Below are 461373 nucleotides of genomic sequence, written 5' to 3'. Positions count from 1 at the left end.
CGCGCGATGGTCGTGCTCGCGAGCGTCGGGTCGTCCAGCGCCCCCTCGACAAAGCCGAGTTCGGCCTGCCCCGCGCGCACCGCGTCGGCGGCGTCGGTGGTGTTGCCCACCGCCAGCCGGATAGCGATCTCGGGGTAGGCCCGGCGAAAGGCAACGAGATGGCGCGGCAGCCAGTCGCTGGCGATGGTCTGGCTGGCGTAAAGCGCCAACGTCCCTCGTCGCATGCCGCTGAGGTCTGCGAGCACCAGTTCGGCGGCCTCCGCCCGGGCGAGCACGGCACGGGCCTCGACAAGGAACGTGCGCCCCGCCTCGGTCAGCTCGATCCCGCGGCCGACCCGGTGGAACAACTTGGTGGCGTGACGCCCCTCGATATTGGCGATCGCCGTGCTGACCGCCGATTGGACGAGGTTCAGCGCCTCGGCGGCTCGGGTCACGTGCTGCCGCTCGGCCACCGCCACGAAGATGCGAAGCTGGTCGAGGGTCACGGCTGCAGCCTATCCGGCGCGAGGCCGCGGACCTGCGCATCAACCGCCTGCGCGACGGTCAACAGCCGGGCCTCGTCGGTCCGACCGGTGACGACGTAGGACATGCCGCCATCGACCCAGGAGAAAGCGGCGACGTCGCCCTCGCGGGCGAAGCGGAACACTGTGCGGCCATCCGCATCGCCCACGCGGCTGTAGAGCGTCAGCCGGGTGCCGTGGTCGTCGTCGTACATCAGCATCGCTGCGGATTCGGACCCAGCGGGCAACAACCGCCCGCCCATCAGGCGGAAGCCGTAGGCCGTGAGGTCGGGGGTGGTCACCGCCCGGCCGAGGCGCTTCGAGAGCCACGTCACAAGGTGCGGCTTCTCGTCGGCGCGCACCTCCACAGGATGCACCGCCTCGACCACGTAGGTGCGGAAGGCCGCCACTGCGTCGTCGGTCGCCGGCTCGGTTCGCGCGAGCGTGACCGTGGGTACCTGCCGCGCGGCATGGCCGAACCAGCCGGCGGCACCGCCGACCGCGAGGCAGAACACGGCCGCAGCCGCGACCGGAAGCCAGCGCCCGGTTATTGGGCTATGTCGCGAGCGGATGTTGGCCACCCGGAGCCGCGCCGGGATCGCCTCCTCGGCAATCGGCGCGAGGCGGGTACGCAAGCGCTCGCGCAGGGCGCGATCCGCCGAGACCTCGGCCGCCCGCGCGGGGTTTCCCCTGAGCCATGCCTCGACCAGCGCCTGCCGCTCCGGTTCAAGATGACCGTCGATCAGGCCGTGCAGGTCGTCCTCGCCGACCGGGCGCGGATCCCCGCTCATTTCACCCTCCTCAACAAGCCGGTTCGGCCCGTTTCCAGAAAACTTCGCATCCGCTCCCGCGCTCGGCTTAACCGCGACATCACCGTGCCCAGCGGTACTCCGAGCACCTGCGCCGCTTCCGCATAAGACAGATCCTCGACCGCGACGAGCAGTAGCACTGAGCGCTGCTCCTCGGGCAGGGCGTCGAGTCCGGCGAGCACGTCGCGTGCCCCCATAACGGCCTCGGGGTCGGCACCCGGATCGGGCACCTGCTCCAAAGCCTCAGCGCCGACATCGATGCCGCGCCGGCCCCGGCGTCGAACAGTGCCGAGGAACAGGTTGCGCTCGATCGTGAACAGCCAGGCTCGCAGGTCGCCGTCGCGGCGACGTCCGGACCAGCCGGACAACGCCCGCTCCAGGGTGTCCTGGACGAGGTCATCCGCCGCTTCGCGGTCCCGCAACAGTGCGACTGCGTAGCGCCGCAACGCTGGGATCTGCGGTTCGATGAGGGCGGCGATCTCGTCCACGAGGCTTTACCGATCAGGGCTTGGCGATGTGCCACGCGCCGTTGAGGAATCCGTCGCCGGTGATGTCGCCGGGCTTCGTATCCTTGGCGAAGGTGTAGAGCGGCTTGCCCTTGTAGGCCCACTGCATCGTCCCGTCGTCCCGCGTCACCATCGTCCAGTCGCCACTAGCAGCCGAGCCGGAGGCGGCCATCAGTGCCGGCCAGTTGGCGGCGCAGGGGCCGTTGCACATCGACTTGCCGCCCATGTCCTTGTCGAAGGTGTAGAGGGTCATGCTCTTGGAATCGACGAGCGCCGGCCCCTTGGCAGTCTCGGCCGTCATCGCAGGCGCAGCGGCCTGGGCGGCGACGGCGGAGAAGGCGAAGGCCGCAAAGGCAGCGCGGATCAGCATGGTGTGCATGAGTGAGGTCTCCGGCGGTCGACCATGACCGCATCGGGAGAGATGCCGAACGGGCGCGTCTATTCCACTGACACACGAAAAAGATTGGTGACGTCAGCGTGACCGCCGACTCGTCCTCAACCACGGCATACGGCCGTCACCCAGGAGCAGTCAGAGGAATGATGCGGCGGCGTCACCACTCTGAAAGGCGGAGATCCGAGATCATGCCCTCGCACGGCGAGATCGACTGCAACGTCTGCTTTCAAGAGATACGTTGGCTTGCTCTTACGGCGTAGTTGGGTCGGAAGCAGCCCCTCGCGGCGGGTACCAAGCGTCAGATTTCGACCACTAGGAGGAGGTCGTTGAGCCCGCGGAGGTGGCTCTCGGGAGTGTTCGTCGGGCGCATCCGTTGAGTCTGACGCGCCCGCGTTTCCGAACGGTTAAGCGGATCGCGCCTATCGGACGGGATCACCCCACGGGCAGGTCGCATCGAGCTCCCGAAACAGGTCGTCGGGCAGCACGGGAAAACCGCTGACGAGGGCCTCCACGGTGTCATGATGGCTGAACCCATCCGAGGCGCGCCAGACCCATCCCTCGGCAAGCTCGTCCTCCCAGGTGCCCTCCCAGGAAACCGGCTCGACCGTGTAGCCGAGGTGGAACGCGTAGGCCGTGAGGACGGCCTGGCGAAGGGGCGAGATCGAGTCTGACATTGGATACCTCCGCCCCGGAGGATGCCACCTCGGCCGGGCCGGTGCGATCAAGTGAGTGGATGACTCCCGAAAAATTCCGGGTGGCCCGCGTGGCCTGGAACGGGACACGGGTGCGGTGGCAGGCTGGTCCCGTGATGCCCCAAGGGCCGGCTGCGAGCCGGCATCCCGCATCGCCGACCACCCCGCCGGACCCCGTCCGAGTGGGGCCTAAACACGTCATCCGGTCCCGCAATCGGTCCCGCGAATGGCTGGAAGAGGCGTTTCCCCTAGGGCGGCGTGGATGGGGCCAGACCGTTATGAGCGGTCGGCTCTAACCATTGAGCTACAGGCCCTAACCGTTTCCGATCAGATACTTGGACTTGCCTCCGGGCTCCGGCGACAGATTGCTCTACCGAAATCCCCATAGAAGCCCTGGGTGTGAGTAGCCGGGGAGAGAGCTTCCGGCAAGTCTCCCGCACGCTGCGCTGGCCGCGCTGTGCAACGCGGGATAGGCTTGCGCCATGGGCGATCCCAGCCCCTCGCCAACCCCGCGCAGTGTGCCAGGATCCAATCTGAGCAAAAGGTCTGCAACGCGATGATCAGAAAGCGATCGACCGATCTGCGGACTTCCGTAGCGGCCCGAGCGGCAGCGATCAGGCGAGGTGCGGTCGGAGCCTCGCCGTTGGTGCGCTGGGCGTCGGCGCTTTTGCGATCGGGCAGCTTTCGGTCGAGCGAGCCCGGTTTGGCCGCCTGGAGATCGGCGAACTCACGGTCGATCGGCTTCGCATCCGACGTGAGGAGTGACGCCAATCTCCGTTGGTGAATGAGCGCCCTCGAAACCTTCGGTGCCGGCATGGGCCGTACTCTGTGCGTGCAGGGCGGGTGCAGCTCTTTTCGCCTGCGATCGGCAAGGCTGAGGTAAGCAACGGAATCTATGTCGGCCGGCCCCGTCGCAGCCGGCAGCACCGATGCTCCTTCCCGAACTTGCGCCCGACCCGCTCCCGCCCCAAGCAGCCGAATGGCGCAAAGCCTTCGGCGCACTCCGTCCGACTGCACCACCCTGCCGGCATCTCGGCACCACGGCCTGGGCGAACATTCACGAGGCCTGCACCGACTTCATCGAGCGCTTCGGCGCCGAGGCCGTGCGCCTGGGCTGGACCGCGCCGCAGATTTTCGGCGTCCATCCCGAGCACGGTACGCTGCGCGTCGATTGGTGCGGGGTGATGATCACGGGAGGACACAAGGCGATCGGCATCGAGCCGAGCCGGATTCTGTTCGGCAATGTGAGCGGCTACCGCAACACGCCCGGCGTACCGACCGGCCTGCCGATCTGGGAGTTCGCGGCCCGTCGCGGGGGGAAGTGACCGACGACGCACCAGACGCTCTTGGAGGACATTCCGACGAAGTGGCCACAGGTTCGTCGAAAGAATGCGCGCGACAACAAAGACCGAGAGACGCCGGCCTGATGCCATCAGGTCGGATACGGCTCTCGTCGAGCCCGAGATCGCGACCGCCGGTGAGCACGCCGCCCCACATCAATGGAACGGCGGCCGGCTGGAGCATCATCCCGAAAGGTGGTTGCCGGCTTTCGGAAGATGAGGATGCAAAAACAAAAGGCGAGAGCATCGTCTTGGATCCGATATCCAGGACGATGCTCTATCGTGCGGGCGCTCCGGAGGATGCGGGCGGCTTCGAGGAGCGAAGCTTCGAAGGCGCACCCGGCTCGGCCGGATCGGGGCAGGCACCGGCCTGCGCTCCCGTTTCGCAGGCCGTCTTCGGTTCGGCGTGACCGAGGCGTGTCGTCGCCGCCGCACTCGACAGCACGAGAACGACCGCAACGAGCAGGCGGTACAGAGGGAGACCGATCATCGTCGTGGCTCGGGCGGGGACGAGAATGGCGGGATCAGCGCGGCTGCGGCGCGGGCATGCGAATCGTGACCATCTGGCCGCTGATCGGATCGAAGACGGTGAGAGTCATCGCGGATGCTCGTGAATGTGGCGGGATCGACGTGTCCGGCTAACGCCTTTGTCCGCGATGGTTTCCGCGCCCTGTTCGGATGTGGTTAGCTATCCGTTAAGGCTGATCCGTCGGGGAGCGCCGCCTCACCAGGGCAGGAAGCGATCGGAAGCCGGTCGCCCGGCCACCATGAATGCGATCGCGCCGACAACACCTGCAAGCACGACAAAAACCTCGGCCCCGAACATGCTTTCCCCCTCGGCCCGGCTTGGGCGAGGTGCGTCTGGAGCAAGGTTGAGGCGGCAACGCGACCCGCGAAGCGTCCTCTTCGTCGCAGCCGGGGTGGCGGGGACAAGAACCGCTCGCATCGCCTGATCCCCGAACGTAGGTTGCGGAATGCTCGCTGCCCGCTGCATCCACTACATCGGCTTCAAGGACGACCGCTACTGGAACGCCTTCCGGATCTGGGGCGGCCCCACGATGATCCATCGGCGCTGGGACCGCATTGCCAAGCACGACATCGGCTCGGACGACGTGGCGATCTTCGCCGAAGGCGATGAGCACCAGCCATTGGCGGACTACAACGCGACCGACATCGACGAGCGATGGCTATGACGAACATCATCCGCCCCAACTTCGGTGGCCGCGACCGCCAAGCTGAGCCATCCACGGCGGACGCCGTCGAGGCGTACGAGCCGATCCACGTCTACGGGAGCGCGGCGGGCTATCTCGTGGCTCTGCTGGAGGACGCACACGGGCCCGAAGGGCGATGCCTCAAGGTCGTCACCGGCTCCGTCGGCGGAAACGTGTTCGAGACCGTCGCCGCGACGCCCGCCACGGACGAAGGACGCATCGATGCCGATATGGCCGCCATGGCGGTTCTGCGCGCGCTGGAAATCGTCGAGCAAGGCAGCGGGCCGGCCTCTGCCTGAGGCGCTGCGGGGTCAACGAAAACGCCGTGTCGGCTCCGCTACGCAAGGTTCAGGGAAGCGCGGTCCCGCAGCCTTGAAGACATCCCGCGTGCTGGCCTTCGGCCCCCTCGAAGGTGGCGCCGTCGATTGCTCCCTCCATCACTGCACCGCCTCGATCGCCTTCTGGGCATCCCGATGGTCCTGCTCGGAGGCTTCGGGTGCGTCTTGTTGCGCCGGTGCCTGCGGCGCCCGGCATAGATCGACCCAGATCGGGAAATGATCGGACCCGACATCGTTCAGGCGCTGCATGTCGCTCAAGAGAAAATGCTCGCTGAAGAAGATGTGGTCGAGGGGCCAGCGTGCAAACGGATATTGCGCATGGAAGGTCGAGAACAGGCCGCGCCCCTGACGGGGATCGAGAAGGCCGCTGATGTTCTGGAACAGTCGATTCGTGTGTGACCAGGCCACGTCGTTGAGGTCGCCGGCGACGATGGTCGACCCCTTGGTTTTCGCGACCTCTCGGGCGACCACGACGAGCTCGGCATCGCGCGGCGCGCTGCTATGGCCCGGATGGGGTGGCCGTGGGTGCAGCCCGTAGAACGTGACCGGCTCGCCGCTGGGCAGAACCACCGTTGTGCGTAACGACGGAACGTCCTCCTGCAGCAGGAAGCGGATCGTCGGATCGCGCAAGGGAAGGCGGGAGTAGAACAGCAGCCCGTAGGTATTGTCCTGCGGATGTTCGACGCGATGCGGATAATGCGCGCGCAGCGGAGCCATCGCAGCGTGCCATCCCGCATCGGTTTCGAGCAACAACACCAGATCGGGCGTCTTGGCAGCGATAAGATCGAGGGCCGAACCGTACGCGCGGTTCGATTGGAGGACGTTGAGGACGAGGAGGCTGACACGGTCACCCGCGTGGCACGAACCGGCTGCCTTTGCCTGGGGCGCCGCCACGCGCGTGAACGGCAGGATGTAGCTGGCTTGCAGGGCAAGAGCTGCGACCATGGCGACGGCCAGAGTCAGAGCCGTGCCGTCCCGGGAGATCGCGAGAAGCCCGACGCTGCTGACAGCCAGCGCAACCGCGATCTGAAGCCGGGGAAAGTCCAGGCTGCGGATGATACCAAAGTTCGTCGGGATCAAGGGTAGCAACGTCGCGACAACCAGCAGTAGCGCGACAATTTTCAAGGCGATCGACAAATAAGCCAAGTCTCTTCCAATCAATCGGAGCCCAACCAGCGCCGATGCATGCCGCTATGCCGGCAGGACCACGACTTTCGTCTTCACCGGAGTTCGCGCGTAGAGGTGGATCATATCCTGACTGAGCAAGCCGACACAGCCGCTCGTGATGCCACTTCCGATCGATTCGGGGTCGCTGCTGGCGTAGATCGTGTAGAGCGTGTAGGCGCCGCCCTGATAGAGGTGCAGGGTGCGGGCACCGAGCGGGTTGTCGAGGCCGCCCGGCATCCCACGGGCGTATTGAGCGGCCTCGGGCTGGCGCCGGATCATCTCTTTAGGCGGCGTCCAAGTGGCCCATTCGGACTTGCGACCGACATACGCGTCGCCGCTCCACAAGAACCCCTCGCGTCCAACATTGGCGCCGTAGCGGGTGGCGGAACCGTCGCCCTCGACGCGGTAGACGTAGTAGTTGCGCGGGTCGACGATGATCGTCCCGGCCGCTTCCTTGGTTTCGTAGCGAACCGTCCGGCGATAATACTTCGGATTGACCTTGCTGATATCGACCGCCGGGATCGGGAATTTCTCGTCCGGCATCGGCCCGTAGACCTTCGCCGCATCGGCGAGCATCGTGCCGTCGGACGTCACGCAACCGCCGAGCCCGAATGCGCCGAGGGTGGCGGCCGAGCCGACCAGAAACGAGCGGCGGCCAAGACGGCGGGACCGGCATCCGAGCAAAGCCATCTCGTCCGAACCGCCGGCGTCGGCGGGCGCACCATCCATCGTCATGCTTTTAGGGCTTTCCATATCCTGCGGCCCGATGGGCGATGCATCGGCATACACCCGGTCATCGTAAGGCCAAGCTGAGAGTGCGGCGACTCGGGCCGCCTGGCAAGTGCGGCGCTCGCTGCCTCGGCAACGCGGCCGGCCGCTCGGCTCCGAAACGCGAACGGCCGGTAAGCGCCCGGTTCGCGCGGCTCGATGCGCGACGACTGTCGCGCGGCGCACCGGCGGCGAACCTTTGTAGCGAGCGCTGCCGGTGCGGATGTCGCCCTAAGGAAGCTTCGCGCTAGCTGTAGGCCGCGGGCCGCTTTGAGGACCGCGCGGACTCTCGTGCCTGCGAAGGACGAGAGGCTCGGGGAACGGTGAGGACACACCCTTGAACGAACAGACCAGTCAAAAAGGTCAGCCGGACGAAGATCCTCGCACCACCGCCGTCCTGATCCTCGTCGCGATACGCGAGGCCGGCACCCACCTTGGCAAGCTGCTCCGGCTGGCGCGAACGGAAGTCCGCGGCAACCTCCGTGTGCTTGCCCTGCTTGTTCTACTGTTCGGCGGGGCGCTGCTGCTGGTCCTCACCGCGCTGGTCCTGTTTCTAATCTCCCTGCGGGACGCAGTGGCCGCGCTGATCGGCAACGAGGCGCTGGCGGCGGTGATCGTGGCCATGCCGTTCGCCGCAGCCAGCGCGATTCTGACCTATCTCGGCGTTAGATGGATGAGCCTACGCGCGCCGGAGGCCTGAGCTGTCCGCCGAGGGCGGTAAACGGACCCTGGCACGCACCAAGTCTGGCAGCGCCTTCATCGTGAGATAGGCAGAAATCCCGCGGTTGCCCTCCCGGCTTCGTGCCCTGCCAGTCGACGGATGCCACGAACCTGCCCCGCCCTGGGGCAGCCTGCGGCGTCACGTCCAGGAACAGGCAGTCGGCGTTCGCCTTGCCCCTCCAACTCCCAGGGAGATCGATGTGAGACGATACGCCGTAAGAACGCTGGGCACCCTGTGCCTCATGCTGTCCGCCAACCTCGCCCATGCGGAAGGAAAGCCGCTGCCCCCGCCAGCCTCTGACGGGCAGCCCGTCATGGAACTGACGATGGAGAAAAAGGATGGCAAGATCGTCTGCTCGCCCGCCGAGCTTCGCTTGCCCGCGAATACGAATGCCGAGCTACGGGTGATCAACAAAGCCGACCAGCCCGTGACCCTGACCATGGATGGCCAGTTCGAGAACGGCCTCGTGCAGCATGTGGACGGTAACCAGGGCCACTCCGCGAGCGAGAAGGGGTACACCATCAAGCTGAACGGCAAAGCAACGCTCAAGTTCAGGACGATGGCGGCGGGCGAACATCCCTACGGATGCACGGGCGTGAACAGCCAGAGCGATCCCTTCGTGGGTCAGTACATTCTCGTTCCGCCGGCCGGCTGAGGCGCAGAGGCGATCGAACAGCCCCGGAACCGAGCCTGCCGCCGAGGTTTGGCTCGGTATCGTATCCCACCCGCAAGCGAGGAACGCCATGTCAAGCGACACCCAAAAGCATCACGAACTCCTCAGTGCCGTCAGAGCGGCTCAGGGCAGGCAGGACGGGTCCTTTGAAACGGCTGTGACACGCGCTTTCGAACACGTCTTCGAGCACTTGGAGCGGCTGAACTCCCACGTTTCGACCGGTGGTTCCGAGGGTGAAGAGCGGCCGCTCAAGCCAGACGAGTCTCCGACGCTTCGCTGACTGGCGGGGATCTCATACCGAACCCGGTTGATCCCTTCGGGATGGCGGATTTGGGCGTCAGCGGGATCCCATCGCGCCGGGGCGATTCGGGCGATGGCCTGAACGAACCGGGCAACCCCGGCGTTGATCCTGCTCAACGACGAACAGGGATGGAAACGACCATGCAGACCAAGACAATCGTGCTTGCCACAGCGCTGACACTCGCCTTTTCGGGAGCCGCTCTGGCCCAAACCCCTTCCGGCGGCGGAAGTGCGGAGGGCAACATGAACAACCCAGGCAGCGTGAAGAGCAATTCCGACAAGAGCATGGAGCGCGCAACGGGATCGACGACCGGCAGCACGACCGGGACCGGCATGGCCCCGGCGGCGCCTGGTGCCGCTGGCGGCACGTCCGGCGGCAGCATGGGCACCGGTACAGGCACCAGCGGTGCCGGTGGTGCGGCGGGCGGTCGCTGACCGATTCACGGCGAGATGAGCTTGGGAGGGTCGGCGAGATGCCGGCCCTCATTTGTCGGAATCCCTTGCTCACTTGGCCATCTTGGAGTGGCGTGGGCCCGCCCTTACCCTCCACCAAGACCGTTGCTTTGCAAGTAATGTCTTCCGATGGCAGGGTCGGGATGGCAGCCTTCAAGATAAAAGCCGTTTAACCCGTTCCTATTGTGGCACAGCATCGATCCCATCAGGAAACGTCGAGCGAGGATACGGAGAGAACGTCCGGCACAAATCGTGCGATCACAGCATTTCACGCCCTCACTTCGGCTATCCGCCTTGAGGGTTCAAAGAGAACCGAGCACAAATGACTTGCTTCCCGCGCTATGCGTGAGCCGTTGCGGACATCGACACCGCGCTAGACCCGCAGGCGTGCGTTCCGCAATCAGCGTTTCGACTTCCGGTCGTCCGGTGTCTCCGGCTTGAAATCCTTCGAGGGATCGGGGTTGTCCTCGGGCTTGAGCGTCGCCCCGGACGTGCCTTTGCCGGGGTGACCCGTCTGCTCGTCGATGTTTCCGAGTGCGCCGCCCTTGTGCGTCTTGTCGGCGTCTGCACCCGGCTTCTCCGGCTTCCTCATGACGTTCTCCCGTTCGCAGCGCGAAGCGCTTCAAGCCGGAGAACGCGCAGCAAGCCTCAAGGAACCATCTCTTCGGCACTATGGTGCAGATTTGATCGGCCGGACTCGATATACCGCTCGCCGGGCAGCGGTGATGCCCCCGACATCACGATCGCCGAAGAGGCCTCGCGAAGCCTCCGGTCCGCGACACGTTCGACTTCGGGACGGCTCGCGATCCAGGAGCGGCGGCCCTATCTTCGTGCACCGAACAGGAGAACGTCATGCGCTATACCGTTCACTGGACCGCCCCTTCGGGTCCTTCCATGGAACCGCACGCCCTCGGGGCGAGGGCCGCCGAGCGGGCCATGACCTTTGCGAGCATGGGCGCCTCGGAGGTCTACGTGGAGACCAGCGACGGACGGGTGTTTCGGGCGCCGGCGCAGATGGCCGCCCTGGTTCAGTACGCGCAGACCGCCGACGCCGAGTAGCGCCGAAGCGGAGGGCGGCAATGCCCACGGCCCACCTTCCGAGGAGAGCCGGTCAGGAGCCGACGAGCTGCCATTCGAAGACGAGTTGGCGAAGCCGTGTCTGAGCGGCGCGGCGGGCCTCGTCGAAGGTCGCGTAGCTCTGGGCGGCGTAGCGCCGTGGCTCCCCCCTCTCGACGATGGAGCAGACGAAGCGGCCCGGACGCCGCCAGCAGGGCCTCACATCGATGGAGTAGGGATGGTCGTTCCGGTCAGCCATGCGGGCATGGTGCCATGCCCTGCGGCAGCGACCAAGGCGCGACGCGGGGCAATGTTCACGTTCACAGGCTGCGGGGCGGCGACCTCAGGTCTCTTCCTGATCCTGCGCGGGACGTAAGGAGCGCTCGATCGTCTCCAGAACGGTCGTTGCGAGCACCGCATCCGGATCGTCGCGGAACAGCACGTCGCGCAGCATGGCGAGGTAGCCTTCGAGGCGCTCGTCGTAGTGATCGGAATCGATCGAACGCAGCACGCTGGCCAGGAAGCCCACCGCCATCTGGTGGGCCACCTGCTTGGCGCCGAGTTCGGCGAGCCCTTCGGCGAGGTTCGTTACCGCCGCGTCGTGCCGGGCGCTGACAGCGGCGAGCGCCGTCAGTTGCTGGGTCTGGTCCATCGGATCGGGTCCTCGGAAGCACGTCGAGAGGGAGGGTGGGACGCGCGCGGCGCGGTCAGGATCGAAGCTTACAGCTTCGCGTCGGCGAAGCGGCGGAACGCTTCCAGCGTCTCGGCGCTGACATGGTGCTCGATCCCCTCCGCGTCGCGCCGCGCCGTCTCGGCACTGACGCCCACGGCGCGCAGGAAGCGCTCGACGATGCGGTGGCGTTCCCGCGACTGCTCGGCCAAAGCCTGCCCCGCCGGGGTAAGGAACACGCCGCGATAGGGTCGCTGCTGCACGAGGCCGTCCTCGGCGAGCCGCTTGAGCATCTTGGCGACCGTCGGCTGGGCCACGCCGAGGCGGGCGGCGATATCGACCTGCCGGGCCTCGCCGCCATCGCCGATCAGGTCGGCGATCAGCTCGACGTAATCCTCGACGAGTTCGAGACGGCGCGCCTCGCGGGCCTGACGGAAGCTCTCGACATGGACCTCCGCATCGACGAGCGGCGCATCCGCCCCCGCCGGGTGCGCCTCGGGTGCCGGCTTCTGCCCCATCTCTCGCCCCATATCTCGCGATGCGTCCTGCATGAGGCGGCGGGCTCCTCCATTTCGGGCGCGGCCTGATTGGCGCACGCCTCGTAGGGTCGTCAAACGGCTTCGCGAAACACCCGGCGCACGGATCGCGCCGCGGCAGATGCGACGGCAAGCGCGATCGATCCGCCCGGTGTCTCGTAGGTACCGTGCCGACGTGTTTAACCTATGCGCCCCACGGCCGGGAACCCGGCTGGAAGGCCCTTGATCTCAGCTTCGGCACAGCTTTATAGCTGAGGCTATAAGGCTATGCCGTGCGTGCGGACACTGATGGCGCGCACGGCTCTCCTGCCGGCCCGCTCCGTCGGAGCGAGGGGCAGGGGACACAGGCCCCCGATGCGAATGGAAGCGGTGATGGATCAGGTTCGGCCGGCACCGCCCGGGCAAGCCCCTGCGGAACCGAGCCTCGGCGCGCTCAACGGCAGCGTGCCGGTGCGGGCGGGCGGCTCCTGGCTCTGGCGTCTCTTCGCCTTCATCGGGCCGGGCTACATGATCTCGGTCGGCTACATGGACCCGGGCAACTGGGCCACCGACATCGCCGGCGGCGCCCAGTTCGGCTACACGCTGCTCTCCGTCATCCTGCTCTCGAACCTGATGGCGATCGTGCTGCAGGCGCTGGCCGCGCGGCTCGGCATCGCCACCGGCCTCGACCTCGCCCAGGCCTGCCGCGAGCGGACCTCCCGGCCCGTCTCCATCGCCCTGTGGCTGATCTGCGAGGCGGCGATCATCGCCTGCGACCTCGCCGAGGTGATCGGCACGGCCATCGCCCTCAAGCTCCTGTTCGGCATCCCGCTGACGCTGGGCGCGATCATCACGGCCCTCGACGTGTTCGTGGTGCTGCTGCTGCTGCGCCGGGGCTTTCGAGCGCTGGAGGCCTTCGTGATCGGCCTCCTGACAATCATCTTCGTCTGCTTCGGCCTGCAGATCGCGATGGCCGCGCCGCCGATCCAGGCGGTGCTCGGCGGCTTCGTGCCCTCGCGGGAGATCGTGACCAACCCAGCCGCGCTCTACATCGCCATCGGCATCATCGGCGCGACCGTGATGCCGCACAACCTCTACCTCCATTCCTCGATCGTGCAGACGCGCGCCTATCCCCGCACCGATGAAGGCCGGCGCGAGGCCCTGCGCTTCGCCGTCACCGATTCGACGGTGGCGCTGATGCTCGCTTTGTTCGTCAACGCCGCGATCCTGATCATGGCCGCCTCCGTGTTCCATGCGGGCGGGCGCACCGATGTCGAGGAGATCGAGCAGGCCTACGAGCTGCTCTCGCCGCTCCTCGGCGTCGGCCTCGCCTCGACGCTGTTCGCCGTGGCGCTGCTGGCGTCCGGCCTCAACTCGACGGTGACGGCCACGCTCGCCGGCCAGATCGTGATGGAAGGCTTCCTGCGGCTGCGCCTGCCGCCCTTCGCCCGGCGGCTGGTGACGCGTGGCATCGCCATCGTTCCCGTCGTGGTCGTCACCGCGCTCTACGGCGAGCAGGGCACGGCCCGGCTCCTCGTGCTGAGCCAAGTGGTGCTGTCGATGCAACTGCCGTTCGCGGTGATCCCGCTGGTGCGCTTCGTCTCCGACCGGCGGCTGATGGGCCCTCTCGTAATCCCCGGCTGGCTGAACGGGCTGTCCTGGGTCATCGCCGGCATCATCGTGGTGCTGAATGTGAAGCTCTTGGTCGACACGCTCGCCGGCACCTGATCCGACGGCGCCTCACGCCTCGGCGGCACGCAGATGCGCCACGAAATCCTGCGCGAAGGGCGGCAGGCCTGCGAGATCCCGCAGGCAGAGCTTGAGGTCGCGCGCCGCCCAGGGATCCTCCAGCGGGACGGGCGCGATGCCCATGGTGCGCTTGGCCCGCCGCGCCGTGGTCTCCGGCACGATGCCGAGGCCGACGCCGCATTCCACGAGGCGGCAGACCGCATCGAAGCTGCGCAACTGCACCCGCAGCCGCATCGGCCGGCCGATGCGGGCGGCCTTGGCCGCGAGGAAACGGGTCAGCGCGCTCGGCCGGTCGAGGCCGACGAGGTCGTGCTCCAGCACCTCCGCGAAACCGAGGCTGTCGCGGCCCGCGAGCGGGTGGCCGGCGGCGACCACCACCACGAAGCGGTCGTGGCGGAAGGGGAAGGTCTGGAGCGTGCCGGTATCGACGGTGCCCGCGACGATGCCGAGATCGGCCGCCCCGTCGGCGACCATGCCGACGATCTCGTCGGATGTCCGCTCCTCGATATCGACGCTGACGCGGGTGTGCAGGGCGAGGTAGGCGGAAAGCGCCTCGGGCAGGAATTCGGTGAGCGCATTGGTGTTCGACAAAACCCGGATCTGGCCGACCGCGCCGCCCGCGAACACGGAGAGATCGCCTTGCAGCCGCTCGATCTGGCCCATGATCTCGCGGGCATGCGCCAGCAGGGTGCGGCCGGCGGGCGTCACCGTCACGCCCTGGCGCCCGCGCAGGAGGAGAGCCGCGCCGAGCGACGCCTCCATCGCCCGCACCCGCGCCGAGGCGGCAGCAAGCGCGAGGTTCGCCCGCTCGGCCCCATGGGTGATCGAACCGGCCTCGACGACGTGGCGGAACAGGTTCAGATCGACGAGATCGAAGCGCATCACAGGATGAATTCGACAAGGCGCTCTCAGGCCCGCATTCGCGTGGGATGGAGCGAGGAAGGGTGATGAAGCCTATCACGAGAGCGTGAGACTGGCACCCGCCTTCGCGAGCGGCGAAGGCACCCACCACGAAAGCCGAATTGCGAACGCTTCCAATTCGCGTTTGAAGCGCGCCCATGAGCGCGGCAACCGCCAGCATTTTCGGAGCACAAGGCACGGTCGTCGCGGCCGGGGACCTGCTCGTGCTGTGCATGGGGCTGTGGGCGACCGGGCTCGTGGCCGAGATCGTCACCGCGCTGATGTTCTTCGCGCTGGCGATGCTGCTCAAGCTCGCCCCGGCGCAGACGGTGTTTTCGGGCTTTGCCTCCGCCGCCTTCTGGCTGGTGACGAGCGGCATGGTGGTCGGGCTCGCCATGAACCGCACCGGGCTGGGCGACCGCCTCGCGCGGATGCTGGCGGCGCGGCTGCCGGCTTCCTATCCGGGATTCGTCGCGGGCCTCGTCGCCTTCTCCTTCGCACTGGCCTTCGTCATGCCGTCCAATCTCGGGCGCATCGCCCTGATGGTGCCGGTGGTCATCGCCCTGTGCGACGCCTTCGGGCTGGAGGCCGGGCGCCCGGGCCGGACGGGAGCGCTGCTCGCCTTCGGTGTCGCCACGCCGATGCTCTCGGCGGCGATCCTGCCGGCCAACGTGCCGAACCTCGTCATGGCCGGCACCGCCGAGACGCTGTTCGACATCCATCTGAGCTATCTGCCGTACCTGTTTCTGCACGCTCCGGTTCTCGGCCTCGTCAAGGGCGCGCTGCTCGTCGCCTGCACGATCCTGATCTTTCCCGATCGCCTCGACGAGACGCGGCCCGAACTGCCGCCGCTGCCCCCGTTATCGGCTGCGGAGCGGCGCCTCTCGGTGATCCTCTCGGTGATGCTGGCGCTTTGGTTGAGCGACGGCTGGCACGGCATCCCGCCGGCCTGGATCGGGCTCGCGGCCGCGGTGATCTGCCTGCTGCCGCGCGTCGGCGTCCTGTCGTCCCAGAGCTTCGGCGAGATCCCGCTGCGGACCTGCTTCTACGTCGCCGCCCTGTTCGGGCTGACGGCGGTGGTCAACGAGACCGGGCTCGGGGCCGATCTCGGCCACGCGCTGCTCTCGGTCGCGCCGCTGGAGCCGGGCGCGCCCGCCAAGAACTTCGCCACCCTGACCGGCCTGTCGATCGGCTTCCTGTTCACCGCCACCGCCAACGGCGCGCCCGCCCTCTACACGGCACTGGCGGAGGAGTTTTCGCGGGCCAGCGGCTTCGACCTGATGAGCGTGCTGATGGTGCAGGTGGTCGGCTACTCGACGCTGTTCCTGCCCTATCAGGCGCCGCCGATCATCATGACGATGGATCTCGGCCGCCTGTCTCTGGCCGATGCGACCAAACTCACCCTCGCCACGGGCATCGCCTCGCTGCTGATCGCGACCCCGCTCGCCTATTTCTGGTTCAGGCTGACCGGGAGACTGGCGTGAGACAGATCCGCGCGATCGTCAGCTTGACCAATGCTGCACCGCAGCACCGGCATTGCCGGCCGGAGCCGGCCGCCCTAACCCTTCCCTGGAATTTATCCAGTCTTCGACGCGAGGATCGTGAGCCGCGATGAACCCTACCGTCAGACCTACGGTCGCCCAGCCGCTCTCGCCCCATCTCCAGATCTACCGCTGGACCTGGACCATGGCGATGTCGGTGTTCCACCGCATCACCGGCACGGCGCTCTACGGCGGCACCTTCCTCGTTGCGGTCTGGCTGGTGGCGCTCGCCTCCGGTCCGCGCGCCTACGACACGGTGGCGTGGTTCTTCGGCTCGTGGGCCGGGCGCGCCATCCTGTTCGCCTATACCTGGGTGCTGCTGCACCACATGCTCGGCGGCCTCCGCCACTTCATCTGGGATGCCGGCTACGGCTTCGACCGTGACCGCCGCCTGGCGCTCGCCCGCGCCACGCTGATCGGCTCCGTCATCCTGACCGTCGTGATCTGGGCGGTCGCCCTGCTCGTTCGCTGAGGCTTGCCCATGTCCCAGGTCGACAACCGCCAGAACACCGCGCTCTCCATGCGCACGCCCCGCGCCCGAGTGAAGGGGCTGGGCGCATCGGGCCACGGCGCCGGCCATTTCTGGCTGCAGCGCCTGACCGGCGCCTCGAACGCGCTCCTGATGCTCGCCTTCGTCGTCATCATCGCGCTGATGGCCGGGCGGACCTACCCGCAGGCCGTCGCGCTGGTGTCGCACCCGCTCGTTGCGATCATCCTGATCCTGGCCGTGGTGTCGGTGACGATCCACATGCGTCTGGGCATGCAGACGGTCATCGAGGACTACGTGCACAGCCACGGCCTCAAGTTCGCGGCGCTCATCGCCAACACCTTCTACGCGGTCGCGGTGGCCGCCGCCTGCCTCTACGCGATCCTCCGCGTGAGCCTGGGCGGCCTCGCCTGATCGTCGTCCCGGAACCAAGGATTCACGCCATGGCCTCCAACGGAACCAACGGCGGCGCCCCCGCCTACGCCATCATCGACCATACCTTCGACGTGGTGATCGTCGGCGCCGGCGGCGCGGGCCTGCGCGCCACGGTCGGCTGCTCCCAGGCCGGCCTGCGCACCGCCTGCATCACCAAGGTGTTCCCGACGCGCTCGCACACCGTGGCAGCGCAGGGCGGCATCTCCGCCTCGCTCGGCAATATGGGCCCGGACGACTGGCGCTGGCACATGTACGACACCGTCAAAGGCTCGGACTGGCTCGGCGACCAGGACGCGATCGAGTACCTCGTCCGCAACGCGCCGGCCGCGGTGTATGAGCTGGAGCACTGGGGCGTCCCGTTCTCGCGGACCGACGAAGGAAAAATCTACCAGCGGCCGTTCGGCGGCATGACCACCGATTACGGCAAGGGCACCGCCCAACGCACCTGCGCCGCGGCCGACCGCACCGGCCACGCCATGCTCCACACGCTCTACGGGCAGGCGGTGAAGAACAAGACCCAGTTCTTCATCGAGTACTTCGCCCTCGACCTGATCATGGACGAGGACGGCCGCTGCCGCGGCGTGATGGCGATCGATCAGGCCACCGGCGAGATCCACCGCTTCCGCGCCCAGCAGACCATCCTCGCCACCGGCGGCTACGGCCGCGCCTACTTCTCGGCGACCTCGGCCCACACCTGCACCGGTGACGGCAACGCCATGGTGCTGCGCGCCGGCCTGCCACTGCAGGACATGGAGTTCGTGCAGTTCCACCCCACCGGCATCTACGGCGCCGGCTGCCTCATTACGGAAGGGGCGCGCGGCGAGGGCGGCTACCTCACCAACTCCGAGGGCGAGCGCTTCATGGAGCGCTACGCCCCCTCGGCCAAGGACCTCGCCTCCCGCGACGTGGTCTCGCGCTCGATGACGATGGAGATCCGCGACGGCCGCGGCGTCGGCAAGGAAGGCGACCACATCTTCCTGCACCTCGACCACCTCGACCCGAAGATCCTGCACGAGCGCCTGCCCGGCATTTCGGAGAGCGCGAAGATCTTCGCGGGCGTGGACGTGACCAAGGAGCCGATCCCGGTCCTGCCGACGGTCCACTACAACATGGGCGGCATCCCGACGAACTTCCACGGCGAGGTGCTGACCCTGAAGAACGGCAACCCCGACACGGTGGTGCCGGGCCTGATGGCGCTGGGCGAGGCGGCCTGCGTCTCGGTGCACGGCGCCAACCGCCTCGGCTCGAACTCGCTGATCGACCTCGTGGTGTTCGGGCGGGCCGCGGGTCTGCGCTGCGCCGACATCGTCGAGCCCGACGCCCGTCAGCCGGAACTGCCGAAGGGCTCGGCCGACAAGGCGCTCTCACGCCTCGACCGCTTCCGCTACGCCGACGGCGGCACCCCGACCGCGCAGTTGCGCGACCGGATGCAGCGGACGATGCAGAACAACTGCGCCGTCTTCCGTACCGGCGAGGTGCTGGAGGAGGGCAAGGGCCTGATCCACGACGTCTGGCGCGGTGTCGCCGACATCGCGATCACCGACCGTTCGCTGGTGTGGAACACCGATCTGCTCGAGACCCTGGAGTTCGACAACCTGATCGGTCAGGCGGTCGTGACCATGGAATCGGCGGTCAACCGCAAGGAAAGCCGCGGCGCGCATGCCCGCGAAGACTTCCCCGATCGCGACGACAAGGAGTGGATGAAGCACACGCTCGCGTGGCTCGACCAATCCAAGCACGGCGTCGAGATCGATTACCGCCCGGTCCACACCTACACGATGTCGAACGACATCCAGTACATCGAGCCGAAGGCGCGGGTGTACTGATGCAGCCCGCGGCGCAGTCGGTCGAACGGGAAGCGGCGGGGGCGATGATCCCGGCCTCCCGTCGCCTCGTGCAGGCCGTCCTGTCCGCCGCGGTGGGGTTGCTGCTGATCGTGTCGGCAACGGCGCGGGGACCGGACTTCGACTTCCCGGCCGAAGTCGCCGGCTTCAGTCGCGGCCCCCGCACGGATTACGAGGCCCGCGCGCCGGGTCTCGGCTACTCCGTCGTCTACACGAACGGGCGCTGGAAGGCGGACGTCTACGTCTACGATGCCGGTGTGGCGAACATCCCCGACGGGCCGTCTTCCCCTGCCGTCACCGGGCAGCTCGCGCAGGCGGCCGGCGACGTCAGGACGGCGGTGGCGCAGGGCATCTACCGCGGCAGCGAGGATCGCGGCGCGGTGCGCCTGCTGGGAGAGGCGGGCGCCAAGTTCACCTGCCGCGCCTTCACCATCGATCACCCGGCCCTCGGCCCCACCGAGAGCCTACTCTGCCTCACCGGTCTGCGCGGCCGATTCGTGAAGTTCCGCCTGTCCGGCCCGGCCGCGAAGCAGCCTCCGAAGGCGGAGGCCGAGCGGTTCATGACCGGCTGGCTCGACCGGCAATAGGATCTTCGAAACTCGGAGCGCGCCGCAAGGCCGCCGCACCCAAAGGCACAGGGACAAGGCACAGGACATGGCCCAGTTCAATCTTCCCAAGAACTCCCAGGTCACCGAAGGCCGGACCTGGCCGGCGCCGGACGGCGCCAAGAACCTCCAGACATTCCGGATCTACCGCTGGAACCCGGATGACGGGAAGAACCCGCGCATCGACACCTACAAGGTCGATCGCGATGATTGCGGGCCGATGGTCCTCGACGCCCTGCTCTGGATCAAGAACAAGGTCGATCCGACGCTGGTCTTCCGCCGTTCCTGCCGCGAGGGCATCTGCGGCTCCTGCGCCATGAACATCGAGGGCCAGAACGCGCTCGCCTGCACCATGGGCATCGACGAGTGCAAGAGCCCCGACAACGCCCTGCCGTTCCTGACCCGCAAGGACAAGGACGGGGCGGTGAAGATCTACCCGCTGCCGCACATGCCGGTCCTGAAGGACCTCGTGCCGGATCTCACCAACTTCTACGCCCAGCACGCGTCGATCGAGCCGTGGCTCCAGACCGAGACGCCCGCGCCCGAGAAGGAGTGGAAGCAGACGCCCGAGGATCGCGCCCGGCTCGACGGCCTCTACGAGTGCATCCTGTGCGCCTGCTGCACCACGAGCTGCCCGAGCTACTGGTGGAACGGCGACAAGTTCCTCGGTCCGGCCGCCCTGCTCCAGGCCTATCGCTGGCTGATCGACAGCCGAGACGAGAACACCGGTGAGCGCCTCGACGGGCTGCACGACCCGTTCCGGCTCTACCGCTGCCACACGATCATGAACTGCGCCAACACCTGCCCGAAGAACCTCAACCCGGCCAAGGCCATCGCCGAGATCAAGAAGATGATGGTCGAGCGCGAGGTCTGATTTCCTCGCCGCGGGACAACCGCCGAGATGATGTTCGAGAGCCGCGCCAGACCCCGGCGCGGCTCTCGTCGTTTCGGCCCCCGACGGGCGGCGCTCATCGACTGAGGCAGGGCCGCCACACCGCCGCAAAAACCTGGGCGTGTACGGCTTTTCCCGAGTTCGGCGTGCAGCCTGCCTTGCCGCAAGCGCATTTGGCCCTGAGGGCAAGCGCGACCGTTGCGTGTTTGGGGTGAGGGGTCTTTGATGACGCGTGGGTTCCTGTCGAAAGCCGCCTGTCTCGCGCTGGCCGCGAGCGTCAGCGCCTGCGCCTCCAATCGCTTCGAGGGGCCCCGCGAGCGTCCGCGGCCGCAGGCGGCGCTCGAACCCGCCACGCCCGCACTGCCCGCCGGCACGGTGACGAGCGAGCCGCTTGCGCCCCCGCCGGGCACCTCCGCCGCGCCGGGCGAGCCGCCGCCCCCGAGCGTCGCCGCGGCGCCCTCGCAGGCGATCGAGCCGCCGCCCCCGCCCGCTCCGCCGCCTGTTATCGCGACCGGCCGCTCCTCCGTGGTGGGCGCGTGGAACGCCACCGATGCGGCGGGAAGCTGCAAGGTGTCGCTGTCGAGCACGCCTTCGCTCGACCTCTACAAGGCCTCGGCCGCGGGCTGCGGCAACAAGGATCTCGCCAAGGTCTCGGCCTGGGATTTCCGCGACGGAGAGGTCTACCTCTACCAGCCGGGCGGCACCGTCACCGCGCGTCTGCGGCAGGCCGGCGGCGGTCTCGAAGGTGCGCTCTCGAAATCCGGCGCGCAGCTTTCGATGGCGCGCTGAGGAACACTCTCCTCAAGGGTTCACGCGCACCCCGAGCAGCACCGTGTGCGCCTCGTAGGTCGAGAGCGGGATGGTGCTGGCCAGCGTCGAGTAGATGTAGCTGCCGCGGAACGCGAGCCAGCGGTTGAAGCGGTAGTCGAGCCGGGCGGTGGCGGAATACCCCCGCTCGCGGATGCGCACGCCGTCGTAGTTGGTCGAGAGGTAGGCGCCGCCCAGCGTGATTGAGAGGTTGCGCAAGAGGTCGTGCTGCACTTCGAGGGTGGCGGCGTCGGTGAAGGCGCCGCTGGAGCCCGGCACCGCGGTCTCGATCACCCCGGTCTGCTGGTTGAACCGCACCGTGGTGAGCGGCGAGACCGACCAGACGAGCGCCGCGTTGATGACCGGCGCGTTGATGTCCTGCAGCGTGCGGTCGACGTAGGAGCGGTGCTGCAGACCGCCCGAGATCTCCGCCGTCAGCGTGCTGTTGAGCGCCACCGTCGCGCCCGCGGTGAAGGCGATGCCGTCGGAATCGCGGCGCAGGCCGAACTGATCCACCGGCGTGTCGTAGACACGGGTGTCGAGGAAAGTCTCGACGAAGGGCGTGATCGCGGGCGAGATCTCGTATCCGGCGCGCAGGCGCAGGCCGTACTGGTTGGCGTCGCGGTCGCTCTGGATGATCGTGGTGCCGTTGCCGAGCTGCGCATCCTCGAAGACCGAGCGGTCGATCGAGCCGCGCAGCGAGAGTTGCAGCCGGTTGAAGTTCTCCTGCACGCCCGCGGTCGCGCCGTAGCTGGCAAAGAGCGGCCGGCTCGTTGCCCCGCCCGCGCCGAGATCCGGGCTGCCGAGGCGCTGGCTGTCGAGCAGGAAGCGGGTCTCGAGATCGACGCGGGTGTCGCGGTCGACGTCGATGCGCATCCGCGCGGTGCCCACCGCGTTGGGGCGGCTCGCTTCCGGGTTCTGCGGATATTCGAGGTAGCTGCCGCGCATCTCGGCGGTCAGTTCGGAGGCCGACCACTCGCTGCGCAGCGCCAGCTCCGCCTCGCTGCGGAGCGTGAGGGAGGGTCGCAGGCGGGTGCCGCCGATCTGGTCCGGGTTCGAATCGTAGCCGATGCTCTGCGTGAAGGCCGGCAGCAGCGTGAAGGTGCCGAGCCGGATGCCGAGCGGCGCGTAGGCGGTGTCGGCGGGGATCGGCTGGCGCAGCGCCGTGCCGAGCAGGAGCCCGGTGGCGTTCGGCAGGCCGAGCCCGAGGATCGGCGTCGGCAGCGGCACGCCGGAGACCGGTGTCTGGATGACGGGCGAGAGGCGCAGATCCGTGATCGTCTGCTGCGTGCGCGTCTGGGTGATCTGGCGGACCGCCGAGCCGAGCCGGCGCGGGGGCGCCGCGCGCAGGCGCAAGAGAGAGGGCCGGGCCGGGGTGCCCCGCGTCGCGGCGGAGCCGGGGAGGCTCGTCGCGCTGCGGAAGCGCGGCAGGCGGGCCACCGTCGGCTCCTCGCTCTCGGAGGCGGCGGAGGGCGCTTGATTCGTGGTCGTGCCGCTGCCGAGCGGGGCGGGGGACGAGAAGGCGCCGGCGCCGCGCAAAGCCGTCGGCGCGTCGAAGCCGGAGCGGCGCGGGCGGCCCGCGGTCGCCGGTTCGGAGGCGGTGCGCGCCAGCGGGTTCGACGCCGCGCTCGGGGCAGGCTCGGCCTGCGACGGGTCGGGCGTCTCCTGCGCCAGGGCAGGGGCGCCGGGAACGGCCCCGAGCAGGGCGGGGAGCAGCGCCAGAGCGAGCGCCCCGCGGCGCCCCCCGTGCTTGTCCCCGTTCGGCCGCTCGCGTGACACCGGCAGGCTCTTTCCCTGGATACGGCCGGCGGCCCGTGGACGGGGCGGCGTTCCGTGTCCGGCCGGCGCCCCATGGTTAACGGGGCTACACCGGGCATGGTTAACGTGCCGTTGCGGGGCGCCGCGGGCCCTGTCCCGCTGTGGCCAGCCCCCTTCGCAGCCCCCTTCGCAGCCCCCTTGCGGCCACAGTCGCGGGTGAAGAGGGCGCGCAAGGAATCGCGAGAGCCCGGCGCCGGGCTTCGAGACGGAAACGACAGCGTCATGGCCCTGGCACAGCGGATCGAGGACCGGAACCGGACGGACGGGGCGGCGCGCCCGCCCGCCATCGCCTCGGCCCTGCGCACCATCGAGACCGAGCGCGAGGGCCTGGCCTGCCTGATGGCGGCGATCGACAACGGCCTCGGCGCGCCGTTCGCGCAGGCCGTCGAGCGCATCGGCGCGGCCCGCGGCCGGGTGATCTGCACCGGCATGGGCAAGTCCGGCCACGTCGCCCGCAAGATCGCGGCGACCTTCGCCTCCACCGGCACCCCGGCGCTCTACGTCCACCCGGCCGAGGCGAGCCACGGCGATCTCGGCATGATCCAGCCCGACGACGTGGTGCTGGCGCTGTCGTGGTCGGGCGAGACCACGGAACTGGCCGACATCATCGGCTACACACGGCGCTACCGCGTCGGCCTCGTGGCGATCACCTCCAACGCCGCCTCGACGCTGGGGCGCGAGGCCGACACCTGCCTCGCGCTTCCGAAGGCCAAGGAGGCCTGCCCGAACGGGCTCGCGCCGACCACCTCGACGGCGATGCAGCTCGCGCTCGGCGACGCGCTCGCCGTGGCGCTGCTGGAGGCCCGCGGCTTCTCCGCCCGCGACTTCTCCGTGTTCCATCCCGGCGGCCGGCTCGGTGCCTCGCTGCGGCAGGTGCGCGAGGTCATGCATGGCGGGGCGCACCTCCCCGTGGTCGCCATCGGCACCGCGATGCGGGCCGCCGTGGCCGAGATCGACGCCAAGGGGTTCGGCTCGGTCCTCGTGGTCGATGCCGACGGCGCGCTCGCCGGCATCCTCACCGACGGCGACGTGCGCCGCGCCGTCTTCTCCCGCGAGGGGCTGGACCGCCTGCCGGTCGAGGCGGTGATGACGAAGAACCCCCGCACGATCACCCCCGAGACCCTGCTCGCCAAGGCGCTGCAGATCCAGGAGGCGATGAAGATCACCGCCCTCGTGGTGGTGGACCAGGGCCGCCCCGTCGGCCTCGTGCACTACCACGACCTGCTGCGCACCGGCGTGGCCTGATCCGGTTTCCGCTCGATCCAAGCGGGGACCGGATCAGCCAGCCCGCGCGGCGCCTGAGGAGGGTACCCCATCGCGCGAGCGTGATGGGATCCCGCCGAAGCCCAAATCCGCCATCCCGAAGGGATCAAACGGATTGGGCATGAGACGCCGCGCTCGGCACCGTCGGCCCACCCACGCCCTCACGGGTCGAAGCGCACCCGCACAACACGTGTCCCCCCGCGGCCTCGAGGCCCGGAGGACGGCTGGCCGATCGGCCGGCGGGGTACGCATCGGTCACAAACCCCGAGGGGGACGCGGGACGCCGCGAAACCTCCGGATGATTGTTTGAGACTTTGCCGGTTTCCCGGCGTCCCGCGGAGGGGCCGCTTCCTTATCACGAGAAGCCGTCCCTCCGTTTTGGCGTCACGGTCTCTCCACCGGCATCGACCCCGGATCTAGGCGCTGTGGACCCCTCGGCCCGCCTCCCCGCGAGGGGAGAGGGTACCTCGGCAGACGGCTATGGGCGGACTCGTCCGCACCGGACCTCGTATTGGGCCCGGCTCCGGTTGTTCCTGGGCGCCAACCCGAGACCGGCCTATGGCCCCATCCCGAGACGGCGTTGTGTCGCGCACAGCGCCCGAGGCGATGGCGACCGGGCCACCGACGCGGGAACCGCCCCACCTCCCATCGAGCCTCGCCGGCCGGTCACCGGAAAAGCTCCCCCGGTTGGTCCGGGAGGCGAGTGGCAGGGGTTGTAGGATTTTTTGTCTAATCTGTCAAGGTCGTTCCTTCTATGTTCTCGCTAAAAGCGGACAGGTCAGTATATTAAAATAAAAAGCAACATATTTTGAAAAAGGCCAGACACTAAATTAAATAAAACACATAAATTAAGAATATAAATCTGCAATATACACCAAAAATTAAACGTTTATATTACCGACAATTCGCGCAAAACCACAATTAAAGGTCAAAATACGCTCGATTTTTGCATCGATCTCTGCAATTTGATCGTATAAGCTTGCAAATTTTGATTCTGGCAGATTCCATCTGACCACTCGTTGCAGAACGCGCCGCCCAGTGTAAGCTAAACGCCCGCACGCAAAGCGCAGCAATATATCATTTGATACAAAAATAGCGATCTTTATCCCTATGGCCAGCGTCGCATTCGACACATTTATTGATGAATCACTAGCAAAAATCACGACGATCTCTCAGCTTCAGAGTCTTTTGAACAAGCGCATACTAAGCCTTGCAAACGACTTCGAAGACGGAGAGTGGAGATATAAAAGATTCCAAAATTATCTTTGGGACAACATCGCTCAAACAGCTTTATCAGAACGAGAGAGAGCGGCCCTGCACGATCAAAGCCATACAAGCCTAGTAGCAGCGGCTCGAAATCTACGGCTTACAGATAAAGACGAAATTGGGCAAGGCAGCGAAATTGCGGAAGTATTCCTTTATGGACTGATGAAAAATCATTACAACGCGCTTCCAGTAGTTCCAAAAATTTTCTATAAACAAAATAATCAAGATAACGCAAAAGGCGCAGATAGTGTACATATTGTCCTCAATGCAACCCGAACCGATTTCACGCTATGGTTCGGAGAGGCTAAATTCTACAAATCGATAGCAGATGCCCGCCTGGATGCCGTCGTGCAGTCTGTATATACAAGCCTCGGTACCGACAAGTTAAAAAAGGAAAATTCTATAATAACCAACGTCTCCGACATTGACTATATAGACATACCCCCAGTTCTTCGCGGAAAAATCAAAGATGCCCTCAGCAACCAGGTATCAATAGATAAGATAAAACCAAGGATTCATGTTCCAATATTAATAATACATCAATGCACGGAGACGGCCGCCTGTTCCGATCTTTCTCCATCCTATAAAAAAGCGATAGTCGCCCAGCATATAGAAAGAGCAGGCTCATACTTTGAGAAACAAGTAACAAAGTCGTCCACTCTATATCTGTATGACAAAATAAATTTTCACATGATTTTATTCCCCGTGCCAAACAAAAAATTCATCGTCGACACTTTTCTCAATGCCGTTGAATTCTACAAAGGAGCGGCATGATGGACGTTTTCGCTACTTGCTCTGAAATAAACGACTTGATTAATGCAAAAAATGATCTCGCGGCACGAAGCATGCTCATCAAATTATTGGACTACGTTGTCAAAGAAAAAGAGCCTTACCCACAAGTGCTGAACCAACTAATCAGATCGACCGGCCTTTTTCCGTATCTACAACTTGAGACAGCAACCTGGGATCAGAAGTTCGTCCACAAAGCATTTGCTGTCGATGTTGGAGATAGATTGGCAACTCTTCACCGTGAGCAATCATCTGTTCTATCAAAATTGCTTGATGGGAACAGCATTGCAGTAAGTGCACCTACAAGTTTTGGCAAAAGCTTCATTATTGATGCTTTTATCGCAGCAAAACGTCCATCAACTGTTGTTATCATAGTTCCAACAATTGCATTAATGGACGAGACACGTCGTCGTCTTTATAAAAAATTTTCGCATGATTATAACATAATCACCTCGCCGGATGCCACTTTATCAAATCGTAATATTTTTATATTCCCTCAGGAACGAGCATTTGGATACGCGGATCGGCTATCAAAAATCGATCTCCTCGTCATAGACGAGTTTTACAAGGCAAGCATAACGCATGACAAGGAGCGGGCGCCGTCTCTCATCAAAGCAATTATGAAACTGTCTCGAATTGCCAAACAAAGATACTACCTTGCCCCAAATGTAAAGAAAATGGCTGATAATATTTTTACGAATGGAATGGAATTTATTGAATTACTTGATTTCAATACGGTTTTTCTTGAAAAATACGAACTATACAAATCCATAAAGGGCGATTCATTAAAGAAGGGCGAGGCGCTTATTGGAATAATTTCACCCAGAGCGCAAAAGACTCTCATTTATGCAGGCACATATTCGGAAATAAATACGATATCCGGCATTGCTATCAAACATATGACCAAGGTCGACAGACCGCACACAAGACATTTTGCTCACTGGTTGCGCGTTAACTATCAGCAAAACTGGTCGGTAGCTGAACTCGCAGAGCGAGGGATCGGTGTCCACAATGGGCGAATGCATCGCTGCTTAAGTCAACTTCAGGTGCACCTTTTTGAGCTTGAAAAAGGTTTCGATACTATAGTATCGACCTCATCAATTATTGAAGGCGTGAATACATGCGCCCAGAATGTTGTAGTTTGGAAAAGCAAAATTGGCCAGAACAATCTTAAGGATTTCACATACAAGAACATAATTGGGCGCGGTGGCCGTATGTTCAAGCATTTTGTTGGCCATATCTACCTTTTAGATGCACCTCCGGCGGAGGAGGAAACACAGCTTGAAATTTCACTCCCAGATAAAATTTTGGGTAGCCTTGACGAAACTCAAGATAGAGCAAGCCTAACAGACAAACAAGTCGAACGTGTTATCGAATACAAAAATCAAATGTCAAACATAATTGGGTCTGACAATTTTTCAAAATTGAAAAACAGTAATACACTGCAGGATAGCGACTCCGACTTTCTTCTGAAGTTAGCAAAAAATATGAAGGCTAATCCCCAAGATTGGCGCGGTTTTGGCTACCTTAATTCAAATAATCCGGATGACTGGAATAATATGTTGTACCAAGTAGTCCAACTCAAAGCGTCTGGCTGGGATACTACATACACGAATATTGTCCTAGTAACAAAGGCACTGTCATATAACTGGGACCGCGCCATTCCTCACATCCTTGCAAATTTATCCACGCACGGCATTGATATAGAGAAATTTTTCCAGATTGAGCGGAAAATTACCTTCAAATTAGCGGCTCTCCTTAGTGATGTTAATGAATTGCATAAAATAATCGTCAGCCCATCCGTCGATGTTGGCGGTTTTATTGGAAAACTAAGTCATGCCTTTCTTCCTTCTACTGTTTACCACCTCGAAGAGTACGGTTTACCGAGAATGATATCGAGGAAGATACATCTGTCTGGGATAATAAATCTTTCCGATAGTCGGCTCGAATTTCGCGATGTTCTAGATAAATTCAGAGCCGTAGGGTTAGGCAACTTGCTTGAAATTGAAGATTTCAGCCGATTCGACAAATACGTCGTCAAATTTTTCTTCGACGGCATAAGTGCCAATGCTCGGCTCGCAACCAAGATAGAAACATAGTTGTATCTATCAACAATATTAAACCGCACGACAACCACCGCAGCATAAAGTTAGTGGTTTCAATTTAATAATCAAAATACTCGGCAGCATTTTATCGACGCCCTGCAACAAATCCAATGCTAATTACCATCAATACCGCCCCGGCAATACAAAAAGCGCTCGCCCGGTGCAATCGAAACCCGATCCAGCCAAAGTGGTCGAGCACGAGTGAGGTGAGCACCCCCACCGTCACGATGATCCACAAAAAGGTCGCCGCGCCGATGGCGGGGGAGGCGTCGAGCTGGGCCAGGATCAGCAGAACACGCAAAAAACCGCCGAGCCACGCCCACCCCGGCACCTGCCCGAGTTGCGGGCCGGTGGGCATTGCGAGTTTGCCCAGGGCGAGGCCGCCCGCGGGCAGGGCGGCGGTGCTGAGCAGCCGGGTCAGGAGGGCCGCCGTCACCGGCAGGCCGAGCGACTTCGACAGCGGCCGCGTTCGGTCCCGGCGGGATCGCGTCGGCGAGACCGGCGCGGATCGTGAGCGCGGGGAGGGACCCCATCGCCCGCCATCCGATGCGCGGACCGCCTCAGTTTCGCGGGGGCGACACCGGGCCCGCCCGCTTCGCACCCCCCAAAAATACCGCGCCGATGGCCCCTCGACAAAGCGTCGCCGCAGGGAGAAGGGTGGGGCGGGGGCCGAAGGCTTTTCGGGACATGCCCGCCGCGCGGTCAAACGCCCGAGCGGCCCGTGCGGGAGACCGGGCGTTTCGTGAGGCACGCGGCGTCCCCCAAAGAAGCGCTCTTTCGACGAAGCGGCGGCCGGTTCGGCGAGAGACAGCGCGGTGACACAAAGACCGGGAGAGGCCGACCCGAGGCCATCGGGTCGGAGGCGGCTCTCGGGATCGACGCGGGGGGCGAGGGCGGATGAGCGAAGCCATCACCATCGAGGACGTGTCCGGCGGCGTCCGCCTGATCCGCTGGAACCGCCCGGCCAAGAAGAACGCGCTGACCGGGGCGATGTACGACGCCGCCACCGCGGCGCTCATGGGCGCCGACGACGCGTCCCAGAAGATCGGGGCGGTGGTGTTTGCCGGGGGGCCCGGCGCCTTCACCGCCGGCAACGATCTGGCCGATTTCTTCGCCGCCGGCACGGCGCCGCGCGATTCGTTTTCCGAGATGCCGGCCCTGCGCTTCATCCGGCAGCTCGCCCGCACCCGCACGCCGCTGGTCGCGGCGGTGGACGGGCTCGCCATCGGCGTCGGCACGACGCTGACCCTGCATTGCGACCTCGTCTATGTCGGGCCGCAGGCGCGCTTCCGCATGCCGTTCGTGGAACTCGGCGTGGTGCCGGAGGCCGCCGCCAGCCACCTGCTGCCGCGCCGGATCGGGCTCGCCCGCGCCTCGGCGCTGCTGCTGCTCGGCGAGCCGTTCGACGGCGCGGCCGCCGTGGCGCTCGGGCTCGCCAACGCCGAACTGCCCTCCGAGGCGCTGGAGGCGCACGCGCTGGCCCAAGCCGCGCGGCTGGCCGCCCTGCCGCGCCGGGCGGTGCAGGCGACCCGCGCGCTGATGCGCGGCGATCAGGGGCAGGTCGAGGCGGCGATCGAGGCCGAGGCGGAGGCGTTCGAGGCGGGCCTGCGCGATCCGGAGACGCAAGGGAGGCTCGCCCGCTTCCTCTCCGGCAAGGCGTGAGCGTGCCGCCGGATCTGCGGGGAAAGGTCTGCCTCGTGGCCGGGGCCTCGCGCGGGGTCGGGCGCGGGCTCGCCCGCGGGTTGGGGGAGGCGGGTGCCACGGTGATCGTCACCGCGCGCTCCTCCGAGACCGGGCGGCGCACCGAGACCCGCCCGGAAGCGATCCAGGACACCGCCCGCGAAGTCGATGCGGCGGGCGGGGAGGGGCACCATTACCTGTGCGACCACACGAGCGAGCGGGCGGTGGACGAACTCGTGCACTGGTGCTTGCGCCGGTTCGGGCGGATCGATGTCGCGGCCGCAAGCGTCTGGGGCGGCAACGAGGGCTATGACGGCGCGCGCTACCCCGACGGCGCCGCCTGGGGCACGCCGTTCTGGCGCCGCTCGGCCGAGCCGTTCTCGCACTTTCTGGGGACGGGGCCGTATCCGGGGCTGCTGCTGGCCCGCGCCGTGGCGCCGGCCATGGTCGCGGCGCGTGCCGGGCTGATCGCCTTCGTCTCGTTCGGCACCGAGACCTATCTCGGCGACATCTACTACGACATGGCCAAGGCGGCGACGAACCGGCTCGCCTTCGCCTGCGCCGCCGAGCTGCGCCCCCACGGCGTCTGCGCGCTCGGCCTCTCGCCGGGCTTCGTCGCCACCGAGCGGGTGCGCGATCTGGGGCAGGAGGCGCTCGCCACCGAGAGCCCGCTCTATGCCGGCCGGGCGCTCGCGGCGCTCGCCGCCGACCCGTCGGTGCTGGACCGGGCGGGGCGGACGGTCCATGTCGGGGATCTCGCCCGCGCCTACGGCTTCACCGATGCCGACGGCCGCCAGCCGGAGCGCTTCCGGATCGCAGAGGACGACGCATGAGCCTGGCCGGAAAGACGCTGTTCATCACCGGCGCCTCGCGGGGCATCGGGCTTGCCATCGGCCTGCGCGCCGCCCGCGACGGCGCCAACGTGGCGATCGCCGCCAAGACCGCGCAGGCGCATCCGAAGCTGGAGGGCACGATCTTCACGGCGGCCGAAGCCATCGAGCGGGCCGGGGGGCGGGCGCTGCCGCTGACGGTGGATGTGCGCGACGAGGCGGCGGTGAAGGACGCCCTCGACCAGACCGCGCAGAAATTCGGCGGGATCGACATCGTGGTCAACAACGCGAGCGCGATCTCGCTGTCGAACACGCCGAAGACCGAGATGAAGCGCTTCGACCTGATGCATCAGATCAACACGCGCGGCACCTACATGGTCAGCAAGTACGCGATTCCCCATCTGGAGCGGGCGGAGAACCCGCACATCCTGATGCTGTCGCCGCCGCTCGACATGGCGGAGCGGTGGTTCGCGCCGCATCTGGCCTACTCGATGGCCAAGTTCGGCATGTCGCTCTGCGTGCTGGGGCTCGCCGGGGAACTCCGGGGCCGGGGCATCGCCGTCAACGCCCTGTGGCCGCGCACCACCATCGCCACGGCGGCCGTGCAGAACCTGCTCGGCGGCGACGCGCTGATGCAGGCGAGCCGCCGGCCCGAGATCGTGGCGGATGCCGCGCACGCGGTGTTCCTGCGGGAGGCCAAGGGTTTTACCGGGCACTTCCTCATCGACGACACGGTTCTCGCCGAGGAAGGCGTCACGGACTTTTCAAAATACCGCGTCACAGCAGGCGTCCCGCTTGCGCCCGACTTCTTCGTGCCGGACACAAGCGTCGCCCCGCCCGGGGCCCTCGACTGAAGCCTCATCCCACAGGTCACATCCGTTGATCTTCACCCACAAGCCCGTCGCGGGCGGCTCCCAGACGGTGCTGGAGCGCCGCTACCTCGAACTGCAGGAGCCGATCTCCGAGGACACGGTCTGGCTCGACCTCGTGCGCCCGACGCGGGAGGAGGAGGTGAAGGTCGAATCCTTCCTCGGCATCACCGTGCCGAGCCGCGAGGAGATGAAGGACATCGAGCCTTCCGAGCTGCTCTACGTCGAGGCCGGCGCCCGCTACATGACGGGGCGCGTGCTCTCCCGCGTCAGCGATTCCGAGGAGCCGGGCCTGGCCGGCATCACCTTCATCCTGCGCGACAACCGGCTCATCACCGTGCGCTACGAGGAGCCGCAGGCGTTCCGGATGTACACCCAGCGCGCCGGCCGGGCGACCGGCAACGGGCCGTCGCGCTCGGTCTCGGGCGAGTCGATCCTGGCCGGGCTGATCGAGGCGGTGATCGACCGCGCGGCGGACGTGCTCCAGCTCCAGGGCGAGCGCATCGACCGCCTGTCGCGAAAGATCTTCGAGGACAAGGGCGACCCGTCCTCGCGCAACAACGCGCTGCAGGACACGCTGCGCTCGCTCGGGCGCTACGGCGACCTGATCTCGAAGCAGCGCGAGAGCCTCGTCTCGATGGAGCGCATCCTGCTCTCGCTCTCGGCGACCTACCGCACGGCGAAAGCGCCCCGCGAGCTGCGCGAGGACGTGCGCTCCACCCTGCGCGACCTGCAATCGCTGGAAGAGCACGCGACCTTCATCTCGGCCAAGATCCAGTTCCTGCTCGACGCGACGCTCGGCCTCGTGAACCTGGAGCAGAACAACATCATCAAGCTGTTCTCGGTCATGGCGGTGGTGTTCATGCCCCCCACCCTGATCGCCTCGATCTACGGCATGAACTTCAAGACCATGCCGGAACTCGACTGGCATTTCGGCTACCCCGCCGCCGTCGGCATGATGGTGGTGGCCGCCGTGCTGCCTTACGTGTTCTTCCGCTGGAAGAAGTGGCTGTAGCCCGCGCCGAGCCCTGTGCCGGGGCATGGGGCCCGGCCTTCGGACGAATCCCGGAAACCCCGTCGCCACCGGCCGCGGTTCCCGGAATTTAACGGCCTCCCCCCAAGAGAATTTTCGGACCCTGTCGCCTGAACTCACGTTCTTAAGGTGTCGGCCGACGGTGAGATCACTCCCCCGGCCCCCTCGTTCAGAAATCGGGAGACGAAACCTCATGGCCACCAAGCCAAAGACCTTGCATGATGCATTCTACGAGACGTTGAAGGACGTCTATTACGCGGAAAAGCAATCGGTGCGTGCGCTGAAGAAGTCGGCCAAGGCGGCCGAACATGACGAACTGCGCCAAGCGTTCGAGACCCATGCCGAGGAAAGCGCCAACCAGGTGGAGCGCCTGCAGCAGGTGTTCGAGATCATCGGCAAGCCGGCCCGGGCCAAGACCTGCGAGGCGATGCAGGGCCTGACCTCCGAGATGGAGGAGGATCTGGAGGATTTCGAGGACAGCCCGGCTGCCGACGCGGTGCTGGCGGCCTGCGCCCAGGCGATGGAGCATTACGAGATCGCCCGCTACGGCACGCTCAAGACCTGGGCGACCCAGCTCGGCTACGCGGACGCCGCCAAGTTGCTCGACGAGACCCTTCAGGAAGAGAAGAAGACCGACGCGCTGCTCTCGCAGATCGCCGAGCGGATCAACACCGAGGGCTCCGAGGAGGAGGCCGAGGCCAGCGAGGCGAAGGGCAAGGGACGCCGCAAGAGCGCCTGACGCCCAGGCGACGGTCACTGCAGAGGAAAGGGCGCCACAAGGCGCCCTTATCCCGTTGAGGAGCCCCGAGAACCGGGCCTCCCGCGCCCGGCCGATACCGGCGCACCAGGGCCGGAACCGAAAGGGGCGCCGAACGGCGCCCCTTTCATGCGTCAGTACCGGTCATTCCGGCCCGAATAGGCCTGCCCGCCGCCATAGCCCGCCCCGCGGGGCTGGACCCGGGAGCCGTAATCGACCTCCCGCCGCGCCCGCCGGTTCGCCAGGGCGCGTCCAGCCAGACAGCCGGCCACGGCACCGACCACGCCGCGCTCGGCCAGATAGTGCCCGGCGACACCGCCGATGATCGCGCCCTTGATGCATCCCTTGGCTTCCGCGGCTCCCGCGCCGAGCCCCGTCATGACCGTCAGCGCCAACGCCGTCGCAAGAATTCGCATGCCGTTCCTCCCAAGTGCTGGCGAGAGAAACAACGGCGGCGCGGATGGCGTTCCGCGCCGGTCTCGGCGATGGCCGGGGAACGAGCGTGCCCATAAAAGCGCGGCGCGGACCGGCCTGTCTCGCCCGGTAGAACGGGGCCGTGGGACGGACCTAGATGCGCCGGCCCGATGCAATCAGGTCGGATGCGGCTTCGGCGCCAGCCGGGCTGACGCGCGACGAAGGGATTTGAGTCGAGCCCATCGAACGGTCTGACCTGATCCAGCGTTAAGGGTCCCCAGGTCTGAGGATCCGAGGATCGAGCGATGTGGAGCTGGCGGATCATGGATCGGGCGCCCCGTGACGGCCGCTGGATCATTGCCATCAACCGACGCGAGCCGGACCGCCGAGCCGTCATTCGCTGGGATCCGGTCAGTTCCGGGGACAACGAGCCCTGGCGGGTCGCTTCGTGCGACTACGGCTACGCGTCGGACGCTTTCACAGACTGGATGCCCTTTCCGCCTTGGCCAGATCAGGGCGAAACAGCAGACGCGAGCCCAAGCGAGACACCGGCGGCGTCGGGCGGTGAGACGTTGCCGACCCGATTGTGAGGCGTCGAAGGTTTGGGTCAAAACCCAGTCAGCTGACCTTGGGAATAGCCGCTCAGGGCGGGGAGCGGGCTTTGGTGCTGCAACCGTAAGCTGACGTTCCGTCTCCGACCCATCAGAGACGCTCAGCCCTCCGTATTGGCACCCCGAAAATGGTCATAGGATCGCATCGCTCAAGACCTTCCCTCCGAACACCCTTGCTGGTCCGAGCGTAGCAAATCGCGGCAAAGATCCAATTTCCGATCAATACGAAATTTTGTCCGTGAAATCGCTCGATCGAGAGCTAGGCAGAAATTTTTCCTCAAAAATGTATTTCAAGCATCCATCCATCGATACCCATTGTCTTGCAAGAATGATCATTGCGCGAATGCGATTGGATGGCGCGCAATTTAACATATTTTACATTTTAATGGGATTAGATCTGGGGACCAACCTGGACGAGTACCATGAACTTCAAGATCAAATACGCTCTCACGAGCTTCATTTCTGTGCTCGTTTTGGCCATCCTGGCCCAAGCGGTCCTTGGACTTGTCCAGCTCCGATCGGTGAACAACAATGCGCTCGACTTGTCGGGCAATTGGATGCCGAGTGTCCGGGAGCTTGGCGAACTCAAGTACAAAATCACCCGCCTGCGCCTCGTCGACGCGCGCTTCGTCACGGCCATCGAGCCTGTCGGCGAGCTCACCAAGGTGTCGGACAAGCGGCTCGACGAGGTCGTCACCAACGCGGCCCGCTACAAACCCCTGATCTCCAGCGAGCAGGAGAAGGCGCTCTGGACCGAGTACGAACAGGCGTGGAATACCTACCTGACCTATCGCACGAAACTGATCGCGGCGGCCCACGCCAAGGATCAAGGTGCCCTGAACGAGCTCTTCACGGCGTCGCGTAAGCCCTTCGAAGGGGCCCTGGATTCGCTCAACCGCGGCACCGCTCTGAACATCGCGGGTGGAGACGACGCCACGGCCAATGCCGATCAGACCTATCAGCGGTCGACCTGGCTGACGACGATTCTCTCCGCCGTCGCGCTCGCTTTCGGTCTCGGCGCGATCCTTTACCTGATTTTCGGCGTGACCCGCCCCATCGACCGCCTCATCCGCCGGATGACGGAACTCGCCGCCGGCGACCTCCAGGCCCCGGTCCCCTACACGGATCGGCCCAATGAGATCGGTGCGATCGCCGTCGCCCTGGAGGCCTCGCGCGACGTGTCGCTCCGGACGAGCCAGCTCGAAGCCGAGACCGCCCAGGCGCGGATGGCCGCCGAGGAACAGCGCAAGGCCGGCATGCGCCAGATGGCGGACGGCTTCGAAGCGGCGGTGGGCGGAATCATCAGACTGGTTTCGTCCTCCGCCACCGAGCTGCAGGCGACCGCCCAGCAGATGACGGCGACCGCCACCGAGACCGCTTCGCAATCCACCACGGTCGCCGCCGCCGCCGAGGAGGCCGCCACCAACGTCAACACCGTCGCGGCGGCCGCCGAGGAGCTCGGGACCTCCGTGCAGGAGATCGGCCGGCAGGTCTCCGGCTCGACCCAGCTCGCTCAGTCCGCGGTGGGCGAGGCCAGCCAGACCGTGCACTTGGTGCAGGCGCTGCAGGCCACCTCGTCCCGCATCGGCGACATGGTGGGCCTGATCTCCAACATCGCCAGCCAGACCAACCTGCTCGCACTCAACGCCACCATCGAGGCGGCGCGTGCCGGCACGGCCGGCCGCGGCTTCGCGGTGGTGGCGACCGAGGTCAAGGCGCTCGCCGAGCAGACCGGCAAGGCGACCGAGGAGATCAGCCGCCAGATCGGCGAGATCCAGGGCGTGACCGGTCAGGCGGTCGCGGCGATCGGCGCCATCGCCACGCGAATCCGCGACATCAATGCGGTCTCGACGTCGATCTCTGCGGCGGTGGAGCAGCAGGGTGCGGCCACGCAGGAGATCGTGCGCAACGTCGCCCAGGCGTCCACAGGCACCAACGAGGTGACCAGCAACATCGCCGGCGTCGCCCAGGCGTCGGAGGAGACCGGGGCGGCGGCGGCCCAGGTTCTGTCGGCGGCCTCCGATCTGTCGCGCCAGTCCGAGCATCTCGGCGCGGAGGTCGCCCGCTTCCTCGCCACCGTGCGGGCGGCCTGATCTCAATCCGCTCGCGCCCGGACCCGCCCGGGCGCCCGATCACCACTCGACCGTCCGCTGAAGCACCGAGGGGTGACGGAAGCGGACGGAAAGTCCAGCTAGAGCATCGTCCCGGATATCGGATCCGGGACGATGCTCTAGCCTATTGTTTTTGCATCATCTTCTTCCGAAAGCTGGCAGCAAGCTTTCGGGATGATGCTCTAGGTTCTTGTTTTGGCGTCGTCTTGTCCGAAAGCCGGTGGTCACCTTTCGGGACGATGCTCTAGCCCGGCCGTCGGCCTGCGCCCGACCGGCCCGGCCTCGGATCGGCCCAGGGGTCGAAAGCGGCCCCTCATACGGCCGAGTTGATTGGGTCTTGACCCCGGCCCGCTCCCGCGCTGACAGCGTCAACGGCGGGGCGTTCCCGGTTCGGCTCCGGAGATGCCGCGGTTGGCTTTCGATCCGAATGGGTGCGCGGATCTGCCGAGACGCGCGAGAGGTGAGGCCGCGTGGCCGGTCAATTTGGTATAGCGCCCCCGTAAATACAGATACGTTCTTGCAGGCATCCGCTTCAGCAGGCGAGAGCGCCTTGCGAGCAGGAGCGTCAAGAAGGTGGGTGCGTTGTAGCGGATGTAGCGTGGGAGGTTCTCGAACCATTCCGCACTCAGGCGCGCATCCCGTTGCACGCGGGCGAGGGCGCGGCGGCGTCGATGGTCGTACGCGTCCAGGGCGCGGGGAAGGCTGTCGTGCTCGCTCAAGGCCGAGGCGAGCGCAGTCGCGTCGTCGATGGCGAGGCGTGTCCCCGAACCGATCGTGAAATGGGTCGTGTGTGCGGCGTCGCCGATCAGCACCACATTGTCCGCGTGCCACGTTCGGTTGGCCAACGTGCGGAAGCTCAACCATGGCAGTCTGTTGCCGTGGCCATCGCGGCTGATCAGTGCGTGGCCGTCGAGATGCTGGGCAAAGAGGCTTTCCAGCACCCGCAGCTCGGCATCCGCGGGCATCGTGCCAAGACCGAGCTCGTTCCACGTCTCGGGCGCGCATTCCACGATGAAGGTACTCATTCCCTCCTTGAAGGAATAGGCGTGAAACCAGACCCATCCGGCGCGGCTCGGAACGAATCCGAAGGTGAAGGACGGGAATCGCTGTGTCGTTGCGAGCCAGATGTACTTGTTGCGGCCGGCTTCGATCTGCGGCCGGAACTGATCCGCGCGATGCCGACGCAGCTGACTCGCGACCCCGTCTGCCGCCACGATGAGGTCGGCGTCGGCGAGCTGACCCAACTCGCTGATCTCGCTTTCGAACCGCACGTCGACGCCGAGCGCGAGCGCCCGCTCGATGAGGATCTGCAGGAGGCGACGACGGCAGATGCCGTAGCCCCCGCCTCTGGAGTGAAGCGGCGGCTGCCCCTCGACGTCGACCACCTGCCCGGACCAGGGCACCGCCTCATCCGCGATCGCCTGTGCGCTGTCCGGATCGTTGGCCCGCAGGGTGGCAAGAAGATCGTCCCAGAAGACGACGCCCCACCCATGTGTCGTTCCCGCCGGGTTTCGCTCGTGAACGACGATCTCATGGTTCGGGTCGCGCCGCTTCATCACGATCGCGAAGTACAATCCGGCAGGCCCCGCACCGACACACGAAATCCGCATCAAGACTCTCCGTTTAGTCCGACGCTTCATGCATCATGACACGAGGTTATTTAGCTCAAGCGCACTCCGACGAAGTGGCGACCGGTTCGTCGAAAGAATGCGCGTTCCATCGAAGACCGAGAGACGTCGGCCTGATGCGGCCCTGGGCCGTGATTTCATGCATAGTTTTGTTACCGCACTCGTAGAACCAGCAAGCTTTCCTGCGCACATCGCAACAAAGGCGGCTTTTGACGGATACAAGAATGCTGACGATCAGCCTGCGCGACGATGCCGCCGTGGCGGCACGACGAAGGCTGACGATGAAAGCTTGAGGCGAACCACCAACGCGCGCAACGTCGATTGCGGAGGGTGGTCGTAACCCCAACGGACTACGCTCGCCTCCAGCCGACCGCCGCACCTGCATTCATTGATCGGTCCTCGCCCCGGGGCCGGGTCGCCAGCGCTGAGTGCGCCGGCTGGTGACGATCCGTGCCTCCACGTCGCGATCGGGTCCGCACGCCCTCGACAAGTCTCGCGAAGCGGCGGTTCAGTCTCCGCCTGCCGAAGCGCCGGTTCCCACCCAGGGCGGGCCCCTCAACGACACTTCCGTGGCGACAGGCGGCCCGCAAGGAGCAGCAGGAGCGCGGCCGTTCCGGCCAGTTCGGGCGCCAAGACGGGCGCCGCCTGCATCAGGCGAGACGAGCGGGCGCAAGCCCGACGCGGCCCTCACGGCGGGAACCGCACCCCCGTCAGCGTCTCCGAGACCGCCCAGAGCCGCCCGGCCGCCGCGCGGTCGAGGGCGTGGGCGGCGATCGCGGCGGGCTTCGGGTGGCCGCGGGCCTCCCAGATGCCGTCCGGCCCGTAATAGCCCCCGCGCTCCGCCTCCGGCGCGGTGGCCGCGTAGAGGATCGGCAGGGCGCCCTGCGCCGCCGGCTGGCCGATCAGCGAGAAGATGATCCGCCCCGCCGCCTGCTGGACCGCGCCGGCCCGGTCGCCCCGGCGGAACACCTCGGTGAGGGCGAGCCCCGGATGCGCCGCGAGCGAGGCGATGCCCGATCCCGCCGCCTTCAGACGCCGGTCGAGTTCGAGGGCGAACATCAGCAGCGCGAGCTTGCTCTGCCGGTAGGCGCGTTGCGCCCCGTAGGTCTCGCGCCAGTGCAGGTCGTCGAACCGGATGCGTCCACTGCGATGGGCGAGGCTCGCCACCGACACCACCCGCGCCGCCGGGCTCAGGGCCGGCCGCAGCAGCCCGGTCAGCGCGAAATGCCCGAGATAGTTCGTGGCGAGCTGCCGCTCGAACCCGTCCACGCTGGCCTCGCGCCGGGGCACTGCGGCGATGCCGGCATTGAGCACGAGCCGGTCGATCGCCCACTCCGCCGGCCATTCCGCCGCAAAGGCGCGCACGGAGGCGAGCGAGGCGGTGTCGATGAGGCGCAGCGACAGCGCGGCGCCGGGATGCGCCCGCCGGATCGCGGCCGCGGCGCGCTCCCCCTTCTCGAGATCGCGCACCGCCAGCACCACCGCAGCCCCCGCCCCGGCCAGCGCCCGCGCCGTCTCGAACCCGAGCCCGGCGCTCGCGCCCGTCACCACGGCGCAGCGGCCGGCCTGCGAAGGGATGTCGGCGACGGTCCAGGGCTGTCTCGCCATCGGGCTGCGGTTCTCACGCTTCGGTTCGAAAAAAATTCGATCGCGCGAAACCGATCACGCGCGGGCTCCGTAATGGGCGGCGTGATCCCCGGAAGAAGACGGGGCACGGGCACAGGAGGAAACCATGTTCCGTATCCGCAATTCGGTTGCCAAATCGCTGACCAAGTCGCTGACCCTGGGCGCTGCGCTCGCCCTCGGCCTCGCCGCCGCGCCGACGGCGGCGCTCGCCAAGAACCCGATGGTCGGCGGCGCGCCGATGTACGCCTCGAAGACCATCGTCGAGAACGCGGTGAACTCGAAGGACCACACCACGCTGGTGGCGGCGGTGAAGGCGGCGGGCCTCGTCGACACGCTCTCCGGCCCCGGCCCCTTCACCGTCTTCGCGCCAACCAACGCCGCCTTCGCCAAGCTGCCGCCGGGCACGGTCGAGACCCTGGTGCAGCCGCAGAACAAGGCGACGCTGACGGGGATCCTGACCTACCACGTCGTGCCGGGCACCTACACGGCCAAGGATCTGGTGGCGCTGGCCAAGCAGGGCGGCGGCGAAGCCAGCCTGAAGACCGTCCAGGGCGAGCCGCTCACGGTGCAGGCGCGGGGCAAGAAGGTGTTCGTGACGGACGCCAAGGGCAACACCGCCACCGTCACCGTCGCCAACGTGATGCAGTCGAACGGGGTGATCCACGTCATCAACGGCGTGCTTCAGCCCTGATCCTTCGCTGAGATGCGCTGACACGCGAAGCCTCGGCCCGTCTGGGCCGGGGCTTTTTCGTTCGACCCTGATCGACGCACGGCGCCGCGCCGGCTCCGCCGGTTGGCATCCGCGTCCCCTGCAAAGTACCACTTCTGGAAACGATGGGTTTCCATCGTTTCTCATGTTCAAATCCGCGTCCCAGGATCATCCTCGCGTCGTCGAGCCACCCCCGGAGCCGAAGGCCGCTCCGGATCACCACATGGCGAGGAGAGGCGAGCATGGCGACGATCACCACCGGGGACGGCACCGAGATCTTCTACAAGGACTGGGGGCCGAAGGACGCGCAGCCGATCCTGTTCCATCACGGCTGGCCGCTCTCGTCCGACGATTGGGACGCGCAGATGCTGTTCTTCGTGGGCCAAGGCTTTCGCGTCGTGGCCCACGACCGGCGCGGCCATGGACGCTCGGCGCAGGTCTCCGAAGGCCATAACATGGACCATTACGCCGCCGACGCCGCGGCGGTGGCCGAGCATCTCGATCTCAGGAACACCGTCCATATCGGCCATTCCACCGGCGGCGGCGAGGCCGCGCGCTACGTCGCCCGGCACGGCGAGCCGCAGGGCCGCGTGGCCAAGGCGGTGCTGGTGAGCGCCGTGCCGCCGCTGATGCTGAAGACCGAGGCCAACCCGGAGGGGCTGCCGATCGCGGTCTTCGACGGGTTCCGCAAGGCGCTGGCCGACAACCGCGCCCAGTTCTTCCTCGATGTCGCCGCCGGCCCGTTCTACGGCTTCAACCGCGACGGCGCGGCGGTCCAGGAGGGCGTGATCCGCAACTGGTGGCGGCAAGGCATGATGGGTTCGGCCAAGGCGCATTACGAGGGCATCAAGGCGTTCTCGGAGACCGACCAGACCGAGGATCTGCGGGCGATCTCGGTGCCGACGCTGGTGCTCCACGGCGAGGATGACCAGATCGTGCCGATCGTCGCGGCGGCGCGCAAATCGATCACGCTCCTGCGCAACGGCACGCTGAAGACCTATCCGGGCCTTCCGCACGGCATGCTCACGGTCAACGCCGACCGGCTCAATGCCGACATCCTCGCCTTCATCCGCGGCTGAGCGGGCGCCGGCCCCGCCTCGATGGGGCGGCGCTGGCAGAAGCGGCAATGGCAGAGCGTAACCTGCAGCGGCGGCGAGCGGCTCCTGCGGCGCGGCGGCGGTGATCACCATGCCGTCGTCTCCCGGTTTTGCCCCTCGCGCGTCGCTGCGGGGAGAGGCCTCCTGTACGGATCGGCCCAAACACCCTACCCTAAGCCCATGTTAGATGAGCGCTCCCAGGCCGACCCGCATCTGATGCGGACCGCCGAGCTCATGGCCGCGACTCAGTCCTTGGAGGACGTCGTCGACGTCCTGGCTCGAACGGCCCGTCGGATCGCCGGCTCCGATGGCATCGCCGTCGTGCTGCGGCAGGATGACGCCTGCGCCTACGTGGCCGAGGACGCGATCGAGCCGCTGTGGAAGGGGTGCCGCTTCCCGCTCGACCTCTGCGTCTCCGGCTGGGCGATGCAGAACCGGGAGACGGCCGTCATCCTGGATGTCGGCAGCGATCCCCGCATCCCGGCCGCCGCCTATACCTACAAGGCGATCCGAAGCCTCGTGATGGTCCCGATCGGTGGGCCCGAGCCGGTGGCCGCACTCGGCGCGTATTGGTGCGCCATGGTCTGGCTCGACACGACGACGGTGTCCCGCCTCGAAGCGCTGGCCCACCAAGCCACGGTGGCCCTCGCCCGCCTGCGTGCCCGGCAGAGCACCGAACCGGCCGCCTCCTGAGTGCCGGCATGGGTGACCGGCCGCCCGTTCGGGGATAAGCCGCATCGATGGGGGGATGCATGCCGGTTTTCGTTCTCAGAGGCGCCTGCCGCGCACCCGACGGCCAGATCGGGCCGCCCCTGTTCGAGGAGGCGATCACGGCGGCCAGCCCGAGCGAAGCGGTTCGACTCGCCAACACGCAGGATCTCTCGACCAAGGACGAGCGGGCGAACGCGCTCTGGCTCGTCGATGCGCAGGGCGTGCTGCACTGGTCCCTGCGGCGCGCGGACCGGGATTGAACGGCGCGGGACCGAGCGGACCGGCCCCTGTCTCACGAACGGCGCGATGAGCGGGGGAAAACCGGTCCCACCCCGGCTGAATTGGTCATTGCCGGTGCTTTCGTGCTAAGTCCTGAGGAGAAATCCTCGATGGTCCTGCTCGGGGTTCTTTGCCATCCCGCGCCCGATCTCTCCCGCGTCGGGACGCCGCGCGCCGCCGCCGGGACTTCACGCGGCGCGAATTCTCGTCGAAAGACCTTTCATGAGCGACGATATCGACGCCAAGACCCGCGCCGCAGAGCGCGCGGAGCGATCCGAGCGCATGGCCCGCGAGGGGCAGCAGGCCATGGCCGAGCATCTGGCCGCGGTCAAAGCCGTGGACGAGCGCACCGTGCGCCTGCGGGCCCTGCGGCTCGCCAAGGAGGCGGAGGAGGCCGCCGAGCGGGCCGCCAACCCGCCCGCGCCCAAGCGCGGCCGCAAGAAAGCGACGGCCTGAGCCACATGGCCATCGACCGCACCCGCCGCCCGAGCGACCCGCGCCAAGCGGCCGAGGCCGCTTTCCGGGCGGTGACGACGAAGAAGGCCCCCGAGGCCGCGCCGGCCCCGCCGAAGGCGCCGCTTATTCCCGGCACGCGCGAGACGGTGTCCTTGCGCATCGACCGGGCCGTGCTGGAGCACTACCAGAAGGACGGCCCCGGCTGGCAGGACCGCATCAACGCCGCCCTCAAGGCCGCCGCCGGACTTTGAGGACGGGATCGTGAAGGTGGGGCTCGGCGGATGACCGCGCTCGTCCCTCCCGTCTCACTGGGGAGGGCGCCGTGAGCGGACCCTCGGACTGGCTCGGCCTCAGCCCCGACGAGACGACGGCCCTCCTCCTGTCCCTGCGCGTCGCCCTCGTCGCGACACTGGCGAGCCTCCCGCTCGGCTTGGCACTGGCGTGGCTGCTGGCGCGAAAACGCTTCCCCGGTCACGCCCTGCTCGACGGACTCGTCCACCTGCCGCTGATCCTGCCGCCAGTGGTGACAGGCTACCTGCTGCTGCTCGCCTTCGGCCGGCGAGGGCTTTTCGGCGCGTGGCTGGCCGAGATCGGTATCGTGTTCTCGTTCCGCTGGACCGGCGCGGCGCTCGCCTGCGCGGTGATGGGCCTGCCGCTGATGGTGCGGGCGATGCGCCTGTCGATCGAGGCGGTGGACTGCCGGCTGGAACAGGCGGCGGCGACGCTCGGCGCCGCGCCGGCCCTGGTGTTCCTCAGCGTGACTCTACCGCTCAGCCTGCCCGGCATCCTGGCGGGCGCGGTGCTCGCCTTCGCCAAGGCGATGGGCGAGTTCGGCGCGACCATCACCTTCGTCTCCAACATCCCCGGCGAGACCCAGACCCTGCCTTCGGCGATCTACACGCTCACCCAGGTGCCGGGCGGGGAGGCGGGGGCGCTGCGCCTCACCCTGATCTCGGTCGCGGTCTCGATGCTGGCGCTCGTCGCCTCCGAGGGGCTGGCGCGGCGGATGAGCCGGCGGATCGGGGCAGGGCGGTAAGCGCCCATTCCCGGATCCGGGGCGCGCCGCCCGTCACGAACGGATCTACGGTTGCCACAAGCCACGGCCCAGCAACTGCTGCAATCTTGAGTTATATATTGCAAAAACACAACTTTTGGAGCAATTTGCTCAAGCTCGGCCGTTCGCGTCCATCCAGGGGATCACGGCGGTGTCGAGCCGATCGAACCACCCCCGCGACACGACCGGTTATGCTCATCCCCCCGACACCGACAAAAGGAATGGCCGTCGCCATCATGCTTTTGGCATGGATGACGGCCCCAGCCGATGCGTATGCCAAGTCTCGCTGCCGCACAGAAGACGATCCTGGAATATCGGACTACAAAAAAGTCCTTTATCCAATTGCCGTCAGGCTCGTTCGATCGAGAGTCTATGCCCCTCACATCGACCTTGCGACTGTCGTCCGCATAACGATCGACAAGAGTGGTCGGCTGGTTTCCTCCAAAACCGAACGGCGGTCGAGGTCGCCCTGGTTCGACAGGGAAGTCCTTTTTGTCTTTCCGGTGGGACTGCGTCTTCCCCCCCTGCCAGACTGCGGACCGGAGGCGATCGAGGTCTCGATTCCCATTCGCATTCGTTGAGCGGTCCGCTTCCCGGGCTCCACCGTCCCTTCGGGACGAACCGATTCCCGCCTCACGGCCGACAGATGGGCGGCTCCCGCGCCGTCCGGCCTCCATGGCGACGGGTGGCCCTGCCGACATCGGACGAAGCGGTGACCCGCGAGACCGGCGGCCCCCTTCGGCCATCGCGCCCGCACCCCACCCGCATCGCCCGCCTCACGCATAGGCATACGGCCCGCCCCGCTCCAGCGCCCGCCGGTAGGCGGGCCGCGCGTGGATGCGGGCCAGCCAGTCCGTCAGCCGCGGGCCGGCTCCGGTCCCGCGGGCGGCAAAGGCTTCGAGGGGGAAACTCATCATGATGTCGGCGGCGGTGAAGGCGTCGCCGCAGAAATACGGGCGCTCGGCCAGCTCCGCCTCCCAGTAGGCGGCGTGGCGGCGCAGCTCCGGATCGACGAAGCCGCCGGTGACCTTCCCCGCGATGGCCCGCACCAGCGGGCGCAGCAGGGCGGGACTGCCGGGCGCGAGCCGCGAGAAGATCAGCTTCAACAGCAGCGGCGGCATCGCCGAACCTTCCGCGTAGTGCAGGAAGTAGGTGTAACGCGCCCGCTCCGGCGTGCCGGCCGGCGGCACCAGGGCGCCGTCGGCGCGGGCGGTCAGGAACTCGACGATGGCGCCGGTCTCCGCCACCACATGCCCGTCCGCGGCGATCACCGGCGACTTGCCGAGCGGATGCACGGCGCGAAGTTCGCGCGGCGCCTGCATCGTCGCGGGGTCGCGCTCATAGCGCTTCACGGTGTAGTCGAGCCCCAGCTCTTCGAGCAGCCACAGCACCCGCTGCGAGCGGCTGTTCTCCAGATGGTGGACGGTGATCATCGCCTGCCTTTGTTCGGTCCTGCGCCGACAACGCGGCAGCGCGCGCATCGGGCCACTTGTCTCCGCATCGGTTTTTCTGAGATGCCGAGGAGACCGTACGGACCGAGGCCGCATGACCATCGCCGTCGATGTTTCCCTCCGCCGCGAAGGCTTCGCGCTCGATGTCGCCTTCACCGCAGGCGCCGGCCTCACCGCGCTGTTCGGGCGCTCGGGCTCGGGCAAGACCACGGTGATCGACCTGATCGCCGGGCTCAGCCAGCCGCAGCGCGGGCGCATCGCCATCGACGGCACGGTGCTGCTCGACACGGAGCGCGGCCTCCGCGTGCCGGTGCATCGGCGGCGGATCGGCTGCGTGTTCCAGGAGGCGCGGCTGATGCCGCATCTCAGCGTACGACAGAACCTGCGCTTCGGCCGCCTCTTCTCCCGCGGGGCGGGGGGCCCGAGCCTCGATGCGGTGGCGGACCTGCTCGGCATCCGCCCGCTGCTGGAGCGGCGCCCCGCCGGCCTGTCGGGGGGCGAGCGGCAGCGGGTGGCGATCGGCCGGGCGCTGCTGGCGCGCCCGCGGCTGCTGCTGATGGACGAGCCGCTCTCGGCCCTCGACGAGGCCCGCAAGCGCGAGATCCTGCCCTATATCGAGCGGCTGCGCGACGAGGCCGGCCTGCCCATCGTCTATGTCAGCCATTCGGTGGCGGAGGTGGCGCGGCTCGCCTCGACCGTGGTGGTGCTGGAAGGGGGCCGCGTGGCGGCGAGCGGACCGGTCGATACCGTGCTGCGCCGGCCCGACCTGATCCCCGACGGCGCGGAAGCCGGCAGCGTGCTCGCCATGCGGGTCGAACGCCACGATCCGGAAGCCGGCCTGACACGGCTGAGCGGCCCCGCCGGCCCGCTCGACCTGCCACTGATCGACGCCCCCCAGGGCCGCCGCCTCAACCTGCGGGTGCCCGCCCGCGACGTGCTGCTGGCGCTCGCCCGGCCGGACGGCTTGAGTGCCCGCAACGTCCTGCCGGGCCATGTTCTGTCCCTCAGGGAAGAGGGGACGGCCTGCCTCGTCGAGGTGACCTGCGGGGAGGCGACGCTGGCCGCTCGCCTCACCCGCGCCTCCGCGCGCGACCTGGGGCTCGCGGTGGGGTGCCCGGTCTTCGCCATCGTGAAGAGCGTGGCGCTCGATGCGGGCGGTGCGCCGGGGAGCGGGCGGATCGAGATTTGAGGGGCGCGCCGAGGCGCGGGAGCCGATGCTCGTCGCATGATCAGCCTCGGAACCGGACAACCCGCCCCAGCCGAGCCGGGCGGGGCACCGATGACGATGCACACCCTCAGTCGGTCGATTTCGCCTGGTTGTCGTTCAGGGCCGGAACGTAGGATTCCGTATTGCGCTGCGCCGACTTTTCGCGCGCCGACAGAATAGCCTTGGCGGTGGCCGGCGAGCGCCGATTGATCCAGGCTTCATGACGGGCGCGCGGCTCGCGAAAGGAGCGTTGTGGGCGGGTATTCATCTTGCCTCCGCAACATACATTGTCGTTTTCTAAGAATGCGCGGAGCGACGGCAACGACAATTTTTGCGACGATTGCAACTTCGCTCGGCCCTCTTCCGCCATGGGCGTATCGCCCTGAGGTTCGGTTGGCCGCGCGCGAGGCCACGTTGGATCCGTTGAGGGGCTGGGGCTCGACGACGGTGTCGAACGAGCGCTGACGGGGCCGCGGCAGGCATCACGGATCGGAGACCGAGCGGTCCGGCCTCACGCGTCATCCAGCCCCCGCGGCGATGCGCGCCCACGGTTCCTCATCGGGGTCGCTGTGAGGCGGCGCCCACCTCTCGGCCGCTCCCCCGATCACCTCCGCGATCGGTGAAAGCGCGCTATAAGCCTGCCCATGGCCTTCGACAGACCGCTCGCCCTCACCCTCGGCGATCCTTCGGGGATCGCGCCGGCCGTGGGGCACCCGATCCCGCCTCCGCCCCGAGAGGAGCGGGTTTCTCGCGATCCGATCCGGCGCGCCGCATCGCCGCGCGCGACCGCCCCGGAATGACGGAATGCGGCGTCCCCCCGGATGACGATTGGGCACCATGGCATCCGAGCGAGGTGGCGCGGCGGCTGAGCGCGATCTCACGGCCTTGGTGCGTCGTCGGCGGCTGGGCCCTCGACCTCTGGCATGGACGCCAGACGCGCGACCACGATGACCTCGAAATCACGATCCTGCGCGAAGACTTCAGCCTCTTCCGCCAAGCCCTTGCGGACATGACGTTCTACACGGTGGACGACGGCCGCTTCGAGCGGCTGCCCCAGGATGAGGAGCCGCCGCCCCACATCGCCCAGATCTGGTGCTTCGACGCCTCCGCCGGCCGCTGGCGGGTCGATCTGATGATCGAGCCGGGCGAGCGTGACCTCTGGGTCTGCAAGCGGTGCCCGGCCATCCGGCGCCCCCGCGCGGAGATGGTGGCGGTGACGCCCGACCGTATCCCCTACCTCAGGCCCGCCGCCGTGCTCCTCTTCAAGGCGAAGCACCGGCGCGATAAGGACCAGGCGGATTTCGTGCGGGCCCTGCCACACCTCCCCCGAGCCGAACGGCTCTGGCTGCGGGACTGCCTCGACCGCTTGCATCCCGGACATGCGTGGTTGCAGGCACTGTAGAAGAAACGCTGGACATGTCCGCTATGCCCTCCGACGACAGATCGCTTGCCCTCACCCTCGGCGATCCTTCCGGGATCGGGCCGGCCGTGGAGCGAGCGGGGGCGATCGGCGTTCGAGGGCTTGCGATGAGGTTCGATACGATTGCGGCCCTCGTCGTCGCCCTTCAGGCAAATCCGGTGTTCGCGCAGCAGGAGCCGGTGGAGACAGCCTTCTCGAGCGTCCTGCGGGGTTGCGAGACCTGGGTGATGAACCCGGCGAGCTGGGTCAACGGACCGGAACCGTTCCTCGCCGCGATGGATCTCGGCCCGCGCGTCACCGCCGTGGCGACGATCCCCGAGGCGTTCCGGCCGCCGCCGGGAGAGCTTCGACGTGGCAATCGCTTCTGGCGTATCAACGCGACGGACCGGGCGGGCTTCGCGCTCACCGTCTCCGACCAGCGTCCCATGTGCCATATCGTCGGCGTGGGCTTTGCCGACTTCCGCAAGGCGACCGCAGCCCTCCTCGCTTCCGCGGCATTCACCGCCTCGTGGGAGCCGTTCGACGCGGGGGCGAAGGACACAGGGCGCTCGCTCGTCTTCCGTCACCGCACCGACCGAAAGTTCGTCCTGACGTTGAGCCAGCGGACCGAGGCGCAGGATGGGGCCGGCATCATCCACGTCATCGCCACGGCGGCCTACGCGCCCGATGCGGATTGAACCGCCGCAGCCGTGCGAGGGCCGCAACCGGGGCGATGTCGTAACCGCCCCGCTTGGCATCCTCCCGGCCCGGCCACCGCCATCCGGCCGATCCCCCCAAATCACCTCGGCGATCCAAAAAATCGCGCTATAAGCCCGCCCATGGCCTCCGACGACAGACCGCTCGCCCTCACCCTCGGCGATCCCTCCGGGATCGGGCCGGAGATCGCGCTGGCGGCGTGGCGGCTGCGGGGTGAGCGGGGGGTGCCGCCGTTCCAGCTCATCGGCGATCCCGACTTCCTGGAAGCCACCGCCTACCGGCTCGGTCTCTCGGTGCCGGTGGCCGAGGTCGAGCCCGACGACGCCTGCGAGGTGTTTGCCCGCGCCCTGCCGGTGCTGGCGCTGCCGAGCGGCGCCAAGGTGACCGCCACGCCCGGCGCGCCGGATTCGGCCAATGCCGGGGCGATCGTCGAGTCGATCACCGCCGCCGTCGATCTGGTGCGCGCCGGCACGGCCTCGGCCGTGGTGACCAACCCCATCGCCAAGTTCGTGCTGACGCGGGTGGGCTTCGCCCATCCGGGCCATACCGAGTTTCTGGCCGCGCTCGCCGCGCGAGAGGGGCGTGAGCCGCCGCTGCCGGTGATGATGATCTGGAGCGACACCCTTGCGGTGGTGCCGGTGACGATCCACGTCGCCCTGCGCCGCGTGCCCGAATTGCTGACGCAGGACTTGGTCGAGCGCACCGCCCGCATCGTCCACGCCGACCTGCGCGCCCGCTTCGGCCTCGCAACCCCCCGCCTCGTCCTCTCGGGCCTCAACCCGCATGCGGGCGAATCCGGCACCATGGGCACCGAGGATCGTGACGTGCTGGCGCCCGCCGTCGCGGCGTTGCGCAGCGAGGGCATCGACATCCGCGGGCCGCTGCCGGCCGACACCCTGTTCCACGAGCGGGCGCGGGCGACCTACGACGTGGCGCTCACCCCCACCCACGATCAGGCGCTGATCCCGGTCAAGACCCTGGCCTTCGACGAGGGCGTGAACGTGACGCTGGGGCTGCCCTTCGTGCGCACCTCGCCCGATCACGGCACCGCCTTCGACATCGCCGGCCAGGGCATCGCCAAGCCCGACAGCCTGATCGCCGCCCTGCGGCTGGCGCACCGCCTCGCCCACCGCCCGGCGGACACCGTCCTGCCTTTCCCCGTCCGCGCCTGAAGCGATCGATGACCCTTGACGCGTTGAGCACCGACGGCCTGCCGCCCCTGCGCGAGGTCGTGCGGCGGCACGGGCTGGAGCCGAAGAAGGCGCTCGGCCAGAACTTCCTGTTCGACCTCAACCTGACGGGCCGCATCGCCCGCTCGGCGGGCGCCCTCGACGGCGTGACGGTGGTGGAGGTCGGCCCCGGCCCCGGCGGGCTGACGCGGGCGCTGCTGGCGGCGGGGGCGAAACGCGTGGTGGCGATCGAGCGCGATCCCCGCGCGCTGCCGGCTTTGGCCGAGATCGCCGCGCATTACCCCGGCCGGCTCGACGTGATCGATGCCGACGCCGTCGGCTTCGACCCGCGCCCGCTCGTCGGCGACGGGCCGGTGCGGATCGTCGCGAACCTCCCCTACAACGTCGCCACCGTGCTGCTCACCGGCTGGCTCGGCGCCGACACGCGGGATGACGTCTGGCCGCCTTGGTGGGACTCGGCGACGCTGATGTTCCAGCGCGAGGTCGCCGAGCGCATCGTCGCCGACGAGTCGGACCGGGCCAATTACGGCCGGCTCGGGGTGCTCTGCGGCTGGCGCACGCAGGCGACCATCCTGTTCGATGTGGCGCCAAGCGCCTTCGTGCCGCCGCCGAAAGTCACTTCCAGCGTCGTCCACCTGCGCCCGCGGCCCGAGCCGCTGCCCTGCCGGATCGCCGACCTCGAACGGGTGACCCGCGCCGCCTTCGGCCAGCGCCGCAAGATGCTGCGCCAGAGCCTGAAGGCCGCCACCCCCGACCCCATCCGCCTGCTCACCGCCGCCGGGCTGCCGGAGACGGCGCGGGCGGAGGAGATTCCGGTCGCGGGGTTCGTGGCGCTGGCGCGGGCGCTGGAGGCGGGGGAATCCCGTGAGAGTGCCGTGTAACCGGGCTTCCGGCGCCGGGCGACGTCTTTCGACAGAGTTGGCGGCCATCCTCTGGCATGGCCATCCGTCACGACCTCTGTGCTGGCCTCTGGCCAAGTCCGCGGCCGCCTCTGGGCTCGCCTTTCATCGGGGCCCGATCATGGGCTGGTCCTTGTGCCGAACACGGATGGAAGCCAGGAGCCCCTCGGGTGCGGAACCATACGTGTGGTGCCTGACCGCCGATCGCGCTTTCAACGCGATCGGACGAGAAGCCGCTTTCGACCCACTGCCGAAGCTGGGAACGTCCGCTTGCAGGCCACTCGGTTAGGCTGAGACGTACGATCGGAATGGGTAGATTTCCGCCGTTCCCCTATTGGGCAGCAATGCATGAAAACGAACGTCGTCGCCGTGCCCGCACACGACCGACAAAGGACATCGTAGGGTTGGCCGCAGGCGATACTAGGCAGAAGAGAGTTAGAGTCCCGCTCCCCTCCGCCTGGTTCGACGGGGGTCACGCCTGCGGCAGGTCCACCGACGTCTTGAGTTCATCGGTGCAGAATGGGCCGGCGCATATCTTTGCGCCGAACCAAAGCTTTGGTCCGTCCAGCCAAACGTGGGCGGTTAGTTTGAGAGGCCCGATGTCAAATTTTTGTTCTTCATTCAGTTTGGTTTTGATATGCTGTCGAAGTTCCTGGTCGCCGCCAAGCTCATAAGACAGAACAATGTCGCCCTCTACCCATTCTCCTTGATAGGTCACGTTCTCGACTTTGAGCGATTTTATTTTCGGAAAACCGATATCAAGCGGCCCATCAAACCTAAGGGTTTCAAGTTTTTGCAGCCCAGGCATTGAAGCCTCCCTTATACACTCGGATCAAGCGCAATAAATCATTACGTACCTGCATTGATCGATCAACGTTTATTTCTGGATATTTGGCATTACTCTAGGAAAACCAACAACAAAGCATGCATTTATAGTTATTTTGACCTGAAGGCTGCTGCACATCGGGGTTGTGACATCCGACTGATCCGATAGATGCGTTGGCCGCACGTCAATTTCCGACCCAACGCAAACCTTCGCAGTGGCATAGCCCCAGGGCCTAAGCTAACGGCAAAGCAGACCAGGAAGCTTAATAGATCTATCGATCGGGTTGGGAGGCACCAAGTGAAACATTCGCGCCGGAAACTTTGCGACGCCCACTCTCAAACTTATTGACTAAGACGCAATCGAATGTCAACATCAGGAAAGCTTTAGGAATTTCGCGGATGCAATAGGAATGCAGTTCTTACGGCAAGATAGGAGTATTGAAAATGAAAAACAAAGCGGTCTATCTATTGATATGCTTGTTCCCGCTCGTGCCTTTGCAGGCTTCTGCCGCTTGCCCAACCAACAAAATAATTGCAGTAGAGGATAATGCCTGGAATGTAGAAATAGATGTAAAAGGCCGCCAGTGGAAGGCCATCGGCCCAGGAGGAGCATTAAAAACAGCCACTGTTGGCGTGATATGCTTAGACGGCAATATTCGCATACAACAGTCTAACGCCAGCGATGGAAATGAATGTAATTACAACTTGCCTTATAACAGCCATGACCAATCAATGTCTGGGTCATACGGCTGCACCAAGAATCAACCAAGAGATGGGGCATTGTTTATAGGGCAGTTTCAATAGCTCACACATCTCGCAATCGAAGGAATTCAATGTTTGCGTTCATAATATTGAAGGGATGCTAACCCCATTGCTCCAAATCCCATTTATTATCATATTTCAGTCGAGCTGCTGGACCGTCTTCATCGAGTTCTACTTTGGACGTCTAATGCCGACTGGCTGAACAGCCGTTTCCCATACTGAGTCCATGTTGCCGAACCGTCGATTCACGGCTTTGGGGAAGTGCCTTGGGCTGTCCGTACGGCTGGCTCAGGTCGGATGCGGAACGTCCGCTCCAGGGCGGGGGACGAGCGTCCGCTACCCACCGAGGCTGTGTGAGAACGCGGTTGGGTGTGTCGGCGCGGATTGGTGACGGGGTGCGAGGTGCCGCGTGCCCTCACGCCCGCAGGGCGGTGAGGAGAGGCCCGGTTCCGAGGATCGCCATGACCCGCTTCAGATTGTAGGCCAGGACCTGCAGGCTCATCTCGGTGGCCACGTTTCTCAACCGTCGCATCCGGAAGTGCGTCGCCCCCATCCAGCCTTTGAGCGTCCCGAACACGTGCTCGACCGTCTGGCGCCGCGTGCGCATCGCATGAGGATCCGCGTCGAGCCGGCGCTGTACGGCTTCCAAGACAGCCTCGTGCTCCCACCGCGTCACCCGCCGCTCCTTGGCCGGCGTGCAGCGTGCCTTGATCGCGCAGTCGTGGCAGGCCGTCGTCCAGTAGCGGCGTAGCGTCAGTCCGCCCTCCACGTTCGTGTAACGGTACGAGAGCCGCTCGCCGGCCGGACACCGGTAGGCGTCCGCCTCTGGCTCGTAGACGAAGTCTTGTTTGCCGAAGCGCCCCTCCGCCTTGGCGCCCGAGGTCAGCGGCTTGGGCAGCGTCACCGCGATGCCGGCCTGCTCGCAGGCCAGGATCTCCTCGCCCGAGAAGTAGCCCCGGTCGGCCAGCACGCTGAGCCCTTCATGCCCGGTCGCCACCTGGCCCTGGCGGCTCATGTGCGCCAGCTGGGTGCGGTCGTGCCCGACGTTGGTCACCTCATGCGCGACGATCAGATGATGCTCGGTGTCGACGACCGCCTGCACGTTATAGCCGACCATCCCCGTGCCCTTACCGCTCGTGGCCATCGCCCGCGCGTCCGGGTCTGTCAGCGAGATCTGCCGGTCGGGGGCAGCCTCGACGAGCGTCTCCATCGCCTGCAACTCGCGCATTCGCGTCCGCAGGGCGTCCAGACGCTCGGCGATGCGCACCTTGCGCACGCGCGCGACCTCGTCTTCCTGGCGGTCGGCGGTGTCGAGGGCGGCGAGATAGCGTGCGATGCTCGCCTCGACCTGCTCGATGCGGCGCCGGACCGCGGCTGGGGTGAAGTTGCGATCACGGGCGTTCACCGCTTTGAAGCGGCTGCCGTCCAGCGCCACGACACCACCGGCCAGGAGGCCGAGTTGGCGACACAGCACCACGAACTGGCGGCAGGCGGCTTGGATCGCAGGACCGTTGTCGCGCCGGAAGTCGGCGATGGTCTTGAAGTCTGGGGCGAGGCGGCCGGTCAGCCACATCAGCTCGACGTTGCGGCCGGCCTCGCGCTCCAGGCGGCGGCTGGAGGCGACTTGGTGGAGATAGCCGTAGAGGTAGATCTTCAGCAGTGTCGCGGGATGGTAGCCGGGCCGGCCCGTCGTGGCCGGCACCACGCCGTCAAAACCCAGAGCCGCGAGATCGAGTTCGTCGACGAATGCATCGACGACGCGCACCGGATTGTCCTCGGATACGTAATCGTCCAGCCGGTTCGGCAGAAGCGTGACTTGATGGCGATCAGCACCACAAACAAAACGCGCCATAGCCGCCTCCGCCGTCCCGCAGAGACTATCAGAACAGCAGCGTTTTCACACAGCCTCCACCCCACGCGAACCTCCCAGCAAGCGCGGTAACATATCCCCCTTGATGGCGGAGGCCCGATGACAGCAGGCTCCGATCGGCCTCCGTGTGGCCCTCGACGAGGACACGTCTCGATGCCCGGCGATCCGGGGCGCGGCGGTGCCGGATTCGGCCCCTGCGGGCGCAGCTATCCGAGCTTCATCACCGCGTCGATCGCGCGCTCCACCTTCAGCCGCGCGCCGTAATGGATCATGTGACCGAGGCCGGGCAGGAGCCGCAGCGTGCTTCCGGGGATCGTGGTGTGCAGCCGCACCGAGTGCTCGCCGGCCTTGACGATCGCGTCCGCGTCCCCGGCCAGGATCGACACCGGCAGCGTCAGGCCACTGTAGCGGCGCTGGAGCCCCGTGACGGCGGAATTCATCGAGGCGGCGTCCTCCGAGACCGCGCGCAGTTGCGTCGCCGCCGCCGCGATCTCGATCGGGAAGCGCGCTGTGAAGCGGGCCGGCACAGGTTGGGGCCAGAAGACCTGCCGGAACGATTGCCCGGTGAGCGACGCGCTCACCTTCGCCGGCACCATGGCCCGCATCGCGTCGCCGAAGCCCGGCACGGCGAGCGGTGCGATCAGGGCCGCGTCGGTGCGATGCCCCGGAAAATAGGAGCCCGACAAGAGCACGAGCCCGCGCAGCGGGCGCCGCCCGTCGGCGGCGAGCGCCAGGGCGACGATCGTGCCCCAGGAATGCCCGACGATGAGGGGACGCTCGACGGAGAGCTGTTCCAGCACCCGGTGCAGCAGCACGGCCTGCCCTTGAGCGGTCCAGACCCGGTGGCGGGGGCGGCCGGTGTAGCCGAAACCGGACCGGTCGATCGCGATCACCCGGTAGCGGGCCGCCAGCCGGTCGATCAGGCCGCAGATCGCGAAATCCTCGGCCATGGTGCCGTTGCCGTGGACGAGCACCACCGGCCGGCCGCGTCCGCGCACGATGACGTGCACCGGCAGGCCATCGACCGTCACGAACTGGCCGGGCGGCTTGCGGGTCGTCTCAGACCCTTTCGCGGTGAGGGCGGCCGCGACCACCTTCTCGGTGTCCCGGACCGTCCGCTTCACGGATCGGACCGTCGCCTTGCGCGTCTCCCGGATCGCCGTCTCGGTCGAGCGGGTCACGGCCTTGGTGGCGGCCTTCGTGACGGACTTGGCGGCGCTCTCGAGGGAGCGCGTAAGCTGCCCCGTCACTTTCCGTGTCGTGCGGGTGAGGATGCGGCTCGCGCGGCGCCGGGTCTGACGAGGGGGGTCGAAGGGAAACACGGCGCCTCGCAGGGCAACGGGCCGGCTCGGCCTCAGGGCGACACCACACCGCGACGCTCCGGAGGGTCGCGCGCCGACATTACCGAGTTTCGCCCGCACTGCACAACCAAGGCTGGAAACGGAACGCGCCGTGCCCCTCAATGCGCCGGCAGCGAAGCGTCCGCCTTGTCGTGCCGGCCGAAGCGCTCGACCAGGGTGGTGCTGGCCTCGTTGAGGCCCACGACCTCGACGGTCCGGCCGGCGGCGCGGGCCTTCATCACCACGCGGTCGAGGGCGCCGACCGCCGAGATGTCCCAGAAATGCGCCGCGTGCACGTCGATGACGAGCCGCTCCACCGGCTCGCGGACGTCGATGCCCTCGGCGAAGGTGCCGGCGGAGGCGAAGAACACCTGGCCCGCCACCCGGTAGGTGCGGGTGCGCCCGTCCGGCGACAGCTCGGCGGTGATCCGGCTCATCCGCGCGACCTTGTCCGCGAAGAACACGCCCGAGAGCAGAACGCCGACCAGCACGCCGATGGCGAGATCGCGGGTGGCGACCACCACCGCGACGGTGGCGAGCATCACCAGGGAGGAGGGCAGCGGGTTGGTGCGCAGCGCCAGGAGCGAGCGCCAGGAGAAGGTGTTGAGCGAGACCATGATCATCACGGCGGTCAGCGCCGCGACGGGGACGATGGCCAGCAGATCCTGCAACAGCACCAGCAGCGCGAGGAGAAAGCCCCCCGCCACCAGGGTCGAGAGCCGGCCGCGGGCGCCGGACGACACGTTGATGACCGATTGGCCGATCATGGCGCAGCCGCCCATGCCGCCGAACACCGCCGAACTCATGTTGGCGAGCCCCTGGCCCATGCATTCGCGGTTCTTGGAGCTGCCGGTGTCGGTCATGTCATCGACGATCTGCGCCGTGAGCAGGCTCTCCAGCAGGCCGACCGCGGCGAGCGTCGCCGAGTAGGGCAGGATGATGCGCAGGGTCTCTAGGTTGAGCGGCACGTCGGGCAGGGCGAAGCTCGGCAGGGCGGTCGGCAGCGCGCCGAGATGGGCGACGGTGCGCACGTCGAGCCCGAGATACGCGGTCAGCGCGGTGAGCACGGCGATGGCGACCAAGGGCGAAGGCACCGCGCGGGTGATTTTGGGAAAGCCGTAGATGATGGCGAGCCCCAGCGCGATCAGCCCGTAGGTGGCCGGCGTGACGCCGGTGAGTTCGGGGAGCTGCGCCAAAAAGATCAGGATCGCCAGCGCGTTGACGAAGCCGGTCATCACCGAGCGCGAGACGAAGCGCATCAGCCGCCCGAGCCGGGCGAGCCCCGCCAGGATCTGGAACACGCCCATCAGGATGGTGGCGGCGAAGAGATACTGGACGCCGTGGTCGCGCACGAGATCGACCATCACCACCGCCGTGGCGGCGGTCGCGGCCGAGATCATGGCCGGACGCCCGCCGGCAAAGGCGATGACGCAGGCGATCACGACGGAAGCGTAGAGGCCGACCTTCGGATCGACCCCGGCGATCACCGAGAAGCCGATCGCCTCCGGGATCAGGGCGAGCGCGACGACGATGCCGGAGAGGATGTCGGCCCAAGGGTTGGCGAACCAGTTGGCGAACCAAGCCGAGCCGAACCGCCCGCGGGCGGTTGAAACAGTCGATGACATGGCAGAAGATTCCGCAGAGGGACGCGAGGCTCCGCCAGCTGATGCGGGGAGGGAGCGAGCGTCACGAATGCGTGGTCCGGCGGATCGGCGGCCGGAAGAGCCACCCGGGCTTGCACCGGGTCCGAGCGATTGCGCCGAGGTGTACGGTGCGTTGGGCTGCGGCGCAATACGGGGCTTATCGCAAGAAACTCACCGCCACCGGCACCAGAACCGCCGTCAGGAATGCGTTCAGCCCCATGGCGATGCCGGCAAACGTGCCGGCGACCTCGCTGACCTGAAAGGCGCGGGCGGTGCCGAGGCCGTGGGCGGCCAGCCCCGCTGCGAAGCCGCGGGCGCGCATGTCCTCGACGCGCAGGGTCCGCATCAGCGGCGTGACGATCACCGCGCCGGCCATGCCGGTGAGCATCACCAGTACGGCGGCGAGCGTCGGGTCGCCCCCGAGCGCCTCGACGATGCCCATCGCGACGCCCGTGGTCACGGATTTCGGGGCCATGGCGAGGCGCACGTCGTAGGGGATGCCGGCGAGCTTGGCGAAGACCAGCGCCGAGGTCATCGCCGTGACGCAGCCGACCAACAGGGCGGCGAGCATCGGCAGGAGCGCGCGGGTCACCGTCGCCCGCCGCTCGTAGAGCGGAACGGCGAGGGCCACCGTGGCCGGTCCGAGCAGGAAGTGCACGAACTGCGCGCCCTCGAAATAGGCGCGGTAGGGCGTGCCGGTCAGCGTCAGCACGAGGCCGATCATCCAGATCGCGTGGATCACCGGATTGGCGATCGGATGGCGCCCGGCCGCCTGGAACAGGCGGTCGGCCACCGCGTATGCCAGCAGCGTCACCGCGAGCCACAGCAGCGGAGTGCGGCTCAGATAGACCCAGAGCGCGAACTCGCCGGTCATCGGCGGTCCAGAAGCTTGGAGACCGCGACGAAGGTGAGCACCGTCGCCGCCAGCGTCAGGGTCACGGAGAGGGTGAGCACCGCCGCCAGCGCGAGCCCGTGGCTCGCCAGCACGTCGAGCTTGCCGACGATGCCGACGCCCGCCGGCACGAACATGATCGAGAGGTGGGCGAGCAGCCCCTTGGCGGTGCCCTCCAGCCCGCCATCGACCAGCGGCGGCGGCAGCCAGCGGGTCGAGGCCGGCTGCGTCCGGTCGCGCAGCACGAGGAAGCCGAGGAGCAGCGCCATGCCGATCACCGGCCCCGGCACCGGCAGGCCGGCGGCGCGGGCCGCCACCTCGCCCAGAAGCTGGGCGAGCAGGATCAGGGTCAGGCTGACGATCATCGAAAGGTCCGGAGTCCCAAGGGGATCATCCCCTCGGCGGGGTGTCGGGCCAGCGCCCCGATGGTTCTCCAGGGCTCTGCTCTGGATCGGCCATCACGCACCGGCGGGCTCGCGGAAGCCGCGGTCGCGGGCGGCGGTAATCGCCGGCTCGTCGAAGCCGAGCAGCTTGCCGAGGCGCCAGACCAGGGCCTCCTCGAACTCGTGCACCTCGCCGTCGGCGCCGGCCACCGACCACGCCATGGCGAGCAACCGCCCCCGCTCTTCCGGGCTGCTGCCGTCGCTGCCGATCAGCTCGACCAAGCTCGTCATGTCGCGGGTCTGCGCCTCGAAGGTGGCGGCGCGCTCGATCAGGCTCTGCGCCTCCGCGTCGCTGGCCGCGTAACGGCGGCGCACCAGCCGCACCAGCCGCTCGCCCTCGGCCGGGTCGAGCACGCCGTCGGCGCGGGCGACGTGGACGAGGAGCGCGGTCGCCGCGAGATGCTCCTCGCTGCCGTCGGGCACCGTCTCGGCCGGGGCCGGCAGGCCGAAGGCCGAGGAAGCGTAGGAGAGAAGCCGCTGAAGGAGGGCCATGTCCGTTCCCGTCCGATTTTGCGCGCCACCGTCGGGGGCGTGCGGGACGGGGTCAAGCGCGGAGCGGGCCGAAGCCCGCCCCATCACAGGATTTCCGGCCTCGCCGTGGTGCGGCTGCACAGGGTGCAGCCGCGTCCTGGGCGCGCCGAGGCGAGCGTCGTCTTGCTGGGATCCGTCAGCGGCGTGGGATCGGCGGGTCCGTGAAACCCTCCGCCGGGGTGTCCGCGTTGGATTGGCGAGCGAACGCATCGCGCCCGTCGCCGTTCGTTGCGCTCCCGATGTCCTTTGCGGGCCATACGTGGGACGATGCCGCCGGCACCCCCAACCCGAGCGTTTCAGCCTTACCGGCTCTGCGCCGGGTAGCGCGTGCCGTCCACGATGGCGTCGAGGGGGATGCGGGTCCAGTCGAAGCCCGCCGGCTCGGCGCGCTTGCGGCACAGGATTTCGCTGTGGCCGTACATCTCGGTGATCGGCGCGAAGCGCAGGCCCGGCCGCGCCCGGTCGGTGAAGTAGCCGACGATCGGGCTGCTCATGCCCTTGTCGATCAGCTCGAAGCCGAGGGCGTCGTTGAACAGGGCGCGCAGGCCCATGTCCGAGAACTGGAAGAAGTTCCACGGCCGCTCATGCGAGCGAAACGAGAAGTGCGTCTCGACGAAGACGTGGCCGCCGACCTTCAGGAGCTTGGCGATCTCGACCGCCGCCACCCAGGGCGCGGCGAGATGCTCGAACACCGCCGAGGAGAAGATCAGGTCGAAGCGCTCGTCTTCCCCGAAATAGTGGGAAAGCCGGTGGGCATCGCCGACCACATCGACGTTCTCGCCCGCGTAGAGATCGAAGCCGACATACTCCGCCTGGGCAAAGCGGTGGCGGAAGTTGGCGCCGGTGACGTTGCGCGAACCCACCTCGAGTACGCGCAGGCCCGGCTTGTCGAAGCGCTCCGACAGGATGTCGATCCAGGCGCCGTGCGCCAGGTCCTTCGGCGGGGCGATGCGGTCTCGGCGGAACCTGAACGGGAGCGTGGCCAGGGCGCCATAGGCGCGGATCAGCGAATCGGCCGCCCCCTTCAGCATCGTTGCATTCCGGCGCAGACGACCATCTCAGCGCACCGAGGCGATGCCGTCGGCGGTGGTCGAGCTGCTGACGTTCTGGCGCAGGTCCGCCTCGCCCAGCGTCTTCAGCTCCAGGCGCAGCAGCACGGTCTGGTTGCGCTCGCGCACGCCGATCGCGGTGGCGATGGGCGAGACGATGTAGTTCAGCGAGACCGTGGTGCACTCGTCCTGATAGCCGCCGCCGAGGCTCAGGCCGGAGAGGTAGGTCAGGCCGGGGCTGCTGTAGACCGGCGCGAGGCCGACGGGGTTGGCGAGGTAGGCGGTGTAGAGGTCGGCGAAGGTGTCGCGGGTGTCGAGGTAGCGGGTGAAGTCGACGAGCGCCGAACCGGTGACGAACCAGTTCGGGGTGATGCGGTAGGTGGCCGAGGCCGTCACGCCCTCGCGGCGGTGAACGAAGCCGAGCGCCGGCTGCGCCTCGTAGTAGGAGTAGAACAGCGAGGTCTCGAGCGGCAGGAACGGCGAGAACCGCGCGGTCACGCCGGTCTCGAACCGGTTCACGGCAAAGTCGCGCTGGTCGAAGCGGGCGCGGCTGATGAAGCTGATGTTCTGGTTGGGCGAGAGCTGGAAGCGGCCCACGAAATCCGAGCGGCGGTTCTCCAGGCCGGAATCGAGGCCGACATTGGCCAGATCCCCGCGGCGGAACGAGTTCACGCCCGCGACCTGGATCGACTCGCCGAACATCAGGTTGGCGTACCAGCCCGACGGGGTCACGACGGAGTATTGCGCGCCGAGATTGGCCCGCACGCCGCCCTCGACCCGGTCGTAGCCGGAGAACTTGTCCCACTGGAACAGCGAGGTGTCGTCGAAGACGAGGCTCTGCGCATCCTCGTTGGGCAGGCGGCCGATCCGGGTCTCGGAGGGCCGGGCGATCACCTGGGCGATCGGCTCCAGGGTGTGGACGCCGAGCCCGCCGAAATCGGCGACGAAGGGATAGCGGTAGTCGAGGCCGATCGCCGGCATGATCCGGCCGGAGAAGCCGTCATCGACGGTGGTGATGTTGTTCACCAGCGCGTTTTGGAAGCCCGAGCGGCTCGGGTTCACGAAGAAGGCGTCGGTGCGCAGATAGGTGAACGGCGTGAAGACTTGGCCGAAATCGTCGATGAAGCTGCGGCGCCAGGAGACCTGGGCCGAGAGCCGCGTGTCGACGCCGCCCAAACCGCGCACGATGCAGCGGTCGCGCACGAAGGTGGTGCAGGTCTCGTAGAGCGGGTAGCTGATCCCGTTGACGCTCGGGGCGAACAGGTAGCTGCCGGTGCGCGGGATGCCCTGGAAGTCGGTCGCCTCGCGGCTGAGGCTCGTGACGTTGGCCTCGAACCGCACCTCGCCGCCGATCTTGCCCGGCCCGTCGATGCGCTTGTCGTAGTCGATCACCGGCAGGACGATCGGCTGCTCCTTCTGCCAGTCGAAGCTCGACAGGGCCTTAAAGTAGTAGCCGCGCGCCTCGAACCACGAGCGGTCGCCCTGGCCGATCAGGTAGGCGGACGAGACCGCCTCGCGGAAATAGTCGGTGGTGATGCTCTGGTTGCGGATGCGGTAGTTGTCGAGGAACCACTTGTCGGTCACGCCGACGAGATCCCAGCCCGTGCGCCAGTGCTCGTTGATGAAGAAGCGCCCGCGCGTCTCGACCGAGCCGCGGAACTCGCGGTCGGCGGCACCGAGCGGCCCCGGCAGGAAGGCCGAGGGCGTCGATTGGAAGATGCCCGACAGGCGCAGGTTGTAGCTGCCGTTGTCGAGGCGCTGGCGGAACTCGGCCTGGCCCAGCACGCCCTGGCGCGAGACGAAGGCCGGCGTCAGCGTCAGGTCGTAGCTCGGGTCGAGATTGATGAAGTACGGGGTCGCGACGCCGCTGCCGAGCGGGGTCGAGGTGATGAAGCGCGGCGTCAGGAAGCCGGTCTTGCGCTTCACCGTCGGGTCGGCGGACTCGAAATAGGGCAGGTAGGCGACCGGGATCCCACCGATCTCGAGGCTCGAATCCTCGTAGGAGATCGTGTGGGTCTCATTGTTGTGGATGATCTTGGCCGCCTTGATCTGCCAGAGCGGCGGCGTCTCCGGATGGTCCTTGCACGGCTCGCAGGCGGTGTAGGTCGCGTAGTCGAAGCTCGATTGCTCGCCCGCGATCCGCTCCGCCCGCGGGGCGGAGATGCGGGTGCGCACCGTCTCGCCCTTCATCACGACGGTCTGCTGGATGCGCAGGGCCTCGACGAAGCCGTTCTTGAAGTCGTCGGTCAGCTCCATCCGCTCACCGGTGACCAGCGCCCCGGTCTCGTCGGTGAGGCGGACATTGCCCTCGGCGAAGACGCGGCTCGTGCCGCGGTCGTAGCGCACCCGGTCGGCCTGGAGCGTGCGCGCGCCGTAATGCAGCTCGGCATTGCCGCGCGCGGTCACGGTGTTGCGGTCGTTGTCGTAGATCAGTTCGTCGGCCTCGACGAGCAGGCGCTGGCCCTTCTCGCCGGGCTTGGCGCCGGCGAGCTTCTCCAGTCCGGCCTGGGCATGGGCGCGCGGCGCGGCGAGCCCGTAGGCTGCCGTCAGCAGTGCGGCCACGGAGACCGTGATCGCGATGTCGGCGACCTTACGCAACGCGCCACCCAACTCCTGTGCAGCCCCCTGCACGACGACCCCGTCCACCCGCCCCACCCGGACAACCGTGCATCAGCCGTCCTCCTGGTAGAGAAGCGTGAGCGTACCGAGCAAGCTCCCTACCACGGCGGGGAACCACGCCGCCACTGTCGGCGCGACCATCCCCGACGCGCCGAGGCCCTCCATGACCTGCCGCGCGACGTAGAGCACGAAGCCCGCGCTCACCCCGCCGAGCACCAGTTTACCGACACCACCAAAGCGGAAGAACCTTAAGGAAACCGTTGCCGCCACGAGGACCATCGCGAGGTAGAGCAGGGGCGTTGCCAGCAGCACATCGTACTGGAGCCGGTAGCGCGTGGCATCCAGCCCGGCCCGCTCGTGGCGTGCGATGGTCTCCGGAAGTTGCCAGAAGGGCACAGATTCCGGAGGGGTGAAGCGCTGGCGGATCTGGCTCGGATCGAGCGTCGAGGCGACGAGGTAGACCTCGTGGCTCTCGGGCGGTTCATCGCGTGTGAGAACCCGCACATCGCGCAACTCCCACCAGCCGTCGTGCAGGGTCGCCCGTGCCGCCTCGAGCTGCGCGGTGAAGATGCCCGCGTCGTCGAACTGGAACACGGTGACGCCGGCCAGCGTCGTCGTGCCCTCGACCGCCGTCTCGGCGCGGATGATCGCCTGGCCGTCGATGCTGCGCTGGCGCAGCCACAGGTCCTTGCCGGTGCCGGCCTTGGTGGATTTGGCGAAGATCTTCGCCTCGATCTCGCTGGAACGCTGCTTGAGCGCCGCCGAGAGGGGATTGTAGGCGCCGATGGCGAGCGCACCGATCGCCAGCGCCACGAAGGCGCCGGGCTGGAGGAACTGCCACGCCGAGATGCCGGCGGCCCGCGCCACCACGAGTTCGAGCTTGCGCGAGAGCTGCAGCAGGGCGGCCATGGAGCCGAACAGCACCGCAAACGGCAGCACGCTCTCGGCCACGGCGGGCGTGCGGTAGAGCGCGAGCTGCGCCATCAGCCCCGGCGAAGCGCCCTCCGCATCGCCCGCGCGACGCAGCAGCTCGACGAAATCGAGGGTGTAGACCAGGGCGAAGACCGTGAGGAACACGCCGAGGATGGTGCGCACGAAGCGCCACGCGAAGTAGCGGCCGAGGGTCGCGCCGATCAGCATGCCGGTGCCCTCAGGCCCGTCCGGCGAGCGGGCGCCGCCGCAGGCTACCGGCGAGCCTCCGACCGAGCCGGCCGAACCACTCGTTCATCGCGCGGGTTCGGGCGCCGCCGAAGATCAGCAGGCAGGAGAGGGCGATCGCACCGAGCGGCGCGGCGTAGATCGCGACCACGGCGCCAGGACTGCGCACGGCCGCACTGCTCGCGGCAAAGCCCGCGATGCGCAACGCGATGACGCCGAGCACCGCGCCGGCCACGGCGAGGCCCCGGCCCTGGCGCGTGGTGCGCGGATCGCCCAGAGCGGCAAATGCGATGAAGGCCAGCGCCAGCGGGTAGAGCCAGGCCGAGAGCCGGTCATGCAACTCGGCCCGGAAGCGGCCCTTCTGCAGGCGGTAATAGCCCTCGCCCGTATCGGGGAAGAGCAGCGCCAGGGTCGAGCGCTCGCGCGGCTTGTAGACCGTCTCGGAATCCGGCGGCGTGAAGGCGGCGAGATCGACGGCGTAGCGCTCGTAGCTCACGATCGAGGAATCGCGGCTGTCCTTCTGCTGGCGGTGGATGCTGCCCTTCTCCAGCACGAGGTAGGTCTGCCCATCGACCTCGCTGACGCGCCCGCGCTCGGCGAGGTAGACCACCGCCTTGCCGGCCTCGCGCTTGTCCTGGATGAACAGCCCCTGGAGCGAGCCGTCGGCACCGCGCTCGCGGAAATGGAAGGTGATGCCGTTGTCGAGCGCCGTGAACTGGCCCTCCTTGACGACGTTGGCGACGAAATCCCCGCGCACCCGGGTCAGCACGTCGCGCAACTCCTGGAAGGAGGAGGGCATCACCTGGATCGTCAGGAAGGCGACCACGACGCTGATGGCGAGGGCCAGCGTCGCGAAGGGCCGCAGCAACTGGCGCGGCGGCATGCCGGCCGCCGACATCACGATCAGCTCGGAATCGCCGTTGAGCTTGTTGAGCGCGTAGACGCAGGCGATGAACAGGGCGACCGGGGCGATCACCGTGATCAGCGTCGGCAGCGACAGGGCGGTGATGAACAGGAAGACGAGGAGCGTCTGCCCCTTGGCCGTGACGAGGTCGAGTTCGCGCAGGGCCTGCGTCACCCAGATCGTGCCGGTGAGGCCGATCAGGCAGGTGAGGAAGGCCCCGAGCGCGATCCTGAATATGTAGCGCTCGATCTGCGTCATCCGCGCCTTCCGACCCTCGCACCCCTTCCTCGCCGCCGGTCCCGGCGCCGCGCATTCTCGCCGGTCGCGGCGTCCAGGCCAAGCTGTCCCGAATGCCGATGCCTTTGGCCTTGAGCGTCTCGGGGCGCCCGGATTGAGGCCGTTTCGCGGCGCGGGCCAGTGGTGGCGGGGGAAGGGCCGAGGGTGGTTTCAGGCGGCCTGGGGCCCGGTACGCACCGCGGCGACCGTCATCCGCGGGTAGGCCGCGGCATCCTCAGGCGTGCGGATGTCGTTCGCGCTGTCGAATGGCTTCGTCGGCCTTCCTGGCGATGCGTCGGGATTCGACATGACCTCCTTAAGGGCGTTTGCGCAGCTCGGATCCGGCAGGATACGACGGCGGATAGTCCGGTGCATGAGCAACGACGCCCAAGCGGGCATGCCGCCCTCCAAAGCGGGCTCGCGGACAGGCCGGCCGGCCATCACGTTTCGCTGGTGGAAGCCTTCCCCGGCCCCCGGTCTCCGGCAGGAACTCGGGCTGCCGGCTTGAGCGCCCCCTCTGCGGCTCGCCCACGCGTTGCGTTCTGCGTTTCAGCGGGTACACAGGTTCGCCGGTTGTCGCGGGATCCGCGGAGGAGCCGGCGGAAGACGGGTTGAGAGCGAAGAGCATCATGGCCGGTGGGATCGAAATCGCCTTTGAACCGCTGTCGTCGCGCGGTGCCGGGGGCGACCTCGTGGTGTTCGTGGGCGACGACCTCGCCGTGTCGGGGGCTGCGGCCGAGATCCTGGGGCGGCCCGGCACCGAGCTGGTCGCCCGCGCCGCGGCGAGCGAGCGCTTCAAGGGCAAGGCGCAGAGCGCGCTGGCCCTCCCGGCCCCGGCGGGCGTGGAGGCCGACCGGCTCGTGGTGATCGGGCTGGGGTCGGAGAAGGACCGGGCCAAGATCGACTGGACCGTGCTGGGCGGCTTCACCGCCGGCAAGGTCGGCGCACGCAGCGCCCGCGTCGTGCTCGACGGGCCCGGTTTCGCCGCCAGCGCCCGGGATGTCGCCGACTTCACCCTCGGCGCGCGCCTGCGCAGCTACCGCTTCGACCAGTACAAGACCAAGAAGAAGGACGAGGACGAGGCGGGTGCCGCGTTGACCCTGCTGGTCGCCGACCCGTCCGGGGCGCAAGCCGCCGCGCGGAGCGCCGAGGCGGTGGCCGAGGGCGTGATCCTCGCCCGCAACCTCGTCAACGAGCCGCCGAACGTCCTCTACCCGGAGGAATATGCCCGGCGCGTCTCCGAGCTGACGCAGCTCGGCGTCGAGGTTGAGATCCTCGACGTGGCGCGGATGAAGGAGATCGGCATGGGCGCCCTGCTGGCGGTGGCGCAGGGTTCGGCCCGCGAGCCGCGGGTGGCGATCATGCGCTGGAACGGGGCGGACGACGCCGCCGAGCCGCCGCTGGCGCTGATCGGCAAGGGCGTGGTGTTCGATTCCGGCGGCGTCTCGATCAAGTCGGCCGGCGGCATGGAGGACATGAAGGGCGACATGGGCGGCTCGGCCGCGGTCGTCGGCACCCTGCACGCGCTGGCCTCGCGCAAGGCCAAGGCGAACGTGATCGGCGCCATCGGCATCGTCGAGAACATGCCCGACGGCGCGGCCTACCGCCCCTCCGACATCGTCACCTCGCTCTCGGGGCAGACCATCGAGGTCATCAACACCGACGCGGAAGGGCGCCTCGTGCTCGCCGACGTGCTCTGGCACGTCCAGGCGACCTACAAGCCCAAGGCGATGATCGATCTGGCCACGCTCACCGGGGCGATCATCGTCGCGCTCGGCCAGGACATCGCCGGCCTGTTCTCCAACGACGACGCGCTCTCGGGCCAGATCACCGCGGCCGGCGAGGCAGCGGGCGAGCGGGTGTGGCGGATGCCGCTGATCCCGGCCTTCGACAAGGCGATCGACTCGAAGTTCGCCGACATGAAGAACACCGGCGGGCGTCACGGCGGCGCGGCGACGGCGGCCGCCTTCCTCAAGCGCTACGTCAACGACGTGCCGTGGGCCCATCTCGACATCGCCGGCGTCGGCATGTCGTCCACCCCCTCCGAGATCAACCGGAGCTGGGGCGCGGGCTGGGGCGTGCGCCTGCTCGACCGGCTCGTGCGCGAACACTACGAGCGGTGAGCCGCACCGGAGCGCTCTCCGCGGGCCTCGCGGCCGGCCCGGCGGAGACGCGTGCATCGCGATCGGAACGGGGCCGCTTGGCCATCGCCGCGGCACCGCTGCTGGCAGCACTCGCCGCCCTGTTCGCCGTCTTCCTCACCGGCTTCGATGGTCGCAGCGCGATGCCGCCGGACGTGGCGACGCGGTTCTACGGCTTCTTCCTCGACCGCTACCCGCTCTTCGCCTTCGCGCTGGTCTACGGGCTCACCCGCATCCTGGCGGTGATGCTGGTGCCGGGCCCCGCCTCGTTCGCCCGGCGGGTCGTCGGCGGGGGGATCGGCCTCGTGCTGCTGCTGGGGGTGAGCCTGCACCCGACCTTCGGCGGCCTCGTGCTGCGGGCGGGCTTCGGCACCGGCAGCGGTGCCTTCCTCAACGGCACGCCGATGGTGATCGCCTACACGATGGGGGCGGGCGCCGCTGCGGGCCTGTTCGGGCTGGCCATGGGGCTCGGGGCGCGGCTGGCCGGCCGGCCGGGTCCGGCGCTTAGCGGAGGCCGCTGGCGCAGGGCAGGGCGGGCGCTGCTGGGATGGGCCGCGGGCTTCCTGGCCCTGTGGTTCGCCGCCGCCCTGATCGGGCTCGCCCGCGATGCCGGGTTCGGCCCGTGGCCGCGCCGCCCGCTCGACGCCCGCGACCTTGTCGTCGCAGCAGGGCTGCTGACGGTCGCCGCCCTGCCGCACGGTCTGCTCGTGGCCGCCCGCCTGCGGCCGCAGCGGACAGCCCGGGCAACACCTCAAGCCGCGCGGGTGGGCACGGCTTGATCGAACGCGCCGGAAACGCTTAAGCCACGACGGGAAGCGGCGGAGCCGGCGTGAGGCCGGCCCTCATAAGCCGCATGCCACAGGGCAGGAGGGACGAGGATGGCGCAGGACCGGAGCGCGGAGCGTCCCTGGCTGGCCGCCTATCCCCCCGGCATTCCCGCCGACATCGACACCGATTCCGTCGGCACGGTGGTCGATCTGTTCGACCGCAGCGTGCTGCGCTTCGCCGAGCGCCCGGCGATCACCTGCTTCGGCGCGAGCCTGCGCTACCGCGAGGTCGGCGCCGCGGCGCAGGCGGTGGCGGCGTGGCTCGCTTCCAACGGCTACGGCAAGGCGAGCCGGGGAAGCGAGGCGGGCGTCGACGGCATCGGCGACCGCGTCGCGGTGATGATGCCCAACGTCCCGGCCTGTCCCGTCGCGCTCCTCGGCGTGCTGGTGGCGGGCTGCACCGTCGTCAACGTCAACCCGCTCTACACCCCGCGCGAACTCGCCGCGCAGATCAACGATTCCGGCGCCCGCGTCCTCTTCGTGCTGGAGAATTTCTGCCACACGGTCGAGCAGGCGCTGCCGCAGATGCCGAGCCTGGAGCGGATCGTCGTGGCGGGGCCCGGCGACGGGCTCGGGCTGAAGGGACGGATCGTCGATCTCGTCTCGCGGCGGGTGAAGCGGGCGGTTCCGCCCTACGCCCTGCCGGCCGGGCGGACCCAGCGGTTCGAGGCGGTGGTGCGGGCGGGCCGCGGCCTCAAGCGGCCCTCGGTCCTGATCGAGCCCGGCGACGTCGCCTTCCTGCAATATACCGGCGGCACCACCGGCATCGCCAAGGCGGCGATGCTGACCCACCGCAACATCATGGCCAATGTCGAGCAGAGCCGGGTCTGGTTCCGCGGCCCGTTGGGGGGCGGGGATGGGGAGAGGCAGGTGGCGGTGACGGCGCTGCCGCTCTACCACATCTTCGCGCTGACGGCCTGCTTCCTGTTCTTCTTCCGGCTCGGCGGCTGCTGCCTCCTGATCCCGAACCCGCGCGACCTCGACGGCTTCGTGAAGACGCTCAGCCGCACCCGCTTCACCAACTTCGCCGGGGTGAACACGCTGTTCAACGCGCTGAACAACCACCCGAAGATCGGCACGGTCGACTTCTCGCAGGTCGAGTACGTCGTCGGCGGCGGCATGGCGGTGCAATCGGCGGTGGCCGCCCGCTGGAAGGCGATCACCGGCCAGACCATCCTCGAAGGCTACGGCCTGTCGGAGACCTCGCCGGTGGTGAGCGTCAACCCGCTCGGGCTCGCCGAGTGGACCGGGACGATCGGCTATCCCTTGCCCTCGACCGAGGTGACGATCCGCGCCGAGGACGGCACGGTGCTGCCCTTCGGCGTACCGGGCGAACTCTGCGTGCGCGGGCCGCAGGTGATGGCCGGCTACTGGAACCGCCCGGAGGAGACGCGGGCGGCGATGACCGTCGACGGCTTCTTCCGCACCGGCGACGTGGCGGTGATGACGCCGGACGGGCAGATCCGCATCGTCGACCGGATGAAGGACATGATCCTCGTCTCCGGCTTCAACGTCTACCCGAACGAGGTCGAGGACGTGCTCGCCACTCATCCGGCGGTGCTCGAATGCGCCGTGGTCGGCGCGCCCTGCGGCGACAGCGGCGAGATGGTCGTCGCCCACGTGGTCCTGCGCGATCCGTCCGTGGAGCCGGACGCGCTCCGGGCCCATGCCCGCGCGAGCCTCACCGGCTACAAGGTGCCCCGCCGGATCGTGATCCAGGACAGCCTGCCGAAGACCAATGTCGGCAAGGTGCTACGCCGCGCGCTGCGGGAGGGTGGGCCGGCGGCCGGGTGACCGGTCCCCGGTGACGGGGACCGTCGCGTCGAAACGCGCTCCGAAGCATCGCCCCCGACCATCGGATTTGGAACGATGGTCCCGGATCTCGATTCGACTCTCTTCACCGCAGATGAGCATTTTTCACAAAGCGCCCGCTGCGCCTTCGTGCACGGAGGAAAAGCGCCCAGCGACCGGGCGTCTTGTGAGAGATACTCAGATCACGCCCTGGTCTCGGAGCGCCTGGGCGAATCCGCGCTCGACCAATGCCTCTGCTGCCCGCCCCGCCCCGAGCCCGGTCAAATGGATGTCATCATAGAACATGCCATCCAAGCCGTCGGCAAACGACTGGATGTCGATGTAATGAGCACCGAGCTGGCAGCATAGGTCTTCGATCTGCCGGTTCGCCGAGCGGCGATTGCGCACCCTGACGGAATACGCGTCCTTGCTTGTATAATGTCCTTGTACATACGCTCCCTGGAAGACAGTCTGGTGCGGGGTCGAAACGAACACGAGCGGGATCGCGAACGCTCGCGCGGCGTCGATGAGCAGTCGATTGAGGGTCGATCGACTGTTCTCGTCCATTTCCTCGCGAAAATTCTGGTCCCAGAAACCCGGCGCGTCGCCGTTGTCCATGATGCTGCGCAGATAGGCATCTTTGCTCCAGAAGCTGTCGACCTTGAACATCGCTTCCAGATCCATGATGCCGGTCATGAGGAAGACCGCATCCGGTTTCAGCGGGACGACCTTGTTGATGAAGGCATTTAGGACATGGAGCGTCGTACTCCCGCTGTAGCCGCCATTCAGTACATTGATGCTCTGACTCGTCTCCTGACGTATCCGTTTCTGGAGCTGCGCACAGAAGCGGTCATCTTCTTTGACGAACAGGCATTCCAGCACGCTGTCCCCCAATCCGATGATCGTCTTACCTGTTAAGGAATGGCCGGACAGAATGAACCCGTTCTCATCGGTACGAACGCGGCACGGGCGGTCATCGATGGCATGACCACGGGCCTCAACGTAATCTGCGGAGGGGATCGCCTCGAAATCAAGGTTGGCACCATATTCCTTCAGTCGGATTGATCTTCCGGCCACACGCCCCTCCGCAATAACTATCGCAATTTCATTTTGCCCGCGACAAGCACCTATCGATGAACTGGTTTGCGGAGCACAATGTTTCCAGCTCGCGCCGGAATGCTTCAGCGCGCCGCAGCTGCTCGTCATAGTTCTCCAAAGCCAAGTCGAGGCGAGACATGAGATTGCTGCCTAGGTCGTTGGTGAAGATGAAGGGGCAGGCCGTCATCCAGGGCGGGATCGGGATAGGCTCCGACACGACCACTGCCCCGACCGCGGCACCGATCAAGGTCCGAGGCTCGAATGACACATGATCCTCCGCATGGATGTTCAAAACGACCTTGGACCTACGAAGCAAATTGACAAGTTCTTCACCGAACAACCCGTGATCGATGCTGACCAATCTAAATTTTCGCCGCTTTAACGGTTCGAGCATTTCGTACCTACGCGGCGAGACACGCCCTATGAAAAGTACATCGATATCTTTATGGCAACTTTTTCGTTCGAAAAGTATTGGATTCAGAGGATAAGGAGGAAAATCTGCAAATTTCATTCCGACACTATCGAAAAATTCTTTTGAAGAGATGTCATAATGATAGAGCTGATCGAACCGCCGGATCGCGCTATTGTCGAAAAAATCGAATTTCCTTCTATGAACCTCTGCTCCGACGATGCGATCCCCGATTTTTTGCGGGAAGATTTCGCTTGAGAAGCCGATTTTCTCGCCGGAAAACGAGAGCAGCACGGATAGCGGCACGAGCTCGGGCCGAAACGCAAGCAGCGCGTCCGGCTTGAAAGCCTCGATTACGTTGAATGCGCGATTCTCAACACCATGATAAAATTCGAGCTTATGGATCAGCGTCTTTCCATGCGTCTCCGGCATGTGAAGTTCAAAGTAGGGTCGGTGCCCCACAACGAGGACCCTGCGCTCGTAGTTCTGGTTGATCGCCATCCCACTAGCTCCAGGCAACGAAATCATCGTTGAACATTTTTGGAAACCAGACACTGGCGTGACCGACCGATGTGTACAATTGGAGACGCTCGCGATCCCAGACGAATTTACTGTCGTCGAAATCAGCTTCGTAGTGTACGTGCCACCCTTTTTCCATTCGCTCTTTCTCGAATCGGGGGAGCCTTTCCAGCGTAATCTTACGTCGAGCGTGGCTCACGGAGCGAAGTGCATAATGCTTGCGCGGGAGGCGCAGGGGATAAGCTTTGATACCGCCGAACTGCACACAATGTCCGGCTGAACTGGCGAGATCCACAACTGTATCGGGCTGAATCCAAGCCTTTAGTTGGCTCGCATATCCAGGCTTGTCACTGAACTCGAAATAGTCGAAATGCGCTTCGATATCAGGACCGGGCTCCGATCGGTCGATCGGCCTGAAGTCGAACATGCGCATGTTGACAGCATTATACCCGAGCGAGGCTATCGCCTGCAGCGTCGATGCGCAGGTGGAATTGCCGACAAGCGAGGTGGTTATCTCGTCGCTGTCCTGATGAAGGATCCATCGGCCAGGAAATTGGCTGGCGATTACCTGCTTCCGGCTGAGGATGCCGTGCCAGTCGTACTGATCGCTCGGCCCGGCGGATGGGAATCTCTCGATTCCGTCGATATAGGGCGTCAGATCGGATGCTGAAGCCAACTCACTGATGATCTCGTAGGTCGCGTCAGTCGACCAGTTATCAATCAGCCATAGCGAGAGACCTTCTCTCACAGCGGCACGAAGCACGGCCTCGATACAGTCAGCATCGTTGTACATAGCAATAATGGCAAGTGGGCGACGCGCGTCCTTTCCTCTGTCTTCGCCGATGCGGTAGATCAGCTTATCGAGGTAGATGTAGCGGTTAAAAATCTCCTTTGTTCCGAAATAGTCGGAATAATTTACGAACTTGAACTGCAATCGATCGATCTCGTTCGCGTGGCCGGCAGGCGAATCGTTCAAGGGCATTGTCACGCGGCGCTCGCCGAGACCGTAGGCGGTGAAATGCGCCAGCGGGCTGACGTTGTTTTGAGCGACGTCGGGATATCGGGCGTTGTAGAATTTGGTGTCGAAAAGGGGGTGGGTATCGATAGCACTCCATTTTTCGTTCGAAGACATGTAATTTTTGAGAATAGGCAGGGTTTGCCCGGAATTTACGCCAAGCGCGCTGCCGATCCGGTGCATCGAGAAAAAGGGCGACGTACTATACCCGTTCTCCGAGCCAATCTGTAAAAAGTGCTCGAGAGGAGAGCCCCCTCGATCGGTGTGCTTCATGTATGTGCCGACATACCAATCGTTATCAAAATACATCGATGGAGAGATATTATCCCTCCAACCATCTTTGCAATAATGCTCGAATGGCTCGACATCGATGCAAAATCCCTTCTTTTCCGCCTCATGAATATAGTATCCGATATCGAACATGATATGAGGACACAGTCCGATCCTCCACCCTCTCTTGATGTAATGCAGGAGATAGTTGGCTGGGCGTCGGGCGTGCGCTGGAAATCGTGCTTTGTAAAATTCGAGGTCGAATACGCCATCAGTGCCGATTTTTGATTGCCGCTCAGACCGCAGGTATGAACGTGCAGCTTTTAGCCTGCCATCGTGAGGCAAGTTCTTTATCAAGCTAAATGAATTGAAGACTGCACTGCTTGCCAGCAGTCGGATATCTTCACTTTTTACAATGATGGACAACAGTCTTCTCATCGACGGTCGAGTCTCCACAAGGATGTCTTCGGCGCGAACGGTCTCCGAAAGTTGCGCCTGCGCTGCGGCGTCGCTTCGCCACCTGCTGACCGGTGACCGGGTGGGGCTACGTCAAGACTGATCTCGTTGCGGCCGAAGCGACACTCCAACGAAGCATCGATATGCATCGCTCAATCGCTCATCTCGCCATGAAGAGGATACACCCGAAAGCTCAAAGCAACAGAGCATGAGCACAAGTGATATCCTGAAATATTTGATGCCATCGGCCACTTTTATCGATGAGTGCCAGCGCTTTTCACATGACGTGAACCCGCCACCATAAATCTCGCTAAGGTTGGCTTTCTAGGCAGAAGCCGCGCAGTTAGCAACTTAAAAGAACGCTCAGGGTGTCGAACGTCTCGTGCTGCCACGCAGAAGGACCGCGTGCCGTTGTGTTGGCGCTTCAGCGCTCGCGGCTCGGGCCCGCCGGTTGCCGGCGCCGCGCCTCGGTGCCGCGGGGCATGCAATAAGGGCGGTGGCGGGAGAGTAGCTGCACCATTGTGCAGTGCGGAACCGTGCCTGGCAGCGATCATTGCCCCCTGACGAGGAGGTGATCGATGGCGGAAGTTCACGCATTCTTCGATCAGATGATCGGCTGGATCGTCCAATGGCCCTGGTGGGTGGCGAGCCCGATCCTGCTGGCCGGCTGCTGCGCGCTGGTGCTGCCCCTGCACGGGGCGGCCTACCGCTTTGCGCAGAGGGCGGTGAGCGGAAAGAGCCTGTTCTGGCGCTCGCTGGTGTCACGCACCCGAGGGCCGAGCCGGCTCGCGCTGCTGGTCATCAGCTTGGCACTAGCGGTCTCCACCGCGCCGCTGACGTGGCAGATCCGGCTCGTCCTCAATCAGGTGCTGCTCGTCGCCTTCGTGACGCTCGCGGGTTGGACCTGCGCCACGGCGATCCACATCGCCACCGTGATCTACCTGCGCCGGTTCAAGCTCGATGCGGAAGACAACCTGCTCGCCCGCAAGCATTTCACGCAGATGCGTATCTTGGAGCGGGCGGCGCTGACCTTGGTCGCCCTCGTGACCGTCGCCATCGCGCTGATGACCTTCGAGCCGGTGCGGCAATACGGGGTGAGCCTGCTCGCCTCGGCGGGCGCGGCCGGGTTGATCCTCGGGCTGGCGATGCAGCCGGTGCTTTCCAACCTCGTGGCGGGCATCCAGATCGCCATCACCCAGCCGATCCGGATCGAGGACGCGGTCATCGTCGAGAACGAGTGGGGCTGGGTCGAGGAGATCAACGCGACCTACGTCGTCGTGCGGCTATGGGACTGGCGCCGTCTCGTCCTGCCGCTGACCTACTTCATCCAGAAGCCGTTCCAGAACTGGACCCGCGACGGCGCCTCGCTGATCGGCTCGGTGTTCCTCTACGTCGATCACAGGGCGCCGATCGAGGCGATGCGCAAGGAACTGCGGCGGATCGCCGGGGCATCCCGGCTCTGGGACGGCAACGTGGTCAACCTGCAGGTCTCGGACGCGCGGGAGAGCGGGATCGAGCTGCGGATGCTGGTGAGCGCCCGCAACGCGCCCCAGACCTGGGATCTGCGCTGCGAGGTGCGCGAGAAGATGATCGGCTTCCTGCAGAAAGAGTATCCTGGCGCCCTGCCGCGCCAGCGTGCGGAATGGGTGAACCCCGATCCGCCCCCTGCCGGCGGCCAAGCCGCGCCGCAAGCCGGCAACGAGCCCGGCATCCGCGGCGAGCGCCCGCTCCGGAGCGATCCCCGCGCCGCGGCGGCCTGAACGAGAAAGGGCCCGGTGCGGATCGATCCGCACCGGGCCCTTCTTCTGTCCGCCGAGGGTGGCGGCTCAGCAGCTCGCGTGGCCGCACTGGCGGATGTCGCTGATGGTCTTGCGCATCGGCTCGACGCCGACCGCGCCGGGCAGGATCTCGTCGCCGATGACGAAGGCGGGCGTGCCCGACAGGCTGAGCTTGTCGCCGAGGCCGACATTCTCGGTGAGCGCGGCCTTCACCTCCGGCCCCTGCGCATCCTTCTTCAGGCGCTCCACGTCGGCACCGAACTCACGCGCCACCGCGATCGCCCGCTCGCCGTTGATGCGACCCTTGGTCTCAAGCAGCTTGGCGTGGAAGTCGAACATCTTTTCCGGCTTGATCTGCATCTTGGCCGCGAGCGCGATCCGGCTCGCCTCCAGCGACTCGGCGCCGAGCACGGGGAAGTCCTTGAGCACCACGCGCAGCTTCGGATCGGACTTGATCAGGGCCTGCACGTCGGTGAAGGCCTTGCGGCAATAGCCGCAATTGTAGTCGAAGAACTCGACCACGGTGACGTCGCCGTTCGGGTTGCCGGCGACGATGCCGTGGGGCGAGTTCGTCAGCGCCTCGCGCGACTCCTTCAGCGCGGCGGCCTGGGCGAGCTTCTGCGTCTCCTGGGCGCGGCGCTCGCCCTCGGCGATCGCCTCCTGCAGGACGTCGGGGTTCTTGACGAGGTAGTCCTTGACGATCCCCTCGATCGCCTTGCGCTGGGCGTCGGTGAAGGGGGCGGCGTCCTCCGCGCGGGCGCCCGCACCCGCACCGAGCGCAAGGCCGCCGGCGAGGGCGAAGACGGAAACGGAGCGGAAGAGCTTCATCGATACCTCGAAATGCGTGGCGGGGACGAAATCCCGGCGGGGACCATCGACAAGGCGCTCCAACCGGCCCCGCCGACGAAACTATGGCACAGCGCGCGCCTCGCGCCGATCCGAATCTGCCCGGACGGAAAGCCGCCCCCTGAAGGGTCTCGCGCTGTTCCTGCTCCCGGGCTGCGGCGATTTCGCGGCGCCCGCCCTCTGGCGCGGTTGCGGGATCGAAAGTCGTTCAGTCTTAGCACTTTGCTAAATGATACACTTCAAGTTCCAAGCCAGCCGCGATGCCGCCGGGATAGGCGAAACGGGGAGGGTGAGCTTGATCGTCGTGCTGAGCGACCGCCCGGATCGTAGCCAACCCCTGGTCGAGGCCGTGCGCGCGGTCGCCGAGTGCCGGGTCGTCGGCACCGACGAGACGTGGGACCGGATTGGGTTCGTCCGCGGCGTGATCGCCGACATCACCCTGACCCGTCCCGAAGCCAAGCGCTGCCTGCGCCTGCTGGCGAACCGCCCCGCGCGCACCCGCACACCCCTCATCTGCCTGACGCGCGGCAACGGGCAATCCGCCTTCACCGAGGCGCGCAACCTCGGCGCCACCCTGTGCCTGTCGGCGCTGGCCGAGCCGCGCATGGTGGTGGGCTCCCTGGTGCGCGAGGTCTGGCCCGAGAAGTCGGTGGCCGACCTCGTGGTGACCCGCGAAGCCGAGCGGGCGGGCACGCTGATGACGCGCCTGTTCGAATCGGCGCAGACCGGCCCGATCGACCTGTCAAGCGTGGAGCGGGGCATCGCACCGGTGCTCGACGCGATCCACGAGGGCGGCCTGTCGCGCTGGCTCGACGAGGTGTGGGCGCATGACGACGTGACCTTCCAGCACTGCCTGCTGGTCTCCGGCGTCGTCGCCGCCTTCGCCCAGAACCTCGGCCTCTCCGCCGCGGACAAGCAACTCATGACCCGCGCCGCGCTGGTGCACGACGTGGGCAAGTCGCGCATCCCGCTCGTCATCCTCAACAAACCCGGCCGGCTCGACGACGACGAGCGTGCCGTGATGCAGACCCACGCGCCGGTCGGCCACGAGATCCTGACGGCGTCCGGCGGCTGCGACGCGGTCACGCTCGCGGTGACGCGCCACCATCACGAGATGCTCGACGGCTCGGGCTACCCGGACAAGCTCTGCGCCGACGCGATCGGCGACCCCGTGCGGCTGCTGACGATCTGCGACATCTATGCCGCCCTGATCGAGCGGCGCCCCTACAAGGCGCCGATGTCGAGCCGCGACGCGCTCTCGATCCTGTCGGGCATGCAGGGCAAGCTGGAGGGTGGGCTGGTGCAGGCCTTCGGCCGCGCGGTGCAGACGGTGCCCTGAGGCTGCCACGCATTGCCGCGGACGGATCCATAGACACCGGGCGCCGCTCGGCGCGCAGGCGGAACCCGCCGGTTGAGCGGGGGGCCGGCAGGGTCTACCTGACCGGAGTCTTGCCTCTCCCGTGAGGAGCCCCCGCCCGTGAGCCCCGATCCCGCCCTCTCGCGCCGCGCCCAGGCCGTCGCGCCCTTCCTGGCGATGGACGTGATGGCCGCCGCCGGCGCGCGCGAGCGGCGCGGCGAGGGCGTCGTCCACATGGAGGTCGGCCAGCCCTCGGCCCCGGCGCCGCGGGCGGTGATCGCGGCGGCGCAGGCCGCGCTCGCCGACGGGCGCATCCCCTACACCGAAGCGCTCGGGCTTCCCGCTTTGCGCGCGCGCATCGCCCGGCACTACGCCGAGACCTACGGCGTCAGCCTCTCGCCGGAGCGGGTGGTGGTGACGACGGGCTCCTCGGCGGGCTTCGTGCTGGCCTTCCTCGCCCTGTTCGATGCGGGCGCCCGCATCGGCGTGCCCCGCCCCGGCTACCCGGCCTATGACGGCATCCTGCGCGCCCTCGACCTGATCCCGCAGCCGCTGACCCTGCGCGCGGAAGACCGTTATGCCCCGACCCCCGCGCTGGTGCGCGCGGTCCATGCGGCGCATCCCCTCGCCGGCCTGCTGGTGATGAGCCCGGCCAACCCGTCCGGCACGGTGATCGCGCCCGCCCGCCTCGCCGAACTCTGCGCCACGGCGCGGGCGCTCTCGCTGCCCTTCATCTCCGACGAGATCTATCACGGCCTCAGCTACGGCGTGCCCACGGCGACCGCGCTGCAGTTCGACGCGAACGCCCTCGTCATCAACTCCTTCTCGAAATTCTACTGCATGACCGGCTGGCGGATCGGCTGGATGGTGGTGCCCGAGGCGTTGGTCCGCGGAATCGAGCGGCTGGCGCAGAACCTCTACATCTCGGCGCCCTATCTCTCGCAGATCGCAGCCCTCGCCGCCTTCGACACCCTCGACGAGATCGTGGCGATCCGCGAGGGCTATGCGCAGAACCGCGCCGTGCTCCTCGACGCGCTGCCGGGGCTCGGCTTCACCGACATCCACCCGGTAGACGGGGCCTTCTACCTCTACGCGGACATCGCCCGGCACACCGACGACGCGAGTGCCTTCTGCCGACGGATGCTAGAGGAGGCGGGTGTCGCCGCAACGCCCGGCCTCGACTTCGACCCGGAACAGGGCAGCCACCACATCCGCTTCTCGTTTGCCGGCTCGAACGCGGACTGCGCCGAGGCGGTGGCGCGGCTGAAGGGATGGCTCGGATAACGGATCGAGCAACGTTCCGCGGCCGAGCGGTGGCGCGAGAGGGAGACCCCTCTCATACCAAATCCGGTCGATCCCTTCGGGATGGCGGATTTGGACGTCGCTCAGTCGCCGCGCGGGCTGGCTGATCCGGTCCCCGCTTGGATCAAGCGGAAACCGGATCGCTCCGACGCTCTCAGCGCGGCGTCTCCCCGGCGGTGGCCGGCGGGGGTGGGGTGCGCGTCGGCGTCTTCACGCCGAAATGATCGGCGAGCTGGCTCCCGTCATAGGTCTCGGAGAAGGTGTCCGGCTTCTCCGGCAACATGGTCTCGTTCCAGGCCTGCCAAGCGGCTTGGAGGCGGGAGAAATCCTCCGGCCGGCGGCTCTTCAGGTTCGCCCGCTCCATGGGATCGGCGGCGACGTCGAACAGGAAGGTGTTGTCGCGAATCTTGAGGTACTTAAGGTCGCCATCCCGCAGGGCGGCCTGCGCGTTGGCCCGGTAGCGCCAATGAAAGTGGCGGGGACGCTCGGGCGCCTGCCCGGTCAGGATCGGCAGGAGATCGATTCCGTCGGAAGGGTAGGCCGGATCGGGTGCGGCACCGGCTGCGGCGAGGAGCGTCGGCAGCCAGTCCATGGTGATCGTCGCCTGGGTCGAGATGGCGCCCTGGGGCAGGCGGCGCGGCCAGGAGAGCAGCGCCGGAATCCGCAGGCCGCCCTCCAGCAGCTCGGTCTTGCGCCCCGTGAACGGCCATGTGTCGGAGAAGCGCTCGCCGCCGTTGTCGCTCGTGAACACCACGACCGTGTCCTGCGCCACGCCCGCGGCGTCGAGGGCGTCGAGCACGCGGCCGATCTGGGTGTCCATCTCGGCGACGATGCGCCGGTAGGTCTCCTGGGTGCCTCCGTCGAAGTGACGCAGGTTGCTGCCCGCGATGCGGCGCGACTCCGCCGCGTCGTCCGGCGTCTCCCAGGGCCAGTGCGGCGCGTTGAAGTGCAGGCTGAGGAAGAACGGGCGCCCGCCGCGGGCGAGGGCCGTGACGGTCTCGACCGCGCGCTGGCCGAGGAGATGCGTGACGTAGCCGGACTGCTCGACCGGCACGTCGCCGTCCCACAGGTCCGGCTTGTCGTCGGTACCGCGGTGGCTGAAATAATCGATGGTACCGCCGCGAAAGCCCCAGAAGGTGTCGTAGCCCCGCTGGAGCGGCCCGTATTCCTGCACGCTGCCGAGGTGCCACTTGCCGACCAAGGCCGTGCGGTAGCCGGCTCGGCGCAGGAGACCGGGCAGGGTCGGGTGATCCGACGGGATGCCGCCGGTAAAACGGGTCGTCACCGGCTCCTGAAGGCCGACCGGCAGGCGGTACTGGTAGCGCCCGGTGATCAAGGCCGTGCGCGTGGCCGAGCAGACCGGCGAGTTGGCGTAGCCCTGCGTGAAGCGGATGCCCCGTGTCGCGATCCGGTCGATATGCGGGGTCGCGAGATCCGGTCGGCCGTAGCACGCGACATCGGCGTAGCCGAGGTCGTCCGCCATGATGAAGACGATGTTGGGCTGCTGCGCCGCCCGCGCCTCACGCCCCGCCGTCACCACCGCTGCCGTGCCGGCCGCGGCACTCCGCAGCACCCGCCTGCGCGTCATGTTCGCCATGTGATTCCCCGTCGTTCGGGGGATCTGTAAACCAACGCATGTTGGCTGGCAGCCGTGCGGCCTGTCAGTTCCAGCGCCTCTGTCAGCGCCCATCAGGCTCTGGCCGAAAGCCGGCCCGGCGTTGCGCGGGCTCATCCTTCAGGAGCCGGTGGAGCGCCCCGGTCGGCGAAGCGGGGCCCGGCAAACCGGGCCCCCGTCACGATTGCGCAACGTGCGCGGGATCCGCGATCCCGCGCCGCGTCTTACTCGCCCGACAGCGCCGCCTTGGTGCGCGACCACCAGCCTGCCCGCTTGGGACGGTTCGGGTCCGGCGGCGTCAGCACCACGGCGACGGGTTCCGGCGCGGGCTCGGCGGAGGCCGGAGCGGGGGCTGCCGCCTCGGTGGCGGCCTCCGCGAGGGCCTCGACCTGGATCGGCTCGACCTCCGGCGCGCGGACGACCGGCGGCTCGGCCGCGGCGCCGTTCTCGGCGGCGAGCGAAACCGTGCTCACGTCGGCCTCGCTGACCGGCTCCTCGGGGCCGACCGGCAGGGTGTTGGAGGCGGTCTCCTCGGGATGCGCTTCAGAATACCCCTCGGATTCCTCCGTGGCCCGCAGTTCGCCGGCCTCGTCCGCCTCGGCGTCCGACTCGGAATCCGAACGGCCGTTGCGCTCGGTCCGGCCGCGGCCGCGGCCGCCCCGGCGCCCGCGGCGACGGCGGCGTCCGTTGGCGTCCTCGCCGTTGGCGTCGGCCGCATCCGATGCGGTCTCGTCCGGTTCGGCCGCGGCGCCGAGAGCCGCCTCGGCGGCCTCCGGCTCGGAATCGGGCGACTCGTCGCCATCCTCCGCGCCGTCCTCGCCGTCGGTCCCGTCCTCGTCCCGCGCGCGGGCCTCGCCCTCACCGGCGGTGCGGCCACCACGGCGACGGCGGCGGCGACGGCGACGGCCACCGCCCTCCTCGGACGCGTCGGCGGCCGGGCGCTCCTCGGAGCCGCCCTCGACTTCCGCTTCGACCTCGGTCTCGACCTCTTCGATCTCCTGGCTTTCGATCGCCTCGTCCTCGAACTCCTCGGCCTCGTAGACCGGCGAGATCGCCACGGCGCGCACGCCCGTCACCGGGCCCTCGTGCTTCACCGCCGGCTCGCCGCGTTCGAGCTGGAAGGCGGAGGTCGCCACGAGCCGGTCGTCGGCGGAGACCGTGATCGTGACCGAGAAGCGCTGCTCGAGATCGAAGAGATGCGCCCGCTTCTGGTTGAGGATGTAGAGCGCCGTCTCGGTGCGGGTGCGCAGCACGACGTTGTGGCTCGCCGACTTGAGCAGCCCCTCCTCGATCGAGCGCAGGATGTGCAGCGCCACCGAGGAGGTCGCCCGCACGAAGCCCGAGCCGCCGCAATGGGCGCAGGGGATCGAGGAGGATTCGAGCACGCCGGTGCGGATGCGCTGGCGGCTCATCTCCAAGAGGCCGAAGGGCGAGATCCGCCCGACCTGGATGCGCGCCCGGTCGTTCTTGAGCGCCTCGTTCAGGCGCTTCTCCACCGCCCGATTGTTGCGCTTCTCCTCCATGTCGATGAAGTCGATCACGACGAGGCCGGCCAGATCGCGCAGGCGGACCTGGCGCGCGACCTCTTCGGCCGCCTCGAGGTTCGTCTTGAGCGCGGTGTCCTCGATGTCGTGTTCGCGGGTGGCGCGGCCGGAGTTCACGTCGATCGAGACCAGCGCCTCGGTCGGGTTGATGACGAGGTAGCCGCCCGAGCGCAGGGCCACGTGGGTCGAGAACATCGCGTCGAGCTGCTGCTCGACGCCGTAGCGGGCGAAGATCGGCGTCGTGTCGCGGTAGGGCTTCACGACCTTCGACTGGTCGGGCATCAGCATCCGCATGAAGTCCTTGGCCTCGCGGTAGGCGTCCTCGCCGGAGACCAGAACCTCGTCGAGATCCTTGTTGTAGAGGTCGCGGATCGCCCGCTTGATCAGCGAGCCCTCCTCGTAGACGAGCGCGGGTGCGGTCGAAGTCAGCGTCAGCTCGCGCACGCTCTCCCACAGGCGCATCAGGTACTCGAAGTCGCGCTTGATCTCGGGCTTGGTGCGCGAGGCGCCGGCCGTGCGCAGGATGATCCCCATCCCCTCCGGCACGTCGAGGTCGGCCACCACGTCCTTGAGGCGCTTGCGGTCGGCGGCCGAGGTGATCTTGCGGGAGATGCCGCCGCCCCGTCCGGTGTTGGGCATCAGCACCGAGTAGCGGCCGGCCAGCGACAGGTAGGTGGTGAGCGCCGCGCCCTTGGTGCCGCGCTCTTCCTTGACGACCTGGACGAGGATGATCTGGCGGCGCTTGATCACCTCCTGGATCTTGTAGTGGCGACGATAGGCGCGCGGACGCTCGGGGAGTTCGGCGAGCGCGTCGCCCGAGCCGCCGACCTGCGCGACGCGCGGCTCGCCGTCCTCGGACTCCTCGTCGTCGTCCTCGTCGTCCGAATCGTCTTCCTCGTCGTCGTCCTCATCCTCGTCGTCGGACTCGTCATCCTCCGAGTCCTCGTCGTCCGAGTCGTCGGTCTCGGCGTCCTCGTCGGAATCCGCCTCGGCTTCCTCGATCTCGGCCTGGGAGAGCGGCGCGCTGGCGGCGACGGGCTGGGGCTCGACCGTCTCTGCCTCGGCGGAATTGGCCTCGGCGGGAGCAGCCGCGGACGAGTCCGCGGTCTCCACGGGCAGGTTCGGCGCCTCGGAGAGCGCGGCGATGTCGGAGGGCTCGACCGCGCCGGCTTCGTCAACAGAGGTCTCGACGCGCGCCTCGTCGGCGGAGGTGCCGGGCTCCAGCGCCGCCTCGGGCAGGCTCGCGGAGGCATCGCCGCCGGCCTCGACGGTTGCGGACGCCGCGTCGCCCTCGCTCCGCTCGTCGGTACGTCCTTCGACGAGAGCGGACCGCACCGCCTCGATCGCCTCCGGCGCGGGCGCGTCGGCGGCCTGGCCCTCACCGGGAATCGCGGCGTCTTCGGAACCCGCCTCGGACCCGGCCTCTTGCGACTTCACCGTGTCGTCGTGGCGCGAACCGCGGGCCTCGGCCCGGCGACCGCGCGAGCGGCGGCCGCGCGGCGGACGGCGCTCCTCGCGCTCGCGGTGCTCCTCCTCCTCGCGCGCCTCGGCCTCGATCAGCGCGAGGCGGTCGGCCATCGGGATCTGGTAGTAGTCGGGGTGGATCTCGTTGAAGGCGAGGAAGCCGTGGCGGTTGCCGCCGTACTCGACGAAGGCCGCCTGGAGCGAGGGCTCCACGCGGGTGACCTTGGCGAGATAGATGTTGCCCCTCAGAGGCCGGCGGTTGGCCGCCTCGAAATCAAATTCCTCGACCCGCGAGCCTTGGACTGTGACGACCCGGGTCTCCTCCGGATGCATCGCATCGATGAGCATCTTGTTGTTGGCCATGACGTGCTTTCGACATGGCGGCCGACGTCGTTCTCCTCACGCTCGCGCCGCTTGGTCCCGGCGGCGCCGCCCCCGGCCTGCGGGCCGGAAGGAGATGGGCGCGTGCCGGCCTCGTCGCCGAGGTCGCGGTGGATGCGGGGAGGGGATTGCCGTCAACCGCCTTGACGCGCCGGGCATCGGCGCGGTGGGGGTTGAACAGGGCCGGGGCGACGGAAGGGGCGAGGCGACGCGAAAACCGCGCGCCTTCGGCACGAGCAGCGGCAACCGATGCTGTGCGTCCTCCCATCCTGATCCGGCCTCGCGAAGATGGTGGGCCGGCGAGCGGCCCGTACAGATTTCATGGGCACGACCGCCCCGGAATGATCGGGAGGCCGCGAATGCCGTGACACCCGCCCGGATGCCGGGAGGCGCCGACTGACGCTGCTGATTCGAGCGAGGTGGGCGCCGACATGCCCCGGGCGCGCCCGGGGGCCGCCGAAGCGCCAACCCGGGAATGGGGTCGGTATCATTACAGAGTGTCGCGGGAGAATTGCAAGGGTTCCGTATGACGGGCCTCGGCACTTCGTCACGGATGCGCCATCGCTGGCGCCTTTCCGTCAACCGACAGCCGCGCCAACTAAGGACATCCCATCCGCCGCCCTCGATCCTGATGGGGCCGCGCAAGCGGCCTCGACGAATCCTCCAGCTGGAAGCGCAATCCCCGGAGGATCTGTCGAAGCCGACGCTGCGCGCCGGCACCGCAGGATGTGGGGGAGGGTGGGACAGGGCGCCCCGCCACCCCTGTTGCACCGAACGATCTACAGCCTCCGCCTGCGACCCCAGGCAGTGTCGCCCTCGCACAACAGCGGCGCCGGGATCGGCGGGGGCGGAGTGAGGAACGGTTAACCATCTCGGCCGTATCTCGTATCGGAGGCTTCCCCGGACCCCCCGATGTCGCTTGGCCGCCCGATGCCGCACAGCACTCGCCTGCCCCGCACCGGACTCGTCCGCCCCATCGCCGCCCTCGGGCTGGCGGGCGGTCTAGTCCTGACCGTCGGTATCCTGGCCGCCAGCCCTGCGCCGGCTCAGGACGGCCCCGGCAGCCAGCAAGCCGGCGGCGCGGCGGTGGCGATCGCCGCCGAAACCGCGACGCGGGACGGCACGACCCGGCTCACGCTCACCCTGTCGAAGGCGATCGAGGCCCGCGCCTTCGTAATGGAGCGGCCGGACCGGGCGGTGATCGACCTGCCCGAGGTCAACTTCCAGCTCGATCAGGAGCCGGGCAAGATGAGCGGCCGCAAGCGCGACGGCGCCATCGCCTCGTTCCGCTACGGCCTGTTCGCCCCGGGCCGCTCGCGCATCGTCGTCGATCTCGCCGGCCCCGCCGTGGTCGAGGCGATCGAGACGGTCAAGACCCGCGAGGGCGCGGTGCTGGTCTCGATCCCCTTCCGCAAGGTCGATCGCGACACCTTCCGCAAGGCGGCGGTGGCGGGCGATCCGAGCCCGGCCGCCGCGGGCAAGGCCGCGCCGGTGCGCGAGACCGCCGACACGCGCCCGCTCATCGTCATCGATGCCGGCCACGGCGGCACCGATCCCGGCGCCATCGCCGCCACGGGGGTGTTCGAGAAGGACATCGTCTTCGGCTTCGCCCAATCCTTCGCCGAACGCCTGGAAGCCTCAGGCCGCTACCGCCTGTTGATGACCCGCGACCGCGACGTGTTCGTGCCGCTGGCCGAGCGGGTGCGCCTCGCCCGCGAGGCCAAGGCCGACCTGTTCGTCTCGATCCACGCCGATTCGATCTCCGCCGCGCCGCAGGTGAAGGGCGCCACGATCTATACGGGCTCGGAGAAGGCGACCGACGGCGAATCCGCCCGGCTCGCCGAGCGCGAGAACCGGGCCGACGCCGCCGCCGGCACCGAATCCGGCGAGGCGCCGGCCGATGTCGCCGACATCCTCCAGGAACTGACCCTGCGCGAGACCCGCGGCTTCTCCTCGGGCTTCGCCGGCCGGCTGATGGGCCAGCTCTCCCCGGTGATGGAGATGAGCACGAAGCCCCACCGAGAGGCCGGCTTCAAGGTGCTGCGCTCGCCCGACGTGCCCTCCGTGCTGATCGAACTCGGCTACCTGTCGAGCAAGAGCGATCTGGAGAAGCTGCAATCGGAGGAATGGCGCATGCGGGTGACGGGTTCGATGGCCAAGGCCGTTGACTTGTTCTTCTCCGGCCGGGCCACCCTCTCGCATCCCGGCCCGGTTGCGCCGCGGCGCTCGGCGGCCATCGCCCCAGTTTCACCATAGAACCGGTGTCGATACGGGGCTCGACGAGCCCCCGTCCGCTTGCAAGAAGCGCGGCCGCGCGGGGCCTCACCAGTGCCCGCGGCAGGCCCTCGCGCCCGGCCTTCATCGGCGCGCAGCGGACGAGCGACGGAACGGACCCCGGATGCGTTTCATCCTGCGATTCTTCGCCTTCCTGTTCTCGGCCGGTGCGGTGGTGTTCTGCCTCGCCGCCGCGGCCGGCGCGTTCTTCTACTGGAAGTACAGCCAGGACCTGCCCGACCACGCCGCGCTCGCCAACTACGAGCCGCCGGTGATGACCCGCGTCCACGCGGCGGACGGTTCGCTCCTGGCCGAATACGCCCACGAGCGGCGCCTCTACCTGCCGATCCAGGCGATGCCCAAGATCGTCGTCGCCGCCTTCCTCTCGGCCGAGGACAAGAACTTCTACAAGCACGGCGGCATCGACCCCGAGGGCATCGTCCGCGCGATCCTCACCAACGCCCAGTCCGGCAAGAAGCAGGGCGCCTCGACCATCACCCAGCAGGTGGCCAAGAACTTCCTGCTCTCGGCCGAGCAGACCTACGACCGCAAGATCAAGGAAGCGCTGATCGCGCTGCGGATCGAGTCAGCCTATTCGAAGGACAAGATCCTCGAACTCTACCTCAACGAGATCTTTCTCGGCACCATCGTTCCGGGCCGCAACCTGCACGGCGTCGCGGCGGCGGCCCTGGATTACTTCGGAAAATCCGTCCACGAGCTGACGATCAACGAGGCGGCCTATCTCGCCGCCCTGCCCAAGGGCCCGAACAACTACCACCCCTACCGGCGCACCCAGCAGGCGCTGGCGCGGCGCAACGAGATCATCGGCCTGATGGCCCAGAACGGCTACATCACCGCCGAGGAGGGTACCGAGGCCAAGAAGCAGTCGCTCGGCGTCAACCCACGCGTCGCCTTCCCGAACGCGGCCAACGCCAACTACTTCACCGAGGAAGTCCGCCGCGAGATCTCCGAGCGCTACGGCCAGAGTAAGCTCTACGAGGGCGGCCTGTCGGTGCGCGCCACCCTCGACCCGAAGATGCAGGCCTGGGCGCGCAAGGCGTTCATCGACGGCCTCGTGCGCTACGATCAGGGCCGCGGCTGGCGCGGGGCGGAGCATAAGGTCGATCTCACCGGCCGCGACTGGGGCCAGGCGGTGGCCGAGATGCCCGCGCTCGGCGACATCGCCCCCTGGCGGCTCGCCGTGGTGCTGAACACCAATGGCGGCGTGGCGCAGATCGGGCTTCAGCCCAAGCGCGAGGCCGGCGGCACCCTCTCGAAGGAGCGCGAGACCGGGGCGATCACCGCGGAAGGCGTGAAGTGGACCGGCCGCGCCGTCGCCACCGCGGTCAAGCCCGGCGACGTGGTCTATGTCGAGGCGATCGACCCGGCCAAGGGCACCTACCGCCTGCGCCAGAAGCCCGAAGTCTCCGGCGCCATCGTCGCGATGGACCCCTATACCGGCCGCGTCCACGCCATGGTCGGCGGCTTCTCCTACGAGGAATCCGAGTTCAACCGCGCGACCCAGGCGATGCGCCAGCCCGGCTCCTCGTTCAAGCCGATCGTCTACTCGGCGGCGCTCGACAACGGCTACACCCCGTCCTCCGTGGTGCAGGATGCGCCGATCACCATCGAGGCCGGCCCCGGCCAGGAGGCGTGGTCGCCCTCGAACTACGACGGCAAGTCCGGCGGTCCGCATACGCTGCGCTACGGCATCGAGCACTCGAAGAACCTGATGACGGTGCGGCTGGCCAAGGATATCGGCATGCCGCTGATCGCCGAGTATTCCCGCCGCTTCGGCGTCTACGACGACCTGCTGCCCGTGCTGCCGATGTCGCTGGGTGCCGGCGAGACCACGGTGATGCGCATGGTCACCGCCTACTCGATGCTCGCCAATGGCGGGCGCCGCATCCGCCCGACGCTGATCGACCGCATCCAGGACCGCACCGGCGAGACGATCTACCGCCACGACAACCGCAAATGCGTCGGCTGCGACGCGGAGAAGTGGTCGGGCCAGGATGAGCCCAAGCTCGTGGACGAGTCCGAGCAGGTGCTCGACCCGCTCACCGCCTACCAGATGGTTTCGATCATGGAAGGCGTGGTCCAGCGCGGCACCGCGACCCTGCTCAAGCAGATCGGCAAGCCGCTTGCGGGCAAGACCGGCACGACGAACGACGCCAAGGACGCGTGGTTCGTGGGCTTCTCCCCCGATCTCGCGGTCGGCGTGTATCTCGGCTTCGACAAGCCGCGCTCGCTCGGCGACCGGGCAACCGGCGGCGGGCTCGCCGCCCCCATCGTCCTCGACTTCCTGAAGGTGGCGCTCAAGGACAAGCCGCCGACCCCGTTCCGCGTGCCGGCGGGAATCAAGCTGATCCGCGTCAACGCCTCCTCCGGCACCCGCGCCGGCTCGGGCGAGGGCGGCGGCACCATCCTGGAGGCGTTCAAGCCCGGCACCGCCCCGCCGGACTCCTATGTCGCCCCGTCCGCTCCCGCCGCGGTGCCGCCCGATGCGGGCGCCGCCGCCCAGGCCGGCGGCGTCTACTGAAGCCCGTCCACCACGACCCGGTATCGACAGAGAGCCGCCCCACACGGGGCGGCTCTTTTCGTTTCGGCGTGCTCCCGATGGCGAATCGTATTCAACGACAACGATCTTCGCCCGGATGCGGTACGGCGAAGAACGAGCTTTCGCGATGAGCTGAAAATACGCCCGATCATTCCTTTGACGGCGCGTTGTTCCGCAGCAATGATCCAACACGACGAGATGACGTGACAGCAATACCTGTCATCGCCTCGAACTGTTCCAGATCAACGCTTCTCAAAGCGAGCGCCGCGCCACCATGTCCGTCCGCAACGCATCCTCCTCGCCCGAGCCGATCCGCTTCGCCTACTGGGTGCCCAACGTCTCGGGTGGCCTCGTCATCAGCAAGATCGAGCAGCGCACGAGCTGGGATGCGGATTACAATCGCAAGCTCGCGCAGATCGCGGAAGCCGCGGGCTTCGATTACGCGCTGACCCAGATCCGCTTCACCGCCGGCTACGGCGCCGAGTACCAGCACGAATCGGTGGCCTTCAGCCACGCGCTGGCCGCCGCCACGACCCGGCTGACGGTGATCGCCGCGATCCTGCCCGGCCCGTGGAACCCGACGCTCGCCGCCAAGCAGATCGCCACGATCTCCCAGCTCACGGAGGGGCGGATCGCGGTCAACATCGTCTCGGGCTGGTTCTCCGGCGAGTTCCGGGCGATCGGCGAGCCCTGGCTCGATCACGACGAGCGCTACCGCCGCTCGGAGGAGTTCATCCGCTCCCTGCGCGGGATCTGGACGCAGGACGCCTTCAGCTTCCGCGGCGATTTCTACCGCTACACGGACTACACCCTGAAGCCGAAGCCGGGGCCGAACCTGCCGGAAATCTTCCAGGGCGGCTCCTCGCGCGCGGCCCGCGACATGGCCGCCCGCGTCTCCGATTGGTACTTCACCAACGGCAACACCCCGGAGGGCGTGCGGGCGCAGGTCGCGGATCTGCAGGCCAAGGCCCAGGCGAACGGCCATTCCGTGAAGGTCGGCGTCAACGCCTTCGTCATCGCCCGCGAGACGGAGGAGGAGGCCCGCGCCGTCCTTCAGGAGATCATCGAGAACGCCGACCCGGACGCGGTGAAGGCCTTCGGTCACGAGGTGAAGAACGCCGGCAAGGCTTCGCCCGAGGGCGAGGGCAACTGGGCGAAGTCGAGCTTCGAGGATCTCGTCCAGTACAACGACGGCTTCAAGACCAACCTGATCGGCACGCCCGACCAGATCGCCGAGCGCATCCTCGCTCTCAAGGATGCCGGCGTCGATCTCGCGCTCCTGGCCTTCCTGCACTTCCAAGAGGAGGTGCAGTATTTCGGCGAGCACGTGATCCCGCGGGTCCGCGCGCTGGAAGCCGCCCGCGAGCGCCGGGCCGAGGCGGCCTGACCCTTACGCCATCAGCCGCATTTTCCCTCTCCCCGAGCGGGGAGAGGGCCGCGACGACCCTGTGGTCGGCGCGGCAAGGCGGCAGCCGAGGGTGAGGGGGCTTGGCCGGAAGGGCTCATCCGGAGCCGCCCCCTCACCGCCGCTCCGGCTTCGCCTCCGCTTCCCGCAGGCACGACAAGGTGCCTGCGGGCCTCTCCCCGCGCGCGGGGAGAGGGGGGGGCTTCCGACAGGACGCAGCCAGCCATTCTTCCCTCCATCGACGGAGACCGCTCCATGACCATCGCCGTCAATCCCACCACGGCCGAGGCCGGCAGCCGGCCGCAGGGCGTGCCGGGGCCCGCGCGCCCCGCGACCCCGGCCCACGTCATCCGCGACGACGCCGAGGCGATCCGCATCGCTCACGAGCTGGCGAAAGCTTTCCGCGAGGGCGCGTCCGAGCGCGACCGCACCAATGCCCGGCCGCTCGCCGAGCTCGACGCCTTTTCCCAGAGCGGCCTGTGGTCGATCAACGTGCCGCGGGCCCATGGCGGGCCGGAGGTCTCCTACAAGACGCTGGCGCAGGTGATCGCGATCATCGCCGCGGCCGACCCCTCCATCGCGCAGATCGCGCAGAACCATCTCGGCATCGTCGCGGCGGTCCGCACCGTCTCCGATCCGGAGCAGCAGGCGCTTCTCTTCGCCGAAGTCCTGAAGGGCACCCGCTTCGGCAACGCCTTCTCGGAGCGCGGCACCAAGCGCGCCGCCGAGTTCGAGACCCGCTTCACCGATCACGGCGACCACGTCATCGTGCGCGGCCAGAAGTTCTACTCGTCGGGCGCGCTCCTCGCCCATCTCGTGCCGATCGTCGCCCTCGATGGGGAGGGCCGCGCCTGGTACGCCATCGCCGAGCGCGATGCGCCCGGCCTCACCGTGATCGACGACTGGTCGGCCTTCGGCCAGCGGGGGACGGCCAGCGGCACCGTCATCATCGAGGACGTGCGGGTGGAAAAAAGCCACCTCGTGCCGGGCTACCGCGCTTACGAGGCGCCGCGGGCGGACGGCGCCATCTTCCAGATCATCCAGGCTGCCGTCGATGCCGGGATCGGCCGCGAGGCGCTCGACGACACCATCGACTTCGTGCGCGAGAAGGCGCGCCCCTGGATCGACAGCGGCGGGGAGCGGGCCTCCGACGACCCCTACACCATCCGCACCATCGGCGACCTGACGATCCGCCAGCACGCGGCGGAAGCCCTGCTCGACCGGGCCGGGCTGGCCATCGACGCCGCGCTGGCGAACCCGACCGCCGAGAGCGTGGCGGCGGCCCAGATCGCGGTCGCAGAGGCCAAGGTGCTCACGACCGAGACCGCGCTCGCGGCCGCCAACATCCTATTCGAACTCTCCGGCACCCGTTCGACGCTCGCCGAGCACAACCTCGACCGCCACTGGCGCAACGCCCGCACCCACACGCTTCACGATCCCGTGCGCTGGAAATATGCGATCATCGGCAACCACGCTCTCAATGGGGTGAACCCGCCGCTCCACGCCTGGAGCTGAAGCTTCCGATCCGCCGGGCAGACCGCGCCGCTGCGCCATAGGGGCGCGGGCTCGCCTCGGATCAACTTGAGCGCTGTCGCGTTCCGCCTGTCAGATTTCGATCCATTCCAGACTGGCCGCCACACGCGGCCGGTCCGGATGCGCGGGACGGCAGGCCTGATGACGGACCATTCGACGAGAGACCGACGCTTCGATCCATCGCGTCGCACGGTGATGGGAAGCTGCGCCGCGCTGGCGACACTGGGTGCTTCCCTGCGCGGCCGGGCGGAGGCGGCCCCGGTGGCGGTCGATCCGCAGCCGCAGACCATGCCGGTCTCGCTCGAGATCAACGGCACCCGGCACAATCTCACCCTCGACACCCGCACGACCCTGCTCGACGCCCTGCGCGAGCATCTCGACCTCAACGGTTCGAAGAAGGGCTGCGACCACGGCCAGTGCGGCGCCTGCACGGTGCTGGTGAACGGCCGGCGCATCAATTCGTGCCTCTCGCTCGCGGTGATGCACGAGGGCGATTCCGTCACCACCATCGAGGGGCTGGCGGACGGGGACACCCTGCACCCGCTTCAGGCCGCCTTCCTGCACCACGACGGCTACCAGTGCGGCTACTGCACGCCGGGCCAGATCTGCTCGGCCGCCGGCATGTTCTCGGAGATCGAGGCGGGCTGGCCAAGCCACGTCACCGACGACCTGACGCAGAAGGCCTCGCTCACGGACGCGGAAATCCGCGAGCGGATGAGCGGCAACATCTGCCGCTGCTCGGCCTATCCCAACATCGTCGCGGCGATCCGCGACGCCAGCACCAAGATTTGAGGAGGCGAACCCCATGAAGGCTTTCGCCTATGAGCGCCCGGCCACGATTCAGGACGCCGCGCGTCTCGCCGCCGAGCGGCCCGGCGCCCGCTTCATCGCCGGCGGCACCAACCTGCTCGACCTGATGAAACTCCAGATCGAGACGCCCGCGACCCTGATCGACGTCAACCGCCTGCCGCTGGCCGAGGTGACCGACACGGAGGAGGGCGGCCTGCGCATCGGCGCGCTGGTGCGCAATTCCGACCTCGCCGCGCATCCGCGGGTGCGCAAGGACTACGCGGTGCTGGGCAAGGCCCTGCTCGCGGGCGCTTCGGGCCAGTTGCGCAACAAGGCGACCACCGCCGGCAACCTGCTGCAGCGCACCCGCTGCTACTATTTCTATGACACGACCAAGCCCTGCAACAAGCGCGAGCCTGGCTCGGGCTGTGCGGCCATCGGCGGGTTCAACCGGATCATGGCGGTGCTGGGGGCGAGCGATGCCTGCATCGCCACCAACCCCTCCGACATGAACGTGGCGATGCGCGTCCTCGACGCCACCGTCGAGACGGTCGATCCGCAGGGCGCCAAGCGCAGCATCGCGATGGCAGACTTCCACCGCCTGCCCGGCGACACTCCGCAGATCGAGACCGACTTGAAGGCCGGCGAACTCATCACCGCCGTGACGCTCCCCAAACCCGTCGAGGGCGTGCACCTCTACCGCAAGGTCCGCGACCGGGCGTCCTATGCCTTCGCCACGGTCTCCATCGCCGCGATCATCGCCAAGGGCGAAGGCGACAAGCCGAAGCTGGCCAAGCTCGCCTTCGGTGGGCTGGCCCATAAGCCCTGGCGCGTCGAAGCGGCGGAGACTGCGCTGGTCGAGACCGGCTCGGCCGATGCCGCCGCAGACCGGGTGCTGGACGGCGCCCGCGGCCAGGGCACCAACGACTTCAAGATCCCGCTCACCCGCCGGACGCTGCGCGCCACCGTCGCCGAAGCCCTGCGCGCCTGAGGAAATCCGCCATGGACATGAACCAGCCGATCGGCGCGACGCCCCTCGACGGTAAGCCGGACGGGCTCGTCGGCCGCCCCATCGACCGCATCGAGGGGCGCCTCAAGGTGACGGGCGCTGCGCCCTACGCCTACGAGACCCGCGACCTGAAGAACCCCGCCTACGGCTTCCTCGTCGAGGCCGGCATCGCCAAAGGCCGCATCCGCAGCCTCGACGTCTCCGCGGCCAAGCGCGCGCCGGGCGTGCTCCTCGTGATGACCCACGAGAACGTGCCGGAGCAGGGGGAGAAGAAGGAACAGGTCTACCCGCAATTGCAGGGCACCGAGATCCGCTTCCACGGCCAGCCCATCGCCTTCGTGGTGGCGCAGAGCTTCGAGCAGGCCCGCGCGGCGGCTGCGCTGGTCAAGGCCGAGTACGATGTGCAGACGCCCGAGGCCTCGCTGAAGGCGGCCCGGCCTACGGCGATCGAACCGAAGCCGGCGCAGACGCAGCCGGACTCCAAGCTCGGCGACTTCGACGGCGCCTTCGCCGGCGCCCCGGTGAAGCTCGACGTCGAATACACCACGCCGGTGCAGATCCACGCACAGATGGAGCCGCACGCGACCATCGCCTCGTGGGAGGCAGGGCCGGACGGCGAGCGCGTAACCCTGTTCACCGCCAACCAGATGCTCAACCGCGGCCAGACCTCGCTCGCCTCGGTCCTGAAGCTGAAGCCGGAGAACGTGCGGCTCGTCTCGCACTATGTGGGCGGCGGCTTCGGTGCGAAGCTCCAGCCGCAGCCCGAGGCGATCCTGTCCGCGCTGGCCTCGAAGAGCCTCAAGCGCCCGGTGAAGGTTGCGCTGACCCGCCAGCAGGAATTCCACGTCGCGACCCACCGTAGCGACACAATCCAGCGCATTCGCCTGGGCGCCGACGAGAACGGGCGGCTCACTGCCATCGCCCACGAATCCTGGTCGGCCACCGCGCCGGGGGATCCGTTCTACGAGACCTCGGCCGTGGTCACCCGCTCGCTCTACGCGGCGCAGAACCGTCTGACCCGGCACCGGCTCGCCAACCTGAACGTGCCCATCGCCTCCTCCATGCGGGCACCGGGCGAGGCAGTCGGCCAGCTCGCCTTCGAATGCGCCATGGACGAGTTGGCCGAACAGCTGAAGGTCGACCCGATCGAGCTGCGCATCCGCAACGAGCCGGAGCAGGATCCGGAAAAGAAGGTGCCGTTCTCCACCCGCCAACTCGTCGCCTGCATGCGCGAGGGTGCCCAGCGCTTCGGCTGGGACAAGCGCGGCGCCACGGGCACGACGCGGGACGGGCAGTGGCTCGTCGGCATGGGCATGGCGGCGGCCTCGCGGCTCAACCCGCTGATGCCCTCGCAGGCCGGGGTGCGCCTCAACCCCGACGGCACGCTGACCGTGCGGATGGCGATGACCGATATCGGCACCGGCACCTACACCATCCTGGCGCAGATCGCGGGCGAGATGATGGGCCTGCCGGTCGAGCGCATCCATGTCGAGATCGGCGACACCACCTATCCCAAGGCGGCCGGCTCCGGCGGCTCGTTCGGCGCGGGCTCGGCCGGCTCGGCGCTCTACGTCGCCTGCGACAACCTCCGCCAGGCGCTGCTGCAATCGGCCGGCATGAGCCCGGAGGGTGCGGTGTTCTCGCAAGGGCGCGTCACGGCCGGCAACCGTTCGGAGACGCTGACGGATCTGGCCGGGGCGCAGGGCGTCGAGGCCAAGGGCGAAATCAAGCCCGGCGCGATGAAGGAGAAGTTCTCGCAGCATTCCTTCGGCGCGCATTTTGCCGAGGTCGGGGTCGATATGGACACCGGCGAGATCCGCCTGCGGCGGATGCTTGGCGTGTTCACCGGCGGGCGCATCCTCAACCAGAAGACCGCCCGCTCGCAGGCGCTCGGCGGCATGATCTTCGGCATCGGCGCCGCCCTCATGGAGGCGGCCGAGACCGACACCCGCTACGGCTACTTCGTGAACCACGATCTGGCCGAGTACCACGTTCCGGCGCATGCCGACGTGCCGGCCATCGACGCGGTGTTCCTGCCCGAACTCGACGACAAGGCGAACCCGTTGAAGAGCAAGGGGCTTGGCGAGGTCAGCATCTGCGGCGCCGGGGCGGCACTCGCCAATGCCGTCTACAACGCCACGGGTCTGCGCATCCGCGACTACCCGCTGACACTCGACAAGGTGATCGACGGCTGGAACGAGCGGGAGGGCGCGGCCCAGCGCCGGACCTGATTCCTTTCGCCCCATCCCGCGCGGACGGCACCCGGATTGCGGATCGCGATCCGGGTGCCCAGGTCGGAGTCGCCGTTCCTGCAAACATCGTCCGACCGGCTTGGGCCGGAATGTAAGTCCCCCTCCATGACCCGTTTTTCGATCCTCGCCGCGCTCGTCCTCGGCAGCATCACACCTGCCGCCACCGCGATGGCGCAGACCTTCCCGAACGACGAGGCGTCCGTGCGCTACCGGCAGCTCATCCAGCAGCTTCCGCCCTCCGAGCGCCCGCGCCCGCACGATCCGCGCTGGACCACGAACGCGCTCAGCCCCAGCGTCGGCCGCTTCGGCCTGCCCCTGTCGGGCCCGGCCTCCCGCGGCGGGATGACGGCCGTTCGCTGAGCCTTCAGACGGACACGGCGGGCTGACGCGCTTGCGGTGACTGGATTGCTTCGCGGACCCTTGCGATGACGGTGCGGAACCGATCATCCGGGAAGGGGCCGTGAGGCAATGGACACCGAGCGGGACACGTCCACCGCGCCGCCGAACCTGCTGGAGCGCCTGTTCCAGCTCCGCGCGCACGGCACCACGGTCCGCACCGAACTGCTGGCGGGGCTGACCACCTTCCTCACCATGGCCTACATCGTCTTCGTCAATCCGAGCATCCTGGCCGATGCGGGAATGCCGAAGGGCTCGGTGTTCGTCGCCACATGCCTCATCGCCGCGCTGGGCTCCCTCGTGATGGCGTTCGTCGCCAACTGGCCGGTGGCGCTGGCGCCGGGGATGGGGCTCAACGCCTACTTCGCCTACGTCGTCGTCCAGGGCATGGGCTACACATGGCAGGCGACGCTCGGCGCCGTGTTCATCTCCGGCCTGTGCTTCCTCGCCGTGACGCTGACGGGCCTGCGCGGGATCATCGTCGCGGGCATCCCGCGCTCCATGCGCATCGCGCTCACCGTCGGCATCGGGCTGTTCCTGGCGATCATCGCGCTCAAGAACGCGGGCGTGGTGGCCGCCAACCCCGCCACCTTCGTGACGCTCGGCGACCTGCGCCAGCCCGGCACGGTGCTGGCCGCCCTCGGCTTCCTGATGGTGGCGGTGCTCTCGGCGCGGCGGATCAAGGCGGCGCTGCTCCTCACCATCCTGACGGTGACGGGTCTGAGCTTCGTCTTCGCCGGCAACGCCTTCCAGGGCATCGTCTCGGCGCCGCCCTCGCTGAGCCCGACGCTGTTCGCCCTCGACATCCCCGGCGCGCTCACCGGGGGGCTTCTCAACGTCATCCTCGTGCTGTTCCTCGTCGAACTGTTCGACGCCACCGGCACGCTGATGGCGGTGGCGGGCCGCGCCGGACTCCTGCCGGAGACGGGGCGCTCGGCCGCGCTCGACCGGGCGCTGATGGCCGATTCCGCGGCGATCTTCGCCGGCTCGCTGCTCGGCACGTCGAGCACCACCGCCTATCTCGAGAGCGCCGCCGGGGTGGAGGAGGGCGGGCGCACCGGGCTCACCGCCGCGACCGTGGCCGTGCTGTTCCTGGCCTGCCTGTTCTTTGCGCCGCTCGCCGGCTCGGTGCCGGCCTACGCCACCGCGCCGGCCCTGTTCTACGTCGCCTGCCTGATGCTGCGCGATCTCACCGCGCTCGATTGGGACGACCTCACCGAGGTGATCCCGGCCTGCGTCACCGCGCTCCTGATGCCCTTCACCTATTCCATCGCCAACGGCGTCGCCTTCGGCTTCATCACCTACGCCGTGCTGAAGGCGCTGACTGGGCGCGCCCGCGAGGTGAAGCCGGTGGTGTGGGTGATCGCGGCCGTGTTCCTGTTCAAGTTCGTCGAGAGCGGCGGCGCGCACTGATCTTTCCACCGGCCGGACGACGTTTTTCAAGAACAAGTCGGTATCCGCGGGATCAGTGGCACGATCCGTCAAGGAATCCCCGCCACGATCAGGCCGTCCACGCCCGCCGGGCCCGGCCCCTGGATACCGGCCATGATCAAGCACACCGGCATCGCGATCCTTCTGGGCCTCGGCGGCTTCGCCCTAGGCAGCATCATCGCGCGGGTGACGGAGAAGGTGGGCGCCCTTCCGGCCGGGATGACGGAGGCGCCGCCGGCCCTGCGCCACATCTCGCAGCTTCCGCCGCCACCCGCCGCCGGGAAGCCCGCGGCCCGTTCAGGCCGCTGAGCGCGCGGGCGGGGCTTGCGCCGCCAGAGCGCCATGCGCCTCGGCAAGAATCGCGTAGGAGGCGAGCCGCGCCTCGTGGTCGTGGATGGCCGAGGCCACCATGACCTCGTCGGCGCCGGTCTCGGCCACCAGCGCCTCCAGCCCGGCGCGGACGGTCTCGCGCGAGCCCACCAGCGCGCGCGCCAGCATCCGCGACGCCTGCGCCTTCTCGGCCGGGTGCCAATACGCCTCGATGTCGTCGATCGGCGGGGGCAGGAGGCCGCGGGTGCCGCGCACCAGCCGGGTGAATTGCTGCTGCACCGTGGTGAACAGGCGCTGCGCCTCCGCATCGGTCTGCGCCGCGACGACGTTGACGCCCACCATGGCGTAGGGCCGCTGCAACTGCTCGGAGGGCTGGAAGCGGGCACGGTAGGCTTTGAGCGCCGGCAGCAGCGCATCGGGCGCGAAATGCGAGGCGAAGGCGTAGGGCAGGCCGAGCGTGCCGGCGAGCTCCGCCCCGAACAGGCTCGAGCCGAGGATCCACAGCGGCACCTTGAGGCCGGTGCCCGGCACCGCCTGAACCGGCTGCCCCTCCCGCGCCGGGCCGAACAGGGCCTGCAATTCGAGCACGTCCTGGGGAAAGCGCTCCGCCGACTCGTACGTGCGGCGCAACGCGCGCAGCGTCAGCCCATCGGTGCCCGGCGCCCGGCCGAGCCCGAGATCGATCCGGCCCGGATACAGCGATTCCAGCGTGCCGAACTGCTCGGCGATCACGAGCGGCGCGTGGTTAGGCAGCATGATCCCGCCCGCGCCGACGCGGATGCGGTCGGTGCCCGCCGCCACGTGGCCGATCACCACCGCCGTGGCGGCGCTGGCGATGCCGACCATGTTGTGATGCTCGGCGAGCCAGAACCGGCGGTAGCCGAGCCCCTCCGCATGCCGGGCGAGACTGACGCTGTTGGCAAGCGCCCGCCCCGGCGTGGCGCCCTCCGGGATGAAGGCGAGATCGAGGACGGAGAGGGGAGGCGGGGAGGAGGGATGGGAGGAGGACATCGGCAAGTCGCGCACCTTCGCTTCGCGCCCGTGCGGGCGGCAAAATCTGTTTCCCCTCGATGCGGACAGATCGTGTGCAGGGTGGCCCGGCGCAAGGAACACGGCCGCGCAGCAGGCCTCGGTTGCGGCGCGCGGCGCTCGAGCCAATGGCCGGTCAAGGCAGCCGCAGCCCGCGTCTGAAGAGAGGACGGACAAGTGGAAAAAAGGGGCTTGCGCGCCGTGCGCGAACCGTCCTAGCCTCTCTTCACAGGCGCTGCGGCGCCGTCCTGAGACAAGGAGGTTGGCCATGAAACATCACGGCATCACCGTCTCCCCCACGCGCACCGCCGACGCGGATCAGGACACGCCACCCAACCAGGATCGGCAGGGATAGTGGCTCCCTAAACGCTGCGACAGGTCGAGTTCCCCCGCCGGTCCGAGGGCGAGGCGGCAGCTCCCATCGCGCGAGAGAGTGTGGCCCCTGCAAAAGCCCGTCGGCGAAAGCCGGCGGGTTTTTTCATGCCGTGGTGCTCGCCAAGGTGGCGGAGCACCTGCACAATCGCTTGGCATGGAAGCGAAATTTCCACCACTTCGCGTTGTCGCCGTCATCCCGGCTCGGAGTTTGCACGCATGGCTCCGAACGTTGCCCGGAGACCGGCGCCGGATGCCTCTCTTTCATTTCGAGCTGTGCCGGAACGGCCGGGCGGTCGGCCGGACGGAGACGCGCGACTGCCCCGATTGCGGCATGGCCTTCCGCGCCGCCCGCGACATGATCCGCACCCTGCGCGAGTCGGACACCCTGCCCGACGGCGCCCGCGACCACACGCTGCGCGTCAGCTATGTCGATCACTCGACGCTGTTCGACCTGCCGTTCAACCTGGGGATCTGAGAGCGTTTTCGGTCGGCTGCCGCCTCGCTGCGCTCCCCGACGAGGGGGAGACGTAGCCCTCTCCCCGCCGGGCGGGGAGAGGGGAACACGCAGACACATCCGAAGCGATCAGCCAAAGCGGTATGAGACGCCATCCGCTCGATGGCTTCGGTGTCTTCGCCGTCACGGCGAGCGGAGCAAAGCCGTCCGGCGGCGCTGCGCCATCCGACCGCGCGAAGGGGGCGGATCAGCCCTTCCAGTTCTTCAACGCGGCGAACGGGCTGCCGGACAGGTCCGGGGGTGGGGGGTTGAGCACCGGCTCGACCTGGGCGACCGCGTCCTCGCGGGAATGCGCGCTGCCCTGGGGCAGCTTGCCGCCGGCCGCGTCGCGGTGGCCGCCGCCGCGGAAGGCGCGGGCGCCGTCGAGCGCCGTGCCGTCGATGGAGCGGAACGAGAGCGTGCCCGCCCGCTGCACGTTGACGACCCGCTTGGCCCGACCCGCCTCCATCACCTGATCGGAGACCCGCTGGAAGGTGCCGGAATCGAGGCCGAAGGAGAGCAGCGTGCCGTCCGAGAGGCGGTGGAACAGCGCGTCCGAGCGGGCGAGCGCCCGGGCGAGGCGCTGGCGCGCGGTCAGCGTCGGATCGTCGCCGGTCTCGTCGGCGAGGAGGCCGTCGACGAGGCGGGCACGCAACTCGCCCGAGCGGCGCTCCAGCTCCGCCGGGGTGGCGCCCGCGCGCAGCAGGCCGGCCGCCGCCATCAGCAGATCGGAGACGAAGCGGTCGTGCCAGGGGTGGCTCGCCGGCACCAGGGTCGAGACGCTGTCCCAGAACATCTCGTCGAGGGCGAGACCACCGGCGAAGGCGGGTTCGCCCTTCTTCCACAGGTCGAGCGCCTCGACCGACTCGATCAGCGTCGCGAGGTCGGCCGCCGCCGTCTCTCCGGGCACCTTCGCCTCGGGCGCGTAGAGGGCGCGCTGGTCATGGGTCATCCGCGTGGCGCAATGCGCCTCGTCGATGAGCACGAACACCTCCGGATCGCTCAAGTCAGCCCGCAGCAGCCCCGCGCGCTCCGGATCGGGCGCGACCTCCAGGTTCTGGCGCTTGAGCTGATCGATCGAGGAGGCGTGGTGATCGAGCACCACGAGGCGGTGATGCGCCCCCTCCGCCCGGCCGCGGTTCATCGCGGCGAAGCGGCGCAGGAAGGCGATGGTCGGCTCCTCCAGCCCGAGATCGGTCATCAGCAGCGTCTCGGCGGCGACCGCGCCGCGCAGGCGCTTCAGCTCGTCCTCCACCACCGGGCCGACATCGGAATAGCGGGCGACATGCACCACCCGCGCCACGTCCGCGAAGGCGGCGGCCACCGTCGAGGCGCCGTAGCCGTCGAGGTCGTGGTGGGTGATCTGCGTGACAATCATCGGCAGAATCATCGTCTCAAGGCTGGACAGGAGGCTCGCGGGACGCGAGACGGCGGGCACCGCTGACGCGGCGTGCGAGATCCGAGCCTCTTACGCCGGCCTGCCCCGGAAGGTCCACGGGCCTTCGTCGGCTCCGGGCTCGATGCCTTCTTTCCTGCGGCGCAGCGCCCGGCAACGGAAGCGGTGGCAGACGTGCCGCGAAGTCCGGGCAAAGCCGGCAACCTTAACGCCCGGTTCAGGCGTTAAGATCCTATCTGCGACCGTTCCTCACGCCGAGAACGCTCCGAGACGAACAATGTCTCACCAAACGCCCGGTCTTCGATCGTCTCCCCTCCGGGCCCGGCGGCGCAGCGGGCGTTTCTTGAGAAACGCGATGACTTTGTGACGATGACCGTGAGAGCCGACGAGGGAATGACGCATCCGACCGACCTTTCGACCCGCGATGCGGGTTCGGTGCCGATCGACCGCCGCCGGCTGCTCGGCGGGGTTGCGGCCGGTGCCGCCCTGGCCCTGCTGCCGGGCCAGGTGCAGGCGCAGGCCGCGCCGCCGGCCCTGCCCGCGGCGGGCTCGCCCTTCTCGGATGCCACCGTGCCCGACCTCGCCCGGGCGCTCGGCAACCGGCCCTTCGCGACCCAGGCTACGAACGACGTCCCCGACGCGCTCAAGAACCTGTCGCGGGAAGCCTACGAGGCGATCCGCATCCGGCCCGAGGCGCTGATCTGGGGCGGCGAGCCGCACGGTTTCGCGGTCGAGCCGCTGCCACGCGGCTTCTACTTCACTGATCGGGTCGCCCTGTTCCTCGTCGAGGACGGCGTGGTCCGCCCCGTCGTCTACGACCGCGCGCAGTACGACGCGGGCTCGGAGGCGGGCGCCGCAGCCCTGCCGGAATCCGGGCGCGAGCCAGGCTTTTCCGGCCTGCGCATCCGCGCGCGCTTCGGCGAGGGGCACCAGGATTTCGCGGTGTTCCAGGGCGCCTGCTTCTACCGGCTGGTGGGGCAGGGCCAGGAATTCGGCGTCGACGGGCGCGCGCTGATGCTGCGCCCGGCCGACCCGCGCGGCGAGGAATTTCCCCGCTGGCGCGCGCTGTTCGTCGAGCGCCCGAAGACGCCCGACGGCCCGCTGGTGATCCACGCCCTGATCGATTCCGACTCGCTCGCCGCGGCGCTACGCCTGGAGCTGCGCCCCGGCGAGACTTCGACCGCGGCGATCACCGCCACCCTGGTCACCCGCAAGGCGGTCGATCACCTCGGCTTAGGCGGCATGCAGGCGCCGTTCCTGTTCGGCCCGCACGACCGGCGCGGCGCGGACGACGCCCGGGCAGCGGTCTACGCCGCGGGCGGCCTGCAGATCCGCAACGGCGGCGGGGAGGCGATCTGGCGCCCGGTGCGCAACCCGGAGACGCTCCAGATCTCGGGCTTCCTCGACAACGGCCCGCAGGGCTTCGGCCTGATGCAGCGGGACCGTTCCCCGGCGACCTTCGAGGACGACGCGCACCGCTGGGAGCGCAGCCCCTCGCTCTGGGTCGAGCCGGGCGAGCCCGGGGGGGGCGCCGAGGGCCTGTGGGGGGAGGGCGCCGTGACGCTCCTCGAGATCCCGAGCGATTCGGAAGTCAACGAGAACGTCATCGCCTATTGGCGGCCGAAGGCGGCCGTGCCCGCGGGCCAGGAGGTCCGTCTCGCCTACCGGCAGAACTGGGGCCGGGCAGAAGCCCCGCCCTCGCCGCAGGGCGGCCCGCTCGCACGGGTCACGAGCACGCGCAGCGGTCGCGGCACCGCCAATCCCCGGCGCCTGTTCCTCGTCGACTTCACCGGCGACGGGCTGTTGACCGCCGAGGGCGCTCTCGTACCTCTTGAGACGGTGCTGATCGCCGGCCCCGGCCGGATCGTCGAGGGCGCGACCCGCTGGATCGCCCATCCGGAGACCCGCACCGTCCGCGTCGCCTTCGAGCTCGATCCGGGCAGCGAGCGGGCGTGCGAGCTGCGCCTTGCCCTCAAGACGGAAGGGCGACAGATCACGGAGACGTGGCTGTACCGCTGGACGCCGTAATCCCGTGTGAGCGCCGCGCCGACCCCTTGCTGACCCTTTGCCGGCCCCTTGCCGACCCCTCGCCGGAGCAACGATGCCCGACACCGCCGATAGCGCCTCGACCGTGATGGACCGCCCCGTGGCGCACCGGGCCGAGGTGCGGACCGAACCGGCCGCCATGCCGCCGCGCGCACAGCTGGCGATGCCGGTGCAGGATCTGCGCACCGGGCCCGCGACACGCCGCGACGGCGGCGGCGGGCCGCTGGCGGCGCGCCTGTTCGTGTTCGGCGGGGCCGCCGCCCTCACCGCCTACGGCGCGTGGCAGATGTACGAGGTGATCTCGGTCTCCGGCGGCGCGACCTGGCTCCAGTACGTGCTGCTGGTGCTGTTCGTCCTGAACTTCTCGTGGATCGCGCTGGCCTTCACCGGCGCGCTCCTCGGCTTCGCGACCCTGCTGCGGCGGGACAAGCCGGCGCCGCTGCCGGCGGCACTCACCACCCGCACCGCCATCGTCATGCCGGTCTACAACGAGGGCAGCGCCCGGGTCTTCGCCGGGCTCCAGGCGATGCATGAGGAAGTCGAGGCCACCGGCCTCGGGCGCCATTTCGACTGGTTCGTGCTCTCCGATTCCACCCAAGCCGACGCCTGGGTCGCCGAGGAGCGCGCATTCCTGGATCTGCGCGCCGAACTCGGCCCCGAGGCGCGGCTCTACTACCGCCACCGGGCAAAGAACCATCACCGCAAGGCCGGCAATATCGGCGATTTCGTCACAGGCTGGGGTGCTGCCTACGACCACATGCTGGTGCTCGATGCCGACAGCCTGCTCACCGGCGAGTGCATCGTGCGGCTCGCCGCCGCGATGGAGGCCGACCCGCAAGCCGGCATCATCCAGAGCCTGCCGCTCATCATCAACCGCAACACCCTGTTCGCCCGACTCCAGCAATTCGCCGCGCGCATCTACGGCCCCGTCATCGCCACCGGCCTCTCGGTCTGGTCGGGCCGCGACGGCAATTACTGGGGCCACAACGCCATCATCCGGATGCAGGCCTTCGCCGAGGCCGCCGGCCTGCCGGACCTCAAGGGCCGCCCGCCCTTCGGCGGCCACATCCTCAGCCACGATTTCGTCGAGGCGGCGCTGATCCGGCGCGCCGGCTGGGGCGTCACCATGCTGCCGCGGCTGGAGGGCTCCTACGAGGAGAGCCCGCCCTCCCTGATCGATCTCTCCGTGCGCGACCGGCGCTGGGCGCAGGGCAACCTCCAGCACGCCCGCGTCATCGGCGCGGCGGGCCTCGCCCCCGCCTCGCGCCAGCACTTCGCCACGGGCATCGCCGGCTACGTCGCCTCGCCGCTCTGGCTGGCGCAGCTCGTGATCGGCATCATCATCGTGCTGCAGACCGCCTGGGTGCGCCCGGAATACTTCTCCGCCGAGTTCGGCCTCTATCCGGTCTGGCCCCGCTTCGACCCGGTGCGCGCGCTCCAGCTCTTCGCCCTGACCATGGGTATCCTGCTCGCCCCGAAGTGTTTGGGACTGATCCTGGCGCTTCTGGACGGGAAGACCCGGCGGGCGAGCGGGGGCGCGGGACGGCTGACCTTGTCCTTCCTGATCGAGATCCTGCTCTCGGCGCTGATCGCGCCGATCGCGATGCTGGTCCAGTCGGGCTCGGTGTTCCAGATCCTGGCCGGGCGCGACACCGGCTGGAACCCGCAGCGCCGCGACGACGGCTCGATTCCCCTCTCGGACATCGTGCGCCGCCACCGCTGGCACACCGGCCTCGGCCTCGTCACCGGCGTCGCGGCCTTTGCCATCGCCACCTCCCTGTTCCTGTGGATGTCGCCGACGATCCTCGGCCTCGTGCTGGCGATCCCGCTCTCCTGGGCGAGCGGGCAACTGGCGCTCGGGCTTGCCCTGAAGCACCGCGGCCTGCTGGTGACGCCGGAGGAGCAGACCCAGCCGCCCATCGCCCGCCGCGCCGGCGAACTCGCCCGCCGCAACGAGGCCCGCGCCTTCGACGACACCGACGCGCTGGCCGCGCTCCACGCCGACCCGAGCCTCGCCCGCGCCCACGCCACGATGCTGCCCGAAGGCACGCCCCGGCCACGCGGGACCATCGACGCGGACCACACGCTCGCCCGCGCCAAGATCGTGGAGGCGGAAACCCTGACCGAGGCGCAGGCCTGGCTCACCCCGAAGGAGCGCTTCGCCCTCCTCCACGACCGCGCCCTCCTCGACCAGCTCACCCGCCTGCAGCCGGCCTGAGCCCGGCTCTCGGCCACCGCCCTGCGCGGCCGCACCGCCCCGATCCGCACATCGTACATTGACGCTGATCCCCGCGGGGCCATAGACAAGCCTGTGACGCGACGGCGCGCGTGATTGTGCGCCTTCGCGGACGGGGAAGGGTGGCCGAGTGGTTTAAGGCAGCGGTCTTGAAAACCGCCGTGGGGGCAACTCCACCGTGAGTTCGAATCTCACCCCTTCCGCCAGACCGCCTCCAAATGCCTGATCCGGCGAGACGCGTTGACGATCAGAGGGTTGGAAGGCACCTGTGCGACAGGTGACCATCGCCAATGGGCGTTGAAACCCGCCTCGTTCTGCGCCCCAACGGGCACCGGCTCGTTCCGCGCTTGGGGCCTCCCCGAGCCGCGTGAGGTGATCCCCGGCGGGTGCAGCGGGCCGAAGTGGATTGACCTCGGGTCTAACTCCGCGCGCCTTGCGATACGGGCGGTCTTGCCCACCTCATACAACCCGACGCCCTCCGACGACCTCACGGGATCATTCATGGCCGGCCTCAAGGACAAGCGCGGTTTCATCGACAAGGACCGTCTCGACCTCAGCGAGCGCAAAGCGGTCGAGTTCTGGATGAAGCGCTGGGGCGTCACGCAGGACCAACTCACCGCCGCGCACCGGAAGGTGGGCCGCATGACCAAGGACATCGCGGCTGAGCTGGGCAAGAAGCGTTAGGCAACGAGCGAGTGAGGTTTCAGCGGTGACGCAGAGGCTGCTCCGCAGGTGCCGATCGAGATAAATCCTCCCCATTGGGAACCTTGGCCTGGGACAATCACCTATCTACCCTGCCTGGGACGGCCGTAAGCTCCCAAGGAGATGGTGATGAAGAAGACCACGCTCGCGCTGGCAATCCTGCTGGGAGGCTTTGCCGCCGGCACCGCATCGGCAGCTCCGATTGCACCCGCCGGCATCCAAGCTGAAAGCAGCGTCACGCAGGCTCGCATGTCCCACCACGAGCGGCGGATGATGCACCGGCACATGATGCGCAAGCGGATGATGCATCGGCACCATCACCGGTCGATGCGCCACCGGATGTAACCGGCGCATGTGATAAAAGGGGAGGGCGTCGGAAAGGCCCTCCCGCTCGGCGCGACGCCGCACACGGCAGCGAAGCGCGACCGTCCGAGCCATCCGGCCGGATCAAGGCGTTGATATCCATGACTTGGCTGAGCGGCTCGGACTGTTTCGCCCCTTGCAGCCGATCGGAGCTTGCCCGACCGGAACGTTGAGACCACCGGCCCATCGCCGAGTCGCCGCCCCGTGAAGGCTCGATGTTCCCCGGCCTCGACAAACACTTCGTGGCACGGCATGTGCGGGCGCAAGGTGTTTCGAACAGAGACCCAAGCTCTCAGCATCAGGATCGGTATCTTGCGCAACCGCGGCCGGCGACCGTTCACCGTCGAAGCCAAGTCGAACGGCCAAACCCGCTTCGTCTCCATCCCCTCGAAGCTGCCACGAGAGGCGCAAAAGCGGGCGGGACACGCAGAAGCAGAAGCCCTGTGGCCCTCACTGGAGGCCGCTACGTTCAGCCCTCGGACACCTTCCGACGAGGCTGCCCCCGAGCATCGCCGCATCCTGCCGAGCCTCCTCGTCACGGAGGTCCAGGAGCCCGAGGCGGAACCCGCGGTCGAACCCGAGGTGCTTCCTCGCGTTCGCCGGGTTGCGCCGCCCGGCACCACGCCGGAGGGCGCCCCGCGTCGCCGCGGCAGGCCGCGGAAGGTGCCTGTCCCGGATGTCGTTCAGGTCGTCGAACCGGCGGTCCCGGAGCCTCCTCGGCCCGTGGCGGAGACAGCCCCTCTCGTTAGGCGGCGCCGCTCGGACCGACCCGGCAGCGAAACGCTGCGCCTGGGTGAGCGGTGGAAGCGGCGCTTGCCGCGGGTATGCTGGTAGAGCGGCAGCGGCCAACGCCGCGACCGCGTTCCGCCTGAGGCTCGGTCAACCCGATACGAACGGCTTCACCAGCACGCGTCGGCCGCTGAGGTCATGCACGCTGACGTGCCACTGCGACCAGTCCTCTTGGTCATCGAGGCTGCGCATCACCCCCTGAGCGACCTCGTCGGCACGCCGGACGAGGCGCGCGGGGACCCGGATGTCCTTGCCCTGAGCGTCGAACACGCATGCGTAGCCGTTCGTCGCGTGAAAGCGGTAGCGTGCCATTGGCGCCAAACCCCTCGTTCCGACTCCGATAAGACGTTCGTTCGTCTTTCGTTCCCATATGGGGACAAGCGGTGGAAAAGGGCAATGCGAGCCACGCCGTCACAGGGACTTACACCCAATTTTGAACACGCCGCGCCCTGGGGATGAGAGGGCCTGCGGGGCAGAAAGCGGCGCGCTTCGCCTGCCCCGCGGGATGGTTCAGCCGGCGCCGTAGCCGCCCTTCGCATTGTCCGTCGAACGATCGGGCGATTGCTGATCGTAGCCGCCGGAGTGAGGACCGGGTTTTTCAGCCTCGGCCGAGGCCGGGCCCGTCGGGCCGAGATCCGGCTCCGCTTCAGGCTTGCTGCGCTCACCGAGCGGGCGACCGGGCGGCTGTGTCCCGATCGCCTCCCGCTCCGTCTTCGCGTCTGTCATCGTGAACCTCCTTGGCTTGCGTCAAGGAAAGGGCTCATCCCCCTAAGAGGTTTCGCCAAGGAGGCTCCGGCCCGATGCGATCGGGCCGGTCCCGCCGCTACGGCGCGATGGCCCCGGAGGCGAGGTAGGCGCGCCAGCCGCCGTGATCGCTGATGTCGCGCGCGCCCGTGAGCCCGGCCGCTTCCGCCAGGAATCCCTTCGATGTCGTGCCGTCGGCCAGCGACAGCGTGCCGATCGCCAGCGGCGAGGAAATCCCCGCCACGAAACGTCCGAAAGCGTCCGGCGCCAGCGCCCAGACCTCGGTCTCGATCGCATGGCCCGAACCGGGCGCGACGCGGATCAGGCCGGGCCGGGCCGGCGGTCCGCCGGGCAGCGCGTGCAGACGGTAATCCGGTGTCGTGGGGATGGCGCGCAGGAAGCGGGCGCCGCGCCCCGTCAGTTCGCCGTTGAGCGGCAGGCCGGACAGGTGCGCGCCGACCACCGCGACCTCGATCTCGTCCGCTTGCGCGCGATCCCCGGGCGGGGCGGCCTCCGCCGGGATCGGCACGCCGCTCGCCCCGAGTGTGCCGCCGGCCGCCGCGTGGAGGCGGGCGCCGAGTGCGGCGATGAGGCCGTCGGCCCCGCGCGGCGCGATCAGCGTCACGCCGGACGGGAAGCCGTCGGCACGGAAGCGCCCCGGCACCGCGAGGGCGCACAGGTCGAGCAGATTGACGAAGTTGGTGTAGGTGCCGAGTTCGCTGTTGGGGCCAACCGGGTCGGCGGCGAGGTCGGCGACGCGCCGCGGGCGCGGATAGGTCGGCACCACGAGCACGTCGATCCCGCCCCAGACGGCCTCGGTCGCCCGGCGGAGTTCGGCGAGGCGGTAGAGGCCGGCGAAGGCATCCGCCGCCGAGTGGCCGGTGGCTGCGCCGATGATCGCCCGCGTGGTCGGGTGCAGAGCCTCCGGGCGCTCCTCGATGAACCCGCGGATCGCCTGATAGCGCTCGGCCACCCAGGGGCCGGCATAGAGAAGCCCCGCGACCGCGAAGAAGGGCGCCAGATCGACCATCCTCGCCGCGCCGCCGATCACGGATTGCAGGTCGGCGAGCGCCCCGTCGAAGGCCGCCGCCGAGAGCGTGTCGCCGGCAAAGATGCGACCGGCCGCGTCCGGCACGCCGACGCGCAAGCCCGGTGGCAGGCGGCCGGGGCGGGGCGGAACGGGCAGGGCGCGCGAATACGGATCCTGCGGATCGTATCCGGCCATGATCCGGTAGACCGCGTCAGCCTCCGTCACGGTGCCGGCGAAGACGGAGAGGGTGTCCAGCGTGCGGCAGGCCGGGACCACGCCGCGGCCCGAGACGCTGCCGAGGGAGGGCTTGAGCCCGACGATGTTGTTGAGGCCGGCCGGCACCCGGCCCGAACCCGCCGTGTCGGTGCCCAGCGCAAACGTAACGAGGCCGCGCGCCACCGCCACCGCCGAGCCGGACGAGGAGCCGCCCGGCACGATCGCCGGATCGATGGCGTTCTTCGGCGCCGGATAGGGCGTGCGCACGCCGACGAGCCCCGTGGCGAACTGGTCGAGATTGGTCTTGCCGACGAGGATCGCGCCGGCCGCGAGCAGACGCTCGACCGCCGGAGCGGTCGCCTGCGGCGTATAGACGAAGTCCGGGCAGGCGGCGGTGGTGGGCAGGCCCGCCACGTCGACGTTGTCCTTCACCGCGAAGGGCACGCCCCAGAGCGGTTTGCTCACGGGGTCGAAGGGGCCGAGCGCGCGGGCGGCGGCCTGCATCTGCGCCGCCGGCACCCGCGCGAGGAAGATGCCGGGATCGTCGGCAGCAGCGATCCGGCGGTCGATCTCGGCCAAAACCGCCTCGGGCGAGAGCCCATCGGCATAGGCGGCGTGGAGCGCGCTGAGGCTCAGGAAGGCGGGAACCGGCATCGATCTCTCACGTCTTTGGCAGGGCGTCGTGCGGGTGGCACGCGGCCCGAAATTCAAAGGGGAATGGCTCCGGGGCCCTGAGCCTGATGGCCCGGCGGCCGGAATGCCTATCGCGGCGTCTCCCGGCCCCGGTCGCCCTGCGGCAACCGCCCGGCGGCCCGGGCCTGGAGGCCGAGCACGACGAGACCGAGGATCGCGGTGAGGGCGCGGTGGATCTGCTGCATCATCGGCCGTCTCCGTGCAGTGAGCGAGGAGTGCGCCGGGCGCGTTCGCCCAGGCGGTAGCGGGTCCCTGCAAGATCCGGCCCGGCCTCAGATCTCGAGGATGGCGACGAGGTCGCCGCCGCGCAGGGTGCGGCCGGGCTGGGCCCGGATCTCGCGGACCCGGCCGCCGACGGGGGCGGTGACCGCCACCTCCATCTTCATCGATTCGAGGATCGCCACCGTCTGCCCCGCGGCCACGGTCTCGCCCGCGCCGACGAGAACCTTCCAGACATTGCCCGGCACGGTGGTCGGCACACCCTCGCAGCCCGGCGGGATCTCGGCGGCCTCAGTGGACACCGCCTCGTCGGCGACGAAGCTGTCGAGCCCTTCCGCCTTCCAGCGCTCGCGCTCGGCCGCGAAGGCCGCTCTCTGGCGCGCGCCCGCGTGCTCGATCTCGGCGGCGTTGCCCGCGAGCATGGCCCGGTGCTCGGCGTAGGAGAACGTGCCGGGCTCGATCCGGATCGGATAGGCGCCGTGCGGGAAGGCGGCGCGGGCCTCGGTGAGTTCGGCGTGGCTGACGGGGAAGAAGCGAATGCGGTCGAAGGGCCGCAACAGCCACGGATGGCCGGGCACGAATTCGCGGGTGGTCCGCCACGTGTTCCAGACCTGGATCGTGCGCCCGAACAGCTGGTACCCGCCCGGCCCCTCCATGCCGTAGATGCACATGTAGGCGCCGCCGATGCCGACCGCGTTCTCCGGCGTCCAGGTGCGGGCCGGGTTGTACTTGGTGGTCACGAGGCGGTGGCGCGGATCGACCGGGGTCGCGACCGGCGCGCCGAGATAGACATCGCCGAGCCCCATCACGAGGTAGCTCGCATCGAAGATGATGTTCCGCACCGCCGCCTCGTCGGGCAGGCCGTTGATGCGGCGGATGAACTCGATGTTCGAGGGGCACCAGGGCGCGTTGGGGCGCACCAGTTCCTGGTACTTGCGCATGGCCAGTTCCGCCTGCGGGTCGTTCCACGAGAGCGGCAGGTGGACGACCCGGCTCGGGACGCTCACCGCCTCCGCGGCCGGCAATCCGGCCTCGATCTCGCGCAAGTTGCCGAGCAGGCGGTGGCGCGGCAGCGCCGTGCCGTCGTAGTGGATCTGCAGCGAGCGGATGCCGGGCGTCAGGTCGGTGAGGCCGGGGAGCCGGGCGGCGCGCACCGCCTCGGCCAGGAGATGGACCCGCAGCCGCAACCCGATATCGAGGGCCATCGGGCCGTACTCGACCAGCAGGTTGTCGTCGCCCTGGCGGCGATAGGCGACGGGGACCGGGCCGGTCTCGTCGCGGGCGAGGACGGGCGAGCCGGGCCCCGCGTCCGTGCCGCCGAGCAGGGCCGGGGCGGCGAGCGCGTCCTCCGGCCGGGCCATGGGCTGGAAGCGCACGGTGTCGCCGGGCCGGAGCTGGCCCATCTTCCACAGCTCGTCGCGGGCGATGACCGCGGGGCAGACGAAGCCGCCGAGGCTCGGGCCGTCGGGGCCGAGCAGGATCGGCATGTCGCCGGTGAAGTCGATGGCCCCGACGGCGTAGGCGTTGTCGTGCAGGTTCGAGGGGTGCAAGCCCGCCTCGCCGCCGTCGGTCCGCGCCCAGCGCGGCGTCGGGCCGATCAGTCGCACGCCCGTGCGGGCCGAGTTGAAGTGGACCTCGTAGGATTCCGAGAACAGGTCGGCGATGTCGGCCTCCTGGAAGAAGTCCGGCGCGCCGTGCGGGCCGTAGACGACGCCGATCTCCCAATCACGGGTCAGCGGCGCGGGCTCGGGCGGGGCGGCAGCGACTTCCGGCGCATCGCCGAGATGGAGCACGTCGCCGGCCTTGAGCACGCCGGTGGCGTGGCCGCCGAAGGCGCCGAGCGCGAAGGTCGCGCGTGAACCGAGCACCACGGGCGCCGCGAGGCCGCCGCGCAGGGCCAGATAGGCGCGCTGGCCCGGCCCCTCGATCGCGCCGATGGCGAGCGTCTGCCCTGCGCTGACCGAAAACGCCTGCCCGTGCGGACGCGTCTCCCCGTCGAGGGTGAGCCGCATCGCGGCGCCCACGAGCGCCACGAGAGCGTCCGTGTGGAAGCGCAGCGTCGGGCCCAAGACCGTGAGTTCGAGGGCGCAGACGTCCTGCCCGTTGCCGACGAGGGTGTTGGCGTGGGCGAAGGAGCGGGCGTCCATCGGCCCGCTCGGCGGCACGCCGACTTCCCACAGGCCGAGCCGACCGGGCAGTTCCTGAAGGCTCGACTGGGCGCCCGGCAGCAGCACCTCGATGCTCCTGGGGGCATAGGCGAGATCGCGCAGGGCCGTGGTCGCGACCCGCCCGCTGGCCAGCAGGTCGGAGGCGGCGATGGTGCGCAGGTAATCGAGGTTCGTCTCGATGCCGGAGATTGCGGTGTCGGCCAGCGCCTGCCGCAGCGCCGCCAAAGCCGCCGGACGGTCGGCGCCGGTGACGATGATCTTGGCGAGCATCGGGTCGTAGAACGGGGTGACCTCGGTGCCGGTGGCGATCCAGCCGTCGATGCGGGCGTTCTCGGGGAAGCGCACCTCGGTCAGCAGGCCGGCGCTCGGCGCGAAATTCGCGTGCGGGATCTCGGCGTAGAGCCGCGCCTCGATCGCCGCGCCCCGCGGCACGAGCGGCCCGGCCGCCGTGATCGGATCCTCGCCCGCGGCCTGGCGCACCATCCATTCCACGAGGTCGATGCCGAACACGGCTTCCGTCACCGGATGCTCGACTTGGAGCCGTGTGTTCACTTCAAGGAACGAGAAATCCTCGCGCGTCGGATCGTAGATGAACTCGACGGTGCCGGCCGAGGCGTAGGCGACGCTCTCCCCCAACGCCACCGCCGCGGCGTGGAGCCGGGCGCGCACGGCGTCGGAGAGGCCGGGGGCCGGGGTCTCCTCGATCACCTTCTGGTTCCGGCGCTGGAGCGAGCAGTCGCGCTCGCCCAGGGCGACGACGCGGCCGCGCCCGTCGCCGAAAATCTGCACCTCGACATGGCGGGCCTGCGCCACGAAGCGTTCGAGATAGACGCGGGCATCGCCGAAGCTGGCCCGCGCCGTGCGCTCGACCGCGGCGAAGCGCTCGGCCAACTCTTGCGCGGAGTGGCAGAGCTGCATGCCGATGCCGCCGCCGCCCGCCGTGCTCTTGAGCATCACCGGATAGCCGATAACGTCCGCCGCACTCAGCGCCGTCTCGACATCCGGCAACAGGTCGGTGCCGGGCAGGAGCGGGACGCCGCTGGCCTTGGCGAGATCGCGGGCGGTGTGCTTGAGGCCGAAGGCGCGCAGGTGCTCCGGGCGCGGGCCGATGAAGCGGATGCCCTCCGCCGCCAGCCGCTCGGCGAAGCCGACATTCTCCGACAGGAAGCCGTAGCCGGGATGGACGGCCTCGGCGCCTGTTTCCTTGCAGGCGGCGATCACCGCCTCGACGTCGAGGTAGCTCTGCGCGGCCGGGGCGGGGCCGAGGCGCACGGCCTCGTCGGCGGCGAGCACGCCGGGCGTGAAGCGGTCGGCGTCGGAATAGACGGCGACCGAGGCGATGCCTAAGCGCCGCAACGTGCGCACGACGCGGGCGGCGATCTCGCCGCGATTGGCGACCAGAACCTTGGCGAACATTGTCAGCCCTCGCCGCGGACGGTCACGCGGATCGGCGTGGGGTTGAAGCCGTTGCAGGGGTTGTTGATCTGCGGGCAGTTCGAGATCACGCAGATCACGTCCATCTCGGCCCTGAGCTCGACATAGTCGCCGGGCGACGAGACGCCGTCGACGATGGCGAGCCCGCCGTCCTGCTCGATCGGTACATTCATGAAGAAGTTGATGTTCGGCACGATGTCGCGCTTCGACAGGCCGTACTTCGCGACTTCGAGCGCAAAATTCTCGCGGCAGGCGTGGAGATATTGGGTGGCGTGGCCAAACCGGACGGTGTTGCTCTCGCAGGAGCAGGCCCCGGCCGAGGTGTCGTGCCGCCCGCAGGAATCGGCGGTGACGGTGAGCATCACCCGGCCCTCGTTCGACATCACCCGCGTGCCGGTGGTGACGTACGCCGCGCCCTGCGCCCGCACCGTATCCTGGGACGAGTAGCGCTCGCCGAGGTCGTCGGCGCGGTAGAACAGGGTGTCGACGGCCTGGCAGCCCTGGCTGTCCTCGATGCGGAGGGTCTGGCCGGCCCGCACGAGGGTGGAGAACGGCGCCTGGGCGGGCACGACCTGATCCAGAACGGCTTGATCCAGAACGGCTTGGTCGAAGAGCGTGGTCACGGTGTCGGTCATCGGTCGTCCCCCTCAGAAGCCGGCGGCGGCGTTGTTCTCGAAGCCGCGCACGGCCTCGATCGTGGCGGTGCGGCAGAGGTCGTCCGCCGCCGGCGCCGGGGCGCGGAAGCGGGTGACGGCGACCGGGTTCGGCGCGTAATCGGGCGCCGGATCGAGGGGATGGGGGCAGTTCGAGAGGGTGACGATCAGGTCCATCTCGGCGCGCAGATCGACGAAGTCGCCCGCCGTGCGGCCGGCGGCGTTCCAGGCGAAGCGGCCCTCAGGCCCGACCACGACGGGGGCGAAGAACGAGACGCAAGGAGGAATGTCGCGCCGCTCCAGCCCGCTCTTGAGGGCCGCGAGCACGAGGTTGTCGCGGGTGTTGCGGTGGGGACCACCGGCGTAACGCGCGGCGTTCGAGGCCGCATTGGAGCCGCCGACGAGCGCGTCGTGCGCCCCGCAGGAATCCTCGATCAGAGAGAACATCACGCGGCCCATATCGGAGAACAGCACCCGCCCCTTGGTGAGGGCGGCCGTCCACTGCACCTTCACGGTGTCGGCGTAGTTCAGCCGCTCGCTGGTTTCGGCGGCCGACCACGCCACCAGGGCGACGCTCGACGGGCCATGGTCGAGGCCGAGCCGGAGCGCCTCCCCGGCCTTCAGGGCGGTGGTCCAGTACCAGCCGCCGGGGATGGTCTCGCGGTGGAGGATCGCGCCAGCGTCGAGCGGCACGCCGCCGCGTGGGCTCGGGCCGGGCAGGGCGCGCGGAGCGTGGCCCTGGCCTGCCCGCTTCAGCTCCTCGTAGCGGCGGCGGTTTTCCGCAATCACGCTCGCTTCGTCCGACATGGTCGTGTCTCCGATGGGGCCGGGTCGTCCCGGCCGGAGAGCCCTGTCGCGGCCGGGCCGTCCCGGCAGGCCAGATGACTTTGGGTTTCGATGCTTGCGTCCCACCCTCTCCCCTCATCCTGAGGTGCCGCGTCAGCGGCCTCGAAGGAGGGCTTCCCAAGGATCGCGCGGCTGGCTGGAGCCCTCTTTCGAGGCTTCGCTTCGCTGCGCACCTCAGGATGAGGGCGGGAGGGTCATGGGTGGTCAGGCGCGGATGGCACCTCGTAGAAGGCGAAGAGCTTGCGCGCCGGCTCGACGATCTCCCAGGTGCCGGTGAAGCCGGCCGGCGAGACGAAGGCGTCGCCGGCCCGGAAGGTGGTCTGCGTCCCGGCCTCGTCGGTCACGACGATCACCCCTTCGAGCAGGTGGCAGAACTCGCTCTCGGTGAAGACGACCCGCCACGTGCCCCGCTCCGCCGCCCAGGTGCCGGCGGTGAAGCGCCCGTCCGCGCTGGTGAAGTGAAGCGTCGCGGTCTGAACGGGATCACCGGCCAGGATGCGCGCGGGCGCCGGCCTATAGGTCGAGGGCTCGGCGGAAGACTTCGCGAAGCTGATAACGGTCTTCATCGCAAGCTCCCTAGAGCATCATCCCGAAAGGTGGTTGCCGGCTTTCGGAAGAAAGATGATGCAAAGGCAAAAAATTAGAGCATCGTCCTGGATCCGATATCCAGGACGATGCTCTAGAACAGGTGGCTGTAGCGCTCGATCTCCCACGGGCTCACCGTGAGATGGTAGGCGTTCCACTCCTCGCGCTTGGTGCGGATGAACTCTTCGCGCAGGCCTGCGCCGAGTGTGGCCTCGACCAGGGGGTCGGCGGCGAAGGCATCGACCGCCTCCTGCAGGGTCTGGGGCAGAAAGGCGATGCCGCGCGCCCGGCGCTCGCCATCGCTCAGCGCGTAGAGGTTGTCCTCGTTGGGTTGGCCGGGGTCGATCCGCTCGCGCACGCCCTCCAGCCCGGCCGCGAGCACCAGGGCGGCGGCGAGGTAGGGGTTGACCGCGCCGTCGGCGTTGCGGCTCTCGCAGCGCCCGCCGCCGGACGGCACGCGCACCGAGTTGGTGCGGTTGTTCGAGCCGTAGGAGTTGAACACCGGCGCCCAGGAGAAGCCTGCCATCGCGCCCTGGCGCACGAGGCGCTTGTAGCTGTTGACCGTCGGCGCGAAGGCCGCGCAGAGCGCCCGGCCGTGGCGCAGCACGCCGCCGATGAAGTGGTAGCCGGTCTCGGTGAGGCCGAGGCCCCGCGGATCCTCACCGGGCGCGCAGGCGAAGAGATTGCGGCCGGTCTTGGCGTCGGAGAGCGACATGTTGAAATGCGCGCCGTTGCCGGTGCGGTCGGCGAAGGGCTTGGGCATCATCGTGGCGATGAGCCCTTCCTCCTTCGCGTAATGCTTGGTCATCATGCGAAAGAAGGTCAGCCGGTCACACATGGTCAGCGCGTCGGCGTACTGGAAGTCGAACTCGAACTGCCCGTTCGCATCCTCATGGTCGAACGAGTACAGGTCCCAGCCGAGATCGTTGATCGTGGTCGCGACCTTGTCGAGCCACGAGAAGTTGTCGATGAAGCCGCGCACGTCGTAGCAGGGCTTCACCAGCTTATCGTCGGCCACCGGCGTGTGCAGCGAGCCGTCTTCGGCCTGGCGCAGCAGGAAGATCTCGCACTCGATGCCGAGGTTGAAGCCGAAGCCCATCGCCTCGGCCTGCGCCAGCACGGTCTTGAGGGCGACGCGGGTCGAGAGCGGGTAGGGCTTGCCCTGGAAGGTGAGGTCGGCGGGCGCCCAGGCGAGCTTGCTCTCCCAGGGGAGTTGGATGACCTGCGAGAAATCCGGGACCGAGGCGAGCTCGTCCTCGTTTGGCGCCTGGCCGAGGCCGTCGAGGGCGTAGCCGGTATAGCGCTCAGAGCCCGCCGCCATCTGCGGCAGGTGGTCGATCGGCACCACCTTGGCCTTCTGCGCACCGTGGATGTCGACATAGGCGCCGATGACGTATTTCACGCCCTTGCCCCGCAGATCCTCCTGCACGGCGCGGATCTGAGGATCGACCTCGTTCGCGTGGCCCATGGGTGTCAGGCTCCTTCGGTGACGACGGCCGGGCCGTCGTAGGAATGGGGGAGGGGCGGGGTCTCGGCGAGCCCGCGCCGGATGAGGGCGGTCAGGTCCTCGACCATCCAGGCGAACAGTTCGGCGCCCTCCGCCGCACTCGCCTGCGAGGGGAAGCCGGTGACGCCGTTTCGGCTGGTGCGGTTGACCGGATGGGCAAAGACGAGGTTTTGGGTACGGTCCGCGTCGTCGGCTTCCGCAATGCGGTTCTCGCGTACCAGGGCCGGGGCCACGGCCTGCATCAGCGCAGTCTCGGCGCGGTTGGCGTGCCAGTCCTCGGCGTCGAGGAAGTGGGCCGCGCGCACCCGCTCGCTGACGGTCGCGGTGTTGACCAGCGCCACCATCAGGTCGTCGTGGGCCGCCCGCAGCAGTTCCAGAGTGCAACGTAGCGGCGCGGCGTTGGTGACGTGGGCGTTGACGAGAAACAGGCGGCGCACGCCCGAATGGTAGGCCTGGGCCCCGATCTGCCGGACGAGTTCGGTCATCACGACAGGGTCGAGGGCGATGGTGCCGGGCCAGCGCCGGGAATGGCCGAGCGAGCAGCCATAGGGCAGGGCCGGCAGCATGGGCACGCGGGTGCGCGCCGAAACCTCGCGGCAGACGGCATCCGCCAGCACGAAATCCATGCCGCAGCCGAGATGCGGCCCGTGCTGCTCGGTGGCACCGATGGGCAGGAGCGCGGCCCCCGCGGCGCCCGCGAGGTCACCGGGGATCTCCTCCCAGGTGCGGTCGGACCAGAGCAAGGGGAGATTGGGGAGGGCGCTCATTCGACCTCGTCCCCCACGCTCGCCATCCGGGTGACCATGTCGAGGCCAGCCAGATCGGCCGGGCCGTCGACCTCCGCCTCACTGGGATGGATCAGCGCGTCGAGCCGGGCGCGGGTGGCGCGGAATTCCGGCGTCAGGCTCTGGCTCGGATGGCGCGGCCTCGGCACCGGCACCTCGATCAGTTCCTCGACCTCGCCGGGATGGGCCTTCAGGACGAGGATGCGGTCGGCGAGATGCACCGCCTCGTCGAGGTCGTGGGTGATGAAGACGATGGTGATGTCGATCTTGCGCCAGATCTCGATGAGGTAGGCCTGCATCCGGGCGCGCGACTGGGTGTCGAGCGCCGAGAACGGCTCGTCCATCAGCAGGATGCGCGGGCGCATGGCGAGCGCACGGGCAATGGCCACGCGCTGCTTCATGCCGCCGGAGAGCTGGTGCGGGTAGGCGTCGGCGAAGCGCTCCAGCCCGATCAGCGCCAGCCATTGCGCCGCCTCGCGCTCGGCGACGTGGCGCGATTCACCGTTCTCTTCGAGCCCGAAGGCGACGTTGCGCTTGACCGTGAGCCAGGGGAACAGGGTGTAGCCCTGGAACACCATGCCCCGGTCGGCGCCGGGACCGGCGACCGGACGGCCCTCGACGCTCACACTGCCTGAACTCTTGGTCTCGAGACCGGCGAGAATGCGCACGAAGGTGGACTTGCCGCAGCCCGACGGCCCGACCACGCAGAGGAACTCGCGGCGGTGGGTGACGAGGTCGATGCCGCGGAGCGCCACGGTCTCGGCGCCGTCCGCGTTGCGAAACACCTTGCCGAGGCCCTCGACCCGCAGGGCGACGTCACGGGCCTTCAGCCGGTCGAAGCGGGCGCGGACGGGCTCGCACTGGGTGCGGTAGTCGCAGGGCTCCGCGGTCAGCGGGATGGGCGCGCGGCTCATGCCTCGGCCCTCGCATAGGGGAACAGGCGGCGGCCGATCAGCGCCAGGGCGATGTCGGTGGCGATGCCGATGAGGCCGATCACGAGGATCGCCGCGTAGACGTTGTCGAAGTGCTGGTAGCGGGCCTGCTGCGTGATGAAGAAGGTGATGCCGGACGAGGTGCCGATCAACTCGGCGACGATGAGGTAGGTCCAGGCCCAGCCGAGGAGGATGCGCTGATCGCGGTAGATCTGCGGCAGCACCGCCGGCACGATCACCCGGCGGATCAGGCGAAGGTTGCGCGAACCCATGGTGAGCGCAGCCTCGATCAGCAGCGGATCGACCCGGCGCGTGGTGTTGGCGATGACGAGCACCTGCTGGAAGAAGGTGCCGATGACGATGATGGCGATCTTCGGCCCGTCGTAGATCCCGAGGATCGCGACCATCAGCGCGCCGAAGGCGGGGGCGGGCAGGTAGCGCACGAACTCGATCACGGGCTCGGTCAGCCGGGCGATCGTCGGCTGCGCTCCGCACAGGATGCCCAGCGGCACGCCGACCAGGGAGGAGAGGGTAAAACCCCAAAAAATGATCTGGATCGAGTGCCACAGGCTCGCGGGCAGCCAGATCGCGTCGCGCTGGGGCGGCGGTGCGGTCAGCGCGGTCCAGAAGGCGACGGCCACCTGATGCGGCGCCGGCAGGTAGACCGGGTTGGCGGGCCGGCCCTCGGGCATGGCCGTGCCGGCCCCTTGGGCCGCCGCGACCTCCTCGGAAAACGCCGCCCGCGGCACCCGCATGCCGGGCTCCATCCAGGTGACGTCGCCGGGATTCGTGACCTCGACCAGCGGGTGCCAGAGGAAAGGCAGGTAGGAGATCGCCGCCCACAGGCCGAGCGGCAGCAGGAAGGAGAGCAGGGTGAGCGCAGCGCGCCGACGCCGGGTCAGCGGGCGCGGCGCGCCGACCCAGGAGAGCCGCGCCCGCCCGGCGACCGGGGCGGCGCCCGCCACCGGCGGGAGCGGGGCAACCGCGACCGCCGGAACGGCGCCCCTTTCGGGATGGGGCTGAGGCAGCGGCGCGCGCATCCTCACACCCTCACTTGCCGTCGGTGAGGGCGGGATCGATGGCGGCCTTCACGTCCTGCGGGGTCTTGTAGACCTCGAACTTGACGTTGAAGGCATCGGCGTGCCGGCTCGACCCGTAGAGCGAGCCGAACCCGTCGGCATCCTTCATCACCGCGCGGCCCTCGGCGAGCGTGAGAAGCTTGGTGCCCTTGAGGAAGCGGGTGAAAACGGCCGGCTCCACGCCGACCTTGGCCGCCATGATGGCGACGGCGTCGCCTTGGGTCTTCGGGTCCGAGATGTAGCCGACGACCCGGTCCCACAGGCCGACGAGCTTGATCCATTCGGCCCGCCGCGAAGCGAGGCTCGCGGGCGTCACCGTCACCACGTCGTAGATCAGGCCGGGCCGGTCGGCGGAGCTGTAGAGCGGGCGGGCGCCGGCGGCGCCCCGCATGGCCTGGCCGGCGATCGGCTGCCACGCGCCGATGGCCGCGACGTCGCCGGAGGCGAGGATCTGCGGCGTCTCGTTGGTCTTGGCGTTGACGAGGGTGACGTCGCTCTCCTTGATCCCGGCCTTCTGCAGGCCGTCGATCAGGAGGAGATGTTCGACGAGGCCGACTTCGAGCCCGACCTTCTTGCCCTTGAGGTCGGCCAGCGACTTCACCCCCGGCTTGCCGACGATGATGTCGTTGCCGTTCGAGTAGTCGGTGAGCAGGATCATGACGTTCCGGGCGCCGTTGCCGCTCATCACGAGGGCGTCGCCGTTGGTGCAGGTCACCGCGTCGAGCTTGCCCGCCGAGAACGCGTCCATCGAGGCGGAGTAGTCGAACCACTCGAAACGGGCGTCGATGCCGGCCTCTTTGAGCCAGCCCTTCTCGATGGCGACCTGCCACGCCACCCAGCCCGGCCAGTCGCTGTAGCCGATGCGCAGCGGCTCGGCGGCCTGCGCCATCGGCGCGGCGAGGAGGCCGACGGCAAGCGTGAGGGCGGACAGGCTTCGGCGGACGCCCGTGAGACCATCGGTGATCAGACGGGGATTGATCAGACTCGGGATGCGCATGTCTCGTCTCCTGGGATGGTCGAATGGCCGGACACAGCGTGCGCTGTTCGGTTCGGCTGTCGGGCGCCCAAGGATTTCGAGCGCGCGGAGAGGCGGCGGCAGGCGGAAGAGCCCATCGTCGGGGACCCGGAGCAGGAGCGCCGGGCCGGGAACCAGTAAGGGAACCGGGAAGAGGGCGCGGGTCGCGAAGACCGCCGGCGCGCCACCTACGGGATGATGCTGGGGAAGCCTTCGCCGAGCGCGGCCGAGGCAGGCCGAAGGCCGGAGCCGGTCGGCGGCGCAGGTCGGACGGCACGCAGGCGTGCATCGGCCGGAAGCGTCGAAAAGTTTGTCTTGGAGGCTCTGCCGGGCATACGTCCCTTCCAGTATAGAAAGAGATTGTACAAGACCTTCCCTTGCCAATCTCTGGCCAGTGAGGTCTCCCGGGCTTTTATCCCGCCGTGCATCCGGGCGGATGTCTCCCGCCGCGGCAACCGCTCTCGGACCGAACACATCCAAAGAGATGCTGGAACCCTAGCGATCAACTCGACGATCTTTCTAGGCCCAGCGTTTTTCTTGGTCAAGCAAAGACCAATCTGGGGCTGCGCAAGTTTTTATCTTTCGTGCTTACGTTTTGAGCGCGCTGCAGCCGGAATTCGCATTCGGCGCCAGCGGGCGGCACGGTCTTCGACGCCCCGCACCCACGCCCGGCGCAACGATGCTCCAGGCCTTTGCCGCTGCGGCGTCTTTTACCAAGGGCCCACGACAGCTTTCGAGACGGGGCCCTCGACACGGAGCATGACGCTGCCAGGGCCGCGTATCGGCCAGCCGAGACCGACAGGCTTCATGCCCAGGCCCTGCACATATCTTGCAAATTTTTTGGACACATCTGCCCGGAATCGCGGCATGGGCCAACACAGGTTCGGTGCTGAAGCGCTAAAATTCCAGAACGTCGTCCGATGCCAATAAAGCGTCGCAATACGACAAGCCCCCTAGTAAGTCGGAGAATAGTCTTACATTGTCCTAAATAAATTTGTCAAAAAATTCCGCCGCAAGCAACACCGACTTATATCGAAAGGTTTATCCCATGGGCCGGATCAATCTTGAGGGTATCAGCAAGATATTCGGCTCGAACTCCTCCAAGGCGCTCGATCTGATCGCCCAGGGGAAAACCAAGAGCGACATCGCCGCCGCCTGCGGCGCGGTGGTCGGGTTGCGCGACATCTCGTTCGATATCGAAGAGGGCGAGATCCTCGTGCTGATGGGCCTGTCCGGCTCCGGCAAGTCGACGCTCCTGCGGTGCATGAACCGCCTCGTGGAGCCGTCCTGCGGCCGGATCGCCGTGGACGGGGTGGACGTGACCCGGCTCGGCCGGAAGGAATTGCTCGCCTTCCGCCAGAAGACCTTCGGCATGGTCTTCCAGCACTTCGCGCTGCTGCCCAACCGCACCATCCTCGGAAATGTCGGGTTCGGCCTCGAGATCAAGCAGGTCTCGGCCAAGGAGCGGATCGAGCGGTCGATGCAGGCCATCGAACTCGTCGGTCTGAAGGGCTGGGAGACGAAGTATCCCAACGAATTGTCGGGCGGCATGCAGCAGCGGGCGGGCCTCGCGCGGGCGCTCGCGGCGGATGCCGACATCCTGCTCATGGACGAAGCCTTCAGCGCGCTCGACCCCTTGATCCGCCGCGACATGCAGGCGGAGCTGCGCGACCTCCAACGCAAGCTCAAGAAGACCATCGTCTTCGTCTCGCACGATCTCGACGAAGCCATCGCGCTCGGCGGCCGCATCGTCCTGATGAAGGATGGCGAGGTGGTTCAGATCGGCCAGCCCGAGGACATCGTGGCCCGCCCCGCGACCGAGTATGTCGAGCGCTTCGTCGAGCATATCGATCTGGCCGCCGTGCTGCGCGCCGATCAGGTCGCGGATCGCTCCGCCCCCGTGCTCGCCCCCACGCAGACGGTGGCCGAGGCGCGGACCGCGCTCGGCGGCGCAGGGGGCGGGGCGAGCCGCGGAGTTTGGCTCGTCGCCGACGGGGACGGGCGGCTGGTCGGCCGCATCTTCGCCGAGCGGCTCGCCTCCGCCCGGCCGGCCGAGACCATCTCCAGCCTGCTCGATCTCGGGCAGTCCGTCGTCGAGGCGGAAAGCCGGCTGGACACCATTCTCGCGACCGTCGCCGCCCAGGAAGCGGTCGCCGTCGTGGGCCGGAACGGACGCCTGATCGGCGCCATCACGAGCCGCGACGTCGTGCAGGCGCTCGCCGCGCGGCCAGGCACGCACGATCAGCCGCATGCCGGTGCCCAGATCCTCTCAAAGCCGTCAGGAGCCCCGACATGGAGTGGAACGTCCCCAAATTCCCCCTCGACACGCTCAGCGACAACGGCCTCGACTGGCTCACCGAGCATGGCAGTTGGCTGACCCGAGCCGTCAGCCGCACCGTCTCCGACTGGATCGAAACGCTGACCACCGCCCTCGTCGCGATCCCGCCGTGGCTCTGCATCGCGGTCGCGGCCTTCGCGGCGTACCGGGTCGGGGGCCGCAAGATCGGGCTCCTGACCCTCGTCGGCCTGCTGTTCCTGTGGAACCTGCGGCTCTGGCAGGCGACGGTCGAGACCCTGGTTCTCGTCACCATCGCCACCGCGGCGGCCCTGGTGATCGGCGTTCCCGTGGGGATCTGGTTCGCGCTCAGCCGGCGGGCCTGGCGGACCTTCTCGCCGATCCTCGACATGATGCAGACGCTGCCGAGTTTCGTCTATCTGATCCCGGCGCTCCCCTTCTTCGGCCTCGGCGCGGTCTCGGCCTGCTTCGCGACGATCGTCTTCTCGGTGCCCCCGGTGATCCGGCTGACGGCGCTCGGCATCCGCAACGTGCCGGGCGAACTCGTCGAGGCCTCCGACGCCTTCGGCAGTTCGGCGACCCAGAAGCTGTTCAAGGTGCAGTTGCCGCTGGCACTCCCGACCATCATGGCCGGCGTCAACCAGACCATGATGCTGGCCCTCTCCATGGTCGTGATCGCGGCGATGATCGGTGCCGGCGGATTGGGCCGCGCGGTCTGGCAGTCGATCCAGCGGCTCGAGGCGGGCGCCGGCTTCGAGGCGGGCATCGGCATCGTGATCGTGGCGGTGATCCTCGACCGCGTGACGCAGGCCCTCGCCGCCCGGGCTCGTCCACACGGTGTGGCCTGAAGGCTACATCTTCGACCGGAGAAGCAACTTCTCCTTGCTTTTTCCAACTATCTGAATAACATAGATCATCATTTAAGTATTTCTTCTGATGGGCCTCAGCCTCCCCCGCGCGAGGCAGGCTTCAGATGAAATCAGACCTCAGATCCAGATCGGCACGATCCTCAACCCCCTCTGAAAGGTTCAATCCATGCGTGCACCGATACTTGGTGTGATCGCCTACCTCGCGCTGGCCCAGACGCCGGCCGAGGCGGCGGGCAAGCAGGTTCGGCTCGCCTACGTGGAATGGGCCGACGCCGTGGTCGCCACCAACATCCTCAAGCTTGCCCTTGAGGAAAAAGGCTACCAAGTGAAGACGATTCCGCTCGCGGCGGCGGCCATGTGGCAATCCGTTGCGACCGGTGACGCGGATGCGAGCGTCGCAGCCTGGCTCCCCGTCACGCAGGGCGCCTATTACGAAAAACTCAAGAACCGCATCGACCTGATCGGCCCGAACGTCACGGGGGCCAAGATCGGCTGGGCGGTGCCCGCCACTTCGTCCCTCAACTCGATCGAGGATCTGGCGACCAAGGCCTCCGAAGTCGATGGCAAGGTGATCGGCATCGATCCCGGCGCCGGCGTGATGAAGAGCTCCGAGGCAGCCATCAAGGCGTACGGCCTCAAGGTCAAGCTGCTCGACGGCAGCGACGCCACGATGACCAGCGCGCTGAAGGATGCGGTGCGGCAGAAGAAGGACGTGGTCGTCACGGCCTGGACCCCGCACTGGATGTTCGCGCGCTACGACCTGAAATACCTCGCCGATCCCAAGAAAAGCTTCGGTGAGGCCGAGAGCGTGAACACGCTGGCCCGCAAGGGGCTGAAAGAGGACATGCCCGAGGTCTACGCGATCCTCCAGAAGTTCAAGCTCACCATCAAGGACGAAGAAGCCGTGATGGCGGAGAACGAGGAGAAGGGCGCCAAGCCCGAGGCGACCGCCGCGAAGTGGATCGCGGCGAATCGCGCGACGGTCGATGGCTGGCTGAAGTGATCGTCCCGTCCAAGACTTAAGAAAAACGACGGGAAACAGCTCGGAAGGCGATCTGAGTCTTCATTCGAGGGGGTTGGGGGATATGACGGCGAACGGTTTGGCGGCGGCCCTCGTGGCATGTGCCGCAGGTTTCATGCTGTGCCCATCGACGGCCGCGGCGCAGTCGCAGGGCCCGGTCGAGGTCAATGCCGAGCCCAGTCAGGCCAACAGCGAGCAGCCGGTTGCCGTCGCCGATCCGCGCTTCAGCCCCGAATCCCGCAGCAATTTCGATCTGGGGCCGCCGAAGGGCAAGACCGACTCGGGCACCTTCACCTTCGGCGGCGCCATCCGCGCCCGCTACGACTGGCGCTTCGACGATGCCAGCCGTGGCGGTGTCCGCAAGGCGCGGGAGAATTTCGACTTCGACACCCTCGCGCTCAAGGCCACCTACGATTCCGACACGATCTTCGGCTCGGCGCAGTACAGGTTCTACGGCGGCAGCTCGATCTACGGCCCCCGCAGCGGCTATCAAGGCTATCCGGGCGAGGTGAGCTTCCCGATGTGGGCCTATGTCGGCTACAAGTTCACGCCGGAAGACAGCCTCACCGCCGGCATCAACCAGGCTCCCTTCGGTCTGACCCCGTATTTCGGGACGAGCTTCCTCGAAACTCTCGGCTTCACCATGGGCCTGGAGGAAGTGTACAATCTCGGCGTCAAATTCTCCCACGTCGAGCCGGACTTCAACTATCAGGTCGGTTTCTATCCGGGTTCCTCGCCCAACGCCTTCGGCCTGAGCCCGGACAGCGCGCGCTACTCCACCGCGATCGTCCGGGCCGACCCCTACGTCACGTTCGGAACCAACAACGCCGAACAGAACATGTTCATCGGCCGGGCGGAGTACTTCGTCCTCAAGAACGACACCGCCTCGCTCGCCTTCGGCGCCTCGATCTGGCACTCGGACATCTACAATTTCGACACGCGCCAGACCGGCACCAAGCAGCTCGAAGGCCTGCACGCCCTCGGCACCTACGGCCCCTGGGGCTTCAAGGCGATCTACGTCCGCCAGGACATCGATCCGCGCAACCCCTTCCGCAACGACCTCGTCACGGTCGGCGGCTTCGACTTCTCGTACAACCTCGCCGCGCGCGGGAACTTCGTCTCGGCGGAGGTGACCTACAAGGTGCCCGATCCGATCGGCCCGTTCACCGTGGTGCCTTTCGCCGGCTTCAGCGCCTTCTACAAGGACAAGGCGAATTTCCGGGCCAGCGAGCGCTTCACGCTCGGCGGGGCCTGGACCCTGACGGCCGACCCGAACCTGATCATCTACACCGAGGCCGCCATCGGCCGGAACGATCCCTATGTCGGCGTCGGCGAATTCAACAACGGCCTCGCCCAGGGCGGCGAGAACCGCTTCAAGTCGCGGTTCATCATGAATATCGGCTACTATTTCTAGAGTTGATGGTTTCGTGAGCGGTGCGCCGGCTTCCTGGGAAGCCGGCGTTTTCTTTTTCAGGCTCGCCGGCCCCGCCAAGGTCCGATCGCGATGAAATCTGCATCGGCACACAGCCACGAAAGCAGAGCGGGGCGCCGGATCATCCGGCGCCCCGCTCAAGCATTCATCAGAGTGATGGGAGACTGGTCGTTTCTGAACGGCCGGCCGCCACGGCTAGAGCATCGTCCCGAAAGGTGCCGCCGGCTTTCGGAAAAAGATGATGCAACGGCAGAAGGTTAGAGTATCGCCCTTGATCCGATATCCAGGACGATACTCTAGGCGCGCAGGCCGCCTTGCGCCTGCACCAGCTTGCGCTCCGCGCTCGGCGGCTGGCCGAAGCAGTCGAGATAGGCCTTCGAGAAGTGCGAGGCCGAGGTGAAGCCGCACTCGAACGCCACCGAAAGCAGCGGCATCGCCGTCTGGCGGATCAGGTTGCGGGCGTGTTCCAGGCGGATGCGCAGGTAGTGCTTGGCGGGTGAGCGGCCGAGATACTTCAGGAACAGCCGTTCGAGCTGGCGGGTCGAGAGTTGCACCGCGTCGGCGAGTTCCTGGCTGCCGAGCGGCTCGGCGAGCGAGGTTTCCATCAGCCCCACCACCCGCAGCAGCTTGGGATGCGACACTCCGAGGCGCATGCGCAGGTCCATCCGCTGGCGCTCGCCGGATTCGCGGATGCGGTGGTGGATGAGCTGGTCGGCGACCTCCGAGGCCACGCTCGGGCCATGGTCGCGCACGATCAGCGACAGCATCATGTCGGCCGCCGCGGTGCCGCCCGCGCAGGTGAAGCGGTTGCGGTCGATCTCGAACAGGTCCGAGCCGATCTCCAGCCCGTCATGCTCCGAGACGAGGCCCGGCAGGTTCTCCCAATGGATCGTCGCCCGGTATCCGTCGAGGAGGCCGGCCTTGGCCAGCACATAGGTGCCCGTGCACACCGCACCGATCGCCGCCCCGCGGGCGCTGCACCGGCGCAGGGCCGAATGGAGGGCGCGGTGATCCGGGTGCTGGATGTCGATGCCGCCGCACACGACCAGCATGTCGAAGTCCTGCGCCTCGCAGAAGCGGCCCGCGACCTTGACCTCGATCCCGTTCGAGGCGGTGCACTTGGTACCGTCTTCCGACCACAGCGAGAAACGGTAGAGATCGCGGCCGACCGCGCGGTTGGCGAGCCGCAGGGGCTCGATCGCCGAGGAGAAGGCAATCATCGAGAAGCGATCGACCAGCATGAAACCGACGGAGATGGCTCTCCCGGTAACGGCCTCGCTCGCCGCAACTACACTTGCCGGGCATGTCGCCCCGGCCGCAATCGTCATTTCCATCCCGACCACCGTTTGTCGGCCTGTGCCGCGGCTTGGTGGGCAATTCACGTGCCGCGCCGATGCTTGCGCCGACGCAGGAGCGATTCGGGGTCGCTCCGGTTGTATTCGGCACGGTTGATCGGACACGGCACGTCCGCCGAGGCGGCGCCCACAGTGGAACTTAATCTCCGATCGCCCGCCGAACGCAATAGAATAATTCTTGTTTGCTCCTTGGCTCACGGCCGCGTGATCGGACAAGCCGTCCGGTTTGTCAGTCAAACGGTGGCGCGAAACAGGCGGCCGAACAGGGCCGGTTGCTGCCGCGCGGCGGCATTTCGGCGGGACATGCCGGGAAATCGATCGAAGTCGGGAATCCCAAACTCGCGGTCGCCGTCGATCAAGCCCCGCCGCGGCGCGCGGACCATGATCCGTCAACACCGCGAGGTCGACCGATGCGCCGCTTCTCCCTCACGTCGCTACTCTCCGAATCCATGCGGGGCCACACGGGCTGGGGCCGCCAATGGCGCGCCCCCGAGCCCAAGCCGGCTTACGACGTCGTCATCGTCGGCGGCGGCGGACACGGCCTGGCGACCGCCTACTATCTCGCGAGCCAGCACGGCATCACCAACGTGGCGGTGCTGGAGAAGGGCTGGATCGGCGGCGGCAATACCGGCCGCAACACGACGATCATCCGCTCCAACTATCTCTACGACGAGAGCGCGGCGATGTACGAGCACGCGCTCAAGCTCTGGGAGGGGCTCTCCCAGGAGCTGAACTACAACATCATGTTCTCCCAGCGCGGCGTGCTGATGCTCGCGCACAACATCCATGACGTTCAAAGCTTCAAGCGCCACGTCTATTCCAACCGCCTCAACGGCATCGACAACGAGTGGCTCTCGAAGGAAGAGTGCAAGGAATTCTGCCCGCCGCTCGATATCTCGGGCTCCTTGCGCTACCCCGTGCTCGGCGGCGCGCTCCAGCGCCGGGCCGGCACCGCCCGCCACGACGCGGTGGCCTGGGGCTATGCCCGCGGCGCCGACGATCGCGGCGTCGACATCATCCAGAACTGTGAGGTCACCGGCATCCGCCGCGACGCCTCCGGTGCGGCGGTGGGCGTCGAGACGACCCGCGGCTTCATCGGCGCCGGCCGGATCGGCGTGGTCGCCGCCGGCCACACCTCGACCCTGATGTCGATGGCCGGCGTGTCGATGCCGCTGGAGAGCTACCCGCTCCAGGCGCTGGTCTCCGAGCCGGTCAAGCCGTGCTTCCCCTGCGTGGTGATGTCGAACGCGGTCCACGCCTACCTGTCGCAATCCGACAAGGGCGAGTTGGTGATCGGTGCGGGCACCGACCAGTACACCTCCTACAGCCAGCAGGGCGGCCTCCACATCACCACCCACACGCTTGACGCGATCTGCGAGCTGTTCCCGCAATTCACCCGGATGCGGATGCTGCGCTCCTGGGGCGGCATCGTCGACGTCACGCCGGACCGCTCGCCGATCATCGGCAAGACCCCGGTTGAGAACCTGTTCGTCAATTGCGGCTGGGGCACCGGCGGCTTCAAGGCGACCCCGGGCTCGGGCCACGTCTTCGCCCACACGCTCGCGACCGGCGCCCCGCACAAGATCAACGCGCCCTTCACCCTCGACCGGTTCCGCACCGGGCGCCTCATCGACGAAGCCGCCGCCGCGGCCGTCGCGCACTGATCCGCATCCGTCGGGAGTCCGAACCATGCTGCTGATCGCCTGTCCCCATTGCGGCCAACGGCCCGAGACCGAGTTCCGGTGCGGCGGCCAAGCCCATATCGCCCGCCCGGCCGACCCGATGAGCGTCGATGACGGCGGCTGGAGCGAGCACCTGTTCGTGCGCGCCAATCCCAAGGGCGTGCATGCCGAGCGCTGGTGCCACGTCCACGGCTGCGGGCGCTGGTTCAACGCCCTGCGCGACACGATCAGCGACCGCTTCATCGAGACCTACCCGATCGGTGAGCAGTCGAAGTCCGGCGTGAAGCCTGGAACGATTCTCGGACCCAATCCGGCCACCCAGAGCGAGACGAGGGCGTGAGATGGCACAGCCGTTCAGATTGTCCCGCGGCGGACGCGTCGACCGCACCCGCCCCATCGTCTTCGAGTTCAACGGAAAGCCGGTCCACGGATACGCCGGCGACACCGTCGCCTCGGCACTCTTGGCCAACGGCATCCACCTCGTCGGACGCTCGTTCAAGTATCACCGCCCCCGCGGCATCCTGAGCCATGGCCCCGACGAGCCGAGCGCGCTGCTCTCGGTCGATCGCGGGCCCGGCCGGATCGACCCGAACAACCGCGCCTCCGTGGTCGAGGCCCGCTCGGGACTGCGCACGACCTCGCAGAACCACTGGCCATCGCTCGAATTCGACGTCGGCGCGGTCAACGACCTGCTCTCGCCGGTCTTCGTGGCGGGCTTCTACTACAAGACCTTCATGTGGCCCCAGAAGTTCTGGGACCGGGTCTATGAGCCGTTCATCCGCGCCGCCGCGGGTCTCGGCAAGGCGCCGACGGTGGCCGATCCCGACCGCTACGCCAACCGCCACGCCCATTGCGACGTGCTCGTCGTCGGCGCCGGCCCGGCGGGTCTCGCCGCCGCCCTCGCTGCGGCGCGCACCGGCAAACGGGTCATCCTCGCCGACGAGGGCGCGGAGCCCGGCGGCTCGCTCCTCCACGACACGACCTCGCAGATCGACGGACGCCCGGCGGCGACGTGGCTCGCCGAGACGCTGGCCGAACTCGACGGCCGCGAGAACGTGATCCTGCTCTCCCGCACTACCGCCTTCGGCTACTACAACCACAACCACGTGGCGATGACCGAGCGCGTCACCGACCACTTGGCCTCCGCCGCCGGCCAAGCGCCCCGCGAACGCCTGTGGCAGGTGCGGGCGGGCGAGGTCGTGCTCGCCGGCGGTTCCCACGAGCGTCCCCTCGTCTTCGCCGACAACGACCGGCCGGGCATCCTGCTCGCCGAGAGCGTGCGGGTGTTCCTCAACCGCTACGGCGTCGCGCCGGGCGCCAAGCTCGTCTTCGCCACGAGCGGCGCCTCTGCCTACCAGGCCGCGATCGATGCGCGCGCTGCGGGCCTCGACGTCACCCTCGTCGATCTGCGCCTTGAAGCGGATTGCGGTCCGGAGCTGGCGCAACTGCGCGCGGTCGGGGCCGAAGTATTGACCGGCCACACCGTGGTCGGGTCGAAGGGCCGGAAGCGCGTCACGGGTCTCATCGTGGCGCCTGTCGGGAGCGACGGCCGGTGCGGCGGCCGTCGCATTCTCCCATGCGACTGCGTCGGCATGTCCGGCGGCTGGACGCCCGCCGTCCACCTGTTCTCGCAGTCCCGCGGCAAGCTCCGCTACGACGACGCCATCGACGCCTTCGTGCCGAGTCTCTCGGCCCAGGCCGAGCGCTCGGCGGGTGCCGCCCGCGGCACCTACGACCTCGCCGCCTGCCTCGTGGACGGCTTTGCCGCCGGCGCCGCCGCGGCGGGTTCCGACGCACGGCAGGACTTCCAGGCCTCGGAGACGCTGACCGGCTTCCAGCCGGTGCGGATCATGCCGACGGATGCCAACCCGACCAAGGTCCGCGCCTTCGTCGATTACCAGAACGACGTCACCGCCAAGGACATCAAGCTCGCGGTGCGCGAGGGCTTCCAGTCGATCGAGCACGTCAAGCGCTACACCACGACCGGCATGGCGACCGACCAGGGCAAGACCTCGAACATGAATGCGCTCGGCATCGTCGCCGGGCAGCTCGACAAGGCCCTGCCCGCCGTCGGCACCACGACCTTCCGGCCGCCCTACACCCCGGTGACCTTCGGTGCGCTGGTGGGCCCCGCCCGCCACGCTCTGTTCGACCCGATCCGCACCACGCCGATCCACGAATGGGCCGAGGCCCACGGCGCCCTGTTCGAGAACGTCGCCCTGTGGCGGCGCGCTTGGTACTTCCCGAAGAACGGCGAGGATCTGCACGCCGCGGTCGCCCGCGAGTGCAAGGCGGTGCGCGAGGGGGTCGGCATCTTCGACGCCTCGACGCTGGGCAAGATCGAGATCGTCGGCCGGGATGCGGCCGAGTTCATGAACCGCCTCTACATCAACCCCTGGACCAAGCTCGCACCGGGCCGCTGCCGCTACGGGCTGATGCTGAAGGAGGACGGCTACATCCTCGATGACGGCGTCGTCGCCCGCGTCTCGGACGAGTGCTTCCACGTCACCACCACCACGGGCGGCGCGGCGCGCGTGCTCGGCCACATGGAGGACTACCTCCAGACCGAGTGGCCGGACCTCGAAGTGTTCCTGACCTCGACCACCGAGCAATGGGCGGTGATCGCGCTCCAGGGCCCGAAGGCCCGCGCCGTGATCGCCCCGCTCGTGGACGGCATCGACCTGTCGCCGGACGCCTTCCCGCACATGGCGATGCGCACGGGAACGATCTGCGGCGTGCCGACCCGGCTGTTCCGGGTGTCGTTCACCGGTGAACTCGGCTTCGAGATCAACGTGCCCGCCGACCACGCCCGCGCGGTCTGGGAAGCGGTGTTCGAGTCGGGCCAGGCCCATGGCATCACGCCCTACGGCACCGAGACGATGCACGTGCTGCGCGCCGAGAAGGGCTACATCATCGTCGGCCAGGAGACCGACGGCACGGTGACCCCGGACGATGTCGGCATGGCCGGCATGATCCCGAAGGCCAAGGGGGACTTCGTCGGCAAGCGCTCCCTGGCACGTCCCGACGTGGTCGCCACCGGCCGCAAGCAGCTCGTCGGCCTCATGACCGACGATCCGAAATTCGTCCTCGACGAGGGCGCGCAGATCGTCGCCGACACCAACCAGCCGATCCCGATGCGCATGCTCGGCCACGTCACGTCGAGCTACTGGAGCGCCAATTGCGGGCGCTCCATCGCTCTGGCCCTGGTCGAGGGCGGACGCGAGCGGATGAACGGCCATCTCTTCGTCACCACGCCGGACGGCTTCACCCGTGTCACCGTCTGCGAACCGGTCTTCTTCGACGTCCAGGGGGAGCGCATCAATGCTTGAGACCCGCTACCGCGCCGCCCGCGCCCTGCCGCTCGGCGCTCAGACCCGCACGGCCGCCGCCGGTTCGGGCGTATCGGTCCGGCCCGCGGGCGCCGAGGCGCGCTTCTCCCTGCGGGCCCGGCTCGCCAAGGGCGCCGCGCCGAAGCTCGCCGGGCTCGTGCTCGATGCGCCGATCAACACGGTCGGCACCGACGGCGAGGTCTGGCTCGCCCGCCTCGGCCCCGACGAGTGGCTCGTCGGCGGCCCCGAGGCCGATGCCGACCTGCTGCAGGGCCGCTTCCACGAGGCGCTCGCCGGGCTGCCCCACTCCCTGGTCGACGTCTCGCACCGCAATGTCGGCATCGACGTGTCGGGCCGGCAGGCCGCGGCGGTGCTCAATGCCGGTTGCCCGCTCGATCTGTCCGAGTCCGCCTTCCCGCCGGGCAGCGCCACCCGCACCCTGCTCGGCAAGTCCGAGATCGTGCTGATCCGCGCGAGCGCCGCCCCGCTCTACCGCGTCGAGTGCTGGCGCTCGTTCTCGACCTACGTCCACGGCCTCCTCAATGAGGCCGTCTTCGGGGTCGAAGGATCCGCCACGCATTGATGCAGGCTGGCGGCGAGCCCATCTCGCGGCTATGTCCCCCCGCGCCGGCATCCTGTCGTGATGCGCGCCTTCCCCCGAACTTGCATCTGCTTGCGGGCGAGGCACCTTTTTTAGAGAGCGACGGACTCGATGATCAGCACCTTCGATCTGTTCAAGATCGGGATCGGTCCGTCGAGTTCCCACACCGTCGGGCCGATGATCGCCGGGCGCCGGTTCCGCGAAACCGTGCTCGCTCGCGGCGGCGTCGCCCGGGTGAGCGCCGAGATCTACGGCTCGCTCGCCTGGACCGGACGCGGCCACGGCACCGATGTGGCGATCCTGCTCGGGCTCATGGGCCACGCGCCCTCGACCATCGACCCGGACCGGACCGCGCCGCTCGCCGACGAACTGCGCCGCACCGGCGACCTCGGCCTTCCGGGTGTCGTCTTCGAGACTGAGCGCGATCTCGTCTTCAACTTCAAGGACATCCTGCCGCTGCACACCAACGGCATGCGCTTTTGCGCCTACGATGCCGGGGGGGCGCTGATCGAGGACCAGATCTTCTACTCGGTCGGCGGCGGCTTCGTCGTCACGGCGGCGGAGGCGGAAGCTGCCTCCGCCGGAGATGCAGGGCAGGAGCCGCCGCCGCTCGCCTTCGGCAGCGGGCGCGAACTCCTCGACCTGACCCTGCGCACCGGCCTGACGATCCCGCAGATCCAGCTCGCCAACGAGTTGACCCTGCGCCCGCGCGAAGCCATCGATGCCGGCCTCGACGCGATCCGCGACGCGATGTTCGCCTGCATCGAGCGCGGCCTGCGCATGGACGGCGAATTGCCCGGCGGCCTGCGGGTGCGGCGGCGCGCCAAGCGGCTCTACGAGTCGCTGGAGGCGACGAAGCTCTCCAACAGCCGCCCGGCCCACGAGATCATGGATTGGATCAGCCTCTACGCGCTGGCCGTCAACGAGGAGAACGCCTCGGGCGGCCGGGTGGTGACGGCGCCGACCAATGGTGCGGCCGGCATCGTCCCGGCGGTGCTGCGCTACACCCGCGACTTCTGCCCCGACTGGAGCGACGAGCGCGGACGCGACTTCCTGCTCACCGCCGCCGCCATCGGCGGGCTGATCAAGGCCCGCGCCTCGATCTCGGGGGCGGAGGTCGGCTGCCAGGGCGAGGTCGGCTCGGCCGCGGCGATGGCGGCGGCGGGGCTCACCGCAGCGCTCGGCGGCTCGGCCTTCCAGATCGAGAACGCCGCCGAGATCGCCATGGAGCACCATCTCGGCATGACCTGCGATCCGATCGCCGGCCTTGTCCAGGTGCCCTGCATCGAGCGCAACGCCTTCGGCGCCAACAAGGCCGTGGTGGCCGCCTCGCTGTCGCTGCGCGGCGACGGCCAGCACCGGGTGAGCCTCGACGAAGTGATCGAGACCATGCGCCAGACCGGCCACGACATGCAGGCCAAATACAAGGAAACCTCGCTCGGCGGGCTGGCCGTCAACGTCGCCGCCTGCTAGCCCGCCACTCGGGCGGAACCGGGTTTCCGCCCTGCGATGCGACCGATCGGACATCGGCCGGGCCCCTCCCGATCAGTTCGGCTGTTGACCGATCCCGCAACCCCTCTTCCGCCACCGGGAGAGGGGTTTTCGCGTTGAGGGCGTCGTTCGAAGGACGGCTCTCCGCGGTCGAAGATCGAAGCTCCGGCGACCCGGCTGTCCGCCCCGGCTCAAGCATAGCGACCGTCCGCACGGCAGCGCCCATGCACGATAGGTAAGCAAACTGCTAAAAGTCGGACTTTCCTGCTCATTGCATGCGCATCAAGCAGAGCTGCTCCCAAGCTTCCGCGCTCCTCCGAAGAAGGAGGAAGCCTCATATGAAATCGCAACGCGAACCGTCCTCGTCTTGATCAACGACGGTGCGATCGAGGCTCGTCTCATGTTTTCCAAATTTCTTGAAAGTGTTCGTACCCACTTCCGCGCCCGGGCCGACGAAGAGGCGCTGATGAACCTGAGCGATGCAGCTCTGGACGATATCGGCCTGACCCGCGGCGCGGTCTCTGAGTTGCTGACCGGCTCCGAGCCGGCACGTCCGGAGGTGATGGCGATCACGCCGCTCTTCGCGGCCCTTGCCTTCCCGACCGCGCTGCAGGGCGCCTGAGCCTCGCTCGCGAAACGTCCGCCGCACGTCGCGCCAGGGCGGAAGCGCTCGGCGTTCGAAAGCTCGGTGAGGCCATCTGAGCGCCGGCTCGACGGCGCGTGCGAAGGGTCGTAACGGGCCGGCAGATGGCGGCCCCGCCTTGGACCCGATCTCGGACCCGGCCCGGTCTTCGAGGTTCCCCGGACACAGCAGCGGCCCCGAACGCCCTTTCTCAGTCGCCGTGTGAGCGCTCTGGGAGGGTCTGCGGGGCCGCTGCTGTGTGTACAGGGTCGCCGGCTAGAGCCGTATCCGACCTGATTGCATCAGGCCGGCGTCTCTAGATCCTTGTTTTGACGCGCATTCTTTCGACGAACCGGTTTCCACTTCGTCGGAATGCGCTCTAGGTTGGAGAACGCCCGCGGCACGAGGTGCGGACGAGCCCCTTCAGGCCGCCGCACTCTCCGGGAGCGCGAACGGCGTGGGCTCGTGCCCCTCGGCCCGAAGGGCCTCCACGAGGTCGGCCGGAACGAGCGAGAGCGTGCGGGTGCTGACGAGCGGGTGGATATTGACCCGCGTCTCCTCCAGCAGGCTATCCTGAAGGAATACCCGCACGCTGCCCGGCGCAGCGTTGAGTGCGGCCAGCGGCGAGACGGCCCCACTCTCGACCCCGAGCTGTTCGCGCAAGGCTTCAGAGCTCGCGAAGGACAGGCCGCCGCGTGCGCCGAGCACGGCGCGGAACGCCTTCAGATCGACCTGAGCGTCATGCTGGAGCGTGAGGAGGAAGTAGGTCTTCTTCCCATCGCGCAGGAACAGGTTCTTGGTGTGGGCGCCGGCGATGTCGCCGCAGACCGCCATCATCGCCTCGACGGTGAGGACGGCTTCGTGCTCGTAGAGCTTGTAGGCGATGCCGCGCTCGCGCAGCCGCGTCAGCAGGTCGTCCGGGCTCAGGGGCATTGTTGCGTCATCCTCAAGTCTTCGGTTCCGCCAGCGGGGCGACCACGCCGATCTGCCGGAGATAGGCCAGGATCTCGCGGGCGGCGTCTTCGGGGTCGGGCTCGACCAGGAGCCGGCCGCTCGCGGCCGAGCCGCCCTCGCCGGTGGCCGCCTTGAGCCGCTCCGCCGCCGAACCGCCGGCCGGCGCGCCCTTCACGATCTTCGGCCGGCGGCGATAGGGCCGCTCCTCCACCGCCAAGGCCGCAGCCGGGAGGGCGGCGGGCGCGACGGCCAGCGCCTCGACGCGCCCGCGGCGCGCCCGGCCATAGGCATAGGCGAGGGGGGCGGGGGCGTCCGGGTGACAGGTGACGACGACGGGCCCCCGCACCACCACCCGGCGCAGGGCACCGCGCCCGAGACTCTGATCGAGGCGTAAGGCCCCCTCTGCGTCGAGCGCCGCCGCAACCACATCGGGCACCAGGGGCATCGAGAGGCTGCTGGCCAGGGCGTAGGGCACGAGGCCGCTCTCGTCGCCGCCCTGGCTGCGCCGCCCGGCCAGGACGACGTCGGGGGCGATCGCGGCGAGCCGCGCGGCGAGCGCCGGCACCGGATCGTCGCCTTCCGCGACCGCGACATGCTCGATGCGGTCGAGCCCCTGGCCCAGCGCCTCGGCCACCGCGGCGGCGTCCGGCCCGGCATGCAGGCCGACGATCTCGGCGCCCTGGCCGAGCCCGGCGGCCATGCGGATCGCCTGTGCCTCGAGCCGCGGCAGCACGGGCGCGCCGGAAACCGGATGGAGCCCGGCGGAGAGGAGGACCGCGATTCTCATGACGCCTTCCCCTCTCCGGCGGCCTCTTCCGCGAGCAGCCGCAGCAGGGCCGGCATCACGGCCTGGGCGTCCAGCACCACGGCAAGGCCCGCCCGCTCGATCATCGCTGCGTGGAGATCGGTGTTGACCGCCACCACGTGCTCGCAGCCGGCCACACCCTGGAGGTGCTGCGGCGCGCCGGAGATGCCGAGCGCAAAGTAGCAGGTCGCCGCGAGCACCGTGCCCGAGGCGCCGACCTGGGTGTGGCGCGGCATCAGCCCGGAATCGCACAGCACGCGGCTGGCGCCGGGCGTCGCGTGAAGTGCCGTCACCACCTCGCGGAAGGTGTCGAGATCGGAAAGGCCGTTGCCCGCCGACACCACGAACTCGGCGAGCGCGAGCGGCACGGTCGCGGGGTCGGCCGGGATGCGCGTCGCGGAGACGATGCTTTTGGCAACATCCGGCGCCGAGCCCTCGAAGGGCAGGGCACGAGCCTCCCGCGGCGCGCCGGCATAGTCGGCGACCGCGTCCGGCGCCACCGTGGCGAGGCGGGGCGGGGCGAGGCTCTGCTCGACCCGGCGGCCCCTGGCCGGGCGGACCAGCCCCTTGGCGGCGACCACTTCGGCGTTGGTGAACAGGGCCTCACCAAGGCCCACCGCGACGCGGCGGGCGAGGTCGCCGCCATCGAGCGATTCCGGGAACAGGACGTGGCGCGCCCCGAGGTCTGCGAGCGCGGCCTCGATGCGGGCGGCCCGAGCCGCCGGATCGTAGCCCTCCGCGCCGTCGAGCCGGAGCACCCGGTCGGCGCCCGCCGCACCCAGCCCCTCGCACTCGCCTTCCACGATGACTGCGACGGCGCCCTCGCGCCCGGCCAGCGCGCACGCCGCGCCGATCACCTGCCGGTCATGGCCCGAGAGACGGCCGCCGGGGGCATCCGGCACCACCGCGACGAGGAAGGCGGGCGTCTCGACGATGATCGTCTTCGGCGCCTTGGCCACCGGCGCGGTCCGGGGTGCGGCGGCGACCGCCTCCCCGATCGCGCGGCTGATCTGGCTGAGGTCGTAGCGCAACCGCGCAAAGCCCCCGATGCGCTGCGCCTCGCGCTCGGCCCGCGGATCGCGGCGGGGGCGGCCGGAACCGGTGGCACGGCGGGTGCGGTCGTAGCGGGGGCGGAGTCCCTCGCCGGCGAGGAAGTGGGCGGCCCACTCGGCGCGCGGGTCGCGGCGGGGGCGACTCATCGGCCCGCCTCCACCGCCTGGAGCAGCAATTCGGCCACGTCGCGAATCTCCGCCTTGCGGTCGGTCACGCCCTCCAGCATCGCCGTGCAGGAGGGGCAGGCGACGGCGACGATGCCCGCACCCGTCTCGGCGGCCTGGGCCATGCGGATGTCGGGGATGCGGCGCTCGCCCGGCACGTCGCTCACCGGCGCGCCACCGCCGCCGCCGCAGCACATCGCCCGGCGCCCGGAGCGGGTCATCTCGCTGCGGGTCACGCCGATGGCGTCGAGCACCGCCCGCGGTGCCTCGGTCTCCCCGTTGTAGCGGGCGAGGTAGCAGGGGTCGTGATAGGTCACCGAAAGGTCCGGCAGGCGGCCCGGATTGAGCTTGCCTGCCCGGATCAGCTCCAGCAGGAGGGCGGTGTGGTGCACGACCGTGTAGCGCCCGCCGAGCGCCGGATACTCGTTGCGCAGGGCATGCAGCGCGTGCGGGTCGGCGGTGACGACCCGCGTGAAGCGGTATTTAGCCAGCGTCGCGATGTTCTCCCGCGCCAGCGCCTGGAAGGTCGCCTCGTCGCCGAGCCGGCGGGCGAGGTCGCCGGTGTCGCGCTCCTCCGCGCCCAGCACCGCGAAATCGACTTGCGCCTCGCGCAGCAGCCGCACGAGGGCGCGGAGCGAGCGGCCGTAGCGCAGGTCGTAGGCGCCCTCGCCGAGCCAGAGCAGGACATCGACGGGCTCACGCTCTGCGATCCGCGGCAGGTCGAGCCCGGCGGCGAAATCGGTGCGGGAGCCAAGCGGGCGCCCGCCGGGATCGCCGGACTGGCGCAGCTCCGTCACCGGGACGACGGCCTTCTCAGGGAGAGCCCCGCGCTCCAGGGTCTCGTGCCGGCGCAACGAGACCACGGCATCGACGTGCTCGATCATCATCGGGCATTCCTCGACGCAGGCGCGGCAGGTGGTGCAGGACCATAGCGTGTCGGGATGGATGCGCGCGTCGGGCCCGATCAGCCGGGCCAAAGCCCCGCGCTCGCCTTGCCCCGCCCGGCCGCCGGGATAGGGGTTGCCGGCGTAAGCGGGCTCCGCGGGCGAGAGGCCGGCGACGAGATCCTGAATCAGCTTCTTCGGGTTCAGCGGCTGGCCGGCGGCGTATGCCGGGCAGGCGGTCTCGCAGCGCCCGCAGCTCACGCAGGCATCGTAGGACAGGAGCCGATTCCAGGTGAAGTCGGCCGGCATCTCCGAGCCGAGCCGGGGCGCGTCGAGGTCGAGGGGCTGGAGCGCGGTGTCGGGGCGGCCCTCGAACCGGCCGGGCCGGGGATGGGCGACGAGGTGAAGCGCGCCGGCCGCCGCGTGGCGCATCGGGCCGTGGCGCACCTCGTAGGCGAGGCCGAGCCCGCCCGCGGCCGCAAGCGCCAGGGCGACGGAGCCGAACACGCCCCCGCCGCCGAAGGCGAGGAGCAGCGCAGTGAGCGTGCCGCCGATGGCGTAGGCGAGGAGCAGGAAGGGCAGGATCTGGAAGTGGCCGGCGGAGAGGCGCTTCTGCTTGGCCGGATAGCGCCGGGCGCCGACGAGCAGGGAGCCGACCGCCGTCACCCCGAAGGCGAGCGCCACGAGGAACCAGTAGGGCCGGAAATCGGCCAGCGGCGGCAGGATCGCCAGCGCCGTCAGGATCGAGGACGCGAGCAGGCCACCGGCCACGACCGCGTGCATGCGCGAGGCGTAAGGATCGCGCGCCACGACGTGGTGGACATCGACGAGATAGCGCCGGGGCAGCTTGGCCAACCCGTCGAGCCACGCCACCGGCGCGGCCGCGCCGACGCGCCAGAGGGCGGCGCGGCGCGAGACCTGAACGAGAGCGAGCGCCGCCATCAGCCAGACGAGGCCGGGAAACACCGTGGTCAGGGGGATGACGCTGGTCATGACGGTGGTCTCAAGGGCCGGACTGGGGTGTGCACTTCATCGCCCCCGGATGAAGCGTTCGAAGGCCATGCATCCCCTCTCCCCGCTTGCGGGGAGAGGGCCGCGACGACCCCGTCGTCGACGCGGCGAGGCGGCAGCCGAAGGTGAGGGGGCGGTTCAGGGCGAGCCTCTCGCGGCCACGCCCCCTCACCGCCGCTCCGGCTTCGCCTCCACTTCCCGCAGGCACGACAGGGTGCCTGCGGGCCTCTCCCCGCCCAATCCCGGGCTTGCCCAGGATTGGCAAGCTATCACCGAAGTCGGGTAGACCCGGCTTCGGGCGGGGAGAGGGGGGAGCCACGGCAGGCTCCGTGCCTTCACGAGAACCCGATCACAGATCCTTGCACAGCCGCAGGGCGTCGTAGATCGCCGCGTGGATGTTGCGGCCCGAGACCGCGTCGCCGATGCGGTAGAGGGCGTAGCCCTTCGACAGGTCGTAGGGCTGCGGCTCGCCGCGGATCATCGCTTCTTGGTCGGTCTGGCCGTGATTGACCGCAGCACCCTTCAGCGAACGATAGAGCCCGTCCACGGGCAGCGTGCCGTGATCGACGACGATGCGGTCAACGAGGCGCTCCTCCTCGGCGTCGGTCATGGTGTTGCGCAAAGCCGCGACGAAGCGGTTGCCCTCCGGATAGATCTCGATCAGCTCCATGTTCGGCGTCATCACCACGCCGAGCTTGTACAATTCGCGCAGATGGATCGGCTGGTTGGTGGTGCCGACCTCTTCCGCGACCATGCGGTCGTGGGTGGCGATCTCGACGAGGCAGCCGCGCTTGGCCAGTTGCTCGGCCACCGACGCCGCGTTGTGCTGGCCCATCTCGTCGTAGAGCAGCACCGAGCCGGTGGGCTCGACCGCGCCGATCAGCACCTCGGTGGTGGTCACCGCGTGCTGCTCGGCGCCCTTGGCGTGACCGCGGAACGGCGTGCCGCCGGTGGCGACAATGACCACGTCGGGCTTCTCGGCGCGGATCGCCTCCTCGGTCGCTTCGGTGTTGAGGCGCAGATCGACGCCGAGCTTGGTCACCTGGGCGACGAGCCAGCGGGTGATGCCCGACATCGCTTCGCGCCAGCCGGCTTTCGCCGCGATGCCGATCTGGCCGCCGGCAACCGCATTCTTCTCGAACAGCACCACCGCATGGCCGCGCTCGGCGCAGACGCGGGCCGCCTCGAGGCCGCCTGGGCCGGCGCCGACCACCACGACGCGGCGGCGCACATCCGCCTTGCGGATCTCGTGCGGCATCGTCGCCTCGCGGCCGGTGGCGGCATTCTGGATGCAGAGCGCGTCGCCGCCGACATAGATCCGGTCGATGCAGTAGCCCGCGCCGACGCATTGGCGGATGTCGTCGGCCCGGCCCTCGGAGAGCTTCTTCACGAGGTGCGGGTCGGCGATGTGGGCACGCGTCATCGCCACCATGTCGACATGGCCTTCCGCGACCGCGCGGGCCGCGGTGGCGAGATCGGTGACGCGCTGGGCGTGGAACACCGGGACGTCGACCTCGCGCTTGATCGCGCTCGGCAGGAACAGGAACGGGGCGACCGGGAACGACATGTTCGGCAGCGAGATCGCGTGGGCGATGTGGTCGCGCGCCTGACCGCCGAGGATGTTAAGGAAGTCCACGAGGCCGCGCTTGGCGTATTCAGCAGCGATCGTCAGGCAATCCTCTTGGCTCAGGCCGTCGGCGATCATCTCGTCGCCGGACATGCGGATGCCGATGACGTAGTCGTCGCCGGCCGCCTCACGCATCGCCTCCAGCACCTCGATGCCGAAGCGCATCCGGTTCTCCAGGCTGCCGCCGTATTGGTCGGTGCGCTGGTTGACGGACGGCGACCAGAACTGGTCGATCAGGTGGCCGTGGGCGGCCGAGACCTCGCAACCGTCGAGTCCGCCTTCCTTGCAGCGGCGCGCGGCCTGGGCAAAGCTTTTGACGATGCGGGCGATGTCCTCCGCCTCCATCTCCTTCGGGATAGTGCGGGAGGCGGGCTCGCGCCGGGGGGAGGGCGAGACGGTGGGGAGCCAGTGCTCGGTGTCCCACTTGGTGCGCCGGCCCATATGGGTGAGCTGAATCATCAGCTTGCCGCCGTGCGCATGCACCCGGTCGGAGAATTGCTGGAAGAATGGGATCACCGAGTCGTCGGCGACGGAGATCTGGTTCCAGGGCGCGGCGGGGCTATCGACGGCGACCGAGGAGGAGCCGCCGAACATGGTGAGCCCGATGCCGCCCTTGGCCTTCTCGGCGTGGTAAAGCTGGTAGCGCTCCTGCGGCTTGCCGTCCCGGCCGTAGCCGGGGGCATGGCTCGTGGACATCACCCGGTTTCGGATGGTGAGGCCCTTGATGGTGAGCGGCTTCAGCAGCGCATCGGCATTGGCGATCACGGGACGACTCCCGAAGACATGGGGAAAGCTTGGGGACGCGAAGAGTGCCGGCCCGGCGGCCGGGATCATTCAGCGTTCGACGACGAGGTCGCTGGTCGGCTTGGAGCAGCACAGCAGCGCCATGCCGGCGTCGATCTCGCGCTGGCGGATGCCGCCGGCATGAGTCATGGCGACGGTGCCCGAGGTGAGCTTCGACTTGCAGGTGCCGCACAGGCCCTTGGCGCAGGAGGAGGGCAGGCGGATGCCGGCCTTGCGGGCGGCGTCGAGCACCGTCTCGTTCTCCGGGCATTCGAGCACGCGGCGGGTCTTGGCGAACTCCACCCGGAAGGTGCGCACGCCGCCCGCGGGTGCGGCCTCGGCATCGAGCTCCTTGCCCGCCTCGGCCGCAGCCTCCTGCTCGGCCTCCGGCAGTTCGCCGAAGTCGAAGCTCTCCTGATGGTGCCGGGCCATGTCGAAGCCGGCATCTTTCAGCATGGCCCGCACCGCGTCCATGTAGGGCTTGGGGCCGCAGACGAAGACTTCGCGCTCGGCAAAGTCCGGCACCGCCGCGCGCAGGATGTCGAGGGTGAGCCGGCCTTTCGGACCCGCCCAGGTCTCGCTCGGAGAATCGGTCTCGCAGACCGCGTGGAAGTGGAAGGCGGGATCGAGCCGGGCAATCGTCTCAAGCTCGCCCCGGAACACGATGTCGGCGGGCGAGCGGGCGGAGTGGACGAAGGCCACGTCGCGGGCCTCGCCCAGATCGTGGAAGGTCCGCGCCATCGACATCATCGGCGTGACGCCGCTGCCGCCGGACAGGAGCAGGTACTTCTTGGCCGGATGGGTGAAGCAGGAGAACTCGCCCATCGGCCCGAGGGCGCGCACGGTGTCGCCGACTTTCAGGTTGTCGTGCAGCCAGTTCGAGACCGGGCCGCCGGCCACACGCTTGACGGTGAACGCGACCGCGTTCGGCCGCGTCGGCGCCGAGGAGACCGTGTAGCAGCGGTGGATGGTCTCGCCGCCGACCTCGAACGAGAAGGTCAGGAACTGGCCCGGTGCATAGGCAAAGCGCCGGGGTTCTTTCGGGGCGAGCACGAAGGTCTTCACGTCGTGCGTCTCGTCGCGCACCGCGAGGCAGACCAGCCTGTCGTCGGCCTCCGCATCCCAGGGCGCGGAGGCCGCGAGCCGCGCGGCGGCCGGCTCGGCCGGGGCGGGGGCCGGGAGGGGAGCCGACGTCATGCTCAGCGCCCCAGATGCGCGGCCATGCGGCCGACATACCAGTTGCAGAATTTCTCGACGAGCATCTCGGTGTGCGGCGAGTAGGGGCCGGGCTCGTAGGCCGGGCTCGCGACCCCCTGCTGGCAGATGCCGACGAGCTCGCTGTCCTGATCGTTGGTGGCTTCCCAGACGCCGGTGAGGTTGGCGAGATCGTAATCGACGCCCTCGACCGCATCCTTGTGCACGAGCCACTTGGTGCGCAGCAGCGAGCGCTCGGCATCGAGCGGCAGCACCGAGAAGGTGACGATGTGGTCGCCGAGGAAGTGGTGCCAGGAATTCGGCTGCGTCCAGACCGACAGTCCGCCGGCCTTGGCGCTGGTGAGGTTGCCCAGAAGCTTCTTGCAGGCGGCCTTGGTGTCGAGGGTGTGGGACTCGCCCTCACCGTCGAGCGGCAGCCGCTCGGTGCGGAAGCCCGTGATCATGGTGTCGAGCTCGTCGATCTCCTTCGACGGCAGGCCCTCCGCCTCCCACTCGCCGTGGCGGGTGTTGAGCAGGCAGCCGTAGCGCTCGGCGTTGACGCGGTCGTGCTCGTCCATCTCTTCGGGCGCGAAGCCGAAGCCGTAGGCGAAGAGCGGCACGGTCAGCTCGGGATGGTTGGCCCCGCAATGGTAGCACTCGCGGTTGTTCTCCATCGTGAGCTTCCAGTTGCCGGGCTCGATGATGTCCTTCTGGAAGGCGACCTTGGTGTCGCGCACGTTGTGCGGCTCGATATAGGGGCCGAGGCGGGCGGCCATGTCGTCGAAATCGGCCGGGGGCTCGTTGGCGAGGCAGATGAAGAGCAGGCCGGCGAGCGAACGGACATGGACCGGCTTGAGGCCGTGGCAGCCCTTCTTGAAGTCCGGGCCCATATGCTCGGCGTGGATCAGGTTGCCGGTGAGGTCGTAGGTCCAGGAATGGTAGCGGCAGACGAGGTTGCCGACCGTGGACTTCTCGTCGTGGACGAGCCGGGCGCCGCGGTGGCGGCAGACATTGTGGAAGGCGCGGATCTCGTTGTCGTCGTCGCGCACGATCGCAACCGAGGTCTTGCCGATATCGACGACCATGACGTCGCCGGCCTCGGGCACGTCGGGCTCGACGCCGACATAGATCCAGTGGCGGCCGAAGATGATCTCCATGTCGGCCTCGAATACCTCGGGGCTGAGGTAGAACGGAGCCGCGAGGGTGTAGCCGGGGCGGCGCTCGCGCAGCAGGCGCTGAAGCGGGGTCGGCGTCACATCGAGCATGGGGACCTCCCGAGCCGTATCTGGCTTTCGGGAACTATCGTTCGTCGGGGTCCGCGTCGCTTCCATATCAGCGACATCCCCTTGGCAAACCGCGACGCGGGGAAATCGGCGGCTTCAAGTCGTCCTACGCCCGCAGGACCGCCAGCGCCTCGGCGTGCAGTTCAGGCGTCGCCGCCGCGAGCACCCGCCCGTCGGAGGCGAGGGAGAGGTCCTCGCCGCTCCAGTCGGTGATGACCCCGCCCGCCGCCCGGATCACCGGCACCAGGGCCATGTGATCATAGGGCTGAAGGCCGGTCTCGGCGATCAGGTCGCAATGGCCGGAGGCCAGCAGGCCGTAGGCGTAGCAGTCGCCGCCGAAGCGGCGCAGGGCCGTTTTCGCGATCAGGCGTCGATAAGAGGCCTCGTCCGCTCCGATGAAACCCTCGGGCGAAGTGGTGAAGAAGCGCGCCGCCGACAGGCTCCGGCAGGTGCTGGTCCGCGCGGGCTCGGCCCCGAAGCGGGCCTCCCCCGGTACGCCGGTCCAGCGCTCGCCGAGTGCGGGCATGTCGATCAGCCCGACGACCGGCGCCCCTCCGTCGAGGAAGGCGATCAGGGTGCCGAACAGCGGCAGGCCGGTGACGAAGCTCTTGGTGCCGTCGATCGGGTCGATCACCCAGACCGGGCCGCCGCCGGGCGTGGCTCCGGGCTTCACCCCCATCTCCTCGCCGAAGATGCCGTGATCGGGAAACCGCGCCTCGATCAAGCTGCGCAGGCGCACCTCGATGGCGCGGTCGGCCAGCGTCACCGGGCTCTCGTCGGCCTTCGTCACGATGTCGAGTGGGGTGCGGAAATACGCGAGCGCGATCGGGCGCGCGGCCGCGGCCAGTTCGGCCGCGAAGGCGAGGATATCGTCGGGTGCGAAGGTTTCGGACGTGGTCATCGCTCAGAGCGCCTTCAGGAAGAGCGGCCAGCGTGGGTCGTTCATGATCGAGCGGGCGCGCATGTGCTTCCAGATCCCGTACTTGTAGAAATCGAAGTCGAGGGTGGAGATGCGGTTCTGCACCATCGCCCAGGTCGACCATTTCACGTCGGCGAGCGCCTTGTGCACCATCAGGCGCGCGAACAACGCCTCGTCGTAACGGCCGAAATACTGCTCGATCAGTTCACGATCGACGCTTTCGGGGAAGAACATCTCCCCGCTCCAGATCGCGATGTCGTAGAGCCGGTCGTTGTTCGAGGCGTACTCGAAGTCGATCAGGAGGATCGAGCCGTCCTCGCCGAGGAGGAAGTTGCCCGGCATCGGATCGTTGAAGCAGGGCACGAGGTCGAGGCCGGAGGCTTCGAGCGCCGCCCGCGCCAGCCGGGTCTGGCGGGTCAGCCAGGCTTGGTCGGGCGGCAGGAGCGCGCCGAGTTCGGCGGCTTGGCGATCGTGCTCGTCGATCATGTCGAACACGGTCTTGGTCAGCGGCAGGAGCGGGGCCGCGTGGAAGCGGCGGTAGACGCGCATCGCCTCCGCCCGCAGGGCCGGGTCGGCAAAGTCGCGGTTGGTCGAGGGGCGGCGCCCATCCACGAACTCGGCGATCTCGATGCCGTGCGCGTCGAGATCGTCGAAGGTGCGGGGACCGAGGCCGATCACCTCCGCCTGCCGGCTGGCGGCGCGGGCGGCGGCGCGGTCGATGAACATCTCGGTGCCGCGGCCCGGCATCTTGACGAAGTAGGGATGCGGCTCGCCCTCGATCTCGACACGCCAGTTGACGTTGCTGATCCCGCCGAGCACCGGGCGGTAGCGCGTCGGGCGTCCCTGCCAGCGCGGGACGGCGCGCAGGGCGGCCTCGAAGGCGTGCTCGGCTTCCGTTGCGGCATGGCCCAGAGCGATCATGGTCGTCTCCTCACAAGGCTCTCAGGGTTTCCTCGAAGCCCGGACGGCCGACGCGCATCCGGCAGCGCAGGAAGCGCCACGCGGCGTACTTGCGAAATTCGAGCCCGCGGCGCGGCGAGAGCCGGTCCATGACGAGCGCGCGCAAGCCCCAATGCAGATCGTCGGCGGCGGCATAGGCGCGGGCGCGGTTGAACACGTCCGGCCGGAACGCGCCCTCCGCCATCTCGATGCCGGCCTGCATCGGTGTCTCGAAGGGGCAGGCCTCGTTGAGGAAGGCGCCGAGCTGGTAATGGGGGTCGGTGTCGCAGGCCATGTCGAAATCGACGAGTTGCAGGGCGCCTCCGGGGCCGAACATGAGGTTCGAGGCGTGCGGGTCGGCATGCACCGGGCGGAGATCGGTGCCGGCGGCGGCCAGCGCCGCCTCGATCGCCTCGGCCCAATCGAACAGGAACCACGCATCGGGCGGCAGGGCGTCGGCGCCCGGCCCGAGCAGGGCGCGAAGGTCACGGATCGCCTCGAACACGTTCCAGGGCCGGCCGAAGGGTTCGCCCGCGCCGATCCGGCGGAAGGCCTCGATCACCGTGGCCATGTTGTCGGGCCGCTGAAGCGTGTCGAGGGTGGCCGGGCGCCAGTCCGGGCCGAGACACCGGAACAGGATCGCGCCCTGCTCCGCCGCGACATGCAGCGGTTCCGGTGCGAGGCCCAGCGCCGCGATCTGTTGGGCCGCGCGGAAGGCGGCGGCGGGGTCGAGCAGCGCGGCGGCGCAGGGCTCGGAGACCTTGAGGAACAGGCTCGGCGCGACGCCCTGGGCTTGCGCGACGTAAAAGGTCGTGGATTCGACCCCGTGATAGGAGGGCGAGGCGAGGCCCGGCACCGCCACGGCGTAATGCGGTACCTTTCCGTGCAACGCCGGCAGCGCGGAAAAGGCCTGCGCCAGGGCGGCCTCGGCCAGCCGCTCGGGCGCGTCCTCGGGAACCCCCAGCGCCTTCATCGCCCCTCTCCCGCGGTCTCGATCGCGGCCATACCCTCGACCGCCAGGATCATCAGCATGTCGGCGAGCACCTGCGTGCCGAAGGCCTGGTCCTCCGGGCTCGCGAACTCGGTCGGGTGGTGCATCACGCCGCCGCGGCAGGGCACCGCCAGCACCACCGAGGGGCAGACCGCGCTGAGGCTGACGGCGTCGTGGCCGCCGATCGTGTCGAGGTGGCGGGTCGTCGTGCCGTTGGCCGTGCCCGCGCGCTCGGCGAGCCGCACGAGGCCCGGCGCCATCGGGCCGGCGGCGCGCCGGTCGATGGCGCGCACCTCGTGATCTACCTCCGCGCGGGCGGCGGCCAACTCGATGGCCGCCTTGAGCCGGAGTTCGGCCTCCTCCAGGATCGCGGGCGAGCCGGAGCGCAGCTCGATGAACAGAACCGCCTCGCTCGGGACGGTGTTGGGCGAGTTCGGCCGCACTTCGAGCCGGCCGACGGAGCTGTGCAGGTCGAGGCCGTAATCGGCCGTCATGGCCTTGAGGTCGGCGATCAGGTAGGCGGCGCCGAGAAGCGCGTCGCGCCGCTCGGCCATCGGCGTCGGGCCGGTATGGGCTTGGCGCCCGAGGAAGGCGAGGCGGTACTTGGTGGCGCCCCAGTAGCGGGTGAAGGCGCCAAAGTGCAGACCCTCGCGCTCGAGGATCGGCCCGCCCTCGATATGCAGCTCGATGAAGGCGTCCGGCACCGGCACGGCGTCGCTCCCGGCATAGCCGATCCGCGACAAGGCCTCGCCGACGGTGACGCCGTCGCCGTCGCTGCGGGCCAGCGCCCAGTCGAGCCCGGCCGCGCCGGTGAAGACGCTGCTGCCGAGCAGGCTCGGCTGGAAGCGGGCGCCCTCCTCGTTGGTCCAGTTGGCGACCGTGACGTTGCAGGCCGGCGCCACGCCCGCCGCTTCGAGCGCTTCGCGCACGGACAGGATCGCTTCGCATGCGGCGAGCACGCCGAGCGTGCCGTCGAAGCGCCCGCCATTGGGCTGGCTGTCGAGATGCGAGCCGACCATCACCGTCGGCGCGCCGGGCCCCGCGAGTTCAAGAACGCCGAACTGGTTGCCGATCGCGTCGACCTTCGACGTAAAGCCGTGCGCGGAAAACCACGCAGCGAGCCAGTCGCGCGCCTGCCCGTCCTCCGGCGACAGGGTCAGGCGGGTCAGCGCGCCGTCCGGCCCGGCGCCGAAGGCCGAGACCGCCTCCATCATCGCCTGGAGGCGGGCGGGGTCGATCCGCACGGGGCGCAGATCCGTCCTGTCGGCCGGCATGTCGGGCATGGATCTCATCGATGTCTCGAGGAAGGGCGGCATCAGGCGGCGCCCGCGAGCAGGGCGGCGGCGCCCGGCACGCGGTGGCAGGCGGCGAAGTCGTGCGCGCCGCGCACGGTGAGGAACGGGGGATGCGTCGCGCAGGCCTCAAACGCCTGCGGGCAGCGCGAGCGGAAGGCGCAGCCCTGCGGCAGGTCGATCGGGCTCGGCGGCTCGCCCTCCATCAGGCAATCCTCCGGCCGATAGCGCCGTGCCTCCAGGGCCGGCATCGCCGAGAGCAGGGCGCGGGTGTAGGGATGGCCGGGATCGAAGAACAGGCGCTCGTTGTCGGCGAGTTCCACGACCTCGCCGAGATACATCACCGCGATGCGATTACAGGCTTTGCGCACCATCGCGAGGTCGTGGCTGATGTAGATGTAGGTCAGCCCGTGCGTGCGCTGGAGTTTCTCGAACAGGGCCAGCAACTTGAACTGCTCGGTCTGGTCGAGGGCCGAGAGCGTCTCGTCCATAAGCAGGATCTGAGGCTCCAGCACCATGGCGCGGGCGACGTTGATCCGCTGGCGCTGCCCGGCCGAGAGCCCGAGCGGCAGGTCGTCGTAGAGCGCGACGGGCAGGCCGACATCGTCCATCACCGCGCGCACCCGTTCGCGGATCTTTCGCGGGTCGCGCCAGCCGTGGGTGCGAAGGGGCGCCTCCAGCATGGCGCCGATGCCGGTGCGCGGCGGCAGCGAGTTGAACGGGTCTTGGAGCACCAGTTGCAGCTTGCGGCGGAAGCCGAGGAGTTCGGCCCCCGACAAACCGGCGATGTCGCGGCCCTCGCACAGGACGCTGCCGCCGCTCGGGCGCTCCAGGCGGCTCAGCAGCCGCATCAGGGTGGACTTGCCGCAGCCGGATTCGCCCACCACCGCGAAGCTGTCGCCCTGGGCGATGTCGAAGGTGACGTTGCGGACCGCCCGCAAGGCGCTGGTGCCGGCAAAGCTCCCGCGCCGCTTCACCCGGTAGGTTTGCGACACGTCCCGCAGGCTGATGATCGCCTGGGGCGGCCGCGCGCCGGGGGCCTTCGGCATCGCGGGCAGACTGGGACGCTCACCCCAGATCACCGGGATCTGCGCGACGAGATCGCGGGTATAGGCGTGGCGTGGCGCAGCGATCAGCGCCTCGGTCGGCTGCTCCTCGACCAGCCTCCCCGCATCGATCACCAGGGTCCGGCTCGCCGCCTCGCGGGCCACGGGGAGCGAGGACGAGACGAACAGGATCGCCGTCTCGAAACGCTCGGTGAGTTCGCGCATCAGGCGGATCACCTGGGCGGCCACCGTCACGTCGAGGGGCTGGGTCACGTTGTCGGCCACCAGCAGGGCCGGGTTCGAGACCATGGCATCGACGATGAGCGCCCGCTGCATCATGCCGCCGGAGAATTGCGAGGGGTAGTCGTGGAAGCGCGCGGTGGCCGAGGGGATGCGCACGGCATTGAGCAGGGCGATCACGCGCGCCTGCGCCTCTTTCCGGCTCACCTCCGGCATCACCGCGCGCAGCTTCTCGACGATCTGGCGTCCGACCGGCAGAGTCGGGTCGAGGGCGCCCATCGGGTCGGCGCCGACATAGGCGATGTCGCGGCGCAATCCCCGCATCGCCCGCGGCGGCAGTCCGAGGAGATCCTGTCCGCGGAAGGACACGGTGCCGGAGCGGATGGCGAGCGGAGGGGTGATCCAGTTGACCACGGCGCGCGACAGCACGGTCTTGCCCGCGCCCGAGGCGCCGACCACGCCGACGATCTCGCGGGGGGCGACGTCGAAGCCGATCCCGTCGAGGATGGTCCGCTCACGGCCCGGAAGGGTGAGGGCGACGGAGAGGTCGCGGACGCAGAGCACCGGGTCCATCAGGCGCCCCCGTGGATCGTGTTGCGGGCGCGCTCGAAGGCGGCGCCGATCAGGTTGATGCTGGTGAGCGTGAGGCACAGGAACACGCCGGGCATGGTGGCGATCCACCACGCGTTGAGCAGGTATTTGCGCCCGTCGGCGATGATGGAGCCGAAGGTCGGCGTCGGCGGCTGCACGCCCAGCCCGAGGAAGCCGAGCGTCGATTCGAAGATCATCATCCGCGCCACGTCGAGCACCGAGGTGAAGAGCAGCGGCGGCACCAGCAGCGGTACGAGGAGGGTGAGAATGATGCGCGGATGCGTGGCGCCCGAGACTTGCGCGGCCCGCACGTATTCGCGCCCGCGCTCGGCCATCACCACCGAGCGCATCACGCGGGCATAGACCGGCCAGTTCGACAGGCCGAGGACGAGGATGATCGCGGGGATCGTCGGGCGGTCGGCGCCGAGCACGGCGATGGCCAGGATGATCATCGGGATCGAGAGCTGCGCGTCGGTGATCCGCATGATCACCGTGTCGGTGCGCCCGCCGAAATAGCCCGCGACCGTGCCGAGGGCGCAGCCGATGACCACGGTGACGGCGACGGACGCGATGCCGATCAGCAGCGAGTAGCGCAGGCCCACGAGGCAGCGCACCAGCATGTCGCGGCCGATCTGGTCGGTGCCGAGCGGATGCGCCCAGCTCGCCTTGTCGCCGAGGAACAGCGGCGGCAGCAGGCGGGCGCGGATGTCGCGCATCGCCGGGTCGATGCCGCTCAGTTCCGGGTAGAGGGCAGCGGCGAGCACGAGGAGAGCGAGCACGACGAAGCCCAGGCGGAACCCGCCGGAGCGGGCGGCGCGCCCGAGGATGCGCCGGCCGATGGAGCGCGACGCGATCACGTCGATGCGCGGCGGCACGAGCGCCAGGGAAGAATCCACGGCATCCATCAGTATTCGAGCCTCGGATCGATGGTGGTCGCCGCGAGATCGACGAGGATGTTGATGAGGACGAAGATCGCGCTGGTGACGATCGCGATGCCCTGGATCAGCGGGAAGTCGCGCTGGAGCACGGCGTTGATGGTGAGCAGCCCGAGGCCGGGATAGTCGAAGATGTACTCGACGATGATCACGCCCCCGAGCAGCGAGGAGAACTGCACGCCGAGCAGATTGAGCAGCGGCACCGAGGCGTTACGCAGGGCATGCGCGGCGACGATGCGTGGGCGCGACAGGCCGCGGACATGGCCGACGGCGACGTAAGATTCGCCCATCTGCGCCGCCACCGCGCTCGACAGCGTCCGGATCAGCACCGGCGACAATTCGACGGCGAGCACCAGGGCCGGCAGCACCGTGTAGGAGAAGCCGCCATAGCCGATCGCCGGCAGCCAGCCGAGCTTCACCGACAGGAGCAGGGCGAGCACGATGCCGAGCCAGAAGTTCGGGATCGAGATGAAGACCGAGGAGACCGCGAAGGCGAGCCGGTCGAAGACCCCGCCGGGGCGCAGGCCCGCGGCGATCCCGAGCAGGGCCGAGAAGGCGAGCGCGATGGCGAGCGCCAAGGCGGCGAGCTGCAGGGTCATCGGCAGGGTATCGAGGATGAGGTCGCCGACGCCGGCCCGCGCGCCGCGGGTCAGGTCGTCGAAATTCGCGCCGCCCGTCGCCGCGCCGTTGGCCGGCCGCACGAAGCTGCGGCCGAGATCGCCCTGGACCACCCCTGCCGCGTAGCGGCCGAACTGCACGATGATCGGATCGCGCAGGCCCATCGTCGTGGCGATCTGCTCCACCAGGGAATCGGGCGCCATTCCGCCCACCATCTGGCGCACGGGGTTGCCCGACATCACCCGCAGCAGGGTGAAGATCAGCAGCGAGACGAGGAAGATGATGACCGCACCCTGCGCGAGGCGCCGGGCGAGGAAGCTGAGAACGAACATCGAGGGCTACGGGTCCGGTGACGGAATCGGCAGGGCGTGGCCCGGCCGCCCGCGAAGGCGGGCCGGGTCACGCGCCGGGCGCGGGCAGTCCGGTCAGGCGGTCTTGCCGGTCAGGCGGTCTTGGAGGCGTCGATGGAGCCGTCCGGGTAGATGTAGAGGCCCTTCAGCTCCCGCTGCATCGCGTGGATCATCACCGAGGTGAACAGCGACAGCGCCGGCATCTTGGCGGCCAGCAGCGGCATGGTCTCGTTCTGGAGGATGGCCTTGCGCTCCTCCAGCGTCGGCGCCGACCGCTCACGATCCAAGCTCGCGTCGATCTCAGCGTCCGCGATGCCGGTGATGCGGTGCGAGGAGGAGTGGAAGTGGGTGCGCAGCACCAGATCCGGCTCGGGCGAGGCGGTGGACCAGCCGCAATCGACCATGTGGCCGGGCCCGCCGCCGGGGCGGTGATAGAGCCGCTCGTTCCAGGCCGCCGGCTCCAGCACCGTGAGGCTCACCGGAAAGCCCTGCTCGTTGAGCATCGCGGTGATGACTTCGCCGTACTCCTTTGTCTTCGGATAGAAGCCGACCGAGGTGATGTATTCGAGCGGCGGCAGCCCCTTGCCCTTGGGGTAACCGGCCTCGGCCAGCAGCGCCTGAGCCTTGGCCGGGTCGTAGGCCGGGTAGTTCTTGAGGTCGACGTAGCCGAACTTCACCGGCGAGATGAAGTTGGCGCAGGCATGGCCCGCCGCGCCGAGGATCTCCAGCAGCATCGCCCGGTCGATCGAGTGGCAGGCGGCCATGCGCACCCGCACGTCGTCGAAGGGCGGCTTGGAACAGCGGAACCAGAGATACTTGTTCTCGACCGAGACGACCTCGTTGATCGCGATCTTCGGGTTGTTCTTCACCGTCTCGACCTGCTCGGGCTCGAGCCGCTCGACGATCGAGGCCTGACCGTTCATCAGCGACAGCATCCGCGTGGTCGAATCGCCGGTGAAGGTGAAGTTGATGCCGGGAATGCCGGGCTTGCCGCGGAAATAGCCGTCATGGGCCTTGAGCACGGTGTCGTTGCCGCGCTGCTCGACGAAGCGGAACGGGCCGGTGCCGTTCAGGCGCCGGGTGAGGGCGCCGCCCGGCCCCTCGGCGATGTCCTTGGCCGAGAGGATGGGGAGGAACGAGGCCAGGAAGATGAAGAGGTGGGCAGGGTAGCCGCCCTTCGAGGTATCGACGATCACGGTCTCGTCGTCGGGCGTGGTGATCGTCAGCGTCTCGGTCGGGCCGGGATACCACTGCGCCGGCCGGTCCTTGCCCGCGCCGTATTCGAAGGTCGCCTTCACGTCCTCGGGCCCGAACGGCTTGCCGTCGTGGAAGTGCACGCCCTTGCGCAGCTTGATCTGCAGGCGGTGCGGATCGAGGAGTTTGATGTCGGTGGCGAGTTCGTAGACGACCTTGCCGGGGTCATCGAGGGTCATCGGCGTGCGGGTCAGGAAGCCCATCACGAAGCCCTCGATGTTCTTCTGCGAGAGCGTGGTGTGGGCGGTCGGGTCCCAGTTGCCGGTGATGTTCTCGGCCGAGAGGAAGACCAGCGGCTTGCCCGCCTGCGCGAAGGCCGAGGAGATCAGGAAGTCGGGATTGATCTGGGCAAAACCCACAGCGGCGGCGCTGCCCTGCAATACTCCCTGCAGAAACCGTCTGCGGTCCATCGTACCGGCCATGCTGAGGCTCCCGCGTTTCCACGCATCCATCAAAGTGGTCAAAAACCACATTGCAGGACCCGTGCCAGAAGCCACAAAACACACAGACCGGTCAGCTTGGCGGGAATGGCCGCCATAGATGGGGGCTGAGCAGGACGGGGAGCGTTCACCCCGGATGTCTGCCCGTTTTCAGGGCAGCGCGCGCAACAGGCAGGCGAACCTCGCTTCGACCGTCTCGCAATTCGCGAAGCGGTCGAAGCGTTCAGCATCGGGCGTGCCTACCCCTCCCTCGTCGCGACGGAGAGGCAGGCAGCGGGCGTCGGAACCTTAGAAGTCGACCGAGGCGGACACGATGAACGTCCGCGGCGCGCCGACGGCGAGGAAGCCGCGCGTGGCGGAGGACCAGTAGGAATTGTCGAACACGTTCTCGACGATGGCGCGCATCACCACCGGCTTCCCGTTCACGCCCTCGAAGGCGTAGCGCAGACCGGCGTCGAAGCGGGTCCAGTCCGGGACCGACTGCGTGTTGGCCTGATCGAAGAACACGCTGCTCGTGTACAGCGCCCGGCCGGTCAGGGTGAGGCCCGGCGCCAGCCAAGGCGGCAGGTCATATTCGCCGTAGAGGTTGAACGCCGTATCGGGGACGCCCGGTGCGGCGTTGCCGTCGAACCTGCCGCCTTCTGTCCGCGCCAGTTGCGCGTCGAAGAAAGTGACGCCACCGACGAGCCGCACCCCCGGCACGGGCTCGCCGAAGGCGGTGAGTTCGACACCGCGGTTGCGCTGGAGGCCGTTGACGGTGAAGAGCCGCCCGACGGCGAAGGCGTTCGGCTGCTCGATCTCGAACAACGAGGCGGTCACCGCGACGGTGCCGAAATCGTACTTCGCGCCAATCTCCTTCTGGGTCGTGACGACCGGCGGGAAGATCTGCCCCCGATTGTCCAACGCCGCGGTATTCGGCGCGGTCGGCCCCACCTCGAGTGCTTCGATGTAGTTGCCATAGAATGAGAGATTGTCGAACGGGCTCACCACCAGGGCGATGACGGGGCTGATCCGACTCTCGGTATAACCGGAGAGCTGATTGCCGAAGTCTGCTCCGGGGCGGGTCGCGAAACTCTTCAGGTTGATCTCCTGATAGCGCCCGCCCAGTGTCAGCAGGAAGCGGTCGCCGAGCGACAAAGTGTCGGCCACCGCCACGCTGCGCACGGAGAGATCGTTGAAGAGCGGCTGCCGGCTGGACCGCGGGAACCCGAAGTTGGCGACGGAGCCGGACGGCAGGTAGACGGGATCGTAGATGTTGGTCTGGAAGCTCGGCAGCCTCGGCGGGACGTAGCCGCGCGAGAAATTCTTGTTCACCGCCTCGACGGCCGAGACGGTGAATTGATGACCGACGATGCCGGTCTGGAAGTTGGAGCGCAAGCCGATCTCGCCCGTCAGTCCCTGCAACTCGATCGGTGCGATGGCCAGCGTGTTGGTGGCCTGGCCGGCCGGCCCCGTGATCTGATAGAAAGACGAGAGCGAGTCCTCGCGATAGCGGCTGATGCCGCCCGCGGCGTAGAGCGTCGTATCGGGCAGCAGGTCGTACTCGACTCGGCCCGCGGCCATGTCATAGCGGCTGTCATTGTATTCGAACGAACTCGCCGTGTTGATCCGACCATTGGGCGCGCGCGGAACAGTGATGTTCGGCGCAACCGCATTGAATATCGACACGGGCGCGGTGATGTTCTGGTTGGAATGGACGAGGTCGAGCGAGGCGCGGAAGCGGTCGCCGCGGTAATCGAGGCCGAGGGTCGCAACGCCGACCTCGATCTCGTTCTTGTCGAGGGGCGTGGCGCCGTTGCGGTAGGCGCCGTTGAAGCGCACGCCCCATTCCTTGAACTCGCCGAAGCGCCGACCGAGGTCGGCATGAGTCCAGATCTGCGCGTCACTGATATAGGTCGTCGTGATCCGGGCCAGCGGCTCGTCGTAGGCGCGCTTGGGGATGAGGTTGATCGTGCCGCCGACGCGGCCGATGCCGCCGCTCAGGAGCGAGGTCGGCCCCTTCAGCACCTCGACGCGCTCGATGCCCTCGATGAAGTGGCGGCGCGCGTTGGTGAGATAAAACAGGCCGTCGAAGGCAGTGTCGACGTTGGTCACCGAGAAGCCGCGGATGAAATAGGAATCCCGTTCGCTGAAGGCCGAGACGTCGACGCGCACGGAGGGGTCGTTCAGCACGACATCGGCGACCGAGCGCGCCTGCTGGTCCCGGATCAGCTTGTCCGTGAAGCCCGTGACGTTGAACGGCGTCTTCAGAACGGAGCGATTTCCGAGCGCACCGAGCCGCGCTCCGGTTGCGACCTGACCGCCGGCATAGGGGACGGGCGGCTGCCCGACGGTTCCGGAGGCGGGCGGCAGGCCGGCGGACGTGGCACGGCCCTGCGCCTGACCCTGCACGTGCAACTCGTCGAGCGCCACCGCGCCGGCCGGCTCGGCGCCGAGCTGGACGTAGCGCGGGTTGACCAGGGTGATGGTCGAGGCGCCGGCCGGGCGATAGGTGAGGCCGGTGCCGTCCAGAAGCTTGGTCAGGGCGTCGAGCGGGGCGAACTCGCCCGCGAGCCCCGGTGTCTCGAGCCGCGCCGTCAGCTCGGTCGGGTAGACCAGCTTGACCCCGGCCTGCTCGGTGAAGGCGACGAGGCCGGCCTCCAGCGAACCCTTCGGGATGGCGAGCCGGACGGGATCGCCCCCCAGCGGCGCCTCCGCCAGGATCGTGGGGCCGCGCGGGCGCCTCGCCTCGCCGGCCTGCGCAGCCGCCTGCGCCATCACCGCGACCGACACGCCGGCCAGCGCGATCCCCGCCATCCGGCCCTGTGAAAACCTGCCTGCGCGCGACGCCATACCAAAGCCCCATCGATCCGTCGGGAGGGGCGGCACGCCGTGCGTCCTCCGCGCCCTCGACGGTTAAGATCAACGGGAGCGCCATCTCCTGACGTGGGGAGAGCGATTTTTTTCGCCTCTCCTCGTCGCCCCGCTCACACGGGCGATCCGACCAGCACCAGCAGCGGCGAGAACCGCCGGATGCGGATGCCCATGGTTGTGGCGATCACGTCGAGGGCGTCGTCGGTGTTGCGGGCATCGAACGCGCCGGTCACGCGCCGTTCGCCGAGCCCACGGTCGAGCAGCACGATGCGCCCGCGGCGGTAACGGTTCAGTTCCATGAGGACCGCCGCCAGCGGCTTTCCGGAAAAGATCAGCCGGCCGTCGCGCCACGCCGTGGCGCGCTCCACATCCGCCGCGGCGACATGCAGGGCGTCGCCGCCGAGACGGACTTCCTCCCCGGCCGAGACGACGACGTGCCCGCTCTGCGCCGACACATCGACACGCCCCTCGGCCACGCCCACGGGACTGCCCGCCCCGTCCGCGCGCAGGAAGAAGCGGGTTCCGACCGCGCGCACGCTCAGGCCGCCACCGCGCACAACGAAGGGCCGGCTCCGGTCGGGCACGACATCGAAGCTCGCCTCGCCCCGCAGAAGCGTGATCTCGCGCTCTCCTTGCGTGAACCGCACCGCGATCGCCGTATCCGTGTTGAGATCGACGCGGCTGCCGTCGGGCAGCGTGGCGTGCTCGATGGTGCCGACGCCGCTCCACAGATCCGCACGCAGCCGGTCGAGGAGACCGACCTGATACGCCAGGGCTGCCCCGATCAGGGCGATGGCGGCAAGGCCAGCCAGCGTCTTCGGAGGCCCCTTGCGGCGGGGATCGGGGAGTTGCCCGAGCCGGCGCCACAGCGCATCCATCTCGGCATAGGCCGCGGCATGGGCCGGATGGGCCCCGCGCCAAGTCTCGAAAGCCCTTCGGTCAGCGTCCGTGGCATCGGAGGAGGCGAGCCGCGCGACCCAGGACGCGGCCTCGTGCTCGACCGGATCCTCACCGCCGTCGGCCTCATCGGCCTCCGTCCCGTCCCTGCCGGCCACGCCAATCCCCCGGGGTCGACCGCGGCCCGAAATGGCGCAGCGCGGGTGTCCTATCCCCTTAGATCAACGAGGTCGCGGCCTCCTGATGCGACTCGTTCAAAAAAAGATCGTCGTTCAAAAAAGATCGAGGCGGCTGCGCCGGCAATGCAGCAGGGCCTTGATGATGTGCTTCTCGACCATGTTGCGCGAGATGCCGAGGCGCTGCGCGATCTCGCCGTTCGCGAGGCCGTCGAGGCGGCTGAGCAGGAACACTTCGCGGCAGCGGGGCGGCAAGGCATCGATCGCCGCGGCGAGGCGCTTCAGCTCCTGCCGGGCGATCGTCTGCCGCTCGGGGAGGGCGTAGCCGTCGGCGATCTCGGCCAGTTCCGTCTCACATTTCGCCGCGAACAGCATCCGCTCCAGCCGGCCGCGGTTGCGCATCCGCAGGGCGACGTTGGTGGCGATGCGGAACAGCAGGGCCGAAGGGTGGTCGATGCTCGTGCGCGAGAGCGCGGCGACCATGCGCAGGTAGGTTTCCTGGCTCGCATCCGCGGCGTCGGCCGGGTTGTCGAGCAGGCGCTGAAGGAAACGCCGGAGCTTCAGCCCTTCGTGACGGTAGAGGGCATCGATCGACACCCCCGCCGCCCCTCCCGCCATGACATCGGTCCCGTCGCCCACAGATGATCCCACATTGATCGATGACTGAGGACCGACCAGAAGGAGACGCATGGATTATGCAAGCCCCAGAATAGCTTATACAACTTCCAATCTAGAGGACGATGCCGGCACAAGACGTTGTACGGACAGTCGAAATGCTTGCCCCTAAACCAAGACAAGAATTATTACAGCTAAAGACTAAAAGTCATTTCATGGCCTCGTTGCGGATCGGCAACGGATTTTCTCATCACGGCGCAACGCGCGCTTCACGCGGCGCGATCACCCGGCGGGGTCGGGATCGAAGCCCGGTTCGGAGACGGACGGCGATGCGATGACGATCCGGCGCGGCGGGATCGCGGACACAATCAGAGATGGCTTGCTCGGTGCACTCACGCCGTGACCGGCGGAGGCACGGAAACGGCCCGCACGCGATAAATTAGCGGACAAATAAAGAATATTTTCGATAGCAACCAGCTGTCGCGGCAGAGCAAACACGCAATCACCCTATATCAAGAACAATTCCAATAAATTCATCTTCTCTTGACGCGCGCCTGGAGTTTGCGCAACACGCCCTCAACCTCAAGCGATTCGAGGGAGCCCTCAGTCCAATGAGCAAGTACAACGAAGAGAATTTTTCTTATCCTTACGCTTCGATCGACGACCTTTTCTTTCTCTCGAAACCGCACGCTTCCCCACGCCCTCCGCCGCAACGGTGAGTTCGCTGCGCGCTCTGCCCCCTGCCGCGGATGACGCACGGGCTGCCCGACGACCGGACCGCCGCGGCGGTCCGATGATGCGCAGCACGGTCTAAGGCGGCGCCGCCGGCCGAAGGCCGGATCGGCGCCGGACCGGCGGATCGGGAATCCGGGCGCACGCCCCGCCGCGATGCCGCCGGCCCCCCGAGGCTCGCACCCCAAAGCTCGCACCCCAAGGCTCACACGAGGTTTCGAAGATCATGCCGCCATCGTCTCAAGCCGTGGCCGAGGCTGCCGCCTTCCGCAGCTTCGCCAACGGATATCTGCGCGAGATCGATTCCGGCATCCGCATCCGGCACGCGCTGACGGACGGGCCGCCGGCACCCTGCATCGAGTGGAACCTGCGCAGCCGCCGTCTCGCGATCCGCGCCGAGATCCTCTCTCCGTCACTGTGCGGGGCGCACGCCTTCGGCCGCCTCTGGACGCGCCACCTGCACGAGCCGCGCTGGCGGCCGGTGGCACCAATGCGCGCGCTCCAAGAGCTTCTCGGCGAGGCCTATTCGCGCACCGACGAGGGGCGGGGCGAGACCGCCCGCGAGCGCGAGCTGGAACTCCTCGGGCGCGTGCTCGACAGCTATCGCGAGACCGCGCGCCTACTCGACCTCGCGGAGCGAGAAGCGGATACGCAGACCGGCTTCATCGCCGCCGAGCGTGCCCTGGTCTTCGGCCACTGGCTGCACCCGACGCCCAAGAGCCGGCAGGGCCTCACGACCTGGCAGGCCCGTGCCTACGCGCCGGAGGAGGGCGGCTCGTTCCAGCTTGCCGTGTTCGCCGCTGAAGCGAGTCTCGTGCGCCACGATTCGGCGGTGGCCCGCACCGCGCCCGACCTTGCCCTCGACCTGCTCGGCCCCGACGCCAGCCGGCTGGGCCTGCGCGCCGACGAGATCGCCCTGCCGATGCATCCGCTCCAGGCCGAGGCCCTAATGCTGGAGCCGCACGTCGCCACATGGGTCGAGGCGGGCCGCATCCGGCGGCTCGGCGCCTTCGGCCCCCGCTTCACCGCGACCTCCTCGCTGCGCACCGTCTACGCCGCCGAGAGCCCGTGGATGGCGAAGTTCTCGCTGCCCGTGACTCTCACCAACTCGCTGCGGGTGAACCGGCTCGCCGAACTCAAGGCCGGCGTCGCCATGGCCCGGCTGCTGGCAAAGAGCCCGTTCGCCGCGCGCCATCCCAACTTCCAGATCCTCGCCGACCCCGCCTACCTCACCCTGCACGAGCCCGGCCGCGAGGAGAGCGGCTTCGAGACGGTCTTGCGCGAGAACCTGTTCCGCGACGGGGCGGAGCGGGGCATCGCCACGCTGGCGGCCCTCACCGCCGAGCCGCTGCCCGGCCGCCTCTCGCGGCTGGAGGCCCTTCTGCGGCAGGTCTGCCCGGAGGGTTCGGCCGCACGCGCCCAGGCCGCCCGCACGTGGTTCGCCCGCTATCTCGATTGCATGCTGGAGCCCGTCGTCGCGCTCTACGACGCGCATGGCATCGCGTTGGAGGCTCACCAGCAGAACGCGCTGCTCGATGTCGCCTCCGGCTGGCCGCGCCGCGGCTTCTACCGCGACAACCAGGGCTTCTACCTCTCGGAATCCGCCCGCCCGCGGTTGCTGCGCGACGCGCCCGAGACCGCTTCAATCGCCTCGCTCTATTTCCCGGACGGCGAGATCCGCCGACGGCTGGCCTATTATCTCGTGGTCAACCAGATCTTCTCCGTCATCGCCCGGATCGGCCATGACGGGCTGGCGCGCGAGGAAACGCTCCTCGACGACCTCGCCCGCCGCCTGGAGGCGATGGCACGCCGCATGACCGGCGCCGGCCGCGCCTTCGCCCGCTCGGTGCTCGACGGTCCGACGCTCTGCACCAAGGCCAACCTACGGGTGCGCCTGTCCGACCGCGACGAACTCGCCTCGGGCGACGGTACCGGCAACTACATCGACATGCCGAACCCGCTCATGCTTCGGGCGGCTCGGGGCGAGGCCGGCCGTGCCCTCGCTTCGTAAGACTATGGAGCAGCCCGAAGCGCGCGTCCTGCGCCAGCTGGCGCAAGCCGTCCTGTTCGAGGGGCTGGCCGAGCGCGAGCCCGCTTACGGCCCTGGTCGGATCGCGTGGCGCCTCGGCGCCCGCTGCTTCCGCGCGGCCGGCACCCTCGGCGCCTTCGGCCGCCCCCGCCTCGATCCCGGCTCGGTCGAGATGGCGGGCGAAGAGGGCGCCTGGATGCCGGCCGACCTCGCCGCCCTCGTCGACGCCCTTCCCGCCGCCCCCGAGCACCGGGCGCGGCTGCTGGCCGAGCTTCGGCAGACGGTCGAACTCTGCCGCTGGAATTGCCAAAACCTCTCGCTGCCGGAGCGCCGCTTTCTGCCCTTCGCCGCGCTCGATGCGGCGCTCTGGGAGGGCCACCCCTATCACCCGAGTTTCAAGGCCCGCACCGGCTTCACCCTGGAGGATCACCGCCGCTACGGGCCCGAGAGCGCCGCGCCGTTCCGCCTCGAATGGCTGGCTGTCCGCCGAGACACGATCACCCTCACTCTGCCGGGCCCGGAGGCCGCGTTCTGGCGGGCCGAACTCGGCGATGCGTGGGACGTGCTGACCCGCCGCCTCGGCGAAACCGGGCACTCCCTCGGCACGCACGCGTTGCTGCCGGTCCACCCCTGGCAGATGCGTCGGCTCGAAGGGGAGGCCTTGCGCCCATGGCTGGCGGACGGCCGCGCGGTTCCGCTCGGCACCGCCGGCCCGCGCTACGTCGCGAGCCAGTCCCTGCGCACGCTGCATAACTTCGACGATCCCTCCGCCGCGAGCGTAAAACTGGCGCTCGGTGTCGTCTCGACCTCGAGCCTGCGCATCCTGGATCCGCATTTCGTGCTGACGGGTCCGGCCCTGTCCGACTGGCTCGCCGGCATCGTCGCCGACGATCCCGCGCTGCGCGGCCGCGTGACGGTCTTACGCGAATACGCCGCCGCGCTCGCCGACCGGGACGGGCCGCTCGCCGGGCACCTCGCCGCGATCTGGCGGGAGAGCCCGCGTCTTGCCCCCGGCGAGGCGGCCTTGCCCTTCAACGCGCTGGCCGTGTGCGAGGCGGATGGCAGCCCCTTCGTCGCGCCCTGGCTCGATCGCTACGGCCGCGACGCCTGGCTCGATCGCCTCGTCGCGGTCGCGGTGCTGCCGGTCTGGCACCTGCTCGCGGCCCACGGCGTCGCCCTGGAGGCGCACGGCCAGAACATGATCCTGGTCCACCGCGACGGCTGGCCGGAACGGGTGATCCTGCGCGACTTCCACGAGAGTGCGGAATACGCCCCCGACTTCGTGACGAACCCGGAGCGCGTGCCGGATTTCGGGGCGATCGACCCCGCCCATGCCGGCCCGGCGGATGACCGCTTCCACGCCATGCGCTCGGCCGCGACGCTGGCCGAACTCGTCACCGACAGCCTGTTTGTCTTCAATCTCAGTGAGATCACCGCCCTTCTCGGGCGTCGGCACGGTCTCGACGAGGTGGCGTTCTGGCGCCGCCTCGGCCGGCAGTTGCGGCACCACGCGGCTGCGCACGGGCTGGAGGCGCGCTTCGCCCGCCTTCAAGTCGAGGCGCCGCGGCTGCGGGTCGAGGCGCTCTTGTCGCGCAAGCTCGGGCTCGGCGAGGCGCGGGGCAGCCTCCACGCGCCCAACACCCTGTTCCACTCCCCCGACACCTCTTCCGGAGACTGCATGATCGAGATCGACGGCCGCACCATCCCGGCGGACGAGATGGAGGCCGCCATCCGGCGCGTTACGGACGCGGCGGCCCTGCGGGGCGGCAGCGGCGAGCGCGTCGCCGCGCGCTTCCGCGACACCGCCCAGAGCCTCGCCTTCATCCTTGCCGCCCGCCGCAGCGGCGCGAGCCTGCTGCCGATCCATCCGGCCCTGCCCGACGAGGGCGCACGCCGGCTCGCCGCGCGTGCCGGCTGCCACCGCCTGTTCCTCGACGGACTGGAGGGCGAGGCCCTGGACGCCGCCCCGCCGGTGCCGGGGGAGGGCGAGCTGCTCCAGATGAGTTCCGGCACCACCGGCGAGCCGAAATGCATCGCCCGCCCCTGGGGCGCGGTGGAGCGCGAGATCGAGAGCTATGTCGGCGCCTTCACCGAGCCGGACGGGATGACACCCGTCATCGCCTGCCCGATCACCCATTCCTACGGGCTGATCTGCGGGTTGTTCGTGGGTCTGCGCCGCGGCCGCGTGCCCGTGATCGTGGACACCACCAACCCGAAGTATCTCCTGCGCCGTCTGCGCGAGATCGAGCGGCCGGTGCTCTACACCGCACCCGCCATGCTGCACACGCTGGCCCGGCTCCTGCCCGGGGGCGAGAGCCTCCACGCGGCGATGGTCTCGGGCACGCTCCTGCCGGCGCCGTGGTTTTCCGCCATCCGCGGGCGTGTCACCCACCTGTTCCAGCAATACGGCTGCTCGGAAGCCGGCTGCATCGCGATCAATCCGGATCTGCGCCGCGCCGACGCCATCGGCCGCCCGCTGCCGCACCACCGCGTTCGGGCCGGCACGGGCCCCGAGGCCCCGGCGGAGATCGTGGTCGAGGGGGAGGGCGGGGCGATCCGCACCGCCGATCTCGGCTACCTCCAACCCGACGCCATGCTGGTCTTCGTCGCGCGCAAGGACGACACGATCAACGTCTCGGGCCTCAACGTCTATCCCGGCGAGGTCGAGGATGTGGTGATGGCCATGCCGGGCATCACCGACGCCGTGGCCTTCGCCCGGCCCGATCCGTTCGCGGGCGAGCGGGTGACGCTGCTGTTCAGCGCGGACACCCCGGTGCCACCCCGCGCGCTTCAGGATTGGTGCCGCCGCTGGCTCGCCGGCCATCAGGTGCCGGTCGAGGCGGTGCAGGTCGGCGCGATCCCGCGCGAGGCCAACGGCAAGATTTCTCGACGCGCGGTCGCCGCGCAGTACCGGGGCGGCAGCCTGGAGGCGGTGGCGTGAGCAACGAAAGGCTGATCGCCGCCATCGGCACGGTGCTGCGCGAGGAGATGCAGCATCCCCATCTCGATCGCTTCGGGCCGGAGGCCCGGCTGAACGAGGATCTCTACCTCGATTCCGTGCAGTTGCTTCAGCTCATTCTGTCACTGGAGATGACGCACGGGGTGTCGGTGCCCGAAGAGGCGGTCAACCGGCAGGACGTCTCCACCGTGGCCGACCTCGCCCGGCTCCTGGCACCGGGCGCGGAGCCGGCCGCGCCCGAACCGGAGGCGCCCGCCGAGGGCGTCCACGGCGCGATGCCCTACGACCTGAAGATCCACTGCTTCGTCAGTTGCGTCTGCGACGGGCTTAAACGCCGCGGCATCGACCACCGTCCGTTCTACGCCCTGATCTGGGACGCCGAGTTCGCCATCACCGACGGCACGCGGCTCGCCTACCACTCGGACGCGATGGATCACGAGTCGTTCCGCTACTGGTTCGAGCGGCTCTACGGCGTGCCGCTCGTCTCCTGGTACGACCATTCCCGCTCGAAGGAGGAGAACGTCGCGACCCTGCTCGACCTGATGGAGCGGCGCGAGCCCGACACCAGCCTCATGGTGATGCTCGACATGTTCCACCTCCCCGAGCGGGAGAACAAGTTCAACCAGAACCCCTTCCCGCACTACCTGCTGGTGTCGCTCAGCGACGATCCCGACCTCTGGCAGGTGCGCGACCCCGACTTCCGCTGGGAGGGCGTGATCGAGCGTGAGCGGATGCTCAACGCCATCCGCCAACCCAGCGTCGCGGGCGGCTACCGCTTCGATCCCTCGCGCGCGCATCCGCCAACGGACACGGATCTCGCGGCCTTTTTCGAGGCCTGCTTCCGGTTCGACACCAACCCGCTGATCGATGCCGCGCGCGCCATCGTGCTCGCCCATGCCGAGGGGCGGGGTGGGCTGAAGCTGACGGATGTCGGGGAGGCCCTGCGCGAACTGCCGGTCATCACCATCCGCAAATGGGCCTACGAGCACGGCTTCGCCTTCTTCTGGCGGGCCCTGCGCTGGCCCGACCCGGAGTTCCAGCGGATCTGCGACGAGATCGAGGCCCTGGTGAACGGCCTCACCGGCCTGCACTACGCCGTGCTGAAGCTCGCGCGGACGGGGGAAACGGGGGAGCTCGGCCCCGTCCTCGCGCGTCTCGACGCGCTCGACGCGCAGGAATTCGCGATCAAGCGGCAGCTCGCTGCGGCCTACGCCGCGTGGCGGCAGACGAGCCCGGACCTCGGACAGGCGCTCCCGTCACGCGAAAGGCTCTCCGCATGAGAATTGCCCTCTGCACCATCAGCTTTCGCCACCATCTCGTGTCGATCGGCGAACTCGCCCGCTTCGCCCGCGGCCATGGCTTCGACGGGATCGAATTGTGGGGCGTGCATGCCCGCAATCTCGGCCCCGGCGACCATGCCGAATGGCTCGCCGCCTACGGCCTGCGGGTGCCGATGCTGAGCGACTACCTGCCGCTCGATGCGCCCCTCGAGACCCTGACCGAGCGGACGGCCGAACTCGCCCGGCTCGCCGGGAGTTGGGGCGCGCCGCGGCTGCGCACCTTCGCCGGCACCAAGGGCAGTGCGGCCGCCTCGGCGGACGAGCGCGCCCATGTCGCCGGGCGCCTGCGGATGGCGGCGGGCCAGCTCGCCGACCAGGGCCTGCGCCTCGTGGTGGAGACGCATCCCGGCACGCTCGCCGACACCACCGCGTCGCTCCTCGACCTGCTCGACGCGGTCGATCACCCGAACCTCAGGGTGAATTTCGACACGCTCCACGTCTGGGAGGGCGGCGACGACCCCCTCGCGGCCCATGCCCGGCTTGGCCCGCATATCGACTATTATCACCTCAAGAACGTGCGCAGCCGCGCCGACCTGTCGGTGTTCGAGCCGGCCAACGTCTACGCCGCGGCCGGACGGCGCGAGGGCATGACTGCCCTGTTCGACGGCGCGCTGGATTACGGCAGCTTCCTCAAGACGCTGCCACCGCAGGCGGAAGGCTCGCTCGAATGGTTCGGCGAAGCCTCCTTCTCGGTTCTGCCGACCGACCTTTTCGGCGTGCGGGCGGCCACCGCCGGCCACCGCACCACGAGCCCCCGCCACGCCGCACGCTGAGCGAGCACCGCACAGCCAGGAGACCGACATGCCCGAGAGCCGCGCCGTCGTCAGCACCCCGCATGCCAGCCGCTACCTCCAGCAGCTCTGCAAGCACTGGGCCCACCGGTTCGAGACCGAGTTCAGCCCGACCGATGCCCGGATCGCGCTGCCGCTCGGCGAGACGCGGCTGAGTGCCAGCGCCGAGACCCTGACGGTCGGCCTGACGGCGCCCGACGCGGCGAGCCTGCCCGACCTGCGCGACGTGGTCGTGCGCCACATCGAGCGCTTCGCCTTCCGCGAAACGCTGCGCTTCGACTGGACGTGACGAGAGCATCATCCGGAAATCTGGTTGCCGGCCTTCGGAAAAAGATGATGCGAAAACAAAAGCCTAGAGCACCATCTTGGATCCGATATCCAGGACGATGCTCTAGGATCCGACAGGACCAAGACGCGCTTCGCATTGAGGAACCATCCACAAGACGGCACGGCGGCGTTGCTTCGGCCTAGCACGCCGGAACGATCGATTTCACGGCATCGGCGGCCAGGATCAACGTCGCGGCGTACTTCGAGGCTGCCCAAGCAGCGCCTCGGCATGGGGTTCGTCATCGTTGCCAGAACGGACCGGCCGAACCGGCTCTCGACGCGATCATGCCCTCTTCACACGGAGCGAGGACCGGAATGGGTGAGACGAGGACCGGTATGGATGTGACGATACGGGCCATGCGTGAGGCGGACGCGCCGGATCTGTTCGAGATCTACAACCAACCCGCCTTCCGTTTCGGAACGCTGGCTCTCCCCTATGAGTCGTTCGAGGCCGTGAAGAAGTGGGCGGAGCCCCGCTCGCCGCGGGATCTGCACCTCGCCGCACAGGTGGACGACCACGTGGTCGGGGCAGCGGCCCTGCGCCCCTTCTACGGCCGGCGCGCCCACGCGGCGGAGTTCTGGATCGCCGTCCATGAGGATTTCGCCGGGCACGGCATCGGTTCGCGGCTTCTCGCCGCGGTGATCGATACCGCCGACAACTGGATCAATATTTCGCGGATCGAGATGACGGTCTTCACCGACAACACCCGCGCCATCGCCCTCTACGAAAAGTTCGGCTTCACCATCGAAGGGACGCACAAGGCCGCCTCGTTCCGCAACGGCATCTTCGCCGACGTGTATTGCATGGCCCGTTTGCGCCCCTCGATCGGCCCCTGAATCCCGGCGGCAAACCCGACCCGGATCGCCCAAGCGTCTTCGTTTGAAGACATCCCTGAAACAGCAGGAACATTGCTGATTTCGCGAAGGTTTCGCCCGTCAGACCCCGGCACCGCCCAAGAACATCGGCGCCCGGCTGTCGTATCCAGACCGGGAGATCCGAGACCATGCAACGGCGCGATTTTCTGACGACCGTGTTGACGGCGACGGCGGCCCTGGCCGTCACCCGTACCGCCCTGGCGCAACCGGCGCCGGCCGGTGCCATGCCGGCACCCGTCTACCTCGCCATGGCGACGAAGGGCGGCCTGTTCCTTGAAAACACGGCGCGCGAGGCCCACGCCAAGACTCGCAATCCGCGCCTCAAGGTCTTCAGCCGGGCCGAGGTGACCGAGCAGGTCAACCTCGCCCGCAAACTCGACCCGTATGTGGGTGCGGGAGCGCCGATGGCGGGTCCGCCCGCCGGTCCGGGCGGCCTCGTCGGCGGCTTGGTCGAGGCGCCGCTGGCGGTCGCGGGCGGCGTCGCGGGGGCGACCGTCGGCGCGGTCGGCGGCGTCTTGGGTGTACCCGGCGAGCGCGGTCCCGGGGGTATGACGACGGACGAGCAGAAGGCTTCGATCCTGTCGCAGCTTTCCGGGATGCAGCCCGGCCCCGAATACGACGCGATGTTCGTCAACGCCTCGCTCCAGGGCCATCAAGAGGCCTACCAGATCCACGGCTCCTACGCGCAATCCGGCGACGACCCGGCCCTGCGCCGCATCGCGGCCGGCGCGCTCCCGCTGATCCAGCGGCACATCGCTCAGCTCTCGCGGATGCAGGCGACGATGGGCGGCGGACGGGAGGGCTGACCATCGTCCCGAAAAGGGGGCAACCGGCTTTCGGACAGCGACACGACAGGAACAGGAAGCCCCAGCGGACCGCACTCACCGAAGACCGGAGCGGTTCAACGCGAGGACGCATCGAACCCTCGTCTCCCGTGTCCGCTGACCTGATGGGGGCTGAGGCAGGCCCAAGAACGCGGCACATCGCTCGAATGCCGAGCTCCGGAGCGGAGCACCTCGAAACCGTTCAGAGGCCATGCCTCCAATGGCACGCGAAATGCCTCTTCAGTGTCTCTTCCGGCAGGCGGAACGAAAGCTTTAGCCTATCGTTCCTGAAACGAGACACTGAAAAGGCGCAATCCATGAACGCCGATGCGATCAAGAGCCGTGATGAAGCCCTGGCTCTGCTTGATGCCGAGTTGATCACGATCCACGACTTCATGACCCTCTGTGACTTGAAGGGGTGGGATCGGTAAAAATCCCAAGACAAGAGTGGTGTCTCCGGCGGTTTGTCGACCCCTTCGCGGTAGCTCGACACCTCCGTGCCGAGCGATGTCGGCTGAGCCTGTTGCAGGGCGCAGCTATCGAGAGCCACGAAAGATCAGCAAGACCTTCACCGCCAGAACGGCTGCCGTGCACCCGGTTGAGCCGGATACAACAGGGCAGACGGATTTTTGCCCTCGGCCGCCAATGTGCGGACCGTTTCCCAGTACCCTTTCAACCAGCGTCGGGCTTCGAGCACACCGACGACAACCCCCAGCATCGAAGCTGTTACAGTGGCCGTAACGACCTTCGACCAATCCCAATGCAGCACATATTCCTCGGGATTAGTCCCTGGCCCGATCAACATGCCGATGTCTAAGACAATCCCCAGAAGGGAGAAGCAAAAACCTTCTCCACGACGATTGCCGCACATTTTTATGCTTCGAATGCATGGGAAAGCCATCCCACTGATACTCGCCTCAAACGAAGCATGATCGCGCGACGAACCCGTTAAGCTGGCCTTCTCAGCAAGGGTTACGCACCGACTTGAGAGTCGGTGCTTCGGATCATCGTTCCGTGATCGGGCCGGCAAACGCGCTCCGACCCTGAACCCTCCCACTCGGAATTCTGCGCTCAGATTGCCGCAGCCGGGTCGCGATCCTCGCCATCACCCGCGGGCGGTTCCGTCCGGTCGCGGCGAGGGCGGCGCTCCAGAACGGCCCGGCCGAGTGCGCGCAGGGGCGCGGTGAGGCGGCGGGCGTCGTCGGCGCGTTCCATGATGGTCTCGCCGCGGCGGATCTCGCGGTCGAGCTTGGCCATGGTACGGGCGAGCGCCGGGTCGTCGTCATCGAGCCAGACCTCGACGGTGCGGGCGAAGGCGATCACGGTGCCCTGAAGCTTGAGCCGGCCGAGCGGCCCCTCCGTGTCGATGCCGGCGGCGGCCAGCATGTAGCGGTGGGAGTTCAGAGCCACCCCGTTGAGCGCCAGCATGGACAGGACATCGCCGCGCAGCGCGAAGGCGATGCGGCGCAGGGCCGGCTTGTAGGGCGTCATCGCATCGAGCCGGCGCATCAGCACGTCGAACAGGCGCTCGCGGGCCGGCTCGTCGGCGAGGTCGGCGGTGTCGACCTCCAGCACCTTGCGGTCGATGATCCGCGACAACCCGCCGAGCACGGCGCCCTTCGAGGGGAACAGGTCGCGCAATTCCGCGAGGCTCAGGTTCGCTTCCCGAGCGATGTCGCCGACCTCGATGTCGTTCCAGGGCTGCTCGGCCGCGAGCCGCATCAACGCCTCGACCGCCGCCTCGCGCGGGTTGGGCTTGTGCGCCGTCTCGGAGTTCGACGAACCGGATGGCCCGCCGGCTTTAGGATTGCTGCCGGTCTCGGGCTTGCCGCCGGTATTGGGCTCGGGGGCCGTTTCCATGATCCGTGCTCCGCATTCGGTTCACGTCTCATGTAGGGTCGGAGCCGCGCGCTTGAAACCGCTGGGCCTCTCAGCCGGACAATTCGCCCGCCCGCCGCCGCGCCGCCTCGACCGCCTCCCGCATCAGATCGGGCAGCGCCCCCTCGCGCATCAGCACGGCGAGCGCCGCCGCGGTGGTCCCGCCGGGCGAGGTCACGTCCCGGCGCAATTGCCCGGCCTCGCGGGCCTCGGCGTCGAGCAGGGCACCGGCGCCCGCGACGGTGGCGCGGGCGAGTTGCGCCGACAGATCGGGCGGCAGGCCCGCCGCCATGCCGGCTTCCGCGAGCGCTTCCGCCAGCAGGAAGACGTAGGCCGGACCGGAGCCCGAGACCGCGGTTACGGCGTCGATCAGCGCTTCGTCGTCGAGCCACGCCACGAGGCCAGAACGGGCGAGCAGCGCCTCCGCGCCGGCCCGCGCCTGCGGCCCGACCTCCGGGCTGCCGACGGCACCGGTCGCGCCCCGCCCGATGCTGGCGGGTAGGTTGGGCATGGCGCGCACCACGGCGCGGGCGGTCGGCAGGCGGCGCTTGAGGTCGGCGACGGTCTTGCCGGCCAGGATCGAGACGACGAGGGTGTCCGGGCCGATCCAGCCCCCCAGCGCCGGAGCCGCCGCGTCGAGAACCTGCGGCTTGATGCCGAGCACCAACGCTCCGGCCGGGGCGGCGGCCTCGGGGTTGAGTCGCAAGGCCCGTTCGGCGCAGAGCATCGCGATCTCCGCGGAGGGCTGCGGATCGACCACGGTCACGGCGGCGGGGTCGAGGCCACCCGCGAGCCAGCCGCGCAGCAGCGCCGCCCCCATCTTGCCGGCGCCGGCCAGAACCAGGGGCGTGGGGAAGGCGAGCGGGGCGTGGTCCGGTGTCATCACTCTTGATCTCGCGGCGGTTATGCCTCGCCCTCGGTCTCGAACAGCACCGCGTCGAGGGCCTCGCGGGCGCTCTTGCCGGCCCAGAGCACGAACTGGAAGGCCTGATAGTAGCGTTCGCAGGCGTCGGCGGCGGTCTTCATCATCATCGCACACTGCCCCTGCGTCGGCGCGATGCCGTCGGTGAGCAGCAGCGAATGGCGGAACATCACCACGCTGTCGGACGACCACAGATCGAAATGGCCGATCCAGAGCTGCTCGTTCACGAGTGCCACGAGGCGCAGAATCTCGGCCCGGCGCCGCTCCGGCACCTTGAGGTCGAAGGCGGCGGCCACGTGCAGCGACTCGACTTCCTCGATCCAGGTGAAGGCGACGTGATACTCGGCCCAGCGGCCCGAGACGGAGACCGACATCTCGTCGGTCTCGATGCGATCGAAGATCCAGTCGCGCAGCGAGGCGAGGCGCTCGACGACATCGAGCGGGTGCTCCGGCCGGTCGCTGTCTTCGATGAGGCTAAGCTGGGTCATGGCGATCCAAGTTGTCGGCCCGGTCGAGAGGCTCGATCGGGCCGGCGGGCAAAGCAGGGCCGTGACGGGAATCGAGGCAACGCCCGTCGATCTCCGTCCTGCGGAGGGGTTCAATCCAGATTTCGCCGCCCCAGGGTTTGGTTCCACCTTTCCGCCGGGGCGAATCAACTTCGGATCGTTTATAGCCCGCACGCCCCGCGGGCTTCAAAGCGTCGCCCCGGCATCAGCGGTGGGCAACGCGGCTATCCACCGATGCTTCCTGTGCAAAGAAATCCGGATGCGCGCATTCCCGCGAGGGTGAGTCCGGGCTGCCCGCTCTTCCCAAATCCGGTCGATCCTTTCGGGATGGCGGATTTGGGCTTCGGCGGGATCCCGTCGCGCTGGCGCGATGGGTCCCCTCCTCAGGCGCCGCGCGGGCTTGGCGATCCAATGCCCGCCTGATTCAAGCGGGGACCGGATCAGACCGCTTCCGTACTGCCGGCGCCCCCCGCCTCGGCGCCGAGCCGAGCCTCCAGCGCGTTCACCCGGGCGGCGAGCGCGTCGTTCTGGCTGCGGAGCGCCGCGACGAGGTCGCGCAGCACGTCCACTTCCTCGCGCGTGGCGACATCCATGTCGCGGATCAGGCGCTCGATCTGGCCCTTGACCATCGTTTCCGCCTCGCGGCGCACCCCTTGGGCCGCTCCGGTGGCGTCGGTGAACAGGCGGGCGACATCGTCGAAAAGGCGGTTCGAGCCTTGCATGGGGATTTCCTCCGGCGCCCGGACCTGTCGAGCACATGCCACCGACATAAGAATCGCAGGCCAGCAGGGCAATCGAGGGGCGCCGACGAAACGCTTGCGGCCGCCGCGGCGTGCGGGGAGCGGAAATCCGCTCCGGATTGTTGCCGCAGGTATCGGGGCCAGCTGCGGAAACCCGCGGTTACAATCTTCGCCGGCGGCCATACTTTCGGGCAGGCGGCGCGCGAGGTTAAGACGGATGCCGTCATGACCACCACCAACCTGCCGACCCCCCACATCCTCGTCGTCGAGGACGACCGCGAGATCAGCGCGCTCGTCGCGCGCTACCTGCGCGCCAACGAGTGCCGCGTGAGTCTGGCGGGCGACGGGCGCGAGATGGACAGGGTGCTGGCCGATGCGCGGGTCGATCTCATCGTCCTCGACCTGATGCTGCCGGGCGAGGACGGCCTGAGCCTGTGCCGGCGCCTCAGGGCCGCATCGCAGGTGCCGATCCTGATGCTCACGGCGAAATCCGAGGAGATCGACCGGATCGTCGGGCTGGAGATCGGCGCCGACGACTATCTCGGCAAACCGTTCAACCCCCGCGAATTGCTGGCGCGCATCCGGGCGATCCTGCGGCGCAAGGGCGCCGAGCCGCAGGACGGGGACGGCGCGCGCCGCTTCCACTTCTCGGGCTGGACCCTCGATGTCGGCCTCCGGCAGGTCTTGAGCCCGGAGGGCGCGCGCATCGCCGTCACGGGGGCCGAGTTCGATCTCCTCCACGCGCTGTGCCTGCGGCCGGGGCGCGTCCTCTCCCGCGACCAGCTCCTCGACCTGACGCAGGGGCGGGCGGCGGGGCCGTTCGAGCGCAGCATCGACGTCCTGGTCTCCCGGCTTCGCCAGAAGCTCGAACGCGATCCGCGCAACCCCGAGATCATCCGCACGATCCGCTCGGGCGGCTACCTGTTCGCGCCGGAGATCGGCCGCTCATGAGTCCGATGCGAACTACGGCGGAGCCGCCGGCTGCTGCCCCAGCACCATCGCAAACCCGGCCGTGGCTGCTTTGGCCTCGTCCGAAGAAGGCCGCCGGGCAGATCGCGCTCCTCGTCGTCGCAGCTCTGCTCGCCGCGCACGTGCTCGCGGCGGTCACGCTGCTGGCCCTGCGCGAGCCGTGGCGGCCGGACGAGCGGCCCGGCGTCGCCGCGACCCGGCTCTCCACCGTCGCGCGGCTGCTCGATGCCGCCGAGCCGGGCGAGCGCGACGGAATCCTCCGAGCGGCGGCGCGCGGCCTGCCGACCCTGCGCATCGCGCCGTGGGACGGCGCCGCGCCACCGGCGGGGCAGGGGAACACGGGCGAGGGGAGCACGGGGCAGGAGAGCACGGAGGACGGAATCGGCCAGCATCCCCTAATCGAGCGCCTGCGCGACGGCTTCGGGCGGGCCCTGCCGGTGACCGACCTCTCCCCCGGTCACGACCGGGGCAAGACCGGCCTTCTTCAGATCGGCATCACGACGCCGGCCGGCGCCCGGCTGCGGGCGGTTCTGCCCGACGATTTTCCCCGTCCGCCGGCGCAGGGGCCGATCATCTTCACCTTCGTCTTCCTCGGAGTCAGCCTCACGCTGCTCTCGTTCTGGGCGACGCGGGCGCTCACCGCGCCGCTTGCCGGCCTTGCCGCGGCGGCGGAAGCCTTCGGCACGGCGGAGGAGCCACCGCCCCTGCCCAAGCGCGGCCCGGAGGAGGTGCTGGCGCTCGCCCGCGCCCTCGACCGGATGCGCACCCGCCTGCTGCGCCTGCTCGACGACCGCACGCAGATGCTGGCGGCGATCAGCCACGACCTGCGCACGCCGATCACCCGCCTGCGGCTGCGCGCCGAGTTCATCGAGGACGAGCGCGCCCGCGAGATGACCCTGCGCGACCTCGACCAGATGAACGGGCTCGTGGAATCCGCGCTCTCCTATGTCCGGGACGGGCAGGGGGCGCCGGGCGAGGGCCAGACCACGCTGATCGACCTCGCCTCGGTGGTGCAGACGGTCTGCGACGGGTTCAGCGACATCGGCGCGGCGGTGAGCCTGGAACGGACCCGCCACGTCCTCGTGCGCGGTCGCCCCGACGACCTCCAGCGGGCGATCACCAACCTCGTCGACAACGCCGTGAAGTATGGCGGCAGCGCCCGCATCGTCATGGGCCCGGCGGGATCGAGCGACCATCCCGGCGTGGCGGTGGAGGTGATCGATAGCGGCCCCGGCATTCCCGACGCCGAGCGCAGCGCCATGCTCCAGCCCTTCGTGCGCGGCGACCGCGCCCGCAACCTCGACTCCGCGAGCGGCTTCGGCCTCGGCCTGTCGATCGTACTCGCCATCGTCGAGGGCCATGGCGGGCGCCTGACCTTGGAGAACCGCACCGGCGGCGGGTTCTGCGCCCGTATCGACCTACCGCTCGCCGCCGGACGCTCCCGGGAGGCGGGCCCCGCCAAGGCGGCGTGACCTCGCCCGCAAAGACTTCGCCCGCAAAGATGCGGCTCGACGTTGCCGGGTGGGGCTCCGGAAACATCCGGAAATGTTTCCGCCGCCCGGCGGCAAGGCCTCGTTAAGCAAACGCGCCCTTCCTGATCGCGTGGGCAATTTGCCCGCAAACTGCGTCGGAAGGGCCCGCCATGACCTCGATCTCGTCCACCACCACGCAAGCGATGCGTCCGCCGCCCCCGCCGCCCGGAGGCGGAGGCCGCTCGCGCATCGACGACCGGATCCAGCAGGGCGTCTCCACCGGCTCGATCAGCGCGACCGATGCCACGGCGCTGACCACTGCCCTCGACTCCATCGACACCAGTCTATCGTCCGATGCGACGGGCTCGACGTCCTCATCGACCGGGTCAGCCCGCGCGTCGCGCCCCGACCCCGCGGCGATGAAGGAGAAGATCGAAGGGCTCATCGCCGATCAGGTCAGCGCCGGCAGCCTCACCAGCGCGCAGGCCGACACCCTGACCTCGCTGTTCGCGAGCGAGGGCAAGGGCGACGCGGCGGGCGGCGGCCCGGGTGGTGTCGGAGGCCCGGGCGGCCCCCCGCCCATGGATGCCGCGTCCGGCGGTTCGGGCAGCCGTTCGAGCAGCGGAACCGCCTCGGACGGCAGCGACGCGAACGCCGCCGCGAGCCGGCTGCTCTCCGACTTCCTCTCCCAGCTCCAGGCGAACCTCGCCAGCGGCTCCGGTTACGGCGCCACCGGCACGTCGAGCGGAAACCGCACGGCAACGAGCCTCGTCATGGATTTCGACGCCTGATCCGGTTTCCGCTTGATCCAAGCGGGGACCGGATCAGCCAGCCCGCGCGGCGCTTGAGGAGGGTACCCATCGCGCCAGCGCGATGGGATCCCGCCGAAGCCCAAATCCGCCATCCCGAAGGGATCGAACGGATTTGGTATGAAGCGGTCTGGTCGAGTCGCCCGAGTGGTCGTCACCGCACGTGCCGGCTTTCGGGCCCGGCTCCGACCGTTCTCCGGCCCCCTCACCGGAGGCCCCAGCGCCCGACCGCACCCGGCTGGCCCGTGGCGTCGTCCACCACCACGCGCCAGCCGCTGCCGCGGCTCAACTGGCAGACATCCCAGAAGAGACCCGACTCCGTCCGTATGGGCGATGCGACGCCGATTGTGTCCGGGAAACCCGCTTCCGCTGCCGCCGCCACCGCGATCTCGGCCGCCCGTTCGGGGCTGAGCCGCCCTTGGAACGCGGCCTCACGCCGGGTCGAGCGAGAAATCAGGCGTCCCAGGATCGCAGCGATCCGAACTTTTACGCGGAGCATTGTTTGCCGCGCCCGAGACGGGTCCCTCAGGTTCTAGAGCATCATCCCGAAAGGTGGCTTCCGGCTTTCGGGATGATGCAAAAACAAAAAGCTAAAGCATCGTCCTGGATCCGGCATCCAGGACGATGCTCTAAAACTCCATGTCGAGTTCTTCGATCTCTTCGGGCTCGCTCTCGGCGAGCGCCGCCCACTCGTTCATCAGGTCCCAGGCGAGAATCGTGTCGCGGTAGGTGGCGGAGGTGAAGGGGAGGACGACGTCGTAGGTGCGAAAGCGGGTGCAGACCGGGGCATACATCGCATCCGCCAGGGTCGGCCGCGCGCCGAACAGGTAGGGCCCGCCCGAGCGCGACAGGCAATCCTCGAAGATCGCGCAGATCCGCTCGATGTCGCCCTTGGCCCCGTTGAAGACCTTGAAGCCGCGATGGAGGCTGCGCAGGTTCATCGGCAGCGCCGAGCGCAGGTTGACGAAGCCGCCATGCATCTCGCCCGACACCGCGCGGCAGCGCGCGCGCTCGGCGGGCACCTCGGGCAGGAGGCCGGCTTCCGGACGGATCTCGTTGAGATATTCGGCGATGGCGAGCACATCCCACACCACGATCGCGCCGTGCTCCAGCCGCGGCACGAGGAAGGACGGCGAGAGGTGGAGAAGTTCGGCTCGCGTCGAGGCGTCCGAACCGGACAGCACCTCCACCGAGAGATCGAGCCCGGCCATCCGGCACAGCAGCCAGCCGCGCAGGGACCAGGATGAGTAGTTGCGGCTGGAGATCGTGAGCGTCGCCTCGGCCATGGCTCTCTCCCCGGATGCGCGCCGTCCGAGCCTGCTGCTCCGGATCTGGCATCCGAGGTTTTCCGCGCAAGACTCATGCCGGATGTCGGGGTCTGCCGCCCGCCTTTCCGGCAATAGAATTCTTCTCCCGCGCGCCCTTATGCAAGGTGATGCATCCAGACCACAGGGACGCGATATATACTTTTGATCGGTTGCGCCCAATCCAGAACCGCTTAGCCTGCTTCGTTCGGCATCATCGCGCGGGGGGCGGCAGCGGCGATGCGGGATGCGAAGCGGGCGAATCCGGGCCGTTCGGGACGTTCGCAAGAGATGGATGCGTGCAGGCACCTTGCGCGCTTGGAGTTTGGCCCGATGCTCTACCAAGCCTTCGATGTCCAATCGGACATCGCCCGGCAGACCCGCCAATGGGGCCGCCTCGTGCAGGAGGCCTCCGCGCCGTGGATGCGGACGCCCTGGCACGACGCCGCGAAATGGTGGTCGGCGGGCGCGCGCATGATGATGCGTGCCGGCCTCACCTTCGCGCGGCCGGCCTACGGCATCCACTCCGTCATGGTCGGCAACCGCGAGGTGCCGGTGATCGAGGAGCCGGTGCTCGCCACGCCCTTCGGCACCCTGCTCCGCTTCCGCAAGGATATCGACACCGTCCAGCCCAAGGTGCTCGTGCTCGCCCCCCTCTCGGGCCACTTCGCCACGCTGCTGCGCGGCACCGTGCGCACGCTGCTGCCCGACCACGACGTCTACATCACCGACTGGCACAACGCCCGCGACGTGCCCCTCTCGGAGGGGCGTTTCGGCTTCGACGACTACGTCGATCACGTGGTGCGCTTTCTGGAGACCATCGGCGAGGGCGCCCACCTCATGGCCGTGTGCCAGCCCGCGGTGCAGGCGCTCGCCGCCACGGCGCTGATGGCGCACACCAAGAACCCGGCGCAGCCGCGCAGTATGACCCTGATGGCCGGACCGGTCGATTGCCGCGTCAGCCCGACCTCGGTGAACCAGCTCGCCACCTCGAAGCCGATCGAGTGGTTCGAGAAGAACCTGATCGAGACGGTGACCGGCCGCCACAAGGGAGCGGGGCGGCGGGTCTATCCCGGCTTCACGCAGGTCTCCGCCTTCGTCTCGATGAATGCCAAGCGCCACAGGGACGCGCATACGGACCTGTTCTGGCACTACGTCGACGGCAGCGCCGACAAGGCGCAGGCGATCGAGACCTTCTACGACGAGTATTTCGCCGTCCTCGACCTCGCCGCCGAGTTCTACCTCGAGACGGTCAAGATCGTCTTCCAGGACTACACCCTGGCCCGCAACCAGCTCACCTATCGCGGCGAGCCCATCGACATGGGTGCGATCCGGCGCACCGCCCTGATGACGGTGGAAGGCGAACGCGACGACATCTGCGCGGTGGGCCAGACCATGGCCGCCCACGATCTCTGCTCGGGCCTACCGCCGCACATGAAGAGCCACCATCTCCAGACGGGCGTGGGCCATTACGGCGTGTTCTCGGGCCGCAAGTGGGAGGCGCAGACCTATCCGCTCGTGCGCAACTTCATCGCCTCGCACGCCTGAGGCTCTCTGCCCTTACGGGACGAAGCCGGCGCCAGCCATGACACGCGTTTCCGGATCGGATAACGCCATGGGCGACTTCGGCCTCGCTTCGCGGGGGCAGGATAGGGAGAAACCGCGCGGCGGCGGCTTTGCAAGAGGCTTTCCCGCACTTCCAACACGAACCTGTTTCGTGTATGCCGCGCGCTCAGGTGCAATTCTTTCGCACCGATTCGGCTGCCGTCACGACGCCTCCTCCGGAATGCAGCCCGGAGACAGGGGCGCCCGACGGCTTTTTCCCGGTTCGGCCGGGAATCCGGGGCCGGTGCGGTTCGAAACGACAAATCTAGGGGTTGATTCCGTTGCAGGTACTCGTTCGCGATAACAACGTCGATCAGGCGCTCCGCGTCCTCAAGAAGAAGATGCAGCGCGAGGGCATCTTCCGCGAGATGAAGCAGCGCAAGGCCTACGAGAAGCCCTCCGTGCGCAAGGCGCGCGAGAAGGCCGAGGCTGTCCGCCGCGCCCGCAAGCAGGCCCGCAAGACCGCGATCCGCGAGGGCCTGATCGCCGCTCCGAAGCCGAAGCCCCGTACCGGCGCCCCGCGCCGTCCCGGCATGCCGAGCTTCTCGCAGCAGCCCGCGGCGGCCCCCGCCGCCGCTCCGGCGCCCGCCGCCTCCTGATCCGCGCCGGCCGCCGCGCGCGGCCCGCAATCTCGCGATACGAAAAAGCCCCGCCGGCTCGACCGGCGGGGCTTTTTCATTCTCAAGAGGACCAGTGTCAGGCGGCCTTGGCCGTCAGGGTGGCGCGCTCGGCCTGCCGCAGCAGCTCCAGCGGCAGCCAGGGCTTGCGCATGTAGACCGCGTGCGGCGGGATCTCGGTCCGGCGCTCCTCGCGCGCCCCGGACGTCACCACGAGCCGCACCTCCGGCCAGCGATCCTCGACCGCGCGCGCCAGCGCCGCCCCATCCATCTTGCCCGAGAGCCGCGTGTCGGCGATCACCATCGCCACGGTCACATCCCCGCGTTCGAGCACGGCCAAGGCGTCCTCGGCACTCGAACAGGCGATGACGTCGAGGTCCGTCTCCTCGATCAGGACGGTCGCGAGGTCACGGGCAGCCTCGTCCTCCTCGACGACGAGCGCGACCGGGCTGTCTCCGGAATGAGCCATGATGTCTCCCTGAAACTGTGCGAGCGGTTCGAAAGCGGCGGCCCGGCCATGGGCACGCTGCGGCGGAATCGGCGGCGCCGACGATGCTTGCCCTGCGACAACAAGTTTGGGGATGATCGGTTCAGCGAAATTGTGCCGGCCCGAACCCTTCCGATCGATCCCTCCCTTAACGGACTATTCACCACACGGAACGAATTGTTACAGTCCGGCGACACGCAGCGGTTCGAGCGGACCGATGCTTGCATAGCTCGCCCCGGACCGCAAAGGAGGCTCTCGTCCCGCCATGTGCCGCTTCCTCGCCTATCTCGGTGAGCCGGTCTTCCTGAACGAGCTGGTCTGCGCCCCGACTCATTCGCTGGTCCATCAGTCGCTGCACGCCTCCGAGGCGAAGACCGAGACCAACGGTGACGGGTTCGGGATCGGCTGGTACGGCGAACACGCCGAGCCCGGCCTCTACCGCGACATCTGCCCGGCCTGGTCCGATGAGAACCTCGTGAATCTCTGCCGTCAGGTGCGGGCGCGGACCTTCTTCGCCCATGTGCGCGCGGCCACCGGCACGGCAACGACGCGGGCGAACTGCCACCCCTTCGCCCATGGCCGCCACCTGTTCATGCATAACGGCCAGATCGGCGGCTATCATCGGATCAAGCGGCGCCTTGAGGCGATGATCCCCGACGAGCTGTACGACACCCGCCGCGGCTCGACCGATTCGGAGGCGCTGTTCCTGCTGGCGCTGGCCAACGGCCTCGACGCGGATCCCGTCGGCGCCATGGAGGCGACCTGCGCCACCGTACGCGGCCTGATGCAGGAGGCGCGCATCGCCGAAGCCTTCCGCTTCACCGCCGTGCTCACCGACGGCGAGAGCCTCACCGCCTTCCGCTGGGCCTGCGACGGGCGCCCGCCGAGCCTCTATTACCGCGAGAGCGAGCGCGGCCTCACCGTCGTCTCCGAGCCGATCGACGGCTGCAAGGAGGGCTGGAAAGTGGTGCCGAAGGGTGGAACGCTGCGGGCGAGCCGCGGCAGCCGCGCCGTCGTGAGCCTGCCCCGCACGGAGCGCGCCGCCGCCTGAAGGCTTGCCCGGACAGGGCAGTCGTGATCATGGATTCGAAAGGACGAGTCCTTGTCAAAGGTGCAGGGCAGGGCCCTGCACATCGGCTCCGCCGAGATCAGGGCTCTGCCCTGACAACCCGCCAAAGGGCTTGAAGCCCTTTGGGATCCCCGATGAGTATCGAGCTTGAGACGGTCGCCGGCCTGTTCGGCGTGGCCGTGGTGGCGGGCGCCGTCGATGCCATTGCCGGCGGCGGCGGGCTGATGACCCTGCCGGCCCTGCTGCTCGCCGGGCTCGACCCCGTGAGCGCCATCGCCACCAACAAGCTCCAGGGCAGCGCCGGCTCGGTCTCGGCCACGATCGCCTTCGCCCGGCGCGGGCTGATCCGCTGGCGCGAGGCCGGGCCCGCCGCGCTCGGGGCCGGCCTCGCCTCGGTGGGCGGGGCACTCTGCGTCAGCCTGCTGCCGCGCCCGGTGCTCGACGCGCTGGTGCCCGTCATGCTCGTCGGGATTGCAGGCTACTTCGCCACGGCAAGGCGGATGAGCAACGAGGACGCGACGGCGCGCATCACGCCGGGCCTGTTCGCCGTCACGCTCGCGCCCGCCATCGGCTTCTATGACGGCGTGTTCGGGCCCGGCGCCGGCTCGTTCTACATGATCGGCTTCGTGACGCTGCTCGGCCTCGGCGTGGTGCGCGCCACCGCCCACACCAAGCTGTCGAACGCCGCGAGCAACCTCGGCAGCCTCGCCCTGTTCTCGCTCCAGGGCGCGGTGATCTGGCCCGTGGGGCTCGCGATGGCGGTTGGCGCCTTCCTCGGGGCCCAGGTCGGCTCGGCGCTCGCCGTGCGCCTCGGCGCCCGGCTGATCCGCCCGCTCCTCGTCGTCATCGCCTGCGCGATGGCGCTGCGCCTGCTATCGAACCCGGCCAACCCATTGCGTCAGGCCGTGACCGGGTTCTTTTCGTAAAGGTGTCAGCCCGTTACGGGCCGACGCTTCAGCGCGGAATGAAGGCCCAATAGTCGAGATCGAGGATCACCGACGGGTCGTACCCCTCGCCCTGCTTGTCCGGATAGGCGCCGCAGGACTGGTTCTTGGTCGCCACCGTGCGCAGTCGCAACGCGCCGATATCGCTGCGGCCGGGCAGTTCGGCCGTCTCCAGCACCTCGGACCAGGCGTAGACCGTGTCGCCGGCAAACAGCGGGGCGACGTGGCGGCCGGCATTGATGCCGCCGATGGCGAACGCGTTGGCAAGTCCGTTGAAGCTGAGCGCGCGGGCGAGCGAGATGACGTGGCCGCCATAGATCAGGCGCTTGCCGAACTTGGTCTCCTTGGTCGCCACCGCGTCGAAATGGACCTTGGCGGTGTTCTGGAACAGGCGCGTGGCGATCTGGTGCTCGGCTTCCTCGACGGTCATGCCATCGACGTGGTCGATCTTCTCGCCGACCGCGTAATCCGCGAAGCGATGCGGGCTGCCGGCGAGCGCGAGGTCGTAGGCGGCCGGATCGAGCGGGGGCAGGGCGTGGGCGAGGTCGGCCGGGTTCACGACCTTGGCGAGGCTCGGCACGTGCTCCTCGGCGATCCTGGCTTCCGGGTCGCGCTTGCGCACGAGCACCCAGCGGCAATAGCTCAGGACGGTCCGGCCCGAGGCGTCGGAGCCGGTGGAGCGCACGTAGACCACGCCGGTCTGGCGGTTGGAGCTCTCCTTGAGGCCGATCACCTCGGAGACGGTGGAGAGCGTCTCGCCGGGATAGACCGGGCGGTGGAAGCCGCCCTCGGCGTAGCCGAGATTGGCCAGCGCGTTGAGCGAGACGTCCGGAACGGTCTTGCCGAACACGACGTGGAAGGTGAGCAGGTCGTCGAGCGGGCTCGCCGGATAGCCGATCGCCTTGGCGAAGGCGTCCGAGGACTGCACGGCGAAGCGCGGGCCGTAGAGGGCGGTGTAGAGGGCCACGTCGCCCGTGGTGACGGTGCGCGGCGTGGCATGGCGGATGGTTTCCCCGAGGCGAAAATCCTCGAAGAAGCGGCCCGGATTGGTCTTCATGGCGCGCGCGTCGCTCCCTGTGCGGCTCTTGCTGGCCGAGCGGGGCCCCGTCTTGAATACCGTATTCAGGACGAGGCCCTAAACTTCTGACATTGCATCGGCTTTTCGGCCGAACCGATGCCCGTCCGCCTTAGCAACGAGCCCGGCGCCCGCGCAATGCCGCGCTTCGTGCCGGGGGAGGACGGGCGCCGGAGTAGGGCTCAGAATGCGAGCTGGACGTAGAGGTCGGTGGCGAGCTTCTGGGCGAACAGCAGCAGCAGGATCAGGATGATCGGCGAGATGTCGACGCCGCCGAGATTGGGCAGCAAGTTACGGATCGGCCGCAGCACCGGCTCGGTGACGCGATAGAGGAACTCGCCGATCTGCGAAACGATCGGATTGCGCACGTTGACCACGTTGAAGGCCACGAGCCAGCTCAGCACGGCGCTCGCAACGAGGACGTAGATGTAGAGCTGGATGATGGTGTTGAAGAGCCAGAGCAGGGCGTTCATGCGGGGGGTATCGGTCCTCATCGCCCCGCACGGAGACCCGGCGTGAGGGACGCGGGTGCGGCGGGAAATTTCCGGAATTGACAGGCCGAAGCGGACAAGCCTACAAGGCCCTCGCCTCGGACGGGGCTGTAGCTCAGATGGGAGAGCGCCGCAATCGCACTGCGGAGGTCAGGGGTTCGATTCCCCTCAGCTCCACCAGGTTTTCTTCGCGCAAGAAAACCGAAGGGTGGCAAGGGCTTGGAAATCTGAGACCCAGGAATAAGACCCAATTAGACCCACGTCACCGGTCGTTTTAGACCCACGCTGGCGCTCGAAAAATATCCAAAGTTCCGTACGATCCGTCCTTGAGGCGAGGGACGTTCCAGCCCGCCGATCCGCATCTGAAGGCAGGCTTATGGATGGGCCCGTCGGTAGGAGCGGAGACGCGATCCTTCGAGGCGCACCTGGAACGAATTATGAACACCGTCGTTGCATCCCGACATGTCCGTCCAGGGATCCAGCCTCCCGGACGAAGGGGGCTGACATGGCAACCGTCTTCTTCTCTTATTCGCACGTGGACGAAGGACTGCGTGACCGGCTTGAGATCGCCCTGTCAGCCCTCAAGCGGCAGGGCCTGATCGAGGCGTGGCACGACAGACGGCTGATCGCCGGAGACGATTTCGACCGCGGCGTGCGGGGCGAACTCGAACGGGCCGACGTGATCCTCCTCTTGGTGTCGCCCCACTTCATCGCATCGGACTATTGCTACGGCGTGGAGATGACACGGGCCCTGGAACGCCACGAGCGCGGCGAGGCCAAGGTCATTCCTGTCATCCTTCGTGCCTGCGATTGGCATCCTCTGCCGTTCGGCAAGCTTCTGGCTGCACCGCGCGATGGCAAGCCGGTCCGGTCGTGGCCCGATCTGGACGAAGCCTTCCTCGATGTCGCGCAGAAGATCCGTGCAGCCCTCCCGAAGGCCGAGGCCGCTCGGGCGCCGGCCCTAACCACGGCGCAGCCGGCGCCAATGGCTCCGCAAGGCCCCCGGTCGAGCAACCTGCGCCTGCGCAAGAGCTTCACGGAGGTCGATCACGACCGGTTCCTCGACGACAGCTTCGAGTTCCTCGCCCGCTTCTTTGAGAACTCGCTCCAAGAGCTGAAGGCGCGCAACGAAGGCATTGATACCGCCTTCCGCCGCATCGACGGCAACCGCTTCACGGCCGCGGTTTACCGGGATGGGACCGCCGTCTCTCGCGGCTCGATCGTGCGGGGCGGCATGTTCGGACGAGGGATTAGCTGGTCAGCCAATGACGAGGCTGCGAGCAACAGCTGCAACGAGTACCTGTTGGTCGAGAACGATGAGCAGGGCCTGTTTCTGCGTGCTGGTGGGATGCCTCACATCGGCCGGGGCAATTCTGAGGGCAAACTCACGCAGGAGGGGGCCGGGGAGTACCTATGGGAACTCCTGATGCAACCGTTGCAGTGGCGCTGAGCGGCACGGAGCGCGCCATGCCGAAGAACATCGTCATCTTCTCGGATGGGACCGGCCAAGACGGCGGCATCCGGCCGGAGCAGCGGGTCAGCAACGTCTACAAGATGTACCGGGCGGCCCGCGTCGGACCCGAGACCGGGATCAATCCGACCGCGCAGGTCACGTTCTATGATCCGGGTCTCGGAACAGATGCTGGCGCCACGGGCCTCACGGCACCGATGCGGTTCCTGCAAAAGCTCCTGGCTTCCGTCACCGGGCAGGGCATCACCGTCAATGTCGCCGACTGCTACGCCTTCATCCTGAATCACTACCGACTCGGCGACCGGATCTACCTCGTCGGCTTCAGCCGCGGTGCCTACACGGTGCGGTGCCTCGCCAATCTCCTGATGCTCTGCGGGATTCCCACCAAGACCCCAAAGGGACCTCTCCGACGCTTCCGGAAACAGACCCGCGACATCGCGGAGGAGGCGGTCTCGAAGGTCTTGGAACAGGGGGCCGGAAAGGCGAGGGGGCTCTACGAAGCCGACCGCTTCGAGCAGGCTCGTCGCTTCCGTGAGCGGTATGGTTCGAACGCCGCGGACGATCCGGAAAACTCCAACGCCGCACCCTACTTCATTGGCGTCTTCGACACCGTCGCCGCTCTCGGTGCCAGGGGCTTTCGGCGCTACGCCATCGGGGCTGGGCTCGCCCTCCTCGGGGTAGGTGCAGTCGCAGCGATTGCCGGGCTGCTGAGCCTGATACCTGCGGTTTCGTTTCGTCCGACCTTCCTGCTGATCGGCTTCGCCGCGGTCCTCTACGCCGGCTGGCGCTGGCTGACCGACCATTTGAAGACGACCTGGTACCCCGAACGGACCGGATGGAAGCGCTGGATCCCGAACTGGCACTTCGCCGTCTGGCGCGCCGGGTACTACGACCGTCTCCTCAGCCGCTCCGTGCGCTTTGCCCGGTCGGCCAATGCGATCGACGAGACCCGTGAAGACTTCGACCGGGTCCCGTGGGGCGGCAAGCCTCAGGAGCGGATGCCGGGCGAGCCCGAGACCTTTCGCCAAGTCTGGTTCGCGGGCAACCATTCCGACATCGGCGGCAGCTACCCGGAGGCCGAATCCCGTCTCTCCGATATTGCTCTCGACTGGATGGTCCAGGAGGCGAGGTCACTTCCCCACCCACTGGTAATGGAGGAGGACAAGCTGCACCGCCATCCGCAAGCCGATGGGGTCCAGCACTGCGAGATTGCGGGCATGCACGACACTATCGAGCAGCGCGCGTGGAAGATCCTGCGACCCCTTACCGGTCGGCTGAACTGGAAGGCGCTATCGAACGGGCGCGACATCAAACCCGATGCAGTGGTGCATCCGACGGTGGCCGAGCGCTTCGCTTTGTCGAATGTGGCGAGCTGTTCGGGCACGGGACCCTACCGACCGCGGGCACTCAGGAAGCATCGAGATTTCAAGGATCTCTACGCCATCCCGGCAAGCACGGTCTTGCCGGGCCCGGCGGCTGCCGATGGACAGACGGCCTCGGCGTAGTGCCCACGCATCTCGTGCCGCCTGATATGGTGTTGACCGTCTGCAGCGCTGGCTACAGTGAATGACTGCAAGTTGAGCAGCGCATCTCGCCTGCAAAGCTTTCGGTAGCGTCCATTCATACTCTAAGACAGGGATCCCGGATCCTACCAATGAGACCGGTGGGTCGTGCGCGAGTTTCCTTACGCGTCCTTCGAGGTCGGCGCCGCTTTACGGCCCCGCCGTGCGGCGCCCCGTTCAACGCTGCCAGCTTGCGACTTCGCCGCGCGCCGCTTTCCGGGCTTCGCGGCGCTCGATTTCGCCGCGGCGACGCGCCGTGATGGCCGGGCCTCGAACTCGAATACCATGTGAATCACGTCCACATGGAAGTGACCCTTCACCTCGGAGACTTCCAAGTCCACATCCAAGACGTGTTTGGTCGTCCTGATCTCCTCACCGGCGATCAAGGTGGTCGTCAGCCGGTCGCCGGGTAGGTTCGCTTGCAGGCCCGCCTCAATCGACGCTTGCCAGGCAGGGGTGTCCCGGTCGGTCACGTACGCGATCATGCACCCGAAGGCCCCCAGGGTGTATGGGGCCTTGGCATTGTCGAACCGCAGTAATCCATGCCTGCTCAGGTACTGGCTCTCGATTTCCGACTCGACCGTCAGCTTCTTGGCTTCGATGCGCAGGTCGATGCCGGCCGCGTGGATCGCGATCTGGATGTCGGTGGGCTTTGACTGGTTGCCAGTCTCCTCCTCCACCGCCCTGTCGACCTCAACGTTGAAATCCATCCGTTTGAGGTCCGGGATTCCCGGCTCCACGAGCGGCGCGGCGATGAACTGACGGTCCCGGGTCTTACGCATCATCGCGATTATGGCCCTGCTGACCGCCGTCTCGTCGGGCAGGCGGGTGCCTCGGTACTTCTGCAGGGGCTCTCCGAACCATCCCGGCCGCCTCTCCTCCCTCGCACGCACTTCCGGGGTGTTGAGCGTTTGGACGGCCAGCCTAATGGCAAGCACCACATCGTCCATGAACTTGAGCCATGCATCGGCCGACGGATTGAGCCGGATGTCGTCGCTCATCCTCGGTCCGCCGCCACGAGCCTCACGAGGGCGCCGGCATCCTCGACGGCCTGGTCTGACATCCAGGCGAAGAGGGCGGACGTCTTCTTGATGAGGCCGATCCCGGCGTCCCGGTCGTAGGAGATCACGCTGGCGGCCACGAATGTCCCGTCGTTCGGTTCCGGATCCCGGTCCGCGGCTTCGCAACCGAACGAGACGCGGAGGGCGATGACACCGTCACGTCTGTCGCCAACGGCGATGCTCGGCGCGAACCTATCCGTGAAGTTGACCGCGACCTCGCGCCTGAAGCGCCGGACGTAGGCTTCGAGGGTGTCGTCGCTCACCTCCTCGAACGCGGTTTCGGGCAAATGGGCATCGGCGTAGCCCTCGGAGGAAATCGGCTAGTCGCAACCCATTGATTTCCATCGATCGCGGTTCGATCCGATCCGTTCCGATGCGGTCTCGTCCCTTCGAGAAAAAGCTAACCCTCGTGAAACTCGCGGGACGACTTCAGCCCCTTTTCTGATGGTTTCGGTAGTGGATAGCTCGTTTACCAAGGTCCAAAACCGATGGCCCGCCGCTCACGGCTGGCCCAGGATAACCGCGCGTAACGGTATCGGACATCGATACCCAGTACCAATACCGTCCGGCGGTTGAAACGGTGGATTTACCCGGATCGGCTTTTCTCCCCGTGACGGAGAGAGTGATGGCCGATCGAGACGAGATTTATCGGACCGCCGACCTGCTGCTCGCGGACGGCCTTCTGGTCTCTCAGGCGAACGTGCGCGACCGCTTGAAGGACCGCGGTTCGTACCGTGACATCGCGCCGATCCTGCGTGACTGGAAGGTCGAAAGGAACTATCGGGCGCGACCGGGACGTGAGGACCTCCCAACATCCGTTGTGAGGTTGCTTGATGCCTTCGCTCTCGAAGCGTGGAAGGTCGCCCGCGTGGATGCACACGCAGCGCTGGAAAACGATCGCGCGAAGGTGCTGGAGCAGCAAAGGATCTCGGAAGGATTGGTGATCGAGCTTGCCGCGGCTGCCGACGCCGCCGAGCACCGCCTCGCCGAGAGCGAGCGCGCTACCTTGGAAGCTCGGGATCGCGCCGACCGCTTGGACAGGGAGAGCACTGATCTTCGCCGACAAATCGACGTGCTCGAACGGCGAGTCCGGAGGCTGAAGGCCGAGGCCTACTGGGACCTAGTGGTTCAGCCCTGACGGTTGAGTCCGTCCGGGGTTCCGGTTTGAAGTCCGTCCTGCGAGTCTCGTGGGATGCGCAGTGACATCTCTTTCACGCTCTCCGCCTCGGATCGCCTTCGGCTAGAGGCCCTGGTCGCGGATCGAAACACTCCGCAGAAGCACGTTTGGCGCGCTCGCATCGTGCTGCTGAGCGCCGATGGGATCGGGACGCACGCGATCATGCGTGAGGCGGCCGTGTCCAAGACGGCGGTCTGGCGCTGGCAGGACCGCTTCGCGCAGGAGGGCGTCGAAGGGCTCCTGCGAGACAAGACGCGGCCGGCGCGCATCCCGCCGCTGGGGCCGGAGGTGGCGGCGCGTGTTGTGGCTCTGACGCAGGAAGATCCGCCCGGCGAGACCACGCATTGGACGGCCGCCGCCATGAGCAAGGTCACAGCCATAAGCATTTCGTCGGTGCAGCGGATCTGGCGGAGGCACGGCCTACAGCCACACCGGGTCCGGCAGTTCAAGCTCTCTACCGACCCGGCCTTCGCTGCCAAATTGCGTGACGTCGTCGGGCTCTACGTCGATCCGCCCGCCCATGCCGTCGTGCTTTCGGTCGACGAGAAGAGCCAGATCCAAGCGCTCGCCCGCACGCAGGCCCCGTTGCCGATGAAGCCGGGCCAGCCGACGACGCGCACCCACGACTACAAGCGCCACGGCACGACGACCCTGTTTGCCGCTCTGGACATCCTGGAGGGCAAGGTGATTGGCCGCTGCATGCAGCGCCACCGGCATCAGGAGTTCATCCGTTTCCTCAACGCGGTCGAGGCGGCGGTTCCGGCGGGCAAGATCGTCCACGCGATCCTGGACAACTATGCCGTTCACAAGCACCCGAAGGTCCGCGCCTGGCTCGATCGCCACCCACGCTGGACCTTCCATTTCACCCCGACCTCAGCCTCGTGGCTCAACGCCGTTGAGGGCTTCTTCGCCAAGCTCGCAAAACGCCGCCTGCGACGCGGCGTGTTCGGATCGCTGATCGAGGTACAGGCGGCCATCAAACGCTTCATCGCCGAGAGCAACGGCGACCCCAAGCCCTTCACCTGGACCGCCGACCCGGATCGCATCATCCAGGCCGCAAGGCGCGGGCACCAAGTGTTAGACTCGCACCACTAGTCATGCGAGCTGCTCACGAACTGCTGCCTGCCGAGCATGGCCTGACCGCGGAAGAGATCGTCGCACAGCTGCCGTCGCTCTTAGGAGAGCATGCATAGGGTCAGCACGATCCGATCACGGCACCTGTCCTCAAAGAAAAGATGCGGGTGCGGGTCGGGGCAAAAAAATATTTTCGCATGGATGGAGACAATCGCTTCTACCGGATAGTCTGATCGCATCTCGCTGCGAGTGGATACGGCCCCAGCCCTCTCTCGTCGAAGCTGACCCTCAATGTTTCAAGCGGCAGGCTCCATGTCCGCCCGTCCTCCCTGGGCCAGCGCCAAGACTGCTGCTCGATTGCTTACAGCCGCGGACAGCACACCCGCTGTATATCTCGCTACGGGGCAAACTCCTCGTAGGTGGGGCTACCGGCTTCGACATCCGCAACCCGGGGACGGATAGGCTCTCGGTCGCGGAGGGGAGGCGGGACCGCGGCAGGAGGGTCGATTGAGCGAAGACCATGACAGCGCGTCCGCTCGACGATAGAGATCGCCCAGGCGCGGTGAGTGGCGGGCTCGCACATGGCGCCTCCATGCCGGAAGACGGCCGGGGCGCCAGGAGCGAGGATGAGCTGGGCTGCGTCGAGATCCTGCTCTCGCACCGCGAAGGCGGCGTGGATCGACGGGATCTGCGAGGGGTGGATGGCGGTCTTACCGACAAACCCCCAGGCAACGTCCTCCGCAACTTCGCGCTCCAGGGTTTCCGTGTCGTCGATGATCTCGTGCACGGGCGCCGTGAGGTGAAAGCCCGCCGGGACCATCAGGTTCACCAGATTGGCGAGCACGCTCCGCAGCGGGCCGTCATAGACGGTCCGACCGCGGCTACGGCGCAGCCCGAGGCAAGCCATGAGGTCGTTCCCCCCCACCCTCAGAGCCAGGATCCGTCCAGCGGCGTCCGCAGTCAGTTCGTCGCGCAGGTCGCGCACCGCGACGGGGTCGAGGATCTCCGCGGTTTCAAGGGTCGGCATCAGCCGCAGCGTAGTTCCTGAAACCACGGTTGCCCAAGCCTTGACCTGCCCAGGTCTGACCTTTGGGCAGACGAAACCGTCCAAGGACTCGATGCCGGGTAGTCCGGCGAGGGCAAAGGCCATTTCAAGGTTGCGCGGTCGCACGAACACGAGCGGGGTAGCCACATGATTGCGTTCTGAATTCCGAAGGTCCGACAAAAGCTTCGAGAGGCGGAGGAGCCCCTCAGCAACGTCATTGTCTGCGACGGCATCCTCAAGACAGAGAACCACCGAGCGAAGCCCCGGCAACTTTCGGCCGAGGGCGACGTCGGCCGCGTTTGCATGAATCATCGGTACGTAGAGGGTCGCCCCGAGTGCGTAGGGGTGGACCTGGCGCAACGTTGGTGCGTCGGGGGCCATGTCAGTCGACCTTCCGGATCAAGGTGATCGCCCTGTAGGGGCCGAGGGCAGGACCAAGCACGTCGAGTGTGACGCCGGATGAGCTTGTAAGGGCCACCAGGGGAGCGAGATCCGGCTCGCCGGGATCGGTGATCAGGACGCGCTCGGGAACGCGCCGCAGGACCGCCCGCGTCGCCTCGGCGATGCCCGGCTTGATCCGGTTGCGGTCCATGACCCCGAACCTGGCGACGACCGAGGCGACGGCTTCCTCGGCGGCGGATCGCGCCGCGAACCTATCTGCATCCGTCCACTTCGCCGGCCCAACCGTGCCGAGGGCAACCTGGACGTGGGGCCATACCGTATCGACGAAGGTGCGGGAGACATCGTGTTCGGCAAGATGCGATTGCACGGCGCAGGCGTGAAACTGACCGGGCCCCACAAGGGCGTCATTGAGCACGGTTCGGCTGGTCAGGCCAGAAACCGTAGCTCCGAGGATGCCGGATGGGATGAGCCAGTCCTCCCCCGAGGCCGACAACCATGCCCGTCCGGCCGCGTCGGCTAGGGTCACGAGCCGCGGGGAGAGGATGGGATACCCGGCAAGGCTCGCCGCAAGTTCGCTCGCAATGGCTCCCTTGCCCGTCCACCCATCGACGAAGACGAGACCATCGGCCGGTCGGCGGGCGAGGACATGGTCGAGGGCGACCGCGTCGATGCCTCTATCGCGCACGATCGAGATGCCGAAGTGAGCCACGTCGGCTCCGAGTTCGACGAGCGCGCGTCGCAGGAGGACACCGAGGGGGACGCCCGCCCGCACGAGGCTGACCAGCGTCACGGGCCGCCCCGCTCCCTGGAACAAGGTGAGTGCAAGCGCGGCCGTGTCTCGGCCGAAGCGTCGCGCACCGGCATCGAGAGCGGAGTGGTAGAGTGCGGCGTAGGCGGGTGAGGGGGCTGTCTCCGCGCTGAGCATCTCCGAGTAGTGCCGCTGCCCGGACTGAATGAGCCGCTCCTTCTCCGCGATGCCGACAGGCGTGATCGCAATCGGTCTGAGCAGAAACTCGACATCGAGCGGGGCGTAGCTACCGTGGAATCCGGCGGCATGCGCGGCAACGACGTTGCGGGCGTTCATTGCGTCACCGCTTCCTACGTCGGGTTATCGAGGGGCGGCCGCCCAGCCTGCCGAGAAGCTGGATCCTGTTCCACGAAGATGCCGGCCAGCAGGTCGGCCAACTGGCCACGAGAAGGCGTCGCCATCAGGTCGCAGAGTGCCATGAAACCGAAATCCGAGATCGAGTCGCCGATCCCGACAATCAACCGCCCTGGATCCGAACGGCGCGCGTCATCCACGAGGCGTTCGCACGCCAAGCGCTTGGAGATGCAGGCCGGGATGTAGGCCATGTTGTTGCCGTTGCGGTGGAGGGTCCACCCCGCCGGGGCGGCTAGCGCATCGGCGAGTGCGGCGAGCCCATTTCCGTTCTCGTCGGCGTTGTCCTTGAAGACGGTGTAGGCTCCGATCCCGTCCTCTTCGACGATCCACGAGCGGAGCTCTAGTCCGGTTTCGAGAGCGATTTGCCGCCCGCGGTCGAGGAGGAAATCCAAGTCCCTTCTTGCGGCGGCAAGCCCTCGCGCGATTTCGGCACGCCATGCGGTGTCCACCTGCCCGCCCGGCAACAGCACGACAGCGCCATTCGCGAGAACGGCACCATGCGGAAATGGAAGCCTGACCCGCGTGAACGCCTCGCTTCCTCGCGCCGTGACTGGAACGAGCTCGGTCGTCTCGCTGAGCCACATGAAGAGATTGGATTGAGCGCGCGTCGCGTAGGAGTGTCGCCCGTTGGACGCTTCCGCGGTCAACGTAAGATGCCCAGCCTCCGCGGACGGGCATTTCCGTCCCGATTGGAACAGCGTGTCGTCGAGATCCACGAGAACGAGGGGGCGGATCACGAGGCGGCCTCGGACAGGATGGTGAGGGCAGGGCCGAGAGCGCGCACGAATACCGGATCGACACAGCCCGCGGCAGTTTCGGTGCAAAGCAAGATGTGGTCGTACGCGGCCGGATCGACGTTGTAGGCGAAGTTCGGGATCCCGATGCCGTACGAGTCCCGAAAACACAGGGCCGAGCCGATGGCATGGCCAAGGGCAATGGGCGAACGCGTCACGGCCGAGAAACGGACATGACACCCTGCCGCTTCCAGCGCCTCGGCTATGAGGAAGGGGCGCCAGACATGCTCACTCGTTCCCAGTACGAGGATGCGGCCGCCGGACTTCAAGTCGGGGACGGCCGCGACGTCGGGATGACGGTGGATCCCCAACCGCCCCCAATCACGGCTTGGGTTCAAAGGGAAGGTACCGGACGCCGTCACGTCGACGTGGGGCATGCACGGGACGGATGCACCGGCGCATGGCGTCCAAGTAAAGCGTCCCGAAAGCAGGCTCGCGATGTCGACCCGCTCCCCCCAATCTTCGCCGGCCTTACCGCCGGACCAGTCCGTGATGGTGGCGAGCACGACCCTGCGGATGCTTCCGAGGCCCGCTTCGTTGAGTGACGCCCGCAGGTTGGAAAGCGTCCGGCCGGTGGTGATTTCGTCATCCACGAGGATGAGGGACCGCGCTTTGGCAACCATGTCGCGCAGGGTCTCGGCAACGGGTTGGTGCACGAGGTGGGACGTCGCGTGACTGTGGTCCTCGGAGAACCGGGCGAGGATCGGACCGCCGAGCGGGTGTCGCGTGCTAGGGAGATAGACCGCATCGTCCCGCCCGGTGAGACGACACCACTCCCTGTGCACGCCGGCACCCAAGCCGATGGCGGTCTCGGCCATCCCCATCACCAACACGGGTCCGGGAAGGTCGAAGGAGACCTTCGCCGCTAAGCCTGCAAAGGTCGACCGCATGACGGAGGGGGCAACTGGGATATGACGGCCCAGTACGCATGACACGAAGAGGAACGCTCGCTTCGGATTCCGCCGTTGGGCGAAGCCGAAAAGATCCTCGGGCGGGACATCCGAGGCATGGACTTCAACCGCAATGCGCCCCGTGGGCAGGTCCGCATGGAAGTCGACGCGGAAATCCGTGGTGGGCTGCTCGATGGCGACCTCGATCATTGGGGGATCCTGCGAACGGCTTCCGGCGGCGCGATCCGCAGGTGGCGCCAGCGGCGGTACAGGTAGGCGAGCCAAGCGATCACGGCAGCGAGGATTGTAAAGAATGCGATGTTGAACCAGGGCACCGGCACGTAGCCACGCGGGACGCGGCGGATAGCCGTGACATTGGGAAACATCGAAAGCAGGTTCACCCGCCAGCCATAGGACGTAACGAGGGCGTAGTTGCCGTCCTGTGATGCGTCGGAGGCGATTGACGCTGCGGTCGACTGGACATCAGCAGAGTTGAACTTGAAGTAGAATGGAAAGCCCCAGCCGGTATCCTCGTTGTGGTATACGTGCTGTCGCCGTGTATCCGGATCTTCGGTGAAGATCTGGTAGACCCCCGTCGTTCGATCCTTCTTGCCACGCCCTTGCAGATAAACGTCCGAGTTCAGCACCCGAACGAGGCGATGGGACGGCAGGTAAAAGTCTAACGCAAGCCCTATAGGGGCCATGATGATCACGGTCGCCGCAGCGAGAGCGATGCGGCGGCGGACCTTGCTTCGGGGACCTTGAATTTTCATGAGGCGTCCACTCTGTCGTCCGGCCGTACGCAAGCGGCAGGCTCCGCTTCCGCCACGTGTGCGGTGCCAAACGGCATCTGGAAGGGCGTCCCCTCGAAAATTGCGGTACGGGTTATGACCGTCACCGTCTCGCCTCCAATCGCCACACGGCACCGCGTGCGATACGGGCGACTCCCGCCACATCAGCCTCCGGCCGGTCGTCGTTCGCCAACAAAGCGCTGAGGCCGGCTGCCTCGACGAGGGCCTGGGCGAGGCAGCCCCGTACAGCGAAGTTCACGTTCTGCGCTCCTTGGAGCGAAGCCGTTACGACGCCGATGACGCGGCCTCGGGTGTCGAGGACAGGCCCCCCGCTCGACCCACCTTGGATTGGCGTCGTGATCTGCAGGATCCGCGCATCCTCCGATGGACCGAGGAGCCCGGATACCGATCCATTCGCGACCTGCGGACCCGACCCCAGGAAACCGGCGAGTGGATAGCCCAAGGTGATCGCCGTCTCGCCAAGAGATGGACCGTGACCGGTCCGGAACGGCAAGGGTGTGCCAGCGACATCGGCCTGCAGGCGCACCAGCGCGAGGTCGCAATTGGCATCGATGATGACAGGCTCCGCCGACGTGCGCCCCTCGAACCCCGCGGCTACGAGAGTGCGCGCGCCTTCGACGACATGAGCATTGGTGATCATCAGCCCCGGAGCTACGAGAAAGCCGGTACCGGTCCAGGCGGGGGCTCCGGCAGACCTCTCGTCGGATGGGGGTGGAACTGGCGGAAGCGGCACCGGCTCGCCATCGTCGTCGATGATGACGCCATGGAGCCGCCCCAGGTAGGCAAGCCCGCGCGAGGTGCCTTCGGAGAGTGCTCGCAGCTTCCAGCCACCCCCATGCCGATACAGGCGGGCAAAGACGATCTCGGTAAGGCGCCCGACATCGGCCGCAGGCGTCAGAACGGATCCGTCGACGGTGAACCGAGCTTCGGCGGCAGCAGATAACGTTCGCACGCCACGCACCGCGTACACAACGAGCAGAACGCTGTCCGTGCCGCTTCCGAGCGCTTCCAGATCGACCTCACGACGTCCAGCGCCGAAATCCAGCAGATAATGACGTGGTGGCGAGCCAAGATGCCAAGGCAGAGCTGGCGACGGGCCCTGCGGGATCGCTGCCAGAGCGAAGCCTGATGGGAGGCCTATTGCCTCGAACTGGACGCGGGGGGCCGCGATAGGACGGTTCTGGCCGATAATGAGGCTCGTGCCCATGCTACGCCCTCAGGCGACGAAAGTGATCCATCGCCGCGTTTGATGCCCCACGACCAGCAACGCGATGCCATATCGTTACATCAAGAAGCAATGCTCGCGCGTAGCAGCGATCAAATTCATTAAATAGATGCATTTTTGCAATCGGGCTCCTGGTGTCGTTTTGACAATTGGGTCGATGCGCCTATCAAATGATCATTAAAACATCGCAGTGCTTGTGTGAATTTAGAAAAACAACGCCAGTAAGCAGCTTGACAGGACAATACAACCAAGTAGGTTTCGCCCGCAAGCGGCCGTGGGTAGCGATCCCTGAGCCGTATCGGGGTTGGGGCGCGATGGCCGTTTCGTTGACCAAGGGCAGTTCGATCTCGCTCACCAAGCAAGCTCCAAGTCTCGCAAGGATCAGTATGGGCCTCGGGTGGGATCCCGCGAAGAAAGGTGGCGGGTTCCTAGGCAAGCTTTTTGGCGGCGGCGGCAGCGATTCCATCGACTTGGATGCCTCTTGCCTAGCCTTCGCAGGCGGGCGCCATGTCGATACCGCCTATTTTGGCCGCCTCGACATCCTTGGTGGCGCGATCCACCACAATGGCGACAATCTGACGGGCGACGGCGATGGCGACGATGAGGTGATCGATATCGACACCACGCGCCTACCTGCGGAGATCGACGCCCTCGTTCTGACCGTGAACTCCTTTCGCGGCCAGACCTTCGATGAGGTCGACAACGCCTTCTGCCGGGTCGTGGACCAATCCAATGGCAGGGAGCTCGCTCGCTTCACTCTGGCGGAGAAGGGGCGCCACACCGGCGTCGTCATGGCCGTCCTCCGTAGGGCCGGCAGCTCGTGGGACATGCAGGCGATAGGCCGGTCCGCACACGGACGTACGGCGGCCGATCTTGTCGGGCCTGCCCGGGAATGTCTCTGAGCCGGGTCCCCTCAGGAAGAGCGCCGACATGACCACTCTCACGATGGGCGGGAACGCCCCTGTGCCCAGCGGCGACCTCATGGTTGTCGTGGAATGGGCTTCGACACCGGGTCTCGACGAAATCGACGCAGCCGCCTTCCTGCTTGGCGCGGACGGGCGCGTGTCGGGTGACGCGGACATGATTTTCTATGGCCAGAAAGGCGATGGCGCCGTTCGCTTCGAGCGCGTACCCGGCCATGTGCCCGACCGTGACGCTTCCGTCTTCCACATCAAGACGGCGCTACTCCCGGATCGCGTTCAGCGGGTGGCATTCAGCGGGACGATACACGGTGCCCGGGAAACCGGGATGCATTTCGGAAAGATCGCAGGCCTCCGCATCTCCGTTCAATCGGCACAAGGCGATGCTGTCGCATTCATTCCACCTCCGGCCTCCAACGGCGAGACCGCGTTGGTTCTCGGCGAACTCTACCGCCGGGACGCAGGCTGGAAGTTCAAGGCGGTCGGACAGGGTTTTGCCAGCGGCCTTGCCTCTCTTGCGAGTGCCTACGGCGTCGACGTGGAGGATGCCGCAGTTGCATCTCCGCCGCCGGCACCCAAGCCGCAACCTGTCGCCCCTGCACCCGTCTCGCCACCGACACCGAAGCCGATCAATCTTTCCAAGGTCAGCTTGACCAAGGAACGTCCGACCGTTTCGTTGGAGAAGCGGTCGGACTACGGAGATGTGACGGTCAACCTCAATTGGAGCAGGGCAAAGACCGGCGGACTTTCCGGGCTGCTCCAGCGCGGTGGTGGCGGGATCGACCTGGATCTCGGTTGCCTCTACGAGTTGACCGACGGATCGATCGGTTGCGTCCAGGCGCTGGGGAACAGTTTCGGCCGGCTCGACCGGGAGCCATTCGTGGCCCTCGATTCCGACGACCGCTCCGGCGCTTCCGTCGACGGCGAGTGGATGCGGGTGAACGGCCGGTACTTCACCAACATCCAGCGCCTGCTCGTTTTCGCTTTCATCTACGACGGCGTGCCCAACTGGGCTCGCACCGACGGTGTGGTGACCGTGCGGGTCCCGGGCGAAGGCCCCGTCGAAGTTCGTATGGAAGAGGGATCGAACGCCAAACGCATGTGCGCCGTGGCGTTGATCGAGAACGACGCAGGCCGGATGCGGATCTCCCGGGAGGTCGCGTACTTCCGAGGGCACGACGACATGGATACCGCTTATGGCTGGGGGCTACGCTGGAAAGCGGGTTCGAAGAACTGAATTAACTCGCCGCCTGACAAGTTTTCGCGGCGGACACACGCAACGTTTCGAGGGATAGCGGAACGATGAGCGCACTGAATTGGATCAAGGCACAAGGCGAGGCAGCATCGTCTGCGCTCAAGGGCGAAATCGCCCGCTTCAATAATCGAAAGTTCATGCAGGGCGCAGTCGCCATCGGGGTGGCCATCGCCGCGGCGGACGGAACTATCGACCAGGACGAGAAGCGCAAGCTTTATGGCGTGTTCCAGAACCTGGAGGCTTTGAAGGCTTTCAAATGGGACACCGTGCAGCCGCTCTTCGATGAGCTGAAGGGCAAGTATGACTTCGACGCCGAAATCGGTCTCGCAGAGGCGATGAAGTACGTCGGGGCACTTCGCAATGACCCAGCCGCGGCCCGCCAGCTGATCCGTATCGGCATCATGGTCGGCGGTGCGGACGGCACCTTCGACGCCAAGGAGAAGGACGTGGTGCGTAAAGCCTGCCATGAGCTTGGCCTGTCGCCGGCCGACTTCGAACTTTGAAAGGGTGAAGAGGGGACCCTGGAGGAGGCGTCTCCTCACCAGAGTATCGTTCCGGGTCCAGGGCCACGATCGGGTCCTGTCAACGACGGGCGCTCCGAGGGCGCTCCCAGCAATTCACGAGAAAAGGGGATCAAGATGGCCGTGAGCCTCAGCAAGGGCGGCAATGTCAGCCTGTCCAAGGAAGAACCAAATCTTTCCAAGATCCTAATCGGGCTTGGCTGGGATAATCGCAAGACGGATGGGAAGGATTTCGACCTCGACGCTTCGCTCTTCATGCTCAGCGATGCCGGCCGGTGTTCGAATGACGCAGGGTTCATTTTCTACAACAACAAGGAATCGGCCGACGGGTCGGTGAAGCACCACGGGGACAACCGCACCGGCGAGGGTGACGGGGACGACGAGAAGATCAGCGTCGTTCTCGGCAAGGTCGGCTCCGATGTGCAGAGGCTTGCAGTCACCGTGACGATCCATGAGGCGAGCGAGCGAGGCCAGAATTTCGGTCAGGTCCAGAACGCGTTCATTCGTGTGGTCAACGAGGACACCGGGCGCGAGATTGCCCGCTACGATCTCGGCGAAGACTATTCGACGGAGACCGCGATGGTGTTCGGCGAAATCTATCGCCACGGCGGCGAGTGGAAGTTCAAGGCAATCGGACAAGGCTACGCGGGTGGCCTGAAGGCCATGGCAACCCAGTACGGCATCAACGTCGGCTGATTGCCGGTTTTGCCACCATCGCGCTCTTCTGGAGCGCGCCCCAGTCCGCCCCCGTCCCACCAGTCATCCGACGCACGACCCAAGAAGGGATCGCACCATGCCTGTGAACCTGAGCAAGGGGGGCACCGTCTCGCTCTCCAAGGAAGCCCCCGGCCTCGCTGCCATTCTCGCTGGCCTCGGGTGGGATAACCGCGTCTCGGACGGCAAGCCCTTCGACCTGGATGCCTCCGTGTTCCTGCTCGGAGCCGACGGGAAGTGTGCCGGTGACGCGGCGTTCATCTTCTACAACAACAAGAAGTCTGCCGATGGTTCAGTCGAGCATATGGGCGACAACACGACGGGGCAGGGCGACGGCGACGACGAAGTCGTGAAGATCGATCTTGCCAAGGTTCCCGAAGCGATTACGCGCCTCGTGTTTGCCGTGACGATCCATGAAGCGAAAGAGAGAAGCCAAAATTTCGGGCAGGTGCAAAACGCCTACATCCGCGTGGTCAACCAAGCCGGGGGCGCGGAACTCGCCAAGTACGATCTATCGGAAGACGCCTCGACCGAGACCGCGATGGTGTTCGGCGAGGTTTATCGCCACAACGGCGAGTGGAAGTTCAAGGCTGTCGGACAAGGGTTCGCGGGCGGCCTCGGGGACCTTGCCCGGTCCTACGGCATCAACGCCTGAGAGCCGAACGGTGGCCGCGTCTTCTCCAGGAGCGCTGCGTAGCCTCGCGGCGATCGCAGCAGGTTCGGCAGCCGCTGGCTTCGGCTGGAGCGCAGGGCGCGACATCTACCGTAAGGGCAAGGAATGGATCCTGCCGGTCATCGCCTTCGTGGCGGTGGCCGGAGGGTCTGGCTACGCAGCGTGGAATTTATCGAGGGGGCACCACTCGCCATCGGTCCTCCGCGTAATCGGTGCGATGCTCGCTGCGGCGGGAAGCTTGACCCTCTGTGTGATCCTGGTCGCCGTCCTGGGCCAGCCACAGCCGGGACGGCCGAATTCGGGTGCTGGAGGGCTCCTCGGTATCGCCCTCTTGGTCCATGCGGCTTCGGCCGTGATCGGGCTTCTCGTCGGCTTGGCGCAGCGAGGAAGGCGGGTACGCGCGTTCGCCCTCGAACGAGACAACCTTGCTTTCATGGACGCCCATGGCATCCGTGATGTTGGAGGTCGCGAGGAAACGTTCGTCGACGCGGTCGGCAACGAACTCAAGCTCGACGATGTCCGGCGGGATGCCATGGTCTTTCGCGTCCAGGGTCGACGCGGCGCTCGGGCCTATGTCGACCTCGATGCCTCCGGCCGAATGATCGCTTACAGGCCGCCCCCGTAACGGCAGGCGCAAGCGTAACCAAATCGGGGCCGAGTAAAATCTTAAGCTGCCCCGGCATGCGCCGAACCAGTAACATGCGGAGGCCGTCGTGGCCGCGAATTTGAAGTATTTCCGGTACGCCATCGGGCTGTCGGCCCTGATGTTCGTTGCCCTCGCTTTCGCGGAAGGAGGCGTGGCACTCTTACCCTTGGCGATGGTCCTGGCCATCATGGAATTGGCTGTCAGTTTTGATAACGCCATCGTCAACGCCAAGGTGATGGAGCGGATGTCACCGTTCTGGCGGCAGGCTTTCATCACGGTCGGCATCTTCATCGCTGTCTTCGGGATGCGCTTCTATCTACCCATCCAGATCGTCAGCTGGCTCGGTGGCCTTTCCCTGTCAGAGGCCTCGCGCTTGGCCTACGCCGATCCGGGACGGTTCGCGCAGATCCTGATCTCCAGTCACGCGATCGTATCGGGCTTCGGCGGCGCGTTCCTGATGATGATCTTCCTGAAATTCTTCATCGACTCCGAGCGCGAGGGGAATTGGCTCCCAGGGGTCGAGTCCGTGCTGGGCCATCTCGGCCATCTGGAAGGCATTCAGATTCTGATCACGGGCGTGGCGGCCGGCTTCACTGCCTACCTGATGCCCGAGGGGAAGGGGGTCGCGTTCTTCGTTGCCGCGATGGCCGGCATCGGGACACACATCACCGTCGACCTCATCAAGGAAGGCCTTGAGGCAATCGACCTTCGTATGCAGGAGAGGTCGGGTGCCACTGGCGGACAGGCCCTGGCGACAGGCGGCCTCGGCATGTTCCTTTACCTGGAAATTTTCGATGCCAGCATGTCGTTCGATGGCGTGATCGCCGCCTTCGCCATCACGAACAACATTCTCGTCGTGGCTGTGGGGCTTGGCGTCGGTGCGGTTTTCGTACGCTCACTGACGCTTCTGTTCTTCGACACCAAGTCGCTGGCAGAGTACCGCTACTTGGAGCCGGGCGCGTTCTGGGCGATTGGAGGCTTGTCCGCCTTCATGTTCATCGCCGCCGTGACGCACGTGCCGGAGTGGCTGATCTCTGCCTATGGTGGTGCTGTCATCGTGATCGCCTTCATCCACAGCGTCGTTGCCAATCGCGGAGACTCCGCTCGAAATGCCGGTCTGGGCCTATCGGAAGCCGTCGAACGAAAGATCGGATCTCCGGAAGCCAGCCGGGCCTCGGCGTAGTCATGTCCTGAGCAGCAAAGAACAGCGGACGAGGCAGAGGTCCGACTTATGCTGACCGCACTCGCGCGCGGACTGTCTGGATCTCACGGATCGGACTGCCGTCGAGGGGAGGGAGCTTCACTTTGGCGACCGCCCTTCGGGCTCGCTGCATCGTCGTCCCTTCGCTGTACACGTCCAGTGTGATCGAACCGTGCTTGTGGCCGACGATGGCGGAGATCATCGCGGTCGCAACCCCGGCCTGCTCGGCCCGCGAGATGAACCAACGCCGGAAGCTGTGGAAGTTCACGCGGGCGCGTCGCTTCCCTGCCACGACCTCGTCCACGCCGACGAGACGCCTGTAATCGGTGAAATGGTTGGAAGCCTTGAAGGGGCGCTCGCGCATGGAGCCGACCTTCCTCACCGGCGGCCACTCGGGAAACAGGTCGTCCTCGGGAGCCTTGCCCTGGCAACGCTTGGCGATGACAGGTTCCAGAAGAGGGTGGATCGGCACGTAGCGGGCGTGCGTCTCCGTCTTGCGCGCCTGGAACAGGATGACGCGGTTGGCGGTGTCCTGGACCTTGAGGTCTACGATCGCGTCGAGACGCGCCCCGGTCAGTGCACCGATGTACATGAGGTCGAGCATGTGGGGGGAGGCGGGCCCAAGCAGCAACTTGGCGACCTCAGTGTCTGTGAATGGACGCTCTTCCTCGCCGGACTTCGGGCCTGTTTTCCGAAGAGCGACGCCGACCCAGGGATTCGAGGCGGCGACCTCGGTCACGGTTGCCAGGTAAGCCCAGAACGAGGATAGCCGCGACAGGTACTTGTTGCATGTCGCCGGTGCGACGTCGGCGAGCGTGGGCAATCTTTTTGCGAAGGCGTGCGCGCGCAGAGGGGTGATGCGCTCGATCTCTGGGTCAACATTCTCATTCTGGAGCCATTGTAGGAGAAGCCGAAGAGATCGTTCGTCATCGGCCTTCGTCCGGGCCGCGACCTGGGATCCCTTCAAATACTCCTCATGGAACTCGGCGAACGGAGTCCCGGCCTGATAGGCAATGCGCCCGAAGCGCCGGGCCTCCGCGACATCCTCCGGCTTGTTGATCCATCCGAGCCCGGGGCCGTCATCATCGATCGCAGGCAGTTCGACGGGCATGGCGTTCCGTGTCCGGATCTCGACGGTCCGTTCCGAGATGATCTGATGGTACTCGTCCCAGTCCTCCCGCGAGGTGTTGCGCTCCTTGGCCTCCCGGGCCCACTTCGCCAGTTCCATCGCCTCCCGGGTCGTCGACTGCTTCTGACGACCGACCGTGGTGAGGGCCTCTTGGATCTGGGCCTTGAAGCGGGCGATGTAGGGACCTTTCAGAAGATTGGCGGTCCGCAGGGAATCGGTGCCGAGATCGTGTCGAAGCTTCGGTCGCCCGATGATGTCCTTGACTGCGGCAGGCACGTTCACGCTGACACGCCAATGCCTGCCATGCTGCTCAAGGTAGGCTCGATCGACGGAGGCGCGGCGCGGCATAGGGTACTCGCCCAGGGAATAGACCCGGTTAAGACCCATGCCTCGCCCCCAAAACGGACGCAAGGACAATGACTTCGTTGTTGTAGAAGGGGTTAACCGATCCTTGGGTAAGGCTCCCCTCAGCTCCACCAGGTTCCCCCCAATTCACTGGGGAACCGGTGGCTTTTTAAGATCAGCACCTTAGCGCCCGACAGTGATGCACAAACGTGCTACACAGGTGCATCGACGAGGTGCCGAAAAACCACCACCTTCAGGACCGAGGCGGTGTCTGGCATTACCGGCGACGCGTCCCTAACGACTGCGTGGCTGCCATCGGCCGCAGCATAATTTTCACATCGCTCGGCACCCGTGACCGCAAGGAGGCGCGGCATCGTCGGGATGTGAAAGACGTCGAATGGAATGCGCGTTTCATCGAGCAAGTCACGCCGTGCTCAGCCATCAGGCGCTGGCAGGCTTCGCTTGTGTAGTGCGAACCCTGATCCGAGTGATGCAGCAAGGCATCCGGCTTGCCCCTGCGCCAGATCGCCATGACGAGCGCATCCGTGACGCGTTGCGCCGTCATGCTGGCCTGCATCGACCAGCCCACGACACGGCGGGAGAACAGGTCGATGAAGGCAGCGACGTCGAGCCAGCCCTCTGCGGTCCAGATAGACGCGAAGTCGGCGATCCATTTCCGGTTCGGGGCATCAGCCGCGAACCGCCGCTCCAAGAGATCGGGCGAAGCGGCAGCCCGCTCACCCTCGTCCTTCGGCAGCCCCCCCCCGCCTTGCGGCCGCGCCCGCAAGGCGTTCGCGCGCATGATCCGCTCGATGCGGCGCAGCCCGCACGATACGCCCTCGGCCAGCACATCGCGCCTCGCGACAAGCGCTATCATTACGATCGCCACGCACAGCTTCGTGCCCATCTGGCCGACTTCGTCAGCGCCTACAACTTTGGCCGCCGCCTGAAGACCCTGCGGGGCCTCACTCCCTATGAAGCCATCTGCAAGGCATGGTCTGCCGACCCAGGCAGATTCAGGTCAGACCCGCTCCACCAGCCGGGACCAGACATCCAACTTCGAAAGGCTGGATGAAATGAACACCAGAGACATTAGGACATCGGGAGGGCACATTCCCTTTCGGCCTGCAATCCGATTACTGCGGTTTGCGCGCTATTGAACGAAACAGGTGCAGGGTGCCAGGCAGGGAGAAATTTCATAAAAATATTTGCAATTACTGAAAACAACTCGCCGGACTTTAGGTAAACACCAAAAGTCCGGCGCAATAAAAGTCTTTTTAGTCTCTGCCGGTGCATTACCATCGATACGAGATCGTGCCGAAGACATTCAATGGTTCGCTGTAGCGGCAGCCATTTGCGGTCACGCAGGTGACATACGCGTGATCGAGGATGTTTCGAAGGTTTAACTGAGCGCGCCAACCGTTCAGGGTCGGATCCGCAACGCCGAAATCGTAGGTTCCCACGAGGTCGAACAGAGTTGCGGCGCGGGTATCGAAGCTGACCCCGCCCGAGATGTTGGCACTTCCGACATAGCGCACGCCGCCACCGAGCCGCAGCCCGGCGATTCCGAACAGGCCCATGTCATAGGTGCCGAAGACGGCCGCTTGATGGTAGGGGACGAGATCAATTCGTTGGTTCAGGGCCGCCGGATCGGTGGTGCGCACTTGCCGTGCGTCTGTATAGGAATAGGACGCCACAGCCTGAAGCGGTCCATAATTCGTCCGTACTTCCGTCTCGAAGCCTTGTGAGCGGACGCGGCCCGTCTGAATACTAAAAGCGGGGCTAACGGGATCCGCCACCAGCGCGTTCTGCTGATCGATCTGATAGACGGCGGCACTGACGAGAGTGTTGGCCCCTGGAATATCCCAGCGCAGCCCACCCTCGTACTGCTCGCCCGTCGTCGGCTGGAACGGGTTACCGTTCCGATCCGTGAGGGCGAAGGTTTGGAAGGATTGACTATAAGAGACGTAGGGCGCCAGCCCTTGATCGCCGAGATAGAGCAGCCCGAGTCGCCCGCTGAAGGCGCTGTCGGTCTGCGCGAGCTGAGCGGCGGTGCGGTAGGTCAGCACTTGCGTGCTGGCAAAATCCTGCCGGCCGCCGAGGAGGAGCACGAAGCGATCAAACTTGATCTGGTCTTGGACGTAGAGACCGACCTGATCGAGCGTGCTCTTCGAGCCGTTGTTGCGCGCGTAGTTGATGACGGGACTGCCGACCCCGTAGACTGGTGCGTAGACGTTGAGGTTGCTCGCGGTGCCGGAAAAGCGCTCAGAGTTGAGGAAGCTGTGGTAGTAATCAATACCGGCCAGCAGGGTATGGCTGGTCTCACCGAAAACGAATTTTGTCTCTAGCGAGGTATCGGAGGCGATACCTGTGGCATTCTCGTTGCGCAAGCTGACACCGCGGGTCGCGACCTGCCGATTAGCCAGGAGTGAAGTCGGCAGGATGTAGTCCCAGTCGACGCCGGACTGGTAGTAGCGTAGGGCGTGACGCAGCCTCACGTTGTCCGAGAAGGCATGGTCGACTTGGTAGCCGATCGCCCCGGAGCGGGCATCGAAGCGATCAAAGCTCGGTTCGCCGTAGAATCGATTCACTGCGAATCGTGGGAGGGATCCGTTCGGGAGCAGCACGCCGACCGCCGAGAGCGGGGGCTGGAAACGTGTGTTGATCTCCTGATAATAGCCAAGCAATGTGACGGAGGTGGCGCTCGATGGACGCCAAGTGATCGCAGGAGCGATGTAACGCTTGTCGTCCGGCGTGAAGGCAAGATAACTGTCACTGTCGCGGAATAGACCGGTCAACCGGTAGGACCACTCCCCGTCGGGCGTGAGCGGACCGGTGAAGTCGCCCGATACCTCCTTCCGGTTATATTGTCCGATGGTGACATTAAGCTCATTGTAGGGCGTCTGGAGCGGGTGTTTGCTCACGGCGTTGACGATGCCGCCCGGTGAGAGCTGGCCGTACAGGATCGAGGCGGCGCCCTTGAGCACTTCGAGGCGCTCCAGCCCGTAGGGCTCCTGTGTTCCGTCGTAGACGCCCGACTGAAGCTTCAATCCGTCGCGCAACAGGCCTTGATTGCCCGTCTCCACGGGGAAGCCGCGGATCGTGAAGCCGTCGGAGGTCCTGGCAAAGCCGCCAACGGCTTGGCTGGCGATGCCCGGCGTGTAGGCGAGCGCCTGAGCGAGCGACGTCGCTCCTTCGTCCTGGATCTGGCGGGCGCCGACGACATTCACCGTCTGGGGTGTCTCGATGATGGGTGTGTCGGTTTTCGTCCCCGAAGCGCTGACCCGCGCCACGTACCCACGCACGGGGCCGTTGGCGCGTTCCCCCGATGCTTCGCCCTCGACGGAGAGCTGGTCCAGAACAACTTCCGCGGCCGCGGCGCCTGGGGCGGCACTCCAGTCCGCCCGGTAGATCGCGACCGTCTCCTCATCCGTGAAGCGGTGGACGAGGCTCGTCCCGGCCAGGATTTGGGCGAGGGCCGCTTCGGGCTCGTAGAAGCCATGAACCCCTTGGGTCCGGGGGGCCTTCAGCGCCTCTGTCGCAGCCACGAGCCTGAGTCCGGTAGCGCTTTCCCAAGCCGGGAGGGCGGCAGAGAGCGCGCCGGCGGATATGTCGAACCAGATCGCTGCTCGTCCCGCATCCACCGGACCAGCCTGCGGAACGCGGACCGTTTTGGCTTCGGCTGCGCCAGTGAGCAACAGGATCGCGAGGGGCCAGGACGCGTACGGGCGGGAGATAGGGCGAGGCTCTTGCCGAGGAATCATGATGCCGGGGCTTCGTGCACGATGGTCTGATGAGGGACCGGCGTGTGGGCGGTCTCTTCATCCAGGACGACGGCTCGCTCCGAATGCCCACCGGACCGATCACATTTTCCTATCATTGCGCGGGAAGCCGGATCTCGACGGGGATCGCCCGAAGTGAAGAATGGGGTGCCCGGCAATCACGGAATGGATCGTCCCGCTCCTGCCTTCCCGATGCGGGCCGGATCCGGGCGGATCAGCGTCAGGAGCGGCAACCGGAGGATCCGGACCGGCAAGGCGACCTCGATGGCATCGAGCATTCTGTCGCTGTCGGCCGTCGAGAAGGTGCCGGTGAGGCGCAGTGCCTCCAGGCTCCGGTCCGTCACCAGGATGCGGCCGCGGCGATAGCGGGTCAGCACCGTCGCAACCTCGCCGAGGGGCTGGCCATCGAAGACCAGATGCCCCTGCCGCCACGCGGTCCGAGCACGCAGATCGACCTGCCGGATCTGGCCGATCTTCTCTTCCGCGTAGCTCACCTCCTGGCCGGCGAGGAGGTCGACCGCCTCAGCGTCCTGCTCGGCCATAGCCCGCACCCGGACGACGCTCTCGGTGACGAGGACACTGGTGCGTCCTCCCTCGCGATCGACGTCGAAGGCTGTTCCGAGGGCGCGTGCACTGCCGCCGTCCGCGATCACTTCGAAGGGGCGCGTCTTGTCCGGCTGCACGGCCACGTGGATGCGCCCCGTATACAGTCGCAGCTGCCGCCGGTCGGCCGTGAACGTGATGTCGAAGCTCGTGCCGCTGTCGAGATCGACCTGCGTGCCATCGGAGAGCGCCATCTCCCGCCGCTCGCCGACGGAAGTACGTGCGTCGGCAAGCCAGGAACGGGGCGGCCCGAAGGCGCCGCCCGCGAGGAGCCCGCCGGTGGCGAGGGCGCAGATCAGGAGGACGATCGCGCTTTTGGGCGGGCCGCGCCCGCGCCTGGGCAAAGCGCCACCGAGCAGACGCCAAAGCTCGGCCGCCCGGTCGGCGGCTTGGCGATGAGACGGATCCGCGTTCTTCCAAAGCTCGAAGGCTCGCTCAACCGCTGCACGATCTTCACCCGAATGCAGGCGCACCTGCCATTCGAGGGCCTGCTCCGTGAGCGGATCGAGGATGTCATCGGGTGTGGCTGCGTCGTCCGATGCATGCGAGGTCATGGAGAGGCCGGGACAGAAGCTACGTCACAGGCAGTAGACGACCGCCCCGCGCCTGCGAACACCGTCGATTGCAATGGCTGCAGGCAGCCGGCATCAGCTGGACGACGCGAGCGCTCCAAGACAGCGCCGGAGCGCGGCGAGGATGTCCTTGCCTACCATGGTCGAGGAGATGCCGAGATGCTGCCCGATCCGGGCGTGGCTCCATCCCTCGATACGGTTGAGCAGGAGCGCCTGCTGCCAGCGCGCGGGCATACCGTCCAAAGCTGCCCGCAGCAGCGCGTATTCCTGGCGCGCGGCGACGGCACGGTCCGCGAGCGGGGCCTGATCGGCGATGTCCATTATATCTTCGAGCGGAACCGGAAGCCCGCGCCGTCGATTCCGCCGCGCCGCGTCGATGGCGAGATTGGCGACGATCGCTCGAAGAAAATAGCGAGGGCTTTCGAACCGCCCGAAGTCATGCCCTCCGTTCCGGCCGGCCGCGAGGAAGCGAACGATCGCATCCTGAACCAGATCGGCAGCCGCGTCACGGTTGCGCAGCCGAGCGAAGGCCAGCGCATTCAGTTCGCCGTAGTAACGGCGCAGCAGCTGGTCCAGCGATTGATCGGCATTGGACCCAAACGCACGATCTTCGGCCTGCGCGCCAGATGCGGGCATGACGGCGCTCTCCCGACAATCAAGATAGGAGACGAAGCGCAGATCGCCGGTTTGCATTCAACATCAATAACTTAGATCTGTTTTAAACTCCGCTGTCGTTGAGTGCCGTCGAACATCGATTTTACGGCCATGCCGCTGACTCCGTTGCCGAAAGACGCCTGACGTTCCTGAGGCTGTTCTGCTTGCTCGTCGGCTTTTCGAAAGGGGCTGTCACATCCCGGCCACAGAGCTGCGGCGGCTGGTGGCCGTCCGGGCGGGTCACGCGTCTTATTCCTCGACTCCGGCTTTCGGCCGGAGCGGATCAAGATGGGCGCCGGGCGTATGAGACGCAGCTTCCGACAGTCGATGGCGTGGCTGCATACGTGGTCCGGTCTCGTGATTGGCTGGCTGATGTATGCCGTCTTCGTCACCGGCACGGCGAGCTACTACAAGGCCGAGATCTCCCACTGGATGCGCCCCGAAATACGGGTGCAGGCGCCAGTCGATCCGGGCTCCGCCGCCGAGCTGGCCATTGCCGCGTTTCGCCTGCACGCACCCGAGGCCAAGCAATGGTTCGTCCGGCTGCCAAACGCCTCGGACAGCACGATCGGCCTGCAATGGCGTGGGAAGGGCGGGACGCGCGAGAGCCTGATTCTCGACTCGACCACCGGCATCCCGGTCCCGGTGCGCGAGACGTTGGGGGGCGAGTTCCTCTACCGTTTCCACTACGAACTGCACATGCCCCCGCTCTGGGGACGCTGGATCGTCGGCAGCGCCACGACGATCCTGATCGTCGCTCTCATCAGCGGCGTCGTCACCCATCGCCGGATCCTGGCGGACTTCTTCACCTTCCGGCCCCGAAAGGGCGGCCGCCGGGCCTGGCTCGATGCGCACAACGTGTTCGGCGTCCTGGCGCTGCCCTATCACCTCGTCATCGCCTATAGCGGACTCGTACTTCTCTCCCTGACCATGATGCCCTGGGGCGTGGTCGCGGCCTATCGCGGGGATGTGCCGCGCTTCGCTGTCGATCTCGGCCTCACGGCGATGCCGGCACGGCCTGCCACGGATCGCCCAGCCGAACTCGCTCCGATCGCCCCAATGATCGCGGCTGCCCGTCAGCGTTCGAGTTCGAAGCCCGAGCATCTCGTCATCGATAAGCCGCGGGACGCCAACGCCACGGTCACGATCCTGATGGAACAACCGCGTGGGCTGGCGCATCGCCATCCGCAGATCGCCTTCGATGGCGTGAGCGGAGCCGTGCTCGCGGAGTCGGCGCATCCGCAGCCTGCCGCACAGACCTATTTCGTACTGAACGGGCTGCATACCGCAGACTTCGCAGCCCCCCTCCTGCGAAGTCTCTATGCCTTGTGCGGATTCATGGGAGCGGCCATGATCGCGTCGGGTTTGATCCTCTGGACGAACGCGCGTGCACCCTCGCGAGATCGGGGTCCATCCAGAACCGTACAGATCGTCCGCCATCTCAACATCGGCGTCATCGTCGGCCTTCCGTTCGCGATTGCGGCCTTCTTCGTCGCCAATCGTCTGCTCCCGCTCGACCTCGCCGATCGCGCGACTTCGGAGGTACGGATTTTCTTCGGCGCCTGGATCCTGCTCTTACTTCTGTCCGTCGTTCTCCAGCGCGGGCCAGCTTGGCGAACTGCGATCTATGTGACGGGTCTGCTCTACCTGATGATCCCAGTCGTCGACTTCTTTGCTGTCAGCAGAACGGAACACATAATCTATGGATTCGGCGGCCCGATGGCCGCGATCGGATTAGCGTGTTTTTGCGTTGGCTACAAAGTACGGAGAAATTGACCGTGCGCATGTGCGTTCTTGTGTAGCCTTGTGCGACGAGCAGAAGACGGGTCAAAGCCTCGCGGAAATCGACTCTGCGAGAGATGTCTGACCTCGCTTCATTACCAACTCCTCCGGCCCTAGCTGATCCTCTCAATCGGCCAGGGCCAAAGCCAGCCGGTCAGATCAACCTCATAGAACAGGCAAGACAGCACCCTCGCGAAACAGCCAAGCTTGTTCAGATAAATCAATCCACCCTCGACCCATCAGACTTTTTCTGATTCTCAATTTTTCGCAGAACCCTTTCGACACTTGCGACGTTTCGAGCCGTCTTAAGCCTCGGAGGTTACGCCATGAAGACGATTGCGATGGGTCTTGCTGCTCTGCTGATGAGCACGTCGGTCTACGCTCAAAGCGCCGCGACCGGTGGGTCCGAGCGCGGCGGGATGCGGGCCGGTGCCGAGCAATCCGCTGGGCCGTCCGGCGGACAAACCGGGATGTCGGGCAGCGAGCGCGGCGGCATGGGCGCCAAGGGCGGTGAGCGCAGCGCCGCCCGGGGCGATCGGGACGGGGGCGAGGCCGGCCGGGGCGGAGCGGATCGCGGCGACATGGCGCGCGGCGAGCGTGGTTCGGAGCGCGGCGCGAGCGACCGAACCGGCCGCGACAGAGCCGAGCGGAGCGACACCGTCCGCAGCAACGCGCGCGCCGAGCGGAGCGACCGGATCCAGGGTCGCACGCACGACCGCACCCATGTCAGCAGCCGCACCGATGTGCGCTCCACCACCGTCGATGGCGGCACTCGCCGCGAGGGCCGCTACGTGTTCATCGGCGGCCGGCGGATCGTGTACGGTTCGCCCGAGTATCGCCGCCTGATCGTCACCGAGCGCCGCAGCACCGGCCCGCGCCGCTATGTCGTCATCCGCGGTCAGCGCGTGATCTACGGCTCGCCGGAATATCGCCGCCTCGTCAGCGTCGGCGAGACGCGCCGCTTTGTGACGATCCGCGGCCAGCGCGTCGTGTACGGCTCGCCCGAGTACCGCCGCCTCTCCACCACCGTCTCGACCACCGAGCGGCGCGGCGGAACGGTCAATGCGGGCTTCCGCGAGCGCAACGAGGTCCGTGGGTCGGAGACCCGCACCGATCTGCGCAGCCGCAGCAGCGAGACCCGCGGAGCCGAGCGCAACGAGATGCGCAACTCCGAGCAGGCCCGCGGGGCTGAGCGCGGCGGTCGCTCGATGGAGCAGGGCCGCGGCGGCGAGGGCACGCGCAATGTCGGCATGCGCGGCGAGGGGAACGAGCGCGGCGGCGTCCGCAACGCCTCCGAGCGCGGCGGCGCCCGCAACGCCTCCGAGCAGGGCGGCGGCATGGGCAACACGGGCGGCAACCGCGGCAGCGAGCAGCGCGGCGGGATGCAGTCCGGTTCGCGCGGCGGCACCGAGGGCGGCGCCGGCATGAGCGGCCGCTGATCGGCTCCCGCCAGCGCGGGTTTCCAGAGGGATCATCCCTTTGGCGGGATGCCGGGGCAGAGCCTCGGCATTCCTCTGAGGTGACCCGTCTTACGGCTGCCGCAGGAAGTCGATCAACGCCGCGTTGACCGCCTCCGGCGCGTCATGCTGCACCCAATGGGTCGCTCGCGGAAAACGCTGCAGGCGGCCTCGCTCGCACAGGTGCAGGCTCGCCTCGGCGAGGCCGGTCTGGAGCGCCTGATCGCGCTCGCCCCACAGGATCAGGGTCGGCGCCGTGACCTTCGGCGGGTGCCGCTCGCGGGGCAGTTGAGCGAGCGCCCGATACCAGTTCAGCATCGCGGTGATCGCGCCGGGGCGCAGCCATTCGCGCGCGTAGACGTCGAGGTCGGCCTCGGGGAAAGTGCCGGGCTCGCTCGACCGGCGCATCAGCGCCCGCAGGAGGCGCCCCTCCCGCGCCGTCAGCAGTCGCTCGGGCAGCAGGGGAAGCTGGAAGAAGCCGGCATAGGCGCTGCGCAGGGCCTGCCCCGGATGGCGCCGGAGATAGGGGCCGAACACGCCCGGATGGAAGGCGTTCAGCGCAGCGAGCCGCTCGACCCGCTCGGGGTGGAAGCTCGCGACCCAGAACGCGACGAGCCCGCCCCAATCGTGCCCGACGAGGTTGAACCGCGCGAGCCCGCAGGCATCGGCGAGCGCGATCACGTCCTCGGCGAGCCGGTCGAGGTGGTAGGCGGCGATGCCCCTGGGCCGGTCGCTGAGGCCGTAGCCGCGCTGATCGGGGATGAGGAGGCGCAGGCCGCTTCCCGCGAGCGGTTCGATCTGGTGCCGCCAGCCGAACCAGAATTCGGGAAAGCCGTGCAGCAGGATCGTCGGCGCGCCGTCCGCCGGCCCCGCCTCGGCGACGTGCAGGCGCAGACCGCGGAGGTCGATGTGGTGATGGCTGACGGCCGGATCGGGCATGGGTTCAGGGATCCTCGCGCGATGTCGGGACAGAGATCCGTGCGGATGCCGGCACTCTGGCCAACCCGGTAAGAGGCGGCGCGGTTCGGGCGCGGCGCCAACCGGGGCGGAAGCCGCTATAGGGAGAGCATCGTCCCGAAAGGTGGCCGCCGGCTTTCGGAAAGAGGCGATGCAAAAACAAGGAGCGAGAGCATCGCCCTGGTTCCGATATCCAGGTCGACGCTCTCGCGTCCGATCACGGGAGACGCCCTTCCCCGATGCCGTTGCTCCGCTGCCTTCTCGCGCTCGCCCTCCTGTGGCCGGCCCTGTTGTGGTCCTGCCTCGCGGCGGCCCGGCCCTTCACCGACGCCGCCGGGCGCCGGGTCGAGGTGCCGGATCGAGCGCTCCGGGTGCTCGCCGCCGGCCCGCCCGCGGCGGTGCTGCTCTCCACCCTGGCGCCCGACCGGATGATCGGCTGGCCGCGGGCGCCGAGCCCGGAGGAGCGCGAATTCCTTAGCCCCGCGCTGCGCGACCTGCCCGCCACCGGGCGGCTGACGGGGCGGGGCGGCAGCGCCAATGTCGAGACGGTGCTGGCGCTCAAGCCCGACCTCATCGTCGATGTCGGCAGCACGGCGGCGACCTACGCCTCCCTGGCCGACCGGGTGCAGGCGCAGACCGGCATTCCCTACGTGCTGCTCGATGGGAGCTTCAAGGCGACGCCCGAGACCTACCGCACCCTCGGGGCCTTGATCGGCGCACCGGAAGAAGGCGAAACGCTCGCCGGCGAGTCCGAAAAAATCCTGAAGGGGGTGGCCGCAGCGGTGGCCGCGGTGCCGGAAGACAAGCGCCCGCGGGTCTATTACGGCCGCGGCCCCCGCGGGTTGGAGACGGGCCTGTCCGGCTCGATCAACACCGAGATCATCGAGGCGGCGGGCGGGCGCAACGTGGCCGGCGCCGGAGCCGGCGGGCTCGCCGCGGTCTCGCCCGAGCAGGTGCTGGTCTGGAATCCGGACGTGATCATCGCCCTCGATCCCGATTTTCCCAAGCTCGCCGCCGCCGATCCGCTCTGGAACGGGCTGAAGGCGGTGCGCGAGGGCCGCGTCCACGCGGTGCCGACGCTGCCCTTCGGCTGGGTCGATGCCCCGCCCGGGGTCAACCGCCTGATCGGCCTGCGCTGGCTCGCCGGCCTGTTCTTCCCGGAGCAATTCCCGCAGACGCTCGGCGACGCCGTGCGCGACTTCTACAAGCGCTTCTACCGGGTCGAGCTCACGCCCGAGCAGCTCGACCGCCTCCTGCGCGACGCCGCCGGACCGGGGCCGACCCGGTGAGCGAGGCCGCGAGCCCCGCCGCATCGACGCCATCCGCACGGCGGCGATTCCTCCCACTGGCGGCCCTGGCGCCGCTCGCTCTGATCCTCCTCGTGCTCGTCTCCCTCGGCATCGGCCGCTACCCGGTGCCGCTCGCCGACGTTTTCGGGGTGCTCGTCGCCAAGCTCTTCGGCCAGGCAACCTCCCTCGATCCCGCCGCGCAGACCGTGGTGCTGAACGTGCGCCTGCCGCGGGTGTTCGGGGCGCTCGTGGTCGGGGCCGGGCTCGCGGCGGCGGGGGCGACCTATCAGGGGCTGTTTCGCAATCCCCTCGTCTCGCCGGACATCCTCGGGGTTTCGGCCGGGGCGAGCCTCGGCGCGGTGCTCGGCATCGTGTTGGCCCTGCCGGTGGCGGCGATCCAGGGGCTCGCCTTCGTCGGCGGGCTCGCCGCGGTCGGCGCCGTCTACGCCGTCGGGCTGGCGGTGCGCCGGCACGATCCGGTGCTCACCCTCGTGCTCGCGGGCGTCGCCGTGGGTGCCCTGCTCGGGGCCGGGATCTCGCTGCTCAAGGTGCTCGCCGACCCCTACAACCAGCTCCCCGCCATCACCTTCTGGCTCCTCGGCAGTCTCGCCTCGGTCACCTCCGGCGACATCGCCGCGATCCTGCCGGCGATGGCCCTCGGCCTCGCGCCCCTGGTGCTGCTGCGCTGGCGCGTGAACCTGATGAGCCTCGGCGACGAGGAGGCCCGCGCCCTCGGGCTGGAGACACGCCGGCTGCGCCCGCTCCTGGTGGCGGGCGCGACGCTGGTGACCGCCGCCGCGGTCTCGGTGACGGGAGTGATCGGCTGGATCGGGCTGATCGTGCCGCACGTCGCCCGCCTGCTGGTCGGGCCGGATTTCCGCCGCCTGCTGCCGGCCTCGATGCTGCTCGGGGCGGGGTACCTCACCGCGGTCGATCTCCTGGCCCGCACGGTGGCGACCATCGAGGTGCCGCTCGGCATCCTCACGGCGCTCGTCGGGGCGCCGTTCTTCCTATGGTTGCTGGCCGCGGGAAAGCGGGGCTGGGCATGATCCTGGAGATCCGAGACCTCGCCTTCGGCTACGGCGCCCGCGCGGTCGGCTCCGGCGTCAGCCTGACGCTTCAGGGCAACGAGGCGCTCTGCCTGCTCGGGCCGAACGGCGGCGGCAAGACCACGCTGTTCAAGACGATGCTCGGGCTGCTGCGCCCGCTCGCCGGCCGCGTGCTGCTCGACGGCATCGACCTCGCCACCCTGCCGCGTCGCGAAATCGCGAAGAAAATCGCCTACGTGCCGCAGGCGCACGCCGCCTTCTTCCCCTTCACCGTCCGCGAGGTGGTGCTGATGGGCCGCGCGAGCCGGCTTCCCGCCTTCGCCAGCCCCGGCCCGGCCGACCACGCGGCAGCCGAGCGGGCGCTTCTCACCCTCGGCATCGGCCACTTGGGCGAGCGGATCTACACCGAGATCAGCGGCGGGGAGCGTCAGCTCGCGCTGATCGCCCGCGCCTTGGCCGGCGAGCCGCGGCTCCTGGTGATGGACGAGCCGACGGCCAGCCTCGATTTCGGTAACCAGGCACGGGTGCTGGCCCAGGTGCGGCGCCTGTCGCAGAGCGGCATCGCCGTGGTGCTCTCGACGCATGACCCCGGCCACGCCTTCCTCTGCGCCGACCGGGTCGCGCTGCTGCATGGCGGGCGCCTCGTCGCGCTGGGCCCGCCTTCGGAGACGGTGACGCCGGAGCATCTCCGCCTGCTCTACGGGGTCGAGGTCGCGGTGGTGCCGCTGCCAGGGCAGGGGCGGACGGTGTGCACGCCGCTGATCGGTTGAGAGGTTTTTTACGCGCATTCCCTCTCCCCGCACGCGGGGAGAGGGCGTCATGCCCCCTTGCCGGGGCATGAAGTGAGGCGGCAGCCGAGGGTGAGGGGGCGGTACCGGAGGATGCACACCCGGAGGCGCCCCCTCACCCTCGCCCTCCGGGCTCACCGCGCCGACGACAGGGTCGTCGCGGTCCTCTCCCCGCGTGCGGGGAGAGGGGTTTCCAGCGGATTGCTCGGAGGCCGGCTCAGATCCCCGCGTACCAGGAAAACCCCATCTCCGAGACCATGCTGCCCCGGCCCTGGCCGAGGCCGTCCACCCGGTCGGTGGCGTCGATGCTGGCGAGGTATTTCAGCGACTTGTAGCCGAGCTGGCGCTCGACCCGCAGGCGGACCGGCGCGCCGTGGGCCACGGGCAGGTCGCCGCCGTTCATGCCGTAGGCCAGGATCGTCTGCGGGTGCAGGGCGTCGAACAGGTCGTAGGTGTCCCACCAGCCGTCCACGCTGCGGATCACGATGAAGCGCGCCTCGCGCTTCAGCCCGACGCTCGCCAGAACATGCGCGAGCGGCACCCCGGTCCAGCCGCCGATGGCCGACCAGCCCTGCTCGCAACTATGCAGCGTCACCTGCGTGCGGGCCGGCATCGCCCTCAGTTCGGCCAGCGTGAAGGCGGCGGGCCGCTCCACGAGGCCGCTCACCGGCAGGCGCCAGTCGGAGAACCCGTTCGCCTTCGAACGGCGGTAATCGGGGTTGTCCGGGTCGGTGGTGTTGATGGTGGGAAACACCGCCGAGATCGCCTCCGGCCCGAACTCCCGCACCAGCGGCTGGTCGCGCAGGAGGAAGCGCTGGGTGGCGAGCGTCAGGGTGTCGCTCAACCCGTAGAGGCCCGGCCGGCGCGGGCCGTTCTCGATCAGCTCGCAGCCGCCGAGGAAGCCGCCGAGCCCGAGCACCGAGGAGCCGAGCATCAGCCGGCGGCGGGTCAGATCGCTCATCGCGGGTCCTCCTCTGGCGTCAACTCGGATTTCGGCCAGGCGGAGCGCCGGGTGATCATGCCCCGCATCAGGTCGAGCGGCCCGTTGGCGAGCACCTGCCAGACGTGGATGAGGAGGAAGCCGACGAGCCCGGCCGCCGACAGGAAGTGGATCGTGCGCGCCGATTGCCGGCCGCCGAACAGGGTGAACAGCTCCGGATAGGCCGCGGTGACGCCGGGTGACATGGTCATCCCCGAGAGCAGCATCACCGGCGCCAGCACGAGGATGACGGCGAGATAGGCGAGCTTTTGCAGCACGTTGTAGCGGCCGGCTCCCGCGCCCCCCGAGCCGGTGAGCCGCAGATGCGCGCGGATGTCGGCGGCGATGTGCCGGGGGTGGAGCTGGTCGCGGTCGGGGGTCAGACGGCGCAGGAGGCGCCCGCTCGCCAGGGCGAGGAGCCCATAGAGCGCACCGTTGAGCACGAAGATCCAGGCGGCGAGGAAGTGGAGGTTGCGGCCCCAGCCGGTCTGTTCGAGGTTCACCGGCAGCGGCAGGACGATCCAGGCCGGGGCATCGTTGGCGCCGGTCTCGCCCCAGAACAGCCGGGGCAGGGCGAGCAGGATAGCAAAGCCGCTGACGAGGAGCGCCAGGAAGGCGCCGGTGTTCACCCAATGGGTCAGGCGCACCCAGAGCGGGTGGCGCGGGACGGCCTTTTCCGCACGGGCCGTCGTCGCGTTCGTCATGGCCTGTCCGCCCGGCGCAGCACGTCGAGGCGGTAGGCATCTTTGCGCGCGCCGGGCAGCACCCGACAGAACGGCGCCATGCCGGTGATGAAGCCCTCCGCCGCCGCGTCGCCGGAGAGAGGGTAATCGGTCTCGCCGAGCCAGTGCACGAGGACGCAGTCGCCCCCCGGCTCCAGGCTCGCCTCCACCCGCGCGACGAGGCGGGTGAGATCCTCCAGGCTGAGGAAGTAGAGCACCTCGCCGAACACGATGAGGTCGAACCGGCCCTCCGGCCAGACCTCGGGCACCGCGCCGCGGACGAAGCCGACCTGCGGGTATTCCGCGCAACGCGCCTGCGCAGCGTCGAGCGCCGCCTGCGCGACGTCGAGGGCGGTCAGGGTTCCGCAGCGGGGGGCGAGTGCCCGGGTGAAGACGCCGATGGAACAGCCGACCTCCAGGGCCCGGTCGTAGCGCGCCCGCGGCAGGGCCTGGAGCGTCGCGGCGTATTTCTCCGCCTCGTAGGCGCTGGAGGTGAAGCCCCAGGGATCGGGATCGGAGGCGTAGATCTCCGAGAAGTAACGTTCCGGCAGCGTCTCCGTCCGTCGGCCGCTCATCCCACGATCTCCGCCACACTCTCCACGGCGCGGGGAGCGGCCTCGTCGGGCCACAGGGCGTGGAGCGGCTCGTCGGCCGCCAGCGCGTGGGCGGCCATGCCGGTCAGGGCGAAATCCGGAGCCGGCTGGCGCAGATAGGTCGCGAGATCGCGCATCAGGCGCTCCAGGGGGTGGCTCTCGAGGAAACCTGCCAGCCCGATGGAGCGCTGGGCCAGGGTGATCACGTCGAGGCCCGCCTGCTCGACGGCGGCGCGGGCGAGGTTGACGTAGGCGATGACCCGTTCCGGCTGGCCGGCTTCCGCGACGGCGAGGCGGGCGGCGCGGGCGACGAGCAGGCGGCTCGTCTCCGCCGCGACCATGGCCTGCCCGAACCGGGCCTGCTGGTGCGGGTCCCCCGCCCGGCCGGTGGCGGACAGATGCGACCGGTGCGTCTCCAACACCGCCTCGATCCCGCCGAGCTGGACCGCGAGGAAGCGCCACGCCCCAGCGAAGAAGAAGGGCTGGCGCCAATAGTCGTCCGGCGCGCCGATCACCTCGCCGTCGCGCAGGCCGAGCCCGGAGAAATCGACGGTCCCGGTCGCCGTCGTGCGCATGCCGTGGACGCGCCAATCCGACAGGTCGGCCCGTTCGCCGGGCTCGAGGCGCAGCACCAGCATCAGCCGGCGCCCGTCGGCGATCCGCGCCGTCACGAGCGGGCGGGTGACGAAGCCCGCCCCCGAGGCGTAGGTCTTCACGCCGTCGAGGCCGTCCGCCCCGTCGAGGACGAGGCCCCCCTCCGCCGGTTCGGTGTTCCAGACGCCGAAGAGCTGCCCCTCCGCCGCGTCGCGGGCGAGCCGCTCGGCGACGGCAGCGTCGGCGTAGCGCAGCACCAGGGCCAGCGCGTTGACGTGGCCCTCGTAGAGCCGCCCGACCGCGAGGTCGTCGCGGCCGATCTCCGTCAGCAGGGCCCGCAGCGCGTCCACACGGGCGGGCTCGCACAATCCGGCGCCGCCCAGCGCCGCGGGCAGGGGCGCGGCGAGATGCCCGGCCCGACGCAGCCGGGCGATGGCCTGCGCCGGAAAGCCACCCTGCGCATCAGCAGCCGCGTCGCACGCCCCGGCTCGGGGTGCTGCGGGAGGCCGCGCGAGGGAAAGGAGCGAATGGGGCGACACGAGCGGCTCGGGGTTTGATGACGAGGCAACCTTCCCGAACGGCTCCGGTATCCCTGGGCGGGAGCATATCCCTGTTCGGAAGCACCGGCCCGCGAGCGGGCTGCCGGCTTCGCGAAAAAGCCGATGCAGGAACAAGACGTAGAGCGGCGGAGCGGGTCTTCCCATGCGGCGCAGTGGCGGGGGTTGGATTATCCCCGGCGCTATCAGGGGCGGAACCGCGGGGCGCCTCACGGGCGTTCCCGTCTTCGGACAGGCCGCGGACGCGGCCGGGACGGCATCCGGAGGAGCGCGATGGCGGACGACACCGAGCGGCTCGGCCTTCTCATGGGCGTGTTCGAGCTGGCGCTCGGCCGCCTGTTCGAGGCGAGCCCCGGGGGAGGGCAGGCGCGCGACCTGTTCGTCGAGGACGTGCGGCGGCTCCTCTCCGACACCCGTGAGGTTCAATCGGACTCCCCGGCGGTGCAGACCTATGAAGCGCTGCTGCGGCGGCTCGGAGCCACCCGACCCGGCGATGCCGACGGACTCGGCGTGATCCCCACGCCGGAGCAGGGCGCACCGCCGGTCGGATCGGGCGTGTAGAGAGGGGACAGACCGTGAGCGAGACCGAACACCAGACCAATCCGGCGCACGAACCGAAGCTCGCCGGCATCCTGACCTTCCCGCCGGAGGTCGTGGCGGCGCTGGACGAGCATTGCGCGGTCGAGCGCCTGCCGCGGGACCGGGCGATCTGCGAGATCGTCGCCGAGTATCTGCGCTTCAAGGGCTACCTGCGCACCCGTCCCGCACACGCGCATCGCACGCCCCCGGCCGAGACGCCGGAGGGTCTTTGACGATGGCGACCTCGTTCAAGGGCCTCTTCCTTTGCCCGCCGAAGCAGCCGCGCCCGAGTCACGTCCGGGTGCAAGACGCGGAGGGTGGCGAGACCACCCTGCCGCTGGAAGAATACGAGGCCCGCGCCGGCCAGCCGCCGTGGCAGAGCTTGCCCTGGCAGGGCGAAGCCGGGCCGCTGCCGGACGACGGCGACAAGCACGGGCCCGAGATCAGCATGTAGAAGGGTTCGCCGGGCCGCCCCGGCTCACCAAGCCGTCGGCTTGGGGTTGCGCTCGTCGAAGCCGGTCTGGTGCCAGTAGGGGTAGATCGGGTTTTCCCGGCTTGCCGCGTCGAGGCGAGCGATCTGGTCGGGCGTCAGCGACCAGCCCACCGCACCGAGATTCTGCTTCAACTGCTCCTCGTTGCGGGCGCCGATGACGATGTTGCACACGGTCGGGCGGCTGAGCAGCCAGTTCAGCGCCACCTGCGGCACCGTCTTGCCGGTCTCGGCGGCGACCGCGTCGAGGGCATCGACGACGTCGTAGAGGTAATCGTCGGAGACGGTGGGACCGCCCTCGGCGCCGCCCGACGTGGACAACCGCCCGCCCGAGGCCGCCTGCCCCCGCCGGATCTTGCCGGTGAGCCGGCCCCAGCCGAGCGGGCTCCACACCATCAGGCCGACGCCCTGGTCGAGGCCGAGGGGCATCAGCTCCCACTCGTAATGGCGGCCGATCAGCGAGTAGTAGCCCTGATAGACGACGTAGCGGGCAAGCCCGTACCGCTCCGAGGTCGCCAGCGCCTTCATCAGTTGCCAGCCGGAGAAGTTCGAGGCGCCGATATAGCCGATCTTGCCCGAGCGGGTGAGGTCGTCGAGCGCCCGCAGGGTCTCCTCGACGGGCGTCAGCGCATCGAAGCCGTGCATGAAGTAGACGTCGATATGGTCGGTCTGGAGCCGCTTCAGACTCGCTTCGCAGGCGCGGATCAGGTGGTGACGCGACGAGCCGACGGCGTTGACGTCCTCGCCGACCCGGAAGGTCGCCTTGGTCGAGATCAGGAGCCGGTCGCGGCGGCCCTTGATCGCCTCTCCGAGGATCTTTTCCGAGTCACCGCTCGAATACAGATCGGCGGTGTCGAGGAAGTTGACGCCCGCATCGAGGCAGAGATCGATCAGGCGGCTCGCCTCGGCCACGCCGGTGCTGCCCCAGTTTTGGAAGAACGCGTCGGTGCCGCCGAAGGTGGCGGTGCCGAGGCTGAGCACCGGCACCTTGAGGCCCGAGCGTCCGAACTGCCGGTATTCCATGGAATCACTCCGCTGTGGCTGTCGGGAAACGGCGCCTAAGAGGCCACCTGCCCTCGTCTTGAGGAGCCCGGCGCACCCCGGCAATGCGGCGGACCGGGCGGGCACCCTGCGAGACGCGAATGGCGCCGCTGCCATCATACCGCCATCGGGCGCCCGCGGTTCCGCCACCGAAAGGGGCAGGTTCCGCAAAGACTTCGTCAACCAAGAGCCACTATTAAAGTTCAAGTTTTAGGAACCCGGATCCGGGCTGCCTCTTCATTCATCACATCCGGCGGCACCGTCGCCAGCCGGTCTCAAGATTGGGAAAGTCGCACCGTGAGTTTCACCGTCAGCGCCGGCACCGCTTCGCGCGTCTATTCCTGGCAGCACGGCTCCCTGCTGAGCGCCCTGGAGCAGGGCCTGTCGCTGACCACCTCCGGCATGAACGACGTCCGCATCGTCGATTCGGAAGGCCGCAGCCACAGCCCCGCCGCGCTGTACCAGCGCGTGTTCGGCGGGCAGGCGGTGGAAGAGGCCGCGCAGTCCCGCGCGGCCTGATCGCTCACCCGCGGATCGCCGCCGCATCCGGCGCCACCACCGCGAACAGGTCGCCGAGCGCGGCGAGGCTTGCCGCCTGCACCGCCGCCGCCGGGACGGTCGCGCCGTCCGGCCCCGGCAGGGCGCGGGTGGCGGTCGCCGAGGCCACCACGGTCGGGCGGAAGCCGAGGTTGAAGGCGCCGCGCGCGGTCGAATTCACGCACATATGCGTCATGAAGCCGGCCAGGATCACGTCCTTCACGCCGGCTGCCTCCAACTGCGCCTGAAGGTCGGTGCCGACGAAGGAACTCGGATAGGCCTTGGTGATGACGGGCTCGCCGTCGCGCGGGGCGACCTCGTCGCTGATCTGGCCGATGGCGGCGGTGACGTCGTAGGGCGAGCCGGGTCCTGCATCGTGGCGCACATGAAAGACCGGGATACCGGCGTTGCGTGCCCGCTCCAGCAGCGCCTGCGCCTCGCGTATCGCCGGCTCGACGCCCTCCAGCCGCATCACGCCCTCGCGGTAGGTGTTCTGCAAATCGATCATCACCAGCGCCGACCCCGACAGGGAAGCGGGCTCCGGCGGCAGGCCGGACAGGCTGCGCAGGGTCTTGAGGTCGGTCATGGGCGGGCCCTTCTCGTGGGATGCGTTTCCGGGCGGGATGTGAGCCGAGCGGGGCCGCCTGCGCAACCTGCTGAAAGGTCCAACGGGCCGGCCGGAGCCTGTCGATACCCTCCACCTCCCTCATCCTGAGGCGCCGCGAAGCGGCCTCGAAGGACCGATCCTCCGGATCCCGCGCGGCAACTGGAGGATCCTTCGAGGCTTCGCTTCGCTGCGCATCTCAGGATGTGGGCGAGGATGGGATCAGCGCTGCGCGAAACCCTCAGCGCTGCGCAGCTTGCATCGGCTTGTCCGATTTCGGCGCCTGCGGCGCGATGCGGCCGCCGTCCTTGAGATCGGCCGGGGGGCTCAGCACGAGGCGCTCGCCGCCCGAGAGGCCCTTGTCCACCTCGACTACCGTGCCCTTGTCGCGGGCGACGTGGACCTCGACCCAATTCACGCGATCGTCCTCGCGGGCCACCGCCACGCGGGTGCCGGACTGGTTGAACACCAGGGCTTCGGCCGGCACCGCCACCGTGGCGCCGCCGGTGCGGGGGATCGCCAGGGTCACGTAGACGTAGAGGCCGGGCCGCAGGGTGCGGTCGGGGTTCGGCACATCGACCTGCGTCGTCAGGGTGCGCGAGGAAGCGAGCAGCGCCACCGAGCTGCGCTCGACCACGCCGGAGAAGCTGCGGTCGGGCATCTGCGGGACCTTGATCTGGGCTTTGACGCCGGGCTGCACGCCGACCGCCGCATTCTGCGGCACGTTGACCGAGATGCGCAGCACGTCGTCCCGGTCCATCGACAGGAGCGGCGTGCCCGAGCCCGCATCCGCCTGGACGAGGTCGCCGACATCGACGTTGCGGGTCGTCACCACGCCATCGAAGGGCGCGGTGACGACCTCGAACCCGGTGAGCGCCTTGAGCCGCCCCACGGTCGCCTGCTGCGCCTTGATGTTGGCCTGGGCCACCTTCACGTCGGCCTCCGCCGAGGCGAGGTTCGCCTGCTGCGCCAGAACGCCGGCCTGGGTGTTGTCGGCGTTCTGCTTCGAGGCCCAGCCCTGGCCGGCGAGCGTCGAGGTGCGCGAATTGGTGGCCTGGGCAAGGTTCGCGTTGGCCTTGGCCTGATCGACCATGGCCCGAGCCCGCAGGAGCTGCGCCTCCAACTGGCCGAGCTGCGCCTCGGCCTGGGCGAGCTGCTGGTCGAGATCGGGGGCGGCGATGCGCAGGAGCACGTCGCCCTTCTTCACCCGCGAGCCGAGATCAACATGGCGCTCGGCGATGTAGCCGGTGGCGCGGGGATAGATCCGCGCGGTGGCGAAGGGCTCGGTCTGACCCGGCAGGGTCAGCTCGATCGGCCCGTCGAGACGTTTGGCCTCCTCGGTGCGGACTTTCGGCACGAACTCCATCTGCCGGGCCCGCGTCGACTCGGCCCGGGCCGCCCGCTGCCAATGGCCGTAGCCGCCGTAAGCCAGCAGACCCAAGGCGATCAGCCCGGCCAGCGCGAAGCCGCCCTTGCCCGGCGGCGGCGGGATTTTTTTGTCCTCGCCATCGGTCACGGGCGAATCCTCCGGTCGGATCGGACGGGCATCAGACATAATCCTCGAGCGGCTTGGCCTCGCCCCGCCGGAGCAGGCTGTAGAGGAACGGCACGAACAGCAGGGTCGAGGGCGTGCCGAGGGCGATGCCGCCCATCACCGCGCGGGCCAGGGCCGCGTTCTGCTCGCCGCCCTCGCCGGTGCCGAGCGCCATGGGCACCAGCCCGAGAAACATCGCGCTCGCGGTCATCAGCACCGGCCGCAGCCGCGTCTCGCCCGCGACGATGGCCGCCTCGCGGGCCGAACAGCCCGTCGCCTCCCGGTGTTCCTTGGCGAAGGTGACGAGCAGGATCGAGTTGGCGGAGGCGATGCCCACCGACATGATCGCCCCGAACAGGGAGGGAATTGAGAAGGTGGTGCCGGTGATGAACAGGCTCGCGACGATACCGCAGAAGGCGATCGGCAGGGCGGCCAGCACCACGAAGGGGTCGCCCCAGCTCTGATAATTCACCGCCATCAGGAGGTAGACCGCGATGACCGCGATGCCGAGCCCGATCCCGAGCCGGAAGAAGGCGGCGCGCATGTTCTCGATCTGCCCGCGCACGCTGATCTTGTCGGGGGCCGGCAGGGTCTTCTGCTCCTCGGCGACGATCCGGTCGATGTCGCGGGCGACCGCGCCGAGGTCGCGGTCCTGCACCGCCGCGTAGACGTTGAAGGTCGGCTGCGTGTTGACGTGGTTGATCACCGTCTGCGTCGGCTGGCGGGTGATCGTACTGATGCTCGACAGCAGCGTCAGCGCGCCGGGCCCACTGCCGGCATTGGCACGGGCGAAGAGCGGGGTGTTCTGCAGCGCGGTGAGCGAGGCGTTGCGGTATTCCGGGGTCTGGACCCAGAGCTGGTAGGGGATGCCGGTCTTCGGGTCGGTCCAGAAGTTCGGGTTCACCTGGAAGGAGCCCGAGAGCGACACGTTGAGGCTCTGGGCCACTTGGCTCTGCGTCAGGCCGAGTTCGGAGGCGAGCCGCCGGTCGACATCGACGAAGAATTGCGGCTGATCGACGATCTGGTGCAGGTGCACGTCGACGAGGCCGGGCGTTTCCTTCAGCCGCGCCTCGATGCGCCGGGCGGCCTCCAGATCCTTGACCGTGTTGCGGCCCGAGACCTGCACGTCGATCTGCGCGATCACGCCGAAATTGAGGATCTGCGTGATGATGTCGGACGGCTGGAAATAGACGATCATGTCGGGGAAGCGCTCGCGCAGGGTCTCACGCAGGCGGCGCTGGTACTCGGCGATGGAGCCGTGCTCGTCCTTCAGGTCGATCAGCATCTGCCCGTCGTTGTAGGAGACGAAGGAGCCGTCGGAGAAGGCGAAGTTGTAGTTGTTCGAGGGCAGCCCGATATTGTCGAGGATCTGGTCGATCTCATCCTCGGAGATGACTTCGCGCACCACCTTTTCGACCTCGGCGAAGACTTGCTCGGCGGTCTCGATGCGCATCCCCGGCCGGGTGCGCAGATGCATCGTCATCTGGCTCGATTCGACCTGCGGGAAGTAGTCCTGCCCCGTGAAGACGAAGAGCCCGCCGGTGCCGGCAAACAGCAGGACGACGCCGGTCACCGTTGCGACCGGGTGGCGCAGGACCGCATGCAGCAGCCCGACATAGCCGCGGTGGAACCGCTCGAACCGCGCCTCGAAACCGCGGCGGAAGGCGCCGGCCAGCCGGAAGACGGGGGAGAGCAACCAGACAAGCGCCCGCTCGATCCGGCCGCAGCGCGGGGCCTCGCCCTCGCCGCCATGGTGCTGGATGTATTCGCGCGCCACCAGCACGTCGATCATCACCGGCACCAGGGTGCGGGTAAGGAGGTAGGAGGTCAGCATCGCGAACACGACCGCGAGCGCCTGGGGCGTGAACAGGTATTTCGGGGTGTCGGTGAGGGCGAAGACCGAGACGAAGGCGGCGCAGATCGACAGCGTTGAGATCAGCGCCGGCTTGGCGATGCCCGCCGCCCCCTCGACCACGGCGTTGCGGAACGGCTTGCCCTCCTCGAACAGGCGGTAGGTGTTCTCGATCGCCACCGTCACGTCATCGACGAGGATGCCGACCGCGAGCGCCAGCCCGCCCAGCGTCATCACGTTGATGGTGTGGCCGAGCGCGGCGAGCAGGGCCAGCGAGGTCATGAGGCAGAGCGGGATCGAGACGAGCACGATCAGGGTCGAGCGCCACGAGCCGAGGAACAGCAGGATGGTCAGGCCCGTCAGCGCCGCGGCGATGACGGCTTCGTGCCACACGCCCTCGATCGCGTTCGAGACGAAGACCGACTGATCGAAGAGCGGCTTGATCTCCATGCCCTCGGGGGCCGCCGCGCGGATGTCGGGAAGCGCCGCCTTGACGTTGTTGACGACATCCAGCGTCGAGGCGGTGCCGTTCTTCAGAACACGCATCAGCACCGAGGCTTGCCCGTCCGCCCGCACGACGTTGACCTGCGGCGGACCGCCGTCGCGGACATAGGCCACGTCGCGCACCAGCACCGGCTGGCCGTTGACCACCTTGATCGGGATCTCGTTCAAGGCCGCGATCGCGTCCGGCGTCGCGTTCATCTGCACCGGGTATTGCTGCTCGCCGATCTTGGCGAGGCCCGAGGGGATCGTCAGGTTCTGCGAGGTGACGGCGTTGGTGACCTCCAGCGGCGTCATCCCGAGCGCCTGGAGCGCGTGCAGGTCGAGATCGACCATGACTTGGCGCGGGGCGCCGCCGAACGGGGAGGGCAGGGTCGAGCCCGGCACCTGCGTCAGGCGCTGGCGGATGCGGTACTGGGCGTAGTCGTAGACCTTGTTGAGGCTGTCCTTGGCCGAGGTCAGCGCGAGCTGGATCACCGGCACCGAGGAGGCGGAGAAGCGCACGATGACGGGCGGCTGCACGCCCGGCGGCATCAGCGCGCGGATCGAATTCGTGGAGGAGACGACCTGGGCGATAGCGAGATCTATGCTGACGCTCTGGTCGAAATAGATCTTCATCACCGACGTGCCTTGCAGGCTCGTCGATTCCATCCGGGCGATGTTGTTGACGTTGTTGGAGATTCCGAACTCGGAATAGGTCGTGATCCGCTTCTCCATCTCCGGCGCGGACAGGCCCGTATAGGTCCAGACCACGACGACGACGGGGATATCGACCGCCGGCAGCACGTCCTTCGGGGTCACGACGATGGCGCTGACGCCGCCGAGCATCATCAGCACGGCGAGGACGTAGGTCGTGATGCGGAACTTGAGGGCGTACTGGACGAGTCCCATGGGTCTCCGGTGGATGTCCGGTGAGCCTGCCGGAGCTGCGGCACGGGCGTTGACCCGGCCGATACCGCACGATCACTGTTTCTATTCTATGTCCGATGATTGCCGGAAACACACGCGTGCTGCGATGCCGCATGACGGTCTTTCCACGACCGGCGCGCTCGTCTCATCCGCCGGGCGGAAACAGGATTAGTGTGAAAATAACCTTTGCAACAAGCCGCCTCAGCCCGCGCCTGTTGGCATCGGTGCCGATTTGTCGTCCGTTTCCGCCGCCTTTTGCCGCCGCGCCTGCGCCCGACCGAGCCACAGCGCGTTGAGGAGCCACGCCGCCGAGAGCGGCACCGCAACCACCGCCGCGGCGTGGCCGCCGAAGCCCAGCGCGGCGAGGCCCGTATAGGACCACGCGCCGACCTGATCGCCGAGGCGGTAGACCACCGTGTCGATGAAGCTTTTCGCCTTGTAGCGGTCCTCGCGCGGCACCACCGTGAACAGCACCTCGCGCACCGGCCGGGCGATGGCGAAGTTGCCCGCGCGCCGCAGCACGTAGATCACCACCACCGAGGCGACGCTCGGCGAGAGCGCGAGCGCGGCAAACCCGATGACGCTCGCCGCCGGCAGCAGCGCGAGCGTCACGCCGACCCCGAGCCAGCGCGTGATGCGCCCGGTGAGGAAGAGCTGCACGCCGAGCGTCAGGGCGTTCACGGCGAGATCAACATTGGCGAAGAAGGCCGTCTGCGCCCCCCGGCTGGGGAAGTTGTTCTTGGCCACCGCCGCCTGCTCGAAATACAGGAAGGTCGCGGTGATCGAGAACAGCGCCAGGAACCCCGCGATGTTCAGGAGGTAGGGCGAAGCGACAGTGCGCCGGACGCCGGCCCAGATGTCGCCGCCGATGACCTCGCCCGCACGCGAATCCTCCGGCACCTCGTGGAGGCGCCCGATCAGGCGGGCGAGCCCCCGCATGGCGAACACCGCCGCCTCCAGGAGCACTGCGGCGGCCAGCAGCAGCGCCCAGGTCGGCACGTCGCGCGCCAGCGTCGCCGTCACCGCCGAGCCGCAGATGGCGCCGAGCGTGGCGCCCGCGGCGATGAAGCCGAACAGGCGCTTGCCCTGTTCTGTCGAGAACACGTCCACCACCGTGGCCCAGAAGATCGAGACCACGAACAGGTTGAAGACCGAGAGCCAGACGAAAAAGGCCCGGCCCACCCAGACCGCCGTCTCGCCCTCCGCCACCGCGATGAGCGCGGCAAAGATCAGGATGTTGAGGATGAAGAAGCGGTAGGTGAGGGGCACGAAGCGCGCCCGCGGCAGGCGCTTGACCAGCCACGCGAAAGGCAGGTTCAGCGCCAGCATGCCGACGAGCGTCGCCAGGAACAGCCAGGGCAGGTTTTCCAAGCCGCCCGCCACGCCCATCTGGTCGCGGATCGGGCGCAGCACGTAGTAGCTCGCGAGCAGGGCGAAGATGTAGGCCCAGGACCATGCGAGCGCCGGGCCCTCGCCCGGCCTCACGTCGACGAGGCGGGCGAGGCGGTCGGAGAGCGGGGAGCCCGAGGAAACGCCTCGAGCCTCGCTCAAGGCTTCACCCCGAGCTTCTGCTTCAGCTCCGGCGCCGAGAGGTCATGGCCGAAGCCGGGCGAGCCCATGGCGAAGGTGTCCGCCGCCTTGAGTTCGCCGACCACGACGGGGTCGAAGCCGGCATCCGAGACCAGGGTGCGGGCGGTCTCCAGCGCCTTCGGATCGTTGCCGGCGATCGGCACCGCCATGCGCGGCTCGGGCCGGCCGGCATTCTTCTGGAAGATCTTGTAGTTGGCCGCATTGAAGGCCCGCACCACGCGAGCACCCGCAAGGTACTTGGCCGAGACCGTACCGATGCCGTCGCGCTCCACCTCGTCGGCGACCGCCCCGTCGCGGGCCTTCACCGCGTTGCCGGCATCGATCACCACTTTGTTCTTGAGCGCGGCGGCGTTGTCCTTGCCCAGGTCCGGATAGGCCTTGTAGGGCACCGCGATCAGCACGGCGTTGCCGAAGGCGATCGCTTCGGCCGGGGTGCCGGCCCGCGCCTTGGGCCCGAGCTCCTCCACGATCGGCTTCAGTTCCTCCGGGTGGCGGGAGGCGAAGAACACCTCGTAGCCCGCCTTGATCCAGAGCCGGCCCAGCGTGCCGCCAATATTGCCCGCCCCGATGATCCCGATTCTTTTTGTCGTTTCGGACTGCGCGAAAGCGGGGAGCGCGGGGAGCAGGAACGAGCCGGCGAGGAGCGTCAGCGCCACGCGCCGACCCAGAGAAATCCCAAAAACATCAGACCGCATCGATGAAGGCCTCCATCTTGCGCCGCTCGGCGGCATCCGGCAGCCGCCCGGTCGCGGCGGCGAGGTTGTCCTCGACGTAACTCGCCTTGGCCATGCCCGGGATCGGGCAAGTCACGGCCTCGTGGGCGAGCACGTATTTGAGGAAGAACTGCGCCCAGCTCTTGCAGCCGAACGCGGTCGCGAAATCGGGCAGGGGCTTGTCCTTCACCGCCTTGAACAGGCGGTCGCGGCCAAAGGGCACGTTGACCATCACCGCCACGCCGCGCTCGACGGCCAGCGGCAGGATGCGCTCGGCCGCGAGCCGGCTGTCGAGGGCGTAGTTCACCTGCACGAAGTCGAGTTTTTCCCGCTTCATCACCGTCTCAAGCTCGGGAAACTGCTCATCGCGCCAGACCGTGACGCCGACGTAGCGGATGCGGCCCTTCTCCTTCAGGTCGCGCAGGACGGCGAGGTTGGTCTCCGTGTCGATGAGGTTGTGCACGGCGATGAGATCAATCCTGTCCGTGCGCAGGCGCTGGAACGAGCGCTCCGTCTCAGCCTGGGCCGCTTCCCGGCCGCGGGCCGCGACCTTGGTGGCGAGGAAGATCTTTTCGCGCAGGCCCTGGAGGATGATGCCGAGGACGTCTTCCGCGGTGCCGTAGCTCGGGGCGGTGTCGATGACGCGGCCGCCGAGCGCGACGAAGCGCTCGACCGCCTCGCGCAAGTGCGCGGTCGCCTCGGGCGTCGGCGCCACCTCGTAGCGGCGCGAGGTGCCGATGCCCATCGCCGGCAACTGCTCGCCGGAGGAGGGGATCGGCCGGGTGATCAGGGTGTCGGCGGCGCGGGCCGGGCGCGGTGCGACGGGCGCGAGCCCCGCTCCGGCGAGGACGGCGGCGCCCTGCAGCAGGGTTCGGCGGGAGAGCGGCGAGACGGACGGCAGGACAGGCGGCATGGGCGCGGGCCTCCTTCGCGGACGGGCATGGCCCAAGCGAGATAGGGCAACCTCACGGCGCGGGCGACGCGCTCACCCCTCGAAGCGACCGAACGTCACCGCCGTCTCGCCGTAGCCGCGCCGCTCCAACTCGGCGAAACCCGGTGGCAGAACCGGCCCGGCCTCGGCGGCCTCCTCGACCAGGACGAGCGCGCCGGGGCTCAGCCAGCCGCCGGCCAAAGCCGCGGCGAGCGCGGCGGGCGCGAGGTTCTTCCGGTAGGGCGGATCGCAGAAGACGAGCGTCGCCGGCCCGTCGGAGGCGGGGCCGAGCCGGGTCGCGTCGCGCTGGATCAGCCGGGCGCGGGTGCCGCAGCCGAACCCGGCGATGCCTTCGCGGATCAGCGCGCCGGCCTGGCGCCCCTCGTCCACGAAGAGCGCACGGGCCGCGCCGCGGGAGAGCGCCTCGAAGCCGAGGGCGCCGGTGCCCGCGAACAGGTCGAGCACCACCGCGTCCTCGACCGCATCGTCGTAGGCGTGGGCGAGCACGTTGAACAGGGCTTCGCGCAGGCGGTCGGAGGTCGGGCGGATCCCCTCCGCCTTCGGCCCGGCCAGCCTGCGCCCGCGCCATTCGCCGCCGACGATCCGCACGCTTCAAACCCTACGCGTCACCGCGCGGCGGACGGCTCGGGCGTCCACCCCCACGCGGGCCCGGCTTGCCGCCACCGGGACGTCCGCCGGGGGCACCGCCGGGCTTGCCGCCGGGACGTCCGCCCAGGCGCCCACCGGGCCGGCCGCCGCCACCGGGCTTGAAGTCGCCCCGCGGGCCACCTTTCGCTCCGCCCTTGAAATCGCCCCTGGCGCCGTCGCGGTCGCCGCCCTTGAAGCCGGGCTTGCCGCCGAAGCTCTTGCCCGCACCACCACCGGGGCCCTTGCCGGGGCCCTTGCGGAAGGCGGGACGATCGGACGCCTCAGCGCCGCGCGGCGGCCGGGCCGGACGCTCGCCCTCGGCAGCACGGGGCCGGTCGCGCGGGGGGCCGCGCCGCTCGGGCGGGCGCCCTTCGCTCGGGCGCTCGCGGCGGGGTGCGCCCTCGCCGCGCTCATGGAAATCACGTTGAGGCCGGCCCTCGCTCCGCTCGCGCGGCGGGCGTCCCTCGAAGTCGGACGGGCGCTCGCGGGGCGGGCCACGCCGCTCGGCCGGTGCGGCCTCCCCGTCCTCACGGCGGCGAGGCCGGGCATCGCCCGCGGGGGCGCCGCGGCGGAACTCGTCCCGGCCCGGCCGCTCGTCGCGGGTGCGGTTCTCGCGCGGCCCCTCGCTGCGGGGTCTATCCTCCCGCGGCCGGTCCTCGCGCGGACGATCCTGGCGCGGACGATCCTGGCGCGGACGATCCTGGCGCGGCCCGTCTTCGCGCGCCCTGTCGCGGGGGGCGGAGCGCTCCTCCTCGCTGCGAAAGCGGACCCGGCGGTGCGGCTCGGGCGCAGGGGTCTCGGGCGAAGGCTGAAGCCGCTCCACCAGCACCCGGCGCTCGCCGGCCGCCTGGATCGCTCCGACCCGCTCGCGGCCGCGCTCGGCCGCCGCCGCGCGGGCGGTCTTGGGGTCCATGCCCCGGCGCGGCACCTTCGAGGCACGGGGCCGCGTCTCTTCGTCGGCGCGCCACACGGTCGGAGAGGGCGGGCGCGGTGCCGGGCGCGCACCGGCGCGGGGTGCGGCAGGGCGGGCGGGATCACGCGGCGGACGGCCGGACGACCCGCCGCGAGAGCCCGAGCGGGCCTCCGACGAGCCCTCGTCGCGCGCGCCCTGACGGCCCCGTCCCGCGGGCGCCGCGGGCTGCGCGGCACGCGTCGCCTTCTTCGGGCTGCCGAAGGGGGCGATCGTCTCGCGCACCGGGCTCTCGAAATCGACGCCGGCCTGCTCGGCGAGGTTCTTTCCGAGCTGCTCCTTCAGAACCTTGGTGCGGATCTCCTCGACGAGACCGACTTCGAGGTCGCCGAGCTGGAAGGGTCCGAACGAGAGCCGGATCAGCCGGTTCACCGACAGGCCGAGATGCTCCAGGATGCGCTTGACCTCGCGGTTCTTGCCTTCGCGCAGGCCGAGCGTCAGCCAGACGTTGTCGCCCTGCGCCCGGTCGAGGGTCGCCTCGATCGGGCCGTACTCCATGCCGTCGACGGTCAGGCCCTTCTTCAGCTTGTCGAGATCGGGCTGGGTCACGTCACCGAAGGCGCGCACCCGGTAGCGGCGCAGCCAGCCGGTATCGGGATGGGCGATGACCTTGGCGAGCCCGCCGTCGTTGGTGAGCAGCAGCAGCCCTTCGGTGTTGATGTCGAGCCGGCCGATGGCGACGACCCGCGGCAGTTCCTCGGGCAGGCCGTCGAAGACCGTCGGGCGCCCTTCCGGGTCGCGAGCGGTGGTGACGACGCCGCGCGGCTTGTGCAGCAGCCACAGCCGGGTCCGCTCGCGGGCGGGCAGGGGCTCGTCGTCCACCGTGATCCGGTCGGAATCGGTCACGTTGATCGCCGGCGAGGTCAGAACCTTGCCGTTGAGGGTGACGCGGCCGGCCTCGATCAGGGCCTCCGCGTCGCGGCGGGAGGCGATGCCGGCGCGGGCGATGGCCTTGGCGATGCGCTCGCCCTCGGGCACGGCGGGCGGATTCACGGGCTGATCCGCGGGCACGGCCGGGGAGGGGTCTGGAATGTCGGTCATCCGCGCCCCTTATCAGAGCAGCGGGTTGCACAAAAGGAAAAGGCGGCCCTCGCGGGCCGCCCTTTCATCGAACCGTGCGGTTCAAGTCGGTCACAGTCGCGGCGAGCGGCCGCGCACCGCGCCCATCACCGCCGAGATCAGGAACAGCGCGATCGCGACGAAGAACACGATCTTGGCCGCCTCCATGGCGGTGCCGGCGATGCCGCCGAAGCCGAGCAGCGCGGCGATCAGAGCGACGACGAGAAAGGTAACAGCCCAACCGATCATGGTATCCTCCTGACGCCCGTCTCAGACGGTGTCTTGCAGTGTCTTCGAAGTCTGTCCTGGCTGAGAAATTGCCAAGCTGCCGGAATCGTTCCGTCGATGGCATTGAAATCGGTTGCGGAGGCGAAGCGTTCCGGAAAACCGCCCGGCTCCACCGCGCTCGGCCGGCCCACGAGGTGCGGAGGATGGCGCCCGGACGATGCGTCCGGAGGGACGCAGCAGGGAGGGGAGGGGCGGTGCTGCGACGCCTGAAGGCACCCGGAGCATATCCCCCAGGCGCTCGAAAGCGTCCGAACAGAACCCCTTTCCGAAAATTCCTCAGGCCGCCAGCGTCGGCGCGGGCCGGCCCTCGGCCGCGGTCCCGGCGTCGAGCAACACGGCGATCTCGTGGAGCGGGAGGGGCGGGCTGAACAGGTAGCCCTGCACCTCCTGCGCGCCCTCCGCCCGGATCGTGGCGAGTTGCGGCTCGGTCTCGACGCCCTCGACCAGCGTGGTGATGCCGAGGCTCGCCCCCAGGCTGACGATGGCGCGGATGATCGCGCCGGCCTCCGATTGGGCAGCGCAGTCGCGCACGAAGGAGCGGTCGATCTTGATCTTGTCGAAGGGGAAACGGCGCAGGTAGCTGATCGAGGAGTAGCCGGTTCCGAAATCGTCCATGGAGATGCGCACGCCGAGCCGGCGCAGGGTATGGAGCGTTTCGAGGTTCGCCTCGGTGTCTTCGAGCAGCACGCTCTCGGTGATCTCCAGTTCGAGCCGGCTCGCCTTGAGGCCGCTGGCGCCAAGTGCGCCGAGCACGCTCTGGACGAAGCCGCGGTGGCGCAGTTGCAGCGGCGAGACGTTGACCGCCACACTGATCTCGCCCGGCCATGCCACGGCGTCGCGGCAGGCTTGGCGCAGCACCCACTCGCCGATCGGCACGATCAGGCCGGTCTCCTCGGCCAGCGGGATGAACACCGTCGGGCTCACGAGCCCGCGCTCGGGATGGTGCCAGCGGACCAGTGCCTCCATGCCGGTGATGCGGTTGTCGGACAGGTCCACGAGCGGCTGATAATGCAGTTCGAAGCGGTCCTGCACGAGCGCCTCGCGCAGCTCGCGTTCGAGGCAGAGCCGCTCGCGCAGGGTCTCGTCCATCTGTGGTTCGAACAGGCGGACGGTGCCGCGCCCCTCGGTCTTCGCCTCGTAGAGGGCGAGGTCGGCCTCCTTGAGGAGGCGCTCGATGTCGTGCGGGACGTCGCCCTCGGCCAGGGCGATGCCGACGCTCATCCCGATCTCGACGGTGATCCCGTCGAGGGCGTAGGGCGCGGCCACGACCTCGATCAGGCGCTCGGCCAGGGTCGCGGCCCCGACGGCATCCTCGACGCGGGAGAGGACCGCGAATTCGTCGCCGCCGAGCCGGGCCACGACGTCGTGGCTGCGCACATGCCCGCGCAGGCGCTCGGCCACCGCCCGCAGCAGGGCATCGCCCACCGCGTGGCCGAAGCTGTCGTTGACCGGTTTGAACCGGTCGAGGTCGAGGCAGAGGACCGCGAGCGGCGCCTCCGCGTCGGTGCGCAGGGCCGCGAGCGATTCGGCGCCGATCTCGCGCAGGCGAGTGCGGTTGGGCAGGTCGGTGAGCCCGTCGTGGCGGGCCATGTGGATGATGCGCGCCTCGTTGCGCCGCCGCTCGGTGATATCCTCGAAGGTCGCCACCCAGCCGCCGCCCTCGGCCATGGGCCGGTGGGTCACGGCGATGACCCGCCCGTCGGCGAGTTCGCGCAAAACCGATTTCGACCCGTCTGCGCTGAGCGAGGTGCGGGTGCCCTCGCTGATCGCATCGACCGTGGCGCCGCGCTTGTAGCGCCCGAGCGCCACCAGCATCTCGATGATGGCGCGCTGGCCCATGCCGACATGGACCGCGTCGTCGGGCAGGCCGAAGATCTCCAAGTAGCGCCGGTTCCACACCAGGAGCCGCTGCTCCGCATCGAACATGCACAGGCCATGCGTCATGTTCTCCAGCGCCGCGTCGAAGCGCCGGTTCTGCTCGCTGAGTTCGGCATGCGTCTCGACCAGGGTGCGCCGGGTCCGTTGCTGCTCGGTGACGTCGCTGCCGACGCCGCGATAGCCGAGGAAATCGCCCTCGAGCGAGAAATGCGGGCGGCCGCTGATCTCGAACCAGCGCGGCGTGCCGTCGGGATGGCGGTAGACGTAGGTGAAGTCGCGAAACGGGCGGCGGGCGGCGATCGTCTCGCGGTAGACGGCAAGGCTCGCACCCTCCCCCTCGCAGACCAGGGCCGACCGCGCGAGCCCGATCAGGTCCGCCGGAGGCCGGCCCAGCAGACGCTCGGCGCCCGGGGAGACGTAGCTGAAGCAATCCTCGGCATCGGTGGCCCAGAGCCAGTCGAAGGCGATTCGCGCGAGTTCTTCGAGGTCGTTCAGGGTCATGGCACTACCGAAGGCAAGCCGAAGCTTCGATGGCAAATGTAAATATTTCCTCATGCCCACGACTTGATCATTCTGCCCAAATTTCCGACCAAACTCTGTCGTGCCAAGTGCAGACGAGACCTGTGACGGCCGCCCGAATGGCATAGGCCGACGAGAATCCCGCACGGTTGCAACAATGCTGTCTCATACCAAATCCGTTTGATCCCTTCGGGATAGCGGATTTGGACGTCGCTCAGGCGCCGCGCGGGCTTGCTGACACTGTCCCCCCGAGCGACCGTCCGCTCGGGAACTCCGGAGCCTTCGCCCCGCCGGGCCGTTGTCCGCAGGCACGAAACGTCGGAGGGGAAGGACAGCGGATGGCCGAGGGCGACGACCTGTTTCCCGGCTTCGCGCCGCTCTGGATCGAGGGGCCGGCGGGCCGCTGGTTCGGCCGGGCCGGGGGGCCAGAGACGGCGCCGCCGCTCCTGCTGCTGCACGGCTTTCCGCAGAGCCACGCGATGTGGCACCGGCTGGCGCCGGCACTCGCCGAGACGCACCGCGTCATCGCCCTCGACCTGAAGGGCTACGGCTGGTCGGCCGCGCCGGATTCGGGGAGCGGAGAGAACGCCTACGCCAAGCGGCGGCTCGGGGCGGAGATCGTCGCGGTGATGGAGCGGCTCGGCCACGTCCGCTTCGCGCTGGCCGGTCATGATCGCGGCGCCCGCGTCGGCTACCGGCTGGCGCTGGACGAACCCGGCCGGATCGAACGGCTCGCGCTGCTCGACATCGTGCCGACCGAAGTGCAGTGGGCCCGCATCGAGGCGAACCCCGAAGCGAATCCGCACTGGCCGTTCCTGTCGCGCCCCGCCCCGGAACCGGAGGACACGATCCGCCGCGATCCGGACGGCTATTTCGAGGGGCTGCTGCGCGATTGGACCGCCGCGCACGATCTGAGCGCGTTCGACGCCCGTGCGCTCACCCTCTACCGGCAGGCCTGGAACGTCCCCGAGCGCATCCACGCGATGTGCGAGGATTACCGGGCCGGCGGCGCCGACGGGCCGGACCGCGCCGCCGACCGCGCCGACCTCGCCGCGGGCCGGACCCTGGCGATGCCGGTGCTCGTGCTCGCGAGCGAAGCCTATCTCGACCGGAACAAAGCCGAGACCGCGCTGGCGGCCTGGCAGCGGACCTTTGCGCCAAAGGCTCAGGGCGCGCAGATCCCCTCCGGCCACTTCATGGCCGAGGAAGCGCCGGAGCTGACGCTGCGGGCGTTAACGCGCTTTCTCGCGGCCTAACGCCTCAAAAGCACTCGACCCACGGCCGCAGGGCGATCTCGTCGGTCCAGGCGCTGCGATCCTGGCGCAGGAGGGCGAGGTAGCCTTTCGCGATCGCATCCGGGTCGAGGGTCGCGTCGGGGCGATCCCCCGGATCGGGCCGGGCGGCGGAGCGGATGGCGCCGTCGATCACGACATGGGACACATGAATGCCCTGGGGTTGCCACTCGCGGGCAAGGCTCTGGGCGAGGCCGCGCAGGGCGAACTTGCCCATGGCGAAAGGGGCGGAGCCCGCAAAACCCTTCACGCTCGCAGAGGCGCCGGTGAACAGGATCGCGCCGTGGCGGTGGGGCAGCATCCGCCGGGCGGCGGCCTGGGCCACGAGGAAGCCGCCATAGGCCGAGACCGCGAGCGCGCGGGCCACCGCCTGCGGATCGAGATCGACGGTGGCGCCGCGCAGCCGGCCGCTGGCGTTGTAGACCACCACGTCCGGCGCACCGCCCAGCGCCGGTTCGAGCCGGGGGAACAGCGCCTCGACCTGCCCCGGATCGGTGGCATCGCAGGCATGGACCACGGCCCCCGTCTCCGCGGCGAGATCGCTCAGCTTTTCGACATTTCGCGCGGCAAGCCCGACCTTCAGCCCCTCGGCCGTGAACAGGCGCGCCAGCGAGGCGCTCAGACCGGGGCCGGCACCGACGATCAGGGCGCGCTGGTAGGTCGGGACCATGGGACGGAGCTCCGTGCGGCATCGCGGGACGTGAGCCGAACGCGCCGCGCGCCGCCGCGGTTCGCCTCCCGCTCACCCCCGCCTTTCCGAAAAGAAGCCCCTGAGGAGGCCCGCCGCCTCGCCCTCGCGAAAGCCGGAATAGACCTCCGGCGCGTGGTGGCAGGTCGGCTGGTTGAACACGCGGGGCCCGTGCTCGACGCCGCCGCCCTTGGGGTCGGAGGCGGCGTAGTAGAGGCGGCGGATGCGGGCGAAGGCGATCGCGCCCGCGCACATCGGGCAGGGCTCCAGGGTCACGTAGAGGTCGCAGCCCGTCAGCCGCTCGTCGCGCAGCGCGGCGCAGGCGGCGCGGATCGCCAGGATCTCGGCATGGGCCGTGGGGTCGCACAGCGTGCGCGGCCGGTTGCCCGCGACCGCGAGCACGGTTCCGTCCCGCACCACGGCCGCGCCGACCGGCACCTCGCCCAGAGCCGCGGCCTCGCGGGCGGCGGTGAAGGCTAGGTCGAGGAAACCGGGCATTACGTGCCCGAGGCGGCCGCTTCGCGGGCGACCTCCCGGGCGCCGATGTCGCTGCGGAAGAACCCATCCGGCCAGTCGATACGCTTCACCGCCGCGTAGGCGCGCTCCTTCGCCTCGCGCACGCTGGCGCCGAGCGCCGTGACCGCGAGCACCCGGCCGCCATCGGCGAGCAGCCGGTCGCCGTCGCGGCGGGTGCCGGCCTGGAACACCAGAACCCCCTCATCGAGAGCCGCCTCGGCGCCGCGGATCTCGGTGCCGCGGGTCACCGCGCCGGGATAGCCTTGCGCCGCCATCACCACGGTGAGCGCGGCGCGGGCGGCGTCAAAACCGATGGCGACGCCGGAGAGGTCGCCCTTGGCCGCCGCCAGCAGCGCCGGCACGAGGTCGCCGGTCAGGCGCGGCATCAGCACCTGCGCCTCGGGATCGCCGAAGCGGGTGTTGTACTCGATGAGCTTGGGGCCCTCCGCCGTCAGCATCAGCCCGGCATAGAGGATGCCGGCGAACGGCGTGCCGCGGGCGGCCATGCCGGCCAGCGTCGGCGCGATGATCCGCGCCATCACCGTCTCGGTGATCTCCGGCGTGACGATGGAAGCGGGGGAATAGGCGCCCATCCCCCCCGTATTGGGGCCGAGGTCGCCGTCATGGACGCGCTTGTGGTCCTGCGCCGTCCCGATCGGCACCGCACGGGTCCCGTCGCAGAGTGCGAAGAAGCTCGCCTCCTCGCCGAACAGGCACTCTTCGATGACGAGCGCCCCGCCCTCGCTGCCGTCGAGGATCGCCCGCACGGCGGCCTCGGCCTCGGGCAGCGTCTCGGCCACGGTCACGCCCTTGCCGGCGGCGAGCCCGTCGGCCTTGACCACGATCGGCGCACCGCGCGTGCGGAGATAGGCCAAAGCCGGTTCGAGATCGGTGAAGCGTGCGAAGGCGGCGGTGGGGATGTCGTGCTCGGCGCACAGATCCTTGGTGAAGCCCTTCGAGCCTTCGAGCTGTGCGGCGGCCTTCGTCGGCCCGAAGGCGGGGATGCCGGCGGCCTGAAGGTCGTCGACGAGCCCGGCGACCAGCGGCGCCTCCGGCCCCACCACCACCAGCCCGACCCCTTCCGCCCGGCAGAACGCGACGACGGCAGCGTGATCGGACACCGCGAGGTCCGGCCGGTTCTCCCCGTGCTGCGCCGTCCCCGGATTGCCAGGGGCGATGAACAGCCGCGTGCAGAGCGGCGATTTCGCGATGGCCCAGGCCAGCGCGTGCTCGCGCCCGCCGGAGCCGATGAGCAGGATGGAGAAGGGCTCGGTCATGGGAAGAACCCTATCCAAAAAATTTTGGGCCGGGGAAAGGGCGTTTCGCGTTTGCCCCGGCAACGCAAGGGAGACCCCGCCGCATGGCGCCGCACGATCGTCAGCCAGACCGTCACGAGGGGCCGGGCCGAAAACGGCGCGGGCTGGGCCTGGAAGGCGCCAACACCCTGGTGCAGACGCTGGCGATCCTCGGGGCAGGGGCCTGGGGCGTCTACACCTTCGTCTACGAGGCGCGGATCAAGCCGGGGCTCGCCCCGCCCTCGGTCTCGGTAAAGACCGATCTGGCCCGGGTCGGCGAGCGCGGCGACCGGGTGGCGATCCGCTCGACCGTGACCCGCACCAATGTCGGCCAAGCGGGCGTGCGCGTGCTCGGACTGACCTACACCGTGGTCGGCATCCGCACCCGCTTCTCCGAGCCGGGCGACGACACGGCAGCTGGGATGGCGGCGCGGGAGGCCGCCTTCCGGGCTTCGCTCTCCGGCACGGCGAACGTCGATGCCGCCCGCGATTACGTGCGCGAGAGCGACGGGACGCCGATCCTGCGCCAGGGGCTGCTGTTTTCCGGCGCGACGCCGCTCCCGAGCGAGCCCTCCGACCTCAACCCGGGCGAATCCGTCTCCCGCGACGTGATCATCTACGCCGACCGCAAGACCTTCGACGCGGTGCGCTTCGAGGTGCGGCTCGCCTACGCCAAGGAGGACGACCCAGCGGTGCGCCTGCGCTTCGAGGCGGGGGCGGACGGAGTGCTCGCGACCGTCCCGGCCGAACCCTGCCCCACGCCGGCATGCCCGCTGCGGACCACGGATTTCGCCACCGAATTCTCGCTGTGGTGAGCGCGTCGGCGCAGCCCTCCGCCGGGATCGTTTTATCCCGTGCGCCGGACGGAACGGTTGGCCGGGCTCACCTGTTGATGAGTGCCATGCCGATCTGTCGCCACTCGATCGCCCCCCCAGCCCGCACGCCCCGCGAGCAGCCCATCGTTCGGCTGTCGCACTACGTGGTGAAGCGTCGCTCTGCGCCACGGGCCGCCAACGACAACCGCCGCTCACGGCTCGCGCCGGTCTGGCCCTGGGCCATGGCGGCCGCTGCCGCCCCGGCCGTGACAGCGGCGCTGATCCTCACGCGCCTGATCTGACGCCGGGCGCCTTCATCGCGCACCTGATCGGCCGCCGTCCGACCGGCGCGGCATCTCACCCTTGAGCGCCCGCCGCATCCGAAACGCCGTCTCGTGCAGGGCGTGCGCGCCCTTCGCCCAGGCCCGGCCGCCGAGCCGGAACGGCCGCGACAGACTCTCGACCCGCTCCAGCCGCTGACGTAACGAAGCGACCTGCCGCTTCTGGGTGATACGCTCCACCTCCTCGATAGAGGGCAGGGCGCCGGAGTTCTCCTCCGGCCGCAATTCGCGGCTCATCCGGATCTTCTCCGCATCCGCCACGCTGGCGAGCGCCCGACCGCATCCGGCCCGGTCGAGGTCCGGCGGCAGGAACGGGCGTAGCGTGTCGTAGAGATCGTCGGGGTCCTGCGCGAAGCGGGGAAACTTGATGAGGCAGAGCGGCACGTCGTGGTCGAGTAGCCGCTCCACCAGGGTGTGGAAGGCGTGGCCGAGAGGGACTTTTTGCCGCCAAGGGCGAGCCAGGATCTTCAAGCGATGCGGTTGTGCCTCATCGTTACGCTTTAATGCCTCCGATGCCGTCGCTCGAACGGGGCGGCGGGTCGGGGATACGGAACGCGGCTCCGGCGCCACACCCAGACGCCGTTCCCCAGCCGATCGCGCGGTCGGCCTTTACCTCACCCGGCCCGTTCCCTAGCGTCCGGCCCCATGCCGCTCGTGCCCCCGCCACGTCCTGCGACCTCTGCCGCCGCCGTGCCGCCGCCGGGAGAGCCGGCGCCCTCGGCGTTGCTCCAGGCCAACGCCCCCGAATGGTCGGTCGGCGATCTCGCCGCCGCCCTCAAGCGCACCCTGGAGGACGCCTTCGGGCATGTGCGCCTGCGCGGCGAGATCACCGGCTATCGCGGGCCGCACGGCTCGGGCCACGCCTACTTCTCGCTGAAAGACGGCTCGGCGAAGATCGACGCGGTGGTGTGGAAGGGCGTGCTCGGGCGGCTGCGCCAGAAGCCCAAGGAGGGGCTCGAGGTCGTCGCCACCGGCAAGATCACAACCTTTGCCGGAAAGTCCTCGTACCAGATCGTCATCGACTCGATGGAGCCCGCCGGCATCGGCGCCTGGATGGCGCTGCTGGAGGAGCGCAAGCGCCTGCTCGCCGCCGAGGGGCTGTTCGAGGCGGACCGGAAGCGGCCGATCCCGTTCCTGCCGCGGGTGATCGGCGTCGTCACCTCGCCGACCGGCGCGGTGATCCGCGACATCCTCCACCGGCTGGAGGACCGCTTTCCCCGCCCCGTGCTGGTCTGGCCGGTGCGGGTGCAGGGGGAGGGGGCGGCGGACGAGATCGCCGCCGCCATCCGCGGCTTCAACGCGCTCGCGCCCGATGGCCCGATCCCGCGGCCGGACGTGCTGATCGTCGCCCGCGGCGGCGGCTCGATCGAGGATCTCTGGGCCTTCAACGAGGAGGCGGTGGTGCGCGCCGCCGCCGAGTCCGAGATTCCCCTGATCTCCGCCGTCGGCCACGAGACCGACACGACGCTGATCGACTTCGCCTCCGACCGCCGCGCCCCGACGCCCACGGGCGCCGCCGAGATGGCGGTGCCGGTGCGGGCCGAACTCAGCGCCCAGGTTCACGAACTCGGCGCCCGGCAGGCGGGCACGATGCTGCGGCGGATCGAGCGCGAGCGGGCGGATTTCCGGGCGCTGGTGCGGGCGATCCCCGGCGCCGACGCCTTCCTCGCCGTCAAGCGCCAACGCCTCGACCTCGCCGACGCGCGGCTGCGGCCGGCGCTCGCCGCCAACGCCCGCGATTCCCGCGAGCGCCTGAACCGCCTCGCCGACCGCCTCACCCGGCGCTCCCCGGCGATCGCGCTGGCCGAGGCGCGGGCACAACTCTCCGCCATCGACCACCGCCCGCGCACCGCCATGACCCGCATCGTCGAGCGCCGCCGCGACCGGCTCGACGCGCTCACCGGCCTGCTCGGGGCGCTGAGCTACAAGGCCGTGCTTGCCCGCGGCTACGCACTCGTGCGCGACGCCGACGGCCTGCCGGTGCGCTCGGCCGCGGCCGCCGCCCACGCTGCGCGGTTCCAACTGCAGTTCGCCGACGGCGCGATTTTTGCGCGCCCCGAGGATGCTCCCGACGACCCCGTTGCGCGCCCCCTTGCCGACGCCCCGCCCTCACCGCGCCCGAAGCGCGCGCCCCGCCGGACGACGTCCGAGTCCACTCCGAAGGCCGCGGAAGCCGCACCGCAGCCCCCCGCGCGGCAAGGATCGCTGTTCTGACCGTTCGCGGCCGGACGCTGTCCCGCCCCGGGGTCACCCCCTCCTTGCGCGGCACGCACCTTGACCGGCCCGGCCGGCTCTGCGACCGAGCGGCACGGCTCCTGCCTCACCGGCGGGCCTCAGAATCCCGCAGGAGAGACGCGTGACCACGACGATCGACTCGGACCAGAAGCTCCACCTCGTGTTCGGCGGCGAGCTGGAAGATGTCTCGGGCGTGCGCTTCCGCGACGTGAAGGATCTCGACATCGTCGGCGTCTTTCCCGACTACGCCTCGGCCCAGACCGCGTGGCGCTCGAAGGCGCAGGCCACCGTCGACAACGCGCAGACCCGCTACTTCATCGTCCACCTGCACCGCCTGCTGGAACCGTGAGGGGGGCGGGGCGGGGCTTCGCGCCTTGAAGTCCTTCTATCGAAGCCATTGTGAGGGCTGGGCCCTACTGGTATGAGCCGCGCGGCCGGATGCTTGTGCGGTCTCGGACGTAATCGTTTCGCGTCGCGTCCCGCGAATGACTTGCAGTGTGAGCCGAGAGACGCCCGGCATGACGTCGTCCATCAAGATCATCGCCGGCAACGCGAGCCGTCCGCTGGCGGAAGCGATCGCCGGCTACCTCGAATTGCCGCTCGCGAACTGCATGGTCCGGCGCTTCGCCGACATGGAGATCTTCGTCGAGCTGCAGGAGAACGTGCGCGGCGAGGACGTGTTCATCGTCCAGTCGACCTCGTTCCCGGCCAACGACCACCTGATGGAGCTGCTGATCATGATCGACGCGGCGCGTCGGTCCTCGGCACGGCGCATCACGGCGGTGATCCCCTATTTCGGCTATGCCCGGCAGGATCGGCGCACCTCGGGCCGCACGCCGATCTCGGCCAAGCTCGTCTGCAACCTCATCACCGAGGCCGGCGCCGACCGGGTGTTGACGCTCGATCTCCACGCCGGACAGATCCAGGGCTTCTTCGACATCCCCACCGACAACCTGTTCGCGGCGCCCGTGATGGTGCGCGACATCAAGGAGCGTCTCGCCCCGGGCGAGCGCATGGTGGTCTCGCCCGACGTCGGCGGCGTGGTGCGTGCGCGCGCGCTCGCCAAGCGCATCGACGCGTCGCTGGCCATCGTCGACAAGCGACGCGAGCGGGCGGGCGAGTCGGAGGTGATGAACATCATCGGCGACGTCGAGGGCCAGTCCTGCATCCTCGTGGACGACATCGTCGATTCCGGCGGCACGCTGGTGAACGCGGCCGAGGCCCTGCTCAACGCGGGCGCCAAGGAGGTCTCGGCCTACATCACCCACGGGGTGCTGTCGGGCGGGGCGGTCTCGCGCATCGCCGCCTCGCGGATGAAGGAACTCGTCATCACCGACTCGATCCTGCCGACGCAGGCGGTGAAGCTCGCCCGCAACATCCGCGTGATCTCGATCGCGCCGCTGCTCGGCGAGGCGATCGGGCGCACGGCGACGGAATCGAGCGTGTCGAGCCTGTTCACCTGATCCAGGTCCGGGATTCCAAACGGATCATCCCTTTGGCGGGGTGTTGGGGCAGCGCCCCAACGTTCCTCCCCCAGGGCTCCGCCCTGGAACCGCGAAACGGCTCGCCCTTTCGAAACCCCTGACTTTTTTGGTCAGCGGATCTCGGCGATCTCGAACTCGTGGTCGTTCACCGTCACGGTGTCGCCGACCCCCTTGCCGGTCAGCGCGCGAGCCAGCGGCGCGACGTAGGAGATCGAGCCGGCCGACGGGTCGGCCTCGTCCTCGCCGACGATCCGAAACGTCTGCCGGGTCTCGTCCTCGCGCAGCACGGTCACCGTTGCGCCGAAGCGCACGGTCTCGCCCTCGAACGCCTCGACCGGCTCGGCCGAGTTCTTCCGCGCGGTCCAATAGCGCAGATCGCGCGAGACACGGCTGTGGTCGGCCTTGTCCTGCTGCGGCGAGAGGCTGGACAGCTCCGCCTCCAAGCGCGCCACCTCGGCGTCGATCTGTGCGAGGCCCTCGGGCGTCACATAGTTGGTGTGGGAGGAGATGGGCCGATCGGGAAGATCCTCGAAGGCCTCGCCACCTTCCGGCTCACGGACGAATGCTCTGCTCATAAGATATGCAATGCCCAAGCCTAAGCCGCGGTTCCACCGATCGTGACGACGGTGCGGCCCCGCACCTGACCGTCGAGCAGGGTTTCGGCGAGGCCGCCCACCTCCTCCAGGGAGACCGTCCGCGTCATGACTTTAAGCCGATCCCGGTCGAGGTCGCGCGCGAGCCGTGCCCAGGCCTCGCGGCGGGGCCCTTGCGGCGTCGTCACGCTGTTGATGCCGAGCAGGGAGACTCCGCGCAGGATGAAGGGCGCGACCGAACTCGGCAGGTCCATGCCCCCGGCATTGCCGCAGGCGGCAATGGCACCGCCGCCCTTCGTCATTGATAGGGCGTTGGCGAGCACCCGGCCGCCGACCGCGTCGATGCCTGCGGCCCAGCGCTCCTTGGCCAGGGGGCGCGGCTCGCCCGCGAGCGCCTCGCGCTCCAGGATTTCGGCCGCGCCGAGACCTCTCAGGTAATCGGCCTCGCCGCCCCGGCCGGTCGCGGCGATGACGTGCCAGCCGGCGCGCTTCAGGAGCGCCACCGCCACCGAACCGACGCCGCCGGAGGCCCCCGTCACCAGCGCCGGCCCGGCCTCGGGGGTCAGTCCGTGCCGCTCCAGGGCGAGAACCGAGAGCATCGCCGTGTAGCCCGCGGTGCCGATCGCCATGGCCTCGGCCGGGCTCAGGCCTTCGGGCAGCGGCACCAGCCAGTCGCCACGCACCCGGGCGCGCTCGGCGAGCCCCCCGAGATGCGTCTCGCCGACGCCCCAGCCGGTGAGCACCACGGCGTCGCCGGCCCGGTAGTCTGGATGCGCCGAGGCCTCGACGGTGCCGGCGAAGTCGATGCCGGGGATCATGGGGAAGCGGCGCACCACCGGCATCCGGCCGGTCATGGCGAGCCCGTCCTTGTAGTTCAGGCCCGAATGGGTGACCCGCACGGTGACGTCGCCGTCCATCAGGTCGGCCTCGTCGAAGTCGCGCAGGGCGAGGCTCTGGCCGGCCTCGCCCTTCTCGATCACCCAGGCTCTGAACGCCGCCATGGTCCGCTCCTCCCGTTTTATGTCGGGAAGGGAGCTACGGCGGTTCAGCCCTGAATCAAGGCCGGCGACCGAGACCGACGCGGCAGCGGGCCTCAATACCCGTCGTAGATGCTGCCCTGAGAGAAGCCGAGGCCCACCGCCACATCCGCAGAGGAGGCGCCGGCGATGCCGAGGGCGTCCGGGATCGAGCCGACCCCAAGGGGACCATAACCAGGTCCATAACCGGGACCGGCACCGAAATCGGGGCCGCCCGCGGGCACCCAGGCGGCGCGAGCGGGCTGCACCAGCACCCGGCGCTGCGTGGTGGTGTAGACCGGCGGCAGAGTGTGGGGGATCGCCTCCGGCGGCCGCACCAGCACGCGGCGGGTCTGCACGGCGTAGCGCGGTGGCGTGGTCACCCAGCAACCGACGAGTTGGCCGTAGGCATCGGTGCGCGTCTCCCAACGGCGCGCTCCGGGCGCGATCAGCACCCGCTCGGACACCGTGTCGTAGATCGGCGGCGTGGTGCGGTAGACGGTGCGCGGCGGCTGGACCAGCACCCGCTCTGCGACGGTGTCGTAGACCGGCGGCGTCACGACGCGGCGGTAGCACTCGGCGCTGACGCAGCCGTCCCCGGCCTGCGCGGGCGCGGCCATGACGACCGCCGAGACGGCGGCGACGGCAAGAGAAGGGAACAGGCTCGAGCGGGGCAGGGGAGTGGCCATGGAACAACCTCGGAACGCGACTTCGATACGATTTCGGGGCGCCTGCGAGTCCCGTGCGGACCTCAGCGTGGCATGCCATTCGACGTACAGAGTGCGGCCAAGGTTGCTTTCCGGACAAGCTCGATTGCCAAAGACAGTAAAATTAACCAATGACTAAGACTACGCAGATCTAAACACCGAACCTCGACTTCGAATTCCGGCCGACAGGCGGGATCGCACCGGATCGGGGACGGGGGCGGAGGCGTTGCCGGAAAACCCTTCGCGCCGCGCAGGGGAGGGCGGGCGGCAAGGCGCGCTTGTCAGCCCATCGGCCAAGGGCTAGAGCGCTTCCAAATCGGGCGGCGGCGGCGCCCGGAACGCTTGAAACCGCCGCACGAGGGGATCGCATCCGCGAGCGGGTGACGAGCCGGTGAGGAGCGCGCCCGCCCCGGCCCAGGCAAGCCCCCATCCAGGCAAGCGGATTTTAAGGACCGAACGGCCTATGACCTACGTCGTCACCGACAACTGCATCAAGTGCAAGTACATGGACTGCGTCGAGGTGTGCCCCGTGGATTGCTTCTACGAGGGCGAGAACATGCTCGTCATCCATCCCGACGAATGCATCGATTGCGGCGTCTGCGAACCGGAATGCCCCGCCGAGGCGATCAAGCCCGACACCGAGGGCGATCTGGAGGGCTGGCTGAAGCTCAACGCCGACTACGCCAAGACCTGGCCCAACATCACCCAGAAGAAGGACGCCCCTTCCGACGCCAAGCAGTGGGATGGCGTGGGTGGCAAGCTGGAGGCGCATTTCTCGCCCAATCCCGGCTCCGGCGACTGAGCCCCTCCGCCCTGCGCTAACCGGCAGCGCGGCGGCACAGGCTCGGGAAACGCGGCGGCCTCTCGTCGCAGCCGGTTCATCCGGGGCGATCATCCGAACGCACCACGGCCTCCCTCGAAAGATCCGCCGGAAGCCCCGGCGCCGCTCTTTTCGATCCGTGCAAAACCTTCGATCCTCCCATGCGGAGATGCGCCCGCGCGCCGGCAATCCTTTGATTCGCCGGCCCGTTCGTGTTACATGAGGGCTCGCCGTCGCTCACGCTCGATGCGCCCCCTCCTGATCGCCTTCAAAGCGAGTTCCGTCTTCCTGGAAAAGAGGTTGGCTGCGATCGACCGCCGGAAGCATCTCGCTCCCGGCGGGTGCCTTCGTGTGGTGTGAGCAACGCGAGAGCCCGGGAACCGGCCAGCGCCTCAATGGTGCGCCGCCGGACAGAGGCATGCGCCGGGTGTCCCGCCCCGGAGGTGACGAGCGTGCGGGCGTGGACGCGCCCCGCGTGGATGACAGTGGAGGCTCATTCCGCATGACCACAGCCAAGAAGACGACGGTAGCAGGCCGCCAAGGCTTCAAGACCGGCGAGGCGGTCGTGTATCCGGCGCACGGCGTCGGGCGGATCACCGCGATCGAAGAGCAGGAGATCGCGGGCTACAAGCTCGAGCTGTTCGTCGTCTCGTTCGAAAAGGACAAGATGGTCCTGCGCGTCCCCACCGCGAAGGCCAACAGTGTCGGCATGCGCAAGCTCGCCGAGCCGGAACTCGTCAAGAAGGCCCTCGACGTGCTGACCGGCCGCGCCCGCATCAAGCGCACGATGTGGTCGCGCCGCGCCCAGGAATACGAGGCCAAGATCAATTCCGGCGACCTCATCTCGGTCACCGAGGTGGTACGCGACCTCTACCGCTCCGAGGCCCAGCCCGAGCAGTCCTACAGCGAGCGTCAGCTCTACGAGGCCGCCCTGGACCGCGTCGTGCGCGAGATCTCCTCGGTGAACAAGATCACTGAGACCGAAGCGCTCAAGCTGATCGAGCAGAGCCTCGCGAAATCGCCGCGCCGCGCCAAGGCCGATGCGGAAGCCGATGCCGAGGGCGAGGACGACGTACAGGAAGAAGCCGCCTGAGACGGGCTCGCGCAGCGAATCAGACCGCTGCACGATTCGTACGTACGAACCAGAGGGCTCGGCGCCATGCCGGGCCCTTTTTTCATGCGGCGACCGTACAGCTCTTGATCCTTTCGTCTCCAACGCCATGCGCCCGCAGGGAACAAGCGTCGCATGGATGTGTTGTGCCTCTGCCACGGATGGCTTGCCCCATGGTCGGGTCCGGCGTTTCGCTGACCGACGGGACCGATGCGAGCCGATCTGAAACGCTCGAACCAAGAATGCTCGAACGAGAGAGGCGGGGATGGCAGAAATCGCGGGGATGCGGCGTCAGTTCATTCGAACAGCGATGGAGGCGCCGTTCCTTGCGAGGGACGAAGAGCGTGGGCTGGCGGTGGCCTGGAAGGAAGCACGCGACGAGCGCGCCCTGCACCGTCTGATCTCCGCGCATATGCGTCTTGTGATCGCGCTCGCCGGCCGGTTCCGCCATTACGGCCTGCCGATGGCCGATCTCGTGCAGGAGGGCCATGTCGGCCTGATGGAGGCGGCGGCCCGGTTCGAGCCGGAACGCGAAGTCCGCTTCTCCACCTACGCCACATGGTGGATCCGCGCCTCGATCCAGGATTACATCCTGCGCAACTGGTCGATCGTGCGCGGCGGAACGAGTTCCGCGCAGAAGGCGCTCTTCTTCAACCTGCGCCGCCTGCGCGCCCGGCTGATGCAATCGACCGAGGAGCAGGTCGGCTCCGAGATCCACGGACGGATCGCGACCGCCATCGGCGTCTCACGCGAGGACGTGGCGCTGATGGATGCGCGCCTGTCGGGACCCGACATGTCGCTGAATGCGCCCGTCGGCGAGGAGAGCGAAGCGTCCTCCGAGCGCATGGACTTTCTGGTCGACAACGCTGCCCTGCCCGACGAAACGGTCTCGGCCCTGGTCGATGGCGAGCGACGGTTGGTCTGGCTGCGACAGGCCCTGACGGTGCTCTCTGAGCGCGAGTTGCGGATTCTGCGGGAACGGCGCCTCGCCGAGGATCAGGCGACCCTGGAAGCGCTGGGTCACCGCCTCGGCATTTCGAAGGAGCGCGTCCGGCAGATCGAGAACCGTGCCCTGGAGAAGCTGCGTCGGGCGCTCGCCGAGAGGTTCCCGCAGGCACCGAGCAGCGTCTACGCCTGATTTTCGAGGCAGGTCTGATCAAGGGCGGCACCGGTGTGCCGCCCTTTTGCGTTTCAGATCACAATTCGAAGGAGGGAGCCGCCTGTTCGACGGATCATCTCGACCGTGCCCTGGCAGCGGAGCGAGTCGCCCGAGGCGCTGGCCAGCTGCAAGTCGAGACACGGACGCTCTTCGCCCCCCACCAAGCCGGTAAACCCCGTCACAAGGGCGATGCGCCCGTCACTGGTCACTGCAGGGCCAACCAACAGGGTGTCACGTGGTCGCTCAGATGCCGGCCGTTCCCGCCCTGGCGCCCAGGCGCGACAGGGAACCGTCTCGCGAAGGACGCGTCAGGGCACCACCCCGCTATGCCGCGATGCGGCCGCGCAAAATGATAATTTTTAAATTCCTATATTTGTCAGCAGCTTACTATCAAAAAAACCAGGTCTTGAGCGCGAAAAACCGCCCTTGCCGCGCAAGAACAGCCACGAAGCGCCCCAACCCGCTTGCGACCACGAAAAGTGCCGGCTATAAGCCCGCTCGTCGGCCCTCGGGGGCCGGCATCGGAGTGTAGCGCAGTCTGGTAGCGCACCACGTTCGGGACGTGGGGGTCGCAGGTTCAAATCCTGCCACTCCGACCAAGAAAGAAGAGGAGCACCCTTCAAGGGTGTCAGGAAGTAAAAAAGGCGCCCGTAGCTCAGCTGGATAGAGCACCAGACTACGAATCTGGGGGTCAGAGGTTCGAATCCTTTCGGGCGCGCCATTAACTTCATAAGCTGGAATAAGGGGTGAGATAGTATCTAGCCCCTTTTGCATTTCTGGGGCTGCTTACCAGAAATGGCGGCTGCTAAGCGCATGGCAAGCGTGAACGTGCCAGCCAGCCAAATTCAACGGGAAGCTCGCCAGCGCCCGCTGATGTGCCGCAGCCATCCAAGATGCCCGCAGCGCTCTGCCGCCGTCCTGATGCCTCCTGTTGATTTAGTGAACCCAGGCGCCGAGCTAGGCGGTTCGGCTCTGCGGCGCGAAACCGTGCCGAGCTAGGATCTCGGCTTCGGCGGCGTCCTCCGGCTCCGGCAAGGTCCGTGCGGCCTCCGCCATGGCGGCTTCCCGAGCCTGCTGCTCACGATGCTTGCGCTCGCACTCCTCGTCTACAAGAACGCGACCCACCTCGCTCTGGAAGGATCGCCAATCGCACGCCTTGATGCCCGCGATGATCGAGTCGAATTCGTTGCCGAGGCGCTGGCGCAGCAACTGGGCGACGCGACGGGCTGGCGGTGGTGCGGCTGGGCCGAGGCGGAAGTCGCCGGATGCTCTTCCGGCCCGCTCGGCGGCGCGCATCGCCTCGACCTTTGCGCGGTGTTCCTCCATGAAGCGGGCCTGCGCGGCGCTCGTCTCCGCCTGTCGGGCCTCGGCTTCTCGGCGCTGGAGGATGGTGCGGGCAATCTCGTCCTCTGCCGTCTCATTAGCCTTGGTGCGGGCCTCCCGCTCACGGCGGCGGCGCTCCCGGTATTCGTCGAGTTCGGCCCTGGCGAGTCGCTTGGCTTCCTCGATTGCGTTGTCGTGTGCGTCGGTCATGTCAGAGTCCGGCCTCGGTCCGGTAGTGCGCAGCCCGAGCAGCTTACGGTCCCGAGCCGGCTGATGTTCTATCGGTGCAGCGGCCAGGCCAGACCCACAAAAACCTTGCCAGGACAGACTCGATTGTCGAACGACTTGATAAATCCATGTCTTTCTTAGAAGTATTCTAGCTAAATCGTGTAGCGGCGCCGCAACAGCTGCAAACACATGATATATTTTAAGAAGGATCGGAGTTGCGCCTTGGGCTGGACTGGCCGACTGACGCTCGAGGAAGGCCGTTGCGGCGGGACGCCTGCGCCCCTCGCCTCTTCAGGAGTTGCATGCTCATGTCGTACCCTGGACACGCGCATCCCGGATACGCATCCATGGGGCAGGACCGGCGGCTCGGCCTCTGTCTCGCTGTGGTGGTGGCGGCCGGCTGCGTCTCCGGCGCGGCCGCGCAGGAGGAGGTGCGGATCGAGGAGATCTCCGTCGCGGGCAGCAGCGGCGGCAAACCCGTGCCGGCGAACCGCAATGCCGTCGTCGGCCCGCCCCCGCCCGCCTATCCCGGCGGCGTGGTCGGCTCCGGCTCGCGGCTCGGCCTGCTGGGCAACCGCAACGTCTTCGACCAGCCGTTCAGCTCGACCAGCTATACCGAGAAGCTTATCCGCGACCAGCAGGCGCGCAACGTCCAGGACGTGGTCAACAACGACCCGTCGATCCGCACCAACGTGCCGGCCTTCTCCGGCATCCTCGGCTTCTTCGTGCGCGGCTTCCCCGTCTTCGCGCAGGACATTGCCTTCAACGGCCTGTTCGGCGTCGCCGACGCGTTCAACCCTGCCATCGAACCGATCGAGCGCGTGGAGGTGCTGCGCGGCCCCTCGACCCTGCTCTCCGGCGTTCCCCCCTTCGGCAATATCGGCGGCATCATCAACCTGATCCCGAAGCGCGCCGGGGAGGAGCCGCTGACCCGCGTCACGCTGGGCTACGGCAACGACGCCCAGATCTACAAGGCGATCGACGTCAGCCGCCGGTTCGGCGAGGCGAAGGAGTGGGGCATCCGCTTCAACGGCGCCGTCAACAACGGCCGCACGCCGATCGACAACCAGTCCATCCATTTCGGCGTCGCCGCGCTCGCGCTCGACTACCGCGGCGAGCGCCTGCGGGCGAGCCTCGATCTCGGCTACCAGGAGCTCGACTTCCAGTCGCCCCTGCGCAACCGCAACGTGGCGGCGGGGGTGCGCATCCCCCGGGCGCCCGACCTCACCCTGAACCAGCACCAGCCCTGGGAATTCCGCGACAGCGCCAACCGGCAACTCGCCACCCGGGTCGAGTACGACCTGACGCCGGACCTGACGCTGTACGGCGCCTACGGGCGCTCCAACTTCCGGCAGGAATATTTCGGCGGCGTCCTGACGATCTTCAACACCCGCGGCGACTACCGCGACCCGATCAGCTACCTGCCGTTCCTCATCGTCAACCAGACCGCGGAGGCCGGCCTGCGCGGCACGTTCGAGACGGGGCCGGTCAAGCATAGCTTCGGCCTCGCCGCGGTCGGCTTCTGGCAGGACCTCGCCCAGCCGACGGCGCAGGTCGTCGGGGCGACGATCGTGTCGAACCTCTACGATCCGGTCTACGTCGCCCCGCGCTCGACCGTCGGCCTGTCGAACGCGACGCCGCGCACCTCGAGCCGCATCAACCGCAGCATCGCCATCGCCGACACGATGTCGATCCTCGACGACCGGATCCTGCTCACCGTCGGGGGACGCTGGCAGAGCCTCGACGTGAACGCCTACAACCAGACCACCGGTTTCCGCACCGGCGCGAGCGAGAGCGGCGCCTTCTCGCCGGGCCTCGGCCTCGTGGTGAAGCCGTTGGAGCGGCTCTCCCTCTACGCCAACTACATTGAGGGACTGACCTCGCCGGCCCCGCCGATCGCCGCGCGCAACGCCAACGAAGCCTTTCCGGCCGCCGTGTCGCGGCAGACCGAGGTCGGCGCCAAGTACGATTTCGGCACCGTCGGCGTCGGCTTTGCCGCCTTCGAGATCGAGCAGCCCTTCGGCTTCCTCGACACGGCCACCCAGCTATTCTCGGTCGATGGGCGCCAGCGCAACAGCGGCGTCGAGCTGACGGTCTTCGGCGAGCCGGCGCCGGGCCTGCGCCTGCTCGGCGGCGTCAGCCTGCTCGACGGCGTGCAGGTGCGCTCGCAGAACCCGGCCAATGTCGGGCGCGTCGCCGTCGGCGTCCCGGACGTTCAGCTCAACCTCTACGGCGAGTACGACCTGCTGCCGGGCCTGAGCCTGAGCGGCCGGGTGATCTACACCTCGGCGCAGTACTACGATCTCGCCAACAGCCAGAAGATCCCCGACTGGGCGACGCTCGATCTCGGTCTGCGCTACGCCACCGTGTTCCAGGACCATCCGCTTACGCTCCGGGCGAACGTCGTCAATGTGACGGGCAACAACTACTGGGCCTCGACGGGGCGGGGCATCCTGAGCCAGGGGGCGCCGCGGACCGTTCTGCTCTCGGCCTCCATGGATTTCTAGCAGGCTGCTGAAGAAGTCGCTGGCAGGCTTGTCGCGGAGATGACTCTCTCTGATCCGAGACAGGTGTGAGGTCGGGCGATGCGTGGGCGTGAGGAACGGTCGGAGAGCCTGTTCAGCTACGTTCGCCTGGAGGAACGCGTTCCGGCCGATCATCCGCTGCGGCCGATCCGGGCTTTGGCCGACGAGGTTCTGGCGGGGCTGAACGGACGCTTCGAGGCGCTGTGTTCCCAGATGGGGCGGCCCTCGATCCCGCCGGAGATGCTGCTGCAGGCGTTCTTCTCGGTGCGCTCCGCGCGGATGCGGATGGAGCAGATCGACGACAATCTGCTGTTCCGGTGGTTCGTCGGCCAGAAGATGGATGCCGCGGTCTGGCATCCGACGGTGTTCACGCACAATCGCGACCGACTGCTGGAAGCGGAGGTCGCCCGCGCCTTCCTGTCGGGCCTGCTGGCGCTGAAGCCGGTCAAGCGGCTCCTGTCGAGCGACCACTTCTCCGTCGATGGCACGTTGATCGAGGCCTAGGCGAGAGGGGCGACCCAGGCTGGACCGAGGTGCGTCCCGCGCGCCGCGGCACCATCACCGCCACCGGGGCGGGCCTCTTCAGGATGGGCGATCTTCGAAAACGCAGCGGCAATCCCCCAAACCGAACCGTGCCCCAGACTTTTTCAGCAGCCTGCTAGACGCTCTTAAGGTCTTCCCTATGGCTCATTCAGTACCAACGAACGGCACTCTTGCCAGAACGCAGGTCTCTCGGCCGAAATTTATCAGAAGTAGGCTCCAAAGGCCTCGGTTGGACTGTCACTCCATTCATTGACCTTCTCTATGAATTTCTGTGCTTCACGTGGCCGGACGAATATCCCTGGGTTGATTTGTGAATTGTAGAACGTCGTATTAAATCTACGCCCCATTATTCCAAAGAAAAGCTGAAGAACGCCCCCAACATATACTGCTTTTTTTCCTAAATCGTCCTGTATGAATGCCCCCAGCGGCGTTGCGTATGACGCACAAGCCAGCAAGGCAATATCGAAGTCTATAGCTGTTATTTCGCGCTTCATCCGCTCCAGAGTCGAGAACCAATCCTGGTCAGGGAAAAACTCAGCCGGCAGCCCGTGATACGTGATAGGAGTCGTATACGTCAGCAAATCAAATTCAGGGTATTCGTAGTTCTTGAAAAACTGGTGCCGATTGGGATGCTGATCCTGGATTGTTTCGGAAAATGGAGTGATTGCGAGGACCTTCTTTCCTACAAGAGCCTCACTAAAAACCGAGAGCAAAGATGGCCCACCAGCAACAAGCCGCTCGATGAAATTGTAGGGAATGAGCGTCATGTTGCGGTCTGCACCGATGACCTCTCGTACCCAGTGCTCACATCTTTCTACGGCCGTTTCAGGCGGGGGAGGAAAATCGATAATTTCGGGAAAGAATGGGGCGATCAGGTATGCGTGGCCGACCGACAACGTATCGGAGGCTCGGTATGATTTCGTGAGCAGGCTGAGAAATTCGGGAACTCGTGAAGTGTCGCTGCACGTATCGTAGTAACCCGTATAGATCTCCAACTCCTTCTTAGCGTTGAGGAAGGCATCGGAGCCGGAAGAAGTACCCTGGGTGAAGACAGCCGCGTTGGTATCGACGCCGCCGAGCCGACCGAGGAAAGCCGGTTCCGGCCCGAGCAACAAGTTCGAAACGTGCCGTGCGCAGTCTTCAGGTGGGAGTATCCGGTTTAATGCCATGTCGTAGCTCCGAACCATTCAGGGATTTGAAAGAAGTGAGAAATGAGCGCCCATCCGCCCGGCACTATCTTGAGCGGAACGAGCCGATCAACGATTTCATACTGAGAATATATTTCATTTTATCATAGCCCTGAAATCGGAAAACATTGTGCTATTTATTTTATTTCTATTTTCGGGTATTGAGTAGGTTACTGACCAGAACGTACTGCCACCAAGGCCAATCTGCTCTCCGTCATACAATTTGGAATGCATGACATCAGGCGCGAATGTCCGGACCTTCGCGTTGCCTTTAGCGACATAGGCGACGGCGAGCGCAGCCTGATCGAGATGCCACTGCGCTCGGTCCGGACGTGCCAGCAACGAGGCAAGATAGCGCGCGATGCGCCCGAAGAAGGATGCAGCAACGGGGCCGCGACCAACGAACACCACCGAGGCTGAGACAAGCGACAGGATGTTGAGGGCCGCCTGCGGGAACACCAGCAGGCCCGCATCCGCGCCCCGCATCGCCTCAAGCAAATCCCCCACGGGCCGAACCACAAGCTGATCGGCATCCGTCAGCAGGAAGGGACGCCCGATTGCTCGCATGATGTCGGGAAGAGCGAGGAAGCGTGCGCAGGCATAGTAGGTCTTGCGCTGTGTTTCGTCGAAAGCTGAAAGATCGACGGTTTCGGTCGAGACGGAAAGCGGGATGCCAGCCTGGGCGCGGAGTTGCGCCAACGGCGCTGCGATCTCCTCGCTGGGATTGATGATGTGGATGTGCAGGCCGGCTGTGACACCAGCGTTCCGTTGAATTGACGCGAGCACCGCTGCGGCGAAGGTGTGGAAATACGTCACGTCGCAGCAGAAGCAAAACACAACCTCGCAGGCGGCGTGACATGCGGACAGGTCGGCTCGGTCGAGATCCACCTTACGATTGTAAAATCGGTCAAACGCATCGCAGCTCGCAGCGTCGGGCTCATCGAAGCGAAGCGTGACGGTGCTGGTCGTGCTGCCGTTGTCGAGCGGCACGGTGAGGGGCTTCGAGAAGAGCCGTTCGGCTTCGTTCAGCCGGCCGAGATAGGCCTTGAGACTAGCCAGCCCATAGCTGATGCTCTCGCTGTGCGGTTGCCTGTCCCAGGCCCCTTGCATGTCGACAAGCGCGTCCGCGAAGCGGCCGAGATGACACTTGGCGATCGCACGGACATGCAGCAGCGGCGCGGGTACGCCCTCGGGAGCCAGGGCCACCGCTTGATCGAAGACCTCGATGGCACGTTGGGGCTGGCCCCGGGCCGTATTCGAGATCCCGAGCGCGACCAGGGTATCGATCGTCGGGTTGAGCGCATTCGCCCAGTGCAACATCTCGTGGGCGGTCTTCACACCGCGGGCGGTGAGTTGCTCGTGAGAGGCGATGAGGACCTTCTGATGCGAGAGACGCTGCGCTTCGCTGGCAGTGCCGAGCGGGAGATGTTCCATGCCGGCCGCCTTGAGCGACCGTAGGTACCGGACACCGTCCTCGAGTGCCCTCAATTGCTCCACCTGCCGTCCATGGACGGGATCGTTGCCGAACCGGCGCAGCAGGTTCTGCAGGCCGTCCATACTCTTGTTCACGTGCCGCGATGCCGTGCCGGCATCGCGCTCCACGACGGTCAGCACCTCGTTCAATCCGAGGATGTCGTGCCGCACGCTCAGATCGACCCAGGCAACGACGTCCTCCGCGAGGGCCGCATCCGCGAACACGAACCCCTCCGCAACAACAAGTCGATGCAGCATCACCGTCGGCGTCGCGATCGGGCAGTTCGAGATGATTCTCGGATAGATCCGCCCGGATGCAAGGCCGGACTCGATCACGCTGGCGCCGGCCACCCCCTCATCGACGACGAGGTAGGAGGTGTGCGAGGCGACAGCCCCCTGCTGCATCATCGCGCGGAGTTGCACCTCGATCTTGTTGGGCAGGAACAGGTCGTCGGCATCGAGAAAGGCGACGTAGTCGCCCTGGCAGCGGCTGAGGCCGAAGTTGCGCGCCGCGCCCGGGCCGCCATTGGGAATATGGAAGAGCTGCACCCGGGCGTCGGAGCCCACGTCGCGCAAGAGATCATCCATCGCCTCTGTCGAGCCGTCATCCACGAGGACGACGTCGAGGTGAGGGTAGGTCTGCGCGAGAATGCTCTCCAGGGCCCGGCGAACGAGACCGATCTCGTTGTAGAAGGGCATCACGACGGAGACGAGGGTCTTGGAGGAGCAGCGGTCCCGCTGCTCCTCCAAGTGCCGCACGGTGCTGACGTAAGTCGTCGGCGCCAGGATTTTGCGCGTCTCCTCGTAGAAGCGCCACGAACTCCCGTACATCTGCGCACGCTCGATCTCGGTCGTCCCGTCGATCATGGCCCGCCAAAGGGTCTCGCCCTCTTCGGCGATGTCCGGGCGCTGCGAATCCTGGCTTGGATGGACGCGGTAGTGGACGAGCGACTGCGGCACGTGGAAGAAGTCGGTCTGCCGAATGAGCTGCCGCCAGAGTTGGAAGTCTTGGGTAAAGCGGCGACTGAGGTCGAACGGACCCCGGATGGCGCGCAGCAGGCCGATGGGGATGAAGACGGTGCAGCCGTTCACGGCGCCGCGAAACAGCGGCACCATCGGCGAGCGCTTGAACTGCTCATGGTCGAACTGCACGTTTGCGAACTGCTTCCCGTCGGAATCGATGAGGGTGTAGTTCGAGATCAACATGGCGTCCGGCCGCCCCAATCGCTGCCAGAAGGCGACTTGGACGGCCGTCTTCTCGGGCGCGTAAAGGTCGTCGTGGCTGAGCCAGCAGAAGAAGTCGCCTGTGAGTTCCTCGACCGCCTTGTTCAGGGCACCGGCGACGCCCGTGTTCGATTGATGGAAGTAGCGAATCTTGTCCGGGTGCCGCTCGGCATAGCGCCGCGCCACAGCGTCGGTGACGCCTCCGTCGGTCGAGCCGTCGTTGACGATGACGATCTCAACGTTCTCGTAAGTTTGCGCGAGTGCGCTCTGGAGCGCCAGTTCGAAATAGGTCCCGCCGTTATAGACGGGCATGACGATGCTGACTTTCGGATGGTCCGACATCGGAGCAATCACTTTGCCTTGCGCCAATAGACAACCGCCCCGTCCACAGCGACGATCGGCTCGTTGATGTTCCGCCGTGCCCGATAGGCCTCGATTGCGGCCCGGCCGTCCTCCCCGACATCGTCAGCGACGATGAAGCCGCCGGGTGCCACCGTCGGGTAGAGAGCCTCGAGTACATCCGAGATCGAATCGTGCCAACCGCCAAGCCGCAGCAGTGCGAGGCAGCGGATCGGCGCTCTGGACAGCGTGTCTTCGAACCGACCGGGTAGGAAGGCGACTTGCCCATCGGACAATCCGAAGCGCTCGAATCCTTCCCGGAGCGCATCGAGCGACAGCCCGCGCTCCGGGCCGGCGATGTACGCGCGCGCCCCGCGCTCCGGGCCGTCATCTTCCTTCGAGGGAAAAGGTCCGGCGAAGGAATCCGCGAGCCAAACAGTGCGATCGGTGACGCCATGGGCGGCCAGGATCGCCCGCATGTAGAGACATGCGGCCCCCTGCCGGGCACCCGCATCGAGGATATGGCCTTCGACGCCGTCCGCCACCACCGTCTCCAGAAGGTGCCGAAGGTTGCGCAGGCGCGCCTTGGGGATCGGGGGGAAGGATCCCCCATGCGCCGCGCTCCCCGGCAAGGTCAGCCGCCCGGCCAGCACCGCCTCGAGGAGATCGAGGTAGAGCCGGCGGGCGGCGGATGCGAGCCCGGGCGTCCCCTTGCCGGCGGGATCCATATCCGTACGCCCGGCACGGGAACTCCCGAGCCGGACAGCATCGGCAAGGGTGGCAAGGCTCGGCGCCTCGGCCCGGAGCAACTCATTCGCCTCGTGTAATGCCCTGACTCTCTCGGCAAGAGTTGCCACCTCGGCCCGGCTCGCGATGAGAGCGGCCTCCTGCTCACGCTCGCGCTGCGCGACGTGTTCGAGCAGGGCGGCCTGGAGCTGCATGGCGTCGCGCTCGGCGCTGGCCTCCCAGTCGTGGCGCTCCCCGCCCTGCGGCGACGGCGGGCGGTCCGCCGCAGCCCGAGGGGGGGCACGCTCCACGTCAACCCGGCTCAGTTCGGCCCTCGGCGCTGTCGCCGCCCGCTCGCTGGCGCGAACCGCCGCCGCCAATTCATCGTTTCGGGCGACCGCGCGCTGGAGTGAGGCGGTGGCGACATAGAGTTTCAGTTCAGCTTCGTCTCCCGCTCGGCGCAGCCGCTCCACTTCGGCTTCAAGCACATTCTCGCGCTCCCGCGCCGCCGAGGGCAGTGCCCCGAGCGCCTGCGGCTCACCACCCCGCACCCGCGCCGCAAGCTCGTCGTTCCGGGCGATCGCGCGTTGCAGTGAGGCGGTGGCGACATAGAGTTTCAGCTCAGCCTCGTCCCCCGCTCGGCGCAGCCGCTCCGATTCGGCTTCTTGCACGGCCTCGCGCTCCTGCGCCGCCGAACGCATCGCGGCGAGTTCACTCCGAAGGCCGCGCAGCTCATGATCACGCTGCTCAACAAGGCCGCGCATCCTCTCCGCCGCGGCCTCCAGGGCAGCGGACCGCGCCTGCAGCTCCAGCACCGCGGCGTAACATGCCTGTTCCGACTCGCCCATCGGAACGCCGAAAAGCCCGAGCACCTCTTCGTTCGAGGCGTCCGATTCTCGTACGGGCCGCGGATGGACCACCGGTGCGCCCAGGACCCGGCCCTCGACGAGACCATATTTGAGATAGTGGACGAGCGGGTTCAGACCGGCCGTCCTCAAATCCGCGTAGCTCGCGAGATAGAGGGCTCCATCGAAATCCGGCCCTGGCCGTCGGCCCTCTGCCCCGCCGTACTGAAGGTAATGCTGGAGGGGATCGATCTTCGCGTTCGCGACGTCCTTGTTCGCCGACAAGTAATAATGGGAGTCGAACAATCCGGAGGCCCGTATCAGATGGGCCTCGAACGCAGGCGACAGCAGCGCCTGAATTTCACTCCAATTCCCATACCAGCTTCTCAAGCCACCGAGATCGCCACCAACTTTCCCAATGGCAATCGATAGGACATCCGCCCTCCAAGAAAGTCGTGTCGCTAGATCGTGACGTCCGACATCTTGGCTATCCACCGTGATCATTGGCCGGCATTCCTAGATGCATGAACGTCCCTAGCAAATCAGGGGATCGTGACCCGCTTCCTCGCCGGCCTCCCTAGATCATCTCTCTGACCATGGCCAGGGTCGACACAGCACAATCGAGCCAAATTCCAGGCTGCCGGATCATGGAAGTCCACCCGCCATATGCATACTTTAGGTTGGCGAAAAGCTCGTTTTTGGCAATTAATGTTCTTTCAAGTTTAGTTATGGTCCGTTGATTTACGCTTCCCTTTCTTTATGGTGCGCTACGGGCGCTTGTTGGAATGCCCCTCGAAGCGCGTCGTCGAGCCGGGATCGAGCGACTGCCGTGATTTCGGGGTGCCACAACCCAGGCAGGCGACGTGGGTCCGGAGACGGGATTCGGCTCTCTCGAAAGCATCTTCAGCCCGAAAATGGCACTCACGAAGAAGAACAGCATCAACGTGCCGCTTCAGATTTCAGAGGGCAGCAGCGCACATGGGGAGGCTGGATCGAGCACCATGGATCTGTTCTACGCGCCGCGATCCCCCTTTTCACGGAAGATCCTGACGGTGATTGTCGAGCTTGGGCTCGAATCGCATATCCGGCTGATTCAGACCGACCCGTGGAACGACGAGTCGCTTCGCCGTTACAATCCTGCCTGCAAGGTGCCGACGCTTCTGCTCGATGACGGGACGGCCCTGTTCGACTCGCCCGTCATCGCGCGTTATCTCGACGAACGCGCCGGACACCGGTTGGTGCCGGCCGGCATCCATCGCTGGGATGCCGGCCGACGGGAAGCGCTCGGGGATGCGCTGGCCGAAGCGGTCATCCGTCGCTTCGTCGAACGGATGGGCCCTGACTGCGATCGCATTGCCCGGGTCGTGGCCCGGCAGGAGGCGGCCATAGCGGCCATTCTCGACCAGTTGGAGGCAGAGCCCGCCTGGATGGAGGCGCCGGTCGATCTTGGCCATCTCGCCATTGCCTGCGCCCTCGCGTATCTCGACGGACGATCGCCGGAACTGGAATGGGATCGAGGACGGCGCTTGCTCGCAGCATGGTTTTATGATTTCCGTGCCCGACCGTCGATGACCATCGCAACTACCCCTGAAATCGGCGCCTTTCGCACCGCCGTTTCGAGATGACTGCATCGTCGAGGATTTAACTTTGAAGATTGCAATTTTGGGTGCTTCCGGAATGCTCGGAAGCACGACTTTCCAATACTTGGCACATCGCTTCCCTGGCAGCGTTTACGCAAGCGTGCGCTCGTCCTCGGCACGGCGATCCTTCCCGGACGATCTCGCCGCCAACATCGCCGTCGGGATCGACGTCGAGAATGCGGACGCGCTGGCCGGCTTCCTGCGTGACGTGCGGCCCGACGTGGTCCTGAACTGCGTCGGGGTCGTCAAGCAGCTCGCCTCCGCCGAGGATCCACTGGTCGCGATCCCGATCAACGCCATCCTGCCGCACCGGCTTGCACGGCTGGCCGACCTCGTCGGCGCCCGCCTCATCCATGTGAGCACCGATTGCGTCTTCACCGGCCGCAAGGGCGACTACCGCGAAAGCGACGCGCCGGATGCGGAGGATCTCTACGGGCGCTCGAAGCTTCTCGGCGAGGTCGATTACCCGAACGCGGTCACGCTGCGCACCTCCATCATCGGGCGTGAGATCGGCAGCCGCAACGGTCTCGTCGAGTGGTTCCTGGCTCAGAGCGGGTCGGTGCGCGGCTACCGGCGGGCGATCTTCTCCGGCCTCACCACCGACGAGCTGGTGCGTGTGATCGCCGACCACGTCCTGCCGAACCCAGGCTTGCGCGGCGTCTACCATGTGAGCGTGGACCCGATCAGCAAGTTCGACCTGCTCGGGATCGTCAAGGACGTCTACGGCGTTGCAACCGAGATCGAGCCCGACGACGCGGTGGCGATCGACCGCTCCCTCAATTCGGAGCGGTTCCGGGCAGCTACCGGCTACGCGCCGCCCTCATGGCCGGACCTGATCCGCACCATGCGTCGCTTCCACGACGAAGCCTTCTCACGGATCCGCTGATGTTCTCCGGCAAAACACTCCTCATCACCGGCGGCACCGGCTCCTTCGGCAACGCGGTGATCCAGCGCTTCCTCGCCACCGATATCGGCCAGATCCGCGTCTTCAGCCGGGACGAGAAGAAGCAGGAGGACATGCGCATCCTGCTGCGCGATCCGCGGATCCGGTTCTTCATCGGCGACGTGCGCGAGTACAACTCGATCGCGCAGGCGGTGAAGGGCGTCGACTACATCTTCCACGCGGCGGCGCTGAAGCAGGTGCCCTCCTGCGAGTTCTATCCGATGGAGGCGGTGCGCACGAACATCCTCGGGGCCGAGAACGTGCTGAACGCCGCGGTCGCCTCGGGCGTCGAGCGGATGGTCGTGCTCTCGACCGACAAGGCGGTCTACCCGATCAACGCCATGGGCCTGTCCAAGGCGATGATGGAGAAGCTGACGATCGCCAAGTCGCGCATGCTGGCCAAGGACGACACGATCCTGTGTGCCACGCGCTACGGCAACGTCATGGCCTCGCGCGGCTCGGTGATCCCGCTCTTCGTGAACCAGATCAAGGAGGGGCGCGACCTCACCATCACCGATCCGACGATGACCCGCTTCCTGATGTCGCTGGAGGATTCGGTCGATCTCGTGCTGTTCGCCTACCAGCGCGGCCAGCAGGGCGACATCTTCGTGCAGAAGGCGCCCGCCTGCACGGTCCAGGATCTGGCCGAGGCCCTGCGGACGATTTTTGAGGCCAAGAACGAGATCAAGATCATCGGCACGCGCCACGGCGAGAAGCTCTACGAGTCGCTGGTCTCGCGCGAGGAGATGGCGCGGGCCGAGGACATGGACGGGTTCTACCGCATCCCCGCCGACGACCGTGACCTGAACTACTCGAAGTTCTTCACGTCCGGAGAGACGGCGATCTCGGCCGCCGAGGACTACACCTCGCACAACACGCAGCGGATGAACCCGCAGCAGGTCATCGATCTGTTGCTGAAGCTCGACTACATCCAGCAAGCCCTCAAGCCGGCCTCGCGGACCAGGGCCGCCTCCTAGAGCCGTATCCAACCTGATGGCATCAGGTCGGCGTCTCTAGGTTCCTGTTTTGACGCGCATTCCGATCCAGGACCGAGACCTTTGAAAAAAATCCTCACCCTGGTCGGAACGCGGCCCGAACTCGTCAAGATGTCGCTCGTGATCCGGGCGCTGGACCGGCTGACGAACCACGTCCTCGTCCATACCGGCCAGAACTACGATTATGAGCTGAACCAGGTCTTCTTCGACGACCTCGGCATCCGCAAGCCCAACCACTTCCTCGAAGCGGCTGGGCCGAACGCGGCGGCGACGATCGCTCGCGTCATCGAGCGCGCCGACGCCGTGCTCGAACAGGAACAGCCCGACGCGGTACTGATCTACGGCGACACCAATTCGGGTCTCGCCGTGATCCCGGCCAAGCGGCGCAAGATCCCGATCTTCCATATGGAGGCGGGCAACCGCTGCTTCGACCCGCGGGTGCCGGAGGAGATCAACCGCAAGGTCATCGACCACCTCAGTGACGTCAACCTCGTGCTGACCGAGCACGCCCGCCGCTACCTCCTGGCCGAGGGGCTGCCGGCGCAGCGCATCTTCAAGGTCGGCTCGCACATGGAAGAGGTGCTGGCCGAGTTCCGACCGAAGATCGAGGCCTCCGACGTGCTGGCCCGGCTCGGGCTCGAGCCGGACCGGTTCTTCATCGTCTCGGCCCACCGCGAGGAGAACGTCGATTCGCCGGCACGCCTCCGGGTCTTCCTGGAGGAGCTCGGCCGCCTGCACGCGGCCTTCGGCCTGCCCATCGTCGTCTCGACCCATCCGCGCACCCGCGCCCGGTTGGAGGCCGTAGGCGACCTCTCACTGCCCGACAGCGTGCGCTTCCTGCCGCCCTTCGGCTTCATCGACTACGTGAAGCTGCAGACGAGCGCCCATTGCGTCCTGTCCGACAGCGGCACCATCGCCGAGGAAGCGGCCCTGCTCGACCTGCCGGCGGTGACCTTCCGCGATGCGCACGAGCGGCCCGAGGGCATGGATGCCGGCACGCTGATCGTGGCGCCGCTGGGCAAGGTTCCGCTCGTCGAGGCGGTGCGGGCCGTGCGCGACGGCTACGGTGAGGGCCGCCGCTTCGCTGGCGCCGTGCCGGATTACCAGGGCGGCGCGGTCTCGACCAAGGTCGTGCGGATCGTCCTGTCCTACATCGATCAGGTCAACCACACGGTGTGGTCGAAGCCCGGCCCGTTCTAGAGCGCATTCCGACGAAGTGGCTGCCGGTTCGTCGAAAAAATGCGCGTCAAATTAATGACCTAGAGACGCCGGCCTGATGCAATCAGGTCGGATACGGCTCTAGCGCATCGTCTTTTTCCGAAAGCCGGCGGCCATCTTTCGGGACGATGCTCTCGATCCCGGGTTTCCAAAGGGCCTCGAGGCCCTTTGGCGGGTGTTCAGGGCAGCGCCCTGAGGCCGGCGAAGCCGCTCTCTACTCCGCCGCCTGCGAAAATCCCTCGCCCGTGATCCAGGCGGCGAGGTCCGCCCGCGCTCGGTCGGTGAGCGCGCGCTTCTTGAGTGCCGCCTTCTCCGGCCCGCGCAGGCGCTTGCCGGTCTCGTTGCGCGGCATCTGCGCCAGCGGCGGAAACAGCCCGAAATTCACGTTCATCGGCTGGAACGAGCGCGGCGCGTTCGCCTGCGCATCCTCGGTCGCCTCGACATGGCCGCCGGTGATGTGGCCGATGAGGGCTCCCAGCGCGGTCGTCGGGGGCAGGGGGGCGAGCGTCTGCCCGTCCCCTTCGGCCAACGCGTAGCGGCCGGCCATCAGCCCGACCGCGGCGCTCTCGACATAGCCCTCGCAACCGGTGATCTGGCCGGCGAAGCGAAGCTGGGGCCGTGCCTTCAGCCGCAGGGTCGCGTCGAGCAGGCGCGGGCTGTCGAGATAGGTGTTGCGGTGCAGGCCGCCGAGCCGGGCGAACTCGGCATTCTCCAGTCCCGGAATCGTACGGAAGACGCGGACCTGCTCGGCGTGGCGCAGCTTGGTCTGGAAGCCGACCATGTTGAACAGGGTGCCGAGCGCGTTGTCCTGGCGCAGCTGGACGATGGCGTAGGCTTTCACCGTCGGGTTGTGCGGGTTGGTGAGGCCGACCGGCTTCATCGGCCCGTGGCGCAGGGTCTCGGGCCCGCGCTCGGCCATCACCTCGATCGGCAGGCAGCCGTCGAAATAGGGGGTCGAGGCCTCCCATTCCTTGAACGCCGTCTTCTCACCCGCGATCAGCGCGGCGACGAAGGCCTCGTACTGCTCCCGGTCCATCGGGCAGTTGAGGTAGTCCGCCCCGGTGCCGCCGGGACCGGCCTTGTCGTAGCGGGACTGGAACCACGCCTTGCCCATGTCGATCGAGTCGCGGTGGACGATCGGGGCGATGGCGTCGAAGAAGGCCAGCGATTCCCGGCCCGTCAGCGCGCCGACGGCCTCGGCGAGCGCCGGGGAGGTGAGGGGGCCGGTGGCGAGGATGGTCGAGCCCCAATCCTCGGGGGGAAGGCCGGCGACCTCCTCGCGGATGATCGTGATGTTGGGGTGCCCTTCCAGCGCCGCGGTGACGGCCTGCGAAAACCCGTCGCGATCGACGGCGAGCGCCCCGCCCGCGGGCACTTGGTGGGCGTCGGCGGTGCGCATGATCAGCGAGTCGAGGCTGCGCATCTCCTGATGCAGCAGGCCGACGGCGTTGCCGTTGGCGTCGTCCGAGCGGAAGGAGTTGGAGCAGACCAGTTCGGCCAGCCCGTCGGACTGGTGGGCATCGGTGCCGCGAACGGGCCGCATCTCGTGCAGCACGACCGGGCGGCCGCCCTGCGCGACCTGCCAAGCCGCTTCGGAACCGGCGAGGCCACCGCCGACGATATGGATCGGGTTCGTCATCGCGACGGAATAGAACCACGCGGCCGCGCGATCAATGCGGGCGGGCGCGCGAACCGGCGCAACCGCTCCGGAAGACTTACGCCGCAATCGCTCGCGGGTGCCACATCGCGGCCGAGACAGCGCGACCGCGCCGACGTTACCGTGGCCCCCTCGTCCCCGATATCCGGGCCGGTCAAGCGGAGCGGACGGCCATGGCGATCTCTCCCGACGGGGCGCTGCCCTACTTCGTGTACGACGGCTATCTCGTCTCGCTCTACCCATGGCAGGGACAGCGCGTCGCGCTCCTGACATCGGCCAACGATCTCGACGGCGATGTCATGCAGGACATCCTGAACAGGATCGACGCCGCCTACGACGTCTATCTCGCCATCACCGGGCAAACCCCGGCTCCGTACAAGCTCTACAACGGCCTGCTCACGATCGCCGAGGTGCCCACGGCGCTTCAAGGCGCGGCGAATGCGATCGGCTTTCTCGGAGCCACCGGCATCGAGCTCACGACCGGCGCGTTCGATCAGCTCTATGCCGGCGCGGCCGAAGCTGGCACCTTCGATCAGACGGTCTTCTACGAACTCGGGCGGAACTTCTGGTTCTACGGTCCGCAACTCGGGACCGTGGATAGCTTCGTCACGGGGTTCGCGATCGCCAACCGGTTCGTTTCGATGCAAGAGGCCGGCATTCCCGGCAGCGCGTTCGGTGCACTGCCCTTCGACGAATTCAGGCCGTCCATCCTCGAAGACCTGGCGCAGACCTTCTTCCAGGGGGCGGACTTCACGCTCGCCAACACCCTCGGCGCGGCGACCGGTGTTCCGAACGCCAACAACTGGGGGCCTGCGGATCTCGCCGCCTCCCTGCTCACCCAAGTCTACGAGGATCTCGGCCTTGATGCCTACGCGCGCTTCCATCAGGAACTCGCCGGCCGTCCCGCCGCGGGCACGCCGGAAGAGGCCTTCGGCAATCTCGTCGCCGCCGCGAGTCAGGCCACGGGGATCGATTACGGCTTCCTGAACAAGGCCGAGGGCGTCGCCTACGTCGTCGGCGGCCGGGGCGACGATCGGCTCAAGGCCGACGGGAGCGGCAATCCGGTCCTGGGCTTTGCCGGCGACGACACGCTCATCGGCACGGCCGGCCCCGACCGGCTGTTCGGCGATGCGGGCGACGACGTCCTGCGCGGCGGAGGCGGCCGCGATCAGCTCGTGGGCGGGGCCGGTGACGACACCTACTTCGTCGACACGCCCGGCGACCAAGTGTTCGAGGGCAGGGGGCAAGGCACCGACCGGCTCGTGGCGACGAGCGCCTACACGCTGGCCGCCGGCCAGGAGATCGAGATCCTGCAACTCGCCAAGAGTACCGGATGCGCGCCGCTATCCCTCACCGGAAACGCCTTCGGCCAGCGGCTGATCGGCAATGCCGGCGACAACAGGCTCGACGGCGGCGGCGGTGACGACAGCCTCGCGGGCGGCCTCGGCGCCGACCGGCTCACGGGCGGCGCGGGCGCCGACACCTTCGTGTTCGACACCCGGCCCGGCCGCGGCAACGTCGATCACGTCAGGGACTTCGCGTCACCGGACGACGTGTTCCACCTCGACCACGCGGTCTTCTCGGGCCTCGAAACCGGAGCACTGGCGCCTGGACAGTTCAAGAACCTCGGTCCGGCCAAGGTGATCAAGGCGGATGCCGACGACCGCATCCTCTACAAGCAGAAGACGGGCGAGCTGTTCTACGATGCCGACGGCAGCGGCCGGAAAGAGGCCGTCCTGGTCGCGGTGCTGGATAACCACGCCGCCCTCGACCACACCGATTTCCTCATCGTGTGATCCGCTTCCGTGGGGAGTGATGCCGGCGGTCAGTGCAGCTTCGGTCCGATCAGGAACCGGTCGCGATCGACCGAGGTCAGCGCGAGCCGGGTCAGGCGCCCGTCCCGGTTGATCGTGAGGGGGACGCGCACCCCCGCCTCGCCGAGTGCCCAGACCTGCCGGAAGAAACCGGCGAGGTCGGCGACCGGCTCGCCCGTCACCTCGGTCAGCACGTCGCCCGCGCGCAGGTCGGCAGCCTCCGCCGGGCCCTTGTCGGCGGTTCCCATCACCACGACGCCGTCCTCGGTCTCGGTGGCGTAGAGGCCGAGCCAGGGGCGGGGCGGGCGGTCGGCCCGGCCGCGGGTCTCGAGATCGGCCAGGATCGGCGGCAGGAGTTCGATCGGCACGACCATGTTGATCGCCCGCCCCGCTCCCGTGCCGCCCTGCTGGAGCTGAAGCGAGCCGATGCCGACCAGCGCCCCGTCGGACCCGATCAGGGCGGTGCCGCCCCAGTGCGGGTGGGCGGGGGTGGTGAACAGGGCCTCGTCGAGGACGTACTCCCAGTAGCCGGCGAATTCCTGCCGGGCGACGAGTTCGACCGCGAGGCTGTGCGAGCGCCCGCCCGCCCCCGCGACCACCGCCCGCTCGCCAACCTTCATCGTGTCCGAGCGCCCGAGCCTCAGGGCGGGCAGGCCGAGGCGGCCGAGCGCCTGGACGAGGCCGAAGCCGGTCTCCCCGTCGTAGCCGACGACGTAGGCCGGCACCGAGCGCCCGTCATGCGTGGTGAGCCAAACGCTCTCGGCCTCCAGAACGAGGTAGCCGATGGTGAGCACCAGCCCGTCCTCGCGGATCACCACGCCGTTGCCCGCCCGCTCGGTGCCGAGCGTCTCGGCTGTGAAGGCCTCCGCCGGCACACGGGAGGAGAGGGAGACGACCGAGGTCAGCGCCCGCTCCAGATCGTAGGTGTAGTCGCCGGCCTTCGGCTGCAGGGCGGCCGGAATCCTGAATTCGCCGTGCGCGGACATGTTCTGCAATTTCCCTGCGCCCCGCTCCGCTGCCGCCCGTGGACCGACGTCCGTTCGCAAGGTTCGCCGGGCGCTGCTTCCGACACAGATAGGCGGCGCATCTCGCCCCGACACCCGCCCGTCGCCGCGTCGAAAGGCGCCCGCGCTACGACCCGAGACGGCCTGTGGCGCGCCGGCATCACCTCCGATAGGGTGCCGCTCCCTGTCCCGCCGCGCTGAGCGTCCGGCGGACGCCTCCCTTCCAGACGCACCGGAACCATGCCGCGTCCTCCGACGACCTCCCTCCGCGCCGCGTCCGCCGGGAGCGGGCCGTGACGCCGCACGACGGAGAACTGGCCGGGCTGCTGGACCGCGTCGCCCGACGGGACGTGGCGGCCCTGCGGGCGCTCTACGACCGGACCGCGCCGAAACTTTTCGGGATCATCCTGCGTATCCAGCGAGACCGGAGCCTCGCCGAGGACGTGCTTCAGGATGTCTACCTGAAGGTCTGGCAGTCGGCAGGCGCCTACGCGCCCTCGGCCGGGGCCCCGCTTCCGTGGCTGTATACGATCGCGCGCAACCGGGCCATCGACGGGCTGCGCCGCCGGAGCGAGGTTCCGATGCCGTCTGGTGAAAGCGGGGAGGCCTGGATGGAGCGCCTCGTCGCCCCGACCGACGAGGAAGGCGCCTTCCTCGACCGCGACGCGCTCGTCGCCTGCCTGTCGCGGCTCGATCCGACGCAGCGCGACTGCGTCGTGCTGGCCTATTGCGAGGGCTGGTCCCGCGAGGAACTCGCCGAACGCTTCGAGCGGCCCGTCAACACCGTGAAGACCTGGCTGCACCGGACGCTGGCCGCCCTGAAATCTTGCTTGGAGAGCATCGCGTGAGCGGCGGGAGCGGCAGACCGGAGCCGGCGGAACGCGACCTGCGGGCGGCCGAGTACGTGCTCGGCACCCTCGATGCGGGTGAGCGCGCCGCGTTCGAATTGCAGCGGGCGGTCGATCCGGCCACCGAGGCGGCCGTCCGCGCCTGGGAGCGACGTCTCGCTCCACTCGCCCGCGCCGTGCCTGCGGTCGAGCCGCCGGCTCACCTCTGGCCGGAGATCGCCCGAGAGATCGCGCGCGGCACCGCTGCGGACGATCACGCTCCCCGGCCGGACCAAGCGAGCGCCGCCAACGACAACCGTCTGCGCGACCTGCGCCGGCAACTCCGGCTCTGGCGCTTCACCGCGGCGGGGGCGGGGCTCGCCGCCGCCGGCCTCGCGCTGGTCGTGCTGACCGGTTCGCCGCGGCTCGGCGGGGAGCGGGCGGGCGGTGCGGAAGGCCGCTACGTCGCCGTGGTCACGAGCGCGGGCGACCTGCCGGCCCTGATCGTCAGCGTCGACACCGGAGCGGGCACCGCCCGGGTGCGGCCCGTGGCGGCGCAGGCTCCAGCCGGCCGCAGTCTGGAACTCTGGTATGTCGGGCAGGGCGCCGCCCCGAAGCCGATCGGCCTCGTCGAAGGCGAGGCCACCCGCATCCGCCTGCCGCCGGAGGCCGGTCACGGCGGGGACGGGGTCATCGCCGTGTCGGTGGAGCCGCCGGGCGGCTCACCCACCGGCAAGCCCACCGGGCAGGTGATCTACACCGGCAAGCTGATCCGTGAATAGGACGCGCGGCCCCCCAATCGAGGCCGCACCTTCCAGAATCCGGACGCCCCTTGCACAGCCGGCCCGAAACGGACGAAGCCGCCCGGCCTTGCGGCGGGGCGGCTTCGCGACCTTGAACAGATCGGGGACGCGGTGAGCGCCCCCGACCGGATCGGTCTGATCAGTACTTGCGAACCAGCGGAGCCGGGGCCGGAGCAGCGGCAACCGGGGTGTAGAGCGGGGCGATGATGCGGAACCAACCATCGGTGCTCTCGCGCAGGCCGGCCGTGGTCACGACGTCGCGGGCGACGTAGGCCTGAACCGAGAACGGTCCGAAGTCGTAGCCGATGAGGCCGCCGAGGGCGAACCGGCCACCGCGACCGATGCGGCTGGTCGGGTCGTTCACGAAGGCGAGCAGGTTCGGGTCGAGGTTGACCGTGCCGTAGCCGATGGCGCCGATTTCGAACTTGCCGAACTTCTTGGTCGCGGTCAGGTCGAGGTTGAACGCGTCCGAGATCTGCACCGGGCCGAAGAAGCCGGGGATGCCGTTGCGGCCGTCGAAGCGGCTGGGCGAGTCGTAGAAGTTATAGGTCAGGTTGGCGGTCAGGTTGTAACCGTCGCCGGTGTAGCTGACGGCGCCGCCGACACGGTAGGTGTTGGAGGCCAGGATGTTCAGGCCACCGCCACGACCGGCGTTGAGCTCGTTGAGGTACGAACCGCCGAGCAAGCTGACGCCGATGTTGCCGCCGAGGTCGAACGCCCAGATCGCGCCGACGAAGGTACCGACGTTGATCGAGGTGTCACGGCCGCCGGCAGCGCGGCTGAAGGTGAACACCGTCGGGGGGGCCACGACGAACTCGAGGCGGCCGCCGAACGGCACGTAGGGGGTCGCCCACACCAGGATCGGGACGTTGACGGCGGTGTCGACCGAAGTCGCGTTCGGGCCATCCGGGCTGCGGTAGGTGAAGGTGTTGATGGCGTAGATGCCCTCGGGGAGCGGCGCGCCGACGGCCAGACCGACCTGCTCACCGGGAACCGTGGTCGTCTGCGCCTGGGCGACGGTCGTCGTCATTCCGGCCGTGAGTGCAATGGCGCCCGCAGCGAGCCAGTTCTTCATCATTTTTCTCGTTCCTTCCCAAGGATTCAGGCGTCCGCCCCGTAGCCCCCGCATCGCCTCTCGCCTCCCTCTCTCCCCGGAGTGGGAAGGCTGGTGTGATGCCGGTGCCCCCTACGGCCGCACCTCAAGTCTCGACGTCGGGAACTATTCTACAGACCGACCGCGAAAGACAGGGGATTGCCTCCAATCTCAGCAGTTCGGACCCTACCGTTGCGCAAAAGCCGCATTTTTGCTGCGGAGCAACCAAAGGCTTAACGACCTCTTAACGCAATCCATCTTGGACGGATGCCATCCCGCGAACGGGATTCAGGCGAAATAGTACATTGTCCTCAAGTCATTGACCGCCGCATCCGGCCGGGATCCTTCGGCAGGAAGGGCCGGGCAGTTGCGCAAGTGCGAATGCGGGTTTGGGGCTCGGCCGCACCGGCCGCGCCGTCACCAAGGGCCGGACCGGCCGGCTCAGCCGACCGAATCGCTCCCTCGGCCCGGCTCTCCGGCAGCGCGGGAACCCATCGCCATCAGGTTGCGCCGGCCCGCCCGCATCGGCCGGTGCGCCCTATTCGGCGGCCTGACGGCCCGTGGCGTTGGTGCGGCGGCGCGATGCGGCGCCTGCCTTCGCCTTGCCGGCGTCCTTGCCGGCGTCCTTGGCTGCGTCCTTCGCTGCCGTCCCGGCCGGGCGGCGTGCCAGCACCTCACGCAGGAAGCGCCCGGTATGGCTCGCCGTGCTCGCGGCGATCTCCTCGGGTGTGCCCTGCGCCACGACCCGGCCGCCGCCGTCGCCCCCCTCGGGGCCCATGTCGATCACCCAATCGGCGGTCTTGATGACTTCGAGGTTGTGCTCGATCACCACCACGGTGTTGCCCTGATCGACCAGCTCGTGGAGCACCTCCATGAGCTTGGCGACGTCATGGAAGTGCAGGCCGGTGGTCGGCTCGTCGAGGATGTAGAGGGTGCGGCCCGTGGCCCGCTTCGACAGCTCCTTGGACAGCTTCACCCGCTGCGCCTCGCCGCCGGAGAGCGTGGTCGCCTGCTGGCCGACGCGGACGTAGTGCAGCCCGACGCGCGCCAGCGTTTCCATCTTTTCACGAATGGACGGCACGGCCTTGAACAGGTCGGCAGCCTCCTCCACCGTCATGTCGAGCACGTCGGCGATGGACTTGTTGCGGTAGCGCACCTCCAGCGTCTCGCGGTCGTAGCGCTTGCCCTTGCACACGTCGCAGGTGACGTAGACGTCGGGCAGGAAGTGCATCTCGATCTTGATGACGCCGTCGCCCGAGCACGCCTCGCAGCGCCCGCCCTTCACGTTGAAGGAGAAGCGTCCCGCCTGGTAGCCGCGGGCCTTGGCCTCGGGCAGGCCGGCGAACCAGTCGCGGATCGGGGTGAAGGCACCGGTATAGGTCGCCGGGTTCGAGCGCGGGGTGCGGCCGATCGGCGACTGGTCGATGTCGATGACCTTGTCGAGATGCTCCAATCCGTCGATCCGCTCGAACGGGGCCGGGTGCTCCAGGGCGCCGTTGAGGCGCTTGGCCGCCGCCTTGTAGAGTGTATCGATGATCAGCGTGGACTTGCCGCCGCCGGAAACGCCGCTGATGCAGGTGAAGGTGCCGAGCGGGATTTCCGCCGTCACGTTCTTCAGGTTGTGGCCGCGCGCGCCCACCAGCCGTAGCATCCCGCGTCCGGGCTTGCGCCGGGCTTTGGGCGTGCGCACCGAGAGTTCGCCGGTGAGGTACTTCGCGGTGAGCGAGGCCGGATCCTTGAGGAGTTCCTCCGGTGTGCCCTGCGCGACGATCTCGCCGCCATGGATGCCCGCCCCCGGACCCACATCGACCACGTAGTCGGCCTGGAGGATCGCGTCCTCGTCGTGCTCGACCACGATGACCGAGTTGCCGAGATCCCGCAGGCGCTTGAGCGTGCCGAGCAGGCGCTCGTTGTCGCGCTGATGCAGGCCGATCGAGGGCTCGTCGAGCACGTAGAGCACGCCGGTCAGCCCCGAGCCGATCTGCGAGGCGAGCCGGATCCGCTGGCTCTCGCCGCCCGAGAGCGAGCCCGAGCCGCGGGCGAGCGTCAGGTATTCGAGGCCGACATCGACGAGGAAGGTCAGCCGGTCGCGAATCTCCTTGAGGATGCGGACCGCGATCTCGTTCTGCTTGTCCGTCAGCTTGCCCGAGATCTCCGAGAACCAGCGATGCGCCTCGCGGACGGAGAGGGCGGTGACCTGGCCGATATCCTGCCGGTCGATCTTGACCGCGAGCGCCTCGGGCTTGAGCCTCTTGCCCTCGCAGGCGGCGCAAGGGGTGGCGCTCATGAAGCGGCCGATTTCTTCACGAGAGGCGTCGCTCTCAGTCTCCTTGTAGCGCCGCTCCAAGTTCGGGATCACGCCCTCGAACGGCTTGTTGACCGAGTAGGAGCGCAGGCCGTCGTTGTAGTCGAAGCGCACCGACTCCTTGCCCGTGCCGAACAGGATCACCGCGCGGGCCTGCTCGGGCAGCGCCGACCACGCGACCGTCGTCTTGAAGCCGAAATGCTTGGCCAGCGCGTCGAGCGTCTGGTCGTAATAGGGTGAGGTCGATTTCGCCCAGGGACCCACCGCGCCGCGCTTCAGCGTGAGCGCGGAATCGGAGATCACCAATTCGGGGTCGATCCGCATCTCGTGGCCGATGCCGCCGCAGGTCGGGCAGGCGCCGAACGGGTTGTTGAACGAGAACAGCCGCGGCTCGATCTCGGGGATGGTGAAGCCGGAGACCGGGCAGGCGAAGCGTGACGAGAACGTGATCTTTTTGGGGGTTTCGCCCTCCGGCGCGTCGGCGAACTCGATGTCGGCGATGCCGTCGGCGAGTTCCAGCGCGGTCTCGAAGGAATCGGCCAGCCGCGCGGCGATGTCGTCGCGCACGACGATGCGGTCCACGACCACGTCGATGTCGTGCTTGAGCTTCTTGTCGAGCTTCGGCACGTCGTCGATCGCGTAATACTCGCCGTCGATGCGCAGGCGCTGGAAACCCTTCTTCTGGAACTCGGCGATCTCCTTGCGGTACTCGCCCTTCCGCCCCCGGACCACGGGCGCGAGGAGATACAGCCGGGTTTTCTCTGGCAGCTCCAGCACCCGGTCGACCATCTGACTGACGGTCTGGCTCTCGATCGGCTCGCCGGTGGCAGGTGAGTAGGGGATGCCGACCCGCGCCCAGAGCAGGCGCATGTAGTCGTAGATCTCGGTCACCGTGCCGACGGTGGAGCGCGGGTTCTTCGAGGTCGTCTTCTGCTCGATGGAGATGGCCGGCGAGAGCCCATCGATCTGATCGACGTCGGGCTTGCTCATCATCTCCAGGAACTGGCGGGCATAGGCCGAGAGCGATTCGACGTAGCGGCGCTGCCCTTCCGCGTAGATCGTATCGAAGGCGAGCGACGATTTGCCCGAGCCCGACAGGCCGGTGAACACCACGAACCGGTCGCGGGGGATCGTCAGATCGACGTTCTTGAGATTGTGCTCGCGGGCGCCGCGCACCGAGATGACGCGGGTGTCGCGCGCGCTCGGGCCCGCCGCGTCGAACAGGGCGGAGAGGCGCGCGTCGGCCTGCTCCTCGGACTTGGCCTTCGTGTTGGCCGTATTCCTCGCCGCCGTTTTGGCCGGCGTTTTGGCCGCGGTCTCGGCTTTGCGGGCTTTGGCTGTGGCCATGGACGACAAAATCTCTGCGACGATCCGAGCGACCCGATGCACGGCCGCCGACCTGTTCGGGCGGGCAGCGGGCGCGCCGCGCGAAGAACAGGTTCCGGGGACGGAAGATGGGTTCCGGGCGGCGTGAAACCACTAGAACGGAACGGGTACGACGGCAATGCCGGCCTAACGATCTCTCACGAGAGGCCCGTTGCACTGTCGCGTCTCGAGGGAAAACGGCCGGTAACCGGGCGTTTTGTGAGGTACTCTCAATCGCTCAAGCAACCGCCAAGGTCGCGAGTGTTCCGAACAGGATCAGCACGGCTGAGCTCCCGAGCGCGATGCGCCCCGCATGCAGGCGGCCCCAGTGTTCGACCAGGGTGCGGACCTCCGGCCCCGCCTCCGTCGGCACGATGGCGTCGAGGCGCCGGTTGACCGGCATGATCACGATGAGGGTGTAGGGCCAGTTCGCCACGAGCACGAGCCCGCCCGCGAGGAAGCCGAGCCGCCCGGTGAGCCACCACGCCAGCGCGGCGCAGAGGAAGCCGATGACGGCGAGACTTCCCTGCATGGCGGTGCCGCCCCGATAGGCCCGGCGCCACTGCACCAGAAGTGCGGGCTCCGGGATCAGCAGGCGGGCCGGCTGCTCGGCGACCAGGATGTAGAGGGCCGCGCCTGTGAACAGGGCAGCAAGGATGAGAGCGAGGAGGCCGGGGAGCATCGGTGAACCTTCGGGGCGGCGGAGCGCTATGCGCGCCCGTCTCCGGCATTGCGCGCCATGAAGCTCGCCGCCGTCCCGTCCTCCGGGTTGACGAAGACGATGTCGGTGGGTTCGCGCCGCGGGGTATCGACCGAGAGGAAGACCAGCGGCTCCTCCAGGATCTGCGGCAGGGCGTGGACGGTGCCCCGGTCGAACAGCAGGAGCTGGCCGGGGCCGAACGCCGCCTCGTTCCCCGCATCGCCGATCCAGAAGGTGCCGCGGCCCGACAGGCAGACGAGCACCTCGTCGCAGGTCGCGTGATAGTGCGGCGGAGTCGGGCGGTAGACCCGGAACACCCGCACGCTCGCCGTCTCCCGGTCGGACAGATAGGTGTCGACCAGGAGCGTCGATGCGGAGGCGGGCAGTTCCCGCGCGATGGCGTGGAGGTCGAAGCGTCCCCCCTCGGACAGGGCGGGGGAGGGCGCGGGAGTGTCGGGCTTTGCCATGCGCGTCTCCGGACAGGCTTCCTTGCAGGATTTCCGACGGGTCTTCTACAGGCCCCGTGCGACTCAACGGCTCAAGACGGCGAAGCCGGACCGGTTCCGCCCCCGTTCCGACTCGACGCGACGCGCCGTCCGCCTACCTGCGGGGGCCGGCTTGTCCCGAGCATTCGTCAGGAGCCCGACCCGTGGCCGAATTCCGCGTCTACACCTCGCCGTCCGCCTTCCCGAATCCGCAGCGGCTCCGGCTGTTCTGCCACGAGAAGGGCATCGCCGACCGGTTCGAGGAAGTGATCTACGACATGACGCCGGGCGGCGAGCAGCGCGGCTGGTGCCATCTCAAGCGGAACCCCTGGGGCGAGACCCCGACCTTGGAACTGCCCGACGGGAGCTATCTCGCCGAGACCGCCGGCATCGTCCGCTTCCTCGACGGGCACTTCCCCGGCCGCCGGATCATGGGCGAGAGCGCCTTGGAGCAGGGCCAGGACCAGATGTGGGACGACCGGATCTGGGTGCAGATCCTCTACCGGCTCACCACCGCCTTCCACGTGCTGCACGAAGGGTTGGGGCACAAGCTCGAACTGACCCGCAACCCGCAATGGGGCGAGCATTGCCGCAAGGAGGCGATCGCCCATGCCGGACTCGTCGATCGCCACCTAGCCGACGGGCGCGACTGGCTGCTCGGTGGGCCGGAGCCGACCTTCGCCGACATCACGCTGTGCACGGCCATCGCCTTCTCGAAGTTCGGCCCCGTGGCCACGCCGCTGGACGAGCGCTTCGAGGGACTCGACCGATTCTGGCAGCGTTGGAAGCAGCGCCCGGCCTTCCGCGCGGCCTACCGGGACGGCGGGGGGATCGAAGAACTCGCTGGTCTCAAAGCCGGCTGACGGCGCCTCCAACATCGTCTTGGGCGGTGAAATGGTCACCGGTCTGCGCAAACTTTAAGCAACCACGCCCCGGCGAAATCTTTACTTCACGTAGCGTGAGCACGGTCCGGGGACCTTCTCTCCGGATCGTGCTGCCATGCGTTCGCGTGTTTCTTCGCTTTCTTCCCTCTCTGCCGTTCTGCCTTCGTCCCTGCGGGCCCGTATCGTCGCGGTGGCCCTGATCCCGTGCCTCGCCTTCGGTACCGTGGCGGGGGTGGCGGTCGCGGAGCGGGCGGGGCAGGGGCGGGCGATGGCGCGGATGGAGGAACTGGTCGGCCTCTCGGTGCGGATCGGCGCCTTCGTCCACGAGGCGCAGAAGGAGCGCGGCGCCTCCAGCCTCTATCTCGGCTCGAAGGGCAGCCAGTTCGCCCCGGAACTCGCGGCCCAGCGCACGCTCACGGATACCGCGCGCGCGGCCCTGATCGCAGATCTGGAGGCCGGCGGTACGGATGCGGCGTTCGCACGCAAGGCGGCGGCCCTGCGTGAGGGTCTCGGCGGGATCGAGCGCCACCGCAGCGCGGTGGACCGGCTGCAAACCAGCGTGCCGGCCAACCTCGCCGTCTATACCGGCATCATCGCGGAGGCCCTCGGGGCCGTGCGCGGGGTGGCACAGATCGCCGCGGACCCGGCTATCGGCGCCCGCGTGTCCGCCTTGTCCGCCTTTCTCTCGCTCAAGGAGTTCGCCGGCCAGGAGCGGGCGGCGGCCTCCGCCGTGTTCGCCGCGGGCGCGATCGACCTCTCGGGCCTGCGCCGGCTCGCCGGGCTTGCCTCGGATCAGGCGACCTTCGAGGCGCTGTTCCGTGCCGCGGGCCCTGCGGAGGAGATCGCCGCGCTCGATGCCGCGAACAGCTCGGAGACCGCCCGCGACGTCGCCCGGCTCCGCGGCATCGCCCTCGGCACGGCCCCCGGCCAGACGCTCGCCTTCACCGACGCCAAGGGTTGGTTCGGGCTCGCGACGCAGCGCATCGACGGGCTGAAGGGGATCGAGGACCGGCTGACGGACGGCCTGGCGCAGGCAGCCGGCGCGGCCCGGTCGCAGGCCGAGCACACGGTGCTGCTCTGGGCCGGGGCGGCGCTGGCGACCCTGCTGCTCTCGGTGGCGCTCGCCTTCGGCCTCGGCTCGGCAATCGCGCGCCCCTTGAGCCGGATGGCACGGGCGCTGACCGCGATCGGGCGCGGGGAGACGGAGGTCGAGATTCCGGTGAAGGGTCCGGGCGAGCTGCGCGACATCGCCGCCGCGGCCCTCGCCTTCCGCGACAGCGTGGCCGAGCGCGCACGCATCCGCACGGCGCAGGAGCGCGGCGCCGAGGAGGAGGCGGCCCGGCGCCACGGGGCGATGATGGCGGTGGCCGACGGTTTCGAGGCGCGGGTCGGCGGCATCGTCGAGGCGGTCTCGGCAGCGGCCCATCAACTGGAGGGCGCCGCCCGGGCGATGAGCACGGCGGCGGGCCAGACCTCCGCCCTCAGCGCCTCGGCCGCGCAGGCCTCGGCGCAGGCGGCGCGCTCCTCCGACGGCATCGCCGCGGCGACGGAAGAACTCTCGGCCTCGATCCGCGAAATCTCCGCCCAGGTCGGCTCGTCGGCGATGGCGGCGAACGCGGCCGAGGAGGAGGCGGCCCGCACCGCCGGGGAGGTCGAGCGCCTCGCCTCGGCCGCGAGCAGCATCGGCCAGATCGTCGGGCTGATCTCGCAGATCGCCGGCCAGACCAACCTGCTGGCGCTGAACGCCACCATCGAGGCCGCGCGGGCCGGGGAGGCGGGCCGGGGCTTTGCCGTGGTCGCGGCAGAGGTGAAGGGACTCGCCGCCCAGACGGCGCGGGCCACCGACGAGATCGCCGGGCGGATGGCGGAGATCGAGGCCGCGACCGGCGCCTCGGTCTTAGGCATCACCGGCATCGCCCGCACCATCCGCGACCTGTCGCGGATCTCCAACGACATCGCCGCCGCGGTCGAGGAGCAGGGCGCGGCCACCGCCGAGATCGCCCGCACCACGGTCGAGACGTCGCACGGTGCGCGCCGCGCTTCGGAGGACGTGTCGGGGGTGGCCCGCACCGCCGACGACGCCAGCACCGGCTCGGGCCAAGTGCTCGATGCGGCCAGCGACCTCGCCCGTCAGGCGGCCGCCCTGCGCACGGAGGTCGGCGGCTTCCTGGCGCAGGTGCGGGCGGCGTAACGGGAAGGATTAGGGCGGGGCGCCCGCCCCGCCCGCGCGGCCTTCAGCGCTTCGCGGCGATCATGAAGACGTTCGAGGGGGCGATCCGCTTCAGGAACGCCGTGCGGTGATAGCTGATGTTGAAGGCGAGCAGCCGGCTCACCACCGCGTCGAGCGCCACGTAACCCCGGCGGGCATAGAGATGACCCGGAAGGATCTTTCCCGCGATCTTGGCCAGGGCATTGGTCATGCAGGGCGCCGCGCGCACGATGTCGAAGCCGATGCCGTCGAGCCTGTCGTGCAGCCACGGCAGCGGCAGGCCGCGCTCGTTCTGCGTCAGGCCGTAGCGCTCTTTCGTCCAGTCGCCCATCGAGGTGATGGGCTCGCGAAAGACCAGGAGCCCGCCGGGCCTGAGGATGCGGTGCGCCTCGGCCAGCACGTGCGAAACGTTGGGGATGTGGTGGAGCACGCCCAGGCTCACGAACAGGTCGGCGCCATCATCGGGCAGCGGGATGTCGCCGGCGGGAAGCGGCTTGATGAAGCGGGCCGGGCGTCCGCCGATCCGGTCGGTCCACCACTCTTCGGCGGGCTCGATCCCGATGAACCGGTCCACCCGGTCGGCCAGCGGCGCGACGTCGTCGCCCGCCGCGCAACCGAGCGCGACGCAGGTCTCGAAGCGGCGGTCGCGCAGCCGGTCGAAGCCGTGGACGGCGTTCAGCGCGTCGTACTCGTAGCTGTAGGAGCCGGACGCTTCGAGTTTGTAGACCTCGGTCGCGAGCCGGTAGAAGCCCTGCTCCTCCTGCGCGTACCAGCGTGCGATCTCCCCCGGCGCGAGATCGTCGCCGTAGAGAGCCGATCCGTCGAGATACTTGGTATCGACCATCATCATTCGAACGGCTTTCGGGGGAGATCCGTCGTTCGAAGCGCCGGACTTGCGACCGACGGCACTCGGACCTGAATCTCATGGGCTCGCGACACCCTTTATAGGTCGTCGCCCGAACCCGTGCGGGGATTTTGCCGCGTTATGGTTGCCGCCGCCATCCGGGCAGAATACGGGCCGCCCTCGGGCGCGGCGGCCACCGTTCGCCCGCAGGACGTTCCGGGATCCGGCGATCACCGGGCGTGGGCGATAGCCCCGGCCTCGGTCAGTGCCGCGCCTCGCCCTGGGCGGGGGTATTGCCCACGGCGCTGACCGCGTCGCCGACCCGCGGCTCGACCTTGAGGTTCTGGCGCAGGCTCTGGAGGTGGTCGGTCACCACCAGCGTGTCGGGCTTGAGACCTTTGAGAACGGCGGTGTTGTCGCCGTAGACGTCGCCGACCTCGATCGCGGTCATGTGGACCGTGCCCGTGTCGTCCACCGTCCAGACCACCTGCTGGTCGAGCTGAGCCGAGAGGGCGATCGTCGGCACAAGAAGACGATCCTGCCGGCCGACCTCGATGCGCGAGCGGACGAAGCGGCCGGGCAGGTAGCGCTCGTCCGCGTTGTCGAGCCAGGCCTGGATCAGGCGGCGGCCGGTGCGGGGATCGAAGCGGTTGTCGAGCCGGTAGATCGTGGCCTCGCGCACGGGCTCGCGTCCCACGTCGAGGAGCTGGACCTTCACCCGCCCCTCTCCTTGAGCGACCCGCACGGCCTCCGCATCCTCGGAGGAGAGCGCCATCTGCACGTCGATCGGGTTCACCTGCACCACAGAGACGAGGTGGGTCTGATTCTCGATCACCATGTCGCCGATATTGGCCAAGGACAGGCTGGAGCGCCCGTCGAAGGGCGCGCGGATCACCGCGTATTCGAGGTTCAGGCGCTGACGGGCGATGGCGGCCTCCGCCTCGTCGAGCCGGGCGGCGGCGGTGGCGAGGTTCGACTGGTTCTGCTGGGCGCGCTGCTCGGTGGCGAAGCCCTTGTCGGCGAGCTGCTCGGTGCGGTTCACCTCGGACTGGGCGAAGGAGACGGTGGCCTTGGCTTGGTCGCGCAGCGCTTCGGCCGATTTGAGGGCGACTTCGAACGGGCGCGGGTCGATGCGGAACAGCACCTGCCCCTTCTTGACGTGGCCGCCGGGCTCGAACGGACGCTCCACCACGATGCCGGTCACGCGGGCCTGCAGGGCGGCGTCACGGGGCGAGACGATCGTGCCGGTATACTCGAAGGCGACCGGCACGTCCTGGCGGCTGGCGCGCACCGCCTTCACCGCCAGCCGCGGCTCCTCCTTCTTCTTGGGTCCGGCCCGGCCCGACACCTTCAGGTGATGGGCGAGAAAGTCGGGGATCGGGTGCCCGGCTCCCCACCAAGCCCCTGCGCCGATCCCGAGCGCACCGACGACGAAGCCGGTGATGACGAAGCCGACGCCTGACCGCACGAAATCCATTCTCCATCCGCAGGACCGGAGCGCCCGCCGGGTTTGTTCCCGGCGCGGCACGGGAGGGAACACGCGGAGTCCCAACACGTTGCACGCGGGTCCTTCACGGCGACATTGAATTTCGCACGTTGAATTCCGGGAGCCGGCCCACCGAATGTTCGCCACGTTCGTCGACCGGCCGATCCTCGCGGGCGTAATCTCCGTCATCATCACGGTCATCGGCATCGTCGCCGGGCTGACGCTGCCGGTGGCGCAGTATCCCGAGATCGCGCCGCCGATCATCAACGTCCAGGCGACCTATCCCGGCGCCTCGGCCCAGCAGGCCTACGAGTCGATCGCGATCCCGCTGGAACAGGAGATCAACGGCGCGCCGAACCTGATCTACATCCAGTCGACGTCCTCGACCGACGGCAGCGTCTCGATCGACGCGACCTTCGCCGTCGGCTCGAACCTCGATGCGGCCGCGGCGGAAGTGCTGACGCGTTCGAGCCGCGCCGAGGCGAAGCTGCCGGAGGCGGTGCGCGCGCAAGGGTTGGAGATCCAGAAATCGTCGCGCCAGCGGCTCGGCAACGTCGTGCTCTACGCCGACCCGAGCACCGGCTTCGACGAGCTGTTCCTGGCCAACTACGCCGAGACTCAGGTCATCAAGCCCCTGCGCCGGGTCACCGGCATGGGCCGGATCGTGAACTTCTCCAACATGCGCTACGCCATGCGCGTCTGGCTCGACCCGGCCAAGATGGAGGCGCTGGCGCTCTCGACCGAGACCGTGCTCCAGTCGATCCAGGCGCAGAACGCGCAAGTGACGACCGGCTCGCTCGGCAAGCTGCCGATGGACCGGGCGACCCCGTTCGAGCTGCAACTCGTCACCAAGGGCCGGCTGACGCGGCCGGAGGAATTCGGCAACATCGTCCTGCGGGCCAATCCCGACGGCTCGGTGGTGCGGGTCTCGGATGTGGGCCGGGTGGAACTCGGCTCCGAGCAGTACGGCGTCACCTCGAACTTCGACGGCAAGCCCTCGGCAACGCTCGGCATCTTCCAGAACCCGGACGCCAACGCGGTCGAGGTGATGAACGGGACGCGCGCCACCATGGCGGATCTCGCCGAGCGCTTTCCCCCCGGCCTGCACTACTCCATCGCCCTCGATTCCACCGAGTTCGTGAAGGAAGCGATCTACGAGGTGGTGCGGACCCTGTTCGAGGCGATCCTGATCGTCACGGTCGTCACCTACCTGTTCCTCCAGAACTGGCGCGCCACGCTGATCCCGACCATCGCCGTGCCGATCGCGCTGATCGGCACCTTCGGGCCGATGGCGCTGCTCGGCTTCTCCTTCAACACGCTCAGCCTGCTCGGCCTCGTGCTCGCCGTCGGCCTCGTGGTGGACGACGCGATCATCGTCGTGGAGAACACCGAGCGCCTGATGGCCGAAGGCATGGAGCCCAAGCCCGCCTCTCGCGAGGCGGTCAACGAGATCGGCGGCCCCGTCATCGCCACGACGCTGGTGCTCGCCGCCCTGTTCGTGCCGGTGGCCTTCATCCCCGGACTGACGGGCCAGCTCTACAACCAGTTCGCCCTCACCATCGCCATCTCGGTGCTGATCTCAGCGGTCGTCTCACTGACCCTGACGCCGGCCCTGTGCGGCCTGCTCCTGAAGCCCCACGCGAAGGATGGGCCTCGGAAAACGCGCTGGTGGCGCAAGCCGCTCGACTGGTTCAACGTCGCCCTGGAGCGCTCGGCGGACTTCGTCGCCCGCACGATCGGATGGCTCGCCCGCCACATCGCCCTGACGCTGGCCGTGTTCGCGCTGTTTGCCGGCGCCACCGTCCTGCTCCTGATGCAGCGTCCCACCGGCTTCGTGCCGGACGAGGACCAGGGCTACCTCTACGCCGAGGTGGCGATGCCGCTCGGCGCCTCGGTGCAGCGCACGGAGGCGATGAACGCCCGCTTCGGCGAAGTCTTGCGCGCCCGCGCCGACGTCGATCACACCATCGGCGTCAGCGGGCGCAGCTTCCTCGCCGACACCGTGGCCCCGTTCTACGGCTTCAACATCCCCGTCATGAAGCCCTGGGACGAGCGCACGACCACGGTCGACAACCTGATCCGCGACATGGAGGAGCGCTTCAAGAACGATCCCGACGGGCAGGTGCGAATCGCCGCCCCGTCGCCGCTGCCGGGACTGGGCTCGCGCGGCGGCCTGACGCTGGAGATCCAGGACCGCTCGGGCAATGGCGGCCTCGGCTTGGCGCAGACGGCCACCGCGTTCATCGAGAAGATCCGCGCCCTGCCGGGGGTGGCGAACGCGACGCCGACCACCGATTGGGGCGTGCCGCAGATCCGCCTCGACATCGACCGGGCCAAGGCCGAGCAGCTGGGCGTGCCGCTGGCACGGCTGTTCGAGGCGCTCGGCACCTATGTTGGGTCGAGCTTCGTCAACCTCTTCAACCGCTTCGGCTTCGTCTACCAGGTCTATGTCCAGAGCGACGCGTCCGGGCGGCGCCTGTTCCAGGATATCGAGGCGCTCACCGTCCTCAACGCGCAAGGGCAGCCGGTGCGTCTCGGCTCTCTCGTCCAGGCGAAGTTCAGCACCGGGCCGACGGCGGTCCTGTCCTACAACACCTATCCGGCGATCGAGGTGGCGGTGACGATCGCCCCCGGCTCCAGCTCCGGCACGGTGATCGAGGCGATCGAGAGGCTGGCCGAGGATCTGCCGCGCAACGCCTCCATCGAGTGGTCCGAGATCGCCTACCAGGAGAAGATCGCCGGCAACGTCGCGCCGCTGATCTTCGGGCTCGGCGTGTTCATGATCTTCTGCTTCCTGGCCGGGCAGTACGAGTCGTTGCGCATGCCGCTGGTGATCCTGCTCGCGACGCCGCTCGCCATTTTCGGGGCGGTCGGGTTCCTGGCGCTGCGCGGCATGCCGCTCGACGTGTTCGGGCAGATCGGCCTGCTGCTCCTCGTCGGCCTGGCGGCCAAGAACGCGATCCTGCTGGTCTCCTTCGCCGAGGATCTGCGCCGGCAGGGCGAGGACGCACTGGCGGCGGCCCAGCACGCCACGCGGATGCGCATGCGCCCGATCCTGATGACCTCGTTCGCCTTCATCCTGGGCTCGGTGCCGCTCGCCATCGCCAGCGGGGCAGGGGCGAACGCCCGGCTCTCCATGGGCACGGTGGTGATCGGCGGCCTGCTGGTGGCCACGATCCTGACCCTGTTCGTCACCCCGGTCTTCTACGTCGCCGCCGAGCGGCTGCGGGGAGAGGGGCCGACGGAGCGCGGGGAGGGCGAGGCGGAGCAGGGCGCGACGGCGTAGCCGCCGCCGCGCTCACGCGCAGAACGGCTCCAGCGCCTCCCGCGCGAGGGCCGGCGTGAGGGGCTTGGCAGCGAAGCGAACGCCCTCGGGCAGCGTGCCGGGGTCGGGGGAGGGACCGGCCGAGAGGGCGATGAGGGCGAGGTCCGGCCGGTGCCGGGCGATCTCGCAGGTCAGGGCGAACCGCGCCTCGGACCCCGGCAGGTCGGCATCGACGACGACGAGGCGCAGCCCCGCGTGGCGCTCGATCTGGAGGAGCGCGCTCTGCGCACTCCAGGCCTCCAGCACCTCGAAGCCCGTCTCCGCCAGACGATCCGCCGTTTTGATGCGCGAGGCGGTTTCGCTTTCCACGACAAGAGCCAGCGGCCGCCCGGCGCCATGCAGGGCAGGAGGAACGGGCAGATCCATTGAAACTTCCCGGATGTCCTTGAAGCGCGCCTGTGAGCGTGCCTGGGCGTCCTGCCGACAAGCGGCGAGCGGCCGGTTCGTTGCCCCCGAAGTCGCCTTTGGCGCTATTCTTTTTCGAGAAGACCCTTCAGGGGGGCTCGGATCAGGCAGGTCACCCCCTCGCGCGCGTAGATCATTTGCGTTTCGCCGCCGACCGCCCCCGAGAATCCGCGCTCGATCAGCCGCGAACCGAAGCCCTTGCGGGTGGGCGCGGCGACCGGCGGCCCGCCGGTTTCGGTCCAGGTCAGCGTCACGACCGGCTGGATCTCCCGCGCGTCTTCCGGCCAACGGGCCCGCGCGACGCTCCAATCCACGCCGACGCGCCCGCCCGGCACCGAGAAGGCGCCGTACTTGGCGGCGTTGGTGGCGAGTTCGTGGATCATCAGCGCCAGCGACAGGGCGGCCTTCGGCCCGACATCCAGGGCCGGGCCGGACAGGTGGATGCGGCCGGGCTCGCCGTCGTCGTGGATGGTGAGCGCGCCGGCGATCACCGCCGCCAGCGCCGCCCCCTCGCCCTCCCCCGAGAGCAGGATGTCGTGCGCCTTACCGAGCGCTACCAGCCGGGCCACCAGCGCGTCCTTCACCGAGGCGATGTCGGTCGCGTTGCGCAGCGTCTGCGAGGCGATGGCCTGGGCCATGGTCAGGGTGTTCTTGAGCCGGTGGCTGAGCTCGCGGTTGAGGAAGCGCTGCTGCTCTTCGGCCTGGATGCGGGCGAGCGCCACGGAGATCCGGCCGGCCACCTCGCGGACGAAATCGACCTCGCCCGCATCCCAGGCCCGAGGCTTGGCGGCATGGGCATAGACGAGGCCGACGAGGTCGCCCCGCCGCGTCAGGGGCACGCCGACCAGCGCACGGGCGCCGGCCGCCGCATAGCCGCCCGCATCCGGCGCGAGGTTCGGTTCGGCGGCCAGATCGGGCACGGCCAGGATCTCGCCACGGCGCAGCCGCGCGAGCATGGCCGGAAACGGCGCGGGGCTCACCGTACCGTCCGGTCTCTCTTGCCCGATCGCGAAGCCGCCGACGGTGGCATCGATGGTCGCGTAGCCTGCATCCGAGAGGTCGAGGGTACGCCTGAGGATTTGGGCCGCGATCCCACCGATCTCGGCGGGGCTGGCGGCGTCGCGCAATGTGTCGCCGAGTTCGATCAGCGCCGTCTGGCGTGCCTCGGCCGCCTTCTCCGCCGTGATGTCCTCGATCATCGCCGTGGCCTGGAACGCCTCGCCGCGCGCCTGCGAGACGAGGTTGACCCGAGCCCAGATCAGGCGCCCGTCCTTGCGGCGGTAGCGCTTCTCCAGGGTCTCGCGCACGATCTCGCCCGCGGCGAGCCGGCGGTGCAGCCGGTCGCGCTCCGCCGCCTCCGCCTCCGGCGTCCACTTGGCGACGGAATGGCCGACGATGTCGGCTTCTTCCGCCCCCCAGATCGCGCAGAGCTTGGCGTTGGCCTCCAGCGCGACCATGGTGCGCGGATCGATCTGCACGATGCCGACATTGGCGCCCTCGACCACCGCCCGGAGCTGGGCGGCGACGCGGTTGCGCTCGGTCAGGTCCAGCATGGCGCCGATCATGCGCAGCGGCGTGCCGTCGGCCCCGCGCACCATCGAGCCGCGGTCGAGCACGTCGGCGTAGGCACCGTCGGCGCGGCGGAAGCGGTATTCGTGGTGCCATTCATGCCCGCCGCCGCCGATGACGCGGCGGATGCCTGCCTCGACGCGGGCGCGATCCTCGGCGTGGACGTGGTCGAGCCACCATCGACCGGTCGGCTCGACCGCCTCCGGCGCCCAGCCATAGGCGGCCTGCAGGGCCTCGTTCCACAGAACGTGGTCGGCGACGAGGTCCCAGTCCCAGATCGCGTCGTTGGTGGCGCGGGTGACGAGGCGGTAGCGCTCCTCGGTGGCGGCGACGGCGACCTGCGCCATGCGCTCGGCGGTGACGTCGCGCACGGTACCGACGAAGCGCCGCGCCCGCCCGCCCTCGACGACGAGGGTGCCGCGGGCCGCGACCCAGGCGCAGAGCCTGCCGTCGCCCGAGACCGTGCGATAGGTGGCATCGAGCAGGCCGGGCCCGGCGGGGTCGAGGGCCGCCTGCACGGCGGCATCGGTGCGGGCCCGGTCCTCGGGGTGGAGGCGGGCGAGGAAGGTGCCGGCATAGCTTACGGCCTCGTCCGGCCCGACCCCGAACAGGGCGCGGGTCCGCCCGTCCCAGTCGAGTGTCCCCGTCACGAGGTCGTAGTCGAAGATGCCGGCACCGGCCGCCTCGATCGCGAGCCGCAGGCGGAACTCGCTGTCGGCCAGGGCCGCAGCCTCGATCTTCCGGGCGGCGATGCCCCGGCGCAGTTCGAGCTGCGTCATCACCGTGCGGGCGAGGGCTTCGAGGCCTGCGGCCTGGGCAGCGCTCAGACCCTCCGGCCGGGGCACGGTATCGAGCACGCACAGGGTGCCGATCGCCACATCCTCGGGCGTCGTCAGGGAGGCGCCGGCATAGAACCGTATGCCGGGCTCGCCCGTGACCAGCGGGTTGGCACAGGTACGCGGGTCGGCCGCGAGATCGGGAATGACCAGGAGGCCGCCCTGGGCCAGGGCGTGAACGCAGACCGAACGGTCGAGCCCGGTCTCGCCGGGGGTAAAGCCGAGCCGCGCCTTGAACCATTGCCGGTCGTCCGTGACCAGGCTGACGAGGGCGGTCGGCGTCGCACAGAGCTGAGCGGCCAAAGCCACGGCATCGTCGAACGCGACCTCGGCGGGCGTGTCGAGGATGTCGTACCGGGCCAGTGCGGCCAGCCGCTCAGCCTGTACGCCGGCCTCACCGGATGCTGGACAATCGTCGGGCGGTCGGCTCATGGACGGACCCGGCAAGGGCGAACCCGGCGCCCTTCTTCCGGAGCCGCCTGACGCGGCCCGCCATCTGGACAGGCGCTATGGTGCCCCGGTGACGTGTCGGGCACAAGACACCTGCCGGGATCGTCGTTCTCCCCGATGGATAATCCGAGGTGTCCGGCTGGCTCGGGGGCGACCGATCGCATCGTCTTTGTCCGAAAGCTGGGATCCACCTTGGGGGACGATGCCCTACTCGGGCGGCTCGATCGCGATGAGCCGCCCGCTCGGGCTATAGACCGCCCCGAGCACGGTCTCGTAATGACGCTTGACGCAGGCATGGCACTCGCAGGCGACCTCCTCGATCGCCGCCCGGTTGACGACGGTGATGCGCCCGCGCCCGACCTCGATCAGCCCCTGCTGCTGGAGCATCCGCAGGATGCGGGTGAGATAGGTGCGCTGCACGCCGAGCATCGCGGCGAGCGATTCCTGGGTGATCGGCAGAACGTTGCTGTCGAGCCGGTCCTGAAGCGTCAGGAGCCAGCGCAGGCAGCGCTCCTCGATCGGGTGGAGAGCGTTGCAGGCGACCGATTGCAGCACCTGCGCCAGCAGGCAGTCGGAGTAGCGGGTGAACAGGTTGCGCAGGGCTTCCGAGCGCCGCTTGACCTCTTGGAGCCGCGCCGATTCCATCCGCAGCACCGGGCCGGCGATCTGGATCAGGGCATGGGTCGAGGCCGGCAGGCCGCCATTGCTGACCACGCCCCCCACCGCGCCCTCGCGGCCGATCGTGGCAGTCTCGGCGCTGCGCCCGTCGATCATCGAGATCAACAGGGTAACGACGGTCTGATCGAGGGGGAAGGTGATGAAATCCACCTCGCGGCCGGCAGCGAACAGCGTCTCGCCGCGCTGGTATTCCAGCCGCTCCAGATCGGGCAGGAGCAGGCCGCGATCCTCAGGACTCAGACAGTTCAGGAGCAGATTGCCTTCGAAGCAGCGCTCTGTGGCCGAAGGCATGTAAAACTCGAAGTCCGTCTTGTCGCCGAGCCGGCTCCTAGCGCAAGGTTTGCCGCGCAGTCTGTCTACAAGTAGACAGATCCGCAGTCGAGCACAAAAAAATCCAGGTGACAGCCAATTCGTATCGTGTGCCCGCACAAAAGCGTGCAGAAAAGCAACACAACACAGGTTATTTCAATCTGGGAGCCGCCTCCGTGATCGGCGGCTCCGTCCGTTCCCTGCTTCGACCGGCCTATCCGGCTACTTGCCGGCGCAGAGGCCCTGGCTCGACAGGCGCCGATGCTCGCGCGGATCGCAATCGGTGGCGAGGAACGAGGCCCACTCGGTCGGGCTGCCGTAGAAGGCGTTGCGATCGACGTCGCCGCGCACGCCGGGCACGCGGCCGGTGGAGGTGAACTGCCAGAGCATCCACTTGCGGTTGGCGTAGCGCTGCTCGGGCTCGGCCGCCGTGGAGCGGACCCAGTGGGGGTAATCGGGCAGCTCGTCTTCCAGCACGTCCTTGTGGAAGGTGATGTCCGTATAGATGATCGGCCGCTTGCCGGTATAGGCCTCCATCTCGTCCAGCATGTAGCGGATCATCGACAGCGCCTGGGCCTTGGGCAGCTTCTTCGGGCACTTGGCCGAGTGGCCGTTCCACTCCACGTCGAGCACCGGGGGCAGGGCGGTCGGGTCGTTCGGCACGTTGCGCTTGAACCACGCCATCTGGTCCTCGGCCGAGCGGCACCAGAACACGAAGTGGTAGGCGCCCCGCGGCACGCCGGCCCGGCCCGCGCCGTCCCAGTTCTCGAGGAAGCGCTCGTCGACATGGTCGCCGCCCTCGGTCGCCTTGATGTAGGCGAACTGCGTGCCGGCCGACTTGACCGAGGCCCAGTTGATCGGCCCCTGCCATTTCGAGATGTCGATGCCCTGAATCGGGTGGCCTTTGGCCCGCGCGACGCCGGGATGAGGCTTGGCGTCGCCCTTGGTGGGATAGAAGTCGTTCTGCGCGGCGCAGGCCGCGAGCCCGGAGAGCATCAGCGCGGCGAGCCCGCGCTTGACCCATCCGCGCGGAGCCGGTGCGGGCCTCGAGGAAATTTCGGTGTCCAGCGACATCGACGGCCCGCCACTTCTTGCGTGCGACTTCAATGGGTATTCGATGCCCTTGATCCGGTTAACAGAACTTTGCTGGCATTGCGGCGGAATTCCGGAAGGCGTTGCGCCACAGGCACATACGGGCCGCGAACGCTGTCCGGAGAACGGGTGCGCTCCATCTAAAACCTTGTCGATCCTGAATTTTCCCTGAGCCGGCGATGCGCAAGACTCTGTTCACCATCGGATACGAAGGCCTGACGCCGGAGCGCCTGCACGCGGCCCTGAAGGCGGCGGACGTGTCCCTGCTCGCCGACGTGCGGGCGGTGGCCAACTCGCGCAAGCGCGGCTTCTCGAAGGGCGCGCTGAAGACGGGGCTCACGGAAGCCGGGCTCGGCTATGCGCATTTCCGCAGTCTCGGCACGCCGAAATCCGGCCGCGAGGCGGCCCGCGCCGACGATGCCGGGCTGATGCGCCGAATCTATTGCGAAGAGGTGCTCGACACCGCCGATGGCGGGCTTGCCCTCGACGCCTTGGCGGACCTCGCTGCCGAGCAACCGATCTGCCTGCTCTGCTTCGAGCGCGATCCGGCCCGCTGCCACCGCCGCGTTCTTGCCGAGCGGCTGGCCCCGCGCGGCTTCGAGTCGATCGATCTCTACGGCGATGTTCTGTGATGTTCTGAGGGCTTGCGCGTGCGCCCCGCGCCCGGCCCGAAACTCCAAAAGGAATCAGCGCATCAGGCTCGGCGCGCCGAGGCGCGGCTGCACGCCCTCGCGCATGACGATGCGCCGTAGGGGCGGGATCGCGCCGAGCACCACGAGGCCGAGGCCCCGCAGGGCATCGACCGGCAGGAAATCGGTGAGCAGCGAGCGGTTGAGCCAATCCACCGCCGCCCCGCGCAGGCGCGCATCGAAGCCCCGGGTGCGTGCGAACCCCGCAAGCGAGGCCGGCGCGCCCGGATCGCGGTTCGCCTCCTGAGCGGAGAACACCGCATCCCGCAGGGCCGCCGCGTCGCGCAGGCCGAGATTGAGCCCCTGCGCCCCGATCGGCGGGAAGACGTGGGCGGCCTCGCCGATCAGGGCGAGACGGTCGGCCACCGGCCGCTCCACCGAGAGGCCGCGCATCGGCACGAGGCCGCGCGGGCCGTCGATCCGCATGGCGCCGAGCATCGAGCGGGCCTGATGCTCCACCGCGGCGGCAAGATCGGCATCGTCGAGCCCCGAGAGCCGCTTGGCCGCCCGCTCCGCCGTGACCCAGACGAGGCTGGAGCGGTGGCCGCCGGGCAGCGGCACCAGGGTGAAGGGTCCGTTGCGGGTGTGGAACTCCGTAGAGATGTCGCGGTGGGGCCGCTCGTGGGCGAGCAGGGTGGTGAGCGCCGCCTGCGGGTAGGACCATTCGCGGGTGCGCAAGGCAGACGCCGCCCGCAGCGGCGAGCGTCCCCCGTCGGCGCCCACGACGAGCTGCACCGTCAGCCGGCGTCCGTCCTCCAGGTCCAGTACCGCGGCGCCTTGTTCAAGGCGCATGCCGATCGAATCCGCCTCGAACAGGGTCAGGCCCGGCGTGGTGCGGGCCTGACTCCGAAGGGTCTCGACGAGGCGGGCGCTCTCGACGTTCCAGCCGAAGGCGTCGAGGCCGATCTCCGCGGCCGAGAAGCGGGCGGGCGGCGGCCGGAACAGGCTGCCGGTGTCGTCGATGATCTGAAGTTCGGCGAGCGGACTCGCATGCGGCGCGATCTCGGCCCACGCGCCGAGCACCGTGAGGAAGCGCACCGAGCCGTCGAGCAAGGCCACGGTGCGCCCGTCCGCCACCGGCGCGTGACGCCCGACGAGCGCGGTCTCCACCCCGTCGCGGGCGAGCGCCAGGGCGGCGGCGAGGCCTGCCGCCCCGGCGCCCACCACCGCCACGGTGAAGCGTGGCGACGCGGCGGAGGGGTGGGCGGGGGACGTCTGCACCGGGACCGTCACGACGGGAGACTCCTTGAAGCGCCCTCACAGCGAGGATCGAAGGCCAGCTTCCTACAGAGGTGCGGCCGGCGTGGGGTCAAGTGCGGCGGAAGGGTGCGAGAGCGGCCCGGCGTTCAAGCGCGGCCGGATCGAATTGAAATGAAACCAAATCCACCGCCCGGCATTGCCAACTTATGTTGAGAGAACTGCGCGGTCTCGCCGCACGCTCTCTAGGACAGAACCATCATTGACGTCCGAGGGGGGCGTTCCATGAAGCCATTCATCACCTCGCAGCCGGAGTCCGAGCGGACACGGCTCGATTCGTCCCTCGATCCCGTGCTTTCTGGGGTTGCGCGCGGGCTCGCGCGGCTGTTTCCGCCCGTCCAGAATGTCAGGCCGCCGCGCGACGGGAGCACCATCGCCACCGCCTCCGGGTCGGACAGCGCGGCCGGCAGGCAGCGCGGCCACGGATGATGAGGCCCGAACTGGTCGAGCAGCACATCGCGGCAATGACCACGGCCAGCACCAACCTGCTGCGTCAGATGGAAGACGAGGGCCTGCGCTACCGTGTCATCGTGCGCCCGGAGGACACCGCCACCCTGCACGTCCACGTGCGCGAACTGACGCCCGACCTCACGGAGCGCATCGAGCGCTGCCTCGCGGGCATGGGCATGCAGGTCGCGATCCGGGAGGCGTAACGGGCGGCAGACGCGCCCCCGTGGCCGGTGTCCTTCGGGCATAAGCCCCGCGAGGGACTTGCCTCGATCCGCCGGGCCGATATCTCGCCTGGAGTTCGAGACGGGAACGCGGGAGAACGCGATGAAAGCGATCCGAGTGCACGCCTACGGTGGGCCGGAGGCGATGGTCTACGAGGACGTGCCCTCGCCCGAGCCGGGGCCGGGCCAGATCCGCGTCCGCCAGACCGCTATCGGCGTCAACTTCATCGACATCTACTTCCGCTCCGGCGCCTACAAGGCGCCCTCGCTCCCCTTCACCCTCGGCAAGGAGGGCGCGGGCGTGGTCGATGCGCTCGGCGAGGGCGTCAGCGATTTCCGCGTCGGCGAACGCGTCGCCTATGCAGGGGCCACCGGCACCTATGCCGAGGAAGTCGTGGTCGACACCAAGGGCGTCGTTCACGTTCCGGATTCGATTTCCGACGAGACCGCCGCGGCGATGATGCTGAAAGGCCTCACCGCGCAATACCTGCTGCGCCGGACCTACCGGGTGCAGCCCGGCGACACGATCCTGTTCCACGCCGCCGCCGGCGGTGTCGGCCTCATCGCCACGCAATGGGCCAAGCATCTCGGCGCCACCGTGATCGGCACCGTCGGCTCGGAGGAGAAGGCGCAGCTCGCCCGCGAGCACGGCTGCGACCACGTCATCCTCTATCGCGACGAGGATTTCGCGGCTCGGGTGAAGGAGATCACCGGGGGCAAGGGCGTACCGGTGGTCTATGACGGCGTCGGCAAGGCGACCTTCCCCGCCTCGCTCGATTGCCTCTCCCCCTTCGGCATCTTCGCGAGCTTCGGTTCGTCCTCGGGGGCGATCGAGGCGTTTGACATCGGCATTCTCGCCGCTAAGGGCTCGCTCTACGCCACCCGCCCGACGCTCTTCACCCACATCGCCACCCGCGAGAGCCTCGACGCGAACGCGGCCGAGCTGTTCGAGGTGGTCGCGAGCGGGGCGGTGAAGATCCCGATCCACGCTCGGGCCAAGCTCGCCGACGCAGGCCAGGTGCACCGCGATCTCGCCGGGCGGCAGACGACCGGGACGACGGTGATGACGCCGTGATCCCCGTATCCTAGGACACAAGGATTCCGGGCCTCGCCCGGACCCACCAAGGGACTTGTCCCTTGGATCCCAGGGCTTGGCGATGAGACTGACCGAACACGACGTTCTGCTCGTCATCGACGTGCAGAACGATTTTCTGCCCGGCGGGGCGCTGGCCGTGCCCGATGGCGATGCCGTCATCGCCCCGGTCAACCGGCTGGCCGAGCGCGTGCCCCACGTCATCCTCACCCAGGACTGGCACCCGCCCGGACATGCCTCGTTCCACGGAAGCCATCCGGGTAAGGCACCCTTCGACACCACGAACCTGCACTACGGTGAACAGGTGCTCTGGCCGGAGCACTGCGTGCAGGGCACGCACGGGGCCGAGCTGGCCGCGGATCTGAGGACGGAGCGGGCCGAACTGGTGATCCGCAAAGGCACTCACCCCGGCATCGACAGCTACTCGGCCTTCATGGAAGCCGACCGGCGGACCCGCACCGGGCTGGCCGGCTACCTCGCCGAGCGCGGCCTGACCCGCCTGTTCCTCGCCGGCCTCGCCACCGATTTCTGCGTGTTCTGGACCGCGCTGGATGCCCGCAAAGCCGGGTTCGAGGTCATCGTGGTTGAGGATGCCGTGCGCGGCATCGACCTCGACGGCTCGCTGGCGCGGGCCTGGGCAGCGATGGAAGGGGCAGGGGTCGGGCGCATCGCCAGCGCGGCGCCTGAGTGACCTCCAAATCCGCTGTCCCGAAGGGATCAGCCGGATTTGAGTATAAGATCCCGGGATCAGGGGTCGAGGGCGTCCATCTCGACGCCGCACTCCGCCGCCACCGTCTCCCGCAAAGCCGCGCAGAGGCTGCGGACCGTCCCGTGCCCGGCGCTGTCATAGGGTTGCGCACCGAGCGCCGTCACGGGGGCGAGCAGACGCAGCGAGTTGGTGACGAACAGCGCCTCCGCCGCCGCCAGCTCCGAGGAAAGGAGAGGGCGCTCTTCGACCGCGATGCCGAGGCTCGGCGCGATCCTGGCAAGAAGCTCGGCTCGAACGATGCCCGGCAGGACGCCCTCCTCCAGCGGCGGCGTGACGAGCGTCCCCCCGAGAATCGCAAAAACATTGCCGGTGCCGGCGCAGGCCACGCGGCCCCGCGTGTTCAGGAACAGAGCCTCGTCGAAGCCTTGCGCCTGCGCCGCGCGGGCGGCGAGCACCGCATCGAGATAGCCGAGGGTCTTGAGGCGCGCGGCCGGTGAGGTCTCGTTGCGGGCGATGGGCGTGTGCGCCAGCCGCAAGGGTGCGAAGAACAGGGCGGCGCGGGCCGGGGCGGCACTGCCGAACAGGAACGGGTTCGGCTCGGGCGGAGGCGCCAGCCCGCGCGGACCGGGGCCACGGGTCAGCGTGGTGCGGATCGCCGCGAGCGGCGCGGTGCCGGCCAGCGCGCGCATCGCCTGAACGATCTGCTCCCGCGCAACGCGGAAGCCGAGCGCTTCCGCAGCGGCGGCGAGGCGGGCGACATGGGCGGCCTCGAAGGCGACTTGGCCCTGGACGCCAAGCGCGGTGTCGAACACACCGTCGCCGAGCAGCAGGCCACGGTCCCCCATGGCGAAGGGGAGGGTGCCGCCCTCGACCAGCCGTCCGTTAGACCACAGCATCGGCGAGCCTGTCCGTCGATTCCGACGCGCCCGCCTCCCGCCACGCGCGGGCCCCCTTCAGGAAGTTGGAAAACAGCGCGTGGCCGTTCTCGGTCAGCACCGATTCCGGGTGGAACTGGATGCCCCAGGTCGGGTGGCTGCGGTGCGACAGCGCCATCACCTCGCCCTCCGCGGAGGCCGCATCGACCGTGAGGTGGCGCTCCATCTCCGGCGTCGGCGCCACGATCAGCGAGTGGTAGCGCCCCACCTGCATCGGCTGCGGCAACCCTTCGAACAGCCGCTCGCCGCGATGCCGGATTGGCGTGGCGTGGCCGTGGAGCGGGCGGCCCGCCCGCTCGACCCGGCCGCCGAAGGCCGCGCCGATCGCCTGATGCCCGAGGCAGACGCCGAGGATCGGCACCTCGCCGGACAATTCGCGGATGGCCGGCAGGCTCACGCCGGCCTCCGCCGGGGTGCAGGGGCCGGGCGAGATCACCACCGCCTCCGGGTTCCGCGCGCGGATGCCGGCCACGTCGAGCGCGTCGTTGCGCACGACCTCGACGGTCTCGCCCAGTTCCTCGAAGTAGCGCACCACGTTGAAGACGAAGGAATCGTAGTTGTCGACCACGAGGATCATGGCGCCTCCTCCTCGAAGGCCGCGAAGACGCGGGCCGCCTTGGTCAGCGTCTCCTCGTATTCGGGGCCGGGCTCGGAGAGCAGGGTCACGCCGCCGCCCGCCTGGAGCACGGCCTGTCGGCCGTCCATGAACACGGTGCGGATCGCGATCGAGGTGTCGAGGGAGCCGTCGAAGCCGAGCGCGCCGATCGCCCCGCAATAAAGCTCGCGCGCGTCCCCCTCGATCTCGGTGATGATGTCCATGGCCCTGAGCTTCGGCGCGCCGGTGATCGAGCCGCCGGGAAACGTCCTCTCGATGAGGTCGAGGGCGTCCGCGTCTTCGCGGAGCGTGCCCGTCACCACCGACACGAGATGGTGGATGCCGGCATAGGATTCCAGCCCGCACAGAGTCGGCACCCGCACGCTGCCCGGCTCGCACACCCGCGACAGGTCGTTGCGCAGCAGATCCACGATCATGATGTTCTCGGCCCGCTCCTTCGGGTTGGCCTGGAGCGCGGCGGCGATCTCGGCATCGCGGGCAGGATCGGGGTCGCGGGCCACGGTGCCCTTGATCGGCCGCGTCTCGACCGCCCGCCCCGCCAGCTTGAGGAAGCGCTCGGGCGAGGAGGAGGCCACGGTCAGCCCGTCGAAATCGAGATAGGCCCCGAAGGTCGCAGGATTCGTCTCGCGAAGCCGCCGGTAGAAGGCGAAGGCGTCGAAGCCCGGCGGCAGGTCGGCGGAGAAACGCTGGGCGATGTTGGCCTGATAGATGTCGCCGGCGCGGATGTAATCACGCACCTTTTCGACTGCCGATTCATAGCCTTGCCGCGAGAAGTTCGTGTGCCATGTGAGCCGGGCGCCCGTCCATTCCGGCAGCGGCTCGGACGGTGCGGCGAGCCAATCGGCGAAGGCATCGAGCCGCGCCCGCGCCCGGGCCGCGCGAGCCGGTCCCTCGGCTTCGGGAAAGCCCGTGGCGATCAGCAGGCAGCTGCCGCGGCCGTGATCGACGGCGAGCAAGGTGTCGTAGAGGTTGAACGCGATGTCGTCGGTGAGCCCCGCCCGGCGCGCCGGGGCCGCGACCCGCTCCAGACTCGCGCCAAGATCGTAGGCGAAGTAGCCGATCGCCCCCGGCATGGCCGGCAGGTCGGGCCGGGGGGCCAGACGGTAGGGCGCGAGGCAGGCCCGCAACGCCGCGATGGGCGAGCCGGACACCGCGCGCCCGTCCAGGGTCGCACGGCCATCGCGGTAACGAAACCGCGCGAACGGGTCGGCCGCCAGCACCGAGACGCGGCCGAGCGTATCGTGCCGCATGGCGCTGTCGAGGAAGGCGAGGCCGGGCAACCGGGCGAGCCGCGCCGCGGCCGCGACCGGGTCGATGAAGGGAATCTCGCGGGTCCAGACCATGGGCTCGGCCGTCGTGCCTCGTGCGGCGCTCGTTGGAGTTTACCCAAGGGCGCGCGGCCCCCGACAGTCAATCGTCCCCGCGTTCCGGTCTCGCGGGCGGGGTATGCGCTGGCGCCTCACGCAGAACCGATCCTGTTTCTCAACAACGTACTGCAAATATCTGACATAAAACGATATCTTTGAAGATTAGGTGTGATCGCGACGCGGCCATTCCGGCACAGAATGTGACGCTGGACCACTCCGGCTGACGCTGCGCAATGACGGCTTGGGCCACCACCGTCGTGATCGCGAGCGTCGGCGAGGCGATCCGGGCCACGCGATAACGGCCAGCCTCGCGGTGCGGCAAAACGGGAAGCGACCGGCCACGCTCGCAACCGCGCCCCAATGCCGTTATACCGGCGCATCCACCGCTCTCGATGCAGGACGCGCGGACCTCCGTTCCGGAGGGCCGCCCCAACGGGCCGTCATGACCGCAACCGCCTCTCCCTCGGACCCCAAGGGCGCCGCCGCGCCGCGGATCTCGTTCGTGTCGCTGGGCTGCCCCAAGGCGCTCGTCGATTCCGAGCGCATCCTCACCCATCTGCGGGCCGAGGGCTACGAGCTGAGCCGCCGCCACGACGGGGCGGACGTGGTCATCGTCAACACCTGCGGCTTTCTCGATTCGGCCAAGGCCGAGTCGCTTCAGGCGATCGGCGAGGCCATGGCCGAGAACGGCCGGGTGATCGTGACGGGCTGCATGGGCGCGCAGCCGGAGGAGATCCGCGAGAAGTATCCGAACCTCTTGGCCGTCACCGGCCCCCAGGCCTACGAGTCGGTGGTCGCCGCGGTGCACGAGGCGGTGCCCCCCGCCCACGATCCGTTCCTCGACCTGATCCCGCCGCAGGGGGTCAAGCTCACCCCGCGCCACTACGCCTATCTGAAGATTTCCGAGGGCTGCAACAACCGCTGCACCTTCTGCATCATCCCGAGCTTACGCGGCGACCTCGTCAGCCGCCCGGCGGGCGACGTGCTGCGCGAGGCGGAAAAGCTCGTCAAAGCCGGGGTGAAGGAGTTGCTCGTCGTCTCTCAGGACACCTCGGCCTACGGCATCGACACGCGCTACGCGTCGAGCCCGTGGCGGGACCGGGAAGTGCGCGCCCGGTTCTACGATCTGGCCTCCGAACTCGGCGAACTCGGCGCCTGGGTGCGGCTGCACTACGTCTACCCCTACCCGCATGTCGACGAGGTCATCCCGCTGATGGCCGAGGGCAAGATCCTTCCCTATCTCGACATGCCGCTCCAGCACGCGAGCCCCTCGGTGCTCAAGCGCATGCGCCGGCCGGGCAACCAAGAACGCCAACTCGACCGCATCCGGCGCTGGCGCGAGATCTGCCCGGATCTCGCCATCCGCTCGACCTTCATCGTCGGCTTCCCCGGCGAGACCGATGCCGAGTTCGAGGAACTGCTCGATTGGATTCGCGAGGCGCGGCTCGAGCGCGTCGGCTGCTTCGAGTACGAGCCGGTCCGCGGCGCCACCGCCAACGATCTCGGCCTGCTGGTGCCGCCGGAGGTGAAGGCCGAGCGCAAGCGCCGCTTCATGGAGGCGCAGAACCACGTCTCGCTGCGCTTGCAGCGGGCGAAGGTGGGCAAGCGCTTGTCAGTCATCATCGACGAGGTGGGTCCGACCGGCGCGCGCGGCCGCTCCAAGGCCGACGCGCCGGAGATCGACGGCAGCGTCCACGTCGCCTCGCGCCGCCCGGTGCGGCCCGGCGACATCGTCACCGTGAAGATCGAGCGGGCCGATGCCTACGATCTGCACGGCATCGCGGTCTAGGGGCGGGGCGAACCGCCCCGCGCGCCGCACGTTGCCCCGTCACGATTCCACGCGAATGACGAGGCTGGCATGGCGGACGAGCAGCGCGACCAGAGCAACGGGGCCGCGGTCTCGCCCAAAGACCCGGCGACGGGCCGGCTGAAATCGCAGGCAGGGCCGATGGACCGCGCCGGCACCGAGGCCGAGGAGGCCGCGCGCGGCAATTCTTCCGCCGGGGAGAACAAGCCGGACTCCGAGGACGGCAAGTCCGCTTGAGCGTCCCGGGATGTGCGACGACCGCCGCTGGCTGCGCACCGGACTGACTGGCCTCTACGGCTTCATCGGTGTCGTCCACCTCACCGCCACCGAGCGCTTCCTGCCGATCATGCCGGGTTGGGTGCCGCAGCCGCGCCTCGTGGTGATCGGCACCGGCCTGTGCGAGATCGCGGGTGCGCTGGCGCTGTTCGTGCCGCGGCTGCGGCGGCTCGCCGGCATCATGCTGGCGCTCTACGCGGTCTGCGTGTTCCCGGCCAACATCAAGCAGGCGGTGGAGGGCATCGCCGTGCCGCCGATTCCCGACACGTGGTGGTATCACGGCCCCCGCCTCGCGCTTCAGCCGGTGATGGTGTGGTGGGCGCTCTACGCCGTCCACGTCATCGATTGGCCCTTCACGACACGAAAAACGGGCGATCCCAGGGTATCTCGTTAAGATTAACCCGGCCGCGCAAAAGGCTTTTCTCTGAGGAAAAGGCCCCCGGCACGTATTGAAACGGACTGAATCGGTGGTCTTCGCCTGGCAACCCTGTCTAGGCTTGCGCCCATGCCGAAGAGCCGCGACTCGAACCCGACGAATCGCCCGCAAGACGGTGCCACACCGCCGGAGCAGGCGGCGGTCGAGCGCGCCCTGGAGCAGGTCTTGGAGCGCCTGAAGCCGAAGGCGCCGGAGCCGAAGGCCCCGAAGAAGGGCGGCCCGCGGGCGAAGGGCTGAGCCCCCGATCGAAGATTTCGAAAGGACACGTCCTTTCGCGGGTGCAGGGCGGAGCCCTACAAAGCGGCGTCGCCGATCTCAGGGCTCCGCCCTCAGAACCCGCCGAAGGGCCTGAGGCCCTTCGGGATCCCCTGAACCTCACGCCTTCTCGTCGCGCTTCACCGCCTGCCACGCGGCTTCCATCGCGGGGAGGGCGGTGTCCTCCAGGGCGTGGCCCTCGCTGGCGAGCCGGGCGGCCATGGCGGTGAAGCGGCGCTCGAACTTGAGGGTGCCGCGCCGCAGCGCCTCCTCCGGATCGACGCCGGCGTGACGGGCGAGGTTGGCGACCGAGAACAGCAGGTCGCCGATCTCCTCGAACACCGCCTCCGGCTCGCCCTTCTCCAAGCTCTCCTCGACCTCGTCGGCCTCCTCGCGCACCTTGGCCAGGACCTGGGCCGCGTCCGGCCAATCGAAGCCGACGCCGGCTGCCCGCTTCGAGATCCGGTCGGCCCGGGCGAGGGCGGGGAGGGCGCGCGAGACGCCGGCGAGCAGTCCCGCCGCTTCCGCTTTCCCGGCCGCCGCCTTCTCCGCGCGCTCCCGCGCCTTGATCGTCTCCCAGGCCGCCTTGATCGCCGCCGGGTCGGTCGGGCGCCGCTCGGGCGGCAGGAAACCTCCGGACGCGTCGAAGACGTGCGGGTGGCGCCGGATCAGCTTGGCGCAGATCGCCTCGGCGACGTCGTCGAAGCAGAAGGCGCCCTCCTCCTCCGCGATCCGCGCCTGGAACACGACCTGGAGCAGCAGATCGCCGAGTTCGTCGCGCAGATCGGCCCGGTCGCCGCGCTCGACCGCGTCGGCGACCTCGTAGGCTTCCTCGATCGTGTAGGGGACGATGCTGGCATAGCTCTGCTGCACGTCCCAGGCGCAGCCCCGTTCCGGATCGCGCAGGCGCGCCATCAGCGTCAGCAGCCTGTCGATCGGCGCCTCGTCCATCGCTCTCATCCCCCAATCCCGCAGGAAGCCCGGCCTCAGCCAAGCCACTGCTCATAGACCGTCCGCCGCTGCCGCGCAGTGCCGCTTCGCGGGCCTTCGATCGGGGAGAGAAGGGGCACAGCCTGTGCAAAATTCCGTTTATTCCTTTTGAAAAGAAGAGAAAAAGATCCCGTTCGGTTTGGCGAACGCAGCTCTACCCTCCCTAGGAAAGCTATCTGTTAAGGATTCTCAGTGAGTCAGTTCAGCAGGTTATAAGGGAGGCGGAAAAGTCGTGATCCGCCCGTGACTTGAGGCCCCTTTGTGCATGGAACTCTGCGCGGAACCGCATCGAACTCTGCGCGGAACCGCATCGGATTCTGCGTGGAGGGCTGGGCCTGTCGCATCGGATTCTGCGTGGGCCCGTACCCGATTCAGCGTGCAAAACCGGTTTGGCCGGGGAAGAGCGGGGACAAGTCCGGGGCCGGGGGGCAGGCGAGGGGCGTATTGAACTCTGCGCGGGCGGATTCGGGCCGGCCGGCGGGCGTATGGAACTCTGCGTGTCCGAAATCGGCCCCGCTTCCGACCGCGGACGACGTGCCTGTGCAGGACTCGGGAGCCGAAGCGTGGATTCCCGGGAAAACTCCGAAAGGCCACGGGACTCCGCGGAGCCGAATCGTGACAGATCGGTTGCGGCCCTGAGGGTGCTTCCGACGATTCCGTCCGGAGCCTGCGGTAAGGCGAACACGACGTGACACGCAGCGGGAGGCTTTGAGGGCAGGCGATGTCGGGGCTTGAGGCCAAGATCGCCGCGATCCGCGACCCGGATCTGCAGGCGGAGCTGGAGGCGGCGCGGGGCGGGTTCCTGTTCGCGCCGATCGTCGAGCACCTGCTGTTCCGCCAGCGCGAGCGCGACGCCGCTCGAGCCCAGGAGGGCGCGCAGGCCGAGGCCCGCGAGGCCATGGGCCGCGACCGCCGCCGCCGCGACGCCGTGCGCGAGGTGATCGAGAGCGAGCCGACCGGTCCGGAAAACCTCCAGCACCTGCACTCGGTGCTCGCGCTGTGCGGCCTGCCCTACCGCGATCCCGGCGACGCCCGCGACTTCGTGCGGGAATACGGCCGCAACTCGCTCAGCCTCTCGGCGGGACGCCTGAAGAACCCGATCACCGGCGAGATGGAGCTGCAGGGCCTGCCCTACGGCCCCAAGGCCCGGCTGGTGCTCCTGCATCTCTGCACCGAGGCGGTGCGCCAGAGGAGCCCCGTCATCGAAGTCGCCGACAGCCTCTCGGGCTTCATGAAGGCGATGGGGTTTGCCGTCACCGGCGGCGAGCGCGGCACCATCGGCGCCTTCAAGGAACAGCTCAACCGGCTCGCCGCCTGCTCGATGCAACTCGGCCTGTGGGACGGGGAGGGACAGGCCTCGACCCTCAACGTGCCGCCCTTCCGCCAGCTCGAACTGTGGCGGCGCGGCGATGACGGCCTCGTCTGGCAGCGCACCGTCTCGTTCCATCAGGATTTCTACGACAGCCTGATCCGGCACGCCCTGCCGGTCGATATCCGCGCCGCGCGGGCCTTCTCCGGCTCGGCGCGCAAGCTCGACCTCCTGTTCTGGACCGGCTACCGCCTGCGCGCCCTGCAGCGCCCCCTGCGGCTGACCTGGGACAACCTGCACCGCCAGTTTGGCGCCGAGAACGCCAGCCTGCGCAGCTTCCGCCAAGCCTTCAAGGCGGATCTCGCCGGCCTGCTCGAGGTGTTCCCGCGGCTGCGGATCGACCTCGACGAGGGCGGCATGCTGCTCCACCCGGCCGATCCCGGCAGCCTGCTGGTACCGCCCAAGGCCGCCCGCACCGCGCGCGCGACGGCGAGTGCGGCCCGCGCCTGACGGAATTTTCGGAACATCTTGATTTGGAATATTCCATATGCCCGCCGTCGTGGTGGGTACGGTACGGAATATCAAAAGTTTCAGGCAGGGAAGCCGACGGCCTCCACGCTTGGGAACGGTCCATTCCGTCTTTGGGGCCGAATGACCTGCCCATTCCGAACCCCTGAAGGCTTCCCTCGCCGAGGTGTTGCGATCGCAGCCTCGAAACACGCCGCGACTCGTCTTCCTGAAGGGAGTTGGTCCGCGAACGACCGTTCCTGCCAGCTTCAAGGCGACGCGTTCGCTGGGCGCCGCAGCACGGGGAGCGTATCAGCAAGCCCGCGCGGCGCCTGAGGAGGGATCCCATCACGCCAGCGTGATGGGATCCCGCCGAAGCCCAAATCCGCCATCCCGAAGGGATCACCCGGATTTGGTATGACCTCGGAAAACCGCGCTCAAACAGACGTCCATCGCGCGGGTCAGCGCGCCCCCTCCATTCCGTGTTTCGAGCAGGAAACGCCTTGGATGGAATAGAAAGAACTCGCCTACCCGGTTATTCCATGGCATCTTCCCGTCGGAGAAATTCCCCTCGTTGGGAATGAACGATGAGGAGGGCCGGCATGGTCCTGTCGGAAGCCGAGGCACTTGCGCGGCTGGAGGTGCTGCGTCGGCAGCGCGACGCGATCGAGCGGCAGATCGCCGATTTCCTCCTCTACCTCGATCTCGGCCGACGCCTCGGTAGCCCGGCCTCGCCGGACGCGGATGGACGAGCGGACGCCCCCATCCCCGTTCCGGCCCCCGCGCCGCAACCGGTGCAGGCGCCGGCCGCTGCCCCTCCGGCTCCGCCCTCCGCGGCGCCCGAGAGGCCTGCGGCACCGGCTGTCCCCGCGCCGGCCGAGGGTGAGGCAGGCCTGTCGGAGACGGTGCTGGCCCGCCGCTACGGCCGGGCGGTAATCGAGGCGGTGCTCGCCGTCCTGGAGGAGGCAGGCCGCCCGATGCATGCGAGCGAGATTCTGGCGCGGATCACCGAGCAGGGCTTTGCCCTGCCGGGGCAGGATCCGGTGGCGGCGCTCAACACCCGGCTTTGGAAGCGCTCAGGCCCCGGCGGTCCGCTGAAGCGCCTGGGCGAGGCCGTCTACGCCCCGGCCGATGCGGAAGAGGCGTAAGGGAAGACGGATCGGCGGTGCGCCCTGAAAACACGAAGAGGCGGCCCGCACGGAGCCGCCTCCGAGCCCTGTCCGATGTCGTCCGCGTGCGCGACCGTCCCGTCCGAAGGAGCGCCGTGGATCCGCGCCGTGTCAGCGCGAGGCCGCGACGGAACCGGTCGATTCCGTCGCCTCGGTCCGATCCAGGCCAAAACCCTTGTCGAGACCTTTGCCAAGGTCCGGCCCCTGGGCCGTCGCGGGCGGGTTCGCCTGGGCGAAGGCGTCGCCCTCGCGGGCCAGGGCCTCGCCGTAGGCGAACAGCGCCTTCATGTAGGGCTGGTCGAACGGCTTCTCTGAGGTCTTGGCGAAGCGCCCGTCGATGAGGGCGATCCGGAGATCCAGGCCGGTGCGGGCGGCATAGCCCTTGGTGAGCGCGAGCGCCGCGCGGGTCTGCGCCTTGATCGCCGCCGACATGGTGCGGCCGAGCACCGAGAGCGTGGTGCGTGAGGCCATCTGGAATTCCGGCTCGAGCCGGTTGTTGACGACGAGGTAGACCCGGTTCGTCGGCAGGCGCAGCCGCGTCTCCCCCTCCAGGGCGGCGGCCGGCGCGAGGTAGAATGGGGCCATCGCCCCGCCGTCGTCGTGCAACTCCGTGACAGGCTTGGCTTTCGCCCCCTCCTTCACGTCGGCGGGGATCTCCACTGGCGGGAAGACGCCGGGCACCGCCGCCGAGGCGAGCACGATCGAGCGGAACAAGGCCAGCGCCCGCGGGTCGCCGGTCTCGGCGTTGCGTTGGGCGATCGCCCCCATGTCCCACAGCACCGGCCGCTCGCTGTCCACCTGCGTCGTGGCGATCAGCAGACGGCGGCCCTTGGCATGCTCGGCCGCCACCGCCTTGAGCAGGGCCGGCGTCACCGCGCGCCCGATCCGCTGCTTGAGCGGCCAGGTGTCTGTGAGCGCGTCTTGCGTGCCGCCGAACTCGAACACGTCGGCCGCCGAGATCTCGGTGTAGTTCTCGCGAAGCGCCGCGTCGGCCCGGTCGCCGAGCGTCGGCGCCGCGAAGGCGAAGGGGGCGATCAGCGCGCCGGTCGAGACGCCGGTGATGACGCCGAAATCGGGGCGGTCGCCGCGCTCCGCCCAGCCCGCCAGAAGGCCGGCGGCGAAGGCGCCGTTCTCGCCGCCGCCGGAGAGCACCAGCCAGGGATCGGCGGCGCGGGGCGCCCCGTCGATCAGCGACTGGAACGCACGCGTGTCGTCGCCCGCGATCCGCACCGAGGCCGGCAGGCCCTCGGGCTGCGCGGTCGCGGCCTGGGCGGCGGTGTAGTCCGGGCGCGCGTCGGCGGTCTTCTTCGCCGCCGGCCCGGCCAGCGCCCCCTGCGACAGGGTCAGCGCGAGCAGCATGCCGGCCAAGGTGCCAGCCAAGGTCCCGCCCCTGCGCGGGCCGGACGGAAAAGTCTGCATGATCGGTTCGTTGAACAGTTTTGGCATCGACGTACGTCTCCCGACGATGTTCGACAGCCCGCCTCGGCCGGAAAACACGGCTCGCGGCGGTCCGTTCCGTCCCGTCTGCGCGGCGGCGAATGCTTCGCCGGGCAAGCTTTGCCGTTTCGCTCGTCCCGTGCGCACCCCCGCAGCCTGTCCGGGCATCCGGGCGGAAGAGGCGAAAACGAGAAAGACCTTGATGAAGACTTATAAGAGCTCGGGAAGAGTCGGACGATTTGGCTCGCCGCGCAATCTTTGCTTTCGGATCATCCACGGTCGGATGCGGCACGGGCCCGTGCCCGGTAGCGGGTCCGGGCCGTGCGGGGGCGCACGATCCGCCGGATCGGGGATCGGGCGACGCTCGGAGCCGATCACAGGGCCGAGGGGAGGACCAAGGTCGGCTTTACGCCGGGGGGCACCGTGCTCTAACGCCAAAGGCATAAGCGAAGGGCCGACGCCAAGGTCCTTCACGAAGCCGGAGACCGAGAGCCGATGAAACTGCCGCGCCGCTTCTTCCAGCCGCTCGCCGCGGGTGCGCCCGAGCCGTTCCGCGAACTGCCGATCAAGCTCGAGCGGATGATCCACTTCGTGCCGCCGCACAACGAGAAGGTCCGCGCCCGCGTGCCCGAACTCGCCAAGACGGTGGACGTGGTGCTCGGCAACCTGGAGGACGCGGTCCCCGCCGACCAGAAGGAGGCGGCGCGCAAGGGCTTCGTTGAGATGGCCAAGGCCACCGATTTCGCGGCCTCCGGCACCGGCCTGTGGACCCGCATCAATGCCCTGAACTCGCCCTGGATCCTCGACGACCTGTTCACCCTCGTCGCCGAGGTCGGCGCGAAGCTCGACGTCGTGATGGTGCCGAAGGTCGAGGGGCCCTGGGACATCCACTACATCGACCAGCTGCTCGCCCAGCTCGAGGCGCGCCACGGGGTGACGAAGCCGATCCTCGTCCACGCCATCCTCGAGACGGCGGAGGGCGTGGCCAACGTCGATTCCATCGCCTGCGCCTCGCCGCGCATGCACGGCATGAGCCTCGGCCCCGCCGATCTCGCGGCGTCCCGCGGCATGAAGACCACCCGCGTCGGCGGCGGCCACCCGGATTACCGGGTGCTGTCCGATCCGAAGGGCGAGGAAGCCCGCGCCTCCGCCCAGCAGGATCTGTGGCACTACACCATCGCCCGGATGGTCGATGCCTGCATGGCCAACGGCATCAAGGCGTTCTACGGCCCGTTCGGCGACTTCTCCGATTCGGCCGCCTGCGAGGTGCAGTTCCGCAACGCCTTCCTGATGGGCTGCGCCGGCGCCTGGACCCTGCATCCGAGCCAGGTGGCCCTGGCCAAGACCGTGTTCGCCCCCGATCCGGCCGAGGTGAACTTCGCCTCCCGCATCGTCGAGGCGATGCCCGACGGCACCGGCGCGGTGATGATCGACGGCAAGATGCAGGACGACGCCACCTGGAAGCAGGCCAAGGTCATCGTCGATCTCGCCCGGCTCGTGGCCGACAAGGACCCGGATCTCGCCAAGGTCTACAATCTGCCCTGATCGTCGCGCATGCTGGCCGCGCGTTGGAACGGAAGGGCTGCGAGGCCTATCTATCGGTCATGACCCAGACCAGCATGAGAACCGCCAAATTCGGCCTCGGGGCGGTGGTCCGGCATCGGATCTACCCGTTCCGGGGCGTGGTGTTCGACGTGGACCCGGAATTCGCCAACACCGAGGAATGGTGGCTCGCGATTCCGGAGGACGTCCGGCCGCGCAAGGACCAGCCGTTCTACCACCTGCTCGCCGAGAACGCGGACAGCGAGTACGTCGCCTACGTCTCCGAGCAGAATCTCGTGCCCGACACCTCCGGCGAGGCCCTGCGCCATGCCGGCATCCCCGAGGTGTTCGAGCGCAGCGCCGACGGCGCCTACCGCATGCGGATCGGCCACGCGAACTGACCGATCCTGCACGGAGCCTTCTGCGAAAGATGCGAGGCACCGCCCCGAAAGGTGGTTGCCGGCTTTCGAAATAAGACGAGGCAAAAACAATAGCCTGGCATCGCCCGGAAGGGTGTGACTGGGGCGACGGGCGCAAACGTCAAGCTGCGGAACGCTTTGTTCAACGGAGGCTGCTATCGAGGCGCGGAACGTCACCGTTGCGCGGGTTCGAGATAGCCATGGATGTGGTCACCATGCTTGTCATGAGCCTCGCGGCGGCCGCGGCCGCCGCAGGCTTCCTGGCCGTCGAGTGGCGGACCCTGCGCAGCCCCGCGCTGCTGCTGTGGAGCGCGGGCTTCGCCACGATCGTCCTCGGCTGCTCGCTCTCGCCGGCCCGCGCCGCCTCCTTCCTCGTCGGGGTCTGGTTCGCCAACGGCCTGCTCGTCGTCGCCCACCTCCTGTTCCTGTTCGGCACCGCCCGCTTCACCGGGCGCCGGATCTCACGGCTCTGGTGGGGCCTGCTCTTGGCCTGGGCCGGGCTCCTGCTCCTGCCGGCGGGGATCGACCCGACGCCGGCCTTCGCGATGACCAATTCCGGCCTCGTCGCCCTCGCCGCCCTGCGGGCTGCCCACCTCCTGCTGTCGCGGACCGGCACGCCCTTCCCGGAGCGCACCGCGGCCTCCGACGCGCTGGGCGCCGTCTTCCTCGCCCACGGCACCTTCTACGCCGCCAAGGCGCTGCTCGTGCCCGTGCCGGGCGCCTTCGTCAGCCTCGTCGGCTTCAAGGGGGTGCTGATCCAGGTCTCGCTGTTCGAGGGCATTCTCGTCGAGATGCTGCTCGCGCTTCTGATGGCTGCCGCGGTGCGCCGCCGCCGGGAGGAGGCGATGACGGCGCTGGCTGAGCGCGATCCCCTCACCGGCGCCTTCAACCGCCGTGCCTTCGAGAGCCGCGCCGCGGAGGCGTTGCGCGACATGGCCGCCCGGCGCCAGCCCGGTGCCCTGCTGCTGCTCGACGTGGACCGGTTCAAGACGGTCAACGACAGCTTCGGCCACGCCGTCGGCGACCGCATCCTCGTGGCGCTCACCGGCGTGCTGGAGGCCTGCCTGCCGCGCGATGCGATCCTGGCGCGGCTCGGCGGGGACGAGTTCGTGCTCCTCGTGCCGGGTCTCGACGCGGCGGCGGCGTCCAGGCTCGGCGCGGCGATCCGTGACCGCATGGCCCGCGAGGGCGGCAGGGGCCTGCCCACCGGCGCCACGATCAGCCTCGGCGCCGCCCTGTTCACCGGCGGCCCGGCCGGGCTCGACACCCTGATGGCGCTCGCCGACACGGCGCTCTACGAGGCCAAGGCAAATGGCCGCGACCGCCTGCAGGCCCGCCGCCTGGAGCCGGTTGCGGAGCGGATTCCGGATCGATCCGTGCCGGGGGCAGCCAAGACGCACGTGTCGGCGCAGGACGGCTGCTGCGCCTGAGGCGGTTTCCTCTTCGTACCGTGCCGCGACGTCCGCACGGCCCGACGCGATCAACCGGAGCCTGTGCGAGTGACGCAACCTCCGAATCGAAAGGGGCGCCCGCGTAAGCGGACGCCCCTGGTCGAGGATGTCGTGGGGGATGCCGGGCCGGATCTCAGGAGATCAGGTCGAGACGGGCCGTCTCGAAGCCCCCCGCCCGCACGCTGTCGGGCAGCGCGGAGGAATCGGAATAGCCGGCCTCGCGGGCCATGGCGTCGAGGGCGGTGCGCTCGTCGTCGGCACTGCCGGTCCAGAGGATCGCGCCGCTCGTCTTCTGCCGGATCTGGAAGATGCTCATCGTGAACCGTCCCTCGTCGGAAATCTCTTGACGGGATAACCCGGCGAGGCCGAGCCGGTTGCAAGCGAGGTCTCGGCGAAACCTTGAGCGAAGTGAAGAGGCGTCCGCCGCCTCTCGGGAGCGACTGATCTCGGAACACGCCGTCGATCGCGTCTGCCTGCGGCATCTTTCACAGACTTCGGCCGGGGAGAAGCTTGCCACGCCATCCGCCACGAAATCGCCGGTTGCGGCGGACAAGCAGGCTGCGGCGCATCGGCGCGCCCCATGAGGCGATTCGCGATGCCGGCCCGTTTGTTCTTCCATCCCGCCGCGATGGGCCTCGCCGCCCTCGTGCTCGCGACCTTGCAGACGACCCCGCCGGCCCGCGCCGCCGAGGAGCCGCCTGCGGCCGGGGTGCCCGATCCCGCCGCGCTCCTGCCCGCGGTGAGCGTGGTCCCCGCCGAGCGCCGGGAGATCGTCGAGCGGGCGGTGGTGACCGGGACGCTGGTTCCCCGCGACGAGATCCTCGTCGCCCCCGAGGTCGAGGGCCTGCGCATCGTCGCGCTGCTGGTCGAGGAGGGCGACCGGGTCGAGCGCGGCGCGGTGCTGGCGCGGCTCTCGCTGGAGATGATCGAGACGCAGGAGGCTGCCAACCTCGCGGCCACCGCGAAGGCGGAGGCCGCGATCCTCCAGGCGAAGAGCCAGATCGTCCAGGTCCAGGCCGCCCGGACCGAGGCGCGCCAAGCCCTGGAGCGGGCGCAGGCGCTGGTGCGGACCGGCAACGCCACCGCCGTCACCCTGGAGCAGCGGGTCTCGGCGGCGCAGGGCGCCGACGGCCGGCTCGAGGCGGCGCGGGCCGGGTTGGCGCTGGCCGAGGCGGATCTCGCCGCGGCGCGGGCGCAGGGGCGCGAGATCGGCCTGCGCCGGGCCCGCACCGAGATCCGTGCCCCGGAGGCCGGCCTCGTCAACCGCCGCACGGCGCGGGTCGGCGCCACCGCGAGCGCGGTCGGCGAGCCGCTGTTTCGCCTGATCGCCCGCGGCGAGATCGAGCTGGAGGGCGAGGTGCCGGAATCCGCCCTGCCGCGGCTCAGGGCCGACGCCCCGGCGCGGCTCGAATGGGAGGACGGGCGCGTGACGCTTGGCGCCGTGCGCCGGGTCTATCCCGAGGTCGACCGGGCGACGCGGCTCGGCCGGGTCCGCATCCGCCTGGACGCCGACCCGGCGCTGCATATCGGTGCCTTCGCCCGCGGCCGGGTCGAGGTCGCCCGGCGCGAGGGCGTGGCGGTGCCGCTCGCCGCCGTGCTCTACGCCGCCGACGGCTCGGCCAGCGTGCTCGCGGTTTCGGACGGCCGCGTCTCCGCCCGCCGGGTCGAGACCGGCCTCTCGGCCGAAGGCTTCACGGAACTGCGCTCCGGCATCGCGACCGGGGAGGCGGTGGTCGCCCGCGCCGGCTCGTTCCTGCGCGACGGAGACCGGGTGCGGCCCGTCCCGCCGACGGCCCGGGCGGCCGCGGCCCGCTGAGGATCATAGCATGCGCCTCAACGTCTCGGCCTGGGCGATCCGCAAGCCGATCCCCTCCCTCGTCCTGTTCCTCGTGCTGATGGTGCTCGGCCTCGTCAGCTTCCGCTCCCTGCCGATCACCCGGTTTCCCAACATCGACATCCCGATCGTCTCGGTGACGGTCACGCAGAGCGGGGCCGCCCCGTCCGAGTTGCAGACCCAGGTCACGAAATGGGTCGAGGATTCGGTGGCCGGGGTGAAGGGGGTCAAGCACATCCTCTCGACCATCTCGGAAGGCTCCTCGATCACCACGATCGAGTTCCGCCTGGAGGTGAACCAGGACCGCGCCGTCAACGACGTGAAGGACGCGATCTCGAAGATCCGCATCAACCTGCCGCGCACCATCGACGAGCCGATCATCAGCCGCGTCGAGATCGCCGGCCTGCCGATCATGATCTACGGCGCCTCCGCTCCGGCGATGACGCCCGAAGACCTGTCGTGGTTCGTCGATGACGTGGTCGCCCGCCAGCTCCAGGGGGTGAAGGGGGTCGGCGGCGTCGAGCGCCTCGGCGGTGTGGCCCGCGAGATCCGCGTGACCCTGAAACCCGACCGGCTGCTCGCGCTCGGCATCACCGCCGCCGACGTGAACCGGCAGTTGCGCCTCACCTCCGCCGACATGGCCGGCGGGCGCGGCGAACTCGCGGGCGGCGAGCAGTCGATCCGGACTCTCGGCGCCTCGGCGAGCCTGGAGATGCTGGGCGCGACCTCCATCGTCGTGCCGGGCGGGCGCAAGGTGCGCCTCGACGAACTGGCGACGCTCATGGACGCGGCCGAGGAGCCGCGCACCTTCGCCCGCTTCAACGGCGAGCCGGTGGTGGGCTTTGCCATCTCCCGGGCGATGGGGGCGAGCGACGCCGAGGTCGCAGTCGCCGTGGCCCGGCGCATCGAGGCGCTGCACGCCGAGAATCCGGGGGTGCGCTTCGACCTGATCGACACCAGCGTCGTCAACACCATCGGCAACTACCACTCGGCGATGATGGGCCTCCTGGAGGGTGCCGCGCTCGCCGTGATCGTGGTGTTCCTGTTCCTGAGGGATTGGCGCGCCACCCTGATCGCGGCGGTTGCGCTGCCGCTCTCCGTGCTGCCGACCTTCTGGGCCATGAGCGCGCTCGGCTTCTCGCTCAACGCGGTCAGCCTGCTCGCGATCACGCTGGTGACCGGCATCCTCGTCGATGACGCCATCGTCGAGATCGAGAACATCGTCCGCCACATGCGGATGGGCAAAACCGCCTACCGCGCGGCCTTGGAGGCCGCCGACGAGATCGGGCTCGCGGTCATCGCCATCACCGCGACCATCATCGCGATCTTCGCCCCCGTCTCCTTCATGCCCGGCATCGCCGGCCAGTACTTCAAGCAGTTCGGGCTCACCATCGCGGCGGCCGTGTTCGTGTCGCTGCTCGTCGCGCGGCTCATCACGCCGCTGCTCGCCGCCTATTTCCTGCGCGACCACGGCCCGGACCACGAGCGCGAGGGGCCGGTGATGCGCGCCTATACCCGCCTCGTGGCGTGGTCGGTGCGGCACAAATACCTGACGCTAACCTTGGGTCTCGCCTGCTTTGCCGGCTCGATCGCCTCGACCCGGCTGCTGCCCGCGGGCTTCATCCCGGCGGAGGACGCGGCGCGCACGATGTTCGTGGTCGAGCTGCCCCCCGGCGCCCGGCTCGACGACACGCAGCGCCTCTCCGACGGTCTGGTCGAGACCCTCCGCCTGATGCCCGAAATCCGCTCCGTCTTCGTCGATGGCGGGCGCCAGTTGCCGGGCAAGAAGGAGGTGCGGCTGGCGAGCCTCACCGTGAACCTCACCCCGAAGAGCGAGCGGGCGCTGACGCAAAAGCAGGTCGATCTCAGAATCGCGAACGTCCTGCGCCAAGTCCCCGATATCCGCTTCTGGTCGCTGCAGGAGGGCGGGCAGCGGGAATTCGCGCTGATCGTCTCGGGACCCGATAAGACCGTGGTCGCGGATGTCGCCGCCCGCCTCCAGCGCGAGGCCATGGGCGTGCCCCACCTCGTCAACCTGATCTCGACCGCGCCGCTGGACCGCACCGAAATCCGCATCACGCCGAAGGCGGGGGTCGCCGCCGATCTCGGCGTCTCGACCGACGTCATCGCCGAGACGGTGCGGGTCGGCACCATCGGCGACATCGCGGCCAACCTCGCCAAGTTCAACGCGCGTGACCGCCAGATCCCGATCCGGGTGATGCTGCCCGAATCCTTGCGCGGGCAACTGCCCGAGATCGCGAGCCTGAAGGTGCCGGTGAAGGCGGGTGCGGCGGTGCCGCTCGCCACCGTGGCCGACCTGACGCTGGGGCGCGGCCCCACGGCCATCGATCGCTACGACCGCACCGTGCGCGTCGCCGTCGAGGGCGATCTCCAGGGCTCGGACGCGCTTGGCTCGATCATCGAGCAGGTGATGGCCCTGCCCGCCGCCACGAACCTGCCCGAGGGCGTCACCATCCGCCAGACCGGCGACGCCGAGGTGATGGGCGAGGTGTTCGAAGGCTTCGCGCTCGCCATGGGCGCCGGGCTGATGATGGTGTTCGGCGTTCTCGTGCTGCTGTTCGGCAACTTCCTCCAGCCGCTCACGATCCTGTTCTCGCTGCCGCTTTCCATCGGCGGGGCGATCCTCGGGCTCTTGATCTTCCACATGCCGATCTCGATGCCGGTCGTCATCGGCATCCTGATGCTGATGGGCGTGGTGACGAAGAACGCGATCATGCTGGTCGATTTCGCCATCGAAGAGATGGCCCGCGGCGTCGATCGCGTCACCGCCATCGTCGATGCCGGGCGCAAGCGGGCGCGACCCATCGTGATGACCACCATCGCCATGGCCGCCGGCATGGTGCCCTCGGCGCTCGCGCTCGGCATCGGCGGCGAGTTCCGCGCGCCGATGGCGGTGGCGGTGATCGGCGGGCTGATCGTCTCGACCGGGCTGTCGCTCGTCTTCGTGCCGGCGATTTTCCTTTTGGTCGACGACCTGTCGCAGCTGTTCGTGCGCCTGTTCGGCCGTTTCGTCGGCGGGGCGGACGAGCCGGAGGAAGAGGCGGCGTATCGTCCGGGTCCGCCCGCCAACGCGGCCGGTCTTGCCCGTCGGCCGACCGCCGCCGAGTGATGCGGCGCGCTCGGTCACAGCGCGAAATGTTATCCCAACCAAATCGAACAGATTGTATCCGAGACCGCGGGGCTGTCGTTTGCGGGCTGGGTGCGCCGGCCCGGGCCGGAGGTGAAGGGTCTTGGACGTTGGTGCCAAATCCGGGGACTGGACATCGTCCGACGATCCCTTGCAGGCGCGAAACGCGGAGGGGCTTTCGGTGAGACTACAGCCGTATTGGCCCCAAAGCTCTGCATTGGGCGAATACGTCAGGGTTGCATCGCCCGGGCGGTGCGAAGCTTTTCGCAACACTTTTGTTGTATCCGGAGTGGAACACCGCTTCGCGTCCACCATGGGCCTTGCGGCCGATGGATGATCGATGCGGGAACCTCGAGACCGACACGGAGGCCAGGACGCACGCGAACGCGGCCGGGACGCGCGCTCCGAGGATGTCGTCGTTCTCGTCTCGGACCGCCGCGAGCGGGCGGAGCGGCTGGCCCGCGGCATTGCCCTCGTCCTGCCCTGCCGCGTGATCGAGCCCGGCGCCGGCTTGCCGTCCGGCCGGCCCGTCGCCTTCGTCGTCGATATCGCCGCTGATCTATCCGCCGACCGTGTCACCGACCGGGGGCGGGCCTGGATCAGATGGCTCACCACGAACATCCGCGAGAGCGGGCTGCCCTGCCTCTATCTCGCCCGCGGCAACGCGGCTCAGGACGCGGCAGCCGCGACGGTGCTCGGCGCGCCGACGGTGATCGATCCGCGCCAATCCGCAGGCATCGTCCCGACGCTCACGCGCCTCGTCGCGGAGGGGAGGGCGGCGCGCCGCATGGCGCCCGCGCGCGTTCAGGGAGCGGCAGACCGCCCACCCGAGCTGCGTGTGGCGCGGGCCACCAGCCTCCTCACCCGCCTGTTCGACAAGGCCGCCGCCGGCCGTCCGCCGAGCCCGGAGGAAGCGGAGGAGGGCACGCGGATCGTGCTCGACACGGTCTCCGAAGTCGGCATCCGCGCTTGGCTCGATCTCGTCTGGCGCCACGACATCCAGGTCTACCAGCACTCCCTGAGCGTGGCCGGCTTCGCGGCTGCCTTCGCGGCCGAACTCGGCTTTTCCCCGAACGACCGGCAGAGGCTGGCCAAGGCCGCGCTCCTGCACGATGTCGGCAAGGCGCTGATCCCCCACGCCATCCTCAACAAGCCGGGCCCGCTCACGCCCGACGAAATGGCGGTGATGCGCACGCATGCCGCGCTCGGCGCCGATCTGCTGGCGAAGGAGACCGCCTTCGAGCCCGAGATCCTCGACGTGGTGCGCTACCACCACGAGCGCCTCGACGGATCGGGCTATCCGGAGGGATTGAAGGGGCCGCAGATCAGCGATCTCGTGCGGCTCGTGGCGATCTGCGACGTCCACTCGGCCCTGACCGAGCGCCGGGTCTACCGCCCGCCGCTGCCCGCCGCCGAGGCCGCCGCGATCATGCAGGCCCAGGCCGGCCAGCTCGATCCCGACCTGCTCCGGGTCTACCGCCCGATCGTCCTCCGCGCCGGCGGCGCCGCAGGCGGACCCTCCGTCCAGGGCTGATTCCGGGCTCCCAAAGGGATCATCCCTTTGGCGGGGTATCGGGGCGGCGCCCCGATGTCCTTTCCCAGGGCTCTGCGGGGGGGACCCGCGAAAAGGCTCGCCTTTTCGAAGTACCGAATTCTTCGCGGCACGATCAGCCGCGGGCCGCGACCCGCTCCGCCAGCAGGCACAGGATCTCGAAGGCGATGCCGGCGCCCGCCAGCGCCGTGATGCCGGCGGAATCGAGCGGAGGGGCGACCTCCACCACGTCCGCCCCGACGAGATCGAGGCCGCGCAGGGCCCGCAGCAGGTGCAGCGCCTCGCGGGTGGTGAAGCCGCCGATCTCCGGCGTGCCGGTGCCGGGGGCGAAGGCGGGGTCGAGGGCATCGATGTCGAAGCTGAGATAGGTCGGGCCCTCGCCCACGACGGCGCGGGCTTCCGCGGCCACCTCCGGCAGGCCGCGGGCGCAGACCTCCTCCATCGTCAGGATGCGCATGCCCTGCGCCAGGGCCCAGTCGCGCTCGTCGGCCGCATCCATGCTGCCGCGGATGCCGATCTGGATGCAGCGCCGCGGGTCGAGCACCCCGGCCTCGACCGCGCGCCGGAACGGCGTGCCGTGGGTGAGCCGTGACCCGCCATACTGCGCGTCGTCGGTGTCGCTGTGGGCGTCGATGTGGATCAGCCCGAGCGGCCGGGCGGCGCCGAGCGCCCGCAACACCGGATAGGTGATGAAGTGGTCGCCGCCCACCGTGAGCGGCACGATCCCGGCCTCGGCGAGCGGCCGGTAGAACGCCTCGATGCGCCGGGCGGTCTCGGCGGCGTCCACCGGGTTGACCGGGACGTCGCCGAGATCGGCGCAGGCCGCCAGAGCGTAGGGCGCCACCCCCGTGGCGTGGTTGAGCGCCCGCGTGCCGGTGGAGGCCTCGCGCACGGCCCGCGGGCCGTGCCGGGCGCCGGGGCGACCCGTGGTGGTGCCGTCGAAGGGGATGCCGATCAGGCCGATCTCGACCCGCCCCGCCGCTTCACCTGCCCCTTTTCCCACGGCCTCGGCGGGATCAAGCACCGGCAGCCGCATGAAGCTCGCAAGGCCCGAGAAGCGCGGCGTCGCCATCCCCGAGGCCGGCTGGAACCGCGCCAGCCGTTCCGCCCGCGCGCCCGCCGACCCGCTGTCATCCGCCATGACGATCCTCCCCCGGCGCGGCTTGTTGCGCGATCCGCATCAAGCCGCCCGGATCCTCCGGCCGCAAGCCGTTTCCTAAAAGCCGTTTTCCTGCCCGCGGCGTCATGCACCTGTGGCGGCCGGGGCAAACTACGCAGGGGCCGCCCGGCAAGCGGATACATTCGCCTGCGATGACGTTGGGCATTCGGGCGCGATACGGCCAAGCCTGATCGCGTGGCTGGGCCGCCGCCCGGGAGAGGTGGGCCCGGCAGGCGGATCGGGCGAGCGGACAGAAGAGGGCGGTTCATGACAGCTCAGGTCGCGGTCATCGACCGTTCGGAGGCCGAGGATTGGGACGAGATCCTCTGGCAGCACCCGGCCGCCAACCTCTACACGTCCCGGAGTTGGGGCCGCTACAAGAGCCGGCTCGGATGGACCGTCCGGCAGGTCGCCCTGAACGACAACGGCGCGGATCTCGCCTACATCCAGTATCAGGAGCGCCGCACCGGCCCCGTGCGCCGGATCCTCGTGCAGGGCGGGCCGGTCCTCACGATGCGTGGGCAGTTCCGGGCGGAAGCGGTGATGACCGCCTTCCTCGACCATCTCGCCCTGCGCCCGGCGGACCTGCTCGCGGTGAAGAGCTACCGGCCCCAGGACCCGGAGGGGGTCACCGCCCTGCTGTCGCACGGCTTCGTGCCCGTCGTCGGGGCTCAGGATCACACGATCGAACTCGACCTGACACCGGAGACGGACGCGATCCTGGCCGCGGCCGACCGGCGCTGGCGGCGGGAGGTCAACAAGGCGACGGGACAGTCCGATCTCACCGCCGTCTTCCTGACGGACCCGGACGAGCGGCTGCGGGCCTTCGACACCTTCGTGCGGATGTATGCCGCCCTCCAGCAGCGCAAGGGCTTCTCGAGTGACCTCGACACGGCCGCCTATCGCGACCTCGCGGCGTCCGACCCGCACCTGCTCTTCCTCGAAATCCGCCAGGGCGGAGAGCCGATCCTCGTGCGCATCGTCCACACCGCGCGCGAGCGCTGGACCGATTTCTTCACGGCGTCGGACGAGCGGGCCCGGTCGACCGGTGCGGCCACCCTCGCCGTCTGGCGGATCATCGAGCGCGCCCGTCAGGAAGGCGTCCGCCGCTTCGATTTCGGCGGTGTCGATCCGGCCGGGAACCGCGGCGTCTTTGATTTCAAGCGGGCCTTGAGCCGCAACGTGATCCAGGGCGGTCCGACTTGGATCTACGCGCGCAACCCCCTCATTCGCCGCGCCGCCGCGACCGCCCTGTTCCTGCGCCAGATCTGACCGCGGGCGAGCGAGGGGCAGGGCCGAGCTTGCCCCTCGCCCCTCGATGCAACGGCTCAGCCGCCCGGCTTGTCGCGCAGGCTGCCGGCGTCGCCCGAGGTGTTCGTCATCGGTCCGGCGAGGCCGCTGGAATTGGCTTCCGCCGCGTCGTCGCTTTCGCCGTCCTGGTCATCGACCTGCCGGGCGCCGACATGGTCGTGGTACTGCTCGGTCTGGACGTGGCGGCTGTCGAGGCCGCGCTCGTCGGAGTGTTGGGACTTGTCGCGGTTGCTCAGCACCGCGTTCTCGCCGAGGATGCCCTCGGGCAGATCGGTCATGGCGCCGCTGCCGTCGCCCTTGCCCTGCGCGCCGGGGCCCATGCTGTGCCGGTCGGCCTTGGCCATGATGTCGCTCCTGTCGCTGTGAATGACGTGGAGGAGGATCTGGGCTCTGGTCCGAAGAGGGCAAGCTGAGCAGAAGAAAACTTAAAGGTCCCGCGCCGGGGAACATTTTTGTCTGCTGGGCGACTGGCGCGTTCTAGCCTTGATATCCAAGACGAGGCTCGCCCAGTACGGCGTACGCGCCGCGGCGGGTCAGCCTCATCGCGATTTCGCTGCCAGCAGCTCGGCAAAGCGCGCCACCAGCCGCCGTCCGACCTCCTCCTTGCCGAGCTTCGGCCACGTCTCGACGCGGCTCTCGACGCCGCCGTCGCGGGCGACGAGGTGGACGGTGTTCTCGGTGCCGCCCATGACCCCGCCCTCCGCCGAGACGTCGTTGGCGACGATCCAGTCGCAGCCCTTCCGCGCGATCTTCCGCTGCGCGTTGGCGATCACGTCGTCGGTCTCGGCGGCAAAGCCCACCACGAGGGGCGGGCGCCCCTCGGCGCGGCCGGCAATGGTGGCGAGGATGTCCGGGTTCTCGACCAGTTGCAGCGGCGGCGGCAGGCTGCCGTCCTTCTTGATCTTGCCCGCCCGCATCTCGGCTGGGCGCCAGTCGCCGACCGCGGCGGCGAAGATCGCCAGATCGGCGGGCAGGGCCGCCTCGACCGCGGCGAGCATCTGCCGGGCGCTCTCGACCCGCACCACGGTGACGCCCGCCGGGTCGGGGATCGCCACCGGCCCGGAGACCAGGGTGACGCGGGCGCCAGCCTCGGCCGCGGCGGCGGCGACCGCGTGGCCCTGCCGCCCCGAGGAGCGGTTAGCGAGGTAGCGCACCGGATCGATCGGCTCATGGGTCGGCCCCGAGGTAACGAGCACGTGCCGCCCCGCCAGCAGCTTTTTCGGGGTTTCGCGGCCGGCCAGGAATCCCAGGCCTTGGCCCCCCGAACGTTGAGACAGCAGGGCTTCGAGGGCGTCGGCGATCTCGTGCGGCTCGGCCAGCCGCCCGGGGCCGAACTCGGCCTCGGCCATCGCGCCCTCGTTGGGCCCGACCACCGCGACGCCATCCGCCTGTAGGGTTGCGAGGTTCCGCTGCGTGGCCCGGTGCAGCCACATCCGCACGTTCATGGCCGGGGCGATCAGGATCGGCAGGGTGGTGGCGAGCAGCACCGTCGCGGCGAGGTCCGGCGCGTGGCCGGTCGCCATCCGCGCCATCAGGTTGGCGGTGGCCGGCGCCACCACGATGGCGTCGGCATCCCGCGCGAGCTTGATATGGCCGATATCGGCCTCGCTCTCCCGGTCGAACAGGTCGGTATGCGCCCGCTCCCCGGCGAGCGCGGCGGCGGCCAGCGGCGTCACGAACTCCTGGGCCGAGTCGGTCAGCAGCGGGCGCACCTGCGCCCCACGCTCGCGCAGGCGCCGGATCAGATCGAGCGCCTTGTAGGCGGCGATGCCGCCGCCGACGATCAGGAGGATGCGGCGGCCGGCGAGGGGCTTGGGAGACGGAGACGACATGAAGGCAGAACGGGGAATCGGAGCGCGCGCGTCAAGGTGCGAGAGGATCTCTCACCGGAAGGCCAGCACCAGCGCCCCCACCGCGATCCCCCATAGCGCGACCGTCGCCCAGATCGCCCGCCGCCGTTCCAGCCGGGCGATCCGCTCCATCACTTGGATGTTCTGCGATCCCTCCTCGTCGAGGCGGATCATGATGCGGCGGATGCGCTGCGCGATGTCGGGAATGTCGGAAACGACCTCGGCGAGCGTCAGCGCCGCGCGGGCGCCGCCCTCGATCCGGCCGACGGGGCCGAGATGGCGGGTGATCCACGAGCGCACCACCGGTTCGGCGCCGGTCCACATGTCGAGCTGCGGGTCGAGCGAACGGGCGACGCCCTCCACCACCACCATGGTCTTTTGGAGCATGACCAGTTCGGTGCGGGTGCTCATGTCGAACAGGGCGGTCACGTCGAACAGCAGCGTGAGCACCTTGGCCATGGAGATCTCGTCGGCCCGGCGCTGGTGGATCGGCTCGCCGATCGCCCGGATGGCCTGCGCGAAATCGTCCACCGAATGGTGGCGCGGCACGTAGCCGGCCTCGAAATGCACCTGGGCGACGCGGCGATAGTCGCGGGTGATGAAGCCCAGAAGAATCTCGGCGAGGAAGCGCCGCTCGGCGTGGCCGAGCCGGCCCATGATGCCGAAATCGACGGCCACCAGCCGCCCCTGCGGATCGACGAACAGGTTCCCCGGATGCATGTCCGCGTGGAAGAACCCGTCGCGGATCGCCTGCCTCAGGAAGGACTGGATCACCGTGCGGCCGAGCGCCTTCGGGTCGTGGCCGGCCGCGACGATGCCGGGGCGGTCGTTGAGGCGTACGCCGTCGATCCACTCGCTTGTCAGCACGTCCCGCGAGGTCAGGGCCCATTCGGGGCGCGGCGTGCGGAAATCCGTGTCGCCCGCGGTGTTCTGCGCGAGTTCCGACATCGCCGCCGCTTCAAGGCGAAGGTCCATCTCCATGGTGACGGAGCGGGCCAGGATCTCGACCACCTCCCGCGGGCGCAGGCGCTCGGCATCGGGCAGGAGCGCGCTGACGATGCGGGCCATGAACCGCATCGCCTGGATGTCGCGCGCGAACCGCTCGCGCACGCCGGGCCGCATCACCTTGACGGCGAGGTTACGCTGCGTGCCGTCGGCGTCGAGCACCGTCGCCTTGTGGACCTGGGCGATGGACGCCGCGGCCACCGGCTCGCTGAAGGCGGTGAACAGGACCGGGACCGGCTTGCCCAGCTCCTGCTCCACCACCCGCAGCGCCACCCCCTGCGGGAAGGGCGGAACCCGGTCCTGAAGCCGCTCCAGATCGCGCGCGGCGGCCATGCCGACGATGTCGGGCCGCGTCGCCAGGAACTGGCCGAACTTGACGTAGGAGGGGCCGAGCCGGGTCAGCGCCCGCTCCAGCGGGCTGGCACCAGGGGCCGTCGCGATGCCGCGCCGCTCCAGCGAGCGGCCGAGCTTCAGCGCGAGCCGCAGATGCGGCGGCAAGGGCGCCGGGTCGATCAGCGCCAGCCCGCCCTCGCGGGCGAGCACGAAGCCGACATGGGCGCCGCGGGCGAGGTGGAAGACCGCGCCGAGCATCATCGCCTACCCTTCGCGGCCGAGCTCAAGAAATCTTCCAGCCGGAATGGATCGCGACGATGCCGCCGGAGAGCCGGCGGTGGCTGACATGGGCAAAGCCCGCCGTCTCGATCATCCGGGCGAACGAGTCGGGGGAGGGGAACTTACGGATCGACTCGACGAGGTACTGGTAGGATTCGCGGTCGCCCGCCACCCGCTCGCCGATGCGCGGGATCACGTGGAAGGAGTAGGCGTCGTAGATCTTCTCCAGCACCGGCAGATCGACCCGCGAGAATTCCAGGCACAGGAAGCGCCCGCCCGGCTTGAGCACCCGGTGCGCCTCGCGCAGCGCCACGTCGATGCGCGGCACGTTCCGGATGCCGAAGGCGATGGTGTAGCTGTCGAAATGGTTCGACGGCAGGGGCAGCGTCTCGGCGTTGCCGGTGACGAAATCGATGCGGCCGTCGTACTTGTGCCCGGCCCGCTCGGCGCCGACCCGCAGCATCGCCTCGTTGATGTCGAGCACGGTGACGTGGGTCTCGGGGCCGCCCGCTTCGAGGGTGCGGAAGGCGATGTCGCCGGTGCCGCCGGCCACATCGAGATGCTGGTGGGGCCGCGTGCGCGACGGGCGCAGCATCGAGATCAGGTGCGACTTCCAGAGCCGGTGCAGCCCGCCCGACATCAGGTCGTTCATCAGGTCGTAGCGGCGCGCGACCGAGCGGAAGACGTCGTCCACCTTGGCCTGCTTCTCGGAGAGGCGCACGCGCTCGTAGCCGAAATCGGCGGTGGCTTCGCTGTCGCCGGCTCTCGGGTCCGTTCCGCTCATCCGATCCTACCTTAGCGCTCGCCCGTCGCCGCTCACGGCGTCGGCCGAGCCTCCTTAGCGAATGCCGGCCGGAACCGCCATGCGGCAGCGGGGATGCGAGGTGGGGCCGGTCGGGGGGAAATCAGCGCCGCAGCGGTCCGCCGACGAGCCAGGCCGGATCGAACCAGCGGTCGGCCTCGCCGTCGTAGGGGAGGCGGGTGACGTCCCAGTGCTGGATGTATTGCGCGTACACGTTCCAGACCGCGATGCCGCCGCCGACGAAGATGCGCCGGCCGGGATAGCGGGCCAGCACCTGTTCCGGATCCTCGTGCGAACGGATCACGTCGATGGTGCGGTCCTTGAACGCGAACTCGGGCACGGAGGCCACGGTCTTTGGGCCGGCAATCAGGACATGGCCCATGGTGAGCGCGAAGAAGCGCGTCACGTCCTCGACAAAGAGCGGATCGGTGTTGCCCTCCCAGGGGAGCTGCCCGTTGAGGCCGAGCTGGCCCCGCTGGCCGATGGCGCAGATGCAGCGGACGTCGATCATGGCTGAAACCTGAAAAACAAAGAAAGCGGGCTCTGCCCGCAAGCCCGCCGGAGCCTTGGCCCCGGACCCCGTTACTGGGGTGCGGAGAAGGCGAGAACCCGGTCGCTGGGGAAATCGTAGAGCTTGCCCGTCTCGTTCCATTCGGGGGAGGCGAGGCGCACGAAATGCGGGGCCAGTTCCTCCGGGGTCTTCAGCGTCGCCGGATCCTCGCCCGGCATCGCCGCCGCGCGCATGCTCGTGCGCAGCGGACCCGGATTGAGCAGCATGGCGCGCACCCGCGTGCGCTCGTTCTCGGCGGCATAGGTGCGCACCATCGCCTCCAGCGCCGCCTTCGAGACGGAGTAGGGCCCCCAATAGGCCCGGCACTTCGCGGCCGCGCCCGAGGAGACGAAGACCGCCCTCCCCGCGTCCGAACGCTGCAAGAGCGGGTCGAACGAGCGGATCAGGCGCCAGTTGGCGGTGACGTTGATCGCCATCACCCCATCCCAGACCTTGGGCGTGACGTGGCTCACCGGCATCAGGTTGCCGAGGATGCCGGCATTGCCGACCACGATGTCGAGCCGGCCCCAGCGCTCGTTGAGCGCCGCACCCAGGCGGTCGATGGCGTCGAAATCGGTGAGGTCGAGAGGCACCAGTGTGGCGTTGCCGCCGGCGGAGCGGATCGCGTCGTCGAGTTCCTCCAGCCCCCCCTGCGTGCGGGCGACCGCGACGACGTGGCCCCCCGCCCCCGCCAGGGCGAGCGCCGCAGCCCGGCCGATGCCGCGCGAGGCGCCGGTGACGACGGCAACGCGGCCGTCGAGAATTCTGTCGGCCATCGGCTTCAGTCCGCCTCGGCCAGCATCGCGAAGCGCTTGGGCCCGGCAATCGCCAGATCCGTCAGGCCGGTCGGATAGTCACCGGTGAAGCAGTGGTCGGTGTATTGCGGGCAGGCGGCGTTCCGCTCGGTCTCGCCCATCGCCCGGTAGAGGCCGGGGATCGACAGGAAGGCCAGGGAATCCGCGCCGATGTACTTCCGCATCCCCTCAAGGTCGTGGGTGGCGGCCAGGAGCTTCTCGCGCTCGGGCGTGTCGATGCCGTAGAAGTCAGGGTACGTGATCGGCGGCGAGGCGATGCGGAAATGCACCTCGCGGGCGCCGGCGTCCCGCATCATCCGCACGATCTTCACGGAGGTGGTGCCGCGTACGAGGCTGTCGTCGACGAGCACGATGCGCTTGCCCTCGACCGCGGCGCGGTTGGCCGAATGCTTCATCCGCACGCCGAGTTCGCGCACGGTCTGGGTCGGCTGGATGAAGGTGCGCCCGACATAGTGGTTGCGGATGATGCCCATCTCGAAGGGCAGGCCGGCCTCCTGCGCGAAGCCCAGAGCCGCCGGCACGCCGGAATCCGGCACCGGGATCACCACGTCGGCCTCGGGGGCTGCCTCGCGGGCGAGTTCCTGGCCGATGGCCTTGCGCACGCCGTAGACGCTCTTGCCGTTCACCACCGAGTCGGGGCGGGCGAAGTAGATGTACTCGAAGATGCAGGGGCGCATCGGCTGCTTCTCGGCAAAGCGGATCGACTCGACGCCGTCCTCCGAGATCACCACCACCTCGCCGTTCTCGACGTCGCGGATGAAGCGGGCGCCGATGATGTCGAGCGCGCAGGATTCGGAGGCGAGGATGTAGCGGCCGTCGAGTTCGCCGAGCACCAGCGGACGGATGCCCAGCGGGTCACGGGCGCCGATCAGCTTCTTGTTGGTGAGCGCGACGATGGCGTAGGCGCCCTGGATCTGCTGCAGCGCGTCGATGAAGCGCTCGACGATGCGCGGTTTGCGCGAGCGGGCGGCCAAGTGGAGGATCACCTCGGTGTCCGAGGTCGATTGCGTGATGGCGCCGTCGCGCACGAGGTCGCGGCGGATCGACAGCGCGTTGGTGAGGTTGCCGTTATGGGCCACGGCGAGCCCGCCGCCGGCGAGTTCGGCAAACAGCGGCTGGACGTTGCGGAGAATCGTGCCGCCGGTGGTCGAGTAGCGCACGTGGCCGATGGCCGAGCGGCCGGCGAGTCGCTCGATCGTGGCGCGGTCGGAGAAGGAATCGCCGACGAGGCCCTGGCGGCGTTCGGAGTGGAACACGCCCTCGTCGTAGGAGACGATGCCGGCCGCTTCCTGGCCGCGATGCTGCAAGGCGTGCAGGCCGAGCGCGGTGATGGCCGAGGCGTCGTCGTGCCCGTAGATGCCGAAGACGCCGCATTCCTCGCGAAGCGTATCCCCGTCGATGTCCAGGTTGCGGACATCGGCGCTCGCGCTGACAACAGACATGTCGATCTCGAATCCTGGAGGCGCGCAGGGCGCGGGCCTCGCATCCGGCACGGCGGGAAACGGCCGGAGACGCTTCCGCTCGCGACCTCTGCCGCGAGGGGTTACGCCGGGACCGTCGTGAAACCGTTACCTAGGCCCGGATCGCGTCGCAACCAAGACCGATTCCAGCATATCGCGCGCAACGCGGCTGCGTTGCTGGCGCAGGACAATCGCTCGACAGCGATCGCCCTGATTCTGTTGCTGGCCTTGGTCGCCGACGCCCGCCTCTGCGGAAACTCTCGGCTCCTTGGGCTTTCGCTCCGCTCGATGCTTTCCGGGGTTGCACCCTGAAAAGCCCACTCCGCGCGCCGCGAAGCCGCTCAAGCGCTGGCCCTGATCACTGGTGAAACGCAGATTTCGGATTTGAGGCGCGGTTTTCCTCAGCGCTTCGGCTCGGACCCGGCCTCGCTGCGGCGCTGGGCGGGGAGATCGGTCTCCGGCGGCGGCTCCTCCGGCCCGTCGCCCTTCGGCTTGCGGAACTGCTTGAGGAAGCCCTCCGGATTGTCGGGCAACTGCGCCACCAGCGCCTCGCCCGAGCTTTCGAGCAGCGACCGGCTCTTGGCCTGGGCCGCCCAGTCCGGAACCTTGCCCTGGACGAGCCAAGCCAGGAACACCCAGCCGATCACGCAGATCAGGAAGCCGCGGCCCGCCCCGAACAGGAAGCCGAGCGAGCGGTCGACGGCGCCGATGCGCGAGTCGAGCACGAGGTCGGAGATCTTCACCGTCACCAGCGAGACCACGATCAGGGTGGCGAGGAAAATCGAGGCGATGGAGGCGACGAGCGCGACCGTGTCGCTGGAGATGTGCTGCTTGACGGTGGGCAGGAGCAGCGGGTGGAGCGACCACGCCACCGCGGCGGCGGCCACCCAGGCGATGATCGCGAGCACCTCGCGGGTCACGCCGCGCACGGCGGCGAGCAGCGCCGAGACGAGCACGATGCCGAGCACCACGAGGTCGAGGACGGAAAACGGCATCGCAGGATATGGTTCGCTGGGGCGGGACGGGGCAGCCTTGCCCGGACGACGACGGCTCCCCCGGGCCGCGCGTCCGCTCTGGTCTTTAACCATATACCCCGGCGAACCTCGGCCGTCACCTTCGGGCCGCGCTCCGTACGAGCGCCGCCGACATTGCCGCATGTCCGACTCGGCAGAGGGGCAAGCTTCTTCCGGGATCGAGCGTCCCGACGCCGATCCGATCCGCCGCGGAGGCCGGCGACGAGAGCGAAATCCCTCGCGGCCGCAGTGGCGCACGCGGAATGTTTCGCGACTGCTCCGAAAGAGGAAAACATCTTCCGAGCGATCTCGGCTATAACCGGGGTATTCAATATACGGACGGGGTGCGCGGGATGGCCGGGACGATCGACAGGCGCGGTTTCCTCCGGGGATCGGCAGTCTTCGCGGCCGGTGCCGCCGCCGGGTTCTCCTGTATCGAGATCGCGAATGCCGCGCCGATCGCGGTGCCGACGGTCGACCGGTTGTCCCTGCGCGTCCTGATCGATTCGGCCCACGACCAGTTCCTGAAGCCCGCGACCGTACAGGGCGTGCTGCATCAGCCGCCGGGCAACGGGCGCGGCAGCGATTACCGCAAGGTGCTGCACAATCAGTGGGGCCTGTCCCTCTTCGCCGAATCCTGGCGGGCGGAGGAGGCGCGCACGATCCTGCTCGATTTCGGCTACAGCCCCGAGGCCCTGCTCAACAACATCGAGATCCTGAAGGTCGACCCTACCAAGATCGATGCGCTGATCGTCAGCCACGGCCATCACGACCATTACGGCGGCCTGACCGGGTTCCTCGACAAGTACCGGAGCGCGCTCGCGCCCGACCTGAAGCTCTATGCCGGCGGCGAGGACAATTTCTGCCACCGCCACAGCCCGAGCGGCGTCCCCGGCCAGTTCACCGATTTCGGCCAGCTCGACCGGCGCGAGCTGACGGCGCAGAAGATCTCGACCGTGCTGTGCGAGACGCCCACCGTGGTCGCCGGCCACGCCTTCACCACCGGGCAGATTAAGCGCGCCTCCATCGAGCGCATCCTGCCCAACACCTTCGTCGAGCGCGGCATCACCGACGGGCTGGGCTGCGATGCCAGCCACTATTCGCCCGCCGAACTCCAGGGAAAGATCATCCCCGACGAGCACGTCCACGAGCACGCCACCTGCTTCAACGTGCGGGGCAAGGGCCTCGTGGTGATCTCGTCCTGCGGCCATGTCGGCATCATCAACTCCGTGCGGCAGGCGCAGGAGGTCTCCGGCATCGAACGCGTCCACGCCATCGTCGGCGGTTTCCATCTCGGACCCGCGCCGAAGGACTACCTGACCCAGGTCGTGGCCGAGATCAAAAAGCTCCAACCCGACGTCGTCGTGCCGATGCATTGCAGCGGCCTGAACTTCGCCCTCGAGGCGCAGGCGCAGATGCCGGACAACGTCATCGTCCCGACGACCGGCAGTCGGCTCGTCTTCAGTGCGTAATCGGACGCTCGCGGCCGGACTGCTCTGCCTGCTCGCGGCCTTGGACCCTGCGCGCGGCGAGACCCCGCCGCGCCGCTCGGCCGCCGAGCTGATGGACGTGCTGATGTGGAACCGCGAGCCGGTCGGCGGCCCGTTCGCGCTGATCGATCAGGCGGGGCGGCCGCGGACGGAGGCCGATTTCCACGGCCGGCTCCTTCTCATCTATTTCGGCTTCACCGCCTGCCCGGATGTCTGCCCCACGGACTTGATGGAGATCGGCCGGGCGCTGACGCTGCTGGGCGAGGCCGGCGACGCCGTCCAGCCGCTCTTCATCACGCTCGACCCCGAGCACGATACCGCCGCACTGCTGGCGGACTACGTGCCGAACTTCCACCCGCGTCTGGTCGGCCTGACCGGCAGCGAGGCGGCGGTTCGCCGGGCCGCCGAGGCCTACAAGGTCTATTACGCGCGGATTGCAGGGTCCGACGGCGGCCGCGCCATCGAACATTCCGCCTTCGTCTACCTGATGGATCGGTCGGGCGCCTATCTCGGCTTCTTCCCGCCCGGCACCTCGGCCGAGCGGATGCTGACGATCCTGCGGCCGCATCTCGCCGCACGGCCCGCGCCCGAATAGGACGCCCTCTGATCCGGTCGGGCCCGCGCTACATCTCTTCCTCGAACCGCACGGCCCGGGGCCGCCCCCCGCTCTTGCGCGGCGCGCCCGAGGCGATGCCGGCCACGAGGTCGGCGATGTGGCGCAACGCGTCCGTCGGCAGGGCACGGTCGCCCGTCTCGCCCCGGCCCTGCGGCGTGATCGCCTTACCGAAGCCGAGCTTCAACGCCTCCTTCAACCGGGCCGGCGCCTGCGAGACCGGCCGCACCGCGCCCGACAGGCCGAGTTCGCCGAAATAGACCGAGTCGGAGGGCAAAGCCGCGCCCGAGAGCGAGGAGACGAGCGCGGCGGCCACCGCGAGATCCGCGGCGGGTTCGGTGATGCGCAGGCCCCCGGCGACGTTGAGGTAGACGTCGTGCCCTCCGAGCCGGATGCCGCCATGGGCCTCCAGCACGGCGAGCACCATCGACAGGCGGTTGGGATCCCAGCCCACCACGGCGCGGCGCGGCATGCCGAGCGAGGAGGGGGCGACGAGCGCCTGGATCTCGACCAGCAGCGGGCGCGTGCCCTCCATTCCGGCAAAGACGGCGGTGCCGGGTGCTGCGTGGTCGCGCCCGGCCAGGAACAGGGCGGAGGGGTTGGGCACCTCGGCGAGCCCGGCATCGGTCATCTCGAACACGCCGATCTCGTCGGTCGGCCCGAAGCGGTTCTTCACGGCGCGCAGGATGCGGAAATGGTGGCCCTGGTCGCCCTCGAACGAGGCGACCGCATCGACCATGTGCTCGACCACGCGCGGGCCCGCGATCTGCCCGTCCTTGGTGACGTGGCCGACGAGGATGACGGCCGTGCCCGTGGTCTTGGCGAATCGGATCAGGGCCTGGGCGGAGGAGCGCACCTGGGTGACGGTGCCGGGCGCCGATTCCACCGTCTCGGTCCACATGGTCTGGATCGAGTCGATGATGACGAGCGCCGGCGGGTGGCCCTGCGACAGCGTCTCGACGATGTCCTCGACATTCGTTTGCGCGGCCAACTCCACCGGGTGCCCCGCCAGCCCGAGGCGCTCGGCGCGCAGGCGCACCTGCCCCACCGCCTCCTCGCCGGAGATGTAGGCGACGCGTTCCCCGCTCTTGGCCATGGCGGCGGAGGCCTGCATCAGCAGCGTCGACTTGCCGATGCCGGGATCGCCGCCGAGCAGGATCACCGAGCCGCGCACGAAGCCGCCGCCGGTGACGCGGTCGAGTTCGTTGATGCCGGACGGCGTGCGTGGCGCCTCCTTGGCCTCGCCGGTCAGGCCTTCGAGGGGGAAGACGCGGCCGCGCGCCCGCGAGGGCCGGGTCGCCGCCGGGCCCGATTGCGGACCGGTGGAGGCGACCTCCTCCTGGATCGTGTTCCAGCCGTTGCAGGCCTCGCAGCGCCCGCGCCAGCGGTTGTAGACCGCCCCGCAGGACTGGCAGACGAAGGTCTGTTGGATCTTGGCCATTCGGGGAGGGGGTGTCTGTGAAGGAGACCGGCGGGACGGCTGTTCGTCACTCTACATAAGAGCGAACATAACGGGAACCCAGCCCCGTCAGGATCTCGTAGCCGATGGTGCCGGCGGCGTGGCCCACCGTGTCGATGTCGAGCCTATCGCCGATCAGCGTGGCTTTGCCGCCGCGCCGGGCCTGCGGTGCGTCGGTGACGTCGAGGATGATGAGGTCCATCGAGATCAGGCCGACGATCGGGCAGGGCACGCCGCCGACCAGCGCGTGGCCGCGATTGCTGGCCGAGCGGGGATAACCGTCGGCATAGCCGAGCGAGAGTGTGGCCAGCCGGCGCGGGGCAGGGGCCTGCCAGCGTCCGTTGTAGCCGCAGGTCGCGCCGGCCTCGACGTCGCGGACCTGCAGGATCGTCGCCTCCAGCCGCACCACCGGCCGCATCGGATTGGGTTGGCCCGGCTCCGGATTGCCGCCGAAGAGCGAATAGCCCGGCCGCAGCAGGTCGTGGCGGGCGTCGTCCGCGAGGCAGGTGCCCGAGGAATTGGCGAGCGAGGCGCGCATCTGCGGAAAGGCCGCCCTCACCGAAGCGAAATCGGCGGCTTGGCGCGCGTTGAGCGGATCGCCGGGCAGTTCCGCGCTGACGAGATGGCTCATCACGAGGTCGATGCCGGCCCGCGCGATCACCGGATCGCCGGCCAGCGCCAGAGCCTCCGCCACGGAGAGGCCGAGCCGGTTCATGCCGGTATCGATATGGAGCGCGGCCGGCCACACGCCCTGCGTGGCCTCGGCCCACTCGGCGAGTTCTTGCACGTCTCCCAGGACCGGGCGCAGGCGGTGGGCGCAGAACCTCTCCGCGCTGCCGGGCGGCAGACCGTTGAGCACGTAGAGCGCGGCGTCCGGCAGCGCGGCGCGCGCGGCGATCCCCTCGGAGAGATGCGCCACGAAGAACGTCCGGCAGCCCGCCCGCCACAGGGCGGGTGCGACCGCCGAGAGCCCGCAGCCATAGGCATCCGCCTTCACCACGGCACCGCACTCGGCCCGCGGTGCGCAGGCCGCAAGCGTCCGCCAGTTCGCCACCACGGCCGAGAGATCGACCGTCAGGCGGGCGCCGTGGTCGCTCGGGAATGGATCGCCCGTGGTCGGGTTTTCCGGGAGGGATTCTAGGGGCGCTATGACAGACTCCTGCGGGGAACGCCCCGGCGGAGACGGGACCGGACCGTCGATCCGGCCACCGATATCACATCTGCTCCGGCATCCGGTCGCTCTGCGCCAGGTTCGAGAACCGGGTGATGTTGGCGTCGAACTGCAACTCCACCGTGCCGGTCGGGCCGTGGCGCTGCTTGCCCAGGATGACTTCGGCCTTGCCGTGGACGCGCTGCATCTCGGCCTCCCAGGCGAAGAACTCCTCCGTGCCCTCGCGCGGCTTCTTGTTGCCGACGTAATACTCCTCGCGGAACACGAACATCACCACGTCGGCGTCCTGCTCGATCGAGCCGGATTCGCGCAGGTCGGAGAGCTGGGGCCGCTTGTCGTCGCGGTTCTCGACCTGACGCGAGAGCTGCGACAGGCCGATGATCGGCACCGCCAGCTCCTTGGCCAGAGCCTTCATGCCGGTGGTGATCTCGGTCATCTCCTGCACGCGGTTGTCGCTCTTCTTGCCGGAGCCGGAGAGGAGCTGGAGATAGTCGATGATGAGGAGGTCGAGGCCCTTCTGGCGCTTGAGGCGGCGCGCGCGGGCGGCGAGCTGGGCGATCGAGATGCCGCCGGTCTGGTCGATGTAGAACGGGATCGTCTGCATGTCCCGGGCGGCGTCGGTGATCTTGTAGAAGTCCTCCGGGCGGATGTCGCCGCGGCGGATCTTGTAGGACGGCACGCCGGACTGCTCGGCGATGATACGGGTCGCCAATTGCTCGGCCGACATTTCGAGCGAGAAGAAGCCGACGATGCCGCCGTTGACGGTCTGCATGGTGCCGTCGGGCTGCTTCTCGCCGCGATAGGCCTTGGCGATGTTGAAGGCGATGTTGGTCACGAGCGAGGTCTTGCCCATGGCCGGGCGCCCCGCGAGGATGATGAGGTCGGAGGGCTGCAGCCCGCCCATCTTGGCGTCGAGGTCGGTGAGCCCCGTGGAGATGCCCGAGAGCTTGCCGTCGCGCTGGTAGGCTTTGGCCGCCATGTCGATGGCCGCGGTCAGCGCGTCGGAGAATTTCTGGAAGCCGCCGTCGTACTTGCCGGATTCGGCCAGCTCGTAGAGCCGGCGCTCGGTCGCCTCGATCTGGTCGCGGGGCCTCGACTCGACGGGCGCCTCGTAGGCGCCGTTGACCAGATCCTCGCCGATGGTGATGAGGCGGCGGCGGATCGCCAGATCGTAGATGGTGCGGCCGTACTCGCCCGCGTTGATGACGGTGGTCGCCTCGGCCGCCAGCCGCGCGAGGTACTGCATCGGCGTGACGCCGCCGAGGTCGATGTCGCCGAGATAGGTCTTGAGCGTGATCGGCGTGGCGAGCTTGCCCGCCTTGATCAGCGAGACCGAGACCTCGAAGATCTGGCGGTGCACCGCCTCCATGAAGTGCTCGGGCAGCAGGAAGTCCGAGACACGGTAATAGGCGTCGTTGTTGACCATGATCGCGCCGAGCAGGGCCTGCTCCGCGTCGATGTTGTGCGGCGGCACCCGGTATTCGGGCTGCACCGTCTCGAGATTGGCCGTGAGGGCGTTGGGCAGGGCCATGGCGCTTGTCCGTCGCTCCGATGCGGGCGGGCTGGCCGCCCCGTTTCATGCCCGCCGGACCTTGCCTCGGGATGGTGAAGCCTTCCTTAGCCGACCTCACCGGAGGCGGCTGCGACGCTCATGCCACGGGTGCCGAAACGCGAGACGCCCGCGGCTCCCGGCAACGGGAATCGCGGGCGTCATGCTGGAACGAATTGAGAACAAGTCAACGCCGGAGGCCGGCGCATCCCCGTTCTCCACCGCTTATGCGGCTGTCAGGGGGTTCGAAAGGGTAAGCCCTTTCGCGGGTCCAGGGCGGAGCCTTGGAAGAGATCGGGGCGCTGCCCCGATCCCCCGGCGAAGGGATGATCCCTTCGCAATCCCGGACTTAGCCGCGGTCGTCGGCGCCCTCGCCGGCATCGGCGAGCGCCTGGCCGACTTCGAGGCCGAGGTCGTCGAGGTTGAACTGCTCGCGCTCGGTCACCGACTCGCCGCGGGCCTGACGCTCGGCCTCTTCCGGCGAACGGGCGATGTTGACGGTCACCTTCACCTCGACCTCGGGGTGGAGCGTCACCGGCACGGTGTGCAGGCCCAGCGTCTTGATCGGCTGGTTGAGCACGAACTGGCCGCGCTCGACGCTGAAGCCCTCCTTGGTGACGACCTCGGCGAGGTCGCGGGTCGAGACCGAGCCGTAGAGCACACCGGTCTCGCCGGACTGGCGGATCAGCACGAAGCTCTGGCCGTCGAGCTTCTCGGCCACCGTCTGGGCCTCGTTGCGGCGCTCGAGGTTGCGGGCTTCGAGCTGGGCGCGCTGGGCCTCGAAATGCTTCTTGTTGTTCTCGGTGGCGCGCAGGGCCTTGCCGCGGGCGAGCAGGAAGTTGCGGGCGTAGCCGGGACGCACGTTCACGGTCTCGCCCATCTGGCCGAGCTTAGCGACGCGTTCGAGCAGGATGACTTCCATGGGGCTTCTCCTTGAGGTTGCTTGGAAGCGGGTACGATCAGGCGTCGCCGCGAGCTTTCGGGCGGCGCCGGTCGAGGGCGGTATCGGCAATGCCGAACAGGATCAGGGCGAGCATGGCCACCCCTTGCGTGAGGAACAGCAGAACGTAGAGGCCGGCGAGCAGGGCGAAACGCCCCGGCCGGCCGCGGCTGCGGTCATGGAAGGCGGCGAGCCCCTGGAGCGCGAAGGCCGCACTGAACGCGCCGATCAGGGCGATGCCGAGCGCGCCGGGATAGCCGGGCACCATCGCCAGCGTCAGGGCGGCGGCGAAGACCAGCAGCGTGGACCGCGGCATCATCGTGGAGGGGAGGTCGGGCCAGGGCCGGAGCAGGCGCCCCGAGATCTGCACGATGCGGGCGGCGGCCCAGAGGTAGAAGGTGAACAGGATCGTGAGACCCTGGGCGGCGATCGCGGGCGCGACAGTCGCCAGCGCGTCGGCGACCTCGCTGGCGAGGTCGTCGGCCTTCTGCGGCTCGTCGGTCGGCGCACCAGCCTGCGGCGACGCGTCGGCGGGCTCAGCGTTCCCGGCCGGGGTCTCGTTCGCGGTGCCGCTCGGGGGAGGGGCGGGAATCCGGCCGCGCTGCACCTGAACCTGCACGATCCGGCGGCTCATCGTGGTGAGCTGCGTGCGAAAGGTGTCGTAGTCGGGCGAGGCGATGACGGCGATGGCGATGAAGGCGAGCGCTGCGGTGCCGGCGACCCAGGCGAGCAGGCGCCCGGTGGGATACCACTCGATCGTGCCGTCCGCGTTCGGCCGGCCGAGCAGGGCGAGATAGGCGAGCCACCACGCGGGGATGGCGAGGTAGGCCGCGAAGGCAAGGCCGAGATAGGGCGAGATGAAGAGCGCGAGCGCCAACCCACCCGCAACGACGGCGGCGAGCGCCGCACGATGGCTCCAGCCCAGGCCGACGATGAGGATCGGCAGCGGGGCGAGCAGGTAGAGAAGGATCGAGAGCGTCGTGGCCTTGAGCAGCACGCCGAACAGCAGCGCCGCCACGAGGCCGGCACCGGCGCCGACGGGAATGTCCTTGGTCATAAGGTCCGCTGTCCCGCTGTCCCGTGATGGGCAGGGTTAGGGGCTAAGAAACGAGGCCCCAACGATCGGACGGCCCCTTTTCGGAAAGGCCGCCCTCACGGTGATGGCCGGCCCCCGTGAGGGCCGGCAGAAAACCCTACTTGATGACGTAGGGCAGCAGGCCGAGGAAGCGCGAGCGCTTGATCGCCTGGGCAAGCTCGCGCTGCTTCTTGGCCGAAACCGCCGTGATGCGCGAGGGAACGATCTTGCCGCGCTCCGAGACGTAGCGGGAGAGCAGCTTCACGTCCTTGTAGTCGATCTTGGGAGCGTTCTCGCCCGAGAACGGGCAGCTCTTGCGACGACGGAAGAACGGACGACGGCCACCGCCGCCACCACCAGCACCGAATGCCATGATCAGTTCTCCCCGCCGAAGTTGCGCTCGGGACGGTCGCCGCGGTCGCCGCGATCACTACGGTCGCCGCCACCGAAGTCGTCGTCGCGGCGGCGCGGACGGTCACCGCGGTCGCGGTCCTTCCGGTCGTCGCGGTCGCGCTTCTGCATCATCGCGGAAGGCTCGGCCTCCAGCTGCTCGACGCGGACGGTCATGAAGCGCAGCACGTCCTCGGAGATCTGCATCTGGCGCTCCATCTCGGCCAGGGCGGCCGGGGGGGCGGAGATGTTGAGGAGCGTGAAATGCGCCTTGCGGTTCTTCTTGATACGGTAGGCGAGGGACTTGACGCCCCAGGACTCGATCTTCTCGATCGTGCCGCCACCCGTCTCGATGACGCCCTTGTAGGTCTCGACCATGGTCTCGACCTGCTGGGCCGTCACGTCCTGGCGCGCCAGGAAGACGTGCTCGTAGAGAGGCATTCTTGGGCCTTTCCTTGCCATAAGGAAGCCCGCCCGCGCGTCGCGGGTTGTCGGGCCGGTTCATCCCGCATTCTCTCGGCGCCAAGCCCTTCGAGCCGTGATGATGGCCCGAGCGGTTGATCGAAGGCGGAGACACCGGACGACGGGATTTCTCGGAAGAACACCCTGTGCCGTAAACGGCACCGTCCGTTCAGCCCCCGGCCGGAGCGAACGCGAAGGCCGGGCCTTTAGAGGGATTTGCTCCCTATGGCAAGGGCAGGGGGCCGACGGGCAGGTCGAAATGCAGGACGTCCTCGCGGGTGCCGAGCCGGTCGTAGAGCGCGAGCGCCGGACCGTCGCCGGGATCGCCCTGGACGAAGACGACCCATGCGCCCCGGCGCGCGGCATGGGCCTGAAGCTGCCGGATCAGCGCCGTGGCGATGCCGCGGCGGCGGTGCTCGGCCTCGACGGCGAGATCGTAGAGGTAGATCTCGCGCCGTGCCTGCTCGAACTTGTCGAGTTCGTAGGCGACGAGGCCACCCAGAACGGTGCCGTCGCGCTCCGCCACCAGCACCGCGACATGCGCCTTGGCCAGCAGGTCCGCGAGGTAGGCGTCGTCCGGCGGCGTGGCGCCGTAGGTGTCGGGCTCGGCGAAGGCGCGTCCGAACAGGGCGTTGAGGGCGCGCATCGACGGGATATCGCCGGGGCCGAGGCGCCGGACCGTCAAGCCCGGCTCGGACCCATCCTTCCTCGAAGTCATGGCGGAGGCCTATTTCAGGGAGCCGGCGATGGCCTGCTGAATCCCCAAAATGTCGGCGCCGCGCTTGAGCGTACGCTGGATCGGGTCGGGCCGCCCCGAGACCCAGATCTTCAACTCCGAATCCATGTCGAAGCTGCCCGCGGTCTCCACCGAGAACGAGGTGATCGCGCGGTAGGGCACGGTCAGGTACTCGACCTTGCGGCCGGTCATGCCCTGGCGATCGACCAGGATCAGGCGGCGGTCGGTGAAGACCATCAGGTCGCGGATCACCTTGAAGGCGACGCGCACGCTCTCGCCCGGCGCCAGCACCCCGGCGAGCTGCCGGTCCACCTCGTCCGCGGAGAGGTCGCTGCCGTGCCCGAGCAGCCCGTCGAGTAAGCCCATCAAGCGTCTCCTGCTTTGATCTCCGGCAGGATGTGGGGACGGCCACGCTCGCGTGCGAGGGAAGTTTTGCGCTCAGCGATGGCGGCGCTTGCGCGGTTTCTGTCCCTTGTGCGGATGGGCCTTGCGCTGGGTCCGGTCCATGCAGCTCGCCCAGATGCGGCGGCCGATCTCGCGCAGGCCGAGATTGAGCGGGTCCGGGGCGGAGAAGACCTGCGCCCGCGCCTCGCTGCGGCAGAACGCGTCCTCCGCGCTGCGGATCGGCGGCTCGCTCTGCGCAGCGGCGGGCGACGGACCGAGGCCGGTTCCCATGCCGATGCCGAGAAGCGTGCCGAGAAGCAGGCCGGCCGCGGTCAGACCGCGCCGGGCCGGCAGACCGAAGTGGTTGCCCAGGACACGCAATGCTCGACCCTCCTTGTTCGGCCCCGGCGCTCGCTGCCGCGCGCATGTGCGGCGATCGAATCGCCTCTCGCAAACCGTCCGCCGCACCTTCGTCGCCGGGGCGAGAACGGTTCGCGACCGGGCTCTGTGTGCGGCACTCTAACGTCGTGGGAAACGGGCTTGCCAAGCCTTGTCGGTCGATTGCAGCCATCAACTGCGTCGTCTGCCCACAGAGAATGCCGCCTGTCGTCCGGCCGGGTGCCGTCGAGCGGTCTCACATCGCGTCATGACGCGGCGGAGGGGCAAAAGAAAACGCGCCGGGCTCGAAGCGTCCGGCGCGCGTGGTCGTGTCGAAAACGGCCGATCGGTTTGGCGGATCGGCTTTGCGGTGCTCCCGGAGGTCCGGGGGCGTCCGCGGGAGGCTCAGCGACGAATCTTGACGTTGGCCTTGCGGGCGGCATAGCGCGCGTCGCGGGCCGCCTTCTTCTCCGCGGCTTCGGCAGCCTTGCGCTCGGCAAGTGCGGCGGCCTCGGCGGCCTCGCGGGCGAGCTGAGCGGCGAGCTCGGCTTCCTCACGCAGGCGCTTCTCCTCCGCCGTCTTCCGCTCGGTCTCGATGCGGATGCGCTCGCGCTCGCGGGCGCGCTCGTCACGGGCGCGGGCGACCTCGGCACGCGCCTGGGCCTTCGCACGCATCTCCGGATCGTCGAGCGGTGTCCGGGCCTTGAACTTCTCGAGCAATGCCGCCTTGGCGGCCTGGGAGTTCTGACGGCGGTCTTCGAAATTCCTGAAGTCGAATGCGCTCATATGACCTTTCTCATGCATTGAAACGGCCGGATGCCGGATCAGTCACAGTCCGGGCAGCCTGGACTCGGATCGAGCCACTTATAGACCGGCGCAGTCGATGCACGAGTGCGCCGCAACACGCAACAGATGTCGCCCCTGTTCGGGGCGACTCCAGTAACATTTTCGGACCTGTTGCGGTATGGGATCAGGTTTTAGGGCAGGAACCCCAAGGGTCCAGCCTCAGCTGACCTGCAGGTTGACCGCGGCCGGCTTGCCGCTGCGGCGGTCGTTTTCGACGTCGAAGCTGACCTTCTGCCCCTCGACCAAGCCGCGCAGGCCCGCCTGCTGGACCGCAGAGATATGCACGAACACATCCTTGCCCCCGGTATCGGGCTGGATGAACCCGTAACCCTTGATCTCATCGAACCATTTCACGGTACCAGTCTGCATCCGGGTTCCTCCTCCGCTCACCGCGGCACCCCGTATGAAATGCGTCCCGCCCTCGGCCGAAAAGGCCGTCCCGTTCGTCGAAGCGAGCGAGGAAAAAAGCCGGCGCCGCGTCCCTTCCGGGGGCATCGAAGGCTTTGCCAAAGGCAGCCACCGATCGACGGTGCCGCCATGGTTAGATTCGATGCGGTAACCGTGCAAGCGGCGCAAAGGTTTCCGCCAAGCACTGCTCTTCACGCAAAGCGGACATTCGGGGCAAAAACTTAGCCATTTGGATCAAGTACGCTGGTCTTGCGCCGGGCGTGACCGATTTGCCTCCGCGTAACATTGTCGTGACGACAGCATTTGTTGAGAGATTGCCGCAAACGATCGCCGCTGCTGATTCGAGCCGTCGATCCGTACGGTCATTGTCGCCGCATCCCGAAGACGCGCGGCCGGCATGAAGTGATGTCCGGGGGGCGGGGAGGCGATGGGCGTGTTCTCGGGCACGAAAAAGGGCCGGTCGCCCGGCCCCATTCCGTCGTCTCATCAGAGTGACCCCATCCCGACCGCGGTCAATCGAGGCAGAACTCCTGAAGCTGAGGGGTTCGCCCCCGATCAGTAATCGTAGCCGCGACGGTCGTAACCACGGCGCTCGTACCGGTCGCGATCCCGGAAGCGCTGCTCGCGGTAATACCCGTCGCGGTCGCGCCTGCGCATCTCGCGGCTGTCGTCGCGATCGCGCTGCGCCCGGGACCGGAGATCGAGCCCCGGCCGTCCGTCCGGACCAATGGTGATCGACTGCGCGGAGGCCGGCACCGCGGCGATCATGGTCGCCGCGACGATTGTGCCGGCGAGCAGGGTCGTCATGGTCTTCATGAGGGATCGCTCCTTTGTTGGTTGAGACGACAATGCATCGTCCCCGGAGCGGTTCCAGTATCTTGCCATCGGCAGATCCATCGCATCTGGACTTTCCGGATGAGGAGAGGGTGCAATTCGCCGAACATCAATCTTCGCGTCCGGGCGTCTCCGGAGGCCGACATCGTCCTTCGATCGGTGGCGTTGCGGATTGGGATGTGGGCAAAATCCCCGGAGCGAAATCCGGGTCCTGTTCCTCCCAATACATTCATGGGAGCGAGCCCGTCGTGTCGATGACCCGTCTTCGGCCGGGCTTGCCCTCCGCTCACCCCATACGCCGTGGCGCGGCGATCCTCGACGACAGGCCGAGCCGGGAGGTTCCCGGCTTGACTCGGTCTCAAGGCTGCATCTCAAGGCGGCGGGCGCGGATCGGTCCCGCCGCCGCCCTGTTGCCAGTCCTCGGAACCTGCTTGCATGCCCGTCCGCCCGCTGATCCTCTATCCCGATGCGCGTCTGCACCGGGCGGCTGAACCCGCCGCCGCGACCGGGGAGGCCTTGCGCGCGCTCGCGGCGGACGTGCTCGACACCCTCGGCGCCGTCTCGGCGATGGGGTTGACGGCGATCCATATCGGGCGCCCGGAGCGGGTGGTGGTGATCCGGCTTCAGCCGGACGAGCCGCACGCGGTCTACGTCGATCCCGTCGTCGCCTGGGCCTCGCCCGAGCGGGCGGCGCATCCGGAGGGAAGCGTCTCGATGCCGGGGGTGGTCGAGCCGGTGGAGCGGCCGGCCCGGATCCGGGTGCGCTACCGCGATCTCGACGGCGCCGAGCACGAGGAGGAGGCCGAGGGCCTGCGCGCCGCCTGCCTGCAGCACGAGATCGACCAACTCGCCGGAATTTTCTGGATCGACCGGCTGACCCGGCTCCGCCGCGACCGGGTTCTCAAGCGCTACGCCAAGCTGCGAACGCAGCAGGCGCGCGCGGGATCGTGAGGCGTCGCCCCTTGCGTGCAAGGCTCGGTCCGGGGCGTCGGGCATGGTATGCCGAAACTCGGCGTCTCGTCCCGAAAAACGGCCATCGCCGTCCGCGACGAGGCTCCACCGTCCGAGATCGATCCATGTCCCGCCTGCCGCACGTCGCCCTCCGAGCCCTCGCCCCGGCTGTCCTGGCCGCCGTCACCCTCGCGCTGTCCGCGCCCGGCGGCGCCGCGCAGGGGACCGGCCAAGGGACGGGGGCGCGGGCGGGCGATCAGAAGGCCGCGGCCCGGCCCGCTTCCGTGGTCGGCTGCACCTCGCTGGCCAACCTGCGCGGCCTCCTGCGCAGCGCGGGCGAGGACCGCGCCGCCGCACTCGCGGTCGCGAGCGATCCGAAATCCGATCTCGGCTGCAGCGCGGTGGACCGCGCCACGGTCACGGGGCTCGCCGACCATGTCGCCCTCAACGGCCGCGCCTACGATTGCCTCACCCTCAAGGGCACGGCGGTGTGCCACTGGACGGTGGCGGGCGCGGTCACGCCGCCCGAGCGGCCGGCGGGCAAGCCGGCCCGCGGCAAGTAGGCTCGGGCGCGAGGGGCGGCCTCAGAACCGTGCCGTCAGGAACAGGCGGAGGTTGCGGCCCGGCAGCAGGATCTCGTCCTTCTTGAACGAGGCCGAGTTGCGGATGTCGTCGTCGAGCAGGTTGCGGCCCTGGAGGCCGAGCGTCACCTCCGTGGCGCCGTAGACCGCGGGGTCGAGCGCCTGGGTGTAGGCGAGTTCGGCGCGGAGATCGTTCCAGCCCGGCGTCGTCGTCTCGAACGGGGCGATCTCGGTGTGGTCGAAGGCGTGGAGCAGGTTGATCCGCGCGAACCAGCCATTGGCCCGCACGAAGGCGCCGCCGCCGAGCCGGTGCGGCGGGATGCGCGGCACGAAGCTGCCGTCGTCGAACCGGGCGCGGACGAAATCGTATTGCGCCTCGATTCCGGCCCAGCCGTCGCCGACGGGGAAGAGATCGAGCTGCGCTCCGATCTCGGCGCCGTAGAAGCTGGCATTGGCCTGCGAGTAGACGATCTGGCGCAGCTCGTCGCCGGAGCCGCAGGAGCCGAAATCGTCGTCGCAGCGGTTGCCGGTGTCGCGCCGGAAGATGAAGCCGGTGTAGCGGGTGACGTAGCCGGTGGCGTCGAGCCGCAGCGGCCCGTCCGCCCGGCGGAAGGAAATCTCGGCGGTGCGGGCGCGCTCCAGCCGCAGGGTCGGGTCGCCGATCTCGAAGGTCGCTGAGGCGTGGTGCGGCCCCTGCGAGAACAGTTCGGGGCCGGTGGGCGCACGCTCGACATAGGAGCCGTTGAGGCTTGCCACGAAGCCGTAGGGCAGATCTTGCAGGGCGCCGATGCTGGCGCTCTTCGGGGCGAAGCGGCGCGTCAGGGCGTAGCTGAACGGGTCTCCGTCCGTCGGAAGGTAGCTGCCGGGGAACTGCGTCGCGATGCTGTTGAGCCGGTCGCCCTCGATCCGGCCCGCGGCCTGGAACCGGAGGCCCCCGCCGACCGCCAGTTCCTCGAACAGGTAGGCCGCCAGCACCCGCGACTCGGTCGGCGGCAGGAAGCTCTCGAGCTGCGAGTTGAGCACCCGCCGGCTCGTCTGGACGCCGACCGCGCCGGTGAGCGTGCCGAGCGCGGTGAAGACCGGCACGTGCTGCGCCTCGACCCTCGCCTCGACCTCGCGGTTCTTGAAGATCGCCTGCACGCCCTCGCCGGCCGACCCCTCATGCGCGTGGTCATGGTCGTGATCGTGGTCGTCGTGCCCGTGGCTGTGGCCGAAGCCGATCTCCTCGTGGCGGTAGACCGAGCCGCCGGCCCAGAAGCGCAGCACCTCGAACGGGCCTTCCAGCGGGCGATATTCGCCGCGGGCGAGCACGCGGTCCTGGTTGGGGTTGAGCCGGGTGCGGGCCTCCTCCGCCTCGCCGCCGGGGATCTGATAGAGCGCGTTGAAGTGGCTGTAGGAGATGCCGAGGAAGCCGCGGTCGCCGATGGCCGAGATGCCGACCGAGCCCCCTTGCGTCTCGGTCGCCGAGTTGCGCTGGATGCCGCCGGGGATCGCATAGGAATCGGTCGCGGTCGCGAACCCGTCGGCGTGGACCGCGATGCCGTTGGCGCCCGCATCGACGCTGGCCGCGCCGAGCCGGCCGTTGTCGACCGTGGTGTATCCCGTCGTGACCTGGCCCGTGATCCCGCGGGCGGGAATGAAGGTTGGCACCTGATTGTTCTCGGCCGAGACCACGCCGCCGATCGCGCCCGAGCCGTAGCGCAGCGTGGCGGGGCCGCGGATCACCTCGATCCGGCTGGCGTTGAGCGGGTTGACCGGCACCGCGTGGTCCTCGCCGAGATCCGACACGCCGCCGTTGACGATACCGTTCTCCTGGATGCGCACCCGGGCGTTGTCGAGGCCGCGGATGATCGGCCGCGAGGCCGCCCCCGGCGCGTAGGTCGAGGCGGAGATGCCGGGCCGGTCGGCCAGCGCGTCGCCGAGCGTGCGCGGCTGGTCGCGGGCGATCCGCTCCTGCGGCACCACGGTGACCGGCGAGAAGGTGTTCGTCACCACCGGCAGCACCTCGGCCGCCCGGGCGAACGGCACGGCGGGGGAGGGAGTTGCCGGAGCGGCGGGCCGGCCCTGAATCGGGCTCACCGAGGTCACGCTGATCTCCTCCAGCGTGGCCGCCTCCTGCGCCCGCGCCGAGAGCACGGTTCCGGGGACACCCGTCAGCACCGCCCCCGCCGCCAACAGCATCCGTCCCGAACGTCCGCGTCGCATTCCCGTCGATCCAGCCTTGTCACGTTACAATGTTTCATCGCGAGGATGTTACAATGTTGCAAGGCTTATCTGCCGCCGTCCCGGCGGGGACGGGTGGGTGTGACCGGCCTGCATCAGGCGGCGATCCGGTGCGCTGCTGCACGGTGCGCGCCCCGTAACCCGGCGCGAGGCGTCGCAGGTGCTTGTGCCGCGCGGAGCCGGACGTGACATTGGGGTCCCCGGAGATGGTGTCACCTGTCCGGATCGATCTTTCCGGAACCCGATGCCCACCGACGTGCTCCTGTCCGCCCTCCGCTTCCTCCTTTTCGGCCTCAGCCTCCTCATCCTTCTCTTCCTCGTTCCGCTCGCGACCCACGCCCTGTGGTGGACCGCGAAGGGCGGACGCGCGGAAAGCTGGTCGACGGCGGATTGGTCGAGCGCCGGGCTGCTCCCGCCGGCTGCCGCCGTGCCGGGGGCGATGGTGCGGGTCTACGCCGCCCGGGTCGGGCGCTGGCGGGGCATCTTCGCCCATCACAGTTGGGTGGTGGTCAAGGAGGCGGGCGCTGCTCGCTACAACCGCTACGACGTGGTCGGCTGGGGCAGGCCGGTGCGCACCGACGCCTACGCGCCGGACGGGCGCTGGTTCGGCAACGAGCCGGAGATCGTACTCGGGCTCGACGGCGAGGCGGCGGCGCGGGCGATCCCCGAAATCCGCGCGGCGGTGGCGGACTATCCCCACCGCAGCCAGGGCTCGTATCAAGCGTGGCCGGGCCCGAACTCGAACACCTTCGCCGCCCATGTCGTCGCGCGCATCCCCGACAACGACGTACCGCTGCCGCCCACCGCGCTCGGCAAGGACTGGACGCCGCCGGGTCGCATCGCCGAAATCACCCCGAGCGGCACGGGCCTGCGCCTGTCCTGGCGCGGCTATGTCGGCCTCACGATCGGCTGGGTCAATGGGCTGGAGCTCAACCTGCTCGGCGCGGTGGCCGGCCTCGACTGGCGCCGCCCGGCCCTCAAGCTGCCGGGGTGGGGCCGGATCGCCCTGATCCCCGGCGGCGACGCGGACAAGGCGGTGCCGGCGGCGGAACCGGAGCGCCGCCCGGCTGCGGATTCCGTTTCCGGCTGAGCCGGCGTCGCGGCGGGCTCAACGCCGCGACGATTTCTGCCGCGGCAGGGTCACGTCGCCCTGCCACTGGCCGGCGAAATCAAGCGCCGAGCTGTAGGCGACCGAGAAGTTGCCTTTGCCCTTCACGCCCGTGAACGCGCCGGTGGCCGCGCTGTCCCGGTACGTTCCCGTCGCCGTGACGCGGCCCTGCGGGTCGGTCGTGATCGTGCCCTTGTAGGCGCTCGAAACCGAGCCGCCGGGCATGGTGAGGGTGATGGTGCCTTCCACCGGCCCCTGCCCGTTCTTGAGCGTGAGGATTTCCACCCACTGCACCTGCGCCCCGTCGAACGGGGTGCCCGGTCCGGCATTGGTTCCGGATGCGGTCTGCTGGACCTTGATCTCGTTCGGGCCGAGCACCTGCGGGGCCTGACTGTCGACATGGCCTGTGAAGTGGCCGCCCATCGGCATCGCCACGGCCGGAAGGGCCGGCACGAGCGACAGCGCAACGGCAAGGATCGCCGATCTCCGATACATCGCGTTCACTCCCTCGAATATGATTTCTGGAGCCGTATCCGGCCTGATTGCATCAGGCCGCTGTCTCTAGGCCTCCGATCTGACGCGCAATTTCTCGGCGGGCCGGCGGCTACTTCGCCGGAATGCGCTCTGAGGCATCGCCTTGCGAGGTCGAGTACGGAGCCGCGACCCTGGGGGAGCCTGAATACCAATTGTATTTGCTGTCAATGCGGAGTTTAAGCAAAGTCGGTGTATTTATTCTTGGCGAATATTATGAAGCTGCGCGGCGTCGATGCGCGGGGTGCGGGACGCCACCGAGAGGGCTAACCCGCCTGCGCCGTGGCTCATCCGATTGCGCAGGCGGGGCCGCCGTACCGATCACGGGGTTGGACCCCTCCGGGGCGACGCGCCAGGCGCCCGATCCGTGATAGGAGCCGGCGGACCGGACCGCGATACCGGCACCGCCCCACGGACACGATGACCGACCTTTCCCTCCGCCCGGCGCAAAGCCATGACCGCGACGCGATCTGGTCGATCCTCGAGCCGATCCTGCGGCAGGGCGAGACCTACGCCCTGCCGCAGGACTGGGACGGTGAGCGGGCGCTCGCCTACTGGTTCTCCCCAGCCCACCATGTCTTCGTCGCGGAACGTGCGGGCGCGGTGCTGGGCAGCTACTATGTCCGCGCCAACCAGCTCGGCCCCGGCGACCACATCGCCAACGGCACCTACGCGACGCATCCCGAGGCGCGGGGGCGGGGCATCGCCCGCGCCATGGGCCTGCATTCCTTCGAGACCGCCCGGTCGCTGGGCTTTTCCGCGATGCAGTTCAATCTCGTCGTCGCCACCAACACCCACGCCGTCGCACTTTGGACCAGCCTCGGCCTCAGGGAGGTCGGCCGCCTGCCCGGCGTGTTCCGCCATCCCACCCTCGGGCCGGTCGATGCGCTGGTGATGCACCGCCCCCTGTAACCCGCCTCCATTGAATACGGCCGCGCTTGGGGCAGATTGAGCTTCGCGCACCGTGAGAGGTGTGGGGAGGGCCCGTGCCTTGAGCTTCCTGATCTGCCTCGCGGCGCTCTTCTTCCTGATGGGGATCGCCTATCGCGGCTTCTCGGTGATCCTGTTCGCGCCGGTCGCCGCCATGGGCGCGGTGCTGCTGACCGATCCGGCCGCCGTGCCGACCCTGTTCTCCGGGTTGTTCATGGAGAAGCTGGTCGGCTTCCTGAAGCTGTACTTTCCCGTCTTCCTGCTCGGGGCCGTGTTCGGCAAGCTCATCGAGATCTCAGGATTCGCCCGCTCCATCGTCGGCGCCGTCACCGGGCTCTTGGGCGAGGGCCGGGCGATCGTCGCGATCGTGCTGGTGGGCGCGATCCTCACCTATGGCGGCGTCTCGCTGTTCGTGGCGGTGTTCGCGGTCTACCCCTTCGCCGCCGAGCTGTTTCGCCGCTCGAACATCCCCAAGCGCCTGATCCCCGGCACGATCGCGCTCGGCGCCTTCACCTTCACCATGGACACCCTGCCGGGCACCCCGCAGATCCAGAACATCATCCCGGCCTCCTTCTTCAAGACCGACGCCTACGCCGCCCCGTGGCTCGGCGTCATCGGTGCGCTCTTCGTGTTCGCGGTCGGCGTCGCCTATCTCGAGTGGCGCCGCCGCTCCGCCGGGGATGAGGGCTACGGCGAGGGCCACACCAACGAGCCGCAGGCGGTCGAGGACAAGGTCGTCATCCACCCCGCGGTGGCGATCCTGCCGCTCCTCATCGTCGGGATCGGCAACAAGCTCCTGCTCGCCTGGATCACCGCAGCTTACGGCGAGCAGGCGAGCGCGGCACTGACGCCGGAGATGGCGGCCCACCCCGTGACCGTCCAAGTCAAGACCGTGGCGGCGATCTGGGCGGTCCAGGGCGCGTTGCTTCTCGGCATCCTCGCCACCGTGATCCTCGGATACCGCAACCTCGCGGAGCGCTTCTCCGATGGCTCGAAGGCGGCGGTGGCCGGCTCGCTGCTCGCCGGCATGAACACCGCCACCGAATACGGCTTCGGCGCGGTCATCGCCGCGCTCCCCGGCTTCAAGGTGATCTCGGACGCGCTCTCGGCGATCCCCAACCCGCTGATCAACGAGGCGGTGACGGTCAACGTACTGGCCGGCGTCACCGGCTCGGCCTCGGGCGGACTCTCGATCGCGCTCGGCGCCCTGTCGGGCCGCTTCGTCGAGGCGGCGCAGGCCGCCGGCATCCCGCTCGAAGTGATGCACCGCGTCGCCTCCATGGCGAGCGGCGGCATGGACACCCTGCCCCATAACGGCGCGGTGATCACGCTGCTCGCCGTCACCGGGCTGACCCATCGCCAGTCCTACGGCGACATCTTCGCGATCACGATCATCAAGACCGTGGCCGTCTTTTTCGTGATCGGGGTCTACTACCTGACCGGATTGGTCTAGGGCCATACCCGCCCACGTTGCGCGAAGGGCCGACGGACGCTGCGCGCAAGCGATCGTCCGTCGAGGCAAAGGCCGGTTCGGCGCAGCGGGGCGCGCGAAAGACCACCGGGAGGAGCCCGCCCGAATGAGCACCACCGCCACCCTGCCGTCCGAGCGGGCTCCGCTCCACAAGTCCCTGTTCGTGCAGGTGATCGCCGGGCTCCTGGCCGGCATCCTCGTCGGCGTGCTGGCGCCCGGCTTGGCCGGGGAGCTGAAGGTCCTGAGCGACGCCTTCCTCCGGCTGATCGCGATGATCGTGGCGCCGATCGTGTTCTGCGTCGTCGTGCACGGCATCGCCGGGGCGGGTGACCTCGGGAAGGTCGGGCGGGTCGGCGTGAAGGCGCTGATCTATTTCGAGGCGATGACGAGCGTGGCCCTCGTGCTCGGGCTCGTGCTCGCCTACCTCGTCGGGCCGGGCCACGGCATGAACATCGATGTCGCGAACCTCGATGCCGGCGCCCTCGGCGGCTACGCCGATTCCGCGCAGAAGCTGCAAGGCGGCGGCATCGCCCATTTCCTCCTGGCCATCATTCCCCGGACCGCCTTCGACGCCTTCGCCCGCAACGACGTCCTGCAGGTGCTGTTCTTCGCCGTGCTGTTCGGGGTGAGCCTCGCGCTGGTCGGCGGCGAGAAGGCCCGGGCGGTCTCGGACCTGATCGACGCGCTGGCCACGGTGCTGTTCAAGGCCATGGGGCTGATCGTGCGGCTGGCCCCGCTCGGGGTGTTCGGCGCCGTCGCCTACACGGTCGGACGCTACGGCATCGGCTCGCTGGCGCAGCTCCTCTCGCTCGTGGCCCTGTTCTACCTCGCGGTGGCTTTGTTCGTGTTCGTGATCCTCGGCACGGTGATGCGGCTTGCGGGCCTCAGCCTCGTCAAGCTCCTGACCTACCTGCGCGAGGAGTTGACCATCGTGCTCGGCACCGGCTCGTCCGATGCGGTGCTGCCGCAGATCATGCGCAAGCTCGTACACCTCGGGGTGAAGGAGTCCACCGTCGGCCTCGTGGTGCCCACGGGCTACTCCTTCAACCTCGACGCCTTCTCGATCTACCTGACGCTGGCCGTGGTCTTCATCGCGCAGGCGACCAACACGCCGCTCTCCTTCAGCGACCTGATGCTCGTGCTCGGCGTCTCGCTGGTCACCTCGAAGGGCGCCCACGGCGTGCCGGGCTCGGCCATCGTGATCCTGGCCGCGACCCTGAACGCCGTCCCCTCGATTCCCGCGATCGGCCTCGTGCTGGTGCTCTCGGTCGATTGGTTCGTCGGCATCGCCCGGGCGCTGGGCAACCTGATCGGCAATTGCGTCGCCACCGTCGTCGTCGCCGCCTGGGAGGGCGACCTCGACCGGGAGCGTGCCGCGCGGGTACTCGATGGCCGGGAGAGCGCGGACGCTGCCGCCGGTTAGGGGGAATGCCGGATGCGCGATCGAACGTATCGCCCCGAGGCCGGTTTCCGACCAGGAGGCGCCGCACCGGTCGTGACGGGGCCGAGGACGGCACCGGAGTCGGGTATGACGGGAACGGCACTGATCGCGGGGGTCGGCGGCATCGTCGGCAACAATCTCGCCCGGCACCTCGTGGCGCGGGGCTGGACGGTGGAGGGGCTCGCCCGCCGCCCACCTGAAATCGCCGGCGTCACACCGGTCGCCGCCGACCTGCTCGACCCGGAGGCGCTCGCCCGCGCGCTCGACGGGCATCGGCCCAGCCACGTCTTCCTCGCCACTTGGCTGCGCCAGCCGACGGAAGCCGAGAACATCCGCATCAACGCGGCGATGGTCGCAAACCTCCTCGAAGCGCTCCGCCCGGCGGCAAGCGTGCGCCACGTGGCACTGGTGACCGGGCTCAAGCACTATCTCGGGCCGTTCGAGGACTACGGGAAGGGGAGCTTGCCGCCCACGCCGTTCCGCGAGGACCTGCCGCGCCTGCCCGTCGAGAATTTCTACTACGCGCAGGAAGATGCGGTGTTCGAAGCCGCCGCGCGCCAAAACTTCTCGTGGAGCGTGCACCGCCCGCACACGATCGTCGGCTACGCGCTCGGCAACGCCATGAACATGGGCGTGACGCTGGCCGCCTACGCCACGCTCTGCCGCGAGACCGGGCGACCCTTCCGCTTCCCCGGCTCGGCGGCGCAGTGGAACGGGCTTACCGACGTGACCGATGCGCGGCTGCTCGCCCGCCACCTCGAATGGGCGGCGCTGACGGAGGCCGCGCACAACGAGGCCTTCAACGTCGTCAACGGCGACGTCTTCCGCTGGCAATGGATGTGGGGCCGGCTCGCCCAATGGTTCGGCATCGCGCCCGCGCCCTTCGACGGCGCGGGGAACCCGCTGGAAGCGCAGATGGCGGGGGCCGCCCCGCTCTGGGCCGAACTGGCCGAGCGCCACGGCCTGATCGAGCCCGACCTGAACCGCCTGGCCTCGGCGTGGCACACCGATGCCGATCTCGGCCGGCCGATCGAAGTCGTGACCGACATGAGCAAGAGCCGTCGCCTGGGCTTTCTCGATTACCAGCCCTCGGACGATGCGTTCTTCGACCTGTTCGCGCGGCTGCGGGCGGAGCGGGTCATCCCCTGAGCGGACCTCACCCCACTGTCCCGGCTCTCTGGCGCCGGGTCGGGTGGGTCATGGCTTCCAGTTCGAGCAGATCGTTGAGCTGGGCCTCGGTGAGGAGGCCCTCCTCCAGCACCAGATCCGCCACCGCGCGGTTCTCCTTGAGCGCGCGGCGGGCGATGCGGGAGCTGGCCTCGTAGCCGAGCGTCGGCGCGAGCGCCGTGACGAGGCCGATCGAGCCCTGGACGAGGCTGCGGCAGCGCTCCCGGTCGGCCTCGATGCCGTCGACGCAGCGCTTGGTCAGGGTGTCGATGGCGGCCGTCAGCATCCGCAAGGAGCTCAGTACGCAATAGCCGATGGTCGGCTCGAAGGCGTTGAGCTGGAGCTGGCCGCCCTCGGCGCAGAGCGTCACCGTGAGGTCGTAGCCGATCACCATGTAGGCGACTTGGTTGACCACCTCAGGGATCACCGGGTTGACCTTGCCCGGCATGATCGAGGAGCCGGCCTGCACCGCCGGCAGCCGGATCTCACCGAACCCCGTGCGGGGACCGGACGAGAGCAGGCGCAGGTCGTTGCAGATCTTGGACAGCTTGACCGCGACGCGTTTCAGGACGCCGGAGAACAGCACGAAGGCGCCGAGATCCGAGGTCGCCTCGATCAGGTTCGAGGCCAGCACCATCGGCTGGCCGGCGAGCCGCGACAGCTCCTCCACGGCCAGCGCGGCGTAGCGCGGGTCGGCGTTGATCCCGGTGCCGATCGCGGTCGCCCCGAGATTCACCTCGCGGAACAGGCCGACGATCTCGGTCAGCCGTGCCACGTCCTCCTTGATCGTGGCGTGGAAGCCGTCGAACTCCTGGCCCAGCGTCATCGGCACCGCGTCCTGGAGCTGGGTGCGGCCCATCTTGAGCACGTCGGCGAACTCCACCGCCTTGCTCTTGAAGGCGTAGGCGAGGTCGTCGAGCGCCTTCACCAGCGGTTGCGTGGCGAAGATCACCGCGAGCCGCAACGCCGTCGGGTAGGCGTCGTTGGTGGATTGGGCCATGTTGACGTCGTCGTTGGGGTGCAAAGCGGCGTAGTCGCCCGGCGCCCGGCCCATCAGGCGCAGGCCGACATTGGCGATGACCTCGTTGGCGTTCATGTTGGTCGAGGTGCCGGCCCCGCCCTGGATCGCGTCGACCACGAAGGATTCGGCGTAAACCGGATCGGTCGCGACGAGGGTGCAGGCCTCCTCGATGATCTTCGCCTTCCCCTTCGGCAGGGTGCCGAGCCGGTGGTTGGACCGCGCCGCGGCCTGCTTCACGAGGGCCAGCGCCCGCACCAGGTCCGGGTAATGGCCCACCGACACGCCGGTGATCGGGAAGTTCGCCACCGCCCGCTTGGTGTGGATGCCCCACAGGGCATCGACCGGCACCTCGCCGTCCCCGAGCAGGTCGTGTTCCGAGCGGGTCTTCGCCCCCTCCATCGCCACCTTGCGCACGGTGGCGACGGCGAGATCCTCCTCCTGGGGCGGCGTCTCCGTGGCAGCCCTTGCCGCCGTCCCGCGCGCGTCCGGGCGGGCGGCCTTCTCGGCCGCCGCGATGGCTGCGGCTTTCATCTCGGCCTTGGCCGCCTTCTTTCCCGTACCGCCTGTACCGCTGGGCTTCCCGGCCGCACCCTTTGCCTTCCCGGCCGCACCCCTAGCCTTCTTGACCTCACCCTGGCCGCCGGCCGCATCCTTGGCGGAGCGCTTGGCCTTGGTGTCGGATGCCGTCTTCGCCACGGAAGTCTCCCCCGATGCGTCGATCCGGCCGAATCCACGATGTCGGCGGCCGGTGACCGTCGGGTCGGTGTTCAGATCTTCGCGCGCCGGACTGTCAACCGCTCGCAGTCTGGTTGACGTGTCAGCAGCCCCGCGTCGTCAGCCTTCGCACGCACGACGCGGGACCGGGGTGAGGGGTTAGAAGAAAAAGGTCGTGTTGAGATAGCCGTAGAAGGTGTCGCCGGTATCGGGCGCGTTGGGGGCGTTGCGCAGGAAGTCGTCCTTGGCGAGATAGGCGAGACCCGTATCGAGGAGCATCGTGTCGGGGATGATCCAGTAGCGCACGCGTCCCTCGATCTGGTGGCCGGCGAAGGTGCCGGAGCGGCCGGTGCGGTCGCGGATCAGGGTCGCGGCGAAGGTGTCGGTTGCGCTCTCGAGCCAGAGCGGCCGGTAGGCGATGAAGGCGTCCCAGACCGGGCTCGGGGTGATCTCGGCGCGGATCGCGGGCGAGATCAGGTTGGCGCGCTGCACCGGGCCGTAGAGGCCGGTCGGGCCGTACTCGAAGCGCCGGGCGCCGAACAGGGTGTCGAAGCGGCTGAACTTGCCGTCGTTGGCCCGGTCGCCGCTGGCGTGGTCGTAGTGCAGCGAAAACCGCGGCTTCCATTCGTGGTCGAGGGTGTAGCCGACCTCGGCGTGGACGAAGTAGGCCGAGACGGTGAGGTCGCGCAGGTCGGCGGCCGAGGCGGTCTCGCGGGCTAGCCCGGTCTGGTAGATCCCCTCGAGATCGTAGTCGAACTCGCCGACCCGCGGCTGGCGGGCCAGCCGCAGGCCGGGGGTGAACAGGCGCCGGTCGCGGGTCTGGACCGAGCGCAGGCCGGTGCCCGAATCCTGCTCGTAGAGGCCGTAGCTGTAGAGTTCGAACGTGCCGCCGAAGATGCCCGCGAAGGTGTAGGAGGCGCCGAACAATTGCAGGTTCAGGCTCTCGCGGTCGAACTCGATGCCGTTGTCGAGGATGCCGTTGACGTCGTCCGGCAGGCGGGTATGCGGCATCGACCACAGGGCGGTGAACTTGTCCTTGTTCGCGCTCTGCCAGTCGAAGGTCACGCCGGTATAGGCGTTGATGGTGTTGCGGAACTGCTGGCGCGAGACGAGGCGGCGCGAGCCGATGTTCTTGGTGAAGCGGCCGACCGTGAGGTTGCTCTTCGAGCCGTTGTCACCGAGATCGCCCGTGTCGAAGTTGAGATAGGCCTGGCCGGGCTCGAGAGCGTTGATCTCCGTGGTGAAGGCGGAGGAGTTGCGCTGCTGGAAATAGCCGCGGCTGTCGAACAGCTCGACGCCGAGGCGCACAGGTCCCTTGATCCCGTACTCCACATGCAGGGTGGTGAGGTACGAGTTCAGGATGTCGTTGGCGGGGAAGGTCGGCACCGGGCGGAACTGGTTGGCGATGCCCTCCACCCGCGGCCGGAACGAGCCGCTGATGCGCCAGTTCTCCGGCTCGCCGAGCCCCTTGTAGAGGAAGTTCGGCGGCTTGACCGGCATGGCCGCGAAGTAGGGGCCGTCCTGCTTCTTGCGGGACGCCGCGATCCCGGCCTGCACCTTGGCGGTCGCGGCCTCCGTGGCCGTGACGGGCCGTGTTTCCAGGGGGCCGGCAAAGGGTCCGCTCTGGGCCAGCACCGGACCGATGAAGAGGGGAATGGAGGCGCCGGCAAGTAACGACGCGCAGAGAACCGACCGCTTCACCACACCGCTCCTGTTCTTTCGCAGAGTTCGTCCGAGGGCGGTTAGTGATTGCTTGGTCTGGTATACCAGCGCAAGAACTGCCTTTTGGATCGATGCATTTTGTCGAAGCGGCGCCGGGCCGGAGATCCGGCCGGGACCGGTTTTCCACACGGCGCCGGGAGCGCAAAACAAAATAAAATCAGGGATTTGAGTTTCTTGATTTAATCCGCCCCATGGGTCGGTCGCTTGTCCCCCGTCTGCAACGGATGGAACGGAACGTCAGAAGTACTTAGATTTCTCGGGATTAAATTCGAATTTTCCTGTTGCGGCGCGGGGTGGGCTTCGTGCCGCAACCGTTCCGTGCAGGCCGAGGGCGGGCTCGGATGGATGACAAGCCCGTGTCCCGGCCCCACTATGGGTTCGCCGCCGCCCGCGGGTGGCGGCGCGTCAAGTCCCGTGTTCGGAAGGTCCGCCGATGCGCCTCAAGGCCGCGCTCCTGCTCACCGCTTTCGCCGCGGCCGCCTGTTCGCCGGCCCGTGCGCAGGATCTTTCCGGCAATGACTTGTCCGGTACGCTGAAGAAGGTGCGGGAGGCCCGCGCCATCACCATCGGCCACCGCGACGCCTCGGTGCCGTTCTCCTATCTCGACGGCAATCAGAAGCCGGTGGGCTACGCCTACGAGATCTGCCTGAAGGTGGCGGATGCGGTCAAAGCGCATCTGAGGCTCGACACGCTGGAGGTGCGGCTCAACCCCGTGACCTCCGCCACCCGCATCCCGCTGATCGCCAACGGGACCATCGACCTCGAATGCGGCTCGACCACCAACAACGCCGACCGGCAGCGGCAGGCGGCCTTCACCAACACCCACTTCCTCACCGCGACGCGCTTCGTCGCCAAGCGGGAGAAGGGGCTCGACAAGACCGACGACCTCAAGGGCCGCACCGTGGTCTCGACCTCGGGCACCACCAACATCCGCCAGATCAACGAGATCAACACCGCCCGCGGCCTCGGGATGCGGATCCTGCCGGCCAAGGACCATGCCGAGGCCTTCCTGATGGTCGAGACCGGCCGCGCCGACGCCTTCGTGATGGACGACGTGCTGCTCGCCGCCCTCGTCGCCGGCTCGAAGACGCCGGACGCCTACGCGATCTCCTCGGAAGCGCAGTCGCGCCCCGAGCCCTACGGCATCATGCTGCGCAAGGACGACACAGCCTTCAAGGCCGTGGTCGATGCCGCCACCGCCGCGCTCTACAAGAGCTCGGAGGGCAAGGCGCTCTACGAGAAGTGGTTCACGCAGCCCATTCCGCCGCGGGGCATCAACCTGAAGCTCCCGATGAGCGGGGCGATGCGGAAGGTCCTGGCCAGCCCCAGCGACAGCCCGGATCCGGCGGCCTACTGACCGTGCCGGCGCGGCTGCGGCCGAGCGAGCTGCGAATGATGGGCGCCCGATGAACTACACCTGGAACTGGGGCATCTTCCTGGAGCCGTCGCCCGAGGGCGTCGGCACCTATGCCGACATGCTGCTCTCCGGGCTGGCCTGGACGGTTGTCACCGCCCTCTGTTCCTGGGCCATCGCCTTCAGCCTCGGCTCGGTGGTCGGCGTCATGCGCACGCTGCCCTCGCGCACCGCCAACGCCATCGGCGCGGCCTATGTCGAGGGGTTCCGCAACGTGCCGCTCCTGGTGCAGATGTTCCTCTGGTACTTCGTGCTGCCGGAACTCCTGCCCGCGCGTCTCGGCTCGGCCGTCAAGCAGATCCCGGACGCGCCGTTCATCACGGCGGTTCTCTGCCTCGGCTTCTTCACCGCCGCGCGGGTGGCCGAGCAGGTGCGGGCGGGCATTCGCGCCCTGCCGCGGGGGCAGGCGCAGGCGGGCCTCGCGCTCGGTCTCACCTGGGCCCAGACCTACCGCGCCGTGCTCCTGCCCAACGCCTACCGGATCATCCTGCCGCCGCTCACCTCGGAATTCCTGAACAACCTCAAGAACACCTCGGTCGCGCTCACCATCGGCCTGCTCGAACTCACGGCGCGGGCCCGCTCGATGCAGGAATTCTCGTTCCAGGTGTTCGAGGCCTTCACCGCAGCGACCCTGCTCTATGTGGCCCTCAACCTCGTGGTGATCGCGGGCGCGACCCTGCTGGAGCGGCGCGTGGCCGTGCCGGGCGGGCGCTGATGCTGGCCGGTCTCGACCTTTCCGTCGTCGCCGATTCGCTGCCCTACCTGTTCGGCGAGGGCATGGTGTTCACGCTGACGCTCACCGCGCTCGCGGCGGGCGGCGGCATCGTGCTCGGCACCGGGCTGGCGCTGCTGCGGCTCTCGGGCGTGCCGGGTCTGACGCATGCGGCCAAGCTCTATGTCGAGCTGATGCGGTCCCTGCCGCTCGTGCTGGTGATCTTCTGGTTCTACTTCCTCGTGCCCTATCTCGGCGCCTGGGCGATCGGCGCGGAGACGCCGATCCGGGTCGGGGCGTTCGCCAGCGCGCTCGTCACCTTCACCCTGTTCGAGGCGGCCTACTTCTCCGAGATCGTGCGGGCCGGCATCCAGTCGATTCCCAAGGGCCAGAGCGCGGCGGCCCGGGCGCTCGGCATGAGCTACGCGCACGTCATGCGGTTCGTGGTGCTGCCGCAGGCGTTCCGCAACATGGTGCCGCTGCTGCTGACGCAGACGATCGTGCTCTTTCAGGACACCTCGCTCGTCTACGTGCTCTCGCTCACCGATTTCCTCGGCGCCGCCTCCAAGGTGGCGCAGCGCGACGGGCGGCTCGTGGAGATGTACCTGTTCGCCGCGCTGGTCTACTTCGCCGTCTGCTTCGCGGCCTCGCTGCTGGTGCGCCGGCTCCAGGCCCGCACGGCGACCGTGCGATGAGGGGAAGCATGATGAGGATGGCCCCATGACCTCAGCCCCGCAGCCGCCCGCCGCGGGCGGGCCGATGATCGCCATCGAGGCGGTGTCGAAGTGGTACGGCGAGGTCCGCGTCCTGTCCGGCTGCTCGACCGCGGTGACGCGCGGCGACGTGGTGGTGGTGTGCGGCCCCTCGGGCTCGGGCAAGTCGACGCTGCTGAAATGCGTCAACGCCCTGGAGCCGTTCCAGGAGGGGCAGATCACCGTCGACGGCACGCGGGTGCGGGACAGGGCCACCAACCTGCCGCGGCTGCGCGCGCGGGTCGGCATGGTGTTCCAGCATTTCGAGCTGTTTCCGCATCTGAGCGTCATCGACAACCTCACGCTCGCCCCGCGCAAGGTGCTCGGGCGCTCGAAGGCAGAGGCGACCCGGCGCGGCCTCGACCTGCTGGCCCGCGTCGGGCTCTCGGCGCATGCGCAAAAACATCCGGGCCAGCTCTCGGGCGGGCAACAGCAGCGGGTGGCGATCGCCCGCGCGCTCGCCATGGACCCGGTGGTGATGCTGTTCGACGAGCCGACCTCGGCGCTCGATCCCGAGATGGTCGGCGAGGTGCTCGACGTGATGGTGGAACTGGCCCGCGACGGCATGACCATGATGGTCGTGACCCACGAGATGGGCTTCGCCCGCAAGGTGGCCGACCGGGTGGTGTTCATGGATCGCGGCGAGATCGTCGAGGACGTGGCGAAGGACGCCTTCTTCGACCGGCCCCGCAGCGAGCGCGCTCAGCAGTTTCTGTCGAGGATCCTCGCGCATTGACGCCGACAGGCCGGCTCCGCCCGTGAGGCGGTCCGGCCGTCGGGTGGCGACGCGTGCGGCTGCACCGGTCTCGGTTGTCAGAACAGCGAGATGAGGACGATGCCGGCCACCATCAGGGCGGCCCCGCCCAGCCGCGACGCGCCGGCCCGCACCCGCTTCATGCCGACCCAGCCGAAATGGTCCAGCGCCACCGAGGTCAGCAGGTTGGCGGTGATCAGGAGGCCGTTGAAGGCGCCCGCGCCGACCTTGTCGACGAAGAGCAGGCCGGCGAACACGGCGACCGCACCGGTGAGGCCGGCCAGCGGCATCCACCAGCGCACACCCTCGATGTCGGCGCGCTGCGGCAGGGGCTTGGGCCGCAGCAGGAAGACCAGCACGAAGACGAACACCACCGGCAGGAACGAGACCAGGGCCGCGAGCCACGGGTTGATCAGGGCGCCGCGCAGCTGCGCATTCCACACGACGCCGATCGCCTGGAGCGCCCCCGCGACGACGATGAAGGGATAGAGCAGCCGCGGGTTGAGGCCGTGGCCGGTGTCCTTGGTCTCGCCGTCCGCCCCGCCTTTATCGGGTGTGACGCGGGCGATGAACGTCACGCCGACGGCCATGAGCAGGCCGCCGAGCCAGGGCATCAGCTTGAACCCGCCGCCTTGCAGCCCGAACAGGCCCAGCGAATCCATCGCCAGCGAGGTCAGGATGTTGGCCGTCAGCGTCAGGCCGTTGAAGGGGCCGGCGCCGACCTTGTCGACGAAGGCGAGGCCGCCGAACACCGCCACCGCGCCGGCCACGCCGCCGAGCGGCGCGTACCACGGCATCGCGGCGAGCGTGTCGAGGCTCGGCAGCGGCGTCGGCATCACGAGGAACAGCGTCGCGAAGACGAAGACGATCGGCAGGAAGGAGATTGCCGCGGCAAGGAACGGGTTGACGAGGTGCCCGCGCAACTGCGCGTTCATGGAGTTGCCGAGCGCTTGGAGCGCGCCCGCCACGATGATGAAGGGATAGAGCAGGGCGGCACTCACGCGGGTCGGCCTCCGGATTGGCGAGGAAGTGGGACAGGGGGTGGGATCAGGCGGGGATCAGGCAAGAATCAGGGCCGCGAGGGCCAGCGCCAGCGCCGGCGGCATGACGAGGGCGCCGAGCTTCAGGAACGCCCAGGCGGAGACGTTCTCGCCCTCGCGGCGGATCGCGGTGAGCCAGAGGATCGTAGCGAGCGAGCCCGTGACCGAGAGGTTCGGCCCGAGATCGACACCGATCAGGATCGCCCCCGCCACCGTCTCCGGCACATGGGCGGCCTGCACCGCGGCACCCGCCAGGAGACCCGCCGGCAGGTTGTTCACGAGGTTCGATCCGAACGCGACGAGCGCGCCGCCGGCCCAGGCGGTTGCGGCGGGATCGCCCTGCGCGGCGTGGGCCAGGAGGTCGGCGAGCCGCGCGAGCAGGCCGGTCTTCTCCAGGGACTCGACGAGGACGAAGAGCCCGGCGACCAGCGGCAGCACGCCCCAGGAGACATCCCGGGCGACCGCGACCAGCCCACCCCGGTTGATCGCGAGCACGACGAGGGTGGTGGCGAGCCCGGCGATGAAGGTCGGCAGGCCGAGTTCGATCCCGGCGGCCGAGGCGCCGATCAGGGCCGCGCCGGTGGCGACGATGCCCCCGGCCGCGATCGTGCCGCCGAGCCCGAGCTTCGGGATCGCGACGTCGGTCGCGACCGTCTCGGCCTTCAGCCGCGCGTTCTGGGTCAGGCGCAGGACGATGTAGGTCGCGAGGATGGCGAGGAGGGAGGGCAGGGCGAAGGTCGCCAGCCAGCGGCCGAGCGGCGGCATGTGCTCGGCGAAGACGACGAGGTTGGCCGGGTTCGAGATCGGCAGCACGAAGCTCGCCGCGTTGGCGATGAAGGCGCAGATGAACAGGTAGGGCAGGGGCTGCTTCACCCCGGCGGCCCGCGTCGCGGCGAAGACGGCGGGCGTGAGCACCACCGCGCAGGCATCGTTCGAGAGGAAGACCGTGACCACCGTGCCGACGACGTAGATGAGCAAAAACAGCCGCGTCGCCGATCCCTTCGCGGCCCGCACCGCGTGGGCGGCGAGCCAATCGAACAGGCCCTGCTTCCGAGCGATCTCGGAGAGCAGCATCATCCCGACGAGGAAGAGGTAGACGTCGGTGCCCTTGGCCGCGCCTTCCAGGGCGGTCTGCCAGGGGATCAGGCCGAGGACGACGAGGAGTACCGCGCCGGCCACCGCCCAGATCGCCTCCGGCCAGGAGAACGGGCGCAGGATCACGCCGAGTGTCGCCAGCGCGGCGATACCCCAGGTCGCGACGTTCGGGGTCAGGGTGAGCGCGCCCATCGGCGTCGGGAATCCTTCTCGGTGAGGGTTACGAGGTCGGGCCGCGGGTCACCATGACCGCCCGTTCCGGTTCGGGCCGAGCTGGGTCCCGAACAGGCCCTTCTCCGGCCAAGCCCCGACGGCGTCCGCGTCGCTGCCGATCCCCTTCGAGACCGGGAGCGGTTCGCGCGGGCCGGCCGGCTCGACCGCATCCTCGTCCGTGCCGCCATCGGCATCCTGCGCCCGCACCGCGATCCGCCCTGCGCCGGGCGGTCCGTCGAGGCGGGCGCGATAGCGACCGCCGCCGTCGGCCCGCATCGGGTGCCAGGGGCCGCCGTCGATGCTGTATTCGCACCGAGTGACGGCGGCCGATCCGAGGACGAGGGCCCGGATCTCCGGGGTGGGCCCGGCGCGACGGTCGTCGGCACGGGGTGCGTCGAACGCCAGCCGCCGGTCGCCGGGGGCGGTGATGAGCACGAACGGCCAGGACCGATCGAGTTCCTTGAAGCGCCATGCGACCCCGCCGCGGTCGAGGGCGACGATGGCGTAGCCGACCGGGCCTTCCTCGATCTGGCCGGTGGAGCGGCAGGCCGCGTAGACGGTGCGGCCGTCGTTGGCGAGTTCGTTGTAGTGGGTATGGCCCATCTCCACGAGGCGGACCGGCCCGCGGTAAACGAGGTCGGCGACGCGGGCCGCTTCGCCCTCGGCCTTCAGGTCGGCCGGGTAGCTGTGCATGAACAGCGCGCAGTCCTGGCCGCTTGCCTCGGCCCCGGCCAGTTCCCGTTCGAGCCAGGAAACCTGCTCCGGCCCGAGCCGGAAGTCGGGGCCTCCGGAGCCGGCGCCGCAGATATCGAGGAACAGGCAGCGCGTGCCCGAGACCGTGACGGCGTAGGGAAGGCGCGGCACGCCGAGGCCGGCATAGAAGGCATCGAGGCTGCCGCCTTCCATGTCGTGGTCGCCGGGGATGACGTGAACCGGCAGCCGCAGGCTGTCGATTCCGGCTCGGACGAGGGCGTACTGCTCCGGCCGGCCGTTGTCGGCGTTGTCGCCGGGCAGGAATACGAAATCGAGGCCGCCGACCTCGCCGAGTTGGGCGATCACGGCCTGATAGTCGCGGGCGTTCTCGGCCTGCGGATCCGTCAGATGCAGATCGCCGACATGGGCGAAGACGAGGAGATCGTCGCGGGTGCTCATCGTCGGCCTCCTCCACGGGGGTTGCGGATTGGATCGCGGGACGGGGACAGGCTGCATACTTCGGGAGGTGCCTGTCTGGATGACGGCATCATCGGGGGATGCCCCAGTGATGACGCCCTCGGCGCGGCAAAACCCCCGCAGCAAAACTGGCTGCAGGACACGCCGCCCACAGGGGCAGCCGCCGCTCAAGCTGTTTTTGGCCCCACGGTTCCGTCTTAATCCATCACAACGGCGCGATTATCTGAGAAGGGACGTGGGTGGGGTCGGGATGCGTGCTGTCGGGACGGCTCCGGCGGGGCGTGGTTCCGAGCCGCGATCCATCGATGCTTCGTGTGGGAGGGGGGCGGGGGGAACAGCGTCCCGGGGCGTCGGTTCTCCGAAGGCCCAATCCCATCAGCAATAGGGAGACACGCCATGAAGGCTCTGACCCTCGCTCTCGCGAGCACCCTCCTGATCACGCCCGCCGCCTTCGCCGCCGAGGGCTCGGGAGCCTCCGGGACCAGCCGCTCCGGCACGGCCAACAGCACGGGCGCCAACGATGCTGGTTCCGGCGCTTCGCCCGGCGCGGCCGGCAGCGGCCCCACCTCGGGCGACAAGAGCCGGTCCGGTACGACCAACAGCACGGGTGCCAACGATGCCGGCTCCGGTTCCTCGCCCGGCGCCAGCGGCAAGGGCCACGACGCCCGTTAGAGCCGTATCCGACCTGATTGCATCAGGCCGGCGTCTCTCGCTTCTTGTTTCGACGCGCAGTCTTTCGACGAACCGGTTTCCCTTCGTCGGACGGCGCTCTCGCGGGAGCGGAGAGCGCCGTCCCGAAAGATGGTCGCCGGCTTTCGGGACGATGCAGGAACAAGAAGCTCGAACCGCATCCCGGACGCTGAAGGGGCTCGACTCGGCCGGTCATGTTCGGTTGAGGCGTGACGGCGGCGCCTTCCGCGCCACCTTTGAAGACGGTTTCCGGCCGCCGTTCCAGGGACAGGGGCTCGGGATGCTCTCCCGAATCGATCCCTGCGCGCCTCTTCCAAGTTGGTGCGTCGGCGGCGGACCGTCCGGGTTCCATGCGGTTCCCGGACGGTCCTTGGCGGTCTCCGCTCGACCGCCTTCCCTCGGAGGAAGGCGGCATTCAAGCGGGATCAGTCGTTCTTCACCGTGCCGTCCGGGCCGACCTTGACCTCCTGCTCGCGGTCGGTGAGGGCCAGCTTGATCTCGTACTCGACCGCATTGCCCTCGCGCTCGACCTCGGCCTCGTAGGCCTTGCCGCCCGGCGCCTTCTTCTCGGCGAGCGCGATCGCGTCCTTGAGCGAGACCTTGGCGTTCTGGAAATCGCCCACCTTCAGACGGGTGAAGTAGCGCTCGAACGGCTGGTTCTCGGACTTGTAGAGTTCGCCCGTGTCGGCGTTGACGCCATGCTCGACGAGCTTGCCGCTCGGGTAGACGACCTTGATCGAATAGTGCGCCGGGTTCTTGCTGTCGGCCTTCTCGAAGTCGGCGTCGATCGCCTTGCCGCCCTTCTCGTCGCCCTCGGCCTTGCCCTCGGCGGTGGCGATGGCCTGCGCGAGGCCGACCTTGGCCGACTTGGCGACCTGCCACTCCTTGAGGTCGCTGTTGGACTTGGTGGCCTCCGTGGCGGTCGGGGCGCGGCCGGTGTTCTCCGGGTTCTTGGTCAGGTCGGGGTTCTGGGCCGCGGCAAGGCCGGTCATCAGGGCCAGCAGGCCGGTGGCGGCGGTGAGGCGCAGGGCGTTCGTCTTCATGTGGCGGGGTTTTCCGTTTCTTGCGTTGGCGGCGCCTGGGGCGCTCGGGCTTGTTGCGGACCCACAGAACGGTCCGAGCCGCCGCTTGGTTGCAGCGCATCACGACGTTCGAGACGTGCTGGTGCGCGCCGCCGATCGCGCGTCGTCGCGATCGAGTGAGCCGGAGCCGGCGCGCCGGTTTCTCTCGTCGCGTTGACATATATTCAATTGGCATATAACTAAATCGCGAGATGGATATAAGGCTGGTCGAGCGAGATCCCCATGAGCCAAGCTGAGTCCGAGGCCGCCTTTCTGGCGCGCTACGATCCCGCCGACTACGCCCGGCCCGCCGTGGCCGTCGATCTGGTGCTGTTGGGTCTCTCGGGCGGTCGCCCGACCCTCCTGCTGCTGAAGCGCGACCGGCACCCGCATGCAGGGCGTTTTACGCTGCCGGGCGGCTTCGTCGGGATCGACGAGGCGTTGGATGAGGCTGCCGCGCGCGTTCTGCGCGAGAAGGCGGGCGGGGCGCAGGCCCATCTGGAGCAGCTCTACACCTTCGGCGCGGTGGAGCGCGATCCGCGCATGCGCATCATCACGGTCGCCTATCTCGCGCTCCTGACCGAGGCGGCCTTCGTCGAGGCACGGACGCGGGCCCCGGCCCTGCTTCCCGGCACGGTCGCGGCGTCGCCCGAGGGGGCGGGATCCGTGACGGTCCATGCGGCCGACGGCGCGGCCCTGCCGCTCGCCTTCGACCACGCCGAGATCGTCGCGCTGGCGATCCGTCGCCTGCGGGGCAAGCTCGACTATTCGGAGGTCGGCTTCGCCCTGCTCCCCGAACGGTTCACCCTGCGCCAGCTCCAGGACGTGCACGAGGCGATCCTCGGCGCGGGCCTCAACAAGCCCGCCTTCCGCCGCCGGATGCTCGACCGCGGCTGGCTCGACCCCACCGGCCGCTTCGAGACGGGCACCTCCTACCGCCCCGCCGAGCTGTACCGCTTTCGCCAAACCCCTTCGCAAATCCCCTCGCAAGGAGACTGACATGGCCACGATCCGCCGCTTCGGCGTTCTCTCCCAGTTGCGGAGCGAGGCGAGCCACTACGTGATCCGCTACCGCAACGGCCGCCCGCGCCAGAGCGGGCGCGGCCTCGTCTTCTGGTTCCGCCCGGAGACCGCGAGCATCAGCGAACTGCCGATGGACGACCGCGAGATGACGCTGTTCGTCCGCGGCCGCAGCGCGGACTTCCAGGCGGTCGCGGTGCAGGGCAGCGTCGGCTGGCACGTCGCCGATCCCGAGCGGCTCGCCGCCCGCGTCGATTTCTCCCTCGACCTGCGCACCGGCCGGTTCCAGGGCGAGCCGGTCGAGCGGATCGAGGCGCGCATCGCCGGGCTGGCCAACCAGGCCGTGCTGCAATTCCTCGGGAGCGCGCCGGTGCGCGCCCTGCTCGATGCCGGACCGGAGGCCCTGCGCGGGCAGGTGCAGGCGACGCTGGCCGCCGATCCGTCGCTGGCCGAGATCGGCGTCGCGGTGGTCTCGGTGCGGCTCACCAACCTCGCCCCGTCGAGCGAGCTGGAGCGCGCGCTTCAGACGCCGACCTACGAGGCGCTGCAGCAGAAGGCGGACGAGGCCACCTTCGCCCGCCGGGCGCTGGCGGTGGAAAAGGAACGCGCCATCGCCGAGAACGAACTCGCCACCCGGACCGAACTCGCCCGGCGCGAGAGCCTGCTGATCGCCGAGGAAGCGCAGAACGCCCGCAACCGGGCGCAAGGACGGGCCGAGGCGGAAGGGATCGAGGCCGGCGCGGAGGCCGAGCGCATCCGCATGGTCGAGGGCGCGCGGACCGAGGCCGAGGCCGCGCGCGTCGCGATCTACCGCGACGTGGCGCCGGGCACCCTGCTCGGCCTCGCCGCCCAGGCGCTGGCGGGCAAGCTCGACACGATCGAGCACGTCAACGTCACGCCGGACCTGCTTGCCACCCTGATCGGCGAGGTCCGCCGGCCGGCCGGCCTCCCGGCGCGCTGAGGGAGGGAGGCATGGCCGCGCTGACTCCGCGGGCGGTCTTCGTCACCCGCGAGACCGACTACGAGCTGCTCATCGCCCGGCACGCCACGCGGGGACAGGCCCGCTTCTTCCTGGAGAGCCGCGGCCAGGGTCTCGCGCAAGTCGAGGCCCGCCACGAGCGCTTCCACGCGGTGCTGGCGCAGGCCCGCGCCGCGGTGCCGGGCGAGTGGCGCCAAGCCCTGGTACGGCGGGCCGATCTCGACCGCTTCCTGTTCGCCGCCGACGACGTGGTCGTCGCCGTCGGGCAGGACGGGCTGATCGCCAACGTCGCCAAGTATCTCGGCGCGCAGCCGGTGATCGGGGTGAACCCGGCGCCCGACCTCTATGACGGCGTGCTGGCGTGCAACCCCGTCGAGCGGCTCTCCCGCTTGCTGCCGGCGAGTGCCGCGGGCGATGTGGGCATCGAGCGGCGCACCATGGTTCAGGCGGTGATCGACGGGGCCGAGCGCCTGTTTGCCCTCAACGAGATCTTCGTGGGCCACCGCAGCCACCAATCCGCCCGCTACCGGATCGAGGCGCCTCGATCCGGGGAGGCACAAGGGGAGGCGGAGATCGAGGCGGAGGAGCAGTCCTCCAGCGGCCTCATCGTCGCCTCCGGCACCGGGGCCACCGGCTGGGCCCGCTCGATCAGTGAGGCGACCCGGCTCGGCCTGTCGCTCGCCCCCGACGAGCGGGCGGTGGGCTACTGGGTGCGCGAGCCGTTCCCGAGCGTCGCCACGGCGACGCGGCTGCGGGCCGGCAAGCTCACCGATGCGCCGCTGGTCGTCACCTCGCGGATGAACGAGGGCGGCGTGATCTTCGCCGACGGGATCGAGCAGGACTTTCTGGGCTTCGGCTGGGGCCGGCAGGTGCGGATCGCGCCGGCCGACCGGGCCCTGCACCTCGTCACCGGGTGAGCCGGGCGGCGTCGCAGGCCCGAGGTGTTCGGGAACACCGGTTTTCTGGCCGCCCATCCCGTATATGGAACGCGTGCGGGATATCCGGGTGGGTCTCTCGACCACAATCATCCGTAGGGCGCGATCCTGTCGCAAAACCGCCAAGGGTGCCGATCATGGGGCGCGGGATCGCGCGCCGCCAGCGTCGGCGCGGGGTACGACCGATCCGGGAATGGGCAGCACGTGGAATCGGCAGCAGAGCATCGGATGAGCGGTCTCGCCGAGGCGGGGCGGCACGACGACGGATCGGGCGGGCGCCTCGGCGGCCGCGCCGTCCTGCGGGGGCCCGCGCGGCCCGACCTGATCCGCCGGGAGACCCTGGCCGACCTGTTCCGGGCGAGCGCGGGGGAGCGGGCCGACGCGCCCTGCCTGATCGACGCCGCCGAGCCCGGCTCGGACGGGCGCCGTCCGGTCCTGACCTATTCGCAAGTCGATGCCCGCTCCGACGCCATCGCCGCCGGGCTGTCCGCCCGCGGCATCGGCCCGGGGGATGTGGTGGGGCTGTGGATGGCCCGCGGCACCGAACTGCTGATCGCGCAGATCGGCATCACGAAATCCGGCGCCGCCTGGCTCCCCTTCGACGCCGAGGCGCCCGCCGACCGGGTCGCGGTGTGCCTGAACGATGCCGAGGCCAAGGCGCTCCTCGTCTCGGAGACCCTGCGGCCCCAGGCGCCGGAGGGCACGCCCGCCGTCACCACCGAAGCGCTTCTGCGGGCGGGGCAGGGAGCCTCCGCGCCCGATCTCGACGCTGCCGGCCTCGGACCGGAGCACCCGGCCTACCTGATCTACACCTCGGGCTCGACCGGCGTGCCGAAGGGCATCAGCATCAGCCACGCCAACATCTGCCACTTCCTGCGCGCGGGCAACGCCGTCTACGGCCTCTGCGCCGAGGATGTGGTGTTCCAGGGCGCCTCCGTCGCCTTCGATCTCTCGATGGAGGAGATCTGGGTCCCCTATCTCGTCGGCGCCTGCCTGTTCGTGGCGAGCCCGGCGATGATGGGCGACGTCGAGTCCCTGCCCGCGATCATCGCCGAGGCGCGCATCACCGTCCTCGACACGGTGCCGACCCTGCTCGCCATGATCCCCGGCGACCTGCCGAGTGTCCGCCTCGTGCTGCTCGGCGGCGAGGCCCTGCCCGAGCCCCTGGTGGCCCGCTGGGCGACCGGTGAGCGGCGCCTGTTCAACACCTATGGCCCGACCGAGGCCACCGTGGTGGCGACCGCCGCCGAGATGCGGCCGGGCCGGCCCGTCACCATCGGCGGCCCGATCCCGAATTACTCCGTCTACGTCGCCGACGAGGCGCTGAACCTGCTCGGCCCCGGCGAGCAAGGCGAGTTGCTGATCGGCGGCCCCGGCGTCGCCGGGGGCTACCTCAAACGGCCCGAACTGACGGCGGAAAAGTTCGTCGCCAACCCCTACCCGTCCGACGGGACCGACCCGGTGCTCTACCGCTCGGGCGACGCGGTCTCGATGACGGCCGACGGCGACATCCTCTTCCACGGCCGCATCGACGACCAGGTCAAGATTCGTGGCTTCCGGGTCGAACTCGGCGAGATCGAGGCGCGCATCCGGGCGCAGGACGGGATCAATCAGGCGGCGGTGGTCTTGCGCCGGGACGACGAGGTCGACCGGCTGGTCGCCTTCCTCGTGCCTGAGCGGAATGCCGCCCTCGACCGCGCGGCGCTCCGAAAGAATCTCGCGGCGCAGATGCCGCCCTACATGGTGCCCGGCCATTTCGAGACGGTCGAGACCCTGCCGCGGCTCACCTCCGGCAAGGTCGATCGCAAGGCGCTGCGGATCGCGCCGCTGACCGTCGCGGTCGCCGACGGCGAGCAGGAGGCCCCCGACAACGAGACCGAAGCCGCGCTGCTGGCCGCCGCCAAGAAGGTGTTCGGCGACGGTCCGATCGGGCTCGAGGCGGACTTCTTCTCCGAACTCGGCGGCCACTCGCTGCTCGCTGCCCGCTTCGTCGGCGCGGTGCGCGAGACCCCGGCGCTCGCCGGCATCACCCTTCAGGACGTCTATAACGGCCGTACCCTGCGGGTGATGGCCGCGAATCTGATCGAGCGCACGGGCGGGGCGGGGGCGCAGACGGCGATCCGCGATCTCAGCTTCGTCCCGCCCCCGCTTCTGCGCCGCGCCCTGTGCGGGCTGGCGCAGGCCATCGCCCTGCCGTTCGTGATCGCGCTGGCCACGGCGCAATGGCTCGGCATCTTCGTCACCTACCTGCTGCTCACCGGCGGCGGGCTCGGGTTCTGGGGCGAACTCGGCGTCCTCTTGCTGGTCTATATCGGCATCAACGCAGTGACCGCGACGGTCGCGATTGCCGCTAAATGGCTGATCCTCGGGCGGACCAAACCGGGGCGCTATCCGCTCTGGGGCGTCTATTATTACCGCTGGTGGCTGGCGCAGCGCCTAACGCCGCTGGTGCACATCAAGTGGCTGCAGGGCTCGCCCGTCATCGTCACCTATCTGCGCCTGCTCGGCGCGAAGATCGGCGACGACGTGCTGATCTCCGACCTCGATGTCGGCGCGGCCGATCTGCTCACCATCGGCCGCGGTTCCTCGCTCGGCGGGCGGCTCGTCATCGCCAACGCCGAGGTCGTCGGCAACGAACTCGTCATCGGCCGCGTCGAGATCGGCGAGGACGTCGCCATCGGCACCTCCTGCGTGATCGGCCCCGGTGCGGTGATCGGGGATCACGCCGAGATTGCCGACCTCACCACCGTGCCGGCCGGCACCGAGGTCGGCACGGCCGAGGCTTGGGACGGCTCGCCGGGGCGCCGGGTCGGCACCGTCGACTTCTCTGCCCTGCCCGAACCGGCCACCGCCTCGCCTGCCCGCCGGGCGGCCTTCGGCGCGGTCTACGCCTTCCTGCTCGCGGCGGTGCCGGCGGTCGGCCTGCTGCCGATCTTCCCGGCCTTCTACATCTTCGACCAGATCTCCGATAACCTCTCGGAACTCACCGATGTCGATTACCACGTCTACCTGCCGCTGCTGACTTGGCCCACCGCCATGCTGATGACGGCGGGCACGGTGCTGCTCATCGCCGCCATCCGCTGGGCGGTGCTGCCGCGGGCGACATCCGGCACCGTCTCGATCTGGTCTGGCTTTTATCTCCGCAAGTGGCTGGTGGCGCTCGCCTCCGAGGTGACGCTGGAGACGCTCTCCTCGCTGTTCGCGACCGTCTACATGCGGGCGTGGTACCGGCTGATGGGGGCAAAGATGGGCCGGGGCGCCGAGATCTCGACCAATCTCGGCTCGCGCCACGACCTTGTCGCGGTCGGCGCCAACAACTTCATCGCCGACGAGGTGGTGGTCGGCGAGGAGGAGATCCGCCGCGGCTGGATGCATCTGCACCCGGTCGAGACCGGCGCCCGCGTCTTCGTCGGCAATGACGGCGTGCTTCCGCCGGGGGCGAGGATTCCCGACGATGTGCTGATCGGCATTAAGTCGAAGCCGCCGGCCAACGCGGCGATGAGCCCGGGCGAGACGTGGTTCGGCTCGCCGCCGATCCGCCTGCCGGTGCGCCAGAAGGTCGATCTCGGCTCCAACGCCCAGACCTTCGAGCCGAGCGTGGCGGCCAAGCTGCGGCGCGGCCTGTTCGAGGCCTTCGCCACCTCGTTCTCGCCGATGCTCTACATCTCGCTCGCCATCTGCGCGATCGACTGGGTGTTCTATCCGGCCATCCTCGCCGAGGATTGGGGCGGGCTGGCACTCGCCTTCGTGCTCGCGAGCGTCGCCATCGCGCTGATCCAGACCGGCAGCGTCATCGCCCTCAAATGGCTCCTGATGGGGCGCTACCGCCCCGGCATGCGGCCGATGTGGTCGTGGTGGGCCATGCGCACCGAGGCCATCGCCGTCGCCTATTGGGGCTTGGCCGGCAAGGTGCTGCTGGAGCACCTGATGGGCACGCCCTTCCTGCCCTGGATGCTGCGGCTCTTCGGCGTGAAGGTGGGCAAGGGCGCCTGCCTCCTGATGACCGACATCACCGAGTTCGACTGCGTCGAGATCGGCGACTTCGCTGCGATCAACCGCTCGGCGGCGCTCCAGACCCACCTCTACGAGGACCGCATCATGAAGGTCGGCCGGGTCGTGGTCGGGCGCGGCGTCTCAGTGGGCGCTTTCTCGACCGTCCTCTACGACAGCCATGTCGGCGATTACGCGCGGCTGCGCCCGCTCACCATCGTGATGAAGGGCGAGTCGATCCCGGCCCACTCGGAATGGGAGGGCGCGCCCGCCGTGCCGGTGGTGCACGCGGCGGCCGAGCCGGCGGCGCGGGCGGCGTGAGGCCGGCGGCGTCGCAGGACCTGGATGGCTTCGCCTTACGCTCGCGAGAGCATCGTCCTGGATATCGGATCCAGGACGATGCTCTCGGCACTTCTTTTTGCAGCATCTTTTTCCGAAAGCCGGCAACCACCTTTCGGGACGATGGTCTGGGACGGTGCAGGATGATCCGCCCCGTCGTCGCGAGTGTTCGGCGAAGCGATCCAGCTTCGCGACCTCATTGGATGATCGAACAGGCGTGAGCGTAGCCCACCGATCGGTGGGGTGGGCTGACGCGACTCACGCCGCTTCGGGCTTCGCCCCGAGGCGCTTGTCGAGATAGGTGTCCACGGTCTGGGTCAATTCGTCGACCCGGCCGTCGAAGAAGTGGTTGGCGCCCTCGACCATCTGGTGCTCGATGATGACGCCCTTCTGGGTCTTCACCTTCTCGATCACCGGGATCACCTCGCGGGCCGGGGCCACCCGATCTTCCGAGCCGTGCACGAACAGGCCGGAGGAGGGGCACGGCGCCAGGAAGGTGAAGTCGTAGCGGTTGGCCATGGCGGCGATCGAGATGAAGCCCTCGATCTCCGGGCGGCGCATCAGGAGCTGCATCCCGATCCACGAGCCGAACGAGACGCCTGCGATCCAGCAGGACTTCGCCTCCGGGTTGACCGACTGCACCCAGTCGAGGGCGGCGGCGGCGTCGGAGAGTTCACCCGAGCCGTGATCGAAGGCGCCCTGGCTGCGCCCGACCCCGCGGAAATTGAAGCGCAGGGCTGCGAATCCGCGATTGGCGAAGGTGTAGAAAAGATTGTACACAATTTGATTGTTCATCGTGCCCCCGAACTGGGGGTGCGGATGAAGCACGATAGCGATCGGCGCGCCCTTCTTCTTCGGGGCTTGGTAGCGCCCTTCCAGGCGGCCGGCGGGGCCGGAAAAGATGACTTCGGGCATGGTGTCCTCGAGATGATCCGACTCTCACCCCTGATGCCCCCTGCGAAGGCAGGGGGAGGCTGGCCGGTCACGGCTTGACTCGTTGCGCGCGCCACCTACAAGCGCTCTTAGAATAATTCTAGGTCATTAGAATCATTCTAAACAGTTCGTCGGGCCTCGACCTGCGAAGCACACGGCGCGTTTCGCGCGGCTTAGCACGGGGGAGGGGGGCGAAATCAAGAAAATCAGGATGTGGCAGGACGATACGGAGCAAAACGGCAGGATGACGTCGGGCGCGCGCAGCTATCTCGATCACAACGCGACCTCTCCGGTGCGGCCGGAGGTCGCGGCGGCGGTCGCGCGCGCGCTGGCACTGCCCGGCAACCCCTCCTCGATTCATGAGGAGGGGCGCGCCGCGCGCCACGCGCTGCAGACGGCGCGGGCACGCCTCGCCGCCCTGCTCGGGATGAGCCCGGAGCGCGTTACCTTCGCCAGTGGCGGCACCGAGGCCGCCAACGCCGTGCTCTCCGGCGCGTTGCGGAAGGCGGGCCTCCCCGCCCCCACCCGGCTGATGATCTCGGCGACCGAGCATCCATGCGTCGCCGCGGGCCACCGCTTCGCGCCGGACGCGGTCGAGGTGCTGCCGGTGGACGGGGCCGGCCTGCTGCGGCTCGACACGCTGGCGGCCCGGCTCGACGCCCTTCGCGACGAGACCGTGCTGATCTCGGTCCATGCGGCCAACAACGAGACCGGGGTGGTGCAGCCGCTGGCCGGGATCGTGCGGCTCGCTCGCGCCCACGGACGGGCTCTGGTCCACAGCGACGCGGTGCAGGCGGTCGGAAAGATCCCGCTCGATTGCGCCGCGCTCGGCCTCGACGCCTTGACCCTGTCGGGCCACAAGTTCGCCGCGCCGAAGGGCGTCGGCGCCATGGTGCTGGCCGAGGGGGCAAGCCTGGAAGCGGCCTTCCTGCGCGGCGGCGGCCAGGAGGCGCGCCTGCGCGGCGGCACCGAGAACCTTCCGGGGATCGTCGGCCTGGGCGCGGCGGCCGACATCGCCCGTGATGCCCTGGAGGCCGAGGCGGTGCGGCTTGCGGGTTTGCGCGACGCCCTCGAAGCACGCCTGTGGGCGCTCGCGCCGGACATGGTGGTGTTCGGGGAGGGCGCGCCGCGGCTTCCCAACACGCTGGGCTTCGCCGTGCCGGGCCTGGAGGCCGCCACGGCGCTGATCGCCCTCGATCTCGCCGGCCTGTCCGTTTCGTCGGGCTCGGCCTGCGCCTCGGGCAAGGTGGCCCGTTCCCCCGTGCTTGCGGCGATGGGCGTGAGCCCTGCGCTCGCCGCGGGGGCGTTGCGCGTCAGTTTCGGCTGGAATTCGCGCCCGGAAGACCTCGAACGCTTCGCGGCGGGGTTCGAACGGGTCGTGTCGTCCCTATATCAGCGGCGAGGGCAGGCAGCCTGAGGAACTCTCAGTGCCGCCCGCCCAAGCCATTCTTTCGGCGGTAAACCCGCCGTGTCGTTGGAAACCCCCGGTCCTTGAAGCCGGAGTCGGTAGGAGACGCTGAATGCCTGCAGTGCAGGAGACCATCGATCGGGTCCGTTCAATCGACCTCGATCAGTACAAGTACGGTTTCGAGACCGTGATCGAGATGGAGAAGTCCGAGAAGGGCCTCTCCGAGGACGTCGTCCGCTTCATCTCGGCCAAGAAGAACGAGCCGGAATGGATGCTCGAATGGCGTCTCGACGCCTACAAGCGCTGGCTCACGATGAAGGAGCCGGAATGGGCCCGGGTCGAGTATGACCGGGTCGATTACAACAACATCTACTACTACGCCGCGCCGAAGCGTAAGGGCCCGGAATCGCTCGACGAGATCGATCCCGAAATCCTGAAGACCTACGAGAAGCTCGGCATCCCGCTGCGTGAGGTCGAGGTGCTGGAAGGCATCGCGCCGGAGCGTCGCGTCGCGGTCGATGCGGTGTTCGACTCGGTCTCGGTGGCGACCACCTTCCGCAAGGAGCTCGAGAAGGCCGGCGTGATCTTCATGCCGATCTCCGAGGCCATCCGCGAGTACCCGGACCTCGTGAAGAAGTACCTCGGCTCGGTCGTGCCCGTGACCGACAACTTCTTCGCCACGCTGAACTCGGCAGTCTTCTCCGACGGCTCGTTCGTCTACATCCCGCCGGGCGTGCGCTGCCCGATGGAGCTCTCGACCTATTTCCGCATCAACGAGCGCGATACGGGCCAGTTCGAGCGCACGCTCATTATCGCCGACAAGGGCTCCTACGTCTCGTATCTCGAGGGCTGCACCGCCCCGAAGCGCGACGACAACCAGCTCCACGCCGCGGTGGTCGAGCTCGTCGCCCTGGAGGATGCCGAGATCAAGTACTCGACCGTCCAGAACTGGTACCCCGGCGACAACGAGGGCAAGGGCGGCATCTACAACTTCGTGACCAAGCGTGGCGATTGCCGCGGCGCCCGCTCGAAGATCTCGTGGACGCAGGTCGAGACCGGCTCGGCGATCACCTGGAAGTACCCGTCCTGCATCCTGCGCGGCGACGATTCCCGCGGCGAGTTCTACTCGATCGCGGTGTCGAACGGCATGCAGCAGGTCGATTCCGGCACCAAGATGATCCATCTCGGCAAGAACACGACGAGCCGGATCATCTCGAAGGGCATCTCGGCGGGCCGCTCGCAGAACACCTACCGGGGTCTCGTCTCGGCCCACAAGAAGGCCAAGGGCGCGCGCAACTTCACCAATTGCGACTCGCTCCTGATCGGCGACCAGTGCGGGGCGCACACCGTGCCCTACATCGAGTCGAAGAACGCGTCCGCGGTGTTCGAGCACGAGGCCACCACCTCGAAGATCTCCGAGGACCAGAAGTTCTACTGCTTGCAGCGCGGCCTCTCCGAGGAGGAGGCGACCGCGCTCATCGTCAACGGCTTCGTCCGCGACGTGCTGCAGCAGCTCCCGATGGAGTTCGCGGTGGAGGCCCAGAAGCTGATCTCGATCAGCCTCGAAGGCTCGGTGGGCTGACGCGCTTCGACACGGCTGTGCCGCGTGCCGCCCCCGGCACAGCGCGCGGCACGCCGACGAGGTGAGGGGCAGCGCCGTGTGCGGCTGCTTCTACGGCCTGAACACGTTCGCGCCGGATGAGGCGGAGGGTGGATCGCCGATGGCGGAACCGCTCGCTGTCCCCGGTGCGGCGTCGACGCGGTGATCGGTGACATGCCCGGCCATTCGACCGGACGTGTCACCGTCCTGCGGGCGATGCATCAGGAATGGTTTTGAAGGACTTGGACGGACATGCTTGAGATCAAAAACCTCGTCGTGCAGATCGAGGACAACCGCATCCTCAACGGCCTGAACCTCACCGTGAACGACGGCGAGGTCGCCGCGATCATGGGCCCGAACGGCTCAGGCAAGTCGACGCTCTCCTACGTCATCGCCGGCAAGGAGGACTACGAGGTCCTCGACGGCGAAATCCTGCTCGACGGGCAGAACGTGCTGGAGATGGCGGCCGACGAGCGCGCCGCCGCCGGCATCTTCCTGGCCTTCCAGTACCCGCTGGAAATCCCCGGCGTCGGTACGATGACCTTCCTCAAGGCCTGCCTCAACGCGCAGCGCAAGGCGCGCGGCGAGGCCGAGCTCTCGACCCCCGACTTCATCCGCGCGGTGAACGGCGCGGCGGACAAGCTCGAGATCAACAAGGAGATGCTCAAGCGCGCGCTCAATGTTGGCTTCTCCGGCGGCGAGAAGAAGCGCATGGAGATCCTCCAGATGGCGCTGCTGCAGCCGAAGTTCTGCGTCCTCGACGAGACCGATTCCGGCCTCGACATCGACGCGCTGCGCATCGTCTCCGAGGGCGTGAACGCCCTGCGGGCGCAGGGCCGCTCGTTCCTCGTCATCACCCACTACCAGCGGCTCCTCAACCACATCGTGCCCGACACCGTGCACGTCATGTCGAAGGGCCAGATCGTGAAGACCGGCGGCAAGGACCTGGCGCTGGAACTCGAGGCCTCCGGCTACGCCGAGTACCGCACGAGCGAGGCTGCGTGATGGCCGACGTCACCAATCTCCGCTCCCCAGCCGAGGCCGGCCTCTCGAACCTGTTCGAATCCGCACGGAAAGGCTTCGCCAGCGAGCAGGCGATCAGCCGCGAGGAGGCGTTCCGCTTCTTCGAGGCGACCGGCCTGCCGAGCCGCCGGGTCGAGGCGTTCAAGTACACCGACCTGCGCGCCGCCATCACCGAGGCCGCCCCGCCCGCCGAGACGCCGAGCGAGGGCGCGGCCCGGGTCGCTGTCGCCGGGACCACGGGCTTCAACGAGGTCGAGGCCGTCCGCCTCACCTTCGTCAACGGCCATCTCGTCGCGTCCCTGTCGGATCTCGACCGGGTGCCCGAGGGCGTGACGGTCACGCCGCTCAACGAGGCGATGGGCAAGGGCGACGCCCGCCTGAAGCTCCTCGCCCCCGTCGAGCAGGTGCGCGAGAACCCGATCTATCAGCTCAACACCGCCTTCCTGGCGGACGGCGCGCTGATCTCGGTCGCGCCCGGCGCCAAGCTGCAGACGCCGATCCACCTGCGCTTCGTCGGCACGGGGGAGGCCGCCTTCTCGACCGCGACCCGCGTTCTGGTCGATGTCGGCGCCGAGGCGGAGTTCTTCCTGCTGGAGAGCCACGAGGGACCGTCCGGGCTGGCCTACCAGCCCAACGACGCGCTCGACGTGCATATCGGCGCCGAGGCCGCCTTCCGCCACACCCGGCTCAACCGGGAAGGGGATGGGGCGGTCGCCCTCTCGACGCTCTCCGTGCGCCTCGACGCGCGGGCGCAGCTCGAGACCGTCAACCTCGTCACCGGCGCCAAGCTCTCGCGTCACCAGATCTACCTGCACATCGCGGGCGAGGACGCCAAGGCCGTGGTCAACGGCGCGACGCTGCTCGGTCACGGCCAACTCGCGGATTCGACCCTGCTCGCCGACCATGCGGCGACCGGGGGCATCGGCCGCGAGATGTTCAAGACGGTGATCGACGGCGATTCCACCGGCGTGTTCCAGGGCAAGATCATCGTCCGCCAGGTCGCGCAGCAGACCGACGGCAAGATGAAGTCCGACTGTCTGCTCCTGACCGACGACGGTCAGATGATGAACAAGCCGGAGCTGGAGATCTTCGCCGACGACGTCGCCTGCGGCCACGGCGCCACCTGCGGCGCGCCGGACGAGGATCTGCTGTTCTACCTCATGGCCCGCGGCCTGCCGCGCGCCACCGCCGAGAGCCTGCTGGTCCAGGCCTTCGTCGGCGAGGCGGTGGAGACGGTCACGCACGAGGGCGCCCGCGAGGTGCTGATCGGCGGGATCGAGGCGTGGCTGGCGTCGCGCGGCTGACCCTGCTGGCCGGTTCCTTCCGGGGAGCCGGCCAAGCTCATCGACGCCGAACCTGTTCCGGCGGGCGGCGCTGGACCCGGATAGCACAGGATCCAAGGTCGCGAACATGAACGCACCCGTCCGCACCCCCCCCTACGACGTCGAGGCGATCCGGAAAGAATTCCCGATCCTGTCGGAGAAGGTCTACGGCAAACCGCTGGTCTATCTCGACAACGCCGCCTCGACGCAGAAGCCCAAGCGCGTGATCGATGCCATGGTCTCCTGCATGGAGACCGGCTACGCCAACGTCCACCGTGGCCTCCACTACATGGCCAACGCTGCGACCGAGGGGTTCGAGGGCGCCCGCGAGACCACGCGCCAGTTCCTCAACGCGGCCTCGACCGACGAGATCATCTTCACCCGCAACGCGACCGAGGCCTACAACCTCGTGGCCTCCTCCATGGGCTGGGCCGGGCTGATCGGGGAGGGGGACGAGATCATCCTCTCGATCATGGAGCACCACTCCAACATCGTGCCCTGGCATTTCCTGCGCGAGCGGCGCGGTGCCGTCATCAAATGGGCGCCGGTCGATGACGACGGCAACTTCCTGATCGAGGAATACGAAAAGCTTTTCTCGCCGCGCACCAAGATGGTGGCGATCACCCACATGTCGAACGTGCTCGGCACGGTGACGCCGGCCGAGGAAATCGTGCGCATCGCCCACGCACACGGCGTGCCGGTGCTGCTCGACGGGGCGCAGAGCGCGGTGCACCGCCCGGTCGATGTGCGGGCGCTCGATTGCGACTTCTTCGTCTTCACCGGCCACAAGGTCTACGGGCCGACCGGCATCGGCGTGCTCTACGGCAAGAAGGAGTGGCTGGACCGGCTGCCGCCCTACCAGGGCGGCGGCGAGATGATCCGCACGGTGAGCCAGGACGCGGTCACCTACAACGATCCGCCCCACCGCTTCGAGGCGGGCACGCCGGCGATCATCGAGGCGGTCGGCCTCGGCGCGGCACTCGAGTTCATGATGGATCTGGGTCGCGAAAAAATTGCCGCGCACGAGGCGATGCTGACCGCCTACGCCCAGGAGCGGCTCGGCGCGATGAATTCGATCCGCCAGATCGGCAATTCCCGCGACAAGGGCGGCGTCATCGCCTTCGAGGTGAAGGGGGCGCACGCCCACGACATCGCCACCGTGATCGACCAACAGGGCGTGGCGGTGCGGGCCGGCACCCACTGCGCGATGCCGCTGCTCACGCGCTTCGGCGTCACCTCGACCTGTCGCGCCTCGTTCGGTCTGTATAATACGACGCAGGAAATCGATGTTCTGGCCACGGCCTTGGCCAAGGCCGAGATGCTGTTCGCCTGATTCTTTTGAGAGTTTCGGCCGCCGTGAACGGGGACCGGAAGGAGTGATCCGATGAGCACCGACGCCACCATCACCGGGGGCACCAACACCCCCGCCCTCGCGGCCGCCTCCGCGATCCCGGCCGAGGAGATCGATCGCCTGACCGACGACATCGTCGTGGCGCTCAAATCGGTCTACGATCCGGAGATTCCCGCCGACATCTATGAACTCGGCCTGATCTATCGGGTGCAGATCGAGGACGACCGTCGCGTGCTGATCGACATGACGCTGACCGCTCCCGGCTGTCCGGTGGCCGGCGAGATGCCGGGCTGGGTCGAGAACGCGGTCTCGGCGGTTCAGGGCGTGCAGTCCTGCTCCGTCACGATGGTGTTCGACCCGCCGTGGGACCAGAGCCGGATGTCCGACGAGGCCCGCGTCGCGCTGGACATGTGGTAGCGCGTCAGCGCGTCGAAATCGTGCGTCCCGGCTCGAAGGAGACATCCTCGTCGATGTCGGCCAGCGCGAGCCGCGCGCCGATGGCGGGCAGCGTGATCACGGCCTCGAGCCCTCCGAAGCTCTCCTCGTCTCGGCCCTCTGCATCGCGCCTGTAGAACACGGCGCTGGGGAAGCGCGTCTTGACGAGGAGGGTATAGGCGAGGGCTCGGCGAGCGCCGGTACGCCGTTGACGAGTTCGTAGAGCTCGTCCCGGGATGCTTGCCACGCGAAGAGTTCTTCCGGCGTCTCCGCTGCCTTGCAGGCTCGGCGATCGTGCGCTCCGTCACCGATTCAGCATAGCACGGCTGCAATCGTCCGGTGTGCCGGGTCTCCTAGTGGACCGGCACCGGGGGAGTGCTTATCTTCTTCGTTGTACGAAAACCCCTCACCCGCCCGGGCCTTGAACCCGGCCGCAGGAGAGAGACCACGATGTCCAGTTTCAAGGTGATCACGCTGACCGACCGCGCCGCGGACCGGCTCAAGGCGATCATGGCCGATGCGGAGACGCCGATCGCGGGCTTGCGCGTCGGCGTGAAGAACGGCGGCTGCGCCGGCATGTCCTACACAATGGAATATGCCGAGGAGCGGAAGGTCGGCGAGGACGTGATCGAGGACCGGGGCGTGACCGTGTTCATCGATCCGAAGGCGGTGCTGTTCCTGCTCGGCACCGAGATGGATTTCCAGACGACCAAGTTGTCGTCCCAGTTCGTGTTCAACAACCCGAACCAGACCTCGGCCTGCGGCTGCGGCGAATCCGTAGCGATCACGCCGGTCAATCCCGAGCGGCTCACGGCTGGCGCCGCGGCCTGATCGGAGCCGGCTCGTCGCGCAAGACCGGACGAGGCCCTAGCTCCCTGCATCTGCATCGCCCCGGGGGCTCCCTTTCGGGACGATGCTCTCATCCGTCTCAGGCGACGTCGCGCAGGTTCTCGACTTCGGTCTCGTCGAGGGTGCGGTTGCGGCCAGCGCGCTTGGCGGCGAACAGGCAGGCATCGGCTCGTTCCAGCAGGGAGACCGCGTTGTCGTCCTCGCGCTGGGTCGCGACGCCGAGTGAGACCGTGACCTTGCCGAGCGATTCGCCGGTGGAGCGCTTCACCAATTCGCGGCCGGTGACGCCCGTGCGCACCCGCTCGGCGATGGCGCGCGCCTCGACCCGGTCCGTTTCCGGCAGGACGATGCCGAACTCCTCGCCGCCGAACCGGGCGAGCGTCGCGTTCCTCTGGCCGATATGCTCGCGCATCACGATGGCGACGAGACGCAGCACCTGATCTCCGGTCAGGTGACCGTAGAGGTCGTTGAAGCGCTTGAACGAATCGATGTCGATCACGATCAGGCTCGTCGGCTTTCCCTGCCGTGCCGAGGCGGACGGGACATCGACGGTTTTGCGGAGCGACTCCTCGAAATTCTTGCGGTTGCCCAGCCCCGTCAGGGCGTCGGTCAGGCTCTCCAGGCGGGCCGCCTCCAGCGTCTCGCGCAACGCCTCGATCTCACTGCGGCTCTCGCGCATCCGCGCTTCGAGGGTGCGGTTGTTGGCCGTCACATCGCGGGTGTTGGCGATGATCGTCGTCACGACCTCGCGCAGGCGCGTCCGGCTCGTGGCCGTGTTGGCGATGTCGTGGGACAGGGCCTGAAGCGACTCGCCATACTGAGCGGTGGAGCGGATCGAGACCTCGATCATCTCCATGATGCCCTCGACCTCGGCGATGAGGCTCGAATTCATCCGGTCCACCTCCACGGCCATGCGGCGGCCGTCGATGTAGGTGTCGTGGAGTCCTTCGATGTCGGCGCTGGTCAGCGTGCCGTTCTGCGTCGTGAGCCGTTTGACCGCATCGTTCATCAGCGGCTGCGTGCCGGAGACGTAGAGATACCACACGGCGTAGGCCCGCGGCGTCGCGCAGGAACAGTAGTCGCGCATCAGCTCGAAGCTGCGCTGCGCGAGCACGAAACTGCGGTCACGATCGGGATCGGGGCTCATCCGGTGACGTAGGCTCCTACGGAGGGGGCACACCGCCCACAGAGTCCGCTCCGCCGAAGTGTCGCCTCAGAATCTCGCCAGGACGTTAAGAGTGCCTCACAAAACGCCCGACCGCTGACCATTCGCCGCTTTGGTCAAGGCGGCGTAGCGGGCGTCACATGAGAGACACGCCAGGGGCGCGGCGAAAGCGCCTGCCGTCACCGGCGCTTTCGCGGTATACGGTCGCCGTGTGGACCGTATCGCTAAAGCATCGTCCTGGATATCGGATCCAAGACGATGCTTTAGCCTTTTGGTTTTGCATCATCTTCTTCCGAAAGCCGGCAACCAGCTTTCGGGATGATGCTCTAGGCCCGCGCGGCGCCTGAGGAGGGCGCCCATCGCATCTGCGCGATGGGATGGCCCGGATTTGGTCGCGGGAGTTACTTGCTCTTCCCGAACCCGGTCGGCTTCAGCAGGAAGGCCGGAACGTGCGAGCCGAGGCCGACCGGCGTGTCGCCGTCCTCGTCGCGACGCGGGGGACGACGCTCCCCGCGCGCGCGTTCGGGGGCATTCCGGGCGGGCTCGCGGGCCAGCTCGCGGGGCGGGGGAGGGGAAACCGGTTCCGGCTCACGCACTGGCTCGCGCCGGGGCGCTTCGGCGCGGCTGCGCTCGGCGGCCGGACGCCGCCCTCCGCGGGAGCGGCTCTCGCTGCGGGGGCTCTCGCTCGACGGGGCGGCACTCTTCTCGGTGCTGCGCCCGATGCTCTTGGTTTCCTCGCCGCCCTTCGTTTCCTTGGCGCGGCGGCTGCCGCGGCGGCGGCGCGGCTCGTCGCCCTCCACCTCGTCGGAAACGCTGGACAGATCGCCGTCGAGCCATGCGATCGGCTGGCCGATCAGGCTCTCGATCGCCGAGAGCGAGCGCTCGTCGGTTCGGCTCGCGAGGGTGAAGGCCTGGCCCGAGCGGCCGGCACGGCCGGTGCGGCCGATCCGATGGACGTAATCCTCCGGGTGGTGCGGCACGTCGAAGTTGAAGACGTGGCTGACGGCGGGGATATCGAGGCCGCGCGCGGCGACGTCCGAGGCCACCAGCAGCGGAACCTCGCCGCTGCGGAAGCCGTCGAGGGCAGCCATGCGGGCGCGCTGGTCCATGTCGCCGTGGAGCGCCGCCGCGTTGAAGCCATGGCTGGTCAGCGAGCGCTGGAGTTGGGCGACGTCGCGCTTGCGGTTGCAGAAGATGATGCCGTTCTGCAGCTCGCTCGCCGAGCGGATGAGCTGGCGCAGCACCTTGCGCTTCTCGTGGCCCTCCGCGCCCGTCGCCACAAGGCGCTGCTCGATGGTCGTGGCGGTGGAGGCGGGGCGCGCCACCTCGACCCGCTGCGGGTTGTGCAGGAACATGTCGGCCAGCCGCTCGATCTCCGGCGGCATGGTCGCGGAGAAGAACAGCGTCTGGCGCGTGAAGGGCACCATCTTCACGATGCGCTCGATGTCGGGAATGAACCCCATGTCGAGCATCCGGTCGGCCTCGTCGATGACCAGAAGCTCGACGCCGGTCAGCAGCAGCTTGCCGCGCTCGAAATGGTCGAGCAGGCGCCCCGGCGTCGCGATCAGCACGTCGGTGCCGCGGGTGAGCTTGGCGTCCTGGTCGGCGAAGGAGACGCCGCCGATGATGAGCGCCACGTTGAGCTTGTGATTGGTGCCGTAGCGCTCGAAATTCTCCTCGACCTGCGCCGCGAGTTCGCGGGTCGGCTCGAGGATGAGCGTGCGCGGCATGCGAGCCCGGGCGCGGCCGGCCTCCAGCATGGTCAGCATCGGCAGGGTAAAGGCGGCGGTCTTGCCGGTGCCGGTCTGGGCGATGCCGAGCACGTCGCGCCGGGCGAGCACATGCGGGATCGCCTGGGCCTGGATCGGCGTCGGCTCGGTGTAGCCGGCCGCGGTGACGGCTTGGAGTACCTTGTCGCTCAGTCCAAGATCGGCGAAAGACATCGGGTAGGGAAAACCATTGTGCGCGTGAAGTGGGCCGATCAGGGGCTCGAAAGCTCGCGCCGGCGGCGGATCGCGAGAGCCGTGCGCGGTACGCCATCACGCGTCCGAACGCGCGCGACACTTAGACCCCTGTGCCTGCTTGTCAATCGACCGAGACGGCGCAGTCTCCTCCCGTGCGGGCAGGGTACGGTTGCGTTGCCGGCATCCCGAGGCCCGAGGCCATCCCGAACCCGCGCTCGCGTAGAGCCGATGCCTCCGGCATCGCCTTGGCGGCTGTCGCGAGCCTCGCCGCGTAAGGTCGGTCGCGAGGTCAGTCCCGCGCGCCCGTGCCGAGGGCGCCGCGGAGCGTGCAGGGGTCGAGCCGCGTCGTCTGTGCCTTGCTGCCGAGCGAGCCCGTCACCTCCGGGTCGCCCCCCCGATAGGGCGGCTTGCCACCCGGCTGGGCGATGTGGTGGCCGAGTGCCATGGCGCCGAGGCCGACGATCAGCGCGGTCTTGATCGACCATGCGAGGGGGCCGCGCGGTCGGGGCGAGCCGGAATCGAAGGACATGGGCAGCGCGATCCATCGGGCCGGCCGGATCCGGGATCGGGCGCCGGCGCGGGAGGATGATCGCCCGCATGTGGTTAATGCGGTCTTGCGCGGCGGGAGACACCATCCGTTAACCGTATTGTCGTCAGGTTTTGCCCGATGGTTTGACTGTTGCCGATTTTCGACAAGACGAGCCAACGATGTGCGTAAAGACACGTCGGGCCTGACCGAGTGCTCACGGCTGGGTAAGCTTCACCTTTCGTTGACGGGTTCGGGTGCATTCATCGCTTCATCGCTGGAGGGCGACGGATACCGGGGAGATCCCCGGACCACTTCACACCAACACCGGCTCCCGCCAAATCAGGACACGACACGATGAAAATCCTGCTTCTTGCTTCGAGCGCGCTCGTCGCCGCTACCGTCGCCGCTTCGGCCGCCGACCTCCCGCGCCGCGCGGCTCCCCCGCCGGTGTTCCAGCCGGTGCCGGTGTTCACCTGGACGGGCTTCTACGCCGGTTTCAACGCCGGTTACGGCTTCGGCACCCAGGACGACCGCGTCCCGACCGTGATCGGCGTCGGCCCGGCCTCCCTGCTCGTGCCCCCGGGCACCACGGCCGTGGTGGCCTTCAACAACCGCGAGTCCAACGAGGGCTTCGTCGGCGGTGGTCAGATCGGCTACAACTACCAGTTCACCCCGGGCTCGGGCGTCGTGATCGGCGTCGAGGCTGACGCCCAGTACGCCGATTTCGGCCGTGACCGGAACCGCTTCCTGTCGACCAGCCCGCTGGCCGCTCAGCAGGTGTTCAACCCGGCCGGTCTCTCGGGCCTCGACTTCTTCGGCACCGTCCGCGGCCGTCTCGGCTACGCCTTCGACCGCACCCTCGTGTACGGCACCGGCGGCTTCGCCTACGGTTCCGGCGGCGGTCGTGAGTTCGGCACCGGCGTGTCGAGCAACGACTTCCAGACCGGTTGGGCCGCTGGTGGTGGTATCGAGTACGCTCTCCCGACCGACTCGTTCCTGAACTTCTTCAAGTCGTCGGCCGTGACCCTGAAGGTCGAAGGTCTGTACGTGAACCTCGACCGCGGCACCGGCGGCCGTGGCGCCTTCGCCACCGACAACCAGGGCCGCACGGTCTCCGTGACCAGCCCGGGCGTCGTGCTCGTCAGCGGTGGCCAGCAGGTCCGCGAGACCGAGTTCGCCGTCGTCCGCGCCGGCCTGAACTACAAGTTCGGCTCGTACTAGTATCCGGAACTCCGGCGGTCCCTCATCGGACCGCCGGACCTCCCCCAGAAAAGCCCGGCTTCGCGCCGGGCTTTTTCGCGTGGGGTGGCTCGCCTCGCGGGGATGCCGCGGTTAAGGTCTTGTTGACTATCCCGGCCGATCCTGTTCGGCCCGGAAGCCCGCGATGCGGGAACCGGCGCCCGCAACCGCCACGGCGAGACCCGCGCATCCGCATGATAACCGGCACGACATCGGGCTGCACGGCACGAGGCGTCGCGCGGCGCCACGCTTCGGCACGTCCGGGCCGGCTCGCGCTCCTCGGCGCGGCCGTGTACGGGATGGCCGTGTCTGGGTTTCCGTGCGGTCCAATTTCCGCTGTCCGGGCGGAGGAGCCGCTCTACCTGCGGATCCGTGCCAATCCGGAAGCCCGGCTCGCCGGGGTTTCGGCCTCCGGGAGTGCGGCCTCCGGGCCGACCGCCGCAGGGACCGCGCGCGAATCCGTCTGGGAGCGCAGCGACCGGCGCGCCCGGATCGCGATCGCCTCAGTCTGCACCGGATGCTTTCCCGCGCGTTCCGACCTGATTGCGGTCAGGCCGTCTTCCGTGGCGGACGCTGCGACCGCCGACATGCCTTCGCCGCTTTCGTCACCCTCTCCATCGCCCTTTGCACCGACAGCAGGTGACCCATGACCCAGGCCCATCCGACCACCGGCGCGACCGTCGATCCGGAATGCCCGGTCTCCCTTGAACGGCTTGGCGAAGTCTACCGCGCCGACGACTACGACCTGCCGTATATCCTCGAGGAGATTCCGGCGCTGACCCGCGCCAAGCTTGCCGCCTATCTGTATGGCAAGAGTCACATGCACCAGCTCGGCCTGAAGGTGGCCCGCGCCTGCGAGCGCGACGACCTGGTCCAGGCCGTGGGCGAGATCGGCTCGGTGATCTACGGCCAGTCCCGGCTGAAGCCCGCCCAGGCGGCGCCGGAGGTCGAGGTGCCGGCCGGGCGCGGCAAGGGCGGGCAGGCCGCCCCGCCGAAGAAGGTCAAGATCAGCCTGGGTGGTTCGGCCGCCAAGGGCCGCAGTTTCGATTGAGCCGCGATGCCTTCCCCGGCCAACCATGAGGCCGCCGGGGAGGGCTCTCGAACTTGTGTCTTCGCGTCGTTCCCAAGCTCGGCCATGCGCCGCTGCGGGCCGTCGTGACGGCATCAGATCGATGCCGTGTGACGACGAGAGGGCAGGTTCGATGTACGCAATGTGGTGGAAGCTCGGCCTCGATACGACCCTGCTCGCCTTCGAGGCACAGTCGGTGATCGCCCTGCGGATGGCCAAGCTCGCGGCCGGGGGCAGCGGTGCGCAGGTGGAGGCGCAGCGCATGGTGAGCGAGAAGGTGTTCGCCGCCAGCGAGGCGGCGATGCAGTTCGCGACGGGCGCCTCGCACGGCGCGGTGGTAGCCGGCTACCGCCGCAAGGTCCGTGCGAACCACCGCCGCCTCTCCCGCGGTGCGGAACGCGGTTAACCGCCCCTTAACCATGCGCTTCCATCGTTCGAACTCACGTCGGACGATTTCGGGAGAGCGGTATGGTGCTATGCGAGAACAGCGTGCGCGAGCGCGCCTACTACATCTGGGAAGGTGAAGGCCGGGTTTTCGGCCGGGCCGAGGCACACTGGCTTCAGGCGGAGTCCGAGCTGCGGCAGGCCCCGGTTGCGGCGCCGATCGAAGCCGAGGCGTCCGCTGCTCAGGCCAAGGTCGCCAAGCCCCGCACCGCCCGCGCCAAGGCGGCGGTGCAAGCCCCCACCGAGGCTCTGGCGAGCGTCGCCGCCAAGGCTGCCAAGTCCGCTGACAAGGCCAAGGCACCGGCCAAGAAGGCACCGGCCAAGACCTCCGCGAAGGCCGCCGAGAAGCCCGCCGCCAAGGCGGTGAAGGCGGCACCCCGGGCCAAGTCGGCGGCCAGCCGCGCCGGAGCCGAAGCGGTCGTCCTCCACTGAGCCGCCCCTCAACGGATGCGGTTCGAGAGCCCGCCGCCCTCCGGGGCCGGCGGGCTTCGCTTTTTGGGGCCCCTCCATGGAAAGTCGGGGCAAGAGAGCCTGAGACCCCGGAACGCGGATCAGGCTCGGCCGTTTCCTTTCGCGCTCCGCTGGCGGGGCGCTGCCACGATCGGGGGATGACAAGCGATGCGCGCGTTGATCGGACGAAGTGCCGCCGCCGTCTTCCTCGGCACGATTCTGGCGGCCGGCGCCGCGGCGGCAGGTCCCGTGCGGGCAGGTGACTCGTTCTCCACCGGCCCCGCCGTTCCGGCAGTAAGCGGCCGGGCGCCCTGGAACGCACCCTGGGAATACGATTCCGGCAGCGGCAACGACCGGCGCCCCGAACTGCCCTACTACCAGCAGGGTCGCGGCCAGCAGACCGGCGGGCCCACTCGCAATCTCCTTCCCGACGACGGCCTCCAACTGTTTCCGCGCTGACGGTGCCCGATTCGATGTCCGCTCGCATCAAAGCCGTCGTCTTCGACATCGACGGCACGCTGCTCGACAGCGTCGATCTGCACGCTCGCGCCTGGGTCGAGGCTTTCGCGCATTTCGGGATCGAGGCGCAGGAGGCCGACGTCCGCCGTCAGATCGGGAAGGGCGGCGACCAGCTCCTGCCGGTCTTCGTGGACGCGGACCGGCTCGCCCGCGAGGGCGAGGCGATCGAGGCCTACCGCTCGGATCTGTTCAAACGATCCTATCTCGCGAAGGCCAAGCCGTTTCCCGCGGTGAAGGACTTGCTCAGCCATGTGCGCGATGCAGGCCAGACCGTCGCGCTCGCGTCCTCCGGCAAGGCGGACGAGGTGGAGAACTACCAGAAGATCCTCGGCATCACCGATCTTGTTGATGTGGTCACGACCTCCGACGATGCCGACCGATCCAAGCCGCATCCCGACATCTTCGAGGCCGTGCTGAAGAAGCTTCCCGGCCTTCCCAAAGACGCGGTGATGGTGATCGGGGATACTCCCTATGACGCGCAAGCCGCTGCCGGCGCAGGGCTTTCCACGATCGGCGTCCTGTGCGGCGGCTTCCCCGAGGCCGAGCTGTCGGCGGCCGGCTGCATCGCGATCTACCGCGATCCGCAGGATCTGCTCGACGGCTACGCGCGCTCGCCGCTGGCCTGAAAACGAGCCGGCTTCAAAAACCTGTGAGGCGCGGCGCGGGCTCTCGAAGGAACCGCTAACTGCAAGCCGGCAAACCTATGGCCATGCGATTTGGAACCGTTTAAGAGCCCGCCCCGCGGGGAGCGAGCCCGTTTCCGGATGCGACTCATGCAGACCACGGCCGAGACGTTCATGGCGACCTCGAAATCGATCCAGCAGCAGGTTGCCGAAGCCATTGAGGACCGGGCCCTGCCGATCAGCCGGCTCCTGCGCCTGATGTGGGCCCTCGAGGCCGACCGCAGTGCCGCCAACCAGAACCTGCGGGCCCAGCTCCGAGCCCGGATCGGTGCCCCGCTGAGCGCCTGATTCTTTTGTTGGTCTGCCGCGCGGCTTGAGACAGCGCGCGAACGGGCGACCTCAACGTTCGACAAACACTTGCCTTTCGGCGCCTGCCCGGCACCGGAAGGCATCGTTTTTCCAGGCCCCTTGTTCGTTCAGACCCCTTGCGCGGCCGGCGCTTCGATCCGGCCGGCGCGCAGGCGCACGGTGCGGTCGCATAGTCGGGCGAGGCCGGGATCGTGCGTCACCAGCACCAAGGTCGCGCCGCGGTCGCGCTTGAGCCCGAACAACAGGTCCACGATCTGCCGTCCCGTGGTCTCGTCGAGGTTTCCCGTCGGCTCGTCGGCGACCAGGATCGCCGGATCGGGCGCGAGCGCGCGGGCGATCGCCACGCGTTGCTGCTCGCCGCCCGAGAGCTGCGCCGGGTAGTGCCGCAGCCGGTGGCCGAGCCCCACGGCCTCCAGTTCCGCCGCCGCCCGCCCGTGCGGATCGGAGGCGCCCGCGAGTTCGAGCGGGAGCGCCACGTTCTCCAGCGCGGTCATGGTCGGCACGAGGTGGAAGGCCTGGAACACGATGCCGATGTTGCGGCCGCGGAAGCGCGCGAGCCCATCCTCATCGAGCCCGCCGAGATCCGTGCCGGCGATGGTGACGCGGCCGGTATCGGGCCGCTCCAGCCCGGCCATGACGGTGAGCAGGGTCGATTTCCCCGAACCCGAGGGGCCGACGAGCCCGACCGCCTCGCCGCGCTCGACATCGAGCGAGATGCCGCGCAGGACATGCACCCGCGCGGGGCCGCGGCCGAGGCTCAACTCGATCTGCGACAGGGAGACGGCCTTGTTCGACATCAGGCACCGACCGATCTTGGCGGGGAAGTTGGCGAGCAGCTTGGCAACCACCCGGACATGTCCGAGCGAGAGGATACGGTCTTGCACCACGCGAACGAAGCGGAAGCCGGACCCGGCAGGCTTGTGTCATGCTTGGGCGTCCGGCGCGAGGCGGACGGACCCGATGTGGGGCCGCACCATCCCCGGCGCAGGGCCGCGCTGATGCTCCTCTTCGCCGCAGCCACGCTCGTCGGCGCCGCGGGCCTGCTGCCCGGTTCCGCACGGGCCGAGCCGGCGCCGCTCAAGCTCGTCGCCTTCGGCGATAGCCTCACCGCGGGCTACCGCCTGCCGGCCGATGCCGCCTTCCCTGCCGTGCTGGAGCGGGCGCTGAAGGCCAAGGGGTACCGGGTCGAGATCGGCAATGCCGGGGTGTCGGGCGATACCAGCACCGGCGGGCTCGACCGGCTCGACTGGTCGGTGCCGGACGGCACGCAGGGCGTGATCCTCGAACTCGGCGCCAACGACATGCTGCGCGGCACCGATCCGGCGGTGACCCGCAAGGCGCTCGAGACGATCATCGTGCGGCTGAAGGAGCGGGGTATCCCGGTGCTGCTGGCTGGCATGCTGGCCGCGCCGAACCTCGGGGCGGAGTACCGCGCCCGGTTCGACGCGATCTATCCCGACCTCGCGGGGACGCACGGCCTCGTGCTCTACCCGTTCTTTCTCGACGGCGTGACGGGCCAGCGCGCCAACACAATGGATGACGGGCTGCACCCCACCGCCAAGGGCGTCGAGCGGATCGTCGAGGGCATCCTGCCGAGCGTCGAGTCTTTCCTCGGTCGTCTGGGCCAGAGCCCGGAGAAGAAGGGCTGAGCCGACCATGCCGCGTCTGTTCACCGGCATCGAGATCCCGCCGGACATCGCCGAGCGGCTGTCGTTCTTCCGCGGCGGCCTGCCCGGCGCGCGCTGGATCGAGCCGGGCGACTACCACGTCACCCTGCGTTTCCTCGGCGACATCGACGACGTGATCGCCGCCGATGTCGATGCCGGCTTGGCGGAGGCACGGATGCGTGCGCCCCTCACCGTGACGCTGGACGGGCTGGCGAGCTTCGGCGGCGACCGGCCGCGGGCGCTCTACGCCTCGGTCGTCCCTACCCCGGAACTCATCGACCTGCAGGAGGAGCATGAGCGCATCGCCCGCCGGGCCGGGGCTGCACCGGAGCGGCGCAAGTTCACGCCGCACGTGACCCTGGCCCGACTCAACCGCGAGGCCTCCCCGGAGGCCGTGGCGCGCAGGCTGACGGAAGCGGGGGTGTTTCCCCGCCTGACCTTCATGGCGCGCCGCGCCGCCGTCTTCTCCGCCCGCACCTCGCGCGGCGGCGGGCCCTACCTCGTCGAGGCGGCCTATCCGTTCGAGGATGCGGAATTCGAGCCGAACGAAGGAGAAGACCGGTAGCCTTCGGGCGCGCAATCAGGGTCATCGCTCGAAGCCGTTTTGGCGGCTTCGCGGTGCGAAAAGCGTCGTGCGGAGCGAAAGCCTGAGCCCGCGGAGGCGGGCGCCGGCGACTGAGGCATGCCAACAAACCAGGGAAATCGCTTCGAGCGATTGCCCTGGGCACGCAATCGTTCGCCCTTGCTTTGAGCGTCCGCTTGCGGCATGACGCGAACCGCGCCGCGCGCGCCGTAGGAGTGTAGCTCAACTGGTCAGAGCACCGGTCTCCAAAACCGGGGGTTGGGGGTTCGAGTCCCTCCACTCCTGCCACGGCGCACCCTGACGGCCCGACCCGCGGCACCCCATCCGAACCCATCGACAAGCCGGATCACTTGCGCTAGAGCGGGCGCATTCCGAGATCCTCAGATGCTGTCGGTGTGGGACGCGCTAGTCCCCGCACCGCGATCGGTGGTTCCCGGAGCCCTGTCCGGTTTCAGTTGCGCCATGGCATCGAACGAAGCGACCAAGAAAGCCGACGCGGCGCGCGGACCCAAGCGCGGCACGGCGCCCGTTGCGCCCCAGCGCCCGACCCCGCCCGCGCGCCCCGCGCCGAAGCGGGTGGGCCCGGTGGAGTTCCTGGGCGAGGTGCGCGACGAGGGCCGCAAGGTCACGTGGCCGACCCGCAAGGAGACCACCGTGACCACCATCATGGTGTTCATCATGGTTGTGGTGGCGAGCCTGTTCTTCGTCGCCGTCGATCAGGTGATGCGCTTCGGCGTCGGCCTGATCCTCGGGATCGGCGCTTAAAGATCGTTTCAGGCGCTCCAAGGCGCCGAGGAGTTGAGAGACCCGTGTCGAAGCGCTGGTATATCGTCCACGCCTACTCGAACTTCGAGAACAAGGTTGCCCAGTCCATCAAGGACCAGGCGGCCCAGCGCGGGCTGACCGAGCTGTTCGACGAGGTCATGGTGCCGACCGAGAAGGTCACGGAAGTCCGGCGCGGACGCAAAGTGGACGCCGAGCGGAAATTCTTCCCCGGCTACGTGCTGGTGAAGTGCGACCTGACCGACGAGGTCTACCACCTCATCAAGAACACCCCGAAGGTGACCGGCTTCCTGGGCGCCGACAAGGCCAAGCCCGTGCCGATTCCGGACGCAGAGGCCGAGCGTATCAAGGGCCAGGTGCAGGAGGGCGTGGATCGCCCGAAGCACACGGTCTCCTTCGAGATCGGCGAGACGGTGCGCGTCTCCGACGGCCCCTTCGCCTCCTTCAACGGCACCGTCGAGGAAATCGACGACGCCCGCTCGCGCCTCAAGGTGGCGGTGTCGATCTTCGGCCGCGCCACCCCGGTCGAGCTCGAATACGGGCAGGTCGAGAAGGTCTGATTTTTTTGCGTTTTGCGATCGGTCGGCACTGACTGATCGCTGATTTTCCCGGCCGGCGGCTCTGTCGCGGCCTGGAAACGGCGATGCTTTGTTAAGAGCATCGCCACACCCCCGCGGGAGATCCGCCCGGCTTCGCCTCCGGGATCAACGGATCGCACCGCGACCTGCAACCGCCCGTCCGTCCGTGCCTCGGCAGCCCGGCGACGCGCAATTCTTGGGAGCAGTCCCATGGCGAAGAAGATCACGGGCTACGTGAAGCTTCAAGTCCCGGCCGGCGCCGCCAACCCGTCGCCGCCGATCGGTCCCGCGCTCGGTCAGCGCGGCCTCAACATCATGGAATTCTGCAAGGCCTTCAACGCGAAGACCGCGCAGATGGAGAAGGGCACCCCGATCCCGGTGATCATCACCGCGTATCAGGACCGCTCCTTCACCTTCGAGATGAAGCAGCCCCCGGTCACCTTCTTCCTGAAGAAGGCGGTTGGCCTGAAGATCGGCAAGAAGCCGGCTTCCGGCTCCAAGACCCCGGGCAAGGGCCCGACCGTCGGCAAGATCACCGAAGCTCAGCTTCGCGAGATCGCCGAGAAGAAGATGCCCGACCTGAACTGCGACTCCGTCGATGCGGCGGTCGCGATGATCCGTGGCTCCGCGCGAGCCATGGGCCTCGAAGTCGTCGCGTAAGGGAGGGCGATATGGCACGCGAAGGAAAGCGCATCCGCGCCGCCCGCGAGGGTCTGGAGCCGATGAAGCTCTACGCCATCGACGAGGCGATCAAGCTGGTGAAGTCGAAGGCTTCGGCCAAGTTCGACGAGACCGTCGAGATCTCGATGAATCTCGGCGTCGACCCGCGCCACGCCGACCAGATGGTCCGCGGCGTCTGCAACCTGCCGAACGGCTCCGGCCGGACGGTCCGCGTGGCGGTGTTCGCCCGCGGCGCCAAGGCGGACGACGCCCGCGCAGCGGGTGCCGACATCGTCGGTGCCGAGGATCTCCTCGAGATCGTCCAGGGCGGCAAGATCGAGTTCGATCGCTGCATCGCAACCCCGGACCTGATGCCGCTCGTCGGCCGTCTCGGCAAGGTGCTGGGCCCGCGCGGCCTGATGCCGAACCCGAAGGTCGGCACCGTCACCATGGACGTGAAGGGCGCCGTGGCCGCCGCCAAGGGCGGCGCGGTCGAGTTCCGCGTCGAGAAGGCCGGCATCATCCACGCCGGCGTCGGCAAGGTGTCCTTCGACGAGCAGAAGCTCGTCGAGAACATCAAGGCCTTCGCCGACGCGGTCGCCAAGGCGAAGCCCACGGGCGCCAAGGGCACCTACATCCAGCGCATCGCCGTCACCTCGACGATGGGCCCGGGTGTGAAGGTCGAGCCGTCCACGGTTCTGACCGCGTAAGCGATCGTCCGAACGAACTGACGGTAAGCGCCCGGCCGAAAGGCCGGGCGCTTTTCTTTTTGAGTCTGCGATGATTCGAAGTGCAGCGTGCGCATGCCCTCGCCCCGCTGTGCGGGGAGAGGGAACCCGGCACCGGCTATTCGTCAGCCACGCCCTCCAGGGCCAGCCTCAGGTGCCGCGGCCCCCGCAGCGAGGCGCCCGGCCTGTAGGGCGGCGGGTCTTCGGTCAGGGACACGCCCTTCAGCCGCCGCACGAGGCTGACCAGGGCCACCTCCGCCTCGATCCGGGCGAGCGGCGCGCCGACGCAGTAATGCAGCCCGCCGCCGAAGCCGAGATGGCGGTTGTCGGGGCGGTCGGGGTCGAAGCGGTCGGGGTCGGGAAAGCGCGCCGGATCGCGGTTGGCGGCGGCGAGCAGAAAAATGACCGGCGCGTCCTTTGGGATGGTGATCCCGGCGACCGGGATGTCGGTGAGCGCGAGCCGGGTGCGGTAATGGACCGGCGGCTCGTAGCGCAGCAATTCCTCGATCAGGCGCGGGGCGGTCTCTGGCTCGGCGCGCAGGCGCTCCCAATGCTCGGGGAAGCGCAGCAGCGTCAGCATGCCGTTGGTGATCAGGTTCACCGTGGTCTCGTGGCCTGCCACCAGCAGCAGGACGGCGGTGGCGATCAGGTCGAAATCGTTCATTCCCTCCTTATCGCTGGCGAGGTCGGACAGGATGTCATCCTGCGGGTCCTTGCGCTTCTCCTTGATCAGCCCCTGGAGGTAGTCGGCGATCTCGTTGAAGCAGACCTCGTTCTTGGCCTGGGTCTCCTCGTCGCCGCGCTGGTTGGGCTCCAGAGCCGTCGCGAGCTGCGTCGCCCAGCCGTGGAACTGCGCTTCGTCCTCCGGCGGTACGCCAAGCAACTCGCAGATCACGGTGACGGGGAGCGGGTAGGAGAAGTCATCGACGAGATCGATGCGGGACTTTCCGCGCATCTTGCCGATCAGGTCGTCGGTGATCCCTTTCGTCTTCGCGCGCATGCCGCGCACCCGCTCGGGGGTGAAGCAGCGCATCACCTGGCCCCGCAAACGGTCGTGGTCGGGCGGGTCGCGGAAGATGAAAGGGCGGTGGCGCTTGCGGATCTCGGCCCGCACCGGCCGCACCAGCAGGTCGGTGATGGGGTGCCCGGTCCAGCGGAACTTCTGCGGGTCGGGCAGGTCGTCCGAGCTGATCCGCGGATCGGAGATCAGCCGGGCCAGCTCGGCATGGGTGCTGACGACGTAGGTGCCGTCCTCCTGCCGCGCGACCGGTACCTTCCGCATGTCCGCGTAGAGCGGGTAGGGGTTCGCCCGGTGGGCGGGATCGAGGATCTGCTCGAACAGCGTGCTTCCGCTCACGGGACTATGGCTCCTGTACACGGATGCGGGGCTGATCGACGGCGGTCTCGATCGGCGGGAACGAGGTGCGCTCGCGGATCGCGGCCTTGTAGGCGGGCAACCAGCGCGCGCTGTCGAGGGCGGCGGCGGCGACGGTGCGGCCCGCCTTGCCGAAGGCGGCCACGAGGCGTCGCTCTTTGAGCGAGCCGTGCATCACCGCGAGGGCGTCGGCACCCTCGGTCAGGCCGACGAGCTTGATCGTCAGGCCGAATTGCTGCGACCAGAAATCGGGCAGGTGGTCGTGCCGGCGCATCGCCGAGGCGTCGCCTGCCAGCATGTTGGCGGCGGCGGTCTCGGCTTGCGCCCGGGCGTTGCCCCAATGCTCGACCGCCACCAGCGCGTCGTCGTCGTGCGGGTTCGGCCAGCGTGCTACATCGCCCGCGGCGAACACGCCCTCGGCGACGCGGCCGTCGGCGCGGAGCGCACGGCAGAAGGCGTCGCAGCGCAGGCCCCCCGCGTCGGCCTCGAGCCCGGAGCCGTCGAGCCACTCGACGTTGCGCAGCGTGCCGATGGCCGCCACGAGGCAATCGGTCTCGATCCGCTCGCCGCCCTTCAGGATCACGGCCGCGAGGCGGCCCGCTTGCCCCTCCATCCGCTCGATCTCGGATTCCAGGCGCAGGTCGACGCCCTTCTCGCGCGCCACTTCGCCGATCAGGCCGCCGAGGCGGGAGCCGAGCGCGGCCGCCAGCGGGACGGCATCGCGCACCAGCAGGGTGACGGGAATGTCGAGATCGCGGCAGGTCGAGGCGACCTCGAAGCCGATGAAGCCGCCGCCGACGAGGACGACGCGTTGCGGCTTGGTCCGCAAATGCGCGCCGAGTCGCTCGGCGTCGTCGCGGGTGCGCAGGGTGAAGACACCGGCAAGCGCCGCTTCCTCCGGGTTGGGCCAGGGCCGCGCTCGGGTGCCGGTAGCGATCAGCAGGCGATCGTAGGGCAGGCGGGTGCCGTCCTCGCATTCGACGACGCGCTCGGACAGGTCGAGCCGGGTCGCCGGCCGGCCGAGGAGGAATTCCGCGTTGAGGTGGGGATGGCAGGGCAGGGTGGTGTCGGCGGAGTAGAGCCCGCGCAGCACCTGCTTGGAAAGCGGCGGCCGGTCATAGGGCCGATGCGGCTCGGCGCCGACCAGGGTCAGGCTGCCGGTATAGCCCCGCTCTCGCAGGGCATGGGCGGCGGCATGCCCCGCCAGCGAGGCGCCGACGACGACGATGCGCTCAGGGTGTGTCGTCACCGGGCCTCTCCGGCCGCCGCGTCGGCGGCATCGGAGTGGGCGGTGATCGCCCGCACCGGGCAGGCGTGGATGGCCCGCTCGATCTCGCCCCGTGCGGTCTCGTCCGGAGAGGGGTCGTAGACCAGCGCCTCCCTGCCATGCAGGGCGAAGTGCCCCGGCGCCGCGTAGATGCACTGCGCGTAGGCTTGGCAGCGGTTGAGATCCACGACGACCTTCATGGTGGGCGGCGATCCGGGCTTCCGGGGGGAGGAATGGGCCCGAGGAGACGGACCCGGCTCCGTAGCTAGGGTGCGCAGGGCACCCCACCACGGCGGCGTGACGACACGCCTCGAGGATCTCAAACGCATCGGAGGCGCGAGAAGATCAATTTCGTTTCACGGACCCGCAGGCTCGATGGTCCCCAGCGTGCGCCGCCCGAGTGCCCGCGCCTTGAGCCGCAGGGCCGGCTTCTCGACCGCGTACCAAGAGGCGGCGGCGGCGAGCCCGGCGAGCAGGAGGGCCGGCGTCAGCAGGGCCAGGGCGGAAGCCGCAGGCCAGAGCGCGTGCAGGCTCTGCTGGATCGGCCAGCCATAGAGATAGACCCCGTAGGAGAGGTCGGCCGGCGGGTCGAGAGCCGGGCGGGCGAGCGGCGGCAGGAAGGCGAGCCAGATCGCCGCGTAGCTCTCGCCGAGGAAGAGCAGCGTCCGGGCGGGCGCGTGGCCCTGTAGCAGGAGGCCTGCGGCCAGCACGAGCAGCAGCCATGGCGTGAGGCGGATGGAATCGCGCCACAGGTAGAGGCAGGCCCCGGCGGCGAAGATCAGGGGCAGGCGCAGGGCCGTCTCGGTGCCCTTGGACATCTCGGGCCGGACCACTTCCAGACCGGCCAGCGCCAACGCGAGGGCCGCCGTGAGCGCTGGCACCGCCCAGCGCCGCCGCAGCAACCCGCACAGCCCGAGGGCGAGGACGCCGACATAGCAGATCGTCTCGTATTTCAGGGTCCAGACCGTGCCGAGCGGGCTGCGGAAGGGGTTGGCCTCGAACAGGCCGGGCAGGCTGGCGTTGCTCTTGAAGGACAGGAGCGTGCCGCGCACGAAGCGCCACAGTTCCGGTGAGGCGTAGTACTCGGCGAGCGGCAGCCGGGTGAGGGCGCCACCGAGCAGCAGCGAGACCGCCAGGGTCGCGGCGACGAGGCCCGGCCCGATGCGCAAGGTGCGGGCGATGACGTAGTCGCGCCAGCCGCGCCGGTCGTAGCTCATGGTGACGAGAAAGCCCGAGACGGCGAAGAAGCCGTTCACCGCGTGCTCGCCCAGCGAGAAGCCGGTGGCGCGGGCCAGCGGCTCGTCGAGCGCGTTGCCGGAGACGACGCTGAAGGCGTGGCTGACCACCACCATCAGGGCCAGCGCCAGTCGCAGGCCGGAGAAGGCGTTGTGTGGGCGCGCCAGCGCCTCCGCAACCGTCGGTCCCGAGAGCAGGCTCACGGCGTCAGCCCTTCGCGGGCGAGCGCGCTCTGCCCGCGAAGGGCGGCGAGCGCGCCCGCTGCCGAGCCGCCGTAGCGCTCCAGCCCCGAGCGGCGAAGGGCGAGGGCGGCGAGTGCCGCCTTCGGCGCGTTCGTCGCCAACATGCCGGGGCTCGGATCGGGCAAGCCGTACTTCCGCGAGACGTAGGCCCGTGACCACGCCTGATGCCAGCGCGTGCGAAAAACCCGGCCCGGCGCCGGGGCCGAGGAGCGCCCTCGCCCGTGCAGGGCCACCGCCCCGTGGACGTGGACGAGCGCGCGCGCCGCATCGGCCACCCGGCGGCAGAGGTCGTCGTCCTCGTAGAACAGGAAGATGTTCTCGTCGAAGCCGCCGAGTTCGAGGAAGAAGGCGCGCTCGATCATCAGGCAGGCGCCCGACAGGAACGGGGCGCAGGCATCGCCCTCGGGGAGATCGCGCCGGCCCTTCGGATTGGTGAGGTAGGGCGCCAGCAGCGAGCGCGGCTGATAGAAGAAGCGCCCGTCCGGCTCGTGGATGCGCGGCGCCAGGAGGCCGGCATCGGGCCATGCCTGCGCCGCCGCGAGGAGGGCAGCGGCGGCGCCCGGTTGCAGCACGAGATCGGGGTTGAGGATGAGGACGTGCCGGGCCCCGTCCGCGGCGCGCACGCCGACGTTGTTGGCCCGCCCGTAGCCCTCGTTGCGCGGGTTCGCGATCACCCGCGCGCCGTGGGCTTGCGCCACCGCGACCGAGCCGTCGCGGCTGGCATTGTCGACCACGATCGCCGGGACGGTTTCGCGTGCGAGCGCCGCGAGGCAGGCGGGCAGGGCGTCCGCACTGTCATGGCTGACGACGATGGCGCTCAGCGACATGCGGCCGCCCGCAGATCGGTGAGCATGACCCGCTCTCCGTCATCGCGAGGCAAAGCCGAAGCAATCCCGCGCACTGCCTCCGGAGAGGCCGCGTCCCTGGATCGCTTCGCAGTCACTCGCGATGACGGCGGTGCCAACCGGAGCAAAGCGGTTCCGATCAGCCCTTTTTCTCGGGCAGGTTCAAGCGGATGTGCAGCTCGCGGAGTTGCTTCGGCGTCGCCTCGGCGGGCGCGCCCATCATCAGGTCTTCGGCGCGCTGGTTCATCGGGAACAGCACGACCTCGCGGATGTTCGGCTCCTCGCACAGCAGCATGACGATGCGGTCGACACCCGGCGCGATGCCGCCGTGCGGCGGGGCGCCGAGGCGCAGCGCGTTCAGCATGCCGCCGAACTTCTCCTCCAGCACATCCTTCCCATAGCCCGCGATGGCGAAGGCCTTCTCCATCACGTCGGGGCGGTGGTTCCGGATCGCGCCCGAGGACAGCTCGATGCCGTTGCAGACGATGTCGTACTGGAACGCCTTGATCCCGAGGATCTCTTGGGAGTCTTCCTCGCCGAGGGCGAGGAACGCATCGCGATCATAGTTCGGCATCGAGAACGGGTTGTGAGAGAAGTCGATCCGCTTCTCCTCCTCGTTCCACTCGTACATCGGGAAGTCGACGACCCAGCAGAAGGCGAACTGATCGGTGTCGGAGAGCTTCAGCTCGTCGCCGATGCGGATGCGTGCCTTGCCGGCGAGCGCCGCCGCCTTCGCCTCTGTGCCGGCGGCGAAGAACACGGCGTCACCGGCCTTGGCGCCGGCCTTCTGCGCAATCCGCGCCTGGATGGCGGCGGGGATGAACTTGGCGATCGGCCCCTTGCCGGTGAGCGCCCCGCCCTCCTCCTCGAACACGATGTAGCCGAGGCCCGGCGCGCCTTCCGAGCGGGCCCAGTCGTTGAGCTTGTCGAAGAACGAGCGCGGCTGGCCGGCCGCCCCGGTGGCGGGGATGGCACGCACCACGCCGCCCGACTTGATGACGCCCTTGAACGCCTTGAACTCCACCGCGTCGTCGGCGAACTCGTCGGTGACGTCGGCAATGATCAGCGGGTTGCGCAGGTCCGGCTTGTCGACGCCGTATTTCAGCATCGCGTCGGCATAGGTGATGCGCGGGAACTCCCCCGTCACGCGCTTGCCGCCGGCGAATTCCTCGAACACGCCGCGCAGCACCGGCTCCACCGCCTGGAACACGTCCTCCTGCGTAACGAAGCTCATCTCGATGTCGAGCTGGTAGAACTCGCCCGGCGAGCGGTCGGCGCGGGCATCCTCATCGCGGAAGCAGGGCGCGATCTGGAAGTAGCGGTCGAAGCCCGCGATCATCGTGAGCTGCTTGAACTGCTGCGGGGCCTGCGGCAGCGCGTAGAATTTTCCGGGGTGGACGCGGGACGGCACCAGATAGTCTCGGGCACCCTCGGGGCTTGAGGCCGTGAGGATCGGCGTCTGAAATTCGAAAAAACCGCCCTCGCGCATGCGGCGGCGCAAGGAGTCGACGATCGCGCCGCGCTTCATGATGTTGGCGTGCAGCTTCTCCCGGCGCAGATCGAGGAAGCGGTACTTGAGCCGGGTCTCTTCGGGATATTCCTGGTCGCCGAAGACGGGCAGCGGCAGCTCGCCCGCGGGCCCGAGCACTTCGAGATCGTCGATATAGACCTCGACGCTACCGGTCGGCAGCTCGGCGTTCTCGGTCCCACTGGGCCGTGTGCGCACGCGGCCGTCGATGCGGATCACCCACTCGGAGCGTGCGGTCTCGGCAGCCTTGAAGGCGGGCGAGTCGGAATCGATCACGCACTGCGTCAGGCCGTAATGGTCGCGCAGGTCGATGAAGAGCACGCCGCCATGGTCGCGGATACGGTGGCACCAGCCGGACAGTCGGACGCTCGCGCCGACATCGGACGGGCGGAGCGCCCCGCAGGTATGGGTACGGTAACGGTGCATGGCGGGCTCTTGAGAATGAGCCGGCACCATTCACGGGAGGCGTTTCAAGTCAAGGCGAGGGCCGGCTTACCGTGCCCCTTGCCGTGCCCCTACTCCGCGGCGGCCAGCGTCACCTCGGGCACCGGCACACCGATGTCGCGCAGCAGCTCGGCGTCGGCATCGGCCTCGTTGTTGGCCGTGGTCAGCAGGCGCTCGCCGTAGAAGATCGAGTTGGCGCCGGCCAGGAAGCACAGGATCTGCGCCTCGCGGGTCAGGCTCTTGCGCCCGGCGCTGAGGCGCACGCGGGCTTTCGGCATGACGATGCGGGCGGTGGCGCACATCCGCACGAGATCGAGCGGATCGATCGGCGGCCGGTCCTCCAGCGGCGTGCCCTCGACGGCAACGAGCGCGTTGATCGGCACGCTCTCCGGGTGCGGCGCGTGGTTGGCGAGGACCAGCAGCATCTCGGCCCGGTCGCGCACCCGCTCCCCCATCCCGACGATGCCGCCGCAGCAGACGCCGATGCCGGCCTCGCGCACATGCTCGAGCGTCTGGAGCCGGTCGTCGTAGGTGCGGGTCGAGATGATGTCGCCGTAGAATTCCGGGCCGGTATCGAGGTTGTGGTTGTAGGAGGTGAGGCCGGCCTCGGCGAGGCGCTGCGCCTGACTCTGGGTCAGCATGCCGAGCGTGACGCAGGCTTCCATGCCGAGGCCGCGCACGCCGCGCACCATCTCCAGCACCGCGTCGAAATCCGGCCCGTCCTTGGGCTTGCGCCACGCCGCGCCCATGCAGAAGCGGTGCGCGCCGTTGGCCTTGGCGGCGGCGGCCTCCTTCAGGACGGCCTCGACCGGCATCAGCCGCTCGCGGGGTAGGTTCGCGCCCTTGTGGTGGGCCGATTGCGGGCAATAGGCGCAATCCTCGGGGCAGCCGCCGGTCTTGATCGACAGAAGCGCCGCCCGCTGGATGTCGGCGGGGTCGTTATGCGCCCGATGCACGACGCCCGCCCGATGCACGAGATCGAGCAGCGGCATGTCGTGGATCGCCTGGATCTCGGCCAAGGTCCAATCATGCCGGATGGCGGCAGAGGCCGGGCTAGCGGCCGAGGAAGCGGTGAGGGAGACTACGGTGTCGCTCATGGGCCTCTTTGAGGGCGAAGGCGCGGGAAAAATCAAGCCTGACTACGCGAACGGCACCCCGGCCCGCCGCATCCCCTCGACGAACCGGTCCTTCCCGACTGAGGGCCGGTAGAGCCGCATAGCGCGACTGGCCCGGTAGGACGGTTCCAGCGCCATGAAGCGGGCGGCGGCGGTTTCGGCCTCCGCCTGCCGGCCGAGCCAGGCGAGGCTCGCGGCGCGGACGCGGTGGGTGCTGGTCCAGGTCGGGTCTTCCGCCATCGAGCGGTCGAGCCAAGCCAGCGCCTCCTCGTGCGCGCCGGCCATGCACAGAGCGAGGCCAAGGCCGGAATCGAAGCGGAAGGTGTTGGGGTCGAGCGGGCTCTGCCGCTTGGCCGCGCGAAAATGCGTTGCGGCCCAATCCGCCTCGCCGATGTAGCAGCGCACCCAGCCGCTGCGCTCGTAGGCGGCGGCGCTGTTGGGGTTGAGGGCGAGCGAGCGGTCGAGCAGGGCCAGCGCCGTCTCGTAATCCTGGGCCAGGAAGGCGAGGGTGTGCCCGGCCATCATCAGCACCGCCGGGTCGCCGTCGTCGCGCTCCAGGGCGAGGCGGGCGAGGCGCGCGCCCTCGGCGCAATCGGCCGCCGCATCCGTGCCCCAACCCTGCACCACGAGGTTGGTGTAGCACTGCGCCAGCAGCGCGTAGGGCAGGGGATGCTCCGGCACGAGACGGCGCACGGCCTCGATCGAGGCAATGCGCAGGCGCACGCTCTCGGCGCTCGGCATGGCGTGGTTCGAGTAGGCCGACAGGAACGGCCCGTAGACGCCGGCATCGAGCGGCGGCCCCACCCGCTCCGGCGATGCGTCCTGGGGCAGGTCCGGCGCGACCGTCGCCACCGTGGCGGCGACGATCCGGCTGCGCAGGGCGTGGAGGGCGCCTTCGTCCTCGTCGAGATCCTGAATCCAGAGCGGCGCATCGGCCGCCGTCCGGTGCAGCCGGGCCTGGACCCGCAGGCGCGTGCCCGCCCGCGCCAGCGAGCCGGTGAGGATGTGCGCGACGCCGAGCCGTCCGGCGGCCTCGTCCGGGCGCACGGCGCGGCCCTTGAAGGTGAAGGCGGAGTTGCGCGCGCTCACGAACAGGCCGGGGGTGCAGGCGAGCGCATCGGTAACGTGCTCGGACAGCCCCTCGGCCAGGGCCTGTGTGTCGAAATCGCCATCGGGATCGGCGAAGGGCAGCACGGCGACCGAGGGCCGGTCCGGCAGCGGCAAGGAACGTGTCACCGAGGGTGTCGCCATGGCGCGGGGCTTTTAGATCACGCCCCGCTGGCGCAGGATGGCCTCGAAGCCGGCCGCGTCCTCCAGGAAGCCGAAATGGCCGCCGGGCAGGGTGGCGACGTCGAGCCCGGTCAGGTCGCCGGCATGACGGGCGTAGAGGTCGCGCGAGAACACGTCGGCCTCGCCGAAGACGAGGGTGAGGCGGCTCGTATGGGCCGCCACGATCCCGCGCTGGTCGTCGTCGCCGAGGCTCGCCGAGACGCCGTGATAGACCGCCGGCACTAGGGCGAGGTCGAGATCCGGCAGGTCGGTCTCGCGCCCGCAATAGGCCGGCAGCAGGATCGTCATGACGGCGCGGCCGGCCTCGGCGTCGGTCCGCGCCATGAGCGGTGCGGCCCGGCCCATCGCCTCGGGCGAGAGCCGGGCGAACAGGGCGGCCATCGCTTCTTCGCGCCCGGCACGGGTCGGTGGGGCAGGGTGGAGCAACACGACGCGGGCGATGCGCCCGGCCGGCAGGCGATCGAGAAGGGCGAGGGCGAGCCACGCCCCCCAGGAATGCGCGACGAGGCTGACCGCGCCCTCCCCCGCGCGCCCTGAGACGAAGGCAAGGGCCGCGTCGCGCACGCTGTCCGCGGTGACGGGGCCGGGAGCACCGGATTCACCGCATCCGGGCTGCTCGAAGAAGGACCAATCCGCGGCAAAGCCCGTGCGGCGCAACGGATCCGCGGCGTAGGCGACCGGCAGGCCAGGGCCGCCGCCGAGGAAGACGACTGGACCGGGCCGGTTCTGCAGGGCGGCGGTCATCGTCGTCAGTTCGTCGGTTCGCCGGCGGCGACCTTGGCGGTCCAGTCGTCGAAGGCCACGACCCGCTGGCGCTGCTCGCCGAGGCCGTCGATGCGCAGCACCATCTCGTCGTCGCTCCGGAGGTAGCGCGGCGGCTTCATGCCGAGGCCGACCCCCGGCGGGGTGCCGGTGGTGATGACGTCGCCGGGCTCCAGCATCATGAAGTGCGAGACGTAGGCCACGATCTGAGCGACGTCGAAGATCATCGTCGCCGTCGAGCCCGTCTGCATCCGCTGCCCGTTGAGGTCGAGGCTCATCGCGAGGTTCTTCAGATCCGGGATCTCGTCGAGGGTGACGAGCCAGGGGCCGAGCGGGCCGAAGGTCGGGCAGCCTTTGCCCTTGGTCCAGGTGCCGCCGCGCTCCATCTGGAATTCGCGCTCGGACAGGTCGTTGCAGATGCACACGCCCGCCACGTAGCGCAGCGCCTCGTTGGCGTGGACATAAGAAGCGCGGGCGCCGATCACTACGGCCAGCTCCACCTCCCAGTCGGTCTTGGCCGAGGCTTTCGGCAGGATCACCGTGTCGTTTGGGCCGACGATGCAGGAGGGCGCCTTGTTGAACACGATGGGCTCGGCCGGGATCGCGGCCCCGGTCTCGGCGGCGTGGTCGGCGTAGTTCAGGCCGATCGCCACGAAGTTGCGGGTGCCGCCGACGCAAGGGCCGAGGCGGGTATCGGGCGGCAGCAGCGGCAGGCTGTCGGGGTCGATCCGCGCGAGCCGGTCGAGCGATTCCCGCGAGAGGCCCGGTCCGGCGAGATCGCGCAGGGTTCCCGACAGGTCGCGCAAGCCGCCCTTCGCGTCCACGAGGCCCGGCTTTTCGTCACCGCTCGCTCCGTGCCGGATCAACTTCATCGTCGGCGTCTCCGTCCTGATCGAGGCTCGCCCAAGGGGGCGAGAGCATGGCCGCGACCGATCCAGGGTGCAAGCGGCACCGGGCGACCGCATCCAACGCACGGGCACAGGGATGACCCCGGTTCCGTGACATAAATTCCTCAATTGATATATAATTCAGTTTTCGGTTTTCTCCCCCCTGGACCGAACGTGCACGATCCTCTTCCATCACGGATGGGACTTGGGTCGCTAAACTTGGGTCGATAAGAAGACACTTCGGAGAAAACGAATGACTGGGGGGACGATCCGCGCGCTCGGGCTCGCGGGGGCAGTCGCGGCCGCTTCGGTGGTGGGCGCGACAGGGGCGCAGGCCGGTGCCTTCGGGCTGCGCGAGCAGAGTGCACAGGGGTTGGGCGTCGTCTTTGCGGGCGCGGCCTCGGGCGGGGCAGGCGTCTCGTCGATCTTCTGGAACCCGGCGACGGTGACGATGCGGCCGGGTTTCGCCAGCGAGCAGAGCCTGACCTTCGTCAACCTCTCGGGTGAAATCACGCCGACGGTGGGCACCGCGCCGGGCCTGCTGCCCTTCGGCTCCTCCGGCGAGATCGGCCAGGGGGCGGTGTTGCCCTCGGGCGCGACCTCTTACCAGCTCACCGACCGGCTCTGGGTCGGCATCCAGACCGGCGCGCCCTACGGCCTCGTCACCAAGCCGCGCCAGGATTGGGCCGGCTCCCCCTATGCCCGCTCCTCGCGGATCTTCTCCCTGGCCTTCAACCCGGTGGTCGGCTTCAAGGTCAACGACTGGCTGTCCGTCGCCGCCGGCCCGAGCATCGAGTATTTCCGCCTGACCCTGCGCCAGGCGGTGCCGGTGCCCGGCGTCTTCCCGGGCCTCTACCCGTCGGGCTTCCTCAAGGGCGAGTCCTGGGGCGTGGGCTTCACCGCCGGTGTCCTCGTCACCCCCGCCGCTGGCACGGCGATCGGCGTCGGCTACCGCTCCTCGGTCCACCACGACATCGAGGGCTCGATCGGCTTCCCCGATCCGCGCCAGGCGATCGCCCTGGGGCAGGTGCGGGCCAACCTCAACACGCCCGAGAAGGTCAGCGTCGGCCTGACCCAGGCGATCAACCCGGTCACCCGGATCCAGCTCGGCTTCGAGTGGGACAACTGGTCGAGGCTCGGCGACGTCGGCATCGTCTCGCGGGCCCTCGGGGTGACGGTCAACCACCTGCCGCTCAACTTCAAGGACTCGTTCTTCTACTCGATCGGTGCCGAGTACGACTGGTCGCCGAACCTGACCCTTCGGGCCGGCTTCGGCTACGACAACGTGCCGATCGATTTCTCGAACCGCTCGGCACGCCTGCCCGACAGCGACCGCTACGTCGTCTCGATCGGCGGCAGCTATCGCTGGAGCGAGAAGGTGCTGCTGACGGCCAGCTACGCCCACGCCTTCTTCGACCGTGGGCTTCTGCAGGCCGGGCCGGGCCGCGACTACAATGTCGGCAACATCCCGCTCGCGGCCACTACCGACGTCAGCGCCGACGTCGTCTCGGTCGGGTTCCGCTACCACTGGGACACCCCCGCCGCCGTCGCCCCGGCCCCGCTGGTGCGCAAGTTCTGATCGGCTGATCGGACGCGACACGCCCCGCGCCAGTCCGGCGCGGGGCGTGTCGATTCTACGAGGCGAGCCGGACCGGCTCGGCGGTCATCGCATCACCTGCCAACTCGGCATCGAGTTGTCCGGCGAGCGCAAAGAAGCGCTGCCGCACCTGCGCCGCGTGCGGGTTCGCGCGCTCGATGGCATGAAACACGTCCGGGGCATCGTCCCGCACCATGCCGACCGCCTGCATCAGCAGATCGAAGCTGCGCGTCGTCATCCGCGTCGGCAGCGGCTCCATCGCCACCAGCACCTTGGCGATCAGGTGGGTCAGCCCCTGGACCGAGGCCATCGCCCGGTCATGCGCCTCCGGCGTCGTCAGGATCACGTCGAGCCCGAGCCCGCGCCGCAGGAAGGCCGCCGCCCTGAACGCGCCCCGTCCGCGGATCGGGCAGACCGCGATCTTCAGGCCCCGGATGCCGTCACCCGCGCTCTGCGGCCCGAACAGCGGATGGGTGGCGAGGATCTCGACATCGGCCGGCAATCCCGCCGCCAGGATCGCGGCGGGCCCCGTCTTCACCGAGCCGACATCGACCACCAGCGTGCCCGGCCGCAGATGCGGGGCCAGCGCCCGCACCGCCTCGCCAAGGCGCGCCACGGGCGTGGCGAGGATCACCACGGGGCAGGACGCCACATGCCGCAGGTCGGCGGCGACCGCCTCCGACCCCACCTGTGCCGCGACCGTCTCGGCCGGCAGGTAGGGATCGTGGATCGTCAGGCTGGCATGCGGCGCGAGATGGCGGGCGATCAGGCGGCCGAAGGCACCGAAGCCGACGAGGCCGACCGACGGGCGGGGAGCGGGAGGATGCAGGGCAGACACGGTGTGACCTCGGAAAGTGGGCGAGGCCGGCGGTCCGTTGCGGGATGTTTCCTGATCCTCAGCCGCCGACGACGCAGCGGCTGAAGACATGACGAGTCCGGTGCCGCTTAAGGGAGCGGCGCGCGATACGACTCGGAGAGGAAGAAGCCCGTCATGATGGCGCGGCTCTACGGCAGGCGCAGGTCCGCCGTCAAGCAGCGCATTTGGACGGTTGCGTTATGATGCCATAAAGAAAATATTCTGATGCGAACATGGAGGCAATTTCATCATATAATCTAGGTTATTATGTGAATTTTCGATACAAATACGATAAAATTGAGCGGAATGCTGGCAACATCACCTTAAGGAGCGAGGCCTAAGCCGGCCTTTGGTCGTTGGGCTCACCGTTCCTCATGTTCAAAATCGTCGCCTGTGTCGTCGGCCAGCACGATTTCGGCCTCGTCGCCGTTTCGGCTGGGATCTGTCTGCTCGGCTGCTTCTCCACCGTGACTCTGATGGCCGAGGCCGCAAGGGCCGAGCGCCGGTCGGTCGCCCCCTGGCTGATCGCGGCGGCTTCCGTGTTCGGCTGCAGTGTGTGGTCGTTGCACTTCGTGGCGATGCTGGCCTTTCAGCCGGGTGCGCAGGCGGCCTACGGCCTCCTTCCCACCGCGGCCTCGATCGGGATCGCGGTGGCCGGAGCGCTGATCGCCCTCATGATCTGGTGCCGGGCGGACCACGACCCGCTCAAGGTGGCGGCGGCCGGCCTCGTGCTGGCGGCGGCGATCTCGGGCATGCACTATGCCGGTGTGAGCGCGATGGCGGCCAGCAGCCTGCTCGCCTTCGAGGAGGTCTATATCCATGCCTCGCTCGGGCTCTGCGCGACCCTGGGGGTGATCGCCCTTGCCCGGGCCGGGGATCTGACCGGACTCGGCCGCCGCATCGAGGTCACCCTGTGGCTGGGGTTCGCGATCTGCGGCCTGCACTTCACCGGCATGACGGCGCTGACCGTCGCCCCCGCCGCCCCGTTGGCGGAGGGCGGTGCCGTCCTCGGCTCGACGCAGCTCGGCCTCGCGGTGGGGCTCGTGAGTCTCGCCGTCCTCGCCGCCGGGCTCACGGCGCTGCTGATGCAGCGGCATCTCATGCGCTGCCGGACGGACGAGCTCAGCCGCATGCGCCTGCTCGCAAACCTCGCCCACGAGGTGCTGTTCATCCACCGCGAGGGCCGGGTGGTCGAGATCAATCAGGCGGGCCTGCGCCTGTTCGGGACCACGGCCTCCGAGATCATCGGCCGGCCGCTGCTCGACCTGTTCGCGGAGGCCAGCGCTCCGGCTCTGCTGCGGCGCAGCCGTTGCCGCCCGGAGGAACTGCTCCCCGAGGAGTTCGAAGTCCGCGCCGCCGCCGGCCTCGCCGTGCCGGTGGAACTCTCCTGCCGTGCCATCGAGTATCTCGGCCGGCCCGCCACGGCGGTGGCCCTGCGCGACCTCAGCCGGCGCCGCCGCGACGAGGCACGCATCCGCCACCTCGCCCTGCACGATGCCCTGACCGACCTGCCCAACCGCACCCTGCTGGAGGAGCGCCTGGGGCTCGCCCTGGAGAATGCGGCCGAGAACGGGACGAGCGTGGCCCTGGCCTATCTCGACCTCGACCGCTTCAAGCCCGTCAACGACGTGCACGGCCACGCCGCGGGCGACGCCCTGCTGGTCCAGGCCGCCAAGCGCATGCTGGCCGAGCTGCGCCCGACCGACACCCTCGCCCGGATCGGCGGCGACGAGTTCGTCATCGTGCTGGCCCACACCCGCACCCTCGCACAGATCGCCGAGACCGCGGAGCGACTGGTCGCAGCCCTCGGCCGCCCGTTCCAGATCGAGGGCCGGATCGAGGGCCTGCGCGTCGAGATCGGCGCCTCGGTCGGCATCGCTCTCTATCCCAGCGACGGCAGCACCGCCGAGAGCCTGAGGCGCGCCGCCGACACCGCCTTGTACCGGGTCAAGGACGAGGGCCGCGGCGCTGTGCGGTTCTTCGAGGCCGCGATGGACGAGCAGCTTCAGGCGCGCCGCCGGATCGAGCACGAGCTGAGCGGCGCGATCCCGCGGGGCGAGCTGCGGCTCGACTACCAGCCGATCGTCAACGGCCGCACCGGCGAGATCGAGACCTTCGAGGCGCTGATCCGCTGGCACCATCCCGAGCGCGGATGCGTGCTCCCCGCCGACTTCATCCCGCTCGCCGAGCAGACCGATCAGATCGCGCGGATCGGCACCTGGGTGCTCGACACCGCCTGTGCCGCGGCCGCCGGATGGCCGCAGCCCTGGCGGGTCTCACTCAACGTCTCGCCCAAGCAGTTCCGCCAGCCGGGCTTCGCGGCGGGCGTGGCGGCGGTGCTCGGCCGCCACGGGCTTCCGCCGGGGCGGCTGGTCCTGGAGATCACCGAGAGCGTGTTCATCCACGATCCGGCGATGGCGGTGGAGGTGCTCACCGCCCTGCGCACCCTCGGCGTGCGCCTCGCGCTGGACGATTTCGGCACGGGCTATTCGTCCTTGAGCGACCTGCAGCGGTTCCGGTTCGACACGATCAAGGTCGATCGGTCCTTCGTGCGCCGCCTCGGGCAGCACGCGGACGCCCTGACGATCGTGCGCGCGATCACCCATCTCGGGCACAATCTCGGCCTCAAGGTCACGGTCGATGGCGTGGAGACGCAAGAGCAGCTCGCGGTTCTGCGCGAACTCGGCTGCGACCAGATGCAAGGTGACCTGTTCGCCCGGCCCGCTCCGATGACCAACCTGTCGGAGACCGGTCCCTCGGATCGGGCGCGGCTGCGGGTCTTGTTCTCGGACGAGGCCGCCCGGGCCTGCGCGTGAAGATGGGCGGACGCGACGGTCCGCCCATCCTCGATTGGCTTTGCCTCAGGAGGCGATGACGAGGCCCCCTGTCGGGAAGGCCGCGGAAGCGCTCAGGCCGCTTCCCGCTCCGGCGCTAGGCGGCGGCGGGCGTTCTCCCACCAGCTCCGCTCGCGCTGCGCCTCGGCTTCCGCCGCCTTGGCGGCATAGAAGGAGGCGTTGTGCTCGCCGCGCAGCGCCTCGCGCGTGAAGCGGATCAGGTGGTGGGCGACGAAGCCCATGTTGAACACCGCCTCGATCTGCCCGCGCTTCAGCGCGTGGCCCGCCGCCCGCCAGAACGGCCGGCGGTAATCCGAGAACAACCCCACCCGCGTGATGATGTTGAAGCCCAGGATCAGGCCACGGCGCAGGTTGGTCTTGGTGAGCTTGCCCTTGGTCGGCGTGACGATGCGGTTGCCGTAGGTCACGTCGCACTGGTGCTTGAACCGCTCGAACAGGTGCTCGGGGGTGTAGGCGTGGGCGATGGCCCGGCGCCAGGAATTCACCACCGTGTCGTGCGGGCGCTTGAACAGCACGTTCGATTCGAGGCTGGCGTCATGCAGGAGCCGGCCCTCGCGCTCCAGCCGGTCCCAGAGCGGCGTCTTGGGCAGGGCCTGGAGCAGGTTGATCGTCAGCACCGGGATCGCGGACTTGTCGATGAAGTCGATCAGGTTCTGCTCGGACTTGTCGGAGTCCGAGTCGAGGCCGAGGATGATGCCGGAGGTCACCTCCAGCCCGTACGAGTTCAGCGTCTCGATCGCCTCGTACATGGGCACGGCGGCGTTGTGGGTCTTGTCGATGCCCTTGAGCGCGTCGGCCTCCGGCGTCTCGATGCCGACGAACACCGTCATGAAGTTGGCCTGCCGCATCAGCTCGAGGATCTCGGGCTGCTTGGCCATGTTCAGCGTCGCCTCGCAGGCGAACTGGAGCGGGTAGTTGTTCTTCTTCTGCCACGCCACGAGATGCGGCAGCATCTCGCGGGTCGCCTTGCGGTTGGCGATGAAGTTGTCGTCGACGAAGTAGACCACCGCCGGGTGGCCGGGCTGGCTGATGATCGCGTCGAGTTCGGCGCACATCTGCTCCGGGCTCTTCAGCCGCGGCTGGCGGCCGTAGAGCTGCGGGATGTCGCAAAACTCGCAGCGATACGGGCAGCCCGACGAGAACTGGAGCGAGCCTATCAGGTAGCGCTTGAGCGGCGCGGACTCGTAGGCCGGGGCCGGGAAGTCGGACAGCGCCAGCCGGTCCTTGGTGTCGAGCACGACCTGGGCCGCCGGACGCGACAGGTCACGGTCGAGGATCTCGATCAGTCGGTCGGTGGCGTCGCCGATCTCGCCGACATGGAGATAGTCGAAGTCCGGGTACTTTTCCGGCGCGCCCGACACCGAGGGACCGCCGAGCACCGCGACCTTGCCGGCCGCGTGCGCCCGCCGACGGATGTCGTGGATCTGGCCTTCCTGGATGTGCATGCCCGACACGAACACCGCGTCGGCCCAGGCAAAATCCTGAGCCGAGGCCGGCCGGATGTTCTCATCGATGAAACGGCATTCCCAGGATTCGGGCATGTAGGCCGCGATCACCAGGAGGCCCTGGGGCGGCATGAACGCCTTCACCCCGCCCATCAGCGGATAGGCGTGGGAGAATGTCCCGAAGGACGGCGTGTAGGCGGGGAAGACGCACAGGATGCGCCGACGGGAGGAGATGGGAAGAGAACAACGCATGGTCCCTATCTAGCACAGCCCGCCGCGTTGGCGTCCCCTCTTTGGCGCGACACGATGCTTGTCGGCACGTCTCTTCGCCTTTCAAAATAAAGTCCCCCCGCATGACGGGCGCGCCTCCGCCGGACGAGCCCGGCAACCCGGCGACGAGATCCCTCCGATGCGGCTTCGAGGACACATCCGGGCATCGAAGCGGCATCGGAGGAGGCGGCATGCGGCGAGTGCATGCGGAGGGCCGCCCAATCCGGTGACATCTGCGCCCGCCGAAGCAGGCCCGTGACGATTCCGTCTTCCGCAGCCGTGATCATGGGGGGCTCGCGCAACCTGTTCGAGCAAACGGCGCCTGAAAACGCTGGCCAATCCAAATAGCGCAATGATACAATAAATCACAATATGACGTCACTTTTATGACGGAATAAGCTTGAAAATAACAGGATTAAGCGGCGGGGTAGGACGTAATATAAATAATGAGCGTCGTATATCCTCAAGTTTTGCCGAGAATTACTTTTAATCCTTCCAGTCCGGTGCTATCGGCCAAGCATGGCTGTGGGACGCGCCGCCGGGATCGCTAAGCGATTGAGCCGACTAACGACTTCACCGGTCTCCACGCCCTCCTGGGTGTGCACGGCGAGGACGGTCGGTTCGGCTGACCGGGATGCGTGCCGCGCTTGACGATTTGCAACCGAAGGCTGGGCGCATTCCGGCACAACACGGCGACCGTCATCACGCCGGCCCGGAATGCGGCAAAGGGGTTCGAGAGATGAAACGACGTCTTCTGACCGCACTGCTCTTATCGAGCGCCCTGGTGCTGCCAGTCGCGCAGGCCCAGGCCCAGACCGTCGCCGAGCTGCAGCGCCAGATCAACGAGCTCAAGGCGATGATCAAGGCGCAGGCCGAGGCGCAGGGCAGGGGGGGGCGGCGCGTCGGTCCCGTCGTCGCCACGCGGCCGGCGAATGCCCGCACCACCGATGCCGGCACCTTCCCGGCGGCCGGCCGCCCGATCGAGTCCGCGGTGGCGCAGCCGGCCGTGCCCGGCCCGGTCCCGCACCGCTTCGCCCTCGACGAGCCGGAGACATGGTACGACGCGCTGGTGCCGCCCTCGCCCGAGCTGCTCGCGGATGATCCCCGCTATGCGGGCCGGCCCAAGACTTGGTTCGAGCGCCTGTCGCTGCGCGGCTACACGCAGTTGCGCGGCAACGAGTTCCTCTCGGGCGACGACACCGCGCCGGCCGGCATCTCGCGCCTGCGCTCGGTCCACGACAGCGGCATCACCGACCGCAACAACTTCACCTTCCGCCGGGTGCGCCTGATCCTGCAGGGCGACATCCACGAGCGGGTGTTCCTCTACATCCAGCCGGACTTCGCGGTGAACGTCGGGAACCAGGCAGGCACCGAGTCGCGCCAGCACTTCACGCAGCTCCGCGACGCCTATGCCGACGTGTTCCTCGATGACGAGCGCCGCACCCGCCTGCGCTTCGGCCAGCAGAAGGTGCCCTTCGGCTGGGAAAACCTGCAATCCTCGCAGAACCGTCTCACGCTGGACCGTTCCGACGGCATCAACAGCGCCATCCCCGGCGAGCGCGACATCGGCATCACCTACTACTACACGCCCTGGCACGTGCAGCGCATCTGGGACCGTCTGGCCAAGGGCGGCCAGAAGCTGTTCGGCAATTACGGCGCTTTCGGCGTCGGCATCTACAACGGCCAGACCATCAACCGGGTCGAGGCCAACAACGACCTGATGACGGTGGTGATGGCGACCTGGCCGTTCGAGCTCGACGGGCTCGGCGAGGCGTTCAAGGGGCAGGTACTGGAAGTCGGCGGCTCGGCCTACCGCAACCGCTTCCGGCCCGAGACGACCTTCGGCACCACCACCACCCTGGGCAACTCCTTCGACGACGAGCGCGTCGGCCTGCACGCGATCCTGTACCCGCAGCCCTTCGGCCTCCAGGGCGAGTGGAACTGGGGCCGTGGCCCCGAATGGGATCCCATCGCCCGGGCCGTGCAGACCAAGGCGCTCCAGGGCGGCTATGTCCAGGCGATGTACAAGGTGGACCATTCGCCGGTCGGCCCGTTCATGCCCTACATCCGCTGGCAGACCTACGACGGCGGCTGGAAGGTCGGGACGAACGCGCCGCGCCTCGACACCGACGAGCTGGAACTTGGCGTCGAGTTCCAGCCGATCAAGTCGGTGGAGCTCACCCTGGCCTACGCCAACATGAAGCGCCGCGAGGCCAGCAGCAGCCGCGTCGGCCGGGCCGAGGGCGACCTGTTCCGCGGACAGCTCCAGATCAACTACTGATCCCGGAGTGGGGCTCGAGCGATCCGTCCCAGGCGGTCCGGGGCTCAGGCCTCGGACCGCTTCGACAGCAGCGAGGCGCGGCTTGCGCCCTTCCCGCCCTCGGTGTCCGGGTTGCGCAACTCGCGCATCCCGGGCAGGTGGCCGTCCACGAGGAACACGAACACCACCAGAGCCAACAACACCTTCGAGGCCATCGCCCGACAGATCCCCTGCTTTTGTGCGCTGCGGTGTAAGGCCGCCGCGTCGTGGTCGGGGATGCGCTGGCGCACACGGGATCCGTGCCGCGGCGGACGGGGCCGGGACAGAGTCAAGGATCGGTTAAGGCGAGGGCGTGCCCCGGTCGGGGACAAGGCCCGCCCCCGCTCGCTCGGGCCTTCGTCTGCATCCTTGCCTGCGACGGAAAAGTCGCATTGCGGGACTTGGCAGGCGGCTTGCACGCCGCTATAGACCGCGCTCCACGATTTCAACCATTGAAAGGGATCGGCCTATCGGTCGGTTTCCATTCGAGATGCCGTTCGGGCAACCGGACGGTGATGGCCGGAATGGTCTTGGAGCTTCCGCTCCGAGCGCCGTTTCCGGCTATGTCCTGTCCGAGACTGCAGGCGCCGGGCGACCGGCTTAATCGGCGACAGCCTGCACAGACGGGGAAGACCGAATTTCTCTACGTCTTCCATCGGGGCCGACAGGCACCGGCGGAGACCTCGGTTTGAACCAATCTCACCCGCGAGGGGCCGCTTGAGGCGCTTCAAAGGGACAGGGCCGTGAGACGTCGTCCGCGACGGGTCCGGCTTCTACGCCGAGATCCGTTCCGGGCGGCAAGTGCAACCGGCGGGCCTGTCTCAGGTTCCGCCAACCGGAGAGAGCACAGTGGACCGGACAGCTAAAGCTGATCTCGTCTCGACGCTCAACGGCGTGTTCAACGCGAACGCCGTCGTCGTCGTGGCCCACTACAAAGGCCTCACGGTCGCCGACATGCAGAAGCTGCGCTCGCAGATGAAGCAGGCCGGCGCCACCGTGAAGGTCGCCAAGAACCGGCTCGCCAGCATCGCTCTCGATGGCACGGACGTCGCCTCCATCAAGCCCCTCCTGAAGGGCCCGACCCTGCTCGCTTATTCGAGCGATCCGGTTGCGGCCGCCAAGGTTGCGGTGGACTTCGCCAAGACGAACGACAAGCTCGTGATTCTCGGCGGCGCGATGGGAACGACTGCCCTGAACCCGGACGGCGTGAAGGCGCTCGCCTCGCTCCCGTCCCTCGACGAACTGCGCGCCAAGCTCGTGGGCCTCATCCAGGCTCCCGCGACCAAGGTCGCCCAGGTCGTCAACGCGCCGGCGGCCAAGCTCGCCCGCGTGTTCGGGGCCTATGCCAAGAAGGACGAGGCGGCCTGAGCCGTTTCTCCCCCATAAACCGACCCGTTCAAACCGATACACCAAAGGAACACGCACATGGCTGATCTCGCCAAGATCGTCGAGGACCTCTCCTCGCTGACCGTTCTCGAGGCCGCCGAGCTCGCCAAGCTCCTCGAAGAGAAGTGGGGCGTCTCGGCTGCCGCCGCCGTCGCCGTCGCCGCTGGCCCGGCCGCCGGTGCTGGCGCTGCCGCCGTCGAAGAGCAGACCGAGTTCACGGTCGTGCTCGCCTCCGCCGGCGACAAGAAGATCGAGGTCATCAAGGAGGTCCGCGCGATCACCGGCCTCGGCCTCAAGGAAGCCAAGGACCTCGTCGAGGGCGCGCCCAAGCCCGTCAAGGAAGGCGCGACCAAGGACGAGGCCGAGAAGCTCAAGGCCCAGCTCGAGAAGGCCGGCGCCAAGGTCGAGCTCAAGTAATCCGTCGATGGGCCGGTACCGGCCCATCGCATCCGGCGCACGCTCCTTAGGAGCTGCGCCGGCCAAACGCCCGCGGGCTCCGGCTCGCGGGCTAACGCTGCTTCGGGCGGCCGTCGTTCCTGAGGGCAGGAGTGGGCGGCGAACGAAGACGAATTCGGTTCGGGTGGGCTGATCGTCCGGCGGGACGGCCCTTCGGGCCCGGTGATGGGAGGCGGTCCGCCTTCCCCGGGCACCCTACGCTGAGGTGGTGGAGCGAGGTCTCATGGCCAATACGCTGGTCGGTCGCAAGCGCATTCGCAAGTTCTTCGGTAAGATCCGGGAAGTCGCCGAGATGCCGAACCTCATCGAGGTTCAAAAGGCGTCCTACGACCAGTTCCTGATGGTGGACGAGCCCGAGGGCGGGCGGACCGACGAGGGCCTGCAGAGCGTCTTCAAGTCGGTCTTCCCGATCTCCGACTTCGCCTCGACGGCGCTGCTCGAGTTCGTGCGTTACACCTTCGAGCAGCCGAAATACGACGTCGATGAGTGCCGCCAGCGCGGCATTACCTTCGCGGCCCCGCTCAAGGTGACGCTGCGCCTCATCGTGTTCGATGTGGACCCCGATACCGGCGCCAAGTCCGTCAAGGACATCAAGGAGCAGGATGTCTACATGGGCGACATGCCGCTCATGACGGATAACGGCACCTTCATCGTCAACGGGACCGAGCGCGTCATCGTCTCGCAGATGCACCGCTCGCCGGGCGTGTTCTTCGACCACGACAAGGGCAAGACGCACTCTTCCGGCAAACTGCTGTTCGCCGCCCGCATCATTCCGTATCGCGGCTCCTGGCTCGACGTCGAGTTCGACGCCAAGGACATCGTGCACGTGCGGATCGACCGCAAGCGCAAGCTGCCGGTCACCTCGCTGCTGTTCGCGCTCGGCCTCGACGGCGAAGAGATCCTTTCCACCTTCTACAACCGCGTCGCCTACCAGCGTGACGGGGCGGATTGGCGCGTGCCGTTCGACGCCGAGCGTCTCAAGGGCTTCAAGGCCTCGGTCGATCTCGTCGACGCCGATTCCGGCGAGGTCGTGCTGGAGGCGGGCAAGAAGCTCAACGCCCGCAACGCGCGTCTGATCGGCGAGAAGGGCACCAAGTTCCTGCGCGCCGCGGACGAGGATCTGATCGGTCAGTATATCGCCGAAGACCTCGTCAACATGAAGACCGGCGAGATCTGGGCCGAAGCCGGCGACGAGATCTCGGAGAAGATGCTCAAGGCGCTCGACGACGTCGGCGTCACCGAGATCCCCGTGCTCGACATCGACCACGTCAATGTCGGTCCCTACATCCGCAACACGCTGGCCGTGGACAAGAACTCGGCCCGCGAGGGTGCGCTGTTCGACATCTACCGGGTCATGCGTCCCGGCGAGCCGCCGACGCTCGACACCGCCGAGGCGATGTTCCACTCGCTGTTCTTCGATTCGGAGCGCTACGACCTCTCGGCGGTCGGCCGCGTGAAGATGAACATGCGCCTCGACCTCGACGCCGCCGACACCGTGCGGACGCTGCGCCGTGAGGACATGCTCGCGGTCGTCAAGGCGCTCGTGGATCTCCGCGACGGCAAGGGCGAGATCGACGACATCGACCACCTCGGCAACCGCCGTGTCCGCTCGGTCGGCGAGTTGATGGAGAACCAGTACCGTCTGGGCCTCCTGCGGATGGAGCGCGCCATCAAGGAGCGCATGTCCTCGGTCGATATCGACACGGTGATGCCGCAAGATCTCATCAACGCGAAGCCTGCCGCGGCCGCGGTGCGCGAGTTCTTCGGCTCGTCGCAGCTCTCGCAGTTCATGGACCAGACAAACCCGCTCTCGGAAGTGACGCACAAGCGCCGCCTCTCGGCGCTTGGCCCGGGCGGTCTGACCCGCGAGCGCGCCGGCTTCGAGGTGCGCGACGTGCACCCGACCCATTACGGCCGCATCTGCCCGATCGAGACGCCGGAAGGCCCGAACATCGGCCTCATCAACTCGCTCGCGACCTTCGCCCGCGTGAACAAGTACGGCTTCATCGAGACGCCGTTCCGCCGGGTGAAGGACGGCGTGGTGACCGACGAGGTCGCCTACCTGTCGGCCATGGAAGAGGCGAAGTACTATGTCGCCCAGGCCAATGCCGGCATGGACGAGGGCCGCAAGCTGACGGACGACCTCGTGGTCTGCCGCCGCGCGGGTGAGGTCATCGTGGTCGCCCCCGACCGCGTGGATCTCATGGACGTGTCCCCCAAGCAGCTCGTCTCGGTCGCCGCGGCGCTGATCCCGTTCCTCGAGAACGACGACGCCAACCGCGCCCTGATGGGCTCGAACATGCAGCGCCAGGCGGTGCCGCTGGTTCGCGCCGACGCGCCCTTCGTCGGCACCGGCATGGAGGCCGTGGTCGCCCGCGATTCCGGCGCCGCCATCGCCGCGCGCCGCTCCGGCATCGTCGATCAGGTGGACGCCACCCGTATCGTCATCCGCGCCTCGGAGGAGACCGACCCGACCAAGCCCGGCGTCGACATCTACCGCCTGCAGAAGTTCCAGCGCTCCAACCAGTCGACCTGCATCACGCAGAAGCCGCTGGTGCGCGTCGGCGAGCCGGTGAAGAAGGGCGAGATCATCGCCGACGGTCCCTCGACCGAGTTCGGCGAACTCGCGCTCGGCCGCAACGTGCTCGTCGCGTTCATGCCGTGGAACGGCTACAACTTCGAGGACTCGATCCTGCTCTCCGAGCGGATCGTGAAGGATGACGTGTTCACCTCGATCCACATCGAGGAATTCGAGGTGATGGCCCGCGACACCAAGCTGGGTCCGGAGGAAATCACCCGCGACATCCCGAACGTCTCGGAAGAGGCGCTCAAGAACCTCGACGAGGCCGGCATCGTCTATATCGGCGCCGAGGTGCATGCCGGCGACATCCTCGTCGGCAAGATCACGCCGAAGGGCGAGAGCCCGATGACGCCGGAGGAAAAGCTCCTGCGCGCCATCTTCGGCGAGAAGGCGTCCGACGTGCGCGACACCTCGCTCCGGGTTCCCCCGGGCGTGACCGGCACGATCGTCGAGGTGCGGGTGTTCAACCGCCACGGCGTCGACAAGGACGAGCGCGCGCAAGCCATCGAGCGCGAGGAGATCGAGCGTCTCGCCAAGGACCGCGACGACGAGCAGACCATCCTCGACCGCAACACCTATGCGCGTCTCGCCGAGGTGCTGATCGGTCAGTCGCCGATCGCCGGCCCGAAGGGCTTCCGCAAGGACACCACGCTGACCCGCGAGAGCATCAGCGAGTATCCCCGCTCGCAATGGTGGCAGTTCGCCGTCGTCGACGACCGTCTGATGACGGAAGTCGAGGCGATGCAGAAGCAGTACGACGAGTCGAAGAAGCGCCTCGAGCAGCGCTTCCTCGACAAGGTCGAGAAGCTGCAGCGCGGCGACGAGCTTCCGCCCGGCGTCATGAAGATGGTCAAGGTCTTCGTGGCGGTGAAGCGCAAGATCCAGCCCGGCGACAAGATGGCCGGCCGCCACGGCAACAAGGGTGTCGTGTCGCGCATCGTGCCGATCGAGGACATGCCGTTCCTCGAAGACGGCACGCATGCCGACATCGTGCTCAACCCGCTCGGCGTGCCCTCGCGCATGAACGTCGGCCAGATCCTGGAAACCCATCTGGGCTGGGCGGCTGCGGGCTTGGGTCGCAAGGTCTCCAAGGCGGTCGATGCCTATCTGAAGACGCAGGACATCGCGCCGCTGCGGACCGAGATGGAAGCGATCTACTCCCCGTCCGAACTCGAAGGGCTGTCCGACGAGGCTCTGGCGGAGGCCGGCAACAATGTCCGCCGCGGCGTGCCGATGGCGACACCGGTGTTCAACGGCGCCAAGGAAGCCGACATCGAGACGATGCTGGAGATGGCCGGGCTCGACCGCTCGGCGCAGTCGACCCTCTACGACGGTCGCACCGGCGAGCCCTTCGACCGTAAGGTCACCATGGGCTACATCTACATGCTGAAGCTGCACCACCTCGTGGACGACAAGATCCACGCGCGCTCGATCGGCCCGTACTCGCTCGTCACCCAGCAGCCGCTGGGCGGCAAGGCGCAGTTCGGCGGCCAGCGCTTCGGTGAGATGGAGGTCTGGGCGCTGGAGGCCTACGGCGCGGCCTACACGCTGCAGGAGATGCTCACGGTGAAGTCGGACGACGTGGCCGGCCGCACCAAGGTCTACGAGGCGATCGTCCGCGGCGACGACACGTTCGAGGCCGGCATCCCCGAATCCTTCAACGTGCTCGTCAAGGAGATGCGCTCGCTCGGCCTCAACGTCGAGCTCACCTCCTCCAAGCAGCAGCAGGCGGCCAACGACCAGATCGAGCCGCCGGCCGACGCCGCCGAGTAACGACCGCCATCACCTCCCGCGGCGGTGCCTTTCCCGAGGCATCGCCGCGGTCGAGCAGGAAGGGGCAGGGCCTTCCGACGCATGACGACGGCCAGCGGCGCTCCGGACGAGCGCGGCGCCATGAGGATCAAGCCGTGACTGCCCAGGCGCGGGGCAGCCGGCGAGCAAGGAGCGGATCATGAACCAAGAGGTCATGAACCTTTTCAATCAGCAGGCCCAGCCGCAGAGCTTCGACCAGATCAAGATCTCGATCTCGTCGCCCGAGAAAATTCTGTCTTGGTCCTACGGCGAGATCAAGAAGCCCGAGACGATCAACTATCGTACCTTCAAGCCCGAGCGTGACGGCCTGTTCTGCGCGCGCATCTTCGGGCCGATCAAGGATTACGAGTGCTTGTGCGGCAAGTACAAGCGCATGAAGTACAAGGGCGTCATCTGCGAGAAGTGCGGCGTCGAGGTCACCCTCGCGCGCGTCCGCCGCGACCGCATGGGCCATATCGAGCTGGCCGCTCCCGTCGCCCACATCTGGTTCCTGAAGTCGCTTCCGAGCCGCATCGGCCTGCTGCTCGACATGGCGCTCAAGGACCTTGAGCGGATCCTGTACTTCGAGTCCTACGTCGTCATCGAGCCGGGCCTCACCCCCCTCAAGGAGCGTCAGCTCCTCTCGGAGGAAGAGTACCTGCGCGCGCAGGAGGAGTACGGCGAGGATTCGTTCACGGCGATGATCGGCGCCGAGGCGATCCGGCGTATCCTGATGGAGCTCGACCTCGAAGGCATCGCGACGTCGCTCAAGGAGGAGATCGCGACGACGACCTCCGAGCTGAAGCCCAAGAAGCTGATGAAGCGCCTCAAGATCATCGAGGCGTTCCAGCTGTCCGGCAACAAGCCCGAGTGGATGATCCTGACGGTCGTGCCCGTCATCCCGCCGGACCTGCGCCCGCTGGTCCCGCTGGACGGCGGCCGCTTCGCCACGTCCGACCTCAACGACCTCTATCGCCGCGTCATCAACCGCAACAACCGCCTCAAGCGGCTGATCGAGCTGCGCGCGCCGGACATCATCATCCGCAACGAGAAGCGCATGCTTCAGGAAGCGGTCGATGCGCTGTTCGACAACGGCCGCCGCGGCCGCGTCATCACGGGTGCCAACAAGCGTCCGCTGAAGTCGCTCGCCGACATGCTGAAGGGCAAGCAGGGCCGCTTCCGCCAGAACCTGCTCGGCAAGCGCGTCGATTACTCGGGCCGTTCGGTCATCGTGGTCGGCCCCGAGCTGAAGCTGCACCAGTGCGGCCTGCCGAAGAAGATGGCGCTGGAACTGTTCAAGCCCTTCATCTACGCGCGATTGGACGCGAAGGGCTTTTCCGCGACCGTCAAACAAGCAAAAAAACTCGTCGAGAAGGAGAAGCCCGAGGTCTGGGATATCCTTGATGAGGTCATCCGCGAGCATCCCGTCATGCTCAACCGCGCGCCGACGCTGCACCGCCTCGGCATCCAGGCGTTCGAGCCGAAGCTGATCGAGGGTAAGGCGATCCAGCTTCACCCGCTGGTCTGCGCCGCGTTCAACGCCGACTTCGACGGCGACCAGATGGCCGTGCACGTCCCCCTGAGCCTCGAGGCTCAGTTGGAAGCGCGCGTCCTGATGATGTCGACCAACAACATCCTGCACCCGGCCAACGGTCAGCCGATCATCGTGCCGAGCCAGGACATCGTCCTCGGCCTCTACTACCTCTCAATCGTCGCCGACGGCTCGGTCGGCGAGCACAAGCCCGACGACAAGAACAACCCGATGCAGGGCGTGTTCGGCGATATCGGTCAGCTCGAGCACGCGCTCGCGGCCAAGTCCGTGTCGCTGCACTCGAAGATCAAGTGGCGCTGGCGCGGCCTCGGCCCCGATGGCGAGCCCGTGTCCCGCATCTACGACACCACGCCGGGCCGCGTGATCCTGTCCGGCGTGCTGCCGATGCACCCGAAGGTGCCTTTCGACGTCGTCAACAAGCTGATGACGAAGAAGGAGATCTCGGCGATGATCGACACCGTCTACCGCCACTGCGGTCAGAAGGAGTCGGTGATCTTCTGCGACCGCATCATGGCGCTCGGCTTCAGCCACGCGTTCAAGGCCGGCATCTCGTTCGGCAAGGACGACATGGTCGTGCCGGAGAACAAGTGGTCGATCGTCGACGACACCCGCACGCTCGTGAAGGATTACGAGCAGCAGTACAACGACGGCCTGATCACCCAGGGCGAGAAGTACAACAAGGTCGTCGATGCTTGGGCCAAGTGCTCGGACAAGCTCGCCGCCGAGATGATGGGCCGGATCTCCGCCGTCCAGAAGGACGAGAACGGGGCCGACAAACAGGTCAACTCGATCTACATGATGAGCCACTCGGGCGCCCGTGGTTCGCCCGCGCAGATGAAGCAGCTCGCGGCGATGCGCGGCCTCATGGCCAAGCCGTCGGGCGAGATCATCGAGACGCCGATCATCTCGAACTTCAAGGAAGGCCTCGACGTTCTCGAGTACTTCAACTCCACCCACGGCGCCCGTAAGGGTCTCGCGGACACGGCGTTGAAGACCGCGAACTCGGGCTACCTGACGCGTCGTCTCGTCGACGTGGCGCAGGACGCGGTCATCCGCGAGGTCGATTGCGGCACCACCAACGGCATCAAGATGCGCGCCATCATCGATGCCGGCCAAGTCGTCGCCCCGCTCTCCATCCGTATCCTGGGCCGCGCCACGGCCGAGGATCTGGTGGCGCAGGACGGCACCGTCATCGTCAAGACGAACGAGACGATCGAGGAGCGTCACCTGCCGGCGATCAACGCCGCCGGCATCCAGGAGGTGAAGATCCGCTCGGTGCTGGTCTGCCAGACCAAGAGCGGCGTCTGCGCCACCTGCTACGGGCGCGATCTGGCCCGCGGCACGCCCGTCAACATGGGCGAGGCCGTCGGCGTCATCGCGGCGCAGTCGATCGGCGAGCCGGGCACCCAGCTCACCATGCGTACCTTCCACATCGGCGGCGCGGCGCAGATCGCGGATTCGTCCTTCGTCGAGTCGAGCTTCGAGGGCACGATCCGCATCCGCAACCGGTCGCTGGCCAAGAACTCCGACGGCGACCTCATCGCCACCGGCCGTTCGGTCGCGGTGGTGATCGTCGGGCCGGACGGCGCCGAGCGGGCGGTGCACCGCCTGCAATACGGTGCCCGTGTGCGCGTCGACGAAGGCGACACGATCAAGCGCGGCCAGCGGATCGCCGAGTGGGATCCCTACACCCGTCCGATCGTCGCCGAGGTGGACGGCATCGTCGGCTACGAGGATCTCTATGATGGCCAGTCCATCACCGAGACCACCGACGAGTCGACCGGCATCGCCAAGCGCGTCGTCATCGATTGGCGCGGATCGTCCCGCACCTCCGACCTGAAGCCGGCCATGCTCGTGCTGGATCATGACGGCAAGCCGGTGAAGCTGGCCCGTGGTTCGGACGCCCGCTACTACCTGCCGGTCGATGCCATCATCGGTCTCGATCCGGGTGCGAAGGTGCGCGCCGGCGACGTGCTCGCCCGTGTCTCCACGGACTCGGCCAAGACCCGCGACATCACCGGCGGTCTGCCGCGGGTGGCGGAGCTGTTCGAGGCGCGTCGTCCGAAGGATGCGGCGATCATCGCCGAGAAGTCCGGCTCGATCGCCTTCGGCCGCGACTACAAGAACAAGCGTCGCCTGACGCTGACGCCGCACGACGGCTCCGATGCCGTCGAGTACCTGATCCCGAAGGGCAAGCACATCCACTTGCAGGACGGGGACGTGGTCGAACTCGGCGACTACATCGTCGACGGCAACCCGGCGCCGCACGACATTCTGGCGATCAAGGGCGTGGAGGAGCTTGCTGCCTACCTCGTCAACGAGATCCAGGAGGTCTACCGGCTCCAGGGCGTGTCGATCAACGACAAGCACATCGAGGTCATCGTCCGGCAGATGCTGCAGAAGGTGGAAATCACCGATGGCGGCGACTCCGACATCCTCACGGGCGATCAGATCGACCGCACCGAACTGGCCGATTTCAACGAGAAGCTCCTCGCCGAGGGCAAGAAGCCGATCCAGGGCGTGCCCGTCCTGCTCGGCATCACCAAGGCGTCGCTGCAGACGAAGTCGTTCATCTCGGCGGCCTCGTTCCAGGAGACCACCCGCGTCCTCACGGAGGCGGCCGTCAACGGCAAGGTCGATACCCTGGACGGCCTGAAGGAGAACGTCATCGTCGGCTCGCTCATCCCGGCCGGCACCGGCTCGCTCGCGGCGGATATCCGCTCCATCGCGCGCCGCCGCGACAACCTGATCCTTCAGCAGCGCTCCGCCGAGAACGCGGCCAACGCCGCCGAACTCAGCGAGCTGCCCCCGGCCGCGGCCGAGTAAGGCCCTCTCGAAACCGCCCCGTCCGGCTTCACGGACGGGGCGGATGAATCATGAAAAAGCCCCGGCTCTCGCGAGCCGGGGCTTTTTTGCGTCTTGGGAGGCGTTCGGTAAGAAACTCAGCGGCCGGTGCGCACCCGCGTCCAACTCCGTGTGACGAAGCGCTGGGTCGAGTCGTTCCAGGCGGTGTTGACCGAGAGCCGCTGCATCGTCGTCTCGTCCGGGTAGATGCCCGGATTGTTGAGAAGCTCCGGCTTCACGAGCTTGCGCGCGGCGAGGTTGCCGTTGGCGAAGGAGACGAAGTTGGTGTTGGCCGCCGCCACTTCGGGGCGCATCATGTAGTCGATGAAGGCGTGCGCCTCTGCCGGGTGGGCGGCATCCTTCGGGATCGCGAAGGCGTCGAACCACATCAGCGCGCCTTCCTTCGGGATGAAGTAGGCGATCTCGATGCCGTTCTTCGATTCCTCGGCGCGCTTCTTGGCCTGCATCACGTCACCGGAATAGCCGACCGCGAGGCAGACGTCGCCGTTGGCAAGCCCGTTGACGTACTCCGAGGAGTGGAACTTCCGCACCGCGCCGCGGACCTTGTAGAGCGCGTCGGTCACGGTGGTGATGTCGTCCCAGCGCTTCGAATCCGACTTGAAGCCGTAGAAGGGCAGGATCGAGGGAATCAGGTCCTCGGGGGAATCGAGGAGCATGACGCCGCAATCCTTCAGCTTCGCCATCGAGCCGGGATTGAGCACGAGGCTCCAGCTGTTGAGCGGGGCGTTGGTGCCGAGCCGCTCGCGCACGGCCGATACGTTCACGCCGATGCCGGTGGTGCCCCACATGTAATCGACGGCGAACGCGTTGCCCGGATCATAGGCCTGAAGCCGGGTGCTGATCTCGGGCCAAGCGTGTTTGAGGTTCGGGATCTTCGCCTTGTCGAGCGGCAGGAACACGCCCGCCTTGATCAGGCGCTGAAGGAAGGGGCCGGAGGGGACGACGATGTCGTAGCCGGACTTGCCGGCCAGGAGCTTCGTTTCCAAGATCTCGTTGTTGTCGTAGGTGTCGTAGACGACCTTGATCCCCGTCTCCTTGGTGAAGTCGTCGAGCACCTTCGGGTCGATGTAGTCCGACCAGTTATAGATGTTGACGACCCGCTCCTCGGCCCGCACCCCGCCGGTCGCGCAGAGGAGGAGGGGGAGGGCGGCGAGCCCTCCCAGCAGGAGCCGCCGGATCACGATTTGCCCCGGACGGCGGTGACGACGATCTCGACGAGGTATTCCGGCCCGGCGAGCCGCGCCTCGACGGTGGCGCGGGCGGGCGGATTTCCCTTGTCGACCCAGGCGTCCCAGGCGGCGTTCATCTCGGCAAAGCCCCCCATATCGGCGAGATAGACGGTCGCCGTGAGGATGCGGGCCTTGTCGCTGCCCGCCGCCATCAGCAGCCGGTCGATCTGTTCGAGGATCTGCTGCGTCTGCGCGGTGACGCCGGTGCCGACCACGTCGGCGGCGACCTGACCCGCCAGGAATACGAGGTCGCCATGGGCGACCGCCTGGGACATGCGCGGGCCGGTCTCGTAGCGTTCGATGGTCATCGTAGGGTCGCCGGTCTCGATTCGTGAAGGAAACGACCCCTTCTGCCGCTCGGAGCGGCTCCCCGTAAAGGGGTTCGAGCGGCACCCCGGAATGCCGGAGGAATGGCCGATCGCGCAGGCCCGGATTTTTTGGGCGGTCCTGCATTTCCCAAGGCAACCGGCGTCGTCGCTCGCGCGTTTGTCATGCGAATACGGCCAAGTCTTCCGGCCGGAACTTCAGATCGACGACGACTTTCGGGGTTGGGACCACATGGAAATTCTCTGGACCATCATTATCGGCTTCGTGGCCGGCGTCATCGCCAAGTTCATCATGCCCGGTGACAAGGAGCCGTCCGGCTTCATCCTGACGACGATCCTCGGCATCGTCGGCGCCTTCGTCGCGACCTTCATTGGTCAGGCGGTCGGTTGGTACGGCCCCAACGAGGGCGCGCGGTTCATCGGCTCGATCGTCGGCGCCTGCGTCGTCCTGGGGATCTACGGCTTCATCGCCGGCCGGACCAGCAGCCGCTCGCTCTGACGAGCCGACACGCACACCACGACCGGAAAAGGGGCGCCCTGCGAGGGGCGCCCCTTTTCTCTTTGGGCTCGCTGTCCGGACTTGGCACCCCGGCGATCGTTCGGGATCACCGAGGGGCAGGTTCCTTTTCGAGAACGATCAGGCGGTGAGGTCGCGGCCGCCGCCCGCCACTGCCTTGACGGCGCAATGACCGGTGGCGCCGCGCACGGCGAGGCCGACGCCCACCACCAGCGCGGCGAGGCTCAGGAACTTGTTCGGCCGGGGCTGGGCCGCCGCGGCGGCGATACCGAGCCCCAGCGCGACGGAGACGGCGCGCTCGGTCATGCTCAGGTTCGGCTCGCCGGAGAAAATGTCCTCGATCATCTCGTTCACGGAAATGGCTCCTTGTCGCCGCCCCTTGCGGCTTCGCGGGGCGAACGCGGGGCGGGCGGGGCCGTTCCGCCCGGCCAGGACTCACGGCGCTTTCTGCGCATCGGCGAGAAGCCCGTCGTCGATGTCGCGCGCGCGGACTGCCGCCTCGCGCGCGAGGTGGCGCCCGGCATAGGCCTCGAAGGCGGGGCGCTTCGGGATCGTGCCGAACTGCATGCCCCAGCCGAGATGCGAGGCGACGTAGAGGTCGGCGGCGCTGAACCGGTCGCCCGCGACAAACTCCACCCCGGAGACGGCGCCTTCGAGCGTGTCGAGGGCCGTCTCCAGGCTGCCGTAGCCGACCATGCCCTGCATGCGCGGGTCGTCGGGGACGCTCACCTTGAGCACCCCGTTCGTCACCGCTGCCTCGAGTGGCCCGGCGCAGAAGAACAGCCAGCGGTAATAGGAGCCGCGGTCGCGGTGGCTCGGCTCGGGGGCGAGCCCGGCCTGCGGGAAGGCGTCGGCGAGATAGGCGAGGATCGCAGGGCACTCGGTCACCACCGTTTCGCCATGACGGAGGGCGGGGACCTTTCCCATCGGATTGATCGCCCGGTAGGTCGGCGCCTTCATCGAGGTGCCGTAGCCGAGGATCTCGGTGCGGTAGGGGGCGCCGACCTCTTCCAGCATCCAGCGGACGATCCGGCCGCGGGACATCGGGTTCGTGTAGAAGACGAGATCGTCGGACATGGCTTGGCTCCGGGGCGAGGTGCCCGCGCGGCGGGCCTCGCCCCGGTGTTAGGGGAGGGCGCGCGGGCGAGGAAGCCTCGGGCGCCCTCCGCTGCTCAGAACCGCGCGATGAGCTGGAAGCGCACGGTCCGGGGCGCGCCGGGCAGGATGTTGTTGTTGTTGTGCGCGGAGATGACGTAGCGCCGGTCGAACAGGTTCTCGATGTTGACCTGAGCGCGCATGCTCTCGCTGAACTCGTAGAACACGCCGGCATCGAAGCGCGAGAAGCTCGGCAGGCGCACCGAGTTGTCCGACGATGCGAAGCTGGCGTCCTGATAGAGGTAGCCCACGCCAACGGAGAATCGGTCGCCGATATCGAATTTGTTCCACAGGCTGAAGGTGTTGAGCGGAACGCCGCCGACGAGGTTGCCGGCCCGGATCACGTCGCCGTCGTCATCGAGGTCGGCGACGATGCGCGGCTCGGTATAGGCGTAGCCGCCGGAGATCTGCCACCAATCGGTCGCGTAGCCGGCGATGCCGATCTCGGCGCCCCGCGTGTTCGTCTTGCCCGGGCCGGCTGAGAAGCCCGCTTCGGTGGATGAGGGGATCGGCTGGTTGTCACGATCGAGGTTGAACAGCGCGGCGGTGAGGATCAAGGCCGGCGTGATCTCGTATTTCATGCCGATTTCCGCGTTCTCGAACCGCTCGGGTGCGGACAAAGCGGTCGTCGGGTCCAGCACGCGGAACTGATCGCCCGCGCTCGGCAGGAAGGACACCGAATAGCTGCTGTAGAAGGCGAGGTTCGGCAGCGGCTTCACCACGACGCCGACCCGTGGCGAGACGAGATTGTCGATGCGGCTGTCCGGTTGGGCAGGCAGCCCGGTCGCGGCGTCGGGACGCCGGTCGCGCGATTGAAAATCGAAGCGGTCGAAGCGTGCTCCGACGATGAACTGCAGATGCTCGTCGATCTCGATCTGGTCCTGGGCGAAGGCGGAGAACACGCCCAGCCGATAGGTGTTGTTTCGGCCCGAGGCGAGATTCCGGAGGGTTGCACCCTCGGTGGTGGTCGGCGCGAAGGGATTGACGACGAGGTTGCGGGTGCCGGTCGAGTTCCAGATGAAGTCGCGCCGGAAGTCGATCCCCTCCTGAAAGCCGAGTTCCAGGCCGGCCACCACGGTGTGGGCGAGGGGGCCGGTGTTGAACTTGTAGGTGAAGTCGGTCTGGTTGAAGTAATTCGTGCGGTCGGTCTGGCTGCCGTAGCCGCGCATCACGAACGAGGTCTCGTCGGCACTGACCGGACTGTTGGGGTAGGCGTTCTGATGGTACTTCGCGTAGTCGGCGATCCGCGTCTGGCTGCGCATCACGACGCCGCTCTCGAAGACGTGGTCGAGCTGTGCGTTGCCGATATGAGCATCGACGAAACCGTTCGAGATGAAGGGCGCGCCGAACAGCGTGCTGGTGTTCTCGCGATAGCGCCAGGGGCGCCCGAACTGCGAGGGGATGCCGCGGTCGGCGATGCGGTTGTCGGAAAAGTACTCGTAGGAAAGGCGCAGCGTCGTCTGCGGCCCGAGCAGGAAGGTCATCGTCGGGTTCACGCCGTAGCGGCGCACGTCGATGAAGTCGCGGTAGGTGCCGGTGTCCTCGAACACGCCGTTGAGGCGGAAGAAGGCGGTGTCGGAGACGCGGTCGCCGACATCGAGCGCCATGCGCTTGTTCCAGAACTGGCCGCCCTGCACCAGCACCTCGCGGATCGGCACGCCGTCGGCTTCCTTGAGCACGCGGTTGACCACGCCGCCGCCGCCGCCGCGGCCGAAGATCATCGCGTTGGGGCCCTTCAGCACCTCGATGCGCTGGGTGTTGTAGAGGTCGCGGAAGTAGCGGGCGTCGTCGCGGATGCCGTTCACGAAGAAGTCGGCCGTCGTGCGCTGGCCGCGGATCAGGATCTCGTCGCGGTGGCCCTCGCCCTGGGCGATGGCGACGCCGGGGACGTAGCGCAGCGCCTCACCGATGCTCTGCACGTTCTGGTCGCGGATCTGCGCTTCCGTCACCACCGAGATCGCCTGCGGCGTGTCGATCAAGGGCGTGTCGGTCTTGGTCGAGGAGCGTAGGCGCTTGGCGAGATAGCCGACCTGCGAGCCTGAGCTGTCGACGACGAGGCCGCGCCCGGCCCCGGAACCGGCGACGCTGATCGTATCGAGGGTGACGCCGCCGATCGAGGGGGATGCGGCAAGCGGATGGACCGCCTGAGCGGTCGGCAGGCCGGTGTTGATATCCGTGACTTGCGCCCGCGCCGGATGGATTAAAGCCGCAGCGATGCTTGTACAGGCGACGGAGCCAAGCAGCATCGGCCGCAGCACAGCACGGCCCTTGCGAGCGTTTCTCATAAACTTCCCCCTTATTTTATTAGAATAGACGGGGAAGTCTTGGCCATAATCCGGCTCAGCTTGGCAAAGTTCGAATTATTCCATATTTACTGATTTCATATGGAAAATAAGCAATCGGCACTGTCCTTTTGCGCAAGGCGGCCAAGCTGTGCCGGAGACGTTTTTTTGCGCGGCCGGATCTCGTTCGAGGGGCCCGCGCCATAAGCAAAGAGCGCGGCCCCCGGAGGGACCGCGCTCTTCAAGCGTCCGATATGGCGTGTGGGACGGGGTTACTCGCCCGACGATTCCCGGCGGCGCTCGCCGCGGTCGCGGCGGGGGCCGCGATCGCCACGGTCGCCACGATCACCGCGGTCGCTGCGCTCCTCGCGCTCCGGCTCGCCGCGCTCCGCACGCTCGGCCTTGAGCTTCTCGGTGAGATCCTCGCCGGTCTCCTGATCGACGACCTTCATCGAGAGGCGGATCTTGCCGCGCTCGTCGGCGCCGAGGAACTTCACCTTGACCTTCTGGCCCTCCTTCACGACGTCGCCAACCTTGGCGACGCGCTGGGCGGCGAGCTCAGAGATGTGGACGAGGCCGTCCTTTGCACCGAAGAAGTTCACGAAGGCGCCGAACTCCATGATCTTGACGATCGTGCCGTCGTAGATCGTGCCGGCCTCGGGCTCGGCGACGATGGAGCGGATCCAGTTATAGGCCGCCTTGATCGCCTTGCCGTCGGAGGAGGCGATCTTGACGATGCCGGTGTCCTCGATGTTGATCTTGGCGCCGGTCTTCTCGACGATCTCGCGGATGATCTTGCCGCCGGTGCCGATCACGTCGCGGATCTTGTCGGTGGGGATCTGCATCGTCTCGATGCGCGGCGCGTACTCGCCGAGTTCGGGACGGGCCGCGGTCAGGGCCTTGGACATCTCGCCCAGGATGTGGGCGCGGCCGTCCTTGGCCTGGGCGAGGGCGATCTTCATGATCTCCTCGGTGATGCCGGCGATCTTGATGTCCATCTGGAGGGAGGTGATGCCCTCCTCCGAGCCGGCCACCTTGAAGTCCATGTCGCCGAGGTGATCCTCGTCGCCGAGGATGTCGGAGAGCACCGCGAAGCGCTCACCTTCGAGGATCAGACCCATGGCGATGCCGGCGACCGGACGGCGCAGGGGCACGCCCGCATCCATCAGCGACAGCGAGCCGCCGCAGACGGAGGCCATCGAGGAGGAGCCGTTCGACTCGGTGATCTCGGAGACCACGCGGATCGTGTACGGGAACTCGTGGGCCGGCGGCAGGACGGGCCGGATCGCGCGCCACGCGAGTTTGCCGTGGCCGATCTCGCGGCGGCCCGGGGAGCCCATGCGGCCGGTCTCGCCAACGGAATAGGGAGGGAAGTTGTAGTGGAGCAGGAAGCGCTCCTTGTAGGTCCCCTCCAGCGCGTCGATGAACTGCTCGTCCTCGCCGGTGCCGAGGGTCGCTACGACCAGCGCCTGGGTCTCGCCGCGGGTGAACAGCGACGAGCCGTGGGCGCGGGGCAGCACGCCGACCTCGGAGACGATCGAGCGGACCGTCTTCACGTCACGGCCGTCGATGCGCGAGCCGGTGTCGAGGATGTTCCAGCGGACCACCTTCGACTGGGCCTCCTTGAAGGCGGCCTTGACCTTCTCGGGCGCGAACTTCTGCTCGCCCTCGGCCGGGCAGAGCGCGGCGACCACCTTCGCCTTCACGGCGTCGACGGCGGCGTAGCGCTCCTGCTTGACCGTCTTCTTGTAGGCCTCGCGCAGCTCGGTCTCGGCGACCGAGAGGACGGCGGCCTCGACGTCAGCGTTCTCCGGCGCGGTGAAATCGCGCGGCTCCTTGGCGGCCTTCTCGGCCAGACGGATGATCGCCTCGATCACCGGCTGGAAGTGCTTGTGGCCGAACATCACGGCCCCGAGCATCACGTCCTCGGAGAGCTCCTTGGCCTCGGACTCGACCATCAGCACGGCGTCCTGGGTGCCGGCGACGACGAGGTCGAGGGTCGATTCGGCGACTTCCGTCACCAGCGGGTTCAGCTTGTAGCCGCCGTTGAGGTAGCCGACGCGGGCCGCGCCGATCGGGCCCATGAACGGCACGCCCGACAGGGTGAGGGCGGCGGAGGCCGCGACCATCGCGACGATGTCGGGATCGTTCTCGAGATCGTGGGAGAGGACGGTGACGACGACCTGGGTGTCGTTGCGCCAGCCCTCGACGAAGAGCGGGCGGATCGGGCGGTCGATCAGGCGGGAGACCAGCGTCTCCTTCTCGGAGGGACGGCCTTCGCGCTTGAAGTAGCCGCCGGGGATGCGGCCGGCGGCGTAGGCGCGCTCCTGGTAGTTCACGGTGAGCGGCAGGAAGTCGATGCCGGCCTTGGGCTCCTTGCCCGCGACCACGGTGGCGAGCACGGTGGTCTCGCCGTAGGTGGCGACCACGGAGCCGTCCGCCTGACGGGCGGTCTTGCCGGTCTCGAGGACGAGCTTGCGGTCGCCCCAGATCAGCTCTTCACGTTGTACGTCGAACATATGTCTCTCGCCTTCAAACATGCGGTGGGCTGAGCCCGGCGCCGCCAGAGGCAAGACGGCGAGACGCTTCGTCTTAAGGAAGCGTCTCGCGATCCTGCCCTGGCGCCCTGCGCCTTCAAGCCGCCCGGATCGGACCGGCCGGGCCCCATGCCCGAGCGGTCCTTCTTGGTCTGCCGCGCTCTCTGACGCCGAACAGGCGTCCACTTCGTGCGAAGCGCGGCTTGTGAAAACGCGGCCCCGTGGGGGACCGCGCGAAGGTTCGGCAGGCCTTAGCGGCGGATGCCGAGGCGCTCGATGAGGGTGCGGTAGCGCGCCTCTTCCTTGCGCTTCAGGTAGTCGAGCAGCGAGCGGCGCTGCGAGACCAGCTTCAGGAGGCCGCGGCGGGAGTGGTTGTCCTTGCCGTGGGTCTTGAAGTGGGCGGTCAGGTTGGTGATCCGCTCGGTGAGGATGGCGATCTGGACCTCCGGCGAGCCGGTGTCCTTGTTGCCCTTGGCGTAGTCCTTGATGAGCGCGGTCTTGCGCTCTGCCGTGATCGACATCGCAGGCCTTTCAGATGGAGGTTTGGTCGGAGGCGCCGCCCATGGGAGGGAAGGGCACCTTTGAAAAACTCGCGGTCGGGCCGGTGCCGGGATGTCGTCCAGCACGGTCAGCCGCAAGCGGCACAAGCCCCGCCCGGTAACCGGGTCGAGGCGGCGCGGACCATACACGAAATCGCGGGATGTGCCAGTGGCGTGTGCGGCAAGTGCCCAGATGTATGACGTCAGAGACTCAGGGTTAGCGCCCAGTTGGCCTGAACTTCGCGTCGGGCCGCTGAAGGCAAAAATCGGTCATTTCCGATGGCGCGCAAATAGCTCGCGCTGTGCTTGATTGATCGAGTGATCATCCCAATCCACTTCTCGCTTCGAAGAGGGGATGAGGCGGTGCTCATTGTCATAGAAGAGCGTGCCATGCAGTCCTATGATTTCGCTCTTCAAAATTGGTCGATTCCAAAGTGGCTCTAAGATTTGCGCTGCTTTCTCCTGGCCGAGCCGCTCGATAAGATCTTCCGCTAATTCCATATCTCGCCCGTCGGGAAAAATCTCTACGAATTCCTCGGCAGTGGCTTGGAAAATGCTGAATGTGGCGTTGCTTGCGCGGTCAATAATTTGGATGTTCTTCATCTTCTACTGTCCGATCAATAGGGGTATCCGTTGGGGTGCAAGCACTTAATTCGGTTTCTAGGACGAGGCTCACGCAAAAGGCGTGGATTTCGCGTCACCATATTCGAACCTGCCCAACTGTGCGAAAAATCCATGTCTCGTTCCGCCCTCGGCGCCCGAAAGCCCATCGCCGCCCTCGTCGCCGAGGAGGCCTATCCGCGTGGGCCGACCCTGGCAAAAAATCTCTCCGCCTTCAGCCTCGTCTGCATCGGCGTCGGCGCGACGGTGGGGGCGGGGATCTTCGTGCTCACCGGCACGGCGGCGGCCAACTTCGCCGGGCCGGGGCTGATGCTCTCCTTCGTGCTCGGCGCGGTCGCGAGCGGGCTGGTGGCTCTGTGCTACGCAGAACTCGCCGCGATGATCCCCGTCGCGGGATCCACCTATTCCTACACCTACGTCACGCTCGGCGCCCTGCCGGCCTGGATCATCGGCTGGGATCTGGTACTCGAATTTGCCATGGCGGCGGCGACCATCGCCGTCGGCTGGTCGGGCTACGCGCAGAGCCTGCTCGCTGATGCGGGCCTGCGGCTGCCGACGTGGCTGGCTGCGGGGCCGTGGGAGGGCGGGATCGTGAACGGGCCGGCAGCACTCGTCGTGCTGGCGCTCACCGCCCTGCTGATGCGCGACAACCGGGAGGCGGCCCGGACCAACGCCGTGCTGGTGGCGCTGAAGGTGGCGATCATCCTCGCCTTCCTCGGCCTGGGGGCCCTGCATCTGCGGCCCGAACTGTGGCAGCCGCTGGTGCCGGCGAACGAGGGCCCATTCGGCGCCTTCGGCTGGAGCGGCATCTTTCGCGGGGCCGGGGTCGTGTTCTTCGCCTATGTCGGCTTCGAGACGATCTCGACCGCCGCCGGCGAGACCAGCAACCCGCAGCGGGACGCCCCGGTGGGGCTGATCGGCTCGCTCCTCGTCACCGCGGCGCTCTACGTGGCGGTGGCCGCCGTGCTCACCGGCCTTGTGCCCTATCGCGACCTCGACGTGGCCGACCCGATCGCGCGGGCCATGGCGGTGACGGGGCTGACCGGCTTCTCCGCAGCGATCAAGGCGGGCGCGTTGATCGGGCTCACCACGGCGGCGCTGACCGCGCTCTACGGGCAGGCCCGGATCTGCTACGCCATGGCCCGCGACCGCATGCTGCCGGATGTGTTTTCACGGATCGGGGCGCGGACCCGGACGCCGTTCGTCGCGCAAGGGGTGATCGGCCTCGCCACGGCGGCGGTGGCGGCGCTAGTGCCGATCAACATCCTGGGCGAACTCGTCAGCATCGGCACGTTGTTCGCGTTCATCCTCGTCTGCGCCAGCGTGCTGATCCTGCGCCGCACGGAGCCGGAGCGAGCGCGGCCCTTCCGCGTGCCGGGCGGCGCAACCGTGCCGGTGCTCGGCATCCTCGCCTGCCTCGCCCTGATGGCGAGCCTGCCCGGCGATACGTGGCTTCGCCTGTTGATCTGGCTCGGTCTCGGGCTCGCGATCTGGTTCGGCTACGGACGCCGACGCGTCGCAGCCGGTCCAGGTTTCGAAAGGACGGGTCCTTTCGCGGGTCCAGGGCAGAGCCCGGGTTGAAGGGGTGCCGGGGCTCTGCCCCGGCGCCCCGCCAAAGGGATGATCCCTTTGGAAGCCCCCGCTCAGTACGAGCGGTGAGAGCCTGCGGCGCGACCGCCGCTGAAGCGGCGACGCAGGTAGCCGATGGCCTTGGGCAGCAGGAAGACGACGACGATCTGGCGCAGGATCGAGCGCATGCGGTGGGACTCCATTGTGAAAGCTCAGATTGGAGACCCAATGCCTGGACGGGCGTCCGCGTTCCCGGCTCAGAGCTCCAACGTCAACGTCACCGGGACGTGATCGGACGGCTTCTCCCAGCCGCGGGCCTCGCGGAACACCGCGACCCGGCGCACGGTGCCGGCGAGATCGGGCGAGACCCAGGCGTGGTCGAGGCGCCGGCCCTTGTTGGCGAGTTCCCAGTTCGGCGAGCGGTAGCTCCACCACGTGTAGATCTTTTCCGGCTCCGGGGTGAGGAGCCGCGCCGCGTCGATCCAGCCGGCCTCGCCCCGCAGCGTCTCCAGCGCCTCGGTCTCGACGGGGGTGTGGCTCACCACGTCGAGGAGCTGCTTGTGCGACCAGACGTCGTGCTCCAGCGGCGCGACGTTGAGGTCGCCCACGAGGATCGCCGGCCCGGGGACGCGCCGCCCGCCCCAGGCCCGCAATTCGGACAGGAAGTCGAGCTTGTGCGCGAATTTCGGGTTGAGCTCGCGGTGGGGCGTGTCGCCGCCGGCCGGCACGTAGAAATCGTGCAGCACGATCCCCGCCGCCGGTCCCGCCTCGGGCCCGAGCACCGCCGAGATGTGGCGCGCGTCGGCCCGCTCGCAGAAGCTCATGGTGTCGCGCGTCAGCAGCGGAAACCGCGAGATGATCGCGACGCCGTTATAGCCCTTCTGCCCGGCGAAAACGATGTTCTCGTAGCCCGATCCCTTGAACGCCTTGAGCGGGAACAGCTCGTCGGGGCACTTGGTCTCCTGCAGGCACAGCACGTCCGGCTGCGCCTCGCGGAGGAAGCGCAGCACGGACTCGATGCGCAGCCGCACCGAGTTGATGTTCCAGGTCGTGACGGTGAGGCGCACGGGGACTGCCTGAGGAGGTGTGGCGTGAAGAGCCGCTCCGATAGCGGAACCGGCGCGGCTCGCAAACCGTCAGGCTTCGGCCGCCTCCTCCTCCAGGGCGAGACCGTGCAGGACGGCGCAGAGCCGGTCGCCCGTCATCCGCGAGAGGTCAAAGCCGCTCGCGCCCGCCATGTCGCCGTAGCGGGCCGCGTCGGCCGGCGAGGCGCCGACATAGGCCATCGACCAATCGGTGAAGAGGCGCGTCTCCACCGCCTCGAAGGCGAGCAGCGAGACCTCGCCGTGGCGCTCGTCCTGCTGGATGCGCTCGAAGGTGGTCTCGACCGCGTCTTCCGGGCCCTCCAGCACCTGTGCGAAGCAGCCGGCGTTGAACATCAGCGCCCCGGTGACGTCGATGCGGGCGTTGTTGGTGCGGCTCGCGGCGAGGATGCTGCGGATCGTCTCGTCCATCGCGGCAGGAGCGCCGGCGACCCGGTTGCGGCTGTAGTAGACGAGGCGGCGCAGGTCTTTTGGGATCATTCGGGGGGGCTCTTGGATCAGGCGGGCAAGGTGGCGGGCAAGGCGGCGGAAGGGGCCGACAGTAGGGCGGCGGCCTGGGCGGCCGGCATCGGGCGCCCGGTCAGGTAGCCCTGGACCTCGGTGCAGCCCTCGGCGCGGATGGCGTCGAGCTGGGCCGCCGTCTCGACCCCTTCGGCGGTGGTGCGCATGCCGAGGCTGGCGCCGAGCCGGGCGATGGCCCGCACGATCGCCCCGCACTCGGCATTGCCCTCCATGCCGCGCACGAAGGACTGGTCGATCTTGATCTTGTCGAAGGGGAATTTCTGCAGGTAGCTCAGGGACGAGTAGCCGGTGCCGAAATCGTCCATCGAGATCTTCACGCCGAGAGCGCGCAGGCCGTTCAGCACGTCGAGCACGCTGTCGGTGTTTTCGAGGAGCGCGCCTTCGGTGATCTCCAGTTCCAGCCGGGCCGGGTCGAGGCCGGTCTGGGCCAGCACGTTCACCACCGTCGCGACCAGCCGGCCGCCGCGGAACTGCACGGGCGAGAGGTTCACGGCGATCGAGGCGGGTTGCGGCCAGCGCGCCGCCTCGCGGCAGGCGGTGCGCAACACCCACTCGCCGATGCCGACGATGATGCCGATCTCCTCGGCCAACGGGATGAACAGGGCCGGCGAGACCGATCCACGCTCGGGGTGGTTCCAGCGCAGCAGCGCCTCGAACCCCGTCACTTCCCCGCTCTCCAGCTGGATCTGCGGCTGGAAGGCGAGGTCGAACTGCTTGAGGGCCATCGCCCGGCGCAGGTCGATCTCCAGGCCGCGGCGCGCCTGCATCTGCGCGTTCATCGCCGGCTCGAAGAAGCGGTAGGTGCCCCGGCCCTCGGCCTTGGCCCGGTAGAGCGCGAGGTCGGCGTGTTTCAGCAGATCGTCGGCGTTCTGGCCGTCGGCGGGGGCGATGGCGACGCCGACGCTGACGCCGACATTGAGCATGTGGCCATCGACGACGTAGGTGCGCCCGACGAGATCGACGAGGCGGCGTGCCAGCGCCTCGGCCGCGTGGGGCTGCTCGACGCCGGTATGGGGACCGACGTGGGGACCAACTTGGGGATCGACTTGGAGGATGGCGAACTCGTCGCCGCCGAGCCGCGCGACCACATCGCCGCTGCGGGTGGCCCGGCGCAGACGCTCGGCGACCTTGCGCAGGAGCGCATCGCCGACCGGATGCCCGAGGGTGTCGTTGACCGTCTTGAACCGGTCGAGGTCGAGCATCAGCACCGCGAGCGACGCACCCGTCCGAGCCGCCTCGGCCAGCGCCGCGTCGAGGCGGTCGTGCAGGCCGACGCGGTTGCACAGGCCGGTGAGCGGCTCCTGCCGCGCCAGGGCCGCGCCGCGGAGTTGTTCGGTCACGTCCTCGAAGGTGAGAGCGAAGCCGCCGGCCGAGAGCGGCGCCAGCGCCGCCTCGATGCGGCGGTCGCCGCCGAGGGTGAGGCGCGCCCGGACGGGACGGGCGGCGCGCACGGCCGCCAGAATGGGCTCAGCCTCCGGCTCCGCGGCGCCGAAGGGTGCCAGCAGGGCGGGGAGGGGAAGGCCGACCGGTTCGGCGCAGGCGAGCAAGGCCGCCGCGCGGGCATTGGCGAAGACGACGCTGCCGCCCGCATCGAGCAGGAGCAGGGGAACGGCCATCTCGGCAAGCGCCGCCTCGAACGGCAGGGCGATCGACAGCGACGGAGCGGCGAGGGCGGACATGCGGCCGGACAGCGTCCCATGGATGCCGCCCCATGTGGCCGGCCCGCCTATAGAGCTGCCTTCCTCTCAACGGATGCTTAAAGCCGGGATGCGCCTGAGCGTATCCCGGTCGTTACTCTAAGAGTTTCAGCGGTCACAGCACGGGGTGAGACAACACATTTCAGTGATGCGGCGGGGGAAGCAATCCATGTTGTTGCTTACCCTCATCGCGCTCGACTCATAGCGAATCCGGTTGATCCCTTCGGGATGGCGGATTTAGGCCTCGCTCAGGCGCCGCGCGGGCTTGCTGATCCGGTCCCCGCTTGGATCAAGCGGGGACCGGATCAGGGGTTTCGTCCCTCGATCTGCTGCTGCATCGCCTTGTCCTCGGACCGTCCGTAATTGATGAAGAACAGCGACCCATCGACCGCCTTGCCCTTCTGCAGGTTCGAGAGCTGCACGGTGGTGAGGTAGCCCTGCGGGTCGGTGATCCGCCACTGCGACAGGGTCTTCATCTCGGCGTCGAAGAAGAGCTGGATCTTCGAGGTGCCGCCCAGCGTCGAGCGGTCTTCCAGCGCGATGCGCACCCCGCCCGGATCGTTGGTGACGTCGCTCACCGTCAGGTCGCGGGCGAGGTCGATCTTGTCCCGCAGCAGGAATTTCAGCGGCGTCTGCGAGATGAAGTAGAGATCCTGGGTGCCGAGCTTGCGGTCGCGCACCGCCACCGAGGTGCCGTCGGCCACCACTTCGAGCGGGGAGGGCTGGTCGTACTCGAAGCGCAGGCGCCCCGGCTTGGCCAGGGTGAGCTTGCCGCCGATGCGCCGCCCGTCGGCGCCGATCTGGATGAAGCCGCCGGTCAGGGTCTGGAAGCCGTTGAAATAGCTGTTGGCCGCCGCGACCACGGTGGCCGGGTCGGCGTCCTGCAGCGAGGCGCCGAGGGTCGGCGCGCCCACCGCCGCGACCCGCGTGCCGGGGCTCGCGGCCGGCGTCGCCGCAGCGGGCGCGCCGGGCTTGGCCGCGGCCTTGAGGCTGCCGGTCTTCTCGGCGGGTTTGTCCGCCGCCTTCTCGGCCGCCTTGTCCGTTCCTTTGCCTGGCTTAGCCGCCGCCTTCTTGGCCGGGGCTGGCGCCGGGGCGGCCTCCGGCTCGGGGGCCCGGGCCGGAGGAGCCGCCGGCTCCTCCTTGCGGCCGAACAGGCCGTCGAGGAAGGAGGAGACTTGAGCCTCCACGGGCTGCGGCTGGAGCGCCAGCGCGGCGACGAGCAGCGGACCGGCAGCGAGGGAGAGGCGTCGGCCAGTCATCGTGTGGGCATCTCCGAAAGCTTGGCGGGCGCGGGGCACTTGCCGTCCCGGTGCGGACGCGCGGCGGTGGCGCGTCCGGATGTCGTGTTCGCGGGTAGACCCGGCCCCTGTGGCGAATATGCGACGGGGGCTGGATTTACGCGGTCGTGAAAAGACGCTCAGTCGTCGTCGTAGCCGCCGGCCGGGGCGCCGGAGAGACCCTCGACCAGGATCTCGCGCTTGCCCGCATGGTTGGCCGGGCCGACGATCCCCTCGATCTCCATCCGCTCCATGATCGAGGCGGCGCGGTTATAGCCGATCTGCAGGCGGCGCTGGATGTAGGAGGTCGACGCCTTCTTGTCGCGCAGCACCACGGCGATGGCCTGCTCGTAGAGTTCGCCGCCCTCGGCGCCCGCGGTGGCCGCGAAGGCGCCGATGTCGAAGACCGGCGCGTCGGCTTCCTCAGCTTCCGCGAAGTCGTCCTTCTCGGCCTTGGCCGCGGCCCGCCCGCCCTTGGCCGGCTTCTCCGGCTGCTCGGAGGAGCCGTCGTCCGCGGTGACGGCCTCGAGGTAGGAGGGCCGGCCCTGGCGCTTGAGATGGGCGACGACCGTCTCGACCTCGGAGTCCGAACAGAACGGCCCGTGCACGCGGGTCGTGCGCCCGCCCCCGGCCATGAACAGCATGTCGCCCTGGCCCAGCAACTGCTCCGCGCCCATCTCGCCCAGGATCGTGCGGCTGTCGATCTTGCTCGTCACCTGGAAGGAGATCCGGGTCGGGAAGTTCGCCTTGATCGTGCCGGTGATGACATCGACCGAGGGGCGCTGCGTCGCCATGATGAGGTGGATGCCCGCCGCGCGCGCCATCTGCGCCAGCCGCTGGATCGCGCCCTCGATGTCCTTGCCCGCCACCATCATCAGGTCGGCCATCTCGTCGACCACGATCACGATGTAGGGCAGGGCCGAGAGGTCCATCTCCTGCTCTTCGAACACCGCCTCGCCGTTGGTGCGGTCGAAGCCGGTCTGGATCGTGCGGGTGATGGTCTCGCCCCGCTCGCGCGCCTCCTTCATCCGGGCATTGTACCCGTCGATGTTGCGCACGCTGATCTTCGACATCTTCTTGTAGCGCTCCTCCATCTCGCGCACGGCCCATTTGAGGGCGATGACCGCCTTCTTCGGGTCGATGACGACGGGGGAGAGCAGGTGCGGGATGCCGTCATAGACCGACAGTTCCAGCATCTTGGGATCGACCATGATGAGGCGGCACTCCTCCGGCTTGAGCCGGTAGAGCAGCGACAGGATCATGGTGTTGATGGCCACCGACTTGCCCGAGCCGGTGGTGCCGGCCACCAGCAGGTGCGGCATGCGGGCGAGGTCGGCGATGATCGGCTCGCCGCCGATGTTTTTGCCCAGGCACAGGGCGAGCTTGTGCTTGGTCTCGACGAAATCGACCGAGGCCAGCAATTCGCGCAGGTACACGGTCTCGCGCACCGGGTTCGGCAGCTCGATGCCGATCACGTTGCGGCCGGGGACGACGGCAACGCGGGCCGAGACGGCGGACATCGAGCGGGCGATGTCGTCCGACAGGCCGATGACGCGGCTCGACTTGGTGCCGGGCGCCGGCTCCAGCTCGTACAACGTCACCACGGGTCCGGGGCGCACGGCCAAAATGTCGCCGCGCACGCCGAAATCCTGCACGGTCTGCTGGAGGTTGAGCGCGTTCTGCTCCAACTCGTCCGCATCGACCTCCTCGCCGTCGTTCAGCGGCGGCTCGGCGAGCAGTTCCAGATCGGGCAGTTCGTAGTCGGCATTGCCGACGAACGACGCCTCCAGGTGGCGCCCGGCGGGGATCAGCATCGGACGCTCGGGCAGGATCGCCCGCGGACGGTTCTCGGGTTCGGGCTCGATGGCGGCCACCGGCTCGGCGGCGTCCGCCTCGAACGCGTCGGCGGTCTCACAGATGACGTCCTGGGCGGTCTCCCGAAGCGCCTCGGCGATCACCTCCTGCACCGTCTCGATGACCGGCTCCTCGGTCGGCTCGACCTCGGCGCCGGGCCGCGTGCGCAGCAGGACCGGGCGGGCCGGGATCGTCAGCGGCGCTGCCACCAGGGCGGCAGGGGAGGGGGCCTGCGGTGCGGGCTGGAACGGGGCGGGAGCCGGATAGGCCGTGAAAGGCTGCACGGCGACGGGTGCCGGCACCACGGCAGCGACCGGGGCCGGGGCAGGCGCCACGGCTTGCGGGGCGGCGTCGAATGCGGGCTGCGGCGCGGCCTCGGCGAAAGCCGAACGGGCCGGGCGGATCGCGGCGCGGGCGGCCATGGCGTTCAGCACCGCGCGGCGCGCGGCGGGGGCGACCGGCTCGACGACCTCGACCACCGACTCGGACGGGCCGAACCAGCCGTGCAGGGCCGACCAGTCCGGCACGTCGGACCAGTCGGACGGCTCGGCCGGGACCGGCGGGATGAAGGGCGCGTACAATCCGGCAAAGAGGGCCGCGGCCTCGGACGCTTCCGCCGGGGCGGGGAGCGGCGCGGCCGGCAGGGGCTCGGCGGCGACAGCCTCGAAGCGCATCGCGTCGAACCGGATCTCCTCGATCGCCAGCGCGGGCTGCGGGGCGAACGCGCCCTGCGAGACGACTTCGACCTGCGGCCCGTCTTCAGCCTGCGGCCCACCTTCAGCCTGCGGCACTTGGACGACGGGCTTCTGCCGGCGGTCGGGGGTGCGGAAGAAGCTCACGCCGGGCGGCGGCACGAATGGGCGGCGCCAGCTCGGCACCTCGGAGGCGGCCTGCTCGGCGCGCAGCCGGGCGGCCTCGTCGTTCTCGGCGACGCGTTGCGCCGCGCGCTCGGCGGCTTCGCGCTCCGCTGCCTCGCGGGCCCGCTGCGCCTCCAGCGCCGCGGCCTCGGCGGCGGCCTGGGCATCGAGCAGGGCCTGGGCCCGGAGCTGCGCCTCGCGCTCGGCCTCCAGAGCCTGGCGGCGGCGCTCCATCAGAACGGTGTCGGGGGTGCGGGTGAAGCGCACCGCCTCGGGCAGCGCAGCCTGCGGCACGCTGTAGGACCCATCCTGCGAAGCGGGCAGGGCGTGGGCCGCCGGGATCACGCCGGCCTCGGGCGCGATCGCCGCCGGTCGGCGCGGCGTGCGCACCAGAACGCCGGGACCGGAGGCGCGGGGATCGATGCGGCTCTCGAACGGCATCTCCGGCTGAGCGCCATAGGGCAGGGCAGGCGCGGGCATCTCGAACAGCCCCTCCTCCGGTTCGGGCGACCACGGCTGCGAACCCCAATCCTCCTGCGCGGCCGGCGCGCGGCCGAGCATCGTCCCCGGCGGCACCAGCCAACTCGGCACGTTGCCCGCGTCGAACCCGTCCGTGCCCGGCTGCGGCAGCGCCGGATGCGGCAACGCGTGGGGAAGCGCCCGCGGCGGGGCCGGGGGCGCGCCCGCGATGCGCCGGGCGAGGTTGGAGCGCAGGCTCATCAGCCGATGGGCGATGCCGCCGATCGACCGGTCCAGGCGGTCGCCGCCGCGGCTCGGCCGCGATGGATCACGATGGGAATGGGGAGGCCGTCCCGATGCGCGCATGATCTGTGAGATGACTCGAAACAAGGTCCGGCTCCTGCGGAGCGGTTCGAGCCCCAAGGTAGGCGGATCGTCGTTAACGAACGCTTGCCTCGACCTTGCTTCGACCTTTCCCAACCTCGTCCCGCACCCGCCCTCCCCTCTTCCGAGGCGCCTCGGACCGACCGGTGCAAGCGTGGCATGAACCGGATATCATCGAGCCCGGTTGGCTCTTCACGGCGATGTTTCGAGGCCCGGTGACGGATGGCGGCCCAATCTCGGTCGCGCCTGGAACCAATCTCGAAAAGGACGGCGCGAGAGGCGTTTGGCAGGAGTTCCTGCCGTATCAGGTGAGCAGTGAGACCCGGTGACGACTCCGAGCCAAGATACCTTGAGTCCGAAAAGCTTCCGCTCCCTCTACCGGCACGGCTTTGCCCGCGTCGCCGCCTGCACCGGCCGCAGCCATCCGGGCGACCCGGCGGCCAATACCGCCGACATCCTGGGCCTCGCGCGGCAGGCACACGGGGCTGGGGCGGCGCTCGCGGTCTTCCCCGAACTCTGCGTGTCCTCCTACGCCATCGAGGATCTGCTGCTGCAGGCCACCCTGCTCGACGCGGTCGAGGCGGGCGTGGCGCGGCTGGTCGAGGAGAGCGCCGGGCTCACGCCGCTGCTCGTCGTCGGCGCGCCCCTGCGCTGGCGCAACCGGCTCTATAACTGCGCCGTGGCGATCCGGGGCGGGTGGCTGCTCGGCGTCGTGCCGAAGAGCTACCTGCCGAACTACCGGGAGTTCTACGAGAAGCGCCACTTCGCCTCCGGCGCCGGCATCCTGGGCGAGACGATCCGCCTCGGCGGGCTGGAGGCGCCGTTCGGCACCGACCTGATCTTTTCCGCCGACGACCTGCCGGGCTTCCGCCTCGCCATCGAGATCTGCGAAGACCTCTGGGTGCCGCAGGCGCCGGGCATGGATGCGGCGCTGGCCGGCGCCACCGTGATCGCCAACCCCTCGGGCAGCCCGATCACCGTGGGCCGGGCCGATTCCCGCGCGCTCCTCACCCGCGCCGCCTCGATGCGGGGCCTGTGCGCCTACGTCTACGCCGCGGCTGGCACCGGCGAGTCCACCACCGACCTGTCCTGGGACGGGCAGACCAGCATCGACGAGAACGGCGTGCGGCTGGCCGAAGGGCAGCGCTTCCCGCAAGCGCCGGTCGTGACGTTGGCCGATATCGACCTCGACCTGATCGCCGCGGAGCGGCTCCAGGCCGGGAGCCTCGACGACAACGCCCGCCACCAGAGCCCGCGCCCCTGGCGCACGATCCCCTTCCGGCTCGACCCGCCGCAGGGCGATCTCGGGCTGGAGCGCCGGGTCGAGCGTTTCCCCTTCGTGCCGGCCGACCCTGCCCGCCTCGCGCAGGATTGCTACGAGGCCTACAACATCCAGGTCGCCGGCCTCGCCCAGCGGCTCGCGGCGACGGGCACCAGGCGCGCGGTGATCGGGGTTTCCGGCGGCCTCGACTCGACCCACGCGCTGATCGTCGTCGCCAAAGCCTTCGATAAACTCGACCTCCCGCGGAAAAATATCCTGGCCTACACCCTGCCGGGCTTTGCCACCTCCGACGAGACCAAGACCAACGCCCACGCCTTGATGCGGGCGCTCGGCACCACCTCGGAGGAGATCGACATCCGCCCGGCCGCCCGGCAGATGCTGACCGATATGGGCCATCCGTTCGGGCGCGGGGAGGCGGTCTACGACGTCACCTTCGAGAACGTGCAGGCGGGCCTGCGCACCGATTACCTGTTCCGGCTGGCCAACCAGCACGGCGGCATCGTCATCGGCACCGGCGATCTCTCCGAGCTGGCGCTCGGCTGGAGCACCTACGGCGTCGGCGACCAGATGAGCCATTACGGCGTCAACGCGGGCGTGCCCAAGACCCTGATCCAGCACTTGATCCGCTGGGTGATCGCGTCCGGGCAGTTCGGCGAGGCGGAGAACCGCACGCTTCGGGCGGTGCTCGACACCGAGATTTCGCCCGAACTGGTGCCGGCCTCGGAAGGCGAGGGGCCACAGAGCACGGAGGCCAAGATCGGCCCCTACGCCCTGCAGGATTTCAATCTGTGGTTCACCCTGCGCCACGGCTTCCGCCCGTCGAAGATCGCCTTCCTCGCGCTCCACGCCTGGGGCGACGCGGCGGCCGGCGACTGGCCGCCGGATTTCCCGGAGGCCAAGCGCGTCGCCTACGACCTGCCGGAGATCCGGCGCTGGCTCGGCGTCTTCCTCGACCGCTTCTTCCGCTTCAGCCAGTTCAAGCGCTCGGCGCTGCCCAACGGCCCGAAGGTCTCGGCCGGCGGCTCTCTCTCACCCCGCGGCGACTGGCGCGCCCCGTCGGATGCCAGCGCCCGGGCGTGGCTCGACGAGCTGGAGCGGAACGTGCCGAAGGCGTGAGGGTCGGGCTGGCGCGCGGACGTCAGGGCTGCCCGCCGGTCCGATCCCCGCCGCCCGGTTCCGGAGCGAGGTGGAAGCCGTCGAGGGTCTCGGCGGAGGGCGGGTGGCCGGCACGGCGCTGGGCGACGTAGTCGAGGGCGCCGGCCACGGCACGCTCGGAGTAAGGCTTGGCGATGACCCCGAGCGCGCCCGCGAAATCCGGCGGGATCCGCTTGGCGTTGGCGGTCATGAACACCACGGTGACCCGCGGGTCTTGGCTCAGCTGGCGCGCCACCTCCACCCCGGTCGGCCCGTCGATGAGGTGGATGTCCACGAGCGCCACGTCGGGCTGGGCGGTGCGGCCGAGGGCGATGGCGTCCGCCGAGCAGCCCGCCACGCCGACGCTGACATGGCCGAGGTCTTCCAGCAGGCATTCCAGTTCGAGGGCGATCAGCACCTCGTCCTCGACGACGAGGATGCGCAAGGGCGCCTCTCTCGGCACCTCCCTCACCTCGGGCATCGCGGTTCTCCCGACGTCGTTCGATCCCCCCGCCCCGAATGGATCCGCCGGATTTGCGCAAGAGGGAACGGGCGCGGCCCGTCGCGGGACCGGTTTCCGGTGGAAACGGGCCGGAATGCGGGGGCGCATGTCCGTCACAATGCGTCGGTCCCGACGAGCGGGATCGTGATCGTGATCCGCGTGCCGGGCCCGGCATCCGACCATTCGAGGGTGCCACGCAACTGGCGCACCACCATCTCGACCAGGGTGCGGCCGAAGCCGGCGGGATTGGGTGGCGCCGAGGCCATGCCGATGCCGTCGTCTTGAATGACGAGGCGCATCCCCGTCTCGCAACGGTGTGCCTCGATGGCGACCCGGCCGCGGCGCGCCTCCGGGAAGGCGTGGAGCAGGGCGTTCGTCGTCAATTCGTGGATCAGCAGCGCCAGCGGTGCGGCCATGGCGGCGGAGAGCGCCAGCGCCTCGATCTCGGTCTCGATCCGGGTGCGGTCCCCGTCGAGTCCGGCGGCGAGGTCGGCGATCAGGTCGTCGGTGAATTCCCTGAAGTCGAAGCGGGAGACGTCGCCCTCCGAGTACAGCATCCGGTGGGCGGTGGAGAGGGCGCCGATCCGGTCGGCCATGGCCTGGAGCGCGTCGCGGGCATCGCCCACGGGCGTGCGGCGAGCCTTCAGCAGCATCAGCGAGGAGATGACCTGGAGGTTGTTCTTGACCCGGTGATCGACCTCGTGGAGCAGCGCGGTCTTCTGTTCGAGCGCCGAGCGCAGGTCGGCGGTGCGCTCGCTCACCTCGCGCTCCAGCGCGTCGTTGGCGTCGCGCATCGCCAGTTCCAGGCGGTGCTTGTCGGTCATGTCGGCCTGGGCCGAGAAGAAGAACAGAACCTTGCCCGCCTCGTTGCAGACGGGGTTGATCGTCATGCCGTTCCAGAACGCCGTGCCGTCCTTGCGGTAGTTGAGCAACTCGCCCTCGAACGGCCTGCCGGCGGCGAGCGCCGCCCGCAGCGTCTCCAGCACCGCCGCATCGGTGCGCGGACCTTGCAGCATACGGCAATTGTGGCCGTAGAGTTCCTCGCGGTCATAGCCGGTGAGCGCCAGAAAGGCGCCGTTGGCCCAGACGACCGGGTTGTCCCCCCGCCGCGGATCGGTGACGACCATCGGTGTCGGGCTGGCCTCGAAGGCTGCCGCGAAGACCTCCACCGTCACGCCCGAGGGTAGGCTCGCTCCTTTGGGAAAACCCGTCATCTCTACGCCAACACAAGCCTGCCGATTTCGAGCGCGGCACGCGAACCGGAGTCACCCGACGCGTTGCGACGCGTCCGGCTCCGCGACTCCAACGAGCCCGCCCCTCCCCCGTTCCGTGCGGCGAAGCACGGAGCACCCCGGCGGCTCGCTATCGTGCGGACGCCGGCCATTACGGTTCCGTCAACCATGCTTGCCCCATAAAGGAACGCAGGATTCCGAAGCTGCGCTCCGCCCGCAAGGGAGGCGACGGGAGCCGGCGGGCGCAAGGCCGCCATGTTTTCCGCGGAGTCGTATCAAAGATGCGCGAGCGAACGATGCGCGCGTCGGGGCGACCGGCCGTCCGCGGCATCTCAAGGTCCCATGAAACCCCGCCTCCGCCTCCGGGCGAAGGCTCCAGGGAGTTCCACGCGATGGCGGCGCAAGCAGCGACCCCCGAAACGCCCGCGAAGACGAAGCCGCGCAAGCTGCGCCTGCGCGACATCACCGAGGACAAGCGCGTCGCGCAGATGCTGGCGCTCGGCTTCTCCTCCGGCCTGCCGCTCCTGCTCGTGCTCGGCACCTTCACCCTGCGGCTCGCCGATTCCGGCATCGACATCAAGACGATCGGTCTGTTCAGCTACGTCGCGCTGCCCTACTCGCTGAAGTTCCTCTGGGCGCCCTCGATCGACCGGGTCGACGTGCCGTTCCTGGCCCCGCGCCTCGGCCGCAAGCGCGCCTGGATGATCGTGACGCAGATCGCCACCGCCCTGGCGCTGGTGCTGATGGCCTTCGCCGACCCGAAGGACCATCTCGCGCTCATCGGCCTCGGCGCCTTCCTCGTCGCCTTCTGCGCCGCCACCCAGGACGTGGTGATCGACGGCTGGCGCATCGAGGCGGCGGGCACCGACCTGCAGGGCATCATGGCCGCCACCTCGAACCTCGGCTACCGGTTCGGGTTGATCCTGGCCGGCGCCGGCGCGCTCTACGTCGCGGCCTATGGCGGCTGGACGCTCGCCTATCTCTGCATGGCCGCGCTGATGGGCGTCGGCCTGATCGCGGCGCTCCTCGCCACGCCCTACGACCGGCCGCGCGAGGCGGCGACGGGCAAGCGCGACCTGCCGGCCGCCGTGCGCCGCGCCGTGCTGGAGCCGCTGACGGAACTCCACGCCCGGATGGGCAACGCCCTGTTCGCGGTGCTGGCGCTGGTCGCGCTCTACCGGATGCCGGACTTCGTTTCCGGGGTGATGGCCAACCCGCTCTACATCACGCTCGGCTACGGCAAGGCGGAGATCGCCACCATCGTCAAGCTGTTCGGCATCTGGGTCGGCATCGCCGGGGGCTTTGCGGGCGGCTGGTCGATCGCCCGGCTCGGCATGTTCCCGACCCTGGTGATCGGCGCCTTCATCGCCGCCGCCTCGCACCTGTCGCTGGCGTGGCTGGCGCTCGGCGATCCAGAGCAATGGCGCCTCGCCATCGCGGTCTCGATCGAGAGCCTGTGCGGTTCCTTCGCCGGCATCGCGCTCATCGCCTACATGTCGAGCCTGACCACGCCGGGCTTTGCCGCCACGCAATACGCCCTGTTCTCCTCGCTCTACGCCCTGCCGGGCAAGCTGGTCGCCGGCACCTCCGGCTTCGTGGTAGCGGCCTACGGCTTCCCGACCTTCTTCGCCATGACCGCGGCGGTCGGCATCCCCGTCGTCGCCCTCTGCTTTGCCGTCGGCCGTATCCCGCAGCGCACGGCGCCCGCGGAAAGCCCGGCCGAGGCCGTACCCGAAGCGGTGCCGGGGAACCCAACCGCCCCCGTCGGTCTTGCTTCAGCCGAAGCGGGCCCCGAGATCCCGCCCAAAGTCGCGAGGGCGCAGACGTGAACGACCTTGCCGTTGCCGGAGAAACCCTCCCGGTCCCGATCGACCCGCCGACCGGACGGCCCCTGTCGGAGGAGGACCGCGCCGTCCTGCGGCGCGCGGTGGCCGTGCTGGAGAAGCCGGGGCTGGCCTCCCGGCTCTCGGCCGCGGCGGGTGCGCCCCTCGACATGATCGGCCGCGCGCTGCCGGCGCCCATCACCGAGACGGTGGCCAGCGCCACGGAGGGCGCGATGCGCACGGCCCTGCGGGTCGCGCTCGCGACCCTGCCGGACAAGGCTGTCAAACCCGCCGGCACGGCGCTGGAGCGCATCGAGACCGAGGCCGGCGGGCGCCTGAGCCGTTTGCTCGGGTCGAGCGACACCCGCCACAAGGCGCTCGCTGCGGTAACGGGCGCCGTCGGCGGCGTGCTCGGCCTCGCGACGCTGGCGGTCGAGCTGCCGGTCTCCACGACGCTCATGCTGCGCTCCATCGCCGAGATCGCCCGGGAAGAGGGCGAGGATCTGAGCGATCCCGAGAGCGCACTCGCCTGCGTGCAGGTCTTCGCCCTCGGCGGACGGGCCGGCGCCGAGACGACGGTCGCCGACAGCGGCTATTTCGCGGTGCGCGCGGCCCTGGCCAAGACCATGTCGGAAGCCGCCCGCTACGCCGCCCACCGCTCGCTACTCGATGCCGGCGCGCCGCCGCTGGTGCGGCTCACCGCGCAGATCGCCGCCCGGTTCGGCCTCGTCGTCTCGCAGAAGGTCGCGGCTCAGGCCGTACCGGTGATCGGGGCGCTCGGCGGGGCGGCCGTCAACGCCGCCTTCATGGACCACTTCCAGTCCATGGCCCGCGCCCACTTCACCGTGCGCCGGCTGGAACGGGCCTACGGCCGGGACGCGGTGCACGCGGCCTATCTCGAGGAGAAGGCGGCGCTCGGCCTCGGCTGAGGCGGGCGCTCACGGCCACACCTTGATCGACACCGGCCGCCGCACGAGGTCGCGGTCGGAGGTGATGGTGCAGCCCTCCGTACGAAGCGTTGCGAAGGTGAGAAGCGCGCCTTCGCCGACATCGTCGAAGTTGCGGCCCTTGGCACCCGGATCGAGCAGGGACGGGTAGGCGATCAGCCGCCCTTTGGCCCGGCACGGATCGTCGTAGAGCGTGGCGCCCGCCAGCAGCAGCCGCGGCACGTCCCAGACGAGCAGGTCGCGTGACGTGCTCCAATAGAAGCCCGATTCCGGAAACGCGCCGCCCTTGGCCGCCATGAACACGGCGATCCAGGCCCCGGAGCCGCGGTGGCGCACCACCGCGCCGACGGGGGCGGGGAACGGCCCGACCGGCCGGCAGGTGTCGGCGATCTTGAACGTCTTGCGGTAGGGGTCGGGGAAGGCGGCGGTGAAGCCGGTGCCAGTCCAGGCGCGCCAGCTCGTGGGATCGTCCGGGCGCTCGGTACGGAACAGGCAGACGCCCGCCGCCTGATCGCTGCCCGGTCGGTCCCAGCCCGTGGTCGAGGCGAGGAAGTAGCGGAAACGCCCCTCGCCGAAGATGTTGGACGGGTTGAAGAAGCCCCGGTGCCGGCCCTGCCCCTCCTCCTGTCGGAACGGCGCGCCCGCCACCACCGCGGGCGGCGCCGCGCGGGTGAAGCTGCGTCCGCCGTCGCGGGAGAAGGCCGCGGTGACCGTGTTGTACCAGCACTCCATGTACACCTTGGAGCGGCAGCGGCCCTCATGCTCGTTGGCCTGATACTCGTGGTGGAGCAGGGCGGCGATGTTCGTGCCGTCCTCGGTCCAGGTGGCGGTGATCCACGAGCGGTCGTCGTAGAGCGCCGGGTCCGGCTTCTCGCCGGAATCGAGCACGACGCGGCAATCGATCTTCAGGCTGTCGAGATCGGGGCCGCGCAGGGCCCGGTTGCGGTAGTGCAGGCCGTAGACCGCGATCTGCCCCGAGGCGTCGCGGAAGGCGCGGGCGGGCGCGTCGGGCACGTCGGCGCCGTCGCAGGCGTCGCGTGCGGGCGAGAAGATCGTCCGCTCCGGTCCCGTCAGGGTGAGCGCCGCGAGCGGCGGCTCCGCGGCGGCGGCGGCCGGCGGCACAGGGCCGCACGAGAGCGCGAGCGTCACGGCGAGAAGGCCGGCGAGAGGGCGGGCAAGCGGACGGGACGATCTGGACATCCCGCCGAGATTGCGTTTTGAACCGTTACAGGGAGCTTGTCCGCATCCGCCGGAGCGAGCGCCGTCCACAGGCTGCCCCATGCTGGTTCTGATCCTCGGCCTCGTGCTGTTCCTCGGCACGCACGCCTTCTCCATGGCCCGCGCCCGGCGCGCGGAGGTGATCGGCCGGATCGGCGAGGGGCGGTTCAAGCTCGGCTACACCCTGCTCTCGGTGCTGGGCCTGATCCTGACCGTCTACGGCTACGGGCTCTACCGGGGGGACGGCATGATCCCGGTCTGGTCGCCGCCGCTCTGGACCCGGCATCTCGCGGTACTGCTGACGCTGTTCGCCTTCATCAGCCTCGCTGCGACCTACCTGCCGGGCCACATCCGCACCCGGCTCAAGCATCCGATGCTGCTGGGCGTGAAGATCTGGGCGACCGCCCACCTCCTGGCCAACGGCGATCTCGGCTCGATCCTGCTGTTCGGCTCCTTCCTCGCCTGGGCGGTGGTCGCCCGCATCAGCGCCAAGCGCCGCACGCTCACGGCCGGTCAGGTGGCGCAGCAGCATGGCGGGCAGGCCGCGCCGGCCGGCTGGCGCAACGACGCCATCGCCGTGGTCGTCGGCGTCGTGGCATGGTTCGTGTTCGGCAAGTACCTGCACCCGCTGCTCATCGGCGTCGCCGCTTGGCCGGGACAGGCTTGAAGCCCCCCATTCGCCAAAGCGGGGGCGCTGTGCTAGGCGCCCCGGACAAGACGACGAGCGAGGCGAGCGCGCTCCGCGAGGAGCGCCCGGATTTGTCATGGCCGAGAACAACGAGTTCATCCGCGAGGTCGACGAGGATTACCGCCGCGACCAGATCGCCAACATCTGGAAGCGCTACAACGCGCTGATCATCGCCGGGGCGATCCTCCTCGTGGCCGGCGTCGGCGGCTACAATTACTGGCGCCATGCCGAGCGCACCCGCGCCGAGGCGGCCTCCGAGCAGTTCGATCGGGCCAACCGCCTCGCCAAGGACGGCAAGGCGGAGGAGGCCGACCGCGACTTCGCCGCGATCCAGGCCGACGGGCCGGGGGGCTACGCCCTGCTCGCCCGCTTCCGCCTCGCCGCCGAGGCGACCAAGCGCGATGCGGCCGCCGGGGCGGTGGCCTACGATAAACTCGCTGCCGATTCCGGGGTCAGCGATGCCCTGCGCGACCTCGCTCGCCTGCGCGCGGCGCTGCTGCGCCTCGACGGCACCGATCCGAACCCGGCGCTGACCAGCCTCCAGGGCCTTGCCGCCCCGACCAACGCCTTCCGCCACACCGCCCGCGAGATGCTCGGCCTCACCGCGCTCAAGCGCGGCGAGATCGAGGGCGCCGGCCGCTGGTTCGACCAGATCGGCGCCGACGGCGAGACGCCCCAGGGCCTGCGTCAGCGGGTCGAGATCTACCAGGCGCTGGTCGCCGGTGGCGCCGTCACCGTGACGGAGGCCAAGCCCGAGAATGCCGCGCCGCCGCCGATCACCCGCTGACGGCGCGGCCGGAACCGCCTATCTTCAAACTAGATGTTGCGCGTCGGGCTCCCTTGCCCGCGCGCCTGACGAGACTGTTGTTTCCCATGGATCTGCCGACCGTCGCGATCGTCGGACGCCCGAATGTCGGCAAGTCGACCCTGTTCAACCGGCTGGTCGGGCGCAAGCTCGCCCTGGTGGATGACCGCCCCGGAGTGACCCGCGACCGCCGCGAGGGCGAGGGCTTCATCGGCGACGTCGCCTTCCGCGTCATCGACACCGCCGGCCTCGAAGAAGCGGATGCCGACTCGCTGCTTGGCCGGATGCGGGCCCAGACCGAGGCCGCGATCCTCGAAGCCGACGCGGTGCTGTTCGTGATCGACGCCCGCGCCGGCGTCCTGCCGTCCGACCGGCCCTTCGCCGAACTGGTGCGCCGCTCCGGCTGCCCCGTCATCCTCATCGCCAACAAAGCCGAGGGCGGCGCTGGGATGGCGGGGGCCTACGACGCGTTCTCGCTGGGGCTCGGCGACCCGATCCCGTTCTCCGCCGAGCACGGCGAGGGCCTGGGCTCGCTGCAGGATGCGCTGCGCGAGGTTCTGCCCGAACCCGACGAGGAGGACGAGGACGGGGAGGGCGGCAAGGGCCTGCGCGTCGCCATCGTCGGGCGCCCGAACGCCGGCAAGTCCACCCTCATCAACCGGATGATCGGCGAGGACCGCCTGCTGGTCGGGCCCGAGGCCGGCATCACCCGCGATTCGATCTCCCTCGATTGGGAGTGGCGCGGGCGCCGGATCAAGCTGCACGACACCGCCGGCATGCGCCGCCGGGCCCGCATCGACGACAAGCTGGAAAAGCTCGCGGTCTCGGACGGCCTGCGCGCCGTGCGCTTCGCCGAGGTCGTGGTCGTGCTCCTCGATGCGACGATCCCGTTCGAGAAGCAGGATCTCACCATCGTCGATCTCGTCGAGAGCGAGGGCCGCGCCGTGGTGATCGGCCTCAACAAGTGGGATCTCGTCGCCGACCAGCCGGGGCTGCTCAAGACCCTGCGGGAAGACTGCACCCGCCTGCTGCCGCAGGTGCGTGGCGTCTCGGTGGTGCCGCTGTCGGGGCTCGCGGGCGAGGGGATCGACAAGCTGATGCAGGCGGTGGTCGATGCCTCCGAGGTGTGGAGCCGGCGCGTCTCGACGGCGCGGATCAACGCGTGGCTCACCGAGGCGACGCAGCGCAACCCGCCGCCCGCGGTCTCCGGCCGGCGCATCAAGATCCGCTACGCCACCCAGGTGAAGAGCCGCCCGCCCCACTTCGCCCTGTTCGGCAACCAGCTCGACGCCCTGCCGAAATCCTATACCCGCTACCTCGTCAACGGCCTGCGCGAAGCGTTCGACCTGCCCGGTGCGCCGATCCGGCTGTCCCTGCGCACGACGAAGAACCCGTTCGAGAAGGGCTGAGACGGTTTCCACTTGATCTAAGCGGGGGCCGTATCAGCGAGCCCGCGCTGTACGCGAGCGAGGCGCGAAATCCGGCACCGGCGTTCTACGGCCGGACGAGAAATTATCGTTGCAACTTCAAGCTGTCATCATCAAACTTCGGCCGATGGCGCCGAGGGGTGCAGCGATGACGACAAGACAGCACCGCCGCCTTGTACTGTTCCTGGATGGAACCTGGAACAAGGACGATACGGATCATCCGCCAACCAACATCGTGCGGATGCGCGAGATCTTGAAGATCGGCGTCGATGAGGCGTTGGCTCAAGCGCCTCCGAGACCGTCCGCCACCAGCGGCTCGACCGCCACCGGATCGTTCATCGAGGAGGAAGGCCGGCTCGTCGAATACGTGGTCTATTACGATCGTGGCGTCGGCACCGGAGCTTGGTTCGATCCCATCAGGGGCGGGGTGTTCGGGAGAGGGCTCAGCCGAAACATCCGGCAAGCCTACCGCTTTCTGAGCGAGCACTACGCCGAGGGAGACGAAATTTACATCTTCGGCTTCTCCCGCGGCGCCTTCACTGCCCGCAGCCTCGTGGGCTACCTCTACGCCGCCGGTCTCCTGAAGCCGCGCTTCTGCACCCCGGAGAACGAGCGCCGCGCGTGGCGCCACTACCGCCGCAAGCCGCAGGACCGCTTCTGTGCCGAGTGGTTCGCCCTCGAACCCTACGTCTTCGACCGCACGTCATTTCGCGTCGCTTGCCTCGGCGTCTTCGACACCGTCGGCGCCCTCGGCGTGCCACTCAGCTTTTTTCGCATCGCGAATGCGGAGCGCTACGCGTTCCACAGCACCGAACTTTCCTCCATCGTCGATGTCAGCCTGCACGCCGTGGCCATTGACGAGCGCCGCCGCCCCTTCGAGGCTGCGCTCTGGCAGCGGCCCAAGTTCAAGCGCGACGAGCAGGCCAAGGTCGAGCAGGTCTGGTTTCCCGGTGCCCACGCCGATATCGGCGGCGGCTACGCAGACTGGACCCGTGACAACCCTCTCCGGACGGGCCGTGAGGAACTCGCCCTCGCCTGGATGATCGCCCGCGTGAACGCGTTGACGCCGGGGCTTCACTTCGCCCGCTTCGAGGATCGCGGGCGACGCCCGCTGCGGATCGATCTGCCCGCGGCCATCAAGGCAACGATCCACCGGCCCTGGCGTACCCTCACGCAGTACCGGCGGGCTGCGCGCACCATCAACCAGATCCCGCCGCTCTCCGAGCGTGGCACGAAGCCGGTCGGTGCGATGCCGCATGCCGAGCCGATCTACGAGGCGGTGCATATCGCCGCCCTCGTGCTGCTGGCTCACCCGGACGGCGTCCCGTTCGAGAGGGACACGTGGCTGACGCCGTACCGGCCGGTCAACCTCGTCGCCGCGCTGCCGGCCATCGCCGCAACCTATCGCGTGGCCGATGCCGCGATCTGGCGGATCTGGGAACCTTTCACCCGCCGGCTGCCGGATGGCACCGTCTCCGAGCCGGAACTCTGCGTGGTCGATTGGGATGGCAGGCGCATCCCCCGCAGCTTGGTGGGCGACGATCCCTGCGGCCTCGCTGTGCTGAGGTTGCTGCCGGTGAATCCTGAGATCCTCGGCCTCACCCGCCGGCCGGTTCCGCAAGCGGGCGTGTCGACCGTCATACCGGTCTGCTGACCCCGCACCGCCGGCTTTCGGTCCCGCGCGGGAAGGACATTCCCCCCGCGGGGGAGCGACGGAGAGTTTCGGCCTCGGCGCGCGTTGAACTTGGGAACGCCGCTCCCTTGCTCGCGAGCCCCAAGTCCTTAGCCTGTCGGCTCCTTCTTGCATGGATGGTTTCCCGATGGCCGGATCGTCCTCCGCCGCTGCGCGGCCGGCGAAATTCGTTGAGCCGCGCACGCTTGCCCTGATCGGACTCGCAGGCCTCGTCGTGGCCGCCGCTGCGGCCCTGTTCGTGACGCTCGCCGATGCCGGCACCGTCCAGGCGGTCCGCGACGGCTTGACCAGCCGCGGCTTCTGGACCGCGGCGGCGGTCGGGCTCGCGGCGCAGACCGTCGATGGTGCGCTCGGCATGGCCTACGGCATCACCTCGACCACCTTCCTGCTCTCCACCGGAGTGCCGCCGGCGGCGGCCTCGGCCTCCGTGCATGTGGCCGAGATCTTCACCACTGCCTTTTCCGGCTTCTCGCACTGGCGGCTCGGCAACGTGAACGGCGCGCTGTTCCGGCGCCTGCTGATCCCCGGCGTGATCGGTGCGGTGGCGGGCGCGTACCTCCTCACCTCGGTCGATGGCGAGACCATCAAGCCGTTCGTCTCGGTCTACCTGCTTGGGATGGGGCTCTACGTCCTATCGAAGGCGTTCCGCACCCTGAAGACGCGCCGCGAGCCGCCGCGGGCCGTGGTGCCGCTGGCGCTCGGCGGCGGTTTCGTCGATGCGATCGGCGGCGGCGGGTGGGGGCCGGTGGTCACGACCACGCTGGTCGGCGGCGGCCAGGATCCGCGCACCACGATCGGCTCGGTCAACGCGGCGGAGTTCTTCGTCGCGGTGGCGAGCGGGTTGTCCTTCACCCTGCTCGGCGGGCTGACCCACTGGACCACCATCGCCGGCCTCGTCGTCGGCGGGCTGTTCGCAGCACCCATCGCCGCCGGGCTGGTGCGGGTGATCCCGGCGCGGGTGCTGATGGTCGTGGTGGGCCTGCTGATCGCGGGTCTCAGCCTCGTGGGCCTCACCGGTCTGTTCAGTTGATCGTCCTCACCCCGCCCGCGTCGTCTCGGCGAGCCAATCCACCACCGCGTCGAGGGCTTGGCGGTTGCTGGTGTCGCCGCCGCGGGTGCCCTCGAACGCGGCGATCTGCCGGTCGGCGCTGGTGCCCTCGCGCAGGATGCGGCGGGCGTCGGCCACCTCTTCGGTGCAGCCCAGCGCCTCGGCATCCTCCGCGATCAGCGAGAGCAGCGTGTCGAGGGCAGCCTCGAAAGGGAACGCCTGCTCGGAGGCCTCGTCGATCAGCTCGGCCTCGATCCCACTGCGCTGGGCCCGCCACAGGTTCTCCGCCGCGATCGCCCGCGAGACGCCGGTGAGCCCGGCATTGATGTCGGGCCGGCGCTCGACCAGCCGCACGAGGCAGCGGAACAGGGCCGCCACGACGATGGCGTCGGAAAGCCGGGTGCAGGAATCGGCGATGCGCAGTTCGAGCGTCGGGAACTTGATCGAGGGGCGTAAGGACCACCACAGGAAGCTCGCGTCCTGGATCGAGCCGGCCTGTGTCATGATGCGCACGTAGCGCTCATACGCCGCCGCATCGCCCATCAGGTCGGGCAGGCCGGTGCGCGGCAACTCGCCGAAGGCGCTGAGGCGGTAGGCGGACAATCCCGTCGGCTTGCCCTGCCAGAACGGCGAGGAGGCCGACAGCGCGAACAGCAGCGGCTGGAACGGCAGCAGCCGGTCCATCAGCGCGACGCGCCGGTCGGGGTCGGCGACCTCGACATGGACGTGCATGCCGCAGATCAGGCTGCGCCGCCCGGCCAAGCCCACATCGCGCAGGATGCCGCGGTAGCGGTCGCCCTTGGTCGGCAATTGCCGAGCCCAGTCGGCGATGGGGTGAGTGCCGGCGGCGAATACGAGGAGCCCATGCTCGCGGCCCAGATCCGCCAAGGCCTGCCGCTGCTCCAACAGCGCGGCGTGGGCCGCCGGGAACGACGTGGAGGGCGGCGTGCAGACCTCGACCTGGCATTGCAGCAGTTCCCGCCCGATCTCCGGCAGCCGCTCCCCGGCCGCCTGATGGAACGGCTTGACCGATCGGCGCGGCGTGCCGCGGGTCTCGGCATCGGCGAGGAAATACTCTTCCTCGATCCCGAACCGGTAGGGGTGGGCGCTCATGCCGTGCTGACTCCGACGACCGGCTGACGCGCTCTCGCCGGAGGGGCGGCCGGTCCGGCCCGAGAGGCGCACCGAAAGGACCTTGGCCGGGAGCAAGCCGTGAGCCCCGGCAACGGTTCCCGGGGAGGCTCGGCGGGCCAGCGCGACACCGTGGCCGCCCGGCACCGGCCGGCAGGGCTCGCGCCGGGGGCGGGGAGGGCGCTACAGCTTCCTTTCCCGCCGCCGCTTCTCTCCGACGACCATGCCCGAACTGCCCGAAGTCGAGACCGTGCGCCGGGGGCTCGCCCCCGCGATGGTCGGGGCGCGCGTCGCCCGCGTCACCCTGCGCCGGCCGAACCTGCGCTTCCCCTTCCCCGAGCGCTTCGCCGAGCGGCTGGAGGGCACCACGGTGCTCGACCTCGCGCGCCGGGCCAAGTACCTCACGGCACATCTCGATTCCGGCGAGAGCCTGATCCTGCATCTCGGCATGAGCGGGCGCTTCGACGTGCGCCTGCCCGACGGCTCGAACCTCTCGCCCGGCGACTTCTACCTCGAAGGGGCGCTCGGCACGCCCAAGCACGACCACGTGGTGATGGCGTTCGCCAACGGCGCCACCGTCACCTACAACGACGCCCGCCGCTTCGGCTTCATGGATCTCGTGGCGACCCGCGACCTAGAGACCTGCCGACACTTCGCCAGCATGGGCGTCGAGCCGCTCTCCGACGCCCTCGACGCACCCCGGCTCGCGCGCCTGTTCGCCAAAAAGATCACGCCGCTGAAGGCCGCACTCCTCGACCAGCGCCTGATCGCGGGCCTGGGCAACATCTATGTCTGCGAGGCGCTGCACCGCTCGGGCCTCCACCCGGCCCTGCCGGCGGGTGCGCTGGCCAAGCCCGACGGTTCGCCGACACCCAAGGCGAGGAAGCTCGTCAAGGAGATCAAGGCGGTGCTGACCGAGGCGGTGGCGGCCGGCGGCTCCACCTTGCGCGACTACGCCCGTCCGGACGGGGAGCGCGGCGCCTTCCAGCACGGCTTCCGCGTCTACGACCGGGTGGGCCATGCCTGCCCGACCAAGGGCTGCACGGGCCGCGTCGGCCGGATCGTGCAGGGCGGGCGCTCGACCTTTTTCTGCGAAACCTGCCAAACGCTGCCAGCCAGCCAAGTCTTGCCGATCCGGTAAGGTCCGAACGGCGGGGGCACCGATTTCATCCCGCTTATCTTTCGCTGAAATTCGGCGCTCATCCCCCGTTCTTCAGGTCACTGCTCACGCGAATGTTGAACGGTTTGGGGCCGCACTGCGTTCTCAGCTTTGCCACAGCACGGCAAAGCCCGTTTCCGCTCTTCCGCTGCGCCGGCCGTCCGCGGCAGCGCTTCCAAGAGCTCAACGACACGGAGGAACACATGCGCGCCATCAAGCTGATCCCGGTTCTCGGCCTGCTCGCTCTCGGCCTCGCGGCCTGCAAGGACGAGAAGAAGGACACCACGGGCACGACCACGCCTCCGGCCAACACCACGACCACCGCCCCGGCGACGCCGCCCGCCACCCCGCCAGCCGCCGGCCAGACCACGGCGCCGACCAACCCGCCCGCCGCCAACAAGCCGGCCGGTCAGCCGTAGTTTTCGGGAGGTTCCGACGTCGCCCGGTCGGTGGCCGGGCGGCATGAGAGAAGGAAGGCCGGCCGAAAGGCGGGCCTTCTTGCGTTTCGTCGGCCCACCCGCTCGCAGCGGCTTGGCAGACGCCCCATCACGAACGGCGTCTTATCCCGACACCGTTTCCCGCTTCACCCGCCGCCCCGCCATCTCCTTGAGCACCCGCCCCAGCTCCTCCGCCGAA

404 protein-coding genes, 5 tRNA genes, 3 pseudogenes, 1 riboswitch and 1 other annotated feature (2 of these 414 cut by a window edge) are annotated in these 461373 nt (G+C 68.5%); of the genes and pseudogenes, 205 read left to right on the top strand and 207 right to left on the bottom strand.

Annotated elements, in window-relative coordinates; translation table 11 throughout:
* The 5 genes from J2W78_RS11085 to J2W78_RS11065 all read right to left on the bottom strand — a co-directional run.
* Positions 1-485, bottom strand: partial view of a LysR substrate-binding domain-containing protein gene (locus tag J2W78_RS11085; protein WP_103711631.1) — the 5' portion only. Its footprint begins 406 nt before the window's first position; only the first 485 of its 891 coding nucleotides appear in the window; its start codon is at positions 483-485; the stop codon falls past the left edge of the window.
* Positions 482-1291, bottom strand: coding sequence for an anti-sigma factor family protein (locus J2W78_RS11080; protein WP_103711630.1), 810 nt, complete (start codon positions 1289-1291; stop codon positions 482-484). Before J2W78_RS11080 ends, J2W78_RS11085 begins: the two co-directional genes overlap by 4 nt.
* Entirely contained in the window at positions 1288-1797 is a 510-nt protein-coding gene (locus tag J2W78_RS11075) for an RNA polymerase sigma factor (RefSeq protein WP_103711629.1), read from the bottom strand. The genes J2W78_RS11080 and J2W78_RS11075 overlap by 4 nt, the downstream gene beginning before the upstream one ends.
* Before the next feature lie 13 nt (positions 1798-1810).
* On the bottom strand, positions 1811-2194 hold the full coding sequence (locus J2W78_RS11070; protein WP_055882999.1) for a COG4315 family predicted lipoprotein: 384 nt from the start codon (positions 2192-2194) through the stop codon (positions 1811-1813).
* A 434-nt stretch (positions 2195-2628) separates the two neighbouring features.
* Positions 2629-2883, bottom strand: a complete 255-nt coding sequence (locus tag J2W78_RS11065) for a hypothetical protein (protein WP_103711628.1) — start codon at positions 2881-2883, stop codon at positions 2629-2631.
* A 947-nt stretch (positions 2884-3830) separates the two neighbouring features.
* On the opposite strand from J2W78_RS11065, the gene J2W78_RS11060 reads away from it, so the two are divergent.
* The 4 genes from J2W78_RS11060 to J2W78_RS11045 all read left to right on the top strand — a co-directional run bounded on the left by J2W78_RS11060 (position 3831) and on the right by J2W78_RS11045 (position 5751).
* A complete protein-coding gene (locus tag J2W78_RS11060; RefSeq protein ID WP_253370569.1) occupies positions 3831-4226 on the top strand; it encodes a hypothetical protein in 396 nt (131 codons plus the stop codon).
* Between the two features lie 152 nt (positions 4227-4378).
* A complete protein-coding gene (locus J2W78_RS11055) occupies positions 4379-4651 on the top strand; it encodes a hypothetical protein (RefSeq protein WP_253370567.1) in 273 nt (90 codons plus the stop codon).
* 564 nt (positions 4652-5215) lie between these two features.
* Positions 5216-5434 (top strand): hypothetical protein, encoded by a 219-nt coding sequence (locus tag J2W78_RS11050; protein ID WP_253370565.1) that lies wholly within the window; start codon positions 5216-5218, stop codon positions 5432-5434.
* Positions 5431-5751 (top strand): hypothetical protein, encoded by a 321-nt coding sequence (locus J2W78_RS11045; protein ID WP_253370563.1) that lies wholly within the window; start codon positions 5431-5433, stop codon positions 5749-5751. The genes J2W78_RS11050 and J2W78_RS11045 overlap by 4 nt, the downstream gene beginning before the upstream one ends.
* A 138-nt stretch (positions 5752-5889) precedes the next feature.
* Here J2W78_RS11045 and J2W78_RS11040 read toward each other — a convergent pair whose 3' ends face one another.
* The gene (locus J2W78_RS11040; protein ID WP_253370560.1) at positions 5890-6936 is read right to left on the bottom strand and encodes an endonuclease/exonuclease/phosphatase family protein; all 1047 of its coding nucleotides are present in this window, start codon (positions 6934-6936) and stop codon (positions 5890-5892) included.
* A gap of 45 nt (positions 6937-6981) precedes the next feature.
* Entirely contained in the window at positions 6982-7692 is a 711-nt protein-coding gene (locus J2W78_RS11035; protein ID WP_253370558.1) for a L,D-transpeptidase, read from the bottom strand.
* Between the two features lie 370 nt (positions 7693-8062).
* Here J2W78_RS11035 and J2W78_RS11030 point away from each other — a divergent pair, with 370 nt between their 5' ends.
* The 3 genes from J2W78_RS11030 to J2W78_RS11015 all read left to right on the top strand — a co-directional run bounded on the left by J2W78_RS11030 (position 8063) and on the right by J2W78_RS11015 (position 9854).
* On the top strand, positions 8063-8425 hold the full coding sequence (locus tag J2W78_RS11030) for a phage holin family protein (protein ID WP_253370556.1): 363 nt from the start codon (positions 8063-8065) through the stop codon (positions 8423-8425).
* A gap of 220 nt (positions 8426-8645) precedes the next feature.
* Entirely contained in the window at positions 8646-9101 is a 456-nt protein-coding gene (locus J2W78_RS11025; protein ID WP_253370555.1) for a cupredoxin domain-containing protein, read from the top strand.
* A 459-nt stretch (positions 9102-9560) separates the two neighbouring features.
* Positions 9561-9854 (top strand): hypothetical protein, encoded by a 294-nt coding sequence (locus J2W78_RS11015; protein WP_253370551.1) that lies wholly within the window; start codon positions 9561-9563, stop codon positions 9852-9854.
* A gap of 418 nt (positions 9855-10272) precedes the next feature.
* On the opposite strand, the gene J2W78_RS11010 is transcribed toward J2W78_RS11015, so the two are convergent.
* Positions 10273-10464: a hypothetical protein gene (locus tag J2W78_RS11010; RefSeq protein WP_253370549.1), complete on the bottom strand. Its 192-nt coding sequence runs from the start codon at positions 10462-10464 to the stop codon at positions 10273-10275.
* A gap of 260 nt (positions 10465-10724) precedes the next feature.
* Between J2W78_RS11010 and J2W78_RS11005 the strand changes: the two genes are divergently transcribed.
* The gene (locus tag J2W78_RS11005) at positions 10725-10931 is read left to right on the top strand and encodes a hypothetical protein (RefSeq protein WP_253370547.1); all 207 of its coding nucleotides are present in this window, start codon (positions 10725-10727) and stop codon (positions 10929-10931) included.
* A 52-nt stretch (positions 10932-10983) separates the two neighbouring features.
* Here the strand turns inward: J2W78_RS11005 and J2W78_RS11000 are convergent, their stop codons facing one another.
* The 3 genes from J2W78_RS11000 to mntR form a co-directional block, all read right to left on the bottom strand.
* Entirely contained in the window at positions 10984-11187 is a 204-nt protein-coding gene (locus J2W78_RS11000; RefSeq protein WP_253370545.1) for a hypothetical protein, read from the bottom strand.
* Positions 11188-11271: 84 nt separating this feature from the next.
* A complete protein-coding gene (locus tag J2W78_RS10995) occupies positions 11272-11580 on the bottom strand; it encodes a hypothetical protein (RefSeq protein ID WP_253370543.1) in 309 nt (102 codons plus the stop codon).
* 68 nt (positions 11581-11648) lie between these two features.
* The gene (gene mntR / locus J2W78_RS10990; protein WP_253374019.1) at positions 11649-12116 is read right to left on the bottom strand and encodes a manganese-binding transcriptional regulator MntR; all 468 of its coding nucleotides are present in this window, start codon (positions 12114-12116) and stop codon (positions 11649-11651) included.
* A 390-nt stretch (positions 12117-12506) separates the two neighbouring features.
* Here mntR and J2W78_RS10985 point away from each other — a divergent pair, with 390 nt between their 5' ends.
* On the top strand, positions 12507-13841 hold the full coding sequence (locus J2W78_RS10985) for an Nramp family divalent metal transporter (RefSeq protein ID WP_253370541.1): 1335 nt from the start codon (positions 12507-12509) through the stop codon (positions 13839-13841).
* Between the two features lie 12 nt (positions 13842-13853).
* Here the strand turns inward: J2W78_RS10985 and J2W78_RS10980 are convergent, their stop codons facing one another.
* Positions 13854-14744 carry a LysR family transcriptional regulator gene (locus J2W78_RS10980; RefSeq protein ID WP_253370539.1) on the bottom strand — a complete coding sequence of 297 codons (891 nt, stop codon included), beginning with the start codon at positions 14742-14744 and terminating at the stop codon, positions 13854-13856.
* Positions 14745-14920: 176 nt separating this feature from the next.
* On the opposite strand from J2W78_RS10980, the gene J2W78_RS10975 reads away from it, so the two are divergent.
* The 7 genes from J2W78_RS10975 (at position 14921) to J2W78_RS10945 (ending at position 21355) form a co-directional block, all read left to right on the top strand.
* Complete coding sequence (locus J2W78_RS10975) at positions 14921-16246, top strand: SLC13 family permease (protein ID WP_253370537.1); 1326 nt, start codon at positions 14921-14923, stop codon at positions 16244-16246.
* 127 nt (positions 16247-16373) lie between these two features.
* Entirely contained in the window at positions 16374-16775 is a 402-nt protein-coding gene (sdhC, locus tag J2W78_RS10970; RefSeq protein WP_253370535.1) for a succinate dehydrogenase, cytochrome b556 subunit, read from the top strand.
* Between the two features lie 9 nt (positions 16776-16784).
* On the top strand, positions 16785-17204 hold the full coding sequence (sdhD, locus tag J2W78_RS10965; protein ID WP_004446649.1) for a succinate dehydrogenase, hydrophobic membrane anchor protein: 420 nt from the start codon (positions 16785-16787) through the stop codon (positions 17202-17204).
* A 29-nt stretch (positions 17205-17233) separates the two neighbouring features.
* Entirely contained in the window at positions 17234-19051 is a 1818-nt protein-coding gene (gene sdhA / locus J2W78_RS10960) for a succinate dehydrogenase flavoprotein subunit (protein WP_253370533.1), read from the top strand.
* 44 nt (positions 19052-19095) lie between these two features.
* The gene (locus J2W78_RS10955) at positions 19096-19656 is read left to right on the top strand and encodes a hypothetical protein (RefSeq protein WP_367399418.1); all 561 of its coding nucleotides are present in this window, start codon (positions 19096-19098) and stop codon (positions 19654-19656) included.
* 67 nt (positions 19657-19723) lie between these two features.
* On the top strand, positions 19724-20548 hold the full coding sequence (locus J2W78_RS10950) for a succinate dehydrogenase iron-sulfur subunit (protein ID WP_253370530.1): 825 nt from the start codon (positions 19724-19726) through the stop codon (positions 20546-20548).
* A gap of 243 nt (positions 20549-20791) precedes the next feature.
* Positions 20792-21355: an AprI/Inh family metalloprotease inhibitor gene (locus tag J2W78_RS10945; RefSeq protein ID WP_253370528.1), complete on the top strand. Its 564-nt coding sequence runs from the start codon at positions 20792-20794 to the stop codon at positions 21353-21355.
* 12 nt (positions 21356-21367) lie between these two features.
* On the opposite strand, the gene J2W78_RS10940 is transcribed toward J2W78_RS10945, so the two are convergent.
* Positions 21368-23152 (bottom strand): outer membrane beta-barrel protein, encoded by a 1785-nt coding sequence (locus tag J2W78_RS10940; RefSeq protein ID WP_253370526.1) that lies wholly within the window; start codon positions 23150-23152, stop codon positions 21368-21370.
* A 261-nt stretch (positions 23153-23413) separates the two neighbouring features.
* On the opposite strand from J2W78_RS10940, the gene J2W78_RS10935 reads away from it, so the two are divergent.
* From J2W78_RS10935 to J2W78_RS10925, 3 genes are all read left to right on the top strand, one after another.
* Positions 23414-24436 (top strand): KpsF/GutQ family sugar-phosphate isomerase, encoded by a 1023-nt coding sequence (locus J2W78_RS10935; RefSeq protein ID WP_253370524.1) that lies wholly within the window; start codon positions 23414-23416, stop codon positions 24434-24436.
* Between the two features lie 1128 nt (positions 24437-25564).
* The gene (locus J2W78_RS10930; RefSeq protein ID WP_253370522.1) at positions 25565-26494 is read left to right on the top strand and encodes a HamA C-terminal domain-containing protein; all 930 of its coding nucleotides are present in this window, start codon (positions 25565-25567) and stop codon (positions 26492-26494) included.
* A complete protein-coding gene (locus J2W78_RS10925) occupies positions 26491-28608 on the top strand; it encodes a DEAD/DEAH box helicase (protein ID WP_253370520.1) in 2118 nt (705 codons plus the stop codon). Before J2W78_RS10930 ends, J2W78_RS10925 begins: the two co-directional genes overlap by 4 nt.
* Before the next feature lie 91 nt (positions 28609-28699).
* On the opposite strand, the gene J2W78_RS24850 is transcribed toward J2W78_RS10925, so the two are convergent.
* On the bottom strand, positions 28700-29050 hold the full coding sequence (locus J2W78_RS24850; RefSeq protein ID WP_253370518.1) for a DMT family transporter: 351 nt from the start codon (positions 29048-29050) through the stop codon (positions 28700-28702).
* Positions 29051-29511: 461 nt separating this feature from the next.
* On the opposite strand from J2W78_RS24850, the gene J2W78_RS10915 reads away from it, so the two are divergent.
* The 5 genes from J2W78_RS10915 (at position 29512) to J2W78_RS10895 (ending at position 33765) form a co-directional block, all read left to right on the top strand.
* Positions 29512-30276: an enoyl-CoA hydratase-related protein gene (locus tag J2W78_RS10915; RefSeq protein ID WP_253370516.1), complete on the top strand. Its 765-nt coding sequence runs from the start codon at positions 29512-29514 to the stop codon at positions 30274-30276.
* A 2-nt stretch (positions 30277-30278) separates the two neighbouring features.
* Positions 30279-31127 carry an SDR family NAD(P)-dependent oxidoreductase gene (locus J2W78_RS10910; protein WP_253374018.1) on the top strand — a complete coding sequence of 283 codons (849 nt, stop codon included), beginning with the start codon at positions 30279-30281 and terminating at the stop codon, positions 31125-31127.
* On the top strand, positions 31124-31978 hold the full coding sequence (locus tag J2W78_RS10905) for an SDR family oxidoreductase (protein WP_253370514.1): 855 nt from the start codon (positions 31124-31126) through the stop codon (positions 31976-31978). Before J2W78_RS10910 ends, J2W78_RS10905 begins: the two co-directional genes overlap by 4 nt.
* 25 nt (positions 31979-32003) lie before the next feature.
* Positions 32004-33008 (top strand): magnesium transporter CorA family protein, encoded by a 1005-nt coding sequence (locus J2W78_RS10900; RefSeq protein WP_253370512.1) that lies wholly within the window; start codon positions 32004-32006, stop codon positions 33006-33008.
* A 211-nt stretch (positions 33009-33219) separates the two neighbouring features.
* Positions 33220-33765, top strand: a complete 546-nt coding sequence (locus J2W78_RS10895) for a YciE/YciF ferroxidase family protein (RefSeq protein ID WP_253370510.1) — start codon at positions 33220-33222, stop codon at positions 33763-33765.
* Between the two features lie 152 nt (positions 33766-33917).
* Here J2W78_RS10895 and J2W78_RS10890 read toward each other — a convergent pair whose 3' ends face one another.
* Positions 33918-34199, bottom strand: coding sequence for a hypothetical protein (locus tag J2W78_RS10890; protein WP_253370508.1), 282 nt, complete (start codon positions 34197-34199; stop codon positions 33918-33920).
* A 1031-nt stretch (positions 34200-35230) separates the two neighbouring features.
* On the opposite strand from J2W78_RS10890, the gene J2W78_RS10885 reads away from it, so the two are divergent.
* A complete protein-coding gene (locus tag J2W78_RS10885) occupies positions 35231-36901 on the top strand; it encodes a methyl-accepting chemotaxis protein (RefSeq protein ID WP_253370506.1) in 1671 nt (556 codons plus the stop codon).
* Positions 36902-37287: 386 nt separating this feature from the next.
* Here J2W78_RS10885 and J2W78_RS10880 read toward each other — a convergent pair whose 3' ends face one another.
* The gene (locus tag J2W78_RS10880; RefSeq protein WP_253370504.1) at positions 37288-38493 is read right to left on the bottom strand and encodes an FAD-dependent monooxygenase; all 1206 of its coding nucleotides are present in this window, start codon (positions 38491-38493) and stop codon (positions 37288-37290) included.
* Between the two features lie 741 nt (positions 38494-39234).
* A complete protein-coding gene (locus J2W78_RS10875; RefSeq protein WP_253370503.1) occupies positions 39235-40155 on the bottom strand; it encodes an oxidoreductase in 921 nt (306 codons plus the stop codon).
* Between the two features lie 124 nt (positions 40156-40279).
* Between J2W78_RS10875 and J2W78_RS10870 the strand changes: the two genes are divergently transcribed.
* The 8 genes from J2W78_RS10870 to J2W78_RS10835 all read left to right on the top strand — a co-directional run bounded on the left by J2W78_RS10870 (position 40280) and on the right by J2W78_RS10835 (position 45060).
* The gene (locus tag J2W78_RS10870; protein ID WP_253370501.1) at positions 40280-40864 is read left to right on the top strand and encodes a fasciclin domain-containing protein; all 585 of its coding nucleotides are present in this window, start codon (positions 40280-40282) and stop codon (positions 40862-40864) included.
* Positions 40865-41124: 260 nt separating this feature from the next.
* The gene (locus tag J2W78_RS10865) at positions 41125-41961 is read left to right on the top strand and encodes an alpha/beta fold hydrolase (protein WP_253370499.1); all 837 of its coding nucleotides are present in this window, start codon (positions 41125-41127) and stop codon (positions 41959-41961) included.
* Between the two features lie 198 nt (positions 41962-42159).
* The gene (locus J2W78_RS10860; RefSeq protein WP_253370498.1) at positions 42160-42672 is read left to right on the top strand and encodes a GAF domain-containing protein; all 513 of its coding nucleotides are present in this window, start codon (positions 42160-42162) and stop codon (positions 42670-42672) included.
* 59 nt (positions 42673-42731) lie between these two features.
* A complete protein-coding gene (locus J2W78_RS10855) occupies positions 42732-42950 on the top strand; it encodes a hypothetical protein (protein ID WP_253370496.1) in 219 nt (72 codons plus the stop codon).
* A 241-nt stretch (positions 42951-43191) separates the two neighbouring features.
* Positions 43192-43425, top strand: a complete 234-nt coding sequence (locus tag J2W78_RS10850; protein WP_253370494.1) for a hypothetical protein — start codon at positions 43192-43194, stop codon at positions 43423-43425.
* A 5-nt stretch (positions 43426-43430) separates the two neighbouring features.
* Positions 43431-43676 (top strand): BrnA antitoxin family protein, encoded by a 246-nt coding sequence (locus tag J2W78_RS10845; RefSeq protein WP_253370492.1) that lies wholly within the window; start codon positions 43431-43433, stop codon positions 43674-43676.
* Between the two features lie 71 nt (positions 43677-43747).
* Positions 43748-44461 (top strand): molybdate ABC transporter permease subunit, encoded by a 714-nt coding sequence (gene modB / locus J2W78_RS10840; protein ID WP_253370490.1) that lies wholly within the window; start codon positions 43748-43750, stop codon positions 44459-44461.
* 239 nt (positions 44462-44700) lie between these two features.
* Positions 44701-45060 (top strand): energy transducer TonB family protein, encoded by a 360-nt coding sequence (locus tag J2W78_RS10835; protein WP_253370488.1) that lies wholly within the window; start codon positions 44701-44703, stop codon positions 45058-45060.
* Between the two features lie 195 nt (positions 45061-45255).
* Here the strand turns inward: J2W78_RS10835 and J2W78_RS10830 are convergent, their stop codons facing one another.
* A complete protein-coding gene (locus J2W78_RS10830) occupies positions 45256-45912 on the bottom strand; it encodes a glutathione S-transferase (protein ID WP_253370486.1) in 657 nt (218 codons plus the stop codon).
* 112 nt (positions 45913-46024) lie between these two features.
* Here J2W78_RS10830 and modC point away from each other — a divergent pair, with 112 nt between their 5' ends.
* Entirely contained in the window at positions 46025-47119 is a 1095-nt protein-coding gene (gene modC, locus J2W78_RS10825; protein WP_253370484.1) for a molybdenum ABC transporter ATP-binding protein, read from the top strand.
* Between the two features lie 106 nt (positions 47120-47225).
* On the opposite strand, the gene J2W78_RS10820 is transcribed toward modC, so the two are convergent.
* Positions 47226-47507, bottom strand: coding sequence for a hypothetical protein (locus J2W78_RS10820; protein ID WP_253370481.1), 282 nt, complete (start codon positions 47505-47507; stop codon positions 47226-47228).
* 426 nt (positions 47508-47933) lie between these two features.
* Between J2W78_RS10820 and J2W78_RS10815 the strand changes: the two genes are divergently transcribed.
* The 4 genes from J2W78_RS10815 to rsmA all read left to right on the top strand — a co-directional run bounded on the left by J2W78_RS10815 (position 47934) and on the right by rsmA (position 51324).
* On the top strand, positions 47934-48539 hold the full coding sequence (locus tag J2W78_RS10815) for a nucleotidyltransferase domain-containing protein (RefSeq protein ID WP_253370479.1): 606 nt from the start codon (positions 47934-47936) through the stop codon (positions 48537-48539).
* 125 nt (positions 48540-48664) lie between these two features.
* Positions 48665-49234 (top strand): hypothetical protein, encoded by a 570-nt coding sequence (locus J2W78_RS10810; protein ID WP_253370477.1) that lies wholly within the window; start codon positions 48665-48667, stop codon positions 49232-49234.
* Positions 49235-49375: 141 nt separating this feature from the next.
* Complete coding sequence (gene pdxA, locus J2W78_RS10805; RefSeq protein WP_253370476.1) at positions 49376-50425, top strand: 4-hydroxythreonine-4-phosphate dehydrogenase PdxA; 1050 nt, start codon at positions 49376-49378, stop codon at positions 50423-50425.
* Between the two features lie 8 nt (positions 50426-50433).
* Positions 50434-51324 carry a 16S rRNA (adenine(1518)-N(6)/adenine(1519)-N(6))-dimethyltransferase RsmA gene (gene rsmA, locus J2W78_RS10800; protein WP_253370474.1) on the top strand — a complete coding sequence of 297 codons (891 nt, stop codon included), beginning with the start codon at positions 50434-50436 and terminating at the stop codon, positions 51322-51324.
* A 490-nt stretch (positions 51325-51814) separates the two neighbouring features.
* Here the strand turns inward: rsmA and J2W78_RS10795 are convergent, their stop codons facing one another.
* The gene (locus J2W78_RS10795) at positions 51815-52150 is read right to left on the bottom strand and encodes a hypothetical protein (protein ID WP_253370472.1); all 336 of its coding nucleotides are present in this window, start codon (positions 52148-52150) and stop codon (positions 51815-51817) included.
* Positions 52151-52611: 461 nt separating this feature from the next.
* Here J2W78_RS10795 and J2W78_RS10790 point away from each other — a divergent pair, with 461 nt between their 5' ends.
* Positions 52612-52971, top strand: a complete 360-nt coding sequence (locus J2W78_RS10790; RefSeq protein ID WP_253370470.1) for a hypothetical protein — start codon at positions 52612-52614, stop codon at positions 52969-52971.
* Between the two features lie 373 nt (positions 52972-53344).
* Here J2W78_RS10790 and J2W78_RS10785 read toward each other — a convergent pair whose 3' ends face one another.
* The 10 genes from J2W78_RS10785 to lptF all read right to left on the bottom strand — a co-directional run bounded on the left by J2W78_RS10785 (position 53345) and on the right by lptF (position 65636).
* Positions 53345-54781, bottom strand: coding sequence for an IS1182 family transposase (locus J2W78_RS10785; RefSeq protein WP_253370468.1), 1437 nt, complete (start codon positions 54779-54781; stop codon positions 53345-53347).
* 224 nt (positions 54782-55005) lie between these two features.
* Positions 55006-56121, bottom strand: a complete 1116-nt coding sequence (locus J2W78_RS10780) for an alpha/beta fold hydrolase (protein WP_253370466.1) — start codon at positions 56119-56121, stop codon at positions 55006-55008.
* A 137-nt stretch (positions 56122-56258) separates the two neighbouring features.
* Positions 56259-57764, bottom strand: coding sequence for a SulP family inorganic anion transporter (locus J2W78_RS10775; RefSeq protein ID WP_253370465.1), 1506 nt, complete (start codon positions 57762-57764; stop codon positions 56259-56261).
* Positions 57765-57834: 70 nt separating this feature from the next.
* Positions 57835-57890: a sequence feature (sul1 is cis-regulatory element that is thought to sense ions involved in sulfur or methionine metabolism; They are found in Alphaproteobacteria), on the bottom strand.
* Positions 57891-57939: 49 nt separating this feature from the next.
* Positions 57940-58656 carry an LrgB family protein gene (locus J2W78_RS10770; RefSeq protein WP_253370462.1) on the bottom strand — a complete coding sequence of 239 codons (717 nt, stop codon included), beginning with the start codon at positions 58654-58656 and terminating at the stop codon, positions 57940-57942.
* A complete protein-coding gene (locus J2W78_RS10765; RefSeq protein ID WP_253370461.1) occupies positions 58653-59039 on the bottom strand; it encodes a CidA/LrgA family protein in 387 nt (128 codons plus the stop codon). Before J2W78_RS10765 ends, J2W78_RS10770 begins: the two co-directional genes overlap by 4 nt.
* Before the next feature lie 93 nt (positions 59040-59132).
* The gene (locus J2W78_RS10760; protein ID WP_253370459.1) at positions 59133-59609 is read right to left on the bottom strand and encodes a TerB family tellurite resistance protein; all 477 of its coding nucleotides are present in this window, start codon (positions 59607-59609) and stop codon (positions 59133-59135) included.
* A 341-nt stretch (positions 59610-59950) separates the two neighbouring features.
* On the bottom strand, positions 59951-60679 hold the full coding sequence (locus J2W78_RS10755; RefSeq protein WP_253370457.1) for a class I SAM-dependent methyltransferase: 729 nt from the start codon (positions 60677-60679) through the stop codon (positions 59951-59953).
* A 27-nt stretch (positions 60680-60706) separates the two neighbouring features.
* On the bottom strand, positions 60707-63295 hold the full coding sequence (locus J2W78_RS10750; protein ID WP_253374017.1) for an LPS-assembly protein LptD: 2589 nt from the start codon (positions 63293-63295) through the stop codon (positions 60707-60709).
* 72 nt (positions 63296-63367) lie between these two features.
* Entirely contained in the window at positions 63368-64456 is a 1089-nt protein-coding gene (lptG, locus tag J2W78_RS10745) for an LPS export ABC transporter permease LptG (protein ID WP_253370455.1), read from the bottom strand.
* Positions 64457-64466: 10 nt separating this feature from the next.
* Positions 64467-65636 (bottom strand): LPS export ABC transporter permease LptF, encoded by a 1170-nt coding sequence (gene lptF / locus J2W78_RS10740; RefSeq protein ID WP_253370453.1) that lies wholly within the window; start codon positions 65634-65636, stop codon positions 64467-64469.
* Positions 65637-66283: 647 nt separating this feature from the next.
* Here lptF and J2W78_RS10735 point away from each other — a divergent pair.
* The 3 genes from J2W78_RS10735 (at position 66284) to J2W78_RS10725 (ending at position 70416) form a co-directional block, all read left to right on the top strand.
* Positions 66284-67777, top strand: coding sequence for a leucyl aminopeptidase (locus J2W78_RS10735; RefSeq protein ID WP_253374016.1), 1494 nt, complete (start codon positions 66284-66286; stop codon positions 67775-67777).
* Positions 67774-68574, top strand: coding sequence for a hypothetical protein (locus J2W78_RS10730; protein WP_253370452.1), 801 nt, complete (start codon positions 67774-67776; stop codon positions 68572-68574). The genes J2W78_RS10735 and J2W78_RS10730 overlap by 4 nt, the downstream gene beginning before the upstream one ends.
* 99 nt (positions 68575-68673) lie before the next feature.
* Positions 68674-70416 (top strand): AMP-binding protein, encoded by a 1743-nt coding sequence (locus tag J2W78_RS10725; protein ID WP_253370450.1) that lies wholly within the window; start codon positions 68674-68676, stop codon positions 70414-70416.
* 195 nt (positions 70417-70611) lie between these two features.
* Here the strand turns inward: J2W78_RS10725 and J2W78_RS10720 are convergent, their stop codons facing one another.
* From J2W78_RS10720 to J2W78_RS10710, 3 genes are read right to left on the bottom strand one after another with little or no spacing between them, the layout of a single operon-like run.
* A complete protein-coding gene (locus J2W78_RS10720) occupies positions 70612-71490 on the bottom strand; it encodes an SGNH/GDSL hydrolase family protein (RefSeq protein WP_253370447.1) in 879 nt (292 codons plus the stop codon).
* Positions 71491-71518: 28 nt separating this feature from the next.
* On the bottom strand, positions 71519-72421 hold the full coding sequence (locus tag J2W78_RS10715) for a glycosyltransferase family protein (RefSeq protein ID WP_253370445.1): 903 nt from the start codon (positions 72419-72421) through the stop codon (positions 71519-71521).
* A gap of 4 nt (positions 72422-72425) precedes the next feature.
* Complete coding sequence (locus J2W78_RS10710; RefSeq protein WP_253370443.1) at positions 72426-74162, bottom strand: glycosyltransferase family 2 protein; 1737 nt, start codon at positions 74160-74162, stop codon at positions 72426-72428.
* Between the two features lie 596 nt (positions 74163-74758).
* Between J2W78_RS10710 and J2W78_RS10705 the strand changes: the two genes are divergently transcribed.
* Positions 74759-75940 carry a mechanosensitive ion channel family protein gene (locus J2W78_RS10705; RefSeq protein WP_253370442.1) on the top strand — a complete coding sequence of 394 codons (1182 nt, stop codon included), beginning with the start codon at positions 74759-74761 and terminating at the stop codon, positions 75938-75940.
* A gap of 66 nt (positions 75941-76006) precedes the next feature.
* Here J2W78_RS10705 and J2W78_RS10700 read toward each other — a convergent pair whose 3' ends face one another.
* Complete coding sequence (locus J2W78_RS10700) at positions 76007-76786, bottom strand: DsbA family protein (RefSeq protein WP_253370440.1); 780 nt, start codon at positions 76784-76786, stop codon at positions 76007-76009.
* 313 nt (positions 76787-77099) lie between these two features.
* Here J2W78_RS10700 and J2W78_RS10695 point away from each other — a divergent pair, with 313 nt between their 5' ends.
* A complete protein-coding gene (locus J2W78_RS10695; RefSeq protein ID WP_301288787.1) occupies positions 77100-78143 on the top strand; it encodes an HD-GYP domain-containing protein in 1044 nt (347 codons plus the stop codon).
* Between the two features lie 138 nt (positions 78144-78281).
* Positions 78282-79445 (top strand): pyridoxal phosphate-dependent aminotransferase, encoded by a 1164-nt coding sequence (locus J2W78_RS10690; protein WP_253370437.1) that lies wholly within the window; start codon positions 78282-78284, stop codon positions 79443-79445.
* A 172-nt stretch (positions 79446-79617) separates the two neighbouring features.
* Here the strand turns inward: J2W78_RS10690 and J2W78_RS10685 are convergent, their stop codons facing one another.
* Positions 79618-81060 (bottom strand): sulfatase family protein, encoded by a 1443-nt coding sequence (locus tag J2W78_RS10685; RefSeq protein ID WP_253370435.1) that lies wholly within the window; start codon positions 81058-81060, stop codon positions 79618-79620.
* 242 nt (positions 81061-81302) lie between these two features.
* Positions 81303-84449, bottom strand: coding sequence for an Rne/Rng family ribonuclease (locus J2W78_RS10680; protein ID WP_253370433.1), 3147 nt, complete (start codon positions 84447-84449; stop codon positions 81303-81305).
* 948 nt (positions 84450-85397) lie between these two features.
* On the opposite strand from J2W78_RS10680, the gene J2W78_RS10675 reads away from it, so the two are divergent.
* From J2W78_RS10675 to J2W78_RS10630, 10 genes are all read left to right on the top strand, one after another.
* Complete coding sequence (locus J2W78_RS10675; protein WP_253374015.1) at positions 85398-86723, top strand: N-acetylmuramoyl-L-alanine amidase; 1326 nt, start codon at positions 85398-85400, stop codon at positions 86721-86723.
* Positions 86724-86865: 142 nt separating this feature from the next.
* Positions 86866-89283, top strand: a complete 2418-nt coding sequence (locus J2W78_RS10670; RefSeq protein ID WP_253370431.1) for a penicillin-binding protein 1A — start codon at positions 86866-86868, stop codon at positions 89281-89283.
* 292 nt (positions 89284-89575) lie between these two features.
* Positions 89576-90688, top strand: a complete 1113-nt coding sequence (sfnG, locus tag J2W78_RS10665; RefSeq protein ID WP_253370429.1) for a dimethylsulfone monooxygenase SfnG — start codon at positions 89576-89578, stop codon at positions 90686-90688.
* 273 nt (positions 90689-90961) lie between these two features.
* Positions 90962-92221: an SfnB family sulfur acquisition oxidoreductase gene (locus J2W78_RS10660; protein ID WP_253370427.1), complete on the top strand. Its 1260-nt coding sequence runs from the start codon at positions 90962-90964 to the stop codon at positions 92219-92221.
* 159 nt (positions 92222-92380) lie between these two features.
* Complete coding sequence (gene paoA / locus J2W78_RS10655) at positions 92381-93031, top strand: aldehyde dehydrogenase iron-sulfur subunit PaoA (RefSeq protein WP_253370425.1); 651 nt, start codon at positions 92381-92383, stop codon at positions 93029-93031.
* Positions 93032-93044: 13 nt separating this feature from the next.
* On the top strand, positions 93045-94019 hold the full coding sequence (locus J2W78_RS10650; protein ID WP_253370423.1) for an FAD binding domain-containing protein: 975 nt from the start codon (positions 93045-93047) through the stop codon (positions 94017-94019).
* An 11-nt stretch (positions 94020-94030) separates the two neighbouring features.
* A complete protein-coding gene (locus J2W78_RS10645) occupies positions 94031-96268 on the top strand; it encodes a xanthine dehydrogenase family protein molybdopterin-binding subunit (protein WP_253370421.1) in 2238 nt (745 codons plus the stop codon).
* A gap of 126 nt (positions 96269-96394) precedes the next feature.
* Complete coding sequence (locus J2W78_RS10640; RefSeq protein WP_253370419.1) at positions 96395-96649, top strand: hypothetical protein; 255 nt, start codon at positions 96395-96397, stop codon at positions 96647-96649.
* A 108-nt stretch (positions 96650-96757) separates the two neighbouring features.
* On the top strand, positions 96758-98098 hold the full coding sequence (locus tag J2W78_RS10635) for an NCS2 family permease (protein ID WP_253370417.1): 1341 nt from the start codon (positions 96758-96760) through the stop codon (positions 98096-98098).
* Between the two features lie 132 nt (positions 98099-98230).
* On the top strand, positions 98231-98425 hold the full coding sequence (locus J2W78_RS10630; RefSeq protein ID WP_253370415.1) for a hypothetical protein: 195 nt from the start codon (positions 98231-98233) through the stop codon (positions 98423-98425).
* On the opposite strand, the gene J2W78_RS10625 is transcribed toward J2W78_RS10630, so the two are convergent.
* Positions 98414-99457 carry an LLM class flavin-dependent oxidoreductase gene (locus J2W78_RS10625; protein ID WP_253370413.1) on the bottom strand — a complete coding sequence of 348 codons (1044 nt, stop codon included), beginning with the start codon at positions 99455-99457 and terminating at the stop codon, positions 98414-98416. The genes J2W78_RS10630 and J2W78_RS10625 overlap by 12 nt on opposite strands.
* A gap of 643 nt (positions 99458-100100) precedes the next feature.
* Here J2W78_RS10625 and J2W78_RS10620 point away from each other — a divergent pair.
* Complete coding sequence (locus J2W78_RS10620; protein WP_253370411.1) at positions 100101-100325, top strand: hypothetical protein; 225 nt, start codon at positions 100101-100103, stop codon at positions 100323-100325.
* A 226-nt stretch (positions 100326-100551) separates the two neighbouring features.
* On the opposite strand, the gene J2W78_RS10615 is transcribed toward J2W78_RS10620, so the two are convergent.
* A complete protein-coding gene (locus J2W78_RS10615; RefSeq protein WP_253370409.1) occupies positions 100552-101721 on the bottom strand; it encodes a dimethylmenaquinone methyltransferase in 1170 nt (389 codons plus the stop codon).
* A 411-nt stretch (positions 101722-102132) separates the two neighbouring features.
* Between J2W78_RS10615 and J2W78_RS10610 the strand changes: the two genes are divergently transcribed.
* The 5 genes from J2W78_RS10610 (at position 102133) to J2W78_RS10590 (ending at position 107068) form a co-directional block, all read left to right on the top strand.
* Positions 102133-103767: a glucan biosynthesis protein D gene (locus J2W78_RS10610; RefSeq protein ID WP_253370407.1), complete on the top strand. Its 1635-nt coding sequence runs from the start codon at positions 102133-102135 to the stop codon at positions 103765-103767.
* A gap of 73 nt (positions 103768-103840) precedes the next feature.
* Complete coding sequence (gene mdoH, locus J2W78_RS10605; RefSeq protein WP_253370405.1) at positions 103841-106003, top strand: glucans biosynthesis glucosyltransferase MdoH; 2163 nt, start codon at positions 103841-103843, stop codon at positions 106001-106003.
* Between the two features lie 134 nt (positions 106004-106137).
* Positions 106138-106227 (top strand) — tRNA-Ser (locus J2W78_RS10600).
* 295 nt (positions 106228-106522) lie between these two features.
* Positions 106523-106705 (top strand): DUF3606 domain-containing protein, encoded by a 183-nt coding sequence (locus J2W78_RS10595; protein ID WP_003600567.1) that lies wholly within the window; start codon positions 106523-106525, stop codon positions 106703-106705.
* A 147-nt stretch (positions 106706-106852) separates the two neighbouring features.
* Positions 106853-107068 (top strand): hypothetical protein, encoded by a 216-nt coding sequence (locus J2W78_RS10590; RefSeq protein WP_056202053.1) that lies wholly within the window; start codon positions 106853-106855, stop codon positions 107066-107068.
* Between the two features lie 897 nt (positions 107069-107965).
* Here the strand turns inward: J2W78_RS10590 and J2W78_RS10585 are convergent.
* The 12 genes from J2W78_RS10585 to J2W78_RS10530 form a co-directional block, all read right to left on the bottom strand.
* The gene (locus J2W78_RS10585) at positions 107966-108187 is read right to left on the bottom strand and encodes a DUF6894 family protein (RefSeq protein WP_253370403.1); all 222 of its coding nucleotides are present in this window, start codon (positions 108185-108187) and stop codon (positions 107966-107968) included.
* Positions 108188-108385: 198 nt separating this feature from the next.
* Positions 108386-108601, bottom strand: a complete 216-nt coding sequence (locus J2W78_RS10580) for a hypothetical protein (RefSeq protein WP_253370402.1) — start codon at positions 108599-108601, stop codon at positions 108386-108388.
* 97 nt (positions 108602-108698) lie between these two features.
* On the bottom strand, positions 108699-110519 hold the full coding sequence (gene atzF / locus J2W78_RS10575) for an allophanate hydrolase (protein ID WP_253370400.1): 1821 nt from the start codon (positions 110517-110519) through the stop codon (positions 108699-108701).
* A gap of 311 nt (positions 110520-110830) precedes the next feature.
* Entirely contained in the window at positions 110831-114361 is a 3531-nt protein-coding gene (gene uca / locus J2W78_RS10570) for an urea carboxylase (protein WP_253370398.1), read from the bottom strand.
* A 2-nt stretch (positions 114362-114363) separates the two neighbouring features.
* The gene (locus tag J2W78_RS10565) at positions 114364-115014 is read right to left on the bottom strand and encodes an urea amidolyase associated protein UAAP2 (RefSeq protein WP_253370371.1); all 651 of its coding nucleotides are present in this window, start codon (positions 115012-115014) and stop codon (positions 114364-114366) included.
* A gap of 12 nt (positions 115015-115026) precedes the next feature.
* Positions 115027-115839, bottom strand: a complete 813-nt coding sequence (locus tag J2W78_RS10560; RefSeq protein WP_253370369.1) for an urea amidolyase associated protein UAAP1 — start codon at positions 115837-115839, stop codon at positions 115027-115029.
* Between the two features lie 233 nt (positions 115840-116072).
* Positions 116073-116444 (bottom strand): cupin domain-containing protein, encoded by a 372-nt coding sequence (locus tag J2W78_RS10555; protein ID WP_253370367.1) that lies wholly within the window; start codon positions 116442-116444, stop codon positions 116073-116075.
* A gap of 113 nt (positions 116445-116557) precedes the next feature.
* The gene (glnT, locus tag J2W78_RS10550) at positions 116558-117931 is read right to left on the bottom strand and encodes a type III glutamate--ammonia ligase (protein WP_253370365.1); all 1374 of its coding nucleotides are present in this window, start codon (positions 117929-117931) and stop codon (positions 116558-116560) included.
* A 5-nt stretch (positions 117932-117936) separates the two neighbouring features.
* Positions 117937-118737, bottom strand: coding sequence for a creatininase family protein (locus tag J2W78_RS10545; protein WP_253370363.1), 801 nt, complete (start codon positions 118735-118737; stop codon positions 117937-117939).
* Positions 118734-119669: an ABC transporter ATP-binding protein gene (locus tag J2W78_RS10540; protein WP_253370362.1), complete on the bottom strand. Its 936-nt coding sequence runs from the start codon at positions 119667-119669 to the stop codon at positions 118734-118736. The genes J2W78_RS10545 and J2W78_RS10540 overlap by 4 nt, the downstream gene beginning before the upstream one ends.
* On the bottom strand, positions 119666-120727 hold the full coding sequence (locus tag J2W78_RS10535; protein ID WP_253370360.1) for an ABC transporter permease: 1062 nt from the start codon (positions 120725-120727) through the stop codon (positions 119666-119668). Before J2W78_RS10535 ends, J2W78_RS10540 begins: the two co-directional genes overlap by 4 nt.
* A gap of 10 nt (positions 120728-120737) precedes the next feature.
* Positions 120738-121763, bottom strand: a complete 1026-nt coding sequence (locus J2W78_RS10530) for an ABC transporter substrate-binding protein (RefSeq protein WP_253370358.1) — start codon at positions 121761-121763, stop codon at positions 120738-120740.
* Between the two features lie 417 nt (positions 121764-122180).
* Positions 122181-122291, bottom strand: a riboswitch (guanidine-I (ykkC/yxkD leader).
* A gap of 538 nt (positions 122292-122829) precedes the next feature.
* Here J2W78_RS10530 and J2W78_RS10525 point away from each other — a divergent pair.
* From J2W78_RS10525 to J2W78_RS10510, 4 genes are all read left to right on the top strand, one after another.
* Complete coding sequence (locus J2W78_RS10525; RefSeq protein WP_253370357.1) at positions 122830-124158, top strand: quaternary amine ABC transporter ATP-binding protein; 1329 nt, start codon at positions 122830-122832, stop codon at positions 124156-124158.
* Positions 124074-124925: an ABC transporter permease gene (locus tag J2W78_RS10520; protein WP_253370355.1), complete on the top strand. Its 852-nt coding sequence runs from the start codon at positions 124074-124076 to the stop codon at positions 124923-124925. Before J2W78_RS10525 ends, J2W78_RS10520 begins: the two co-directional genes overlap by 85 nt.
* A 187-nt stretch (positions 124926-125112) precedes the next feature.
* Positions 125113-125949, top strand: a complete 837-nt coding sequence (locus tag J2W78_RS10515) for a glycine betaine ABC transporter substrate-binding protein (RefSeq protein WP_253370353.1) — start codon at positions 125113-125115, stop codon at positions 125947-125949.
* An 82-nt stretch (positions 125950-126031) separates the two neighbouring features.
* Positions 126032-127381 (top strand): hypothetical protein, encoded by a 1350-nt coding sequence (locus tag J2W78_RS10510; protein ID WP_253370351.1) that lies wholly within the window; start codon positions 126032-126034, stop codon positions 127379-127381.
* A 314-nt stretch (positions 127382-127695) separates the two neighbouring features.
* Here the strand turns inward: J2W78_RS10510 and J2W78_RS10505 are convergent, their stop codons facing one another.
* Both J2W78_RS10505 and J2W78_RS10500 read right to left on the bottom strand, forming a co-directional pair.
* A complete protein-coding gene (locus J2W78_RS10505) occupies positions 127696-128727 on the bottom strand; it encodes a GlxA family transcriptional regulator (RefSeq protein ID WP_253374014.1) in 1032 nt (343 codons plus the stop codon).
* Between the two features lie 260 nt (positions 128728-128987).
* Positions 128988-129137 carry a hypothetical protein gene (locus J2W78_RS10500; RefSeq protein ID WP_253370349.1) on the bottom strand — a complete coding sequence of 50 codons (150 nt, stop codon included), beginning with the start codon at positions 129135-129137 and terminating at the stop codon, positions 128988-128990.
* A 27-nt stretch (positions 129138-129164) separates the two neighbouring features.
* Between J2W78_RS10500 and J2W78_RS10495 the strand changes: the two genes are divergently transcribed.
* The 6 genes from J2W78_RS10495 (at position 129165) to J2W78_RS10470 (ending at position 136479) form a co-directional block, all read left to right on the top strand.
* Positions 129165-130418 carry a sarcosine oxidase subunit beta family protein gene (locus tag J2W78_RS10495; protein WP_253370347.1) on the top strand — a complete coding sequence of 418 codons (1254 nt, stop codon included), beginning with the start codon at positions 129165-129167 and terminating at the stop codon, positions 130416-130418.
* Positions 130419-130443: 25 nt separating this feature from the next.
* Positions 130444-130776, top strand: a complete 333-nt coding sequence (locus J2W78_RS10490) for a sarcosine oxidase subunit delta (protein ID WP_253370345.1) — start codon at positions 130444-130446, stop codon at positions 130774-130776.
* Between the two features lies 1 nt (position 130777).
* Positions 130778-133765 carry a sarcosine oxidase subunit alpha family protein gene (locus J2W78_RS10485; RefSeq protein WP_253370343.1) on the top strand — a complete coding sequence of 996 codons (2988 nt, stop codon included), beginning with the start codon at positions 130778-130780 and terminating at the stop codon, positions 133763-133765.
* A complete protein-coding gene (locus tag J2W78_RS10480) occupies positions 133758-134348 on the top strand; it encodes a sarcosine oxidase subunit gamma (RefSeq protein WP_253370341.1) in 591 nt (196 codons plus the stop codon). Before J2W78_RS10485 ends, J2W78_RS10480 begins: the two co-directional genes overlap by 8 nt.
* Before the next feature lie 129 nt (positions 134349-134477).
* The gene (locus tag J2W78_RS10475; protein WP_253370339.1) at positions 134478-135839 is read left to right on the top strand and encodes an L-serine ammonia-lyase; all 1362 of its coding nucleotides are present in this window, start codon (positions 134478-134480) and stop codon (positions 135837-135839) included.
* A gap of 385 nt (positions 135840-136224) precedes the next feature.
* On the top strand, positions 136225-136479 hold the full coding sequence (locus tag J2W78_RS10470) for a hypothetical protein (RefSeq protein WP_253370337.1): 255 nt from the start codon (positions 136225-136227) through the stop codon (positions 136477-136479).
* A 423-nt stretch (positions 136480-136902) separates the two neighbouring features.
* Here J2W78_RS10470 and J2W78_RS10465 read toward each other — a convergent pair whose 3' ends face one another.
* The 18 genes from J2W78_RS10465 to J2W78_RS10380 all read right to left on the bottom strand — a co-directional run bounded on the left by J2W78_RS10465 (position 136903) and on the right by J2W78_RS10380 (position 160396).
* Positions 136903-137412, bottom strand: coding sequence for a prolyl-tRNA synthetase associated domain-containing protein (locus J2W78_RS10465; protein ID WP_253370335.1), 510 nt, complete (start codon positions 137410-137412; stop codon positions 136903-136905).
* Positions 137413-137425: 13 nt separating this feature from the next.
* On the bottom strand, positions 137426-138220 hold the full coding sequence (locus J2W78_RS10460) for an electron transfer flavoprotein subunit beta (RefSeq protein ID WP_253370333.1): 795 nt from the start codon (positions 138218-138220) through the stop codon (positions 137426-137428).
* Positions 138217-139437 carry an electron transfer flavoprotein subunit alpha/FixB family protein gene (locus tag J2W78_RS10455; RefSeq protein WP_253370332.1) on the bottom strand — a complete coding sequence of 407 codons (1221 nt, stop codon included), beginning with the start codon at positions 139435-139437 and terminating at the stop codon, positions 138217-138219. Before J2W78_RS10455 ends, J2W78_RS10460 begins: the two co-directional genes overlap by 4 nt.
* Positions 139434-141332: a (Fe-S)-binding protein gene (locus tag J2W78_RS10450; RefSeq protein WP_253370330.1), complete on the bottom strand. Its 1899-nt coding sequence runs from the start codon at positions 141330-141332 to the stop codon at positions 139434-139436. Before J2W78_RS10450 ends, J2W78_RS10455 begins: the two co-directional genes overlap by 4 nt.
* 367 nt (positions 141333-141699) lie before the next feature.
* Positions 141700-143742, bottom strand: coding sequence for an FAD-dependent oxidoreductase (locus J2W78_RS10445; RefSeq protein ID WP_253370328.1), 2043 nt, complete (start codon positions 143740-143742; stop codon positions 141700-141702).
* Between the two features lie 69 nt (positions 143743-143811).
* Positions 143812-144957, bottom strand: a complete 1146-nt coding sequence (locus tag J2W78_RS10440) for a hybrid-cluster NAD(P)-dependent oxidoreductase (RefSeq protein WP_253370326.1) — start codon at positions 144955-144957, stop codon at positions 143812-143814.
* Between the two features lie 2 nt (positions 144958-144959).
* Entirely contained in the window at positions 144960-146219 is a 1260-nt protein-coding gene (locus tag J2W78_RS10435) for an aromatic ring-hydroxylating oxygenase subunit alpha (RefSeq protein ID WP_253370324.1), read from the bottom strand.
* A gap of 124 nt (positions 146220-146343) precedes the next feature.
* The gene (locus tag J2W78_RS10430) at positions 146344-147138 is read right to left on the bottom strand and encodes an inositol monophosphatase family protein (protein WP_253370323.1); all 795 of its coding nucleotides are present in this window, start codon (positions 147136-147138) and stop codon (positions 146344-146346) included.
* Between the two features lie 3 nt (positions 147139-147141).
* Positions 147142-148077: a phosphotransferase gene (locus J2W78_RS10425; RefSeq protein WP_253370321.1), complete on the bottom strand. Its 936-nt coding sequence runs from the start codon at positions 148075-148077 to the stop codon at positions 147142-147144.
* A 10-nt stretch (positions 148078-148087) separates the two neighbouring features.
* A complete protein-coding gene (locus tag J2W78_RS10420; RefSeq protein ID WP_253370319.1) occupies positions 148088-149068 on the bottom strand; it encodes a phosphotransferase in 981 nt (326 codons plus the stop codon).
* Positions 149065-150369, bottom strand: a complete 1305-nt coding sequence (locus tag J2W78_RS10415) for a Zn-dependent hydrolase (RefSeq protein WP_253374013.1) — start codon at positions 150367-150369, stop codon at positions 149065-149067. The genes J2W78_RS10420 and J2W78_RS10415 overlap by 4 nt, the downstream gene beginning before the upstream one ends.
* A 32-nt stretch (positions 150370-150401) precedes the next feature.
* Positions 150402-152237: a dipeptide ABC transporter ATP-binding protein gene (locus J2W78_RS10410; protein WP_253370317.1), complete on the bottom strand. Its 1836-nt coding sequence runs from the start codon at positions 152235-152237 to the stop codon at positions 150402-150404.
* Positions 152237-153160: an ABC transporter permease gene (locus tag J2W78_RS10405; RefSeq protein WP_253370316.1), complete on the bottom strand. Its 924-nt coding sequence runs from the start codon at positions 153158-153160 to the stop codon at positions 152237-152239. The genes J2W78_RS10410 and J2W78_RS10405 overlap by 1 nt, the downstream gene beginning before the upstream one ends.
* On the bottom strand, positions 153160-154140 hold the full coding sequence (locus J2W78_RS10400) for an ABC transporter permease (RefSeq protein WP_253370313.1): 981 nt from the start codon (positions 154138-154140) through the stop codon (positions 153160-153162). The genes J2W78_RS10405 and J2W78_RS10400 overlap by 1 nt, the downstream gene beginning before the upstream one ends.
* A gap of 110 nt (positions 154141-154250) precedes the next feature.
* Entirely contained in the window at positions 154251-155834 is a 1584-nt protein-coding gene (locus tag J2W78_RS10395) for an ABC transporter substrate-binding protein (protein ID WP_253370312.1), read from the bottom strand.
* A 306-nt stretch (positions 155835-156140) separates the two neighbouring features.
* The gene (locus J2W78_RS10390) at positions 156141-158648 is read right to left on the bottom strand and encodes a TonB-dependent receptor (RefSeq protein ID WP_253370310.1); all 2508 of its coding nucleotides are present in this window, start codon (positions 158646-158648) and stop codon (positions 156141-156143) included.
* A 170-nt stretch (positions 158649-158818) separates the two neighbouring features.
* The gene (locus J2W78_RS10385) at positions 158819-159760 is read right to left on the bottom strand and encodes a FecR family protein (RefSeq protein WP_253370308.1); all 942 of its coding nucleotides are present in this window, start codon (positions 159758-159760) and stop codon (positions 158819-158821) included.
* A gap of 114 nt (positions 159761-159874) precedes the next feature.
* Positions 159875-160396: an RNA polymerase sigma factor gene (locus J2W78_RS10380; RefSeq protein ID WP_253370306.1), complete on the bottom strand. Its 522-nt coding sequence runs from the start codon at positions 160394-160396 to the stop codon at positions 159875-159877.
* A gap of 955 nt (positions 160397-161351) precedes the next feature.
* Between J2W78_RS10380 and J2W78_RS10375 the strand changes: the two genes are divergently transcribed.
* The 7 genes from J2W78_RS10375 (at position 161352) to J2W78_RS10345 (ending at position 170253) form a co-directional block, all read left to right on the top strand.
* The gene (locus tag J2W78_RS10375; protein ID WP_253370303.1) at positions 161352-163136 is read left to right on the top strand and encodes an IucA/IucC family protein; all 1785 of its coding nucleotides are present in this window, start codon (positions 161352-161354) and stop codon (positions 163134-163136) included.
* Between the two features lie 4 nt (positions 163137-163140).
* On the top strand, positions 163141-166095 hold the full coding sequence (locus tag J2W78_RS10370; protein WP_301288784.1) for an IucA/IucC family protein: 2955 nt from the start codon (positions 163141-163143) through the stop codon (positions 166093-166095).
* The gene (locus tag J2W78_RS10365) at positions 166092-167393 is read left to right on the top strand and encodes a DUF6005 family protein (protein WP_253370300.1); all 1302 of its coding nucleotides are present in this window, start codon (positions 166092-166094) and stop codon (positions 167391-167393) included. The genes J2W78_RS10370 and J2W78_RS10365 overlap by 4 nt, the downstream gene beginning before the upstream one ends.
* Positions 167390-168226: a sugar phosphate isomerase/epimerase family protein gene (locus J2W78_RS10360; RefSeq protein WP_253370299.1), complete on the top strand. Its 837-nt coding sequence runs from the start codon at positions 167390-167392 to the stop codon at positions 168224-168226. The genes J2W78_RS10365 and J2W78_RS10360 overlap by 4 nt, the downstream gene beginning before the upstream one ends.
* Before the next feature lie 28 nt (positions 168227-168254).
* Positions 168255-168533 (top strand): DUF2218 domain-containing protein, encoded by a 279-nt coding sequence (locus tag J2W78_RS10355; RefSeq protein ID WP_253370297.1) that lies wholly within the window; start codon positions 168255-168257, stop codon positions 168531-168533.
* Between the two features lie 374 nt (positions 168534-168907).
* On the top strand, positions 168908-169408 hold the full coding sequence (locus J2W78_RS10350; protein ID WP_253370295.1) for a GNAT family N-acetyltransferase: 501 nt from the start codon (positions 168908-168910) through the stop codon (positions 169406-169408).
* 167 nt (positions 169409-169575) lie between these two features.
* On the top strand, positions 169576-170253 hold the full coding sequence (locus tag J2W78_RS10345; RefSeq protein ID WP_253370293.1) for a DUF4142 domain-containing protein: 678 nt from the start codon (positions 169576-169578) through the stop codon (positions 170251-170253).
* A 586-nt stretch (positions 170254-170839) separates the two neighbouring features.
* Here J2W78_RS10345 and J2W78_RS10340 read toward each other — a convergent pair.
* The 5 genes from J2W78_RS10340 to J2W78_RS10320 form a co-directional block, all read right to left on the bottom strand.
* A complete protein-coding gene (locus J2W78_RS10340) occupies positions 170840-171142 on the bottom strand; it encodes a hypothetical protein (RefSeq protein WP_253370292.1) in 303 nt (100 codons plus the stop codon).
* A gap of 200 nt (positions 171143-171342) precedes the next feature.
* Complete coding sequence (locus tag J2W78_RS10335; RefSeq protein WP_253370289.1) at positions 171343-172131, bottom strand: TetR/AcrR family transcriptional regulator; 789 nt, start codon at positions 172129-172131, stop codon at positions 171343-171345.
* A gap of 70 nt (positions 172132-172201) precedes the next feature.
* On the bottom strand, positions 172202-173032 hold the full coding sequence (proC, locus tag J2W78_RS10330; protein WP_253370288.1) for a pyrroline-5-carboxylate reductase: 831 nt from the start codon (positions 173030-173032) through the stop codon (positions 172202-172204).
* A gap of 20 nt (positions 173033-173052) precedes the next feature.
* On the bottom strand, positions 173053-173559 hold the full coding sequence (locus J2W78_RS10325; RefSeq protein ID WP_253370286.1) for a YbjN domain-containing protein: 507 nt from the start codon (positions 173557-173559) through the stop codon (positions 173053-173055).
* A gap of 458 nt (positions 173560-174017) precedes the next feature.
* Positions 174018-174299 (bottom strand): accessory factor UbiK family protein, encoded by a 282-nt coding sequence (locus tag J2W78_RS10320; protein ID WP_253370284.1) that lies wholly within the window; start codon positions 174297-174299, stop codon positions 174018-174020.
* Positions 174300-174542: 243 nt separating this feature from the next.
* Between J2W78_RS10320 and J2W78_RS10315 the strand changes: the two genes are divergently transcribed.
* From J2W78_RS10315 to J2W78_RS10305, 3 genes are all read left to right on the top strand, one after another.
* Positions 174543-175268, top strand: coding sequence for a response regulator (locus J2W78_RS10315; protein ID WP_253370282.1), 726 nt, complete (start codon positions 174543-174545; stop codon positions 175266-175268).
* Positions 175265-176758, top strand: a complete 1494-nt coding sequence (locus J2W78_RS10310; RefSeq protein WP_253370281.1) for an ATP-binding protein — start codon at positions 175265-175267, stop codon at positions 176756-176758. Before J2W78_RS10315 ends, J2W78_RS10310 begins: the two co-directional genes overlap by 4 nt.
* Before the next feature lie 170 nt (positions 176759-176928).
* A complete protein-coding gene (locus J2W78_RS10305) occupies positions 176929-177549 on the top strand; it encodes a hypothetical protein (protein WP_253370280.1) in 621 nt (206 codons plus the stop codon).
* A gap of 223 nt (positions 177550-177772) precedes the next feature.
* On the opposite strand, the gene J2W78_RS10300 is transcribed toward J2W78_RS10305, so the two are convergent.
* Entirely contained in the window at positions 177773-178066 is a 294-nt protein-coding gene (locus J2W78_RS10300; RefSeq protein ID WP_253370279.1) for a hypothetical protein, read from the bottom strand.
* A gap of 130 nt (positions 178067-178196) precedes the next feature.
* A complete protein-coding gene (locus tag J2W78_RS10295; RefSeq protein ID WP_253370278.1) occupies positions 178197-178853 on the bottom strand; it encodes a glutathione S-transferase family protein in 657 nt (218 codons plus the stop codon).
* 351 nt (positions 178854-179204) lie between these two features.
* On the opposite strand from J2W78_RS10295, the gene J2W78_RS10290 reads away from it, so the two are divergent.
* Both J2W78_RS10290 and rpsU read left to right on the top strand, forming a co-directional pair.
* Positions 179205-180419 carry a polyhydroxyalkanoate depolymerase gene (locus J2W78_RS10290; protein WP_253370277.1) on the top strand — a complete coding sequence of 405 codons (1215 nt, stop codon included), beginning with the start codon at positions 179205-179207 and terminating at the stop codon, positions 180417-180419.
* Between the two features lie 338 nt (positions 180420-180757).
* A complete protein-coding gene (gene rpsU / locus J2W78_RS10285; RefSeq protein ID WP_012254978.1) occupies positions 180758-181075 on the top strand; it encodes a 30S ribosomal protein S21 in 318 nt (105 codons plus the stop codon).
* Positions 181076-181172: 97 nt separating this feature from the next.
* Here the strand turns inward: rpsU and J2W78_RS10280 are convergent, their stop codons facing one another.
* Entirely contained in the window at positions 181173-181562 is a 390-nt protein-coding gene (locus J2W78_RS10280) for a response regulator (protein ID WP_003604303.1), read from the bottom strand.
* A 283-nt stretch (positions 181563-181845) separates the two neighbouring features.
* Here J2W78_RS10280 and J2W78_RS10275 point away from each other — a divergent pair, with 283 nt between their 5' ends.
* Both J2W78_RS10275 and J2W78_RS10270 read left to right on the top strand, forming a co-directional pair.
* Positions 181846-182631 (top strand): class II glutamine amidotransferase, encoded by a 786-nt coding sequence (locus J2W78_RS10275; RefSeq protein ID WP_253370276.1) that lies wholly within the window; start codon positions 181846-181848, stop codon positions 182629-182631.
* Positions 182632-182783: 152 nt separating this feature from the next.
* Positions 182784-183575, top strand: a complete 792-nt coding sequence (locus tag J2W78_RS10270) for a TSUP family transporter (protein WP_253370275.1) — start codon at positions 182784-182786, stop codon at positions 183573-183575.
* Between the two features lie 28 nt (positions 183576-183603).
* Here the strand turns inward: J2W78_RS10270 and J2W78_RS10265 are convergent, their stop codons facing one another.
* Positions 183604-184650: a MaoC family dehydratase gene (locus tag J2W78_RS10265; RefSeq protein WP_253370274.1), complete on the bottom strand. Its 1047-nt coding sequence runs from the start codon at positions 184648-184650 to the stop codon at positions 183604-183606.
* A 200-nt stretch (positions 184651-184850) separates the two neighbouring features.
* Positions 184851-185141 (bottom strand): YggT family protein, encoded by a 291-nt coding sequence (locus J2W78_RS10260; protein WP_003604312.1) that lies wholly within the window; start codon positions 185139-185141, stop codon positions 184851-184853.
* 122 nt (positions 185142-185263) lie between these two features.
* Between J2W78_RS10260 and J2W78_RS10255 the strand changes: the two genes are divergently transcribed.
* The 3 genes from J2W78_RS10255 (at position 185264) to J2W78_RS10245 (ending at position 188135) form a co-directional block, all read left to right on the top strand.
* Positions 185264-185339 (top strand) — tRNA-Ala (locus J2W78_RS10255).
* Between the two features lie 325 nt (positions 185340-185664).
* A complete protein-coding gene (locus J2W78_RS10250; protein WP_253370273.1) occupies positions 185665-186609 on the top strand; it encodes a toll/interleukin-1 receptor domain-containing protein in 945 nt (314 codons plus the stop codon).
* Positions 186610-186626: 17 nt separating this feature from the next.
* Positions 186627-188135: a DUF2235 domain-containing protein gene (locus J2W78_RS10245; protein ID WP_253370272.1), complete on the top strand. Its 1509-nt coding sequence runs from the start codon at positions 186627-186629 to the stop codon at positions 188133-188135.
* A 179-nt stretch (positions 188136-188314) separates the two neighbouring features.
* Here J2W78_RS10245 and J2W78_RS10240 read toward each other — a convergent pair whose 3' ends face one another.
* Together J2W78_RS10240 and J2W78_RS10235 are read right to left on the bottom strand one after the other, a co-directional pair.
* Positions 188315-189193 (bottom strand): hypothetical protein, encoded by an 879-nt coding sequence (locus J2W78_RS10240; RefSeq protein ID WP_253370271.1) that lies wholly within the window; start codon positions 189191-189193, stop codon positions 188315-188317.
* Complete coding sequence (locus J2W78_RS10235; protein ID WP_253370270.1) at positions 189190-189540, bottom strand: hypothetical protein; 351 nt, start codon at positions 189538-189540, stop codon at positions 189190-189192. Before J2W78_RS10235 ends, J2W78_RS10240 begins: the two co-directional genes overlap by 4 nt.
* Positions 189541-189878: 338 nt before the next feature.
* On the opposite strand from J2W78_RS10235, the gene J2W78_RS10230 reads away from it, so the two are divergent.
* A complete protein-coding gene (locus J2W78_RS10230) occupies positions 189879-190391 on the top strand; it encodes a DNA-binding protein (protein WP_253370269.1) in 513 nt (170 codons plus the stop codon).
* Positions 190392-190445: 54 nt separating this feature from the next.
* Entirely contained in the window at positions 190446-191525 is a 1080-nt protein-coding gene (locus J2W78_RS10225) for an IS630 family transposase (RefSeq protein ID WP_253368020.1), read from the top strand.
* A gap of 376 nt (positions 191526-191901) precedes the next feature.
* Here J2W78_RS10225 and J2W78_RS10220 read toward each other — a convergent pair whose 3' ends face one another.
* From J2W78_RS10220 to J2W78_RS10195, 6 genes are all read right to left on the bottom strand, one after another.
* Positions 191902-192930: an HpcH/HpaI aldolase/citrate lyase family protein gene (locus J2W78_RS10220; protein WP_253370267.1), complete on the bottom strand. Its 1029-nt coding sequence runs from the start codon at positions 192928-192930 to the stop codon at positions 191902-191904.
* A gap of 1 nt (position 192931) precedes the next feature.
* Positions 192932-194035: a cysteine protease StiP domain-containing protein gene (locus J2W78_RS10215; protein ID WP_253370265.1), complete on the bottom strand. Its 1104-nt coding sequence runs from the start codon at positions 194033-194035 to the stop codon at positions 192932-192934.
* 14 nt (positions 194036-194049) lie between these two features.
* The gene (locus J2W78_RS10210; RefSeq protein ID WP_253370264.1) at positions 194050-194850 is read right to left on the bottom strand and encodes a hypothetical protein; all 801 of its coding nucleotides are present in this window, start codon (positions 194848-194850) and stop codon (positions 194050-194052) included.
* The gene (locus J2W78_RS10205) at positions 194847-196007 is read right to left on the bottom strand and encodes a phosphoribosyltransferase domain-containing protein (RefSeq protein ID WP_253370262.1); all 1161 of its coding nucleotides are present in this window, start codon (positions 196005-196007) and stop codon (positions 194847-194849) included. Before J2W78_RS10205 ends, J2W78_RS10210 begins: the two co-directional genes overlap by 4 nt.
* Complete coding sequence (locus J2W78_RS10200; RefSeq protein WP_253370260.1) at positions 196004-196570, bottom strand: DUF1523 family protein; 567 nt, start codon at positions 196568-196570, stop codon at positions 196004-196006. Before J2W78_RS10200 ends, J2W78_RS10205 begins: the two co-directional genes overlap by 4 nt.
* Positions 196571-196691: 121 nt before the next feature.
* Positions 196692-197816 (bottom strand): trypsin-like peptidase domain-containing protein, encoded by a 1125-nt coding sequence (locus tag J2W78_RS10195; protein WP_253370258.1) that lies wholly within the window; start codon positions 197814-197816, stop codon positions 196692-196694.
* Between the two features lie 344 nt (positions 197817-198160).
* Between J2W78_RS10195 and J2W78_RS10190 the strand changes: the two genes are divergently transcribed.
* The 5 genes from J2W78_RS10190 to J2W78_RS10170 all read left to right on the top strand — a co-directional run bounded on the left by J2W78_RS10190 (position 198161) and on the right by J2W78_RS10170 (position 201899).
* Positions 198161-198736 carry a TerD family protein gene (locus J2W78_RS10190; protein WP_253370256.1) on the top strand — a complete coding sequence of 192 codons (576 nt, stop codon included), beginning with the start codon at positions 198161-198163 and terminating at the stop codon, positions 198734-198736.
* Positions 198737-198764: 28 nt separating this feature from the next.
* Positions 198765-199991, top strand: coding sequence for a TerD family protein (locus tag J2W78_RS10185; RefSeq protein WP_253370254.1), 1227 nt, complete (start codon positions 198765-198767; stop codon positions 199989-199991).
* A gap of 65 nt (positions 199992-200056) precedes the next feature.
* Positions 200057-200512, top strand: coding sequence for a tellurite resistance TerB family protein (locus tag J2W78_RS10180; protein WP_253370252.1), 456 nt, complete (start codon positions 200057-200059; stop codon positions 200510-200512).
* Between the two features lie 141 nt (positions 200513-200653).
* Positions 200654-201226, top strand: coding sequence for a TerD family protein (locus tag J2W78_RS10175; RefSeq protein ID WP_437178552.1), 573 nt, complete (start codon positions 200654-200656; stop codon positions 201224-201226).
* Between the two features lie 97 nt (positions 201227-201323).
* Positions 201324-201899 (top strand): TerD family protein, encoded by a 576-nt coding sequence (locus tag J2W78_RS10170; protein ID WP_253370248.1) that lies wholly within the window; start codon positions 201324-201326, stop codon positions 201897-201899.
* A gap of 187 nt (positions 201900-202086) precedes the next feature.
* Here J2W78_RS10170 and J2W78_RS10165 read toward each other — a convergent pair whose 3' ends face one another.
* Positions 202087-202554, bottom strand: coding sequence for a hypothetical protein (locus tag J2W78_RS10165; protein WP_253370241.1), 468 nt, complete (start codon positions 202552-202554; stop codon positions 202087-202089).
* Between the two features lie 76 nt (positions 202555-202630).
* On the opposite strand from J2W78_RS10165, the gene J2W78_RS10160 reads away from it, so the two are divergent.
* Positions 202631-203746, top strand: a complete 1116-nt coding sequence (locus tag J2W78_RS10160) for a DUF475 domain-containing protein (RefSeq protein ID WP_253370239.1) — start codon at positions 202631-202633, stop codon at positions 203744-203746.
* Positions 203747-203792: 46 nt separating this feature from the next.
* Here the strand turns inward: J2W78_RS10160 and J2W78_RS10155 are convergent, their stop codons facing one another.
* Positions 203793-205241 carry a tyrosine-type recombinase/integrase gene (locus J2W78_RS10155; protein ID WP_253370237.1) on the bottom strand — a complete coding sequence of 483 codons (1449 nt, stop codon included), beginning with the start codon at positions 205239-205241 and terminating at the stop codon, positions 203793-203795.
* A gap of 206 nt (positions 205242-205447) precedes the next feature.
* On the opposite strand from J2W78_RS10155, the pseudogene J2W78_RS24890 reads away from it, so the two are divergent.
* Positions 205448-205591 (top strand): annotated as a pseudogene (locus J2W78_RS24890) (DUF6538 domain-containing protein); the annotation flags it as partial.
* Here J2W78_RS24890 and J2W78_RS10150 read toward each other — a convergent pair.
* From J2W78_RS10150 to J2W78_RS10135, 4 genes and pseudogenes are all read right to left on the bottom strand, one after another.
* Positions 205588-206091 (bottom strand): annotated as a pseudogene (locus J2W78_RS10150) (IS3 family transposase); the annotation flags it as partial. The pseudogenes J2W78_RS24890 and J2W78_RS10150 overlap by 4 nt on opposite strands.
* A 442-nt stretch (positions 206092-206533) precedes the next feature.
* Positions 206534-208786, bottom strand: coding sequence for a TonB-dependent siderophore receptor (locus J2W78_RS10145; protein ID WP_253370235.1), 2253 nt, complete (start codon positions 208784-208786; stop codon positions 206534-206536).
* A gap of 392 nt (positions 208787-209178) precedes the next feature.
* Positions 209179-210177, bottom strand: a complete 999-nt coding sequence (locus J2W78_RS10140; protein WP_253370234.1) for a FecR family protein — start codon at positions 210175-210177, stop codon at positions 209179-209181.
* A gap of 93 nt (positions 210178-210270) precedes the next feature.
* Positions 210271-210888: an RNA polymerase sigma factor gene (locus tag J2W78_RS10135; RefSeq protein ID WP_253370232.1), complete on the bottom strand. Its 618-nt coding sequence runs from the start codon at positions 210886-210888 to the stop codon at positions 210271-210273.
* 288 nt (positions 210889-211176) lie between these two features.
* Here J2W78_RS10135 and J2W78_RS10130 point away from each other — a divergent pair, with 288 nt between their 5' ends.
* The gene (locus tag J2W78_RS10130) at positions 211177-212625 is read left to right on the top strand and encodes a PepSY-associated TM helix domain-containing protein (protein ID WP_253370230.1); all 1449 of its coding nucleotides are present in this window, start codon (positions 211177-211179) and stop codon (positions 212623-212625) included.
* A 332-nt stretch (positions 212626-212957) separates the two neighbouring features.
* Positions 212958-214070, top strand: a complete 1113-nt coding sequence (locus tag J2W78_RS10125) for a hypothetical protein (RefSeq protein ID WP_253370229.1) — start codon at positions 212958-212960, stop codon at positions 214068-214070.
* 90 nt (positions 214071-214160) lie between these two features.
* Here J2W78_RS10125 and J2W78_RS10120 read toward each other — a convergent pair whose 3' ends face one another.
* Entirely contained in the window at positions 214161-215027 is an 867-nt protein-coding gene (locus J2W78_RS10120) for an alpha/beta fold hydrolase (RefSeq protein ID WP_253370227.1), read from the bottom strand.
* Positions 215028-215284: 257 nt separating this feature from the next.
* Between J2W78_RS10120 and J2W78_RS10115 the strand changes: the two genes are divergently transcribed.
* From J2W78_RS10115 to J2W78_RS10105, 3 genes are read left to right on the top strand one after another with little or no spacing between them, the layout of a single operon-like run.
* Positions 215285-216334: an iron ABC transporter substrate-binding protein gene (locus J2W78_RS10115; protein ID WP_253370225.1), complete on the top strand. Its 1050-nt coding sequence runs from the start codon at positions 215285-215287 to the stop codon at positions 216332-216334.
* Complete coding sequence (locus J2W78_RS10110; protein WP_253370223.1) at positions 216331-217383, top strand: FecCD family ABC transporter permease; 1053 nt, start codon at positions 216331-216333, stop codon at positions 217381-217383. Before J2W78_RS10115 ends, J2W78_RS10110 begins: the two co-directional genes overlap by 4 nt.
* Positions 217380-218153 carry an ABC transporter ATP-binding protein gene (locus tag J2W78_RS10105; RefSeq protein ID WP_253370221.1) on the top strand — a complete coding sequence of 258 codons (774 nt, stop codon included), beginning with the start codon at positions 217380-217382 and terminating at the stop codon, positions 218151-218153. Before J2W78_RS10110 ends, J2W78_RS10105 begins: the two co-directional genes overlap by 4 nt.
* A 235-nt stretch (positions 218154-218388) precedes the next feature.
* Here the strand turns inward: J2W78_RS10105 and J2W78_RS10100 are convergent, their stop codons facing one another.
* Genes J2W78_RS10100 through J2W78_RS10085 form a run of 4 tightly spaced genes read right to left on the bottom strand, consistent with a single transcriptional unit; the run spans position 218389 to position 221598 of the window.
* Positions 218389-219132 carry a molybdopterin-dependent oxidoreductase gene (locus J2W78_RS10100; RefSeq protein ID WP_253370219.1) on the bottom strand — a complete coding sequence of 248 codons (744 nt, stop codon included), beginning with the start codon at positions 219130-219132 and terminating at the stop codon, positions 218389-218391.
* Positions 219129-219854 (bottom strand): cytochrome b/b6 domain-containing protein, encoded by a 726-nt coding sequence (locus J2W78_RS10095; protein ID WP_253370217.1) that lies wholly within the window; start codon positions 219852-219854, stop codon positions 219129-219131. Before J2W78_RS10095 ends, J2W78_RS10100 begins: the two co-directional genes overlap by 4 nt.
* Positions 219851-220447, bottom strand: coding sequence for an SAM-dependent methyltransferase (locus J2W78_RS10090; RefSeq protein ID WP_253370215.1), 597 nt, complete (start codon positions 220445-220447; stop codon positions 219851-219853). Before J2W78_RS10090 ends, J2W78_RS10095 begins: the two co-directional genes overlap by 4 nt.
* Complete coding sequence (locus J2W78_RS10085) at positions 220444-221598, bottom strand: acyl-CoA dehydrogenase family protein (RefSeq protein ID WP_253370213.1); 1155 nt, start codon at positions 221596-221598, stop codon at positions 220444-220446. Before J2W78_RS10085 ends, J2W78_RS10090 begins: the two co-directional genes overlap by 4 nt.
* Positions 221599-221889: 291 nt before the next feature.
* Here J2W78_RS10085 and J2W78_RS10080 point away from each other — a divergent pair, with 291 nt between their 5' ends.
* Genes J2W78_RS10080 through J2W78_RS10070 form a run of 3 tightly spaced genes read left to right on the top strand, consistent with a single transcriptional unit; the run spans position 221890 to position 222649 of the window.
* Positions 221890-222177 (top strand): hypothetical protein, encoded by a 288-nt coding sequence (locus J2W78_RS10080; protein ID WP_253370211.1) that lies wholly within the window; start codon positions 221890-221892, stop codon positions 222175-222177.
* A 14-nt stretch (positions 222178-222191) separates the two neighbouring features.
* Positions 222192-222428: a hypothetical protein gene (locus tag J2W78_RS10075; protein WP_253370209.1), complete on the top strand. Its 237-nt coding sequence runs from the start codon at positions 222192-222194 to the stop codon at positions 222426-222428.
* Positions 222429-222430: 2 nt separating this feature from the next.
* On the top strand, positions 222431-222649 hold the full coding sequence (locus J2W78_RS10070) for a hypothetical protein (protein WP_253370208.1): 219 nt from the start codon (positions 222431-222433) through the stop codon (positions 222647-222649).
* 24 nt (positions 222650-222673) lie between these two features.
* Here the strand turns inward: J2W78_RS10070 and J2W78_RS10065 are convergent, their stop codons facing one another.
* Entirely contained in the window at positions 222674-223708 is a 1035-nt protein-coding gene (locus tag J2W78_RS10065; RefSeq protein WP_253370206.1) for an aldo/keto reductase, read from the bottom strand.
* Positions 223709-224023: 315 nt separating this feature from the next.
* Here J2W78_RS10065 and J2W78_RS10060 point away from each other — a divergent pair, with 315 nt between their 5' ends.
* Positions 224024-224245: a hypothetical protein gene (locus J2W78_RS10060; protein WP_253370204.1), complete on the top strand. Its 222-nt coding sequence runs from the start codon at positions 224024-224026 to the stop codon at positions 224243-224245.
* 4 nt (positions 224246-224249) lie between these two features.
* On the opposite strand, the gene J2W78_RS10055 is transcribed toward J2W78_RS10060, so the two are convergent.
* The 10 genes from J2W78_RS10055 to J2W78_RS10010 all read right to left on the bottom strand — a co-directional run bounded on the left by J2W78_RS10055 (position 224250) and on the right by J2W78_RS10010 (position 238241).
* Positions 224250-224849, bottom strand: a complete 600-nt coding sequence (locus tag J2W78_RS10055; protein ID WP_253370202.1) for a cysteine hydrolase family protein — start codon at positions 224847-224849, stop codon at positions 224250-224252.
* A gap of 259 nt (positions 224850-225108) precedes the next feature.
* Positions 225109-226422: an efflux RND transporter periplasmic adaptor subunit gene (locus J2W78_RS10050; RefSeq protein WP_253370201.1), complete on the bottom strand. Its 1314-nt coding sequence runs from the start codon at positions 226420-226422 to the stop codon at positions 225109-225111.
* Entirely contained in the window at positions 226415-229645 is a 3231-nt protein-coding gene (locus tag J2W78_RS10045; protein WP_253370200.1) for an efflux RND transporter permease subunit, read from the bottom strand. The genes J2W78_RS10050 and J2W78_RS10045 overlap by 8 nt, the downstream gene beginning before the upstream one ends.
* 219 nt (positions 229646-229864) lie before the next feature.
* Positions 229865-231214: an NTP/NDP exchange transporter gene (locus tag J2W78_RS10040; RefSeq protein ID WP_253370199.1), complete on the bottom strand. Its 1350-nt coding sequence runs from the start codon at positions 231212-231214 to the stop codon at positions 229865-229867.
* Positions 231211-231948: an NADPH-dependent F420 reductase gene (locus J2W78_RS10035; RefSeq protein WP_253370198.1), complete on the bottom strand. Its 738-nt coding sequence runs from the start codon at positions 231946-231948 to the stop codon at positions 231211-231213. The genes J2W78_RS10040 and J2W78_RS10035 overlap by 4 nt, the downstream gene beginning before the upstream one ends.
* Positions 231938-232879: an aldo/keto reductase gene (locus J2W78_RS10030; RefSeq protein ID WP_253370197.1), complete on the bottom strand. Its 942-nt coding sequence runs from the start codon at positions 232877-232879 to the stop codon at positions 231938-231940. The genes J2W78_RS10035 and J2W78_RS10030 overlap by 11 nt, the downstream gene beginning before the upstream one ends.
* 72 nt (positions 232880-232951) lie before the next feature.
* Positions 232952-233506, bottom strand: coding sequence for a 16S rRNA (guanine(966)-N(2))-methyltransferase RsmD (gene rsmD / locus J2W78_RS10025; protein WP_253370196.1), 555 nt, complete (start codon positions 233504-233506; stop codon positions 232952-232954).
* A gap of 10 nt (positions 233507-233516) precedes the next feature.
* The gene (locus tag J2W78_RS10020; RefSeq protein ID WP_253370195.1) at positions 233517-235556 is read right to left on the bottom strand and encodes a pseudouridine synthase; all 2040 of its coding nucleotides are present in this window, start codon (positions 235554-235556) and stop codon (positions 233517-233519) included.
* 90 nt (positions 235557-235646) lie between these two features.
* A complete protein-coding gene (locus J2W78_RS10015) occupies positions 235647-235823 on the bottom strand; it encodes a DUF1328 domain-containing protein (RefSeq protein ID WP_012456035.1) in 177 nt (58 codons plus the stop codon).
* 315 nt (positions 235824-236138) lie between these two features.
* Positions 236139-238241 (bottom strand): putative bifunctional diguanylate cyclase/phosphodiesterase, encoded by a 2103-nt coding sequence (locus tag J2W78_RS10010; protein ID WP_253370194.1) that lies wholly within the window; start codon positions 238239-238241, stop codon positions 236139-236141.
* A 356-nt stretch (positions 238242-238597) separates the two neighbouring features.
* Here J2W78_RS10010 and J2W78_RS10005 point away from each other — a divergent pair, with 356 nt between their 5' ends.
* Positions 238598-239515, top strand: coding sequence for an alpha/beta fold hydrolase (locus J2W78_RS10005; RefSeq protein WP_253370193.1), 918 nt, complete (start codon positions 238598-238600; stop codon positions 239513-239515).
* Between the two features lie 4 nt (positions 239516-239519).
* Here J2W78_RS10005 and J2W78_RS10000 read toward each other — a convergent pair whose 3' ends face one another.
* The 3 genes from J2W78_RS10000 to purD all read right to left on the bottom strand — a co-directional run bounded on the left by J2W78_RS10000 (position 239520) and on the right by purD (position 242032).
* Complete coding sequence (locus tag J2W78_RS10000; protein WP_253370192.1) at positions 239520-240221, bottom strand: SDR family NAD(P)-dependent oxidoreductase; 702 nt, start codon at positions 240219-240221, stop codon at positions 239520-239522.
* A gap of 72 nt (positions 240222-240293) precedes the next feature.
* The gene (locus tag J2W78_RS09995) at positions 240294-240737 is read right to left on the bottom strand and encodes a nucleoside deaminase (RefSeq protein ID WP_253370191.1); all 444 of its coding nucleotides are present in this window, start codon (positions 240735-240737) and stop codon (positions 240294-240296) included.
* Positions 240737-242032 (bottom strand): phosphoribosylamine--glycine ligase, encoded by a 1296-nt coding sequence (gene purD / locus J2W78_RS09990; RefSeq protein WP_253370190.1) that lies wholly within the window; start codon positions 242030-242032, stop codon positions 240737-240739. The genes J2W78_RS09995 and purD overlap by 1 nt, the downstream gene beginning before the upstream one ends.
* A gap of 83 nt (positions 242033-242115) precedes the next feature.
* Between purD and J2W78_RS09985 the strand changes: the two genes are divergently transcribed.
* Positions 242116-242865 carry a hypothetical protein gene (locus J2W78_RS09985; protein ID WP_253370189.1) on the top strand — a complete coding sequence of 250 codons (750 nt, stop codon included), beginning with the start codon at positions 242116-242118 and terminating at the stop codon, positions 242863-242865.
* Between the two features lie 86 nt (positions 242866-242951).
* A complete protein-coding gene (locus J2W78_RS09980; protein WP_253370188.1) occupies positions 242952-243167 on the top strand; it encodes a hypothetical protein in 216 nt (71 codons plus the stop codon).
* 12 nt (positions 243168-243179) lie between these two features.
* Here the strand turns inward: J2W78_RS09980 and J2W78_RS09975 are convergent, their stop codons facing one another.
* Positions 243180-243677 carry a hypothetical protein gene (locus J2W78_RS09975; protein ID WP_253370186.1) on the bottom strand — a complete coding sequence of 166 codons (498 nt, stop codon included), beginning with the start codon at positions 243675-243677 and terminating at the stop codon, positions 243180-243182.
* A gap of 174 nt (positions 243678-243851) precedes the next feature.
* On the opposite strand from J2W78_RS09975, the gene xseA reads away from it, so the two are divergent.
* From xseA to J2W78_RS09960, 3 genes are all read left to right on the top strand, one after another.
* Positions 243852-245420: an exodeoxyribonuclease VII large subunit gene (gene xseA, locus J2W78_RS09970; RefSeq protein WP_253370184.1), complete on the top strand. Its 1569-nt coding sequence runs from the start codon at positions 243852-243854 to the stop codon at positions 245418-245420.
* 142 nt (positions 245421-245562) lie between these two features.
* The gene (locus J2W78_RS09965; protein WP_003599504.1) at positions 245563-245790 is read left to right on the top strand and encodes a DUF4170 domain-containing protein; all 228 of its coding nucleotides are present in this window, start codon (positions 245563-245565) and stop codon (positions 245788-245790) included.
* 169 nt (positions 245791-245959) lie between these two features.
* The gene (locus J2W78_RS09960) at positions 245960-246904 is read left to right on the top strand and encodes a ribose-phosphate pyrophosphokinase (RefSeq protein ID WP_003599505.1); all 945 of its coding nucleotides are present in this window, start codon (positions 245960-245962) and stop codon (positions 246902-246904) included.
* A 131-nt stretch (positions 246905-247035) separates the two neighbouring features.
* Here J2W78_RS09960 and greA read toward each other — a convergent pair whose 3' ends face one another.
* The 3 genes from greA to J2W78_RS09945 all read right to left on the bottom strand — a co-directional run bounded on the left by greA (position 247036) and on the right by J2W78_RS09945 (position 249223).
* On the bottom strand, positions 247036-247500 hold the full coding sequence (gene greA, locus J2W78_RS09955; RefSeq protein ID WP_253370182.1) for a transcription elongation factor GreA: 465 nt from the start codon (positions 247498-247500) through the stop codon (positions 247036-247038).
* 20 nt (positions 247501-247520) lie between these two features.
* Positions 247521-248519: an acrylyl-CoA reductase (NADPH) gene (gene acuI / locus J2W78_RS09950; RefSeq protein WP_253370180.1), complete on the bottom strand. Its 999-nt coding sequence runs from the start codon at positions 248517-248519 to the stop codon at positions 247521-247523.
* Positions 248520-248611: 92 nt separating this feature from the next.
* Complete coding sequence (locus J2W78_RS09945) at positions 248612-249223, bottom strand: hypothetical protein (protein WP_253370178.1); 612 nt, start codon at positions 249221-249223, stop codon at positions 248612-248614.
* Between the two features lie 481 nt (positions 249224-249704).
* On the opposite strand from J2W78_RS09945, the gene fdxA reads away from it, so the two are divergent.
* The 5 genes from fdxA (at position 249705) to J2W78_RS09920 (ending at position 253052) form a co-directional block, all read left to right on the top strand.
* Complete coding sequence (fdxA, locus tag J2W78_RS09940) at positions 249705-250043, top strand: ferredoxin FdxA (RefSeq protein WP_253370176.1); 339 nt, start codon at positions 249705-249707, stop codon at positions 250041-250043.
* 520 nt (positions 250044-250563) lie between these two features.
* Positions 250564-251154, top strand: coding sequence for a CarD family transcriptional regulator (locus tag J2W78_RS09935; protein ID WP_060771135.1), 591 nt, complete (start codon positions 250564-250566; stop codon positions 251152-251154).
* 283 nt (positions 251155-251437) lie between these two features.
* The gene (locus tag J2W78_RS09930) at positions 251438-252310 is read left to right on the top strand and encodes an RNA polymerase factor sigma-32 (protein WP_253370173.1); all 873 of its coding nucleotides are present in this window, start codon (positions 251438-251440) and stop codon (positions 252308-252310) included.
* Positions 252311-252853: 543 nt separating this feature from the next.
* Positions 252854-252930 (top strand) — tRNA-Pro (locus J2W78_RS09925).
* Positions 252931-252975: 45 nt separating this feature from the next.
* A tRNA-Arg gene (locus tag J2W78_RS09920) sits at positions 252976-253052 on the top strand.
* A gap of 236 nt (positions 253053-253288) precedes the next feature.
* Here the strand turns inward: J2W78_RS09920 and J2W78_RS09915 are convergent.
* Complete coding sequence (locus tag J2W78_RS09915) at positions 253289-253864, bottom strand: hypothetical protein (protein WP_253370171.1); 576 nt, start codon at positions 253862-253864, stop codon at positions 253289-253291.
* A 365-nt stretch (positions 253865-254229) separates the two neighbouring features.
* On the opposite strand from J2W78_RS09915, the gene J2W78_RS09910 reads away from it, so the two are divergent.
* Positions 254230-256389 (top strand): TonB-dependent receptor, encoded by a 2160-nt coding sequence (locus tag J2W78_RS09910; RefSeq protein ID WP_253370169.1) that lies wholly within the window; start codon positions 254230-254232, stop codon positions 256387-256389.
* A gap of 78 nt (positions 256390-256467) precedes the next feature.
* A pseudogene (locus J2W78_RS09905) lies at positions 256468-256908 on the top strand (transposase); the annotation flags it as partial.
* 245 nt (positions 256909-257153) lie between these two features.
* Here the strand turns inward: J2W78_RS09905 and J2W78_RS09900 are convergent.
* From J2W78_RS09900 to J2W78_RS09890, 3 genes are all read right to left on the bottom strand, one after another.
* The gene (locus J2W78_RS09900) at positions 257154-258119 is read right to left on the bottom strand and encodes a hypothetical protein (protein WP_253370168.1); all 966 of its coding nucleotides are present in this window, start codon (positions 258117-258119) and stop codon (positions 257154-257156) included.
* A gap of 114 nt (positions 258120-258233) precedes the next feature.
* Positions 258234-261176: a glycosyltransferase gene (locus tag J2W78_RS09895; RefSeq protein WP_253370167.1), complete on the bottom strand. Its 2943-nt coding sequence runs from the start codon at positions 261174-261176 to the stop codon at positions 258234-258236.
* Positions 261177-261184: 8 nt separating this feature from the next.
* Positions 261185-263248 carry a TylF/MycF/NovP-related O-methyltransferase gene (locus J2W78_RS09890; RefSeq protein ID WP_253370165.1) on the bottom strand — a complete coding sequence of 688 codons (2064 nt, stop codon included), beginning with the start codon at positions 263246-263248 and terminating at the stop codon, positions 261185-261187.
* A 410-nt stretch (positions 263249-263658) separates the two neighbouring features.
* Here J2W78_RS09890 and J2W78_RS09885 point away from each other — a divergent pair, with 410 nt between their 5' ends.
* The 4 genes from J2W78_RS09885 to wecB all read left to right on the top strand — a co-directional run bounded on the left by J2W78_RS09885 (position 263659) and on the right by wecB (position 267522).
* Positions 263659-264369, top strand: coding sequence for a glutathione S-transferase family protein (locus J2W78_RS09885; RefSeq protein ID WP_253370163.1), 711 nt, complete (start codon positions 263659-263661; stop codon positions 264367-264369).
* Positions 264370-264391: 22 nt separating this feature from the next.
* A complete protein-coding gene (locus J2W78_RS09880; protein WP_301288563.1) occupies positions 264392-265270 on the top strand; it encodes a dTDP-4-dehydrorhamnose reductase family protein in 879 nt (292 codons plus the stop codon).
* Positions 265270-266304, top strand: coding sequence for a polysaccharide biosynthesis protein (locus tag J2W78_RS09875; RefSeq protein WP_253370158.1), 1035 nt, complete (start codon positions 265270-265272; stop codon positions 266302-266304). Before J2W78_RS09880 ends, J2W78_RS09875 begins: the two co-directional genes overlap by 1 nt.
* Positions 266305-266385: 81 nt before the next feature.
* Entirely contained in the window at positions 266386-267522 is a 1137-nt protein-coding gene (wecB, locus tag J2W78_RS09870) for a non-hydrolyzing UDP-N-acetylglucosamine 2-epimerase (protein ID WP_301288562.1), read from the top strand.
* A 232-nt stretch (positions 267523-267754) separates the two neighbouring features.
* Here the strand turns inward: wecB and trmFO are convergent, their stop codons facing one another.
* On the bottom strand, positions 267755-269179 hold the full coding sequence (gene trmFO / locus J2W78_RS09865) for a methylenetetrahydrofolate--tRNA-(uracil(54)-C(5))-methyltransferase (FADH(2)-oxidizing) TrmFO (RefSeq protein ID WP_253370156.1): 1425 nt from the start codon (positions 269177-269179) through the stop codon (positions 267755-267757).
* A gap of 191 nt (positions 269180-269370) precedes the next feature.
* Between trmFO and J2W78_RS09860 the strand changes: the two genes are divergently transcribed.
* Entirely contained in the window at positions 269371-270993 is a 1623-nt protein-coding gene (locus tag J2W78_RS09860; protein ID WP_253370154.1) for a calcium-binding protein, read from the top strand.
* A 29-nt stretch (positions 270994-271022) separates the two neighbouring features.
* Here the strand turns inward: J2W78_RS09860 and J2W78_RS09855 are convergent, their stop codons facing one another.
* On the bottom strand, positions 271023-271997 hold the full coding sequence (locus J2W78_RS09855; protein WP_253370152.1) for a S1C family serine protease: 975 nt from the start codon (positions 271995-271997) through the stop codon (positions 271023-271025).
* A gap of 311 nt (positions 271998-272308) precedes the next feature.
* On the opposite strand from J2W78_RS09855, the gene J2W78_RS09850 reads away from it, so the two are divergent.
* Positions 272309-272863, top strand: a complete 555-nt coding sequence (locus J2W78_RS09850) for an RNA polymerase sigma factor (RefSeq protein WP_253370150.1) — start codon at positions 272309-272311, stop codon at positions 272861-272863.
* The gene (locus J2W78_RS09845) at positions 272860-273624 is read left to right on the top strand and encodes an anti-sigma factor (RefSeq protein ID WP_253370148.1); all 765 of its coding nucleotides are present in this window, start codon (positions 272860-272862) and stop codon (positions 273622-273624) included. Before J2W78_RS09850 ends, J2W78_RS09845 begins: the two co-directional genes overlap by 4 nt.
* Before the next feature lie 160 nt (positions 273625-273784).
* Here the strand turns inward: J2W78_RS09845 and J2W78_RS09840 are convergent, their stop codons facing one another.
* The 4 genes from J2W78_RS09840 to J2W78_RS09825 all read right to left on the bottom strand — a co-directional run bounded on the left by J2W78_RS09840 (position 273785) and on the right by J2W78_RS09825 (position 279575).
* Positions 273785-274723 carry a transporter gene (locus J2W78_RS09840; protein ID WP_253370146.1) on the bottom strand — a complete coding sequence of 313 codons (939 nt, stop codon included), beginning with the start codon at positions 274721-274723 and terminating at the stop codon, positions 273785-273787.
* A gap of 553 nt (positions 274724-275276) precedes the next feature.
* Positions 275277-278390: an excinuclease ABC subunit UvrA gene (gene uvrA, locus J2W78_RS09835; RefSeq protein WP_253370144.1), complete on the bottom strand. Its 3114-nt coding sequence runs from the start codon at positions 278388-278390 to the stop codon at positions 275277-275279.
* Between the two features lie 256 nt (positions 278391-278646).
* Positions 278647-279090: a DUF1772 domain-containing protein gene (locus tag J2W78_RS09830; protein WP_253370142.1), complete on the bottom strand. Its 444-nt coding sequence runs from the start codon at positions 279088-279090 to the stop codon at positions 278647-278649.
* A 26-nt stretch (positions 279091-279116) separates the two neighbouring features.
* A complete protein-coding gene (locus J2W78_RS09825) occupies positions 279117-279575 on the bottom strand; it encodes a cupin domain-containing protein (protein WP_253370140.1) in 459 nt (152 codons plus the stop codon).
* Positions 279576-279757: 182 nt separating this feature from the next.
* Here J2W78_RS09825 and J2W78_RS09820 point away from each other — a divergent pair, with 182 nt between their 5' ends.
* Positions 279758-280456 (top strand): glutathione S-transferase family protein, encoded by a 699-nt coding sequence (locus J2W78_RS09820; RefSeq protein WP_253370138.1) that lies wholly within the window; start codon positions 279758-279760, stop codon positions 280454-280456.
* A gap of 136 nt (positions 280457-280592) precedes the next feature.
* The gene (locus J2W78_RS09815) at positions 280593-282668 is read left to right on the top strand and encodes a methyl-accepting chemotaxis protein (RefSeq protein ID WP_253370136.1); all 2076 of its coding nucleotides are present in this window, start codon (positions 280593-280595) and stop codon (positions 282666-282668) included.
* Between the two features lie 43 nt (positions 282669-282711).
* On the opposite strand, the gene J2W78_RS09810 is transcribed toward J2W78_RS09815, so the two are convergent.
* The gene (locus J2W78_RS09810; protein WP_253370135.1) at positions 282712-283536 is read right to left on the bottom strand and encodes a class I SAM-dependent methyltransferase; all 825 of its coding nucleotides are present in this window, start codon (positions 283534-283536) and stop codon (positions 282712-282714) included.
* 256 nt (positions 283537-283792) lie between these two features.
* Positions 283793-284998: an efflux RND transporter periplasmic adaptor subunit gene (locus J2W78_RS09805; protein WP_253374011.1), complete on the bottom strand. Its 1206-nt coding sequence runs from the start codon at positions 284996-284998 to the stop codon at positions 283793-283795.
* Positions 284999-285152: 154 nt separating this feature from the next.
* Here J2W78_RS09805 and J2W78_RS09800 point away from each other — a divergent pair, with 154 nt between their 5' ends.
* On the top strand, positions 285153-288302 hold the full coding sequence (locus tag J2W78_RS09800) for an efflux RND transporter permease subunit (protein ID WP_253370133.1): 3150 nt from the start codon (positions 285153-285155) through the stop codon (positions 288300-288302).
* Between the two features lie 12 nt (positions 288303-288314).
* Here the strand turns inward: J2W78_RS09800 and J2W78_RS09795 are convergent, their stop codons facing one another.
* The 4 genes from J2W78_RS09795 to J2W78_RS09780 all read right to left on the bottom strand — a co-directional run bounded on the left by J2W78_RS09795 (position 288315) and on the right by J2W78_RS09780 (position 293662).
* Entirely contained in the window at positions 288315-288707 is a 393-nt protein-coding gene (locus tag J2W78_RS09795) for a response regulator (protein ID WP_253370131.1), read from the bottom strand.
* 104 nt (positions 288708-288811) lie between these two features.
* The gene (locus tag J2W78_RS09790; RefSeq protein WP_253370129.1) at positions 288812-291583 is read right to left on the bottom strand and encodes a PAS domain S-box protein; all 2772 of its coding nucleotides are present in this window, start codon (positions 291581-291583) and stop codon (positions 288812-288814) included.
* 225 nt (positions 291584-291808) lie between these two features.
* Positions 291809-292570 carry a Crp/Fnr family transcriptional regulator gene (locus J2W78_RS09785; RefSeq protein WP_253370127.1) on the bottom strand — a complete coding sequence of 254 codons (762 nt, stop codon included), beginning with the start codon at positions 292568-292570 and terminating at the stop codon, positions 291809-291811.
* Positions 292571-292810: 240 nt separating this feature from the next.
* Positions 292811-293662, bottom strand: a complete 852-nt coding sequence (locus tag J2W78_RS09780) for a glycoside hydrolase family 25 protein (RefSeq protein ID WP_253370125.1) — start codon at positions 293660-293662, stop codon at positions 292811-292813.
* Positions 293663-293859: 197 nt separating this feature from the next.
* Here J2W78_RS09780 and J2W78_RS09775 point away from each other — a divergent pair, with 197 nt between their 5' ends.
* The gene (locus J2W78_RS09775; protein WP_253370123.1) at positions 293860-294312 is read left to right on the top strand and encodes a DUF488 domain-containing protein; all 453 of its coding nucleotides are present in this window, start codon (positions 293860-293862) and stop codon (positions 294310-294312) included.
* 54 nt (positions 294313-294366) lie between these two features.
* On the opposite strand, the gene J2W78_RS09770 is transcribed toward J2W78_RS09775, so the two are convergent.
* Entirely contained in the window at positions 294367-295602 is a 1236-nt protein-coding gene (locus tag J2W78_RS09770; RefSeq protein ID WP_253370121.1) for an FAD-dependent monooxygenase, read from the bottom strand.
* Positions 295603-295851: 249 nt separating this feature from the next.
* On the opposite strand from J2W78_RS09770, the gene J2W78_RS09765 reads away from it, so the two are divergent.
* The 4 genes from J2W78_RS09765 (at position 295852) to pncA (ending at position 298081) form a co-directional block, all read left to right on the top strand.
* Positions 295852-296055 carry a hypothetical protein gene (locus J2W78_RS09765; protein ID WP_253370120.1) on the top strand — a complete coding sequence of 68 codons (204 nt, stop codon included), beginning with the start codon at positions 295852-295854 and terminating at the stop codon, positions 296053-296055.
* Complete coding sequence (locus J2W78_RS09760; protein ID WP_253370118.1) at positions 296052-296279, top strand: hypothetical protein; 228 nt, start codon at positions 296052-296054, stop codon at positions 296277-296279. The genes J2W78_RS09765 and J2W78_RS09760 overlap by 4 nt, the downstream gene beginning before the upstream one ends.
* Positions 296280-296400: 121 nt before the next feature.
* Positions 296401-297372, top strand: a complete 972-nt coding sequence (locus J2W78_RS09755; protein WP_253370116.1) for a quinone oxidoreductase family protein — start codon at positions 296401-296403, stop codon at positions 297370-297372.
* Positions 297373-297454: 82 nt separating this feature from the next.
* Positions 297455-298081, top strand: a complete 627-nt coding sequence (gene pncA, locus J2W78_RS09750; protein ID WP_253370114.1) for a bifunctional nicotinamidase/pyrazinamidase — start codon at positions 297455-297457, stop codon at positions 298079-298081.
* Between the two features lie 56 nt (positions 298082-298137).
* On the opposite strand, the gene J2W78_RS09745 is transcribed toward pncA, so the two are convergent.
* From J2W78_RS09745 to pabB, 3 genes are read right to left on the bottom strand one after another with little or no spacing between them, the layout of a single operon-like run.
* A complete protein-coding gene (locus tag J2W78_RS09745) occupies positions 298138-298995 on the bottom strand; it encodes an aminotransferase class IV (protein ID WP_253370112.1) in 858 nt (285 codons plus the stop codon).
* Positions 298982-299611, bottom strand: a complete 630-nt coding sequence (locus J2W78_RS09740; RefSeq protein ID WP_253370110.1) for an anthranilate synthase component II — start codon at positions 299609-299611, stop codon at positions 298982-298984. Before J2W78_RS09740 ends, J2W78_RS09745 begins: the two co-directional genes overlap by 14 nt.
* Positions 299608-300993, bottom strand: coding sequence for an aminodeoxychorismate synthase component I (gene pabB / locus J2W78_RS09735; protein ID WP_253370108.1), 1386 nt, complete (start codon positions 300991-300993; stop codon positions 299608-299610). Before pabB ends, J2W78_RS09740 begins: the two co-directional genes overlap by 4 nt.
* Before the next feature lie 466 nt (positions 300994-301459).
* On the opposite strand from pabB, the gene rimO reads away from it, so the two are divergent.
* The 4 genes from rimO (at position 301460) to J2W78_RS09715 (ending at position 303773) form a co-directional block, all read left to right on the top strand.
* A complete protein-coding gene (gene rimO, locus J2W78_RS09730; protein WP_253370107.1) occupies positions 301460-302806 on the top strand; it encodes a 30S ribosomal protein S12 methylthiotransferase RimO in 1347 nt (448 codons plus the stop codon).
* 69 nt (positions 302807-302875) lie between these two features.
* Positions 302876-303061, top strand: a complete 186-nt coding sequence (locus J2W78_RS09725) for a hypothetical protein (RefSeq protein ID WP_253370105.1) — start codon at positions 302876-302878, stop codon at positions 303059-303061.
* Between the two features lie 10 nt (positions 303062-303071).
* Positions 303072-303494, top strand: a complete 423-nt coding sequence (locus tag J2W78_RS09720) for a DoxX family protein (protein WP_253370103.1) — start codon at positions 303072-303074, stop codon at positions 303492-303494.
* A 111-nt stretch (positions 303495-303605) separates the two neighbouring features.
* Positions 303606-303773, top strand: a complete 168-nt coding sequence (locus tag J2W78_RS09715) for a hypothetical protein (protein WP_253370101.1) — start codon at positions 303606-303608, stop codon at positions 303771-303773.
* A gap of 138 nt (positions 303774-303911) precedes the next feature.
* Here J2W78_RS09715 and mazG read toward each other — a convergent pair whose 3' ends face one another.
* Positions 303912-304742 (bottom strand): nucleoside triphosphate pyrophosphohydrolase, encoded by an 831-nt coding sequence (gene mazG, locus J2W78_RS09710; protein WP_253374010.1) that lies wholly within the window; start codon positions 304740-304742, stop codon positions 303912-303914.
* A gap of 760 nt (positions 304743-305502) precedes the next feature.
* On the opposite strand from mazG, the gene J2W78_RS09705 reads away from it, so the two are divergent.
* Both J2W78_RS09705 and J2W78_RS09700 read left to right on the top strand, forming a co-directional pair.
* Complete coding sequence (locus J2W78_RS09705) at positions 305503-306600, top strand: replication protein RepA (protein WP_253370099.1); 1098 nt, start codon at positions 305503-305505, stop codon at positions 306598-306600.
* A 599-nt stretch (positions 306601-307199) separates the two neighbouring features.
* On the top strand, positions 307200-307745 hold the full coding sequence (locus tag J2W78_RS09700) for a winged helix-turn-helix domain-containing protein (protein WP_253370097.1): 546 nt from the start codon (positions 307200-307202) through the stop codon (positions 307743-307745).
* Positions 307746-307877: 132 nt separating this feature from the next.
* On the opposite strand, the gene J2W78_RS09695 is transcribed toward J2W78_RS09700, so the two are convergent.
* Positions 307878-309212 carry a patatin-like phospholipase family protein gene (locus J2W78_RS09695; protein WP_253370094.1) on the bottom strand — a complete coding sequence of 445 codons (1335 nt, stop codon included), beginning with the start codon at positions 309210-309212 and terminating at the stop codon, positions 307878-307880.
* A 486-nt stretch (positions 309213-309698) separates the two neighbouring features.
* Between J2W78_RS09695 and J2W78_RS09690 the strand changes: the two genes are divergently transcribed.
* The 3 genes from J2W78_RS09690 (at position 309699) to J2W78_RS09680 (ending at position 312594) form a co-directional block, all read left to right on the top strand.
* Complete coding sequence (locus J2W78_RS09690) at positions 309699-310748, top strand: HpcH/HpaI aldolase/citrate lyase family protein (RefSeq protein ID WP_253370093.1); 1050 nt, start codon at positions 309699-309701, stop codon at positions 310746-310748.
* 59 nt (positions 310749-310807) lie between these two features.
* Complete coding sequence (hspQ, locus tag J2W78_RS09685; RefSeq protein WP_253370091.1) at positions 310808-311146, top strand: heat shock protein HspQ; 339 nt, start codon at positions 310808-310810, stop codon at positions 311144-311146.
* Between the two features lie 218 nt (positions 311147-311364).
* Positions 311365-312594 carry a GGDEF domain-containing protein gene (locus J2W78_RS09680; protein WP_253370089.1) on the top strand — a complete coding sequence of 410 codons (1230 nt, stop codon included), beginning with the start codon at positions 311365-311367 and terminating at the stop codon, positions 312592-312594.
* A 154-nt stretch (positions 312595-312748) separates the two neighbouring features.
* Here the strand turns inward: J2W78_RS09680 and J2W78_RS09675 are convergent, their stop codons facing one another.
* A complete protein-coding gene (locus J2W78_RS09675) occupies positions 312749-312931 on the bottom strand; it encodes a hypothetical protein (RefSeq protein WP_253370088.1) in 183 nt (60 codons plus the stop codon).
* A 279-nt stretch (positions 312932-313210) separates the two neighbouring features.
* Between J2W78_RS09675 and J2W78_RS09670 the strand changes: the two genes are divergently transcribed.
* From J2W78_RS09670 to J2W78_RS09660, 3 genes are all read left to right on the top strand, one after another.
* Positions 313211-314431 carry an efflux RND transporter periplasmic adaptor subunit gene (locus tag J2W78_RS09670; protein WP_253370085.1) on the top strand — a complete coding sequence of 407 codons (1221 nt, stop codon included), beginning with the start codon at positions 313211-313213 and terminating at the stop codon, positions 314429-314431.
* A gap of 10 nt (positions 314432-314441) precedes the next feature.
* On the top strand, positions 314442-317579 hold the full coding sequence (locus J2W78_RS09665; protein WP_253370084.1) for an efflux RND transporter permease subunit: 3138 nt from the start codon (positions 314442-314444) through the stop codon (positions 317577-317579).
* Positions 317580-317937: 358 nt separating this feature from the next.
* Positions 317938-319131 (top strand): HD-GYP domain-containing protein, encoded by a 1194-nt coding sequence (locus J2W78_RS09660; protein ID WP_253370082.1) that lies wholly within the window; start codon positions 317938-317940, stop codon positions 319129-319131.
* A gap of 133 nt (positions 319132-319264) precedes the next feature.
* On the opposite strand, the gene speB is transcribed toward J2W78_RS09660, so the two are convergent.
* The gene (gene speB, locus J2W78_RS09655; protein ID WP_253370080.1) at positions 319265-320290 is read right to left on the bottom strand and encodes an agmatinase; all 1026 of its coding nucleotides are present in this window, start codon (positions 320288-320290) and stop codon (positions 319265-319267) included.
* Positions 320291-320575: 285 nt separating this feature from the next.
* Between speB and J2W78_RS09650 the strand changes: the two genes are divergently transcribed.
* Positions 320576-321580, top strand: a complete 1005-nt coding sequence (locus J2W78_RS09650) for a lipid II:glycine glycyltransferase FemX (protein ID WP_253370078.1) — start codon at positions 320576-320578, stop codon at positions 321578-321580.
* A 56-nt stretch (positions 321581-321636) separates the two neighbouring features.
* Here J2W78_RS09650 and J2W78_RS09645 read toward each other — a convergent pair whose 3' ends face one another.
* The 8 genes from J2W78_RS09645 to J2W78_RS09610 all read right to left on the bottom strand — a co-directional run bounded on the left by J2W78_RS09645 (position 321637) and on the right by J2W78_RS09610 (position 329708).
* Positions 321637-321963: a hypothetical protein gene (locus J2W78_RS09645; RefSeq protein ID WP_253370076.1), complete on the bottom strand. Its 327-nt coding sequence runs from the start codon at positions 321961-321963 to the stop codon at positions 321637-321639.
* A gap of 195 nt (positions 321964-322158) precedes the next feature.
* On the bottom strand, positions 322159-323451 hold the full coding sequence (coaBC, locus tag J2W78_RS09640; RefSeq protein ID WP_253370075.1) for a bifunctional phosphopantothenoylcysteine decarboxylase/phosphopantothenate--cysteine ligase CoaBC: 1293 nt from the start codon (positions 323449-323451) through the stop codon (positions 322159-322161).
* Between the two features lie 51 nt (positions 323452-323502).
* The gene (gene ubiB / locus J2W78_RS09635; protein WP_253374009.1) at positions 323503-325065 is read right to left on the bottom strand and encodes a 2-polyprenylphenol 6-hydroxylase; all 1563 of its coding nucleotides are present in this window, start codon (positions 325063-325065) and stop codon (positions 323503-323505) included.
* A 25-nt stretch (positions 325066-325090) separates the two neighbouring features.
* A complete protein-coding gene (ubiE, locus tag J2W78_RS09630) occupies positions 325091-325870 on the bottom strand; it encodes a bifunctional demethylmenaquinone methyltransferase/2-methoxy-6-polyprenyl-1,4-benzoquinol methylase UbiE (protein ID WP_253370073.1) in 780 nt (259 codons plus the stop codon).
* 121 nt (positions 325871-325991) lie between these two features.
* Complete coding sequence (locus tag J2W78_RS09625) at positions 325992-326399, bottom strand: dihydrofolate reductase (RefSeq protein ID WP_253370070.1); 408 nt, start codon at positions 326397-326399, stop codon at positions 325992-325994.
* A gap of 71 nt (positions 326400-326470) precedes the next feature.
* Positions 326471-327214: an SDR family NAD(P)-dependent oxidoreductase gene (locus J2W78_RS09620; RefSeq protein WP_253370068.1), complete on the bottom strand. Its 744-nt coding sequence runs from the start codon at positions 327212-327214 to the stop codon at positions 326471-326473.
* A 5-nt stretch (positions 327215-327219) separates the two neighbouring features.
* A complete protein-coding gene (purF, locus tag J2W78_RS09615; protein WP_253370066.1) occupies positions 327220-328695 on the bottom strand; it encodes an amidophosphoribosyltransferase in 1476 nt (491 codons plus the stop codon).
* A gap of 419 nt (positions 328696-329114) precedes the next feature.
* Entirely contained in the window at positions 329115-329708 is a 594-nt protein-coding gene (locus tag J2W78_RS09610; RefSeq protein WP_253370064.1) for a CvpA family protein, read from the bottom strand.
* A 371-nt stretch (positions 329709-330079) separates the two neighbouring features.
* On the opposite strand from J2W78_RS09610, the gene J2W78_RS09605 reads away from it, so the two are divergent.
* Together J2W78_RS09605 and J2W78_RS09600 are read left to right on the top strand one after the other, a co-directional pair.
* On the top strand, positions 330080-331198 hold the full coding sequence (locus J2W78_RS09605) for an MBL fold metallo-hydrolase (protein WP_253370063.1): 1119 nt from the start codon (positions 330080-330082) through the stop codon (positions 331196-331198).
* Positions 331191-331811: an SCO family protein gene (locus tag J2W78_RS09600; RefSeq protein WP_253370061.1), complete on the top strand. Its 621-nt coding sequence runs from the start codon at positions 331191-331193 to the stop codon at positions 331809-331811. The genes J2W78_RS09605 and J2W78_RS09600 overlap by 8 nt, the downstream gene beginning before the upstream one ends.
* Before the next feature lie 28 nt (positions 331812-331839).
* Here the strand turns inward: J2W78_RS09600 and radA are convergent, their stop codons facing one another.
* The 13 genes from radA to J2W78_RS09535 all read right to left on the bottom strand — a co-directional run bounded on the left by radA (position 331840) and on the right by J2W78_RS09535 (position 342443).
* The gene (gene radA / locus J2W78_RS09595; RefSeq protein ID WP_253370060.1) at positions 331840-333270 is read right to left on the bottom strand and encodes a DNA repair protein RadA; all 1431 of its coding nucleotides are present in this window, start codon (positions 333268-333270) and stop codon (positions 331840-331842) included.
* Positions 333271-333316: 46 nt separating this feature from the next.
* On the bottom strand, positions 333317-334438 hold the full coding sequence (gene alr / locus J2W78_RS09590) for an alanine racemase (RefSeq protein ID WP_253455098.1): 1122 nt from the start codon (positions 334436-334438) through the stop codon (positions 333317-333319).
* 64 nt (positions 334439-334502) lie between these two features.
* The gene (locus tag J2W78_RS09585; protein WP_056201164.1) at positions 334503-335990 is read right to left on the bottom strand and encodes a replicative DNA helicase; all 1488 of its coding nucleotides are present in this window, start codon (positions 335988-335990) and stop codon (positions 334503-334505) included.
* 367 nt (positions 335991-336357) lie between these two features.
* The gene (gene rplI, locus J2W78_RS09580) at positions 336358-336930 is read right to left on the bottom strand and encodes a 50S ribosomal protein L9 (RefSeq protein ID WP_004446280.1); all 573 of its coding nucleotides are present in this window, start codon (positions 336928-336930) and stop codon (positions 336358-336360) included.
* A gap of 37 nt (positions 336931-336967) precedes the next feature.
* Complete coding sequence (locus J2W78_RS09575; protein WP_253370057.1) at positions 336968-338005, bottom strand: DUF2232 domain-containing protein; 1038 nt, start codon at positions 338003-338005, stop codon at positions 336968-336970.
* 136 nt (positions 338006-338141) lie between these two features.
* Positions 338142-338396 carry a 30S ribosomal protein S18 gene (rpsR, locus tag J2W78_RS09570; protein ID WP_004446294.1) on the bottom strand — a complete coding sequence of 85 codons (255 nt, stop codon included), beginning with the start codon at positions 338394-338396 and terminating at the stop codon, positions 338142-338144.
* A 2-nt stretch (positions 338397-338398) separates the two neighbouring features.
* Entirely contained in the window at positions 338399-338854 is a 456-nt protein-coding gene (gene rpsF / locus J2W78_RS09565; RefSeq protein ID WP_253370055.1) for a 30S ribosomal protein S6, read from the bottom strand.
* 244 nt (positions 338855-339098) lie between these two features.
* Positions 339099-339593: an AAC(3)-I family aminoglycoside N-acetyltransferase gene (locus J2W78_RS09560; RefSeq protein WP_253370052.1), complete on the bottom strand. Its 495-nt coding sequence runs from the start codon at positions 339591-339593 to the stop codon at positions 339099-339101.
* A 9-nt stretch (positions 339594-339602) separates the two neighbouring features.
* Positions 339603-339977 (bottom strand): PH domain-containing protein, encoded by a 375-nt coding sequence (locus tag J2W78_RS09555; protein ID WP_135299226.1) that lies wholly within the window; start codon positions 339975-339977, stop codon positions 339603-339605.
* A gap of 72 nt (positions 339978-340049) precedes the next feature.
* Positions 340050-340376: a hypothetical protein gene (locus J2W78_RS09550; RefSeq protein WP_253370050.1), complete on the bottom strand. Its 327-nt coding sequence runs from the start codon at positions 340374-340376 to the stop codon at positions 340050-340052.
* A 402-nt stretch (positions 340377-340778) separates the two neighbouring features.
* Positions 340779-341159: a DUF6481 family protein gene (locus J2W78_RS09545; RefSeq protein WP_253370048.1), complete on the bottom strand. Its 381-nt coding sequence runs from the start codon at positions 341157-341159 to the stop codon at positions 340779-340781.
* A gap of 219 nt (positions 341160-341378) precedes the next feature.
* Positions 341379-341588, bottom strand: coding sequence for a cold-shock protein (locus tag J2W78_RS09540; RefSeq protein WP_253374008.1), 210 nt, complete (start codon positions 341586-341588; stop codon positions 341379-341381).
* A 594-nt stretch (positions 341589-342182) separates the two neighbouring features.
* The gene (locus J2W78_RS09535) at positions 342183-342443 is read right to left on the bottom strand and encodes a hypothetical protein (protein WP_253370046.1); all 261 of its coding nucleotides are present in this window, start codon (positions 342441-342443) and stop codon (positions 342183-342185) included.
* A 453-nt stretch (positions 342444-342896) separates the two neighbouring features.
* Here J2W78_RS09535 and J2W78_RS09530 point away from each other — a divergent pair, with 453 nt between their 5' ends.
* Both J2W78_RS09530 and J2W78_RS09525 read left to right on the top strand, forming a co-directional pair.
* Positions 342897-343412: a peptide deformylase gene (locus J2W78_RS09530; protein WP_253370044.1), complete on the top strand. Its 516-nt coding sequence runs from the start codon at positions 342897-342899 to the stop codon at positions 343410-343412.
* A 125-nt stretch (positions 343413-343537) separates the two neighbouring features.
* A complete protein-coding gene (locus J2W78_RS09525; RefSeq protein WP_253370043.1) occupies positions 343538-343975 on the top strand; it encodes a hypothetical protein in 438 nt (145 codons plus the stop codon).
* 21 nt (positions 343976-343996) lie between these two features.
* Here the strand turns inward: J2W78_RS09525 and J2W78_RS09520 are convergent, their stop codons facing one another.
* Positions 343997-346174, bottom strand: a complete 2178-nt coding sequence (locus tag J2W78_RS09520) for a TonB-dependent receptor (RefSeq protein ID WP_253374007.1) — start codon at positions 346172-346174, stop codon at positions 343997-343999.
* Between the two features lie 286 nt (positions 346175-346460).
* On the opposite strand from J2W78_RS09520, the gene J2W78_RS09515 reads away from it, so the two are divergent.
* Positions 346461-347306, top strand: coding sequence for a DUF3750 domain-containing protein (locus J2W78_RS09515; RefSeq protein WP_253370041.1), 846 nt, complete (start codon positions 346461-346463; stop codon positions 347304-347306).
* Positions 347307-347324: 18 nt separating this feature from the next.
* Here the strand turns inward: J2W78_RS09515 and J2W78_RS09510 are convergent, their stop codons facing one another.
* On the bottom strand, positions 347325-347819 hold the full coding sequence (locus J2W78_RS09510; RefSeq protein ID WP_253370039.1) for a hypothetical protein: 495 nt from the start codon (positions 347817-347819) through the stop codon (positions 347325-347327).
* A gap of 456 nt (positions 347820-348275) precedes the next feature.
* On the opposite strand from J2W78_RS09510, the gene J2W78_RS09505 reads away from it, so the two are divergent.
* The 4 genes from J2W78_RS09505 to J2W78_RS09490 all read left to right on the top strand — a co-directional run bounded on the left by J2W78_RS09505 (position 348276) and on the right by J2W78_RS09490 (position 352846).
* Entirely contained in the window at positions 348276-348767 is a 492-nt protein-coding gene (locus tag J2W78_RS09505; RefSeq protein WP_253370037.1) for a GNAT family N-acetyltransferase, read from the top strand.
* A 79-nt stretch (positions 348768-348846) separates the two neighbouring features.
* Entirely contained in the window at positions 348847-350238 is a 1392-nt protein-coding gene (locus tag J2W78_RS09500) for a GntP family permease (RefSeq protein WP_253370035.1), read from the top strand.
* Between the two features lie 124 nt (positions 350239-350362).
* Positions 350363-351679, top strand: a complete 1317-nt coding sequence (locus J2W78_RS09495; protein ID WP_253370033.1) for a dicarboxylate/amino acid:cation symporter — start codon at positions 350363-350365, stop codon at positions 351677-351679.
* 105 nt (positions 351680-351784) lie between these two features.
* Positions 351785-352846 (top strand): SDR family oxidoreductase, encoded by a 1062-nt coding sequence (locus J2W78_RS09490; RefSeq protein WP_253370032.1) that lies wholly within the window; start codon positions 351785-351787, stop codon positions 352844-352846.
* A 7-nt stretch (positions 352847-352853) separates the two neighbouring features.
* Here the strand turns inward: J2W78_RS09490 and J2W78_RS09485 are convergent, their stop codons facing one another.
* Positions 352854-354581, bottom strand: coding sequence for an aspartate ammonia-lyase (locus J2W78_RS09485; RefSeq protein WP_253370030.1), 1728 nt, complete (start codon positions 354579-354581; stop codon positions 352854-352856).
* A 177-nt stretch (positions 354582-354758) separates the two neighbouring features.
* Entirely contained in the window at positions 354759-356300 is a 1542-nt protein-coding gene (locus J2W78_RS09480) for an alginate export family protein (RefSeq protein ID WP_253370028.1), read from the bottom strand.
* Between the two features lie 454 nt (positions 356301-356754).
* On the opposite strand from J2W78_RS09480, the gene J2W78_RS09475 reads away from it, so the two are divergent.
* The 4 genes from J2W78_RS09475 to J2W78_RS09460 all read left to right on the top strand — a co-directional run bounded on the left by J2W78_RS09475 (position 356755) and on the right by J2W78_RS09460 (position 359935).
* Complete coding sequence (locus J2W78_RS09475; RefSeq protein WP_253370026.1) at positions 356755-357678, top strand: amino acid ABC transporter substrate-binding protein; 924 nt, start codon at positions 356755-356757, stop codon at positions 357676-357678.
* Between the two features lie 49 nt (positions 357679-357727).
* Complete coding sequence (locus J2W78_RS09470; RefSeq protein ID WP_253370024.1) at positions 357728-358450, top strand: amino acid ABC transporter permease; 723 nt, start codon at positions 357728-357730, stop codon at positions 358448-358450.
* A complete protein-coding gene (locus tag J2W78_RS09465) occupies positions 358450-359142 on the top strand; it encodes an amino acid ABC transporter permease (protein WP_253370022.1) in 693 nt (230 codons plus the stop codon). Before J2W78_RS09470 ends, J2W78_RS09465 begins: the two co-directional genes overlap by 1 nt.
* Before the next feature lie 64 nt (positions 359143-359206).
* A complete protein-coding gene (locus J2W78_RS09460) occupies positions 359207-359935 on the top strand; it encodes an amino acid ABC transporter ATP-binding protein (RefSeq protein WP_253374006.1) in 729 nt (242 codons plus the stop codon).
* 77 nt (positions 359936-360012) lie between these two features.
* Here J2W78_RS09460 and J2W78_RS09455 read toward each other — a convergent pair whose 3' ends face one another.
* The 3 genes from J2W78_RS09455 to J2W78_RS09445 are packed head-to-tail and all read right to left on the bottom strand — an operon-like array spanning position 360013 to position 363453.
* On the bottom strand, positions 360013-360954 hold the full coding sequence (locus J2W78_RS09455; protein WP_253370020.1) for a DMT family transporter: 942 nt from the start codon (positions 360952-360954) through the stop codon (positions 360013-360015).
* Positions 360955-361011: 57 nt separating this feature from the next.
* Entirely contained in the window at positions 361012-362280 is a 1269-nt protein-coding gene (locus J2W78_RS09450; protein ID WP_253370019.1) for an arsenic transporter, read from the bottom strand.
* Between the two features lie 48 nt (positions 362281-362328).
* Positions 362329-363453, bottom strand: a complete 1125-nt coding sequence (locus tag J2W78_RS09445; protein WP_253370017.1) for a metallophosphoesterase family protein — start codon at positions 363451-363453, stop codon at positions 362329-362331.
* A gap of 414 nt (positions 363454-363867) precedes the next feature.
* On the opposite strand from J2W78_RS09445, the gene J2W78_RS09440 reads away from it, so the two are divergent.
* A complete protein-coding gene (locus J2W78_RS09440) occupies positions 363868-364143 on the top strand; it encodes a hypothetical protein (RefSeq protein ID WP_253370015.1) in 276 nt (91 codons plus the stop codon).
* 443 nt (positions 364144-364586) lie between these two features.
* On the opposite strand, the gene J2W78_RS09435 is transcribed toward J2W78_RS09440, so the two are convergent.
* Positions 364587-365204 (bottom strand): PepSY domain-containing protein, encoded by a 618-nt coding sequence (locus J2W78_RS09435; protein WP_253370014.1) that lies wholly within the window; start codon positions 365202-365204, stop codon positions 364587-364589.
* A 261-nt stretch (positions 365205-365465) separates the two neighbouring features.
* Between J2W78_RS09435 and J2W78_RS09430 the strand changes: the two genes are divergently transcribed.
* The 4 genes from J2W78_RS09430 (at position 365466) to J2W78_RS09415 (ending at position 372467) form a co-directional block, all read left to right on the top strand.
* Positions 365466-366221, top strand: coding sequence for an NUDIX hydrolase (locus J2W78_RS09430; RefSeq protein WP_253370012.1), 756 nt, complete (start codon positions 365466-365468; stop codon positions 366219-366221).
* A gap of 1 nt (position 366222) precedes the next feature.
* Entirely contained in the window at positions 366223-367203 is a 981-nt protein-coding gene (locus J2W78_RS09425; RefSeq protein WP_253370010.1) for an SPFH domain-containing protein, read from the top strand.
* 11 nt (positions 367204-367214) lie between these two features.
* Complete coding sequence (locus J2W78_RS09420; protein WP_253370008.1) at positions 367215-368138, top strand: hypothetical protein; 924 nt, start codon at positions 367215-367217, stop codon at positions 368136-368138.
* A gap of 246 nt (positions 368139-368384) precedes the next feature.
* On the top strand, positions 368385-372467 hold the full coding sequence (locus J2W78_RS09415) for a Pls/PosA family non-ribosomal peptide synthetase (RefSeq protein WP_253370006.1): 4083 nt from the start codon (positions 368385-368387) through the stop codon (positions 372465-372467).
* 276 nt (positions 372468-372743) lie between these two features.
* Here J2W78_RS09415 and J2W78_RS09410 read toward each other — a convergent pair whose 3' ends face one another.
* On the bottom strand, positions 372744-373400 hold the full coding sequence (locus J2W78_RS09410; protein ID WP_253370005.1) for an alpha/beta hydrolase: 657 nt from the start codon (positions 373398-373400) through the stop codon (positions 372744-372746).
* A gap of 262 nt (positions 373401-373662) precedes the next feature.
* On the opposite strand from J2W78_RS09410, the gene J2W78_RS09405 reads away from it, so the two are divergent.
* The 7 genes from J2W78_RS09405 to J2W78_RS09375 all read left to right on the top strand — a co-directional run bounded on the left by J2W78_RS09405 (position 373663) and on the right by J2W78_RS09375 (position 381388).
* Complete coding sequence (locus J2W78_RS09405; protein WP_253370003.1) at positions 373663-374835, top strand: cysteine desulfurase family protein; 1173 nt, start codon at positions 373663-373665, stop codon at positions 374833-374835.
* A 103-nt stretch (positions 374836-374938) separates the two neighbouring features.
* Positions 374939-376408, top strand: coding sequence for a Fe-S cluster assembly protein SufB (gene sufB / locus J2W78_RS09400; protein ID WP_012255147.1), 1470 nt, complete (start codon positions 374939-374941; stop codon positions 376406-376408).
* A gap of 270 nt (positions 376409-376678) precedes the next feature.
* A complete protein-coding gene (gene sufC / locus J2W78_RS09395; protein WP_253370002.1) occupies positions 376679-377431 on the top strand; it encodes a Fe-S cluster assembly ATPase SufC in 753 nt (250 codons plus the stop codon).
* The gene (locus J2W78_RS09390) at positions 377431-378753 is read left to right on the top strand and encodes a SufB/SufD family protein (protein WP_253370000.1); all 1323 of its coding nucleotides are present in this window, start codon (positions 377431-377433) and stop codon (positions 378751-378753) included. Before sufC ends, J2W78_RS09390 begins: the two co-directional genes overlap by 1 nt.
* A gap of 106 nt (positions 378754-378859) precedes the next feature.
* Positions 378860-380104 (top strand): cysteine desulfurase, encoded by a 1245-nt coding sequence (locus J2W78_RS09385; RefSeq protein WP_253369998.1) that lies wholly within the window; start codon positions 378860-378862, stop codon positions 380102-380104.
* Between the two features lie 51 nt (positions 380105-380155).
* Complete coding sequence (locus J2W78_RS09380; RefSeq protein ID WP_004446369.1) at positions 380156-380539, top strand: SUF system Fe-S cluster assembly protein; 384 nt, start codon at positions 380156-380158, stop codon at positions 380537-380539.
* 468 nt (positions 380540-381007) lie between these two features.
* Positions 381008-381388, top strand: a complete 381-nt coding sequence (locus tag J2W78_RS09375; RefSeq protein ID WP_253369996.1) for a HesB/IscA family protein — start codon at positions 381008-381010, stop codon at positions 381386-381388.
* Positions 381389-381485: 97 nt separating this feature from the next.
* On the opposite strand, the gene J2W78_RS09370 is transcribed toward J2W78_RS09375, so the two are convergent.
* From J2W78_RS09370 to J2W78_RS09360, 3 genes are all read right to left on the bottom strand, one after another.
* Positions 381486-382553 carry a GGDEF domain-containing protein gene (locus tag J2W78_RS09370; protein ID WP_253369994.1) on the bottom strand — a complete coding sequence of 356 codons (1068 nt, stop codon included), beginning with the start codon at positions 382551-382553 and terminating at the stop codon, positions 381486-381488.
* Between the two features lie 419 nt (positions 382554-382972).
* Positions 382973-384514 (bottom strand): DEAD/DEAH box helicase, encoded by a 1542-nt coding sequence (locus tag J2W78_RS09365; protein ID WP_253369993.1) that lies wholly within the window; start codon positions 384512-384514, stop codon positions 382973-382975.
* 310 nt (positions 384515-384824) lie between these two features.
* Complete coding sequence (locus J2W78_RS09360; RefSeq protein ID WP_253369991.1) at positions 384825-385064, bottom strand: hypothetical protein; 240 nt, start codon at positions 385062-385064, stop codon at positions 384825-384827.
* 354 nt (positions 385065-385418) lie between these two features.
* Between J2W78_RS09360 and J2W78_RS09355 the strand changes: the two genes are divergently transcribed.
* The 7 genes from J2W78_RS09355 to J2W78_RS09325 all read left to right on the top strand — a co-directional run bounded on the left by J2W78_RS09355 (position 385419) and on the right by J2W78_RS09325 (position 389756).
* Entirely contained in the window at positions 385419-386285 is an 867-nt protein-coding gene (locus J2W78_RS09355; RefSeq protein ID WP_253369989.1) for an outer membrane protein, read from the top strand.
* 664 nt (positions 386286-386949) lie between these two features.
* On the top strand, positions 386950-387354 hold the full coding sequence (locus J2W78_RS09350) for a hypothetical protein (RefSeq protein WP_003605903.1): 405 nt from the start codon (positions 386950-386952) through the stop codon (positions 387352-387354).
* A gap of 151 nt (positions 387355-387505) precedes the next feature.
* The gene (locus J2W78_RS09345; protein WP_253369988.1) at positions 387506-387778 is read left to right on the top strand and encodes a hypothetical protein; all 273 of its coding nucleotides are present in this window, start codon (positions 387506-387508) and stop codon (positions 387776-387778) included.
* Between the two features lie 62 nt (positions 387779-387840).
* Positions 387841-388248 carry a DUF2934 domain-containing protein gene (locus tag J2W78_RS09340; protein WP_253369986.1) on the top strand — a complete coding sequence of 136 codons (408 nt, stop codon included), beginning with the start codon at positions 387841-387843 and terminating at the stop codon, positions 388246-388248.
* Positions 388249-388434: 186 nt separating this feature from the next.
* A complete protein-coding gene (locus tag J2W78_RS09335) occupies positions 388435-388725 on the top strand; it encodes a hypothetical protein (protein WP_253369984.1) in 291 nt (96 codons plus the stop codon).
* Positions 388726-388739: 14 nt separating this feature from the next.
* On the top strand, positions 388740-389411 hold the full coding sequence (locus J2W78_RS09330) for an HAD family hydrolase (protein ID WP_253369982.1): 672 nt from the start codon (positions 388740-388742) through the stop codon (positions 389409-389411).
* Between the two features lie 147 nt (positions 389412-389558).
* Positions 389559-389756: a hypothetical protein gene (locus tag J2W78_RS09325; RefSeq protein WP_253369981.1), complete on the top strand. Its 198-nt coding sequence runs from the start codon at positions 389559-389561 to the stop codon at positions 389754-389756.
* A 128-nt stretch (positions 389757-389884) separates the two neighbouring features.
* On the opposite strand, the gene J2W78_RS09320 is transcribed toward J2W78_RS09325, so the two are convergent.
* Positions 389885-390574: an ABC transporter ATP-binding protein gene (locus J2W78_RS09320; RefSeq protein ID WP_253374005.1), complete on the bottom strand. Its 690-nt coding sequence runs from the start codon at positions 390572-390574 to the stop codon at positions 389885-389887.
* A 201-nt stretch (positions 390575-390775) separates the two neighbouring features.
* Between J2W78_RS09320 and J2W78_RS09315 the strand changes: the two genes are divergently transcribed.
* The 7 genes from J2W78_RS09315 (at position 390776) to rplA (ending at position 394758) form a co-directional block, all read left to right on the top strand.
* Positions 390776-391426, top strand: coding sequence for an arylesterase (locus tag J2W78_RS09315; RefSeq protein WP_253369979.1), 651 nt, complete (start codon positions 390776-390778; stop codon positions 391424-391426).
* A gap of 7 nt (positions 391427-391433) precedes the next feature.
* On the top strand, positions 391434-392009 hold the full coding sequence (thpR, locus tag J2W78_RS09310; protein WP_253369977.1) for an RNA 2',3'-cyclic phosphodiesterase: 576 nt from the start codon (positions 391434-391436) through the stop codon (positions 392007-392009).
* A 229-nt stretch (positions 392010-392238) separates the two neighbouring features.
* Positions 392239-392315 (top strand) — tRNA-Trp (locus J2W78_RS09305).
* 174 nt (positions 392316-392489) lie between these two features.
* Positions 392490-392792, top strand: a complete 303-nt coding sequence (gene secE, locus J2W78_RS09300; RefSeq protein ID WP_253369975.1) for a preprotein translocase subunit SecE — start codon at positions 392490-392492, stop codon at positions 392790-392792.
* Positions 392793-392836: 44 nt separating this feature from the next.
* Positions 392837-393370 carry a transcription termination/antitermination protein NusG gene (gene nusG, locus J2W78_RS09295; protein ID WP_003597503.1) on the top strand — a complete coding sequence of 178 codons (534 nt, stop codon included), beginning with the start codon at positions 392837-392839 and terminating at the stop codon, positions 393368-393370.
* A 228-nt stretch (positions 393371-393598) separates the two neighbouring features.
* Positions 393599-394048 (top strand): 50S ribosomal protein L11, encoded by a 450-nt coding sequence (gene rplK, locus J2W78_RS09290; protein ID WP_003597508.1) that lies wholly within the window; start codon positions 393599-393601, stop codon positions 394046-394048.
* 11 nt (positions 394049-394059) lie between these two features.
* Positions 394060-394758, top strand: coding sequence for a 50S ribosomal protein L1 (gene rplA / locus J2W78_RS09285; RefSeq protein WP_003597509.1), 699 nt, complete (start codon positions 394060-394062; stop codon positions 394756-394758).
* A gap of 136 nt (positions 394759-394894) precedes the next feature.
* Here rplA and J2W78_RS09280 read toward each other — a convergent pair whose 3' ends face one another.
* The 10 genes from J2W78_RS09280 to J2W78_RS09235 all read right to left on the bottom strand — a co-directional run bounded on the left by J2W78_RS09280 (position 394895) and on the right by J2W78_RS09235 (position 405752).
* Positions 394895-396133, bottom strand: coding sequence for a cytochrome P450 (locus J2W78_RS09280; protein ID WP_253369973.1), 1239 nt, complete (start codon positions 396131-396133; stop codon positions 394895-394897).
* A gap of 4 nt (positions 396134-396137) precedes the next feature.
* Complete coding sequence (locus tag J2W78_RS09275; RefSeq protein ID WP_253369971.1) at positions 396138-397400, bottom strand: NAD(P)/FAD-dependent oxidoreductase; 1263 nt, start codon at positions 397398-397400, stop codon at positions 396138-396140.
* Positions 397397-397618: a ferredoxin gene (locus J2W78_RS09270; protein WP_253369969.1), complete on the bottom strand. Its 222-nt coding sequence runs from the start codon at positions 397616-397618 to the stop codon at positions 397397-397399. Before J2W78_RS09270 ends, J2W78_RS09275 begins: the two co-directional genes overlap by 4 nt.
* Before the next feature lie 156 nt (positions 397619-397774).
* Positions 397775-398857: an acyltransferase family protein gene (locus tag J2W78_RS09265; protein ID WP_253369967.1), complete on the bottom strand. Its 1083-nt coding sequence runs from the start codon at positions 398855-398857 to the stop codon at positions 397775-397777.
* On the bottom strand, positions 398854-399723 hold the full coding sequence (locus J2W78_RS09260; RefSeq protein ID WP_253369966.1) for a glycosyltransferase family 2 protein: 870 nt from the start codon (positions 399721-399723) through the stop codon (positions 398854-398856). Before J2W78_RS09260 ends, J2W78_RS09265 begins: the two co-directional genes overlap by 4 nt.
* 157 nt (positions 399724-399880) lie before the next feature.
* Positions 399881-401695, bottom strand: coding sequence for an aspartate--tRNA ligase (aspS, locus tag J2W78_RS09255; RefSeq protein WP_253369965.1), 1815 nt, complete (start codon positions 401693-401695; stop codon positions 399881-399883).
* A gap of 89 nt (positions 401696-401784) precedes the next feature.
* Positions 401785-402810 (bottom strand): biotin synthase BioB, encoded by a 1026-nt coding sequence (gene bioB / locus J2W78_RS09250; protein ID WP_253369963.1) that lies wholly within the window; start codon positions 402808-402810, stop codon positions 401785-401787.
* Positions 402811-402852: 42 nt separating this feature from the next.
* Positions 402853-404064 (bottom strand): tetratricopeptide repeat protein, encoded by a 1212-nt coding sequence (locus J2W78_RS09245; protein WP_253369961.1) that lies wholly within the window; start codon positions 404062-404064, stop codon positions 402853-402855.
* A gap of 27 nt (positions 404065-404091) precedes the next feature.
* Complete coding sequence (locus J2W78_RS09240) at positions 404092-404862, bottom strand: alpha/beta fold hydrolase (RefSeq protein WP_253369959.1); 771 nt, start codon at positions 404860-404862, stop codon at positions 404092-404094.
* A 5-nt stretch (positions 404863-404867) separates the two neighbouring features.
* Positions 404868-405752, bottom strand: a complete 885-nt coding sequence (locus J2W78_RS09235; protein WP_253369957.1) for a fumarylacetoacetate hydrolase family protein — start codon at positions 405750-405752, stop codon at positions 404868-404870.
* A 268-nt stretch (positions 405753-406020) separates the two neighbouring features.
* On the opposite strand from J2W78_RS09235, the gene J2W78_RS09230 reads away from it, so the two are divergent.
* Positions 406021-407346 carry an OmpP1/FadL family transporter gene (locus J2W78_RS09230; protein WP_253369956.1) on the top strand — a complete coding sequence of 442 codons (1326 nt, stop codon included), beginning with the start codon at positions 406021-406023 and terminating at the stop codon, positions 407344-407346.
* A 55-nt stretch (positions 407347-407401) separates the two neighbouring features.
* Here J2W78_RS09230 and J2W78_RS09225 read toward each other — a convergent pair whose 3' ends face one another.
* A complete protein-coding gene (locus J2W78_RS09225; protein ID WP_253369954.1) occupies positions 407402-408202 on the bottom strand; it encodes a prephenate dehydrogenase/arogenate dehydrogenase family protein in 801 nt (266 codons plus the stop codon).
* Positions 408203-408594: 392 nt separating this feature from the next.
* Here J2W78_RS09225 and J2W78_RS09220 point away from each other — a divergent pair, with 392 nt between their 5' ends.
* Positions 408595-411036 (top strand): bifunctional diguanylate cyclase/phosphodiesterase, encoded by a 2442-nt coding sequence (locus J2W78_RS09220; protein WP_253369952.1) that lies wholly within the window; start codon positions 408595-408597, stop codon positions 411034-411036.
* Between the two features lie 92 nt (positions 411037-411128).
* On the opposite strand, the gene J2W78_RS09215 is transcribed toward J2W78_RS09220, so the two are convergent.
* A complete protein-coding gene (locus tag J2W78_RS09215; RefSeq protein WP_253369950.1) occupies positions 411129-412772 on the bottom strand; it encodes a B12-binding domain-containing radical SAM protein in 1644 nt (547 codons plus the stop codon).
* Positions 412773-413529: 757 nt separating this feature from the next.
* On the opposite strand from J2W78_RS09215, the gene J2W78_RS09210 reads away from it, so the two are divergent.
* Positions 413530-415071 (top strand): porin, encoded by a 1542-nt coding sequence (locus J2W78_RS09210; RefSeq protein ID WP_253369948.1) that lies wholly within the window; start codon positions 413530-413532, stop codon positions 415069-415071.
* A gap of 44 nt (positions 415072-415115) precedes the next feature.
* On the opposite strand, the gene J2W78_RS09205 is transcribed toward J2W78_RS09210, so the two are convergent.
* Positions 415116-415340, bottom strand: a complete 225-nt coding sequence (locus J2W78_RS09205; protein WP_253369946.1) for a hypothetical protein — start codon at positions 415338-415340, stop codon at positions 415116-415118.
* A gap of 598 nt (positions 415341-415938) precedes the next feature.
* On the opposite strand from J2W78_RS09205, the gene rplJ reads away from it, so the two are divergent.
* The 4 genes from rplJ (at position 415939) to rpoC (ending at position 425681) form a co-directional block, all read left to right on the top strand.
* Positions 415939-416457 carry a 50S ribosomal protein L10 gene (gene rplJ / locus J2W78_RS09200; RefSeq protein WP_003597538.1) on the top strand — a complete coding sequence of 173 codons (519 nt, stop codon included), beginning with the start codon at positions 415939-415941 and terminating at the stop codon, positions 416455-416457.
* A 57-nt stretch (positions 416458-416514) separates the two neighbouring features.
* Positions 416515-416892, top strand: coding sequence for a 50S ribosomal protein L7/L12 (gene rplL, locus J2W78_RS09195; RefSeq protein ID WP_003597539.1), 378 nt, complete (start codon positions 416515-416517; stop codon positions 416890-416892).
* A 262-nt stretch (positions 416893-417154) separates the two neighbouring features.
* Positions 417155-421285 (top strand): DNA-directed RNA polymerase subunit beta, encoded by a 4131-nt coding sequence (gene rpoB / locus J2W78_RS09190; RefSeq protein WP_253369944.1) that lies wholly within the window; start codon positions 417155-417157, stop codon positions 421283-421285.
* A 178-nt stretch (positions 421286-421463) separates the two neighbouring features.
* Positions 421464-425681: a DNA-directed RNA polymerase subunit beta' gene (gene rpoC, locus J2W78_RS09185; RefSeq protein WP_253369942.1), complete on the top strand. Its 4218-nt coding sequence runs from the start codon at positions 421464-421466 to the stop codon at positions 425679-425681.
* 116 nt (positions 425682-425797) lie between these two features.
* Here rpoC and J2W78_RS09180 read toward each other — a convergent pair whose 3' ends face one another.
* Complete coding sequence (locus J2W78_RS09180) at positions 425798-426904, bottom strand: polyamine ABC transporter substrate-binding protein (RefSeq protein WP_437178562.1); 1107 nt, start codon at positions 426902-426904, stop codon at positions 425798-425800.
* Positions 426898-427257: a RidA family protein gene (locus tag J2W78_RS09175; RefSeq protein WP_253369938.1), complete on the bottom strand. Its 360-nt coding sequence runs from the start codon at positions 427255-427257 to the stop codon at positions 426898-426900. The genes J2W78_RS09180 and J2W78_RS09175 overlap by 7 nt, the downstream gene beginning before the upstream one ends.
* A gap of 250 nt (positions 427258-427507) precedes the next feature.
* On the opposite strand from J2W78_RS09175, the gene J2W78_RS09170 reads away from it, so the two are divergent.
* Positions 427508-427774: a GlsB/YeaQ/YmgE family stress response membrane protein gene (locus J2W78_RS09170; protein ID WP_253369937.1), complete on the top strand. Its 267-nt coding sequence runs from the start codon at positions 427508-427510 to the stop codon at positions 427772-427774.
* Positions 427775-427912: 138 nt separating this feature from the next.
* Here the strand turns inward: J2W78_RS09170 and J2W78_RS09165 are convergent, their stop codons facing one another.
* The 6 genes from J2W78_RS09165 to J2W78_RS09140 form a co-directional block, all read right to left on the bottom strand.
* Positions 427913-428137 carry a YgaP-like transmembrane domain gene (locus J2W78_RS09165; RefSeq protein ID WP_301288765.1) on the bottom strand — a complete coding sequence of 75 codons (225 nt, stop codon included), beginning with the start codon at positions 428135-428137 and terminating at the stop codon, positions 427913-427915.
* Positions 428138-428227: 90 nt separating this feature from the next.
* Positions 428228-428869 (bottom strand): glutathione S-transferase family protein, encoded by a 642-nt coding sequence (locus J2W78_RS09160; RefSeq protein ID WP_253369935.1) that lies wholly within the window; start codon positions 428867-428869, stop codon positions 428228-428230.
* 95 nt (positions 428870-428964) lie between these two features.
* The gene (locus J2W78_RS09155; RefSeq protein ID WP_253369933.1) at positions 428965-431232 is read right to left on the bottom strand and encodes a TonB-dependent receptor; all 2268 of its coding nucleotides are present in this window, start codon (positions 431230-431232) and stop codon (positions 428965-428967) included.
* Positions 431233-431501: 269 nt separating this feature from the next.
* Positions 431502-433748, bottom strand: a complete 2247-nt coding sequence (gene pnp, locus J2W78_RS09150; protein ID WP_253369931.1) for a polyribonucleotide nucleotidyltransferase — start codon at positions 433746-433748, stop codon at positions 431502-431504.
* A gap of 269 nt (positions 433749-434017) precedes the next feature.
* The gene (gene rpsO, locus J2W78_RS09145) at positions 434018-434287 is read right to left on the bottom strand and encodes a 30S ribosomal protein S15 (RefSeq protein WP_003597553.1); all 270 of its coding nucleotides are present in this window, start codon (positions 434285-434287) and stop codon (positions 434018-434020) included.
* Positions 434288-434575: 288 nt separating this feature from the next.
* Positions 434576-434908, bottom strand: a complete 333-nt coding sequence (locus J2W78_RS09140) for a hypothetical protein (protein WP_253369929.1) — start codon at positions 434906-434908, stop codon at positions 434576-434578.
* Positions 434909-435040: 132 nt separating this feature from the next.
* Between J2W78_RS09140 and J2W78_RS09135 the strand changes: the two genes are divergently transcribed.
* Positions 435041-436507 (top strand): amino acid permease, encoded by a 1467-nt coding sequence (locus J2W78_RS09135; RefSeq protein ID WP_253369927.1) that lies wholly within the window; start codon positions 435041-435043, stop codon positions 436505-436507.
* 62 nt (positions 436508-436569) lie between these two features.
* On the opposite strand, the gene J2W78_RS24720 is transcribed toward J2W78_RS09135, so the two are convergent.
* From J2W78_RS24720 to J2W78_RS09110, 6 genes are all read right to left on the bottom strand, one after another.
* Complete coding sequence (locus tag J2W78_RS24720; RefSeq protein WP_301288554.1) at positions 436570-436698, bottom strand: hypothetical protein; 129 nt, start codon at positions 436696-436698, stop codon at positions 436570-436572.
* Positions 436699-436752: 54 nt separating this feature from the next.
* Positions 436753-437562: an exodeoxyribonuclease III gene (gene xth, locus J2W78_RS09130; protein ID WP_253369925.1), complete on the bottom strand. Its 810-nt coding sequence runs from the start codon at positions 437560-437562 to the stop codon at positions 436753-436755.
* A gap of 69 nt (positions 437563-437631) precedes the next feature.
* On the bottom strand, positions 437632-438078 hold the full coding sequence (locus J2W78_RS09125; RefSeq protein ID WP_253369923.1) for a BLUF domain-containing protein: 447 nt from the start codon (positions 438076-438078) through the stop codon (positions 437632-437634).
* Between the two features lie 17 nt (positions 438079-438095).
* Positions 438096-439799 carry a putative bifunctional diguanylate cyclase/phosphodiesterase gene (locus J2W78_RS09120; RefSeq protein WP_253369921.1) on the bottom strand — a complete coding sequence of 568 codons (1704 nt, stop codon included), beginning with the start codon at positions 439797-439799 and terminating at the stop codon, positions 438096-438098.
* 323 nt (positions 439800-440122) lie between these two features.
* Complete coding sequence (locus J2W78_RS09115) at positions 440123-441076, bottom strand: LolA family protein (RefSeq protein WP_253369919.1); 954 nt, start codon at positions 441074-441076, stop codon at positions 440123-440125.
* 158 nt (positions 441077-441234) lie between these two features.
* Positions 441235-444525, bottom strand: coding sequence for a DNA translocase FtsK (locus J2W78_RS09110; protein ID WP_253369917.1), 3291 nt, complete (start codon positions 444523-444525; stop codon positions 441235-441237).
* A 448-nt stretch (positions 444526-444973) separates the two neighbouring features.
* Here J2W78_RS09110 and J2W78_RS09105 point away from each other — a divergent pair, with 448 nt between their 5' ends.
* Positions 444974-447046: an NAD(+) synthase gene (locus J2W78_RS09105; protein ID WP_253369915.1), complete on the top strand. Its 2073-nt coding sequence runs from the start codon at positions 444974-444976 to the stop codon at positions 447044-447046.
* A gap of 22 nt (positions 447047-447068) precedes the next feature.
* Here J2W78_RS09105 and J2W78_RS09100 read toward each other — a convergent pair whose 3' ends face one another.
* Positions 447069-447545, bottom strand: a complete 477-nt coding sequence (locus J2W78_RS09100; RefSeq protein ID WP_253369913.1) for a response regulator — start codon at positions 447543-447545, stop codon at positions 447069-447071.
* Between the two features lie 134 nt (positions 447546-447679).
* Positions 447680-448780 carry a histidine kinase dimerization/phosphoacceptor domain -containing protein gene (locus tag J2W78_RS09095; protein ID WP_253369911.1) on the bottom strand — a complete coding sequence of 367 codons (1101 nt, stop codon included), beginning with the start codon at positions 448778-448780 and terminating at the stop codon, positions 447680-447682.
* A gap of 410 nt (positions 448781-449190) precedes the next feature.
* On the opposite strand from J2W78_RS09095, the gene J2W78_RS09090 reads away from it, so the two are divergent.
* Together J2W78_RS09090 and J2W78_RS09085 are read left to right on the top strand one after the other, a co-directional pair.
* Complete coding sequence (locus J2W78_RS09090) at positions 449191-450627, top strand: AmpG family muropeptide MFS transporter (RefSeq protein ID WP_253369909.1); 1437 nt, start codon at positions 449191-449193, stop codon at positions 450625-450627.
* Positions 450624-451550 carry an EcsC family protein gene (locus J2W78_RS09085; protein WP_253369907.1) on the top strand — a complete coding sequence of 309 codons (927 nt, stop codon included), beginning with the start codon at positions 450624-450626 and terminating at the stop codon, positions 451548-451550. The genes J2W78_RS09090 and J2W78_RS09085 overlap by 4 nt, the downstream gene beginning before the upstream one ends.
* A gap of 9 nt (positions 451551-451559) precedes the next feature.
* Here J2W78_RS09085 and J2W78_RS09080 read toward each other — a convergent pair whose 3' ends face one another.
* Positions 451560-452768: a hypothetical protein gene (locus J2W78_RS09080; RefSeq protein WP_253369905.1), complete on the bottom strand. Its 1209-nt coding sequence runs from the start codon at positions 452766-452768 to the stop codon at positions 451560-451562.
* Between the two features lie 79 nt (positions 452769-452847).
* Between J2W78_RS09080 and J2W78_RS09075 the strand changes: the two genes are divergently transcribed.
* From J2W78_RS09075 to J2W78_RS09055, 5 genes are all read left to right on the top strand, one after another.
* Entirely contained in the window at positions 452848-453453 is a 606-nt protein-coding gene (locus tag J2W78_RS09075; RefSeq protein WP_253369903.1) for an NnrU family protein, read from the top strand.
* Between the two features lie 97 nt (positions 453454-453550).
* Entirely contained in the window at positions 453551-454261 is a 711-nt protein-coding gene (locus J2W78_RS09070) for a tetratricopeptide repeat protein (protein ID WP_253369901.1), read from the top strand.
* Between the two features lie 86 nt (positions 454262-454347).
* The gene (gene der / locus J2W78_RS09065; protein ID WP_253369899.1) at positions 454348-455688 is read left to right on the top strand and encodes a ribosome biogenesis GTPase Der; all 1341 of its coding nucleotides are present in this window, start codon (positions 454348-454350) and stop codon (positions 455686-455688) included.
* Between the two features lie 166 nt (positions 455689-455854).
* Positions 455855-457360, top strand: coding sequence for a DUF2235 domain-containing protein (locus J2W78_RS09060; RefSeq protein ID WP_253369898.1), 1506 nt, complete (start codon positions 455855-455857; stop codon positions 457358-457360).
* 166 nt (positions 457361-457526) lie between these two features.
* Positions 457527-458429 carry a sulfite exporter TauE/SafE family protein gene (locus J2W78_RS09055; protein WP_253369896.1) on the top strand — a complete coding sequence of 301 codons (903 nt, stop codon included), beginning with the start codon at positions 457527-457529 and terminating at the stop codon, positions 458427-458429.
* Positions 458430-458435: 6 nt separating this feature from the next.
* Here J2W78_RS09055 and J2W78_RS09050 read toward each other — a convergent pair whose 3' ends face one another.
* Positions 458436-459560, bottom strand: coding sequence for a carboxylate-amine ligase (locus J2W78_RS09050; protein ID WP_253369894.1), 1125 nt, complete (start codon positions 459558-459560; stop codon positions 458436-458438).
* A gap of 241 nt (positions 459561-459801) precedes the next feature.
* On the opposite strand from J2W78_RS09050, the gene mutM reads away from it, so the two are divergent.
* Both mutM and J2W78_RS09040 read left to right on the top strand, forming a co-directional pair.
* Positions 459802-460719: a bifunctional DNA-formamidopyrimidine glycosylase/DNA-(apurinic or apyrimidinic site) lyase gene (gene mutM / locus J2W78_RS09045; RefSeq protein WP_253369892.1), complete on the top strand. Its 918-nt coding sequence runs from the start codon at positions 459802-459804 to the stop codon at positions 460717-460719.
* A gap of 221 nt (positions 460720-460940) precedes the next feature.
* Positions 460941-461156, top strand: coding sequence for a hypothetical protein (locus tag J2W78_RS09040; protein WP_253369890.1), 216 nt, complete (start codon positions 460941-460943; stop codon positions 461154-461156).
* Between the two features lie 141 nt (positions 461157-461297).
* On the opposite strand, the gene J2W78_RS09035 is transcribed toward J2W78_RS09040, so the two are convergent.
* Positions 461298-461373: the final stretch of a PAS domain-containing protein gene (locus J2W78_RS09035; protein WP_253369888.1), read on the bottom strand. The gene runs 2276 nt beyond the window's last position; the window shows 76 of its 2352 coding nt (coding positions 2277-2352); its start codon lies off the right edge, out of view — the gene reads right to left on this strand; it ends in the stop codon at positions 461298-461300.

The sequence above is a fragment of the Methylorubrum extorquens genome (assembly GCF_024169925.1).
GTDB lineage: Bacteria > Pseudomonadota > Alphaproteobacteria > Rhizobiales > Beijerinckiaceae > Methylobacterium > Methylobacterium extorquens_A.
This window is presented reverse-complemented; position numbering and strand designations above follow the sequence as displayed.

Coding starts and splice junctions, on each gene's coding strand:
- J2W78_RS11080 (WP_103711630.1), bottom strand. CDS start 1,291: ATGAGCGGGGATCCGCGCCCGGTCGGCGAGGACGACCTGCACGGCCTG.
- J2W78_RS11070 (WP_055882999.1), bottom strand. CDS start 2,194: ATGCACACCATGCTGATCCGCGCTGCCTTTGCGGCCTTCGCCTTCTCC.
- J2W78_RS11065 (WP_103711628.1), bottom strand. CDS start 2,883: ATGTCAGACTCGATCTCGCCCCTTCGCCAGGCCGTCCTCACGGCCTAC.
- J2W78_RS11060 (WP_253370569.1), top strand. CDS start 3,831: ATGCTCCTTCCCGAACTTGCGCCCGACCCGCTCCCGCCCCAAGCAGCC.
- J2W78_RS11050 (WP_253370565.1), top strand. CDS start 5,216: ATGCTCGCTGCCCGCTGCATCCACTACATCGGCTTCAAGGACGACCGC.
- J2W78_RS11045 (WP_253370563.1), top strand. CDS start 5,431: ATGACGAACATCATCCGCCCCAACTTCGGTGGCCGCGACCGCCAAGCT.
- J2W78_RS11035 (WP_253370558.1), bottom strand. CDS start 7,692: ATGACGATGGATGGTGCGCCCGCCGACGCCGGCGGTTCGGACGAGATG.
- J2W78_RS11015 (WP_253370551.1), top strand. CDS start 9,561: ATGCAGACCAAGACAATCGTGCTTGCCACAGCGCTGACACTCGCCTTT.
- J2W78_RS11010 (WP_253370549.1), bottom strand. CDS start 10,464: ATGAGGAAGCCGGAGAAGCCGGGTGCAGACGCCGACAAGACGCACAAG.
- J2W78_RS11005 (WP_253370547.1), top strand. CDS start 10,725: ATGCGCTATACCGTTCACTGGACCGCCCCTTCGGGTCCTTCCATGGAA.
- J2W78_RS11000 (WP_253370545.1), bottom strand. CDS start 11,187: ATGGCTGACCGGAACGACCATCCCTACTCCATCGATGTGAGGCCCTGC.
- J2W78_RS10995 (WP_253370543.1), bottom strand. CDS start 11,580: ATGGACCAGACCCAGCAACTGACGGCGCTCGCCGCTGTCAGCGCCCGG.
- mntR (WP_253374019.1), bottom strand. CDS start 12,116: ATGGGGCAGAAGCCGGCACCCGAGGCGCACCCGGCGGGGGCGGATGCG.
- J2W78_RS10985 (WP_253370541.1), top strand. CDS start 12,507: ATGGATCAGGTTCGGCCGGCACCGCCCGGGCAAGCCCCTGCGGAACCG.
- J2W78_RS10980 (WP_253370539.1), bottom strand. CDS start 14,744: ATGCGCTTCGATCTCGTCGATCTGAACCTGTTCCGCCACGTCGTCGAG.
- J2W78_RS10975 (WP_253370537.1), top strand. CDS start 14,921: ATGAGCGCGGCAACCGCCAGCATTTTCGGAGCACAAGGCACGGTCGTC.
- sdhC (WP_253370535.1), top strand. CDS start 16,374: ATGAACCCTACCGTCAGACCTACGGTCGCCCAGCCGCTCTCGCCCCAT.
- sdhD (WP_004446649.1), top strand. CDS start 16,785: ATGTCCCAGGTCGACAACCGCCAGAACACCGCGCTCTCCATGCGCACG.
- sdhA (WP_253370533.1), top strand. CDS start 17,234: ATGGCCTCCAACGGAACCAACGGCGGCGCCCCCGCCTACGCCATCATC.
- J2W78_RS10955 (WP_367399418.1), top strand. CDS start 19,096: ATGATCCCGGCCTCCCGTCGCCTCGTGCAGGCCGTCCTGTCCGCCGCG.
- J2W78_RS10950 (WP_253370530.1), top strand. CDS start 19,724: ATGGCCCAGTTCAATCTTCCCAAGAACTCCCAGGTCACCGAAGGCCGG.
- J2W78_RS10945 (WP_253370528.1), top strand. CDS start 20,792: ATGACGCGTGGGTTCCTGTCGAAAGCCGCCTGTCTCGCGCTGGCCGCG.
- J2W78_RS10935 (WP_253370524.1), top strand. CDS start 23,414: ATGGCCCTGGCACAGCGGATCGAGGACCGGAACCGGACGGACGGGGCG.
- J2W78_RS10930 (WP_253370522.1), top strand. CDS start 25,565: ATGGCCAGCGTCGCATTCGACACATTTATTGATGAATCACTAGCAAAA.
- J2W78_RS10925 (WP_253370520.1), top strand. CDS start 26,491: ATGATGGACGTTTTCGCTACTTGCTCTGAAATAAACGACTTGATTAAT.
- J2W78_RS10915 (WP_253370516.1), top strand. CDS start 29,512: ATGAGCGAAGCCATCACCATCGAGGACGTGTCCGGCGGCGTCCGCCTG.
- J2W78_RS10905 (WP_253370514.1), top strand. CDS start 31,124: ATGAGCCTGGCCGGAAAGACGCTGTTCATCACCGGCGCCTCGCGGGGC.
- J2W78_RS10895 (WP_253370510.1), top strand. CDS start 33,220: ATGGCCACCAAGCCAAAGACCTTGCATGATGCATTCTACGAGACGTTG.
- J2W78_RS10890 (WP_253370508.1), bottom strand. CDS start 34,199: ATGCGAATTCTTGCGACGGCGTTGGCGCTGACGGTCATGACGGGGCTC.
- J2W78_RS10885 (WP_253370506.1), top strand. CDS start 35,231: ATGAACTTCAAGATCAAATACGCTCTCACGAGCTTCATTTCTGTGCTC.
- J2W78_RS10875 (WP_253370503.1), bottom strand. CDS start 40,155: ATGGCGAGACAGCCCTGGACCGTCGCCGACATCCCTTCGCAGGCCGGC.
- J2W78_RS10870 (WP_253370501.1), top strand. CDS start 40,280: ATGTTCCGTATCCGCAATTCGGTTGCCAAATCGCTGACCAAGTCGCTG.
- J2W78_RS10865 (WP_253370499.1), top strand. CDS start 41,125: ATGGCGACGATCACCACCGGGGACGGCACCGAGATCTTCTACAAGGAC.
- J2W78_RS10860 (WP_253370498.1), top strand. CDS start 42,160: ATGTTAGATGAGCGCTCCCAGGCCGACCCGCATCTGATGCGGACCGCC.
- J2W78_RS10855 (WP_253370496.1), top strand. CDS start 42,732: ATGCCGGTTTTCGTTCTCAGAGGCGCCTGCCGCGCACCCGACGGCCAG.
- J2W78_RS10850 (WP_253370494.1), top strand. CDS start 43,192: ATGAGCGACGATATCGACGCCAAGACCCGCGCCGCAGAGCGCGCGGAG.
- J2W78_RS10845 (WP_253370492.1), top strand. CDS start 43,431: ATGGCCATCGACCGCACCCGCCGCCCGAGCGACCCGCGCCAAGCGGCC.
- J2W78_RS10835 (WP_253370488.1), top strand. CDS start 44,701: ATGGCCGTCGCCATCATGCTTTTGGCATGGATGACGGCCCCAGCCGAT.
- J2W78_RS10830 (WP_253370486.1), bottom strand. CDS start 45,912: ATGATCACCGTCCACCATCTGGAGAACAGCCGCTCGCAGCGGGTGCTG.
- modC (WP_253370484.1), top strand. CDS start 46,025: ATGACCATCGCCGTCGATGTTTCCCTCCGCCGCGAAGGCTTCGCGCTC.
- J2W78_RS10820 (WP_253370481.1), bottom strand. CDS start 47,507: ATGGCGGAAGAGGGCCGAGCGAAGTTGCAATCGTCGCAAAAATTGTCG.
- J2W78_RS10815 (WP_253370479.1), top strand. CDS start 47,934: ATGACGGAATGCGGCGTCCCCCCGGATGACGATTGGGCACCATGGCAT.
- J2W78_RS10810 (WP_253370477.1), top strand. CDS start 48,665: ATGAGGTTCGATACGATTGCGGCCCTCGTCGTCGCCCTTCAGGCAAAT.
- pdxA (WP_253370476.1), top strand. CDS start 49,376: ATGGCCTCCGACGACAGACCGCTCGCCCTCACCCTCGGCGATCCCTCC.
- rsmA (WP_253370474.1), top strand. CDS start 50,434: ATGACCCTTGACGCGTTGAGCACCGACGGCCTGCCGCCCCTGCGCGAG.
- J2W78_RS10795 (WP_253370472.1), bottom strand. CDS start 52,150: ATGCCTGGGCTGCAAAAACTTGAAACCCTTAGGTTTGATGGGCCGCTT.
- J2W78_RS10790 (WP_253370470.1), top strand. CDS start 52,612: ATGAAAAACAAAGCGGTCTATCTATTGATATGCTTGTTCCCGCTCGTG.
- J2W78_RS10785 (WP_253370468.1), bottom strand. CDS start 54,781: ATGGCGCGTTTTGTTTGTGGTGCTGATCGCCATCAAGTCACGCTTCTG.
- J2W78_RS10775 (WP_253370465.1), bottom strand. CDS start 57,764: ATGTCATCGACTGTTTCAACCGCCCGCGGGCGGTTCGGCTCGGCTTGG.
- J2W78_RS10770 (WP_253370462.1), bottom strand. CDS start 58,656: ATGACCGGCGAGTTCGCGCTCTGGGTCTATCTGAGCCGCACTCCGCTG.
- J2W78_RS10765 (WP_253370461.1), bottom strand. CDS start 59,039: ATGATCGTCAGCCTGACCCTGATCCTGCTCGCCCAGCTTCTGGGCGAG.
- J2W78_RS10760 (WP_253370459.1), bottom strand. CDS start 59,609: ATGGCCCTCCTTCAGCGGCTTCTCTCCTACGCTTCCTCGGCCTTCGGC.
- J2W78_RS10755 (WP_253370457.1), bottom strand. CDS start 60,679: ATGCTGAAGGGGGCGGCCGATTCGCTGATCCGCGCCTATGGCGCCCTG.
- lptG (WP_253370455.1), bottom strand. CDS start 64,456: ATGCTGATCGGCGCGACCCTCGGCCGCTACTTCGCGTGGCGCTTCGTG.
- lptF (WP_253370453.1), bottom strand. CDS start 65,636: ATGACGCAGATCGAGCGCTACATATTCAGGATCGCGCTCGGGGCCTTC.
- J2W78_RS10735 (WP_253374016.1), top strand. CDS start 66,284: ATGGCCGGTGGGATCGAAATCGCCTTTGAACCGCTGTCGTCGCGCGGT.
- J2W78_RS10725 (WP_253370450.1), top strand. CDS start 68,674: ATGGCGCAGGACCGGAGCGCGGAGCGTCCCTGGCTGGCCGCCTATCCC.
- J2W78_RS10715 (WP_253370445.1), bottom strand. CDS start 72,421: ATGGCGATCAACCAGAACTACGAGCGCAGGGTCCTCGTTGTGGGGCAC.
- J2W78_RS10710 (WP_253370443.1), bottom strand. CDS start 74,162: ATGAGAAGACTGTTGTCCATCATTGTAAAAAGTGAAGATATCCGACTG.
- J2W78_RS10705 (WP_253370442.1), top strand. CDS start 74,759: ATGGCGGAAGTTCACGCATTCTTCGATCAGATGATCGGCTGGATCGTC.
- J2W78_RS10700 (WP_253370440.1), bottom strand. CDS start 76,786: ATGAAGCTCTTCCGCTCCGTTTCCGTCTTCGCCCTCGCCGGCGGCCTT.
- J2W78_RS10685 (WP_253370435.1), bottom strand. CDS start 81,060: ATGGCGAACATGACGCGCAGGCGGGTGCTGCGGAGTGCCGCGGCCGGC.
- J2W78_RS10680 (WP_253370433.1), bottom strand. CDS start 84,449: ATGGCCAACAACAAGATGCTCATCGATGCGATGCATCCGGAGGAGACC.
- J2W78_RS10675 (WP_253374015.1), top strand. CDS start 85,398: ATGCCGCACAGCACTCGCCTGCCCCGCACCGGACTCGTCCGCCCCATC.
- J2W78_RS10670 (WP_253370431.1), top strand. CDS start 86,866: ATGCGTTTCATCCTGCGATTCTTCGCCTTCCTGTTCTCGGCCGGTGCG.
- sfnG (WP_253370429.1), top strand. CDS start 89,576: ATGTCCGTCCGCAACGCATCCTCCTCGCCCGAGCCGATCCGCTTCGCC.
- J2W78_RS10660 (WP_253370427.1), top strand. CDS start 90,962: ATGACCATCGCCGTCAATCCCACCACGGCCGAGGCCGGCAGCCGGCCG.
- paoA (WP_253370425.1), top strand. CDS start 92,381: ATGACGGACCATTCGACGAGAGACCGACGCTTCGATCCATCGCGTCGC.
- J2W78_RS10650 (WP_253370423.1), top strand. CDS start 93,045: ATGAAGGCTTTCGCCTATGAGCGCCCGGCCACGATTCAGGACGCCGCG.
- J2W78_RS10645 (WP_253370421.1), top strand. CDS start 94,031: ATGGACATGAACCAGCCGATCGGCGCGACGCCCCTCGACGGTAAGCCG.
- J2W78_RS10640 (WP_253370419.1), top strand. CDS start 96,395: ATGACCCGTTTTTCGATCCTCGCCGCGCTCGTCCTCGGCAGCATCACA.
- J2W78_RS10635 (WP_253370417.1), top strand. CDS start 96,758: ATGGACACCGAGCGGGACACGTCCACCGCGCCGCCGAACCTGCTGGAG.
- J2W78_RS10630 (WP_253370415.1), top strand. CDS start 98,231: ATGATCAAGCACACCGGCATCGCGATCCTTCTGGGCCTCGGCGGCTTC.
- J2W78_RS10625 (WP_253370413.1), bottom strand. CDS start 99,457: ATGTCCTCCTCCCATCCCTCCTCCCCGCCTCCCCTCTCCGTCCTCGAT.
- J2W78_RS10620 (WP_253370411.1), top strand. CDS start 100,101: ATGCCTCTCTTTCATTTCGAGCTGTGCCGGAACGGCCGGGCGGTCGGC.
- J2W78_RS10615 (WP_253370409.1), bottom strand. CDS start 101,721: ATGATTGTCACGCAGATCACCCACCACGACCTCGACGGCTACGGCGCC.
- J2W78_RS10610 (WP_253370407.1), top strand. CDS start 102,133: ATGACGCATCCGACCGACCTTTCGACCCGCGATGCGGGTTCGGTGCCG.
- mdoH (WP_253370405.1), top strand. CDS start 103,841: ATGCCCGACACCGCCGATAGCGCCTCGACCGTGATGGACCGCCCCGTG.
- J2W78_RS10595 (WP_003600567.1), top strand. CDS start 106,523: ATGGCCGGCCTCAAGGACAAGCGCGGTTTCATCGACAAGGACCGTCTC.
- J2W78_RS10590 (WP_056202053.1), top strand. CDS start 106,853: ATGAAGAAGACCACGCTCGCGCTGGCAATCCTGCTGGGAGGCTTTGCC.
- J2W78_RS10585 (WP_253370403.1), bottom strand. CDS start 108,187: ATGGCACGCTACCGCTTTCACGCGACGAACGGCTACGCATGCGTGTTC.
- J2W78_RS10580 (WP_253370402.1), bottom strand. CDS start 108,601: ATGACAGACGCGAAGACGGAGCGGGAGGCGATCGGGACACAGCCGCCC.
- atzF (WP_253370400.1), bottom strand. CDS start 110,519: ATGCCGGTTCCCGCCTTCCTGAGCCTCAGCGCGCTCCACGCCGCCTAT.
- uca (WP_253370398.1), bottom strand. CDS start 114,361: ATGTTCGCCAAGGTTCTGGTCGCCAATCGCGGCGAGATCGCCGCCCGC.
- J2W78_RS10565 (WP_253370371.1), bottom strand. CDS start 115,014: ATGACCGACACCGTGACCACGCTCTTCGACCAAGCCGTTCTGGATCAA.
- J2W78_RS10560 (WP_253370369.1), bottom strand. CDS start 115,839: ATGTCGGACGAAGCGAGCGTGATTGCGGAAAACCGCCGCCGCTACGAG.
- J2W78_RS10555 (WP_253370367.1), bottom strand. CDS start 116,444: ATGAAGACCGTTATCAGCTTCGCGAAGTCTTCCGCCGAGCCCTCGACC.
- glnT (WP_253370365.1), bottom strand. CDS start 117,931: ATGGGCCACGCGAACGAGGTCGATCCTCAGATCCGCGCCGTGCAGGAG.
- J2W78_RS10545 (WP_253370363.1), bottom strand. CDS start 118,737: ATGAGCGCCCTCCCCAATCTCCCCTTGCTCTGGTCCGACCGCACCTGG.
- J2W78_RS10540 (WP_253370362.1), bottom strand. CDS start 119,669: ATGAGCCGCGCGCCCATCCCGCTGACCGCGGAGCCCTGCGACTACCGC.
- J2W78_RS10535 (WP_253370360.1), bottom strand. CDS start 120,727: ATGCGCGCGCCGCTGCCTCAGCCCCATCCCGAAAGGGGCGCCGTTCCG.
- J2W78_RS10530 (WP_253370358.1), bottom strand. CDS start 121,763: ATGCGCATCCCGAGTCTGATCAATCCCCGTCTGATCACCGATGGTCTC.
- J2W78_RS10525 (WP_253370357.1), top strand. CDS start 122,830: ATGGGCCGGATCAATCTTGAGGGTATCAGCAAGATATTCGGCTCGAAC.
- J2W78_RS10520 (WP_253370355.1), top strand. CDS start 124,074: ATGGAGTGGAACGTCCCCAAATTCCCCCTCGACACGCTCAGCGACAAC.
- J2W78_RS10515 (WP_253370353.1), top strand. CDS start 125,113: ATGCGTGCACCGATACTTGGTGTGATCGCCTACCTCGCGCTGGCCCAG.
- J2W78_RS10510 (WP_253370351.1), top strand. CDS start 126,032: ATGACGGCGAACGGTTTGGCGGCGGCCCTCGTGGCATGTGCCGCAGGT.
- J2W78_RS10505 (WP_253374014.1), bottom strand. CDS start 128,727: ATGACGATTGCGGCCGGGGCGACATGCCCGGCAAGTGTAGTTGCGGCG.
- J2W78_RS10500 (WP_253370349.1), bottom strand. CDS start 129,137: ATGGTCCGCGCGCCGCGGCGGGGCTTGATCGACGGCGACCGCGAGTTT.
- J2W78_RS10495 (WP_253370347.1), top strand. CDS start 129,165: ATGCGCCGCTTCTCCCTCACGTCGCTACTCTCCGAATCCATGCGGGGC.
- J2W78_RS10490 (WP_253370345.1), top strand. CDS start 130,444: ATGCTGCTGATCGCCTGTCCCCATTGCGGCCAACGGCCCGAGACCGAG.
- J2W78_RS10485 (WP_253370343.1), top strand. CDS start 130,778: ATGGCACAGCCGTTCAGATTGTCCCGCGGCGGACGCGTCGACCGCACC.
- J2W78_RS10480 (WP_253370341.1), top strand. CDS start 133,758: ATGCTTGAGACCCGCTACCGCGCCGCCCGCGCCCTGCCGCTCGGCGCT.
- J2W78_RS10475 (WP_253370339.1), top strand. CDS start 134,478: ATGATCAGCACCTTCGATCTGTTCAAGATCGGGATCGGTCCGTCGAGT.
- J2W78_RS10465 (WP_253370335.1), bottom strand. CDS start 137,412: ATGCCCCTGAGCCCGGACGACCTGCTGACGCGGCTGCGCGAGCGCGGC.
- J2W78_RS10460 (WP_253370333.1), bottom strand. CDS start 138,220: ATGAGAATCGCGGTCCTCCTCTCCGCCGGGCTCCATCCGGTTTCCGGC.
- J2W78_RS10455 (WP_253370332.1), bottom strand. CDS start 139,437: ATGAGTCGCCCCCGCCGCGACCCGCGCGCCGAGTGGGCCGCCCACTTC.
- J2W78_RS10450 (WP_253370330.1), bottom strand. CDS start 141,332: ATGACCAGCGTCATCCCCCTGACCACGGTGTTTCCCGGCCTCGTCTGG.
- J2W78_RS10440 (WP_253370326.1), bottom strand. CDS start 144,957: ATGACGTCGGCTCCCCTCCCGGCCCCCGCCCCGGCCGAGCCGGCCGCC.
- J2W78_RS10435 (WP_253370324.1), bottom strand. CDS start 146,219: ATGCTCGATGTGACGCCGACCCCGCTTCAGCGCCTGCTGCGCGAGCGC.
- J2W78_RS10430 (WP_253370323.1), bottom strand. CDS start 147,138: ATGACCACGTCCGAAACCTTCGCACCCGACGATATCCTCGCCTTCGCG.
- J2W78_RS10425 (WP_253370321.1), bottom strand. CDS start 148,077: ATGATCGCTCTGGGCCATGCCGCAACGGAAGCCGAGCACGCCTTCGAG.
- J2W78_RS10420 (WP_253370319.1), bottom strand. CDS start 149,068: ATGAAGGCGCTGGGGGTTCCCGAGGACGCGCCCGAGCGGCTGGCCGAG.
- J2W78_RS10415 (WP_253374013.1), bottom strand. CDS start 150,369: ATGCCCGACATGCCGGCCGACAGGACGGATCTGCGCCCCGTGCGGATC.
- J2W78_RS10410 (WP_253370317.1), bottom strand. CDS start 152,237: ATGGACCCGGTGCTCTGCGTCCGCGACCTCTCCGTCGCCCTCACCCTT.
- J2W78_RS10405 (WP_253370316.1), bottom strand. CDS start 153,160: ATGGATGCCGTGGATTCTTCCCTGGCGCTCGTGCCGCCGCGCATCGAC.
- J2W78_RS10400 (WP_253370313.1), bottom strand. CDS start 154,140: ATGTTCGTTCTCAGCTTCCTCGCCCGGCGCCTCGCGCAGGGTGCGGTC.
- J2W78_RS10395 (WP_253370312.1), bottom strand. CDS start 155,834: ATGGCCGGTACGATGGACCGCAGACGGTTTCTGCAGGGAGTATTGCAG.
- J2W78_RS10390 (WP_253370310.1), bottom strand. CDS start 158,648: ATGGCGGGGATCGCGCTGGCCGGCGTGTCGGTCGCGGTGATGGCGCAG.
- J2W78_RS10380 (WP_253370306.1), bottom strand. CDS start 160,396: ATGGCGGGAGGGGCGGCGGGGGTGTCGATCGATGCCCTCTACCGTCAC.
- J2W78_RS10375 (WP_253370303.1), top strand. CDS start 161,352: ATGCCGCCATCGTCTCAAGCCGTGGCCGAGGCTGCCGCCTTCCGCAGC.
- J2W78_RS10370 (WP_301288784.1), top strand. CDS start 163,141: ATGGAGCAGCCCGAAGCGCGCGTCCTGCGCCAGCTGGCGCAAGCCGTC.
- J2W78_RS10360 (WP_253370299.1), top strand. CDS start 167,390: ATGAGAATTGCCCTCTGCACCATCAGCTTTCGCCACCATCTCGTGTCG.
- J2W78_RS10355 (WP_253370297.1), top strand. CDS start 168,255: ATGCCCGAGAGCCGCGCCGTCGTCAGCACCCCGCATGCCAGCCGCTAC.
- J2W78_RS10350 (WP_253370295.1), top strand. CDS start 168,908: ATGGATGTGACGATACGGGCCATGCGTGAGGCGGACGCGCCGGATCTG.
- J2W78_RS10345 (WP_253370293.1), top strand. CDS start 169,576: ATGCAACGGCGCGATTTTCTGACGACCGTGTTGACGGCGACGGCGGCC.
- J2W78_RS10340 (WP_253370292.1), bottom strand. CDS start 171,142: ATGTGCGGCAATCGTCGTGGAGAAGGTTTTTGCTTCTCCCTTCTGGGG.
- J2W78_RS10335 (WP_253370289.1), bottom strand. CDS start 172,131: ATGGAAACGGCCCCCGAGCCCAATACCGGCGGCAAGCCCGAGACCGGC.
- proC (WP_253370288.1), bottom strand. CDS start 173,032: ATGACACCGGACCACGCCCCGCTCGCCTTCCCCACGCCCCTGGTTCTG.
- J2W78_RS10325 (WP_253370286.1), bottom strand. CDS start 173,559: ATGACCCAGCTTAGCCTCATCGAAGACAGCGACCGGCCGGAGCACCCG.
- J2W78_RS10320 (WP_253370284.1), bottom strand. CDS start 174,299: ATGCAAGGCTCGAACCGCCTTTTCGACGATGTCGCCCGCCTGTTCACC.
- J2W78_RS10315 (WP_253370282.1), top strand. CDS start 174,543: ATGACCACCACCAACCTGCCGACCCCCCACATCCTCGTCGTCGAGGAC.
- J2W78_RS10310 (WP_253370281.1), top strand. CDS start 175,265: ATGAGTCCGATGCGAACTACGGCGGAGCCGCCGGCTGCTGCCCCAGCA.
- J2W78_RS10305 (WP_253370280.1), top strand. CDS start 176,929: ATGACCTCGATCTCGTCCACCACCACGCAAGCGATGCGTCCGCCGCCC.
- J2W78_RS10300 (WP_253370279.1), bottom strand. CDS start 178,066: ATGCTCCGCGTAAAAGTTCGGATCGCTGCGATCCTGGGACGCCTGATT.
- J2W78_RS10295 (WP_253370278.1), bottom strand. CDS start 178,853: ATGGCCGAGGCGACGCTCACGATCTCCAGCCGCAACTACTCATCCTGG.
- J2W78_RS10290 (WP_253370277.1), top strand. CDS start 179,205: ATGCTCTACCAAGCCTTCGATGTCCAATCGGACATCGCCCGGCAGACC.
- J2W78_RS10280 (WP_003604303.1), bottom strand. CDS start 181,562: ATGGCTCATTCCGGAGACAGCCCGGTCGCGCTCGTCGTCGAGGAGGAC.
- J2W78_RS10275 (WP_253370276.1), top strand. CDS start 181,846: ATGTGCCGCTTCCTCGCCTATCTCGGTGAGCCGGTCTTCCTGAACGAG.
- J2W78_RS10270 (WP_253370275.1), top strand. CDS start 182,784: ATGAGTATCGAGCTTGAGACGGTCGCCGGCCTGTTCGGCGTGGCCGTG.
- J2W78_RS10265 (WP_253370274.1), bottom strand. CDS start 184,650: ATGAAGACCAATCCGGGCCGCTTCTTCGAGGATTTTCGCCTCGGGGAA.
- J2W78_RS10260 (WP_003604312.1), bottom strand. CDS start 185,141: ATGAACGCCCTGCTCTGGCTCTTCAACACCATCATCCAGCTCTACATC.
- J2W78_RS10250 (WP_253370273.1), top strand. CDS start 185,665: ATGGCAACCGTCTTCTTCTCTTATTCGCACGTGGACGAAGGACTGCGT.
- J2W78_RS10245 (WP_253370272.1), top strand. CDS start 186,627: ATGCCGAAGAACATCGTCATCTTCTCGGATGGGACCGGCCAAGACGGC.
- J2W78_RS10240 (WP_253370271.1), bottom strand. CDS start 189,193: ATGAGCGACGACATCCGGCTCAATCCGTCGGCCGATGCATGGCTCAAG.
- J2W78_RS10230 (WP_253370269.1), top strand. CDS start 189,879: ATGGCCGATCGAGACGAGATTTATCGGACCGCCGACCTGCTGCTCGCG.
- J2W78_RS10225 (WP_253368020.1), top strand. CDS start 190,446: ATGCGCAGTGACATCTCTTTCACGCTCTCCGCCTCGGATCGCCTTCGG.
- J2W78_RS10220 (WP_253370267.1), bottom strand. CDS start 192,930: ATGGCCCCCGACGCACCAACGTTGCGCCAGGTCCACCCCTACGCACTC.
- J2W78_RS10215 (WP_253370265.1), bottom strand. CDS start 194,035: ATGAACGCCCGCAACGTCGTTGCCGCGCATGCCGCCGGATTCCACGGT.
- J2W78_RS10205 (WP_253370262.1), bottom strand. CDS start 196,007: ATGATCGAGGTCGCCATCGAGCAGCCCACCACGGATTTCCGCGTCGAC.
- J2W78_RS10200 (WP_253370260.1), bottom strand. CDS start 196,570: ATGAAAATTCAAGGTCCCCGAAGCAAGGTCCGCCGCCGCATCGCTCTC.
- J2W78_RS10195 (WP_253370258.1), bottom strand. CDS start 197,816: ATGGGCACGAGCCTCATTATCGGCCAGAACCGTCCTATCGCGGCCCCC.
- J2W78_RS10185 (WP_253370254.1), top strand. CDS start 198,765: ATGACCACTCTCACGATGGGCGGGAACGCCCCTGTGCCCAGCGGCGAC.
- J2W78_RS10180 (WP_253370252.1), top strand. CDS start 200,057: ATGAGCGCACTGAATTGGATCAAGGCACAAGGCGAGGCAGCATCGTCT.
- J2W78_RS10170 (WP_253370248.1), top strand. CDS start 201,324: ATGCCTGTGAACCTGAGCAAGGGGGGCACCGTCTCGCTCTCCAAGGAA.
- J2W78_RS10155 (WP_253370237.1), bottom strand. CDS start 205,241: ATGCCGCGCCGCGCCTCCGTCGATCGAGCCTACCTTGAGCAGCATGGC.
- J2W78_RS10140 (WP_253370234.1), bottom strand. CDS start 210,177: ATGACCTCGCATGCATCGGACGACGCAGCCACACCCGATGACATCCTC.
- J2W78_RS10135 (WP_253370232.1), bottom strand. CDS start 210,888: ATGCAAACCGGCGATCTGCGCTTCGTCTCCTATCTTGATTGTCGGGAG.
- J2W78_RS10130 (WP_253370230.1), top strand. CDS start 211,177: ATGGCGTGGCTGCATACGTGGTCCGGTCTCGTGATTGGCTGGCTGATG.
- J2W78_RS10125 (WP_253370229.1), top strand. CDS start 212,958: ATGAAGACGATTGCGATGGGTCTTGCTGCTCTGCTGATGAGCACGTCG.
- J2W78_RS10120 (WP_253370227.1), bottom strand. CDS start 215,027: ATGCCCGATCCGGCCGTCAGCCATCACCACATCGACCTCCGCGGTCTG.
- J2W78_RS10115 (WP_253370225.1), top strand. CDS start 215,285: ATGCCGTTGCTCCGCTGCCTTCTCGCGCTCGCCCTCCTGTGGCCGGCC.
- J2W78_RS10105 (WP_253370221.1), top strand. CDS start 217,380: ATGATCCTGGAGATCCGAGACCTCGCCTTCGGCTACGGCGCCCGCGCG.
- J2W78_RS10100 (WP_253370219.1), bottom strand. CDS start 219,132: ATGAGCGATCTGACCCGCCGCCGGCTGATGCTCGGCTCCTCGGTGCTC.
- J2W78_RS10095 (WP_253370217.1), bottom strand. CDS start 219,854: ATGACGAACGCGACGACGGCCCGTGCGGAAAAGGCCGTCCCGCGCCAC.
- J2W78_RS10090 (WP_253370215.1), bottom strand. CDS start 220,447: ATGAGCGGCCGACGGACGGAGACGCTGCCGGAACGTTACTTCTCGGAG.
- J2W78_RS10080 (WP_253370211.1), top strand. CDS start 221,890: ATGGCGGACGACACCGAGCGGCTCGGCCTTCTCATGGGCGTGTTCGAG.
- J2W78_RS10070 (WP_253370208.1), top strand. CDS start 222,431: ATGGCGACCTCGTTCAAGGGCCTCTTCCTTTGCCCGCCGAAGCAGCCG.
- J2W78_RS10065 (WP_253370206.1), bottom strand. CDS start 223,708: ATGGAATACCGGCAGTTCGGACGCTCGGGCCTCAAGGTGCCGGTGCTC.
- J2W78_RS10055 (WP_253370202.1), bottom strand. CDS start 224,849: ATGACCGACCTCAAGACCCTGCGCAGCCTGTCCGGCCTGCCGCCGGAG.
- J2W78_RS10050 (WP_253370201.1), bottom strand. CDS start 226,422: ATGTCTGATGCCCGTCCGATCCGACCGGAGGATTCGCCCGTGACCGAT.
- J2W78_RS10045 (WP_253370200.1), bottom strand. CDS start 229,645: ATGGGACTCGTCCAGTACGCCCTCAAGTTCCGCATCACGACCTACGTC.
- J2W78_RS10035 (WP_253370198.1), bottom strand. CDS start 231,948: ATGCGGTCTGATGTTTTTGGGATTTCTCTGGGTCGGCGCGTGGCGCTG.
- J2W78_RS10030 (WP_253370197.1), bottom strand. CDS start 232,879: ATGCCGCCTGTCCTGCCGTCCGTCTCGCCGCTCTCCCGCCGAACCCTG.
- J2W78_RS10020 (WP_253370195.1), bottom strand. CDS start 235,556: ATGACCGACATTCCAGACCCCTCCCCGGCCGTGCCCGCGGATCAGCCC.
- J2W78_RS10015 (WP_012456035.1), bottom strand. CDS start 235,823: ATGATCGGTTGGGCTGTTACCTTTCTCGTCGTCGCTCTGATCGCCGCG.
- J2W78_RS10010 (WP_253370194.1), bottom strand. CDS start 238,241: ATGACCCTGAACGACCTCGAAGAACTCGCGCGAATCGCCTTCGACTGG.
- J2W78_RS10005 (WP_253370193.1), top strand. CDS start 238,598: ATGGCCGAGGGCGACGACCTGTTTCCCGGCTTCGCGCCGCTCTGGATC.
- J2W78_RS10000 (WP_253370192.1), bottom strand. CDS start 240,221: ATGGTCCCGACCTACCAGCGCGCCCTGATCGTCGGTGCCGGCCCCGGT.
- J2W78_RS09995 (WP_253370191.1), bottom strand. CDS start 240,737: ATGCCCGGTTTCCTCGACCTAGCCTTCACCGCCGCCCGCGAGGCCGCG.
- purD (WP_253370190.1), bottom strand. CDS start 242,032: ATGACCGAGCCCTTCTCCATCCTGCTCATCGGCTCCGGCGGGCGCGAG.
- J2W78_RS09985 (WP_253370189.1), top strand. CDS start 242,116: ATGGCGCCGCACGATCGTCAGCCAGACCGTCACGAGGGGCCGGGCCGA.
- J2W78_RS09980 (WP_253370188.1), top strand. CDS start 242,952: ATGCCGATCTGTCGCCACTCGATCGCCCCCCCAGCCCGCACGCCCCGC.
- xseA (WP_253370184.1), top strand. CDS start 243,852: ATGCCGCTCGTGCCCCCGCCACGTCCTGCGACCTCTGCCGCCGCCGTG.
- J2W78_RS09960 (WP_003599505.1), top strand. CDS start 245,960: ATGACGTCGTCCATCAAGATCATCGCCGGCAACGCGAGCCGTCCGCTG.
- greA (WP_253370182.1), bottom strand. CDS start 247,500: ATGAGCAGAGCATTCGTCCGTGAGCCGGAAGGTGGCGAGGCCTTCGAG.
- acuI (WP_253370180.1), bottom strand. CDS start 248,519: ATGGCGGCGTTCAGAGCCTGGGTGATCGAGAAGGGCGAGGCCGGCCAG.
- J2W78_RS09945 (WP_253370178.1), bottom strand. CDS start 249,223: ATGGCCACTCCCCTGCCCCGCTCGAGCCTGTTCCCTTCTCTTGCCGTC.
- fdxA (WP_253370176.1), top strand. CDS start 249,705: ATGACCTACGTCGTCACCGACAACTGCATCAAGTGCAAGTACATGGAC.
- J2W78_RS09935 (WP_060771135.1), top strand. CDS start 250,564: ATGACCACAGCCAAGAAGACGACGGTAGCAGGCCGCCAAGGCTTCAAG.
- J2W78_RS09930 (WP_253370173.1), top strand. CDS start 251,438: ATGGCAGAAATCGCGGGGATGCGGCGTCAGTTCATTCGAACAGCGATG.
- J2W78_RS09915 (WP_253370171.1), bottom strand. CDS start 253,864: ATGACCGACGCACACGACAACGCAATCGAGGAAGCCAAGCGACTCGCC.
- J2W78_RS09910 (WP_253370169.1), top strand. CDS start 254,230: ATGGGGCAGGACCGGCGGCTCGGCCTCTGTCTCGCTGTGGTGGTGGCG.
- J2W78_RS09900 (WP_253370168.1), bottom strand. CDS start 258,119: ATGGCATTAAACCGGATACTCCCACCTGAAGACTGCGCACGGCACGTT.
- J2W78_RS09895 (WP_253370167.1), bottom strand. CDS start 261,176: ATGTCGGACCATCCGAAAGTCAGCATCGTCATGCCCGTCTATAACGGC.
- J2W78_RS09890 (WP_253370165.1), bottom strand. CDS start 263,248: ATGATCACGGTGGATAGCCAAGATGTCGGACGTCACGATCTAGCGACA.
- J2W78_RS09885 (WP_253370163.1), top strand. CDS start 263,659: ATGGCACTCACGAAGAAGAACAGCATCAACGTGCCGCTTCAGATTTCA.
- J2W78_RS09875 (WP_253370158.1), top strand. CDS start 265,270: ATGTTCTCCGGCAAAACACTCCTCATCACCGGCGGCACCGGCTCCTTC.
- trmFO (WP_253370156.1), bottom strand. CDS start 269,179: ATGACGAACCCGATCCATATCGTCGGCGGTGGCCTCGCCGGTTCCGAA.
- J2W78_RS09860 (WP_253370154.1), top strand. CDS start 269,371: ATGGCGATCTCTCCCGACGGGGCGCTGCCCTACTTCGTGTACGACGGC.
- J2W78_RS09855 (WP_253370152.1), bottom strand. CDS start 271,997: ATGTCCGCGCACGGCGAATTCAGGATTCCGGCCGCCCTGCAGCCGAAG.
- J2W78_RS09840 (WP_253370146.1), bottom strand. CDS start 274,723: ATGATGAAGAACTGGCTCGCTGCGGGCGCCATTGCACTCACGGCCGGA.
- uvrA (WP_253370144.1), bottom strand. CDS start 278,390: ATGGCCACAGCCAAAGCCCGCAAAGCCGAGACCGCGGCCAAAACGCCG.
- J2W78_RS09830 (WP_253370142.1), bottom strand. CDS start 279,090: ATGCTCCCCGGCCTCCTCGCTCTCATCCTTGCTGCCCTGTTCACAGGC.
- J2W78_RS09825 (WP_253370140.1), bottom strand. CDS start 279,575: ATGGCAAAGCCCGACACTCCCGCGCCCTCCCCCGCCCTGTCCGAGGGG.
- J2W78_RS09815 (WP_253370136.1), top strand. CDS start 280,593: ATGCGTTCGCGTGTTTCTTCGCTTTCTTCCCTCTCTGCCGTTCTGCCT.
- J2W78_RS09810 (WP_253370135.1), bottom strand. CDS start 283,536: ATGATGATGGTCGATACCAAGTATCTCGACGGATCGGCTCTCTACGGC.
- J2W78_RS09800 (WP_253370133.1), top strand. CDS start 285,153: ATGTTCGCCACGTTCGTCGACCGGCCGATCCTCGCGGGCGTAATCTCC.
- J2W78_RS09795 (WP_253370131.1), bottom strand. CDS start 288,707: ATGGATCTGCCCGTTCCTCCTGCCCTGCATGGCGCCGGGCGGCCGCTG.
- J2W78_RS09790 (WP_253370129.1), bottom strand. CDS start 291,583: ATGAGCCGACCGCCCGACGATTGTCCAGCATCCGGTGAGGCCGGCGTA.
- J2W78_RS09785 (WP_253370127.1), bottom strand. CDS start 292,570: ATGCCTTCGGCCACAGAGCGCTGCTTCGAAGGCAATCTGCTCCTGAAC.
- J2W78_RS09780 (WP_253370125.1), bottom strand. CDS start 293,662: ATGTCGCTGGACACCGAAATTTCCTCGAGGCCCGCACCGGCTCCGCGC.
- J2W78_RS09775 (WP_253370123.1), top strand. CDS start 293,860: ATGCGCAAGACTCTGTTCACCATCGGATACGAAGGCCTGACGCCGGAG.
- J2W78_RS09765 (WP_253370120.1), top strand. CDS start 295,852: ATGAAGCCATTCATCACCTCGCAGCCGGAGTCCGAGCGGACACGGCTC.
- J2W78_RS09760 (WP_253370118.1), top strand. CDS start 296,052: ATGATGAGGCCCGAACTGGTCGAGCAGCACATCGCGGCAATGACCACG.
- J2W78_RS09755 (WP_253370116.1), top strand. CDS start 296,401: ATGAAAGCGATCCGAGTGCACGCCTACGGTGGGCCGGAGGCGATGGTC.
- pncA (WP_253370114.1), top strand. CDS start 297,455: ATGAGACTGACCGAACACGACGTTCTGCTCGTCATCGACGTGCAGAAC.
- J2W78_RS09745 (WP_253370112.1), bottom strand. CDS start 298,995: ATGCTGTGGTCTAACGGACGGCTGGTCGAGGGCGGCACCCTCCCCTTC.
- J2W78_RS09740 (WP_253370110.1), bottom strand. CDS start 299,611: ATGATCCTCGTGGTCGACAACTACGATTCCTTCGTCTTCAACGTGGTG.
- pabB (WP_253370108.1), bottom strand. CDS start 300,993: ATGGTCTGGACCCGCGAGATTCCCTTCATCGACCCGGTCGCGGCCGCG.
- rimO (WP_253370107.1), top strand. CDS start 301,460: ATGACCGCAACCGCCTCTCCCTCGGACCCCAAGGGCGCCGCCGCGCCG.
- J2W78_RS09725 (WP_253370105.1), top strand. CDS start 302,876: ATGGCGGACGAGCAGCGCGACCAGAGCAACGGGGCCGCGGTCTCGCCC.
- J2W78_RS09720 (WP_253370103.1), top strand. CDS start 303,072: ATGTGCGACGACCGCCGCTGGCTGCGCACCGGACTGACTGGCCTCTAC.
- J2W78_RS09715 (WP_253370101.1), top strand. CDS start 303,606: ATGCCGAAGAGCCGCGACTCGAACCCGACGAATCGCCCGCAAGACGGT.
- mazG (WP_253374010.1), bottom strand. CDS start 304,742: ATGGACGAGGCGCCGATCGACAGGCTGCTGACGCTGATGGCGCGCCTG.
- J2W78_RS09705 (WP_253370099.1), top strand. CDS start 305,503: ATGTCGGGGCTTGAGGCCAAGATCGCCGCGATCCGCGACCCGGATCTG.
- J2W78_RS09700 (WP_253370097.1), top strand. CDS start 307,200: ATGGTCCTGTCGGAAGCCGAGGCACTTGCGCGGCTGGAGGTGCTGCGT.
- J2W78_RS09695 (WP_253370094.1), bottom strand. CDS start 309,212: ATGCCAAAACTGTTCAACGAACCGATCATGCAGACTTTTCCGTCCGGC.
- J2W78_RS09690 (WP_253370093.1), top strand. CDS start 309,699: ATGAAACTGCCGCGCCGCTTCTTCCAGCCGCTCGCCGCGGGTGCGCCC.
- hspQ (WP_253370091.1), top strand. CDS start 310,808: ATGACCCAGACCAGCATGAGAACCGCCAAATTCGGCCTCGGGGCGGTG.
- J2W78_RS09680 (WP_253370089.1), top strand. CDS start 311,365: ATGGATGTGGTCACCATGCTTGTCATGAGCCTCGCGGCGGCCGCGGCC.
- J2W78_RS09675 (WP_253370088.1), bottom strand. CDS start 312,931: ATGAGCATCTTCCAGATCCGGCAGAAGACGAGCGGCGCGATCCTCTGG.
- J2W78_RS09670 (WP_253370085.1), top strand. CDS start 313,211: ATGCCGGCCCGTTTGTTCTTCCATCCCGCCGCGATGGGCCTCGCCGCC.
- J2W78_RS09665 (WP_253370084.1), top strand. CDS start 314,442: ATGCGCCTCAACGTCTCGGCCTGGGCGATCCGCAAGCCGATCCCCTCC.
- J2W78_RS09660 (WP_253370082.1), top strand. CDS start 317,938: ATGCGGGAACCTCGAGACCGACACGGAGGCCAGGACGCACGCGAACGC.
- speB (WP_253370080.1), bottom strand. CDS start 320,290: ATGGCGGATGACAGCGGGTCGGCGGGCGCGCGGGCGGAACGGCTGGCG.
- J2W78_RS09650 (WP_253370078.1), top strand. CDS start 320,576: ATGACAGCTCAGGTCGCGGTCATCGACCGTTCGGAGGCCGAGGATTGG.
- J2W78_RS09645 (WP_253370076.1), bottom strand. CDS start 321,963: ATGGCCAAGGCCGACCGGCACAGCATGGGCCCCGGCGCGCAGGGCAAG.
- coaBC (WP_253370075.1), bottom strand. CDS start 323,451: ATGTCGTCTCCGTCTCCCAAGCCCCTCGCCGGCCGCCGCATCCTCCTG.
- ubiB (WP_253374009.1), bottom strand. CDS start 325,065: ATGCTCGGCGCGGTCTTCCACCTCGCCCGCGGCGCCCATGTCGGCTTC.
- ubiE (WP_253370073.1), bottom strand. CDS start 325,870: ATGAGCGGAACGGACCCGAGAGCCGGCGACAGCGAAGCCACCGCCGAT.
- J2W78_RS09625 (WP_253370070.1), bottom strand. CDS start 326,399: ATGATCGACGTCCGCTGCATCTGCGCCATCGGCCAGCGGGGCCAGCTC.
- J2W78_RS09620 (WP_253370068.1), bottom strand. CDS start 327,214: ATGGCCGACAGAATTCTCGACGGCCGCGTTGCCGTCGTCACCGGCGCC.
- purF (WP_253370066.1), bottom strand. CDS start 328,695: ATGTCTGTTGTCAGCGCGAGCGCCGATGTCCGCAACCTGGACATCGAC.
- J2W78_RS09610 (WP_253370064.1), bottom strand. CDS start 329,708: ATGCCGTTTTCCGTCCTCGACCTCGTGGTGCTCGGCATCGTGCTCGTC.
- J2W78_RS09605 (WP_253370063.1), top strand. CDS start 330,080: ATGGCCGGGACGATCGACAGGCGCGGTTTCCTCCGGGGATCGGCAGTC.
- radA (WP_253370060.1), bottom strand. CDS start 333,270: ATGGCCAAGATCCAACAGACCTTCGTCTGCCAGTCCTGCGGGGCGGTC.
- J2W78_RS09585 (WP_056201164.1), bottom strand. CDS start 335,990: ATGGCCCTGCCCAACGCCCTCACGGCCAATCTCGAGACGGTGCAGCCC.
- rplI (WP_004446280.1), bottom strand. CDS start 336,930: ATGGAAGTCATCCTGCTCGAACGCGTCGCTAAGCTCGGCCAGATGGGC.
- J2W78_RS09575 (WP_253370057.1), bottom strand. CDS start 338,005: ATGACCAAGGACATTCCCGTCGGCGCCGGTGCCGGCCTCGTGGCGGCG.
- rpsR (WP_004446294.1), bottom strand. CDS start 338,396: ATGGCATTCGGTGCTGGTGGTGGCGGCGGTGGCCGTCGTCCGTTCTTC.
- rpsF (WP_253370055.1), bottom strand. CDS start 338,854: ATGCCTCTCTACGAGCACGTCTTCCTGGCGCGCCAGGACGTGACGGCC.
- J2W78_RS09560 (WP_253370052.1), bottom strand. CDS start 339,593: ATGACTTCGAGGAAGGATGGGTCCGAGCCGGGCTTGACGGTCCGGCGC.
- J2W78_RS09555 (WP_135299226.1), bottom strand. CDS start 339,977: ATGGGCTTACTCGACGGGCTGCTCGGGCACGGCAGCGACCTCTCCGCG.
- J2W78_RS09545 (WP_253370048.1), bottom strand. CDS start 341,159: ATGAGCGCATTCGACTTCAGGAATTTCGAAGACCGCCGTCAGAACTCC.
- J2W78_RS09540 (WP_253374008.1), bottom strand. CDS start 341,588: ATGCAGACTGGTACCGTGAAATGGTTCGATGAGATCAAGGGTTACGGG.
- J2W78_RS09535 (WP_253370046.1), bottom strand. CDS start 342,443: ATGAAGACCATGACGACCCTGCTCGCCGGCACAATCGTCGCGGCGACC.
- J2W78_RS09530 (WP_253370044.1), top strand. CDS start 342,897: ATGCCCGTCCGCCCGCTGATCCTCTATCCCGATGCGCGTCTGCACCGG.
- J2W78_RS09525 (WP_253370043.1), top strand. CDS start 343,538: ATGTCCCGCCTGCCGCACGTCGCCCTCCGAGCCCTCGCCCCGGCTGTC.
- J2W78_RS09520 (WP_253374007.1), bottom strand. CDS start 346,174: ATGCTGTTGGCGGCGGGGGCGGTGCTGACGGGTGTCCCCGGAACCGTG.
- J2W78_RS09515 (WP_253370041.1), top strand. CDS start 346,461: ATGCCCACCGACGTGCTCCTGTCCGCCCTCCGCTTCCTCCTTTTCGGC.
- J2W78_RS09510 (WP_253370039.1), bottom strand. CDS start 347,819: ATGTATCGGAGATCGGCGATCCTTGCCGTTGCGCTGTCGCTCGTGCCG.
- J2W78_RS09505 (WP_253370037.1), top strand. CDS start 348,276: ATGACCGACCTTTCCCTCCGCCCGGCGCAAAGCCATGACCGCGACGCG.
- J2W78_RS09495 (WP_253370033.1), top strand. CDS start 350,363: ATGAGCACCACCGCCACCCTGCCGTCCGAGCGGGCTCCGCTCCACAAG.
- J2W78_RS09490 (WP_253370032.1), top strand. CDS start 351,785: ATGACGGGAACGGCACTGATCGCGGGGGTCGGCGGCATCGTCGGCAAC.
- J2W78_RS09475 (WP_253370026.1), top strand. CDS start 356,755: ATGCGCCTCAAGGCCGCGCTCCTGCTCACCGCTTTCGCCGCGGCCGCC.
- J2W78_RS09470 (WP_253370024.1), top strand. CDS start 357,728: ATGAACTACACCTGGAACTGGGGCATCTTCCTGGAGCCGTCGCCCGAG.
- J2W78_RS09465 (WP_253370022.1), top strand. CDS start 358,450: ATGCTGGCCGGTCTCGACCTTTCCGTCGTCGCCGATTCGCTGCCCTAC.
- J2W78_RS09460 (WP_253374006.1), top strand. CDS start 359,207: ATGATCGCCATCGAGGCGGTGTCGAAGTGGTACGGCGAGGTCCGCGTC.
- J2W78_RS09450 (WP_253370019.1), bottom strand. CDS start 362,280: ATGGGCGCGCTCACCCTGACCCCGAACGTCGCGACCTGGGGTATCGCC.
- J2W78_RS09445 (WP_253370017.1), bottom strand. CDS start 363,453: ATGAGCACCCGCGACGATCTCCTCGTCTTCGCCCATGTCGGCGATCTG.
- J2W78_RS09440 (WP_253370015.1), top strand. CDS start 363,868: ATGAAGGCTCTGACCCTCGCTCTCGCGAGCACCCTCCTGATCACGCCC.
- J2W78_RS09435 (WP_253370014.1), bottom strand. CDS start 365,204: ATGAAGACGAACGCCCTGCGCCTCACCGCCGCCACCGGCCTGCTGGCC.
- J2W78_RS09430 (WP_253370012.1), top strand. CDS start 365,466: ATGAGCCAAGCTGAGTCCGAGGCCGCCTTTCTGGCGCGCTACGATCCC.
- J2W78_RS09425 (WP_253370010.1), top strand. CDS start 366,223: ATGGCCACGATCCGCCGCTTCGGCGTTCTCTCCCAGTTGCGGAGCGAG.
- J2W78_RS09420 (WP_253370008.1), top strand. CDS start 367,215: ATGGCCGCGCTGACTCCGCGGGCGGTCTTCGTCACCCGCGAGACCGAC.
- J2W78_RS09415 (WP_253370006.1), top strand. CDS start 368,385: ATGAGCGGTCTCGCCGAGGCGGGGCGGCACGACGACGGATCGGGCGGG.
- J2W78_RS09410 (WP_253370005.1), bottom strand. CDS start 373,400: ATGCCCGAAGTCATCTTTTCCGGCCCCGCCGGCCGCCTGGAAGGGCGC.
- J2W78_RS09405 (WP_253370003.1), top strand. CDS start 373,663: ATGACGTCGGGCGCGCGCAGCTATCTCGATCACAACGCGACCTCTCCG.
- sufB (WP_012255147.1), top strand. CDS start 374,939: ATGCCTGCAGTGCAGGAGACCATCGATCGGGTCCGTTCAATCGACCTC.
- sufC (WP_253370002.1), top strand. CDS start 376,679: ATGCTTGAGATCAAAAACCTCGTCGTGCAGATCGAGGACAACCGCATC.
- J2W78_RS09390 (WP_253370000.1), top strand. CDS start 377,431: ATGGCCGACGTCACCAATCTCCGCTCCCCAGCCGAGGCCGGCCTCTCG.
- J2W78_RS09385 (WP_253369998.1), top strand. CDS start 378,860: ATGAACGCACCCGTCCGCACCCCCCCCTACGACGTCGAGGCGATCCGG.
- J2W78_RS09380 (WP_004446369.1), top strand. CDS start 380,156: ATGAGCACCGACGCCACCATCACCGGGGGCACCAACACCCCCGCCCTC.
- J2W78_RS09375 (WP_253369996.1), top strand. CDS start 381,008: ATGTCCAGTTTCAAGGTGATCACGCTGACCGACCGCGCCGCGGACCGG.
- J2W78_RS09370 (WP_253369994.1), bottom strand. CDS start 382,553: ATGAGCCCCGATCCCGATCGTGACCGCAGTTTCGTGCTCGCGCAGCGC.
- J2W78_RS09365 (WP_253369993.1), bottom strand. CDS start 384,514: ATGTCTTTCGCCGATCTTGGACTGAGCGACAAGGTACTCCAAGCCGTC.
- J2W78_RS09360 (WP_253369991.1), bottom strand. CDS start 385,064: ATGTCCTTCGATTCCGGCTCGCCCCGACCGCGCGGCCCCCTCGCATGG.
- J2W78_RS09355 (WP_253369989.1), top strand. CDS start 385,419: ATGAAAATCCTGCTTCTTGCTTCGAGCGCGCTCGTCGCCGCTACCGTC.
- J2W78_RS09350 (WP_003605903.1), top strand. CDS start 386,950: ATGACCCAGGCCCATCCGACCACCGGCGCGACCGTCGATCCGGAATGC.
- J2W78_RS09345 (WP_253369988.1), top strand. CDS start 387,506: ATGTACGCAATGTGGTGGAAGCTCGGCCTCGATACGACCCTGCTCGCC.
- J2W78_RS09340 (WP_253369986.1), top strand. CDS start 387,841: ATGGTGCTATGCGAGAACAGCGTGCGCGAGCGCGCCTACTACATCTGG.
- J2W78_RS09335 (WP_253369984.1), top strand. CDS start 388,435: ATGCGCGCGTTGATCGGACGAAGTGCCGCCGCCGTCTTCCTCGGCACG.
- J2W78_RS09330 (WP_253369982.1), top strand. CDS start 388,740: ATGTCCGCTCGCATCAAAGCCGTCGTCTTCGACATCGACGGCACGCTG.
- J2W78_RS09325 (WP_253369981.1), top strand. CDS start 389,559: ATGCAGACCACGGCCGAGACGTTCATGGCGACCTCGAAATCGATCCAG.
- J2W78_RS09320 (WP_253374005.1), bottom strand. CDS start 390,574: ATGTCGAACAAGGCCGTCTCCCTGTCGCAGATCGAGTTGAGCCTCGGC.
- J2W78_RS09315 (WP_253369979.1), top strand. CDS start 390,776: ATGCTCCTCTTCGCCGCAGCCACGCTCGTCGGCGCCGCGGGCCTGCTG.
- thpR (WP_253369977.1), top strand. CDS start 391,434: ATGCCGCGTCTGTTCACCGGCATCGAGATCCCGCCGGACATCGCCGAG.
- secE (WP_253369975.1), top strand. CDS start 392,490: ATGGCATCGAACGAAGCGACCAAGAAAGCCGACGCGGCGCGCGGACCC.
- rplK (WP_003597508.1), top strand. CDS start 393,599: ATGGCGAAGAAGATCACGGGCTACGTGAAGCTTCAAGTCCCGGCCGGC.
- rplA (WP_003597509.1), top strand. CDS start 394,060: ATGGCACGCGAAGGAAAGCGCATCCGCGCCGCCCGCGAGGGTCTGGAG.
- J2W78_RS09270 (WP_253369969.1), bottom strand. CDS start 397,618: ATGAAGGTCGTCGTGGATCTCAACCGCTGCCAAGCCTACGCGCAGTGC.
- J2W78_RS09260 (WP_253369966.1), bottom strand. CDS start 399,723: ATGTCGCTGAGCGCCATCGTCGTCAGCCATGACAGTGCGGACGCCCTG.
- aspS (WP_253369965.1), bottom strand. CDS start 401,695: ATGCACCGTTACCGTACCCATACCTGCGGGGCGCTCCGCCCGTCCGAT.
- bioB (WP_253369963.1), bottom strand. CDS start 402,810: ATGAGCGACACCGTAGTCTCCCTCACCGCTTCCTCGGCCGCTAGCCCG.
- J2W78_RS09240 (WP_253369959.1), bottom strand. CDS start 404,862: ATGACCGCCGCCCTGCAGAACCGGCCCGGTCCAGTCGTCTTCCTCGGC.
- J2W78_RS09235 (WP_253369957.1), bottom strand. CDS start 405,752: ATGAAGTTGATCCGGCACGGAGCGAGCGGTGACGAAAAGCCGGGCCTC.
- J2W78_RS09230 (WP_253369956.1), top strand. CDS start 406,021: ATGACTGGGGGGACGATCCGCGCGCTCGGGCTCGCGGGGGCAGTCGCG.
- J2W78_RS09220 (WP_253369952.1), top strand. CDS start 408,595: ATGTTCAAAATCGTCGCCTGTGTCGTCGGCCAGCACGATTTCGGCCTC.
- J2W78_RS09215 (WP_253369950.1), bottom strand. CDS start 412,772: ATGCGTTGTTCTCTTCCCATCTCCTCCCGTCGGCGCATCCTGTGCGTC.
- J2W78_RS09210 (WP_253369948.1), top strand. CDS start 413,530: ATGAAACGACGTCTTCTGACCGCACTGCTCTTATCGAGCGCCCTGGTG.
- rplL (WP_003597539.1), top strand. CDS start 416,515: ATGGCTGATCTCGCCAAGATCGTCGAGGACCTCTCCTCGCTGACCGTT.
- rpoB (WP_253369944.1), top strand. CDS start 417,155: ATGGCCAATACGCTGGTCGGTCGCAAGCGCATTCGCAAGTTCTTCGGT.
- rpoC (WP_253369942.1), top strand. CDS start 421,464: ATGAACCAAGAGGTCATGAACCTTTTCAATCAGCAGGCCCAGCCGCAG.
- J2W78_RS09175 (WP_253369938.1), bottom strand. CDS start 427,257: ATGACCATCGAACGCTACGAGACCGGCCCGCGCATGTCCCAGGCGGTC.
- J2W78_RS09170 (WP_253369937.1), top strand. CDS start 427,508: ATGGAAATTCTCTGGACCATCATTATCGGCTTCGTGGCCGGCGTCATC.
- J2W78_RS09165 (WP_301288765.1), bottom strand. CDS start 428,137: ATGATCGAGGACATTTTCTCCGGCGAGCCGAACCTGAGCATGACCGAG.
- J2W78_RS09160 (WP_253369935.1), bottom strand. CDS start 428,869: ATGTCCGACGATCTCGTCTTCTACACGAACCCGATGTCCCGCGGCCGG.
- J2W78_RS09155 (WP_253369933.1), bottom strand. CDS start 431,232: ATGAGAAACGCTCGCAAGGGCCGTGCTGTGCTGCGGCCGATGCTGCTT.
- pnp (WP_253369931.1), bottom strand. CDS start 433,748: ATGTTCGACGTACAACGTGAAGAGCTGATCTGGGGCGACCGCAAGCTC.
- rpsO (WP_003597553.1), bottom strand. CDS start 434,287: ATGTCGATCACGGCAGAGCGCAAGACCGCGCTCATCAAGGACTACGCC.
- J2W78_RS09140 (WP_253369929.1), bottom strand. CDS start 434,908: ATGAAGAACATCCAAATTATTGACCGCGCAAGCAACGCCACATTCAGC.
- J2W78_RS09135 (WP_253369927.1), top strand. CDS start 435,041: ATGTCTCGTTCCGCCCTCGGCGCCCGAAAGCCCATCGCCGCCCTCGTC.
- J2W78_RS24720 (WP_301288554.1), bottom strand. CDS start 436,698: ATGGAGTCCCACCGCATGCGCTCGATCCTGCGCCAGATCGTCGTCGTC.
- J2W78_RS09125 (WP_253369923.1), bottom strand. CDS start 438,078: ATGATCCCAAAAGACCTGCGCCGCCTCGTCTACTACAGCCGCAACCGG.
- J2W78_RS09120 (WP_253369921.1), bottom strand. CDS start 439,799: ATGTCCGCCCTCGCCGCTCCGTCGCTGTCGATCGCCCTGCCGTTCGAG.
- J2W78_RS09115 (WP_253369919.1), bottom strand. CDS start 441,076: ATGACTGGCCGACGCCTCTCCCTCGCTGCCGGTCCGCTGCTCGTCGCC.
- J2W78_RS09110 (WP_253369917.1), bottom strand. CDS start 444,525: ATGAGCCTGCGCTCCAACCTCGCCCGGCGCATCGCGGGCGCGCCCCCG.
- J2W78_RS09100 (WP_253369913.1), bottom strand. CDS start 447,545: ATGCCCGAGGTGAGGGAGGTGCCGAGAGAGGCGCCCTTGCGCATCCTC.
- J2W78_RS09095 (WP_253369911.1), bottom strand. CDS start 448,780: ATGACGGGTTTTCCCAAAGGAGCGAGCCTACCCTCGGGCGTGACGGTG.
- J2W78_RS09090 (WP_253369909.1), top strand. CDS start 449,191: ATGGCGGCGCAAGCAGCGACCCCCGAAACGCCCGCGAAGACGAAGCCG.
- J2W78_RS09080 (WP_253369905.1), bottom strand. CDS start 452,768: ATGTCCAGATCGTCCCGTCCGCTTGCCCGCCCTCTCGCCGGCCTTCTC.
- J2W78_RS09075 (WP_253369903.1), top strand. CDS start 452,848: ATGCTGGTTCTGATCCTCGGCCTCGTGCTGTTCCTCGGCACGCACGCC.
- J2W78_RS09070 (WP_253369901.1), top strand. CDS start 453,551: ATGGCCGAGAACAACGAGTTCATCCGCGAGGTCGACGAGGATTACCGC.
- der (WP_253369899.1), top strand. CDS start 454,348: ATGGATCTGCCGACCGTCGCGATCGTCGGACGCCCGAATGTCGGCAAG.
- J2W78_RS09060 (WP_253369898.1), top strand. CDS start 455,855: ATGACGACAAGACAGCACCGCCGCCTTGTACTGTTCCTGGATGGAACC.
- J2W78_RS09055 (WP_253369896.1), top strand. CDS start 457,527: ATGGCCGGATCGTCCTCCGCCGCTGCGCGGCCGGCGAAATTCGTTGAG.
- J2W78_RS09050 (WP_253369894.1), bottom strand. CDS start 459,560: ATGAGCGCCCACCCCTACCGGTTCGGGATCGAGGAAGAGTATTTCCTC.
- mutM (WP_253369892.1), top strand. CDS start 459,802: ATGCCCGAACTGCCCGAAGTCGAGACCGTGCGCCGGGGGCTCGCCCCC.
- J2W78_RS09040 (WP_253369890.1), top strand. CDS start 460,941: ATGCGCGCCATCAAGCTGATCCCGGTTCTCGGCCTGCTCGCTCTCGGC.